Here is a 461,373-nt window from a genome sequence, read left to right as displayed (position 1 = left end):
CAGAGGCCTATAGTGCTTTTCTTTACGGGCGCTTGCGGAGGGATGTTAAGTCCTGGTCTCAAGAGGCGTGTTTGCTAGCAGCCAGTCAATTTTTCAGTTTGCCTGAGGCTAAGGGCGTGCAGGCCAAGATGAGTCGAAGTCGATATTGCTGGTCTTTGGCAAAGGCGGTCTATGGTGCCCACCCTTCGATGGCTATGCCCATATTTTCATCCTCAGATGAACCCAAAGCGATATCCAGTTGGTTGCGCTTTGAATATCAGCAGGGGAAGCGGGCATCGGTGGCGAAGCGATTGCGAGCAATTCTTGAAAATCCTCCCTGTGAGGAGAGCCTCTTGCTCGCCGAATCCTATGAGCGGCGCTGGTATGGTGCAAAGACGGCTAGCCCGCTGACCCGGTTACTTGACGCGTCCAAATCATCGATTCCTTTGGAAGACGCCTGGAAAGGGAGTGTAGAAGCCGGTGTTGTCGCCTGGTATCAGCAGCAGGGTGTAGATGCCTTTCATGCGGAAAACCAACTCTGGCGCTTCCTGTTTGCGACCTGCTTTTGGTATCCCATCTATCAACATTCAGACTTGGGGTTTGTCGGTGAATTTGATGTTCGGCCAGCGTTTCTTCGAGATAAAAAGCGGATACCGAGGCACAAAAGCGTGTTGCTTGCCGAGCTGGACAGATTTCAAAGTGCTGACGATATGTCTCGTCATATCACTGCCATTTGTGAGGAATTTTATGACTCGCCCAACGGCTTGTTTTTCTGGCATGACGATCTGATCGCCGTTTGCTTAAGGTTTGTCCAAACTTTGCCCTATAGCGCTTTAAGGGCGTGCCTCAAAATGATGGTTTTGCATTTCAATTCACTCTTGGATGGTTTTCCTGATTTGCTGGTTTTCGATCAGGGGGCTGTGCGATTTGAAGAAATTAAATCCCCCGGTGACCAACTGCGTCGCAATCAATTAGTAACCTTAAAATATTTGGATACTTGCGGTGTTCCTGTTGGAGTAAGGTCCACGCACTGGGCGATCAACCCCAACCAGGAGTACGTCGTTGTCGATTTTGAGACGACTGGTGGTCTGCATAATGGACATCATCGAATAACTGAGATTGGTATGGTGAGAGTACGTGGTGAGCAAGTCGTGGATACCTGGCAGACACTGGTTCACCCGCAGCGTCGAATTCCCCATTCGATAACTCAACTAACGGGGATCGATGACGCTATGGTGTCTACCGCACCGACTTTCGCAGAGATCTGCGATCAAATTTTGTCATTTCTGGAAGGGGCCATTTTTGTCGCTCATAACGTCAGTTTTGATTTTGGCTTTCTTAAAGCAGAGCTTCAACGTCTGGATATTACTCTGGCAATGCCAAAATTGTGTACGGTGCAATTAGCTCGTCGATATTTACCTGGCCATACGTCCTATGCCTTGGGAAATTTAACCAAGGATCTGGATATACCTCTCGATACCCACCATCGGGCGCTCGCGGATGCCCGAGCGACTGCCGAAATATTTTTAAAAATCCAAAAGATCCGAGCATTGGCGTTGGCATAAAAAACAACAATCGGTTTGTTGCTGGGGCGTCATTTGCCTCTGTCTTGGCCATTTTTTAATGTGTGTCCTATATTTTTTTTATCGGCAATAAAGAGAAAAGCCGTCAACAAGGCTAGATGGAGTGTGATCGAATCCGGCGGCCTGAGGATGTCAGAGTACTAATAGTGGTGGAATCAGCGGGTAACCGAGGTCGCACTTGAACAAATTTCGTTTTTTCTTGCTCTCATTGGCTGGTGGCGGGTTATCGGTTGTCGCGACCTTGGCATTCTGGCAGTTTAATGTCTCCGTATTGCTACCCGTTCTGAATGGTGTCGTGTTGACACTCATGGTTGTGTTTGTTGCTGCGATTATGCAATCGAACAGTGATCCTCAAGGGCAGGATCGTGAAGAGATTCCAGATCGACAGGCAGGGTTGGGGCGGCGTTTGGCCGGCTCTGTGGGACAAAATGCAGTATCTGCCGCTGAAGTTTCCTTCTCTACAGATCAGTTGCGTCAACGTTTGGAACGCAAGGCCATAACTATCGGTGAAATTGCCGATAATGCCATGGAAATAACCGCTAACGTTCAACAGGCGGCAAATGCCGCGGTCAATGCAGTGGCCACCGCAGAGAGTGCCCGTCAGATCAGTATGGATGGCCAGCGAATCCTGCAAGACGGCATTGCAGGTATGCGGCGCATCAACTCTCAAACGGAAGCCACATTGGAACAAATCGGAACTCTGGATACGAGAGTTCACAAGATTCAAGATGTCACCAGTGTTATTGAAGAAATTGCCAGTCAAACGAATTTGTTGGCTTTGAATGCGGCGATCGAAGCGGCGCGTGCCGGTGAACACGGTCGCGGTTTTGCTGTGGTCGCCGACGAAGTCCGACATTTGGCCGCGCGTACTGCCGATAGTACCGGTGAGGTGGCGAACATCGTCAACGAAATTCTCAGTGAAACCCAGGGGGTTGTCGGTCATATTCAGGCGTTATCTGCAGACGTAGAAAAAGGCACGCAGGATGTCGAGAACGTTGGCGCCCAGCTGGAAGGGATTGCCGGACAAACAGCAGATACAGAGAGTTGTATTTCTTCCATCGCGGATGGCATCGAGAACAGTCGGACACGTCTCGAAGCGATCGCCGATTCCATCGCGCAGGTGCGCGTCGATGCACGGGAAAATGAGAAAGAGGTCGAGCGGCTAAGCGCAGAAGCGGAGAAACTGATGGTCTTGGCGGAAGAGGCAAATGCAGTCTTGGCAGAGACTACAGCGGACAGTTATCACCAACCGTTCTTTCAAGTAGCTCAACGTACCCGCGACGATATCCAACAGGCATTCGAAGATGCAATTACGGGAGGCCGCATCTCCGCAAATGATTTGTTTGATGAAACCTATACGCCTATTGCCAATACCAATCCTGTCAAATACAACACACGTTTTGATGAATTCTGTGACCGTGTCCTGCCTGATATTCAGGAAAAAGCAGTCGCGGCTTTGCCTAAAATTGTTTTCGCAATCTCCTGTGATCGACGCGGTTATGTGCCGACCCATAACCGCAAATTTTGCCAACCGTTGACGGGTGATCCCAAGGTCGATTTGGTCAGTAATCGAACCAAACGCATTTTTGATGATCGTACGGGTGCCAGGTGTGGTTCTCATACGAATAACATGCTGTTGCAGACGTATAAGCGAGATACCGGAGAGATCATGCATGATTTGTCCGTTCCCATCTATGTACAGGGCAGGCACTGGGGTGGGCTCAGAGTCGGTTATCAACCTGAATAAGTGTTGCATTTGCCATCTTGCGACTCATCTGTTCGTTCAATAAATCGATCTTCTCACCCGTTCCTCTCTTAGTTTTTCATAGCAACCGCATTCTTCTATTCTCTGAATGTCGCCTTACTCTTCTTTATTGCCTGTGTGGAGGTTAGGGCAGGATTGTTGCTGGACAAAACTGTCTGCTCGAAACCTAACATAAAGTGTCGAAAAAGATCGAATTGACGCCATGTTGCCAGGCGGCATCTGACGCCTTGTTGATCTTACAATGTTTGATGTCACGTTTATTGTCATGAGTGGCAGGCGCTCAATTACGCGTTTTTCGGTTCAAATTATGACTCAATACTTAGATCCATATTGGAAGATTACCCGAGGAAACAGTCCAATCATCGCTACAGCGATTCACGAAGGCCACTTTATTCGGCCTCAATTACGGCCGTACCTCGCTGTCGACAATGAGGCCCAGCGCCGTGGCGAAGATCCTATGACCGGACTCTGGGCAGACGTTGCCGACAATAGCTTTGTAAACCATCGCTCTCGTTTTGAGGTGGATTTCGATCGCCCCCGTGGAGAGGTCTTTTGCGAAGAACTTCCGAACACTCAACGTGGCGCCGGACACATCTGGAGACAGTTTCCTCCTGCCGCTGGTACAGACCAATTGCTGACGCTTTATGATCATTTTTTCGCCTTGATGGCAGAATGGCTGGAGCGTCTGATTGCACAGCACGGTAATGTTTTGCTGTTGGATATTCACAGTTATAACCATCGGTTGGGGGCGTTTCGAGAGCCCGGAATACAACGCGATAATCCCGACATTGATGTGAATTCATCCAACATGGATCGGCGGAAATTCAGCAACGTGCTCGAGGTTTTGTTAGAGGCGCTTGCGTCGGGTGAAGACTCTCTGCCGGCTGGTGTGCAATCGCCAGCACTTTTCCCTGTGTACGATGTCAGGGAAAACGTGCGTGATGGAAGAGGCAGATGTTGGCCTGAATGGGTATTCGAACGCTACGGGGATCGGGTCTGTACGATCACCTTGAATTACAAAAAAAATTACATGGATGAGTGGACCGGATCCGTGGTTTTAGCGGAAGTGGATCGTCGGCGTCAGTATTTGAGCTATGGCTTGTTGCGGGCTCGCAGAGAACTCATGCAGTGTTGATAGAGCGTGGGTCTAACCGGACAAAAGTCTCTTGGCATTTGTCGTAGGGAAATTCCGTAACGCAAGGCACTGGGCTATTGCAAGATTTACAGTCTGCTGCGCGATGCTTTACAAAATTCGTGTCAGAGATTGGGAATTTGTGATGTCTTGGCGCTATTTTTTCTGATCAACATCCTCAAGTGGCGAAAAATTAAGCACATATGCTGAGATTCAGGAATGGCATGTACCTTGCTCAGTACAAATAGACGTCCTTCAATGAACGTCACGTTTACTGGATAACGTTGAGTCAAACAAAGCTCGGTTTTAGCTCGGAGTATCCGTGTGTGGGCGCAGCCAGTCGTTAGTGGTTTTTACCAGCGTTAATGGCAGGGAAAAAGATCGTTTACAATAGCAAGGTAGTTTCGATCTAAATGTGCGTAATTGAGGATACAGTCGGATGCTGAATAAGAGTTTGATCATTAGCAGTGTACTTGCGGTCATTTTTCTCGCAGGGTGTGATCGGATCAATCGTGCGAACCGAACCATGGATACCATGCTAGGCGGCGACTATGATGTTGTGATAACCGGTCATGATCACGTGTACAAAGTCATTAATGGCAAAGTGACGTCTTATCCAGACAAGGGATATTACGTTTTTTATCCAACCATTGATGGTAAGAAACGCATGGTTCAGGCACCCATTGCCTTAACGACAATTATCAAAACCGATTAAGTCGTTGCATTGCATACTGGGCGCGGTTTGTTCAAGAAAATAGTTTAGGATTTCAAGTAGGGGAGGTGACGAACGGTTAGCGCTGCATAGTGGAAGACAAGACGCTATGGCAGTTTATCAAGATTTGCAGACAATCAGGAGAAAGGGCACCGCATGATGAGGACAGGGGCCTAAAATAACATTCGTCCTTAAAGTTTGTCTCCGCGCGATAGCGGTAGAGAGCGAATTTTAAACGAAGGAAGCAAATCAAATGCATACACAAAAAATGGCTAGTAATCTCGTGAAATTAGGTTACCTCGACAAGTGTGAAATCGAGGAAACACGCAGTCACAATGGATACAAAGTGGTCACCCTTTGTGACACTGAGTCAGGGGAAGATCGTTACACCCTTACCACGAGGGATGAAAAAACACTCGTGCTGCCCGATAGAGAATCCGCGATGGATTTTGCTGTCGACCTGGGTTTCGAAAAAGGAAATATTACCGTCGTTAAGTAACGTGGTAAGCGTTCTTTAATTCTTTCATGCCCCAGGTCAATGCCAGTTCATGATCTGGGTGCCGTCGCCGGGAGCCTTCAATAGTAAAGCGTCTTCCGGCTTGACGCTCAATTCTGCCGTTCTTGCAGTTGATGTCGGCGAGCTTACTAAACACCTCACCGCGATGTGTTAATCGCGTTATACGCTAACGCTCGCTGTTGACTTGATATCGCGAGAGGCGATTGTTTTCGGCGAGAATCTTCGATCTCGTTTTCTGCTTAGAGCATGTTTACAGACAAAGGAGAACGTTGACGGATGTCTGAGGATAATGTCTTTTTAAAAGGTCACAACTGTTGGCGCGAATCTCTTGCTACTGCGGCTGCGCCGCTAATAGATTGCGGCAACTATTACCGAGCGCTCCATCAGGCAATTTGTTCCGCTCAGCATTCGATCTTCATCGTCGGCTGGGATATTGACAGTCGCATCGAATTATTGCGTGGGCAAGAGGCTGAAGCGTCGGCAGTGCCAACGCAAGCCTGTGAGTTACTTGCATGGAAAGCGCGACAAAACCCGTCGATTCAGATCTACCTGTTGCGCTGGGATTCTTCGTTGGCGTTTTTCAGTGACCGGGAGATGTGGGCCCAGGAAGTCTGGGATACCCGTACACCAGATAATGTACATGTTTGGTTAGACGATACGATACCCATGGGAGGCAGTCAGCATCAAAAGCTTGTTATCATTGACGATGTGATTGCGTTTAGCGGTGGAATGGACATATCCACCAATCGCTGGGATACCAGGGATCACCTGCCTGACGATGATCGTAGAATTGATCCCGATGGCTATTATCCGCCATTGCACGACGTACAGTTGCTGACTTGTGGACCGATCGTTGGTGAATTTGCCGAATTGGTTCGATGGCGGTGGAACCGGGTGGCCCCGGAACCGTGTATAGATGCTCCCAGCGATGTAAACCTACAAGTGTTTTCGCCAACGTCTTTACCTGAGGTGTGGCCAGAGGCATATCCGCCAACGCTTTTTGATATGCCGTGCGCGCTGGCGAGGACCATTCCCTTTATGGACGAAGTCGAGCCGGTGCAAGAAGTGCGTCGGATGTTGCTCGATCTCATCAACAGTGCAGAACGATTTCTCTATATTGAAAATCAATTTACAACGCGTCAGGAAATTGCTGAAGTCTTAAATCGTTGTCTTAAAGAGAAACCGGATTTACACCTACTCATCGTAAGCACCTATAGCCCCAAAAATACCTTTGAGTGTGAGGCCTTTTGGGCGAGCAGAATAGATTTTAAAAAAATCCTGGAGAGTGGCGTCGATCCTTCCCGGGTGCGACTGTGCTATTCATCAGTGCATCAAAAGGGTAAACAAATTGCCGACAAGAAAATTCACTCGAAAGTGATGATGGTTGATGATCGCTATCTGGTCATTGGGTCGTCAAATATCAGTAATCGCTCCATGACGCTCGATACAGAAGTCGATCTGGTGTTCCGTGGCGATACACCCTGTCAGCGAGAGCAGTTGCTTAAGGTTCGAGACGACTTACTTGCGGAGCATACGGGGCACTCCATGGCGGAAGTCCGTCAGTGCATCGATTCTCACTCTCCGTTGAATCAGTTGTTGTCAAATCAGCCGATAGATCGGTATCACTTGCGTGAAGTCGACGACAGCCAATTCACAGATCAGTCCTGGCAAAACGTTTTCCAAACCTTATCTGATCCGGAAGAACCATTGATTCCGCCGGTGTCGGGCCTCGGAGAGAAACCCATGCAATTCCGAAATCCCCGCAAGAAAACCCTGTTGATGGCGATTGGTGCAGCGGCATTTGTTGTATTGCTGGCAGTGGTATTTTTATTCGCCAGCCAAATGCCCTGGTTCACCACTGAGAATTTAAACGAGTTTCTCCATGCTAGTCGGGGAACACTGTGGGCTTTGCCAACGGTTTGTCTCGTCTATGTCGTGGGCGGGCTATTGTTCTTCCCTGTTACAGTATTGTCGTTAGCTGTGGCTGTCGTTTACGGGCCGGTCTTTGGGCCTCTCTATGGCATCTGCGGTGCTCTGCTCAGTTCAGCGTTGCTCTTCTTTATCGGCCATGGCTTGGGCAATGCGGGCATACGTCGGCTGCTGGGCGATAAGGTCAAGGCGGTCGATGAAAAAATTCGAGACAGCGGGGTGGTTGGTATCGCTGCAATCCGTTTGCTGCCGGTGGCGCCGTTTAGTCTTGTCAATTTGGTCGCCGGAATTTCATCAGTGACGCTGTTTCAGTTCCTGCTTGGCACCTTTTTAGGGATGTTCCCGCCCATGATTGCGAAAGGTTTAGTCGGCGATTCGTTGACGCAAATCTTTATGAATCCCTCTCCGCAATCAATCGCTTATCTTGCAATAGGGATTGGCTTGTGGATTGCCATGATCGTCGGATCTCAAAAATGTGTTCGCTTCTTCCAGCAGCACAAACAGAGACGTCAAGAAGGCTTAGCCTGAACTATAATGATAATAAAATTGTCCATCCCTTAGCGTGGTGAACGAAACGTTGAAATTAGTAACCTACAATATCCATAGTGGCGTAGGCACAGACGGTCAACAGGATTATCAGAGAATATCTCAGTTTTTGCAGGAGCAGGATGCTGACATAGTGTTGTTGCAGGAAATGGACACACGTCCAGAAGAGCGCACTGTGGATGGCGACATAGCGGCGATATGCGGCGATCACTTTACTTCCTTGGTACCGTCGCCGGCACTTAATGAATCCTCTGGCTGGTACGGTAATGCAGTGTTGTCTCGTTTTCCTGTTGAATCCAGTAAAACAATCGATGTCAGTCAGGAGGGGTATCAGCCCAGAAACATTCAAGAGGTTGTGCTGAAAACAGATTCAGGTCCGCTGAGGGTTGTGAATACCCACAAAGGGTTAAAGCGTCGTGAGAGACGACAGCAATTCGCAATGCTTTATGAGTATGTTCACGCCTTGGATGAAAATCCTCTGTTACCGCTCATTGTGGGAGGGGATTTCAACGAATGGCAGTTGTTTACGACGGCGTTTCAGCATATGGATGAAACGCTATCTGCCCATTCAACCTCGGCGACCTTTCCCTCACGCTGGCCGCTGTTTCGGCTCGATCGAATCTGGACTGGTCACGATGTCGATGTCAATAATATCCGCGTTTTGAAAAATGCCGACACCCGGTTACTGTCTGATCACCTTCCGATCTTACTAGACTTTCAGCTGCGCCGCGTCGCGTGATCTATCGACAGATCCCTCCTCCTGTGGCAACGTAGCTTCTCCCAAATAGAGGTTAACGATATGGACTCGACGCCGAGCTGGCATTATATGGTGTTGTCCGCCGGGCTGGTGGTTTTTCTGTTGGTGTTTATTCATTTGCTGGCACCGATTCTGTCTCCTTTTCTGATTGCCACAGGTCTGGCGTATTTTGGGGATCCTGCGGCCGATCGTTTTGAAAAACTCGGTTTAAGCAGGACGCTGTCGGTGGTCATCGTTTTCATTCTCCTGACGATTGCCGGCGCCATATTGATTCTGGTGACAGTTCCGTTACTTGGTCGGCAGCTGGATCTTCTTATGGGCAAGATTCCTCTGTGGTTAAATACTCTTCAGTCGACCGTACTTCCTTGGTTACAAGAAAAATTGGATCTGCCAAGTGACAGTCTGCCGGTGACGAATTTCGCATCGGTGTTAAAAGACAACTGGGTTGGTGCTGGTGAATTCCTAACAGCTCTTTGGGGAAGAATTGCGGGTTCCAGTCTGGCGCTCATCGGCTGGACAATGAATGTGTTTTTGATACCGGTAGTGACGTTTTATCTGCTGCGCGATTGGGATGTCATGGTTGCTAAAATCCGTCAGCTCTTGCCTGGACGCTGGGAAGGGAAGGTGGTGCAAATTGCCCGTGAATGCGATGAAATTCTCGGCGCTTTTGTGCGCGGACAATTGCTCGTTATGGTCGCGCTTGCCATTATTTACAGCTCTGGGCTCGCCTTGGTCGGGCTCGATTTGGCGCTGTTACTGGGTTCGCTGGCGGGGCTTGCCAGTGTTGTGCCTTATCTGGGGTCCATTGTCGGTATCGCCGCGGCAGGTATCGCTGCTTATTTCCAGTTTCAGGAACTTCTGCCATTGCTCATGGTGGGGATGGTTTTCGTCGTCGGACAGATTTTAGAGGGTACGGTTCTAACGCCGATGCTCGTCGGTGATCGAATCGGTTTGCATCCGGTTGCCGTTATTTTTGCCGTCTTGGCCGGGGGGCAGCTATTCGGCTTTACCGGTGTGCTTCTGGCACTGCCTTTTGCAGCCATGCTAATGGTTGCGGTCAGGCACCTTCACTCTCGCTATTTGCAGAGCCGTCTGTATCGTAGCGGGAGAGAGGCACCTACAACAGAAACTATCGATGGCGAATCACTTGATGAGAGTACTTAATGTTTCATCAGCCGATTCTGCACATAAACACTCAGTAAAGCCCAGCTGCCACCGAGCAGCCAGGCGGCTAACACATCACTGGGCCAATGGACTCCGAGGTAAACTCGGCTGATACCGACTGATACGACGATTGTGGCTGCACAGAAAAACACATACCCGCGTAAACGTCGGTTTGAAAGGCTATTGGCGATCAATCCGGCAATGGTAAGGTAAACGACGGCTGCTGCGGTGGTGTGTCCACTTGGAAAGCTCGGTGAGGTGACCTCCATAATGTGAGGGACCAGGTCCGGGCGAGGGCGGTCGATAAGATGTTTCAGACCATAATTCAGTGTCGCACCACAGGCAATTGCCATCAATAGAAAAAGTCCGCGGCGATGCTGTTCATTGAGAAAGAAATAAACACCCGCCAGTATGCTGAACAAGGTGCTTAGCATCGTACCACCGAGACCTGTTATATCTCTCATCGCTTCTTCAATTCCCAGTCCACCGATTGGGTCGGCGAGGTCTTGAGGATTTCTGAAGGATAAAAGCAGGGCCCTGTCAAAATCCCAAATGGCGTCATGACTAGCAATTTTCAACAGAGATAAAAAGGCAAGCGTCGCTGCTGTGATAAATGTCGCCAGCAGCCATGGCTGAACTCGCATGGCGTGACGAGGTAACGGTGAAGAGAATCGCATAGAGTTTTTTCTAACAGCGCCTGGATCTTGTTTAATGAAGGTGGGTTTTCGGTGTGTTTGGTGTGCTTGCAACGGTATCAGCCACATAGGCACCGCGTTGTCCAATATCTCTTGGAGGGCCGACTGTGCTGTCCCGCCGGGTTTGTAATTCAGTTGCTGCGTTAAATTCGGCGCCGAGTAAAATAATGAAAGCGGTGAGGTAAAGCCACATCAGTAGAATGACAACGCCGCCAAGAGACCCGTAGGTTTCGTTGTAACTTCCGTAGTTCGATACATAAAACGAAAATCCAGCAGAGGCGACAATCCAAATGGTTGTAGCGATCAGGGCCCCAGGCGTTGTCCAGCGCCACTTCGCCGCACGACGGTGAGGGCCGAACCGATAGATTGCCATCATGGCAAGGTTAAAGAAGACGGCCAATAGGGGCCAAGATGCACTGGTCAGTAGCCAGTCCAAGTATTTCGCGACACCCAGTAAGTTCAAGACGATGGGGAGGATGGCTATGACGGACAAAGCCACAAACACGAAGCCTATCGCTGCCGCCGTAAAAGCCATTCGCATCAACAGCTTCATAAAAAACGATCGCTCTTGCTCCTGCCGGTAGGTGATATTACAGGCCGTGATGATGGCATCTGCGCCGCGGCTGGAACTCCATATGGCCAGCAATGTACTCGAAATAGCACTGACACTCAGGGTCGTCTCGGACTTGGCGGCCAGTGTTGTGACCTGTTGCAGCAAGAGCGCATGGGTCTCTTGGGGCAAGAAATTGATCATTGACTGAACTTGGGCGCTGGCTTCTTCCACGGAGTTAAAGAGACCGTAACACGAAAGGAGAGCCGCAATCGCAGGAAAAATGGCCAGCAGAAAATAAAAGGCAACGCCAGCAGATATGAGGGACAGGTTATCTTTGTCGATTTGTACAAAAAGTCGGCGAACAATATCCCACCAGCCAATCAGCGGTATATCTGTCGGGGTGTTGGCCTCGCGGCCACGGTGCTGGCTGTAGAACACAGGATTCTCCTGAGAGGAAAGGTCATCGACATAGATCGCCACTCTAGATACGACATGCCAACACTCACAGTTTACTTGGGGTGAAGATAGGCGGAGGACAGGAACAGGCTCTAGGCTTTTAAAAGGTGCCCGTCAGAAAAAAGCTAAGACGATTGTTTGATTTACAAGAGTCGAATGCAATTTTGTAGATTTGCGTGTCGATCCCGAAATGATTGGGGGGACGGTGGCAGCAAAAATATATGTTGTTTTATACGTCAATGCCCGTCAATCTTTACGAAATTTAGCCCTGTATGCGCAAAATCGTCCTTTTGGCAAGAAAAGTGTGAAAAACGGTAATTTTTAACTTTTCCAATCCGGCCGATGGTATAGTCTTTGCCGCAGTCTCAATGATCTCAGTCAAAACATTCTCATCTGTCTGGTCAAGCAATCGCAGTTTCGAGGGTCGAGATCAACATGTTTTATTGTCAAATAGTGCTGCTACATCCTGTCGTTGTTTTTAATCCTCTGGGCGAAGAGGTTGTCCGTCCTATTGGATACGGCGATGGTATGTCGTGAGATTTTCCCGGGTTGCGCTACCCATTGATGATAAAACAGGGAATTGGGACTTTACCAAGGAGATGATTAATGAAACGAAATCTCTTACTACTAAGAGACTTCAGTCTGGGTTCTGTTGGAATCCTGATGGGATTGGGTGTATTTCTCTATTCAAGTGAGCAATCAGCGGAAGCGCCCACCGTCGTTCCGGTCGTTGACGGCACCACCATGTCAGCCACAGTACCGGTCACGCTGGATGTTAAGCCTGTGAGCATGCCGTTGCAGGGAGATTCTGAAGACTCTCTGCAAGAGCGTGAGCCGATCGGTCAAACCATCAGTATGTAATATCGAGTCAGTGACTTTACACTGACCAGCAGTCCAGTCATCGGCGATGAGCTTTCCGCTTTTTTCGGAAAGTTCTCGCCACCTTCCCCCATCTGTCTACTTTCTTTGCCAACTTAAATCGTAAAGGTTGTCGTGCTACCGGTAGCTTTTATCGTTTTTGAGTAATTCTGGCGCATGTTTCCTTTGTTTGGCTAAATTGCTCGGTTGGCCTGGATCGGCTGTGTCTATACTTTTTTAGAATAGAAAAATAGTAATGCTCTTAGCTGCAGGCGGCACAGGTATAAGGCAAAACGGGTTGAAATACTTTAAAGAAAGCATCAGTCGTCGTTTTGTTGGTGTCATGGTTGCCGTTAATGCCGCTGTCTTGGCGTGCGTGCTTCTGTTTTTCACGTTTAGCCAGCAAAGAACATTGCATTCCCACTTTGATGATCGAATAAACACACAGCTCACTGTGTTGAGCAGCACCTTGGCCCCATCGATATTTTTTCATGATAAACGTCAGGCGTTGGCTATCCTCGAAACTCTACAAACGGATAGGGCAGTGTTACGCGCTGATGTCTTTAACAGTGCCGGTGATTTGTTTGCGTCTTATGCCAGCACTCAAGCATCTTCCCGCGATTCGACGGATCTCGAAATAAATCGTCTATTGAGTTATGAAGGTGAAGCATTAGGGCGGATCGAAATACACGTCTCTCGTGGAGAGCTCAAACAATTGCTCAGTCGTATGGTGGGTTATTCTGTGCTCATCTACGTGTTCTCAGTAGGGATCTCCTTTGTCTTGATTCAATGGATGAACTCCATAATTTCTGCACCCTTTCGCGAGCTGTTGACCACGGTACGTGCCGTTGCGCACACCAAAGACTACAGTTTGAGGATTAATGTTGCCGGAAGGGATGAGCTATCACATCTCGGTAGTCAGTTTAATATTATGTTGAATCGAATTGAGGAGCGAGAAAAGGCGTTGGAGAAAAAGATCTCTCAGCGCACAGAAGAGCTGCAATCTCTCGCTGAACAATTTCGGCACCGGGCGCTGCATGATTCACTAACCGGATTGCGCAATCGCGCTTATCTGCTCGATTATTTCGACCATGCTGTCGCGCACGCCCAGCGGTATGATTTGAAATTCGCTTTGATACTTCTAGACCTGGATAATTTCAAGACGATTAACGATACCTTAGGGCATGATGCCGGTGATGAATTATTGCGGGTGGTCGCCAATCGTCTGGTGAATCATTTACGTCGGGAAGATACCGTCGTGCGCCTCGGTGGTGATGAGTTCGTTATACTTATTGAAAACGTCAAGCATCCTCATAACTTTTCCGCCGTCTCAGATTTGATCCTCAACACCATTAAACAAGAAGTTACCCTGGGTAAGCAGAAAGTAAAGGTGACCGCGAGTCTTGGAGCCAGTGTCTATCCGGATCATGGCACGGATTTAAATCTGCTTAAGCGCAACGCAGACATTGCCATGTATCAGTCTAAAGATCAGGGTAGAAATCAATTTCAGCTATTTGAAAGTTCAATGGAGGATCAGCCGGCATTTCGATTTTTGGTGCAAAGTGATCTTCCTGCGGCTCTTGAGAACCGAGAATTACAGCTGTATTTCCAACCCAAAGTGGATGGACGCAACGGTAAAATTATTGGATGTGAAGCACTTATTCGATGGAATCATCCCCGCCACGGTTTTTTGTCTCCCGATTCCTTTATCAGTATGGCTGAGCAAACCGGGTTTGTGCGTGACATTGATTACTATGTGATAAACGAGGCTTGCCGGCAATTGGCGGTTTGGAGAAACGCGGCCGACATTGAGGCCATACCGATTGCAGTAAATATTTCAGCCACTCAATTTGCAGACAATCAATTTACCCGAAAGTTGTCCAGCATTTTACAAAACACAGAAACTCCCCCTCATTTATTGCAATTGGAAATAACAGAAGCCTCTTTCATACATAAACCTCAGGATACGATTAACATTCTTAATCGAATAAGATCCCTAGGTATTAAACTGAGTCTGGATGATTTTGGCACGGGATATTCGAGTTTGAGTTATCTTCGCCAGTTACCATTAGACGAAGTTAAGCTAGATCGTTCCTTTATCACTGATCTCGTAGGAAATCGTCGCGATGCAGAGTTGATTCGAGGAATTGTGTCGCTAGTACAAAAGCTTGGCTTTTCAGTTATCGCAGAAGGTATTGAATCCGAACAGCAAATGGGGCAGCTTCTCGAGCTCGGGTGCTACATGATGCAGGGGTATTATTTTATGCCGCCAGTAACCGCCGCGGCTCTAGAAAGCTACATCACCGTCAATACTGAACAGAGAAAACAGCTTAAAGCCTCGGAAAGTAAGACCGGAATGGCAAGCTAGACAAGGGGCGCTTCATGAGACATATCCATCAGAGATCATACTTCGTTTTACCCTGTGGGATTGCTATCGTGAATTGGCGAATGCGTAATGCTCTAACTATGCTTATTCAAAGAATTTAGCTGTTTCTTGCCGCATTAATTACGAATCTGCGACGCTAATCTATGGACAGTGAAAAGCCCAAACTGCTTCTCGTTGATGACTCTGCACTGGATCTCCAGGTGTTGGTCGAAAATCTGCGCGATGACTTTACATTGATGATTGCCAAAAACGGTGCCAAAGCCATTGAGATCGCATCCGGGAACCATCCCCCCGAGGTTGTTTTACTCGATGTTAACATGCCGGATATGAGTGGCTACACGTGTTGTGAGCGTATTCGGGCCATGCCTCAATGTCAAAAAATAGAAATACTTTTTGTCAGTGCAAATCATACTCTGGAAGAAAAGCTAGCCGGCTATGAGAGCGGCGGTAGTGATTACATTACTAAGCCTATTCAACCAGAAGAAATTCGTAAAAAAGTGTCTCTTGCCGCACAGAGGTTTCGCGGCTTTCGGCATGTGGTCGAAGAAGCGCAGATGGCAAAGGTTGCAGTAAGTTCTGCTCATCGAGAATGGGAAGAACAGGCGATAGTTGTCGCATTTTTGCGAGACACATTGGCGACAGAAGACTGTTGTCTTTTGGCTGAAGAAGTTGTTCAGGCGGTTGGTGCTTTAGGCTTAAGTGTGAGCATTTTGCTCAATTATGGCAGTGAATCGGTTTGTCTTTCGACTTCCGGAGAAGTTCCTCCGTTGGAGAGAGAGTTATTGATTGCTCTACGCGGCGGAGAGCGATTAACGCAGAGCGGTTCACGCTTAATGATTCATTTGGAGCAGTTGTCTCTGTTGGTAAAAAACATGCCGATGGAGGCTTCTCCCGATGCTGCGCGATTACGAGACTGTGTCGAACTTATCGCCGAAGGTGCGGGGGTGAGAGTTGCTGCAATCGAGATGGTGAAGCACTCACAACGCATGTTTTCAAATTGCTGCAAAATGATGTCCAAACTGCGTCAACATCGGGAGGACGTTCGTAATAGTGGCTTGCAGGACTTGGAATCCTTGGTAGAGGAAATCAATCGTCAATCTACGGAAATGGGGTTGACTGAATCCCAAGAAAAGCAGCTGCACACTCTCTTACAGCAGTTTTCGGATCGAGGTGGCGAGTGGTTTTCCGATGATTCCGGCGTCGAGCAGGAGATGGAAAACCTGTTTCGCAAGTTGGCGGAAGGTCAACGAGTACCGCTCATTGCACCACATTAGTGGTTGGTCAATATGTCAGTAATAATCATTTTTGCGGTGTCTATCTCATAGTCACGCATTGCGGTTCCAAGCTGTGCAATGGGTTCTTGCAGATATTTTAAGGATGCTCCATCGAGTTTCGCGAAGAGGTGTTCTGCAGCAACGATATCCTGTTCCAGCAAATTGCCGATTTCCTTCAGCATGACGAGGACCTCTTCTTCGGCTACAGGCGCTTCGCCTGTAGCCACCTTTTGTCCTAGTGTATTGTCGATCGAAGAAGGGAGCTCTGGTATTTGTTCAATAAGTGTTTTCATATGATTGGCGAGTCGGCGTAAAAGTTCGTCGGGAATGATGTGCTCTCCCTGTTTTAGTCGATGCTCAATCGCTGCGGCGGCATCTGATAGGCTTTTCGCACCTAAATTGCTGGCGCTGCCTTTAATTTGGTGAACCAGTGCTTTTGCATTTTGATAATTTTCATCCTGTAAATGTTGGATGAGCAAGCATGGTGCTTTAGAAAATTCCTCTACGAATTTGGTCAGAAGTTTCAGTAAAAGCTCTTCACGACCACCCAGGCGCTCAATGGCGTCGACAATTTCAAAGTCCGTGTGATTCACTAGGTGTTGCAAATAGTGAAACAAAGGGGTGGTTCTTGGTGTATTGGATTGGTTGGTGTGCGCCGCCGTGACGACGTGGTCATTCCGAGCGTCAGTCGTGGCAGCGGTCTGAGGCTGTTTTTTGAGGTTGCGCGCGCGGGCCGTTATTTGCAGTCCGGCAATTTTAACACGCAGTGTTTCCGGGTCTAGAGGCTTGGTCAAATGCTCTTGCATGCCCGCTGCGAAGCTCTTGCGTCGATCTTCTGGTTGCGCGTGGGCTGTCATCGCAATAACGGGAACATCTGACATGTCGGAATGCATTTGGCGTATATGACGGGTTGCTTGCAAGCCATCCATGCCTGGCATCTGAACGTCCATTAAAACCAAGTCTGTAGAATGCACTTGAAGATAGGCGATGGCTTCTGGGCCGCTGTCGCAGGTGGTGACTTCGCAGCCCAAATCTCTCAGAAGTGTGGTTGCAACCTGTCGGTTAATGAGGTTGTCGTCGACGATCAGCACGTCGAGCCCGTGCAGTGCGGATTGGTCCAACGATTGTTGGGAGTCATCCCCATAACTGGAAGAAGATTCTGGGTCGAGTATCGCCTGGATGAGTTCACCGCCCCTCACTGGTTTCAGCAGTTGAATCTGGGCTTGATCAGGCAGGTCTCCCATGTCTTCAAAGTTGACCAACGAGATCACCTGAAGGTTTGGAAGTTGATCATTCAAGCAGAGCCAGCTCGTGCGTGCGGAGTAGGATATGTGTGACAAATCCAGCAGTAAAACGGAATGCAGCTGTTGCTTCAATTGTGTGCTGTCGATTTCTTTGGCTTCATTGGCAACGACCAGATTGCCAATATTCAACCGGCTCAGTAATTTTCGTATTTTGTCTCGGTAGTGAAAGCTTTTTGAAAGCAATATGACTTGAAAAGCCTGTAGCTGATCGCGACAGATCGATGCGAGGCTGGAGTAGTCGACCACGGGTAGGGTTAAGGTAAATGAAAAGCGAGAACCTTCGCCTGGGGTAGAGTCTAAGTCGATGGTCGCGCCGAGAGCATCAACAATGCGAGCGCAGATGGAGAGTCCGAGCCCGGTACCTCCGTAACATCGGGTCACGGAGGTGTCCGCCTGACTGAAGGCATTGAAAATGTTTTTCGCTTGTTCTGGCTCAATGCCTGCACCAGTATCACTTACGGCAACTTGAATACGGCCTTCGCCTAAATAATCTGCAGAGACAAGAATTCGGCCTCGCTCGGTAAATTTAATGGCATTGGAGATAAAATTACCGATAACCTGCTGAATTCTAAAGCCGTCCCCGCGAAAACCATTGGGCAGCATGGGATCAATTTCCGTTATCAGATCCAGGCCTTTTTGGCGAGCGCTGGCGGCAAAGTTATGGGCGACGACTTCGAGTGTATGGCGTAAGTCGAAGTCGATGGATTCCAGTTCAATACCGACCGATTCAATTTTGGAGAAGTCTAGAATATCGCTGATAACAGAAAGCAGGAGTTTTCCGGATTCAATGGCTGAGTTAATCAGTGCGGCACGCTGATCGTCATTTTTGCAGCGACGTAACGAGTACAGCATACCCATCACACCGTTAAGCGGTGTTCGTATCTCGTGACTCATGTTTGCCAAAAAGTCGCTTTTTGCGCGCGCACTGGCTAGGGCTTCATCTCTCGCCTGAGCGAGGTCGGCTGTTCGGTCGCTGACTTCTTGTTCGAGATTCTGGAAGAGTTCGGACAGCTGCTTGTTGATGTGATACAGCTCGTGGCTTTTACTTTCGAGCAATGATTCCGCCTGACTGCGGGCGTTGCGCTCGCGTTCATAGCGACGACGCCATTTATCTGCTTCTGTTGTGTCACTGGTCATGATTGGACTCAGCGGTGTTGGGCCAATTCAGTTGAAATACGGTGATTGGCCGACCTTCTGAGGTCTCTTGGTGACGCTTTATGGTTATCGCTTCTTTGAAAATAACACTGGTGGCGTCGATTAAACCATGAGCTACATCCTGGAGAGAGCGCTCTGAGTCATAGCGTAATACCAGGGTACTATCCGGTTTTTCCTCGTGGGTAAAGCGAGGGAGCTGTGCGTCAGGAAACAGTTTAAGGACCTCTTCGTGAATGTGCTGATCCACATTCATGATGAACTGGCGGTGAGTTTTTGCCTCGTGAAAGTAAGCGGGAAACTTGCGGGCGAAGGTATTTCCCAGGTAGCGCCCAAGTTCGTAGAGCAGTTGCTCAAGGGGAATCTCGGTTTTGCGATGTAATTCGCTTACCAAGTCAACCAGTTCTTGAAAATCGTAGGTGGCTACGGAGGTGTAGGCACCCTGAGAGGGGGGAGACACGGCCTCGATCAAATCATCAATCATGTCCAATCCCCAGCGGGATTCGACCATGTCCATAAATTCAGTAAATACCATGCCTTTCATGAGGAATCTGTCTCTCGCTTGTTAAAAGGAGACATCCGCACTACTATAGATGCCGTTGACAATTGACCGGTACTTCTTGGCCTTTGGTTGTTCTTTAAGGTACCTCTGATGGGGAGTCTGAGCGGCCACGTCGTAAACCATAGGCAACTCCCTGGCCGGTCTCTGCTTTGATTCGCCAAAGATTGGCCATCAATGAAAACGTTATATTCCGTTAGTTTAGCAGTGAAACGGGATCTCACTTGGATCATCCTCGTAAGATTTTCGAGGCGTCCTGGTGATGCCTTCTTCCTATTTGTAAATACAATTTACACGAGTGTTATGGCGCTTAGAGGTTTACAGCTTGCCCCCTTCTGTCTGACTGATCAGACATGGCGTCCTATTCTCTGTTTGCGTTTGAAATCTCGATTACTGGTGGCGCTATTGGCGCTGGTCTTGTGTTTCCCTGCATCGGTTTTCGCATCATTTGGCGGCTGCAGTGGGGCTATGACCGAGACGTCCCAAATCCTTGCGCATGAACATGGGATGTCTGATGTTAATGTGCAAGCTCACGTGTCCATGTCTATCGATGCTAGCCATCCAGATGTCAGTCATGTAACGGTAAGCCATGATCAATCGTTATTGAATGATGATCATAGCGATCATCATGATTGTTGTAACAGTGACGACCAGAGTGAACAGCACTGCAATATGTCGCAATGCTATGCCAAGTTGCCGGTCCTCGGGTCATATGTGGATCTCGCTGTTGGCGCAGCCTCTCACTTTGTTTTTGTTTCCGAGTCGGCAGCCTTGCCGATGACTCGCGTCTCCCCCCATTACCGACCTCCAATTCTCTAAGTCTCTTTTCTTTTCCGAGCAACTACGTCGTCTGCGAATTACATCGTCGTTATTTGAGGGCGTCTTAGCAGTATACCGTTAAGTGGATTTTCGACGGCGTGCTTTAAGACCTATCCCGACTTATGGCGAGTGATGCTCGTTGTTTCGACTTTTCCAAGAACTGATTCGTAGAGGAGAGGGCAATGTCCTTTCATCGAAATTTGCGGCACAGGATCGTCAAGAAGAGTTGGCTTCTTTTCGTTCTGCCCTGGATGGCATTTGCCGACGGCAATGAGCCACTGAAAATGACGCTAGAGCAAGCCATCATAGCCGCACAAACAAGCGACCCTTGGTTGCAAGGCAGCCGCTTGCAACAGCAATCCCTCGACGCGCAAAGTGTTGCTGCAGGACAAATTCCTGATCCTGTGGTTTCTTTAGATTTAGCCAATCTCCCTGTAGACACGGGTTCCCTTCACCAGGAAGCCATGACGCAGATGCGTGTGGGTATCGCGCAACGCCTTCCTCGTGGTGACAGTGCACATTTACAGTCACAGGTTTTTTCTCAAGAAGCGCGTGTGCAGCGTGCTATGTCCCGCGAGCGGCGGGTGAGCTTACGTCAGCAAATTTCTGTAACCTGGCTGGAGATGCTCAGGTTTCAGGAAACACTTGAGCTCATCGGGGATGATCGCCACCTGTTTGAAGAGTTGGTTGCACAGATTGGTGCCAGCTATCGGCTCGCTGCAGGTTCGACTCGGCAGCAGGATTTGATCCAGGCGGAACTGCAGCTTTCGCGATTGGATAATCGTATTCTTATGTTAAATCGACAGCGTGAGAATCAGTTTGCACGTCTGCAAACGTGGTTACCGGATCTCAATGCAGGCTTCTTAAATGATTCGTTAGCGGGCGCAATTCCCACGCCAACACCAGCAATACAGACGCTGCTTTCGGTAACGGCAGAGCAAAGATCATCGCTGTTACAACGTTATCTGTTGAAACATCCAACCATTGCCATTTGGGATGAACGAATTGCGATTGGTGATACCCAGGTTGCGTTATCAGAGCAGAATTATAAACCTCAGTGGACGCTTTCTGCGGGCTATGGTTACCGCGACGAAGACCCCCAAGGCGTCGATAGAGCGGATCTGTTTTCCGTTGGGGTGAGTTTTGACCTGCCTCTGTTCACTGGCAAACGTCAAGATCCATTGCGGCGGGCCTCACTTGCACAGCGGGAAAAGCTCTCTACTGACAGGGTGCTGGCATTGCGTGGAATGTACTCCCAAGTTGAGCAACAGCTCATTACATTGCAGGGGCTGGACAAGCAGTTGGCATTGTACAAACAGGAGCTGCTGTCCGGCGCTGAGCAGGATGCGGAAGCGAGTTTGATCGCTTATACCAATGATCGGGGTGATTTTACCGATTTGGTTTCTGCCAGAATTCGCGAACTGGATACCCGTATCGAGTGGGTGTCTCTTACGATTGATCGCGCACAGGCGATCACACAGCTCAACTACCTCTTGTACGGTTATGACCGCGCTGTATCTTCTCAGAGTGCTCAATCGGTAGATGACCCTCTCGCCTTGAAAGACCCTCAATCATTAACAACTTCAGTGTCATCGACTCGCTTACAGGAGCAGCCTTATGTTGACCAATAAAAGCACACTTGCAGCTGTTCTAGTAGGCGCTATTATCGGCAGCGCTGGTACCTGGGTCTTTCGGGGAGCGCTTCCGCATTCAGAGGAGTCAAAGGCTTCCGTCGAAAAACAACCGCTCTACTGGGTGGCGCCAATGGATCCGAACTATCGCCGTGATGAACCTGGAAAATCACCCATGGGTATGGATCTAGTGCCGGTTTATGAAGACGATGAAACCCAGGGTAATTCTTTCGGAAAAGGTGTGATTGACGTCGATCCTGCCGTTGCAAATTCACTCGGTGTACGAGTTGCCAAAGCAAGGTCACGCGTCCTTGATCCTAAGATAGCCGCCTTTGCATTATTAGAATATGACGAGGATCGTCTGGTTCACTTGCACCCCAGAGTTGCTGGCTGGATCGAAAAGCTCTACGTCAAGGCCAAAGGAGATCCCATTGAAAAGGGGCAACCCGTTTATACCTTGTATGCGCCGGAGTTGGTGAATGCCCAGGAAGAATTTCTGTTGGCCGTTTCCCGTCAGAATAACCATTTAATTGACGCCGCCAAAGGGCGCCTGAGAGCGCTGGAATTTTCTGAGGAGGCCATCAAAAACTTACAAGCATCCAAACAAATTCAACAGCAAGTGACCTATTTTGCTCCAGTCGATGGAGTGGTAACGCAATTGGATGTTCGCGAGGGTTTTTATGTACAACCGGCAACCACTTTGATGAGTCTTGGATCTCTTTCAACCATTTGGGCGGAAGCAGAATTGTTTGAACAACAGGCATCTCAGGTCGCGATTGGTCAGCCCGTAACGATGACCTTGGATTACTTTCCAGATAAACAATGGCTAGGTGAGGTCAACTATATTTATCCGTCGATTGATTCCGCATCACGCACCTTGCGAATCCGATTACGGTTTGAAAACGCCGATCAACAGTTGCGCCCTGGTATGTACGCACGAATCGCTATTGCATCGGAAAAGCAGGAGGCTGTCGTAACCGTTCCCGAATCTGCCGTCATTCGCACAGGTTCTCAGAATAGAGTGGTGCTGGCATTGGATAATCATCGATTTAAAAGTGTTGCAGTGTTAACTGGCAATGCCGATGACCAAGGTATTGCTATTACAAAAGGCCTTAAAGCAGGGGACAGCGTGGTTACCTCGGCTCAGTTTTTGATGGATTCGGAATCCAGTAAAACATCGGATTTTGAGCGCCTGGATGCGTCTACCCGTGAAGAGGCGATTCCGCACGACTCCATGGACCATGACTCTATGGATCATGATTCTATGGATCATGATTCTATGGATCATGATTCTATGGACCATGATTCTATGGACCACGACTCTATGGACCACGATTCTATGGACCACGATTCTATGGATTTTGATTGGTTAGATGACCTTAGAGAAGGAGAATGACGATGATCACTGCTGTCATTCAATGGTCTATCAAAAACCGTTTCTTGGTTCTTTTACTGACGTTAGCCGTGACTTCTGGTGGTATCTATTCGTTAAGTAAAACGCCTATAGATGCAATACCCGACCTGTCTGACGTTCAGGTCATCGTAAAAACCTCCTATCCTGGACAAGCGCCTCAAGTGGTCGAAGATCAGGTGACTTATCCTCTGACAACGGCGTTGCTGGCGGTTCCCGGTGCGGTAACCGTTCGCGGTTACTCGTTCTTCGGAGATTCCTATGTTTATGTCCTGTTCGATGACGACACGGATCTCTATTGGGCACGCAGCAGAGTACTGGAATATCTCAGTCAGGTAACACCCAATTTGCCGGAGACTGCAAAACCACAACTGGGGCCCGACGCCACAGGCGTTGGCTGGGTATACCTGTATGCGCTCGTGGATTCCACCGGTCAACATGATCTCTCCGAATTGCGAAGTTTGCAGGACTGGTTTTTAAAATTTGAGTTGCAAACGGTTGATGGTGTGTCCGAAGTTGCGACCGTCGGGGGTATGGTCAAACAATATCAGGTGGTTGTCGCGCCGGATCGCTTGCGCGCTTATGGGTTGACTATGCCTAAGATTGCCGCTGCCATTCGTTCCAGTAATCAAGAGGTCGGCGCGTCTGTTGTCGAAATGTCTGAAGCGGAATACATGATTCGGGCAAGTGGCTATCTGGATTCCCTTGAGGATATTCGAAACATTTCTCTCGGTGTTACCGAGAAAGGCACTCCGCTGCTTTTAGGTCAGATTGCAGATGTACGCGTCGGCCCTCAGATGCGACGAGGTGTGGCGGATTTGAACGGTGAGGGAGAAGCGGTTGGCGGCATCATCGTCATGCGTTACGGCGAAAATGCCAAGGCGACCATTGCTGGAGTGAAAGCGAAGCTGGCAGAACTCAAGTCGGGTCTGCCTGAAGGCGTTGAGATAGTGCCAGTGTACGACCGCTCAGGGCTTATTGACCGGGCGATTGATAACCTCTGGCATAAACTGCTCGAAGAGTTCGTCGTCGTCGCTTTAGTGTGCTTGGTCTTTTTGTTTCATTTACGTTCTTCTCTGGTCGCCATAATCACTCTGCCGGTCGCGATACTAGCCGCGTTTACGGTCATGCATATCCAGGGAATTAACGCCAACATCATGTCATTGGGCGGTATTGCCATTGCCATTGGAGCTATGGTTGACGGCGCCATTGTGATGGTGGAAAACCTGCACAAGCATATGGAGCGCACACCGTTAACCAAAGCGAATCGTTGGCAGCTTGTCGCCCAAGCGACCCGGGAAGTTGGACCAGCACTGTTTTTCAGTCTGTTAATCATCACGGTGAGTTTCGCGCCGGTATTTGCGTTGGAAAATCAGGAAGGGCGCATGTTTAGCCCTCTGGCCTTTACGAAAACCTATGCCATGGCGGCAGCGGCGATATTGTCGATTACCCTGGTGCCCGTATTAATGGGCTATGTGGTTCGAGGCAAGATTTTGCCCGAACACCGCAATCCTCTTAATCGCGCGTTAATTGCTCTCTATCGACCTGTTTTAGACTGTGTATTGCGGTTTCCCAAATTAACCCTCGTACTGGCGTTATTACTGCTTTCCACGATAATGTGGCCGTTGAGTCGAGTCGGGTCGGAATTTATGCCGCCTCTCGATGAGGGCGACCTGATGTATATGCCGACCACCTATCCGGGAATTTCAATTGGTGAAGCGCGGCAGGTACTTCAGGTGACCGATCGAATGATCGCTCAAATTCCTGAAGTGGACAGTGTGTTTGGCAAAGTGGGGCGAGCGGATACCGCAACGGACCCAGCCCCATTGACCATGATTGAAACATTCATACAGTTAAAGCCGCGCAGTGAATGGCGTGAGGGAATGACCACTGAAAAGCTCAAGCAGGAACTCAATCGGCGAGTACAGTTGCCAGGGTTGACCAATGCCTGGGTAATGCCCATAAAAACCCGTATCGACATGTTGGCGACGGGTATCAAAACGCCCGCCGGCATTAAAGTGGCCGGGCCAGATTTGGCGGCCATTCAAAACATCGGAAAACAACTGGAAGAGATACTGTCTGACCTACCCGGAACGGCCTCTGTTTATTCTGAGCGAGTTGTCGGGGGACGTTATCTGAACATTGATATTGATCGACAGAAAGCTGCCAGGTACGGACTCAGTATTCAGGATGTCCAGTCGCAACTGGCGCTTGCGGTCGGTGGCATGTCGGTGACGCAAACGGTTGAAGGGTTGGAACGTTATCCTGTTAATGTAAGGTTTCCTCAGGCCTTTCGGGATTCTCCGGAAGATCTACGGCAGCTCTTAATCATCAGTCCGACGGGGGCTCAATTGCCCCTGGGCGAAATTGCTAATATTCAAATCGCCGATGGACCTCCAGGGATTAAAAGTGAAAATGCTCGTCCCAACGGCTGGACCTTTATCGATATTGATGGGGTGGATATCGGGCACTATGTCGAACAGGCGAAAGCTAGGGTGGCAGAGTCAATCCAACTGCCTCCGGGTTACTCCTTAACCTGGGCTGGGCAGTATGAATATATGGAGCGAGCCCAGGAAACCTTGTCTCTGGTGGTGCCGATGACTCTGGCAATTATCGCTCTGTTGCTCTACCTCAATTTTCGGGGATTTACAGAAGTCGCCATATTGATGTTGACGCTTCCCTTTGCCTTACTCGGCAGCCTTTGGCTGCTGTATTGGCTCGACTTTAACTTTTCTGTTGCTGTTGGGGTTGGAATGATTGCTTTGGCTGGCGTGGCGGTTGAAATTGGCGTCATTATGCTGGTATATCTTGAGCATGCTTGGCGTGATCGCACAACCGGTGGGACTGAGTCTCAACAGGTCCAGCTGAAGGTATTGAAAACGGCGATCGCGGAGGGCGCCGGACTCAGGGTGCGACCGGTGATGATGACCGCCACGTCAATCATTTTGGGGTTGCTGCCTATTTTGTTTGGGGCGGGAACTGGATCCGAGATTATGCGTCGAATAGCTGCCCCGATGGTGGGGGGTATGATAACGGCCATGGTACTTTCGCTTTTGGTTCTGCCTGCCATTTTTTATCTTTGGCAAGCGTCAAGCATAAAAAAGGCGAGATTGGATGAGCGTTAGGCGCTGCTTGAAAAGTTTTGTCTGTTTTTAATCCCTTTTTTGGCATCTAGGGTATTCTTGACCGTTTTCTGATGGTTCTTTCCTGGGGTGTTCTGCAACCGGTCTAAAGGATGTGGGATACCACCTCCGGCAGGTACGTCTTTATCAGAGCTTTTTTGATCAAGCAGGGTTGATTAAAAAAGCTCTGCGTCCGTTTCTATGTTTGTTTAGGACTCTATGCCATGAGCGCTTGGTATCTTCTGTGTTTTCTTTCCGCGTTGGCGGTATTTATCGTTTTTGCCAATCAGTACATTCTTAAGCTGCAGCCAACGATTGCCATTACTACGGGTTCCGTTGTCATCTCATTGTTGTTGATGGCTCTGGTGCGCTGGGTGGATCACGGCATCGCCCGATCCGTAATGGAAACGGTATCCAGCTTGGATTTTAATCAGTTGTTGCTCAAGGGGATGTTAGGTTTTTTGCTGTTTGCTGGCGCGCTTGAGATCGATTTACACGCGATGCGAAAGCGGCGCTGGGAAATTACCATTCTGGTCCTGTTTTCAACCCTGGCGTCAACTGTAATGGTCGGCTATCTCGCTTACTGGGCGTTGCAGTTGGTTGGTTGGGGCATTCCACTGATTTACTGTCTGTTGTTTGGGGCGTTGATCAGCCCGACGGACCCCATCGCGGTATTGGCGATCATTAAGCAGATGAAAGCGCCAGAGGGCATTTCCATTAAAGTGGAAGGTGAGTCCCTATTCAACGATGGTGTTGGTCTGGTGGTATTTACCACCTTATTTTCTGTTGCATTTTTGGGAACAGAACCCAGTGTTGGCAGTGTTGCGGAATTGTTTTTCAAAGACGCGTTAGGCGGCGTTTTGTTTGGGTTTGTCCTGGCGTTGCTCAGCCATATACTTTTGATCAATACCCGAGACTCTAATATTCGTGTCCTTATCAGTATGTGTGTTCCTTCCGCCGGTTTTGCGTTGGCAAACGTATTGGAAATCTCCGGCGCCTTGGCGATGGTTGTGGCTGGCATCTTTATTGGCAATGTGACCCGTGCGCGATTAAAGGCGCGCGATCCCAATCACAGTAGCGCGAATGTGCAGCATTTTTGGCATGCAACCGACAGCATTCTCAATGCGTTGTTGTTTCTGTTGATTGGATTGCTGTTGGTGACGTTTCCCGTTTCTCTCGCGGAAATCGGCATCGCTTTCATCATGATTCCCTTGGTGTTGTTGTCTCGTTTTATCAGTGTGGGGATACCGTTTTTTCTGTTTCGTCGCTTTCGTCAGTACGATGCGCATTCGGTTGCAATTTTAACCTGGGGAGGGTTGCGAGGCGGTTTGGCCTTGGCGATGGCGGCATCTATTCCTGCCGGTTCGCTGAGCATTCATGGCGCCGATTTGCACAGCCTGATTTTGCTGATGACCTATGTGGTCGTGATCTTTTCTATCATCGTACAGGGGCAAACAATAGCACCGTTGATTCAGCGCAGTATCGCAGCGGGGGAGGCGGAAGTTAAAGCGGTGATTACCTGAGAAGTCTAAGATCTGTAGCCATAAAAAAACCAGCTCTAAGCTGGTTTTTTTATGGACGTTTTTTTCAGAGTGGGGTATCAGCTTCCCGGGCTGGGCTCTTCTCCCATCATGGCTTGCTGATAATTTTCCAATCCCACTTTCTGAATCAGGCCCAGTTGCTTTTCGAGCCACCAAGCGTGATCAACTTCGGTATCATCGAGTAATTCTTCGAGAATTTCTCGAGTTTGGTAATCCTTAACGGTTTCGCATACGGCAATGACATCTTTCAGTGCATTAGCAACGGCGTATTCCACTTGCAGATCGGCGTCCAACATATCGGGCACATCTTTCCCAATGCGGATAGCCTCACGCGTTACCATATCCGGTCTGCCTTCGAGGAACAGAATGCGAGCGATCAATTTTTTGGCATGATCTCGCTCGTCGTAAAATTCGTGATCGACACGCTCGTAAAGCTTCCACAGCCCCTGATCTGCGTACATTTCCGCATGGCAGAAATATTGATCCATGGCTAATAACTCGTAAGCCAAAAGCTTATTGAGTCCGTCAATGACTTGTGAATTGCCTTTCATAGATTAGTCCTCCGACATCATGGACTGTAGATAATTCTGAATACCCACTTTGTCGATCAGGCCGAACTGAGTTTCCAACCAATCGACATATTCTTCTTCGTATTCGAGAATGCTTTCAAGAATTTCTCGAGTCACGTAATCTTTCTTTTCTTCGCACAGGGCGATGGATTCGCGAAGCAGAGGCAAATACTCGGTTTCGTAGTCGAAATCGCATTTGAGCATTTCTTCCGCATGTTCACCAATGCGCAATTTCTCAAGGTGCTGCAGGTTAGGCAGGCCTTCCAGAAACAGGATTCGCTCGATTAAATCATCGGCCTGTTTCATATCCTTAATGGATTTTTTGTAGCATTTCTCGTTGAGTTCATCCAGGCCCCAGTTCTTGTACATGCGGGCATGGAGAAAGTATTGGTTTATGGAGGTGAGTTCGCTCGTCAACACTTTGTTGAGCTGAGCTAGGATTGCTGGATCGCCTTGCATGACTGATTCCTCTGCATTGTCGAAGATTGCAAGCAGTCTACGTCAAAAGTTGACGTCAGTCAAAAAAATCTAATAAAAACAATGGGTTACAAAACAATATTGTTTGTATTGCTGTTCGCATTTGTGGTTGGTTCGCATTTGGTAACCACTCTTTTTTGGCAGGTTGCTGTAGGCTTTACGCGGCCTGCAGGTAAATATCGTCTATTTTTCAATATCTTAACGGCATTCTACTGTCAAATATCGTACGCATGGTTTCTATTTGAATGACTTGTGGCGGGTATTGTGGCCGTGACATATCGTCAGTTTGTATCAAATTGTATCCGTTTGACGAGTCATGGTACGACCAATGGAAACCTTGGTTTCAGTTTTGGATCTTGTTTTACCAGTGATGATCGGGTTTTCTAGCCCGGTGCAAACATCTTTCAATGTGTGTGTTTACCTCATCGGTAATCACAGACTTGGCGAGGCCGGCATCCGTTAAGGTGGAGCCGGTTTTCACGGTTAGAATGAGAACAGTGAGCAAATAATAATGCAAAATCTTCAAGGGAAAACCGCGTTTATCACCGGTGGTGCCAGTGGCATTGGGTTGGGGATAGCGAAAGCCTTGCATGGGGCTGGTATGAATGTGGTGATTGCTGATATTCGCGATGATCATCTCGCGGCGGCAATTGATGAATTTGGCGGTGCGAATAATGTGCTGCCGTTAACGGTTGATATCACCGACAGGGATGATTACGCCCGCGCCGCTGACGCCGCAGAAGCACAGTTTGGTAAAATCCATCTGTTGTGCAACAACGCGGGCGTCGCTGTGGTTGGTCCCACAGAAATCGCAACCTACGCCGATTGGGACTGGGTGATGGGGGTGAATCTTGGCGGAACGATAAACGGTATCGTCACCATGCTGCCAAGGATGCTCGCCCATGGTGAGGGTGGACACATCGTCAATACCGCCTCCATGTCTGGGTTGGTTCCCCATGCTGGCGCAACAATATACGGTGTCAGCAAAGGCGCTTCAGTTCATATGATGGAGCTGATGAGGGGAGAGCTGGAACCGAAAGGTATTATCTGTTCAGCGTTTTGTCCCGGCGCCGTGCAATCCAACATTGCCGATGCTGCTAAAACCCGGCCCGCCGATTTGAACGACACAGGTTATGCGGATGCCGATAAGGGGCGACAGCAGGGTGGCAGTTTCTTCCATCTCTATCAAACCAAAGAGGAAGTGGGTGAGCGAGTACTGCAAGGTATCCTCAATGATGAACTCTATATCATGACCCATAGCGAGTTTCGTCAGGGCATTGAAGATCGCACTGAAGCTATGCGCGCAGCTGTGCCTAAACTGCCGGAAAATGAGGAGTATCGGAAGACATTTTCTGTGCTCTTCCACAATCCAATTCATCCCGCTGAAATCGAACGTCAGAGAAGGCTGAAATCTTCCTGATCGTGCTTCTGTTGAAGCACATTAAGTCATAGGACAATAAGTATGATTGAATTAAACGGTAGAACAGCCTTCGTTACCGGTGGCGCCAATGGTGTTGGGTTTGGGCTGGCGCGAGCACTTTTGCGAGAAGGGTGTAAGGTTGCTATTGCTGATATCCGGCAGGAATCGATCGACAAAACGATCGTTGAGTTGGATTCGCCGTCGGTTATGGGTGTGCAGTTGGATGTTTCCCGTCGGGATGACTTTGCCGTGGCCGCGGACAAGGTTGAAGAAACCTTGGGGCCTGTGTCGCTGTTATTCAACAATGCGGGGATCAATCTCTTTCAGACGATTGACGAGTCCAGTTATGACGACTGGGATTGGGTGATGGGGGTGAATCTGCATGGCCCAATAAACGGCATCCAGACGTTTGTGCCGAGGATGAAAGCTCGCGGAGAAGGGGGCTATATCGTCAATACCGGGTCAATGGCCAGCTGGTTGGCATCCGGTGCCCCGGGTATCTATAACACGACGAAGTTTGCGGTGCGTGGTCTGACGGAATCTTTGCGTTACAGTTTGGCGCCTCATGGAATTGGAGTGTCGATTCTCTGTCCAGGTTTGGTTAAAAGCTATATTTACGCCAGTGATGACATACGTCCGGAAACCTTAAAAGCGCAGGCAAAACCAGTCGACGTTGACAATGTTAAGCGCTTGTCAGAAGTGCACGAATTTGGCATGGAGCCAGATGTGATTGCTGAAAGAGTGCTAGAGGCCATGAGGGAGAATCGTATGGTGATCTTCTCCCACCCGGAATTTAAAGAAGAACTCTCTGCGCTGTTTGAAGAATATCTGGAGGATTTCCGGTCTTATCCAACTGATGCCGGGTTTGAGCAACGCATCGGCTTTGAAGAGTTTCGCCGTCAACGCTACGCCGAGGCACGGGAAGCCGCGCGCAAAGCGACGTAAAAAGGAGAGGCGGGTAAGAAAACGTTGATCGATTGTTGGTCGATTGGCGTAAAATAGGTCTGACACCGGATTCTGTTTTGCGCCACTGCGGTTTTGATGTTCTTCATGGCGGGTCGGGTGAAGGGTTATTTCCGACTTATTCCATCGTCATTCCGTGGTACCTCTCTTGGCTTCTCTGTTCTCATATTGTGTCCTGTTAATGGCACTGATCACCGCTTTCCTGGAAAGCGGTGCAATTTGGTTTTCGTGTCTTGGAGCAATTTTCTGTTTGTTGGCTGTCATTGCCGGATGGTCGCATACCCGATTGCCGGCCAAGCTCATTGCGACCGCGACCGTTATCGCCGGGTGCTTGGCGGTCACTCTCGATCCTGGATTACTGTTGCTAGCGACTGAGTCTGTGACGCGTCTGAGCGGTCTCATTCTGGCAGTCATGTTGCTGTCAAAAGTGCTGTCTCGGACACAAGCGTTGCGCAATCTGTCTGTAAGTCTCTTTAGTGGCAAATCGGTCTCCCGTTATCTTAGTCTGGTTTTTGGTACGGCTCTGGTTTCGGTGCCTCTTAATATTGGCTCCGTTGGCATACTGGGATCACTGGTCGCGGTTCAGAAGGAGCGGGAGGGAAGTTCTGCAGCGACACGGAATGCCGCTCGAGCGATATTGCGTGGCTTTGGTGCCGCACCCGCGGCTTCGCCTCTGTCGATCGGCGTTGTGGTAACACTGACGATGTTACCGGGCGTCAATAGCCTGCAGTTGTCGATGTTTTCTGTACCTTTCGTTGTGGTGATGTTGTGCTTGGGTTTGGCATGGCGTGAAAAAGAACCGCTAGATGGGAAGCCGCCGCCAAGTTTGGAGAGGCCCAGTTTACGTTCATGGATACTGTTTCCATTGATCATCATTGGTATCTGTCTCTGTGTTTTCTCGTTGACCCATCTAACAGACATCGCCTACGCCAATGCCGTCACTCTGGCTTGTGTGGGGGTTGTGATCCTGGCTCGACTGATCAATCTCCTGAAACGTCAGTTTCCTCCCGTGGCAAACTTTCATGGCAATAGTAATGAGCTCGCTATTGTTAGCGGTTCTGCGTTTGTGGGGGCGATCATCAGCGCTCTGGTTGCCGGACATGTCTTTGCCGCGGTTGAATTGCCAAGCTGGATCTGGCTACCGCTTTCAGCCCTGGTTCCTTGGTTGTTATTTTTCGGGGGGCTGGCGGCTGTTAATCCCATTGTGACAGGTACGCTGGCTGGTGGTATTTTGGGACCCCTCTGGCCTGAGGCTGCGCAGCTGGGATTAGCGATCGGTATGGTGACTGGTTGGGGGATCACCGCCTATGGAACACCGTATACCGCCAACGCCATCCTAATGGAAAAAGTCGCGGGTTATCCGGCTGGTGAAGCGTCTTTGCGCTGGAATCTTGGTTTGTCATTGACCTGTCTTACTTCGGCGTCGTTGCTAGCGGTCGTGTTGACCTGGGCGGGGCTTGCGTCTTAAAGATAGTCGACACTCTGGTAGTGTTGCGTCAAATGGTCGATAAATAGTCGCACTTTCGGCGAGAGATGGCGATTGCTCGGATAGATGGCCCAGACCGCGGTATCTCTTGGCTGCAGTTCGTCAAGGACCGTTAGGAGACGCCCATCCGTGATATCTGCGTGAACATAAAATTCAGGCAGTTGCACCAGCCCCAACCCCCGCTGAGCGGCAGCGAGCAGGGCGTGACCGTTGTTGCTCTGCCAGTTGCCGTCGACTCGTACATCGAGGTGGTGGCCGTTGGGTTCACGAAATCGCCAAGTCGATAGGGATCCCACCAGGCAGTTGTGATGGCGTAGTGAACGAATGTCCTCCGGGACCCCGTAGCGATCCAGATAGTGGCGGCTGGCGCAGACGAGCAAGCGCCGATTGGCAATTCGTCTGGCAATCAAGGATGAATCTTTTAGTACCCCTGCGCGTATCGCCAAGTCATAGCCTTCGGTAACCAGGTCGACCATGCGGTTACTAAAATCCAGCTCTATGTGTAAATCCGGATACTGCATCATAAAATTTGCGGCAACCGGTGCCACGTAACGTTCGCCGAATGCTCCGGCAACGGTCAGGCGAAGATTGCCTCTCGGCGTCTCCTGAGTGTCAATCAGCGACAGCTCAACTTCTTGCAGTTGGTTCACGATATCCGCGCAGCGTTCAAAATAGGCTCTGCCAGTCTCTGTGGGCGCCAATTTGCGCGTGGTTCTTTGCAGAAGTTGCACGCCGAGACGGTTTTCAAGCTGGCTGACTTGTCGGCTGACATAGGATTTGGAGACACCCAGTTGTGTGGCGGCGGTGGAAAAGCTGCCCATTTGAACAACGGTGACGAAAATCTCTGTGCTGTCCCAACGACTCATGCCAATAGTCCCTTAACAGTCATACCAATCTCTGATCTTTTTACATTATTGTTGCTCTGTAACAACAATGAGTTGATTGAAGAGTATATTATCATTCGGTAAGCAAGTATTTATAATTTTCTCACTGAGTGGCGTTAGGGGTGTTAGGCTTAATAAACCCGAAGTCCCACTACATAAGAACAGGAGAAATAACGGATGAAAACACGTGCTGCCGTGGCGTTTGAAGCGGGTAAACCTTTAGAAGTGATCGACGTCGATCTCGAAGGCCCCAAGGCTGGCGAAGTCCTTGTCGAAATCAAAGCAACCGGAGTATGCCACACCGATGCTTTCACCTTATCTGGTGATGATCCCGAAGGTGCTTTTCCCGCAATTTTCGGCCATGAAGGTGCCGGCGTTGTTGTTGAAGTCGGCGAGGGTGTGAAAAGTCTCAAGCCTGGCGACCATGTTATTCCTCTCTACACGGCAGAATGTCGCGAATGTGATTTCTGTCTAAATCCAAAAACCAACCTTTGCCAGGCCGTCAGAGCCACTCAAGGGCAGGGGTTAATGCCCGATGGCACCAGTCGGTTTTCCTACGAAGGCAAACCCATCTTGCACTATATGGGGTGCTCGACCTTTTCGAATTACACAGTTCTGCCGGAAATCTCACTGGCTAAAGTGCGTGAGGACGCGCCTTTCGACAAGATCTGTTACATCGGTTGCGGTGTAACAACCGGAATAGGTGCCGTCGCTTTTACGATGAAAGTAGAGCCTGGTTCGACCGTGGCTGTTTTTGGTCTCGGCGGCATCGGTCTGAACGTCATTCAGGGTGCCAAAATGGTGGGGGCAACCCGCATCATCGGTGTTGACCTGAACCCTGCAAAAGTTGAGTTGGCTAAAAAGTTCGGAATGACCGACTTCGTTAATCCAAAAGACGTGGATAACGTGGTCGACCATCTTATTCAGATGACTGGTGGCGGTGTCGACTACAGCTTCGAGTGTATCGGTAACGTCAATGTCATGCGCCAAGCGCTTGAATGCTGTCATAAAGGATGGGGGGAAAGTTGCATTATTGGTGTCGCGGGTGCCGGACAAGAGATCGCAACGAGACCTTTTCAGCTGGTGACTGGACGTTCTTGGCGTGGCTCGGCGTTTGGTGGTGCACGTGGCCGTACTGATGTGCCAAAGATCGTTGATTGGTATATGGAAGGGAAGATCAACATCGATGACCTTATTACGCATACGATGCCGTTAAACGACATCAACAAAGCGTTCGATTTGATGCATGCCGGTGAGAGCATTCGCTCGGTGGTACTCTACTGATGGCGGCCGAACAGATTGCCGCCAATACCTGCTTTGGCGGTCAGCAATTGCGCTTTAAGCATATGTCCACAGCGTTAGGCTGCGAGATGGTCTTTGCGATTTATCTCCCGCCCGAGGCGAGCCTGCCCGGGGCTAAAGTGCCCGTGCTTTACTGGTTGTCTGGTTTGACCTGCACAGACGAAAATTTTGTCACTAAGGCAGGGGCTCAGCAATTTGCTGCCATGTATGGTGTCGCCATCGTTGCGCCCGATACGAGTCCGCGTGGTGAAGGTGTGCCCGACGATCCCGATGGTGCCTACGATTTTGGTTTGGGCGCAGGGTTTTACGTCAATGCGACGCAAGATCCATGGTCAAAGCACTACCACATGTATGACTATGTCGTGAATGAACTGCCCGAAGTGATCAACGCGCAGTTTCCAGTCGATCCAGCACGCGCCAGCATTTTTGGCCATTCGATGGGCGGTCATGGTGCCTTGACCATTGCCCTTAAAAATCCAAAAAATTATCAGTCTGTGTCAGCTTTTGCGCCTATTGTGTCTCCCATCAATTGTCCCTGGGGGCAGAAAGCCTTGGGTAATTATCTTGGAGATGATGTGTCCAGCTGGAAAGCCTATGACACCTGTGAATTGGTGCGCAGCTCTACGGTCAGGTTGCCGGTGTTGGTTGATCAAGGAAGCGCAGATAATTTTTTGAAAGAGCAATTAAAAACCGGACTGTTGTTAGACGCCAGTATCGATGCGGAGTACCCCATGTCGATTCGTATGCAAGCGGGCTATGACCACAGTTATTATTTTATGGCGTCGTTTATGGAAGAGCACATTGCTTTTCACTCACGCTATTTGACGATTTGAGGAGCGGATCGGGCTGGCAATAGAGCTGGTTCCGATCCGTTTTTTTTTTCTTCCAATTGTCTGTACGAATTATTTAACGTCACGACCGGCCTCTAGCTGGGGTATCGGTACTCTACGTTGTTGCCGACCTTTCGCTGCATGGCGAATTAGGCGCCTGATTAACGTAACCATCTTAGCCGTTAGTCGCTAAGATGGTTGTTAACAGCTGCCAAGGTCTTTGTTTTGGCTCTAGTCGTGACTGCAAAAATTGGCTGTTTCCCTGTTGTATAACGTTAATAAGTAAGATAGAGGACTCAAAGCATGGCCAAATATACGGGTGGATGTTCCCACATTCATACTCAATCCGATAGCGATCCCATCGATAACCACACCTGTCACTGTTCTGTTTGCAAGCGTGTTACCGGTCAGCCATCAACCCACGTGGTATTTTTTAATTATTCTGACCTCGATGTCGACAATTTGGGCGCTCTCAATCGGCAGCCGTTCAACGATCAAAACCCCGATGGCCCTTTGGAACTTTGCACCTGTGCTGAGTGCGGTACGCCCATCATGTTGGACGATAAGCAGCACCGCATACGTGTCATCGTTCCCAACCTTATGGGACACGATACTGACAGCCTTCCGGCTACGTACCACGCGTTTTATGATGATTCGACGGGTGAAGCGAAACCCGCTGATGGTCGACCCGTGTACGAGGGGTTACGCCCAGAGTTTGTCTGGCCGCAACCCGCCTGACCGGAACTGCTAACCAATCGACAAAACGAAAAACTCGAATTGTCAATTTCTGTCAAAGCGACTCTAGCGAGTCGCTTTGACGTGGGGAACGAGAGCTGCTTCACGGAACCCCTTAGGCGATTTCATTACTTTGAACACTCACCATTTCGGTGCGGCACACAGTGCCGTGTAGGGGAGTGTAAGATTGTGATGAATCGCAGCGTTAGAAACTTTATCGTCAAAGATAACGACATTATTCGGCTGAGCCAGGCAAAAATGGATGCGTTTTATTTAAAGCGCAAAGAAGTTTTGCCTGAACACGCGGGCGAGGTGTTGAACATTGCCAGCGTTTTTGTTGAGCTGTATTACCGAAAACCTGTGCGCATTTTGCAGATTGATTGCATCCGGGCGAAGGTTGACGAAGTCGGCGCGCTGGATGCGAGTTATCAGCAGGAATTTCGAAAACGCATTGGATACGTCATGGACCCACCTCGCCAGAAAGTGGTCAATGGTGTTGTCGATGCGTCAAGTTTGTTTGATGCTCGTCGACTGGAGAGCAAATACCGCTGGCGCATGAGCGGCGAAATGTCCGTGCGAATTGCAGAAATACTGAATATCCAATAACCGGGTGGACTTTTGGCCGACAGTGACTGTCTAACCGGAGTAAATTTGTGTCAATAAGTCAGGCGTTTATGTCGACATCTGCGTATATATCCTGGCTTGTAGCACAGATTGGAAGTGGCACCGCTATCCTCCGAAGGGTGGAGTGCTTCTTACTTCCAATTCATCTATCATGGGTAGTGGTTAAAGCGAAACCTCGCTTTACGCCCTTGGTAAATGCCGTTAGGCTACAAATAACAACAGTACGATGAGGGTTTTAGTATGAAATGGTCCAAGCCAGCTTACACTGATTTGCGCATTGGTTTTGAAGTCACCATGTACTTCGCCAATCGTTAATCGATTGAAGATTTAGCAGATCGCCCCGCTCCGTCGGGGCGATTCTGTTTTAACCCACCTAAAATTCATCATAAAAAGAATGTTTATACAGGTCTTAGGCTCCGCAGCGGGGGGTGGCTTTCCCCAATGGAATTGTAACTGTTCAAATTGTCAGGGGTTTCGCAAGGGGACTCTCAACGCCCGTGCGCGAACCCAGTCATCCATTGCGCTGTCAGATGATGGCGAACACTGGATTCTATGTAATGCCTCCCCGGATATCCGGGCTCAATTAGCTGATTTTGCGCCCATGCAACCGGGAAGGGGCCTGCGCGATACGGGCATCGACGGTATTGTTTTACTCGACAGTCAGATCGACCATACGACGGGTCTGCTCAGCCTGCGGGAGGGCTATCCTATCCCTCTCTGGTGTACCGATATGGTCCATGAGGATTTGAGTACCGGTTTTCCTCTATTTAAGATGCTGACCCACTGGAACGGTGGACCTGAATGGCGCCAAATTATTCTTGGTGAGCCGTTTGTTATCGATGCCTGTCCAAATTTGAAGATCAGTCCATTCCCGCTTCTGAGCGCAGCGCCACCTTATTCCCCCCATCGGCATGATCCCCATCCGGGTGATAACCTCGGGCTGTTGGTGGAAGATCTTCGCAGCGGCAAAAAGCTGTTTTATGCACCTGGCCTGGGGCAGGCCAGTGAAGAGACCCTGGCAATTATGGCGGAAGCCGATTGCCTGCTGGTTGACGGAACCCTTTGGCATGACGATGAGATGGCTCGAGCGGGTGTCGGGACTCGAACTGGACGTGAAATGGGTCACTTGCATTTGAGTGGCAGCGGCGGCACGTTGGAGCTACTGGACACGCTCAAAGCCGAGCGTAAGGTCTTGATTCACATCAACAATACCAATCCCATTCTCGATGAAGATTCTGCTGAACACGCGGAAGTCTTAAGTCACGGCGTCGAAGTGGCGTACGATGGCATGAGTATCGAGCTTTAGGAGCAGATATGAGCAGTCAAAGCCCTCTGTCACGGGCAGAATTTGAAGAGGCGCTGCGAGCTAAGGGCGCCTTTTACCATATTCACCATCCATTTCATGTTGCCATGTACGAAGGCAAAGCCACCAAAGCCCAGATTCAGGGATGGGTGGCGAACCGCTTCTACTACCAGGTCAATATTCCGATGAAGGATGCGGCTATTATGGCCAATTGCCCGGATAGAGGCGTGCGGCGACTCTGGGTGCAACGAATTCTCGATCACGATGGTGCGCCCGGCGAAGAGGGGGGGATTGAAGCATGGTTGGCGTTGGGAAAAGCCGTTGGCTTGGACCCCGATCAGATTCGGTCTCAAGAGCTGGTATTGCCGGGGGTCCGCTTTGCGGTGGATGCCTACGTCAACTTTGCTCGTCGAGCCACCTGGAAGGAAGCGGCCAGCAGCTCATTGACAGAACTCTTCGCGCCGCAGATTCACCAGTCTCGGTTAGACAGTTGGCCCGCCCACTATCCCTGGATCGACGAGTCCGGCTACCATTATTTTCGCAGTCGCCTGAGTCAGGCCCGGCGAGATGTTGAGCACGGGCTTGAGATTACTCTGGATCACTATAAAACTCGCGAAGAGCAGGAGCGTATGCTTGAAATCCTGCAATTCAAACTCGATGTGCTTTGGACGATGCTCGATGCCATGTCCATGGCTTATGAGTTGGAGCGCCCGCCTTATCATACGGTGACGAGTGAGAGGGTGTGGCATAAGGGAATCCAGATATGACCTTTGATCGCAAACAAATTCCACGCTGGCGAGTAGGCTACCGCTTTCAGTTTGAACCCGCCCAAAATGGCCATGTTCTCTTGTACCCAGAGGGTATGATTAAATTAAACGATAGTGCGGCGGAAATCAGTAAACTCATCGACGGTCAGCGTTCGGTCGATGACATTATCCGTCTGCTGTCGGAGCAGTTTCCTGACGTACCCGATTTGGGAGACGATATCGACGGCTTTATGTTAGTGGCGGAAGAGCAACACTGGATAGAATTGCATGGCGGACAATCCGAATAATCAAGCGGAGTTGCCCTTGTGGTTGCTGGCAGAGTTGACCTATCGCTGCCCGCTACAGTGCCCTTATTGCTCTAACCCTCTGGAATTCGCAGGCTCTGGCAGCGAGTTATCGACCTCGGAATGGGTTGACGTTCTCACTCAAGGGCGAGCGATGGGCGCTGCTCAACTGGGTTTTTCCGGGGGCGAGCCGCTCACTCGGCCAGATTTGGCGGAATTGATCGCTGAGTCGCGTCGGCTGGGTTATTACACGAATTTGATTACGTCCGGGATTGGATTAACCGAAGCCAAAATTGCCAATTTCAAAACCGCTGGGCTGGATCATATACAAATCTCTTTTCAAGCCAGCGACAAAGAGGTGAACGACAGCATTGCCGGTTCCCGTAAAGCCTTCGCCAGTAAGCTGGCGATGGCGCAGGCGGTTAAAGCTCAGGGTTATCCGATGGTGCTTAATTTTGTCACTCATCGGCACAATATCGATCAGATTGATCGTATCATTGAGTTATGTATCGAACTCAACGCTGATTACGTCGAGCTGGCAACATGCCAGTTTTACGGCTGGGCGCATCTCAATCGAATTGGACTACTGCCAACGAAATCTCAATTGGATCGCGCTGAAGCTATCACCAATCAGTATCGCGAAAAACTAAAAGCGGAAGGCAACCCGTGTAAGCTGATTTTCGTGACTCCCGATTACTATGAGGAGCGCCCCAAAGCCTGTATGAATGGCTGGGGTAAAATGTTTCTCACCGTGACGCCGGATGGCACGGCGTTGCCTTGCCACAGTGCTCGTCAGTTGCCGGTAGACTTCCCCAACGTTCGCGATCACAGCCTGCATCATATTTGGTATGAATCTTTTGGATTTAATAAGTTTCGTGGTTATGACTGGATGCAGGAGCCCTGTCGTTCTTGCTCTGAGAAAACGGAAGACTTTGGCGGTTGCCGCTGTCAGGCCTATATGCTGACTGGAGATGCAACACAGGCGGACCCTGTGTGCGGTAAATCACCTCATCACGGTAAAATTCTGACGGCACGCCAAGAATCTGAAGTAGCCCAGGTGTCGATTCCTGAGTTGACCTACCGAAATTCGAAAAATTCTCAGCAATTTATTCCTGTCTTGGATATTGTCGATAACAAGTCAAGTTGACGCCAATTGCTAGGGCGTCATTTCTTTAAGCTGGTGCGCAGCAATCGCGGCTTGCCCCAAAGAAATGCCACCGTCGTTTAAGGGAAAATTTTCAGCAGTGAAGACTTGCAGCTTTCGCTTACGCAGCGTTATTTCAGTTTCTGATAACAATAATTGATTCTGAAAGACACCACCGCTCAAAACAATTGTCTCAATGCCTTGTTGTTTACTGAGACGTGTACACACCTGGTCAAGTACGGCAATCAGTGTCCGGTGAAAGCGCGCAGCCATAACTTCGATAGGACGCTTTTGAATCATATCCTGGAGTAAGCTTTGCCACATCAGTGGCCAGGTCACTTGATTTTCGGTCAAGGTAAATGGATAGGCTTGAATTGTTTCTGACCAGGCGTCACTGGCCAAAGCTTCCAACCGCATCGCAGCTTCGCCCTCATAGTGTATTTTATCCGTACAAATCCCCAGAAGCGCGGCAACGGCGTCGAACAATCTGCCCGCTGATGATGCAGATGGAGCGTTCATCCCACGAGACATCATGGTGTCCATAATGGACAAGTTTTGCCGATGGAGAAATTGAAAAAACGGGTGATTGCGTAGAGATGTCGTCCGTGTTTGCCAGTCTTTCAAGCGACGCAGGTGCGTATAGGTATTTCGCCAGGGTTGTCGCATCGCCATCGCACCACCAGGCATAGGCACGGCGTCAAAAGAAAAGAGTCTCTGACTAAGGCGGTAGTTGCATCGCAAAAATTCTCCGCCCCATATTTGTCCGTTGTCGCCATATCCCAAGCCGTCGAGCGCGACTCCCAACACGTCCCTAGTTGAATCTATGTTGTGTTCTACCATCGTCGCTGCAATGTGCGCGTGGTGATGCTGCACTTCTACAATGGGGACTTGTAGGCGTTGTGATAGCTCTCGTCCCCATTGGCTTGATGGATAATCCGAGTGACGATCGACGGCGATGGCGTCAGGTGAATAGTCGTAGAGATCCAAATACAAATCTACAGCGTGGCGGTAGGCTTTAAAGGCGGTTGCGCTCTCGAGATCACCGTTGTGTTGTGAAACGACAGCTTGCTGTTTATTTAGCAGGCAGAAAGTGTTTTTAAGCCCTGCGCCCATCGCCAAAACCCTTGGCGCGTTGCTGATCACTGAATTCGAAACATAGAGAGGTTGCGGAGCATAACCTCTAGCGCGCCTGAGCGTTTGTTGTCTGCCGTGAGTTGTTCGAACAACAGAGTCATCCAGCCGATTGATGATGGGGCGATCATGCAACATCAGCAGGTCGACAAGAGGGCCGAGTTGACGACGGGCTTCGTCATTGTCAATACATTGAGGTTCGCCGCTGATGTTGCCCGATGTCATGACCAACGGAAAATCCACGCAATCCAGAAGTAAGTGGTGGAGTGGGGTGTAGGGCAACATAAAGCCGAGATGCGACTGTCCCGGTGCCAGTTCTTCCGGCAGTGCCTCTCCGGCTTTTGGCAATAGGACCACCGGTGCGGCAGGACTCTCAAGCAGTATTTTATCTGCCTCGGTAACGTTTACGTAACGAGACACTTCTGAGATGGAAGATGCCATTAAGGCTAGAGGTTTCGCGTAGCGATGCTTGCGTCGCCTCAGTTCAGCAACGGCGTTGGCATCGGCGCCGTTGCACGCTAAGTGAAAGCCGCCAATACCTTTGATGGCCAGTATGCCGCCGTTTTTCAGTTGGTGTGCTGCAGTCAGAAAGGGGTTGTTCGCTGTCAATTTTTCAGAGAGACCATTCATATACTGTTCAAGCCACAGCGTTGGCCCACAGTCTGGGCAGGCAATAGGTTGCGCATGAAAGCGTCGATCAGCAGGATTTTTGTATTCTTCCTCGCAGGCATGACACAGGACAAAGTTCACCATACTGGTGTGAGCGCGGTCGTAGGGCACAGAGGTAATTATCGACAGCCGCGGTCCACAATGGGTGCAATTGGTAAAGGCATAATTATGGCGGCGCTCTTGTGTATCCCGTATTTCTCGCAGGCAGTCTGGGCAGGTCGCAGCGTCGGCAGCTACTCCAGTCTGAGTATTTCCGTCACGACTGAACTGGATATCAAAGGTGTTTGAGGAGGGTGAATCTGCAGCCGTTTCGACAATGATCTGTTCCAGTGTCGCAAGAGGAGGGCACTCTTGACGCACGCTGGTAAGAAAGCTTTGAAGTTGCTGTTCATCGTGTGTCCGTAGGACGATGCCCACACCCTGACCGTCATTGTATACTTCGCCAGTCAGCTGTTGTTTACGGGCGATTCGCCAAATGGTAGGACGCATTCCGACCCCCTGAACAACACCCGTGAGCCGAATCTTCCAGCACAGCATCAGTGCACCGTGCAAACCATGCAGGGGTCGAAGGAGCGAACAATATGCTGAATAGCAACAGGTTCTGTTTCCCCCTCTCGCTGAGGGGCGCCAATCAGGGCCTGTTCAAGTGCACCGCGTGTGCCGGTATGATCTCTCGGCGAAAAATTCCACGTCGTTGGAGCGACAATTTGATAGGTTTCCAGCTTGCCCTGACGAATTCGCAACCAGTGACCCAGGCTGCCTCGGGCAGCTTCGATCAAACCCGCACCTTCGGCGTCTTCAGGTACGGGGGCTTGATGACAGAATGCCTCCTTGGGTCGCAGTGCCTTGGCCCAGGTTTCCATGGCAGGTATCAGTCGGGCGGCCTCTAGGAGGCGGGCGATAATCCGTGTACGAACATTACCTCCTTCACGCAAAAGCAGATCGGTGATGAGCGGGTGACCATCGTTGGCTTGGCGCGCCAGAGCACCGACTTCGACAACTTGTCCATCCAGACGGGGAGCTTTACACCAGGTGTAGCCCTGGGGTTGATCCATGCTGGGGCGAGTTTCACCGAGGTAAGGGTGGGCAACCATGGATTTTGCTTCCATCCAGCTGTGGCTGATGTCTTCGGTAATCTTGCGCGGCTGTAGAGGTTTTTGTTTCCCTTGAAACCACACTCCGGAGGCGAACAGTGGTTTGTTGTCGATGGGATAGGCACCGAAACTCAGAAATCGGCCCGTCGCTTTGCCGAGCTGTGCCAGCTCTAAATCTTCCGCCAAGCGCAAAAAGTGTCGCAAGTCGCCATTTGATGAGGCTAACTGCCAGTGGTTTAAGGCCGCTGCAGAGTCGAGCTCGGCAAAGGATTCGAGGGAATCTCCATAGAGGGTATTTTCCAGAAAGCGCCGACAGCCATAGATCAAGGCCAGCAATCGCGTTCTTTCCTGAGACTCTACGGCGCGACTGCTCCCGCCGGGCTGCAGTGCGAGTGAATGAGGCCATTTACCGGCGAGAATGCCCATGATGTGAAGAAACTGGGCTCTCTGGGGAAGAAAGTCGCCGGCGGCGCTACCTTTATGCGCCTGAAATCGGGATTGAGTTGGTTGAAACCATGATTCCCTGCCATAGATCTCACGGGCGAAATCCGGCATAAAAAACAGATAGAAATGGGTCAGATGGTCGGTGATATTTTCATTGGCCAGGATGATGTTGGCAGCAAGCTGTCCATTTGTTGCAGGCGTCAAACCTTGAGCCTGGGCGATCGCAGTCGTCGCCGCAATTGATTGCGCCACCGAGCAGATACCGCAGATTCGCGGAACATACACCAAGGCATCGAGTGGATCTTTGCCTTCCAGCATCTGTTCAAATCCGCGAAACAGCGGTGAGGTTACCCAGGCATCCTGCACCTGTCCGTCGCTTAGTTCGACCTTGACCTCAAGATCTCCTTCGACCCGGTTAAAGGGGCCGATGATGCGCCGGCTCATTTGCGCGGCCCTTTTTTACCGGGAATGATTTTGATGTAGTCCTCAGTGGCGTTTTGGCGCAGCCGTTCTGGCGTAGCGGCTTTGGCCAACCCGGCCAAGGCAACGAACCAGGCCTTCGGCATATCGGTGGGCAAACCAACGGGGATACCGCCGATTTTCGGGGTTTTCTGAAAACTGTGTCCTGGCTCTTCAAACTCCGGCGCTGTGCAGTTGATGCATGCATAGCCTCCGCGCAAGCAGGAGCCGTCTCCGTTCCACAACCGAGTGTTGCAATCGCCTCTCGCCTGTGTCCCCAGGCAGCCCATATTTTCCATCATGCAGCCGAGATCTGATGGCCTTTCTGCGCTGGCTTTAAATTCGTAGAATTCGTTGCGAGGGCAGCCGTGATGTACCAAATGATCGGTATAACTGCGTGGGCGTTGCCATTCATCCCACGCCTCCGGTTGATCACCGTCCAAGCTGAGTTGGGCCAAGGTATCGGTGACCCAGCCGGGGTGCACGGGGCAGCCAGCAATGTTGACGACAGAACGGTCTGCGCCGCTGCGATACGATTCACCAAGAAGACCTCCTGGCGTTGTTCCGTCGTATTGTAAACCGCAGGCTTCTCCAGGGTTGCCACCGCCAGCGGTCATGCCGCCAAAGGCAGCGCAAGAGCCGACTGCAATAACGTGCTTGGCTTTGTCTGCCAGTGCTGCAATACGGTCTCTCATCGGGGTTCCATTCGGTAGCCGGTGAAACAAGCCCGTGCCATTCGGTCCCTGCATCACAGATCCTTCCAGGCAGAAAATATCCAGTGGGAGGTGCTCCGCAAGAACATCCTCTATCAGTTGCTCAAGTCCTCCTCCACTTTGCTCGCTGAGTGAGGGATGCCAGAGAAGATGAATACCCGCAGCATCCAAGGCAGTAAACAGGTCGGGATTTTCCGCCCCGAGTAACGACATGGAGCAGCCGCCACAACCACCGGATTGCAGCCAGAGAAGATTAAGTGGGCGCATGTGAGCCTGTCAGATTTTCTTTGGGAATTCGAAGCGTAAAAGTGGCGCCGCCCGCAGGGTTATTGGTTGCCTGCAGATCACCACCGAGCTCTTGTGCCTGACCGTAACTAATATACAAGCCCAACCCAGTGCCTTGACCCACCGGTTTGCTGGTAAAAAAAGGATCGAAGATATTGGCAAAATGCTCGGTTGGAATACCAGGTCCATTGTCGCTGATCTGCAAGGCGAGTTGATCCGCTTCGAGGACGCAGGACAGGGTTAGGCACGGAGAACTTGTGTGGGTCATGGCGTCGAAGGCATTTTGCAATAGATTGACCAGGATCTGCTGAATTTTGCCTTTGCTGGCGGTGACATCCAGTTCAGCGGGCAGTTGATCGTTCACGGTTGGTTTGGTCCGTGAGGCTCGGGCGACCCATTCAACGGTTTTACGTACCAAACCGGCGAGATCAAATAAGGCGGGCAGCTCTTTTTGGCCGCCGGAATAGCGTTTCAGATCTTGGACAATAACGCTAACCCGTTCGGCTCCCTCCAAGGTCCCTTCAACGAGCGGTTGCAGGTCCTGCATAATACGATGAATTTTCAGGTCGTCGAACAAGTCTTGCAAGGCTTCGGTGGAGGCTCCCTTTTGCACATCGCTCAGAAATAACGTGAGCTTTTGGCTGTAGCGCTGCAGGGCGAACATATTGCCGTACACAAAACTGATTGGGTTGTTGAGTTCGTGGGCGACGCCCGCGACAAGTCTGCCGAGTGACGCCATTTTTTCAGACTGCACCAGCTGCTGTTGCGTTCTCTGAAGCTCCTGGTGGGCAGTATTTAGCTCCTGATAGGCGCGCCGAAGCTCTCCGATGGGGCGGCCGATTAACACCAAGCCAACGCGGCGACCGTCTTGATCCAGGCGCTCGGAACAGCTCATAGCGAGCGCTATGGGGTGGTCGTTCACATCCTTAATCGTCACTTCGCAGTCGTTTACCTCAGATTGCAGGCTGTGTTGACGCAGGCGATCAAGAATGCCGGAATCATTGAAGATATGGCTTAGCGAATGGCCGATAAAATCGGCACTTGAGCGACCGCTAAGGGATTGTAGCGCACTGTTGATTTCCTGGATGCGCCCCTGACTGTCACTAACGATGAGCACATCTGTCATAGATGACAGGACGCTGTCGATAAACTGTTTGGCGGATTCCAGCGCAGCGTTTTTTTCTTCCAGCTGCAATTGGTGTCTTACCAGATCGGCGTAGACGGCATCCATTTTTTGGATGACTTCGATCCAGGCATCTTCAACTAATCCCGTGTCTGCACCCGCATCTGAAGGGGTTAACGATGGTGCTTCGACACCTGCTTGGTGAAGCAAGCCGGCAGCGAGCGTATCGTCTTCAGGAGAATCTGTCATGTCTACTGCTCGTTAGAGCGGCGCTCGGGCGGCGAGTTTACGCTCGGCATGGTTTCCAGTCCGTAACGCTCCAGCTTGCTGCGTAATCCCACTCGGGATAAGCCCAGTTCTTTCGCGGCACGGCTTTTGTTCCAGCGGTGACGGACCAACGTCTCGCGAAGAATTCGGCTCTCTAAAGCCTCGACGCGTTCTTTCAGGCTTCCCTGTAATCCGCTGAGGTGCTCGATGACTTTCGACTCACGCTGTGGTTGCCGATGTAGCAGGCGGGGATTCATAAGTTCTGGCGTTAGCCAGTCTTCATCGCACATGACCAGCATATGTCGAAGTTCATTTTGCAATTCGCGCACGTTGCCGGGCCAGGCGTATTGTTTGAGATAGGCAAGTGTCTCGGCGCGAAAACCTCTAACGTGTTTGCCGAGGCTGGACATCGCTGTCTGTAAAAGAGATTCCGCGAGCAGTGGAATGTCTTGGGGGCGCTGCCGTAAAGGAGGAATCGCAATGGTTACACCGGCCAAACGATAGTATAAATCTTCGCGGAAGCGACCAGCTCTTACTTCTGCTTCAAGATCTTTGTTGGTGGCGGCGACGACGCGAATGTCTACGTGACGGGTACGGCTACTGCCCAGTGGGCGAACTTCACCTTCCTGCAACACGCGCAGCAGTTTGACTTGAAAAGCGGGCGAAACTTCACCGATCTCATCGAGAAAGACAGTGCCACCGCTGGCGCGCTCAAAGAGTCCGATACGATCTTCGACGGCGCCGGTAAAGGCGCCGCGTTTATATCCAAAGAGCTCACTTTCCAATAATTCGTCCGGTAGAGCCGCGCAGTTTTCTACCACGAAGGGTTGATCCCAACGCAGGCTGTTGTAATGCAACGAGCGCGCAGCCAATTCTTTGCCAGTGCCAGATTCTCCTGTGATGAGAACAGACACATCGTAGGGGGCAACCCGACGCAATTTGTCGCACACGATGTTCATCGGGCTTTCCGGCGAGCGAATGATCCCGTCATCTTTGCGGAAATTATCGCGCAGTCGGCGACGTTTGCTGTCTACACGCTGGTTCAATTGATCCGGGACCATTTTCAGCTCGACAGACAAGGCCTCATTCTGCCGCTGTAATTGGTACAGTCTGGCGGCATTTTTAAGAATGAGCAGCAGGCTGTCGGGGTGCCAGGGTTTGGTGACGTATTGATAGATTCCGGCATCGTTGACGGCACTGATAATATCTTCCGATTCGGTATAGCCTGAGATGATCATGCGTACCACATCAGGCCAGCGATCGCGAACTCGTTTTAAAAAGTCAACGCCGCTGATTTCCGGCATGCGCTGGTCACAGAGGATAACCTGGACCCATTCTTCCTGAAGGATGGATTCTGCTGTGGCGACATCGACAGCCGTTTTTACGTCGAATTCATCCTCAAGTATCCGGCGCAAGGTTTCCAGACTGCGGATTTCGTCGTCGACGACCAAAATGGTCGGCAGGTCATTCATGTTGTTCGCCTTTTGTCCGCATCAGCAAATTCTCGGTAATTGTTCACCAGCCAGCCAGTCAATAATACGCGAGCCGCCAAAGTGGGTCTGCATTTCCACAAAATGATTGGGATCGTCAACTACCTCGCCAATGATGGCTGCGTCTTTACCAAGAGGGTGCTGTCGCATAACAGCAACCAGCTGCGGTGCCGCTGCCGCAGGGCAAATGCAGACCAATTTCCCCTCGTTGGCGACGTACAGCGGATCCAGGCCTAACAGTTCACAGGCAGAGGTAACGTCCTCCCTTACGGGAATATCGGCTTCCCGCAATCGCAGGCCCACTCTGGATTGGCGCGCCAGCTCGTTCAATGTGGTCGCCAATCCGCCTCGGGTTGGGTCGCGAAGGCAGCGTATGCTTGGATAGGTCGCGATCATTTGGGCAACCAGGTCGTGCAAGGCTGCGCTATCCGATTGGATCTCGGTGGCGAATTCCAAATTTTCGCGACTGGACATAATCGCGACCCCGTGGTCACCAAGGGTGCCGCTGAGTATAACAGCATCGCCGGGCTGCGCTTGATCACCCGATAGATGGATGCCTGCAGGTACATCGCCAATCCCAGTCGTGGTGATGTAGATCCCGTCGCCATGGCCTTTTTCCACGACTTTGGTATCGCCGGTAACGATGGCGACGCCGGCGTCAGCTGCGGCTTTGGCCATACTGGCGGCAATTTGATCCAGATCGATTAAGGGAAAGCCTTCTTCCAGGATAAATCCTGCGGCCAGGTAGCGGGGGCGAGCTCCCGACATAGCAATATCGTTGATTGTACCGTGTACCGCCAGAGAGCCAATGTCGCCACCGGGGAAAAATAGTGGACAAATAACATGGCCATCGGTACTGATCACCTGGCGCAGCGCCGTTGTTGGCAGCAACGCCTGATCGTTGTGTTGACGTAACAGTGGGTTGTCAAAATGATAGTGGAAGATGTCTTCAATAAGTTGTGCCATCGCGCGCCCGCCGCTGCCGTGGCTCATGGTAATCAGATCGGTGCTTTTAAAGCGAGCGCTCTTCTTCGGTGGTGTTGCAACGGTCATAGTTCGACGGCCTCAATGGTTGATGGTGACTGGCGCAGTCGTCCATAACTGTAATAGGCGGCGCAAGCACCCTCAGAAGATACCATGCAGGAACCCATGGGATTTTCCGGTGTACAGACATTTCCGAAGAGTTTGCAGTCGACCGGCTTTTTCTGGCCACGCAAAATGGCTGGACATTCGCAGCTTTTTATTTCCTTTGCCGGTGTTGTGGTCATGGCAAATTTTCGCTCGGCATCCCAGGCGGCAAATCTCTCTCGAATTTGGAGTGCACTATCGGCGACTTCCCCCAGTCCTCGCCACTCAAAGCTGGGTCTCGGTGCCATGGTTTCAGCGACCAGAGCCTGAGCTTTACGATTCCCGTCGCGATCAACCACCCGGATGTATTCATTTTCAACCTCCGCTCTGCCATCGTTAAGCTGGCGAATCAGCATGAGCGTGGACTGCATGATGTCCAGGGGTTCAAAACCGGCAATTACTAAAGGGCGTTGATAGGCTTCTGTGAAGTATTCGTAAGGGCGGCTGCCGATAATGGCGCTCACGTGGGAGGGGCCAAAAAAGCCGTCAATTGGCTGCGTTGTGAGTTTGTCATCAACATCAGCGTCGAGAATGGCTCGTAACGCTGCTGGTGTAAGCACATGATTGCAGTACACCGAAAAATTGTTGAGCTGCTCTTTTTCCGCCTGCAATAACGCTACCGCGGTTGGCGGCGTTGTGGTTTCAAATCCAATGGCAAAAAAGACCACTTCCCGTTCGGGATTTTCGCGCGCGATACGCAGGGCATCCTGATTGGAGTAGATCATCCTGACATCGACGCCGGATGCCTTTAATTTCAGCAGGCTGTTACGTTTGCTGGCGGGGACTCGCATGAGATCGGCGTAGGTACAGAGAATAACATCATGTTTATTATCCAATTCAATGGCGCTGTCGATGCGGGAAATCGGTAAGACACAAACCGGGCATCCGGGACCATGGACGAATTCGATGTTGGCGGGCACCAAATCCTGAATTCCATAGCGGAAAATGGCGTGGGTGTGGCCGCCGCAAAATTCCATAAGTCGATAGTGCCTTTGGGGAAGCGCTGCCTCAACGATGGCGTCCGCGAGGAATTTTGCCAGATCGCCATCTCGAAATTCACGCAGGTATTTCATAGCTGTTGCTCCAAAAAATGGCCTGCTTCGGCAAAAATCTGCAAGGTGCGTTCAGCTTCTTCCTGACTGATTTTGTTGAGGGCATAACCCACGTGGATAAGCACATAGTCATTGACGTGAACATCATCGAGTAGCGACAGGGATACATCCTTGGTGATGCCTCCTACTGCGACAGTCGCGGTGTCACCGTCGATGTGGGTGACGAGAGCTGGAATGGCTAAACACATGTAGAAACGCTTCCGCTGAGAAAATTGAATTACTGACCGATATCGTGAAGTTGCCGATTGATATCCAGCCAGCGATACCATTCGTCAAGTCCTTCGCCTGATGTCGCAGAAATGGGCAGAACTTTGATGCCTGGGTTCACTTTGCGTGCATTGGCGATACATTTTTCGACATCGAATTGCACATAGGGCAAAAGGTCAACCTTGTTCAATAATAAGAGTTTCGCGGCATGGAACATGTCGGGATATTTTAAGGGCTTGTCTTCGCCCTCGGTCACCGAAAGAATGGCAATTTTGCAGGCTTCTCCGAGATCAAAGGCGGCAGGGCAAACTAAATTGCCAACATTTTCAATGAACAGCACACTGTTTTCTGAAGGGGATAGTGTCGCGAGAGCATGTCCCACCATGTGAGCATCCAGGTGGCAACCTTTACCTGTGTTTATCTGAATTGCACGAGCACCAGTGGCTCGAATTCGATCGGCATCGTTGGCGGTTTGCTGATCGCCTTCAATGACGCTGAAGGTCAGCTTGCTGAATAGGTCATTGATGGTGCGGGTTAGTAGCGTCGTCTTGCCACTGCCGGGGCTTGACACCATGTTGAGTGCAAGGATGTTGCGCGCGATAAATTGCGCGCGATTTTCAGCCGCGTACCGATCATTTTTACCGAGAATATCTTGTTCTATTTGTACCATCCGCGATTGCGACAGACCGGGCGCATGCGCGCGTGCTGGCCCCTCACCATAGTGGATATGGTCGTGAGCGACAGGCGGGTGTCTATCTTCAGCATGGCCGTGGTGGTGGTGATGTTCGTGGCCATGGTCGTGGGGGTGATGGTGTGACTGTCCCTCGATCCGGGTTTCTCCTTCGCTACAACCGCATACCGTACACATTAGACTACCTCCAGTTCTTTAATTTTCATGTCACTGCCGCCGTTGATCTGTAATTGGTGACCTTCGCAGATAGGGCAGGGATCGTATTTTTGGTTAATTGTGACGGTTTCGCAGCAACCAAAACACCAGGCGGTGCCCGGACTGCGGATGATCTCCAGGCGCGCGCCATCCGCCAGCGTATTGCGGCTAACGACGTCGAAGCTGAACGTCAACGCATCGATTTCGACGCCGGCTAAGGTGCCGATTTCCAGCCATAACGTCTTCACGCGCTGGAAATGCTGCTGCTGAGCTTGCTCCTCCAAAACCTGAACGATACTTTCACAGAGTGACATTTCATGCATTCTGATTTAACTCCGTGAGGGTCAAGGTATGTCCCACGCAAGGATCTGCACCATAGATTAGCAGCTCGGCCTGTTGCCGGATTAGGCTCTCTGTGCCGGATAGGCAGGCGAGTCCGATGGCTAAATGGCCTTCAGGATGACAGTTCCACTCTGTTGGCGCCAGAATCCGATAGTGTTTAACTCGGGAATTCTCCAGTGTGATTTGATGGACCAATCGACCCCGTGCCGATTCGAGTTGGAGCAACGCACTTTGCTCGGCAAGGTATTGCGGGGCAATGTTCACGCACGGTTTGTCTGTTGCCAGGAATTGCAGCAACTGGGCCATTTCCGTCAGTTTTGACAATTCAACCGTCAGTAGCCCATCGCCATATAGCGCTCTCACTTCCTGCAACAGAGGGCTGTCGGTACGGCTGCTGGCGCCTGTCCAGCCGCATTGGTCGTGCCAGCGTGGGTAGCGTTGAAAACCGGGTTCCTGCAGAGATTGGCTGAGGTGATCTGGTTGCAGTGGTGGTAAATGGAATCTGGGTGAATCCCCGAGGGTTTGCCAGTGCTTGGCAATGATTGTTTTTAGTTGCGTCGCGGCGGGGCGATCGCAATGATGTAGCCATTGGATTAAATCCTCAAGGGTCTCTATGGATAACCAGTGCTTTACGGGGCATCCGAAGACTCTATCGCCAACCACCGCGGTAAGCGCCGTAATTTGTGATTCCCATATTCGCTTGGCAATGGGTTTGTTGCCACCTCCTAGGTGTAGGCAGTGGGTGCTGAGCAGTCGTTGCTGAATCGGAAGTAATACTTGCTGAATGGCTCTCGCCATTGAGGCATGCGGTGGCTCGTCAACCAATTGCGGCCATTTTAGCAGCAGTTTTAGGAGATGTTCGTTAAAGGTTTCCAGAGCAACGAGACGAGATCTCAACTGAGTGGCGAGCGGTTTGGGCTGCAAGCCAAGGGCTGACTCAAAGGTCGTGACAGCAGCAACACTTTGCGCCTTGCCACAAACACTGTAGAGCAACGGCAGTCGCGAGAGGACGTGGGTAGGCTCCATCCCGATAAACATGTGTGTCATTGCCAATGGGCGATGATTACTGATTGCCACGCGGTGAACCTTGGCCTCGTCGAGAAAAAGCGTAATGTTCAGCTGTCCATCGATGCTTGAATGTTGCATTACGCGGACTCTTGATTCCGGTGTTCTGCGACTGTGTCGTGGCGACGTCCGCGCAGCAGTGCTCGTCGGGATAGGGGGGCGGTTTTAACCTCTGCTGTCGTTACCTTGGCGTCGAGCACTGCTGGCTCGGCGGATTGATCTTCCTCGGCGTCCCAATACTGGTAATTGTTTAGTGTTTCCTGATTGTTGACGTCCATGAGTGCGGTCATCACGGCATTGGCTGTAGCCATCGCTGCGGCGTGATCTTCAAACTCTTGCACCGGCGAAAACAGGGAGCACATGCGATAGCGACCCACATCAGCTTCAAACCCAGTGATAAATTCGTAATCACCGGATGGAAAGTGTTCGTAGGTTTTCTGGCCGACCGCAGAGTCATCTGAATCTCTCTCTAAGGGCAATAGCATAAGATTGATAAACCAGGGGGTAACCAAAACGCCCAACAATTCGTCTTGCCATTCGGTGGTGTTGGACGCATCCACCTTGAGCCGAGGATTAAGAAAACCCAACCCCTGCATACGTTCATCGTTTATGCGTTGAAACGTTGCTACCAATAGGTCGAATCGATTGGTGGTCATGGTTCGTCGCCGATTACCAGGAAGTCGTTGCGATTGCCATCACATTGAGGACAGCTCCAGTGATCCGGTAGGGCAGAGAAAGGCGTTCCGGGGGGGATTTGCCAATAGTCATCACCGTCAGCCGGGTCGTAGATGTACCAGCAGATCTTGCACTCCAGGCGCGAACTGTCCTCGATCTTACTGTTGTCACCGCCATAGGAGCCGCTGAAAAACTGATCGCTTCTCATCGGTAGATCTCCAGAATTTCAGTGAGTCGCTCGGCGGAGTCAGTCAAGTCTTCCGGAGCCGCGCAGGCAACACTGGGAATCGCGGTGATCTCCAGTGAATTGAGAATGTTTTTATCCTGAGAATTAAAATATTGAACCCACCAAACATGGCGAACGTTCGTGCTGCTGATACGGCAGTTGCCATAACCCCGAGACAATATGGTCACCGGCCCAGCACCCAATTGGCCATCCAGGAACATCAAGTCCTGCTCTGTTTGGGGTAACAGGGTCAAGTTGATGACATGGGTGGTCGACAGAGGACCAAAACGCTCACATTGTTCGTTGATTTCGGCAAACAGTGCCGGTGCATTGATGACGCCTTGAGGGCGGGCTTCCGGGAGCTCCAACCGGGGATGAGCATCGGCAAACGCTAAGGTTTCGATAACGGATGGAATCGCACCCACATCGATACAATCGGCAATCAGCTGATCGTTTTGGTCGCGGGTTTGAACTCTCCAGACACCGGCCAATACCGATTCCTGAATGCGGATACTGCGATCGCGCAGGGTGATGAGGGCACTGACTTCGCCTTCTCCCAACACCTGATCGATCAGTTCCTGATTTTCAGAGTCCAATTGGCCGACTGGAAGCGAGCGCTGCTGTCGATCATCATCGAGGGTGTGCAGCATCTGATTGAGAGCATCCAGAGTGGCGAGTGCCTCTGTGAGATCAACGACATCTTCCGGTTCTGGCAATACGGGTGGGAGATAAGTCTCCATCCCCGATGGCAGTTGTAATATATCGAGTTCAGCGCCATCACTTTCGGCTGGCTGGCTGCCAGGCCCAACAATAATCGGTCCGCTCATGGGGGGTGTTTCCTTATGTTATTGGTTTACTTGCACCACAGAGATGGGCGGCGGTGTGGGATCACGCTGCAGCATCTGTTCGATCTGCTGCAGATAATCTTCCCAGTTTTGTATATGGGTAATCACGCCGAGATATCGACCACGTTTCAGGAAGACCAGCGCAGGCCACGCAGTAAAGGCATAGTGGCGCTGCAGCTGTGGCTCTGAGTCCAGGGCGACGATGGCGCCTTCCAGGCGATTGGCAAAGGCTTTTAAGATTTCAGGCAGGACCATAGCCACGTCGTCACTTTCCGGGTGTCGTTTTGGATCTCCAGGGAAAAACAACACGAGATGCTCTTTGGTCTGAATATAGTTATCGTGAGTGACTGCGGTTACGACAGGTAACTGATGAATCTCTATCAGGCGATTAATTTGCGGAGAAGACACGATTATTCCTTTATTGGTTGATCGTTTGGTGTCTGTTGTAAAAAATCAGGCAATGACGGTTCGCGCTGATCGAGGTCGGCAAATAGGCTGTCGAGTGTTGATTGCTCAAGGACGTCTGACGACATCACCAGCGATAAAGCTTGCAGTGCATCCAAGCTGCGGCGAGCAGAAGCTTCATCGAGTACTTCTCGGGCGCTGCCCAAAAAAGTCATCAGCCAGGTGCCGGGTGGCTGATCGCCGGTCAGCAGGGTGTCGATATGGCGCTGCTCACCCGCAATATCACAGAGTGCGTAGCCAGGGTGGCATTCAACAACTCGCGCGGGAATTCCGAGGCACATTACCGCTCACCATCACGATAGGTATTGAGGTGTTGATCCAGGGAGACAGACAAGCCGTCGACGGGGTGAGCACGATTGCCGACCTCAACACCCGGCGAAAGGAGGACGCGCTCATCACCGGCGCGGCAGGCTTGCTGCTCTGTTGGTCGGTCTGCTTCATAGCGGTCAATGTCGGCAATGCTGCCCGCGCCAAGTTCGGCTGCCAGCGGCTTTTGCCGGCGCAACGCTTCTATGCCAAATTGCGCGAGAAACTCGAGGGCGACTTCAATTGCGGGTTCGATCTGAGCTTTGACAGCTGGCTGTAGGCTGCCACCATAGTCTTCCAGTACGAGGGGTTGTACCCCAATCAATAGAATCTCGCTGGGATAGTCTCCCAGCATTTCCGCCATCGCCAGCACTTCCTGAAAACCGGTTTGATGCAGACTGATTTTTTTACAGCCAAGGAACTTGGGAACCTCATCACCGTGTACGACTTTTAAGCTCCCCCCTGGCAGTCCGTAATCGATGGCATCGAATACGACGAGAACATCAGTTTCCCGAATGTCTTGCACTAGATAGATTCCCTGAGTGCCTCCGTCAAGAAGTCGGACGTGTTCTGGGAAAATGTAGTGGCGTTTCAGGAATTCGATGGTTCTTACTCCGAAGCCTTCGTCAGCCCAGAGCAGATTGCCGATTCCCAGTAGGAGAATACGTGGTAGGCGATTTTTATCCCCATTTGGCGGGTAGAGTTGGGTCTTGGTCAGGCTGGTCATGGCGTCGTTGTTGTTTTTGTGGGTCTTTTCCGCTGAATAGCAACGCCTGTGCCAGCCGTGATGCCGAACTAACTGATTGATACCTATGCAATTTTATTGATGAGGAGTGATAACCTAGTTTTCATATGGAAATAAACTATCCATTATTTGGGTTGATTGGAAGGAAAGTGTCCGATTAGGTGTGGCGTGCCTTAACCCCCTAGCTGGCGTTTTCCTGCGGCATCTCGCGTCTGTTTTGGCGTTGGAAATTATCGCGTCAGTTGATGTATGAGGGATTGATGCTCAGGAAATTCGGCGATGAGTTCCTCCCTATTAGCTAACGCCATATCCCGATAGTCAAAACCGGGGCTGACCACTTCTGTAATCAAGCCAAAGCCGCGGCTGTCTGGTTTTTCGAGTCTTGACGCTTTCCAGGCTCCACCTGGGACAAACAGAGTCGGGGTTTCGCCATTGCGGATATCCCGCCCGAGTGTCACGGTTTCCAAATGGTTTTGGTGATTTAGCAGGTAGTAGGTGATCGGGTCTCCATCGACAAAGACATGCATGATGTCTGAGCGATTGCGATGAAAATGCCCAATCGGGGAGTTGGCATCAAGAAGGTAATAGATGGATGTCAGCGCAAAGCGCGGTCCTTGGTCGGTTTCAATTAATGGGCGATGGTCGGTCTGCAGGATGCGTCGAAAATAGCCGCCTTCCACGTGAGCTTCAAGTGACAGCATGCTGATCCAATCTTGAGCGGTAGCGATGGCATCGGCGGGTTGGCTGGAAAACGTCATAGTCGGAGGCAGCAGGTCGAGTTTTCTCCATGCTATGTCGACGGCTTATGTGAGGCAAGGGCAATGAGAAAACAAAAAAAGCCCCGTCAGACGAGTCCAGCGTCTGACGGGGCAGGTGCATAAGCTGTGGTAAGCCGACTAGTCCTTATCGTCGCGGAACATGCGCCAGCCACTGACCATGGTGCTGATCAAACTCTGCCGGGACATGATGTCTTCGCGTACGGCTGCGTAGACGTGGAGCATCACAAAAATAACGATCACCCACAGTCCCCAGTGGTGCCACATGCGCACATCCTGGCTTTGACCAACCAGCGGGATCAGCCAGCCGAATAAGGTGTCAGCCCAGCTGTCGATACCGAGCTGTTCTGAGTAAAGAGCAAAGCCGGTAAAGATCATGACGATCCCACCCACGGTCATGATGATAATCATGAAAATATGAGCGAGTGGATTATGGCCTACGTATTTTTTCGGTTCTTTTTCAAGGAAGGTATACCAGCGAATTTCAAAGCCAACTTCCTTCCAAAATTCTTTTTGAAAAAGCGGTAGGTGAAACAATTGCCGTGCGTATTGATTGCCGACAAAGGCCCAGTAGATGCGACCGATAAACGCCAGGGTGAAAACCCAGGCAGCGGCAAAATGTACGAAACGAATATAGCCCATCAGGAAGTGATCGCTGGCCTCACCAGGTAGGGTTGGTAATGGATTCGCAATTAAATATCCCGTGATGGCGAGCAGGGTAATGCACAAAGCATTGACCCAGTGCCAGAGGCGAACCGGAGCTTCGTAGACATAAACCGATGTTTGTTGAACTGGTTGTTCCATCGTGAAAACCTCGCTCTTGGCATCAGCGTTTGACGTTGACCTTGCGAATGACTTTCCGCCCCAGGCGTACAATAGCGCGTCTTTGCACGAATGCGGTGGCGGCGAGTGCCAGCGTCGCCACCGCAATGAGGTGGTCAGGTTGAGTCACGACGTGCAGGAATCCGGCACTTAACGTTTGGTGGTGTTCGCCCTGATGAGCAAATGCATGTGGCGCCGTTGCCAAGGTAGTCAGGGTCGCCGCTATTGCTGTGTAAAATCGGTATGCAGTTTTCATGGTTGGGTCTCTTATTAGGTGTTAGCGCACAGTTACCTTGGCGAGCTCTTCTCCGTCCTCACTCATCACATGGGTAGAGCAGGCGAGACAGGGATCAAAGCTGTGTAACGTGCGTAGGATTTCTACAGGTTCTTCTTTGCGTTCGACTTTGGTGTTCATCAGCGAGGCTTCGAAGGCACCGATATTTCCCTCGTTATCCCTTGGCGAACCGTTCCAGGTGGTTGGAACCACACACTGGTAATTTTCGATCTTGGTCTCTTTGATACGAATCCAGTGACCTAGAGCACCACGAGGTGCTTCAGCGAACCCAACACCCTTGGCTTCTTTTGGCCATGTGGAAGGATCCCAATTGGAAACGTTGGCGGTGCTTGAATCACCTGCCTTGATGTTGGCCAGCAATTTATCCATAAAGTAGCGCATCTGATCGGCAGCCCATTCCGACTCCAATGCTCGGGCGGCGGTGCGGCCAAGGGTGGAAAAGAGGGCATCCATCGGAACGTCGAGCGTTTTTAATAGAAAATCCACCTGCTCCTTAATCGCCTCGTGGCCGGAAGCATAGCCCACCACGTAGCGGGCTAAGGGGCCAACCTCCATTGGATGGCCTTTCCAGCGCGGCGCTTTGATCCAAGAGTACTTGGCATTTTCGTCGAGCTGTAGGATGTTTGTCCGAGTGCCTTTGGCGTTGGGACCGAGCTCGTATTTGGCTTCTGTTACGCCATCCCAGGGGTGCAGGCCAATGGATTCGTCGTCGTAGGCATACCAGGAGTGGGGAACAAATTCCTGAATTTCATTCGGATCGCGCAGGTCGACAGGATGCACTTCATTGAGGTTGCCATTGATGATGGCGCCGTGAGGCATCATCAAATTTCCGGCGGAGTAGTCGTTGGCGCGATCGGGGATGTCACCATAGGCTAGAACGTTTAAGCCCGAAATGCCGCCGCCGTATAGCCAGTCTTTATAGAACCCACCTATTGCAATGATATCGGGGACATACACGTTTTTAACAAAGGCGATGGTCTGATCGATAATGTAAGAGATCTGATTTAACGTCACCATATTCAGAGGTGCGCCAGAACTGCCGGTTTGATCCATGTTGATCGCGCAGGGCACGCCGCCGACCATCCAGTTGGGGTGAGGGTCTTTACCGCCAAAAATGGTACGTACTTTCATTATCTCTTTCTGGAAATCCAGCGCTTCGAGATAATGGGTCACCGCCATTAAATCCGCCTCCGGTGGCAGCTTGTAGGCGGGATTGGTCCAGTAGCCATTTTTGAACGGACCCAGTTGTCCGCTTTCAACAAACTTTTTCAGGCGATTTTGGATGTCGCGAAAATAGCCCGGCGATGACATCGGGTGGTTTGGGGAGGTTGCCTGTTGCAGAGCTGACGTGGCTTTCGGATCGGCCTTCAGCGCGTTGACGGGATTCACCCAATCCAGCGCGTGAAGGTGGTAAAAGTGCACCAGGTGATCGTGAACCTGTAGGGCCAACTGCATAATGTTGCGGATGGAGTTTGCGTTTTCCGGAATCTCAATCTTGAGTGCGTCTTCCACCGCACGCACCGATGTCATGGCGTGGGTGCCGGTACAGACGCCACAAATTCGTTGGACAAACGCCCAGGCGTCACGGGGGTCTCGGCCTTTTAAGATGACTTCCAGGCCGCGCCACATGGTTCCCGTCGACACGGCGTTACGAATGATATTGTTGTCGTCTATATTGACCTCGCAACGCATGTGCCCTTCGATGCGAGTTACTGGATCAACGACAACACGCTGCCCTGAGTCGTCGAGTTTGAAGCCGTTTGGCGTTTCAATAATAGCCATTATTCGTCACCTCGTTTTTTCTGGGCGCTTTTCAGTGCGCTGACGGCAGCGTGGGCGGCGATGGCCGTACCCACCACGCCGGCAGCGGCAATTCCAACCTTGTCGGCGTTGGCTTCAATGCCGAATTGATGGGTGTCGGTTGTGTGTTGGTAGAATGAGCCTTTGTCCCAAAATCCATCTTCAGAGCAGCCAATACAGCCGTGTCCCGCTTGAATGGGAAAAGACAGACCTCCGTTCCAGCGGATGGTTGAGCAGGCGTTGTAGGTTGTCGGCCCTTTACAGCCCATCTTGTAAAGGCAATATCCTTTGCGAGCGGCTTCGTCGTCCCAGGATTCAACAAACTGCCCCGCATCAAAATGAGGTCGTCTATAACACTTATCGTGAATGCGCTGGCTGTAGAACATCTTCGGACGACCTTGACGGTCGAGCTCTGGAAAGCGTTCGAAAGTCAGAATATAGGTGATGACTGCGGTCATCACTTCGGCGATGGGAGGGCAACCGGGTACTTTGATGATGGGTTTTTGCGCGAGGCCTGGCACTTTATGAATGGGCGTCGCCTGGGTTGGATTCGGTCGCGCTGCCTGCACGCAGCCCCAAGAGGCACAAGAGCCCCAGGAGATAATTGCTTTGCAGTGTTCGGCGGCGTGTTTCAGTTGCTCGGTGAAGGGCTTGCCGCCGATGATGCAAAACATCCCGTCTTCATTGAGGGGCGGGTTGCCTTCTACAGCAAGAATATAGTTGCCGTCGTATTTTTCGATGGTTTCATCAATGATGGCTTCTGCTTGGTGACCCGCAGCGGCCATCAAAGTATCGTCGTAATCCAGGGAAATCATCGACAGGATGACATCTTTTGCCAACGGATGCGCTGAGCGGATGAAAGACTCTGAGCAGCAGGTACATTCCAGACCATGCAGCCAGAGCACTGGAATTCTTGGTTTGGTTTCCATGGCTTGGGCAATTTGCGGTACGAATGCCGGTCCAAGTCCCAATGCCGAAGCGGTTAAACTGCAATACTTAAGGAAACTGCGGCGGGTAATACCCTGACGCCGCATTACGTCGTAGAAGGTCTCAATCATTGGCTGGCTCCCCAGAACAGAGTGTGCACGGCTCTGCATTACTGCTTTTATTGGTGTCGTTGGAGGCTTTTTAGCAGGCTTTATGCCAATAAAAAAATGTCGTTAAATCAGTGGGATAGAGATGGTTGATGCTTTTCGCGCCGCATCCGGCTGGATACTTGTCAACAGAAGTGGAATATAGGTTTCCAGTTGTCTGGTGGCAAAGTAGTGCAAGGCCGCGGCAATCCCATTTTCAGAATGTTATTATTGCTAGGTGTTGTTACCGGTTATCTCTTCTAAAGACAGGGCTCTATCGTTACTGTCTCTTCTCTGTTTCTGGTTGACCATTCCCGTTCATCTGAAAGCCCTTCGTAAACCCCGCGGATCGGCGGCGGCGTCATACGAGTTTTCAACGTTTAGTGATAGTTATGCGACTTTCTGTAGCCCTGGTAGCCGACCTGTTGTTGGTGACGGTTTCTCTGTTGGCGGCGGCAGGCTGGGTGTTTTCCCGCGAGGCAATCGCCGGCCTGGCGCCAATGCAATATCTGGCTCTTAGGTTTCTGGCAACATCGATTATTGTTGCCGGTGTTGCGCCCACCAAAGTGCGTCAACTGGATCGAGGACAATGGATTAGGGCGCTACTCACGGGCGGGATTCTCGGTGCGCAAACGCTGGTATGGGTTGTCGGCTTGTCGCTGTCCGAAAATATGGGGTTGGGTTCTTTTATCATGAGCTTGGGTTTTCTGCTGGTGCCGGTGGTTGGTTGGCTTTTTTTCCGGCAGACAACCGCATTGATTACCTGGCTCGCGCTGGGTGTCGCGACCCTGGGTTTGGCGTTGCTGCTGATTGCCAATAACATGGAACTGCATCTGGCTGATGCTTTCTTCCTTGGCTCTGCGTTGATTTATGCCTTCTATTTTAACGTCAATGGCCGTTTTGCCAGGCGTATTCCTGCGATTCCCTTGACGGCAGTGCAGATGCTCGCAGCGGGCTGTGTCACTCTCATCGCAAGTTTGTTGCTGGAGCCATTTTCGTTTGAGGGGTTTCCGCAGGTGTGGGGGTGGTTTATTGCTGCCGTGTTATTAGCCACAGCGCTCCGTTTTTTCCTGTTGGTGAAAGCCCAGTCGAGCGCACCCGAGGCACACGCGGCCGTCATCATGACTTTGGAGCCCATGTGGGTCGTACTCTTCGGTCTTATTCTCTACGGGGAATCCATGACTGGTCTGCAGTGGTTGGGTTGCGGATGCATCTTTCTCAGCTTGTTCATGGGCGCTCTGGCGGGAGTCTGGCGGCGTCGTAAAATCAAATACGCTCAAGCCTAATTAAGCGGTCGTGGCGTGTCATTGGTCCTGGCTGTCCGTCATAGGGTATTATGGCGGATTGCATTTGTGATCGCTTTCGCAGCGACCCACTTTTGTATGAGTTAATCTGCCGGGCAGGGAATGGATCAATGGGCAAAAGTAAAACACTTACCCCAATGATCCTCCCGGTATCCTCTAATTGACATAAGGACGTGAATGATGACGCATCCAACGCCCGAAACGTCGCACCAACCAGCGGCGGCGCTTCCAAAAACACTCAGCTTTCAATTCAATGGAAATGGGCTGGAATATTTTAAGATCTGGATTGTTAATATCCTGCTGACGATTGTGACGCTGGGTATTTATTCCGCGTGGGCGAAGGTTAGAAATCGCCGCTATTTTTATTCGAACACGACCTTAGATGGGGATTCTTTTGAATATCTCGCCCAACCCATGCAGTTGTTAATCGGTCGCCTTATTTCGATGGCTGCGTTTATTGCTTATGTCTTCATCAGTCAGTTTTACCCGTTGGCGGGACTGGCTATGATGCTTGCGTTTCTGATTGTGTTGCCGTGGATTCTCGTACGTGGAGCCACCTTTAATGCTCGTATGAGTGCATGGCGAAATGTGCGTTTCAATTTTCATGGTCGCATTGGTCAGGCTGCAATCGCTTTCATTGGCTGGCCATTGTTGGGCGCTATTTCCCTCGGTCTGTTGATGCCCATTGCTCTCTATAAACAACAGAAGTTTATGATTGAAGGGCACAGCTACGGTGGCGAACGCTTTAAATTTTCTGCGACGTCGACGGATTACTACCGCATTTTTCTCGTGTCTATTGGCATTATGATTGTAGGTATCGTGCTGACTACCATTGTGGGATTAGTGCTTGGTGGAGCTTCTTTGATCGTCGCTATTCCGACTTACTTGCTGGTTATTACCTATGTCATGTACGCTCGGGCCAGCGTCATCTACAGCAGCACATCTTTGATGAACAGTCATTTCCGTTCCTCCATGTCGTTTGGTGGATATGCGTCTGTGTTTGTTACTAACTCCCTGTTGATCGGTTTGACCGCTGGTATCTTCTATCCTTGGGCTAAAATCCGTTCAGCTCGCTATCTGTCAGAGAATGTGAATGTGGAATCTTCTGATGATTTGAACGCGTTTGCTGAAGAAGTTATCAAATCTACCAGTGGCTTGGGTGAAGAAGCCGCGGATATCTTTGATGTCGATCTCGCTATCGGTTAATCCACAGTCAGGCATTGCGGGAGACTTTTTTGCCCCTGGCAGTTCCCGCAAAACCGCCTGCCGTTTTCACGTCAACCCCTCCGGTTATCTGATTTGTCAGAGCCTGGATGGCGAGATGTTAAAACGCGATGCGTTTGCAATGGTTGACGTAGGTTCCCGTCTCGGAAATACACCGCGTTATCTGAAGTTTTCCGATGGCAGTAAACTGGAAAGTCGTGACAATGATGCCATCGACGAGTTGCAGTCTCACTGGTCCGAAATTACCGGTAAAAAATCTGGCAATTGGATTCACCGCTTAGAAAGTCGTTGGCGTTGGATCGTCGTGAGTGTGGTTTGCGTTGCCGTAATTGTCTTCGGTACCTTTCGCTACGGTGTCCCCGCAGTTGCCAATACGGTCGCTGCGATGGTGCCGCAGCGTTTGGCTGAAACCGCGGGTGACCAAACTCTGGCATTTCTCGACCGAGCCTATCTTGCAGAGAGCCGATTATCTGCCGATGAACAAAAAGCGGTTCTGTCTGAGTTAAAACCGTTGCTGGATGAATTCCCAGACAGCCATTCTGAAATTCTCTTCCGCGACGGTGGTGATATCGGTGCAAACGCACTGGCTTTGCCAAATGGGCAGATTATTTTAACCGACCAACTGGTCTCGCTTGCACAAACGCCGGATGAGCTCCTGGCGGTTGTTGCCCACGAAATCGGACATGTACACCATCGACATGGCATTGAAATGGCCGTGCAAGGTTCTTTGTTGACTATTGTTATGGTAAGCGTGTTAGGCGATCCGTCGGCATTCTCAGAAGCATTACTATCGCTCCCGTTAGTATTAACCCAGAGCTCTTATTCCAGGGACTTGGAGCGTGAAGCCGATCAATTTGCGCTGAAAGCATTGGGGCAATTGCATATTTCTCCAGAGGCTTTCGCCAATATCCTGCTAAAGCTGCAGGGATCTCACGACGGAGTAGCCGAAGATTCAGGCTCCACACTGCAAGATTATTTTTCTTCGCATCCAGCGACGACAGAGAGAATCGAGACGATAACATCCCAAGATTAACTTTTCTTTAAGTTAATCTTGGGGCTAATCTATCAGAGGACTACACGCTGTAAATGACGAGTTTAATAGGCTCGCTCTGTGATCTGTAGGAATAGAAGTTCTCCTACGGCAAACGCATACAGAGTTAAAATTTTGGTCCAAGTAACGAGGCTAAGGAGAAGCTTACTCCGCGACTGACCAAAGTATTGACGGCGACCTTTTTAACTTCTTGGAAAATTTGACTTTGCAGGGCAGGGGGAATGGACACTCTTGGCCTAGTTGGCGCAGGCCGCTCTATTGGTTTTTCAAAGCCAGATTCTTGAAGTATTACTTTAATCAAGTCAGCGGCTTGAGAGTCGGTGTCGTAGTTGATCGTTGCGCTGCTGGCTTTTTTATTGAGTCTCACGGATGTCACGCCATCTATCGTTCTTAAGCGCCGTAGTATTTGATGACTGGCGTTGGCGCTCGGGCGAAAGTAGCGGGAACGTATTCTCAGGCGGCCAGGGATATGATGCAAAATTTCTGACATAAAATTTGCCTCGTTTTTGTCAGACAGTAGCGAGAGTAAGGTAAAACGGCTTGTTTAACGTAGACGTTTTAGATTGTTGAAACGCGTTGACAGATCTTATTAAGAATTAATACTATCTGCAATAGTAACTTGTGTACAGAGTGGTTCACCAAGGATGATTGTCAGTACTGTTGCAGGGCGTATTCGTGTGCGTAATGCCTTGTTAAAATCTTCGCGCCTTTCTAAAGAGGCAAGTGCCAAAATAAAGCTTCTCGATGGTGTCACTGACGTGCGGGCAAATAGTGCGGCAGGATCTATTGTTGTTAATTTCGATGCCAGTTCTGTCGACGTTATCAGTCTGGAAGATCAGATAGAAGAAATTTGCTTGCCGAGTGCCAAGCCGAGAAACAAAAAAGCACTCAGTCGAAGTAAGCGCCTCAATCAAGCAACCAAAATCGGAATGATGTCGACTTTGGCTGCATCATTGGGTTATGCCGCTGCGGGGAAGAAAAAGCCCCATATCAGATATGGCGTTGCTTTTGTCGGCTTTGCTGGCCTGCACATGTGGAAGTATTCTGACCGCTTAGTTAAAGGCTAAGCCCCACCTCCAAACTGCAAGACAGGGCTTTTTGATCGAGCCTTGTCAGGCTTCCAAGTTCTCTGTAGTGACCTTTTTCTTGGCGCTTGTTTTTCTGCGGGCAGTGGTTTTTTTCTTGGCAGGGCGTTTCGCTTTTGGGGTGACATCTTTCGCATCAGCCCCTTTGGTTCGCATCACATTCTCTAAGATCCTACCTTTAAGTGTCGTTACGCCGGTTGCCATGGTATTTGTGACCCTGCTGGCACTAACCTGGATCTTGTCAGACGCGCTATTGGTGGCCTGACTAATGTTGGAGCGAATTTTTTCATCGCTATACAGGCGGCTAGCAATACCGCCAATTACAGCGCCAGCAACAAAGGGAATCAGTGGAAACGGCATGGTGTTCTCCTTCCGTTAGGCCTGTGAGTGACTGTTGTGAGACAGTCCGTTAAGTGCTTTAAGCAGTAAACCAATTGTGGTGCCATTGTGCAAAATTGCGGTGCTGACTGGCGATAGCCAGCCGAGGGCTGCTCCAAGCATAATGCCGGTGTTGATACCGATAGCGGCATTGTAATTTGCTTTCACCAACTTCATTGTTTGTTGTGAGATCTCGACAGCAATGGCTAAAAGCGCCAGTTGATCTTCTAAAAGCACAACATCAGCGGTGGCGCGAGCTAACTCTGCACCGTGGGACATGGCGATACCAATATCGGCAGCAGAGAGTGCCGGTCCATCATTAATACCATCACCGATGAAAGCAACGCGGCGTCCTTCGGCTCGCAATTGCGCAATCACACTTGCTTTATCCGTTGGCACTTGTTCTGCAAAAACTTCATCAATACCCAATTCATTTGCCAGCGCTTGGGCGCGAACAAGAGTATCACCCGTGAGCATAACCAAATGTTCGATACCAAGATTTCTCAATTGGTTTAGCACCTGTGCGGCATCAGACCTCAGGGTGTCGCGCAGGGCAATGAGCCCAATGGCCTCGTGCCGAGTACCCACATACAAAATTGTTTTGCCAGCAGTCGCTAGCGTTTCAATTTCTTGTTCAAAGGGGGTGAAATCAACATGCTCGTGTTCTTCGAGATAGTGACGACTGCCAATAAGAAGTTCACTGTCGTTAATGGGGCAGCTCATACCGTGTGCAACCAGGTATTCCACTTCTCCATGGGCGATATGGTTGAGTTTTTCTTCTTTGGCCCGGCGCACAATGGCTTCGGCAATGGGGTGTGATGCATGCTCTTCAATGGATGCTGTGACAGCCAGCAGGCGCTCTGGCGACCAGCGCTCGGTATCCAGAACGATGACATCGGTAACCTGAAGAATACTTTCGGTGAGGGTCCCAGTTTTATCGAAAACGACAGTGTCAACGGCGGCCAGCTCTTCTATGGCGCTGCTACCTTTTAGAAGAACATCTTCTGTTGCTGCGGCGTACATGCCGGATTTAAACGCCAGTGGAGTCCCCAGTTTCAGGGCACAACTGTAATCGACTAAAAATACCGATTCTAGCCGGCGCTCTTCGCCAGTCAGTAAGTACACCAAACCACCGGTCCCCAGTGTCAGATAAACTCTGCGGTCGGCAAGCTTTTCAGCCAAGCGTTGATTGTCCGATGTTTTTTCCAGGGATTCGTCGATAAATTGGGCGATACGGGCGGTGGTCGTTTCCTGTCCGACATGGCGGGCTTCGATGCGCAATCTGCCATCTTCCACCAAGCTGCCAGCCACCACGCGATCCATGACTTCCTTGCGTACAGGTACAGACTCTCCGGTGACGGCGGCTTGATTGACCAGAGCAGCGCCGTCCAGAATCAAGCCATCAACTGGTATTTTTTCACCGACGCCGACAACGACTTTCTCACCCGTTTGCAATTCTGCATCCGAGATTTGGATTAGCGTACCGTCACGCTCCACCCAAGCGAGAATCGGCTCTGGTTGCAGTAACTTGCGTAACATATGATCCGATTGTCGTTCTGTTTTTTTCTCCAGATAGTTTCCCAGTTCCATCAAGAACTCTGTGGTGTTGGACGCTAGATATTCACCTTTGCTGGCCGACAGGCCGATCGCAATGGCGTCTAACACTTCAACCTTAATCCCACGAGTTAACAGGGTGTCGATCCCGGTAATCAGAATATTGCTAATGTTGATCAGGGTCAGCACAGCTTTCCAGGGCGTGGGTATAAACGGCAGTGTGGCGACCATTAAACCACTGCTGATCAGCCGAGATCTTTCCGCGGGAACTTCCGGGGCTGCTTGGCCATTGGGAATGCTGGTTCGCCGAAGTTCCCTCAAGCGATTGACGATGATTTCCTGTGTCGCGGAGTTGCCGTCGTAGTGAAAAATGATGGAGCGAGCATGACGATTGATTCTGACTTGTTCAACGCCCCGGGTGGCTTCCAACCAAGTTTGTAACCAGGAGAAGTCAATGAGCGGGTCCACAATCCAAGGGACGCGAAACCGCGCCCGACCTGGTATGACGTGTACCAATTGTAATTCTTCAATAGCGGTCGTTTCCGCCAATGGGGCGGACAAGCTTGTCATCGTTGGTTCTCTTCGGTTAGAGAAATTTCCACTAACACGGGTCTCAGTCGTTGGTCGCGTGTTCCGCGTGAATCTCTGCCTCGGCGTCGCGAAAACGTTCTTTCATTTCTTCAATTCCCCCTTGGACTAGCGACCAGGCCTTTACCGCCCCTTTGATGGTGCTTTGTTGGACAGCTTCATTGGAGAGTAAATAGAGCGCCGCTCCGCCAATCAGCGCACCTTTAACAAAGCTGGGATTGGTGAGCATGCCAGTGGCCGCATTTATCGGTGTTGCCGGCAGAGCAGAAGCGGCAGGAACAACCGGTGGAGTGGTCGGCTGTAGATACCAAGTTGGCGCAGGCGTTGACGGCACGTAGGGATAATTGGGGGCGGCATAAGCACCGGCTGGAAGAAATTGCGGTGGATAAAAATAGTATTGACTCATGGCCGGTAAACCTATTGCTGGTGTTTTTTAGGTTGAGTAAGCAGGTACATCATGGCGGTCCCGGTGGCTAGGGCTGCTAGAGACGATGTCGCGCTGTTGTCTTTAAAAATCCGGCTGACCGCCGTCGCTGCAGCTGTCGCTAACCCGGTGGTCACTGCTCCTTTGGCGGTGGCTTTGGCGGCGTCTTGCCAGCTGACCTGCTGGTTCTGATAGCGGTGCAGGGCTTCAGCACCAACACCGGCAGCACCGATGATTGCGCCTGTCTTGGCGGCGTTGATCAATAGTTGAGCCTGTTGCCATGCTTGTACTTGCGCGAGATCTGCGGCATTTGCCGGGTAGCTCGGGACGGGATAGTGGGTGGTGTAAGCGGGATGGCTCATGAAGATTCTCCGTTACTCATCGGTGGCTTGGGGCTGTTGTTCGGCATTGTCAGAGGCGTCTTCGCTAGTGGGTTGCATTCCGGCAAATGCAGCTTTCAGCGTTTCCGTGGCTTTTCCGGCACCCTCCAGCAGACTGCTGCGCAATTCTTCATTGGTCATTAGCGCTACCACGGCCGCTCCCACCAAGGCACCTTTCCAAAAATCTCCATCGTCCCAATTGAGAAACTCTTTCAGAGCGCCCAGGCCATTTTTTTCGGCGATTTCATTAAGCGTTTCGGCAAACTGTGGGGGTAGGTTGCTGGTGGCAGTGCCTGGGGTAGGTGCTGGGCCGGGAGGAAAGGGTGTCGGTTGACCTGCCATTCCAGGCGGCATTGTGCTGTTGTAGCCGCATTGTGGAGGGTTCCACGGAGGAGGCCATGATCCTGACTGCGGTGGTGGATAGCCGTAGCCAGGTTGAGTGTAACCATTGGGATTGGGCATATACGGGTAAGGAGGAAAGGGAGCATAGCCTGGTGGTGGTGCCATGCCAGGGGCGCCGTTATTCCCAACGGAGCTAGCGGGCATATAGGGCGGGATGGTGTAGTCGGGGTTTGACATAAATACTATCTCCTGCTGAGCATAAAAGCCGTCAAATCGGAGTTATCCGGTTGTTGCTTCATCTCGTTATCAAATCGGTTACGTTCAATTTCGATCTCTTACGAGGTACGCGCCGCAAAACAACTCTGGCCATTCAAGACACTGCAGTACTACAGAAGTTCTCGTTAATAATAATCTGCTTTATTGTCTGTAATAAAATTGACTTCTATCAACCTCCTGTTTCTTTAGCTGTCAAATTTCTTTGCAAACATGGTCAGGCGTTCTGTCTTTGGAGGGCGAATCGGCAATGTAGTCCGGGCAGGTAAGTCGTCACTACTTTTCGTGTTTTGTCGCTGTTGCTGAAAAAGCCATTTAGTCGGCTTGTCTCTGCCATTGGCTATTTTATCCAGAAGCAAAGTTGACAACAGTCAATACAGTTTTCCAAGCATTCAACGCGTGTTGGAAGTTTCCTTTAAGTTTGATCGTTATGGCGAACAAACTTAAATACTATCTGCAAAATTTGGGTAAAATTATCACGAAGTGATAATTGTTATCAATAAAGTTTTTGGGTGGTCTTGTCAGAAGACACGACTATCAATTCTCAATCAATAATTTGGTTAGCCTTTAGAATTTCAGGTGGCGTCTAAAACATTTTGCGAGCGAAAGTAAAAAGACGAATTGGGGGGAGGTAGATGGGCCAAGGCCTAGTCTGCTGAGTACCGAGAATTTCGAGAGATTATATTGGGGTTCAAAATCCATCCATACCTGGAGATGAATTAAAAGTTGAGACGGAATCACTTTCATATTCGCCTCATAGCTAAATTTACAAGGTAGTGGAGAAATATCATGACGTGGACGGTGAAAGAAAACAGGATTGCGGATCTTAGTACTTAGGGATCCGTGCTACGATATTTGTGGCGTTCCTGATGCGTGGTAAAAATCCGATCAAATCTATAGAGGTTGATACACGACCACTGGTGGCCATGAAGCCCGTCCGCCCCAAAGACAACTAGGTAGTCAATTCGGAATGTGCGTCCTTAACTGTCCGCAAATGTGAACTGTGAATGTGGAATCCTCTGATGATTTGAACGCATTTGCTGAAGAAGTTATCAAATCTACCAGTAGCTTGGGTGGAGAAGCTACGGATATCGTTGATGTGGATTTCGCCATCGGTTAATCCGCAGTAGGCATTGTTTGAGCTCCTGGCAGCTCCCGCAAAACCGCCTGCCGTTTTCACGTTATTCCCTCCGGGTATCTGATTTGTCAGAGTCTGGATGGTGAGATGTTAAAGCGCGATGCATTTGCAATGGTTGACGTAGGTTCCCGCCTCGGAAATACGCCGGATGAACTCCTGGCGGTTGTTGCCCACGAAATCGAGCATATCCACCATCGACAGGGTATTGAGGTGGCGGTGTAAGGCTCTTTGTTGACCGTCATCATCGTCAGTATTTTGGGGGATCCTTCAGGGTTTTCTGGCATGTTACTGACATTGCCTATCGTACTGAGGCAAAGTTCTTACTCTCGAGATTTAGAGCGGGAGGCTGACGACTTATCCTTGAACTCGTTTAACCAGTTGGAAATATCGCCGGATGCCTTTGCGTCCATTCTGTCAAGATTGCAGCAATCTCATGGTGGTGATGAACAAAAGGACTCCAGTGAGCTGATGGATTATTTCTCTTCCCATCCGGCGACTAAAGAGTGGCTTGAGCGAATTCTTAGTGAACAATGATCCAGGCCAATCCGTCCGAAGTAAGGGGATCTTTTTCTTATACGCATTATTTCGCTCTTATCTATGTGATGAAAATATTCATCATTGATTCGTAAATGAATCGATTTGAGCGCGTATGGCTTGTTGTTTTAATTTAATTCATTGATATAGCAGTAAAAATTAATTTTGTGCCCTTGGCGTGTACATTGCTTCGACTGAATATAATTTTTCTAATGAGTCAATCAGCGTGCTATGCAAGTTTCACAGTTTAAGTCAGCTCATAAGTTGATTACCGGCAACGGTGCTTCTCAAAAACTCGGTCAGGAAATGCACCGGCTCAATGTCAGTAAACCCTTCATTGTTTCCGATCAGGGCGTCGTCCAGTCGGGCACTTTAGAGCAAATCACTCAGCAATTTCACGATAGTGTGTACTTTGTATACGGTGACGTTCCGCCAGAGCCTGAAATTCCGTCGATCGCTCGCTGTTTGCAAGAATTTTCCCTTGGTGAGTTCGATTCTGTGGTGGCTGTCGGTGGAGGAAGTGCCATGGATTCAGCAAAGGCTTTAGCGGCAGCCATAGCACATGGCGGTGATATCACAGAGCTTTTCGGCGAAGATCTTGTGAAAAGCCGGACTTTGCCGTTACTGGTACTTCCGACGACTGCGGGAACCGGTTCTGAAGTTACTAATATCGCGATATTATCCGATCCCGAAGCCCAGGTGAAAAAGGGTATCGTCAGCGACTGCTTATTACCCGATGTTGCTATTGTCTCTCCGGAGATGACCGCTAGCTGTCCAAAGTCAGTGACCGCAGCCAGTGGTATCGATGCCTTTGTCCATGCATTGGAAGCTTATATTTCAGTCAATGCTAGTGTAATGACGGATACCTTGGCGTTAAAAGCGATGAGCTTGATTTTTCGTGCGCTACCTAGAGCCTATGCTAGAGGATCTGATATGGCTGCGCGGGAAGATATGGCCGCTGGCAGTTTGATGGCGGGGTTGGCGTTTGGTAACGCAGGTGTTGGTGCCGTGCATGCATTGGCCTATCCGCTGGGCGGTCGCTTCCATCTTTCTCATGGTATGAGCAATGCCGTCATGCTGCCCCACGTGATGCGTTGGAACGTAATTGCTTGTTATGAAAGATTCGACGATGTCGCCAGGGCAATGGGGATTCCAACGCGGGGGCTAAGTCGCTCGTCCATTGCTGATAAGGTTATTGATGCCATTGACGATTTGTGTCGCCAAGTGGAGATTCCCTCACAACTAAGATCATTTTCTATCCCAAAAGAGGACTTACCTGTTATGGCAGAGGAAGCCAGTAAAATATCTCGGCTATTGCGCAACAACCCTCGAACATTGAGTGAAAAAGATATCGAAAAGATATATCAAGCTGCTTTTTAGAGGTTTCGCTGCCCGTTAGACCTCACAAAAATAATAGAGAGTTGTTGTATGAGTCGTCATTCCCCCACAGAAGGCCTGGAAGCGCCTTATTTAGGCTTGGGACCATTTAAGCTGCGTCTGCCCTTTGTTCACTATCGGCTGGAAATTCCAGATTATCTGCAAGGGTTGCTGATGTGCGCGGTCGACCTGTCGGCGATACCGTTGATGACTGAGTTACTCGGTATGCCGTTTGAAGCGGCGCTCGCCATCGTCATACTTAACGGTATTCTTTATTTGCTGCATCATTTATTGGGGGATCCCGTGATTCCCGGTTGGATTACCCCGGCGATACCTTTGTTAATCGCCTATGTGGAAGGTTTTGCACCGGGTACGGATCGTGTGCATGCGCTGATTGCCTTTCAGTTTATGCTAGGTGCGCTGGTCGTTTTACTGGGGGTGACTGGTCTCGCATCGCGGGTTGTACATATTATTCCGCAGGCAATTAAATCTGGAATTATTATTGGTGCAGGCTTGGCTGCCGTTGCGGTGGTTTTTAAAGAAGGCGGCCGCTTTGATACTTATCCAATTACGATCAGTATTGCGGTCGGCGTAGCGTTCTATCTTATTTTCTCAAGACACTTCGCCCAGATTCGTGTGCGAGGTCCCATCTGGGCGACCGTTGCCAAACTCGGAATATTTCCGATTATCGCGCTGGCCGTGGTTGTTGCACCCTTGGTCAATGAAACCTCCTGGCCTGTTATCGAGTGGGGCATTACCAAACCGGATTTTGTACTCATGTGGAATGAGTACACCGTGTTTGGCGTTGGGCTGCCGCCGCTCTCAATGTTCTTTACAGCGTTACCCACGGTGCTTGCTGCCTACATTGTTGTATTTGGCGATGTGCTGCAATCGCGCGCTATCCTCGCTGAAGCCGACGAAGTACGTAGAGATGAAAAGATCGATTACGATCCTAATCGTGCCCACATGCTTTTCGGTGGACGTAATGTGTTGATGAGTATTGCGGGCCCGGATGTGGCCATGTGTGGTCCCCTTTGGGCAGCAATGCAAGTGGTTATCGTTGAGCGTTACAAGCATGGGCGCCAAGCGATGAAGAGTATCTTTGGCGGCTCTGGATCTTTTCGGTGGGGCACGAATACTGGATTACTGTTGTTGCCAATTGTCAGCTTGGTGCAGCCTATTCTGGGGGTAGCTCTAGCGCTGACGCTATTGATCCAAGGTTTTGTCAGTGTGCGCATTGGTGTGATGGAGGCTCGTAGCCAGCGTGATTTGGGCATCGCCGGTATTATCGCTGCTATTCTCACTGTAAAAGGCGCTGCCTGGGCTTTTAGTATTGGCATTGTGCTCACGTTGCTGATTTATGGATCTAATTTTTTCAGGGGTGAAGTCGATAAAACGTTTGTTAAAGATCAAAAGCTCAATGACGACAAATCGACAACAAAACAATGAATAAAATTGATTTGGATAGATTGCAGCCGGTATTGGACGCATTGCAGGATGGTGTCTTCATTACCAGCGGCGAAGGGGTTATTCGGACCGTCAACCAAGCCTACGAACGTATGACTGGTCTACAGCGACATCGTATTGTCGGACGGCCAGTAGGAGATCTCGTGCGGGACGGTTATATCTCTAAATCAGTTAGCTTGGAGGTAATCAGAGATCGGCAACCGGCAACGTTGGTGCAGACCCTCATGGGGGATCGACAGATTCTAGTGAGTGGCAATCCCATGTATGACAGCGAGGGTAGAATAACCCACGTCGTTACGAATGTTCGTGATGTTACGGAGCTGTTGCAAGCAAAACACGCGGAGCAGCAGTTAGAGCAAATATTAAGTCGTGTAGAGCAGGCTGGGGCGGGGGAAGATTCAACGCTCGTGCCCGACGGATTATTAGTCGGTTGTCAAACCAAAGCATGTTATTCACTGGCCAAGAAAACTGCCGCGACATCCGTGAAAATTCTAATTCACGGTGAAACCGGTACCGGAAAATCACAATTGGCCAAGTACATTCATCTGCAGAGTGAACGCGCCACCAATCCCTTTGTTGCACTTAATTGTGCGGCAATGCCCGAGGGGTTGATAGAAGCAGAATTGTTCGGATATGAAGCAGGAGCTTTCACCGGTGCATCCAGTAAAGGCAAACCGGGATTATTGGAAGTGGCTAATGGAGGTAGTTTATTTCTTGATGAGATTGGTGACTTGCCATTGGCGCTGCAGGCAAAGCTCTTAAAGGTTATCGAAGATAATAAGTATTTTCCCGTCGGTGGAACGCGTGCTAAGACAACCAACGTGCGCTTGATAACTGCTACGCACCACGATCTCGCAGAGGCGATTGAAGAAGGCCGCTTTCGAGAGGACCTCTATTTTCGCATCAATGTATTGCCGATAACGCTGCCTGCGCTCAGACATCGGCAGGACGAAATCTTACCGTTGTTTCACCATTATCTGCGTCATTTTTCTGAAGCCTACCAACAACCTAAAACAATTACCGATGAAGTGGCTGAGTTACTCCTACAGCATTCATGGCCGGGAAATATCCGTGAACTGATCAATCTTACAGAGCGTTTGGTGGTTACAACGGACCACGAGAACATTGACCTGGTCGACTTGCCTCCAGAGCTTGGCTTTCCCGATGTAACCCGGCTAGAAAATACTGGGGCGAGTTTAAAAGACCAGGTTACCGCGCTTGAAAAGCGTTTGATTGAGGCTGCATTACGTCAATACGGCTCTACGCGAGCTGCTGCGGCTGCCTTAGGAATCAATCAGTCCACTCTGGTAAAAAAAAGAAAATCCTTCAAAGATCGCTATAGATATTGAATTCTTAAAAGTAAAAAAAGTAACAAGAGGAAGTAGTATGGAAAACCACACCTTCGCCCCCGTATGTTTGAAGAGTAGCCTGCTTTCGCTGTGTTTATCCGCGATGCTAGCGGCGGTACCAGTTGCTGCTGCGACGACGCCTATTGAGGTGATGCAAGAAGATAAGCCGAAGAACTGGGGCAAATGGGGCGATGACGACGAAATAGGTGCTCTCAACTATTTGGATAAAGAACAATTAATGCGCGGTCTGGCTGCAGTACAACAGGGTGAAAAATTCATGTTGCAGTTGCCTATGATTCATGGTGTTGGACCTGTGTTTCCCGGACGTGTTCCGGTCATGCATTTTATGTCTCAGGACGAAGGGCTTTACTCTGCGAAAAAATCCGATCCATTGCCGGGTGGGATGAAATATTCTGATGATGCTGTTTTTCTTTATCTGCAGGGAACAACCCACGTAGATGCCTTAGGTCACGCTTGGTATGGACAGCAAGTCTATAACGGTAAATCGTCTGATACTTCTGTTCACGGTCACAGTTTTGTCAGCATTGCTAAATTGGGGGAAGAAGGCATTGTTGGACGAGGAATCCTCTTGGACATTGGACGTTTAAAGGGTGATGCCAATCATCGTCTAGCTCCAAATGAATGTGTCACGTTAGATGATCTCAAGGCGGCTCAGAAGGCCCAAAAAGTAGAGGTGGAGAAGCGAGACATTTTGGTGTTACGAACCGGCTCTATGGGGAGATTTTATGACGAGAAAGATGCTGAAAATTGGTCGGCATCCACTGAGCCGGGACTCTGCTATTCTGACGCTCTGATCCAATGGATTGCTGATATGGAGATTCCAGTTATCGCGGCTGACAACCTCGCCGTAGAAAAATCCTTCCAGGACTTGGATGGGCAGGACTATGTAATCCCGCTTCATGGTGCGTTAATTCGTGATCTAGGGGTTGTGTTGACGGAGCTCTATTGGTTGGATGATCTGGCGGAGGCAAGTGCCGAGGATGGTCAGTATACTTTCTTTTTCTCTGCGACCCCTCTCAAGATGGAAGGCGGGACTGGTTCTCCTGTGAATCCATTGGTGATTCGTTAAAGATAGGGTGATTGCTGCATCTGGCCCGTGTAAAGAGTCTCAAGTTGGCTATTGATGGAGTGCTGCCCCTGGCAATAGGTTACTCGGCCTTAAATTCAGTTTGGAAAACGAGAGGCAATTGCCGTACAAGGCGACAATTTGCGGACGCTGGTGAAGCGCATTGATGATCGTCAGAAGCCGTACTGGAGGTAAAATCCTGACCGGTCTACTCCAGCTTATTAACGGGGCAAAGACCTGAGGCGGATTTCTTAGAACCAATTAGATGATCCAGAAAGCACTAAGTCTATGATGTCCGCTGCCGGTCCTCCACACAGTGGTCTGTTCATCAATCTCGCTTGAATTATGAATCACTGGCGCGTCTTAACTTTCATAAAATGTGCTGGAATCAGTGACAGCAGCAATAAACTTCCAATCACCAGATACACCGGAGCACCTCCGTGGTGGTTTTCCGTATCTAGAGTCTGTTTCGATGTGACAACTTCCGTTTCAATTCCATGGCCTTCATCGCCGTCAATGCTGATTCGGTAACGCTGGTCGGCCAGAGCAGGAAGGCGAAAATGTCCTTTGCTGTCGGTCTGCAGTGCCAGGGTAGAGCTTGCAGGATCTGTCAGAGGCTCAACTTGCACATAGTCTCCAGCGGCGCTGCTGTCATCGGTATAACGAAGCTGTCCCTCAATGATCCAACCTTCAGGTGTTAATACCGCGTTGGTTTGCAAGTCGATACCGTGAGCCAAGGTCTCCGTGCAGGCAAGAGCAAGTAGTAACGTGACAACCGTAAGCGTTGGTCGTGATGGCGTCGGCAAAATCATTTCGCATCAAAGCCCAGCAGGTATTCATAGCTGAGTTCGGTATAGTCGGTTTTGTCTACAGCAAATCGTTTGCCCGCCCAAAGATGATTAAAGCCTGGCTGCGGCATAAAACTGGCAATTCCAGAGCTGTCGGTTTCTCCTGCGTCACCGGCTTCACCGTGACCGAGTTTAACATTCGCCAGGGGTTCTCCATTTAACAGGACTTTCACTTTCATTGGTACTCCTGCCTGGGGCTGCTGATCAGAAAGCGGGATTACCTCGAAAACCTGGCCCAGGCTGCGGGTCACTGTTGGAGCCCAATGCACAATGGTTTTATGGTACTTGATGGCGTTTGTCGCTTCCCTCGCGCCTTTGACTTGGCTCATAGGAAGGTTGATAGAACGGCCCATAGGATCTTTGCTCCAGATGCCGTTGTCATAGTGGATCGCGACCAAAGATGTCGACGGCGCTAGCTGGAAAACAAGGTTATTGAGTTCGCCATGGCGGGCGCGCTCTTTCTCAAGGTCAATTTTTACACCTTGATCATTGTAGGCGTCTAGTGAACGAATCTGTTTCTCCGAATAAACCTCTAACTCACCTCCGTGTCCACCGAATTGCAGTTCATAACGGTATTCATCGCCATCCAGGGGTTCCAGCCAAATGGTGTGTGCACTTGTGGTCAGGGGGATCAGGAAGCTGCTGATGGCCGTAATTGCCGAAAGCACTACCGTTTTGCGGATATTTCTAGACATGTTGGGTTTTCCGTTAAAGCGAAAGTTGAATGCCGAGTTTTAACTGGCGCGGTGCGCCGGTGCTAAATAAGTTCTCACCGCCAAACATAAACCGGCTAGGTGCGTACTCTTCATCGGTAAGATTGCCGAGCTGGGCATATAGGGAAACCTGAGGCGTCATTTGCCAGTCAATAGCGATGTCCATCAAATCATAGCTGTCAGCGTAGGCACTGTTATCGGCATTGAGTGCGTAGCCACCTACGGATCGCCAACTGAGACTCACTGTCCAATCGGAGACAGGAAGCCATTCTGCGGAGAGTGTCGCGGAGTAATCAGAGACTCCGCCCACTTCTTTGCCGATCAAAGCTGGGTCGGAATTTTTAACCACTTCAGAATCGTTGAGTCCATAGACAGCGCTGAGGGACAGACTTGAAATGGGTGTCCAGGAGAGTGTGGTTTCCATACCGGTTCTTTCGGTTTCGCCGTAATTCTCGTAAATGCCGGTATCGACTGTTCTGACTTCACCGTCAGAATCCACTTGAAAAACTGCGACATCGAACAGCAGGCTGGCATTTGGTGCCCAGCTAAAGCCTAATTCATATTGTTGAAACGTGACCGGATCCAGGTTGCTGGCGTCCGGTTGATATTTGATCCAACCCGACGGCAGGGCAAAGCCTTCTGAAAAGCTCGCTCTGGCGGTAAACGCGTCTGTCCACTGAGATCTTACACCCAACTTGGGGCTGACGTTATCGAGGTTGTTCAGTTCGCTGCAAGGCGTAGTGCCGGTTTCTGTTCCAAGTGGAACGCATTCACCATCGAAGCGGTCGTAGCGCAAACCGAGTGACGGCTGGAAGAGCGGATGCCCATCGATTTTAACTTCCGCAAAGGCGGAGGTGCTGTCTAAATCAGAGCGGCGATTATTAACGGCAGGGCTAATTCTCTGGCGATTGTCTAGGCCATCGTAGTAGAGGTAGTCGGTGGATTCGTTATAGGTTTCCAAACCGGCTACCCAGGTAAATTGCTCCTCGCCAACAGTCTGCTGTCCATTGAGGCTTACGCCGAAACCGGTAACCTCCCGGTCGTAACTTTCTTCTCTTTGACGCCATACGCCATCACCGACTGGACGACTGAACCAGCGGGTAAAATCCTGTTCTGTGCCATAGGCAAAAGCCAGTAGTTGCAAGTCCGATGACAGTTGATGACTCACATCGACACGCATTGTGGAAAAGGTTTTTTCGGCGCCATCATTCTGGACATTGGCGTTGATCCCGTAGGCATCTCGCTGATAATCGGTTTCGGTAAGATACGACGCGCTGTCACTGTCGGCATCGTGCCAGCGTCCTGCCAACGCAATCTGAGTCTTGTCTGTAAGTTCGATTGCGTAGCGGCCGGCCAGGGTATTGCGATAGCCATCGGATTGCGGTCGAAAGCCGTCAGTCTGGTGGTGTTGGACAGCCAGATTCAGTTGCTGGCTATCGGTCAATTGCACACCGTAGACTCCCTGAGCATCCAGCAAACCGTCTGATCCGCCACTGATATCCAGCTCTGTATAATCGCCACTCTTGCGCGTATCAAACTTGATGAGGCCGCCGCGATTATAATTGCCGTATAGGGTGGAAACTGGGCCTTTAAAAACCGTCATTGTGTTGATTTCCAAGGGTACGATGACATTCATGTCGACGTAGCCGTCGGCGTGAGACATAGCTTCATTCAGCGGAATGCCGTCGATAACAACCCCGAGATCGCCGCCGTGACCACCGTCGCCAAAGCCGCGAATGGTGAAACTGTTTGCGACACCACCAAGACCGTAATCTCGGACGCTCATGCCGGGAACTTGTGCGAAGATTTGTTCTGGCTTTGAAATTTTCTGATCTCGCAATTTGCTGGTATCGAAGCGGCTGGAAGAGTAGGCGCTGTCGGTCTGATTCATGATCTGCCCCTTAACCAGAACTTCCTCAATCGCAGAGTTGGTGTTTGTGCTGGAGCGAGTCATTTCCTGTGCAAAAGCTTCGGACGCTAGAGTGAGGAGTATCGCGGCGGCGGTGGGGTATGTGGGGTTCATGTGACGTCCTTTAAAGAAATCCTAGTGCTTGTGCAGCACACCATCGCCGTGACTATGCCAGCCACTACTCTCTGTTGATGGTGCAGAGGACGAAGGCGTGTGGCCATGTTCGGCCAGCATCTGTTGATGGGTAAGACCGTGTAGCTGAAATAACATCAGTACAAAACCTGTGATAACCAGCAGACTGTTAATCGTGCGACTGAGCGGTTGCCAGATATAGGTTTTCCTCCAGGCGCGAATGACGAATATCATCACCAATAGTGCAGCAACCTGTCCCAGCTCGACGCCGAGATTAAAGCAGAGAATTTTGGCGAACAGTCCTGGGTCATCTGCCGCGATCAAACCCTGGAAGCGTGCGGCAAGTCCGAGGCCGTGAATCAAGCCGAAGATAAAAACCATGGTGATCAGGCTCGGCGTTTGAAATCCCAGTAGTTTGTTAAATCCATTGAGGTTCTCGAAGCCCTTATACATCACCGTAACCGCAATAATGGCATCGATAAGATAAGGGGAGACGGTTATCTGAATCTCGCTCAGCACACTACCCAGGAGTATGATGGTGTGTCCCAGAGTAAACGCAGTGATGAATTTTAGAATGTCGGTCAGCCGATTCAGAAAGAAGACGACGCCCAGTAAAAACAACAAATGGTCATAGCCCGTCAGCATATGTTCAGCGCCGACCCAGGTGAAATCCAGCCAATTCCCGTTGGCGAGTTTGTCTCTCGCTATTTGGTTAACATCGTGAGCGAAAGCTGGCGTTGCCATAATGGAAAGCGCCCCAAAGCTCACAATCCTGGTTAAAGAAGCCGCGGGTTTACAACAGGTCATATTCGGTACATCGTAGAGCATCGAAAACACTGATTCTTACACGACTTTTTAATACCGATAATGGATCGGTGTTCGCTGTTGTCGTGTTATTGTGATCGGAGCAAAGGAAGTCCAGATCTTTTGACGATTTTAAAAGGAGGGGCTGCGGAAATAAAAAAGGTATTCTGGACTAAAAGGTATAACCTACACGCACACCTTACTGGTGAGGTTGACCCATTTGTCCCCATTCATAGTTGGAGTCGGGCACCATTTTTATAGGTCGGATCTTGCGTCGTTATGGCAATAGCTCCGGCGAGAGAGTTGCGACCAAAGCTGGTCGATTGGGGGCCGCGGAAGATCTCTACTTGAGCGACATCCCACATTTGCTGTGGACCTTCTGCTTTCACCCAGCCGGACAGCGCCACACCATCCACATAGACGCTGGCAAGTACGCTGCGCAAGGTGCCAATTTCACCACTGTCGATGCCGCGGATACGAAAACTGCGTCCCGATCCGGCAACGCCGACGGTTTGATTGAGGGTGTCGCTTAAGTCTACCAGGCCTCGTTGTTCGATGGATGCAGCAGTGAAGACGGCGACACTGTCTTCAGTGTCCTGAAGTCGGTTTTCAATTTTTTGGCCACGCACGATAACTTTTTCCAGTGCTTCCCGGTAGGATGAATCTGACCAGCTGGAATTCATGAAGAGCAGGGGCAGGGCTGGCGCAAGAACAGAAATGGCAAGGCGTGGCATCGACTCTTACATTCATTAATTTTAATGAAAACCATTTGCATGTAGGGTACAATCTTTTGATCGACTTTCACAAGACATTCTGTTGGCAACTCGCATCATCGAAGGCTATTGATTTAAACGCAGCGCGGCAAAGTCGCTTGAGTCGCTGGCTTAGGCGAATCATGGCTGGCCGTTAAAGGGAATACCATGACGACATCGCAGGTAAAAGCTGCCCGCACATCAGAGGCATCATCGACAACGAAAGGTGCAGTGATCGCGCGTTGGATTATCGCTGGCCCTTTGGCGCTACTGACGTCCGTGTTGGTGATGGCTGGCATGTCAGTATGGTTTCCGGAAGGAAGATCCGGTATTGACCACGTTGCGTTTCCATTAATTTTGTTTCCCGGCATCTGGGCATTGCTGTTTTTCTATGGTTTGCTGGAGGCTAAGCTTTGGCGGGCGGGGATGATTATGCTGATTGTTGGGGCGGCCAATGGCGTGCCAGTCGTCAATGCCGTGTTGGCGATGCAGGGCGCATAAACGTGCAATATCTTCTTATCTTAGGTGCATCCTCACGTTTCAGGGAGGCAAAATGATCAAGCTATCGCAAGACAGAACCCGGCGTTTGGTTGCCATACACGGCTGGTCGGCTGTGGTCTTCGGGCTGTTTTTATACGTTGTTATTCTAACCGGTGCCGTTGCGGTTCTTGCGCACGAAATTGGCGCTTGGTCTGTCGGTGGCGCGAAAGTGGCCGAACCTATGGCAAGCCCGCTCGATGTCGCACTGCGGAAACACGTCCTTGGTGTGCCTGAGGAGCAGAGAGAAGACGTCAGTATTTTTGAAAATGCTGCAGGTAACATCCTGGCGTTTTTTCATACCCATCAAAAGAATCCTGAAAGTGGAAAAGTAGAAGACTACGGTAGCCTGCTGGTCATAGACCCCCGCAACGGCGATCTGGTGGCTTCTCATGAAGGTTACGCGGCAGATGTCTTTCCGGCGGATTCAACCAGGGCTCTGGATCATTTCATTGTTGACTTGCACGTTAGTTTACATGCGCCAGATCCTTGGGGATTGTATGCGACGGGTATCCTAGGTTTGGTTATGCTGGTGGCGGCAGTTTCCGGCCTTTTGATTCACCGGCATTTGATTAAAGATGCATTTGTAGCGCCGAGGCCTAATGGCGCACTTTTAGAAAAGAAAGATAAGCATGTATTGGCCGGTACTTGGGGATTGGTCTTCGGATTTGTTTTGGCGTTTACAGGCTCTTTCTTTAGTTTTGCGGGTGCACTGGGTCTACCTCTTGTCGCTGTTACGGCATTTAATGGCGACCAAGTGGCGATGATTGAGACCTTGGTTGGGCATCCAGACGCGGACAATCCAACGCCAACTTCACTGGGTAATTTGGATGCTATGCGTGCACGTTCAGTCCAGGAAGCCGGTAATATTCCTACCTTTATCTCGGTAACCCACTGGGGGCGAGGCGATGCCCAGGTTCAAATTTTTCACCCTCCTGTTTCCGGCCATTTAAACGGCAACACACATGTATTTCATGGTGCATCTGGGGAATACATTGGCACAAAGCCAAGTTTGGGAACGGTACCGTCTGCCGGATCAGCGGCGTTTGATCTTATGGGGCCGCTACATTTCGGAAATTTCGCAGGACTTATATCAAAGTTTGTATGGGTTAGCTTGGGGTTGGCCATGTGCTACCTGACCATTTCCGGAATGCAGCTATGGTTGGAGCGAAGAAAAGAAAATCCCGCCTGGCAACGATTGGCGCGCATTGTTGATATCGTTGGCTATGGAACGCCAATTGGACTGGTCGGTGCGGCTTATGGTTTTTTCTTAAGTTATGATCGTACAGATCCCAATGGGTGGACAGCTTCCGGCTTCATTGTGTTTTCCATATTGAGTATTGTGCTGGGTCTGTTACTAAAAGAACAAACTCTAAAACGTGCGCTTACTGGGATATTAGGAGCCTTAACCTTATTTCTACCTGTAATCCGGATTGTTATGGGTGGGCCACTTTGGCATGACGCATTGCAGATTAACAGCATTGTGGTAGGGATGGATCTCCTAATGTTTATTACGGGTGGGTACTATTGTTTCGTCGCCCTGGGTTCCGAATGGATAGCCAAAATTCCAGGTTTTCGAGCTATCACATTCATCAAAAAAGAGCGTGCGCCAACATGATGGGAGCTGTCTATTTACTTGCAGCTTGCGTATGCAGCGGCAGTGGCTTTGCATGGATGGCTTCGGTTAATGCGAAAAGACGACGAGCGTTTCGTCTAGCACCTAAGCCTCCCGCTTCGAGTCTGGCGAAAGTGCTCATGGCGGTCTTCGTCATTCTGCCGGGGGTTTTATTGCTTGTTATTGACGATATCTCTGGCTTTGTTATCTGGTTTAGTCTGTTGTCGTTACTGGGCTGGTTTGTCGCATTACGTAAGCCGGTTGTCAAAGGCGACAACCAACCCAGGCTTAATTAACGCTTGTCGAGCAAAAATCCCAATCAGCCAGTTAGAGCGGTTTTTATTTCAGCTACCGTAAGCTCACGAATTCGTCAGTTTGTGATGCTCATTGAAATTCCCTCCCGTGTTGGCATAAAACAGTTTGTTTCGAGAGTACCAGGCGATTGCGAAGGCGATGATTGCCAAGAGGATTAATCCGCTCAGCATGCCGTGGTACCCATAAGAGTCCAGTAAGATACCGGAGAGTATGAGCACAAGGGTCCGCGCTGTGACAAATAGGCTGGATTGAATGCCGTAATCTAGGGCTCTGCGGTTGTGGCGTGCGTGGTTCATCATTAATCCAAACAACAGTCCCGCTGATGCGCCCATTGCAATCGCAATTAGCATGGCTGCGGTGATCAACACTGGATTTCCAAGCTCGTACATGACACTCAGTAGTAAGAAGGTTATGGCAAGCAGGTTACCCAAAGCGAAACTGCAGAGCGCCTGAGCGCTACCCAATTTTCGGATGATGGTATCCGCTAAGGCTCCGGCCAGCGCGGCAACCAACCCGCCCATAACGCCGATCGTCCAGGCGATTTGTGATGCTTGCAGTCCTTGGTCGAGTAGCAGGGGTTTTAGATAAACCCAGGCGGCACCGATGGCGGGAAAATAAACGATTAATAGCAGGCCCCAGTACCGATATTCTGCGGTGCGAAAGTAATCGATCCAGTCTCGAAATCCCACGCTGGAAGCGGTTGTAGGCTGTCTGCTGACAGCCAGCGGACTGCTTGCGCCCATGTCTGGGTCTGAAGGCTTTCGCATGCCTGGCAATAGCAAAAGACTGAGCAGTAGCGCGATGGCCAAACCGATAAAAGGGGCAGACCATCCAAAATGTGCGTTCAGAACCAGCATTAGTCCACCGCCGACGATCGCGGCCAGTGATGTCGCCATGGAACGAATCACTCCGGCTCGAATACGTTCGGAAGGCGGCAGTATTTGAATCGCCAACGCATTCAAGGGCACATCCGCCCAAGTACCCAGCAGGCTTGCCAACATCGCCAGAATAAACAATCTCGAAAAACTTGATGATTCTAGATCGTTGACACTCAGCAGACTCAACACCAACGCGAAACCACTCACGAGAACAATCATCCAGTGTCGATAGCTGGCGTTCTTTTCGCGCCCCAAATGCCATCGATCGACGGGTGTTGCCAGGATAAATTTAAGCATGGCAGGTAGGCCAGCTAACTGTAGCAGGCCAATCTCGGTGCCCGACCACTGGTGTTGTCTTAGAATTAACGGTAGCCCTACGAAGAGATAGATTACTGGCGCTGTGATGATCAGATTGAGCCAGCCAATCAACAATTGTTGGGGCCACCAACTGTGTGATTTCATGGGTGCTGCCCCCAGTGTAACCATACCGGAGCCATGGGGAAGTCCACCCGTCCCAGTGCACGTTGGTCAGTAAACCCCGCCTTGGTTAGCATGCGCGGAATGTCGCCTGAATGTGCGAGAAAACCGCCACGAAGACGAATAGCGCTGTAATAGGGCAGCACCCACGCTGCGATTTCAGCATCGTCTGGGCATTCCGCATGTGCCAAAAGTAGAGCGCCTCCGGGGTTTAAAGCCTCGAACAGACGCTCCAGTAATGTCTGAGGTTGCTGGATAAAGTGCAGGACCGAAGAGCACCAAATAAAATCGTAACCGGCACCGAATGCCTCCCTATTCAAATCACAGCCCAGGCTTGATAACCGTGTGGACAACTCGGCGACTTCGATGTTTTCAGCTGCTACTGCGGCCGTTTCCTTTTGGTCACAGATGACACCTGTCCATCTTGGCAGCTGACGGGCTATGGCGATGCCTACATGGCCGGGGCCGCCACCGAGATCTAAAAAATGACCTCGTTCTGACAAAGCTGGCAGGCGTTTAAACATTTCGAGAACAGCGGGCACAGTGATTGCCCGCTGTTCCTGGCTAATTTGCTCGCGAGCAGCCTGGGCCCAGCTTCCCTGTGTGGCATTGGTTGAAGGCGCACTAAAGCCAGATTTAAGATAATCCGGCCAATGATCCGCAAAGCTTGCCAGCACACGCTGCCGATAGCGCCACGCCATAGAGCAATCTGCCGTTGTAAGGTCGGTAAACAAGGTTAATGCGTTGGGAGATGTTCGATAACTTGCGACGCCAGCAGATTCCTCGAGGGATTCGCGAACCAGCAATCCCATACTCCAGAGAAGTTCCAGCCAGACGTCTGTAGCCAGCGGATGAAGTTGCAATCGTGCTGCAATTTGCTCAGCAGATGATGACTCCTGCTGTAACAGTGAAAAAAGCCCGTTTTCTAATGCCTGTAGTAGCGCTTGAGTTTGCACGGGTGCTGCTGCAAGGTCCCAAAATACTTGTAATGCATGGGGCGTTTTAAAATTCATCGTCATTCCTCAAAAGTGCCAGTCGACGCGTACGCCGAGTTCTCGCGGTGGGCTGTAAACCGTTACATACCCATTCTGATAGCCCACAGCATCGTAGGTTGTGTCGGCAAGGTTGCTGCCGTAAACAGACAAATCCCAAGTATTGTTGCGCCAACCCACGTTGAGATTTAATAAGGTGTAGCCATCGCGCTGATACTGATTGGCGGCGTCCAGGTATACGTTGCTGGTACCCACCAGATTGGCTTGAGCGTACCAGCGATTGCTGGATTCATAGCGCAAACCAAGATGCCCGGTTACTTCTGGGGAAAATGGGTTAGAGTTGCCGTAGTAATCACTACTTCCATCGATAAGCTGATCGAAGGTGGTACGATTTAGAGCAATGCCTGCCTGTAGTCGCCAGTTGGAATGCAAGAGAAAATCGATGTCCATCTCAATGCCTTTAGATGTTGCTGTTGCTGCGCTCGTAATATACATAACCCCTGGACTCGGCATTTGCATCACCTGCATATCGTCTATATCCATCCAGTAGGCTGCCAATGAGTAGCGCACACGATGATTGAAAAACATGCCCTTTGCGCCGGTTTCAAAAGACCAGTTTGTTTCTGGATCATATCCAGCGAAATTGCTCGATGCGGACAAGACATTGAAACCTCCTGTGCGAATGCCGCGACTGATGCTGGCATAGACCTGATGGTCCGGCATCAATTGATATTGCAGAGCAACTTTTGGCGATACATGAGTCCAGTCTTGTGATTGAGCAGAGGTGACCTCGGGTTTGATATCCACGCTGTTGTTTTCGATACGGGCCCCGAGCGACAGCGTCCAGTCGGTTGTTAGTGGTAAGCGCCAGTGAGTGAATAACGCCAGTGTTTGGCTCTCTTGGTTGACGCGGTTATCCTCCATCGTAAGCAGGCTTTTGCTGATGTTATGGAGATCATTGTCGCTGGCATCGCCGTAGAGTCCGATTTGCCACTCGGCTTCTTTCCATTCGCCAGCAAATCGAATTTCCTGGGAAATCGTGCGCAGTCTATGATCACGCGCAATCCAAAGGCTGTCGAAGGAGGTAAAGTCTGTATCCTGTTGAATCTCGTCTTTGACGTCACTTAGGGCGGTCACTGACTTCAGGCGAATTCCTGAAGTCAGTGTGTGAGAGACATTGAGAGATAGAGACTGGCCCTCCGACCGATTCCAGCTTTCTGTTCCAGACGCAACCTGCGCTCGTGGTGCACTGGGAGATCCCCAAAGAGTGGCGCCGTCGTCGTAATCTTGTTGTTGATAGCGCAGTACGATGTCAGTCGCAGTACCCGGCGTCCAGCGCAGACCCGCTTTCCAATAGTTTGATTCTCGATCGTCCTCTGTGTTTCCCGTCGTCGTGTTATCGATAAAGCCGTCCTGTTTTCTCCAGGATCCCGCGACACTTGCGTAAAGCTTATCGTCAACAAGCGGTTGGCTGTGCGTAAAACTCAAACTGCGTTTGTTGCGGTTCCCGGCTTGTGCTGAAAAGAGTGAGCGCCTGCTGTTGTCCATCGGCAACGTGTGAATGGCAATCACACCGGCTTCCGCATTGCGGCCATAGAGAGTGGACTGTGGCCCTCGCAACACCTCAATCCGATCGATATCCAACAGAGCATCTTCAAAACCCTGTGCGGTCAACGTGGGTACGCCATCCACCTGCAGCAACGTGGACGTGGAGAAGGTATTAAAATTCGCAGTAAGTCCACGCATGACCGGAGAATTAAGTCCCGCTTGCCCAAAGGGTTGAAAGGACAGTCCTGGTATGCGGGCTTCCAGTTTGGCTACACCGGTGATTCCCTCGTGTTCGAGTTCCTCGCCCTGTAACACGACCACGCTAACGGGTACGGACTGCAGTGTTTGCTCAGTCTTTTCAGCCGTAACGGTTACCTGTGGTAATTCCTGTCGTGACTGAGCGTTTTTTTGAATGACGGCCGCGGCAGATGCCAGTGACGATGTCGTGATGGCGGGTAATAGCAATAGCGTTACTCGTCTGAATAGCACAAAACGATGCTTCATAAAGGGTCCTGAGACAGCAAACAATTTAAGGCGTCGGAGGCGATCACTATACCGATCAATCGATAATCGTTATCATTTGATGTTTAGGCGTTCCGGATTAATGCTTATTCATTTCGGAGTGTTGCCATAAAACGTATGCTGGCGAGGTATGTCATATGAAACACCTGCTTACGGACGCGGACAGCTCTCCGCCGCAAACGCTGGGATCTGGACCCTGGCGCCGCTCACAGCTGGTGCCGGATATCGGATCGTGTTTTACCGATTTTCTACACATTGATACTGGGTTGACTCTCGTCTACACCGACTATTGTCCCAATATTGATTTGCAACATCGCAGTGTCCAGGAGCGTGATCATCGGGTGTTAACCTTGTCGGTCGGGCTTGAAGGCTGCTCAAATACGCTTGGCGTGGATCGCCAGCAGTTTAATTTCTGTTCCGGTTTTGCCACGGTGACAAGCTTTGCCAGTGTCTGTGGCGAAAGGCACTTTACCGGCGGAGAGACGACTCGACAGTTGCGTTTGATCGTCGACGAAGCACTCGTTTACAAGTATCAATTGGACCCGCTGCTGGCCAACACGACCAACGATAAATCGGCTCGACACATCTTTTACGGTAGGTATAACCCAGCCATTCAGCGCCTAGCCAATAACTTAGTGCGACTCCATGATCGGGCAGGGGGCATTCTTGAAGCCCAGGTGGCGGCGTTAAGTTTGTTGATGGAGCAGGTAAGGCCTCTGCTACCAAACGCCAAGTCCGGTAGGGTATTGATGTCTACAGATCAGGACAAGTGTTTGCAAGCAAGAACGATTCTGCTTGAAAACTACGATCAACCTCTAACCGTTGGTTATTTGTGTGCGGCGGTAGGTACCAACGAGTTTACATTGAAAGAGGGCTTTCGCCGTTATTTCGGCACCAGCCCACATCGCTTGCTGACAGAAATTCGTATGCAGAAAGCCTGGCAACTTCTCGAAGAAGGGCAGCAGGCTTCCTGCGTCGGTTACCGAGTTGGCTATCAGCATCCATCAAGCTTTAGTTCGGCTTTTCGCAAGTACTATGGTCAAACGCCTATGTCAGTTACAAAAACAGGCCGTGAATAGTGCGGCTTCTTTTTTGTGAATTTACATTTCAAAATTGATTTAAAACTCCATGGTATAACTCAGATGAAGAGTTCTTTTCATGCCTAAACTACGATAAAGATAGCTGTCGCCGGTGACATCGTTATTGGCTGAGCCTATATCCGTTGCATATTTGACGTCTGCGATATTTTCCAGTCGTAAGACGATTTTGTGATTTTCACCGCTTCCCAGAAAATAATATCCCGCTAGGTCAGCGACGACATAGCTGTCTCTGGTTTCACGGTCATTAATTTCGCCGACGTAGGTTGCGCTGAAGTTGATACCCCAGGGAAGAGCTGAATCCCTATAATCTGTGAAAAACTTCGCTTCGTGTTCAGGGATGTCGTTAATTTGATCACCGCTACCATTGAAGCGCGCACGAGTGTAGGTATAGCTGAGGCTATTGGTCAGGAAATCGTTCAGTTGCCAGTTCGTCTGTAACTCAACTCCTTTGATATTGACTTCATCTTCGCTGTTTTCAAAAGTCTCGCCAGTGACACCATTGATAATAATTGGGACGTATGAACTGATGTAGTTGGTAACGTCTCGCTTGAATCCAGTTAATTCAAATTGAAATCTATCAAAATTGGCGCCGACGGAAAGATTCAAATTTTTACTTTCTTCGGCTTCTAGTTCGGAGTTGCCTATGGTAAATCCATCGCTATCCGGGGTGCCGTCATTATTAAGGTCATCATATTCAATTAAAAACAATGCCTCCGCATCTGGTAGTCGAAATGAAGTCCCAACATTTCCCTGTACATACCAAACATTGCTGAGCGTATGCTTGCCAGTCAGATTCCAGACTGTTGAGTTTTTACTGTCGGAAGGGCGGTTGTTACGAACACCCAGAGCAAACAAGGAGTGAGTAAAGAGTTGGTCGCTCGTGCGAATTTGACCAAATACTGCATTGACCGTTTCCTCTTGATCGGCAATGCGCCATACGTCGTCTTCTGCGGAATAGTTCTGTTGATCAAATCCAAGCACATACTCAAACAGCTCACCGTGGCGAAATTCTGCCATGGCGTTGAAGCCGTAGTCCTCATAGCCCCAGTAGGTGTTGTCATTGATGGTAGTGATGCCACCAGTTAGCGCGCCGTTGTCGTCAAGCTCGTTGTACAAACGCGTGTAGTCGGTGTCCCAGGTGTGGCGGTAGCCTTTCACGTAGAGCTGAATTTGTTCAGTCAATTCCGTATCCAGCTTGATCGTGGCTATGGTCTCCTCGCGGGCATTTTTGGTTTTATGATTAAGGTTCGGGCGAGCATAATCCAGGTCTGCATCGGTGTGTTGGTATTGGGCGGATAGTCTTGTGCTATCAGAAATGTTCCAACTGTACTTTATTCCTGCGGTGCGTACATCGTAGCCACGATCTCTATCGGTCGCGCTCGGCTGAAAAGCGCCTTTATCGAAAGGTGTATATCCATCGGCATCGTCTTTTGAGCCAAAAATAACAAATTGATGGTCTCCCTTAGCACCGCTAGCGTAGGCATTCAGATTGTAGCCATCATTACTGTTTACCCCTGCTCCTATAGCGCCTGTGGTTTCATTGGTGAAGTTTTTTGTGACAATATTGACCACACCGCTGACCGATTGGGTACCGTAGAATATACCTTGACCACCTTTGAGAACTTCCACACGCTCAACCATGTGTGCGGGAATCGTGTCCAGAGGGCTGGTACCATTATAAAGTCGGTTGGTTATGCGCACGCCATCGACCAACCAGAGGATATCCTGGCTTCTGGCCCCTTGCAGGGATGCGGAAAAGTAATCAAAGGGCCCATTCTTAGGGGAAATATGCAGACCCGGAACCATTGTCTTTAGAGCATCAGTCACATCGACAAAATTGCGCTCGAGCATGACTTCGTCAGAAATCACGGTTACCTGATTGCCGTATTCTTGTAGAGTTAGAGGAGTTGACTCCTCCAGATATTGTCCCGTAACGATAAGCTCTTCCAAAGTCTCCGAGTCTTGGGCATATACCCAGGAGGTCAAGAAAGCAAGGGGAATATAGGGTAAAATACGCATAGTGACACACTCCTGTCGAATATCTTAAAAGGGCGTGTCTTCGAAAAATGGGTGCAGCAAAGCGCGACGCGTAGACATGTTAACCGAGTAGTCAAGCGTCTTCGTCGAGTCGTGCTGGCGTCCTGAATCGCGAAGACGAGAGCCATGTACACTGGCAGGTCTTCGGACTCTGGGGCATTGTAAACACAGTTACTGGCCTTAACCAACAGCTTCCCGCTTGCTATAGCAGTGCCTTGCCTTTCGGCGTGTTGGTTTTGTTCCCCATTACCGCTGCGCGTCAGTCCCGGATTTTCACCGGATTCCCTTTTCAGGCAGTCGTAGGTAAAAAACATGCGACTGCACCACCAGCAATGGCAAGGTTAGCCATCCGGCCATGGCTTGTCCAGAGTCGATAGCGACCACAGCATCATGGTGGTAGTTTAATAGACTGAGTAGCTGTTGTTACTGGTAGCTGTAACTCACCGTCAGTTTGCCTGCAAACGGTGCTCCGGCATAGTTGCCTCGGGCAATGTTGCCGTAGGATAGCGCATCCAGATAGCGTTCGTCGGTCAAGTTCGTGAGGTTTAATTGTGCTCGCCAAGGGCCTGCTCCATAGCCGACGGCAGCATTGAGAATTGTGTGTGTATCTATCTCATAACCTGCAGTCTCGCGCTTGCCGACATGTTCATAGCCAATACTGGCATCCCAATCGTCGGTGATTTGATAGGTTATAAATGCTGAGGATGTCATTTCCGCCGCATTGGGCAGCGGGGCGCCGTATTCGTCTTCGGTATCCATATAGGCTACGCTGAAAATCAGGCTCATTTGATCGGTAATCTGACCAGAGAGGTCTGCTTCCACACCCTTTGAGTTTTGCTTTCCTGCATTTATGGACGCCAATGGGAAATTGGGATCGGTAATTGCGACGTTGGTCTTATCGATATCAAAGTAAGCGGCGGTGTAAGTCAGGCTCTCATCTAACAATTTGCCTTTGATACCGACTTCATAACCTTCTCCGGTTTCGGGTTCGAGTAGGTTGCCGGTAGCATCATAGGCGGACTGTGGAATAAACGATTCGGAGTAGCTGGCATAGATTTGCAATGAAGGGTTAATCGTGTAACGAACTCCTCCCTGATAGACTGTGGAATAGTATGCGCTCTCAGTCATATCGTTGTCATCATAGCGAATACCGAAGCTAAACAGTAGGCTGTCGGTTAAATCTATGTTGTCCTGAAAGAATATCCCGATTCGCTCACCGACCGTTTCCCAGCCAGGAAAGGCTGGAATATCCTCCCTTGCTGGTGGATTGACGGAATAATCAGGATCTAGCCAATTCAAATAATTGTCTTGAGCTCCGCTGGGGTCATATAGGGTTCCACCTTGTTGATCGGTGTCTCGCCAGTCGATCCCAAAAGTAAAACGGTTGCGGATATTGGCAACGGACACATCACCAAATAAGTTGAATTGTAGAGCAGTTTCGTCGGTGGATTGGCTTTGAACGGCTGGCGCTCGGCGCAGAAGCTGCGTGGTTTCATCAAAGGATACTGGTAACCAGAGTTCACTGTATTCGTACTCGGTTTCAAACTGTCTAGCACGCAATTCAACGGTAAAATCTGAGTTGATAGCATGCTGAAGGTCCAATCCAGACATATAAAAATGTCGTTCGATTCGATCTCCGGGATCGCTGGTGACTTGTTCGTCAGGCGCTGAAGTAAGGCTGCCATTTGAGGAGATTATGGTACCGAAGTCTGCTTGAGCATCATCATTGACATATTCGCCGATGTAGGTGAGTACCGTATCTTCAGTGATTTGCCAGCGTATGGAAGGAGCAAAAGACCACTTTTCATTACTGTCGTCGAAATCGCGCCAGCCGTCGTCTTCTTCATAAAGACCCACCAAGCGTACGGCGACATTGTCATAGGCTCGGTTGATATCAAATCTCGGGCTGAAAGACGGGTTACTGCCCAGTTCCATCCCCAGGACTGTTGAATCTTCTTGTTGGGGGCGCTTGGTGACCAAGTTAATGATGCCCCCTGGATTGGCTTCTCCATAAATAATAGAGTCAGGACCTTTCAAGGCTTCTACACGTTCGAAATTCCAGACCTCTGATTCTGGCGCGCCAAACATCTCAATACGGAAACCATCCCGCAAAATCGGCGTGGTATCAAACCCTCGCATGGCGAAGGAGGTTTCACGTCCGTCACCGGAGCCGGAATAGACGACACCAGAACTCAGGGGAAGTAGATCATCAAGTCCCTTTGGGTTTATTCGGTCGATGAGATCAGCTCTAAAGATCTGAATTGACCTTGCTTGCTCATCGGCACTTAGCGCATTTCTGCCAACCGAGGACAGTCCTGAATCTTGCGTACCATGAACGATAACTTCCTCCAGTTTTTCGTTGACTTGCGCAAGTCCAATACAGGGCGTTGTTGCCATACCAGCGAGTGCTGCTATGGCGGTGTAGGGTGTTGAAAGTCGTTGTTTCATTCTTAATCCGTCTTTAGAGTTGTTATGTAAATCTCAAAAATACTATTTATCGTCACCCAGGTTTTTATTCCACTAACGCTTTTGGGTGAGCAACAAAAGGAAAAAGACATACGTAATCAAAAAGCCGATAAACAAATAGGGATAAACGGGTGATAGCTCATACAGCAAACTGCCAATTAACGGTCCGGAGATGACTCCGAGTCCCTGCATGGCACTGATGGTGCCCGCGGCGACGCCTTGCTCATGAGATTCGACAGAATTTGCCGCCCACGCAGACACTGATGGGTATACCCAACCCATACCTGCGGCAGCGACGCCATAGCTCATCCAGATTCCTAGCCGCGATTCCACAAAGGCTGCCGCTGTAAAGCCGAGTGCGGCAATAATGGCTCCGATCTTGATTACGAAAACGGGTGATGCTTGAATTTTGGTTAATAGGCCTTGGGATAGAACGAGAGCAATACCCACGACCGCCAATGCGATGCCTGAGGTCTGGGCGGCGAGGGCGGGTTCAAGACCCAGTTTATCAAGAGCAAAAAAACCGACCGTAATTTGGGCAACCGCAACACTCAATGCCGAGATAAACGCCACCAGATTAGGTTGTCGGAGTCTGACATCATGCACATGCACAACGGGCTTTTTTCCCGGCGTTAATTCTGGGCTGGGTGGTAAACCAAAATGAATGACGACAAGTGCAATGACCGGTAAGACAGCAATGAGGTATAGCGGCGCCACTAAGCTGTAGGTTGATAACACGCCGGCGAGCCCTGGTCCAAACACCATACCCGCACCTCCGGCTGCGCCAAGTGCTGCCATAAACGCTCCCCTGCGGTCGGGCTCGACATTGTCAGCAATATAGGCTGCTGAGGCCGGGGGGATGGCGGCGTAAAAAAGTCCCATCAATCCCCTCCCTAAAAATAAGCCGAGAAACGCCAGCCACAATAGCACGTTGTGCTTCAGTGCGTAGTCTATAAACAGGCACAGTAGAAAATAGCTGATGGAAAACCCGACAAGTCCCATCATCATTACAGGGCGCCGGCCTCGGCGATCGCTCATCTGTCCCCACCAACGCGCAAATGCAATCCAAGCGATTCCGCCTCCAGTGACAGCTAAGCCGACCTGCCACGCCATCAGATTGAGGCTGCGAGCAATCGGACCAATGAGTGCGACAAAGGCCATCATGGCCATGGTGCAGGCAAAGGTTTGGAACAAAAGAGGGAATACGGTAAAGCGTTCACTGCCGGCATTGGCAACGGCTTCTGTCTGATCCATGTTTGCGCTACATCCTTTTTGAATGGTGGCTGTCTGTCTGCGGTACTGACGACTATCGACTGAAATAAATGAACACACGGTGTGGTAAATCGTCTGCAGCGCGAAAACTGCATCGAGTCTACTTGGATGAACTTACGGCGTGTTTTTTACACCGTGCTCCCACAGCAATGTACTCATAGAAAGAGGAACTTGAACAAACAGAAAGTTCTTGCAAAACCTTTGTTTTTGGCATCGTTCGGGATAAAAGAGTCGGTTGTGTCTCTGTCTATTGTTTGACGGTACTGATTGGCACCGAGACTGACAGTTTGCGTTCAATACACTGAATCTGTCGTTCTTTCTCTTCTTCATGGTCAACTGAAAATTGTGACCAGTGTTGACGTATTAACGCTTCCCAGGAGGAAGAGATTTCATAAAAAGAGCGGTTTGCCGCGACGCGCAATGATTCCGAGGATGGTGAAAAATCCAGAATGTCGGTAATAAAATCGATGGCGCAGGCGTATTGGTGAAAAGCTTTTTCATAGTCGCCGAGAGCCGTGTAGGTGTCTGCCAGGTGATGGTAGCTCTCGCCTACTAGGGGAAAGGCCCGTTCAAGATCAGCGTCCACCGACATCTCCTTGAAGGCATCGTGTGCGAGGGTCAGCGCCTGTCGATGATATTCAATGGATTGGAAGAAAAGTCCGCCCTGAGATTTCCTGACGGCTTCATCTGTATGTTGGTGCCACTGCTCACAGATGGGCAACTCTTTCATGGTATCCCCGTTGTGTTGGCCAAGGTAAGGGTTGTCGATGGGGTCTAGTGTCTCACCTGTAAAACCGCTTGTAAATAGTAATGGTTCTCATTTATAGTTCTGCGACAGTGCTGGTGACAGCGTTTTAAACGAATGCTGTCGCCTCATGAAAGCGGCGGCTTTGTAAGCCAGAAAACAAAGCGTTTGTGGAGTTTTTATGAGCGGCTTAGATTCTGCGAAAGATGTTGATGATGGCGTAGACCCTGATGCAACACTGTGGCATTGGCATCAAACCATGCAGTTGGCGAGGTCCCAGGTTAGAAAACGACGATTTTTATTTGCTGCCTGTGACTATAGAGTCGCCTTAAGGTTGTCGGATGCATTGCTGGGTAAGCCACAGCAACCCCCAGTGGTGGCATCGAATTTTATTTTGACCTGTGTTGAATTTGCGTTTTGTCTAAATCGCTGCCAAGACGACACACTCTGGTTGGAGCCCTATGCTCACCGGCGTCTTGAAGAAAGTGCGCCGCGTTCCTTAACCCACCCAAAAGTTCGGGCACTGTTAGAGGCGTTAACGCGTTTAGTAAAAGCACCGGACGTGGCGCCGCTTAGATAGATTCTTTCAGCGGATTCGTGTCAACGACATTTGCTGGATGTGCCTTTGAGTTTCGGCGGATTTGGGACGGCGAATGACCAAATTGGCGTTTGAAGAGGTAAGCAAAGTGACTTTGATTCGCATAGCCTATCTGATGCGAAATATCGGCTATGGATGCTTCACTGGTTTCAAGAATCTCTTTGGCTTTGTCCAGGCGCGCTTGCTGTAAATAGTGATACACCGGTAGGCCAAATGTCTGTTTAAATCCGCTTTTCAATTTCTTTTCACTCAAGCCGACACGCTTGGATAATTCGCAAACCGTCCAAGGATGTGCCATATCCGCAAGCAGTAACTGTTGCGCATTGTTCAACAGGCGCCTCTGTTTGGCGTCGGGTAAATTCAGCTCAAGATGTTGCACTCGTTCAAGCTGGTTAAATACCGTAGTGAGAATTTCAAGTACTCTGCTTTCAATGACGAGATCATTGGGCTGGTTGGAATGAACTTGCTCTACAAGGCAATTAGCAGCCGTCAGTAATGGTTGGGTGGCACTCTGAAAACCAATCCACGTCTCATGGGAAGAACTCAAATGCCAGGGGTGGTGTTTGGTTAATGTTGTAAATTGGGGCGCTCCGCTGAGTCGATTGAACAGCTTGAAACTCAATCGGATATCAATGCCTTTTAAGTGGGTATTCGCGGGCAAATGCATGGTTTCATGCATGGCCTCATACATCACACAAACGTAGGTGGTGGATGCCCAATAGGCAATGTTGGCCTTACTGATATCTTTGTTGTGAATCATTGCCAACCCGCCACCGTTAATCATGATGTTGATCGACACACAAGGATCGGTCCCGGCTTTGATTTCCTGGGGTTGTTTGGTCGTGATGTCATAGACCGATAGATCAAACCCCTCACGGAGGTGTAAGCGGCTCACCTGCCCGCTGTAAGTGTCGGAAGGTTGCAGATAGTGGTTAATGTTCATGCCGACGGCATCGGGGAGGGGGGCTAGCCCGTTCTGGGCGATATTGCGATCTTTGATCATGATACCTCTCGATCTGCATCATTAGTCGATAATAAGAATTATTACAAATTGGCCCGGATCCCGTCCATATTGAACCGGAATGCGGTGGTCGATAACAGCAAGAACGTTCACCCTGACGGCCTTGCAGTTGTTGAAGGGTAGAGACACGATGTTTCCTGTTATTCGTGCCCAGGCGCCGACCTTTGTGCTCTGTGTGGGGCTTGGCGTGGGGTTTACTTCTGGGGTCAGCGCTCAGCCTCAGTTTGAGGAGGTTATAGTCGTTGGGCCAAAGCGCGCGGTGTCCAGCTTTGACTATGACGGGTTAATTGGCGTCATAAACAGCGAGACCTTGGCTCAACAGCAGGTCGAGTCCATTGACGACCTGGGGCGCAGTGTTTCTGGATTGGTATTTCGGTCAAGGGGTAACCGAGCGTACGACAATATCACTTTGCGTGGGCAATCTTCGGTCGATTTCTACGAACCCAAGGTACAGGTTTATATCGATGGCTTTGTTCAGGATCAGGCGACCTTTGGCAATTTGTTGCCAGACCATATTGATCAGGTTGAAGTTCTCTACGGTCCTCAGGGAAGTCTCTATGGACGCGGCATTATCGGAGGGGTTATCGATGTTGTAACCTTGTCGCCAGCGGCCTCTCCGGGCGTGCAGGTGGCGACCGGTCAGAGCAATGTGTTGGAAGAATATAAAATATCCCTCAGCAGTGCTGATATTCAGGGTTGGTCGGCGGATATTGGCGGGGTCTGGCGAGATAAAGAAGGTGAGTATAAAGCGTCCACCAACGGAGGTGAACTTGGCGATCGTACGGATAAAAATTACCGTGCGCGTCTACACTATGATTCCGTCGATTCCCCATGGACGCTGAACCTCCAAGTGGCGGGGAGCCATGTTGATTCAAGCGAAGAACAGTATGTTCTTCAACAGCAATTGGATGAGCGCGTCGCCTTCCCGGTTCAAAACGACTACCAACTGTCGTCTGACTTTTACAGTCTTCGCGTTGACTATGACCTTGAGGCATGGACGTTATCATCGCTGACCTCCTATCAGGATCGTGAGCTTGACCGAGTGGTTTTTGGTGCCGCCAGCCCCGAAGATCAGGCAACCTGGACGCAGGAACTGCGGCTGTCGTCGCCTGCTGATGACGATTCGTCGCTGCATTACACGGCCGGCATCTATTACGAAAATATCGACTTTAGCTATCTGCGCCCAGACTATGCTATGGCGTCCTATCAGGATATCGAGTCCATAGCATTGTTTGGGGAAGTATCCTGGCAGATGAGCCAGGCGCTTACGGCTACCTTGGGTTTGCGTGTTGAAGAGAGAGATGTCGAGGCAACAGGAACCTACGGAAGTCTCACGCTTTCAGGTGAAGATGACTTTGCGGCCACCTCACCCAAGCTGGCGCTGGGTTACCAGCTTTCTGAAACTACCCGCTTTTATGGCGTCTATAGCACCGGCTATAAGGCCGGGGGATTTACCCGTTTGGCGACACCGTGGATTGCTAGTTTCAGCTATGAACCGGAAGAGGTCGACAATTTTGAGGTCGGCATCAAGCAAGGCTTTATGCAAGGTCGTGGCCAGTGGTCCTTAGCCGCCTACTGGATGCGCAATCATGATTTCCAGCTTTATGTTGGCGAGTCGCCCAATCAATATTTACAAAATGTGGGTGACGCAGAATCCAAAGGCATCGATATCAATCTGAATTGGTCCATTGATGACTCTTGGACTCTGGCGTTGGGATACGCGTGGAATGATGCTGAGTTTACGGAATACGACAACCCGCTAACGCCCGGTGTAGATTTGAGTGGCAACACGCTGCCATATGCCCCAGAGCATTCGGCAAATGCATCTATTAGCTACCGTCTACCTCTGCCGGACAACTGGGGCAGTATTACCGCTGGGCTACAGGCAAATTACACGGGTGATATCTACTTTGATGAGAGCAACAGTTTTGGTGAAGACGCGCTAACGCTTTACAACATGACCGTGGATTGGCAGATGGCTGAACATTACGGCGTTCAAGTCTATGGTACCAATCTTAGCGACGAGGATTATATTGTGTATGGATTTGAGTACACCGGGGTCGGGTCGTTATACCAATTAGGTCAGGGTCGGGAAGTCGGTATTCGGCTTAGTGCGGAGTTCTGATTCATGTCTACGCAAGCTCTGCGTCGCTGGTTGGCGATTCACTCTTGGTCGAGTCTGATCTCAACACTGATTTTACTCGTGTTGTTTCTCAGTGGTTTGCCATTAATATTTAAAAGCGAATTAGAGAATTGGTTGGGGTACGGACAGGGTGGTACGGAAATAGAAACCAACGCTGACAAGGAGTCAACAGTCGTTAGCCTCGAAACATTGAAGCACGCGGCGGGCGCGGCCTATCCAGATAAATCTGTACACTATTACGTTTGGGAAGACGACCTCCCCAATCGTGTCATTCTTAATCTGGGAGATTCTCCGACGTCCCATTTCAGTGACAATTTTAATATTGTCCTTGATGAAAATACTGGCGACTTGGCACAAACAACACCTTCGCCACTGGAATTTTTCGTGAATTTGCATGCAACCTTAACCTTAGGCCCTTTAGGCTATACCTTATTGGGTGTGTTTGCCTTGTTGCTTCTGATTGCCTTGATCAGTGGCGTGTATGTCTATGCACCACACATGCGACGTCGCGATTTCGGTGATGTTCGTAAAACGTCGTCGCGTGCCCGTTGGCTGGATCTTCACAATCTGTTGGGCATGGTAACTTTGGGGTGGGTGCTGGTGGTGGGTGGCACAGGCATGATTAATAGTTGGGGAGAATATGTCTTGATGGCTTGGCGCTCAGGCCAGATAGCGACCACCATCGCTGACTATCATGGACAGACACCACCGGCACCGGCGGAGCAAGTGTCTCTGGATCGTGTATGGCAGGCGGCGCAAACGTCGGTAACGGATAAGCAGCGCTACTACATTGCCGCGCCAGGCTCTTTTATGTCGACACCCTACCATTTCACCGTGTTCTTTAAAGGAAACACACCTCGTACACAATTTCTGTTACAGCCTGTGCTGGTAGATGCCCGCACTGGCGGCGTCACTGCAGCGCCGTTACCACCGCTCTACATTCGTGCGCTCTTTTTGTGTCAGCCGTTACATTTTGGCAATTACGGCGGGTTACCGTTAAAAATACTCTGGGCTGTTTTTGATGTATTGACGATTTTTGTATTGGTAAGCGGTATTTACTTGTGGATTGTTCGCCGGCGCATGGCGACGTCAAAGCTAAGAGGTTTGAAAGATGCCCCCGCGTTATAGCAAAAAAAGTGTCTATTGGATGCCATTCATATTGTGTCTGTTGTCGATAGCAGGGCTGATTTCAGCACTATTGGGCAATGGTATCTGGGATTTAGTATCCTGGACCCTGCTAACACTCGTCGTATTCTCTGGCATCTATTTTCCATTTACAAAATCGCTAGCGCATCGCTAGAACTTGGCGTCTACAGTTGTGATTTAAGAGATTTGTGATGACACAAAGAGCCGAAAGAATGAGCGAAAAAATTTCTCCAGATCTACAAGGCATACCGGAAACCATGCTGTGGACATTGCATAATCGTGCCAGTAGTGTTTTGAGTGGTCATTCCTTGCTGCAAGATGATGATGCCGTACGAATTTATCAATCCATTGATTACGACTATGAGCAAACCTTTGGTAAAGCCGATGGTTCTCATGCGCTTCGTTCCAAGCTGTTTGATAACGCGCTGAAGCCTTGGCTGGAGCAGCATCCTAAGGGTCAGGTGGTAGAGCTCGCTTGTGGGCTTGAAACCCAGTTTCAGCGTTGTGATAACGGACAGGTAAACTGGTTGTGCGTCGATGTTCCTGAGGCGATCGCCATTCGTCAGCGTTTCCTGCCAGAGACCGAGCGTTGTCGCCACTTTGCCTGCAACGTCCTGGATACGCGCTGGCTGCAGGAGGTTGCCACAGATAAAAATATCTTTATTTCGGCTCAGGGTTTGTTGATGTATTTTGAAGCGCAGCAGGTGCAAGCGCTCTTGTCTGAGATGGATCAGAGGCTTAGAAATACGACCTTTATGTTTGACGTAATTCCTCCTATGTTTTCAAAAAAAACGATGCAGGGCTATTGGAAAACGCCGCACTATAAGGCGCCCCCCATGCCGTGGGGCATTGCTTGCACAGATATTTTGCCAAGGTTACAAGACTGGATGCCCAGTGCTCGCAGGATTGAACGGGTGCCCTATGGAATTACTCGAAACGGACTTGCTTTGGTCATCGGCGTTTTATCACGAATACCCGGCTTGCGTAATTTTCTGCCTTACATTGTCAAGGTCACCTTAGACTGAGTTAACAGGAATGGCGAAGCTGCCATTCCTGCGACGCGCTGAGTATTTTAAGCTCAGCTTGGTGCTCAGTATTTCACACTACAGCCATAAGGTGATGTCTGCTTTGTCGTGACATTCTTACCCGCATCCATTTCTGCAACTGCAACCCTTACATAATTATTCGCGCCTTCCAGGCTGGAGGGCCGCGCGGATGGCTGATCGTCAATGGCGCCCATGTACATGAGTTCGCCAGTCTCATTAATGATGTACATATGAGGGGTGGTTTTGGCGCCGTAAAGGCGACCTACATCACCGGCGGGATCGAGCAGTACTGCGGAAGGATGGGCATCCCTTTCCGCCGTTAGTTGATTGGCTTTGCCGCCGTCAACGTGGCCTTGGGAGCCCGGCTTCGAAGAAATAATCGACAGCCAAACGACGCCCTCGTCGGTCATGTCTTTTTGCAGTGCCTGCATATTGCCAGAATTATAATGTTTTTGAACATAGGGGCAGCCATCGTTGGTCCATTCCAAAATGACGGTTTTCCCCTGGTATTGACTTAGCGAGTGCGCCTCGCCATTGCTGTCCGGTAGGGAGAAATCCGGTGCCGGAGCACCGACCTCTACGGCGGCCAGTGCCGTTATCGAGAAACTTGCGGACAGCAGTAGGGCAGAGAGAGTGGTACGCCAGTGTCGGTTAAGAGTTTTCGTGGTTTCTATTTCATCAGTGCGGTTGGTAACTGATGCTGCTTTGGATGTGCGCATAAGTTTCTCCTGTGGGTGCGAGCGAGGCGGATGAGTCGGGTAGTGTCTGTAAACGTTCGATCATAAAGTTTTCAGTTAACAGCTGAGGTAAAATTTCCGGCTCCTGAGCGCCAGGTGAGTACCATAAATAGAGGGGAACACCGCTACGTCCAAAGCCGGCGATAATCTTGGCTATGTCGCTGTCTCTGCGAGTCCAATCGGCTTTAAGCAGGGTGATGTTCTTTTGGCGATAAAGATCTTCCACAGTATCTGTACTGAGGGCGACCAGTTCGTTGGCTTTACATGTGATGCACCAGTCTGCGGTGAAATTTACCAGTACGGCACCGGTTGCACGTGCGTTGTTCAGAGCTTCTGGTGTAAAGGTGTGCCATTGGTTTTGATTCGAAGACGTTGTTAACGTGGTCTGATCTTGGGCTGTAGATGGTTTGGGAATCCAGATGATGGCAAGTGCCAGGGGTAGGATGCCGATCGTCATCGCAGCGATTCGCCAGCCGCGCTGAGTGTTTTTATGGCTCCAGAGTAGCCATGCGATCGCCAGGGCACTGCCGGTGGTTAATAGAACAGCATTGGCGCCAATCTGTTGGGCGAGAACCCATGTCAGCCAAATCGCGGTGGCGTACATCGGAAAAGCGAGAACTTCTCGCAATTTTTGCATCCAGACTCCGGGCTTAGGGAGGTAATTAAGCCATAGCGGAAATAGGCACAGAAGGAAAAACGGCAGTGCCATGCCGATCCCTAACAAAACAAAGACAGACAGAGCGATGGGTGTGGGTTGTATCAGCGCGTAACCTAAAGCAATACCCATAAACGGTGCGCTGCAGGGGCTGGCTGCGACAGCGGCTAGAAGACCGGTAAAAAAAGAACCTTTAGCGCCGCCGTGTTCGGTGAGTTGACTGCCAACGCCCATCCAGCGGCTACCGATTTCGATAGCGCCGGAAAAACTTAATCCGATGACAAAAAATAAGAGTGCAAGCACAAGTATCAGGGCGGAGTTTTGCAGGTGGAAGCCCCATCCTGTGGCAATGCCGGCGCTTTTTAACGCAATCAGAATGACGCCTAAGAGAGCAATGCCGAGGACGACACCTCCGCTGTAGAGCAGTCCATGACGGATTGCTGTGGCTCTAAGCGAGGTTGTGTGCTGTCGGCCCAGTGTCGCCAAAGATAACACTTTGATAGAGAGCACCGGAAAGACGCAAGGCATCAGATTTAGAATCGCGCCACCGGCCAGCGCCATAATAGCGACGACCCAGAACGGCATGGCAGGTATGTGTTGTGGAGCTGTCGACGTTTGTGGGGCCAAATTCGATGGTGCCGTGGCGTTAGCTTCTGCAGCAATGTGAAAACTCGATGTCAGGATATTGCCGCCAGGAAGTTTTTCCTTCAGGACAATTAAGCCTGGAATTTTCGCCGTGTTGTCGAGTGCTGCCAGTCCAAAACTGGCAGGTATTGTTACCGTCAACTGTTCTCCCTCATAGGAGAATGCCTGTGTTGCGGCGTTAACGATCAGGTCTTTGTGTTCGGGAAAAAACGTCGCCTGCACCAGATTGCCCTGGGCAGGGAGCTCTAAAGAGAGCGTCAAGGTATCACTCGAGTGCTGAAAGGTTGCCGCCCAAGGGTAAGTTTTGGGTAGCTGCATCTCGGCCTGGTGAAGTCTGTCATACCAGTCACTGGGAGATGATGTGTTGGCTGTGTTGAGCGATAACGAAAAATCGCCGTCTTCAGGAATACATTCTTCTTCGCAGACCAGCCAGTAGGCTGACAGGTTTAAGTCAATCTTCGTGCCGACCTCTAGCGTGGGTGGTGCTCGAATCTGGGCCAGTAAGAAGACTTCATCGCTATAGCCAAAGTTGACCAGAGGTCCAACGGGAATGCGTTCGGGGGGTGGCCAGTGAATGTCGCTAACCTGCCAGCCTTCTGGCAGGTCCCAGGATAATTCGGTGGGTTCACCCGAGTCACCGGGGTTTTTCCAATAGGTGTGCCAGTGGGGGCGAATTTCCTGCCGCAAGGCAACCCAAAAGGTTTCTCCAGGCGATATGGTGTGATATTCACTGACGAGGGTGGCGCGAAGGTTATCTGTCTGTACAGGACGGCTGGCTCCGCCGGAAGACTCCGTCTGATTGCCTGCTGTCGGCAATCCGTTTGGCTCGGCGAATGTTGTACTGGCCAAAAATATCAGCAGTGTTAGCAGCATGCCGCGATGAGCGATACGTCGAGAATTCATGGTGAGTCGGTCCACTCAATGAATTGTTTCAATGGCTTTAGCTGATCGTTCGACCGGTGGACAAACCTCGCACCCGGTTTTTCATGCAATCTGCAAAAGCTATCGTCGTCTTTTCGTATGAATTCATGATGAACACCGTGTATTCCCTTGCATTGAGATTGCTCACGGTTTCTTTTCGACACGGCAACCCATAGTCGCACGATGTCGGCGGCTCGCTAAAGATCAATATCGAAAAATGCCACTGACTGTCACGTGATTTTGTTATAAGAGCGATGTACTGGAAACAGAGCGGTTAGAAGAAACGTTAGTATTTTTGTTTCTCTCGAATGGATACGCTGTCGTTGTTTTTATTGCGACGTGTAAGACGTGAATTTTAACCACTCTGATGTCAGAGAGGTGAATCCTTGATGCGAGAGGATTGGTTTGACGTCGGACGACGACGCCCGAATAAAAGGCGTCGTCGTGGGCAAATAGATTAGTTGCCGGCTTTGAGTTGTTCCCAGTACTTGCTGTAGATCTGCAGCATGTCATCGCCAACGTCTTCCTGGAACTCCGAAAAGGTCAGGTCTTTTGCGTTAGGGTAGGAGGTACGATCGTTAGCGATATCCGCATCAAGCTGTTCGCGAGCAACTTTATTGGGTGTTGCATAGCCGATCTCCGTGCTGATCAACGCGGAGATTTCCGGGCGCATCACAAAACTCATAAACTGATAAGCCGCGTCGACATTCTTGGCGTTTTTGGGAATGACAAAGCTATCCAGCCAGACAATGACGCCTTCCTTGGGATAGACGTAATTGAGCGCCGGCATCTCTTCGCGCCCCATAACCGCTTCGCCATTCCAAATCATGCCAACACTGGTTTCACCTTCCAGGTAAGGCATTCTGGGCGCGTCAGAGTTAAAGGTCCTGACCGATGGCATCAGCTCTTTGAGTTTGTTATAGGCGGCTTCGATTTCTGCGGGGTCGGTGCTGTTGCCCGAAAAGCCCAGCACTCGTAAGCCGACGTGAAAGACCTCTCGCATATCATTGGTCAGCATGACTTTACCTTTAAACTCTGGCTTCCAGAGATCTGCCCAGGCTGTGACTTCACCTTCAGAAATGGTGTCTGCGTTGTAGGCGAGTCCGGTTGTGCCCCAAAGATACGGGACAGAATAGGCGTTGTCGGGATCGAAAGGACGATTAATCAGCTCGGGATCCATATTATCGAACCCTTCGAGCTTGGTCTGGTCGATGGCGGCGAGTAGCCCTTCGTTGCGCATTTTATTTACGTAATAGGTCGATGGTACCGCCAGATCATACTGGCTGCTGTCATCCAGGAGCTTGAGGCGGGCGTACATGGCTTCGTTGCTGTCGTAGGTGGTGTAATTGACACGAATGCCCGTTTCTTCCTGAAACTGATCAAGCACTTCCTGAGGCATATACTCGGACCAGTTGTATAGATTTAAGACCTGGGTTTCGTTGCTGCCGCAGCCGGATAAAACGGCGGTTAAGAGTAGTGCGCCAAGTGTCTTGAAGCGAAGGGTCATAGGTGTTTCCTTGTGAGAAGCCATTGTGAAAGCAGTAACATAATCAGAGATGCCATAAGCAAGAGTGTCCCCAGGGCATTGACCTCGGGCTTTAAGCCTATGCGAACCATCGAATAGATACGTAGAGGAAGAATTTCGTAGCCGGGGCCACTGACGAAGGTGCTTACGACCACATCGTCCAGAGACAGAGTAAACCCAAGCAGCCAACCGGCAAGCACCGCAGGCATAATGGCGGGAATCAACACGGTGCGTGTCATGGTGAAATCACTGGCGCCGAGATCGCGCGCCGCCTCAGGCAATCGCTCATCAAAGCCACTCAGTCTTGCCATAACGGTGATCACGACAAATGGGAGGCAGAAGGTTACGTGGGCGAGCAGCAAGGAGACAAAACCCAACTGCAGGCCAATCAATAAAAACAGAGCCAACAGCGAGATAGCCAGAACGATATCCGGCGACATCATGACGACAAACAACATGCCGTTTAAAACCTTCTTGCCGCGAAAGCGATACCGATGCAGCGCCAGGGCAGTCAGGGTGCCGATGAGCGTCGACAAGGTTGCGGCCGCCAGTGCCAGCCCCAGAGAATTCCACAGAGCCGTCATCATGGCACGATTCGAAAAAAGCTGTTCGTACCAATGCAGGCTGAGACCTCCCCAGTTGTAGCCCGTTCTGGATTCATTAAACGAAAAGATCACCAGGACCAGGATAGGGATGTACAGCAGGACATAGATCAGGCCTAGGTAAAGGCGGGGAAGCCAGCGCATTACGTCGATTCCTTATGCGTAAACAAGAATATTAGCGCGGCTTATGGTCAAGATCTTACGTTGACTCGATGACGTAGTGCGGCCAGCAGGGACGCGAGCCCATTGGTTGAGGTAGGTCACCGTAAGCTGACGTAAAGTAGGCTGATCGTTGGTCATCGGCGTAGGACTCGGGCCGGTGGCTGATTTGGCGTAATCGCTTATTTTTCCAGAAAACCGGCCCGGTGTCAGCCTCCAGGTCCAAGTCGTTTGATCAGTTCAGATCACACCGATAGATGGCTGTGCCGTAATCGTCGTAAAAGGCAGCACGGAAATGCGTCGCGGTGACTTCTAACATTGCAAAGCCGAGGGTTGAAAAGGCGTCACAGGTTTCAGGCAGCGCGCCTGTTTGGCGTTGTTCCGCACCGGCCCCGCAGACGATGTGATGCACGGCCTGACGACGGAGGTGCTGAAGATCGTGCTCGTGTCCACAGAGGTAGAGGTCTACACTATATTCCGCGAGCAGTGGGCCGATGGCTGAATCCAAATCCGGTTCACTGCCGTGAAAAGGGCTGCCGGAAATGACGGGATGATGGCCAACGACGACTTTCCAGCGGGCTTGAGAGTTGCGCAGCTTCTCCTGTAACCAGCATTGCTGACGGTTCGCATCTTCAAAGTCCAGGGTTGGAATAGGCTCAATAATCGAGTGATAGTAATCTCGAATAAAGGGGGTGGTATCGATAAAAAAGAACTCGATGCTTACGCCCTCGACGATCTCGTGTTCGACTGAATACCAGGTGGCTGGCATGTTCCAACGCTTATTGATGCGGGAAAATTGCAGAAGCGCATCGATGGAACCGTGGTGGTCGTGATTGCCTGCAACCGCATACCAGGGTATTTGCAACGCTTTATCTGAGTAGACGTTTTCAAAGCTGTCTTGCAGGTGCGGATCATCAAGGCCGGTGAGCCCATCATCGTAAAAGTTGTCGCCGGTGCTAACAACGAAACGCGGTGCTTGTTGGTGTGCAACACGTGCCATGGCATTGGCCACACGTTGTTGCTCCCAGGCGCCGCCGCGACCCCAATCTCCGATGGCGAAAAATTTCAACATAACAACTGCAATGTGCCTCAACCACGCGATTTTAGGGATACGCTTACTGGAAGGTATCGTCTTTCCGTACACTCTTGGATCAATTGTGGACCCAAAGGTTCGACATCAGTCTATCCATTGGCTGTGACACAGGTATGTCCGACAAGTCGCCGATGACGTGTATTCGACGCTACCGAGTTTCCTGTTCCCCGGTGAAACGGCGGCTGAGCGCGTAACTGGCGATCAATACCGCCATAGCCAAGGTTAACAGTACACTGGCGGCTGCACCAAAGGGCCAATTGCGCGCATCCAGAAATTGATTCTTGATGATATTGCCGATCAGTAACTGTCGAGAGCCGCCCAATACATCGGCGACAAAGAACAGGCACATTGCCGGCAGCAGCACTAAAAGCACGCCAGCCAGAATGCCCGGCAGTGTGAGCGGCAATATGACTCGCCGGAAGGTGGCAATAGGGCCAGCCCCGAGATCGCGGGATACCAGCAGCAAGTCCTCCCTCAGATCTTCAAAGACTGCGTAGAGGGGCATAATCATGAAGGGCAGAAGCAAATAGACGAGGCCAACCATGACGGCACCCTCGGTATACAGCATCGAAAGAGGTTCATCGATGAGCCCCAGGGATTGCAGCAGGCCGTTGATCAAGCCATTGGTCGCGAGTAGCAACTTGAGTGCGTACGTGCGCACGAGGGAGTTGGTCCAAAAGGGAATGATCAACAAAAACACCAGTGCCGGTTGCCAGCGTTTATCGACGCGCGACAAGGCCCAGGCAAAGGGATAGCCAATCAACAGACACCAGAAGGTCACTTGTACCGCAACGCTTAGGGATCCGACAAAAACATCGAAGTATAAAGGGTTGAGAATATCCAGATAGTTGCTCAGTGTCAGCGGCAGGGCGATAAACTGGCTGTTGTCTCTGGTCAGCAGGCTGGCGGCAATGACTAAGAGATTTGGCACCAACACCAGAAGCGTTAACCAGCCCCAAATTAACATCAGTACGGCGTTTCGAAAGCGTCCGCGCCCGGCTAAAACCCCGTTAGACATGCACTGAGTCTTCCCTGTCATTGACGGCTTCTGGCAGCAGCCATTCCCAGCCGGCTACCCAGCTTACTTTGACGGGCTCACCCAGCCGATAGTCGAAGCTGGGGTCTTCTTCATCAAAAAACTCGCTGGCTAGAATTTGCTGGCCGGTGGCCAGTCGTATGACGGAATCCAGTGTGCTGCCTTTATAGTTGCGCTCGATGATTTCACCCGGCAGGCCGATGTCGGCAGTTGGTTCGTGGAGCCGGATATCTTCCGGGCGCAACAGCACATTGACACGTTGACCAGGTTTAACGGCAAAGGTTGGCGGCTTAAGGCGTCGTTCCACGCCGAGCACATCAATGGCGATGACTTCTGGGTCGACACGTTGTATGTCTCCGGGCAGTAAGTTGGTTTCGCCGATAAATTGTGCGGTAAAAAGATTTGCGGGGCGCTCGTAAATTTCCCGCGGTGTTCCCAACTGTTGGACCTGACCCTCTTTGAGCACGACAATTCGATCAGACATCGAAAGCGCTTCTTCCTGATCGTGGGTTACAAACACAAAGGTAATGCCCAACTCCCGTTGCAGACGCTTGAGTTCAATCTGCATACTGCGCCGCAATTTGTAATCCAGCGCTGACAAAGGTTCATCCAACAGCAGCAATCGCGGCCTTTTGACGACCGCTCGAGCAATGGCGACCCGCTGTTGTTGTCCGCCTGAGAGCTGTGAAGGTTTGCGTTTGGCAAATCCTGACAGTTGTACTTGTTCCAGGGCCTCATTCACGCGGGTTTGAATCTCATCCCGCGGGCATTTTTCCATTTTTAAGCCGTAGGCGACATTGTCAAATACGCTCATATGAGGGAAAAGTGCGTATTGCTGGAAAACCGTATTCAGGGGGCGCCGCTCGGGTGGCAGGGTGGAAATGTCCTCTCCTGCGAGGGTTACGGAACCGGTATCCGGTAATTCAAAGCCACCCAACAGGCGTAAAAGTGTTGTTTTGCCGCATCCTGACGGGCCCAGTAGGGTCAAGAACTCGCCGTCGTTGATATCCAGATCCAGTGCTTTGAGGATTTGTTTACCAGCATAGCTTTTTGACAGTTGGCGAAGGGAAAGAAGCGGAGGGGGCATCGGTATTTGCTCACAGGCCTTAAAACGTCCGGCTATTTTTCCAGAAATGCCAAATGCTGTCAGCAGCTGTGCGTTCAGAGGCGATTGTCAGTGAAAGAGCTCATAGACTGCCGCCGCCAACCCCGACCATTCTCGATAACAGGGTTTGAAACTCAGCTTCACTGATATCCATATGCTCTATAACGCGACCGTACAGCATAATGGTGGGTACGTTACGACCGCCCATCTCCTTTTGTGCTTCATGTAAGCAGTAGAGGATGGTGCGTTCGGCTTTCGTCAAGCCATCCCGAACTTCGGGAATGTCGTCCCAGGTGTCGTCACTCATCGAGAAATCCTCTTTTCACTGTCCATCATTATAAGCGTTCATCTGTCCAGGTCTTGTTGGCATCCTATGGCTTTGGAATTTCTCCAATCTGCACGTTTCGAATAATCGTCGAGCAGGCAAGGTAGATCAAGAATGAGAGCCGGCTCACAGTATTGCACTTGACTCCAGTAAAAGCGGCTGTGACGCCATTCTCGCCTGTCCCAGAGAGCTATAGTGAAACCTGAAGTTACCAGGGAGATGTACATGGGTATCGTTCACGTTTCAAAACACGGATTCAAGCAGGCCGAGGCCGCTAAAATTCTCACCCGCTGTTTTAATGGCTATGTGAGATTGGGGATCTTTCCCGAGCAAGCTTTAAATCTAGCCGATACGCTGGTAGCCCGCGCTGTCGAACACAGCACCTTGGGTGTCGCGGCAGAGCACCAGCGACGCCTGCATCGACTGACACTCGCCGCGCTCGGACTCATTGAGGGGCTCAAGCAGCGCCATGAGAATGGCGATCAGTGGCGCCTTTTTATGGTCTGTCTCGCCCATCTTCTCAGAGACTTTAGCCGTTACGGTCAATGTTACCGTTTAAGTCAGTGGGACAAGCAGATACTGCGCAGCGCTGTTGCGTTTCTGGGGCCTGAGATTCAGTCTGTTATGACAGAATTTGAACAGCAGGCGAAAGCTCGGTTGAGTGTGAGGGGCTGCCCGGCGTCGTGAAGATGGTTGTGGTTTTTCATCTTGCGATGGGGGAATTGTGGGATTGCTTAAGAGCGCCAGACGGGTGCTAAAAAAGGGCGAGGCGACGCTGGTGTTGCAGGCGGCGATTATGCCGTACGACCGACAGGGGATGTTGGGAGAGGATTCAGAGCTGTTTGCCGCAGGCTTGGTGGAGTCGGTCTGGCAATCGCGCCCGGAGGTTTTTGATGGGCTCAACGGTGGACGCCCACACAAAATACTGGTGGCGATTGCCGCGTTGGCTAGAGGTCTGGACTATTGCGATCCACACAGTGTTCAACGCAATGCGGTTTTATTATCTCTCGGTCATCTTATTAATCATGTCAACACCGCCGGTATCGATCGCCCCTTAAATAGGGTCGACCGTCAATTACTGGCGGAGTCGATAGAGCGGTTTTTGCACTCAGCGGATGGGCTTGGTGATTTGGGGGACGGCATCATCGACACGCTTTCTTAAGGCTGGCGACGACAGAGGCGCTCTTAGCTGGCGTCACAAACCACAGCTGTAGCGAAAACTGTTGTCGAGTTCGAGCGGCAAAAACAAGGTACTGAATTGCATGTCGTTGGCTTCGGCACAGATGGCATCGCGAGCAGTTGCCGAGTTCACAACACTGCTCTCGTATTCCGCGTTAAACACGGGCTTACCCGCTGTGATAAAGGGTTCAAGCAACCCACACTCATCGTATTCAAAGCATTGCTCGTTCACCGCAAAATCAAAATATTCGACCAAATCCTCAATTTGATCGAGATCATTTTTGAGCGCTACGGCGAGATCCCGCTCGTGGGCCGCGTTAGCGAGAAATCGATTGTAAGCCAGTTGTTCTTCTGCCGTGAGTTCAAAACCCGTGTCGTTGGTGTAACCGTCGACATTATCCGGTTCAACACCATCGCACCCTTTGCTTACGGCAAGATCCAGCCGTGCTTCCATTATGTCCTGAACATTGTCGGTGCGGACATCCAGCCAGCGTTCATCTTCCCAACCATCCAGAGTATTCCCGAGTTCCGTTGCAGCAAAATCGGCACTGTCATCTCGCCAGTCTTCAAAAGAGCCTGCCGAAAAGTAGCAGATGACCTTGCGGCCATCGGCTTGCAGTGTCTGAATATCCGAAACTGAGGTATCGAAGAGGTCAATGTCGTAAATTTCTACGTCGTAACGGGTATCGAGCGTGTCACTCAGCTGCCACTGCCAGCTGGCCATAACGGCGGGTTTATACCAATTACCCTCAGTAATCGGCGCCGGTGTCTGTGTTCCCGTCACTCGGGTTGATGTGGTCGCCGTCTCTTCTGCGCTGCCGCTTCCTCCGCCGCCACAAGCCTGTAGGCCGATCAGAACAAGTGCACTCAAAACCGCCTTCTGTACCATAACTTCTCTCGATGAATTCTGTCTTCGGTGTGTCATTCGCAAGTATAGATGGGGTTTTCCTGTAGTGTGTCACGCCAGTCCTCGGCGGTGTCGTGTCTCTTAATCGCTTGTAATTGCATCAGCAGCCCCTCTGTGACGTCTGACTTTCGCGCCATTAGGGTTTTCCCGCTACACTGGCCGCGATACGTTGAGGGAGAGGTGATTTTTGCCGGTTGTCATTTATACACTCTGGCCGTTATTTGCACTGATTGTGGCGGGTTACAGTCTGCGACGGTTTCAATTCCCCAATGAAGCCTTCTGGCCGGGGGCTGAGCGATTAAACTATTTCTGCCTGTTTCCCGCGTTGCTGTTTTACAACCTCAGTAAGGCTCCATTGGACTCCCCAGAGCTGATATCGTTGGGCGGTGCCGCACTGGTTGGACTTCTGCTGGCGACCTGCCTGCTCATACTCTGGCGGCGTGTCGCAGGTTGGCGTGCCGAGCGCTTCGGTGTTTTTGTGCAGGGTGGGCTCAGGTTTAATACCTATCTGGGGCTGGCTATCGTCGGGGCGCTTTTTCAAGCGGATGGGTTGGCGCAAGCGGCCATCATGCTGGCGCTGATGGTGCCGGTCGTCAATGTGATTTCTGTCTGGGCCCTCACCGCGCAGCAAGGTATGCGAGTTGGTGCCTTGTTGTCACCGATTGCCCGCAACCCGCTGATTCTGGCTTGTGTCGCGGGTGCTGTGGTTAATTATCTTGGCATACCTATTGGTGGTGGCTTTGAACTGCTGCTCGGACACTTGTCTTCTACCAGTTTGCCTCTGGGGTTACTGTGTGTGGGAGCTGCGTTACAACCGCAAGCGCTCGTTGGCGAAGCGCGGGCTCTGATTCTCAATTGTGGCTTTCGATTGCTGATGATGCCAATGCTGGGCTGGCTGGTCGCGACTCTGTTTGGCCTGCCGCCTCAGGAAAGCCTTATTGTCGTTTTGTTTTTTGCGTTGCCTACAGCGCCGACTGCCTATGTATTAACTCGGCAGTTGCAGGGAGACAGCCATCTTATGGCTGCAATCATTACCTTGCAGACGCTGTTTGCGGGTGTGTCTTTGGTGGTCATACTGAGCTTGTTTGCCAATACCTTTTGACTCTTGAACAACGCGGCATTTGCATCCTTTAACCGCTACCATTAGATTTGCGGCGTTCTTAAATGTTCAGTGAGAAAACTATGTCAACCCAATGCCCCTGCGGAAAAAACGATCGTTTCGAATCCTGTTGTGGCCGCTTTCTTAGCGGTGACGCGGTGGCCAAGACTCCCGAACAATTGATGCGGTCCCGTTATACCGCCTATGCGCTGGGCGGCTACGGCGAGTATTTATTAAAGACTTGGTTCCCTGCGACAGCGCGGGATCTTAACGCGATTGATTTATCCCAACGCAGTGTTGACTATTGCCGGTTAGAGGTTCTTAAAAAATCTCAGCAGGGCGATCAGGGTACCGTTGAATTCAAAGCCTGGTATCGCTCCGAAGAGGGGAGTGAACTACAGTCGCTACACGAGGTGTCTGAATTCACCCGTGTTGCGGGCCGCTGGTTTTACGTGGGGGGTATCGTTCACGAACGCTAGTGGGTCGACTTTTTTATTCGGATTTGCATAGCCAGGATTATGGCGGCAATAGACAGCAAGCTGGTAAATAGAGTCAATTGTGTCCAGCCGCCATTTTCCCAGAACCAACCACTTGCCGAACCAATAATGCTGGAGCCAACATAATACGCCAGCAAATACAGTGATGTGGCGTGGCCTTTGTTTTGGCTCGCAGCACTGCCGACGCTGGCACTCGCGACGGAGTGGGTGATAAAAAAGCCCGTTGTTAGCAGAGCAATACCAATAACAATTACCATCAGATTGTCGACAACAGTAATCGCCGTTCCAATGAACAGCAGCGCGAGGCCCGCAAGTAAAAGAGGGCGTTTACCGTAGCGATCCGCCAGTGTGCCCGCGATTGATGAAGAGACAATTCCGAAGCCATAGGCCAGAAAAATCAGACTGGTGACGGTTTGGCTGAGGGAATAGGGTGCGCCGGTCAGACGAAACGTTGAAAAGTTGAACACACTGACGAAAGCACCGGTCAATAAAAATGCCAAGCCGTAGAGTTTGAGCAGCGTTGGATTGCGCAGGTGCTCAGCCCAGCTCTGCAGGTGGTAGCGAAAGTTAAAGCCAGTCTGGCGCACAAAGTTGCGTGACGGCGGAAGAAGCCGAATAAAACCGATCGCGGCGAAGAGGCAAAGCACGCCGAGGATTCCCATGGCGTGACGCCAGGAGGTGAACTCGGTCAGTATCCCCATGCCCACCCGTCCCATCATTCCACCAAAGGCGGTACCCGCGACATAGAGCCCCATGGCTTCACCCAGGTGTGCGGGCTCAATTTCTTCGGCGAGCCAGGCCATGGCAACCGCCGGAACGCCGCCGATAACAATGCCTTCCAGCGCTCTCGCAATCAATAAGCCGTGCCAGCTTGGGGTGAGAGAGACGGCAATATTGAGGATCGCCGCGAGTGCCAGAGATACAAACATCAAGCCACGGCGTCCCAGGGTTTGAGAAAACGCGCCTGCCAGAACGATTGCAAAGGCCAAAAAGCCGGTGGTCAGCGACAGGGCCAGGGAACTTTCCGTTGCAGAAACCTGAAAGGTGCTCGACAGTTGCGGCAACAGCGGCTGAATGCAGTAGATCAGTGAAAAATTAGCAAAACCCAGTAAGAATAGTGCCAGACGGGCTTTGATATAGTCCGTAGTGCCTTTGCAGACATAGTTGCTGTTCACCGGCTCAATTGGGTTGGTTGGCAGGCTGGTCACGGAGGAAGAGGTCATAATCGGATACTCGCTAAATCTGCCTGCAGTCTAGCGCGACCTTTCCTATAGGTCTAATATATGAAATCAGCTAAAGTTATATTTATTAAGTATGCCTATAGAGTTTAGACACATACGCTATTTTCTTGCGGTAGCGGAAGAACAAAATTTTACGCGGGCTGCGGCGCGATTGGGGATTGCACAGCCTCCGTTGAGTCAGCAAATCAAAGACCTTGAAAAGCAGGTTGGTGTTTCGTTGTTTCATCGGCAGCCCCAAGGCGCGGTTTTGTCGGAAGCCGGTCAAGCATTCCACGAACGTGTCAGGCATCTGTCTTCGCAACTCGAAGGGGCAGTTGGTGAGGCCCGGCGTGTGGGCGCGGGTGAATTGGGTACTTTGACGCTCGGTGTGACCGGTACCGTTGTTTTTCACCCTCTGATTCTCGCCGCTTTACAGTTGTATCGCCAACAGTATCAACAGATCGAACTGCAACTGCTTGAGGGCAACTCGACCGTGCTGCAAGAGGCGCTCTACGGCGGGCGCATCGAAGTGGCTCTGCTGCGATCAACCGACAATCTGCGTGAGGAGTTTGCTGTCGAACCACTGCTGCGCGAGTCTATGCTGGTCGCGCTGCCTGGGCATCACCGCCTGGCGACTCGCCGTGGACGGGTACAGGCGCTGGAGTTAAAGGATGACGGGTTCATCGTTTCCACCGTGACGGCAGCAGACAGTATTCAGCAGAGCATAGAGCGTTATTGTCAGGCGGCGGGGTTTTCCCCGCAAGTCGTGCAGAGAGCACCACAGGTAGCATCGATATTATCGCTGGTTGCTGCTGGACTGGGTGTCACCATGCTGCCGGAATCCGCCAGACAGCTGGCGGTCAAAGGTGTTGTCTTCCGTACATTGCAAAAACCGGAACCGACGGTTGATCTGGCATTGGCTCGGCGACGGGATTTGTCTCCGGCTGCACGTAACTTTATTCAGATATTACGAGCTGAAGCGTCGCTGCCACCCCTTGAGTTTTCCCCGTGAGCGAGCGCCAGTGTTTTTTGGCGCTCCTGATCGGTGTTACGACGAAGTGGTTGCAGTCAGCTCGGCCGCGAGTGATTTCGCGCTGCCGAAATCCCGTTTGCCGGTACCCAACTTGGGAATCTCTTCAACCTGTAAAACCTCTGCTGGAATCGTCAACGGACTGTGTCCCGCTGCGAGCAGTTGTTGTTTCAGTTCTTCCAGGGTTACCTCCGCGGTGGTGAGCAAAATCACCCGCTCGCCTTTTTTCGCATCGGGCAGGGCGACCGCAAGAAATTCTTTGTCGGAGTCTGGAAACAGTTTTTCAATTTGACTTTCCACGGCGCCAAGACTGACCATCTCGCCACCGAGTTTCGCAAAGCGAGAGTAGCGGTCGACAATTGTCAGGAAGCCATCTTCGTCCAAATGCCCTTTGTCGCCGGTGATGTACCAGCGTAAGCCATCGATGTCACGAATGACCGAGGCGGTTTTTTCCGGTGCCTGCAGATAGCCTTTCATAACCTGGCTGCCGCCAATCAGAATCATGCCATCTTCGCCGGTAGGCAGTTCGCTAAGTGTTTCCGGATCGCACACTTTAAAGCTGGTGCCGGGCAAGGGCATGCCGACCGTACCGGGTTTGCCGCCCAATTGGACTTTCCAGTAATCCGTATCCAGTTGATCCGGAAGATTGACACTGGCCACGGGGCTGGTCTCTGTAGCGCCATAGCCTTCGAGAATGTGCTTGCTGAACTTCAAGGTGAACGCCTGACGCACGCTCGGGTTGAGTTTCTCTGCGCCAGCAACGACAGCACGCAGGCTTTCGAGCATTAAGGGTACCACTTTGCGGTTTTTGACATAGAGATTGAGGAAGGTTGAGGTGCCGCACAGAATGGTGACCCGATGACGAGCAATGGCTTTCCCAATGTTCAGCGAGTCCGTCGGATCGGCGTGGCATACCATAGGAATGCCCTGAACCAACGGCAGTAATACGGTAATGGTAAGGCCAAACGCATGAAACAAAGGCAGGCACGCCATAATGACATCTTGCTGCTCAACGTTTAGCACATCACTGGTCTGCTTGATGTTGGCCAGCAGATTGCGGTGAGTCAACATCACACCTTTGGGCGCACCCTCACTGCCACTGGAAAAGAGAATATAAGCCGGGTTATCCGCATCCTGACGTTCACAAACCACCGCCTGTAAAAGACGGCAAGGTAAGAGCAATGCTGCCAGCCACCAACCAAGAATCGATGCTTTCGAGGTCTCTTTGTGCAAGTCTTCCATCCGGACAACTTTGAGTTCGGTAAACAGCGGTGCAACAGCAAAGCCTTTGTTTTCCAGTTTATCCACAAACTTGCGCGATGAGATGACGGTTTTAATGTTTGCCTGTTGCAGCGCGGCCCGCAGCGCTTCCGGACTGGCGGTGTAGTTCAGATTTACCAGCGTTTTACCTAACAGCAAGGCTGCCATATTGGCGATCACACCGGGCAGCGATGTTGGCAGTAATAATGCGACGTTCTTTTCATCGCGGCAGGTTGGACGCAAGCGGCGCGCGAACGCTATCGTGACCGCAAGCAGCATTCTTGCTGACATGTTGCCGGTCATCGTATCAGATATGGCCCGTCGACCACCTTGGCGCTTGCAGGTTTTTAACCAGTGCTGAGCGATCGTCGGTAAATTGGTCACGTAGAGTTCCCAGGAGCGAATCGATAGCTCGAAAACACGGCGCTTGACCGAATCGGCACTGCTGGTGCGCGGCAAGCTCTCACCAAAGGCGACAATCAGGTCTCGATAGCGGCCGCTGCGACTCTCCCGGCGTAATTGTTCTGACGATCGTGAGAAGCGACTGCCCCACAAACCCCGCAGGTAAAAAGGAACGATAACGACATCGTCGTTGCATTCTTCACAGGCCCGCTGGAAACCCTGTTTGAAACTGCCAAGATGCCCGGTGCGAGAAATGGCGCCCTCGGGAAATAAACAGACGACCTCGCCGCCGTTCAGTTTTTCGGCAATAAGTGACAGTGACTTGCGACTGCTGATGCCCGGCTCGATAGGAATGGTGCCAAACAGATCGAAAAACCACTTCAAATACCATTTCTGATAGATCGATCGAATCATAACGAAGCGTACCGGCCGCGGTGACGCTATCTGCACAATCGCCCAGTCAATCCAGCTGATATGGTTACCCAGCAACAAGACGCCACCGCGCGAGGGCAAGTTGTTCAGCCCCTGAATCTGCACCCGATAACGCTGTCGCATGGCAATTTCAAACAGCAGTCGCAGCAGACTCTGGGGCAATTGATAGACCGTATAGACAACACCGATAACCGCAACCAGCGCAATAAGGTTGAGCAGCGAACCGCTGCTGAGTTGTGCCAACGCAAAGACGGCGGTAAGTACCAGAAACAACAACATGGAAATGTTTTGGAACAGGTTGTTACCGGCGAGAATTCGTCCTAATTCTTCGTTGCGGGCGTGGAATTGAATTAACGCATTCAATGGAACAATAAATAGACCACCCATGGTGCCGATGAAAAAGAACGCCAACGCCTGCGTCTGAGTGGTGGTCAGTGTGGTCAGGAGAGACAGTCCCAGAGCGACGCCGAGTGCGCCCACGGGAATGAGCCCGGTTTCAATATGGCCGCGAGACCAGCGTGCTGCCAGCCAGGATCCTGTCGCGATACCGAGACCACTGGCAGCAAGAATGCCCTGAATGACAATGGTGTTATCAATGGCCAGGGTTTCTTTGGCGAACGCCGGAAACGCCGCCAGCATCACTTGTCCTACTGACCAGAAAATAGCCAGACCAACCACGGACAAGCGAATTACTCGGTTGCTGAGCAGCGGTTTGACGGTGCTCAGTGCCGTGGCCGTACTGAAACAGGCGGCGAGAGAGAAGGGAGTGTCGTGAGAGAGGCTGTCGCGCTCCGGCAGCCGACTGCTGAGCAGAGCCTGGATCAGGCTGACGGCGACCAGCAACCAGCCAATGGGTGCAATGGTTGTTAGGACTTCTTCGGGCGATTCAGACGGCAAGTACCAGCTTTCAAAAGCAATTGAAAAAGCAAAGGTACCGAGCAAAATGGAAATAATCGTCACTGTCTGTACCAGACCATTGCCTTCTGCAAGGTGGTCTTTACCAAACAGTAGCTTGATATAACCGTATTTGGCGGGTGAATAAACAGCGGACTGAATGGCCAGCAAAAGCGTCATAGCAAAAGCTGGCCAGAACAATCCAAGATAGTAGCAGGCGGTAATTGCCAGGGTAAGACCGACCCCCAGCCAGGAGGTAATCTGCATTACCTTGTGTTTGTGAAAACGATCTGACGTGTAACCAGCAAAACTGAACAGAAGGATAAACGGCAAAAGGATCAGTGCGTTGACAATCGCGGTCAGTACCACTTGAGTTTGGCCATCAAACACCTTGAAGATGGTGTTTTGTATGGTGATTTTATGGCCGAGATCAACGAATGCGTTGAGAAAAATAACCAGTAGGTAGGCGAGGGCTCCAGGAACCTTCAGCAGTGACTTCATTGAATATCCTTTTGTTTACAGCGTCTGCTCAACGTAAAGAGGTTGTCGTCCCGGGGAAATGCATCAAGCCCTTTCAGTGTAGACGAGCGGGGCGGCAGTATGTTCAGCAATGGCGGGTTCTTCGCCGCAGCATGCATCAGGCCAGTTCCGGTAAGACAAGCAGCTGCATATCGGTATCTTCGTACAAATCGGCAAGATGATAGTTGTTCAATACGGCGTAAAAAGCGTCTTGCGCCTCGCTCAAAACACTTTTCATGCGGCATTTGCGCGCCAACAAACAGGGCTGCAAGTAACAATCAACCAAAGGCTGCCGGTTTTCAGTAATCGCGACCAATTCACCAAGGTTGATGGTCTCTGGTGTCTTGGCGAGTTCAAATCCACCTTTTTTGCCACGATAGGTCTTGATTACCTGTAACTTGCCCAGTAAATGAACCACTTTTCGCAGGTGTTCGGCAGAGATTGCATAGCGATCTGCAACCTCATTGATGGTAATGCGGCGCTCTGGATTGCTTGCCAACAGCAGCAGCAGTCGCAAGCTGTAATCGGTTTGCAGGCTAAGTTGCATGGTCGTGTTCCAAAAGTGTCAATCTGTTTGACCCAGGGGGTTATAAAATGTATTTTTAATACATTATTAAATGAGTCATGCCTATAGTTTAAAGGAGTTGTCCCTATGAGTCTTTATGATGATCTTGGAGGGCGCGCCGCCCTGGAACCTGTGGTCAAAGCCTTCTATGAAAAAGTGTTGGCGGATAATCGCGTCAATGGGTATTTTGATCAGACTGACATGGACGCGCAAATTCGTAAGCAAGCGAATTTTCTGGCGTTTGCCTTCGGTGGACCCAGCAAATACACCGGCAAAAACATGCGCGATGGCCACGCGCATTTGGTTGCCAGGGGACTCAATGACAGCCATGTCGATGCTATCGTCGAATTGCTGGGCGAAACCTTGATCGAGTTCAATGTTCCCCAAGAAAAAATTGCGGAAGTCGCGGCTGTTGCGAACAGTGTACGCGATGATGTGTTAAATCGTTAACCAAGTGATGCGTCGCCTTTAAGGGCCTGCGCGATGGTCTCCGTGTGCGGTTTTGTGCCATCAGCATATCTGTGTTGATGGCACGCTTTCGTCGTCATTTGTCGGTATTTGTCGGGTTTTATGTGGTTCCATAATTGGAACGTCGGCTTTCATTTTGTCATCTATCGACTCAAAATTGTCTTCCCTATACTCCCCTCTACCAGTTACCTCCGCGTGTCTGTGACAGCCTGTCGGGACGTAATTGATTCACACGTACAGGTCCACAGCGGCCTCCCGGGTAGCAAGTGACCCGCTCATAGAAAATTGGTTAATAAATAAAATAAAAACCAGAGGAAACTAACGGATGAAGAGTAGTCTTTTTCAAAAACCGCTAACCGCGGCTATTGCACTGGCAACCGTCTCAGCTTCAGGTCTTTCCACTCACGTTAATGCGCAATCTGACTCACTGGGAACCATAGAGGAGGTGGTTGTTACTGCGCAGTTCAGGGAGCAAAGCTTGCAGGATACGCCTCTGGCAATTACGGCAATGAGCGCAGATATGATGGAAGCGCGCAATCAGGTCAGTATTGAGGATGTCGCAGCGCAGGCACCCAATGTCAGTTTAAAAACCATGGGTGGCGCCTTTGGCCCCTCCATTGGCTCTTACATCCGCGGCGTTGGCCAATACGATTTTAACCCCGCCTATGAGCCGGGCGTCGGTATGTATGTCGACGACGTTTATTATCCCACGTTGACCGGTGCAAATTTTGATCTCTTGGATTTAGAGCGGGTAGAAATTCTGCGTGGACCACAAGGCACGTTAACCGGACGCAACTCCATTGGTGGTGCCATCAAGTTGGTGACTCGCAAACCTACCGGAGAAGAAACCGGTTTCGTTGAAGCCACTTACGGCAGCCGCAATCGTATGGATATACGCGCCGGAGCCGATTTTCAAATCGCGGAAAATTTGTTTGGCCGCGTTTCTGGTGTCAGCAAAACCCAGGATGGTTTTGTTAAACGGAAAGATTATGGCTGTGTGAATCCAGACAATGACGAGGGAATACTCGCGCGGCGTGGTGGTTCTGGTTGTACCATTGATAAAATGGGCGAAGAGGGATATTCCGGAGCTCGTGCCGCTTTACGCTGGGCGCCCAGTGATCAATTGGATGTGACTCTGGCGGCAGATTTTACGCAAATCGATCGCAGTAACACCGCAGATGTATTGACTCGTTCTGATCTTACCGAAGATTACATTTGTGGTGATCGCTGTAACTACGTCGATTACCAGACCTATGCCGACGGCGATAATCCCGCCAACCTCACTGCGACCAATACGGAATTTGAAGGCAAAGGCGTCTCTTTAAATGTCGACTGGGGACTGTCTGAGAATCTGCAACTCGTGTCGATCAGCGCCTATCGAACCTACAACACTCAGTGGGGCACAGATGACGATTTCACGCCCGATCCCTCTGTGTCTGCCATTGGCTACAACGACATGGACCATGAGTTCTACAGTCAGGAGTTCCGCCTAAACGGCAGCGTCACCGAAAATATGGATTTCACCGTTGGCGCCTATTATTCCGAACAGGAAACCGTTTACTACACGGTTCAGGATATTCGTTATATTTCTCCCGGTTCAGCCTTGGCGTTTGTTGGGGATGATCCTGTCGATGCCGATACCCAAGCGGTTTTCGGTACTCTGATTTATAACGTTTCAGACGAATTTACCGTAACCGCTGGTCTACGCTACACCGAAGAAAGCAAAGACTATCAGTTTGTTCGCAAGAATATGGATGGCACGCCATCGACATCTCTCGGAGCGCTCGATGGTTTGGTTGCCTCTTACGACGGAGATCAGACCGACTATCGACTGGCACTGGATTACCAGATCAGCGACAGCATCATGGTTTATGGATCAGTATCGACTGGATTTAAAGGAGGCGGTGTATCGGCGCGGCCCTTTACGGCTGAACAGGCGTTGAACGGAGCATTTGAGCCGGAGACGATTACGGCCTACGAGCTGGGCTTTAAAACCAGCCCCTTCGCGAACAGCACATTGAATATCTCTCTGTTCCAAAATGAGTACGAGGATATTCAGCTGCCGCTTGCCGATTGTTCCGACTTTGGCGGTGGGCCCTGTGGTGTGCGTCAAAACGGTGGGGATGGCACCTTTACGGGTGTAGAGGCAGAGTTTAGCGTCGTCTATGGTCAGCTCACCCTGGACGCATCGGCCAGTTATATCGACAGTGAATGGGACAGAGTGGATCCGGTTGTTGGGACGAACGTTAACCTCAACGATCCTGTGGCGTTTATGACGCCAGAAGAGAAGTACAGCATTGGCGGCCAATATGAATTTTTGCTCGGTGATTCCGGCTCTCTCTATACGCGTGTCGATGTGAATTATCAGGGCGAAATTTTTGTCGGTGGCCGCTCTCTGTTTGGCGAAGCGCAATACTATGACGCAGAAACCGTGGTTAACGCGCGTATCGCCTGGCGCAATGCGGATGAAAATTTGGACATCGCCTTTGGCGTCACCAATCTCACCGACGAAGACATCTATATGACCCAGTTTAACTCGGTCTATTCGTTCACCGGTACCGCGTACGACACCCTGGGTGATCCTCGTGAGTGGTCGCTGTCCGTTAAACGCAAATTCTAAATTCCAGTTTCAGACGGTCCTTTGGTTGGGGTTAATGATGTCATTAACCCCCTTTTTCGTTTGAGGTTGATCCAAAAGTTGTCGGGATTTCCACAATAATTTAGGAGGTGTTATGTCTGAGCAAGCCATCAGTGAACTGACGGATATCGTTGCCGCGCTACAAGAGCAGATAGAGCGCTTGCAAGGTCGATTGCAAATACAGGAAGACGAGCAAGCCGTGCGTAAATTGCATCACCTGTATGGGTATCTGATTGATAAATGTCTGTACCGAGAAGTGGTTGATTTGTTTACGGAAGATTGCGAGGTGCGCTTTATCGGCGGCATTTACCGTGGCCATGCCGGTGCCCGCCGCCTTTACATTGAATCATTTCAGAAACGTTTTACCTATGGAAATAACGGGCCGGTCGATGGGTTCTTACTGGACCATCCAATGAGCCAGGATATCGTAACCGTTGATGCGGATGGAATAACAGCCTACGGCCGTTTTCGATGCAATATGATGGCTGGCACCCACAAAGATTATGGTGAGCCGCGGCAGTGGTGGGAGGGTGCTTTGTATGAAAATACCTATCGAAAAGTGGGCGGCGTCTGGCGCATTCACATTCTGAACTATGTGCCACAGTGGCATGCAGATTTTGAAACCGGTTGGGCTCATACCCGCCACAACTATGTGCCGTTTATGTCGTCGGTACGCAGTGAAGAAAATCCCCTGGGACCCGATGAGCTCTACGACGACCGTTGCCTCTGGCCAACCCATCGGTTAGTCCCGTTCCATATGACGCATCCCGTTACAGGAGAGCCGATTCGGGCAGAACGTCTCAGCCGTGATCGTGACACCGACACCTATTAAAAGTGGTTTACCAGGCGCTTTGCGGGCCACTATGACATTGAATGCTTGCTGTTCCAGCGGTGGAACACCTGCTTCCGGCCAGGTCTCTGTGAGTCGCATTTGGGCTTGGGTATACTCGATTGCAACGGTGCTCGAACGGTTTTAACCCGCGATCGATCAGCGGCACATCATTAAATAATAATAAGGTCTTACTATGGATAGAGTCACACTTTACCACTGGGAACCCAACGCAAATTCCGGCAAGCCTATGTTAACTCTGGCGGAAAAAGGCGTTGATTATGAGAGTGGTTATCTGGATCTCCTCAATTTTGACCAACACAAGCCGGAATACCTGGCCATTAATCCCAACGGCACCATTCCCGCGATGGTCCATGGCAAGCGTGTGCTGACAGAATCCACGGCCATTATGGAATACGTGGATGAGGCGTTTGAGGGGCCGGCACTCATGCCCTCGGATCCGCGGGACAAATGGCGAATTCGCTGGTGGATGAAGTTTATGGACCAATGGTTTGGTCCCTCCGTGAGTATGATTGGTTGGAGTGTCTTTGTTGGGCCTTCCGTTCGCGATCGCGATCCGGACGAATTGGCTGCAGCCATTGAACGCATTCCAATGCCAGAGCGCCGGGTTTCCTGGCGTAAAGCGATCTACGGTTTGTTCAGTGAAGAGGAACTGATGGCCTCTCGAGAGCGCGTCGCGGTCGGCATCACCCTATTGGAAAATGCATTGAAAGAGCGTGAATGGCTCGCCTCGGATATGTATTCTCTGGCGGACATCAACGGATTCAATTTAGGCGTCGCACTGCCATTGTCCCAACCGGCGCTCTGCAACGACGATAAAACCCCGCACATAATGGAATGGCTACGCAAAATCTACGAACGTCAGGCGACTCGGGCCACCTGGGCCAAAGGTCGCACACCGCTTTCAAAGCGCGCTGAATTTCTCGATCGCAATCACGTGCAAGGAGCAACCGCATGAGCATGACTTTATTTCATGGCGAGCCCATCGGTCCCTCGTTGACGGTATTGGCCGCGATGCACGAAAAGTACTTGTCTTGTGACACCCGGTTGATTGATTTATCGATTGGCGGCCGCTACAGCATCCCCTGTGAGATGACGCCTCAGTTGCAAATGAGTGTCGAAGGGGAGGGGCCGGTGCTTGTGGTCGATGGCGAGCCTCTGGTCGATTCTGTCTTCATCGGATGCTTTTTGGATGAAGTGGGGCAAGGCGAGTCCTTGCAGGGCAATTCGGCTTATGAGCGCTGGGAAATTATGGCGTGGTGTCGCTATGTGATTGAACGTGTGGCGCCGGCTGCTGCATTACTGGGCACGGTAACCTTCAGTGGTGAGAGGATTCGAAATCTGTCTGATGCTGACTTTGCGGATTTACTCAATCGCATTGACTGTCAGGATTTAAAAGAGCGCTGGCAGGCTCTGCGGGATGATGCCACAGACCTGGAGTCGCTAGCGATTTGCAAAGGTAAAATTGAACAGTTGATTGAACGACTTGAAGGCCAGCTTAATGGTAAGACGTGGTTGTTTGACCAATTTAGCTTGGCAGATTTAGAAACCTACAGCTGGCTGTCGGGTATGCAGTCTATTATGCCAGATGCCTTCACGGATGCCACTCATACTCAGGCTTGGCTCGAGCGTATGCGCACCCGTCCAAGTGTTGCGGCAGCTATGACGGCGGGCTCGGATGCTGGTGGCAGTGGCGGATGGGCTCCTGGACCGGAGATCAACCGCTGGGGGTAGGCCGGTGAGATCCATAGATTATTTCGACCGAGGTCACGATCTTGATCCGTCGCGTATTTGCGTCATAGAAGGTAATAAACGCTATACCTTTGCCAGCGTGAAGGCACAAACGGAACAGTTGGCTTCGGCGCTCTATGCTCAAGGATTTGCAAAACAGGACGCTGTCGCGATCTATTCGCCGAACAGCGCCGAATCCCTGATCACTTTGTTGTCGATTTGGCGAGCAGAAGGACGTTGGATTCCCCTGCACATCACTAGTCCTGCCGCGGCCAGCAGCGATTATCTGCAGCTCGTCGGTTGTCAGTGGCTCTTTTACGATTCCAGTCTCGCCGCTGACGTTGACGTGTTTCAGCAACGGATGGGGGATTCGTTGCGCTGCATTTGTTTGGATAAGCGTGGCGAAGGGCATCCGTCCCTGCACGAATTTATGGCTGCCAACGGCGTCCCTGTGAGTGATCACGATGGCGATCCGTTTGGCAATCTATCCGATATTGTCGGTGTGTTTCCAACCGGGGGCACCACAGGACCTATGCGCGGTGTGGATGTTTCCAACCTCACTTGGGGCACCATGATCGAAACCGCAGCGGTCAAGTTGACCGGTCGCACGGTAAATCCAGTGAATCTGATCGTGGCGCCCATCTCTCATGCGGCCGGGCCGTTCAGTTTGGCGACGCTGTCGTTTGGCGCAACCCAGGTCCTGTTACCGCGGTTCGAAGGCGCCGCCATTCTCGATGCTATAGCTCAGCATCGTGTTACCCATATGCATTTGTCCCCGTCTTTACTCTGTGAATTATTGGATGAACCTCGTATTCGCAGTGCCAATCTTCGGTCATTAAAGCTCTTGTTTTTAGTCGGCTCAACGATTTCTGCCACGCGATTGCGGCAGGCAATTTCGGTGTTTGGTCCCTGTGTATGTCAGAGCTATGGTCAAGTTGAGTGCCCCATGTTTATCAGCTGGTTATCACCAGAGGTGGCCGCCGCTGCCGCTTGGGGAGATCAACAACAGCGCTTGTCCAGCTGCGGCCGTGGCACAGAATCGGTTCGTGTTGAAATCATGGACGAACAGGGGCGTTTACTGGCAAACGGCGAGCGAGGTGAGATCGTCGTGCGTGGCACTTTGGTTTCGAAGGGTTATCACAAAGATGCTGCAGGAACCGAAGAGATTCGTCGCTTTGGTTGGCACCACACAGGTGATATCGGCTATCGCGACAACGACGGTTATCTCTACATCGTTGATCGACAGAAAGACATGATCACCACCGCTGGCTACAACGTGTTTTCCTCCGAAGTCGAAGCGATCATTGTTGAATTGCCGGACGTTGTCGACTGCTTGGTGATAGGTATTCCCGACCCTGAGTCCGGTGTCTCTGTGCATGCGGTCGTGGTCGGTCAGGGGCTTACGGAGCAGCAGGTAATCGACTGGACGCAGAAAAAACTGGGCAGTCGCAAAGCGCCGCGCTCAGTAACTTTTGTGGATTCCCTGCCGCTGACGTCGGCAGGCAAGCCCGACAAAAAACGGCTGCGAGCCAGTTACTGGGACGCGTCAACAGGAGGTGGCATCCGTCTGAATTAGGTTCACTGAGTGGCCATGTGTTGTAAAAAAATAACGTGGGTGATGCATAAACCCGGAGATAATAACGATGTTTAAAAAAGCAGTTCTCTTCACTGTTCTGGTAAGTCTTGGTGCCTGTTCGCAAAAGGATGCCAATGAATCTGAATCGACCGCTGCCGCGTTACCGGCAGTCGCTGAAAAGTCCCTCGAAAAGGTGTCTGGAGTCGCGCAGTCTGACCTCGACAATGCGTCTGCCAACACGTCGGAATGGCTCACCTACAACCGCACTTATGATGCGCAAAGATTCAGTCCGGAAAATATCATCAATACCTCGAATGTTGATCAGATGGGACTGACCTGGTTCGCCGATTTGGATACCCGCCGGGGCCAGGAAGCGACGCCTCTCGTAATCGACGGCAAGCTGTACGTCACAACCGCCTGGTCCAAAGTGAAAGCTTACAATGCCAAAACGGGGGAGCCCCTTTGGGATTATGATCCGGAAGTCCCCGGGCATTCCGCCGTGTACGGTTGTTGTGATGTCGTGAATCGCGGACTGGCTGCCGCTGGTGACAAACTGTTCCTTGGTACCTTTGATGGTCGGTTAATTGCCCTCGATAAAGACAGTGGCAAGGTTATCTGGACCAAAAATACCGTGGATAACGCCTGGCCTTACACCATTACTGGCGCGCCACTGGTGGTTAAAGGCAAGGTGATTATCGGTAACGGAGGCGCTGAAATGGGCGTTCGAGGCTACATCTCTGCCTACGACACAGAGACGGGCGAGCAACTCTGGCGCTTTTATACGGTTCCGGATAACCCCGCCAACGGTCCTCAGCCCGATTATCTGGAATCGGCATTGTCCACCTGGAATGGTGAGTGGTGGAAACTTGGAGGGGGGGGCACCGTTTGGGATGCCATGGCCTACGATCCACAGCTCGATATGTTGTACATCGGCGTCGGCAATGGTTCGCCGTGGAATCAGTCCTACCGCTCTCCGGGTGGTGGCGACAATCTTTATTTGTCGTCCATCGTCGCGATTCGACCGGATACTGGCGAATACGTCTGGCATTACCAGACCACTCCCGGGGAAACCTGGGATTTTACCGCCACGCAACACATCATGCTGGCGGATCTGACCATCGACGGCAAAGAGCGCAAGGTGCTGATGCAGGCACCTAAAAATGGCTTTTTCTACGTGATTGACCGGGAGACAGGTGAGTTTATCTCGGCAAACAATTTTGTGCCCGTCACCTGGGCTGAAGGGATTGACCCTGATTCCGGACGGCCAATTGAAACCATGGACGCACGCTATGATAAAACTGGCAAGCCATCGGTGGTGATGCCCGGCGCAACAGGTGCGCACAGCTGGCATTCCATGGCCTATGACCCAGACCAAAATTTGGTGTTTATTCCGGCCAACATCGTTGCTTTTCCCTATTTCCCTGATATGGCGTGGAAGTCGGCAAAGCTCGGTTTTAACGTTGGTCTTGATATGGGCGCTGCAGCAATTCCAGCGGATCTATCTGTGCGGGATGAGTTGCGAGACGCCACCGCCGGTGCCTTGATTGCATGGGATCCTGTTGCTCAGAAGGAGCGTTGGCGCATTGACTTCCCCGGTCCATTTAACGGGGGAATTCTGGCAACGGCGGGAGATCTTATCTTCCAGGGTAACGCCAGTGGCGAGTTTGCATCCTATTCCATTAAGGATGGCAGCAAGCTGTGGTCGTATCCGGCACAAACCGGCATCGTGGCCGCGCCTATGACGTACACCATCGACGGTGAACAGTATGTTGCCATTCTGGCGGGGTGGGGCGGTGTTTGGACGCTGGCGACAGGCGCCTTGGCCGATGTTTCAGGCCCGGTTCGCAACATCTCCCGACTGTTGGTTTTCAAACTGAATGGTGACCAGCAGTTGCCGCCGGAACCTGCTCTGCATCAATTGCTGCTCGACCCGCCACCGACCACTGCCAGTGCTGACACGGTTGACCACGGAAAAGGCCTTTTTGCCCGCTATTGCTCGGTCTGCCATGGCGACGCCGCCATTGGCGGAGCCATTACACCGGACTTACGCCGCTCCGGCTTGCTGTTCACAGAGGATGGCTGGAACGCTGTTGTGCACGATGGCCTGCTCGAAGAGCGAGGTATGGTCGCCTGGAAAGACGTGCTCTCCACTCAGCAAATCCAAGACATTCGACAGTACGTGATCAAACGGGCCAACGAAGACAAGGTCCTGGAAGAAGAGAGCGCTGTGGCTGCGTCAGCCCCGAATTCGCAATCCCAATAGAACGCCCATAAGCGCCAATAACCATGGCCGATGAGCACATTTGAACATAATAAGGAAGCACGTTGATGACCTTGAAATATTATCATGCGGAACCCGCCGCCAATTCTCTGAAGTCCATGATTCCCTTGAAGGAAAAGCAATTGCCTTTCGAGAGTGTGTATGTCGATCTGCACAAATTTGAACAACATCAGCCCTGGTTTACGGCGATTAATCCCGAGGGGCAGGTCCCTGTACTGGATCACAACGGTGTGATCATTACGCACACCACGGTCATCAATGAATATCTGGAAGACGTTTTTCCTGAAATTCCATTGCGGCCACTAGACCCCGCGGGGCGAGCCCGCATGCGCTACTGGAATAAATTTGTGGATGAGCATGTTATGAATCACGTCTCTATGCACGGCTGGCACCGAATGGTGGGTGTGATTGCAAGAGGCATTGATAGCGGTGAATTTGAGGAGTTGATGGCACGTATTCCGCTGCCGGACCAGCGCGAAAAGTGGCGGACTGCGCGATCCGGTTTTAGTGAAGAGCAGTTAGCGTATGCCACCAGCAAAATTGAGATCGCCATCGCTAAAGTCGAAGAGCAGTTGGGAAAAACCCAGTGGCTGGCAGGTAATGACTACACCTTGGCGGATATCAATTTTTTCTGCCATTGCGGTATGATGGTTGATCGGATGTTCCCGGAAATGCAGATTCCAGAAGTGGCACCTAGGCTGGTCGAATGGCGTGAGCGTATGCTGGCGCGGGACGGCGTAAAAGGCGCCATGGCGATGCCAGACCATACCAACCCAGCGCTGCGGACGTTTACTGGGGAGGCGCGGTAACCCGGTCGTTTGTCGAATCGTGACGGTCTGGTACTGAGAGCGGTCACGATTCAGAACATGCAATAGACAGTATTTTCCTCCATTGTGGATTCTACTAACGGATTCATCCCGATCAACCCTCGATTGACTAAGCCGTTGATGACATTTCTTGGGTGCTAATGGCGCGATCAGCTACAATCGGCAAACGATGTGGTGGGTCGTTTACTGGCATTTACTGAGAGCGTTTCTATCGCGTCTACCTACTCGTATCCTTTCTTATTGCTTGCAGGAGTAGGCGTTTGCTTGAAGTAAAAACCCTAGGGCTTTTTTTGCTCACCGCCATGGCGGAAATTCTCGGCTGTTATTTGCCGTATCTTTGGCTGCGCGAGAATAAATCGATTTGGCTGTTAATTCCTGCTGCCTTGAATCTGACTCTCTTTGCGTGGTTATTAACCTTGCATCCCACCGCTACAGGTCGCGTTTATGCCGCTTATGGTGGTGTGTATATATTTGTAGCCATAATATGGTTGTGGTGTGTCGATGGTGTCCGCCCCACAATATGGGACGTGACAGGCTCGACAGTTGCCTTGCTGGGTATGGCGATTATCATGTTTGCGCCTCGAGTACCCTAATTGTTTTTACGATTCGACAGCCTGCCTTTAAGTTCGCGTCTACGCTGTTCTTTCGCACAGAATCAGTCTGCAATTTATGGAAAGGGCGGCTGGTTTTATCCTCAATATTTCGTCAAAAAATGAAAGTTCAATTCCATAAAAGGGCGAACCCGAGTGAAATTCAAAAACCCTAGACCATAGTCTAACTCTGCTTTTTGGTTCTAAAAAGATTATAAATATCAAATAGATACGGCGATTTTTCTAAAAAATAATCCCGTTGATTTCCGGAATTCTCGAATCTTCCGATAAACCAGTTGACCGCTTTCCAGTTACCGCGATAAATTTCGCCGCGACGGAAGATTCTTTGAAATCTTTTTGCCCTTCGGGCGACATAAACATAATCCAACGAATTCGTTGAGCCGATTTTGTCGAATCGGTTCTCGATGCATCCTAGTGATCAAGGTGTTGAGATGTTAATACCGTGATGGATCACTAACAGCTTGCCTTTCTAAATCAGAAGCGCATTTTCTCTTTTATAAAATACCTAAAAACGTGGAGATATAATGACAAGTGGTACTACGTTTGGTGTTACGCCGGAAGCAGCGACACAGCCTGACAATAGCAAGTTCGTCGAGAGCGATTACGCCAGTCATCATCGGCCCAGTTCAGACTTTAACAGTCGCGATGAGTATTTGGAGTATGAATTGCAAATCATGTCGCCAAAGCGCTGGCGTCCTAACTTGCCTTTCCGAGATTATCGCTTTGAGTGGGAAGATACGATTCCCGCCATGGCGGGAACCATCGGCAAGGTGGTTATGGTGGGCGCCATTGCGGCAACTTTTGCTGCGCCGCTCGGATTGGGCGACGCCTTCGTTCTAGAGAATGTTCGCTACGAACTGATCATCGTCTCTATTTTTATTGTTTTATTTTCAGGGTTTTTATTGCCGACGGCCAACTTGGCGGGTACCCATGGTCCGTTGATCCCGTTGATTCCCATGGTTGTAGCTGCCGGTGGGCACCCCATGGCGTTTGGCCTATTGATTGGTATTTTCGGCCTTTTGCTGGCGATCAGTAAGGGTGGCAGTTTGCTGGCGAATTTGACGAGTAAAGGGGTTTGCGGTGGGTTGCTGCTCTATCTAGGATTTGTTGGTACGGCGGCACAGGTGAAAAAACTCTTTGCCTGGGCAGAAACCATAAACATGGCATATATCGCATTTGTGTTAATTCTGTCCACGATATTGCTGTACGCGCTCTTAGAGCATTGGAAAAAGCGTTGGTTAGCCGTTCCCTTAAGTTGTTTGATGTGTGGTACAATCGCGTTTGCCTTGGGAGCGCCATTCCATTTTGAAACAGCACCTGGTTTACCCAACATGAATCCAATGTACTGGTGGGGAGAAAATTCCGGCTGGATGCTCGGGTTGCCGACGCTGGAGAGCTTTATTGTTGTCTTGCCTTTCGCTGTATTGGCGGTGGCGATGTGGTCGCCGGATTTTCTGGGGCATCAGGTTTTCCAGAAAATCAGTTACCCGGAACGGACCGAAAAAGTGCACATGAACATCGATGACACAATGGTCAGCGCGTCTTTGCGGCAAACTGTGGGTTCCGTTATGGGGGGCGCTAACTTTACCTCGTCCTGGGGGACCTACATTGTGCCTGCGGCAATTGCCAAGCGTCCGATTCCGGCAGGTGCGCTACTGACAGCACTGTTTTGTATTATCGCGGGCGTATGGGGCTACCCAATGGATCTGGCGATTTGGGAACCGGTCCTCTGTGTTGCTTTGGTTGTGGGGGTGTTCATTCCATTGCTAGAAGCGGGCATGGAAATGACTCGTGAGGGTAAAACCACTCAGTCTGCGGCCATCGTGGTGTTTGCCTCCTCATTGGTAAACCCGGCTTTTGGTTGGTCATTGACGATGCTGCTGGATAATTTGGGGCTGATTGGCTGTAAAGAGCGCAGCTCAGGATTGACCGCCATGAGTCGGTGGATTGTCCCCGGAATAATGTTTTTGGTGTTGACCAGTGTGATGGCGTTGGTTGGTTTATTACCCGGTATTCCGGCGATTCTTACACAATTCAGATAATGATTTGAGCGTGTTTTACACGCTCAAATATAAGTCTTATAGTATGGGCCAAGTGGATTCGGCCCATATCTTCAAAGATTCTGCTTTAACGTTATAGCTTTAACGTTATATTGGTCATAGAGATTTATTTCCATTGGGAAGGCGAATTAATTCATAGCATGGCAAGGACTTGCCGATGAATTTTCCAAGAATATTGTTGATCGCACTTGTAGTAGTCGCTCTGAATGCTGAGCAAATTAAAGCAGGTCGTCCTGATCCTATTCTCCAAGAGCAATGGTACTTACTCACCGCTCAAACGACGCCCGATAGCGAGCTATCGAGTAACGATTCTGATGGATCACTAGACCTTTATTACGATCCAAATCAGGAAAATATAGCTCATCCAGGCGAACAATCAGACGAGTCCCAAGAGAAAAGCCTTACAAGGCTTCCTCTAGACTATTTGCTGGATTTAATGGCTCACGGGCTTTCTAGCTTGTTACCTTACGAAAGCAAACCCGGTTATTACTTCGACAAGGTGCTCGTAGAGGAAAATACTCTGGTATACGAAATTTCTCTGTTGAACTTTGAAAGATCGAATTTCGATAAAGCAGTGTTCTTAAGAGAAAATCAATCCGAGCTGACAGGCCATGTCTGTGAAACTGAGTTGACGAGGTTGATCTTGCAAAAAGGAGGGGTAGTGTCAGCCAGATACTTTGACACCGATGGTAATTCCTTGAGGGATTTGACTATCCAAATATCTGAGTGTTCTTAAGGTAAGCGTGGTAATAGCACTTTAAACGATCGCGGAATGCAAAGCGCAAAGGATTGTGGTGCATATGATGATTTCGGGAGAAGCGTAGCGCCTCTCCCGCAACTGTAAGATCAGTAGCGATCCAAACAGTTCAAATCTGCAAAGGCCTGCTCCAGGCGAACGGACATACTTTCTTCCATCTTACGCAGCCAGACACGAGGGTCGTAGAACTTCTTGTTAGGCGCATCTTCGCCGTCTGGGTTGCCAATTTGGGATTGCAGATAGCCTTCCTTCGCAATGTAGTATTGGCGAATACCGTCCCACGCAGCCCACTGAGTATCAGTGTCGATGTTCATTTTGATCACACCGTAGCTGATGGCTTCCGAGATTTCGTCCGCCGAAGATCCAGAACCACCGTGGAAAACGAAGTTCAGCGCGTTGTTGCCTAAACCAAATTTCTCGGAACAGTAGGTTTGAGAGTTTTCGAGGATTTTTGGTGTCAGTTTGACATTGCCGGGTTTGTAGACGCCGTGAACGTTACCGAAGGCGGCAGCGATGGTGAAATTAGGACTGATCTTGATCAGTTGCTCGTAGGCATAAGCAACGTCTTCTGGCTGGGTGTAGAGCATGGAGTTATCCATGTCGGTGTTATCGACGCCGTCTTCTTCACCGCCGGTACAGCCCAGTTCGATTTCCAGCGTCATGCCCATCTTGCTCATGCGCTCGAGGTACTTTGAGCATATCTCAATGTTCTCTTCCAGGCTTTCTTCGCTGAGGTCGATCATGTGAGATGAGTAGAGGGGAGAGCCGGTCTTTTCGAAGTGTTCTTCGCCAGCGTCTAGCAGTCCGTCGATCCATGGCAACAGCTTTTTCGCCGCATGGTCGGTGTGAAGAATAACTGGCACGCCGTAGGCCTCTGCCACCGCATGAACGTGCAAGGCGCCAGCGATACCACCGAGAACGGCATTGCCCTGGCCTTCAAGTTTCAGCCCTTTACCGGCAACGAATGCCGCGCCGCCGTTAGAGAACTGAATGATAATGGGAGATTTAACCCGCGCTGCAGTTTCCAGTGCAGCATTGACAGAGTCAGAGCCCACACAGTTGACGGCGGGCAGGGCGTAGTTGCCGGCTTTGGCGGCTTCGAAGATCTTTTGTAGATCGTCTCCTGTGGCCACGCCGGGCTTAATGAGGGATGATAATTTTTCAGACATAGAAATCTCCTTGTTGGCTAATAACTTACGGAGCACTCACCCATATAGATTGGGGGGGAGAGGGCAAGAAAAAGGGGGCATATGAATCATCATCTAAGGGTTAACGGAAATTTCCGTTGATCGTAACGCATCGTCCTTTGCGAAACAGGGCTGCTTTCGGCAGCCAGGCTACCGCCAAGTGAATTTCATTGCTTGTTAAGCATAAAAACATATGAAAATCAAAAGGATAGCTTTTGGTCAGGTTCTTTTACAAGTGCCAATGGTATATGCAAAGCAGATGATACCGCAATGTCTCTCATTTGCTCATCCAGCAAGGATTCTCAAACGGTCTGAATAGCGCCCAGAACCTCGGATCTGATTCTAAGGTATTAGTTGAGAACAGTCGCCGAAACAGGCGTTCAGCCTACGCATTGGCTAAGGGTACTAGGACCGCGAAAATTCGCATCAGTTGCCTTTACGCTAGGGACTGCTGAGTTTTCCGCGATCACGCCTCGATGAAATGTCGAAAAAGCTGCCTTACCTGTCGTGTAAATCCTGACAATGCGCCGTCTGGCGAAATCTGGCAGGCATCAGGAGGGTGAATATTACCATTTGACGCCTAATCCCGAATCGCCATATAGCCTCATTTTGGCCATGGGGGTATAGTGAATTGGCCTAGTACGTTCTGGCAGCGAATCCTCTTTCGAGAGGCCTTTGATCAGCTTGCTGTCGTTATCTGGGTAATAATGTCGAGTTGACGCTCAATGAAGTTTTGATGGGTCGCTACTAAGCAGCGGTGTTCAAAATGGTAATAGGGTGAATGCCATGGATGGGTCTGAAACAACTCAAAACAGACGTTCAACGGATACCAAACCTAAATATTTTCGATCTTCTTTATTTATCTTAGGTTTGTCGTTAATTCTCTTTATCTTCTTTTATTACGAACATCGCCAGAAAAACCAAGCGGCAGTTAATCACAACTATTTTCGCATTATTTCTGAAGTTGCTCAGGAACTCAATAACAATTACGAGCAATTGTATAAGTTGCTTAACAACGGCGCGACGACTGGAAAAATTCAGCAGTTTTTTCCGAGTTTTCAAGATGAAATATCGTCGTGTAAAAGTCAGATTAGCAATGAAAAAAGTGTTGGCTCTGAAGGAAGTGCTGGCACTAAAAAACCGAAATACACCGAAAAGAAGACGGAGGATTCGAGCGACCTAAAGAACAGTCTGCCTTCCGAGAAAGATATTAAATTAGATGTTAAGGCGAGCGGAGGAAAATTATATATTGAGGTTATTCATACAAATCTAACTGGATGTTATTCGCTTGTAGAGCGAGATCTTTTACCTGCCCCAAGCGAAGGAATCAGTCATTATTTGGTTGTAAATGATCAAAATGAAGCATTAGTAAGCAGTAGCACCAACAGGGTTCTTTCGATTCAGAATTTGGAAGAAATCAGTCGAAACGTATCAACGTCTATGAATCGTGATTGGCTTAAGTTGGCAAATAGACAAAACAAACTAAATGACGATGAAATCGGTTCAAAATTGCCTGGGTACAGCTATGCGATAGATATTGATCTAAATCCTGGCGATTATCGACTGTTTCTCTACCCATTTAAATTCGATACGCCATTTTATCAGTCGATAGTGACCTCTGGTTCTGAGAATACCTCCTCAGAAAGCGACAACGATGGGCCTAATAACGGCACTTCATTGTTGGCACATATTCAATCTAACCAAACCCTACATATTGTCGCTATTCTACCAACCAAGTACCTAGAATCTATACAAGGCGAGCGTCGTAAGATAGCTTTTGTCTCTATTGTTGTCGTATTTTTTGCATTCATATGGGCAATGGTTAAGCTATACATGTCATCAAATTTGACGCCGGTTAGTACAGTCTTCTACAAATTTACCATGGCCAGCGGTTACGCATTATTTGCCATGATATTGGCCTTGTTGCTAGCAGGTTATGAAACCTTTCTAGAAAAGTCTGAAAAAGATGCCAGAGCTTATTCAATTGCTAGAAAGGCGACGATAAATATGGGGAATGAAATTGGCAATATTATTCAGCAGATTGTTCCTCATCATAACTACTTTTCCTGCATTGCTAATTCAAAAAACGAAAAGAAAGGTGCGCTAATTGATTGTCTTGAAAATGAAAAATTGCAGGCTAAATTTTCTGATGATACGAAGCCGGTTGGGTTTACAAACAGCTGCTATGGCTATGGTGATTTGAACAGTTTAGAAAAAACCTATCATCAAGACTCAGAAAATTATTGTGCCGACGATATTTTAGAAAAAGTGAGTGAGCCTAATAAAAACTATTTTGTAGATTTATTTGGCCCTGGTGTTAATTTTATAAAAAAAGTTAATAATCCAGAAAAGGGTAAAAAAGAAAATGGAGGCAATGAGTTAGAGCCGATACAACAATACTTCGATGTTAGTGAATCAAGCGCCTATTCTCAAAACCGAATCCTTTCGGTTGTATTATTAAATGAAGATGGGAAGACAGTCTATCCAGCAATTCGATATATAGAGAAAAACAGTTTTCCTAGAGAACGAGATCTATCTACAAGAGATTATTTTCAACGGGCAACGCTCGATGACCTTTGGGATATTGAAGTAAAAAATATTTCTGGAGATGATCAAAAAGCAGGTAGTGATTTATTAGAAAAGGTACCATTTTTTATACAACGATTACGTAATAAATCCGATGGCACCTTGGGTTCAACCCTGTCACAGCCTCTAGGAGCGATGTATAGATCTGAGGATGATCGCTCGAATCAGGAAAACTTAGTTAAAAATTATGTGGTTGCCGCAGATATATCGATTCCAAGTTTAAGTCAAATAGAAAACTATAACCGCGAGAGCTTACAGGATTTCCAGTTTATGGTCGTTCATCGCGATAGCGGTGATGTGCTTTTTCACTGGGACAGTAAAAGAGTTTTGATTGAAAACCTTTTTGAATCTGGTAGCGGGACCAGTGCTTTGCATCACCGGATACGCGCCGGTTTCGATAGTGCTCGGGATTCATCGATACCGAAAATCTGTGCTGACAACAATGATCGAGATAGAGCAGAGTGTAGGCCTTCAAGTATTTCAATGGTTGAAGGCTATTATCATGGCTATGCCGGCTGGTTTTTAGTGCAATCGACACCTATTGATGAATGGGTTGTCGTTGTTTTTCATCCGCGCGAGAGTATGGAAAATTATTTTGCGAATTTATTTTTATACAATTTCTTATGTTTGTTAATACCCCTATTTTCTATTTACACAGTGTTAACATTGATTCGCTGGCAGTGGGGGACGGGGCGAATTAAAGAGTATTTAAATATACCAAAAACGATTAATCGTCGGCGTATTATTCTATTTTCATCGGTTTGGTTAGCCGCATTAATTACAGGCTATTGGGTTGGTTTTTCCATTGATATGCATTTGATGCCGAGCGGCTCAGCGTTTCAATCCTGGCGATTGGCGTTACCACTAAGTTGTATGCTTATGGTGCTTTTATGGGGGGGAGCTGAATACTGGCGCGCCTATTACAGATCGACTCAATATCGACGGGGCAGTCCATTTGTTGTTGCGAATAAAGGATTAGATATTCTTATTATTTGTTTTGTGGTTTTGGGCTCAATACTAAGTTTTTATATGCTTAAGACAGGAGAAACATCTTCTTCCGCCCTTCGATGGTATTACGGTAAAATATCTACAGCGTGGGAAAATCAACAAAAAGAGCAGTTCCGCGCCGATGCTACTGCGAGATTTACCAACTCGATTACAATTAAAAACCAAGATCCATTTAGACTACTAGGAATCGACTCATCAAATAGTGGAAACGAGAACGGTGAGGCATCTAAGAAGTCGAGTGATGGTCTGGATACGGTCATGCCATCGGATGTTGGGTCTTTTAGCTCACTTACGCGTTCTGCCAGTTTTCCGGATTGGTTCGTTCGTTACATGGTTAATAAAACGCAATTTCCTTTAGAAACGCGAGGCGTTGAGCCTCGCGATATACATGTTGGCTATCTCATTTCGTTGCTGGTGATTCTAGGCTTACTATTTTCGTTTTGGATATTCTTTGTTCGCAGAATATTATTTTCTCGGATTTACGGTACAGAAGACTTCCTTAGGCATCTGGAAAACCTATACGATCAGTCCGTCCAAAGTAGTTATTCCAATCAAGCCCACTCGGTAGAAAGACCCAAACTGGTCATAGAAACGGGTGAGGAGCCTGCGCCGGCCCCATATTTGGATTGGTTGGTGGATCATCATAGATCAAATCCCAACGCCCATTCAGAATTCGGATGGCTACTCAGTCGCTCCTCCCTGTTACAGCAGCTTGTGGATGATGAAAATGAGAGTCTACTGCCAATTTTACGATTAAATATTGAATCGGACCCTGAGCTAGGGGCCCACTATGTTTATTTATCGGACTTCGATGCCGCGTTAGTTCAGCCGGAGAGTCGAAAGTTACTGCTCAAGTTTTTGGTAGAGTTAAAGTCTCTCATTCTTGAGGGGCAGCGACGAAACGGCGATCAAGACGAGGGACAATTGGATGGGCAATTGTTGAAAGTTACTATTTATGCCAGCATGAAGAGCCTGCAATCTTTGACGATCATCGATACTCTTGGGCAAGATAAATCCAGTGTTGCATATCAGCTTAACGCCGTTGAGCAGTTTTCCTGGGCGAAATGCCTGATGGATTTTACGATCAACTTACCCATGAATCTCATCAGAGATCTCAATCCGGGCTTCTTAGCGCGAGAAGTAAAAGCCATGCCTGCGATCGAAGCCGCCTTCATCGGCGATATGTCGGATTCCTCGAACTATGACAATCGCCGTTGGCTGGATCTGGATGATACAACCAAGGTGACCGGTGAATGGCAATCTATTCGGTTTATTCTGCACAAAGTGGAATCCTTGTATCGTTATCTTTGGTGTACCTTATCGCCTTCGGAAAAATTGGTCCTTTACCATCTCTCAAAGTTTCGCCGCGTCAATCCACTCAATCATCAAGTGCTCGAAAAGCTAGCGCTGGCGGGGTTGATTAAAGTGAAGCGAGGCCGCATTCGTATTGTTAATCAAAGCTTTTGTACGTTTGTTCAAAGTGCCGAGTCTGGCAGTACCTTGCGCAGCCTGTTAAAAGAGGGCAGTCAGGGGAATTGGCAAGATTATCGTTTACCGATCACTCTGGTATTGCTGCTTGTTCTAGCAGCATTGGCTTTGTTTTCGGGGGACTCTCTCTATGTCATCATAGCAACTGTGTTGGGCTTTTTAGGAAGTTTGACGGCAGTGATGACGAGCGTTCACTCATTACGAGATATTTTCGAACGCTAGAGTCAAACCAAATGGACTAAAGCTGTAAAGGAATCGCTTTTAGTCGCTAAGCTAACATGCATTGATCAGCGCAGAGAACTGCTTAAGGTCAATATTGCCACCACTGATCACGACTCCGATTCGCTGGCCTTTCAATGCGTCTTTCATTTTTATTGCAGCAGCAAGGCCAAGGCAGCCGGTAGGTTCTACCATGAGTTTCATTCTTGACGCCATAAATGCCATGGCGGAAACCAACTCAGCGTCGGTCGCCGTCACAATGTCTGTAACATTGCTTTGAATAATCGGAAAGGTAAGCTTGCCAAGGTGTTGCGTTTGGGCGCCATCGGCGATGGTTTTCGGTGTGTCGATGTGAACAATCTGGCCCTGTTGCAAGGACTGCTGGCCGTCGTTTCCGACTTCCGGTTCTACGCCATATATTCTGCAGTCTGGTGCTAGGGTTTTGGCAGACAGTGAGCTGCCGGACAGCAAACCACCGCCGCCAAGGGGGACAAATAAGGTGTCCAAGGGACCAATTTCCTCGATCAGCTCTTTAACGGCTGTTCCCTGGCCGGCAAGAATATCTTCGTGATCAAACGGCGAGATTAGCGTCAGGGCCTCTGTTTCGGCGAGTTTCCGCCCAATGGCTTCGCGATCTTCCTCATAGCGATTGTAGGTCACTACCTTTGCGCCGTAGCCTCGAGTGGCGCTGAGTTTGATTGCAGGCGCATCCTCAGGCATCACGATCGTAGCAGGGATACCGAGAGTGCGTGATGCGAGAGCCATCGCCTGGGCATGGTTACCCGATGAGAAGGCCACCACGCCGGCGCCTCGCTGTTCAGAGGTCAGTTTTGACAGGGCATTAAACGCGCCTCGAAATTTGAACGAGCCTGTGCGCTGGAGATTTTCACATTTTAGAAAGACGTCCGCTCCTAAGTTGTCGTTTAGAGTCCGGGACGACATGACGGGTGTTTTGTGGGCATGATCTTTTAACCGAGCTGCTGCGGCGCAGACATCGTCAAACGTGGGTAACATCATTGTCGATTCCTGTGGTCTTTCAATAGAGAATCCGGTCTCAAACTTTTGGGGAATGTTTATGTGATCTTCTCTTAAGGATACGTTCGTGTGTAATACTGGTTGCAAATTAATGAGTAGGAAATAGGAGCTATCTAGATAATCGCCCCCTAAATTGGCGGATCTGATTTTATCCAGTTTTGTGACTATTCGCTCAGGTTGGGTTTTACCTCCTTAATTAGCTACTTTTCGCAAACGCTAATTTTGCGCCAAAACCAATAAAGACAACACCCGTTACAGCGTTGAGCCAGATTTTAAATCTAGGGTGGTTGGTGGCTCGCTTTACTCTCGTTAATGTAAAAATCATGGTCGAAAACCATAAAACATTGACCAATGAATGGGCCGTAACAAGGGCGTATGCACTGAGAGCATTGCCGTCGACTGGAATAAACTGCGGGAAAGCTGCAAGATAAAATACGGAGACTTTAGGGTTTAAGATGTTTGTTAAAAAGCCTTCGTAAAATGCACCTTTTAAAGATATTGGCGTTTGTAGCTTTTCAATAGTTTCGCTATTTGTCGTCGAACCTTGGTGTAGAGCATTTCTAAGTGCTTTGAGGCCCAACCAAATTAAATACGCAGCTCCCAAGAGTTTGAACACGAAAAAGGCATTGGCGGATTGCACCAAAAGAATGGAGATGCCAAAAATCGACAATGTGCCATGGATATAAAAAGCAGCGACAAAGCCAGCTACATTCGCCAAGCCGGCCCTGTGTCCTGACAAAGGTACCGTTTTTGCGATAAGGAAGCCATTTGGGCCCGGTGAAATAACCAATAGCGTGGCCACTGCAATAAAGCTCAGAATATTGTTTGCATCCATTTCTATTCTCCATAAGTTGAGTTATTGATTAAGGTAACTCTTATCTGCTTTGCCCTTATTTGTTTATCAATGTCTTATTCGTCACTTTCTTAACAAAAGCGATTATGGGGCTTGGAAAAGTCTCAAAAAAAAGAAACTTTGCCAAGTCTCATGCGTATTTCTTTGCACCGGCAACGCACACCATAGCGACAAGCGTTGTTGCGATCATCATCACACTTACGCTTTCTTTCAGTATTAGCGCGGCGAGCGCCAGCGCCATTAGCGGCTGCAGCAATTGCAATTGGCCCACCGCTGCAATGCCACCCAAAGCAAGCCCCCGATACCAAAAGATAAAGCCAAGTAACATACTGAATAAGGAAACGTAGGCGAGTCCCTGCCACGCCGACGTATTGATGTATTGAAAACTGGTGGGCATGGTCAATATCGCAAGAGGTAGCATAAACGGCAAAGACAACACCAACAGCCAGCTGATGACTTGCCAGCCGCCCAGCCGACGGGAAAGGCGAGCGCCCTCCGCGTACCCTAAACCACAGACGGCAACCGCCGCCAGCATCAATACGGCCCCAATCATTGACATATCCTTGCTGCCCACGGCGGCATAACCGGCAACACATACGGCGCCCAAGCCGGAATACATCCAGAAGGGCAGGCGAGGGCGCTCTCCACCACGCAATACCGCGAAGATCGCTGTGCACATTGGAAGCAGCCCTAAAAACACTATGGATTGGGCAGAGGTAATGTGTTGCAGGGCGAGGGCGGTGAGAAGTGGAAACCCGACCACGCATCCAAGGGCGCCGAGCATCAGCGATGGTAATTCTCTGATTTGGGGGCGTGGTTGCTTCAACAACATAAGCAGTGCCATGCCGATCAATGCTGCCAACGTGGCTCGTGCGCAGGTCAAAAAGGTGGGACTGAAGTCGGCGACGGCAACGCGAGTCGCCGGTAGAGAGCCGGCAAACATGGCAACGCCGATAAAACCGTTAAACCAGGCATTCGAGAATAGAGTCATGGAGGTCTCCCAAACAGTAGGGCGCTATTTGATCATTGCTGCCCAGCCTGTCGCCAGATACACTTCAGTACAATTAGAAAGAACTGTACTGTTATAAAACCCCATACAATTTGGTGACAGGAATGACCACTCAAGGCACCCGCATCGGCGCGGTTATGGCAGACGTGCAAGCGAAAATTGCTGCGCGAATATACCCTCCCGGATCGCGGCTGCCCTCGCTGCGGGCCCAGGCCAGCGCCATGAAGGTTTCCATCTCAACGGTGGTTGAAGCCTATGAGCGCTTGGCGGCTGAGAAAGTTATCGCCTCCCATCCTGGGTCTGGTTTTTTTGTGATTGGTCCCGCTGCACCGCTGACCTTGAATCAGATTGGACCAATCGTTGATCGGGAAATCGATCCCTTGTGGATTTCTCGTCAGGCGTTAGAAGCAGACAATCGCATTCTAAAGCCGGGATGTGGTTGGTTGCCCCCGGACTGGCTGTTTCACGACGGATTGCGACGGGCATTACGCTCCCTGGCGCGAGCCAGTGATGAAGACTTGAGCGAATATGCCACGCCCTTAGGGTTGCCTGCTCTGCGCCAGTTTTTGGCACGACGTTTGGCCAACGCCGGTATTGATGTCGCACCGGAAGGGATTATGCTGACTGAATCCGGCACCCAGGCGATTGATTTAATCTGCCGATTTTTTCTGGAGCCGGGCGACACTGTACTGGTGGATGACCCATGTTACTTTAATTTTCAGGCGCTATTAAAAGCCCATCGCGTAACCGTTATTGGCGTCCCATTTACGCCCCAAGGTCCGGATGTTGATGCCTTCGCCGATGCACTGCAGCATCATAGCCCGCGGTTGTATGTCACCAACTCGGGCATCCACAATCCAACGGGAGCAACTCTGTCGCCAGTAACGGCTCACCGACTGCTTAAGGTGATAGACGCAACTGACTTAGTAGTTGTTGAAGACGACATATTCGCTGATCTGGAAATCTCACCTGCTCATCGGTTGGCGACCTTTGATGGGCTAAACAAAGTGATACAAATTGGCAGCTTTTCCAAAACCATCTCCGGAGCTCTAAGGTGTGGCTATATTGCCGCTCGTGGTGATTGGATTGAAAGCCTTGTAGATTTGAAAATTGCCACAACCTTTGGCGGTGGCCGCATGGCGGCAGATCTGGTGCTTAAAGCGTTGACGGACAGCGGCTATCGCAAGCACATGGATAGTATTCGGCAGCGTCTTGCCGAAGCAAGACTTGCCACGCTTGACCAGCTGGCCCGGTTGAATATCCAGCCATGGCTGATTCCTCAAGCTGGCATGTTCTTGTGGTGCGAGTTGCCTGAAGGGTTCAGCGCGACAGAAATTGCCCGACGCTGCCTGAAAGAGGGTGTGGTATTGGCGCCTGGTAACGCCTTTAGTCAGACCTTAACCGCAGATCGCTTCCTAAGGTTTAATGTGGCCCAATGTCAAAATAAACGTGTCTATAAGGTGCTGGAAGAGGCGATGAAAGGCTAAGATTGTTGAGTTGTTTTAGACGGTGGCGAGGTTGCTATTACCGATGTCTACGGAATGCTTCGCGCTGTTGAGTTTCTAGGATCGCCCGGTTACTTAAAAATGATAGGCGTTGGGGTAAGGGGTCCGTCAAGGCAATCTTTGCGGGATCCTTGCGCTAGATGGCGCAGCAATCCACCCCTGTCTGGTCGTCTCCAAGTAAAGTAGATATAGTCGCTGACGTAATGAATGGTTTTAAAGACGGATAACACTCATTAAAAGAAACTAAGGAATTGCCTTGATTTTCTCAGGCATTATTTCAGGGAGATTTACAGAATGCAGATATCTCGAGTGACGTCCTGCGTCCTTATCGGACTATTATTCAGTATGTTTACCGCATTAAATGTTAATGCCCAAGCCGGTACGGAACCTCTGGGTGGACAACCTCCGAAGGGCAGTACTGCGTCGGTTACGGATTTCGAATACCAAGTAAAATATCAGCGTGCTTTTGAAGCGGTGCTTTGGGGAATGCCCGCCGTTGCAATCTATCGGTTTCGAGCGGCAGCCATGGAAGATTTGGGGATGAATGACAATGACATCATCACTTATTCCCAAACAGCCGGACCTAATCTCGAGGCGATAACCGCCAACAGTAGCACCCCTTATATTGCAGCCTATACGGATTTGCAGAAGGGGCCTGCGGTGTTAGAAGTACCCGAGGCTGGGCCAGATGGTAGCTTGTACGGACAGGTTGTCGATGCTTGGCAATTTACCATTGCCGACGTGGGGCCTACCGGGCTGGACAAGGGCAAAGCCAGCAAATACCTGTTTACGCCACCGGGTTATACGGGGCAAATTCCGGCGGGTTATATCCACGTGCCTTCTCCCAATTATCGTATTGCTCTGGCGTTTCGATCGATAATCGCACCGGGAAAAACACAACAGGACGCGTTTCACTATGCGCAAAAATTGCGGATGTATTATTTGGCTGAAGCCGATAATCCGCCGCAGCAACGTTTTATTGATCCCTCTCAGGATCGCTATGCGACATTGCCGTTTTTCGACGAGCGGCATTTTGACGATATTTATAACATTGTCCGTGTTGAGCCCGTGCGCGCTATCGATAAGCACATGATGGGATTGTTGGCGTCCCTGGGTATCGAGAAGGGCAAACCCTTTACGCCGGATAAAACGACGACTAAGGCCATGCGTCAGGCAGCGATTGATGCTTGGCAGTATTTGCAGAATGGTTTTGATAAACTGCCGGATACTAAGCGTTTCTGGCCCGATAGGCAGTATTATCCGTTGATGCTCGCGGATGATAATCGAACCTTTACCTATGAATACGATGACAAAATCGACATCGACTTGCGCGCCCTGCAGTATCTTTGGTGTACCTATGTACCAAAGGTGTTGTCCGATAATCCGGCGACACAGTACGCGATGGCGATGGGTGATTCATCCGGTCAACCGCTTAAGCCTGGCAGCATGTATAAAGTTAACGTTCCTGCGGAGATGCCTGTAAAACAGTTTTGGGCATTGACAGTCTACGATCGCGCGACCTTCGGTTTTATTTACACAGATCTCAATCGCACAACGCTCTCCAGCTACGATCTTGACACCCTCAAAAAGAATGATGATGGATCGGTTACTCTCTATGTTGGACCAAAAGCGCCGCAAGGCTACGAATCAAACTGGATTCCGACTGCTGGCAAACATCCCTTACCTGCATTTCGGTTTTACGGTCCCACCGATGCGCTCAATAACAGAACCTTTAAAATGCCGGATTTTGAAAAGGTAAATGAATAATCAAAATCACGTAAGCCCTACTTGGCGCAGAGCTTTCAAAGGAGAGGCGTGAATAAACGGCGCAAGTCGACGAGCTATCGACTTGCGCATTTTTTAGCCTCGGGATTTTAACCAATGTTAAATCGGGGGTACTCTGCTCTCTACAACAAGTTTTACGTCAATGTTATTGCGAGTGGCGTTGGAGTAGGGGCAGACCTGGTGTGCTTGCTCGACCAAATCTTGCGCTTGATCTTTGTCGATGCCGGGCAGAGTGATAGTCAATTCGACTTCTAAGGCGAAACCGGTTGGAATCGGCCCGATACCGACTTGTGCGGTGATGCTCGCAGTCTCAGGCAGTTTGATTTTCTGTTTGAGGGCCACGTGTTTTAACGCGCCTAAAAAACAGGCAGAGTAGCCGGCGGCAAACAGCTGTTCAGGATTGGTTCCAGAACCTCCCGCGCCACCCAGCGCTGTCGGTGTCGAAAGTTGTACAGAGAGCGCCTTGTCACTGGATTCCGAGTGTCCTTCACGTCCTCCTGTGGAGGTGGCTTGGGCGGTGTATAAGATTTTTTCAGGTTTCATCGTTGTGTCCTCGTAGACATGTGGGGTCATGGGTTGTGTTGATGGGAGCCATTATGGTGGACTTAAGGAAACGAATTGATACAATTCGTCTGTTTAACATTGCAGATCGTATTTTATGGTGGATCGACTCGCTTCCTTGTTCGAGCACTTTTCCCTTAAGGCTCAGAGCTTTCAGTCAGGCAATGTCTGTGGTCGCAATGATGTGGAAATTCCGGAATCCTTCGGTCAGCTCCATTTAGTACGCGCGGGGCAGCTGGAGGTGTGGCACGGAAAAAACAGAGCGTACACCATAGATCAGCCTAGCCTTTTGTTTTATCCGAGGCCTCTGCATCGCCATTTCATAACAGATTCACAATCTGGCGCCGATTTGTTATGTGCCCACGTGGATTTTGAGGGGCGGCAGGCCAATCCGATTGCAAATGCTCTCCCCGATAGCCTCTGTTTGCCAATTAAGTCTCTGCCTCATTGCGAACCGGTTTTGGCGCTTTTATTTGCCGAAGCTGACGCCAGGTATTGCGGGCGTCAGGTCATACTCGATCGACTGTTCGAGGTTTTGTTGGTTCAGCTGTTGAGAGAGCTGATGGAGAATGGGACAACACAGGTGGGGATGTTGTCCGGACTTGCTGACCCAAAATTGCGACGCGCCATTGTTGCGATTCATGAAAAGCCACAACAGGATTGGACGGTGGAAAGCTTGGCGGCAGAAGCGGGCATGTCACGCAGCGTCTTTTCAACGCTCTTTCGAGAAGCTGTGGGTGAGACACCCGTGAAATATCTGCAAAGATGGCGCATCGGCCTTGTGCAAAAGTGGTTGAAGAACGGACAACCACTCAAGTTGATAGCAGAAGAGGCTGGCTATCAGAGTGAGTCCGCATTATCCCGCGCCTTCAAAGCCCAATGTGGGCTCTCGCCAAGAGAATGGTTGGCGGCAATCAAGTAATCCTTTTGCAGTGCCTTTTTATAAACTCTGTAGATTGGCCTTTAGAGATCTCTTCATCTCTCCAGCATTCATCAGACATTTCTTAAATAGAGATCGCGTTTTAGAGGTTAAAAGATGTTCGGTAGGTTAAAGGCGGCGCCGATTTCGGTCCGATGTACAGTCGCTTTTGTGTTGGCGTACGCGATATCAAATCCAATATTTAATGGATGGCAGCTCTATCAAGCGTATCGAATTCAGGTTGAAGGGCTCAGCTATTTTTGGAACTTTTATGGCGGTCTTTTGCATTTTATTGTATGGGCATTTCTTATTGATCGATTTCTAAGAAAACGTTGGTGGAGCCGTTTAGCAATGTTGGTGTTTGGAGTCGTTGTAATGGGATACTGCATTTTTCAATTTCTCCAAATGTTCCAACATGTGGGGCAAATCGATTACCTAATGAGAAACGTGATTCATATCTTCGTTATGTATCTGTCGCTTTGTGCCGGACTAATTGCGCTGGTTATGCCGAGTACCGGTCAATGGATTAATACGAAAGACGATGTCATTGAAAAAGAAACGACACTATGAAAATTATTAAAGGCAAAGAATTTGTTGCAGACCGTGCTTGGGGTGCCTTAGATATCGCCAATATGGGCGGCATTACAACCCGCTTACATTGGACTGATCAGCCCTATAAATGGCACATCAACGATGGGGAAGAAGTTTTCGTGGTTCTGGATGGCATGGTAGAAATGCACTACAGGGAAAATGGCGAAGAAAAAACAGCGTTGTTATCTGTCGGCGATATTTTCTACGCGAGCGTCGGGACGGAACATGTAGCGCATCCCCAAGGCGAGGCAAGAATTCTTGTGGTTGAGTCGGAAGGCAGCTTATAACGGTATTTGTACGACCCTAACCCCAGGTTTTCACTCGTAAATCTCAACTGACTGATTTGTCCGTCTTACTAATCACGAAGCCAACGAACGATCGCGGGAGCACTCCCGGGCGTTTCTCGTTCGATGTAAACGCCTTCGTTCTGACGTTTAGTAAAAAGGACTTAGTAGTATGTGTTTTAAACCTTCTCAACTCGCCCTAGCACTCTCTGCCGCCATCAGTAGCCACTGTGTTTTAGCCGCTTCCTCCCTGGATATGGTAGTCGTGATGGATGAATCATCCTCCATGTCGGGCGAGCACAATGCCTTTATCGGCACCTATGTAAGCAATCTGGATAACATGTTGAATGACCAGAATATTACGTTGAATCAGTACGGTCTCGTAGGTTATGGCAGTAGTGCGTCTTATACGTCTGCCAGCCAGGCTAATTCGGAAGAGGGGTATGCAACCTATCGAAATTTCTACCTGAATACTTCTGCCGGAGCGGTGTGGGGAACTGCCGATGAGTTCAATTCAGTAACGCCAGAATTGACCACAACAGGATCTACCGAAGATGGTTATCGCGGTATCGACTATGCCTTAGAGAATTATAATTTTCGATCAACCGCCGGGTCTTCCATTATGTTGATTACCGATGAAGATAGAGACAGCGACACCGTCAATCTTGGTGCATCGGAATTTGCAGCAGGATTGACCGATTATGATTATGCAACAATTCAAGCTGAGCTAAGCCAAAACAATACGGTCCTCCATGTAGTTGTTTCTCAGAACTTTACTGATAAAAATGGCAATGCCGCCATTGCCATTACCGGTAGCGATCCAGATACCGGCTACGCCTATGTGCAGGATGCCAACGGCGCAATTGTTAAAGTTCAGGGGTATGTGCGCGGCTATGGTTCCGGAAGTACCGATGCAGACTACACAGAGATGGCTCTGGCTAGCGGCGGTATTGTGATGGATATCGATGGCTTGCGATCTGTCTATACCGACCTGACGGCCTTGAGCGCTCTCAGCTCTGAATTGGCGGCCCTGGTTGCCGATATTTCTGCCAGTCAGTCGACGGTGATTGGGGTGAATTGCGATGCTGCCTCTGGTGGCGTTTTACAAATTTGTTCCGCGCTACAGGCGTCCTCGAATGCCCAGCTCAAAAGTCTGGTGAATGATCTGACTGAGGTTGAAGACTACAGCAAATTCTCACAGTATCAGGTTGGCCAGGTATTGCGAACAGCGGTGAGTAATCGCCTGGATATGCATTCTCAAATCAGTCATCGACTGGAAGCGACTCGAACAGCAGGCTATGCGTTTAACGATGTTGCGGGTGGGGTTTCACTGAATGATGAGATGCAATTGGTTTCCACCGGTAATCAAGATTGGACTTGGCAAGGTGGCCAAGCGGAGCCCTCTGCCGCCACAGGTTTTTACATCCATGGCACCGTTGCCCAGGGAGAGTTTGACGATAGTTTACACATCGCCGGTTATGAATATGATGGCTACAACTTAATGCTAGGTTATGACACTTCGGTAGGCAACCGACTGCAGCTCGGCCTAGCGGGCAGTTATGCCTATACCGAAGCGGATTTCAATGAAGATGGTGGTGATACAGAGTCTACCGCTTACGGAATAACCGCGTATGGCTCTTTACGGCTATTGGAGGGTGTATTTTTAGAAGCCATCGCCGGTATCGATCAGTTCGATGCCGATCTCAATCGAAATAGCGGTTTTGGCAATAACCGTGGATCCAGCTCAGGTGGGTCGTTGGGTGTTTCCTCGGGTCTTGTATGGAATCTGCTGCAGACCAAAAGACTGCGCTTAAGTGCGTTCGGATATGGTCACTACATAAACGCAGAGATAGATGGCTTTGAAGAGCAGGGTGATGTGACCGCAGTAGCCGTGGACGATGCAGAAATGGATACCGTGTTGAGTGATATCGGCATGAGTGGCGCTTTGCAGTTGACCCCAGCACTGACGACTGAGGTCCGCGTCGGTTGGCAACACAACTACAGCGATGAAGATTCCGTGAGTGTCGCTTTCGTAGATTCGCCGAATACCCCATGGGACCAAACGCTAACGTCGATGAGTACGGATAGCATAAAAGCCAGCGTTGGCGTACGTCATGCCCTGGGGCGCATGGGTTCCGCCTCTGTCTGGCTAACGTCACTGACCGGTGATGACGCACAGGAATATGGCGTGCAGTTTCGGGCAAACTATCGCTTTTAAATTTATGGTTTTGGTGCCCCACATCAGTGGGGCATTGTGCGGTATCTCTCTATTAGAAAACGGTCACGTTAGCTGAAGTCGGTTGCGCATACCGATAGGGCGCGCTATCGTCGATCCTTCTTTTGTCACTGCTTCGACCGGTGTACACCCCTGTATGTGCAGAGACTGGCAGTTTTACGTGTATTAAATGGAATTTATCGTCACGATAAAAGATTAGGTTAAACGCGGAGGTTTACCATGTCAGACATCCCCAAAAACCGGATATGCTTGTGGTACAACGGCGATGCGGAAGATGCCGCACGTTTCTATGCTGAAACCTTTCCTGATTCAACGATTGATGCCATCTGTTGTGCGCCAGCTGACTTTCCTTCCGGAAAACAGGGAGATGTATTAACGGTGGAATTTACTGTGATGGGCGTTCCTTGTCTCGGTCTAAACGGTGGTGAAGCCTTTAAGCAGACGGAAGCCTTCTCTTTTCAAATTGCCACACAAGATCAGGCTGAAACGGACCGTTATTGGAGCGCGATTGTCGAAAACGGCGGCGCCGAAAGCGCCTGTGGTTGGTGTAAAGACAAGTGGGGTGTTTCTTGGCAAATTACACCGATCGCCCTATCCAAGGCAATTGCCAATGAGGATCCTCTGGTGGCCAAGCGCGCATTTGAGGCCATGATGGAAATGACCAAGATTGATGTGGAGAAAATTGAAGCCGCGATACGAGGGTGATTACCCTCGAAACCGCTTAATCTAATTGTACCCAGCAAGTTGGGTGGTCACTTCCGCTGACAAACTTCAGTAAAGGAAGTGACCACTATATCCTTCGTTTAGTTTAAGACGTTTAGGTCATATATAAAAACGGCACCTGCCCAGGGGACGACTTCCGAGTTGTTATTAAAATAGTCGTAGCGAGGTGCTCCTACAATGACATTACCGTAGAAATCGAAAGCGAGAGAAGAAGAGGACTGAACGCCTCTCACATTGACACTCCCCCCGATGCCACCGTATCCCGTATCATAGGATCCATCGATCAACGCCAGGTTAGCAGTGTGTTGCCATTGATTGTTTTCATCCAATTTGTACACATAGATCACACCATCGTCGGCGCCAGAGCCCGGTGAGCCGATCACAAGCGTGTCATAGTTCATTGCGATCGTTTCACCAAAACGTCGATTTTCTTCCAGGTCTGGCGGTGTTAACACCTGGTGTTCGATCCACTCTCCGGTGTTCTTTCTGCGATAAATGTGCACCTTGCCAACTTGTGCAAGGCCTTCTACGTCGGTTGTAGGAGCGCTAACAGCAGCGAAACCACCACCGAGTGCAGCCGTGGCGCCATAGCTATCGGCAGGGGTATGGTCTTGAGGTTCAATAAGCTGTGTTTTAACCCATTGGCCGTCATTATCTTTTTTGAAAAAGTAGGTTCCGCCGACCCCGTAACGAGTGCCGGGTTCGCGTTCTTCGCCAACTCCTCGTGCTGTAACTATCGCGAAGGGATTTAAGATATCAACTGACCAGCCAAAAAGGTTTTCGGTATAACCTTCATCACCTTGATTAATGCGATTGGTTAGGTTCCAGGTATCGCCGGTTTTATCGTAAAAGTAGACCGATCCGGAATGCCAATATCCCAAAGAGTTGCCAGTTGGTGCTGAGACAATCACGCTGTCACCGGAAATGCCAACAGAACCTCCGAATTGAGAATCTGGCCCCCAATCTCTTACGGAGTCCAAGGTTAAAACTGGTGACCAGTTGCCACCGTCTTCTCGATAGTAGAGATTGGCTTCACCGAGGTTGCTATACGCTTCTGGAGTTCCTGCAATGGTGTAACGCCCTGCCATGGCAATATTTCTGACTGGGCGTTCGCTTAGCCTATCATCCTCTGAAATTTCCGACTTCTTAACCCAGTATCCATCTCTACCGATAACGAAATAATCAATGGGGCCACCATAGGCTCCGTCGGCAATGACCATTCTGTTACGATAAACATCAACCGCGGTGCCGTAGTTTCCGTATTCTTCGGGCGCATCGCTGACAATTTTTTGGTAGGGATAGATCGTGAGTGGCCCGTCTCCCCACGCTGGAGAGTTGTTGTCTTGTGGCTCTCGTACCAAAGCTACTCCAGTTTCCATCCAACTAGCATTTTGTAGGTTATAGATGTCTCTTGAAAAACTGGCGCTACCATCATAGTGTCTGCCCAGCATTGTGTAGTCATCTTCTATTTCTGCAATTCTAATTAGTCCGTCTTCATCCTCATCGCTACCAAACCTAGCGGTGGAATATATCTGATAATTGTTTGGGTCCATATCCAATTCTATGTCGTCTTCATTCGTAACTTCACCAGTTGCACCGAAGATCTCAATAAATATTCTGGAATATGTATTTTCTTCATCGTCGTAAGGAATTGCTACTTGGTTTCTGTAGTCTTCGGCATTTATGAAGAGATTGTTAGGGACGAAAGCGTTAAACAAATCAGCCATTTCAGAATTTGATGCTAACCGCCAACCGGGATATCTCTCTAAAGCTTGATTGACCGAGATTTGAGTCGTCTCCGTCCAGCGCAACCATTCGAGTCCACCACCGGTAATAATATTGGTGTCGGGGTTTAAGGTGTAACCATTGTACGTTTGTGCCGTGACCGAGGCGGATACGGCAAGTATCGCAGTGGCGAGGAGTGTTTTCGTTGGGTGAATCATCGTCTGTCTCTCTTACAATAATAACGTGCTAAGTGAATCAAAAAGTTGTCAATAAACAGGGATATTCGTTCTAGTTCGGTATTCGCTCTTTGCTGAATACCGTTGAGAAAACGAAATTCAAGAACGAGAAAATGCGTGATAATCGATTATGGAATCTGCGAAAGACCGTAAAGAAAAATTGGTTTGGGATACGGCTTGCTTGTGGTAACGGTATGTCTTGCGATGAGGAAACATGTTAGAAGATGCTAATGTCAAGCTTTTCATAAAATCCTTGTAAAACACTCCGTGTCTTCCATACGATTTAAACAATCAAACCTGTAGAAGGCCATCCGAAATTTCTGGGTCTTTGGTCGTTAATTTCTGAGAAACATTTCAAGCTGCTTGATAATAGAGCAGTTTCAAAAGCTCTACCACCTCAGTATTTTGTGAAATAATTACATTTTTGGATGTGGCCTTTTTCTGTAAAGGCGCTTCTAAAAAAATAAATTCACAGTTGCCCTTAAAATACGGTAATGGCAAGAAGCCGTTATTGATTGAACGACCTTTTGATGGCTGATTCCCCTTGGAAAAATAAACACTATTTTACCTTCTTAGTATCAACGCGTCTTAGATTTCAAATCAATCTAGCAGTCGATAGATTGATGTCTGTAGCTCTGTGAAAAGCTTTGTTTTCTTTGGATAAATCAATCAGTGTGCAAAATTTAGGCAATTCTATATGAGGCAGATTTATCTTCGATGGTTGATCGTGATCTTGTGCCAGTGGGGCTGCGGTGGTTGGGTTGCTGCCGATACTCGGCCAGTACAGGAATTCTCGATCGCCAGAGTAGACGGCTCGCCCGTTCGCTATTACCTCCTCACACACTCTGAAAGCTCGACAGCAGATACTTTGCTTTTAATCTTGCAAGGCTCGGACTGCAACAGCATTACCCACGCGGGCGACTTAGTTGATAAATTGAGGCAGGTATCCCCTGCAGCAGACGTACTGCTGGTGGAAAAATATGGGATTGATAAACAGCTGCCCTACAGCAGAGACCCCGAGCGCTCAGATTGCCCGGAAGAATATTTGACCCACGATAATCCCCATCAGCGTGTCGAAGATATTCGCCGCGTGGTTGAGACAGTTAAAAAAGGAGAACGGTTACTCGCGGTTTATTATCCTGGGGGGAAGTGAAGGGGCCACGATCGCCTATATGGCCACGATGCAAATCCCTGATGTCGCTGCCACCATCGCACTGAACGGCGGTGGTCGCTGGTTTAAAGACGATGTTCTGCATGGGATTGCCAGTGAGCTGCCCAGCCCGCAGGCAGTAGAGGAGGCCACGCAAGGTTTTTCCGCCTTCGCTCAGCAGGTGAAGACAAAACCACCCTTTAAGACATCGGTTTGCGGCCATGGCTATTCCTGGTGGTATCAGATGCTGACGCTCGATCAATATGAGGTGTTATCGTCTGTAAACACGCCTGTGTTTATCGCTCAGGGGGAGCAGGACACCAATGTCTCACCCGCTAAGGCGACTCAGCTGGTGGAAGCTCTGCACTCTGCTGGTCGGTCAAACATTGAATATCAGCTTTACCCTGGTCTTGACCACGGCGTTAAAGATGCGCAAGGTAATGACCAATTTGATCTGGTTGTCAGCGATATCTGCCAGTGGCTTAATGAAACCTTATAAGCTGGCTTGAGTTCATCGACGACGCCACTGACAGTTTTCTTTTGGAGAAGCAGTAAAGGAGTACTCCATGGATCTATGGAATTTACCCAACGAATTTAACTTTGAAGGTCGTCCGGTTAAATACGGAATAGTAGGCGGGGGCGAGCCACTCATTCTGGTGCATGGAACACCCTGGTCGTCTTTCAATTTACGGCATCTTATCAATGGATTGTCGAAGCACTTTCGGGTTCATTATTTTGATCTACTCGGGTATGGGCAATCGGATAAAAGCGCCGCCGATGTTTCCTTGGGGATTCAAAATCGAGTACTGGATGCCCTAATAACCCATTGGAAATTGGACACACCCTACATTGTCGGCCACGATTTTGGCGGCACGACGGTTTTGCGAAGTCATCTGCTAGATAAACGTGCGCACAAAAAAATTGTTGTGATTGATCCCGTGGCCTTATCGCCCTGGGGGTCACCTTTCTTTAAACATATCGAAGAGCACGAAAAAGCTTTTGCTGGAGTGCCAGATTATATTCATCGCGCCATTGTAGAGGCCTACATCAAAACCGCAGCGCATCAACCTTTATCCCAAGAAACCATTGAAGGAATTCTGGCGCCTTGGATGGGCGAGGTAGGCAGACATGCTTTTTATCGGCAAATTGCCCAAGCTGATGTAGCCTTTACAGACGCATTCCAAGATAAGTTTTCTGAATTTGGCGCGCCAGCCCTAATTTTATGGGGTGAGGAAGACCAATGGATCCCCTGTAACAAAGCCTATGAACTTCATCAGAAAATACCGAATTCACGCTTGGTAACCGTACCCAATGCCGGGCATTTGGTGATTGAAGAAGAGCCGGAGTTTCTCGTGGCGGAAATTCTGACCTTTTTTACGACGGACTAAGACGATTACCGGTCGATGACCGCTAATCGTCCCTTTTTTACGGATTGCGTTGGCTTAAATAACTGTCATGTGAATGCAGGTTCCGCATTGTTTTGGTCAGGGTGATTTGCTAGATCTGGCGAACTCGTCGAGTCACATGGCACCCTTAGCGTGACGGTATATCGCTGCGAAGAATCATCGAAAATGAGCGAGGACCATGGAAATCGTTCAAACGGACTTTGACTCCCAGAATGCGAAGGCCCTATCAGCCTTGTTGCGGACACAATGGGCTGATTTCATCGATTTTGATCGCGGATTTAGACATCGACATGTTCCCTGGCCTCTGGTTGCTTTGGATAATGGCGAAGTGATCGGCGGCGTTGCCTTTTCACTCTACAGTGATCCCAGGGGCTCAAATAAAGTAGTGTGGCTAAACGCCTTGTTTGTGGTTCCGGTTTGTCGTGGAAAGGGCGTCGGTTCCAGTCTTATCGTTGCGGCGGCCGATATCTCTCCCATCTTATACGCGCTGACGGAGGTTCCAGAACTCTACATTGCCTCAGGATGGAAGGCGATTGATGTAACAAATGACGGTACTATCGTGTCTAGTCTGTAGGATATATGACCGTTCCCGAGGGATGACGTATGGATAATTGTTTTAACGGCTCTTGCCTGTGCGGCGGGGTAACGTTTTCAGTCAGTGGTTTTCGCGAGCAGGTGGCCAACTGCCATTGCACTATGTGCCGCAAGTTTCATGGTGCGGCTTTTGGTACGCTGGTCGAGGTCACCGATTTAACCTGGCTCGCCGGTGAGGATCTGCTCAAAGAATACACTGCCCATAACGGCAGCATACGCACCTTTTGTTCTCAGTGCGGCTCCAGTCTTGGCTTTCGAGCAAAAGGTACTCCACCCGAGCACATCGAACTGGCCATTGCCACCTTTGATGAGGACATTCCCGTAGAGGTGGATGCGCACATATTCACCCGCTACAAAGCCAATTGGTGTGAGCTTAGCCCAGGAGTGCCCGCTTTTCAGGAAGGCCGATTGTCAAAATAACCCTGTTTTACGGTAACCAAGATAAAAAATATCAAGATCTGGTTGATATATGTTCAATGTGATCAGTGTGCCGGCACAGGGTTAATCTTTCCTTAACAGATGACCCTTAAACTGGAATCGGGTAAGTTAGACCTAATCGGTTCGTTACCTGTGAATTGCGCCCCGCATTTCTCCTTCGATGTAGACACACTGGAAAATCCCATTTATGAACGTTTTGCCTAGAAACAGCAGGATTCTGTTGATTTGTTCGTTGCTTGTTGGTTTAACTGCTTGCTCTAAACCCCCTTCAGAAGCGGAAGTGCCTGCCGAGGTGGTGAAAAAGCCCGCCGCAAAAAACGTGATCTTATTTATTGGCGATGGCATGGGCGTATCCACCGTGACCGCCATGCGCATTTATGCTGGCCAAAAAGCGGGCGCCACCGGTGAAGAGAATGTTTTGCCGTTCGAAACCTTTGATCACGTTGCCCTGGTTAAAACCTATAACACCAACCAGCAAGTGCCAGATTCCGCCGGCACCGCATCGGCCATGAACACTGGGGCAAAAACCCGTGCTGGAATGATCGGTGTCGCCCCGAGCTCACACCGTCAAAGTTGTGAAGAATCGCTTAATGCAACATTGCCCACACTGGCAGAAAAAGTTCAGGAGCAGGGCAAAGCCATTGGTATTGTATCGACCGCACGGCTTACGCACGCCACGCCTGCAGCCGTTTATGCCCATAGCCCTGAGCGGGATTGGGAAAGCGATGCCGAACTGACCGAAGAAGCCAAAGAACACGGTTGTTTAGATATTGCCCAGCAACTGGTGAACTTCCCGTTTACCGTTGCCTTAGGGGGCGGTGCGAAAATGTTTACCACTGAAGACCAGGGCGGTGAACGCCAAGATGGCCAGGACCTGGCAGCCTCCTGGCAGAAATCCGGCGGCGGTTCTTACGTCACCACCTTGGAAGAGCTGGAAAAAGCGAAAACCAGCAAACCGGTGTTGGGGCTGTTTTCGTCGAGTCATATGACCTATGAGATCGACCGCGCCCGAGATACCACTGAACCAACCCTGACGGACATGACTGAGCAGGCCATCAATCGCTTGAAAACAAATTCTTCCGGTTACTTTTTAATGGTTGAGGCCGGGCGTATCGATCATGCTCACCATGAAGGCCGTGCCGGTTACGCCATGGAAGAGGGCTACGCCTTTTCTAAAGCCATTCAGAAAGCCATGGATATGGTCGACCCAGAAGAAACCCTGATTCTCGTCACCGCAGACCACAGCCATGTCTTTACCCTGGCCGGCTACCCCACCCGTGGTAACCCCATATTGGGTATCGTCAAAGGCAATGACGATTCCGGCGAGCCTTCTGGCAAACCTATGCTCGCCACCGACGGCCAACCCTACACCACCCTTGGCTATATCAATGGCCCTGGCGCCGTGGAAGGCAAACGGCCTCGCCCGCAAGAAGGCCCAAGAGCTACTCAACAGGCGTTGGTGCCGACCGGGTACAGCTTTGATGGTACCCATAACCTTTCTGAAACCCATGGCGGCGAAGATGTCGCGCTTTACGGCCAAGGCCCTGGGGCTGAAAACGTGAAAGGCGTAATGGAACAGAACAAACTCTACAACGTCATGGCTGACGCCTTCGGCCTATAAACCACTCCTTACATGGCGAGACAGAAACCCCCAGGCCCAAATAATAACAGCACCCTGGCCAAAGGGTTTAAGTCTCGCCTGCCGACCAAAACCTGTGCCGCCTGTGGTAAACCCTTTAGTTGGCGCAATAACTGGGATGACGTGCGCTATTGTTCTGAGCGCTGTCGGAGAAGTGGCAACTCAAATTAAAAAGTTGTTAAGCTCTTTTTCGTTCTTTACAAAAAGCGCAGATCGTTTATAAGCGACTGGTATCTTTTTTTTCAGAAGTTTCCTACGCCCTCATAATTGCCGTTGTTTAGTGCTTTTTAGGATGTGGGACGACCATTTCTTGGTCGTCTTTCCATTAATTTGTAAAGTCTTACTAAAGACAAGATGAGTGTTTTGACATGATTATACAAAATGGTGAATGCTGCTGTTTTTGGTGACAATAAAGAGTAGCCTATTTACTAAAACTTTCAAAATGTTAGAGTTTAATGTCTGTTTTCAAGATATTGACGTCAATTTTTATAGTTGAGAAGTAAATTGGAATTACTGAACATAATCGGCCTAATTTTAGCCAGTATTGTCAATGTATTAGCAATTATTGGTTTTTTCGTTCGTACAAGAGAAGATCTACAATCATTGTTTTCGTTGTCACCGCTTACCATTCAAAAAATCAAAATTCTTCCGGAAGAATTTTATGCCTACATCTTCGTTTCCGTAACGTGGGGCCTTGTTGTAATGGTGATCGACTGGGTAGTCCAACCCTATGGTCCGACCTACAATGACTCTGAAATGAAACAGCTCGTTGGCTTTATGTTGATACCTTCTGTCGGTTTTGCATTTGTATATGCAATTCGTTTTTTCCGTAGAACTACTAAGCTTGTGAAGTAAATATTTTCGAAATATTGATTAAGTTATATTTTGGCTTGCGGAGAGAAAATGGAAATCCTCCCTTTGTATATAATTGCTTTTTTCTGGGGGTTAACAGCTCATAGGTTAAAATGGATATAGTTTTAAGGCTCGTTCAAGAGAGCGAGAAGCCCGTATTGGTTTCTTTGTTCAATTTTTATATGTATGAATTTTCAGACATTACGAAAAGCAAACTTCAAGATGATGGAAGTTACATTAAAAATTGTAATCTAATCGATAAATACTGGAGAGAAGTGAATCACTATCCTTATTTTATAACGGCTGGAGGTGAAATCGCTGGTTTTGTATTGATCCGAAATTATCCTTCGGAAGAATGTGTGTTTGACATTGAACAGTTCTTTGTTCTTAAGAGATTTCACCGTGAAGGAATTGGAAGCAAAGCCTTCAGAAAATCACTTGAATGCTATCCAGGCAATTGGATAGTACGGGTAATGAAGGAAAATGAAAGAGGTTTGCTGTTTTGGAAAAGTGTTATAGGTAAAATAACGAGTGGGTCTTATAGGCACGAGTTTGAAATTGATGAAGGTGTTGAGATGCATTTTTTTAGATTTAGTGTCGAAGGTTAACAAGAATCGCCAATAAGTATCCTATGGGTGTTAGGAGGGTGTTTAAAGCTCTGTGCCAGCCAGTAACATCATTGGCTGATGTAGTTCTCCAACTGTACCGGGAAGTTGATCGTGAGCTGCTACAGCGTCAGCTTCCAATTCTGATCTGAATCGAATACATTCATCGCTTATTGACTTTGAGTAGTCCGGCGTAGGGTAGCTTCAGTATTCTATTTTTATCGACGTAGCTGCTCTTGGATTCGTGGGCTTAGTCATATGTTATTTTTTTTGGTCTCGTCACAAAGAAATGACACAAAATTCTGAACACTACCGATTTTAGCGCGCAACTGCACCTTCAGGGCTTTGTGGCGGCACCCAAACAACGCAACCGTTGCGAAGACAATCAGGCCATCAAAGACGGAAAGGTCCCCTAGCGCTTCAACGACGACGCCAACCAGGCGCGATAGAACGATGTTGATGCCCGCTGGGCCAAGAAGAATAAAGAGGTCCATTACGGCTATAAAAATCACCTTGATATCGACAATGCCTGAAAACTGATTCGGGACTACGACGTCACACTAGCGAGTGTACACGACAGTCAAGTGTTTATAGATCTGCTGACAGAAAACAGCTCAACGAGTGTCTGGGAGGACAGTGCTTACTTCAGTGGCGAGAGGGAAGGGCAGTTATCGAAGTTGGGTTACACCAGTCAAGTCCACAAGAAAAGCGTACGCATTAAACCATTCACTGATAAGCAGCAATAGATTAACACGAGGAAATCTCGGACCCGAGCGCGTGTTGAATATGTGTTTAAAGCTATCGAGAATGAACAGGGCAGACTGATCCTTCGCAGCATTGGCTTGGTCCGTGCAGCGACGAAAACCGAATATGCGACAAATAGATGGCAACAAACTGTAGAACATTTGAACAATCGAATGGAAAAATTAAGAGCCAATTAAAGTGTTAAATGGCCTCATCTAATTTGCCTTTATAGAGGTCCTCCACTTTAGAAATTTGCCGTTATAACAAAACTAAATGTGCGACCCATACGAGTTTCGAACAAGGTGTCTTCGCGAACGCTATCGATGTACAGCGTGTTGCGTTCATCGGTAAGATTTTGTGCTTCCAACATCAACTTTACATTCTCGGTCAAATTATAAGCGGCAGAGGCATCCACAAAAAACGTTGATTTGCTACCCAATACGTCGCTGTCGTTACCTCCGGATGGAATTGCACGCAAATAGCCTGAACGATAGCTACCCGTGGTACGGAAGCTGAATAACTGGTTTTCGTAGTAGATGGTTCCACTTGCAGTATCTTTCGACAAGCCAACCAGGTCATTGGTGGTGGTTAACGTGGGTACGCCGTTAGCACTTTGCAAAACATAGTCGATGTCTGAAGTTACGTAGGTGTAGTTAGCCAGTATGCCAAAATCCTGCCAGAAAGAAGGCAGGAATGTGAATGGTAGTTGTAAATTCAATTCATAGCCTGTCAGTGGTCCGCCAGGTGTATTGGTGGAACGGGTAGCGGTAAATAAATCGCTCGGTGTTGCAGAGCTCCCTTCTAACAAGGTGTCTGGTAATCCCAACGTAGAGTAGGGTACCAGGCTCGAAATAGATTGAATGTAGGTGTCAATATCTTTTTTGAAATAGGCAACTGATGCCAATGCGCCTTCGTCAAAGTACCACTCTAATCCAGCGTCATAAGATTTCGCGCGAATTGGCTCTAAATAGGGGTTACCTACGGAAGCTACACGAGTGGTGGGGTTCATCGATCCACTTGGGATAAGTGTGCCCAATTCGGGACGGGACATCACCTCAGCAAACGCAAAGCGGGCGAGCAAGTCGGGTCGAATTTCAACCACAATATTTGCTGACGGAAGAAGGTCGTCGTATTTTCGTTCTACGACAACTGGATTCGCCACAGTTGGATACTGAGACCCGGCTGGAGCAGCAGTAGGAACGAAACCTAAACTACGTTGATCGGTTTCAATGTAACGAACACCAATATCACCCCGTACTGGGAAGGGGAGTTCTGAATAGTCAAATTCCACCATCAAATAAGCGCTTTGAACAGTCTCTTTAACTTCAGGTGATTGTGCTCCACACTCAGCGCCGCACCACTCAAAATCATTAAAGCCCACCGCTTCTTTCCATCTATCGTGGTCAACCCCCAGGAAGTCGCCCATGGTATTGGAGCCTAGTTCGTCATTTACACCATTTACAATACGAGAGAAGTCAGAGACGCTAATTCCATCAGGTAGATTCTGTGTAGCGGTGTAGTCGGGAGAAACAATTAATGAATCAACTTGGTAATCGCTAACTCGGTGTTGTACGCCAAATTTTAACGTGTATTCGTCGTTGATTTGCCAGCCGAAATTTGCTTCGGCGGTTGTATTTACAGTCGTGCGGGTCATATTTGCGGTATTCCAATTACCAAGTACGGTTCCATCTTCTTGACGAGCAGCGTAATTAAAATTACTGGGGTCAGTAAGGTCAATACCATAGCTCATAGTCGGTATGCTATCGCCATTGCGGAAATCGATTACAAAGTTATCGGTATCGATCGCATCAACATTTACGGTCAAGCGCTCGTGTTGACGATATTCGGACTTTGAGCGTCCAATCAACATGTTCATCTCAAAATCATCGGTGAAATAATGTGTGAAATTCAAATTGTATTGCAAAAATGTTGTGGTGAAATGGTCTTTCAAGCTTTCCGCGCGCAAATCAACACCGTCAAATACACCGTAAGCCAGGGAGCCATTTTCATCAATTTCCAGATCTCTTACTGACACCATAGGCTGGCCGTTATCATTGGCGTTACGCGCAAATGAAAGAGCATCAATATAGTTGTCGAGACGAATTACGTCATATTGTGAGTAAAGGGTATCTAACGAAATATTAGTGTCTTCGCTTGGCTCCCATTCAAAAGTCAAGGTGCCGCCAGTACGTTTAGCATCTTGTTCGGAATTGAGATAGCGAGGAATACGTGGCATGAAGACACCACCACCAAATTCACCGGAGATACCGGTAGTGTTTGCCATTAGTTCGTATGCTTCAATACTACCCGTGCGTGGATTGCCCGTGCTGCAATTGGCCGCATCTGCACCTTTATCTGGGTTGTTTTCTGGAGCTTGAGTGCCGGAATAGCCAGCAGGTGAGCAAAATCCGCCATTTACATATCCCGGCAGAATATTTACAGCGGAATAGCCCACTTCACGAATATTACGATCAGAGTAAGAACCGGATGCCAGGACGCCAAATGTTCCGTCAGCGAATTTTTTAGAGATTAGGCCAGAAAAACGAGGGTCAGTTGACTCACTGATTTCGTTATACACACCGCGCATAGTACCAGTCATTGTGAAGTCGTCTTGATACGATAGAGGTTTCGGTGCGCGCAGATCTACCGTTGCACCCAATGAACCTTCTTCAACATCAGCGCTTGGCGTTTTACGTACCGTTAATTCAGAAAAGATTTCTGAAGGAAATACGTTAAAGTCAAAACTACGACCGCCATTACCTGCCCCATAAATGTCTGATGAACCTGTTTGTGAGGTGCCCTCCATACCATTGATGCGTACGCGAGTGAACGAGGCGCCTAAACCGCGTACTGAAATATTCTTACCCTCTCCACCGTCGCCGCGCGACAAGGCAACGCCGGGGATACGTTGCATGGATTCAGCTAAGTTAGAATCTGGAAATTTACCAATATCCTCTGAAACGATACTGTCTACAGCTGCTGCGCTCTCACGTTTTTGATTTAAGGCTTTATTAAGGGATCCTCGAAAACCGGTAACGGTGATCTCTTCGATTTCTTCCTTGGGGGAGGTTTGTGCGTTAGTGGTAGCGGCAAGGGTCAAGGCGATGATGGTGGCGGCAAATGGCTTTGCTTGAAAACTGGTGTGTTTCATTTACTTCTCCATTTTTTAGAATTAGCGTTTGAAGATGTAGGGCGCAAGCATGGCTTTCGATGTTAAAAAAGCTAACATAAATGTTTTATAACAACAATCAATAGCAATCATTTAAAATACTTAATGGACATTATGGTTCAAATGTTACTTTTTTTGTGATGGAAAATGAGTTTTTAAGTATCAGTTTCCGTCAGGGCGCTGCGTTGAAATAAGTGGGCTCGGTATCAAACTGAAGTTTTCTGGCGGGTCTGGATGAGCAGGATTAAACGGGGGAAGCTGCGTAATTTGAGCCGCCAGCGGAAGTGAAGATTGGCGAATGGATTCCATTACACAGCGCGCAAACTCATAGGCGCCATAGTTATTATGATGGGTGGCGTCTTTACCGTTATCGTTAAAAGCGAGCGGCGCTTTGCTAGGGCCTAATGCTTCGTAAAATTTTACGCTCATCGCGTCTAAGTCGATCAACGTGACATTATTTTCTGCGGCAACGTCACGTACTGCTTGTGGGTATAAGCCATGACTGTTTACGATTTTTCCAGTTTCATTAAAGGTTCTGCGCTGCATAGACGTGATGAGTACTGGGGTCGCACCGCGCAAGAGCGCTTCGCCAATGAATGTGCGCAAGTAATCTTTATAGGTGGTTGTCGCTTCAACGTAAGTTTGCGGCCATTGTATTTTTTGATCATTGTGACCAAATTGAATAAATAAGTAGTCACCTGCTTTCATGCGCTGTAACACTTTGGCCAGCCGTCCCGCCATGATAAAAGATTTCATGGTTTCGCCAGATTCGGCGTGGTTTGCAATGGCTACGTCGCCCTTGTAAAAATCGCTGCTAAAGAAGTAGGGTAGCATTTGCCCCCAACTTGCGGCCGGTTCACCGGCCTGATCGGTTACGGTCGAATCGCCAATTAAATAGATGGTGGGGACATCTGCACGTTGCAGCTTTACTGACCGTACCTGCGGCGCATCGCCATTAAATTCCAGTGTGAGCTTATTGTCCCAGTGCAAGCGATGCTGTTCTTTTTCTTTCAGTTTTACTTGATCAAATCCAGGTACGTTCAACTCTGGGGGCGTCAATTTGTTGTTGCGCACATTCACAATAAAACTGCGCTTCACAATTTCGCCGGCTTTTGTTGATACGTTTTTTACATAAAGGCGGCGGGTCTCAGCGCGCAGGGTATTCGAGGAGGCAAGTGAACGATGGCCTAGCTCTACTGTCACTCGATAATTTCCTTCTGGAACATGGGCAGAAAAAAAGAAGGGTTTGCTCTGGGAATTTATTTGTGTCTGCAAATCAAAGCCATAGCCAAGGCTGTCGGTATATGTTTTATTGTCTGCAACAGAATGTTCATTGATATGATTCGATGTCTTGTCAAAAAGGAACACTTGCGGTTCGTTAAAGTCCAGTCTAACGGTTGGGGATAAGTTCAAAGAATTATATGTATTTTTAGGGTTGCTGGCGTTAAATCCCCAAATGGTCATGGCTGAAAGTAGGGCAGTGATTAAAGACGGGAAAGAGAGTTTGGTGTTCACGTCTGACAAGTCCCTTTTGTTATTTTTAAGCTGGATAATAGCCAATAATTCGTAATGGTCGATGTTTATGAGTCATATACAATCATAGCGTGGCGTAGCTTTTGGTATTTGTGATTGAATTTCGCTTGGTATTTCTAAAAAGAGATCGATTTCTGTTTAGCTCGAACCTAAATCGCTAACTTAAAACCAAAAATATCAACGTAGAATAAGAGCAACAACAATGGATACAGCTTGCCGTGAGGCCATTAATTTAATGGCATCCGTCGCCAGCTTGAGTGTGGAGGCAACCTATTTTCACGCTAAGGTGGTCTCTGCCAGTGGTGCAAGGGCAGGCTCAACATCCGTTTTGGTTATATTGATGAAAATGGTGGTGTATCGCTCAGCCAATAAGATTGAGGCGTAAAACCGAATTCTAAATACTATTTTTTATTATTCATAAAATGGCTCGACCATCGTAATTTTTCCGTTAAGAAATACATCCGCGACGACTCTCAATGGGGATACATCAACATCAGATATTCCAAGGCCAATAAGATGCGCAAAATGGCGATAGAGCGAGGGATATTCACCGATATTCTCGTCAGTATCGGGATCTTGTCTTTGCCCCGATATGGATAGATTTTCACCACCATGGGATAGCAGTAGATTGTCTTCGCTGGTGGTTACTTGGATGTCCCATGTTTGGGGTCCCTCTTGCCGGAAGTCCAAATCGAGCTTAACTGGGTTGTCGTTTACATCCAAAAAATGGACCTTGGCTGCAATCGGAGCAAAGCAATTTTCCGGAACAAAAAGCTCCGCGGTTTTTACGTAGAAAGGGTTAGGCAAAATCCAGGTTGCAATAGAAAGCGCATTTATACCGGGATCAAAGACGCCGAACCCTCCGGGCTGCCAAATCCATTTTTGACCGGGATGCCAAATTCTCACATCTTCACGCCATGTTATTTTGACCGATTCTATCGTTTTTTTCGTCAGCCAAGACTTGGCATTGTTTACTCCCGCGGCATACCGAGAGTGCCAACTCGCTAACAAACTAACACCGTTTGCTGATGCGTGATCCTTTAATATTTCAACCTCGCTAAGCGTTGTTGCTGGCGGCTTTTCCATAAAAACATGAAGGCCTTGAGCGATGGCTAAATGCGCAAATTTGCGACGAGCCTGTGGTGGCATACACAAGGCAACGGCGTCTACCTCAATTTTGCTATTAAAGAGTTCTTCCATGCTGTGAAAATGTGGAATATCAGCTAACGTCGTGTTTCCCCGGCTTACCGTTGCGGCAAGCTCAAAACTTGGAGAAGCCGCAATAGCCGGTATATGTTGATCTTTTGCGATTTTTCCCAAGCCAACAATTGCCATTCTTATGGTTTTTGACACGGCTATTTTTTCTCTGCTTTCTTTGATGCTGCAAACGCATCGAGAATCATCTTGGCATCGGATGCGATGTCTTGTAGTTTTTTTCCTGGTTTATAGAGGCTTGATCCGATACCAAACCCATTGGCACCGGCTTGTAACCACTCGCCCATATTTTCATTCGAAATACCACCAACGGCGAAGACAGGTACAGAATGTGGCAATACTGCTCGATGTGCCTTTAACATTACTGGTGAGATGCCGTCTGCCGGAAACAGTTTCAGGCCATGCACTCCGGCGTCTAAGGCGGCAAAGGCCTCTGACATTGTGTAATATCCGGGAAGGGATACGAGGCCATGTTTAACTGTGGCATTGATCACGTTCAGGTTGCAGTTTGGCGATACGATAATCCTTCCACCTGAACTCGCAACAGATTCAACGTCTTTTTCAGATAATACCGTTCCTGCACCGACTAACGTCTGGTCACCAAAGGTACTGGATAATAGCGAGATACTCTCATAGGCAGACGGCGAATTTAGCGGTACTTCTATGATCGTAAATCCGGCCGCAACGAGTACTTCGCCCACTGGCAAAATTTCAGTTGGGGTAATGCCTCTGAGTATCGCCACGAGTGGACAAGTACTTATGGCGTTTGAATATTGTTGAACGGGATCAGTCATTGTGTGTGTTCCCAGATAGATTTAGCTCCAGCGATGAAAGCCTGCTGACCATCGATGGTTTTTACGGTACCTCCGAGGAATGAAATTGCGGCTTCATATAAGCCGCTCAAACCACCTGAGCCAATCAGGTAGATCGTTTTAGCGAGTGCTGATTTTGCTGATACGATATCGCTACCAATGAGCAGTCCACTGGCGTAGGCTGCGGCATCTTTCGCGGCCAGTCCCTGCAGTAACACGGAGGCGCGAATTTCGAAAAGTGCTGCGCCTAGGCATGGTCCACTGAACCCCTTGAGAACGCCAGACTGGAACGCATCGCTATTGGAGATTGGTCCCTCCAGCATGCCGGAAAGTATTCCGTTATTCCGAAGCAGGGCAAATAGCTCCCCGGTCATCACGGTGGTAAAGTCCGTGATAAATCCATCTGTCGTTGAGATCCATTTATTGTGTGTTCCGGGCTGACAAAAAACGGCGGAACTGGGTGCAAGCTGCGTATGAATCGCTCCGAGTATCTGTACTTCTTCACCACGCATCACATCAAAACGAGCGTTCGCTGCCAGCGATACGCCTGGCACTATGGCGATCTGCTCACCGTGCGGTCTCGATAAATTCGATACCAGGTTCTCTATGTTCGCTGGACAGCTTACGTAGGGCGCCTCGATCCAACCCCGGGTAGACCCAGCCATGCCGGCAATAATGACCTGTTCTGTGTCCCATCGACGCTGCCAAGATTCAACATCCGTAGCGTATTCGTCTTGTTTCATCGATAAAACGCCGCGATTATCCTCAATAATGTCGAGAACGATCCCGTCTTGCTGAACGAGATACACTCGGCGGTTAGTCGTTCCCCAGTCTACGGCGATAAATGTTTGCATGGCGGCGGCAGGAAAATTTAAGTGGTTATAATATGTCAGACATTATATAAGGCCGATAAGAGAGTCAAGTGTCTGCGATATATTGGTCGATGAAATCCAATGGCGCCCATGCTGGTTATTTTTTCTTTCCGAAATACCTATCAAGGCGTACTAATATATAAGCTGATCAATGCGATTCATGTTGCTATAGACTGAGCGTCTTGGTGATCCGTCTACTTAATTGCTCTGCGGATAGCGCTTTCCTCTTGATATTGATTCTACAACATGTCACTCTCATAAAAATAATATGTCAGACAAAATAATGGCCAAATATGAGGTGTTGAATTGACGGAGATCGAGGTTGCCACTGGCATTGGCTCTGCTGACAAGTTTGCCTCTTCAGTAGACCCCAATAATGAAAATGAACCTGCAGTGATTTGGCATGGCCAAGCGATACTTGGAGAAGGGCCTGTTTGGGATCCCCGAGACCAGCACCTTTGGTTCGTTGATATTAAGAAATCCCGTGTGTACACGTTGGATCCGATTTCAGGTCAATCACAGTATTGGGTTGCCCCCGCTCAAATTGGCTGGGTGTTGCCTGCGGCGCGCGGTGGATTTTTAGCGGGCGTTCAAGGTGGCTTGTATCACTTCCAGCCTGAACTTGATCAATTCACCCTTATTACGCCCGTAGAGGCTGCGCTTCCGAAGAATCGCTTGAACGATGCCACCATCTCGCCGGATGGAAGGGTATGGTTTGGGACCATGGACGACGCCTGCAAGGTAAATTCGGGGAGTGTGTATTTATGGCATGAGAGACGGTTGCTCAGGACAGCCATTCCCAAAGTAGCTGTTACCAATGGCCCTGGTATCTCACCTGATGGCAAGACGCTCTATCACGTGGACTCGAAAGAAGGGATCGTTATGGCCATTCAGATCGGCGCAAGCGGACTGACGTACACCTCTTGCAAAGAATTCATTCGCTTAGATCCAGAAGAGGGGAGTCCCGATGGTGTCATCGTAGACTCCTTAGGCAACCTTTGGTTGGGCGTGTGGGGCGGTTTCTGTGCGCGCCAATACGACCCCACTGGGAAGCTGCTCAGACAAGTGGACTTGCCCGTGGCAAATGTGACGAAAGTGGCATTAGGCGGTCCGGAACTGCGAACAGCATTTGTAACAACGGCGCGCACCGATCTCAGCCCGCATCAACTTGACGCACAACCTCTTGCTGGTGACATATTTTCATTTGAAGTCGACGTCCCTGGGCAGTCACTTCCTTTAGTTGCTTTTTAACAATAACAATATTGTTGGACTATGTATTTTCAATCACTCGACTATGCCGTTGTGGCTATTTATGCCTTTGTCCTTTTAGGTCTGGCGCTTTGGGTTTCCCGAGAAGATGAGGGGCAGGAAAAAGATACCAGCGATTATTTTTTGGCTGGCCGCGCTTTGCCTTGGTGGGCAATTGGGGCTTCGCTCATTGCGGCCAACATTTCAGCAGAGCAAATTATCGGTATGTCTGGATCTGCCTATGTTCTCGGCATTGCCATAGGTGCGTATGAGTGGATGGCAGCACTGATATTAATTTTGGTTGGCAAATTTGTTTTGCCGGTCTTTCTTAAGCACAAAATTTACACGATGCCTCAATTTCTGGAGGAACGCTACGATCATCGCGTGCGTATGGTCATGGCGAGTTTCTGGCTCGCCGTATACGTCTTCGTTAATTTGACATCCATACTCTGGCTGGGTGCATTGGCCGTCAACACCGTCACGGGGGTTGATTTGGTTTGGGGCATGCTAGGGTTAGGCGCGTTTGCCGCAGCCTATTCACTTTACGGTGGCTTAAAAGCGGTGGCGTTGACAGATATCATTCAAGTTGTGCTCCTCGTACTCGGTGGCGTTTTAATTGCTTATATTAGTTTAAATGACGTATCCGATGGGCAAGGTGTCATTGCAGGTTTTCGTTTGTTGCTGGAAAAGGCGCCAGAAAAATTCGATTTGATTTTTACGAAGGACAGTCCGCACTACGCATTGCTTCCCGGAGTTTCTGTTCTTTTTGGGGGCATGTGGATAATGAATCTGTCCTACTGGGGTTTTAACCAATACATCATCCAAAGAGCATTGGCGGCAAAAAGTGCACGCGAAGCCCAAAAAGGGATAGTGTTTGCAGCCTTTCTCAAGATGCTTATGCCATTGATCATCGTACTTCCTGGTGTCGCAGCGGTGGTGCTCGCGCCAAATTTAGAAACACCAGATAAGGTGTATCCCACTATTATGCGTTTACTGCCCTCGGGAATCATGGGCCTCGTATTCGCAGCTCTGATCGCGGCCGTCGTGTCATCTCTCGCATCAATGATGAACTCAATTTCTACGATTTTCACAATAGACTTGTATCGGCAGTGGGGCGATAAGGAAAAGTCTCAAACGCATTTAGTTCGCGTCGGACGTTTTACCAGTTTCTTTTCCTTACTCATTGCGCTTATCGTGGCGAAGCCTCTTCTTGGTCAATTTGATCAAGCATTTCAATATATTCAAGAATTTACCGGCTTATTTACACCGGGTGTCGTTGCATTGTTTTTGATGGGAATTTTCTGGAAGCGAACCACCGCTAACGCGGGGCTCGCAGCTGCGATTGGCTCTGCGGTGTTATCGATTGGCTTTAAAGTATTTTGGCCTGAGCTTCCATTCCTTGACAGGGTAGGGCTTGTGTTTCTGGCGTGTATCGCTGTTGGTATCCTCGTTTCTTATATGCAAAAGATTGAATCCCACCCTAATGCGATTTCCTACGCTGATGTCGATATATCAACCAGTTCGAGCTTCAATCTCGCCGCGGTCGTCATTGTCATTATTTTGGCCGCGCTTTATATAACCTGGTGGTGAGAAAATTCGTGGAATTAACTGAAGTATTTATCGAGATCAACGGGATTAGGGGTTAACTCTTATGGAAAAAACCAATGAGTTCCACCTTCGCAGCCAAGCGTGGTTCGATAATCCAGAAAATGCCGACATGACGGCGCTTTATATTGAGCGTTATATGAACTTTGGCTTATCGCTTGAGGAACTCCAGAATGGTAAGCCCATTATCGGCATTGCGCAAACCGGTAGCGACCTCAGCCCGTGCAATCGACACCATATTGTTTTGGCTGAACGTGTTCGAGAGGGTATTCGCGAGGCCGGGGGGATTGCGATTGAATTTCCGGTGCATCCGATTCAAGAAACGGGAAAAAGACCTACAGCAGGCTTAGATCGAAACCTCGCTTATTTAGGCCTTGTTGAAGCGCTTTACGGTTACCCGCTTGATGCCGTGGTGCTGACGATCGGTTGTGATAAAACAACGCCGGCCGCGCTCATGGCAGCAGCAACCGTGAATATTCCGGCCATCGCGCTGTCGGTTGGACCTATGCTAAACGGCTATTATCAGGGGGAACCTACAGGCTCCGGCACGATCATTTGGAAGGCGCGCGAGATGCTTGCCGCGGGCGAAATCGACTACAAGGGATTCATCAAGTTAGTGGCTTCTTCAGCGCCATCCACGGGCTACTGCAATACGATGGGGACAGCGACCACGATGAATTCGTTAGCCGAAGCTCTGGGTATGTCGTTGCCCGGATCCGCCGCGATACCGGCTCCCTATCGCGACAGGCAGGAGGTGGCGTATTTAACGGGCAAGCGCGTTGTTGAAATGGTTTTTGAAGACCTAAAGCCGTCTGATATTTTAACCAGGCAGGCTTTCATCAATGCAATCAGAGTAAACTCCGCAATTGGCGGCTCAACAAACGCCCCCATTCACCTTGCCGCAATCGCCCGTCATATTGGTGTCGATCTGCCAATAACCGATTGGGAAACCTATGGGCACAGCGTTCCTTTATTGGTTAATTTACAGCCTGCTGGTGAGTATTTGGGCGAAGACTACTACCGCGCCGGTGGCGTGCCTGCGGTCATTAACGAATTAATGAAGCACCAGCTCATTGAGGTTGACGCTGTTACTGCGAATGGCAGGACCATCGGAGAGAATTGTGGCGCCACGGAAATTGAAGATCCCAACGTTATTCGCCCATTCAATCAACCGCTTAAACAGGATGCAGGTTTTATAGTTCTGTCTGGAAATCTCTTCGATGCAGCGATTATGAAAACAAGTGTCATTTCCGAAGAGTTCCGTACACGGTATTTAAGTAATCCATCTGACCCAGACGCCTTTGAAGGCGTCGCCCTAGTGTTTGATGGCCCAGAAGATTACCATCATCGCATCGATGATCCGGCGTTAGGAATCACAGCCAATACGTTGCTATTTATTCGAGGGGCAGGGCCGATTGGATATCCGGGAGCCGCAGAAGTGGTCAATATGAGGCCACCGGTATACCTACTGGCTGACGGCGTGCGTTCATTGCCGTGTATTGGCGATGGCCGCCAATCCGGTACCAGTGGTAGCCCTTCGATTCTAAATGCGTCTCCGGAAGCGGCTGCTTTGGGCGGACTGGCGGTGTTGCAGTCGGGCGATAAGGTACGGATCGATCTTAGAAAGCGTACCGCCAATATGCTTGTCGCAGAAAATGAGCTCGCACAACGCTTACAAAATCTCACGTCTTCGGGAGGTTATCTTTATCCTCCCAGTCAGACGCCTTGGCAAGAGATACAACGCTCGCTCGTGGGTCAGTTGGATCGGGGTGCCATTTTGGAAGGTTCGGAGAAATTTCAACGCATTGCTCAATCAAAAGGACTTCCCCGGGACAGTCACTAGGCGTCGTTCGTCATTGAATCGTGGGGCGCCAGATGTTCAATTGGGCGACGCATTCAAAACGGTTTGGGTATCTTTTTCGGCAAGCTGTATCAATGCAATCGCCGCCTCGCGCGCGCCATGGGCGTTACCGTCGGCGATCGCTCGGTACAGATCGCGATGCTCTTGAATTGGATCCCGCATTTTATTAGGGCTGCGGGCTTTAAAAAAGGTCGTCCATCGAACAGCGGCTCCAATTGTCGCTGACAAGTTGATCAGCAGTAGGTTGTCGCTAGCGTCCAAAATCGTCGCATGAAATTGTTGATCAGCCTCTTGTCCGGCGGTCGTGTTTAACGTTTTATCGGCCATAACTTCGATGGCATGTCCCATGGTGGACAATTGCTGAGCTGTACGTTTTCGAGCAGCGATTTCCGCCGCAGCGGGTTCTATGATCATTCTAAGCTCGAATAGGTTTTGTACGAATTCTGGACTTGGAACACTATCAAACATCCAGCCGAGCAATTCCGGGTCTAAGATGCTCCAAAAGTCTCGCTTTTGAACTCGTGTACCGGCTTTACGCTTGCTTTCGATCAGTCCCTTGGCGGACAGCTTTCGCAACGCTTCTCGAATGACGCTGCGCGATACTCCCCATTCTTCAGAGAGCTCAATTTCTCCTGGCAGAAGAGTCCCTGGTGCTCTTTTTCCGGTCACAATGTCCGTGCCTAATTTTTTAGCCACTTTTAAGTGAGAATGCTCAACCTTTTTAGGCGCTGCTTTTGTCTGGGGCACCGAAACCTCGTGTAAACCTAATGAAATATGGAAGGGCACGCGTATCAACTGGAAAATTCTACATACTTCCTTGATTTAGCCGCAACTTAGACTTACCAATTATCGCACAATAGTGTCTGTTTCTCATTGAATTAGTGGCGAAAATACGTCAGAAAAGACACTGAAGAAGTGCGATAACAAAGGGTATTTATAGCATTCTCCTCTGCGATAGGGAATTCTTAAGAAACTGCGAAATTCATTATCTTCACAGCCGCTTTCTAAAGGATTTTTGCTCATTCAATAGGTTGCGGAATAAACGACCACTCTCCATCAATATCTCCGTTATAGAGGGCGCCACTATACCTCATAATAAACTATTCACTTTGCCTACCAGGTGGGCACTAGTGTCATTGTGCTATGATCGCCAGCTCTGGCAGTGTGGTGCAAAAGATGTAAACATCGGAAAGTTAACCGTTTGAAATTTCAGTAAGAAGGGAAGCGACTATGTTTGAACACGTTGGAGATCGAAAAAATCGAGGGTGTTCAAAACTCTGTGTCAGCCACTAGCATCACAAGCTGATGTATTTCTCCAGTCGATCCGGGAAGTGGATTGTAAGCTGCGACAGCGTCAGGTTCCAATTCTGAATCGGATGTGTCCATCGCTCAGTGACTTTGAGTATACCGGCGTATAGCAGCTTCAGTAAGCTGTTTTCATTGGGGAAGCCGCCCTTGGTTTTCGTGAGCTTGCGAAACTGGCGGTGAACCGCTTCAACCGCATTGGTGGTGTAGATCGCTTTCTGCACGTAGTCCGGATACTTAAAGTAAGCCGAGAGTGTCGGCCACTTACTGCGCCAGGATTGAATCACCATCGGATATTTGTCGCCCCACTTGGCTTCCAGATCATCAAGAGCGATTTCTGCCGCATTGAGCGTTGCCGCCTTGTAAACGCATTTTAAATCACTCATAAACGCTTTCTGATTTTTCGAGGCGACATACTTCATGGAGTTGCGTATCTGGTGAATGATACAGTGCTGAATCTCGGTATTCGGATAGATACTTTCGATGGCTTCCGGAAACCCCTTCAAACCATCGACACAGGCGATCAGGATGTCTTTTACGCCCCGATTATTCAGATCGGTCAAGACAGCCAGCCAATGGTGAGCGCCTTCCTGATCCGATAAATACAGGCCCAAAAGCTCTTTCTTACCGTCGATGTTGAGACCGAGAAGGGTGTAAATGGCCTTGCTCACATAGCGGCCGTTCTCTTTGATTTTATAATGGATGGCGTCCAACCAGACGATCGGATAAATCGGCTCAAGATCCCGTTCTCGCCACGCCTGTAATTCTGGAACCAGCTTGTCGGTAACGGCGTTGATGGTACCATTAGAAAGCTCAATACCGTAGAGATCAGCGATGTGGCCACGGATGTCCTGATAGCTGTTGCCCAAGGCGAATAACGCCAGAATTTTACGTTCCAGTTCATCCGTCAGGTGTGTCTGGTGCTTTTGACCAGCTGGGGCTCAAAGGTCCCAGAGCGATCTCTTGGTGTGTCCAGTTCAAAGCTGCCCGTAGGGCTTTTCATGGTCTTGGAAGAAGTACCATTTTTGCGATTGGGTAGTTCTTCGTTGGACAAGTGGTCATTCAGCTCAGCCTTCATCGCGGCTTCCGTGAGCTGTTTGATCAGGGGCGTAAGGATGCCGTCTTTGCCGGTGAGGTCTTTGCCTTCACGCAGGGCATTTAAGGCAGCTTCCATATCGAAAGTAGGTTTGGTCATAAGTCATCTCTTTTGGTCTCATTATAAAGAAATGACACAGAATTCTGAACACTACCAAAAAATCTATTGTCCGTGTTGTGGATATTCTTAACAGTGAACTATATCTATTGCGACGTCTTCTCGTTGCACCTTGCAGATACACTGAATCAACTTATTACTGGTGATGCGGGTGGATTTCAAATCACCGAAGAATTCCTTCTCTACTTTTCATTCGTCATGGAAATTCCAATGGCCATGATTGTGCTGTCTAGGATATTGGTCTTTCGCGTGAACAAGTATGCTAATGTCCTAGCAGCGTTCATTTCAGGCTCGATCCAAGCTTGGACCGTCTCAATGGGTGGCACGCTACACTATATGTTTTTCAGTGTAATCGAAATCAGCACAGCAATAGCTATTATATATTTGGCCATAACCTGGAAAGACGAAAAGCTCTTATAGGTGCGAATTTGCGTCATAGGCGCTGAATACGCTTATGGCCTTATTCGCTGTGGTACAACGTTGGATTATTGAAGATCTAAGATGAAAAATAAAATCGCGATAGTAACCGGTGGTTCTCGAGGAATTGGAGCGGAAACCTGCAAGCTGCTTGCAGAGAATGGCTATTCAATCTGTATCAACTATTTAAACGACGATTCTTCAGCCCACAAAATTCGAGATGAGGTTCGTTCTCTTGGAGCAATGTGCATACTGGTAAAGGCAGATGTATCCGACGCGAGTGAGGTTTTACGATTATTTGAAACCGTTGACCGGGAATTAGGTAGTGTGTCGCTCTTAGTCAATAACGCAGGGATACTGATGCAACAATGTCGTCTCGATGAGATATCTGTAGAGCGATTTTCGAAGGTGATTCAAGTCAACCTTATGAGTTGTTTCTATTGCAGTAAGGAAGCGGTCAAGCGAATGTCGACTCGCTACGGTGGCCCGGGCGGTGTTATCGTAAATGTCTCGTCGGGCGCATCGAAGAGTGGATCCCCAAACGAGTATGTGGATTATGCTGCGTCGAAGGGTGCAATCGATACTCTAACGCGAGGGCTCGCTTTGGAAGTCGCAACGGAGGGCATTCGAGTTAATTGCGTTCGACCTGGTTTGATCTACACAGAGATGCATGCCTCAGGTGGTGAACCAGAACGAGTGGATCGCCTAAAAAATAAGATCCCTTTGCAGCGCGGTGGCAGGCCTGTCGAGGTGGCGGAAGCGATCATTTGGCTAGCGTCTGACAAATCGTCTTTTGTAACGGGTAGTTTTATTGATCCGGCAGGTGGGCTGTAGTAATTAATAAAACTGTCCATTTCACATTGGGTTCAATGCTTGATTCTGCACTAAAGGGTTTAAGGTTAAAGGATTTGAGTTTTAGCTTTGCCGAATTTACCCCGGATCATACATAAAACGGAGTGATATAGCAGGTGACAAGAAAAGGACGTCTTCTTAAATACGCCATCATACTCACAGCACTGTTGCTGTTTGCCGTTGCGCTTTCTCTCTGGCTTCCTTTAAATACTGCACCATTGGTCGGTGTTAAACACGATTTTGCCATCACCCATGTCAATATCCTAAACACCATTGACGGTTCTGTGAAGGAGGACATGACCGTTTTGGTGAAGGATGGGCGTATCACGTCAATTGCGTCCAGCAGCCAGCTTAGTATTCCGCCCGGTTTCCATGTGATCGCTGGGAAGGGTAAGTACCTTCTTCCTGGTCTCTGGGATATGCATACCCACAGTCTAAAAATCTCGCCGCAATTGCATCATCCGCTGTTTATCCGCTACGGCGTAACGTCGATTCGGGATATGTCTGGCTGTTTGGATCAAGACGACAGCTACTGGGCGTGTCCTGTAGACAGAGAGCAGTGGAATACCCAGTCCATTGCAGGGGAGCTCGTATCACCACGCTACTCATTACAAAGCAGTTATCAAACCAATGGTGGTGGAGAGGTTCCCGATAGCTTTCCTGAGTTTTTCCGTGTGCAATCCTATGAAGACGCAAAGCGGCTCGCTGAATTCTATGCCGCTCAGGGCGTTGACTTTATTAAGGCTTACACAGAGCTCACGTCGGAACAATTCCGTTATTTATCGGAAGCTGCAGCGCAGCACCAGCTTGATATCGCCGGTCATAAGCCGTTGACGGTGTCGTTAGAACAGGCGCTTGCAGCGGGGATGTCCAGTATCGAGCACGGCCGGCTGTTTATGTTCGAATGTTACAAAGGTATGGAAGAATTTAGAGCATTAGAAGATCCCATCTCTCACTATAATGCTCAGTTTATTCGAGAGCTGTTGGCAGACCAAGATGAGGATGCTTGCCGCGAGAAAATGGCGGACATGGCGGCATCAGACACCCATTGGGTTCCTACATTAACTACCTTGCAGATGAGTGCGAAAGCAATCGATAAGTCGTTTCGGTAAGATACGCGCTTGCGGTACATTCCCAATATCGTTAGAACATTGTTGTGGGAGCAGGACATCGAGCGAGCTGCGACAAAAGGTTATGATCAACACGGCAACTTCGTCCATGCGGATTTCTTTACGGCAGCATCCGAACACGTGAAACTGTCGGCTTCTTCTGGTGTAACAGTGTTGGCAGGAACGGATAACATTGATACCTATGTATTTACCGGTTCGAGCCTGCACGATGAGTTGGCGATGCTGGTCGATGCGGGATTAACACCACTGGCCGCCATTCAATCGGCGACCATCAATGCCGCCAAATTTGCCAAGATGGAAGATGATTTCGGAAGTGTCGAATTCAACAAGCAGGCAGATCTGCTCTTACTCAATAGCAACCCGTTTCTGAATATCGCTTATACCACCAACATCTTCGGAGTCATGGTTGCCGGGCATTATTTTGACCAAGACGCGTTGGAGGCGTTAGATCGCTTCGCAATTGATTCTGCGAAAAGTATACGAGTCAATATGCGCTATCTCTACAATCTTTTGGCGAGTCCTTTGATGCGTGTTCAATTGGTTGATTGACAAACGTTAAAATACTGCTGCCTATTCTTTGAGGGCGATCTATGGTTCAGATATCAACTTTTTTGTTGATCGTTTAAATGATCTCAATGGATGTCGCGTTATTCTTGATAGCATGATTACTCCTTAAAAGAGTGTGGCTAATAATGGATAATGATCAAATGTTGTTGTATCGACTATCAAGAAGACGGTTACTACAGGCGGCTGCCGCGACCATTGTTCCTACCGGCTGTACAGAGATTGATCATTCTCAGCAAGCTGTCGGTACGTTGCAGACCGAATCCCTTTCGGTAGAGGCGCCGTTTGACATGCCGGTTATTCGTATTCCGGATTTTTCCAAGGTTAGAGTCTTCGATATTCGGGACTATGGCGCCCAACCTCATGATCTGTCAGCTAATTCGGCAGCAATCGAGCAAGCCATCGGATTGGCGAGCCAAGCGGGAGGCGGGCGCGTTTTAATTCCTTCAGGTGAATGGTCCTGTGGGAAAATACATTTAAAAAGCAATGTCAATTTACACTTAGACGATGATGCAACCTTGCTGTTTTCCGAAAATCCGAATGATTATTTGCCCGCCGTCATGACGACCTGGGAAGGGTTGGAATGTTACAACTACTCACCATTAATTTACGCCTTTGAATGTAAGAACATTGCGATAACAGGCAAGGGTAAGTTACAGGCAAAGCTGGATGTTTGGCGGATTTGGTATGAGCGTACTCAAGAGCATTTAGACGCGATCGCAGCTTTGTATCATATGGCATCGAAAGATGTAGCCGTAGTAGAGCGGGTAATGACCTATGAAGGCGCAAATTTACGCCCGCATTTTGTACAATTTAATCGATGCCGCCATGTACTGATCGAAGACGTTAGCATCGAAAATAGCCCGTTTTGGGTTCTACACCCTTATCTAACGGAAGAGGTCGTCATTCGTCGCGTGAATGTGAAAGCCCATGGACATAACAATGATGGTGTCGATCCGGAAATGACACAATCCATGTTGGTTGAGAACTGCGTTTTCGACCAAGGCGATGATGCCATTGCTGTAAAATCAGGTCGCAATCAGGACGCGTGGCGGCTCAATACACCCTGTAAAAATATCGTCGTTCGCAATTGTCGTATCAAGCAAGCCCATCAATTGCTGGCCATTGGTAGCGAGCTTTCGGGCGGTATTGAAAATGTGTTTGTACATAATTGCCAATTTGACGATGGCACGGCTTATGAGGGCACCGGAAATCTTGTTTTTATAAAAACCAACGAGCGCAGAGGGGGCTTCGTTCGGAATATTTGGGTGAAAGATATTACGGCGAAAACCATCGGTGGTGGCGCGCTGGACATTGCGACGGATGTTCTCTACCAATGGCGAGATTTGGTGCCAACCTACGAGCGTCGGCTTACAGAGATCGAACATGTTTATCTCAGTAATTTCCTCATTGATCAGGCAAACTATCTCTGCAAGATTTCGGGCGACGCTGAACTGCCTGTTAAATCCGTGGCTCTTTCAAATATTAAGGTCAAGATTACCGTTGAAAACCCGGTCCAAAACAGCAACGTTGTTGATTTCACGATGGCGTAAGGGCATTCTGGGCGCGGTCATTCACTCGCCCTCGTCATTTCTTCTTCCGCGATGCCTTTAATCAACGACTATGAAAATCAGTGCTTGAGGTACATTCAAGCTGAAATGCAGCAAGATATCGCTCATGATATCAATCATGTCTTGCGAGTCGTGAAGACCGCAAAGGCCCTAAGTATAGCAGAAGCTGCACAGCTTGAGGTTGTGTTGCCTGCGGCTTACTTACACGACTGTTTTTCGCTGCCTAAAAATCATCCCGAAAGAAAGATCAGCTCTCAATTGGCAGCAGAGAAGGCGACGTCATTCTTGGCGTCTATCAAATATCCAGAGGAGTTCCTACCCGCGATTCATCATGCGATCCATGCCCACAGTTTCAGTGCCAAGGTAAATGCAGAGACGCTGGAGGCAAAAATTGTACAGGACGCAGACCGGCTCGATGCTTTAGGTGCAATCGGTATCGCACGTTGCATTCAGGTGAGCGCTCAACTGGGCATGGATTTTTACCAATGGGAGGATCCGTTTTGTACTACTCGTGCACCTAACGATCAGCGCTATGCCATTGACCACTTTTATGCCAAGTTACTGAAGTTATCAGAAACCATGAATACAGCACCTGCGAAAGCGGAAGCAGAGAGAAGAACAAGGTTTATGAGGTTATATTTGGAGCAGCTAGGTACAGAAACCTAATATTTGATCTGCGAAAAATGCTTCCGCTTTCGACGTTCTAGCGTTAAACATAATGTAAATAACTGATTTTAAAAGCCACTCATTCATAACGGCCACTCAGTTTTAATCTGTCGTAATTTCTTAACAAAAACAGTGTATTGTCAATCTGGGGCATAACAACAGTTCGCTTTCGATGTCACAGATATTTTCTAGTCACGAAAACTCTCTTTCCATCACTCGAAACATATTGGCAGTTAATGAATCTATAACTGTGAATAGTTGGTAGTTAAGGTTCTATTGTCTTGCTAGCGTATAACGCTAGAAGATCAGCTCGATAGACTTTTTCCTAACTCAGACGTTTCTTAGCCTTTATGAGGTGTCGAACATGCGTATCGCGGCTTTCAACGTAGAAAATCTGTTTGACCGTATTAAAGCTTTTAATGATGAGGGCTCTGACGCTTATAAAGAGGTGTTGGATGCTCATGCAGCGTTAAATACACTGTTTGAAAAAGAAACCTACAGCGACTCCGATAAAGCGAGAATGCTCGCGCTTATGGACGATCTCGGGATTTTGAATCGGGACGAGGGAGCCAATGTTTGGTTGCGAAAAATTCGCGGAAAAATCGTTGTTCGTCCAAGAAGCGGCCCCGTGCGAATAGAGGCCAATGGCCGTGCTGATTGGGTCGGTTGGTTAGAATTAAAGACTGAGCCGGTCGATGAAATGGCCATTACCATGACAGCTCGTGTCATTAAGGATATGAATGCAGATATCCTGGCATTGGTTGAGATTGAAAGTCGGCCAGTTCTTACGGAGTTTCACGACTTCATCTATGCCAGACTCTCGGATGAACGTTACAAACAAATGATGGTGATCGACGGGAATGATCGGCGTGGCATTGATGTGGGGATTATGGCTAAAGAAGGCTTTTCTATTCCGTCAATGCGCAGTCACGTCGATGAAGTTCTAGACGATGGTAAGTCGGTATTTTCACGGGATTGTCCGGAGTACATACTCCAAACACCTGGTGGTGAGACGATTGCCGTGTTGCCAAATCATTTCAAATCGAAATATGGCGGCAATGACCAGTCCTCAAAGGACAAACGAGCTGCTCAGGCCCGCTTCACGGCCCAGTACTATGAGCGTTTGCTGTCAGAAGGCATAGACAACATCATTGTACTCGGCGATTTAAACGACACGCCAGACAGTGAGGAGTTGCAGCCTCTCCTGAATACTTCCCTAGAGGAGGTGACCAAGCATCCAGCATTTACTGAATTCGAATTTAACGCATCAACGGATGATCGCGGGATAGGTACCTTTGGCACCGGTGCGGATAGTAAGAAAATTGACTACATCCTGCTGTCACCCGCCTTGTGGGACAAGGTACAAAAGGGCGGCATCTTCCGTAAGGGCGTCTATACAGCGTCGAATCGCTGGGAAATGTACGACGACCTCACAGAGCCCCATTTCGCTGCTTCTGATCATCACGGGATATGGGTTGATCTCGATCTAACCTAACTCAAACGTTCGAAAATCTACAAAAGCCAGAGTCGGCTGAATTCCTCAGCCACTTCTACAGGGAGAAATAGAAATGCCTATTAATCCATACGGTGTTTGGTGTGCAACGGCAGCTCGTGTGACTGCGGAAACCGCGCAAGATGATCCGGATTCTCCACACATCCACTTGTTTTATGAAGACGGGAGCGGCGCGGAATTTCGTGCATCCATCAATGTGAAGTCAAAGAGCGCCATATCTGAGCTTGCGTTTTATCGCTTTGACAACTTCCAGCACCCTATTTTGACAGAGCTGGAAGCGCTTGAAATGGGATGGCATGTGCTTGACAAGCAGCCGGGCGGCGCGGCGCTGGATTATATCCGGGGGAACTTGTTGAACTTTGAAGACGGCATCCTGCTGCCTCATGACATCCCAGGTGCAGAGAATGACCTTCTGGACGTCATGATGCCGCTGTTAACAACCGCCTCAGAGAAGAAATCTAAGATCTATCTGTTTGGCGAACCCTATAGCAATATGAAAGGCATTCACGACGTGCATATGAACCAGGGCAGTGCGGGCAGTTTTGCTCGCTACAACGGGATTTGGCAGGATGGTGGCTTGATCATCCAAGACCCGGATACCAAGCGCTACATGGCGTTATTCTTAGCCTTTGGTTCTCAAGCTATTCATACGGACGAAACGACCGGTAATGCGCTCGAAAATTCTCAACTGGTTGGCGAGCTGCTCGGTCATACGCGACCCGAGCCAGACGACGGCAGCCCGGTTATACCAAGGCCCGACGACGATGATATTATCAAAGACGATCGCCGTGTCGCCATTGTCGGCGCACTCATAAACCCAGAGGGCCCAGAGGGTGAGCCAGACCATACCGGCAGGCCGGAGCTGGTATATTTAATGAACCGCAGTAAGTCCGGAATGTCTCTCAGTGGTTGGAAGTTGTTGAATCGTAACGACGACGCCCACAGTTTGTCGCAAGATATCTGGCTGGAGCCAGGGGAGGTTCGTGCGGTCACCATGGGCAGTGTGCCACTGTCTAACAGCGGCGGGTTAATCACGTTACTCGATCAAAACGATTTGAAAGTGGATGGCGTAAACTACACGGCAGAAGAGGCCAGTAAATCAGGCGAAATCACATTGTTCCGTCGTTAACCCCTGTGTTACGAGAGGTTTTTTTTTCAAATTATTTTTGCCAAATCGGGATGTCTGGCCAGAGTGATGATCACCTGCGTGCTGTCCTATAAGGTGGATATCACCCACGGCCAGAGCTGCCATATTTTAAGTATGATACGAGAATTGATGCCTATTCGTCTTTTTGGCAATCGTCTCGTGACAGCTGATTTTGGTTGATTGAGATCTTATCCATCGGTTGACCGTGTCAGTGCCTCCCATGTCTGAATCTCTTCAGAGAAGGATTGCAGATGTTCTCTCACGAGTGTTAGCGCATCACTGCCTAACAACAAATGCCGCGGAGGCTTTTCAATGTCCAGCAAGGACAGAATTGCTGAAGCGGCTTTTTGAGGATCCCCCAGTTGGTGGCCGTGCTTGGCTTCTCTGGCTTGCCGAATGGGATTAAAGAGTCTGTCGTAGTCTTGGATGCTACGAGGTGTTCTTACCATAGAACGTCCTGCCCAATCGGTACGGAAAGAGCCAGGAGCAATTGACGTTACAGAGATATTAAAAGGTGCCAGTTCTTTGGCGAGTGCATCCGAGATTCCTACCAAGGCAAATTTGCTACCGCAATAGTCGGTAATGCCCGGCATGGTGATGTATCCACCCATGGACGTTATATTAAAAATATTACCCTTGCGGCGCTTTCGCATAAAGGGTAATACGGCTTTTATCATCGATATAGCGCCAAACACATTCACATCGAATTGGTGGCGAATGTCGTCTAAGCTGGATTCTTCTAATATGCCTTCGTGGCCATAGCCGGCATTGTTTATTAACACATCGATGGGGCCAAGTTTGTTGACCATAGATGTGACAACCTCCAATACTCTATTGGTGTCGGTAATATCGAGCAGCTGACCATGGGCTCGATTAGGATCCAAAGACTCAAATACTTCAATATCGTCCGGCTTGCGGACGGTACCGATGACTGTGTGGCCCATTGTCAAAGCTTTTTCCGCGATAGCTTGTCCAAAGCCACTGCTGACACCTGTTATCAAAAGGGTTTTGTTTGGCTGCGTCATATGGGTCTCCAATCTTTTGTTGTGTGCATACTAATGGGTTGTACCCTGGGTTTTCGCGTCATATAGTCTGAAAACATTGCACAAAACTCTGAATGTCTAATGGTGCGCTCGCAAAAGCCAATAATGACAATGAATACATGTGGTGAAAAAACAATATCAAGTCTACTGCTGGATCTGGCGCCTGAAGAGGGATACAACCTCACGTCGCTTCCCAGTGTAAGAGTGCTCCGGTCAAACAGGCCTTTGTCCCGTACACCGGTTCTGTATGACCCTGGAATTGTCATTGTTGGGCAGGGGTGCAAACGGGGATACTTCGGTGATCAGGTTTACCAGTATGATGCCCAGCAGTACCTTGCTGTATCGGCTCCCGTACCATTTACCATGGAGACCGACGCCTCTTTAGACAAGCCATTGTTAGCCATGTATTGTCATTTAGACTTTGCTCTGGCATCTGAGCTGATGTTTCAGATTGATCAACACGGTGGGCCGCCCGATTCGATTTTGCCCAGAAGTATGATGTCCAGCCCAATGAACAAAACGTTAAGCGAATGTGTGCTCCGATTTTTAGGCGTGTTAAGTCAACCGCTTGAGGCGGCTGTGTTGGGGCCGATACTTTTGAAAGAGCTTTATTTTCATTTTTTGACGGGGCAACAAGGTGGGGTTCTGCGTTCAGCGCTTTCCATGCAGGGACATTTTGGTAAGATCAATCAGGTCTTACGATTGATTCACGCTCGATACAATGAGGCGCTTTCCATTGCTGAACTTGCAGAGGCGGTCGCCATGAGCAAGCCAAGCTTTCATCAGCATTTTAAAAGCGTCACAGATCATTCGCCCATTCAGTACATTAAATCTGTTCGACTGCACCAGGCGAGATTGCTGATGGCTCGGCAGAAACTCTCTGCGCTGTCCGCCAGTCAAGCCGTGGGTTACGAAAGCCCTTCTCAGTTTAATCGGGAATTTAAGCGTCTCTTCGGTTTACCCCCGAAAGAAGAGGTTGCGCGCATGCAGATGTATTTTTCGATACCGCCCGGTCATAAAAATGCAGACTTTATATCGTCGCATTGATAGCCCGCTAGACCTTAATCCGCTGAATGGAGTGCATACGAGATACTTATGAAAAACGAAGTCAAAGTTGGCGTTGGTGTATTGATCGTCAGGGACGAATGTGTCTTGCTAGGGGAGCGCATTGGTTCTCATGGCGCCAATACTTGGTCGTTACCTGGAGGTCATTTAGAGTTTGGCGAAACGCTTTTTGATTGCGCCCAGCGGGAAACCCTTGAAGAAACCGGATTAACGATTGAGTCGGTCATAGAAATGGGATTTACCAATGATTTCTTTAAAAGAGAAGACAAGCATTACATAACGCTTTTTGTGAAGGCAGAAGGCATTGCGGGTCAGCCCCAAGTCCTGGAGCCTGAAAAGTGTCTGCATTGGAAGTGGTTTTCTTTTAATGAACTTCCCTCATCGTTATTTCTTCCGCTGGAGAACTTCTTAGAGAAGTATCAGTTTGAGTAAAACTGCAGCAAATACAAGGGAGTCCTTTTACATACAGGTCGTTGATTTTCGTTTTTGCCTTGCTGGGCCTACCTCGAAAACGAAACTCAATCGACTGCTAAATACACTGCTGTAAATATTCTATAAATGCCGTGGTTTTGGCTGGAATAAAACGTCTGGAAGGATAAACCAGCCAAATAGATGATTCGAAATCTGTGCCGGAGATATGAATATTTGGAAATAGATTGACTAGCTGCTCCGATTCCAGCTCTTCTTTAATGCTCCAGTCGGGCAGCAACCCCAACCCCATTTCATTGCAAACACATGCTTTGATTGCAGCGGCGGTCGTTGTGGTCACTATAGGTTTTATAGCAATACTGTCCGTGTGCTTTCCGTTGCGGAATGTCCAAACATGATTAAATTTTCTGTAGCCGAAACTGATCAACGCATGGTTGTTGATGTCATTGGGGTGTTTAATAGGATTGGATTTGGCCAGATAATGTTTATGGGCAACGAGTAAATAGCGAACGTCCAACAGTTTTTTAGCGATTAAGTTGCTGTCCCTTAGGCCACCGTGGCGAATCGCGAGATCAAATTGTTCTTCAATGATGTTTGACTGAGTATCGGCAAGAACAAAATCAATATTAACCCTAGGGTAGAGATTGCAAAACCCTTTTAAGAGCGGCGCCAAAAGCATCTGACCAAAAGATGTTGAGGCGGTTACCTTTAAAGTTCCAAACGGGTCTGCACTTTGGGAGAAAACTTCCTGGCGGGCGAGCTCAAGCTCTTCAATGAGCGCTTCGATTCTATGGAAATAGTGTTCCCCTAGTTGGGTGGGCGCAAGGCTGCGGGTTGTTCGTTGAAAGAGTCGAGCGTTCAGCTGTTCTTCTAAGGTGGCTACCGCGCGAGATACCGATGACGGTGCAATATTGTGCTCTTTGGCGACGGCGGCAAAGCTTCCAGCTTTGTAAACGTCCATAAATAACTTGATCTGATCAAGATTCATTCGTGCGAAATCTGCATTAATCAATTGCGTCGAGTGTAGTTTATTTCGTTCTCTGTTGTAAATAAGGTGTGCTGACTCTATTACAGCTCTTCAGGAGAACACATTATGTCGTCTATTTTACGTTTAGATTCCAGTTCGCGAGGATCAGATTCCCATTCCAAATCTATTGCTGATCTCATTGAGGAGACGCTCTTGTCTCAGCAGGCTGGGAGCCTTGTGCAGCGGCGGGATTTATCCAGAATGGAGATTCCGTTTATTTCAGAAGAGACAATAAGCGGTTTTTATTCATCGAAAGAAAATCTCACGCCTGAGCTTCGCAAAGCGACCGAATTATCCGACCAGCTTATCGCCGAATTGCAGTCGGCTGAGATACTGATTATCAGTGCCCCTATGTATAACTTTTCCATTCCCTCGTGCTTGAAAGCGTGGATTGATCAGATTGTGCGAATCAATGAAACCTTCGGCTTTGATGGCGAACGTTTTCATGGCCTCGTCGGTGTGAAGAGGGCGGTATTGGCGCTTTCCTATGGGGCGACCGGATATACAGAAAGCGGCGGTTTGACTGCTATGAACTTTTTCGAGCCCTATTTACTATCATTGATGTCGTTTCTTGGGATTGAAGAAACACAGGTTTTTCGAATAGAAGGAACCTCCATACTTGAGGCCAGTGAACTGGCGTCGATCAAAAGCGCTCTTCATGATGAGATTATTGCGTCTTTGGGGAGTAAGTAAGGTGTCGCACTCTCTTAATTTCTCTGGAAAAACAGCCCTCGTTATGGGGGCGAGTAAGGGTATCGGTTTTGCTGCTGCTGAATTGCTGTCGTCGCTTGGCGCCACGGTCATTTTAACCGCGCGCACGGAAAGTGAATTATCCCGAGCAAACATGAGTATTGCCGATAAAGGCGGCCATTCATTGTCTTTTGTTTGCGATGTTAGCGACTATTTATCGGTACAATCTGTTGTTGATCAGTCTCTTCTAGAGGTCTCCCGTATAGATTTTCTAATCAATAACGCCGGTGTTATCGATCCACTAGCGTTTTTGATTGACAGTGATCCGGTTGAATGGTCGCTTGCGGCGGACGTCAATTTTAAAGGTGTGTATCATTGTATGCGCGCTGTCGTTCCGCACATGGTCAAAGCCGGTGGCGGCGTGGTCGTCAATCTCAGTTCGGGCGCCGCAAACAGCGCATTGCCTGGATGGAGCCATTACTGCTCGACCAAAGCAGCGGCAAAGAAGTTGACGGAAGTTGCTCACAATGAGCTTCGAGACAAAAATATTCGGGTTATAGGTCTATCACCGGGAACCGTTGCGACAGATATGATGGCAAAGATACGAGACGCCAAAATAAATGCCGTGAGTGATCTCGACTGGTCGAGCCATATTCCGGCGTCTTGGGTTGCCGAAGCGATAGCGTTTTTATGTGGACCAGAAGGCGGCGAATTTGCTGGAACCGACTTTTCACTTAAAACCGAGGAGGGGAGGCGTCGAGTGGGGATTCCGGTGTCGACGTCGCCGTAATCGTTTTTGTATGCCGGAAATAGGTTAATTCCCAGTAACCTGTCGACTAGGGTAGCCGAAATAAGGGGTTTTTATGGTGATACTCAGAAGAATGCGAGAAGACGAATTTCCGGCATACAGCGAATACTTTATTGATGACTATGGTCAGGATATTGCGGAAAACTACGGCCAGCCCATTGAGGTAGCTTTGGCGTTGGCGAAAAAGGATTTGGACTCTTTTTTCCCCAAGGGGCCAGACAGCAGCGAGCACTCGTTACTTTGTATCGATACCCTTCTAGAGAATCAACAAACTCTGATTGGCTACTTATGGCATTGCATCAGTGCCACCGAAGCATCAACGTTTATTTATGACTTCACTGTTTTTCCAGAGTACAGAAATTCTGGGTTTGGGCGACAAGCGATGTCAGAATTGGAAAAGCAGCTTTTCGCTGAGGGAATTAATCAAATCAAGCTCAGAGTTGCCTACCACAATGAGCGGGCGCTAAAGCTGTATAAAGAAATTGGTTTTTCTATCACGGGGTTTAATATGTCAAAATCGATATCAGCCCAATCATTGTAAACCCCTGACGCTCGTCCATGGGCTCAGGTCTGCTATTAGATCATTATGTGGAAAAAACCTAGTATTTTAGCTGTAGCATTTATCTGCTCTCCCGCGTTTTTGGGGGTGATGTTTCTAACATCTCCTGCGTTGGCGGAGAACTCAGATGATCTTATTAAGGCGGTAAAAAATGCGGCGTTTAGTATTGATGCGCGCGTGGGTTTCGCTGCCTACGATACTTCGACAGGTCGGCGCTGGGAATATCATGCGGATCAACGGTTTCCCATGACCAGCACGTTTAAAACACTTGCCTGTGCGGCTTTGCTTCACCGGGTCGACGAAGGGAAGGAGAATCTGGAGCGAACCTTGACGTTTTCCAAGTCTGACCTTGTGACCTATTCACCCGTTACGGAAACCTATGCTGGTATTCGATCGATGTCACTGGCGGAGCTCTGTCAGGCTGCGTTAACGATGAGCGACAATACGGCTGCGAACATTATTTTAAAGGCAATGGGTGGCCCAGTCGCTGTTACATCCTTTACCAGGCTTCTGGGGGATGATGTAACGCGTCTTGATCGCTGGGAGACAGCGCTCAACGAGGCGATTCCTGGCGATAAACGGGACACGACCACACCCAATGCCATGGTTCAAAATCTCAATGCCTTGCTTTTTGGTAATTTGCTGTCTGAGGGCTCGAAACATCAGCTCAAGGCTTGGCTCGAGGGTAATCAAGTGGCGGGAGCGCTTTTCCGATCAGTAATGCCCGAGGGGTGGGTTATCGCTGATAGAACCGGGGCGGGTGGCTTTGGCGCCCGCTCGATCACGGCAATCATATGGCCTCCGGAGCAAGAACCAATGCTTGTTGCCTTGTATTTTGCGGATACCGAAGCGACGCTCGATGATCGAAATCACGCGATTGCTATGATTGGAAAGGCTGTCGTACTCGCACTTAAACCCGCTCTTTAATGTTAAATCTTCGGATAACTGAGAGAGGCTCTAAAGAGGTTGACGATGCAGTAGCCACAAGTTAAATATGTTATAGGTGAAACTCAAAATCTCCTCGTGATTTCGAGTTGGTTGATAACGATACAATGATTTAACTATGAGCAGTATAAAGAACCCTCAGGAAAAGAAACGTTTAAATTACGATAAAGATCGACGTAACTGCTATGGCGAAAATGATAAAGGGAGCCGAAAAAGTATTCGTCGTAACAAGAAAATTAATTCCCGATCGTTTCGGACTCCTTCCCATCAACTTTCGCGTCTCGCGAACCAATCATTTGTAGAAGATTTCTCTCTGGAAGTAGAGGCTGACGTAGTCTCCAGTGAGAAGCTTATCCGTCGTAAAGGTTTCAAAAAAGTTCCCGATTGCTCCCTTCGTAGTCATGTTGGTAATAAACAGGAGTTGCGCAAAAAAAGAAGTGGCAGAAGAGCGGCGAATAAAGGTAACTCACCAAAATAATGCATAAGACGGTTGATAATCCTGCAGGTCTATAAAGTCCGAACTACACTATGTAGCTCACACCCTAGCGAATCTTGTCTATTCTCTTTATTAAGTGCGCGCTTATTTCGTCATCTGTTTTCAATACCTATAGAAAATTGAGCCCTGATCAAACGATTGAAATTGTATTGAGGTTACATAGGCCTTATTTGGGTTAACCGTTTTTATGCTCAGTGGTTTCCGTTTAAGTAGACATACGGAAGTACTGTGGGCTGTTATCCATACCAGTCTGAGGTTGAGTTTTCATTTCACTTTGAGAGACAATGCTGTTTTCTCGCGTGAATAAAGGATTAGGTGTGAAACGGAAACCGATTCATTGGCCAAGTATTTTTTTATATTGCATTGGCGCTTTCTCCTTGGTCACAGGCTTTTTAGTTCGTGAGCTTCCTACGATTTTGATCGGTATCGCGATGGTCTGTCTTGCGGAAGTGTCGAAAGAAACTGTGTCGGCGGAGTATCCATTACGGTTGTTTTCCGGGGCAGAGCCGGAAAACAAGCTGAGTCAAAAAGGCAAGGTGTGCGGTTATGCGTTTATCGTCTTTCTGCTCCTCAGTTTTTTGCTGCCGATTCTATGATCGGCAGATGTGATGATCGGCGCAAGTCTAGAATCTCGAGCAACCTGTGCTCGAGATCAGCGTCAAAGCGCGCATAAGAAACGTTTATTTTGACGCGTTACGGCGCAGGTGTGCCCAGAGTACATCAATAAACGATGCGCCCAAGCGTTTCGATCGCTCCGGTGACCAGCCCTGTAACGTGTCTGGGGTATCGGCCGTATCCTTAAACGGCATTTCAAGGGTCATCGCCAAGCAGCCAAAGGTGTGGCCAATGTAGTTAGAACACATGGAGAGGTTGGCGGTGCCGGGAGCATTGGCCGGATAGCCGTGTGTGGTCTGAAAATCTGGGTTAATCGCCTGATAATCTTCGCGGAAGGCATTCAACTCGGCATCGCGCTCCGGCGTCCAATCGGGAATGCCATGGGTGCCCGCGATAAAGTTATAGGGCAGCGCTTCGTCACCGTGGACATCCAGGCTGAAGGCAACGCCGGTCTTGTGCATACGCTCGCGCACCATAAACACTTCTGGACTGGTTTCCATGGTCGTGTTTTGCCATTCGCGATTCAAGTTGGCGCCTACCGCGTTGGTCCGTAGGTGCCCGCGACGACTGCCATCGGGATTCATATTCGGTACGACATAAAACCGCGCTTGCTTGAGAAGGGCCTTGCAAACGGCGTCATCTTCGTCGAGCAACCGGTCGAGAAAGCCCTCCATCCACCATTCGGCCATGGATTCACCAGGATGCTGACGCGCGATTACCCAGACGGGTAGTCTTTCCGAGTCGGTATCGCCGATGGTCAATAAATCCAAGTCCTGCCCGTCGAGGGTTTCGCCCAGTACCTCGAGGCTAGCCAATGGAGAGGATTGAGCTGACGCGACAAGGTCTGCGTGCCGCTCCATCGGATAGGGGGCAAAATAGGCGTAGTACACGCTATTGTGTAAGGGCTTGTGTTCTATGCTGAGCGCGCCGTTAGTGTAGTTGGTGGCGACACGAAACCAGAACTCTCGATCATAGGAGGCGACCGCTTGATAGCCTTCCCAGCCGCCCGGGTAGGCGGAATCCGCAGCATTTTCTATTACAAAACGGCAGTCGATATCGCGCACGCCACTGGCGCGAAAATGGAACCACTGATAGAAGTCAGAATTATGGTCTTTGCGAATCGACAAGCGCACATTCGATGGCTCTGTACAGTCATGGCATTCGATATTACCGCTGTCAAAACCCGTGGAGATTTTCATGGTGGCGTCCTAAGCAGAAAAGTGCCTGACGATACAAGCCTTACGAACGGCTGACAAGGCTCAACGACAGTCCACGCTCACGCCCGGCTAATGACCACCGCCGCATTGACTCCACCGAACCCCAAACCATTGCAAAGCGCGTGTTGTACCGGCGCTGAGCGTGACTGTTTTGGCACCAAGTCGAGGTCGTTGATGCTTTCATCGGGGGCTTGCAGGTTGAGGGTGGGGGGCAGGCAACCTTCGCGCACCGCCATCGCTGAGAATATGCTCTCGACCCCACCCGCAGCACCGAGCAGATGTCCGGTTGCGGACTTGGTTGATGAGATCGGAATACTTGCAAGTGCGTCACCAAAGACCTTTCTTAAAGAGGTGATTTCGGCTTTGTCGCCTACCGGTGTCGATGTCGCATGGGCGTTAATGTAGTTGACATCGCTCGCTGAAAGTCCCGCCATTGCCAGCGCACTGCTCATGGCCGCAGCGCCCCCTGAGCCGTCTTCCGCGCCAGAGGTAATATGAAACGCATCTGCACTGGTGCCATAGCCGCTGAGCACGGCCAGCGGTGTCGCACCTCGTTCTGTCGCGTGATCGAGGGTTTCAATAACCAGTAAGCCGGCGCCTTCGCCCATAACGAAACCATCGCGAGATTGATCAAACGGTCGTGAGGCCTCTGTCGGTGCATCATTGCGGGTTGATAGGGCTTTCATGGCATTAAAACTGGCCAGGGCAAGTGGATCGACACACGCCTCTGTGCCGCCAACCAAGGCGACCTTTGCCTCACCGCTGCGGATTATCCGCATGCCGTCGCCGATCGCTTGAATGCCCGCCGCACAGGCCGTGACGGGGCAGCCTAGGGGGCCTTTAAAGCCATATCGAATAGAGAGCTGGCCAGCCGCCATATTGGCGAGAAACGCCGGTGCCGTGAACGGCGAAATGCGTTTGTGACCGCGCTGAAGCAAGGTGCTGTGCGACTGTGTGATCGTCGGGAAACCACCGATACCGGTGGCGATGATGGTGGCCGTGGCGCGTTGTGCGGCTTCTTCGTCAGGCTTCCAGTTGGCTTGCGTAAGGGCTTCTTCGGCGGCTGCCATGGCATAGAGCGTAAACAGGTCCAGCTTGCGCCGCTCTTTGCGATCGACGATGTTATCTGGATCGAAACCCGCGTCTGCATCCGTATCGATTGATGGCACCAGGCCCGCGATCTGTATCGGAAAGCTGCTGTCGTCGAAGCGGTCTTGCGTGCGGATCCCACTTTGACTCTCAATCAAGCGCCGCCAAACGGCATTGACACCGCACCCAAGTGGGCTGATCAGTCCCATTCCTGTAATAACGATAGGCGATTGCATAGTGAGTTGCTCCGGGCTATTTCAGCGTGCATCCTAGCGCTCGGCATAATATGATCAAGATAGTATTTTCCGGCTCTATTTCGACAATCGCTATGCCGTACTCCAAAGACCGTAAAGCTCAGTCACAGCAGAAAATTATCGACTCCGCACGGGATCTTTTCCTCCGCAAGGGCTTCGACAAGGTGTCGATCAGCCAGATCATGAAGCTGGCGCGGATGACACATGGCGCGTTCTACGCCCATTTCGAATCGAAGGAAGCGCTGTTCAGTGCCTCCTTTCTTGATACGCTCCAAGATGTGCGCCGACCGCGCCTTGCCAAAGCGCCGTTTACGGTGAAGCATTTGATGTCCTTGATTACCGATTATCTCAATTTGCGCGAGTTGAGCGGCCAGCCGAAACCCGGGCCGGAGACGGTGCTGATTAATGAAATCGGCAGCAGTAATCTACAGATTCGTGAGCTGTATGAGACGTCCTATTTCTCCATGAAAAAGATGATTGAAAAACGCATCACGGCGTTGAGTCGACTCAAAAAATTGGCGATAGACGCCAAGGATAAACAGACGATTGCCGACAAGGCCCGCGTTATCGTGACGACCTTGGTCGGCGCAGTAGCGATTGCCAAAAGCCTTCATCATGAAGACGAGCAGCGCGAAATTCTGGCCAGTGCTCAACGCCAGATTTTAGCAACGCTCGGCGCCAATGAAGGGGAGTTTGAGAAGGCTGTTTTCGTTAGATAATTGCCTCTGTCGGGTTCGATCAGCTTGGCGCGATCCAGTCCAGAGAAGGATCTCCAAATAACCTCTTTAATGTTTTCTGTTATGCGGGATTTCCGTTCACGTTATGCACATAGTGTTTGAACAGTTGATAAAACCTTTCTACGTAGGCGGGTTTATTGCTTTGGTAGCGGTGAAGAAAATAAAATTTCCAGGGGCGGCCGGAGTAAGTTGGCAGGATGTGAACGAGACGTCCATCTTCAATCCTAGGTCGAGAGATAAACTCAGGTAGCAGCGCGATGCCCATATCGGCGAGCGTCATCTCCACCAACGTCGGGAGATTATTTGTTGATAATGTGTTCTCAACCGATACGGTTTCTTTTGAACGGTTTTCTCTGTCTACGAGAAGAAGTTTATCCTTATGCCAACTGCTTGATATGTATCGATGACGGCTTAAATCAGTCGGTGAGCTTGGTGTCCCGTGGCGCTGAAGGTAATTGGCGGTCGCACAAAAGAGATCTCTGACTTCGCCAATCAATTGTGCTTTATAGTTGCTGTCTTTGAGGTTGCCGCCAAAAATAGCAGCATCCAATTGATGCTGAATCAGATCTTTCCATCGCCCGGTGACCATCAATTCGGGCTCAATGAATGGATATTCTAAGCAGAACTGACGGAGTGTGGGTACGATAACATTGCGTTCAAAAAAGGGTGGGACCGATATTCTAAATTTGCCGCTGGGTTGCTCTTTCACTGCTTTAATGTCGTTTATCGCATAAGCCAATTGTTCGCTTAACAGTTCACTTCTTGCGAGCAATGCTTCCCCTATTTGTGTGAGCACCACTCCCCGAGTATTACGTGCCAGCAGTTGCATGCCTAACTCGCTTTCCAGTCGTTTAATTTGTTGGCTAATTGCCGATTTACTTAAAGACAGCTTTTTTGCTGCAGCTGTAAAGGAGCGCAGTTTTGCGACCTCAGCAAAGATCAGCAGTAGGGGAGCCAGTTTTACGGTGTTCATAAATATAAACAGTTAGTTAAAATAAGTAGTATTGTTTAATAATGTGGTGGTGCCTATGCTTTGTCAACGTTATTAATCGGATACCCGATGAGGAGGGCTCATGACATGCTATGTGGTCGTTGAAACCAATGTGATTGACGCGGAAAAACTATCTCAATACAGCAAACTGGCGGCACCGACAGTAGAGCAATACGGAGGTAAATTCATAGCAAAGGGAAAGGTCGAAGTGTTGCATGGCAACAAGCCGTATGCTGCCAAAGCGGTTATTGAATTTGCCTCTGAACAGCAGGCCAAAGATTGGTACTACAGTGACGCATACCAGGCGTTGGGTGAGCTTAGAGATCAAGCAATCGAGAGTCAGTTTCAATTGGTTGCCGGAATATAGAGGCGGGATACCCAGTAGGGAACAAATATCTGTAACGGATCATTTCAGGCTTCAGGGTGAGTCTGAAATGATTTCTTGTGGATGTTCATCCCAGCATTCGTTAGGGCTACATACCCAAGAGATGTGAATCTATAGCGGTCTTTTCAGAACTTTTTTCAGACTCCGTGAGTAAAAGTGAATAGAATTCTGTTCTTGGCGCCTATGTCAAAATATGTGTGCTCTTAGAACACAAGATATATGACATTAGATAACACTGTGGAGTCTGCGGTATGTGGTCGGCGTTGCTCGATAAATCCATTGTCTTTAATTTTGACAGTACGGGGTTCGCTCGCCATCAGAAATCCTATTTTGAAGATGACATTGAGTTCTCCGCAGAACAGCGGTTTTTGATCACCGGTGGTACGTCCGGTTTGGGCAAGACGCTTTGTGAGCTGCTCGATGAAGCGCAGGCCCATACGGTGATTACAGGGAGGCATAAAGAAAAAGCTGAGCCGATCTTGGCGGCGTGTTCTCGCGCAAAGTTTATCGAATTTGATCTCGCTGACTGGTCGGCGATCGATAATGCTCTTGATGCGATCAACGAAGCTTCTCAGTCTTTGCCAGTCTTCGATGGGGTCGTTTTAAATGCGGGTGGCATGCCTGAAAAATTCTCTGCAAACTCCCAAGGCATCGAGTTGCAAGCGGCCTCACAATTGTTTGGCCACTATTATCTCTTAAAGCGATTACAAAAACGTAACCAACTTAAGGTTGGTGCGAGGATCGTATGGATGACTTCCGGCGGTATGTATCTTAAGTCGTTTGATGCCAAGACGTTTTTTGAGGGGTATGATTACAATAAGGTCAGTGCGTATGCGAATACCAAGCGAGCGCAGGTTGAAGTACTGCCATTGATTGCCGAAGAATTTTCTCAACAAATTGTTGCGGCGACTCATCCAGGCTGGGTGGACACTCCGGGATTGAGGGAATCCTTACCCGGCTTTACCCAACGATTTGCCAATCGTTTGAGGACTGCCAAAGAGGGCGTCGATACGGCCTATTGGTTGTTGGGTTCGAAGAAGGAGCCCGAGAGCGGCAAGCTGTATTTTGATCGCAAACCTGTGTCAAAGAACCTTCAGTTTCTAAAGAAAAGCAACGCGGGGGATGGTCCTAAGGTTTTTGATCTGCTGCAGAAGTACTTGCCCGAGTAGTGATTTCGCCATCTACACGTGGCCCTTGCGAGGTGTAAACTAAGCTCAATTCGGTTATTCACCAGGGAACCTCTGAGTCGTTGCCCGAGAAACCGAAAACCAAAGGCCTGTTTGGTTACTTTCCCTCTTGCATTCACGCCTCGCTACCACAATCGTCTCAAAAGTCTCCAAATGTGACCTGGGTTATACGACGCCTGGCAATCTGTGAAGTGCGTCAAAGTGCCTCTGAGCCAGGTTTCCTATGCTTCTCTCAAAACGGGGTACAAGGCGCTGGCAACCACCAACGCTTCCTCCCTCCGGCCTGAAGCGACCTAACCCGGCTAATCCTGCCTGCTAGGTCAGAAGTACACCTATCTGTCTTGAGAGGACAAGGTATGTCCGCACATCGCGCGCTGATTGTTGATGATTCCCGTACAGCTCAACTTCGTTTGAGCAAAATGCTCGAACAATATGACCTGTCCGTAGATACCACGTTATCTGCAGAAGAGGCGTTGAGCTACCTCAGCGCCTATCGTCCTACGGTGGTCTTTATGGACCATCATATGGAAGGCATGAATGGCCTCGAAGCTCTTAGAATCATCAAGTCCAACCCGGATACCGCGTTGATTCCTGTCATTATGTATACGTCTGAAAGTGGCGATTTATATGTGGGGCAGGCTCGGGCTTTGGGGGCGTTGGATATTCTCGGTAAAGAGGCGATGAAGCAGTCCAGTCTTGAAAAGGTGTTGGAGAGACTGGGTGTTCCTGCGTTGGCGGCGGCAAACGAGCCTGTAGCGCAACCGAAGAAGAAATCCGGTTCCTTCACTCCGAGGTCTAATAAGCGCGGTCGCCGCTATACAGATGCCGCAAAGGTTCTGCCAAATACCGGGCAGCGTCCCGTTATGGGCGCCACCGAAATGCTGGAAAACGTGCGGCACCATGTCAGTAATCTCTTTGAAATGCACATTACGAGGGTGCGTCAGGAAATTGAAGACAGCAGTCAGCTTGTCTTACGGCAAGTGACCAAAGAACTGGATAAACACAGATCCACATCGCAAGACGTGAACACTGATGCGGTCCCAACACCGGAGCCTGTCGTAGAGCTGGAGCGGGAAGACTCTTTCAACCACCAAGCTTTACCCTATCTGTTGGGTGCTGTCGCGCTCGCTGTGTCTTTTGCCGGATATCAAATGTATTCAAGCAATCAACTGCAAACCTCAACAAAAGCTCAACTCAGCACTCTAACCGATCACATTCTCGATCAAGAAATTGCTCGCTCTAGTATATCTGAAGTAGGGCAGTTACAAGCCCCGGCAATAGCTTCAGTGTCCGCGAATGGTGACCGGCCGGCAGTTTTTGACTCGCTATCTCTTGCCGTCAATTTAAACCAGCAGGTGGGTTATGGCGAAACGCCATTCGATAGTGAGCGCATTCCCTTGGTTCAGGATTTACTGACGTTACTCTCGTCGAATCAGTTTGCGGGCACGGTATCGTTAGAAACCCATTTGGGTGATTACTGTGTTGTGCAAGGTTCTGGCGGCGAGTGGGTGTTGCCGCAAGGTGATACGAATTTAAGCGATTGTACCTTTATTTCCACAATGGTTTCAGATGTCTCTGTGGCGGATCAGACATCGATATCTTTTATGAATTTCTTAAATACCACACCGGTTTTGAAGGATGGACAGATTCTGATGGATTTGAGTACTCAAAACTATTCATTTCCTTCTTATAGCTATCCCGAGAATGATTACGCGACGACAGCCGGCGAATGGAACCGGATTGCCCAAAAGAATAACAGGCTTGAGATTACTTTCTAACACTCAATATTGTTTATCTTTGACGGTCTAAGAAAACGACGAGAAAGCAAGGGAATGCCCGTCGCTTAAAAATTCAATCCATCACAATATGCGCTGTAAGGTTCTGTTTTTTTTTGAGAGCGTTTAAAAGACGGTTAGCTCGGCGGTAGGTGCACGGTAAAGATGATGAAAGGCAGTGCGACCAACCCTCAGGGTTGATCGCGGTGGGTGAGTATTATGAAATCTTTTTTAAGTTGTGCTTCCCGCATTAGCCATAACGCCGCACGCTCTTGAGTGTCCTCGTCAAGAAATATCTGTCGTTAACCATACTCTCCTTAGTGTTATTATTTAGACGGTACCCTGAGGTTTGACAGAAAGAGGGAGGTCTTCAGATTCATACATTAGCTGGAGAATCTCCGCTAACTTATTCAGTACGTGATCTTGCCGTTGTTGCTGATCGTCGTCCATTGGTACGCTTAGCATGCCTCGCATCAGAAACTGCGTGAGATCCAGTCCAAGTTGGTAGCCGTGTCGTGCTCGCCATTTGGGAAACCACTCGCCAATCAGTTGGTCAAATTTTACCGAATGTTCTTTCTCCAGCGGTGCCATGATTGCCCACAAATCCTTGTCAGTTCGAGCGGCTGATAGAAGCTCTTGATAGGCGATGTACCATTCGTGGTTAAAATGCGTCCAAGCCGCCTGGATACTTCGACGGTGTTGTTCAAAGGCTTCTTCTTTGTTGTGGGGTTGCCTTTGATCTTGAAAAAGCCGAATAAAATTTTCCATACGAGTTTGGTGGAGATCAGTAATCAAAGCTTCGATGAGACTGTCCCGTGTGGGGAAGTGATGCAAAATAGCACCCCTCGACATACAGGCGACTTCTGCAATAAACGGGACCGAGGATTTAATGTAACCGACATCGATCAAACAGCGCTTGGCGGCATCCAAAATGGTTTTTCGGGTATCGGCGCTTCTTTTCTCTTGCCAGAGACGTAAGGGTGTTGATTGTTCGTCCAAGAACCATTTCTCCTATCGATATTATTTGAGCTATCTGAGCGGATCAACGCGTAACGGCAAACAGCAAGATTGAGCTGTTGTTATTGTTTTGTCTATCTCTATTCAGTAGAGTTTCCGCCCGGTGGGATTTTAACAGGGTTCTGTCCTTTTTTTGCAAGTAATGGATTTTTAAGGCTGTTCCTAGCGCAACATCGGTAGAGTCCGCGGGACATTTATATGCCATTGGCGATAGATGTTCAATCGCTCTTGGGTCGATGTAGGCTGTGCTCTATATTGGCAAGAATCACAAAGCAGTGTACGAATAAAACCAGGTACTGGGGAGTTGGCATGTCGGACTACACGATAACAACCTTTGATTGGGTGCCCGAGTTCGCTCGTGGAAATGTGCGCGACCTGCGAGTTCGCTGGGCCCTGGAAGAGGCAGGTTTTGATTACGGTATTCAGACGGTCCCCTCCCGTGCAAAATCGAGTGATCACAAAGATTCTCAGCCGTTTGGGCAAGTGCCCTGGTTGACCTATGGCGAGATCAAGATATTCGAAAGTGGCGCCATTCTCCTTTTTATTGGGGAGCGTTGTGAATCACTACTTCCCACGGAACCCAAGACAAGAGCCGCTGTGCAGCAGTGGTTGTTGGCCGCGCTAAATTCGGTCGAAATGGCGAGCTGGCCTTGGTTGATGCAAAAACTGTTTAATAAGAGCGAATCCGGCGAGCAACAACTCATGGAAAAGCTTCTGTATGCCCGAATAAAAGGGATGGAAGTAGTCTTATCTGAGAGGCAGTGGTTGACGGACAGCTTCTCCATTGCCGATATTGCCATGGGCGATGTTTTACGATTGATCGATAACCATGACGTTCTTACCGATTATCCCGCTTGCCGAGCCTATGTGGCACGCGCTACGTCACGGCCCGCGTTTATCAAGTCCCAAGACGATCAATTGGCACACTTTGCGACCGCAGATTAGCTGCTGCGGCTGCTTTAGCACGCCATTGCAATTGGGAGTGACTATAGGCAAACTTTATTATTGATTAATGTTTGACTGTGCAAATATTAGAGCATATAGTTGCACGCTCAAGCATTAGTCAAAGGGGTTGTCCGTGACAGATAGTACGCCTGATCAATTGGTGATCGATCTTATGAACTTGCAAGCAAAAATCCAAAAGCGGGTAGGGCTTTCTCTGTCTGTTCATGGTTTAGGCTTGTCAGATTACTTTGTTTTAAACCAGCTGCACTTAGCGCCGTCGCAAAAGATGCGTCGCAATGAACTAGCTGAACGGGTAGGTTTAAGTCCTTCCGGCATTACCCGCTTGCTCAATCCTCTTGAGAAAATCGGTCTTGTAAAAAAAGAGTCGAACCCCCGCGATGCGAGAGTGAGTCTGGTGCGCTTAACGGAATCAGGAAAACACATTTTTGAAGATGCAAAAGTGTCATTTTCGAATGCGTCGAGTTTGGTGTTTGAACCGTTAACGGGTAAACAGAAGGCAGAGTTTTCGGCGTTGTTAAAGCCTATTCTGTAGTCATGCTTAACCTTGCTTTTATTATAGAGAGACTTTGATTTTTGAAGAAATTAGTTAGATTTGGTGTAGTATTTTTAGAGTCGTATGAACGCCTATTCAAGCCGAAGAAAGTACGGAGATTTCTTTCAAAAGAGTCTCTGATGTTTAAAGATTAATGCTAGCTCTTAACCGTTCGATCGATTAGAGGCTGTAGGAGCCAATAATCTTGCCTCGACTTCTAGCAGGGTGGATCTGGCTGCAATAATGGAGTCGATCCGTAATACCTGTTGCAACCTCACCCTACAAATTCTTTGATAAGATTAATCACACGTCCGGGCTGTCATCTTCGTGAGAACAACGTATGCTACGCCATGTTTTGATTGCGGTTGCGTTTAAAAAATAACCAACTGCTATATCTGCTGTAGGCTGATATCGATATATCCGAGTCGCTTGTCGCTTTTTCGTCATAAGGCCGGCAGCTGTCCCTTACCGTATGTTTTGTGCTTTGTTCGGGTCTACACTGTACCCCGTTAACGGTCCGCAACGCGTCTATTGCAATCTGTCGTCGACGTCACATTAAGCGAGATTATTTTGTTTGCTCCTGGTTTGTTCGCCCATTTGTTCAAAATGACCTATCCGATGGTGGTGGGTGTGCTGTCGTTAATGAGCTTTCAGCTCGTCGATAGTGCGTTTATTGGTCAATTAGGGGTGACACCGCTGGCGGTACAGGGCTTCACCTTGCCAATGCAGATGGTCATCATCGGTTTACAGGTGGGGTTTGGTGTTTCGGCCACGGTATTGATCGGTAGAGCATTGGGGCAGGAGCGTTGCGAAGAAGCTCGCCAGTTGGGCGGTTTGGTCACGTCCATCGGCTGTGCTGCGGTCTTTGTTGCATGTTTGTTGATCTATCTGTTTCGTCATCCAATTTTAACGGCGTTAGGAGCCTCGTCGGATATTCTCCCCCTCGCTGACGACTATTGGGTTTGGTGGCTGTGCAGTGCCTGTGTTGGCGCATTGCTGTATTTTCTTTATAGCTTATGCCGGGCACATGGCAATACCGTGCTGCCTGGCACCATGATGGTGGTGACCAGTCTGCTGAATCTGGTGTTAGATCCTTTGTTTATCTTCGTTTTGGATATGGGACTCAATGGCGCCGCTATTGCGACCTGCATCGCTTTTGGTATTGGGGTGCTGTTTGTGTATTTCCGGGTACAAAAAGAGCAGTGGCTGGCGTTTCACTACCATTCACTCAATCTGAAAAACACCATTCCGGAGATGTTTCATTTGCAAGCACCGGCCATGTTAAGCCAACTCATGCCGCCGGTTTCGGCGCTGTTGGCGACCAAGTTGTTGGCTGGGTTTGGTTCGACTGCAGTAGCGGCCTGGGCATTGGGCGCACGCTTTGAGATGTTTGCGATTGTGGTGGTGTTGGCCTTGACCATGTCACTGCCGCCGATGATCAGTCGCGCGTGGGGCGCCGGGCAGTTAGATCACGTTAAAGCATTGGTGCGCATCGCACTGATCTTTGTGCTCTTCTGGCAGTTGTTCATCGCGGCGATTGCCTGGCTGAGTGCTACGCCACTGGCAGGATTGATGAGTACTGATGCTGAGGTGAGTCGGCTGCTGAGCGACTATCTAACTGTGGTACCCATCAGTTTGGGCGCGCTCGGGTGTTGTATGCTGCTGGTGTCGGTATCCAATGCGCTGGGGAAATCTTATATGGCGTTAACCATCTCTATCGTGCGGTTATTTGTTTGTTATTTGCCCTGTATTTGGCTGGGAGCGCATTACGCTGAGATCCCAGGCATTTTTTGGGGAGCCTTGGTTGGCAATCTACTGGCGGGTGGGTTTGCCTATGCCGGTTATCGAACCACGTTAAAACGCGTTGAAGCTGAAATTTCCTCGTCTTAGGAGGTGGTCATTTGATTTCCCGACTACCGAAATGGATTGAAGTTGGCGCGTTGTTGTTAGCATTGATTGCGGGCTTTGTGAATGCGATCGGTCTTTTGAGCTTTGAACACCAGGCGGTTTCTCATCTGTCTGGCACGGCAACCTTGTTGGGGGCCAGTTTTTTAAATGATACGCTGCCTCAAAGTGTTCATTTGCTGGGTGTTCTTCTGTCGTTTTTAGCCGGTGCAGCGATTGCGGGTTATCTCGTGCATGGGGCGACTTTAAAACTTGGGCGACACTACGATACAGCGCTGTTATTGGAAGCGTTTTTATTGGTGGGTTCTTTTTTGCTGCTCAATAATAATCTGTCCGGAGGGCACTTTTTTGCCTCTGCCGCCTGTGGTTTGCAGAACGCTTTGGCGACGACATACAGTGGTGCCATCGTTCGTACGACACACGTTACAGGACTGTTTACCGATTTAGGCCTTATGTTGGGTGGATTGTTAAAGGGCGATTCATTGGATAAGCGCAAGGCCAGGCTGTTTGTGTTGATTATTCTTGGGTTTATTTTGGGCGGAACCCTAGGCGCAGGCTTGTTTTCCTTTTATCAGTTTTATGCGCTGCTTTTTCCTGCTGGGTTGTGTGTCGTGCTCGCTTGGAGTTACCGACTGTATTCAAGGTGCCAAGGTCAGTAAGTTTGCGCTTAAACCTGACAGTCTCGTGAAAATCAATAAATAAACTGTGTCTTTATATCAGATTATTCGATAGTAAAGCCTTGCAATAAAAAAAAGCGCGGCCACAAAGTAACCTATGACCACGCTCGCAACTTTTAAATATTGTTTTTACTGAACGTTAATTGAGATGGCTTCCATACGCTTGTATTCGCCAACTGTGCCGGTCAGTTCGCCATCGTAAACCACGGGTTGCCAGCCATCATTTTGTACGTGGGATGAATAGGACAGCGTCGCTGTTGCGGCATCCCTGCGGACTTGATTCAGAATTTCACGAAAATTTGGCTTTGCGATACCCATTCCAGAGGAATAGTCAAAGAGTTTTGAATATTTTGGTGTGAGATAAATACGCAGACCTTCAAGTCGCTTTCCTTGACCGATGGTGCCTGCGGTATTCCCGTCACATACTTTGGATTGCCAGCCGTCACTTTGAACATGGGCTTCGTAGCAGATCTCGTATTTGTCGCTGAACACTTGAATCGCTTCGATGGCTCTGGATTCTCCTGTGCTTCCTGAAATATTGCCATTGCATGAGACGGGCTGCCAGCCTTTGCTGGCGAGATGAGTTCGATAGCAAACCCCGTTTGCGGGAAATGCGCTCACGTAAGATTTAATATGATCACGGTAGAGAACAGCATCGGCACTTATGTCGTATTCTTGCGTTGCTCCGGATCTAATTGCAGAAATGACCCGAATGATATCGCCATTACTAAAAAAATCGTCCAGAAAAACGGGGCCGCCGGAATCGCCCGGGCACCCATAGTTGGTTTTTCCAGAATGAACATACTCAAGATACCGTTTGACGAGCGGCTGTGATGGGTTTTTTCGATCGTTACAGCCATAGCCCACCGCCGTTAACGTCTCTCCAACAATGGGTTGACGATCGGAAATTCTAGCCGGTGCCACGGTTGTTATCGGTCTATCCAAAATACCAACTGCCCAGTCATGGGTGCCCAGTTTTATGCCTTGTCCGAACCACCGAATCACTCTGCGCTCTATGGTTTCAAACGGTTTCCTAATGGTGAAGTCCCCGGTATTAAAATGGTAGGGTAGATAACTCCTACAGTGTGCTGCCGTCAGTATGTGAAATTTTCCGATCAGAGTCGCGGTGCAGTTTCCGATTGGTGAGGAAAATACGCCGACTTCTGGTCGCGCAGTGGTTTGAAATCCCCCGATGAGCGGGTTGGTGGTTGAACCGATATCGTCGCTCCAAGCTATGCTTGATACAGCAAAGAGCAGTGATGCAAAGAGTACTTTCATGTTGCTATCCCTAGCGAGTTAGTCCCTGAATGTTGTCATGTGCCCGTGGCAGATCTATATCAACACATTTTAGGCGACGGACCTTAGGAAGTATTCACATTGGATGTGTGAACTTTTAACAACAAGCAGCTCGTTCTTTATATGTTTTTGTCTTGTCGTTAGGAGCCGGAAAATGTCTATTCTTCGTTTAAACGTCTACCCACCTTTTGATGCATAAAGGCAATAACCAGCAGACATAGACCCAATCCCAAGAAAGACGTTACTCGTAACAAACCGGTTAGACCCGACATATCCACCAAGAAAATTTTTGCTACAACACCCATTAGCAAGATCATTCCTGCTCGATAGATCGATTGCCGGTTAAGCTTAATGGCGCTAACGAGAGTGGCGATCGCAAGACAAAGCCAAACCATCGAGTAGGTGTAAAGCTCGCCTTGAACGGCGCCCTTGTACAGTCGCATATCTGAGCCTTGCCAGAGGTGGCGAATCTCCAAGTTGATCCAAATAAAGCCCGCGGCGGCACTTGCCAACCGTAGAACAGGTCGCCAACGTGTTGGGCTGAGTAAGCTAACCAAAAGAAAAAAGACTGCGGGTACTGCGTAGATGAGCAGCAAGGGATTAAATACTGGCGTGGTGGAGAGCCAGCTGCCCAAATAAGCGAGTGGATTAAACATCACCAGGGCGCCCGCCAGATAATTGAGTAAAGCGCCGGTGAGCAGTAGGCTGGCAGCCAGTTGATAGAGCCAGCGAATCTGAATAGAGACCCGCCCTCGGTAAAGGTATACCAAACCCAGAGCGCCCCAGGTTAAGGTGTTGACGGCCGCTTCTTTTTGGGTAAATTCGTGAGCGAACACCACACCGTTATAGAGGAGATAGCGTGTTTCGCCGATGACGGTTAATGCCAGCAAGTGCAAGCAGGCGCCTTGTAACCAAGCGCTAAGCGGGCTTTCCTGCTGCCGCATCAGCCGCCAGGCAATGGCACAGCACAGCAAGGGGCCGCCGAATACCCAGAGTGGCCAGTGGGGTGTCAGATCATAGTCGGGCAAATAGGGATTGAGGGTTAAGCGGGCAATAACGATGACCACCAGGGCTTTAACGCAAGGTGCGAGCAACGGTAGAGTAAATTGTCGACTGAGATACGCGAGGCTGATGGTTTGTAATGCCAACGCCAGGGTTAGTCGGGCTTCATCCAACACAATAACCACCGCCAGTGAATACGCGAAATGTGCGCTAATCAACAACGCGGCAATGGTGTTGTCGTTGAGACGCAGGTCACGAAGACGCTTGGCAAAGGCACTGTAGCTGAGTGCCAGAATCAGTGCGGCCAGTGCCCATTGTTTGTCGGAGGCAATACCCGCTAGGGTCAAATAAGCCAGAGCTAAACTGACGACCGGTGCGAGTGCGGTAAACAATCCCCAAAAGCCTTGGTATTGAGTGTGGCGAAGGTTCCAATAGCCCCCGAAAGTGAAGATAAATCCGAGCCCCATCAACAGGTCACTGAGTGTGGGTTGGGTTAACAGGGGCAGCTGCGCGAAGTGGGCAAAGGCCACCTGACCAATATATCCAATCGCTGCGAGCATCACCGCTAGGGTTAACACCGGACGATGCAGGCACAGCCATAGCAACAGCGCTGGATACGCCAGCATGCCAACTTTTCCAGAAAAGGGTAAATCGGTGAGGGTAAAGCCCATCAACCAGGCCAGTGTTGTTAATCCCACCACCAGGGCGCGATAGCGTTCGTCAGGGGTTAAATCCTTTATGCGTTGCTTAAGCGCTGCGACAATATGGTCGGCGCTGGGTAGCGGGAAATCCTGTTTAAGCCCCCAATCGCTTTGCTGAATGGCAAGAACGGCGTAGAGCATTACGATCAGATAACCGCTTAATAGGCTCCAGCTGACATCGTTAAGAAGCGCGATAGACCACCAGGCTGTCGATGCAACAATCACCCCGAGCCACAACCAGCGCCGAAAGATCCATCGGAACATAATAAGCGCAGAGAGCGTAATGATCGCGGAGTAGATGAGGGCACCTGCGACATTATTACTGCCGGTATCCACCAATATTGGCACGATGTAGGCCCCGAGAATGCCGATGGCGGCCAGCAACGGGCCGTATTGAAAGGCCGTCAACATGGTCAGGAAGGACAACACCGCCAACAGCATAAATACCCAGCTGGCGGGCAGTAACTGATAGAGATGCAGTGCCGCCAACAGTGCCGCGTAGAGGATGATGCTCGCGCCACCGGCCAGGGCAGCGATGGCTTCTGATTGAATCTTAAATTTGGTTCGCAGATAGGCCGCAACCAGATGCAACACCAATCCCAAGGCAATTGCTATGGCGATTCGAGCGGTTGGGCCTAACAACCCTTGATCAATGGAGTATTTAACCAAAAATATGCCCGATAAGCCCACACAGGTGCCGCCAAGCCAGGCCATCCAATTGTCTTTGATATTGGCGGTTAACTGATCTGACCAGCTTGGAACTTTGGGCTCCATCGAACCGGTGGCACTTATTGATAGGCGAACAGCAGGGGCGTCTATCCATGCATCAAGTTCATTGGCCGGTTCATCGGCGTTACGATTAGGTGCGTATTGAAAGGTACTACTGACGTTCGTTTTATCTTGTTGTACCGGTTCCAGTTCCGTCGCAGAAGGCGATTTGGGATCCGCAGCACCGGTGGCCGTGAATTCCTGGTTAGCTTGTTGCCGTGTGTAAAGCAGATTGTCTTCTAAATGCAGGGTCAGCTGTGTGACTTGCTGAGTGAGGTGATTAACGCGCTTTTCCAGCGTGCGGGATCGAAAGAAACCGACCCATGCGAAAATTACCGTCGTAATCAATAAACTCAAGAGTATGAGAGAAAATAAGACCCACACTTCCATGTAACGCCTCTAGAGCTGGCAGAAGAGTCTTTATTGTAGATGAATCCCGTCCCATCGTCTCGATGGCATGTCGCCAGAGACGCTGCGGTTTTTACGAGAGGCTATTCGCAACTAACGCTGCATTTCAGCCTGCCGCATCGGCATGGTGTCGATGAGCGCGAACAATGTATTTAAGTCGAGAATATCCGCGGTTGCTTTGACTTCGCCATCTTTACCGATCAAGAGAACGTTTGCGTCCTGATAATCTTCAAATCCTTCGTCCAAAAGCGTCGTGGCATCAGTCGGGGACAAGCTGGCGCCGAGATTGGATGTTGGTGTGTCCGTTCCTGCAATCCAGACGATATGGCGGCTTGAAATGTCTTCGCGCCAACGTTTGAGAGCGCTTAATGCTTCGTCATCCGCGGCTTTCTGTTGGATTAAAATGACTCGCTTTTCCCAGAGATAATCGTCCAGTTCTGCAGCCTGGGCACAGGGTGCCAAGGCCAACAGAACTATTGCACTCATACCAAAGAGTTGTCGCATAATGGCAATGGTAGCTCGCATGGCTTTCAGGTCTGCCTGCCCGATAACGTTTAAAGTTGTCTGTTGTGTACGGGATTTCAGGAGTGATAGCCCACTCTGTCGTCGATTGGTTCGTTATTGCAATTTTGCCAATTGTCTCGCGATCGTCTTCATATGGTCGTGGATAAAGAAATGGCCGCCCGAGTATTCGTTCACCATCGTTGTCGTGTCGAACGCTTCTTGCCAGGCCAGAACTTCTTCTTTATGGACCACGGCATCTTCGCTGCCAAACATCAAAGTAAGATCCGTCGGCAAGGGCGTCTGGGTGGGCGCTCGGTAGGTTTCCGTCAAACTGAAATCAGCCCTGAGTACGGGCAGCAAATGCTGCATCAGCTCTTCGTTGCTGAGGATACCCGGTGGGGTGCCGTTCATTCTTTCGATTCGGGCGAGAAATTCGTCGTCAGGTAATTGGTGGATGGGGTCAGCAGAGCGCTCCAGAAAGGGGGCGCCACTTCCCGAAACGACAAAATGTAGGGGGAGCGGGTGGTGGTTTGCATGCAGTTTGCACGCTAATTCATACGCCACCTTAGCCCCCATACTGTGACCAAAAAAGATGTAGGGGAGATCGATCACATCGGCGATGTGTTCATAAAGTTCATCGGTTAAGGCATCCATACAGGTGTGAGAGGTTTCCTGTATTCGATGTCCACGCCCGGGCAGTTGCACAATGACCAGTTCGACGTTACGTCCCAGAAACTTTGCCCAGGGGATGTACGTGGAGTTATCGCCACCTGCAAACGGAAAGCAAAACAGACGCATGGGCGCCGCGGGATTCGGAGACGGAAAATAAAAACAGTTGTTGGTTGTCATGGCGTTTGTCATTACATCTAACGCGCGGATCAGGCATTACCTGATCCGCGACGAGTGGAAGGAAAGGCACTAACAAGTTGCTGATTTTCAATCTACGTGGCCTCTGCCTCGAAAATGAAAATCAACGATTTTGCTAGGGCGTTAGGGTGGCAGTTGCAACTAAAGGTTTCTCCGATTTCTTTCCAAACAGCAACAGGACTGTTGGAATAAACAAAAGATCGAAGACCAGCGCGACAACAATGGTTAGCGATGCCATCATGCCCATCCAGGCGTTGATCTGGAATCCGGAAAAGGCCAGGCACGCAAACCCGGTTGCCAGCGACAGTGTCATGGCGATCATGCCGGGGCCAACGCCTCGGAAGGCGCCGAGTATCGCGTCTTCTACAGAGAAAGCCTGCGTACGCCGCAATCTGGCGTAGGTTGTCAGCATGTGAATGGTATCGTCGACAACAACACCAAAGGTAATGGACGCGACTGTCGCCACAGCCATACCCACTTCGCCATTAATCAATGCCCACAAGCCCAGAGTAACCAGAGCAGGTGTCAGGTTTGCCAATGTGCCCACCACGCTTAGCGAGAAGGAGCGGAAAGCCAGCAGCAGAATTCCCCAGACGACAAACACGCCGACGGCCATTCCTTTCAACATTTCTTGAATGTTGAGAATCCCGATATGGGCAAACAACAGAGACGTGCCCGTTGCCTTGGCTGAGTCGGCGAGAAGTGGTGTATTTGCCTGGGCCCAGCGTTCTGCGTTAGCTTGCAAGTCCGCCATGGCTTGTGTCGAGACGTCACTGAGATTGACCGATAGCCGTACGAAACGCTTATCCGATGTGATCTGGTTTTTTAGATCGACACCAAATGGCAGCGACATTTCATACAGGGCGAGGTATTGCGCTGCCACGTCACGATCGGTTGGCAGCCGGTATTCCTCTGTGCGACCGCCGTGCATGGCCTGGTTGATGGTTTTTAGAATGTCGGGCAGGCCGTGAACGTGGGTAACGCCAGGTTGCTGTCTTAACCAGTTCGCCAGGGTGTTGACCTCTTGCAGATAGTCCGGATTGGAGATCCCATCGGCTTCACCAGAATCCAGCGAAAACTCCATGATGTAAAATCCACCCAGCTCTTCGTTGAGGCGATCGGTCGCCTGGCGAAAGTCGTAGCTGTGATCAAAATAGCGCACGTAGCGATCGTCCAGGGTATTGGTGAACGCGAGAACACTCAGTCCAGCGGCGACGACCAGTACCGATGCCAGAATCATCTTGGGTGCTTTGACGACCAGGTTTGCTGCGGCGAGGCTCAAGCGTTCGGCAGGCAGCGCCGTGGCGACGGACTTCCATGGCAGTAGACACAGCAACGCCGGGAAAAATGTGATGGAAAACAGCCACGCCATCACGGAACCAATCGCGACAATTGCTCCTAAATGGGCAAATGGCGGCACAGGACTGAAGGTCAGAGACAAAAAACCTACTGCGGTCGTGATCGTGGTGAGAGTGACGGGCCACCAGCATTCGTATAATGCCCCGCGTACGGCTTCGCGACGGGAATGTCCCTCGCGTCGCAAGCGCATCATACCTGAACACATGTGGATACAGTCGCAGGTGGCCAAAGTCAGAATAATATTGGGCGCGATCACGCTTGGTGACGACAGCGGAATGCCAAACAACGCCGAAAGCCCCAGCGCACTGAGCGTGCTCATCACAATCACCAGGAAGGTTGCCAGTGCCCCCGCGGCGGAACGCAACACCAATACAATCACCAGTAAGAGCACAATGACCATGATGGGCAAAAGAACCGAGCTATCAAAGGTGCTGGCTTCCACAAAGGCGTGATCCAAGGCTACGGAGCCTGAGAGACCAATCTCCAACTGGGGATAACGTTCTGTGAACTGATCTAAGGTCTCTTTTGCCGCTGCCATAGCGGTTTCAGAATCCGCTGAGGCGTTGTCTCGATTGAACGCAAAATTGGCGACCACTAATCCCAACTTACCATCGGCAGACAGCATGCGTCCGGTGAGTAGGGGTTCGTTGGCGGCATCCGCCTTGAGTTGGCGAGCCTCCTCGACACTGATCTCGTCCCCGGATCGCGCCAGATGATCGATTTCAATGTCATCCCCGATGGCGCGCACACGCTGGAAGTTGGTGACGGAATCCACCCGTTTTACCAAGGGCAGGCCCCAGGCGGTATCGGTAATATCATTGATCGCGTCGAGGTTTTCCGGGGTGAAGAGATCTCCGTCCCGTGCGCCTATGACGTAGATCACGGTATCGTCGCGGCCATAAACCTGTTCGAATTTATCGAGCTGAATCAGGTCTGGATTTTCATCGGCGAAAAACACCCGATTATCGCTGCGAAAACTGAGTTGGGATAATCCCGCACTCAGACAGGCGGCGATAAGTATGGAGGCGATTAACGCCAACCAGGGATTTGCAGTAACCCAGGATGCGTATCCGTGCAAGCCTCGGTTGAGTGACTCTTTAAAGCCTGTTGAGGGGGTGCCTTGACACCGTTTATTTCGACTCATTGTGGTCGTCCATAGTAAGAGTGTGAGATATCTAGCAGGTTGTTGATTTCCTATCTGCGTGGCCTCTGTTGTGTAAAAAACAGACTCAATTCAGTCGTTTATCAAATATAAATTCCCTTACTTCGTCTGTTTTTTCTTTGCAGAGCCTGCCTCGACTTGAAATTCAACAGCCTGCTAGAAGTACCAGTCCCAGGTAAACATGACGTATTTATCGCCGTCCAATCCGTTCAGCGCGATATCCTCTTGCGTGTTTTGCGGGAGCAGCAGTTGCGCAGACAGCACGCTGTTGGATGTCAGGCGGCGGGTGGCTCGCAGGTCAATCAAATCCGATTCCCACTCAAGATCGTGTGTGTAACGCACCTCAAACAGTGTGTCACTGGGATCATTGAGGTTGTAGCGGGCACCAAGATAGAGATCTCTCTGGAATGGCGTTACCGCAGATTCGTCAGTACGATTGTCGTAGTAATACTCTGCATAGAGGGTTAACGAGGGGAATTCTCCGCCCACGCGGTAGTAGGTGGTTTCCGCCCCAATGCCACCGCCGAGTGAATCCCCTTGCTGAGTATCGCGATAATCGAATTCGCCTTTGAGCACACTGTCGCCGACAACGTATTGGAGTTCGAGAGAGGTTTGGCCGATTTTCTCGTAATTCGCATCAAATCCGACGAGTCGGTTTTCATCGATGACTGGGGTGAAAATCGGCTCTCTGTCATGGCCAAAAAATTGTGAAAACGACAGATCAAACTTGTCGAAAAAAAACTGTGCTCGAAAGGCACCACTGGGGGATGACTGCCCGTTTTCGAAGTGACTGTCTAGCACCGGCGCACTTAGGGTGCGCAGCCGGTCATCGTCTTCCGCGAAACGTCTCTCCCTGCCATAGGGCATCAGATAAAACGTAAAGACATTGCCAGACAGATGCAGGGTGATGGCTCCACCGGGTTGTCCCAGTTTCGCCTCGCCTTGAAAATCTTCCTGCATGTCTTTCTGATTGATGATATCGACAGGATTCCATGCTTCCAGCAGACCCCAGGTTTCATACAGATTGCCTAACCGGAAATCGGCTTGTCGGGTTTGTATGGAAAACTCAGCCTGACGAATGTCGCCGCGAAAGGTATCGTCGCTTTCCGGTGAATAACGGGCAAACAGATCAACATCAAACAGCAGACTGTCCCCGATATCGTAGGCGCCTTCGATGTTGGTATAGCCACTGAGCACCAGATTGCGGTCATCCTGATCGGTAAACGTAGGCTCGTCGGTGAAGTAGTAAGTATCCAGGCCGATATCGCCCCGGATACTTGCAGCCTCAGCACCAAGGCAGAGGCTCAGACATCCACCCAACGTGAGTAGAGTGACATTTTTCATAGCGGTTTATCGCGACCAGCGATCCATGCGTGTGGAGGTCATGGATGCTTCGCGCAACCCTGTTTTAAACTCATAGTCGCTCCAGACAATTTCTGAAACCGAATTGTCCCGCAGATTGGTCATTACGATGCGGCCTGGGCGCCAGTATTTATCCTGATATTGCTCGTAGTCGTAGAACTCGAGTTTCTTGAGTTCTCGGCCCTCGCGATCGTAGTAAACGATTTGACGTGGTTGCCAGATACGTGGATCAATAGTTTCCACCAGCTTGGAGTAACCGGAATATTCGTATTTGGGTAGGTTGGCAATGGTGTGGCAGGTAGTAGCTGGTTCGCCGCACTCTTCGTCTTTAATAAACTCGTAGTCGTAGTTGCTGAGTTCCCAGGTGGCGATGTCCTCGTACGCAAACTCTGAACCCGCGAACGAGCCGGTTTTATCTCTTGATGCCAGACGTTTGGCGCGCTTGGCGGCGGGCAGATAGATCCATTGATCATCGGCGGCGCCAGGGTGCGTGTGGGTAAGAGAGACAAACCCCGCCAGATCCCGCGGCTGTGAAAAGACCACCAGACGCTTGTCGCCATCCTCGCGAACTTCCAGGGTGTTCATTTCAAATTCTCGTACAGCCGGTGAAGTGCCGGGGCGATTGATGGTCATGGTGCCCTTGACAACATAGTCGGCAAAACCTGCATCGTTAGAGTCAACAGTTCCGGCAATTTTGCGGCCTTTTGCTTGTTTCTCCGGCGTCGAGTCGGGACTGGTCGCTTGAATGTTCACGCTGGCAATGGCGAGTAGCAGTGAACTGACCAACGTGGTTTTAAGTCGTTTAGTGTTCATGAATAACCTTCCTTTGGAGTCGTCGATTTCAATGTAAAAACGTTAATGATTGCTGTCAGTGCGGCTTGGGATGACTTTCACTGATGATGTTCAACATTTGAGTCATTTGCTCTTCGGTGTGATCTGCACTGATAAAACATCTGAGTCTGGCGGCCTCTCGCGGTACAACCGGGTGCATGACGGCGTGGGCGATAAACCCGTGCTTGAGCAGTTGTGACATCAGCGACAATGCCTGTTCATCTTCGATCATCAACGGCACGATGGGCACACCATCGATCGCTGTGCGGCAATCCAAACCGCGTTCTTCCGCAATGGCTTTAAAGCGACGCGCGTTGTTTTGTAGGCGTGTCACACGTTCTGGTTCGTCGCTGGTCAGGCGCACTGCGGCTAACGCAGCTGCGGTGTTGGCGGGACTGATACCTGTGCTGTACAAGAGCAATCCGGGACAGAAGTGGTGCAGCAGCTCAATGAGTTCTTTTGAACCGGCGAGAAACCCACCACAGCTGGCAAAACTTTTAGACAGGGTCCCCATCATTAAATCGACTTCGCTGGTGGGGATGTCAAAGTGTTCGCAGACGCCTCTGCCGGTTGCACCAACGGTCCCGCAGGAGTGGGCTTCATCAATCATCAGCCAGGCATCGAACTCTTTTTTGAGAACAATCACTTCGGGCAAATCCACCAGATCGCCATCCATGCTGTAGGCGCCTTCGACCAGAATGAGCGCTTTTCGGTAGTGATCGCGGTGCTCGTTGAGGAGGCGACGCAATTCCGCCATGTCGTTGTGTTTGAATGCGATGCGCCGAGCGCCGGACATGATGGCGCCCATGAGTCCGCTGTTATGCATGTATTCATCGTGAAAGATGATGTCACGTTGATCCATCAGATAGCCGATGGCTGCAACATTGGTGCTGTAACCACCAACGCCGACGGTCACGGCATCAAAGCCGGTAAAATCTGCCAGTGCTTTTTCGAGCTGCCCATGCAGGTCAATTTCTCCACCGACCATACGTGCCGCGCCCGCGTGAGTACCGTATTGATTCAGAGCGGCGGCGGCTGAACTGATGACTCGGGAGTCGTGGGATAAACCCAGGTAGTTGTAATTCGAGAAAGTGACGAAGTCGTCTCCGTTAATGGTCATCTGGCTATTGACCGTACCGCTACGTTGCAAAAAGTAGGGGTTCTGCAGGTCCGATTCCTCGTTGTATAAAGAACGCAGCTGATCCAACAGTGCGCTTTCGGCATAGTCACGCGGATTCAGTTTCGCCGTTTCCTTTGGCGGAATGGAGATGTTTGCTGTCGTCGCTTTGTCTCGGGCTTGATTGAGCAATTCTTGAAAAGACAGTTTTTTGGTAGTCATGGTTAGAAATCCTTTTTTAACGGGTGGTGGCAGATTGAGACAGACAAGGCGCTTACGCCTTGTCTGACCGGAGTGTTGTAAAGGCTTTATCGACCAGTTGACCGATGCTGGCATGCCCCAGTAATTCAACGACGGAGTAGGTAATGCCAATCATGCGTTCCAGCTGAATCTTGATTTCAGTGGACATCAAAGAATCGATACCAAAGGAATCGAACGTGGATTCCGGTTTCAGTCGTTCGGCTTTGGTTTTCAGCGCGGCCGCAACAATGTCGGTGACTATGCCCGTCAACAACTGTCGCGCTTCTGACTCATCCAGCATGTTCAGTTCGGATTGCAGTTGTTGGGCGAGAGACGCTTCACCTGCGGACGCTTCGGTACTGGCTGAGACCAAGGCTTTAAAAACAGACGACTTGCCGCCAACCACTTCATAGGCGGCCCATTTGTCCCAGGCAACGGTTTCGGATACGGCGATCTGAATTTGTTGCTGAGACATCGCCCGGCCGACACCGCGCAGGGCAATATCAATATCCAACGGCGTCAGACCAATTTGCGTGAGGTGCTGGCCGACGCGAACGTCGTCTTCAAGCATCCCGACACCTGCAATAGCGCCAAAATTAATGCTCATGGCAGGCAGCTGGCAGGCTCGGCGATAGTGCGCCAGTCCGTCGAGGTAGCCGTTGGCAAAACAGTAGTTCGCTTGACGGCTGTTGCCGACGAGATTGGCAATCGAAGAGAAAAGAACGAAGTGTTCCAGCTCGACGTTTTGCGCAATCGTCGCGTTGTGCAGGGAATAGGCGCCGGTCGCTTTCGCTTGTACCACCTTGCGAAAATCGTCTGCGGACAGGTCGAGAATCAGGTTGTCGGCCAGAACGCCGGCTGCGTGGAAGATACCGCGCAAGGGTTGCCCGTCATGCTGCGCAAGTTCGCCAATCAAATCTGCGACGGCTGACTCATCAGATAGGTCAATGGCGTAGCCGTTAACTCTTGCTCCGGCGGCGTTGAGCTGTTCGACCAGTGTCTGGGCTCCAGGAGAATCCATTCCACGGCGACCCACCAGTGCCAGGTGACGAACGCCATTTCGCGCGAGCCACAGCGCAAGTGATTGACCCAGCCCTCCGAAGCCGCCGGTAATCAGATAGGTGCCCTGGGGATCGAAGGTTGGAATATCCGTCGCATACGCATCGAACGGTGTTTCGAATTCGCCAATCTTGAGGTCGATGGTGTCGCCATAGGAGGCGAGGGTTTTTTGAATTTCCGGATTCACCAGATCCGCAACCGTTAAGTTGGCCGCGTCATAATGTTCGGCGGTATTCGTGTCTATCAGGGCGTTTGTCAATGCGCTCTGGTAACGCTGACGTTGTCCGTCCTGCAATGGATTTATGTCAGACTTCGTGTAGCGACTGCAGTTTGTTGGTATGGCAAACGGAGCGCTGCTCTGGCCCAGCTCAATTAGGTGGCCATTCTCTTTCAGGCGATGAAAGCCGATGGTTTTTCCGTAAGTCGAGAGTGGTGCAGCAATCAACTGGAATGCAACGTGGTTGACGCTCGTAGCTGACAGTGAACTGTCGCGGCTTTCCATGCTAAGAGACTCGTTGAGTCTCACAATCTGCATACCCTCAGCCGCAAGCCTGCGGGCGAGCGCGTCGCCAAGCAGTCCGTCACTGATAAGAGCGAACTCACCGGCTTGAGGCTCGCAGTTGTTGAACAGCATTTCTGCAAAGGCTTCGGTCGTCGCCATTAGCGCTGAGGTTTCACCCCGGTTATCGGGAATTGCCACCAAGGCACATTGGGCTTCGTCGACCAGGCATTCGGATGCATAGGTTTTTGGTATGACGCCGCAGATTTTCTCGCCGGGTAGAAACGCTCGGGTTTGATCTCCGCAGGCGATAACGGTGCCGGTAATGCCGGTCAACGGGCTTTGGTCGTTGAACACAAAACCAACACGATCGACTTTGATACAATACTCGGTTGCGCTAGGCGTCAAAGGATTGATGACAGAAGCCTGATAGATGCCCGCATCATTGCGTTGTAGCTGGATACTTGCCGATGTCTCACCAGAGATTTGTACAACACGAGCGGCTTGTAAATCACCACTTTGTTGCAATTCCATGGTGTAGCGTCGTCCACCTCGCAGGGCGATTTCGTCAGGAGTAGCTTGGTGGCAGACCTCTTGAAAAATACTCTCCGCCTGTTTAAACAGGTCGTCAATTGAGGTGGGGTGGATATCAATGGTTTGTGGCTTTAAGTCGGGCAGTTCGTTGCGAATATTTCGGGCGAGACCAGCGATTGCCGTTTGGCCTGGATCGACGGCTGTTTCTGCCTCGTCGGTGATGGCGTAAGCATTGCGTGTCACAAGATACAGCTGGGGTTGCGCAGCACTTTTGGAAAGTTGTTGCACCAGGTCAAGTAACTGCAATCCTTCATCGAGATCAATGGCGGAAAGACCTTGTTTGTTACCGCTGTTACTGACGAAGATCAGCGTCGACAGTGTCAGCAGGTCGTTCAAGCCGTCGGGGTTGCCTAATAACTGGATAAATTCTGATGCTTCATAGCGCTGGCTGGGTATTTCAACACTGTTGCTGAATTCCATCAGAGCGTCCGCCAAAGCATCATGGGAGTTGCCAATGATGGCCACCGCTTGCGGCAGCGTAATGTCGGTCGTTGGTGCTGGAACAGGTATCCAGGCCTGCTTGTAATCACCTTGGGGATACGCATGGGCGTTTTGCTTGCCGCCCATAGCGACACAGGTCAGGCGATGAATTTGCGCAAGTAGAGCGCCGTCCATATCCATCATCTGAAAATCACAAACGATATGGCTCTGATGGTGTTCAACCAGGGTCACCCGGCAGTACATCTGCTTGGTTAAACTGTGAAACACTTCCAAGCTGTCGATAGAAACCGGTAGATAGGCACCTTCCTGCATATTGATCAGACTGAGCGCGGTTTGGAAACACCCGTCGAGCAGGGAGGGATGCATCACATAGCCACTGCAATCTGCGCCGGCTTCTTCAGGTAATTCGAGTTGCGAAATTGCGACACCATCCGCCATGTTGCGAGTCAGAGTGACGATCGGCTGGAAGGCGGGTCCATATTGCAGACTGATTTCCTGCAGTAAATCGTAGAGTTCATCACTTTCTATGCTGTCGTTTTCAGCCAGGGTGTGGCTAATCTCTGCTGCGAGGGAGCCAGATGCGGTTGTTGGATTGGTGTTGATCAGTGGATGCATAATGGCATTGACGTGAGTCACCGGAGCATCAACACTGAGGTCGTCGTAGGCCAGCAGGCTGGCAGCATTCGAACGCTCGTCAAAGGACACTTGCATTTTTTGCGCGTGATCCTGCTTGAGAAGCATCGCTTCGTGAATGTTCACTTGATCTAAACGGCAGCCGCAGGTCGGCCAAAGACGCTTGGCCTCTTCGCACAACACTTCCAGGAAGCCAGCAGCAGGCATAATCGACGCGCCATCGACAACGTGATCTAACAGGTAGTTAAGGTGGCCAAGGTTGAGGTCAATGGCATTGGCTCCGCCGTTGAGAGGAGCGGGGGATTCCACCAGACGATCATTTTCCTGCTGATGGGATTCACGCCACAGTTGGTCGCGCTGCCAGGGATAGGAAGGCAGTGTGATTTGTTGGCCAGTGACCCCCCGTTCAGACCAGTTGATGGTGCCGCCATTGACAAAAAGTTCAGCCACACAGCGGCGCAGATTGTGGGTTTCGGGTTGGTTCATCCACAGACTTGAGATCATTTTTGCCTCGGTCTTGCGGGCAGTGACGACTTCTCCAATGGAGCGGCGCAAAACCGGGTGAGGGCCAATTTCTACGAAGATCGAGTAGCCGTCTTCCAGCATTGTGTCGATGGCATCGGCAAAGCGCACGGCTTCGCGGACGTTATCGCACCAGTATTCGGCATCGAAGAATCGACTGTCGACGGTATCACCCGTGAGCTTGCCGGTGACTGTCGAGTAGAGGGGGAGTTGAGTGGTTGCCGGTTGCAGATTCGCGAGACACTCGCGGATCTCGTCTTTCAGCGGCTCCATCAATGGGCTGTGGTAGGGAACGCTGACTTCCAGCATGCGAGCAAAGACATCCTTTTGGGTGGCCTGCTCGAGAATCTCAGTCAATAAATCCACATCGCCAGCCAGGGTAACGCTGCCGGGTGAGTTGATGGCTGCGATGGAAACCCGATCAGCGTTGTCGCCGATATAGTCAAGGGCTTGTTCTGCCGTTGCACCCAATGCCAGCATGCCGCCTTGTCCGGATGTTTTGCTTTGAATGCGGCTGCGTTCGCGGCTGACCATAAGCGCGTCTTCCAAGGACAACATCCCCGATGCCCAGCCGGAGGCGACTTCGCCCACGGAGTGGCCGACTACGGCAGAGGCTTTGATACCCTCTGCCCGCAGCGCCTCTGTCAATCCGATCTGAATCAATAGGTTTGCCGGTTGCGCATATTCTGTCTCTTTAATTTGCGAGACATCCTCGTCGAGAAACATCTGTTCAAGAATTGAGAAGCCGGCCTGCTGCGTAAAAATGGCGTCGGCTTTTTGCAGGGTTTCACGGAATATGGGATTTTCTGCGAACAGCTCCTTGCCCATGGCGTACCACTGTGGGCCCATACCGGTATACACAAACGCCACCTTGCTGTTGTTGTTTGCCGGCGTTTGGCCTTCTGCGCTTTTGCTGGATTCCTTCTCGTCGATGTAGTTCGACAGTTGTGCCAGTAAATCCTGTGGGGAATCAGCCCAAATTGCGGCTCTTTGCTGTAGGTGTGTACGCCGTTCGCACGCGGTAAAAATAACATTTTGCGCTTCTTGTTCATCCGCACGTAACAAGACATCCCGCAATTGTTTGGCGCGCTCTTTTAGTGCTTGAGTATCTCGTGCTGAGATCGGTAGGAGAGGGTAGTGAGATTGCTGTGGCGCTTTGTCAGTGGCTTTAGCGCTTTGTTGATCGATACCATGGGTGCTGAGAATCACATGGGCATTGGTGCCCCCATATCCGAAAGAGTTTATGGCGATACGCGCGCTGCTTTCGTCCTCAACCAGTTTTACCGGATCGTGGGGTAGCCTAACTCCTTGAGGTATGGCTGAGTTACGGCGTTTTAGCCCTGCAATGGGCGGAACCATGTTCTCCTGCAACATCATGACCGATTTAATCACGCTGGCGATGCCGGCTGCCGCTTCCAGGTGGCCGATACTGGCTTTGACGGATCCAACCAGGCAACCTTCGTCGCTGCCGTAGACATCAGCGATGGCTCGTGTTTCCAGTGGATCACCGACGGCGGTGCCGGTGCCGTGGGCTTCGATATAATCAATGGAATCCGGCGAGCAGCCGCTCTGTTCCAGGACTTGCTCCATCAGTTTCTTTTGGGCATCTGGGTTGGGAACTGTAATACCGCTGGTTCTGCCATCTTGATTGATGCCCGCGCCGTCAACAATTGCCAGTATCCTGTCACCGTCACGCTGCGCGGCAGCGAGATCTTTCAGTACGACAATGCCGCCACCTTCACCGCGTCCATAGCCATCGGCGCGGGAGTCAAAACTTTTTGAACGGCCGTCGCGGGCTAAAAAGCGGCCTTTGGACATGGCAATGGCGTATTCAGGCCGTAGGATAAAATTCACTCCGCCCGCGAGCGCCACTTCACAATGCCCGGTTTCAATGGCGTTAACAGCCTGTACAAAGGCGACCAGTGATGAAGAGCAGGCCGTGTCCATGGAAATGCTGGGGCCGTTAAAATTAAAAGCGTAGGATATCCGGTTAGACAGCATGGTCAGAGTGGCGCCGGCAGCACTGTGGGTGCCGATCAGATCTCTGGCGCCGACACCAAACTGGTTGAGAAGATGATCCACGGTAAAGCCACCGACAAAAACGCCGGTGTTCGAACCACTCATTTTTTCGACATCAAAACCCGATGCTTCCAAAGCTTCCCAGGTCAACTCCAAAAGCAAGCGTTGCTGAGGATCAAGAAACTCAACTTCTCTCGGTGATAAATTAAAGAATTCTGCATCAAAGGCTTTGAAATCATAGTCTTTTAAGAAGTGCCCCCGGTTGACATAGGTTTTACCTGCGGCATCAAGCGCGTTGTAAAACTTGCTGGAAGACCAGCGATCTCCGGGTACGTCGCTGACGTAGGTTTTGCCCGACAATAGATTGTCGAAGAAGGTTTCTGGTGTGTCAGATCCCCCCGGAAATCGGCAAGCCGAGCCGACGATAGCGACTTTATTTTTAATTCCGTGACTGTGTTGACGAGTTTTGCTGTCCATCTTCCCTGTTCCTTTGTGTTTAGCGAAAATGTGTTGAGTGGATTAAAACTTTTGTAGCAGCAGGCCGATGATCGGCCCCAGCCATTGGCTATACATAAAAGCGGCAGATTTGAAGACGGATCTGTCGGCTGATAAATGCAGTAAAAAGAGTTGAGTGGCGTTGCAATAGCGCCCGCTGCTAATCGCCGTTCGCACGGTATGCAGCGTTCTTGAAAGCGATGAAGTTGATGAGGTTAAGCGTTGCATGGTCGCATCCCTGTGAATTGTTAAAGTCCCTGTTGTTTTCTCTACAACAGCTTCTTGATAACAGAGTAGTAGAGCTGCGTTGTTCCTAACGTTGTATTTTCCGTTGTATTTTTAGCCAGTTTCGATGTTGGGCGTGTTTTGTGGCGCGCGATTGTCGTCTTCTTGATTGAGGTTGGCATCGTTGATCACTTTTCCGTTTGTTGGAGATAAGATCGTTGAAAAATACAGGCGTAGAGCGACCGCCTTATACGGTGTGATGAGTTATAAAATGGCTGACAATGATCGCTTGTTGGGTGTTTTTTGCTCGCTCGGAGCCGGCAGCTAGTTACGTGATGGGGTCACATCCTGTAACGAAGTATGAGGACCCATTGGAGCGATAGACGATTCTCTTGAAGGCAAGCTGTGAGTAATTGGCAAGTACTTTCCTAGACATAACTGCTTGGATACATCCCTAATATGCGGTCGACATGTGCGTCGAGGTTAAGAAAGTTGGAGGTTCTCGAATTCAGATTTCATTCCATGAAGAAATCGAATGGCGCGTACGTTAAGCGTGAAAATCTTTGCAAATAAATATTTCACTTATGTGGATGGTGCGTGAAATTCTAACGACAAAATGCCTCGTAAATAGTAAATATTTCACAAAATGTTGGTGCAAGATAAAAATTTGGCGCGAAAAAAATCAGTCATGTCCAATGATATAAATTCTGACATTATTGTTTTTTTTATAGGAACTAATTGTTCGTTCAGTGAAACAAGACCATAGGATGAACCGGTTCCATTGAGAAGACTCTTGTCTTCGAGTTGGTAACTATAGTAGGCGAGATTTATTTTTGATTGACAGAATGCTGTCAATTTGACGTTTTTCCAGTGAGCTGTTAGGCAGAGTCGTTTTTTGAAAAAATACCCCTAAAAATAGTGGTGATATTTTTTGGTCATTGCTTCTTCGCAATCTCTTATTGGCGATAGCGGTGTCGTTTCTTCATATGGCCGAAATTATAGATGTACTTTTTGTAGGGCCATTTTGTCTTGCATATAATTGCCCTATGATTCTGTTTCTGACCCTACGGGCGTCTTAAAATGACGTGATCAGTGTTAGGATGCGAGCCACCTTCTACAGTAACAACAGTGCATGGATGCCTTATGTTGATGAAAGCAGCGCTACTTATCTTTGGGTGTTTGAGTGTGTTCGTTACGGGCTGCTCTTCGGTGGATGTGCCTTTGATGCCAACACCGGTGTTGTATCAAGTGCAAGATAAAAGTCCGCTGGAAGAGATTCCAGAGTCCCAACGCTGGAGGATGCGCCAGGTGTATTACGCCACCACGCGAGCGCGTGAAGATTCCAGCCAGCGCGTTAATTACAATAATGAGATATCGTCCTATGTAAATGTCGGGATGACGGCTGTAGGGTTCGGGTCTTCGAATTTGTCCTGGGCAGATTTGAGTCAAGCGTCAAAACAATATCCTCGAAATGCAAGCATTCCCTTGTCCCTGGCAGGCATCTTCGAGGTGGGGCGATATGGGATCGACGATGATGGCAATGTGACAGAAACATCGTCCAGCAGTCGATGGTTGGCGACACAGATTGATCGAGACTTGGTCGATTCAAGGTCTGGAGAAATATTGATTTATGTTCACGGAGCCTCGGTCAATTTCTACAACGCCAATGTGTTCGCAGCACAGCTGGATCATTTTATGGGCAGAGATCTGGTGTCTGTCGCGTTTTCCTGGCCCACTCATCAGAACATTCTTTCCTATGGTCTGGGCGAGGACAGGCGACGCTCCTATGAGTCAGCACCGGCTTTGGTATCGGTGATCAAGCAGCTGGCGGGGAAAACATCGGCAAAGCGTATTCACATTATTACGTGGAGTGCGGGTGGCCGATTGGTTTCAACAGCACTGTCACAGTTGAGAGAGCAAACACCAGAGCTGTCAGCGGAAGAGTTGCGCGAACGCTATCGTCTTGGCACAGTTTACTTTGCCGCCTCTGATGTTCCTGCCGATGAATTTGTCGCGCGTTTGCCCGCCATTAATGACGTGGCGGAAAGAATCGTTGTGACCGCCTCTTCCAATGACGATGCCCTGAAGAAATCTCAGCTGTTCATTCGTGGCAGTCATCGTATTGGGCTTTTAAACCCTGGCCTGACACAGGCGCAAAAGGTGCAAGTGGAACGCGCCGATCGGCTCGAATATGTCGATGTCTCGGAAGGGAGTGATACCCGAGGATTTGATATTACCGGTCACCGATATTGGTTCGATCACCCCTGGTCCAGTACAGATTTAATTCTATCCATCAGAGGCAATTTACCCGCATCCGAACGAGGGTTGGAATCTTCCGGTGAGGCCGTTGTGTGGTGGATGCCAGAAGATTACCCAGATCGCGTAAAAGTCATCGAGTTTTAGTGCGTATTAAACTACGTCCGGTTAACCCTAAAGCTCACCGATATTCAGCAAGATTCGGCTGTTTATCGCTTTTAAGCTCTGACATCCTTACCTGTAGCTAAGAAACGCCCATAGATTTCCTGCTCTCGGTGATGGATATGATGCAGTTGAAGAATAAGGTCGCTATTGTAACTGGCGCCAGCTCTGGCATAGGTTACGCGGCCGCAAAGTGCTTTGCGGCTGCAGGTGCTCTGCTGGTTGTTGGCGCTCGCAGAGAGGCACTGCTTGATCAACTGGTCGCTGATATTGTTGAGGCTGGGGGGACGGCAGTTCCTCTGGTTGGGAACGTCAAAGAAGAAACTTACGCTGAACAGCTGGTAAATGTGGCGATCGACCGGTTTGGACGCCTGGATGTCGCGTTCAACAACGCTGGAACGAACGATGCCTTTGGCATTGATTCCTGTGATCTTTCCCATGCCGAATGGCAGCATTCCATAGACACCAATCTGACGAGCGCTTTTTTTGCCGCTAAATATCAAGTGCCTTGCATGCGTAAACAAGGCCATGGTTCTATCATTTTTACCAGTTCCTTTGTTGGAAATACCACGGGGTTTCCAAAAAATTCTGCTTATGCAGCAGGCAAGGCGGGAGTGGTTGGGTTAACCAAAGCGTTAGCTGCCGAGTATGGAGAAGAGGGCGTTCGCGTCAATGCCTTGTTGCCTGGAGGGACGGATACGCCGATGGGGCGGGCCTTTGCGACGACACCGGAAATGCTTGAATTTGTGCAACAGTCACATGCCCTCAAGCGACTGGCGACGCCGGGCGAGATTGCCCGTGCGGCGCTGTTTCTCGCATCCGAAGATTCAAGCTTCGTTACCGGAAGTGCGATGTTTGTGGATGGCGGCATATCTATAACGAAAGTTTAACTGGTAGATATTAATCTCTGGATAAAGCACTACATGGAAAAAAACTATGCTCGTATGTCTGCGGCCATCGATTTTATTCGAGCCAACGTTGATCGGCAGCCCGGGTTGGCAGAGATCGCTGCACACGTACATTTGAGTGAATACCATTTTCAGCGTTTGTTCAGTCGCTGGGCCGGGGTAACACCGAAGCGCTATTTACAGCTGCTAACGCTGGAGCGAGCCAAAGACATCATAAAAAACCGGTCTCTCTCTACGCTCGACGCCAGCTTCCACGTTGGCTTAAGCAGCAGCTCCCGGCTGTATGACCACTTTGTGAATATCGAAGCGGTAACACCCCAGGAGTTTAAGCGGCAGGGCGAAGGCCTCACGATTCATTACGGGTATCACGCTACGGCGTACGGCTGGATGTTTATTGGGGTGACTCCGCGGGGAATCTGTCAGTTGGCGTTTGTTGAAGACAAAGGCGAGGCGGGGTCGTTGAGTGCCTTACAGCAACAGTGGTCCAAAGCGACGTTGGTAGAAGATGAATCCCTGACACAACGGCAGATCGACGCCATTTTTTCGAATTGCTCCTCCCAAGGAAAAGTCGCACCGCTATCTCTGTGGGTGCGGGGAACAAACTTTCAATTGAGCGTTTGGCGAGCGCTCCTTATGCTGGGCACGGACCAGCTAACCACTTATGGAGAACTCGCAGCGGCGATTGGCAAGCCGAAAGCGTCACGGGCCGTGGGGAGTGCTGTTGGCGCCAATCCGATTGCGCTGGTGATACCCTGTCACCGGGTACTGCGCCAGAATGGTGAGTTGGGTGGCTATCGCTGGGGAGAATCCAGAAAGCAGTTGATTCTCGCCAGGGAGCTGGCGCAACAGGAGGGAGAGCCTCAGCTAATTGATGGAGAGCCTCAGCCAATTAATGGGGAGCCTCAGCCAATTAATGGGGAGCCTCAGCCATTCGAAGGAAAGGTTCAAAGATATTCTGAATAGCGCTATCAGACTTGAAATCAGTAACGCTCTTGGATATTCCAAGAGCGTTACTCGATGTTTAAAACGATCGGGATATTAAAAACGACAGGACGCTAAAAGCGATAGGTGGCTCTCATAAACAGGCGACGCCCGTCCTCAACGCTGCCCTTGCTGTCGTAGTCTGACCAGTCACGGTTGGTCAGATTCAGAACGCCGACGTTAAAATGCAGGGCGGCCCCGTAGTAGATGGTGGCGCCGATATCCAATAGCCCCAAAGCAGGACAGCTGTCATCGTCAAAGCAGCCAGGTGCGGGTCGATTACTGGCGCGCAGTTTTGAGCGGTAGCTGTAGCTTGCCCAGGTGTTGAGTTGACTGGAGACCGCCCACTCCAGTGTGGTGACCAAATTGTTTTGTGGGGCGCCGCTCAAGGGTTGTCCTGCGTCTTCCCCGGTTTCTTCCTCAGAGTCCAGCCAAGTGTAAGATGCGTTCAATGACAAGGCTTCGGAAAGGGGCATGTCCAGAGTGACTTCTACCCCGTGAGACCAGGCGGAATCGACATTGGTGCGGTAGGACCAGCTGCAGGCATAGTCCATACGTGCGAGGGCGTCAGAGCAGTATCCCTGAGGGTCGACTCTATCCCCAACCAAAAAGTTGCCGTCCTCGTCGGCGTAAACCGTTGAGTAATTCAGGCTGTCCAACTTGTCTTTGTATTCTGTTCTAAACAGAGTGACGGCCAGATTGGTTTGATTGAGTCCCTCCCAGATGGCGGCAATTTCATAGTTGATGCTCGTTTCGGGCTTCATCTCGGAATTTGCGTAGGTGTAGGAGAGAGCGCCTGTGCTGGTACTTTCGCTTTCGGTCACCAGGCCCGGCGCCACATAGTCCGCTCTGGGTGCCTTGAAGCCGGTGGCAACACCGCCTTTCAAGGTGAGATGGTCGGTTGGGCTATAGACCAGATAAGCGCGAGGGCTGACGTGGCTGTCGAAGTCGTCCGGGTGGTCATAACGCAGCCCAAGCGTCAGGCTCCAGTCGTCGGTCAAATTCCAGGTATCTTCTGCGAAGATGGCTTGGTTTTCCTGGGTGATCACATCGATGACATCACCTTCGACACTTTCAATATTCCAGCTGTTCACTTCGTTGCTGGTCATTTGAATGCCAAAGCTGGTGGTGTGGTCGCCGTGGAATTCCCAGGGCGATACGATTTTGGCATCCAGCGTCCAATTGTCGGCTTCGACATCACCTTTTTCGGCGTCTTCCTTTTGAAACGCTATGAGAGTATCGCCGAATGCGAAGTTGCCCTGGTGGGAAATGGACCAGGTTTCCCGGCGGGTTGTTTGATCCCACAGGCTGCCGACACTGCGCCCGGCAACCCAGGCGTGCATATTAAAATATTCATGACTGGTTTCGAGCATCAACTCTTGATTGTCTGTCGGTTTATACCAGAGCTTGCCGGTGAGATTGCGGTTCGTGCGTTCAGGTTCACCACGGGGTACATTGTCTTCTTCTCGGTATTGTTCGCGACCGCTGATTTGCAGTCCTAGGGTGTCTTTGTATATGGGGCCTCCGAGAAAGAAGCTGGCGCCGCGGCCGTCGCCAAAATCAGATTCTTCCTGCAGGGTTGAGTCGACACTGACTTCTCCGTTCCAGGCGTTGGAACTTTTTTTCGTGATGACATTGATGACGCCACCCATGGCATCGGCGCCGTAGAGTGTGGACATCGGGCCTCGAATGATTTCGATGCGCTCAATAGCCGACGGTGGCGGCATAAAACTCTGTTTGACGTTGTTGTTCCCGTTGCGGGCGATTCCGTTTAGGTTTTGGCGTTTGCCATCGATCAGGATCAATGTGTAGCCGGCGGGCATGCCCCGCAAGCTGATATCAACATTGCGGCCTTCGCCGTTGGTGAGGGCAGCTCCAGGTACGGTTCGTATCACATCCATAAAGTCGGTGATAGGGCGGGTTTCCAGATCTTCTGGTGTCACCACGCTGACGCTGGCGGGGGCTTCTGAAATCAACTGCTCAAAGCCGCTGGCGCTGACGACGGTTGTATCCAGCGTCTCCAGCTCACGGCTTAATTCATCGGCGGCGGTTCCGTTGTAGCAGCTCAGAGATGCGCCGCAGGCGACGAGCCAGATTGCGTAGTGGAGATGGCGGTGTTGTTGTAGCCCTCTTACGGAGAAGCGTGAATTCCTAGTCATTGTTTTCCCATTTAAATCAATAAGTCGGTTTTAGGCCACCCTACGCGCTTGTGGTGGGCGTTTTGGGGCCGGAGTCTTGTGCTGTAGGCATCATCAATGTGATGAAAAGCCATCGCGTTCCTCTTCGATAATGATTATCATTTGAGAGATAGGCTAATGGCCTTAACTGACAGAAACCTGACGAGACCGTATTTGCGGCGGGAAGCCCATGAAGTTGCTGATCGTGGAAGATCATGAATCCCTGAAAACCTTATTGAGTTCGAAACTTGCTGACAGCGGGTATTCTGTTGATGTGGCGGCGTCTGCGCGGGAGACGCTGTCGCTTTTGCAGTGGGTTAGGTACGACCTGTTGATTTTGGACTTGGGGCTGCCAGACGGTGACGGCATTGAATTGCTGAAACAGCTGCGCTTGCAGGTGGGGTATCAGAACCCGTGTTTGATCCTGACGGCCAGAGATTCGCTGCAGAGCAAAATCGACGGATTGGACGCCGGCGCCGATGACTATCTGATTAAGCCCTTTGAATTTGACGAGCTCAACGCGCGAATTCGAGCGCTGTTGAGGCGCCCCAAAGAACTGGAAGACGAGGTCCTACAGCTTGAAAACCTAAGGCTCTGTAAATCGAAAAGTCAGGTGTTTGTTGACCAGAAACCCTTACAGCTGGCCAAGCGGGAATATCTGTTGTTGTGCGAACTGGTCAGCCACGTCGGCTGGGTGGTGATTAAGAATCAACTGGAGGATCGTGTTTACGGATTTAACGAACCCTCATCACCGAATGCGGTTGAAGCCCTGGTTTCGAGAGTGCGCCGTAAACTGGCAGAAGAGGGGGCGAGATGTAAAATCGAAACCATTCGCGGGCTTGGGTACAAGCTGTGTGCCTGCGTCGCGGATCCAGGTTGATGAAGTTTGCACGGCGGGTTACCGCCAGTCTTTCCGGTCGCATGATTCTGGCGTTGTCCTGCATGTTGATGGCAGGGTTGGTGATGTCGGCCATGTACCTCAATCAAACCATTGGTGAACTGCGGCGAGCGCTTGTCTATGTTGAAGCTCATCGTCTGGTGGAAGGGGTAACCTATGCCGAGGGCCTGTCTGACTTACCGCTGACACAAAGTCATGGCGACGTGCAATACACTCTGTATAGCGCCGATGGTGAACTGTTATGGTTCTCCAGTAACCTGTCCCACCCACGACGCTTTAAACCCAGTGTACTGTCGACCACGTGGTACGGGATGCTCTTCAATAACATCGGCCAGGTGTTGAACGTTCCCGTGACGCTGGCGGACGGGAACGTGATGATGGTATCGCTCAACGACGCCCATTTTCGAACGTTGCTGGAACCATTGATTCAGCAAAAAATCTCTCGCTCGATCTGGTTGATGGTATGCCTCGGTGTGTTGTTAAGTGTGGTTGTCATTCCGGCGTTTGTTCGGTGGACGCTGCGTTCCGTCAATCACGCGTCACAAATTGCCAAGCACATTCATCCCCATGGTGCGATTAAACGCATTCCTTCAGAGGACTTGCCGACGGAAATTCAACCCTTGGCGATCGCCGCCAATGCAGCGCTGGAAACCTTGGACTGCGCCTATCAGGCAGAGCGTCGGTTTGTTGCCGACGCGGCCCACAGTTTGCGTACACCGTTGACGGTTATCGCGTTGCAATTTGATAACCTTAAAAAGGGAAAATCGGACGATACATCGTTGATTCAACGAGAGTTGGCACGACTGCAGCAGCTGGTTTCGCAGCTGCTGCAACTGGCTAGATTGGAACACGATGGCGAGCAGGTTTGTCGCACACAGAAAACGCAATTGTCCCGCTGTTTGCGTCAGGTGGTGACAACCATGCTGCCCAGGTTCGACAGCGAAGGCAGAGTCTTGCGATTGAATATCGAACCGCAGGTTGAAAGTCAGTTTTGTGTCGGCTCGACGCATTTTTTCCACGAGATTTTCCTGGTGCTTATCGAGAACAGCCTGGTACACGGCGAGGGTGATGTCTGTATTCATTTGCACAGCGCTGGCGATCGGTTAACGGTGGCGGTGACCGACCAAGGGAAGCGGTTGGTGGGACTGTCTCTGGCAACCCTGTGTACGCGGTTTTATAAACAGCGGTTAGACAGTAGCGGCAGCGGTCTGGGTTTGGCCATCGTCGATACCATGCTCCCTTATGTTAATGGCTCACTGGCTTTTCAGAGTGAGCCGACGACAGCATTTACGCTGTCGTTTCCTGTTCAATCGAGCGCTGCCCCTGGTGTTCGACTGTCCCTATCGACGAGTTGATCTTTACACGTTTGCGCTCGAATTCTGAGAATCAATACTATTGACCTCCGCGCGGGGAAGGTGCAGACTCTGCTCTATTGTTATCAATCGTTACTGTTTTCTTTAAGTAAGGTTGTCCTTATGTGGCATGCCTTACTCGGTTGAAAGGCGATCCGTCAAACGAGCGGCGTTTTTTTCAACACAATGACTATTTTCGGCATAGGTCAGCCAGCGTCTAACTTGTTGATATGTGTCGGGATATCATCGGCTGATACAATCATCGACAATAGGTATAAGAAAAAAGATGACACTTACTCGACGGGTAGATCCCAATTCTCTGATGTTGTTTTATGAAGTCGTCAGTGCGGGCAGTCTTGCACGCGCCAGCGATTCTATCGGTATTCCTAAATCCACACTCAGTCGCAAATTGCGCGCCTTGGAGAATCAGCTTCAGGTCGTGTTGATTAAACGCGGTGCACAAGGCATTAAACTGACCGAAGCCGGTGAGGCCATTATGTGTCATTGCCAGCGCATTCGCTGCGAGGTTGATCAGACCGAAGAAGTCGCCAACGAGCTGGTGTCTGAGCCTGCCGGAACGCTGCGAATCAGTGTGCCGCCTGCGTTTGGCTGCCGGGTGGTTTCCAAGGTTATGGCGCGGGTATCCAATCGTTTTGATCGGCTACGGCAGGAGATTGTCGTTACCAGCAATCCCGTTAATATTGGAGACGAACCTTTTGACATCGTGATTCAGGTCGGTGAGGTAGGTAACGATAATGTGCCGTCACGTTTACTGACAATTATCGATCGGGGATTTTTCGCGAGTCCCAATCTGTTCAAAAATCGAAAGCGTCCCGAAACCGAACACGATTTGGTTAATTTCCCAAGGGTTATGATTCCATCCCATATTGGTCAGACGGATATATGGCCGTGTGGACTTCATGAAACCGACGATGCCAATCTGCGTGCAGTGGTTACCGATGTTTCTATGGCTCGGCAACTCGTAGTGGAAGGTATGGGGGTGGGCATACTGCCTGTGCATCTGTGCCAGGAAGATGTTGAAGCAGGGCGTCTGGAGAGGATCTTACCGGACTTTCGCTTACCGTCAGCGAATGCTTATGCCTCCTATCTTGAACATCGTCATCAACCCGCTCGGCTGAGGGCATTTATGGATGCGCTGATCGAGGAGTTCGAGAATGTGGCGCCACCGCGACGTCACTAGTTCGCGGTGGCTGGCGGAGCAATGTCGGTGACGGCACTATTCTGCTCTTACTTTACCCTGGCGGGCAACGTCAGCCCATTCGCGGCAAATGCCTGCAGCCCGGTCGACTTTTATCATCGGGCATCGGCTTGTGCAGAAGCGGGCTTTACCGGAATCGGCTTGGGGGTGGATGACCTGTCTCATCTGTTTGCCACCCTGGGAGCCGATTCCGTGGCCAATGCGCTGCGTGAATTGCGATTGACCTGTGAGCTGGAAGTCCTGCCTGACTGGTTCGTCGATGGGGCGAGGCGCAAAGCGTCGGATCAGAAACGCCATCAGTTATTACTGGCGGCAGAACGTCTGTCGGCAAGGCACATTAAAGTGGTTGGCGATGTCACTGGTAAGGTTTGGCCGCTCGAGCCGATGGTCAGGGAGTTCCAGCGTCTTTGCGCCCAAGCTGCCGAAGTTGGAACGGCCATTACCCTCGAACTCTTTCCCACCTCCAATCTTGCCGATTTGCAAACCGGTGCCTGGTTGGTGCAGATGGCCAACTGTGACAACGGTGGTTTGTTGCTGGATAGCTGGCATCTTGTGCGCGGCAATATTTCTTTAGCGGCGGTCGCTCAGTTGCCCGCTGGTTTGGTGAATCACGTCGAATTGAATGATGGCAGCTTGCTGCCAGTTTCAGATTATGTGACGGATACCATCAATCATCGTTTTTCGCCCGGGGCGGGAGAATTTCCTTTACAGCAATTATTGAGTGCACTCAGAGACATTGATTATCGAGGCAGCTATGGCGTAGAAATTCTATCTGAGCGTTTCCGCCATTTAGCGACGCGCCAAGCTGCACAGGAGGCCTACGCAGGGCTCCGCGAACTTTTGGGCAGCGTCGCCAATGAACCTGGCTAAACAGGTCGATTAAGAAACGTTTTTTGACGGAATAATTGTCTCTGTTTCGTATCAATAGGGACAGGGTGATGCCTTTTTTCTGGAGTGATTTGCTCTCAGACAAACACAATTAAGCGTTTTTCTGCGGCGTAGATTGCTGAAATATCCACCGCAAATACAAGGTGAGACAATGATAATGACGGACTTTAAATTATTAATTAATGGCGAGCTGGTCGACGGTGCCAGCCAGATGGATGTCATCAATCCAGCCAAAGGGGAAGCGTTTCAAGTCTGCCCAAGAGCGGACGAGGCTCAGCTGAACCAAGCCGTCGCTGCTGCTAAAGCGGCGTTTCCAGCCTGGTCAGCGAGAGTCTTAGAGGAGCGCAGCGGTTTATTGGTCAAACTGGCTGAAGCGATAGAAAATGACGCCGAAGAATTCGCGAAGTTGTTGACGGCGGAGCAGGGCAAGCCCTTGGCTCAAGCCCAATTTGAGGTTATGGGCACGGCTGGAACACTGCGCGTTTTTGCGGCCATGACGCTTGAACCGAAAGTGTTGATGGAAACCGAGGAAACCCGCATTGTCGAACATCGTGCACCCCTTGGTGTGGTGGCGGCGATTACGCCGTGGAATTTCCCGATGATTCTGCTGGCCAATAAGATGGGGCCTGCTTTGCTTGCGGGCAACACCATGATTTTAAAACCGGCGCCGACCACACCTTTGACAACCTTAAAAATGGGAGCGTTGTGTGCCGACATTTTCCCTGCGGGAGTGGTTAACACTCTGGCAGATCAAAACGACTTGGGTGCGAGTCTGACCACGCATCCTGATATCGCTAAAATCGCGTTTACCGGTTCGACCGCGACAGGTAAAAAAGTCCTCTCAAGTACTGCTGAAACGCTCAAACGCGTCACGCTGGAATTGGGCGGCAATGATGCGGCTTTGGTGTTGGACGATGTGGATGTCGCAGAAACGGCTGAAAAGATCTTTATGGGGGCGACCTATAATGCCGGCCAGATTTGTGTGGCAATCAAGCGCGTATATGTGCCAGATGCACTCTACGATGATTTCTGCAATGCGCTGGCCGATCTCGCACAGAAGGCGGTGGTCGGTGATGGTATGGATCCCGCAACCCAAATCGGACCGATTCAAAACCGCATGCAATTTGAAAAGGTAAAAGAATTTCTTGCCGACGCTGGTGCCAATGGCAAAATTCTGGCCGGTGGGGAAGCTCTGAGTGGCGCTGGGTATTTTATTCCGCCAACCATTGTGCGCGATGTGGATGACTCGTCCCGTATTGTCGCAGAAGAGCAGTTTGCGCCGGTGCTTCCGGTTTTGCGTTACACCGATGTTGAGGATGCGATTGCTCGTATCAACGATTCCGTCTATGGCCTGGCCGGTACGGTCTGGGGGAGCGATAAAGCGAACGCTGAGGCGATTGCTCTGCGAATCAATTCTGGTACCGTCTGGGTGAACAAGCATCTGGACATTAACCCCGCGATTCCATTCCGTGGTGCGAAGCAGTCTGGCATTGGCGTTGAGCAGGGTGAAGAAGGCTTGCACGAATACACCCAGGCCAGAGTGGTCAACAGCCTGCGTTGATCGTTGTTCGACCCGTCTGTCTTGCGGTCGGGTCGATGTTACGCTTTTGCTGGCGCCTGTGGTGAGATTGCCCCAGCGCTCTGCAAGTGGGCGTTTTTCATACGTTTGGAATCGATTGGGTTAACTCTCTTATCAGGAAAAAGTCTTTTGCCCTGATTCCGACACCTTTCCTCATCTGTATCCTTTATTCTCTCTTACCCCGCGTCGTTTATGGCCTCTCAGTCGATGTCATTGGTGTAATGATATGACCCTAATCCCATAGGCTTCTGGGTTTTGAGGCGGCGTGACGGTTTATTTTCTATCTGATAATTATTATCATTTGGCAAACTCATCGTTCATCATGGATGTCATTATGATCTTTACTGCTCGAAAAACCGCAAAAAAGGCTTGTTCTTTAGCGCTCTTCTCACTAGTGTCCTGCGCTCAGGTCTATGCCAACGGTCCAATCGGCGAGCACGTCAATCATTTGCAGGATCACCTGGAAGCCTATACCGAGGAAGTGGATTGGTTAATCGGCAAAATTGACGGCATTGTCACCACTTATGAAGCAAAAGGCGCGAAAGCGGCAGAAGCCGATAAAGTGGTCGATTATTGGGAGGAAGTGGATTTCCACTCTGCCATTGAAACCAACTATGTGCCGCTCTATGCCTCTATTTGGCAGGGCTTATACGGTGTGAAAGAGAGCATCGATAATGAGCAGTCTATTGAGGATGTGCGTAAACAGCAGGAAATGTTTGAACAGTCGCTGTGGCAGTCCCTGGGCGCGGTAAAGTTGGCAGCCCAGTTCCAGGACCGTGGCTTGTTGGAGAAAATTCAGGCGACTGAGACCGCGCCAACGACCATGGCCGAAACCATGGCCGATATCAATACCCGGCTGGACCGCGTGGTTGCCAAATATGCCGAACAGCTGCCGAAAGAGGCGACGGCAATTGTGCACGATACCTACCTCAATCGATTTGAAGGGGTCGAGGGGACACTGATCGAGCAAAAAGCCAGTTTGGTCGAAGACTTGGAAAAAGACTTTAACGTCACTCTACCGAAGGCATTGGCAGATGGTGCTAGCGTAGATGAGGTTAAAAACATTATCGGCGCGATGAAAGTAAAACTGGGCGAAGCTCGTGAATTGCTGGTCGCCGCTGAGGAAAATCGAAAGGAAGTGTTTTAAGTGCATCGCAGACAGTTTGTACAGTGCCTGTCGGCCCTGGGTGTCATGGGCAGTTTTCCTGCCCTGGCACAATCCGGCGCCGCTACTGGCGCCGAATCCGTAGAAGATCTGCCAACCTTGAAAGGGGATCTTACTCTGTATTTGGGGCGGGGTGAGGGTGGCCTTTACGAGAACATCATCGAAGCGATTCGCAAGCGTAACCCCGAGCTTAACCTGTCTATTCGGCAGGGCACTACCGCCGCGCTGGCCAATATGATCGTCGCCGAGGCCAAAGCGGGCGTTCGCCGTGCAGACCTGTTTTGGGCGGTGGATTCTGGTTCCGTCGCAATGGTTTCCGATGCCGGTCTTGCCAAGCCGCTGCCAGAATCCATTCAGAGCCGTATCAAAGAAGGCTTTCGCTATCCAAATTGGGCACCGGTGTCCGGCCGTATCAGAACCCTGCCGTACAGCACAGAGCGCATGCAGCCGGATGCCATTCCCGATTCCATCATGGCGATTGCCGACAGTGACCTGACCCTGGGTTGGGCACCGGCCTATGTTGCGTTTCAGTCTTTCGTCACCGGTATGCGCATTCTCCAGGGCGACGATGAAACCCGCCGCTGGCTTAAAGCCGTCAGCAAGCGGGCCAAGAGTTACCCCGGTGAGCTGGGCGTGGTGATGGCGGCAGAGCGGGGCGAAATCGACTTGGGGTTCGCCAATCACTACTACACACTGAGGTTAAAAGCTGGCAAGCCGGACGCGAAGGTGGACATCGCATTCACTAAAGATGACGCGGGCTGTCTGCTCAATGCCTCCGGCATTATCGCGTTACGTGATGACGACCTAACCACTAATTTTGTGCGCTATCTGCTCACTCGAGAAGCCCAGGGATATCTCGCCACAGAAGGGTATGAGATTCCCATGGTCAGCGGTGTTCCTCCCATTACTGGCCTGCCACCATTGGCGACTATCTCGCCGCCAAAAGTGGATTTGGCGCAGCTGGCCGATTTGCGGCCCACACTGGATTTGATGCGTGATGCCGGCGTGTTATGACACGCTGGTCCCCGTCTTACCCCATTGCATTTATCATTGCGCTGCTGGCCCTGGTGCCAGTCGGTGTGCTGATTGAGCTTGGATTCAGTGATGCGGAGTTCTTTAATCCGCGTAATCTCGACATTCTCGTCAACAGTCTGCTGTTGGTGGCCCTCACCGCGTTGGGTGCCATCCTGGTTGGTGTACCGCTTGCCTGCCTAACGGCTTATGTGCGCCTACCCTGGCCCAGGGTGTGGCTGATTTTGCTGGCGGCACCCCTGGCACTGCCGAGTTATCTTGGTGCTTTCACGATTTACGCGGCCTTTGGTCCCGGTGGCGAGGTTGAGGAGCTACTTGGCATTAAGACACCGTCGGTCTATGGCCTTTGGGGTACGGTTTTGGTCATGGTGCTGTACACCTATCCCTTCGTAATGCTGACAACGCGTGCGGCTTTGATGGGGCTGGATGCCAATCAGGTGCACGCGGCGCGATTATTGGGATTGTCTCTGCCGCAAAGTCTGCTAAAAATCGTTCTGCCGCGTGTTGTTAATGCTATGGCGGCCGGCAGTTTGCTGGCGGGACTCTACGCGCTCTCGGACTTTGCGACGCCGGCAATGATGCGATTCGATACCTTTACCCGGGCAATCTTTATCGAATACAACGCCTTTGGATTGAGTCAGGCGGCAATGTTGTCACTGCAGTTGATACTGGTGGTGGCGCTGGTTTTGTTTTTGGAGTCCCGGGTTAAAAAAACGTCGGAAAAGCCCGGTCAGAGTCTGGTTATTCAGCCCCGTCGTCGCCTGCTGATGTTGGCGTTTTTGGGGGCTGCCCCAGTTGTGTTTTTCGCCTTGGCGCTGCCGCTGATTGTCTTCGGCATCTGGCTGGCACGAGAAGGGCTGGGGGGCTTCGACCCAATCTATGCCTGGAATTCCGTAAAAGCGTCGCTGTTAGCGGCGGTTTGTGCGGTTGCTCTGGCCATCCCGGTTACTCATGCGGCACTCAGTGGGCGAGCCGGTCGTTTGATGGAGCGAATCACTTATCTGGGGTTTGGTGTTCCCGGTATTGTTATGGGGACGGCGCTGGTGTTTATCGGCCTGCGCCTGCCGTTTCTCTATCAGACCCTGGCGCTGTTGGTGATTGCCTATGTGTTGCGTTTTTTGCCGCTGGCCGTCAGTTCGGTGAGAACCACCACCGAAGGTCTCGACAGCAGTCTGGTGAGCGCTGCACGCGTGCTTGGTGCAACTCCCAGGGAAGCATTTTGGCGTGTGACTCTGCCGCTGACGATGCGTGGCATGGTCGCCGGGGCAGCACTGGTGTTTTTAGAAGCCATGCGAGAGCTACCTGCCACCTTGATGTTGGGGCCAAACGAGTTTGAAACTCTGGCGACCTATTTGTGGCGTGTATACGAAGCGGGCTACTTTGGCCGTGCGGCAATTCCCGGTTTAATTCTGATTGTAATGTCTGGGCTGGGCCTGGCCTTGATGTTAAGTACTGAGCGTATGGCTGGCGTACGAATAGCGAAGGATTCACAGAAATAATGTTGTCCGTTTCTCAACTTTCCGTCACTTACGGAGATAAACCGGTTCTCAAATCGGTTGATTTCCGTCTTCAAAACGATGAAATACTGATGTTGGTCGGGCCGACCGGATGCGGTAAAACCACAATCCTCAAAGCCTTGGCCGGGCTCATCTCAATGGCCGCTGGAAGCATTCAGTTGGGTGATTTGAACATTACCGCCAGCGACTATGTGCCGCCGGAAAAACGCCGTATTGGAATGGTGTTTCAGGACTTTGCGCTGTTTCCTCACCTGAGCGTGATCGAGAACGTGGCGTTCCGGGTTCAAGATCCTGAACTTGCTCATCACTGGTTGAACGTTTTGGGGCTTGCCGACTTTAAAGAGCGCAAACCGGATCAGCTCTCCGGTGGACAGAAGCAGCGGGTCGCCTTGGCTCGTACCCTCGCTCACCAACCACAGTTGATTCTGTTGGATGAGCCTCTGTCCAGTCTCGATGCGGCGCTAAAGGACAGTGTGCGCTGGGAAATACGCAATGCCTTGAAAGCGGCAGCAATTCCCGCAATCTGGGTAACCCACGATCAGGATGAGGCGCTTTCCGTAGGGGATCGAATTGGTATTCTCAATGGCGGTCAGCTCGAGCAGCTGGCCGAACCGGAAATCTGCTTCTGCGAGCCTGCAAGCCGGTTTGTTGCCAAGTTTCTTGGTGAGACCAGCTTTCTGTCGGGACAACTGCAGGTTGCTGTCGACGGTTCTGCTACTGATTGGCTGGCGATGACGTCCCTCGGAGAAGTTCCTGTACGCTTGCCCGCAGGTGCAGTTGTAGAGCCACAAGCCGCCATTGATATCGTGTTGCGACCCGACGACCTAGTATTGGACGGCGGTGTTCAGGGGAATGCCGTGATCAGCTGGTGTCGCTATGAAGGCGGTTCGCGATTGTACGGGTTGAATCTAAGCGATGGTACTGAGCTGAAAAGCCGCACCGGCCATGGTGTGCATCTGGAGCAGGGGCGCCGTTTACAATCTCGGATCGTCACCGATCATCCATTGGCGGGGTTTGTGAAGACTTGACGAAGAAGGGTATCAGAGGCGTCTCAGGCGACACCTCTGATCGAGTCTGACCGTGCTAACGCAACAATCAGTCGTTGAAAACGAGCGTTGCGTAGACAGGGACCGCAGTCGCAATGGCATTGAGCTGGGCGATGGCTTGAAGTTCTGCAATGCCCGTATCCAGTCCAAAGTCAGCGGCGTTGATCAGCAGCGGACTTTCAGTGGTTGCAACGAGCGTATCATCCAGTTTGGATACCCGCAGGGTGGCGTCATACGTGGCTGTTTTGCCGTGGAGAGAGATGCTTAGCGGCAGTGTTATGCTCGCCTGTTCTCCGTCTTTTAAACCTTTCACGGTATCTGCCGGAACATCAGCGGAAATTTCTGCCGTTGGCATTTTCGCTACATTGAACAAAATATCACGCATGCGCTCGTTGCGAATGGGAATCGCCGTTTCTACCGTGGCGAGATCAATGCTAACGCTTGCCACGCCGGCATCGCTGTAACTGCCGCTCAGCCCGGTAAAGTGATGGTTCTCGGCAATGGCGTTATTCTTCACAGAGGTAAAGTAAACGCTGGATTCTTCGGCGTTTAAAGTCATATCCGCCATGGCGCTGCTGGCCAGCAGAGTAATCGCGGCTGCGCAAATGCCCTGTTTCAGCATGTCCTGCTCCTTTTTGTGGGTCTTGTCATTGGTCTTGTAAAGCAGCGGCCTGGCAAAGCTTGAACCGCTGGCTACTAGGACTACGCTAACGGATATTAATTTCTCTGTTAAGTGAACTTTACGCCGGTCTTGAGGTATTTTTGCCTTGCCGCTGCTCCGCCATTTATACGTCAACGGGTAGCTGCTGGCCTGGGGATGCTAGGGCGAAGTAAAGAAATCTGTTCTTGGTGTGCCGGTTTCGTCATAAACCGGCTCATAGCGGTCGGTGGCGTATTTCAGAACATCGACGTCGAGCAATTCATAGTTGTGCAGTTTGGCCGCCATGTCTTTGTACCAATGACAGTCAAAGTGCGCTTGCAGTGCGGCTTCATCCGTCCAGCGTTCGAAGACTCGAATTTGTCCTGGTACCAGTGGGTTGGGGCACCAGTCGTAATCCAGACAGCCATCTTCGGCTTCCAACGCGCCTTGGATTAACGGTGCGCAGTCGGCCAAGAGCGCGTCAATGATGTCTGGGGAATACTGCAGAGTGCCGGCGATAATAATCATAGAAACCTCGTTGTTGGTCACTGAAACATAGAGGGTTATAACAAAGGGACATGGCGGCTTCAGCCTGTCGAAAACAGTGGGTTATAGACAGGTTCGTTCTGAGGCCGCGAGGCCGGTATGGCGCCGAGATGTAGGTATTTGAGTATTGGTGTGTTTACTGTAAGTCTCTTTGCTGACTCCATCTTTTGTTTTATTTGCCCTCCATCGCCGGGCGGGCGAGTTCCTTTTCTTGACGCAAAGAAAAGGAACCAAAAGATGCGCCCCCAAGGCGTTCCGCCTTGAAGGGGAGGTTTGTTCTGGGGCTGCGAGGCCGGTATGGCGCCGAGATGTAGGTATTTGAGTATTGGTGTGTTTACTGTAAGTCTCTTTGCTGACTCGATCTTTTGTTTTATTTGCCCTCTATAGCCGGGTGGGCGAGTACCTTTTCTTGACGCAAAGAAAAGGCACCAAAAGATGCGCCCCCAAGGCGTTCCGCCTTGAAGGGGAGGTTTGTTCTGGGGCTGCGAGGCCGGTATGGCGTCGAGATGTAGGCATTTGAGTATTGGTGTGTTTACTGTAAGTCACTTTGCTGACCCGATCTTTTGTTTTATTTGCCCTCTATCGCCGGGTGGGCGAGTTCCTTTTCTTGGCGCAAAGAAAAGGAACCAAAAGATGCGCCCCTAAGGCGTTCCACCTTGAAGGGGAGGTTTGTTCTGAAGTCAGTGGTTGGATAGGGTGGTGCGTTTCAGTTTTACGTACTTAACTCACTTCTGGGGATCATTCAGGTAGAATACGCTCCCGCCGTCGTTTTCCACTGATTCTTTTTTATGCAGCTATCCCGTGAACAGCAAGATATCGTCCACCATTCCAGCGGCCATGCGTTGGTCGTTGCGGCGCCGGGTAGCGGTAAGACCACAACATTAGCTCATCGAATTGTTCATTTGTTGAGCAATGGGGCTGCGCCGGATTCGATTACGGTGTTGATGTTTGGGCGGGATGCGCGCCAGGAGTTTCAGGCAAAGCTGGCTGCGATTGCGCCTCAGGGGCAACGGTTGCCTGACATTCGCACGCTGCATTCGGTGGCCTATGCCACGGTGAATCTGCTGACAAACCGGGGAATGCTGCCCAATTACCGGTTGGAGACGAGTGATAAGGCGTTAGAGTTGCTGGCTATGGCGGCGCTTAAACAGACGCTGGGGCAGGAGAAATACAAGGGCTATCAGGATCGTGATACCAAAATTGTCGAGACGTTGATGGGGTTTATTGGGCTCTGTAAGGCCTGCCTTGACGATCCCGCCGTTGTTTTCGATCGCTACGCGTTTCCCGATAAGTTGAAGTTTCTAGTTCGTGCTTACGAGACGTTTGAATCTCTGCGCCATCAACGCCAGATTCGCAGTTACGATGATTTGCTGTTGGATCTGGTGAAACTGATTCAGGAAAATAACAAGGTCGCTGCCTGGATTGGGAATAACAAAGATCACGTGATCATTGATGAGTTTCAGGATATTTCACCGGTGCAATTTGCGTTGTTGCAGGCAATTGCCGGAGATCGCGCGCAGGTGATGGCAGTCGGGGATGAGGATCAGAGTATTTATGAATTTCGAGGCGCGACCCCCGATATCATGAATCAGCAGTTCGAAACGGAGTTTTCTGGAACTCAGGTCTACGCGCTGTCGGCAACTTTTCGCTATGGTCATGAGTTGTCGCTGATGGCGAATCATCTGATTCACAACAATAAAACCCGTAAAGACATGCTGGTGACTTCAGCCCAGGGTACACCCGCAACACGGGTGCAAGTGGATATGCTGCACAGTGAGGCCCGCTGGATCTTGTCGGTTATTCGCCGTTATCTGGACGAGGGGAGGACGGTGGATGAAATAGCGATTCTGGCGCGAACCTATTCGGCAACGGTGGCGGTTGAGCTGGAGTTGCTAAGAAATAATCTTCCCTATCGAATGATGGGCAGTGGTGGGGCGCTCGCCACTCGTGAGATTAAAACGTTAATCCTTATCCTGCGTTTGGCCGACGGCAGTTTGTTTGATTTTCCCCAATCTGCATTGCAGGAAGCCTGTCGGGATATTTTACGTTTTCCATTATTGGCTCTCAAAGGCCCGATGATCGATAAGGTTTGTCAGTTGGCTGCCAAACCCGGTGGGGACCGATCGCTAAATCGAGCATTGCGAGCACCTCGCTATCAGGAATTATCAAAGTTTCAGCTGAAGAAGGTGCTGGAACGCTGCGAACTTCTCGATTATGTCGAGTCACGTCCTGCGCACAAAACCGGTGCCTATGAGTTGCTGAGTTTTTATGTCAAAGACAGTGAGTTGAGAGACAGCATTCGGCGCACGGCATTGACCTCCCAGGAATCCAGCGAGTCGATTGCACGTATTGATGCGTTTCTGTCTTATATCAAAGAGAACAATGGCAGTGTGACGGAAACCCTCGAACAATTGGACCAGTTAATGACCAGCAAGCGTGAGAGCAATGAAAGCTCTGGCATTACGCTGTGCAGTATTCACAAAGCGAAGGGGCTTGAATGGCCGATTGTGTTTATTCCTGCTCTGGAAGAAAAGAAATTTCCGTTTGAACCCGATGCCGAACATTTTATTGATCACGGTGAGGAAGCTGAACGCCGCTTGCTGTATGTTGGTATGACCCGAGCCAAAGAACGTTTGCACTTGTGTGCACCGGAAGATCCCGGCCTCAAACGTTATCTTGAGGAGGGGGTACGATCGGCCGACGATAAAACCACCCGCGCCAGTCGCTTTCTGTTCGAATCGGGTCAATTGTTCAGTCGTGAATTGGCCCAGTCCTTGTACTCGAAAAACGCTAAGCCACCTCAAAAACAGTCAGCGATTAGTCTTCGTTATCTAAAACTGGCGCGATGAGGGCAAGGTGTTAGCTGAAAAAATGCGGTGTTACTAGAAGGGCTAGTTTGGACAACGGTGGTAAAAACTCTAGCCAAACTCGACGATCTACTTTTATTTGCAGACACGAAAACTTGTGCTGGCAGATTTCAATCGTAAAAACAACGTACCTGAATTGAGATCAAGCCGAGTAAGTTGGGCTTTGACATTCCAATCGTATTGCCAAGGATTCATTGTTAACTATTGGTTGAGAATGACATCTAGGTGATCAATGATCCTCAGAGATCACCTAGATGGTTTAACGAGATATGACTATTGAGTCATCGAATAAACGCTTAGTTGGCGTAGGTTTCAAACTCCGCAACAGCTGGCGTACCGCTTGAGCTGGTTATTACAAAATTCAGCTTTCTGATCGAGACTGAGTCAAAGTTAATGGTGCCAGCACCACTTCCTGTGGCTAAAACAGTTCCAGAGTCATTGTCGACCAATTCCCAGGAACCAATATTGCCGGTGTAGCCACTGGGTTCGGTTATGACTGCAGAACTCACGGTAGTGTCGGAAGACCATTTGATGGAGATGCGTCCTGTGCTGCCATTCGGGGACCAGTAGCTGGATGTATCGCCATCGCGCACGTTGCCGTAGTTGGTGCCGCTGGCTTTACTGGATCCGTCTGAGCCAGCACCAATCGACAGGTTGGTGCCGCTGTTGCCGCCGCCAGAATTGCCACCATCGTCATCATCGTCGTCGTCACCGGGATCTGGATCAGTGCCTCCGCCGGTACCGCCGCCACAGGAACCGTCGGAAACCAGCAGGCCTTTATTGGCACCCGCATAATCGCTCACGATGGACGGTACACAATCGGCGTCATCAAGGCTGTAGGTGTATGGGATATTTACGGTCGTTGTGGAATAGACATCCGGCCCTGCAGGGTGGGTATCATCGCCATCGTCACTCCATGACACACTGCTGGCGAAGTAGTTTCCACTGACGTCCCAATAACCCATATCATTGGTGTAAAACGTCCCGAGTGGGTTCTGAGCGTTTTCGAAATAATTATTCTCAGCCTTGATCTGGCCGCCGATTCGGGGGTTCATTCCCGATTTATTGATGCCATCGAAATGGTTGTTGTACGAGTGTGCCGTAGCATGACGTAGCAGTGGCGTTCGTGAATCAATGTTTTCATAAAGGTTGTGGTGATAGGTAACCGGGCCATTGTCATCGTCACTATCGCTGGAACCGACTAAGCCTCCACGGCCGGAGTTACGCAAAATACTGTAGGACAATGTAATGTACTTGGTCGTTGCTTTTAAATCGAACAGCGCATCATAACCATCACTTTCCCCTCCAGATGCCTCGAGCGTGCAATGGTCAACCCAAACGTTGTAGACGTCGGATTCCATGCCGATAGCATCACCACCATTAGATGTGGGTGAGCCAGATTTTTTGACGTTCCTGACGTGCAGGTTCTGCAAAATAATATTGGATGAATCGCGAACGTGAATGCCAAGTTCGTCGAACAGGGCACCGTTGCCGTATCCAATAATCGACACGTTACTGACTTCTTTAATTTCGATTTTATCCTCGGCAGTATTACAGCTGTCACCCGATACCTTACTGGTATTGCCGTGGTTGATAGTGCCTTCTACATAAATAATGATGGGCGTATCGCTTGAAGCCCTACTACATAATGCCTGGTGAATTTCTGTGCCGGTACTTGCGTACACGACACTGCCACCTGCACCGCCCGTTGTTCCGCCATTTTGAGTTGCGTAACCCGTAGCTCCAATTGCTGGAAGTGCCAACGCAGACAGACTGGAAACCAGCACGCTTCCCAAATAAGGTTTGATGCCTTTTTTGGTGGGAGCTCTGAGTTGAACTAGACCTTTGCTATCCATAGTTAACCATCCTATTCGTGAATTAAAAAAATATTTTTTATGGAAAAAAATAAAGCGTGCAAACATGACGGGGTGCCAACTGATAAGGCAAAACAAAAAATCAATGTTCGCAAGTGTATTGCCGAAAGTTGGTGCGAGGATTCTATGGGTTATTGAATCATTGTTCAATGCAAAAAATTACAAAAATTAATTGAAACTTTATTGAAAAAAAGTGTTCGTTAGCTTTGTTGGTTTGTATTTAAACCTTTAATGCCACTGTAGCTCGTTTAAATTTAGCTGGACGGCTTAAAACACTATGAAATAAGGTGATTTTTAAGCGTTCTACGTTTTATAGGAGGAAGGATTGTGGCGAAAATGAAAAATATTTTGACGAAAACGCCTTGGATAACTGCTTGGAATTTCTTTTCGGTAAGAGATAGTTTTTAATTCAGTTGTAGAATATTGAGAAAACGTCACTCGTTTTTTAGTCGATAAATTCTTGCTGTTCAGAATTTATTGAATGCTATTTTGCGAGTCGGATTCAGGTAGAGCTTTCCAAAAAAAATATTAATCCAGGAAGCGAGATGTTCATTCCTTGAGTTTTATTCGTTAAAAAATGCTGTATACGTCGGTAGATTTTCATGGTTTGACTTAACTAATTTGGTCTACACGTCAAGCAGCTTCATGATCTAAAAGATCTCCATCTAGGTTTTTCGCTCTAAGTCGCCGTGGCATCTTGCCGTGGTTTTAAGAGGGTTGGATAAATTGACGGTAAGGCAATCAGTTTACGAGCGCTTGACGAATTTTCTTGTGACTTTATATACGTCAAAGCAAAACCTCGTCATTGGATGTTCGCCTAGAAATACTAATGAGACGGGGATTTTCACGCCACCCTAACGTCTTGTGTGCCAATCTTAAACCTCTTGTGACCGTGGTGTTTCTTGAGTGTTGTATCGCCACAATTCACAGGATGTTTTGGGCGCCTATTGCCAGTTGGTAAGGGGATAAAACCCATTATTCGTTGGTCAAAAGACAAGTCTTTTATCAGAAGCAGATTTTGACGAATTAATATCAGATAAATGAACCGACGATTGACGGAGTCGCTATGAATCATGGATCACATTCTCTTCACCACTGTTCCATCCACTGCATCATGCCGCCATACATGCTTGAGTCTATTCGCTTACGCGGTTCGACAGCACAGCGGCAGATGGCGATAAAAATGGAGCAGGAATGCGCGTCCTTTCGACTTCAGCGTCAATTGGCGACACCTTTCGGTGGCTATCAGATTGCGTCCGCCGTTGCTGCCGATGAGGAGGTAAGTCCCGATCGAGAAGTCTATGACGGGCAGTCTGGGAATGAACTACCCGGCGTTTTGGTGCGGTCAGAGGGCAGTGATGCCAGCGGAGATCAAGAGGTCGACGAAGCCTATGAGGGTGCCGGTGATACGTTTGCCCTTTATGCCAATGTCTATGGGCGAAATTCGCTTGACGGAAATGGTATGAAGCTGATTTCGACCGTCCATCATCAGCAGGATTACGATAACGCTTTTTGGAATGGCGAGCAGATAGCTTACGGCGACGGCAATCTGTTTGAACCTTTGACGCGTTCGCTCGCCGTTATCGGACATGAGCTAAGTCATGGGGTGATTCAATTTTCGGGTGGTTTGGTGTATCAGGATCAGTCTGGCGCATTAAACGAGCACATTGCCGATGTGTTTGGCTGTTTGACGTCGCAATATAAATTGCAGCAAGCTGCCAGCGATGCAGATTGGTTGGTTGGAGCGGAGATATTTGGGGCGGAATTAACGGGTGATGCACTGAGATCAATGAAAACGCCTGGTGAAGCTTATAACGATGATTTACTCGGCAAAGATCCTCAGCCTTATCACATGAACAGTTATGTGAATACAGCCTCTGATAACGGCGGTGTACACATCAATTCAGGGATTCCCAATCACGCCTTTTATTTGTTAGCTGTGATGTTGGGGGGGAATGCCTGGGAGACCGCCGGACACATTTGGTATGATGCATTGCAAGCGATTAACAACCCCCACGCACAATTTACAAGTTGGGCGGAGCAAACAGTAATTCAAGCCAGGGAACGCTTTGGTAGCGGCAGTCGCGAAGCTCTGTTAACGGAGCGGGCATGGGTTTTGGTCGGAGTATTTTGATCCATCGAAGAACGTTTATAATTTGGGGTATCGGTACCGCAGCGATAATGGCTGCGGGCTGTGATGTATTGCCTTCGTCAAATGAGAGTGAAGATGACACTGTTAAGCCTGAGCAAGTTGATTCTATCGATGAGGCGAACTCTGTGACGCTTCCTGAAGGCGTAGCAGCAATTTTAGTTGTTCAAGGTGGGCTCTTACCGGTTACTCGGAAATGGGTATTCTATCGAGATGGACGCATTCAATTGCCAAATGAGCGCATCGTTCAGGTTGATGAGATCCAGGTTGCCGATACTCTAAAATCATCCCATGTCAAATTTATGGAAAGCGGAGAAGCGTCCTATCCCGCTTCACCGGGTAGTGCAGATTTTCAGTCCACAGAGTTGATCTGCGGTACGCCTAATGGCCCTCGCCGAATGGTTGCGACCGATGCCAGCCAGCAGGTGCCCACGGATTTTTGGCAACTCGTCAATGAGTTGCAGGCATTAAGTCGTTCAGCGACAGATTCTCAACAATAATCCGATTGACTCACGTGGCAACCGAAGTCATGGCAAGCTCAGTAAGTTGTATCGAGTTTTCCCGGACTTCATGTTGAGGTCATCAATCGTCTGATTGTTTTTCCTCTTGTCTTTAGTCGGCACATCTCGTGTCGCGATTTCGTGCGTCTCCTTCTTGGGCGCTTGTAGATTTTTGTGTCAATTCTGCTGGCAAAATTTGGTAGAACGTCTCAGCTACTCCTACACTCCATAAAACAGGCGAGTTTGACGCTTTTTTTGCCTTTCAAAATTCGGGCTGGGTGTTTGCTGCCTTAAATTTGCAGATGTCGCTTAAATGGGAAGTGTCCATGAAAAGGTCTATTGCTCCTTTTGCTGTCTTGGTATCCAGTTGCGTTGTGCTCACAGAAACTGTGCAGGCCGGACATTATGTGCCCGGCGTTGAAGGAATTAACGCGCCTGTCGTTCCCCCGCCTGGCGTCTACTATCGAGGTTACGCGGTTAATTATCGTGCCGACTCAGGATCCGGCATTCCCGGTGACAGCGAGGTAGAGGTCAACGCGCTGGCCAATCGCTTTGTCTGGGTCACAGAACATCAGGTGTTAGGTGCAGATATCGCGTTTGAGACGGTCATTCCGGTAATCAGCACCGATCTCAATATAGCCAATGGCATCGTCAACAGTGATGAAACAGGTATTGGCGATATTATGGCGGGAGGGGTATTGGCATGGCATGGCGACCGCTACGACGTCGCGGCGGCGTTGAGTTATTGGTTTGAAGTCGGTGATGACGACTTACCTGCAGATCCAGGCTTAGGGTATGAAGAGGTCATGGTCACTCTGGGGGGCAGCTACAAACTGACCGAGGATAAACGAACCCAAATCAGCCTCTTAGCCCGCTACGAGATCCCGCAAGATAACGATTTTAATCAGGAGATGGTACTCGAGTGGAGTTTGCATTATCTCTTGAATAATGGAATCACGGTTGGAGTGTCCGGTTACGATCAATGGGATCTTGAATCCGGTTCAAATGGCATCACAAAGCACGCGATAGGACTCGAAGGTGGGTATTTCTGGCCGTCTGTGATGTTTGGCTTAAACGTCGCTTACTACCAGGAATATGATACTGAAAACACCTTCGAGGGGGATGTTTTACGTGCAACTTTCACCAAGCGCTTTTAGATTTCCCGCAACGTGCAGGCTCTGCCGTGGAGTTGATTCTGGTCTGGGCACTTATCGTAAAAATTTTAATCGGCGGGCACTGATCGCCGACGGTCTTTAGAGGTTTGGTTAGAGCGTATGTTTTTATCGTCGTTAAGCGTAAAACAAAAATTGATGGTGCCAGTCTACCTACTAATCATTCTTTTGGTTGTTGTTGGGTACTTCTTTTTAAAAAATAAATCTGTCGTCGAAAGCGCTCATGTGAATCTGGGCCACATAAAATCCTTATCCAATGACATTGTTTCCTATTCCAATAAAGTCGAAGCCTTTATTTATGAAAAACAGGGGTTCTCTGAAATAAGATCTGATTATGAAACTATTGATCAGTCCCTTAAAGATAAGTCCATTGAAGGTGCTCAACCGATTTCTTCATTGATGCAGAACATTCAGCAAAACGCGTCACGCATTAATGATCTCTTTTCGGAGAACCGAAATTTCACCACAGAATTGGAAAATACTCTGGCATTGTCAATCAAACAGTCGAACGACTATTTGACTCAGATGATTACAAGGCTTGCCGATCCGGAAGCGCGGGTTGATGTTTCGACGTTCGAACGGCAAATTATGCACCCGGCGCTGTCCAATACCGATAAAAATTATCAGGTGAAATTTCTTTTTGAACAGCTAAAAGCTGATCTATCCAATGAACAAAAATTGTTTGATTACTTAAACGTAATGGAAGCCGAAAATGCGGAGGCAATAAAATTATTGCAGGGAACACCCGCACTTGCACTTGCTGAAACCGCTGGTCGCGCCAACGGGAAAGTAAAAGATTTAGCGGATCGCTATGTCAATAACGTAAAAGAAAGCGTTCAAATTCGAGCGGACATCGATGAAACGGTTGTCAAAATGCTAGAGATGCTGGAGGAGCTGAATGACAGCAGTCTTGAATCAGCATTTGATCGGCTCTCAGACAGTTTCGTCAATATTATCGTGATCATGTCCTTTGTCGTCGCCGCAACGATTATGTGCGCTATGGTGTTTGCGACGTCCATTGTTAAGCCGTTAAATTCCCTAGAGCGTTATGTGGATGAGCTGGCTAGCAAAGGTGGCGATCTGACTTTCCGTGTTAATGTTGAGGGCAAAGACGAAATTGGCCGATTGGCCGGGCGAATCAATGCTTTTCTGGAATCTTTACAGACAGTTTTCCGCGATGTTAAGCGTAGTGGTGAACAGATTTCGAACAGTGCTAAAGACTCTGCCGGTCAGAGTAATCAAACGATGGGCGTGATGGAGCGGCAGCGCAAAGAAACGTCGATTGTAGCCAATTCTTTTCAGGAAATGGAAAGCGCGATTTTAGAAATTTCCCGCAACGCTACCCAGGCGGCTGATATTGTTAATCAGACGGCGGAAAGATCTAAAGACGTTGAGGCGACACTGAACATTACTTTGACGAACATTGGTGGTGTGAATTCCAACCTCAGTCAAGCGGCGGAGGTGATTAATACGCTCAATCAGGACAGCCAGAACGTCGGTAAGATTCTGGACGTGATTCGCAGTATCGCCGAGCAAACCAACCTGCTAGCGCTAAACGCGGCCATTGAAGCCGCGCGTGCTGGCGAGCAGGGTAGAGGTTTCGCGGTGGTTGCCGACGAAGTAAGGTCCCTGGCGCAACGTACTCAGTCGTCTATCGAAGAGATCAGCTCAATGATCAGTACGCTTCAAGCCGCGGCAACTCAAGCCAACAGTGTTATCGAAAAAGGCAACGAAATGATCGCGTCAACCACCGAGCAGAGTCAGCAGGCTGGCAGTGGCGTTCAGGATATATCCGGTTTGATTTCTGAAATGTTGGGAATGAATCTGCAAATTGCCAGCGCCGTAGAAGAACAGAGTGCGGTTGCGCAGCAAATTAACAACTCCTTACGAGCCATCAGCGATCTGGCCGGGCAAAGCAGTGAGGCGGCAGTCGGTTCCAACCGTGCTGCCAGTGAGCAGGCCGATCATGCAGATCAACTGCGGCAGGTTATTTCTCGTTTTAAGGTCTGACCGACCTGTCGTGCTGGTACGCTCTGCCGCTTGCCACGATTAAAACCTTAAGGTTGCTCCGACGGAAACGTTGTTAACCTGATTTTCTTCGAGCTCTAATCCCTTGTATTCCAGGGTGATCCCGAGCTCGGGCGTTAGGTTGAGCAACAGTCCGCCGCCGTAGATGAGATCCAGCCCGTCATCGTCGTAAAATTCGCCATAACCTTCTTCCCTTAGGGTTGCCTGCCAGGCAAAGCCTCCGACTTTTGCAAATATTTCCGCAGCTTCCCCCAAGGGTACTGAAAGGCGTGCGCCCAGGTTAAGTCCCTGGGTCTCAAACTGCCAGATTGGGTAAATGTCGTCTTCAGACTCACCCAAATTTAGGTAGGAGGCTTCCAGCGCAATAAACGGGGAAAACTGATACCCAGCGGTAAATTCAAACGAGGTGGCGTTATCGTAAGTGTCAACACCAATATCTGTTTGGCCAATGGTCGCGCCCACGTAACCATTCGCCAGGGTGGTCGTTGAAAGGCCTAGCAGCGCAAGGCCAAAAAATGGCTTTATTAGTGTCTTCATCGTACTTCCTCGTATCACGGATAATGCCGCCCTCCGAGCAAGCTCGGTAGAGACGTTCACAGTCAATGTGCCGTCAGAGTAAGTTTTTTCTTATGAACGCTTTCTGAACGTACGCTGAGAGAGTTCTACGATGCTGTCGTTGGGCGAATAACAATAGAGAGGAGGGATGTTCGATTGGGGAAGGGGGCGTGGATACCCGCTGGCAAGCACTCAAACTCTGCCAACGGATCCGTCCAAAGACAGTGATTAATCGGCTGCCGTTTGGTCATAAAAAGACTCAATGCGCTGGGCAATGTTCTCTCGAATATCTTCGTAGAAAAGACCGAACTCGTGGTAATGCATGCTGCCACCCGGCAGGCTTTCCAGCTCAAGGGAAGGATCCACATCCACACGAAGATAGCCATCGCTACAGCTGGCTTGCACAGCGCCCGAAACAAGCGCTCGTGGATCATCTTCACCTGGCATACCCGGTACAGAGCCTTTGCTGGCAGAGGCTTCGGCCACTGGCGTCTGGGCGGAAAAGGTTACCGGATTGATACATACTGCTTGGCGTCCTTCCTCAGTGCCGTAGGTTGCGACATAGCGAGAGCCAGCATATTTTTTTTGCATACTGATGTCGGCTTCTTTTAATACGGCGTTCCAGGCGAGCACACAACCCGTTTCAGAAGGTGTACCACAGAGTTCAAGGCTCTGGTAGGTTCTGCCAAAGTCTCCGGCCATAACATCAATACCGATCACATAGGCGGCAACCAAGTTGTTTTGCAGAGGTTTATTGTCAATGCGATCGCGCAATAACCAATACACCATCAGAGCGCCCTGACTGTGTCCTGCAACAATAAAGGGACGTTTGTTATCTCGGCGTCGTTGGAAGTCGTCGAAGGCACGGAGGATATCGCTGTACGCAAGTTCATAGGCTTTTCGCCCATCCCCCTTAAGTGATGGGTCGTAGCCTGCCAGGAAGCTGGCTTGGCGGTATCTCGGTGCGTAGATGTTACAACAGTCGTTAAACACCGATGCCTGTCTGGCGATAACACTGACATCGGTCCAATGATTGACGTCTGAGTCTTGTAGGTTCTGGTTCCACTGGGTTTTACTGCGCAGTGTTGTGGGGTGAACGTAAAACACATCCACGTCTTTGGTTTTGGCCTCAGCGAGTGCGCCAGCTGGTGTTTTTGCGCTGTAACCCGGTGTTTGCGGTAGGGCAGCCCATGCAGCAGTGTTTTGATAGTCTGGCGTCGGTGGGGGCGTTTGGCTGGCGAAGGGTGGATTTTCTGCTGCCAGGGTTGTGCTTGGAATGATCAGTGTCGCGAGTAGAAGGCAGCGTTTAAATGACAGCATGGTTGTTACATCTCTTGGGAACAATCGAGGGCGGTTAGAGGGTAGTGTGTGTTAGCGGAATGTGACTGTGGCCGCTCATCAGGCCGTTTATTGTTGCACGTCCTAACGATGTGAGAAACCGGTTTACGCGGTAAGTCTTGCATAACCGGACTCGACGACGAAACTCGGCTGTCTGCTATATTTTCGGGATTTTTCGTCGAGACTGTGCGTCGAAATGGAAGTCCGGTTGCTGTAAAGCAACCGGACGGAATAAAAAGACGGCAACGCCTCCCTGCGTCGCCCAAGCGTCGCGATATAATATCGCTGAATCGGTAATGACTAAAAGTCGTAGCTAAAACTCAGTCCATAGGTGCGTGGGGTTGGCAAGCCCGCGACGGGCAGTCTCGAATAGTCACCTAATAACAGTGTGCTGGAGGCGATAACCGGTGTGTCGTCGTCAAGCAGGTTGTTCGACCAAAGAGAGACATCCCAGTTGTCACCGGTTACGCCAATACGAGCATTGGCGATAAAGCGACTGCCGATGGAAGACATTGCATCGTGGGTATCCCCTTTTTGTTCGGATTCATAGCGGCCGTCGATGCGGAAGTAACCTTCCAGACCTTCCATAACGTATTGGGTGTATTGCAGTGATCCGTTAACCGTGTGTTTGGACGTCCGCGGCAGCTGCTGACCCGAAACATCGGTAGAGTCAAGCAGCACACCAACAAGCGTTCTCAAGCTCTCGTCATCAGCGTCGACAAATGAGGAGTCCGCCAGAGCATAGCCAAAGTTAATATCCAGGTTTTCCGTTGGTGCCGCTGAAACTTCGAGTTCAAACCCTTTGGATTCCGCAGTGCCCGCATTGAGAACGGCAAACGCTGTGGTATTGGGAACCTGATTGGTTATCTGAACATCTTCCATGTCGATATAAAAAACGGCGACGTTGACTCTTAGGCTCTGGTCCAACCAGTCCGTTTTTGCACCCACTTCGTATGTCCAGTTGGACTCTTCATCGTAGGTTTCATACTCTACTGGAAGGTCGTCATTAGGTGTGTTGAAGCCGCCTGCTTTGGTGCCCTGAGCGACAGAGCTGTAGAGCAGTGCGTTGTCAGTCATCTGGTAATCCATGGTGAAGCGGGGGGTTACCGTAGTCCAGGTGTCTGACTGATCTCGGCCGGCGATATCATCTTTCAATGTTTTTTCTTCTTTCGAATACCGCGCCTCGCCTCGAATGGTGAGCTTGTCGGTCACGTCAAATGAGAGGGATCCGTAGACGGCGAAGGTATCGGTAGTCTGCTTGGTATCGTTGAGGGGATCCAGCATGCTGTAGAGGTTGTCATCGAAGCCGTCAGACAGATCGATGGTAGGGATGTAGGCGATCACGTCGCTCACCTCTACGCCTTCTGGTAAGGGGGATGTGTCAACGCCGTACCAACCCCGTGTTTGGCTGTCCATGGCGTAGTAGCTGGTTCCCACCAACCACTGTAGACGATTCTCCCCGGTCGATTGAAAGCGGAATTCCTGACTCCATTCAGAGCGCCGTGAGTTGCCGAAGGATACCCAGGTCGGCAGAGTAACGTAACTGGGATCCGCCAATGTGGTATAGAAATTCGAACCGGAAAGTTGGCGATCCTGATCGGTAGCACCATCCGTCTTTAAGGTGTTGTAGCCTGAAATCGATGTTAGAGCGGTATTTTCAAAATCGATGGTTGCGGTCAAGCTGGTGCGTGCAATATAGCGACGTGTCCCGGGGGAGTTTTCGTCGTAGGTGAAATATTCTTCGTCGTCTGGGTCAATCGATGGAATTTCTCCGCAGTAGTACTGGTACTGGGAAAATTCGTACGGGAATATCGGACTTGTTGCGGCAACACAGTTACCGGCAATGACACTTTGGGCTGGGGTATCTATATCATCTTTGGAGATATACGTATTTAAATCGACAGAGACATTGTCAGTTGGTGTAAAACTCAAGGCACCATTAATAAAGTTTGAGTTGTAACCACCCAGGGATTCGTTATTCAGAGGATTCTCGTAGCCACCCGAAAATTCATCGTGAGAAACGGCAATTCGACCGGCCAGTACCTCGGGAATCAATGGACCACTGACGGTAGCTCCCGCGCGTTGTTTTTCAAAATTACCCGCTGTGCCGGATACGCGCATTTGAAATTCATCGCTGGGCTTTTTAGTGATGAAGTTGATCGCGCCTGCGTAGCTGTTGCGGCCATAGAGTGCACCCTGCGGGCCCTTGACCACTTCAACCCGTTCCAGATCGAGCATACTGAAATCCAGGCCGTCGCGACCAGAAACATAGACCCCATCGATAAATATGGAGGTGTTGTTTTCGTCGTCACTACGAGACACCTGGGAAACGCCACGAATGGTTGGGGTTACGTAGGATTTACCCGGCAGGCCGTCGAACTGCAGTCCGGCAACCATGTTAGTGATATCGCGGAAATCCTGTACGCCTGCTCGCTCCAGGTTGGCGCCACTAAGGGCGGTAATTGCCAGAGGAACTTCCTGAATATTCTCTTCCATTTTCCGGGCCGTAACCACGATCTCCTCGATCGACTCTGAGAGAGCGTTTCCAGAATATGGCACGGCAACAGCAGCCGACAGCGCAATCGGCAAATATTTTTTAATCATTTCGGTGTCCTATTATCTCAAAACCAATGGGTTGCTCGGTTCTCTCTCTGAGCTATAGGCGCTGGCAAGCTTCTGTTGGCGCGGTTCAAGCCGCTTTTTTTGTACAGATTGCTGTTTCGCAATTCTCTAGTACAGAATGTCTGCCACCGGTTTGTAATTGTGTATTCCTCAAAAATGAAATGCGTGATCCAGTTGTGTTAAAAAATCCTGGGCGTCGGTCAGATCGATTCCCAAAACCCAGCAGGGGAGTGTTCCTAAAACGCGTGAGCGGTGGCCTTGGCCGATATTGTCCAGTCCGAGAAAAACATCGCCCTCTTGCAGTTGTCGTTTTTCACCGGAAGTGACTTCCACCTCCCAGGTGCCTTGTAATACCACCGATAGCAGTGGCGCTGGTGAGCGGTGCCAGTCGCTGACGTTTGCGGTCGTACCACCGATTAACGACCAGCCGTTACCCGTGTGCATTGTTGACGTGATCAGCGGCTTATCAAAGACAGGCTCTAGATCTTTAAAATAAGAGTTTCCATCAGCCGTCGAGCACACGCACACGAGGTTCATGATTGATTCAATCCTTTAGGCGACGTCAGTGACGGTTTCTGGCGTCTGCCAGATAATGGGAAAATAATCACCGCTCGGCTTTTCACCTTCTGGCAGGGTACTGACTTCCGGAATGGGTGCTTTAAAAGGGGTGTTGCGCCACTGGATGTCATGGCCAAAAACTCTGACAGCCAAACCACTTCTCGACATGGTTTCGGATAAGTTTCCTTTGGAAAAGTGGGGTGTCATCGGGTGAAAAATAACGGCGTCACCTGGCTCCATATCGAAAGCAACGAAACCAAAGGGAAAGTCAGGGTTGTTACGCTCTTCTTCAAAGTTAGGGCAGAGACCATTTTCCTGTTCGTTATTAAAGCCATGGCGAATGTTATTTTCGACGCAGTAACGATGATAACCGGTAAGAAATTCAACGCGGCCATTTTCACTGTTGACGGGCTCCAGAGCGACCCAGATATTGGGGGCCATCTCGCCGCGGACCGGCCATGCGGATTCGTCGCAGTGCCAGGGCATAATTGCCGGTGAGCCGGGGGGTTTTACGAACAGGTGATCGTGGTACATGCGGATATAGTCAGAGCCAATGGTTTTTCCGACGATTTCCCCGACGGGCGATTGAAAAATAAAATCACGGATCAGCCCGGGTTTGCGCCACATGTAGCATACAGATAACATTTTTTCGCTGTTGGATGGACCCGTAACACCATATTGCTCTGGCGCTTTTGCCACTTTTTCTGCATGTGCTTTTAAGGCATTGATCCAATCAGCATCGAACATTTGACGCAGGCAGACAACGCCATCACGCTGGTAGGTGTCCTTGTGGTCCTGAGTGATTGGATGTAGGGGGGATTGGTTCATAGGTTCTCCACTGGTCGGTCAGTTGGCCCGACGGTTACTCTCTCGCAATGCAATCAACATGGATTCGGTTAATCGATATCGTGAAATGGCGAAAATACTGATGAGTTGCAAAATCGCTGGCAAAATAGCAATGCACAGATAAAGCGCGAACTGTGCGCTTTCGGGCTGAGTGACTTCACGCCCATCCGTCGATTGTTGGTAATGAAAGAGGCTCAGAATCAGTCCTACGAAGGCAACGCCAAGAGCACCAGCGACCTTCTCGATAAGAACATAGAATCCTGTAAATGAACCTTCGCGTTTGATACCACTGTTCAGGCGATCGTATTCCAGCGCGTCGGGCAGCATGGCCTGGCTCAGCAGAAAGGTGCCACCGCCAGCAATGCCCATGATGATGGCTCGTGCAATGATGAGGCTGTTGGGTTCTCCCGCTTCGGCAAACCACCAGGACAAATGGACCAAACCATAAAGCGCCGCTGCGATCATGTAGCCTTCGCGTTTACCCAGATGGCGAGCAATCTTTAGCCAAATGGGTTGTGAGAAAATTAATGCGACGCTTTGTACGCCCATCAAGAGCCCCATAATTGCATCGGAAACCTGCAATACATGTCGGGTGAAAAAGGCCAGTGTCGAAATTGAAAGTGTCAGGACAAAAAAGTAAATCAGTTTTGAGCACATTAACCACAGGAAGGGGCGATTTTCCAAAGCGGTTTTAAATTGTTCGGCCACAGACGGAAAGCTCTGGCGGCCGTTAAATTCGGGTGAGGGGACTCGGCGCAGCAAAAGGACACAGCCGATGACTGCAGTCATCGCAATAACGCTGACCAGTAACGCTACCGCCATGTGGCCCTGGCGGTCTGCGCCCCAATATGCAAGCAGGGCTGGCGCAAGACTCAAACCGACCATGGTGCCAATCGATGAGAAGATCACCCGGAATGACATCAGTTGCGTGCGTTCATGATAGTCCGAGGTCATCTCTGTCGGCATGGTCATGTAGGGAACCATGTACATGGTATAAGCCGTGGCATAAACCAATTTTCCAACGATCAGGTAGATCAGCATGGCTGTTGGGGACAGCGTTGGTGCGCAGAAGAGGGCAATCACTGCGAGCCCACTGAGCAAGCCACCCAGTAATAACCACGGCAAGCGGCGCCCCCACGGGGTGCTGATGCGATCGGAAATCATCCCCATAAGCGGATCACTGATGGCATCCCAGATTTTTGCCGTCGCGAAGATTAACGACGCTACGCCCGCTGCGATACCGAGTGAATCGGTCATAAACCTCAACAAGAGGACATTGACCATCATGTTGAGGATGGTTAATGGCATAGAGCCCAGTCCCCAGCAGATGCGCAACATCAGGGGCAGTTGCCCTGACTTAGTTTCGTCGAGAGGCTCTGTAGAGGGGGCGTTCACGGCGCTGGCGTCCGACATTTAGGCTTTCCCTAGCAGGGTATCGATATAGGAATCTCCGGCCGCAGGACAATAGCTTTTGTCGATCTGCACGGATATTCCAAATTGACCGTCCGGGCCTGCGCCAGATTTGTGTCCGCTGCCTTCACAGTCTTCTGCGAACAACATGTCGCCGTAGCGCAGTTCAAAGCGTTCGCCATCGCGGAGGATCACGACCAGTGTGCCAAACAGAGGAATAATGATGTTGGGCTGGTTGGCGACATGCCAATCCATCATCAAATTAGGCTCCATGCTGCCAATGGTCACACGGGCGGCAGGGTGACGGATCAGATAATTGGTTTTCTCCAACTGCTGTCGGTCAAAGTCGACTTGCCGCATGGCGGGTAAGCCCTGTTTATCTGTGTAGAGATTGAACATGCGCAGTTTGCTGAAGTCTGCCAGTGCGGTGTTCACGGCGTCGGCTTGAGCGCTTCCCATGAGCGATAATCCCAAAGCCCCAGTTCCGCTGGCTTGGAGAAGTTGTCGGCGAGTCGATGTCGTGTTTGGCATAAGATCATTCATTTCCTTGTTGTTGGCTGATTGTTTCTTCAGAATAGGTATTTGTCTAACTCATTGTTACCATACATGATATGAATAAAATTAATTACAACCGGGTCGATTTGAATCTGCTCTTGATTTTTGACGCTCTGTATCGCCATCGCAGTGTTACCCTGGCCGGACAGGAATTACATATGAGCCAGTCTGCCGTCAGCCATGCGCTGAACCGGTTGCGCGCGTTGATGAACGATCCACTGTTTGTCAGGGTCCCCAAGGGAATGCAGCCAACGGCATTGGCCGAGCGTATCGCGCCCAATTTGCATGAGGCTTTGGAGAAATTTCAGAGCACTTTCACGCAAAATTGGACCTTTGACCCGGCAACCGCATCGGGCACGATTAACGTGGGTGTTTTGCAGGTCGATCCCATGGTGTTTTTACCCTATCTCTATGAACGTCTCTGTCTCGCTGCGCCCCATATGGACCTTCGGGTCAGGCCGGTCAATTTCGAAAACTACGTGGAATATCTCGATTATCAGGTGGTCGACATGTTGATGCTCACCGGCGTTGATAAGTCGCGTGTGCCCTCGAGAATTCGCTGCAAAGACCTGTTTGAAGACGAGCTGGTGTGTATGGTCAGCTCGCAAAACACCGACTTGGGTAAACGCCTGGATCTGCAGACTTATGCCAGGTTGCCGCATCTCGTATTGGCCATTGGCGCCATTACCACAACCTGGATTGACGACCACCTTGCCGCTAAAGGCCTGAAGCGCAGGCTGGCGGTCGCCGCACCTCATCCCCAGGCGATCGCACAACTGATCCCCGGGTCTGACTTGATCTGTACGGTGGCTCGAAGTCTCGCCTCCCCCTATCTTGAAGACAGTCGCTTTCGGGTCTTGCCGGCTCCGTTCAAATGGAATGAGCCTCACGGTTTGTCTCAGTTGTGGCATTCGCGCAAAGAAGCCGATCCAGCGCAACGCTGGTTTCGTGATCTAGTGCAAGATGTGTGGTGTGAAATTCGTGCCAACGTCTCAGCCGCCGGCAAGGAGTAACAGGCGGCGCTCCTCTGATCGAACTCATCTGCTGTCGTGGCGTCTGTGGATATTTTTGATAATTGTCATGGTTCACAGGCAGGCAATCGTTTTTTATATGTCCCACGGCGGAGGGCTTCTGTAGGCCTCTGACCAAGTTTTTCGCTGTGAAAAACCGTGAAAACGCCCGAACGTAGACTTTATCAATAGGCGGGTTGACGACGATTTTCCGGCTTGGGTGTTCTTACTCAAGTGACGTCGACAGAGCGGTTTAACGCGTTGGTTTAACGCGACGATGTTCTTATTTCCAAGTCCACTACACGGACTGAGCCCTTCAGAATTGAAGGCTTTAATTCTTCTATTCATACACCTTATGCATGAAATGCATTGGCGCTAAAGCGAATGCACTATTATTCGCCTGCATTTTAACTATGAATATATTTCATTTACATTCATGCAAAACCACCATTGGACTCCTCAAGTCACATTTTTTTTAATGGCAAAATCGTGACGTCGCGAACCTTCTTGGTGTTGGCGTCTTAAGTCATCCACTGTGGGTGAAAATGGAATGGCAGCAAGTTGAGGTTATTGGTGAGGTCTGACAAGGCGACCGATGCGGTTCGAAGACTGGCGATTTTGCTGTTGCTCATCTCGGGTATGGCGTTTGGTGATGCAGAGACACAATGGCCAAGCTCAGAGCAGATTCAGCGAGTAGAAGCCCTCAGGGCGTCATTTCCCGTGTCGAGCTATGTGTACGATGTTGATTGGTTTTCGCCTTTGGAAGTGGTGGCGGGCGCGACTAGTCCGCAACGTTTAGCGGTTGCTGACACCTCGCCAGCATGGGCGGACGCGGCGATAGAACTCGCTCGCCAACATAACAGTTATGCACTGTTGGTTTGGCAGCATGGCCAACTGATGGTGGAAAACTACTGGCACGGCTTTACGGCAGACACATTGTTTGAAACTGCGTCCATGCACAAATCTCTGGTGCCATTGGTTTTGGGTTTGGCCGTAGAGCGTGGCTTGGTAGGAAACGTGGAGGATACGCTCAGTACTTATTTGCCGGAGCTTGCTGGCAGTGGCAGGGGGCAGATCTCGCTGCGGCAGCTGTTGGACATGAGTAGCGGCATAAAAACGCCCCCGTTAAGCGATGATTCCGCCAATCCTTATTGGCAAAATTATTTTGGTAATGATTTACACCAAGCGGTCGACCATTGGCCATTTTTCAAAAAGGAGATGGACCATTTTCACTACGCCAATGCCAACACTCAGTATTTGGGGTGGGTGATTGAAAACGCCAGCGGACAGCGCTACGCGGATTTCTTATCGAAAGCCCTATGGCAGCCGATTGGCGCTGACGCCGCGCGGCTCTGGTTGGATCATCCTGGGGGAAGTGCACGCTTGGCGTGTTGCCTTCAGGCGACGGCGAGAGATTGGCTTCGGGTGGGAATTCTTTTAGCGACCGGAGGCAAAACGTCTTCTGGCAAACGATTGATTGCCGAAGACTGGATAACACAAATGCTGGCACCCTCGGCGGCAAACCCAAATTACGGTTGGCAGATTTGGCGGGGTAGTCCTCACAACCCGAAGCGCATGTACGACAAAGACATTCCCGCGGTAATGCCAGCGAAGGCGCCGTTTGCAGCGGATGATGTGTTTTTTATGGATGGAAGTGGAGGGCAGCGTGTGTACGCCATCCCTTCCGCTCAAACCGTGATCGTGCGCATCGGTGCGCCGAGCTACACCTGGGACGATTCGGCGCTGCCGAATATTGTTCTGCAAGCCCACTTGTGGGAAAGCGATTTAGATAAAGGAAAAAAAGGAAGGTAAGCGTTTATGGCACTGAAAAGACGACAGGTATTGAAGGGCGCTGCGTCCTTATCCGCGTTGAGTTTATTAAAACCACTGGGCGCTCGCGCCGCGGAGAAAAAAACGGCCATTGTAGTTGGTGGGGGACTGTCTGGCTTATACAGCGCGATGCTGTTGAAAGATGCCGGTATGGATGTCGTCGTATTGGAAGGGGCCAACCGCATAGGCGGTCGAGTTTACACCGCCGATGGCGTAGAGACGCGGCCGGAATTCGGCGCCAGCCAAGTGGGTCGCTCCTATGCCCGTTTAATCAATCTGTGCGCCCGTTTCAATTTAAATTTGGTGAAAGAGCATCGTGATTTGATGCCAATGTCGAACTATATCGATCAGACCTGGGTGAGCTCCAAACAGTGGTCAGATTCTCCGTTGAACAAAATGAAGGGCGATGAGCGTGAAATTCCGGCAGCATTGGTGGGTACCAAATTGCTGACGAATTTAAACCCTCTGAAAGATCTAGACGATTGGTTGGATCCCAAGTTTTTCGATTATGACGTCTCCGTTCTCGAGTTGTTTAAGCGCCATGGTGTTTCGGATGCGGCGATTAAACTCGCCAGTGTAACCACCGATATCCATAAGGCCTCAGCATTGGCGTTGCTGCAGGAAAAAACTCGCACGCAATTCGATGCGACTTTTGGCGGCACCACTGTTGATGAGTCCATGGATCGTCCCTATGGTTTTGCCAACGAAAAACTGGAAGGCCAGAAGCTGGCCCGTGTCAATAATATTGAAGGTGGTGCATCGCGTTTGCCGGAAGCGATGGCCGACTACTTGGGCGATAGCGTTCACATGAACAAAGTTGTTCGTGAAATTGACATGGGCGGAAGCAATGTTGAAGTCAGTTGTATGGATGGTAGCCGCTACAAAGGTGACTTTGTGGTGTCGTCTTTGCCATTCTCAACATTGAAATACGTCAACATTTATCCTCAGGTCCAGGGGCCCCAGGCCGACGCGATTTTCCAATTGGATTATGCGGATACCACTCGGGCTTTCGGTATGATTGAAGAGCCTTTCTGGGACGATGGTTTTGAGCCTTCATTCTTCACTGATGAAACCATTCAAATGTTTTGGGCGTTAGAGCAGCGTCCGGATGAAGACAAGTATCGTTTTATGGTGGTCTTTACGGAGCCATCCGCAGCGCGCATTGATCAGCTGTCGACCAAAGATGCCCTGACCTTGATCGAAAGCGAAATTAACCGCATTCGCCCATCGACGAAAGGCAAGCTCACTTTTTACGATATGTACGGTTGGAAGAATAACGATCTTGTTCAAGGTTGCCGGCACATGTTTTCACCAGGGCAGGTATCGGCCTTTGCCCGTGAAATGATCGAGCCACATCATCGTTTGCATTTTGCGGGTGAGCATACGCGCCGTAATGATTTTGGAATGGAGTCTGCACTTGAAAGTGGTGAACGTGTTGCGTTTGAAATTTTAACGCGTGCGTGATGTAAACCTCGTTGAGCGAGATGAATACACGATATGGCGAACCGTAGGCATCATCTATTCATCGCTACGAACTCGATTATATTGATGTGGATACACCTTCTTTGGGACCGGATATAAAAACGCTTCGGCCCCAAAGCAAGGCTACAAAGAAAAAGGTTTTTAACTGTGAAAATCGTGAAGTACCTGCTGGCGGTAAGTCTGTTGATGGTTAATATCACCGCTTTGCCCGCGTTCGCCGAATCCGATTCGGCTCAGGTCGCAAAAGGAAAGCAACTGTTTATGCTCTGTCAAAGTTGTCACAACTTAGAGGCGGGCGGCAGCTATCGTATTGGGCCACATCTGCAGGGGATTTTTGATCGCCCAGTAGCGGCGGTTGAATCCTTCAGTTACTCTGAACCCTTGAAAAAAACTGACTTCCGTTGGGATGAAGATCACCTGAACGAGTGGTTGGAGAATCCTGCCGTTATGGTGCCCGGAACCTTTATGTCTTTTATGGGCATTAAAAATGAGGAGCAGAGAGCCGCCATCATAGCGTATTTAAAGACGCTTTGATGAGGAGGTATCCCGACGCCATTCCATTAAGGTAAATGCAATACCTTTGAAGGTTTGCCGCGGTGCTACGGCGGTGAATCCCTGCCTACGATAAAAAGGCACCGCCAGAGTTGACGCTCTGAGCCAAAAGCTGGGCTGCTCAGGTCGGTGTTCCAGTACGGACTTCCAGAGGCGAGTCGCCAGTCCATGACGGCGATATTCTGCCGCGATAAAGAGTTGATCGATCTTGTCGTCTCCGGTAACAGCGATGACGCCAACCAGGTCTTCCGCAGCTTTCGCGCAGAGTGTCAGGCACTTGCCTTCTTCAATTCGTCGTTGAATAAGCTCGGCGCGATTACCTTCAGTAAATCTCTCCCAGCCATCATCGGTGAAATCTTGATGGCGGCAATCTTTAGCGGCCTCGATGATCAATTGAGTAATGTCGTTAGCATCGCTGACGATAGCCGGCGCGATAACAATGGCGTGTTCGGTGTTTTGATCTGTCATCAGCTAAGCCAGTTAAACGATTTTTCCAGAAATTCAGCGGCATGGTCAGTAACAATATTTCCGTGTGACATTATAATCGTTTGGGGGTGCCATGCGCGTATTTTAGCCAAATGCGCTTTAGCCGTCTTTTTGCCAAACATAAAACTAAGGCGCCAATCGATGGGCGTCTTTCCATTTGGCGCCAGAATGCCCGACAGTCGAGCAATCGTCCTTTTCATGCATGAAAACCGATGGGCTGGGAAGTTTTCGATTAAGTCGGTTACCAGCAATGTTTTGGTTGCCTTGTGAAAAAAGACCGCTTCAACCATCACAGGGGATCCAGTAAACAGCACATACTCAATTTCCGGCGTCCATGGCCAGAGTCGTGAATGGTCCAGGGCATGGGCAAAATCAATGTCTTTGCGTTTCGCGATCACCTCATAAGTCCCAAATGCTCTGGCCTTGGGAAATTGAGTCAGCCAATCCTGCAAATAAAGATGGTGAAGTTTATTGGGGGCCATTAAATAGGTCACCTCGCCAAGATTCTCTATTTGCTGCTGGAGCGTATCTGTCAATTCGATAGGGCTGTGAATCCAGAGTTGATCGTTTTTTAAACGAATGACCGTCATTCGAGTGGAATACGGTAGGGTGTAAAAGGGAACTGAGGCTCCGTCAAACACCCATAAATTGGTTCCCATTGGCAACATCATCCTACTCCTGCTGGGTATCTACAATGCGACATCAACCAGTCCATAAAAGCATGAGGGGCTTTTACAGAATTTACAATATCCTGCAGCATTTACCGTTTGGCAGCACACTTCTATCGACGCATTTTACCGCCAACATTTCGAAGGCCCCCGGCATTACTGCTCTGGAAGCCTGTTGGCATTTTTAGGCACGGTGATTGCTCTATTCCTAGCAGAGAGAAAAGCTACTTCACATTTGTTCAACAAGTAGCCAAATTAAAACGACTAGGAGGAAGTATGAGCAGCAAAAGTGTCGCCGAATTTACCGCCCCAGGTATGAAGAATGAAACGGCTCAATCAACCATCTCCATTCTTGAGAATCGTCTGGTCGCATTGATTGACCTACAGCTGACGCTAAAACACATTCACTGGAACGTGGTTGGACCTAATTTTATCGGTGTCCACGAAATGCTGGATCCACAAGTGGATGCGGTACGTGAAATGACCGATACCATTGCAGAGCGCATCGCCACTTTGGGTGGTGTACCTGTTGGCACGCCGAAAGCGGTAACAGAAAAGCGTTCGTGGGAAGACTACAGCTTGGGTAAAGCGTTAGTTATGGATCACTTGGCAGCGCTCGACAACGTTTACAACGGTGTGAACGCTGATCATCGCGAGGCCATCGCCAACTTGGGTGACATTGACCCTGTGTCTGAGGACATGATTATCGGACAATTGGCGCAGCTGGAACAATTCCAGTGGTTTGTACGCGCGCACCTTGAGTCAGCTACGGGCGAGCTAAAGCACTAAGCGCCTGACGTACCTGGTCCCGCCTTTACTGCGGGACCTGTTTGTATATCCCTACAGTTCCACAACTGGCAGGCCCCTAGATAGCCGTAATTCATCATTTCTTTGATAAAGCTTTTGGAATTGATATAGGCCGCCCCGGCGGGTAAATCTCTTGTCATCGGCATTTTCTTTATCGTAATTTCGCGATACTTCTCACCGTCAAGCTGGCCTTCCCGCAGCCACTGATTGACCCGTTCAATGACGTAGATCTCGTGTTCAACCAGTGAATTTTGCCAGAGTTCATCCTTGCGATCCGCTCTTTCTGCCGGCGTCATAGGAACCGTTGCTCGGCATTTCGGAAAGACTTCCACCAACCACAATTCATCGATACCCAAGTCAACCATATGTTTGATCGGTGGATTGGTTCCCCAGGCGCCATCGCAATAGGTGCCAGCATGCTCTCCTTCTAAAATTTCAGTGATACCGTTGATTTCATCGAGAGAACCTGAAGCCAGTAGGGCATCGAGGGATAAGTCCTTTTCGGTAAAAACTTTTATCGCACCGCGTAAAATATCGGCGGCGCCCAATGCCAAGCCAGGTACGGCATCGGAGGAATTCCTCTTGGAGATCCATTCTTCAATCGGTATGTAGGCTTTGACCCATTCTTTAAACAAACGCCTGATGATAGGAATGCCGATTTTATCGGTCGTATAGGTATAAAGCGGATTATAGTGGGCCAGTGTGCTGGTGATTTTTGCCGCTTGAGCAACCATTGCATTGGGTATGGTGCCATAGGCGTTGTGCAACCATTGCTTTTCGAGGACGTCGGGGGCTTGGTCGATGGTCCCCGACAGCATATGACCCCAACATACCGTGGCGACAAGGGCTCCGGCAGAGGTTCCTGAAAATGCGACGACGTCGTTGTGCTCAAACGCCTTGTTTTCCACTAGATAACGAACGACACCAGCTCCTATGGCGCCCGCAGGGAAACCGCCTCCCTGGAAAGCCAAACCTATCCTTTTTTTGGGGGTGGCCATAATTCAATGTCCTTTGCTATGTCATTTTATTGTTGTCATAGAGATGTGATTGGATCTGTAGGAAAAGAAATCCAGTCATCCTGCATTCATCGTTGTCGGGAAGTATAAGGAGGTTTGTTAGCAATAACTTCCCCCAAATGGGGGGCCTGACTTATGTGGGTGAGCGATACTGTTTATTTTTTTACCGGCGGTAGCGCCATTTGGGTGGCGTTTCGGCGTTTAAATTGTGGGGCGGTAAAATAGCAGAATTGTCAGAAGGATATTTGTGCCAAATTGCCATTATATAATTCTGCAAATCCACCATATCCTTAGCTTGGATGAGGCAGAGCGTGGCTCTGTCTAATTGGCCTAGTCCTCGAAATTGTTTGGCCATGCGAAACCACAGGTTTATCTGCAGGGTCGTTTTGTAGAGCTGCTCTTCAATGTTCTTGTAGGGAGTGGCCAGCATTCCTTCGAGACCTCTGAACATGTTGCACAAAATTACTCCTAATGTTCGTTGGTTGCTATAGATTTGTTGTCTTTCACGCCAAAAAAAATGGTGCCTGTAACGAAGGTTCAATTTTCTATTTGCACTCTTAAATGCCCTGGTTTTAATAAAAAAATAGATACGCTACGCGTGACATTTCTTTCATCAAAGAATCGCGCAAGAATTTATTAATGAATTTTAATGTTCGTGATTTTTAAAAAACCCTTTTTTTGTAGTGTTTGCGACAAATATAAATAAAAAAAATTAAAATAAAAAAACTGCTTCAAATATGTTTTTTATCGCCGTAGACTCAACTTGTGGTCAATCACCTGTCAGTTAAAACGAGGTATTAAAGATGCAAACGACTTTGTCGGAAACACTACAAGATATTCGAGTAAGGCTGGATGAAGCAATGGCGTCAACGAAATATCCTGAGATTGATGCCACCTTAAAAGGAATGGCTCAACAGGCTTCGATGGGTTCTATTGATAGCGAATTGATCGCTCAATTAGAACATCACTTGGAGAGCCTGGATGAAACGATTCATCCTAGAGCTGTTGGGGTCATTAGAAGTGCGTTGGAACTGGTTGCGGAGTCTGAAGCGGCCTGATCTAGTTTGTGCGGCGGGAGGATAAAATTCTCCCGTTACATATTTTTTCGTTATTTGGTCAGCAATGTACCTGACCTTATTACGCTGGCTATCCATGATATCTGCAATGGACTACTGTTTTCCTCCTTCGCCTGTACGAGTTAGATTTGACCTAAGTCAAAATGAAGGACTCAGAAAATATAAAGAGATACCGTGTCTTTTTAATGGCGCTCCTTCCTCGATTCTTCTCTTTTATTTTGAAGAGCATTTTCTTGCCTTTCATAATCTCTGCGTACACATGCCTTTTACGTTGAATTGCGAGTCTTCCTGTGTTTCCAGTGATAATGGCCTGAGGATTCGCTGCTCTATGCATCATATTGAGTTCGAGCCGGATACTGGTTTATCAAAAAGCTCGACGATGTGTATTGGTGATCGGCTCACAAAATTTCTAGCCTTCGAAAGAAACTCAGAAATCTGGATCCTCGATCCACGATTGTCCCCGTTACCCGTTTCAGCGACAGATTGAATTTTTCATAGCCGCGCCCTTGACTATTCCTTTCTTTACTTTGTGCTAGTGTTGAGATCATCCCTGCTGACTCTTTTTTCACAGTGCCGCTCGTCACATATCAAATGCATCATTCATCGAAACTCAAATATCCTCTGCGGCCAGATAACGGAGTCGAAGTGACAAAATGATCTGAGCGTAATATCGCTTTTAAACGTAAAATAGCTGGAGTTTCTACTAAGGTTTATGGGGCGTTATCGCACAGAGAGCCATGTCTATTTGTCGATAAATCCGTGTATTTTAAGTCTGTCCGTCTAACGAATGCGGAGCCATCTCAATATTTATTCTGTTGAGTTTATGGGTGGAATAACGGACGGGGATACGTAAAGGTATACAACAGGAAATTGAGTGATGGCATCATCGGCATATTTTTTTGTCTCAGGAGAGGAAGAGGCCCTGCGCTATGCTGGACTCTATGAAGCGCCCGATGAGTATAATCGAATCGATGTTCAGCTTGAGGTGTATGAGGTTATCTATCTATCAAACTGGGAACTCGAAATTTTATGGGCAATTTTTGAAGGCAAGAAAAAACGATTTGACAGATACCAGCTTGAGCTCATGCTTATGCAAGATGGCGGCATGGCCTATTTGTTTCGATTGCCCAACGAATTGACCAGGCATTTGGCGCAACCAAACCAACAACGACTCGATGAGGTTGGTTTGGCTTGGTCGAAAAATAATGAAATGCATTGGGGCTTAGATGCGATAGAGGCTTTTCTGAAAAAGATGCATTCAATGGCTGAAGAGGCGATTGAAAATGAAAAGTCCATATATTTGTGGGGGTGCATTTAGGGTACTTTTTGACATTAACTGCGTTGGCCGCTTCGTCGACATTAATCAGAGGTTTTTGTGTTTGACTCCCGGAAATTCCGGGAGTCCTCAGCCCGCAAAGTGCACGGGTAGAATTAGCGCCGAATAAAAAGCCTTTCTCTAGGTATCTGTCGTATTTTCTAGAATTCGTACGTAAGATCCACCCCATAAACAGCACCGATAGAATCGTGGACAAAAGAGCCACCGAATTCCGGAGCAGGAATCACTTCTTCCCGATAGTCCTCATCGAGAATATTCTGACCCCACGCTGTGGCAGACCATTGCTGACCTTCTAACGTTAATCGCAAATTGACGGTATCGTAAGGATCCCGCTTGGCTTTGCTGTAGTTTGCGGTCCCGAAGCCAAAACCTTCAACACCATAGGTGGCGGAGAGGTCGGTAAACGAATTCACGATGCCGTCATTGTCTTGCACGGTGTGAAACCAGGTCTCTCCTGTCCAGGACCAATCCAAACGGCCAATAAACATCAGGCTATCATTAACTGGCCATTCAAGTTGGGCGCCAAGGTTGGCTGTGGATGCTGGCGCATAGGGAAGCTCGTTACCTTCGGTGTAGGGGCGGTTGGTGTTTTTCTTGATTTCACCATCAGACAATCCATAGCCACCGTAAACGGTCAGGTAGTCCGTTGGCAGCCATTTCATATCCAACTCGAAACCTTTAACGACGACCTCATCGATATTGCTGACGACGCGCAGCAAGCCGAAACTTCCCGCGAAAAAGCTGAAGAATTGATTGTCTTCTACTTCGTTATAGAAAACGGCTGCATTGATTTGGAGTGACCGGTCGAACCACTCGGACTTGGCGCCAATTTCGAACGTCTTAGAAACCTCTTTGTCATATTCGTCGCGAATGTTCTGTGGGGCGGTGCTAAAGGTGCCGTATTCACTTTCTACTAACGCAGCACTACCGAGACTGTTAAAACCGCCACTGCGAAAGCCCACACCCCAGGAGGCGTAAGTCGACAGGGTATCGGTCGCGCTCCAGCGCCAGGTAATTTTGGGCTGAATTTCGGAATAGGTGTTGCTGCGATCCGGAATCGTATCTGTCCCGGAGCCATCGTACGCTGGATTGATGGGGCGAGTGCCCAAAAGGCCAAACAGTTGTGCTGCATTGACGTTGGGCACATTGTTGGAGACGTCGCGTTCTTCTTCGTCGTAGCGTAATGCCAGTGAAATTTCCTGGCTATCCGTTAGATCGTAAGCAATCTGTCCATAAACAGAATATACGGAGGTATCGTAGGTATCATCGAACAACAGATCTGTCGGGTTGGGCCCGTCCGGTCCAACGTAGGCTTGGGTCAGATAATCGGTGCCGAGGTCGGCGCCATAGGCAACCACCACTTCGCGCTCAACATCCAGTAGATATACGCCGGCCATCCAACGTAGGGCCTGGTCACCGGGAGAGGTGATACGGAGGTCTGCGGAAATCGAGGTCTGGTTACGCTCCTGATACTGATAGCCGTCACAGGTGGTTGAAGAGTAGGGCGGGAGCAGCGCGTTGAGCGAACCAATATCGGCCAGGTAGGTACCGGGGGCGTTGCCGTCTTGTATCGCATAAAAAGGGCTTTCTAATAAAGAGGTATCAAAGCTGTTATATGAGTCGACACACGCAGTTTGTGATTCGCTATTGCCATAAGAGTAGCCGCCAAAGGAGGCGCTGGTGCCGTCTGAGAGCAGATATTCTTCAAGATCGTCATATGCCAATACCGCTGTAAGGCTCATGCCAGAGTCGAATTCGTAATCGGTTTTTACGGATAGAAATTGGCTTTCTTGTTCATTTTCTGGGGGAACGTTGAAGGCGTAGACAAAATTTGCATCGTTGACATCTTTGTAGAGGTCGGCATTGTTGGTCAATCCTGCCGCGACATCCAAACCGAAGATGGCATTGTAGTTAACGGCGCCACCACTGGCTTCAGACCAGGCAATTTGGGTATCGACAGTAAGCTTATCCGTCGCATTCCAGTACACCCGGCCGCGCACCGAGCTATCTTCAAAGTTGTTTACGACGTCGTCCTCACCGGTGAGTGAATTTTTTTCGGAGCCATCGGTTTTCCGTTGACTAAACGCCAGACGACCGGTCAGGTTTTCGCCGGCGATAGGTCCAGAGATGACACCCTTGTATTTTTGTAGGGCGTTATTGCCAACGCCTGCGCTGATTTTTCCTTCCAGTTCGCTCGACGGTGGATTGGTATTCACGATGATCGCGCCAGCAACGGCATTGCGTCCATAAAGTGCGCCTTGGGGGCCTTTCAAAACTTCAATTTGTTGAACATCGAAAAGTTCTTCGTTAAACCCATTAGGATTGGTGATCAGAACGCCGTCTACGACATAGGCGAAGGTGGATTCCGCATCGCGGGTAGACACGATGCCCCGCATAGTAACCTGAGTATCGCCAGCATTGACTGTGTTCAGCATGCTGACGTTTGATGTCAGACCGATAAAATCTTCTGGACGTTCGATACCGGCATCGGCAATGGCTTTTTCAGTAAAGGCGGTGACGGCAACAGGGACATCTTGCAGGGATTCTTCGCGTTGGCGAGCAACGACAACAACTTCTTCCAAAGAAGTTTGGGGTTGGGCGAGAGAGATTTGGGGGGCAGAGAGTGGAACTGTGGCAAAGCCAAGACTGTAACCGATACTTCGGCTCAGGGTCGACAAACGTTGCTTCATGGAACTCCTCCTTAGTGTGACATTCAGCAATAATTTCCGACTGAATTTTCTGTCACACACGTGACCCCGGTGACAGATGAGTTGTCACAAGAATCAGGAGAGTGTCGGGGGGGAGATCAGAAAATCCAGAAGGCGTTTCTCAATCTGCCCGACAGGAGGATGTCCGTTGTTGATTCAAAAGAGGGCAATTTAGGTGACGTTGCCCCCTTTTGTGCAGTTAGAAGTGATTATTGCTGGGCGATATCATCAATGGTTTGATGAAACGCGTCGCGAGTCGCTCCCGCTGCGGCATCTTGTGTTTCTTTGCGTGATACGTAAAAAAGTCGATCGAGAAAATTCTGTCTCTCGCTTTCACGTTCCTGCAAAGCGGCTTCATCCAGTGTCAGGCTATTGATCTCTTCAGCAAAATTAATTCCATGTTTTACAGCAACGCGTTCATGGGCATCAATTCTATCTCGGAGCACGGACAGCTCACTGGCGAGCACCATAACCATAGAGACCAGTTGATCGGTGCCTTCGGTTTCGTAAAAGCTGGGACGCTTGCCTTTTGCATCACGTGGCAGGTAGGGGGTTTTCGTATCCATGGTGATTTCCTTTTAAGCGACCTTTTCTTCGGATTCCGGTTTGCGAGCGATAAACACTTCCCAGCCGCCGCCGGGTGCAAACTCGCCAGCGGTGAAATCGCGGTCGGCAACTGCGCCGGTGGATTCCTCGTTATAACCAGACGCTTGTGCGTTAAATTCCATAACCGCCATAGGTGCGGTATCGAATTTCACCTGATCCTTTGGAAAGCCAGCGTTTTCGGCCAATTTAAATTGGTCCATATCGCGCATGGCACCCCAGAAAGGCTCGTTGTTGTACCAGGTTTCGTTGTCGAGAATAAACTGGGTAAAGGGATCCATCAGGTCAAACGGTGGCAGGTCAGCATGAATCATCAAGCCGCCGGGTGCCAGTAGACGGCCACCTTCTTTGAAAATATTCGGCATGGCCTTGCCGCTGGTCTCATGAAGTAGGATGTGGCTGACCACTAAGTCGAAATAACCATCTTCAAAATCGGTTTCTTCAGCGTTCATTTGCGCAAAGTTGACATCAAGCCCCATGGCGTTGGCTCGTGCATGGGCATAGCGAACCACGGGTGCACCGACGTCAATGCCCCAGATTTCTGCGTCCGGAAAATATTCTTTATAAGGCAGGGTAGAGTGACCAACCGTGCAGCCCATATCGAGGATACGACGCGGTTTAAAGTCTGGCATGTTGCGCTTGAGGTAGTTACAGACGGAACGGCCCATATCATCGTTGTTGGGGCCCGTGTAACCCATGGAATATAGGTAGACACCTCGGTCGTAGAGTACGCCGACACCGACATCATCCGGTGTTGTCTGGGTGCAATAGCCACCGGGCATGCAGTGAATATCGATCGCGCTGACGTAACGCGGTGGGACAAAACCTTCAGGGATACGCAACTCGGCGCTGGAGGCTTCAGAATAGGTCTTCGCTTTCTCAATCAATTCGGGCAGTTGTCGGGCGATGCTGACGGCACAGGATTCCCACAGCAGTTCCTGAGCAATACGATTGATCGAGGCATAGAGCTTAAAGTAGCCGTTTTTTACCATGCCCTTACGAATGTCGTGACGGCTCTCTGGTTTGCGGCCCGTCTCTTTCTCGAATGCCGGTGCGACTTCCGATTCGTAGACTGGCTGGAGCCCGGGAAGGAGCTTCTGTTGAATAAACCCTTTCAGGCTTTTCGCAAACTCTTGACGGGAAGCTTCATCGTGGCTGATGTCCGGCAGCATGCCGTGCATATCCTGTTGGAAGCAGTTAAGCATAAATCACCTCTCTGGTGTTACGTCGCGCTTTTTGATGGTCTGTTACGGCGTTCGGTAGGGAATGGGGCGCTCCCTAAAGGATTGTTTCTGTCGACATAATCCCGCCTGTCGACGGAGATATCCATAGTCCGACTCCGGTTATTTGAAGCTACCCGCGAGCCATCCGTATCGCATTGACAATTGTCATAACCGCAGCCCCGCAGTTTTGATAAGTCATTGGCGTGTATGTCGTTTTTCCGGAGCCTGTTGACAATTGTCATGGCGCGGCCGCGGAATCACTTTAGTCTTTCCACCATGAATATTACGACCAGATTGCCAGGAGCAAGGGGATTCTAACTATGAGTTATCGTCTGGGTGTTGACGTTGGCGGTACATTTACCGACCTGTTGCTGATCAACGAACAAAGCGGGCAGACCTATACTGCCAAAGTCCCTTCGACACCGCACGATTCATCGGTGGGCGTGTTGAACGGAATCGCACGTATCTGCGATGAATCCGGCGTTGAGCCAACCGAAATCAAGCGTGTCATGCACGGCACTACCGTTGCCACCAATGCAGTTCTGACTGGCAAGGGTGCCAAAGTTGGCTTGGTGACCACCAAAGGCTATGAGCAAACTTTACAGGTTGCTCGCTCATTTTGCCCTGGTGGCCTGGGTGGCTGGGTAGGCTATGTGAAAAACCCGCTGTTGGCGCCTCTGGAATTGACCATTGGTGCGAACGAACGCATCGATGCTAAAGGCAAGGTGGTCAAAGGTCTGGATGAGGACGCTCTGTCAGAAGATCTGAAAGCACTGGCGGCAAAGGGTGAAGTTGAAGCGCTGACAATCTGTCTGATCAACGCTTACCTCAATGGCGAACACGAAGTCCGCGCCCGTGAGATTGCCCGTGAACATTTTGGCGATGTGCCCATTTCGATCTCCAGCGAAGTCGTTCCTGAGATGCAGGAATATGAGCGTACCGAAACCACCGTTGTGAACTCTTACGTCCGTCCGGAGGTTGCCAAGTACGTCAACAACCTGCAGAACGCGTTAATCGAGCGTATGGGTGACGATGTACAGCTGTCGATTCTGCGCTCCGACGGCGGTCTGGCCTCTGGCCGCGCATCGGCGGAATCTCCGGTAAACCTGCTGATGTCCGGCCCTGCGGGCGGTGTTGCTGGGGCGATCTATTTCTGTAGCCGCGCCGGTTTCGATGACATTATGACTTTCGATATGGGCGGTACATCCACTGACGTAGCGCTGATTCAGAATTCCAAAGCCAAAGTGCGTCGCGAGACCTTCGTTGGCGATGTCCGTGTCCGTGCACCGTCAGTCGACGTGCGCACCGTGGGCGCCGGCGGTGGCTCCATTGCGTTTGTTCCTGAATTGACCAAAGCCTTGCGCGTTGGCCCTGAGTCTGCGGGTGCTGTTCCAGGACCGGCTGCTTATATGAAAGGCGGTGAAGAGCCAACCGTGTGTGATGCCAACGTTGTACTGGGATATTTGCCCTCAGATGTACAGCTTGGTGGCGCGATGGCGATCAACCGTGATGCCGCGGTCGCCGCAGTGCAAAAAGTGGCTGACGGCATGGGCATCGACTTGATGGAAGCCGCCGAGGGGATTATCAAAATTGCCAACGAGGCGATGTTCGGCGCGTTGCGTCTGGTATCGGTCGAGCAGGGGTATGACCCGCGTGATTTTGCCCTGGTTGGCTTTGGTGGTGCAGGTCCGCTGCACGCCAATGCGCTGGGTATTCTGACCGAAGCCTGGCCAGTCATTGTACCACCGGGACCGGGTGTACTCTGTGCTTATGGCGATGCCACAACCCAGGTTCAGGATGAAGCGGCGCGTACCTATTTGACGCTTGCTCAAGATACCTCCAAAGAGCAGCTAATTGCCGACCTGAAAGAACTGCGTGCAAAAGCCTCTGAGTCGCTGATCGCTGACGGCATTTCTGAAGACGCATTGGAAGTCGAATATCAAGCAGACTTGCGTTATGCGGGGCAGGCGTTTGAGATCAGTGTTGAATTTAACGATGCTCAGCTGGGAGAAAAGGGCCTCGCGGTTCTGACCGACCCCTTTGATGAAGAGCACGAAAAACTCTTTACCTTTAAGCTGGGTGATGGCCACGAAATTCTGATGATTCGCGCCGTCGTTAAAGCAAAATCCGGCAACATTGCGGAGCGCGCCCAAGGTGCGGATACCTACTCTCTTGAAGATTGCAAAATTCAGGAAACCAAATTTTTCTACGACGGCAGCTGGCATGAAGGTGCCATCTTCGATCGCAGTAAACTGCACAAAAACCTGGTGGTTGCAGGTCCCGCCATTGTCAACGAGATGGACTCAACCACGGTGATTTTGCCCGGGTATGAAGCCAGCGTCGATGCTGTCGGCAACCTGTTGATCAATCCGGTTAAATAAGTGGGGCTTAAACAATGACTACTAGAATTATCGAAACCAATCCTACCCCGCTGCAACGGGTAGACGTCGACGGTGTGACCGTTGATATCATCGAAAACGCACTGCGTAATGCCCGTGAAGAAATGGACGCAGTACTCTTTCGTACCGCTATGTCTCCCGGTATTCGTGAACAGGGCGACTGCTTTCCGCTCATTGCCAACCGCAACGGTAAAATGGTTGTGGGCCAAATGGGCTCGTTCATCTCCGGTGTGACCAACTCTTATGATGCGGAATTGGAAGAAGGTGACATTCTGCTGCTGAATGACCCTTATATGTGTAAGGGCGCAGTGTCTCACCTGAACGACTGGCTGGTACTGGTACCGGTCTTTAAAGATGGCCGTCATATTGCCTGGTCTGCCATGTTTGGCCATATGTCCGATAACGGCGGTATGGTTCCGGGTTCCATGCCGATTGAAGCGACCACCATTTTCCAGGAAGGTGTTCGAATTCCGCCTGTTAAGCTGTACAAAAAAGGCGTATTGCAGGAAGACATTCTGGAACTGATTCTGCACAACGTGCGTACGCCTCAGTGGAACCGGTTTGACTTGAATGCGTTGGTCGCAGCCTGTAAGACCGCTGCCAAGCGTTGTATCGAACTGGCGGAACGTTTCGGTGATGACGTATTTGATTCCACCATGGAAATCATGTTGGAACGCAACAAAATGGCCATGGGTCAAATCATTAAAATGTTCATTCCGGAAGAGCCGCGCGAATTTGCAGATTACCTCTGTGACGATGGTATGGGCATGGGTCCTTACAAGATCAACTGCAAAATGTGGCGTGAAGGCGAAAAGGTCATTTTCGACTTTGACGGCACCGACCCCCAAGCTCAGAGCTCAGTGAATTTCTTCCTGAACGAAGAAATGTTCAAAATGTTCTTTGGATCATTCACTATCAACGTGGTCGATCCTCAAATTATCTTTAACGATGGCTTCTATGATCTGGTCGACGTGCGCATTCCGGAAGGGACGCTGCTGAAGCCTAAGTATCCTGCGGCTTTGTCCGGTCGTACTCATGCACTGGGACGCATCTTTGATATTCTCGGCGCACTGCTGGGTATGGGCGCACCGAAAGAGTTGCTCAATGCGGCGGGATTCTCTGATTCGCCACACCTGTTTTATTCCGGTTACGACGACAAGGGCGAGTGGTTCCAGTTGTTCCAGATCGGCTTTGGTGGGATTCCCGGACGTCCTGTCGGTGACGGACCAGATGGTCACTCCCTGTGGCCGGGCTTCACCAATGTGCCCAATGAATTCATCGAGTCTTACTTCCCGATGCGCATTGAAACCTACGAGACCATTCCCGATTCCGGTGGCGCCGGTCTGCACCGCGGTGGTAATGGTCTGACAGTGGCCTACCGTTTCCTGTGTGATGGTCAGATTGCGATTCACGATGATCGCTGGTTGGTGCCACCCTGGGGCGTGAACGGTGGTGAACCCGGTATGCGGTCTACCAAGCGTATTGTTCGTGTCGATGGCACGGAAGAGTGGCTAGGCGCCAAGTGCGAAGATATTAAAGTTTCTGCTGGCGATCTGTTGCACTTTAATACCTGGGGCGGCGGTGGTTGGGGTGATCCTTATGCCCGCGATCCGCAATTGGTCTTGGCTGACATTAACCGTGGTCTGGTCACCGTTGAAGGTGCCAAGCGTTACGGTGTGGTGGTTGTGGACGGTGCTGTTGATACCGAGGCGACTGAACAACTGCGCGGTCAGCTAGTCGATAAGCGTGGCGAAATTCCATTGTTTGATCGCGGTCCTGACATCGAAGTCTTGCGCGCAAACTGTCTGGAGGAAACGCACATCGAAGCGCCGATTGCGCCAACGTTCAGAACAACAGAAGCCTGATTCTGTCTTGCTGAGATGAATGCCTGATTTTTCTTCAGGCAACATCTTCTTTTTTTGTCGGCCGCCCAGGCAACGCCTGCGGCGGCCGCTTTTTTATCGCTGTACGATTACTGGCCACGGAACTGATTATGACTGCCGATCGGGTGCCTCAAACCCTCTATGACAAATTATGGGCAAGGCGCTGCCTGTTCACGGACGACAATGGGATGTCGTTGCTCTATATAGATCGACACATTCTCCACGAAGTGTCGTCTCCGCAAGCCTTCTCTGGTTTGAGAGAACAGCATCGCCAACCGTGGCGTGCAGCAGCGGCGGTAGCCGTGCCCGACCACAATGTACCGACAACCGCGCGGGAGTCGGGCATTGCCGGTATCGCTGACAACACCGCTCGCCTGCAGGTTGCGACGCTGGATGATAACTGCGAATCCTTCGGTCTGCGTCAATTTGGGCTTAACGACGATCGCCAGGGTATTGTTCATGTGATCGCGCCTGAGCAAGGGCTGACGCTACCGGGTATGACCGTGGTTTGCGGCGATTCTCACACAGCGACCCACGGTGCACTGGCGGCTTTGGGGGTGGGTATTGGTACTTCTGAGGTCGAGCATGTCCTGGCAACTCAATGTCTGTGGCAGCGTAAAGCAAAAAATCTGCTGATTGAAATAAATGGTGAGCTGGCTCGAGGTGTCACGGCTAAAGATATTGCACTGTATGTGATCGGGCAAATTGGTGCGGGTGCCGGTGCGGGTTGCTCTATCGAGTTTGCCGGTTCTGCGGTGCGCAGTCTCAGCATGGAAGGGCGTATGACCCTGTGCAATATGGCTATCGAAGCGGGTGCTAGGGCAGGGCTTGTTGCCTTCGACCAAATCACCGCTGACTATGTGAGGGGGCGTCCTTTTGCGCCCCAAGAAGATCAATGGCAGCAAGCTGTTGAGGTGTGGCAGGACTTGCACTCTGATGCTGATGCTCACTTCGACCTTCGCTTTGAATTTGCTGCAAGTGATATTGCGCCGCAAGTCACCTGGGGAACCTCCCCGGATATGGTCACCGGCATTGATGGCAAAGTACCTGACCCTGCAGCGCCTGAATTTCAAGAGAAGGCGACGGATTATCGCAATGCACTAACGTATATGGGGTTGGAGCCAGGACAAGACATTCAGGCTGTGGCCCTGGATCGAGTCTTTATTGGATCCTGTACCAATTCCCGTATTGAAGATATTCGAGCGGTTGCTCAAATTGTTGAAGGGCGACAGGTTGCCGACAATATCCAACAGGCGCTGGTGGTGCCAGGGTCTGGTTTGGTGAAGCGTCAGGCCGAAGCTGAAGGTTTGGATAAAATCATTGTTGCTGCCGGTTTTGAATGGCGGCAACCGGGTTGCTCCATGTGTGTCGCCATGAATGCGGATCGACTTCAGCCTGGTGAGCGTTGTGCATCGACGTCCAATCGCAATTTTGAAGGCCGACAAGGTATTGGTGGACGTACGCACTTAGTCAGTCCGGCCATGGCGGCTGCCGCTGCAATAGCTGGCTATTTTGTTGATATTCGTCAGTGGGGAGAATCTTGATGGAAGCTTTTACAGAACACACGGGATTGGTCCTGCCGCTGGATCGTGCCAACGTGGACACAGATTTCATTCTTCCCAAACAGTACCTGAAGTATATTTATCGTACTGGGTTTAGCGATTGGCTGTTCGATGACGTCCGTTACCTGGATCCCGGCGACGTGGATACACCGACAGAGACTCGCCGCCCAAATCCTGATTTTATCCTCAATGACGCACGTTACCAGGACGCTTCCATTCTGCTAGCCCGGGAAAATTTTGGTTGCGGTTCGAGCCGGGAAAGCGCCGTTTGGGCCTTAAAAGATTACGGTTTTAAAGTGGTTATTGCACCGTCCTTTGCCGATATTTTTTACAATAATTGCAGTAAAAATGGTGTACTGGCAGTGATTCTAGCGGCCGGAGTTATTGATCGATTATTCGATAAAGTGGCGAGTCAACCTCAGTCAATCAAGGTGAATTTAGAATATTGTGTGGTGAATTGTGGTGGGGAAGCGTGGCAATTTACCATTGATGCTGCGCGGCGAGAAAACTTGCTACTAGGGCGTGATGACATAACCCGCACCCTGGAATTTTCAAGCCGTATTGAAGGCTTTGAGAAACAGCTGAGAGATCGTGAACCCTGGTTGTTTAACAATCCGTCGGATCATAGTTGAAACCGTTAGTGATGGGGCAGGAACGAAACCACATTGTTGGTTTCCTTTTTTTCTCCAAGCTAACAAATGTTATTCGAGTGCCGCGATATCGTTAAGTCCGTCAAGATCTAAAATTTTGATCGCGTTTGGAGCAGGGGTTGTGATGAGCCCCTGTCGTTTAAGGCGACTGATGGCCCGGCTAACTGTCTCAACAGAAGTACCTAAGAAATCCGCCATATCCTGACGCGTCATCGGTAGTGCCAGATGTTCTGGATCAGCTTTGGGCAGTCGATCTAATACATCCAAAATAAAAAATGCGACCCGCTCACGGGCCTTTTTTCTCCCCAGTAGGATGATGTGCTGAAACGTCATTTGCAGGGCTGTTGATCGAATGGATTTTAGATTTGTTTTTAGTGTAGGCACTGTGGTTTCTGACAACTGTCTTAGTGTTTTGCGTTGAAATTCATAAGCCGTCATATCCGTCAGGCTTTTTACCGCATAGTCGTAGTGTTCGCAGTGGGATAACCCGACGAAGTCTCCTGGGTAGGCGAAGGCGAGTATCTGTCGATAGCCATTATTTGAGATTTTTTCTATGGTCGCGCAACCCGAAGCAATAAAAAAAACTCGCCTTGATGGGGAGTTTTGCTGACAAATCAATTGTTGGCGGGGAAAGACTCTAAAGCGTGCATGGCTTTCCAAGCGTTGCAATTCATCAATCGAAAGATTTTGTAGCAACGGGGCATTGAGAAGCTCTTGGCCAAGTATCGCCAGTTGTTGTCGCGGCTCTTCGAACTGTTGGAAAATGATATCGTCAATCAACGGCTGGGTACTGCGCGGGATGGGTTGCATAAAATCCTTTCCCGTGTTGGTATCGGTTTGCTGTTGTATTTAGCGGCCCTCCATGAATCCATCTCAGGAATCATGGAGGGCTGATTGCTTCATTGGTTTTAGGAAGACTTGGACAGCCCTTCCACTTCCTGCAGAACAATTTGCATCACGCTCTCCAGCATTTTTTGGCGTTGCTGTTCGCGATACTGCTGTTCGTCGGCAGAGGGGTAATAAGCATCGACCTCGTTAATATCGGTTAACCCTTTGGCTGCCAAGATTCGCAGTAGTGAATCGAAGCGATCATTCTGTAATGACAACTCGCCAGCTAGGGCCAAAACTATTGAGGTCAATCGATCAACCGCAGGTTCGTCGAAAAAATAGGGCCGCTCGCCTTTGGCTTTGAGCGGCAGTTCCACTGTATTGTTTTGTAGATTCATGCGACTGCCTCCTTGGCACTGGGTTTGCGCATTCCGTATAAATACCAGACTCCAGCGCCACCGAAGTCACCGCACTGGAGAACTTCGGTACGATTTTTACCTTGTTCAAAAGCACTGGGCGCCATGGCTTCTAACACCGATTCTGTTTCGAAACCAAAGCGCTGGGCAACCTCTGATGCTTCGATTTCGTGGGAGCCACCCCAGAAAGGTTCGTTGTTGTAATAGGTATCCCAATCCATCATAAACTCATCAAATAGATCCATATCTTTGTAGGGTGGTGTCTCGCTATGAATAACCCAGCCGCCTGGTGACAGCAGCCGTTCGCATTCAGCCATAATATTGTTAAAGCCTTTGGTCGACGTTTCGTGAACCATAATATGGCTGACGATGAGATCAAAATGTCCATCAGGGAAGTTGGTGTGTTCCGCATTCTGCTGACTGAATTGAATGGTTTTATCCAGGGAATTAGCTCTAGCTTGAGCGTAACGTAAGCAGGGAGCTGCCACATCGATACCGTAAACTTCGGCTTCCGGATAGGCATCGCAGTAGGGAATGGTACTGTGTCCGACGGTACAGCCCATATCTAGAATTCGCTTGGGTTTGAAGTCCGGCTTCGACCCTTTGAGCCAGTTAACCGTGGATGCCCCCATGTCATCGTTAAACGGACCCATACGCCCCATGGCATAGAGGTAGACGGCACGGTCGTAAAGGGCGCCATTGGCGACATCATCAGTAACCCATTCACCGTGATAGCCACCGGGCATGCAGTGAATATCGACAGCGGTATGGTAGCCAGGTATTTTTAGGTCGGGATCGAGAGTTAACGTCGAGCTACCTTGGGAATACTGCTGACCAGCTGCGACCAAGTCCGGCCATTGACGCTCGACAGGCTGCTGACAGGCTCGCCACATCATTTCTTGACTGCTGCGCTGACAGCTACTCCAAAAGCGATAAAAGCTGGCTTTTTCCATAACTTTGCGAATTTCCTGTCGGGATTCAGGCTCGCGCTGCTGATCCCGACGAAATTTTGGTAAGACATCGGTTTCGTAGGTCAGTCGATTTCCGGGTGCTACCCGTGTCGCCAGAAATATTTTTAACGATTTTACATATTCCTGCCGCGAGAGCTCTTCCGGCGTACACTGGGGAAGAAGAGCATGGGGAAATTGTTCTTGTGGTTGGGTTTCAGTATCTGTCATCGGTAAAACCTCTGTGATTGTTTTCAAAAAACTGTGGAAAATTAAAAGTCGTAGCCAACTTCAATACCGAGTAAACGGCCTTGCCCAGGGGCTACAAAAGAACCACCAAATTCTGCGGTGGGGATAACCTCAGCGACATACTCTTTGTCGAAAATGTTGGTACCGAAAGCCGCTAAGTGCCAGCCTTGTACACTGGAAAGTTCCATGCGTAGATCGACGGTAGCGTAGGCATTGCGCTGGGTTTTGGAGTAGTCAGCGGTGCCCATGCCAGGGTAATAAAGATCAAAAATGGTTCTGACTTCTTCGTCCTGGACGGTATGAAACCAGGTTGGGCCGGTGAGTCGCCAATCGAGACGGGTTGTCAGGGAGAGTGTGTCGGTAACTTCGCCGCTCCATAGAGCGCCCAAATTAACTGTATATTGGGCCGTGTAGGGGGATTTATTGCCTTCGGTGCCCTGACGGGAACTGTTTTCAATAATCTCACTGTGATTCATACTGAAGCTGCCAAACACGTCAAAACCCATCGGCAGTCTGCTGTAAAGAGAGCCTTCCAGGCCGTAAATTTCTACCTTATCAATGTTAGAAACCACTCTAAGCAAGCCGAAGGGGCCAGTGAAGAATTCAAAAAATTGCATGTCGGTTATCTCTGTGTAGTAACCCACAAGCTCCAGCGTTGTACCGCCTTCAAGGATTGTTCCTTTGGTACCCAGCTCGGCCGAGCGGGAAACCTCCTTGTTGTAGGTATCTTCAATATTCAAACCGGCATCCAGGGGGATATTGAGGTTTTGTTCGATAGTGGCTTCACTGCCCTGACTGTTAAATCCGCCTGCCTTAAAGCCGATGCCCCAGTTGGTAAACACCGACCAGTCAGGGCTGACAGCCCAGGCAAGACTGACTTTGGGTTGCCATTGATCGTAATTCTCTTCCGCATCGGGAATACTTCCCGTCTCTGGCAGCCCCGGATTGATCGGTTCACCGGTGGCTGGATCGGTGACGTTGGGTACATTACTAGAGACTTCCCGCTCTTCCACGTCGTAGCGCAGAGCAAGTGAGAGTTCGAGGTTATCAGTCAAGGCATAATCCAGGGAACCAAACGCGGCATAGACTTGGGTATCGAAGGTATCCGAGAACATCAATGACGTTGGGTTAGTCGAGCTTGGAGGATTATAAGCGGACATAATGGGCGTACTACCCGTGTCTTCAGCGATGGAAACCGAGGTATCCCGATCCATTTGCATGTAGTAGGCGCCCAGTGACCAGCCCAAGGGGCCGTCCCCTAGGGAGGCGAGCCGAACTTCCGCGGAAACATCGGTTTGCGAGCGGGCCTGATATTGGGTTCCATCACAGGTCGTGGGGCCAAAGGGGCCGTAGACTGAAGCGTATGGGGTTGCAGAGAGAACCTGTGGCTCCGGTAATTGATAGCCGGCATCGGCGAGAGCTGTCGCTGAAGCCCGACAGGCATCTGTCATTTCAAAACGATAAAAAGTCGCCGCGGTGCTGTCGGCGATCCACTCCTGATCAATGTCAGAATACAGTGTCCAAGCTGTCAGTTGTACACTGTCGAAGTCCCAGCTACCTTTGATGGAAAACTCATTGGTCTCTTGATTGCTTTTTGGAGTGACGTTGCCGACGAACTCGTAATTATGATCATTCACATCTTCGTAGTAGAGATCATTGCCCAATACGGAAGCAAAAGTGGGTAGGTGAAAAGCGGGGTTAAAGCCCAATGCTGCACCGCTGTAGTCCGCGTACCGGGCTTTGATATCAATTTCGCTGGTTTCGGTGGGGTAGATTACATAGCGTGCACCCAAGGTAAGGTTTTCACTGGGATCTACTGTCGCGCCACGGGAACTTTCCGTCGGGCCCGTGTTGCGATAGAAACCGTCAGATTCCCGATATTCAGCAAAAAGATTCATACCGCTGTTGGCGGTTAGTGGGCCATCCAATTGCAAGGTCGCGCCATGGGTATTGTTTTCTCCAGTCATAACTTTGATGTCACCGGAATAACTATCGCCAGGTTTTGCGGTGGTCAGGACGATGGCTCCTGCTGCGGCGTTACGGCCATAATAGGCGCCTTGCGGTCCCTTCAAGAGTTCCGTCTGTATTAATTTTCCCTGGGTTTGGGCGACCTGGGCAGTGTTCGTTTTTAAAATACCATCCACCACCAGTGCAACATTATTTTCGGCGTCCCGAGCGCCATTGATGCCGCGAATATTGATTTGGGTATCGCCGACCTCGGTGGTATTGGTCACGATGGAAACGCCAGGCGTTAACCCGATAATTCTCTCCACAGAATTTACCCCTGCTGCGTCCAGAGAATCTTCGGTCAATACGGATACACTGGCTGGAACATCCTGCAGACTTTCACTGGTGCGCCGAGCGGTAACTACAATTTCCTCTAAAGAATCCACATTAGGCCGGGGTGCAGCTACTACCTCTGCTGTCGACAACAGGCCGCAAGCGAAGCTGATCTGGGTGAAGAGAAGGTTTCTCCTGCGAAGACTAGGGGGGGTATATACTGCCATGTGCGAGCTCCGTTCATTACTTCAGTGCTGTTAATTTAACTTGCGGTCTTCGTCTATAGGGCTTGACTCAAGACTCAAAGAATCGGTTTGAAAATTCATTTTGCGTAATCGTCTCCAGAGGGTCGTCGTGCTAATACCGAGATCTTGTGCGACGGCGATACGATCACCACGGTGGCGTACCATCGCTTCTCGAATCGACTGTTCTTCTTGCTCTCTTAAGCGACTGGGAGCTCTTTTGGTATTGCCAGTCAGTTCCGGTAGTACTTGTTGCAAGCGATCTTTGTCTAAGTTGGCGCCAGTCATGGCATTCACTACCAGGCGCTCCATAAAATTCTGCAATTCACGAACGTTGCCGGGCCAGAGATAGGCAGTCAGAGAAGCGCTCAAGGTTCTAAGTAACTGGCGGGCATTTACTTTGACGTTGTATTGACTGGCGTAGTGGTTGATATAGTAAGCGGCGATGACATCGATATCTTCGATGCGCTCACGTAACGGAGGTAGCCGTAGGTTGAACACATTGAGTCGATAGTAGAGATCTTCCCGAAATTCTCCCCGATCTACAGCTTCATTCAAATGAACATTGGTAGCCGCAATAATCTTGAAATCGATAGGGACTTCCCGGTTGCTCCCGATAGGACGCAGGCGCCGCTCCTGGATAACCCGCAAGAGTTTCGCTTGTTGCAAAAGTGGCATTTCACCAATTTCATCGAGAAAAAGGACACCGCCGTCGGCTTGCTCCAATAGACCCACGCGTCCCCCTCGGCGAGCACTGGTGAAAGCGCCGGTGACATAACCAAACAACTCGCTCTCAAACAGTTCATTGGGAATACTGGCGCAGTTGACGGCCACCAGTTCGCCACTGGCATAGTCAGATAGGCGGTGTATTTCTCGGGCGATATGTTCTTTGCCAGTGCCACTTTCTCCCTGTAACAACACAGCAGCACTACCGCGAGCGTAGGTTCTAGCGAGAGTAATAACCCGCTCCATCTGTGGCGAGCGAATCACAAAGGGGGTCGACTGGTCTCGCTGCTGGCCCGTTTCCTGACGCTCGTTACCAATCCTTAGGGCTTCATCCAGCATAGTGCACGCAGATTCTTTGCTATAAATCAGCACACTGGGAATGCCTAATTTCTCGGCGACATCACAGACGTAGCTTGGACCGGTAATTACATCAAAATCTTTTCCTGGGGAAACCGAGAGTAACTGTTCTTTGATTTCATCGGTGGTGGAGTAGGTTTTGTGGGTCAGTTTGTTTTCTGTCAGTGGCGGTAGTGCTTCAAACAGGCGGGGAGATAAGGAGTTTTGTTCGCTAAAGGTAAATAGCAGTATCCGAGGACCAATACGTCTGGCTCTGGCAACAGCATCTAAAATGTCGATTTCTGTTACTGGTTGGGCAACTACGGGAATCGCTAAGGTTGCTTGTAAATAGGAGGCGGTCGCTCCGGCAGAAACGATAACATCCGCTTGATGTTGCGAGGCCAACGCCTGAAAATCTACAGCGGTAGACAGTAGTTGTTCGACTAACGTGAGATGGGCTTCTTCAACATATTCATAGAGTACCGAATTGACCAATTCACTGAATTTTCGGTAGCCAACGACAAGAATACGTACCCGAGCCATCCTAGTTTTTCTCGTATTCGATCGTAGCAATAGTTGCTAATTCGAAACTCTGTAGACTCCTAGATTTGTTGCGAATAGATAAGATATCTACTAAAGCTAAATTCGCTTTAAGAAAGTTTTTCAGAAGAGATATTTTTACTAATTGAAATTTCATTTTTCCATTTCCGTAGTCAGCCCAGTTGTCTAGCGGATTAAAAGCTAAGTCCTCAAGAAAAATTTCTAAAAAATATTTTTCAATTGGTGTGTAGTATTCATTGCAGATACTAGGCCAATCTATTGTAATGCGAATTGAAATAAAAAAAATATATAAAAAACAATTAGATATGGTATTTCATTGGTGCGCGATTGGAGTGTGCAGCGATTAGATGTTTGCTTCGATATTTCACATTGAATTTCAATATTCATTGTGAAATAAATGTAAACGTTTTTATTTTTGATCACTAATCATGTCCGTAAATAGCTTAATGCTTAACAACTGATTAAAGTTCTCCAAGGCGAAGAATAAAAAAATGCTGGATTTTTTGTAGATATAATGATTCGGATAAACAATTGGAAAAACATTAGTTCAGTGAGTTAACTGATAGTGGCTGAAAACGAAGGGTTTAATAATCATAGATCAGAGGGATGAGGGATAACGGAACCCTAAGGGTATTCGAACAAGTTGTTGACTGAAGTCTCAGTATATTGGCTTGCACCAGGCGTACAAAAATTGACTGCGGTGGATTGCTTGAGAGTGAGTAATGAAGGGTAGTGAAGTATGTCTATGGGCATACTTCATTTAAGATCAATGTACTTCTAAACCCGGGGTTATAGTCGTCATAATATTTGACGTAAATTAATCAATCGCTGCGAGGGATTTAACCCCTTCGAGATCCGTAATGGTAATGGCATTGGGCGATGGGGTTGTGATGTAACCCTCGCGCTTGAGCTTACTCATCGAGCGACTAATCGTCTCTACGGTTGTTCCGAGGAAATCTGCGATGTCCAGGCGAGTCATGGGCAGCTCCATAAACTCAGGTGTGGCACCCGGCATACGCTGGAGTAAATGCATCAGGAAAAAGCAAACGCGTTCGTGGGCCTTCTTTTGTCCTAACAGGTAAATCTGGTCAAAGGTCATCTGCAGCACCAGGGCCCGAATGCTCTTCAGGTTGGCTTTCAGTGTCGGCATTTGCTCTTCGGAGAGAGAGAACATTTTCTGCCGCTGAAATTCATACGCCGTCATATCTGTCAGGCTTTTGATGCCGTATTCAAAACGGTCAGAATTTGAAAGGCCGACGAAATCACCGGGAAAGACGAAAGCGAGTATTTGACGGCGGCCGTCGTTGGATATTTTTTCAACCGTTGCACAGCCAGAGGCAATGTTGAAGACGCGGTCAGAAGGGGAGTTCTGGAGGCATAAATACTGCTGCCGGGTAATGATCTTCAGTCTCGCGTAGCGTTCGAGCTCCTGAAGTTCGCGTTCACACATTCCCTTAAACAGGGGGCAGTCATTTTCAATACTCATGGCTGCGCAGGAATCGCTCATTTGCATCATAGGTTTCCATCACCCATTGTAAGTTATCAGTATCAACACTTAGTGGTTGTGGCTGTTTTGGAACTCTCCTGTGTTCCTTTCGCCGATCCTTGTTCTCATAAGGCAGGATATATGCCATAATGATATAATCAAAATACATATAAAAAGCTTAAACAATCAGGAATACAGGTTTTATTTTTAACGCAGTTTGTCCGTCAAGGGAAGTATTGATTTCACACCTCTGTGAAGACTCGATTGATTCGATGCATAGTCTTTATTAGTAGCCGTCTTGGCATTATTGTCGATGGCGGCAGAGTAGTTTCTGCCTCTGCCGTGTATCTAACTAACTGAAAATATTATCGTTTATAACGTTCGCTTATGACATACCTAAGTCCTGAATCACACCATTGCGCAGACGGTTTTCCAATCTAAATAGTTGTCCAGGGCCAGTTGTCCACTGTCTCGACCATATCCAGATTCTTTTAAACCACCAATGGGCAGCGAAGGATCGAACATGGAATGGGTATTAATCCAAACGGTACCGGATTCAATTTGCCGAGACAGGCGTTGTGCCGACGAAAAATCCTGAGACCAAATGCTCGCTGCTAGACCAAAATGACTTCCGTTGCACCATGATAGAGCTTCCTCCAGGTCATCATAGGGCTCTGCCACTAATACTGGACCGAAGACCTCTTCACAGTGAATCGGCATAGACGGGTTGGTGCCGGTAATAACGGTCGGTGTAATGTAAGTGCCGTGGCTACCCACACGTTCGCCACCGCAAAGAAATTCAGCGCCTGCTACTTTCGCACTGTTGAAGTAGGATTCAATCTTTTCCGCCTGCCCGCTGGAAACTACTGGACCCATGCCTGTTGCTTGATCCAAACCGTGTCCTAATTGCAGGGAGTTGCCGTAGGCGGCGATGCCTTCGACAACTTTGTCGAAGATGGAGCGGTGGATATAGGTCCGGGAACTGGCGATACACACCTGGCCAGCATTGAAGAAAATTCCGTTCGCGATACCGGGAATGGTGAGCTCCAAGTCGGCGTCGCCCAGTACCAGCGCGGGCGATTTGCCGCCGAGCTCGAGGGTAACGCGTTTCAGATTGCTCTTTGATGCATCGACAATCGCGCGGCCGGTGGCGGTTGAGCCGGTGAAAGCGACTTTGTTAACGCCCTTATGACTGGCGAGTACGGCGCCTGCCTGGCCACCGGCACCTGTGACAACGTTCATAACACCTGCGGGCACACCCGCTTCGTGCATCAGTTCCGCGAGGCGCAGTGCCGATAGGGAGGTCAGCTCCGCCGGTTTGTGGACAATGGTGCATCCCGCCGCCAGCGCTGGGGCCAGCTTCATTGCTGTCAGAATCAGTGGCGAATTCCAGGGGGTAATTGCCGCAACTACGCCGACGGGTTCACGCAGTGTCCAGGCGTGAATGTCGCGACCGGGCGGTTGATAGTTGATGGAAGGGGTAATGGTGCGGCCTTCCAGCGCCATCGCCTGACCGGCAAAGAAGCGGAATTGGTTGGCTGCTGATGGCACTTCTGCCCAGCGTGCCACATTCCAGGGCTTGCCTTGATCGAGCACTTCCAGTTCGCAGAGCTCGTCCATGTTGGCGTCGATCAGATCGGCAATCTTTAACAAGATGCCACTGCGCTCCAGCGGTGTCATTTTGCTCCAGGGACCGATGAACGCCTCCCGCGCTGCGGCGACGGCTGCGTCGATATCCGCGCTGCTGGCATTGCCGATATAGGCAATGACTTTGCCGGTTGCCGGATCAAGAGACGGCAGGGGATCGCCGCCCGTGGCCTCGCGAAATTCGCCGTTGATAAACAAGCCTTTGACGGGGGTATCCTGAAGCATTTGCCGCACGCTGGCCGTTTGTGGCTCTGGCGTGATCACGTCATTGGGAAGACGATTGCTCATACAGCACTCCTGTTGCGTTTACCCGATGCTGCCCGGTTGCAGGACGTCGGATGAAATAATGTTGGGCTTGACTGGCAAGCCCGCTGATTCGACGGTAAATGCCGCCGGTGTTACACCTGGCCGGCAAAATGAGAGGCGTGATTTTCACGATACCAACGCGCCAGCTCTTCCCGGGTTGGCCACCAGACATCCGGCAGTGACTTGGCGTGCTCGATAAATTCGCGCAGTGCGCGAATGCGGTAAGCGCGGCCACTGACGTGTGGGTGCAGACCCACGTTCATAATGCGCGCCTGGGTTTCGCCTTCTTTGTAGAGCACATCGAGCTCTTCTTTCAGAATGTCCCGATACTCATCGGTGGTGTGACCGCGGCGTGTGATGATGGTGAAATCGTTGATCTCGTTGGAGTAGGGTATGGACACGATGGGGCCGTTCTCTGTGCGGATCATAAACGGTTGATCGTCGTTCATGATGTCGCAGTAGAAAATAAATCCTTCTTTGGCCAGGATCGCAGGTGTATTTAACGTGCCGCGCAGTGAAGAGGACAGCCAGCCCAGAGGGCGCTTGCCGGTATGCTTTTGATACATATCGATGGTGCGGCCAATGATTTCCTGCTCCTGATCCTTGTCTTTCGCGTAATTGGTGAGAAGCTCGCCCTGCTCATAATTGTGAGCCAGCAGTTCCCAACCGCGATCGAGGCAGGCTTGAACCATCGGATTGCGACGCTCAAAAGTGACCGCATTGGTGGTACAACTGGCCGCTACGCCCATTTCGTCAAATAGATCGTAAAGGCGCCAGATACCTACGCGCTGGCCGTATTCCCGCCAGGTGTAGTTGGGGTAGTCGGGAATGTTGCCGGGCAGAGTGTCTGGCAATACGGCGGGGCCGCCAGCGTAGTAGGGTTTTTCGGTATCTTTAATGAGATCCCAGGTTTCCAGATTAAAGGTCAGAATCAACGCAACTTTTTTCCCGTCGGGAAATTTTAGCGGCTGGCGTTGGGAAATGGGCACATAGTCATACTGCATTGGTTAGAGCTCCTCCAGCAAGCGACCGAAGCCGCGAACTTTGTCGTTGATGTTGTTGGCGCGCAGAGCGTGCCAGTAGGTTGCCGTATTAATGGCAACAACGGGTTTGCCCAGTTCGAGTTCCAACTGCCCAGCTAAACGCGCCATCGACAAATTGGTTCCCACTTGCAATATCGCGTCGACGCTGTCGTCGTTCATCTTCTTGACGACATCACGAACCTGTCGGTTCGTAATTTCCGCAATGGCGGTCCAGCTCGGCGCACGAAAAGGATGGTCGGCGACGGTTTCAAAACCATAGTCGCTTAAAAAGTTGCGCACTTCGTCGTTGGCAACCGGATAGTAAGGGGAGAGAAACGCAACGCGCTTAATGCCGCCAATGGCTTTAAACGCTTCTACAACAGAAACGGAGCCGATCGAAGACTTTACTCCGGCCACTTCTTCAATGTTGTTCTGCCAAGTCTCTGCGCCTTTAGCGCCGCCGTAAAAGGTGATCGCGGACATACCCATAACCAGATACTGAGGCTCGCAGGTCATCACACCTCTGACGGCGTCGACAGTACCCTGGTCAATGAGTTGAGTACCGGCCAGAAACGTATCGTTGGAAATGGCTTGCGCATTATCGACAATAATGCGGCTGTAATGGTTGGTAACGCCGGCGGGACGCATGTCGTCCATTTCGGGTTGCACGGTGGTGTTTGTGGAAGGGCCAAGAACACCGAATTTTGCACGATAGCCAAGAATATCTGTCATCTTCTTCTCTCCTGATTACTGGATGGAACGTTCCTGTTCTAAACTGGTAAACATGGCCTGACGGCGCAGGAAGGCTTTGCGTTGTACCGGATCGTTTTTGATCGTACGCATTTCTTCCAGACGCATGGTGTGGTTTTCTTCCGGACTGTGTTCCAGCAGTTTTTTGTTTTGAATGGTCTGTGCCTGAATAAAACTGTGGGTGACGGGGCGACGCTGGCGATCGTAGAGTGCAAAGCGCTCGTCTTTGTGGCCTTCGGTAATGTTTTTGGCAATTTTGTCGCACAGGTTCCAAGCGTCGTGAATACCGCTGTTCATGCCGAAGCCACCGAGAGGGTTGTTCATGTGGCAGGCGTCGCCAACCAAGCACACGCGGCCGTGGTTAAATTGCTTGGCAACACGCTGGTGTACTCGGTAAATGGTTCTGTGTTCCGTTTTGATGTCGCTGGTGCCGATCAGATCCTGGAATACCTGGTTCTTTTTCTCTTCGGAAACCAAAAACGAATCCGGCTGATCTTCGCGTGCAGGCACCATAATTCGCCAGACGCTGGGCACACGCAACAGAACCATCCACTCTTTGGGATCGGAGACATAATTCACATAGCAGAGGTTGTCGATGTAGTCTTTCAGTTCAGTTTTGGTCGACAAAGTGAGGAATTTTTCAGGATAGGTGAAGCCTTCAAATTCAACGCCCAACCACTTGCGGATAATGGAATTTCCACCGTCGGCGGCAATTAAATACTGAGCTTTTACCTTTTCGATCGCGAAGGGGCCTTCCAGCGCAACTTCGACGCCGTCGTCAGTCTGTTCGAAATGCACAACGCGGTGGCTGAAACGAACCTCGGCTTTGGGATGGGCTTCGAGTCGCTCGGCGATCAAGCTTGCGAGAACATGCTGTTCACACTGTAAGCGAAAAGGAAAACGTTCTTCGCCTTCGAGTTCCGACAGATCGAATTCGATAACTTCACCGCTGCTGCGCTCGCGAAAGTGGTATTCCGGCGCTTTTAGCCCGCGTTCGATCAGGGTGTCGGCCATGTCCAGTTCATCCAGCATTTCCAGTGTCGGGGGATGAAAGGTCGACGCGCGCAAATCGATGGCGCAGTTTGGACCCGCCTCGCACAACATGACATCGAAACCCAGGCTGGCCAGGCGATAGGCTGCTACTGTTCCTACCGGTCCTGCACCGGCGACGATCACTTGTACTGAATTCATGTGTTCCTCTCTCTAACGTTCTTCTCTGAATCAGGAACGCGGGGTTCCTCGGTTTCCATCACAGCTGTGCTGTAACGGCCTTGGTTTCCAGGTAGGCGTCCAGTCCTTCCTGGCCAAACTCTCGTCCCCAACCCGATTGGCCATAGCCACCGAAGGGGATGTTGGTGCCGACAGCACCGTGACAATTAATCGACACATGCCCGGCGCGAATGCGACTGGCGAGCCTATGTGCGGAAGATAGATTTTGCGTCCAGACGCTGCCGGAGAGACCGTATGGCGTGTCGTTGGCGAGTCTGGCGATCTGAGTCAGGTCAGTGGTGGCGAAGCGTTGAATCGTCATCACTGGCCCGAAGATTTCTTCACGCACGATGGCCATGTTGGGCTGGCAGTTGGTGAAGATGGTCGGCTCGACGAAGTTGCCTGGGCCGTCGAGCGCTTTCCCGCCGCAGGCCAGAGTGGCACCGGCGTCAATACCTGCACGAATATAGCCGAGCACCTTGTCTTTCTGTTGTGAAGAAATCAAAGGGCCCAGTTGCGTCATGGGATCAATGCCGTGACCCAGTCGCATGGTTTGGGTAAAGGCGACGAGTTTTTCAACTAACTCATCGTGGATGTCGTCGTGAATAAAAATGCGCGTACCCGCCATGCAGTTCTGGCCCTGCAGGAAGAATGTCGCCAGAGCGACACCGGGCACGGCTTTTTCGAGATCCGCATCGGGGAGCACAACGACAGGAGACTTGCCTCCCAGCTCTAATGAGACTTTTTTCAAATTGCCACAGGCCGCTTGAATGACCTTTTTACCGGTCGCCGTGGATCCCGTGAAGGATACCTTGTCGACATCCGGGTGAGCCGCCAATCGTGCTCCAGCCTGAGCGCCATAGCCGTTGACGATATTAATAACCCCGGCGGGAAAGCCCGCATCCAACGCCAGTTGACCGAGGACGAAAGCGGATAGAGGCGTAAGTTCCGACGGTTTAACAACGATGGTACAACCGGCGGCCAATGCGGGAGCCATTTTCAATACGGCGGTAGAGGCGGGCACATTCCAGGGGACAATTAAGCCTGCAACACCGACGGCTTCTTTAACCGTGTAGGTCAATGCTTCGGTGAAGTCGGTGATGTGACGTGGGGGGCTGGTGGTGGTGCCTTCGATACGCTGAGCGGCGCCAGCGTAATAGTCGAACATTTCTGCGACATTTTGAATCGTTAAACGGGCAATGGCTGTTGGCATGCCGTTGTCGACCACTTCCAATTCTGTCAGCAGATCCGTGTTGTCTTCAATCAATCGTGCCAGTCGTGACAGCAGACGTGCACGTTCAAAATGGGTAAGGCCTGACCAAGGGCCTTCAAAGGCAGCTCGCGCAGCGGCGACAGCGAGGTCGATATCATCGGCGTCACCGATCGCGACCTGAGTGAGTTCACAGCCTGTGGCAGGATCACTGGTCGACAGTGTTTCTCCGGCGAGACCATTGACCCAAGAGCCGTTGATCAACAGTTTGTGTTGACTGTCGAGAAACTTGCGTGTCACGGGGGACAGTTTCAATTCAGCGGTCGTGGTTACAGTGGCGTTTGCGCCCTTGTCCATGGCAGGCTCCGGTCAGGGTGTGGGCGGCATTGCCGCACCACAGTTTCAGTTAAGGTAAATGTCCGCTTATCAAAATTCGTAAGCGGCGCTGAGACGCCAGGTCAACGGATCTGACATAAAGCGTGGCTGTACCACACTGAAGCCAAAGCCGGTGAACCAGTACTTCTCATCGGTCAGGTTCTTACCTGACAGGGTTACTTTCCAGCGGTCAACACTATAAGAGAGGTAGGCATCGACCAGTGAGATGGGTTTGACGTGTCCGATCTCGGCATTATCCGCCGTTGAGAAAAAGTCTGCACGGTGGTTCATATTGGCGCCGAAGCCAAGGGTGCCTGGACCAATTTCACGGGTATAATCAAAACCGACAGCAACCTGGTTTTCAAATACGTTGGTCATGGAGTTGCCAACCAGTGACGTTGCGCTGTTAGCAGTGCTGGTCCCTGTGTATTCGCTGTCCTGAACCACGCCGTTTGCCCAGACAAAAAGGTCGTCGGTCAGCATCATCGACAGTTCCGCTTCCAGACCTTTATGTTCGGCATCGTAGTTAACCGTTATGAAGGTTCCGGTATCCGTAACGGACTGTTGTTGCAGGTTGGTGTAGTCATTGAAGAACGCCGCCAGGTTCAAACGCAGGCGTTGATCCCACCAGTCGGATTTCATACCGATCTCATAGGCGCTGACTTCCTGCATATCGAAAGGTGTCGACAGGGCTTCAACGGTTTCTGCCAGGCCATTGTAACCGCCGGCTTTAAAGCCTTCGGTATAGCTGGCGTAGAGAAACATGTTGTCGGTGGCTTGATATTCAACGCCAATTTTCGGTGTAAATTTACTAAAGGTATCGGATTCATCGACGGCACCACCGGCGATTTCAGCATCGAGACTTTTCTTGTCCTCGGTATAGCGGGCGCCAAGAATTACGCTGATATCGTCGGTAACACTCAGGTTCGCCTGACCAAAAGCCGCGTAGCTGTCGGTAGTAATGCTAAACTCGGCGTAGGCGGGCGCGAGGAAAACCTCGGTATCAATTTTCTGGGTACCTGTTTCGCGGAAGTAGTAAACACCACCAACGTAACTTAGGAATCCTCCGAATGCATCTCCGGAAAGTTGAAATTCCTGAGAGAAGTTCTCCTGATCACTGACGGATTCGCGACCATAGAGTTCGATATAACCGTCACTGGGTAGGCCGAAATCAGCGTTGGCGACACCACCAGAAAAGCCGACAGCCCAATCGTTTTTCAATTTGTTGTAGGCCGTAATTGACTTAAAGGTAACGGCGTCATTCAGATCCGTGCTTAAGTGCAAGCTGGTGCCGTATTGCTTATCAGAAGTGTAGGATTGATAAGGCGACAGCACTTTGTCGATAGAGCCTGAGTAGAATGGGTAGTCCTTGTAGCTGCCGGTCATTTGATTTGGATCCAGTGATGAGGTGTACAAACCATCACTGTCGTAATCGGTGTAGTAGGTTTTCCAACGAGCTTCTATGGTATCGCCTTCATAGTACAGGTCTGTTTGAGCACCCTTGTACGTTTCTGCACCAACATCCTGGCCCGTCGTCAGGTTTTCCTGACGACCTCCGTCACGATCACGATACATGCCGGTTAAACCGCCGCGCAGCTTACCATCGTCGCTTAAAGCGCCGCTGACATTTATCTTGTCGTAGACTTCGTTCCAGCGACCAACACCCACTTCATTTTTCAGAGAGAATTCTTCACTGGGTAGGCGGCTGACAAATTTGAGTGCCCCGGCGGAGCTGTTACGGCCGTAGAGCGTACCCTGGGGGCCGCGCAACACTTCGATACGCTCGATATCCATCGACTCGATAAAGGATGATGCAGAACGCGGTTGATACACATCATCAATGTAGATACCGACTTCTGCTTCAGAGGTGATGTTTGCGCCATCGGTGACGCCGCCGCCGCGAATAAACGGTGTGATGCCTGCGCTACCGCCGGTTACACCTTTAATGTTGACGTTAGGGGTGACCTGACCGATATCTTTGGCGTTGTCGATTTGAAACCGTTCTACATCGGCGCTGCTCAGTGCCGACATGGTAATGGGGGTGTTCTGGATATTTTCTTCAGTGCGCTGTGCAGTAACGACGATATTTTCCAATACTGGGGTATTGGAACTTTCCTGCGCCTGAACTGCAGCGGCGAGTGGTAGCAGGGTGAACACCGAGCAATTTACCAAGCGCTTAAAGCCGGGGTTTGTCATAGTGGGTACTCCAAAATTTGGCAATTAGCCTTTCCTCAACACAGTTTTTCTCTCTGAGGTCGCTCCTTCGGTCTTTACGCCTCCCTGGTTTCTTGGCACGCAGCCTACGCTGCATTCCATAAAACATTAGGTGTAGAAGCTCCTTCCCGAACAAAACACCGACCGCGCGGGGGGGCACATTGGCATAATTTGCTCGGATTCCGGCAGTCTTTGAACCTTTTTTATCCTGCCTTGTGATGGGGCGCAGGATGAGGCTTCTTGCTGTGGAATGGCTAGCAGACTAGCCCCTCGCCAAAAGCCACACTATGACAAATGTCAATGGGGAATTGGTGGAGTTCGTCGGACAATAGCGCTCTAAGCGAGCTTGTCGGCAACCGCCATTCGCGATGAGATACATCGAAAATAGGGTTAATAATCCCGGAGGAAACCGCTATGGCTCTAACCGATCAAACCGTCCTTGTTACAGGTGCAGCAGGAGGCTTGGGGACTGCAATTTGCCAGGCGTTTATCGAGCAGGGCGCGCAGCTTGTGGTGACCGACTATGACATCGCCGCTGCTGAGCAGCTGTGTAAATCCCTGGGAGATCGTGCGCTTGCGGCAAGGTTGGATGTCAGTCGGGAAGACGAATGGCAAGCCGTAATGGATTTGGCCAAGGCTCATTTTGGGGGCGTCCAGGTCGTGGTAAACAACGCCGGGTTTTATCGGCCAAACGTCAACTTTGAAGATATGTCGTTGGATCTGTGGCGTCGGCATTTTCAGATCAATGCGGATGGCGTGTTTCTAGGCAGTCGGTTTGGTATCGCGGCGATGAAGGAGACAGGTGGGGCGATTGTAAATATCGGCTCTGGCATGTCCATTACCGCGAATCCCATGGGGAGTGCCTACTGCGCATCCAAGGCGGCCGTCTTGATGACGACCCGGACGGCTGCGGCCAGTGCCGGCAAGTACAACATTCGCGTGAACGCGGTGCTGCCTGGCGCTGTCCCAACGGACATGTTGCGGGGAAACCTGGTCGAAGGCCAGTCGGAAGAAGACATGTTATCGGGACTATCCGCCTATAGTCCGTTGGGTCGCTTAGCCATGCCAGAGGACATTGCGCGGGGTGTCGTATTTTTGGCGGATCCAGCGAATTCTGCGATTGCCGGTGTCTATCTGCCCATTGATGGTGGCAATATGCCAGGGGCTTAATCCGATACTGCTCAGGACAGAACCCCCACTGGAACCTGTGGACAGTGGGGGCTGGTCACGATTAACGTCTGCGAACTTTAAATTGCTGTAGCAGACGGGTTTGTTGATCCGCTTGCTCAGTGAGATCTTTCGCGGCAAAGGTCGATTGTTCAGAATGCGCGTTATTGCTCTGAATGACTTCATCAATCTGACCGATGGCGTCACTGACTTGTTCAACCGCAGAGGCTTGTTCGTTTGACGCGGATGCGATATCGCTCACCAATCTCGAGACTTCGGTTGTGCCTTTGACAATCGTCTCCAGCGCTTTCGCTGTTTCATCCGTGAGATCCATTCCTTTCTCTGTGCGTCTGCCGGATTGTTCAATCAGTCGAGCGGTGCGTTGCGCGGCTTCACCGCTGCGGGCAGCGAGCTGCCGAACTTCATCAGCGACGACCGCGAATCCTCGGCCTTGTTCGCCGGCACGGGCGGCTTCGATGGCAGCGTTTAGCGCCAGCAGGTTCGTTTGTTCTGCAATCTCTTCGATGGTTTTGATGATCGCAGTAATGTCTTCACCTGATTTCGCAATGTCTTGCATGGCTTCTTTCAAGTCCAGCATCAGGCTGTTGCCGTTTGCCGCAGAATTTTCAGAATCGTGGGAGAGGCCATTGGCGCGTTTGGCGTTGTCGGATGTTTGCCGTATTTGAGCAACCATCTCTGAAATGGTTGCACTTATTTCCGTGACAGCCGATGCTGAATTGGTTGCGCCGTGGGCCAATTCACCACTGATGTTACTGACATGACTTGCTTTGCCGGTAATCTCAAGTGCACTCGCCTGAACCTGCGAAACCAGATTGTTGAGGTTATCGACCATCCGCTTCAAGGCGAGGCCCAATTGGTCATCATTGGAGGCCAGCGTGACATCCAGGTCCAGATCGCCCTGGGAAATACGTTCGGCAATCCTAGCTTGCTCTTGAAGACTCTCTGCCATGCTGTCTAAGCTCGTCGAAAGGGTGCCTACCTCGTCATCAGATCGATGATTTAGACGCTGAGAGAAATCGCCACGCTGTATGGTCGAGGCGAGACTTGCGGCGTTCCGAATAGGCAGAGCAATCGAACGCGCAGAGAACCACATGAACATAACGGCAAGCAGGGACACTATGCCACCAATGACGGCTTGCATAACGGTACTTGAATCGCTTTGTTCCACCATGGTTTCGCGCAGCTCTTTGGCACCCGCTAACACCAAGTTTTCATCCACGCGCAGAATGACCGACCAAGGCTTGCCGGTTCGACCCAATTTAATTGGTGCTAGAACTTCAAACATCCCTCGATCATTGACGCGCGCCATCGGCTCGCCTTTTTGTACAACGGATAACGCCGCTTCCCAATCTTCCTTCAGAACTTTCTTGAAGTGCTCTCCGATCAGCTCTGGATCGCTACTGTTGGCTGCAATAAGGCCTTGGTCACTGATGATGGTGACCTCACTCTGGCCATCGTACAGTTGGTTAGAGACCTGCTCGGCGACTTTCTGAACAAAGTCCAAATCATAGTCAGCGCCGGCGACACCGAGAAATTGTCCATCGACAATAATGGGTACAGACATGGTTGCGAGCCAGACATTTTTACCTTGAACGATATAGGGGAGGGGGCCTAAAACACTCTCTTTACGGGTTTCTCTCGGACCAATATACCAACCACCTTTTAAAACCCCGTTGGGGTGCTTGTCCATGGTGTCGTACTCAACCAAAGGTTGAACATCAATACGTCCATCCTGGCTGCGTGTCCAATAGGGGGTGAAGCGGCCTGTAACCGGGTTGTTACCGTTTTTGTCGATACGAAAGGACAGGTCGTTGTCGTCGATTGCGTCTGGCTCCCAGCAGGAATAGGTGCCATTAAAATCGGGATTGTTCTTTAATACATTCAGCAGCACAGCATTGACTTGGGAGCGTCCCATGTCCAGCCCGCCACTGTCGGCGTAATCCATTTTGGAAACTGCGAAGGTATGTGCCATGGTGCGTGCGGCATCCAGTGCGACATCGAAATCGGCACGAATTTCGCCAGCGTAGTTGCCGCCTAGATTCTGCAATCTTTGCAGCGCATCTTGTCGCGCGGCATCACTGACTTTCTCAGAAACAAGTCCCTGGGTCGTCGCGTTTGAATAGATACCCGAGCCAATTAAAATGACTGACGTAGTGATTAAGCAAATTGCGCCACTAAGCGCAATTTTTTGCTGAACGGACTTGAGTCGCACCGGTCCTCCTATTTGCTCACATAAAGGCCAAAAATCAATGAACAGGCCAGCACGAATGGCGACCTTGAATCCCTTTAACGGGGACGCTGGCGCTGGCTTATGTGTTTAACTATAGTCCCGAAAGAGGAGGAGAGACTGGAACTTTAGTAGGGTTTTCGCCATCAACTAGATCCGAATAATAACCGCCGTACAGGGACCTGGAAGGAATATAAAAACCGCTACCGGTGGCAGCTGTTTCAACAGCTGCTGCTAAGAAATTGGAATGGCAGGAGGGAGACACTTATCGTTCTTTAACCTTGCTCCTTGGGCTACTCCGAAGAATCGAGAGGGCGTTAGTAAGGGTCAAATTAACCATTTTCCAGCCGTATATCCGCCGTCAACCGGTACGACGGCACCCGTCATATAAGAGGCGAGATCGGAAGCGAGAAAAGCAATGACTCTAGCGACTTCGATTGGCTGGCCGGCGCGTTTCATCGCGTGCGCAGCGAGATTTTGTTGACGTAGTTCTGAGAGTTCTTCATTAAACAATGGGCTGGTGAGTGGTGTTTCAATCAGGCCGGGGCATACGCAATTCACGCGGACACCAGAGTCACTGAGGTCTATAGCCAAGCAACGAGTCAGCTGGATTACGCCCGCTTTACTGACGCCATAGGCAACCGCAGCATCCCGTCCCATAAGACCGAAGGTTGATCCCACATTCACGATCGAGCCTTGACCACGTTCGCGCATTTTCGGCACTAGCCGCCGACAGAGATGTGTCGTCGCACGTAAGTTCAATGACAGAGTGCTGTCGAAATCCGCCATGGTGATGTCATCGAGACCTCCAGGAATACCTCCGCCAGCACAGTTTATTAGAATATCAAAGTGACTTTTCTGGCTGAGTAGCTCATCGATGGTGCTATCGAGGGTGTCTGCATGCAGTAAATCACAGCCGAGAATAGACTCTTCTGGCCGTGCTTCTTGATCGAGTCCAATGACCTCCGCACCCAGGTCTCGGAAAAGGTCTGCTGTCGCCTTGCCGATACCGCTGGCCGCGCCGGTGATGAGAGCGGTTTTATGAGTCAATGTAGACATAGAAGCCTCCGGCATATCAAAATCGATTAAAAATCACACTTATATGATTTGGAGCACAGATAGGTGATGTTTGTCCCATGCTAGCGCGGTTTGATCCGGATCAGGCTGACAAATGTCATGGCCTGTGCAGGCTTAAGTCATTAGCGTGGGTTGATTATCCTGGGATAGCAGCGAAAGCGTTATGGAAAATGATCATCAGAGTCTATCAGCCCTGGTGCGTGCGACCGTCTTCGTGCGCGATTTAGATAGGGCCGAACACTTTTATCGCGAGCTGGGCTTGTCAGACAGCTACTACGAAGGTGTTCTTGAACACGAATCGGCCAGTCAGGTTCTGGGCTTCGATCAACATCAGCCCTATGACATCAAAATTCTGAAAATTCCAGGGCCGAATTTTGGCATGTTGGGGCTGTTTCAGTTGGGTGACGAATCCCCCGCTGAGGCTATGCCTCCGGCGACGGGCGCCGCTCGTATAGGCGAAGTGGCTTTGGTCTTTTACGTCAATCAATTGGATGACGTCCTGCCAAAGCTTAAAGAGGCGGGCGCTCTTTGGTTGCCAGACCCCGTTAATTTCGAAATGGGCCCTTTCAGGCAGCGTGAAATTTGCCTGCGCGACTGTGACGGAACCCTGATCAACCTGGTCGAGCGGCATCCATCTACTCAGTGGTTGAAAGGCCCGGAGATGACGTTCTAAGTGCCCCGATGATTGTGGTTGAGACGAAAGATATGAAGAAAGCAGCACTAAATTCGCTGATTCGAGGGCGAATTGTCTACCGAGACGCAAACGGGCAAGAAAACGGCCGTGAATCGTTTGAAATCGCTAAACACTGCGGCGGCGCAACACTGCGTGCACTTTGCGAAATGGATGACATCCAGCTGCTACGAGACGTTAGTATGGCCCTGGATCTGCAATGGCAGCCCTTGGATGGTTTCTACCGAATTACCAAAAACGGCACAGTGCTGGCATCCAGTTGGTTTAATTTTGATTTTAATTCTGTCGAAGTGGAAGGGCAGGCTGAGACCGCAGGCCGTTTTTCCCAGAAATTCGCCTCCGCCGTTGACTATCTTGGGCTGCATCCCTTGCAAGGTGATGCGCTTATCACCACCCAGGCCGACATGACAAAAGTCGGTGAGTTTAAACCGGTAAAAGGCATCACCAATTCTGTTTCTGAAAACGGCGACCAAGGGCTTATCGCCACACCCGTAATGATTGATGTCGCCTGGTTGGGGAATGAAACCTTGTCCGTCGCTGCGGGTGAGTTCAAAGCGCGAAAGTTTGCACTGCGCTGGCATCCGGATTGGGCGCCTGCACACGTCTGGGTTCGGGACGAAGACTGCGTCTTTCTGAAAATGGTTTGGGATGAAGTGCCGAATTGGTATGAGTTGAGTGAATTGACGGAAAGTGTCTTCTAGCTATTGCCTTAGAAGCGATAAGGTAAAAATAAAAACAGTAAATATTTTTTATCAAAATTTATAAACGTAAAGATATAAGTTAATTGCTAGACTTTTGAATGTAAGATTCAAAAATCATTTTGCTGTCATTTTTTCTAGAGAAGCATCGTTGAAGTGATCAATCCAATCAATTACCTGATTTGCAGGCATTGGTCTAGCGATTGAAAAGCCTTGGCCATACTTGCAACCTAAGTTACGTAGCATTTCCTGATGTTCAAATGATTCAACTCCTTCAGCTATTAGATGGTATCCAAAATTTGTGCTCAAGCCTATTATGGACTCCACAATCGCTCGGTCGTCTTTATCTGAAAGCATATTTTGAATGAATTCTTTATCAATCTTGAGGGTATCCAGAGGCAATTTTTTTAGATAACTCAGAGAAGAAAATCCTGTACCAAAGTCATCAAGTGCGACTGAAACACCAAGATCTCGGCATCGACTCAATACATTCGCTGCAGCGTCAATGTCGTTTATTGCTACTGATTCTACAACTTCAAGTTCAATGGCCTCACTTATCAATTGTGTGCTTGATAACAGGTTTTCTAGATTTTCCAAAAAATTATTAGATTGCAAGTGTGGTGCAGAAATATTTACGCTTGTCTTAATATCCTTTCCCAATTGTGACCAGGCTTGCACCTGTTTTACGGCTTCATTCAATACCCATTCACCGATTGTAATGCTAAGTACTCTATGAGTTAGTGCTTCAATAAAGTAATCAGGCGTTAAAAGTCCGTGGATAGGATTTTGCCACCGTAGTAAAGCTTCAACGCCGAGAAAGCAGCTTGTAGAGAGATTTATTTTCGGTTGATAGTATAGGTGAAACTGATTATGTTTTATTCCATAGCTTACTGACTCCAAAAGTGCACGGCGAGTGTTCAGTCTTAACTCCTCTTTGTGGTCGAAGAACATTATATTGTTTCTGCCACTTTGTTTAACTTTATACATGGTTTGGTCTGCACGCCTAAGTAAAGAATCAGCATCACTCGCGTTTTTATCAACAATCGTTACTCCTATTGAAGCTGATACGGATACTTCTTTCTCTTCTGATACTATAATGGGTTCTTCTATTGCTTTTAGAACGCGTTGTAAAAGTTCCTGGCACTCATAGGTCGTTCGTAATTCAGTTAGCAAAAGAACAAATTCGTCACCACCAATTCGACAAATTGTATCGGAAGCTCGTAACGTACTCTCTAAACGCTTTGCTATTGAAATTAAAACGTTATCACCAGCAGAGTGTCCATACCGATCGTTCACAGGTTTGAAATTATCTAAATCAATAAAAGCTAAGGCTGCGAGTTTTTTACTTCTCTCCGTGTTGTATATGGTTTGCTGCAATCGATCTAGGAGTAGGTGGCGATTAGCGAGTCCTGTTAGCTCGTCGAAATGAGCCATATCGTGAAGTTTTTTTTCTAGCCGTGATCTTTCAACAACATGTGAAAGGGAACGAATTAAGTAATTGTGGTCTAGCTGACTTTTTCGGATGTAGTCTCCTGCGCCCAAACGGATAGCATTCGCGGCGATCTCTTCGTCTCCAACACCAGTTATAATAATTACTGGTGTACGTATGTTTAGAGAATCTCGGATGAATTTTAGAAAATCCAAGCCTGTGGTTGCACCTAGCCGATAGTCACTAAGTATACAGTCATATTCGTTTTTCTTGATGAGTGTGATTGAATCATTAACGGCCTCTGCTTCATCCAGAGTAATATAAGTAGAGAGATTCTTAAAAATTCTTCTAACGCGCTCTCTATCAACATCGTCGTCGTCGATAAGTAGTATTTTCATCCGTCCGAGATTATCTAAATCAGCAACCATCACATAAATTCCTTACAACTATTTCGGAAGCTGTACGGCTGTTTTGTACGCGTCTAGTAGTGAAGAAAGTTTGGCAAATTGTGGTCCAACCGACGACTTTACCATGAAGCCTGCAACGTTAGAGTGATACGCTCGTGAACGGTCAGAGTCTTCGTTAGATGTTGTCAATATAAAGATGACAGAATTTGATAGGTTTTCGTCTTTACGTATATGCTCTAGAAACTCAAATCCATTCATAATAGGCATGTTTAAATCCAAAAGGATTACATAAGGGGAGTTTATGTTTTTCGTTATGTGCTCTCCATGCAAAATCTTCAACCCTTCTTTGCCATTTTCTGCTACGGTTACCGTGCAGTTCAAGCCATATTTTTTTAGGCCTCTTTGAACTGCTTCAATAGCAACATCGTCGTCTTCAATCAGCAAAATATTCAACATCGGATTCATACCGTTAAGTTGTCCTTTCGTGGAAATCTGGGCCACAATATATCGAAGGTCACTCCACGAGATCCATCATTACTTTTTACGGATATTCTCCCCCCATGTGTTTCTGCTAGCCGCCGACACACTGATAGCCCGATTCCAGTTCCTTTACGTTCAGATGACGTCAAGGTTTGAAATAACTTAAAAATTCGGCTTTGCGCTGATTCAGGAATCCCTGGCCCATCATCGCTGATACTTATTTTGAACATATTGCTTTCATATTTACACGTTACTGATATCTCTCCTGTGTCTCGGTCATGATGTTTTATTGCATTTGAAATAATGTTGCGCAGTACGGTTTCTAGAGGAGTTTTTGCAGCCAAAAGCTCAGAGGCTTTGAGGTTGGTGTTTATTTTAAAGCCATTTGGTATTTGCAGTAAGGCACAAATTTCTTTTAGTAGCGTCCCAATATTAACCGGTTCTAAATCTACTTCTCTCGAACCTGATCGCGCATAGGTCAATAGATTGTCAATCAGGCTTTCCATACGATTTACTCGAATTGATATGCGATTCAAATTATGCAGAACCGCCTCTCTATTATCGTCATTGAGATCGTCGTTTATCCATTCCAGTAAATCTGATATTCCCCGCAATGGCGATTTTAGGTCGTGAGACGCAACATAAGTGAATTCTTCCAGGTTGGTGTTTGTTTCTTTAAGTGCATTTTCAAGGCATTTTCGTTCTGTGATGTCGGTTAAAGAGACAATCACCATTTTGGAGCCTTCAGAGGTAATAAACGGGCTTAAGCCTATTTCTACGGGAAATTCTCTGCCATCTTTATGGAGCGCTGTGAGATCTCTTCCAACTCCCATTGATCGAATATCTGGCTTTGTTAAATAGTCACCACGAAGTTTTTCGTGATGTTCTCGGTAGCGCTCGGGTAATAAACTTTCCAGTGGTTGATTTATTAGTTCTTTCTCTTTGTAGCCAAAGCTTTCAACGATATATTTGTTTACAACCTGAATTTTACCGTCTTTGTTTACGACTAAAATTCCGTTTGGCGCCGCTGCTATAGACTGTCTAAACAAACGATCTGCTTCTAGTGATGGAGTCATGTCCATCAACGTTACCAATACCAGCACGCCACCTTCAGTTGTCAGGGGGTTTAGGCCGACACGGATTGGCATTTTGTTACCGTCTTTTTTTATAGCATAGAGTTCTTTTCCTTTGCCCATCTGGCGCTTTTTAGGTGCGCGGAAAAATGCTTCGACTAAGCCCCCATGCTTATGTCGGTACTCTAAAGGAATAAGAATTTCTACACTGGTATTACGTAGTTCTGAGTGATGGTAACCAAGGCCGTCATTTAATAAATCGTTTGTATGAATGATAAAGCCGGAGGTATCTACCAATAGCGCAGGTAGAGGCGTACTTTCCACCATGAATTTCAATTGGGATATGTCGGTGATGGCTATGTAACCATTCTGCTCATCATTTTCTTGGACAGAACGATGCATGGTAAACGCGTCCTTTTTTTGTCTAGTCTAAATAAATAGTCTATAAACGGGATATTGCCCAGCCTAATTAGTAATGGTATTGTTATAGAAAATAGCTAAAAGCGCCTGTTCTTATATAAGACAATTAAGGCATAGATGTTTTTTGGCGCGTTTTATATCATCATAGTGACGTCCGCAAAATAAAAATATTGCCCTATGGGTTTTTATAAGTGACGACCTATTCGACGTTGAGAATTGATATAGTTAATAACACTATATTTGGTAAAAATGTTATTAATTGGGCCTGGACGCTTTTCAGATATCTATTATTGATAAATATGTAATTGTCGTTAATGCATCATAATAATTCATATGAATGACATCATGGGACAGCCGTTGCTATTTAAGGGAAAAGGAATCTTGACTGACGAACTTTGGTCGCTAAAGATTAGCGAAACAAGGTCCATCCGAGAATACAGCCAGTTAGTTAGAAATCTTATCAAATTAGATGCAGAGCTTGCGAAGGGTTCGTATTTAAGTCCCATTGATATGAGACAAAGCAAAAGAAGATCATTGAAAGCAAAGATGGCGGTTGTAAACGCGCGCATTATTTTAACAAGACAGAAAATCTTAAGGGCTGAGGTTATTTGTGAGCTAAGAAGAGCGAGATTATTTTAAAACGTGTGTTTCGTACCATTCTTTAGAATTCACTATTTCTTTTTTTTGGTGGATTTTTCTTAAATTGTTACATCGGCCCGATCGCCATAAACCCTTCGATATCTGAAGCCCTGTCACCACTGAACCGGTAAACATGTAAGCCTCGTTTGAGTTTTTCCAGCATGAGCTGAGCGCGAGCCGCGGTGGATTTGCCTTTGCCGCTCAGGTATAGATCATTAGCGCTTAGCGTATCTTCGTCGGTTTTTCCGTGCATCAATAGTCCAGCAAGCCCAATGACATCTTTAATGGCGGCTTCTGAGGCGGGTAGAATCGAGCGATTGGTCAATTGTTCCTCGAGTTCTCTGGCAGAGATTCGCTTCATCTGTTGGGCAATGCTCAGTGCGGCTCGGTGGGTAAAACCTAGGTGGGCACGAAGGTGGTGCTGAGTATCAGAGTAGGTACAGAATAGAAACGGCACTTGGTTTTCAGAAAAGGCACACGGCGTTGTCTCCTCAAGCTGTATACGGGTGCCAAGTAAAAAAGTAAAAAAATTTTCCAGGATCAATCGGTTGGGGATTCGTACCCCTGATGGTAAAGAACGCCTTTCTATGAGCAGCGGATTGATTCCTGTATGGCGGGCTATGGTATCCGTCAGCTGCTTATAGGTGTAGGGTTTTTCCAGGTAGAAGCTGGCACCAGCAGCTAAAGCCTCGTCAATTATCGATTGATTGCGGTCAATGGAAACGATACCGGTCTTCGTTGGCAGGTTGGATTTCGAGATTTCTCTGATGAGGTTTATTCCATCCATTTCTGGCATGTGTAAGTCGCAAAGTGCCAGTTCTGGTTTTACTTGTTTGGCAAGCTGCAGAGCCTTATTGCCGTCATCCGCATAGAAAAAATTGGCTTTATCGAAACCGATCGCCCGCAGGGCCCGGGTCATGATTTTTTGCATGGCGGGACTGTCATCGACAATTAAGATTTTGAACGCCATTTGGACATAAGTTCCGCTGGGGACATGGATGTAGTTTCACGCGATTGGTTTCTGAATATGGCTATCTATTCTGTGCACGGACAACCTCTTAGCGAAAAAGACACTATATTCATCAATATAGTGCGCCGAGTAGCAATGGTCTAGCCGTGATTGTCACCGGTAACGCGTTCAAAAATAACGAAATGAAGATGCTTTGTGTGCCGTTTTCTTTTTTAGGAGCCGCTCCGGATGATACAACTCAGCGCGACGCAATTACTCATTATTGAAGAGATCGTCATTGTTGTTCTGGGTGTCGCGGGACTCATATTTTTTCGGTTAAGAAAGCGTTATAAGCGCCAGATAGCGTCCAAAGAGGAGGATGTTCTGGCATTGGAAGAAGAACTGCAGCGGATTCAGGCCAAGTATTCAGAGCTCAATGCAAATAATGAACGTGACGCCAATCTCGAAGAAAAGCTCCGCCTGAGTGAGGCTCAAGTCAGTAATTTGCAGCGGTTTAAAAAGCTCTATTTTGAGTTGGAAGAAAAGTTGGCCCTCGTTGATACGTCATTGCACGAAAGAAAAATCAAGAAGCTGATGAAGGAGGTTGTTCAGCAGCGCGACATGATTAAAAGGCTGCAGTCCCAAATGGCTGTTGAAAAAGAGGGTGGTGATATTCGATTGGATGCCGCCAGAGAGATTGATGGAACCTTGGCGGAATTGCATGCCAGTAACATGACTCTCGGAAAATGCTCAAATGACTTGTTCGCGCAACATAAGACTTCTGTCGATGACCAGCGTAGTACGCTGACGCATCTTAAGGAGCGTGTTGCGGTGTTGGAGCAGCGGGAAAGAGAGCTCAAATCGGCGTTGCAAAAGAGCGAACAGCAGCGACAGTCAGGAGGCGTTCGTGCAGAGGCGCCTGTTGGCGTTGTAAAGATTCGGGAAATTGAACACCTCTCCCACCAATTGCAGGCAAAAGAGAACGAATTACGCCGCTTGCGGCAGGAGTGTCAGACGATTGGTCGCCAGTATGAAGATTTGGCGGCCAAGACACTGCGAGCATCCTCTCCGGGAAGCGATGCAGAGCAGCAACAACGGTTGCAGGAGCTGCAGACGTTGTTGACAAACAATACTGAATTGTTAGCACGCAAACAGGCGGAATGCGAGATGTTGGAGAACAGCTTTCTAGCATTATCCGATGACTTGGAGGAGGGCGAGTCCAAGCGACATTATAAAGCGGCGCTCGCCGAAGAGTCTGAACTTGCGATAGCTCGGTCGGAGGTCTGCAAGGATATCGAAGCGATGAGCAGCGATGACTCAGCTGAGGCCATCGCGAGCTTACGGGAGCAGTTGGAAGCCAAAGAACGCGAATTGCAGCAAGCTCGCACCGATTATCAGGAGTTAAAAGCTCAGTTTCTGGAGGTGGCGGAAGAGGAATTTGCGCTCAAGAGAGACGTTCAGAGAATGCGTAGAGAGCACCAGGAAACCGAGATGGAATTAAGTGACCTAAAGCGTACGCGCGATACTACCCGTGCGGAATATGACGAGCTGCGGAAAGAGTATGATCGCCTAGAAAATCGTTTTTTGAAAATGATGGAAAAATATAGCTCGACCCATGAGCATGGCGGGGGGATATAATAATGTAGCAACGGCAGGATATGGTAGTGGCCCGATGTTTGCCGAATGATGAGTTGACACCCACGTCTCGTTAAAAGCGTACAGCGCGAAAAGCGAGTTGGATCACATTCCACTCATGAATTTCTCTCATTAATGCAATGATACTAATGTATCTTGTGCTAGCGTCCATTCCGTAGCATCTTAGTAGCACTCTCCGATAGAGCTTTTCTGGCTTTCTCACCAAAAACACTCGTGCATTTGCTATCCCAAGTGAAAACTCCGTTTTCAGGCGAGCGCGACAAAGAACAAAATCATCAGGTAATGACAATGATTGAACTAACCGTGAACGGCAAGGTGGAAACCTTTGACGGCGACACTGAAATGCCGCTGTTGTGGTATTTGAGGGATGAGATTGGCTTGACCGGCACCAAGTTTGGATGCGGCATGGCGCTCTGTGGCGCTTGTACGGTCCATATTGATGGCGAGCCGGCGCGCTCCTGCATGATGCCCATGAGCGCACTCAATGGGAAAGCCATCTCCACCATTGAGGCTGCGGAAACCCAGTCCATCGGTCAGGCGGTACAAGCGGCCTGGATTGAGCATCAGGTTCCTCAGTGTGGCTATTGTCAGTCTGGGCAGATTATGTCCGCCACCGCACTGTTAAAAGAAAATCCCGCCCCAAGCGATGACGATATTGATTCCGCCATGAGTGGCAACATCTGTCGTTGCGCCGCGTATCCGAGAATCCGTCAGGCAATTCATGCTGCGGCGAAGGAGCTCAAAGTATGAGATTACGTAAGCCGAACGGATCATCGATTCCAGGGCTCAATCGTCGTCAGTTACTCTCTGGCCTGGGCACATTGACCGTGGCCGTCAGTTTTAAAGGACAGCTGGCTCTGGCAGAAGAGGTGCAGTCTGAAGCGACGGAATTTGTGCCGAATGCGTTTCTTCGCATCGACAAACAAGGCTTTGTTACGGTCGTTTCCAGCTACATTGAGATGGGCCAGGGCACTTTTACCGGCCTTGCGACCCTGGCGGCAGAGGAGTTGGACATTACCCCTGAGCAATTGCAGGTGGTGGGGGCGCCAGCGGATGTCGAAAACTATGGCAATCCGGTTTTGGCGGAACTGGGCTTGGCGGTGCAGGGCACCGGCGGCAGTACGGCAATGGCCGGTGCCTGGAAGGTGATGCGCCAGGCAGCGGCCACGACGCGGGTGATGTTGGTGCAGGCGGCGGCGCAAACCTGGGGTGTGGACATCGCTGAGTTGTCCACCGCCGATGGGGCGGTTCTTCATGAGGCTTCTGGTCAGCGTGCTGGTTACGGTGAATTGGTTGAGGTGGCCTCGACACTACCGCTGCCTGCGGCAGAATCCATTACCCTGAAAGACGCTGCCAGCTTTAAACGCATCGGCAAAGCCAACGGTATGTTGCGGGTAGATCTGCCGGAAAAAGTGAACGGCAAAGCGATTTTTACCCTGGACATCAAAGTACCGGATATGCTGGTGGCGGTGATCGCGCATCCTCCTCGTAAATTCGCAAAACCGCTCAAGATTGAGTCGTCGGCAGCAGAGGCGGTGAAGGGGGTCGTCGCGGTACTGGAAATTCCTAATGACACCATTATTCAAGGCGGAGTTGCCGTACTCGCCATAAACACCTGGATCGCGAAAAAAGGCCGCGACGCGCTCAAGATTCAGTGGGACGATAACACCGGCAGCCATGAAGATTCTGAAGCGTTGTTCCAGCATTACCGCGAGGTATCGGCGACAGAGGGCTTAGAAGTTCTGGCGAAGGGCGAGCAATCCTGGGATGTGCCCGAAGAGGGCCATGAAATTAATGCCGTCTTTGAGTTGCCTTATCTGGCACATGCACCGATGGAGCCAATGAATGCGCTGATTCATCTGCAGGACGACCACTGTCAAATGTGGAATGGCGAGCAGTGGCACACCGCCGATCAGGCTGCGATTGCAAAAGAAGTTGGGCTGCCCGTCGAAAACGTGGAGATCACTCAGCTGTATGCCGGTGGCAGCTTTGGGCGGCGAGCCTGTCCGGCGTCAGATTACGTTGTCGAAGCTGCGCGTGTGGCGAAAGTTGCAAAAGCAAAAGGCATTACATCGCCCATCAAGTTGGTGTGGATGCGTGAGGAAGATACTCAGGCGATGTATTACCGGCCCATGACGGTTCACAACAATCGTCTGGTCATCGATGCCGATGGCAATATCTCTGGCTGGCAATGGCGTGTCGTTGGACAGACCTTTTTTGGTACGCCGCCAGAAAAGGTGGATCCTACTCTGGTGGAAGGTTCCCACGATATGCCTTATGCCATCGACAACCTTCGCGTTGAACAGCATATTTTGCCGGGTGATGTGCCGGTTTCCTGGCTGCGGTCCGTAGGCCACACCCATACGGCGATTGTGGGGGAAACCCTCATCGATGAAGCGGCTCATCTGACCGGTAAGGACCCGTACGAATTCCGACGTAAAATGCTCACCGGCAATACACGTTTTCTTACTGTATTGGATTTGGTGGCGGAAAAGTCGGGTTGGAAAACGCCACTGTCTCAGGGCGCAAACGGTGACAAGCGTGCCCGTGGTATCGCGATTCGGGAATCCTTTGGCACCGTTGTCGCACAGGTCGCCGAGGTGACTCTGCGCAAGGATGGCACCTACAAAGTCGACAAGGTTTATTGTGCGGTCGACTGTGGGCAGGTGATCAATCCAATCAACATCGCCACTCAGGTCGAAGGTGGTATCGGTTTCGCGATGTCGTTTTTGCGTCAAGAGATCACCTTGAAAGACGGGCAAGTCATGCAAGGTAATTTCAACACCTATCCGGTGTTGCGCATCAATGATGCGCCCGAGGTTGAGGTGTTTACCGTCGCTTCCGAGAACCCGCCATCAGGGATTGGTGAGCCGGGTGTGCCTCCAGCCGTGCCTGCCATTATGAACGCTCTGAGCGCCTTGACCGGCAACTATCCAAGACGCCTGCCGATCGGCATGCAACTGAACGTATAATCTTATGAAACTTGTAAAACGATTGGGGGCGGCCGCGGGAGCGGTCGTCGTTGTCCTCGGTGCATTGGTGTTATGGACCAAAGTTGCGCCACAGGGGGAAGAGCCGCAAGCGCCTATTGCCGGTGAGCCTGCGCACTTACAGGATGCTGTCAGTCGCGGTGAATATCTGACGCGTGCGGCCGATTGCATTGCCTGCCACACCAAAGAAGGCGGGGAGTACCTGGCGGGTGGACGTCCATTTCGCTTGCCTTTCGGCACGCTCTACGCGACCAACCTAACGCCGGATCCGGAAACCGGTATTGGCGCCATGTCTGATGAGGCATTTGTCGCGGCCGTTCGCGATGGTATAGGCTCTGAAGGCCATGAATATCCGGCCATGCCTTACACTTCGTACACCGCGATGAGTCGGCAGGATGTCTTAGACATTAAAGCGTATCTGATGACGTTGGCGCCGGTCAGCAATCCCAAACCCGAAAACGATCTGGCGTTCCCGTTTAACCAACGCTGGGGCATGGCATTTTGGAACGCCGTATTCTTCAAAAACCAGCGATACGAAGCCGTCGCAGACGAGTCAGAAGCCTGGAATCGCGGTAACTATCTGGCGAACGCACTGGGACATTGCGGCGATTGTCACACGCCCAGAAATATCGGTTTTGCCACCAAGTCTCATGAATACCTCGCAGGGACTGTGGTCGAGGGCTGGAAAGCCTTCAATACCACGTCGGATGGCACCTACGGTATCGGTGATTGGAGTGACGAGCAATTGACCAGCTACCTGTCGACGGGGCATGCACCAGGCCGCAGTTCCGCCTCTGGCCCTATGGCAGAAGTGGTGGAATACAGTCTGCAGTACCTGACCGACAGTGACCTGCAAGCGCTCGTGACCTACTTGCGATCCGTGGAACCGGAGCAGGGCGAGGCCGTCTCTAGTGTCGATGTTGATCCGGCCACTTTGCAGAAGGCATCGGCGGTGTTACCGGGCAATGATCTGGCAGAACACGCCCGGGGTAAAACCCTGTTTGAAGGCGAATGCGCGGGTTGCCATCAGTGGAACGGACAGGGGCGTCAAACCCCTTATGCTTCTCTTAAAGGCAGCAGTTCAGTCAATGATGTGCAGGGCTTGGCGGTTACCCAGGTGATATTGCACGGCACTGAAATCACCATCGATGGCTCTCATCATTATATGCCCGGTTTTGCCGACATCTATTCCGACAGTGATGTTGCCGCTCTGGCAAATTACGTGCTCGCCCATTTTGGCGATAAGTCTGGCGAAGTGACTCCTGAGGATGTGGGATCGGCGAGAGCGATGTAATCAATGGGTATTGATTAAGGTTAACTTTTTGTCTCCCCCCTGTTGGGGGGGAGTATGCCTGGGAAATGCTCAGTTATTTCTTGCGAATCTCCTGTAATGCTTCATTCATCTTGAACAAGACAATCATCAGTTCACACCAAATTCTGGTTCCGATTGCGCCAACAAAAATAATAAATAGGCCTTTAAAGAAGCTACCGAAGGTAAATCCTCCGTAGCCTCCAAAGATGGTTCCAATGCCCCCGATCACCACCGATATCAGCAAAAGCCAATAAACGAAAGTAATGATTTTCGGGGTTAGCATAGAATCAAAAAATAAAATATTTCTCACAGACGCTTCCTTTCTTTGAATGAAAATTAAACACACGTGCGCTTTTTGTCTATTGTGATGGTTATTTGAGCGCTCGATATTCCTTGGACGGACACCGACTAGGTAATCACAGTATGAATACAGATCGAAGTGACTAGAGAATAGCTCGACGAGAATCTAATGGTGTAATCTTATTTCTTTCGGAGCTTGTTTAAGGCTATAAACAGTTCATGGAATTATTGAACTGAGGATGTATCGGCGAGAAAACAATGATTAAGTTGATTGGAAATATATTGTGGTTTGTTTTGGGTGGCTTTTTTATGGGATTGGCCTGGTGGCTTGTCGGCCTTGTGGCTTTTATTAGTATCATCGGCATTCCTTGGGGACGGGCTTGTTTTAACATTGGTTTGTTTTCGTTTTTTCCTTTTGGCAAAGAAGCGGTATCGAGAGATCTCATCAGTGGTGAGAAAGACATTGGTACCGGTAGCTTGGGATTGATCGGCAACGTAATCTGGCTATTGCTTGCCGGTATCTGGTTAGCGATAGGTCATATTATTTCAGCGCTAGCCTGTTTTATTACCATCATTGGCATTCCCTTTGGCATACAACATTTGAAGTTGGTAAACATCGCCTTGATGCCCATTGGCAAATCCATCGTTGATATTCGCTAGGGAGTATTTAAAACCTTGGTGAGGTTCGATGAACTTATTGGCGAGCCAGAAGAAGTGTGGTCAGCTGATTCGCCATATTCAAAGGATCTTCATCGAGTAGCGCAATGTCTGCAATTAAACGTCGGCAGGGCGCTTTCTGACGTGCGGCGAGAGTAAGGCTCGGCTGTTGGTAGTCTTGTAGCGGATACGCAGAAAACGACACTAACCTGTCAGCAAGTGCGTCGTCAGCCTCAAGCAGGGCAATCAACTGTTGTTGCAGTTCTTGTGCGCTGGGCGCATGGGCCGAGAGTCTCTGGGTGCCGGTACGTTCGAACCAGGGGAAAAACAGGTGTTTATCCCTCAGAAAATGCCAGGCTCGCAGTAGATGAGCCCCGGCGAATTCGGGCGTTAAGTCCGGTAGCCATCGATCCTTCGAAACGCCTTTAGTGAGTTCTTCAAAAATTGGATCACAAACGACCATCTGTTGTACGTCAACAAGATTGGTTGGTGCTTTTAACAATTCCAACCCAACCGCTGCGGTCGCGCCAAAGCACACGACGTTAATGGGCGCGGTCAGCATTGCCCCTATAAATTCTTGCAGGAGGCGGGCGGTTTCTGTCGGGCTTACTGCACCGCGAATCTCTGTTTGTCCATGCCCAGGAAGATCCGGAGCGACAATTCGCCATTGATTGCTCAAGGCGGTAATCAGTGGGCGTAGGCATTGGGCGGAGCTACCCGGCTCGTGTAAGACCAGCAAACTGGGCTGATCTGATCGACCTGCGGTGACATAGTGCCATTGACCTTGCTTCAGCTGACAAAAACCTCGGCTGCTGCCGTAGTTGGATTTTTCAGCAGATGGCCGCGGAGGCGATGATGGTTCCGTTAGATGGCTCTTTAGGTAGCCCACAACGGAGTCTGGAATATCGGCAAAGTCATCGACGACGCAGACGTCAACATTGTCGGGTAACGGCGGGTAGTCTTCGGCATAGCGATAGAGCGCGTCAGGTCGTGCCACCAGGAGTTGTGTCTGAACCGTCAAAGCCTCCAGATCCGGGCGAATATCATAGTCGAGAACAGCCCGGTAGGCGGCTCGGTAGTCGTCGCCGGCGTTAAGAAACTCGCGGGTACTGGCGGCAAGATCGGCGTCGGTTGCCGGCCAGTCGATGGCATTGTCTCTGTAGCGTTGATACCAAGGATAAAAATTATGCTGATCTTTCAAGCGCGACCATAGCCAACTCAAGTGGCTGCCATCCCAACTGGGCAAAAACTTAGGAAAGTAATGCGCGTTGTATTCCTGGCGTTCACGGGTATCGCTGATCAAAATACCATTGGCAATCAATACCGATACTTTATGTGGGTGTCGCCGTGCGAGACGCACAGCGGCGATGGCGCCGGAATGGGTACCGAAGATCGCTGGCCGCTTCAGTGATAAGCCATCGATAAGCGCCGCCAGGGCGTCGGCGAAGTCGTCAATTGACGGTAACAGGTCGGCACTGCGTAACGGGTCTGAAAAACCAAATCCTGGCGTGTCAGGCGCGAAGACCGTGTAGTTTGCTGCCAGTAGTTCCATAAGTGGCAGCAGTTCGGCGGAATCTTTTGGGGATTGGTGCAGCAACACCACTGGGGCTCCGGTACCGGCGCGTCGATAGTGAACTTGTCGTTCGCCTATGCGGATGTAATGACGAGTTACGTCGACACCGGAGGTGCCATTTTCAGGTGTTGCTGCGAGCATTAGTTTCCTTGTCCTGTGGTGAACCCCAGCTGACCGGGAGCAATGACCTGCTGAGGGTCCAGCTGATGTTTAATGGCGGTGACCAAGTCACGGGCCGTGGGTTGCAATCTTTCAAGGTAAGGATAGCTTTTGCCCAATTGAAAGTTAACTGCGCCAAAGTCGATAAAGAGCGCAATCAGATCCTTTTTCAGTTGTTCAACATAGGCGCGCGCCTCTGGGTTGGCGGGATACTTTGGCAACCCATCAAGGTAGTCTGCTGGCACCTGCTCGCGGTGATAGGCGGTGATTTCGTCCGGCCAGTAGAGAGCGATTTCATAGAGGAAACCACTGGAGCCAACGGCGCCAAACATGCCGCCTGTCCAGACGCCAAGGCGTTTCATATCGGTTTCCCGCTGTTGGTAAAACGCCTCGAGTGCCTGATGAAATTCCGCCGCTTTGGTGTGGGGTAAAATGCCGTGCAAGGGTACCCAGCGTTCTCCGCTAGGTCCCAGGGTGTTGTAAAAGGGGGCGAAGGGCATGCCGCGGACAACAGCGGGAACGGTGGCAGGAATTTCCCGTCCGAGTCCCGTGGTCAATTCGCGAATGCGGTGCAAGCGCGCTTTGGTTTCGGCGTCGTTTACGCCTTCAACGATGTAATGCGTCATATACGATGAGTCATTGATGACCTTGCGAGCTTTTACTGCGGCGTTAAACAGCTGCTTAAACCCTGACAGCAGTGAGGGGGAGCTGTTAAGGATCGACATGGCGATCTTAAAGGTTTCACCGGCTTTGTCCTGGCGGGCAATTTGACCCTGTGAGAGCGCACCGTCGAGGGCAAAATGGGTATCTTCGAGTTTTTCCATGGCGATGCGTCGCATGGATTCATGCATAGAGGCAAAGTCGGGAAAGGCAAAGGAAATGGTGCGGTGTGCCGCGCGCGGCTTTAGCAGCGGGAGGGTTAATCTGGCTTTAATGCCAAGGCTGCCGCAGTCGCCGGTAAACAAGCCGGTAAGATCTGGTCCAAAAAAGCGTGCGAACGGGCCAGCGTTAGCCGCAGCGGAACCGGTTTGCAGCAGACTGCCATCGGCCAGAACCACATCCATGGACAGAATGGATTGCGCTGAAATTCCGTAAGCGCCAGAGCCATGACTGATGGTGTTTTGTGAGACGGAGCCTCCGACGGTCGCCTTCAAGCCCGAAAAAGGCCCCCAGAATGGCGTGCGCAGTTCGCGTTTATCCAGAGCGTCTTTCAGTTCAGCCCAGGTAACACCGGCTTCGACGGTGACATAGCCGCCGGTTTCATTAATGTCGATAATGCGATTCAGTGCGCTCATATCGATCAACACCTGACCGGCATCTTTCGCCAAATAGCCGTCGGTATAAGATGCGCCGCCACCGCGGATGGAAAACGCGATTCCTTCGCTGTGGACCAGTTTGATGATGTCCTGAAGTTGTTCAACTGAATCAGGTCTGACCGACGCTAAGGGTAGAGCACCCTGGCGGTAAACGTCGGTGTACAGTGCTTCACCGTCCGCTCCAGCAAAACAACGGTCCGCCCCAACGAGGTCTTGCAAGCGGGCCAGTGTCGCTGCGTGGGCAGAATTTTCGGTGGTGTGCGGTGTGTTCTGGGCATCATTGTGCGGAACACTTTGCTGTTCGTTCATCATTGACTAAACCTGCGAATTGAAGCGACGGTGTTCACACAACATGCAGCGGAAAACAGGCTGCAAACACGTTGGAGACAACCGTGGGCGATCTCTGTATTGGCCGCAAGTGTCTCTTTTCAAAGGGTTAGCGTCCTTGACAATTGTCATGGAGCCATTTCCAGGTTCCGGCAAACTAGAATCCAGGATTGCTCGATGGGTCGGATGAAAACTATGCAAGATATCGATATTGCCGTTGTTGGTGCCGGAATTGCCGGGTTAACTGCCTCTTTGGCGTTGGCCAAACAGGGGAACCGTGTGCACTTGTACGAGGCTGCTCCTGCTTGGGGGGATGTGGGTGCGGGTATTACATTGGCGCCCAACGCCATGCGGGGGATGGACTATGTCGGTGTCGGCAAGGCCATCGAAGAGACTGGCATCGAACCTACCACGCAGCTAATTTCACATTGGCAGGACGATCAAACCCTGCTGACAGTCGATCGCCGAGGCACTAAAGAGAAGTATGGTGCCGCCTATGTGTATATTCACCGCGCCGATTTACACAACATTCTCGTTGACGCCGCGACGAATGCTGGCGTTCAGATCTCTCTTAACAAGCGCGCAGATGCGGTTGAGACCAGCGCAGAGGGCGCTAGCATTCGTTTTGCCGATGGTACCGTTGCCAACGCCGATTTGGTCGTCGCTGCCGATGGCCTCAAATCCCAGATTCGAACTCAGTTTGATACCAAACCGCCGCACTTTACCGGCCATATTGCGTTTCGTGCATTGGCTCCGGTGACGCCCGCGATTCAACATCTGGTCGACCAACCCGGTATGCATATTGGCCCCGGGAAGATGGTGGTTCGCTATCCGCTGCGTAAGGGCAACATTCTCAATTTGGTGTTTTTTGCTCGTCAGGATGGCTGGACCGAAGACGGCTGGTCGATTCCTGCCGCCAAATCTGAATTGAATGCTCTGTACGGCGATTGGTGTCCCAATATTCAAACGCTGCTCGAGTCTGTGGCCGAGGGCTCGGTATTTAAGTGGGCGATCAATGCTCATCAGCCCATCGAAAATTGGATTATGGATAACCGGGTGACATTACTGGGTGATGCCGCTCATGCGATGACGCCCTTTATGGGGCAGGGCGCAGCGACAGGTATCGAGGATGCCGTAGTGCTCGCCAGAATCCTTGAGGATTCCGCGACGCTTGCAGAGGCGCTACCGCGTTACCAAGCGGCACGTCTTGAGCGCACCAGCTTTATTCAACAAGAATCGAATGCCAACGCAGATCGCTTGCAGGGAGATCAAGCGGAACTCTATGGATTGGGAAATCTTCGAAATGAAGAAACACTGGGTTTGTTCGCCTACGACTGTGTGAGTGAGCCTGTTTAAGCTGAGCGATTTCTGATCTTTATGCTCTTGCATCAGCGTTGATCAGAATGACCTCGGTTCGTCAGTACGACAGTTTGCTTTCTTTTTTGTCATCCGCGCCTGTTTCCGGCGTGTTTATTAAATAGGTTGTTATATGGATACAGTGCTGGAAAGCGAAAAAATACCGACGACTGCCGAGCCTGAAAAGCGTGTCGCCACCAAGACCATGGTCCTTTACGGCTTTGGTCAGACGGGCGCTCAGTTGTTTCGTGATTCTCCGGCGGCATTACTGCCGCTGTTTATGACCACCATGCTGGGCGTGGCCCCATGGCTCGCAGGGCTGGTGGTATTAATTCCCAAGCTCTGGGTCATCGTTTGTGACCCCATCATGGGTATGATGTCGGATCGACATAAGCCCAAACACGGCCGCCGCCCGTTCTTGGTTTGCGGCGCTTTGTTAACCAGCATTACGTTTATCCTGCTGTTTTCTTTCTCCGGCTTTCCCGCCCCGTGGATGGCTGCACTGACGGTTGGTGTTCTGTTTTTTGTCGCATCGACCGCATTCAGCGCCTTTTCTGTACCCTATTTGGCGGTCGCTTCAGAACTGTCGGATGATCCACACGAACGCACCAAGATACTGTCGTTTCGTATGATTTTCGCCGTGGTCGGCGTTGTGATGGGGGTGGGGCTGGCTCAGCCGTTGGTCTTTATGTTGGGGGGGGACGCCGCTGCGTGGCGCTCCATGGCCTTGATATTCGGCGGCCTTTGTATGCTGGCGATGTTGGCTACTGCGTTTGGCGTGCCTCGTGATTTTGGTAAAGCCAGAGCATCGGTTGCCGGGAATATGCTAAAGCAGCTGGCCGTGGTCCGGCAGAACAAGCCCTTTATGATTCTGACCCTGGCGTTTTTGATTCAATCCATTGCACAGGCCAGTGGTTATGCCGTTGTTGGATTTATATTCATCTATGCGGTCGGCGATATTAATTTGCTGCTGCCTTTTGTTTTGGTTATGGCGTGTGGATCTCTGCTAAGCCAGCCAATGTGGGTTTCTTTTTCTCGCCGCGTCGGTAAAGAAAAAGCCTTCTGGGTCGCCTGTTCTGGGTGGCTGCTGGTCACCTTGACCTGGTTAACGCTGAAGCCCGGCGATGATGTTTTGATTTGGGGCCTTTCCACCGAGCAGTTTCTCGTTATGGTAAGAGCGGCCATTATCGGTGTCACCAATTCGGGGTTTTCTGTTCTGACCTTTTCTCTGCTGACCGACACCATTGAACGGCAACGACAGCGTGATGGCAGTGTTGATGAGGGAATGTTTTCAGGTATTTTTTCCGCAACAGAAAAGCTGGCTTTTGCACTGGGGCCATTGCTGGCGGGCTTGGTTCTGAGCATGACGGGCTTTGAATCGTCGACAACGGGAGCTATCGAACAGGGCGAATCGGCCATTCGCGGCATGATCTGGCTTTACTCGACCATTCCAGCGGCTGTTATGGCGTTGAGCCTGCTGGTGTTCACTCGTTACCATCGCGCGATTCGGGAGGCTTGAACCGTCCGTTTAAGGTCGATGCCAGAACAATCGAACCGGCACTAAGATGCCGGTTTCGACAGTTTTTCGCTCTCTATCTTCAACGCACAAGTGTGAAGATGAGAGCACGCTTAGAGTGAATGAGTCGGAGACAATAAAAAATGAGGCAAGTTGATTTTGCAACAGCTGGGCGCTTTATCTGGCGTGCTGGAGCGGTGGATGAAATTGCAGCAAACTGCCAGCGATTGGCGATCACTAAGCCGTTGTTAGTGACCGATGCCGGATTGGTAAAAGCGGGTATCGTCGATCGAGTCGTGGATCCCTTGCGCAAAGCGGGGATGGATCCGATGGTGTTTAGTGATATTCAGGCGGATCCCCCTCAACACATCGTCGAAAACGCGGTTGCCCAAGCTCTGTCTGCCGATATTGATGGCGTTATCGGAGTGGGCGGTGGTAGCAGCCTGGATGTGGCCAAACTCATTGCGGTTTTAAGCGACAACAGCGAGCAGGCGATTACGGATATTTATGGTATAGATCAGATTCGTGGTGGCCGCCTTCCGTTGATTTTGATCCCAACCACTGCAGGTACGGGTTCGGAAGTGACGCCAATTTCCATCATCACGACCGGTGAGACCACAAAATCCGGTGTCGTATCGCCGCAGTTACTTCCCGATTTGGCAATTCTTGACGCTGAACTTACACTGGGTTTGCCGCCAAGTATTACTGCGGCGACAGGCATTGATGCCATGGTACATGCCATCGAAGCCTTTACCAGTCGCCACAAAAAAAACCTTTACTCAGATATGCTGGCGAAAGAGGCCTTGCGTCTGCTATCCCATTATTTGCCACTGGCGGTAGCGGATGGCCGTGATGTTAAAGCCAGATCCAATATGCTGCTCGGTGCAATGATGGCGGGGCAGGCGTTTGCCAATGCACCTGTTGCTGCCGTTCATGCGCTGGCCTATCCATTGGGTGGGAATTATCACATTCCCCACGGTTTGAGTAACTCTCTGGTATTGCCCCATGTCCTTAAATTCAACGCGCCAGATGCCGCCGCGCTCTACGCGGAATTACTGCCGTGCATTACCACAGAAAGTGTACACAGTGAGTTGACTCATAACTCCGACGACGTGCTGTGCGATTTGTTTATCGAACAAATAATCGCGTTGATCGATCGCGTAGCCTTGCCTGTACGGCTTCGTGATCTCGATGTGCCCAAAGCGGATTTGCCCAGATTGGCGGCAGAGGCGATGGAGCAGCAGCGGTTATTGGTTAATAACCCCAGAGCGGTTTCTCAAGAGGACGCGCTGGCCATTTATCAGGCGGCGTTTTAAAGGAAAACAAGATGGCGAACCCCATAGTTAAAAGCAAACTCGATGCTGGTGAATTTATTTTGGCGCCGGGCATTCAGGATATGATTACCGCGGTCATTGCCAACAAGGTTGGCTGTGACATTGTTTACGCTTCCGGATACTGGCTAACGGCGTCTGCACTGGGTTTACCCGATGCAGGTATTGCCAGTTACACAGAGATGCTGGATCGCGTGGCCACCTTGGTGAAAACCAGCGATGGCGCAGTTATAGCCGACGCCGATACCGGCTTTGGCGGTCTGTTGAATGTCCATCATACGGTGCGTGGTTATGAAGAGGCCGGTGTGACGGCGATTCAGATCGAAGACCAGGAATTTCCGAAAAAATGTGGTCACACGCCGTTTAAGCGCGTGGTTAAAACGGAAGACATGGTCGACAAAATTCGCGTCGCAGTTGATGCCCGTACCGATGAAAATCTGTTGATTATTGCGCGGACAGATGCATTGCAATCGGAAGGTATCAACGCCGCTATTGATCGTGCCAATGCGTATCGTGAGGCGGGTGCAGATATCCTCTTTGTCGAGGCACTGCACAGCGAAGAGGAAATGCGTACCGCGTGCCAGCAGGTTCCAGCCCCCATGTTGGCGAACATGTCGAATGGTGGTCTCACACCCATGTTTACCGCGGACCAACTTGAAAATTTTGGCTTTGCCATGGCCATAGCGCCGGCATTAACCAGTCTGGCGGCAGCGAGAGCCGTTGAAACGGCGCTGCGGGAAATGCTGAATCAAAACAGTCCCGAACCTGACGGCGTACCCATTTTTAATTTCAAAGAATTTTGTTCGCTGATCGGTTTTGAAGATGTCTGGGCGTTCGAAAAACGTTGGGCGAAAGACTAATCCGTTTGTGCGGAGCCATAGAAAAAGGTGTTTGAACAGTTATGAGTGACAATCTGTCGGCAAATTATGCCAATGTTTACGGTAACAAAATTGGCTATGGCAAGCGCCCGGCGCTGGTTCTGATCGATTTTGTTGAAGCGTATTTTGATCCGTCCTGTGATCTTTACGCCGATGTTGATGATACGCTGGCCTCTGCCATTCGTGTGCTCGATGTCGCCAGAGAAGCGGGCATTCCGGTGGTTTATACCAATGTGGTTTATCACGCGTCTGGAATCAACGGAGGGCGTTTTTATCAGAAAGCACTTCCCTTGAAAAATTTTGTAGAAGGCTCTCCTATGGGTGCATGGCCAAAAGGTCTGCAGCCGCGTGCTGAAGAACTTGTGGTTTCCAAACAGTATCCCAGTGCCTTTTTCGGAACGTCTCTCGCGACCACCTTGACGGCAGCGGGTATCGATTCGGTGATTCTTACCGGTCTGACCACCAGCGGATGTGTTCGCGCGAGCTGTGTCGATGCCTGTTCTCACGGATTCATTCCCATTGTGGTTGCCGAGGCCTGCGGTGATCGACACGATGCGCCCCATCAAGCCAATTTGTTTGATATGAATGCAAAGTACGCCGATGTTGTCACTGAAGCTGACGTGATCGATTATTTAAACACTTTGAAGTAGAGCTTCCTAAACCAACGAGAGCCCGGAGTTGCAGAATTGACCAGCACGATTGTTATTACACTGATCGTATATAAAATTCTGTTGATCGGTATCGGGTTCTGGGCGCAGCGACGCACACGCGATGCCGGGGATTATTTTCTCGGCGGACGCGAACTCGGGCCGGTCGTCGCCTCCATCAGTTATGGGGCCAGTTCCGCGTCGGCCTGGACGCTGTTGGGCATGAGTGGCCTCGCGTATACCATAGGCCTACCCGCAGTCTGGTTGGCTGCCGGTGCGGTTGTCGGTGTCATTGTCGCCTGGGGCTGGTTGGCGCCGCGACTTATGTCGCACAGTCGTGCTCACAATCAACTGACACTGACAGAATTTTTTATTGAAGACGCCGCTCCCGCAGAGCGCCGTAAAATATCCTTGCTGGCATCCGGCATCATTCTCTTCTGTTTTATCTTCTACATCGCCGCGCAATTTCAAGGCGCGGGTAATACCTTTGCCACACTGTTTGCCATAGACGCGCGTGAGAGCATATTACTCGGCGGCACCATTATACTTCTCTACACCTTACTTGGCGGTTTTTGGGCCGTAAGTGTCACCGATACCCTGCAAGGTTTGTTAATGCTATTGGCGGCGCTGTTGCTGCCAATCGCCGCTTGGCAGTCCGCTGGTGGTTGGGCGTCTATCGGGCCCTCCCTGGCGATTGACTCAGGCAGTCACTGGTTGGCGTTGAGTGGTGGCCACATAGGGCTTGCCGCGCTCGGCTTTGTCGTGGGTGGGTTGGGGGTAGGCATGGGGACTTACGGCCAGCCTCATTTGGTCAGTCGTTTTATGGCGTTAAAAGATCTACGTGCCCTGCGTATTGGTCGCTGGATTGCTATTGGCTGGTTTGTGGTCGTGTTCTTCGGTATGTGTTTCTTGGGCTGGGCGGCGAGAGTTTTACTTCCATCAGTGGATAATGCCGAGGGGCTGATATTCTCGATAACGGATCAGCTGTTTCCTTCACTGGTGAGCGGCATTTTAATGGCGGCAGTTCTCTCTGCGATTATGTCGACAGCAGACAGTATGCTGCTGTCAGGTGCGGCTACCGTAACCCATGATCTAAACATTGGAGCCCGCAGTGGCAAGAGTGAACTTTGGCGTTCGCGCCTGGCGATGGCGGTGCTGTCGGCTTTGGCGATCTTGCTCGCGGTCGTTTTGCCATCAAGCATTTTTGATCGCGTACTCTTTGCCTGGATCGCCATCGGTTCGGCGTTTGGACCGGCGTTGTTCATCAAGCTCGGTGGCGTCTCGGTTTCTCCGACGGGGATTTATCGTTCGATCTTTATGGGTTTTGTGCTCGCGGTAACCTTGTATCTGTTGCCAAATACCATTGGTGATATCGCAGAGCGATATGTGCCGTTTATCGCTGGCGTCATCGTGTTGCTGCTACACCGTCGCCCAGCTGGACACTAACAAGCAGGGCGTCTGCAGGAGTCATTTATGGGAAGTACACCGGATTTATTACCCGCCGGTACTGTTGGGCCGGTTGTAAACGGCACTTTGGTTGCGAAAAATATCGCTGAAGTCAAAGGCCTGTATTGCCAGCATTTACAGCTGGAAACGCTGGAAGAGGGTGAGTTGACGCCTGAGCTTGCAGAAGGTTGGGGAATGCCGAGTCTGGCGGGCAGCCGCTATTGCATTTTGAGCAGTAAGACGGATGCGCCTTGGTTGAGATTGATCGAACAGTCTGATGCCGCTGTACCCAAGCCGTTGTCAGCTCTGGGCTGGATGTCTCTGGAAGTTCTGGTCAGCGATGTGCAGCAGGTTGCCGACCGTTTGGTCGACAGCCCATTTACGATGTTAGGGGAACCCAAGGCACTAGATGTTAACGACGCTATTGAAGCTTGCCAGTTTGCTGGCCCCTTGGGCGAAGTGTATTACCTGACGTCCGTTTCCGGACCGGTTCCTCCTTTCGATATGCCTATGCCTGCTGCACTCTATGATCGTTTATTTATTCCGGTATTGGCTGTGCCAGATCGGGCACAGGCTCTCGACGTTTATGGCGCTGTTTGCGGCGCTGAGCCGCTGGCATTTGACACCCGCGCAACCGTGTTGAACAAAGCGTTGGGGCGGCCAATGGAGCAGCGATATCCCATTGCGTCTATTCAGCTGCAGGGACAGTCTTTTATCGAAATCGATGAAGTTGATGCGTTTGGTGCGCCAGAACGCTGCGCCTCGGGTTTGGCCAATGGTATTGGTTGCATGACGTTCGAGGTAGATTCTCTGGCAGCAATCACTGCGGAACCTTTGGGTCCTATCTACCGCCTGCCTGGTTCTTTTTATCAGAATCGTCCCACCCAAGCCTTCCAAGGACCTGCAGGCGAGCTCGTTGAATTGATTGAACGCTAATGGATATGGTGATTCAGGTCACCGCTGCTCTTTAACAGCACGAAAAAAAAGGGGAGCTAACGCTCCCCAGAGTACCTAAACGTGTTTTGGCGGTCTGTTAAAAGCTGACTTCGAGATCGACCCCCCAAGTCAGTGGATCGCCGGGATAAACAGAGAGGTTGCCGCTGGTTGCTGCGCCAGCGTACTCTTCGTCTAGCAGGTTCTTACCCCAGAGTGCGACGCTGTATTCGGTATCGCCACCCCAGGTATATCCGATACGGGCGTTGACGATTTCAGTATCATCACGCATCACCAGTTTGGTGTTGGCAATATCATTGTATTGCTCGTCGGTGAAGGCGTAGTTTAGGCTGCTGGTAAGTTCGCCACTCGCTATTGGTTGGGTGTGGGTCAGGCTGAAACCGTAGGTCATTTCTGGTGCCTGTTTTAATTCACGATCCTCGTCAATCAAGTAGGCAGCGGCTGGCAGTACTTTTGAATATTCGCCCTCAAGAGTTCCGGCATAGGCATCCAAGAATAGGCTATCGGTAATCTGCCAGTTGAGACTTGCTTCAAGACCGTAGGTTTTAACATCGCCTGCATTAAAGCGCGAAAAGCCGCCGATTACTGGGTCTGTACCGTTCAGCTGCAGATCGGTGTAGTCGTTATAAAACGCATTAAGGTTGACACGAACACTGTCTGTGGGAGAGGTCTTAATACCCAGCTCATAGGTGGTCACTTTCTCTTCATCAACCGAAACAAAGGTATCGGGTGACCAACCGCCTGACTTAAAGCCCGTTGCGATTGACGCATAGGCCATGGTGACATCGTTAAGGTCATAGGCGACGATACCTTTCCAGGAAAATTGGCCCCAGGTTTCGTCATCAGAACCTTGATTCTCTATACCTGCAGCTACCCAGTAATCATCAGATACAGCAGATTCAAAGTCTTTTTTCTCGAAGGTGTAACGAGCACCACCGGTTAAATGCAGCTTTTCAGTGAGGTCGTAGGTGTACTGGCCAAACAGAGCGACAGAATCGGTCGTTTGTTGCAGGTCTGCCGTACCGTAGATGTATTCGACGTACTGATCGGAATCTTCATGGAAGAAGTAGAGCCCGGTTACCCATTCAGAATTGTCGCCTTCGCCTTGCAAACGGAATTCCTGACTGGCCTGCCAGTGTTCCAAATCATGGTAATAAGGCAGACTGATGATGGTATAGAGTTCGTTTTGCATCTCACGATAGGCCGTGATGGATGTAAACTCCATATCCCCAATCATGCGGGATGCTTTTAGAGAATAGCCGGATTGATAAACGGTGTTGAAATAGTCGCCCAGCTCAGTACCACTACCGATATAGGCTGTGTCCATGAAGTTGTACTGTGAATTGTCTGTGGTGAAGAAATCACCATCATTGTCTTCAACGCGAGAGGGATAACCTGGCTCTGAACGGTCGCGGGTAAAGTCGGCCGAGAAGAGTGTTTCCCAGGTTTCGCCGAAATATTTGATCGCAAGGCGTGCACCTGACTTGTCGACATCACCCAGATAGTCGCCGTTGTCGGTATTTTTCATGTAGCCGCGACGACTGTGGTTCATCAGAGTGACCGACGCTGCCAGGTTATCCGACAGTGCATGGTTTACCATAATGGAACCATTGGCCAGTCGATCCGAACCAAAGCTGCCTTTGAGTTCCACTTCGTCTTCCAGGGTTGGTTGACGGCTGGTGATACGGACAGCGCCACCGTTGGAGTTTCGGCCATAGAGAGTCCCTTGTGGACCGCGCAGAACTTCAATTTGATCGATACCAGCCAGATCAAACAGGGCGGCACTTTGGCGACCTACATAGACATCATCGATATAGATACCTACAGCAGTGTCGATGGTGACACGGGCATCATCTTCCCCGATACCGCGCAAGAAGATCTTCATGGCGCTCCCAGAGCCGGTATTTCTAGCCATGTTGATGTTCGGGACGGACTCGTTGATATCGAGCGCGTTGGTCATGTTGCGAGCCTCTAGCGCCTTAGCGTCGATAACACTGATGGCCAGAGGAACACTCTGCAAGTCCTGCTCTTTGAACTGAGCCGTGACCACGACCTCCTCAAGCTGAGCGAGTGCGGGTGTTGCAACGGACGATATCGCTGCTGCCAAAATGACCCGCTTTTTGGCAACGCGTGGTTTTTTGTATACATACGGCTTCATAGTGTGCCCCCCCGGGCGGTAACAGAAAAAATCAAGGTTGTACGTATCTCTCTGAAGCACTTTTTTGTTTTATCGTCTGAAAGATATATCTATATAACAAATAAAAGTGTGCTGCAACTTATTCCGTCATTTTCTGCATAAAAAGCGCGACGATAAAAATGACCTATCTTTTGAATTTCCCCTCTAATGCCTTGTTTTATCTACTGTTGAAAGGGATCGGCAAATAATCTCTTTATAAAGACTTAAAAATATAACAATATTGTTAAATGGTGTCGCGGTAAGAGTCGGCTGCCTGTAACTCTCTGGCGAAACGAGGACGGCCATGTCGACCCAATGTGAAGTGCACGAAGCAGAGCCCGCGACGCGACTGCTAAAGCCCATGTTTTCCATCGCGCTGTCTGCGGGTGGTGTTCAGGCCATGACAGCCATTGTGGGGATAGTGACGATTAAAGTCGTGGCGCCTCTCGGGGAATCGACCCTGTCAGCTGCGACGTCCGGGCAGCGTCTTTATTTTATCGTACAGGCGCTTTTACTCGGTTTGAATATTGGCACCATGGCGCTGGTGTCTCGAGCTTGGGGCGCAAAGGATCCTGAAGCCGCCCAGGGGTGGTTGCGAATATCACTCCTGTCTGTACTCATCGTTTCACTCTTGATGTCTGTGATTTTTTGGTTCGGTGCACCCTGGATGTTTATTGCACTGGGTCTGGATGCGGCGTCTAGTACTGAAGGTGTGCAGTATATTCGCGCATTGGTGCCTTACATTGCGTCGATTGGAATTTATCTGATTTTGGCCGGCGGACTGCGGGCGTGCGATGAAGCCTGGATACCACTGGCGTGTGGCGTCGTATTAAATGTGTTGACCATCTGGTTGACCTGGGAGTTGGTTCCTGGCGATGGTTGGTTGCCTGTCTCTGGTGCTGCAGCAGTTGCTACGGCAGCCGGGTTGGGGAATTTGTTGGGGTTGTGCGTCATGTTGGTGGTCATGCACCGACAGTTGGCGGCGCTGTGGCGCGGCCCTTGGACGTTATCTGGGGCAGGTAAGCTGTGGCAATTAAGCTATCCTGCCGCGGCTGAGCAGATGCTGCGACAGTTTGCTGTTCTGGCGTTTTTATGGGTGGTGGCTCGTTACGGTACGGCGCCTTTTGCCGCCTACGGTGCTGGCATTATGTTGTTAGCTCTCTCTGTGGTTATTGGCTATGGCTTTTCGGTTACCACTGCGGTTCTGGTCGGGCAATCGCTCGGAGACAGTAATCCTGAACGGGCAAAGCAGGCGCTACGCGCTGGGTTAATTGCCGCATTAGGGAGTATGACCCTGCTGGGATTATTTATGGGAGTGTATGCGCAATCCCTTGCACTCTGGTTGGTGGGGCCTGGTGATGTTGCGCATTACACCAAGCTCTTTATTCAGTTTTTCGCGCTAGTGCAACCCTTGTTGGCTGCAGACTTTGTCTTAGTGGGCGCGCTGCAGGGTGCTGGCGATACCCGCTGGCCTTTGTACAGCGTCATTCTTGGGCCTTTGGTGGTTCGATTCGGCTGTGCGCTGGTGTTGCTCGCGTTGGATGCGCCAGTAAGCTGGATCTACGCGACGATGGTCGTGGACTATATTGCCAAAGCCGGGTTGTTGGCCTGGCGAGTCAAGCAAAGTCGCTGGCCGGAATTCAAAGGGCCGATGTAACACAGTTTATGGGCGAGAATATGATGGATTTTTCGGTATCTTCCTTGATTCGCAGCGCTTTGACGGTAGCGGATTTGGAGCGTTCAACCCGATTTTACCGGGCATTAGGGTTTGATTCGGTGTATTTTGAAGGCCCCTTGGATGCAGCGTCGGCGCGATCGGTTATGGGATTAGCCGCTGATGCGACAGTGCAGTGTCGAATCCTGCGGCCCGAGGGTAGACCTAACTGCGGTATGATCGGGTTGTTTGCCATTTCCCCTGTGCCTGCAACGGCGTTGCCGGCTTATGCGGGGCCGATACGAGTGGGTGAGGCGTGTTTGGTCTTGTATGTCGACAATGTTCCTTTAGCACTTGCTGCGGCACGGGATCACGGTGCCATCTGGGCTCCGAATCCAACGCTCTTTAAAATGCCTCACACCCAGCAATGGGAAGTCTGTCTGCGTGATCCAGATGGGTTTATGGTGAATTTGGTGGAGCGAGATCCCGCGCTGCAGGATGCGACCTTTTCTGTGGCGAATGCCTTGTCGTGACGTCAGGGCTTTTTAAAGCCCCTGAAATGAACAGGAGGGGAGGCTTCCCCTCCTTGGACGGATTATCCTTCGATGGTCAATTCCGTTAATTCGTAGCGAGTCTTCATATAGCCGCCAGCTTCTGCAGCAACGGCGAAGAAATCATTTGCCTCACACCAAACGTCGTAGACAGGATGCTCTTCAGGCATTTCACCGGCGGTATCGCCAAAGCGGAAGCGATGACACTCGAATTCTCCGGCGGGCACGGTGATGGTTTCTTTGCCAATGTACTCCAGCGAATAGCCGAGCAAAAACAACATAGGACCTGTCGCGCCGCGATGGTCAGGGCTGGTTAGTGCCATATTTTTAAAGTGTTGTTTGCCTGGTCCCTGTGACAGATCAAAACTCTTACAGGTTAATCCATCGGCGACAATTGGGTGAGTTCCCAACCAGCGAATCGGGGCTTCCAGATCAATTTTCTGACTGATGCGGCCGTCGCGCCAATTGTAGGTTTCGCACTCAGCCAGGTTCTTGGTAAAACGAAACCAGCCGCTACCTTCAAAACGATTGTCGACTGAAAGGCGTGTGTGGCAGTCCAGCGGATAGTAGTCTTTATCAACACTCAATACGACGTCGCGGGCAACCATAGGGGCGTCGTCAATTTCACAGTGGGCATGCATGACACGAACACCGTCGGCTTGTTCCGTGATGCTGAAAAATTCGCGGCCACGCTCTTGGCCCATGCGCTCTTCTTTAAGGCTGGTGTATAAAATCTTTCCGCGGATGGTGCGATAGCTCATAGTCTTCTCCAAAGCGAGTCGGTACGGTGTAACATTAGGGAATAAGGTGAACGCCGATGGCGGCGAGAATAAACAGTAAGACCCAGATGGTCATCACATAGGGGACGGTGCCTTGTATGCAGCCGCGGATGATGCGATTGGTGTCGGCGTCATCATTGCCCTGAGCCAGCTGTGCGAAGGCGCCAAAAAAGGGCTTCAGCTTCACGCGCACCAGCAATCCCATTAGGACGGTCAAGCTGAAAAGTAATAGCTTCAGCCCTGCCCAATCAACCAATAAAGGCTTCTGAGTGATCAGTGTGCTGATGCCGCAGGTGAATGCGGTCAGGCATACGGCGATGCGTAATGTCCAGTCGCTGTAGGTAATCCAGGCAGGCGTTTTGCCGTGAATAAAATGCAGTGCAATGACCAGTGCTAGCCAAAAACCGCAAATAAGCCAGGATCCAACAATCATAAGGCCGGGGCCAGGCAACAAGTGCAGCAGCCAAGCCATGTGAATGCCAGTTGCCAGAATAAGTGGCATCGCAAAGCGGGGGCCCTGGTCACAGGCAATCAATATTTTAGCGGCAACGACACGCGCACTGCTGCTGTAGCTTTCGTTAATCAACGAGCGACTGGCGATAAAAGTGCCAAGGTCTCCGCCAAGCCAATAGACAAAACAGAGTATGTGTAGGTATTTAATGAGTAAAAAATCCACGGCCAAGCCCCACGGTCATTCTATTAACAGCGACTCTCGGTCGCTTTTTTGCTTATAAGTATTAAAGGCATAACAATATATTAAATGATATCAATAGCAAAGTGACTTTGGCGCCTTTTTACTTGTATTTGGCGGCTTTTTTTGACGACTTGGTCAGGTGTTTATAAAAGTTCAACAAATAGTTGAATGTTATATCAATAATACTATAAGGTGGTTTTCCATGAGCGCCACCAGTCATGGCTGGGATCAAATCAGTAACGCAATCGCTTAATCGCAATCCTGGCCAGTGATGGGTATGAGTGACATGGAATCCTTCTCGAATTTTCCTTACGTGAGCGAAGTCATCGTTGCCACGGGTCAGTTTGAAGCCTCTGTTGATTTTTGGCACGAGTCCCTCGGTTTACAGTTATTGGATTGGCACGAAGGGCCTGAAGGCGGTCTTCCCGGATTCTGGGCAGAAGATGATCGTCGTGTGGGCCGACGTGTGCGCTTGGGGGCGCCGCGCGGTTTAACCAGTGTTCACCTCGTTGAAGTTCTCGAGCCGGGTGGCAACTATCGGGAGCGCGCTTGGGCGCTCGATGCCTTACCCAAAACCCTCAATTTCCTTGTCCGTGATCTGCCCCGGGTATGGGACGAGTTGACCCGTGCTGGCGTTGTTTTTCGGGGGCCCTGGGTCGAATACGAAAAAAGTGGGGTTCGCTATCGCGATGCTCATATTATCGGGCCAGATCATACCGGAATCGGCCTGCTCGAAATTGTCGACGCGTCTTATCTGGTGAATCATCGGAGTATCGGCGAGCCAGCTTCGTTTACCTTCACGATTGAAAATATGGATGCGGAGTGCGAATTTTATCGATCCCTGGGTGGTCAGCTGCAATTGGATGAATATTTTTCCGGCCCAGCCATCGAGGCCTTGGTGGGGTTGCCCGAGGGAGGGCAATTACACATGTGTCTGTTCGGTCCCGAGGCGTCAGTTGCCCGCATTGAATTGGTGAGCTACGAGACGTCCATGTATAGCCATTACGAGCATATCCAACTGCCGGTAAGAGGCGTTCTCGGCATTGTGGTTGGCGGTGTTGTCTTGCCAGCAGGCAGCGGGCGAGATACCGTCTGTTGGGGGCAGCGTAAACTGGCTTGGCATCAGCGGTCGCCCGCCGGTGCCAGAGTTACTTGTGTTCAGTAATTGGTTTTTAATCATTATTTGTTGGGTTAAGAGGTAAGCACTATGAGTCATCCTGCCGCATCAGAGAACGAGTTTCGACTCGGCTGGCCTGTCGTGTTGGCCGCGGCATTGGGTATCGGATTGGGGTTATCGCCTGTACCTTTTTATACCATCGGCATGTTCGCCCCGGAGCTGGCGAAAGAATTTGGCTGGGGATTTGGTGAGATGATGTTCGGCATCACGGTGCAAACCTTAGTGGTGCTGGTATTGAGTCCTGTTGTGGGCCATTTAGCAGACCGATTTGGGGTGCGCAAAGTCGCCTTGCTGTCTGTTGTCGGCTTTTCTTTAGGCTTTGGCTTGTTTGCCTTTGGCAACGGTTCTATTTACCTGTTCTATGCGACCTGGGGCATTATGGCCGCCGCCGGCGCGGGTACGCTGCCCATCACCTGGACGCGAGCTGTCAACGTATGGTTTGAACGCAAGAAGGGATTAGCACTTGGTATTTCTTTAATTGGCACCGGTGTATTCGGTGCACTGATCAAGCCTCTGACGGCGTTTTTAATTGAGTCGATTGGCTGGCGCGGTGCTTACGTGGTTGTTGCGGCATTGCCCTTGGCGATTGCTTTTCCTGTGGCTTGGTTTTGCTTCCGGGAATCTCCAGAAGCTGCGGGCATTGAACGCGCACCGAATCCCGAGCGAGATCGTCTGGCGACGACCGGCATGTCGTTGGCAGAAGCGATTCGCGATCGGCGTTTTTGGATCATAATGCTGGCCATGGTGCCCATCGCGTTTGCCATTGGTGGCCCCATACCAAATATAGAAAACATTCTATCCACCAATGGCTTTGATGTTCACGCCATTGCGTCACTGGTGCCGTTAATTGGTATTTCTGTGCTGTGTGGTCGTATGCTCGGTGGTTGGCTTATTGATCACTTCTGGGCACCGGGGGTTGCGTTCTGTCTGCTGTCGTTGCCAGTGTTTTCCTGCTGGTTCCTGGCGTCTGGCGATCTCACTCACACCACGGCGGCATTTGCCATCATTATGATTGGCTTTGCCGCCGGCGTGGAGTATGACTTGCTCGCCTTTTTGGTGGCTCGCTATTTTGGAATGGCTTCGTATTCGACAATTTACGGCTGTGTCTACAGCGCCTTTGGCGTTGGTGCAGGGTTTGCTCCAACCATTTTTGGAATGGTGTTTGATCGCACTGGCAGCTATTCCTCGATTTTATATGTCACCATGTTTGTTCTATTTTTGGGGGCATTACTGCTGTTGGGATTGGGACGCTATCGCTATTCGATGGCTGAGCCCGAGCACGAAAAGGTCGAAGAGGCTCTTGCTGATTCTGCTTGAGTTAGTCAAAAACAAAAAACCGGAGTGCCTTGGCCTCCGGTTTTTTTGTCTTACGCTTTGTGCTAAAGCAACCTACTGCGTTAAGCGGTCAGTCCTCGTTAAAAACCGTTATCCAACTGTAGGGATCGGAAGACAGATATTTCACCTGCAAACTCTGGCACTGTTGCTCTGTTGAGCGTGGGTCGCTCTCAAGGGCATAAAACTGAAAACGGTCGCCCAAAGATATGCTTGTCTCAACGGCGTATGTTGTTTCTGCGTTTACGGCCGCTTGCCAGGTTTTCCCCGCCCGCAAAAGGTCGACAGCACGCTGGTGCGTGAGTTCAGGGTCCATCAGTCCAATGGGTTTGCGAGCGTGGTTTCGTTCGCGCTTGTACCAGGGATAAAATACTTGCTCCCAGCGAGCGATACGAAACGCTCTGACTAAATGAGCACCATCCCACTCTGGTGCTAGCTCTGGCGCATAATGCTCTGCCCAATCATCGGCGAGTTGGGCATCGATTCGATTTATGCCAATGCTGCCACCGCGGGTCGCGTAGCCTTCATTAACCAGCCAGGCGGCGATTTGCCCGCCCAAGTGTTTGCCGATGACTCGGTAGCGCTTTATTCCTAACGCGTCACACGCCTCGGCGATTTCTTTTCCTATCGCCGGAACGGTTGCCGGTGCCTCGGCATCGGTGCGCCGATCACTGTTGCCGTGGCCAGGCAGTTCTATCGCAATGGCAGACTGGGTGTGAGAGGCAGCGAACAGGCAGTGTCGAAACGGGCGAGTAGAGCCGCCGGCTTCAGGGATCAGTACCAGAGTCTCTTCGTCATCGCTGGTGGGTAATTTACCTTCCCAAGCTAGTGCCTTCCCTGCCGGGCCTACCCATCCGCTGCATATTCCTGCGTCGTCAGGGAAGAGGGGGAGGGTTGCTGGTGCGGTATCGCCAGGATGCTGACGAAAGTGATTGGCAAAGCCTTCATACATCTCTGCCATGGTGGCGAAGGTTTGCGTGTTGCAGGTTTTCCAGGCAGGCCGGTTATAGTGTTCCGCCAGTGGATCGAAGTCCATAGCGGCGGCCAGACAGGGCACCTTTAATTGGGGAATCCAGGTATTGGCATCAAAGATAAAGGATGCTCGATAGCCATGACGGTAGGGGTCGCCAGATTCCAGAAAATCCATAACATTGCCGTGCAGGTGCTCGGTGGTGCTCATGTCATAGTCCATGCGGGTAGCATCTTCGGCGATATTCCACGGGAAAAAGACCACCTGTTCTTCGATGCGCGACCACAGCCAGGTCATATGAGAACCGCTCCAGTCGGGCGTGAAGGGCGGTAGGTAGCCTTGCAATATCGTGTTGCGTTCGGCGTCTGTCCAGGCGGGATTGCCGTCGAAGGCTAGTGCTGTGACCTGTTCTGGATAGAGTACTGCATAGGTTGCGGCAAAGGATGCGCCCGTATGAAAGCCATAGAGACCAAATGCCGTTAACTCCAGCGCGTCGGTGAATTTCTTCAGTGCGCGGGCGAAATCCTGGACCTCGGCACCGATGGCGTTGGCGAGAGGTGTCGACAAGCCATAGCCGGGTGAATCCGGTGCGATGGTGCAAAACCCTTTGTCGGCGAGGAACACACTCAGCTTTTCGACGGCGCGGGATGACTGGGGTGAACCGTGCAGCATCAAAATAACCGGGCCTTCGCCCCAGCGACGGTAGTGCACACGGCGGCCATCGATACGTACAAAGCCGCGATGGCAGGAATAATTTGAATTCGGCATGGTGTTTCCTTGCGGAGAGAGACGTTCGCCAGTTAACACTGGCGTAGGTGATGATGAGGCTGGTGCGCCGGAACAGTTGAGTTTTTAGATGTCATTTTATACAGCGCTGACATCGTAGGTACTGATATTGAGCCCGTCTAGCGAGAATAAAGCCAGGGGCGTCGGCTTTGATCGCTGTGTTCAAAGGCGCTGATGGCTGGTTCGGATTGCAGCGTCAGTCCGATGCTGTCGAGACCTTTGAGCAGCATGGTGCGGTGTTCGGCGGCAATGCTGAAATGAAAGGTATCGCCTTGAGGCGCAATCACCTGTTGGTTTTCCAGGTCGACCGTAATTTTCTGGTGCTGTGGATCGCTTTCAATTTGGTCTGCCAGTACATCAATCTCGGACTCTGGCAGTTCCACCGGAAGAATGCCATTGCGTATACAGTTTTGATAGAAAATTGAGCCAAAACCGACAGCAATAATGCTGCGAATTCCATATTCATCCAGCGCCCATACAGCGTGTTCGCGCGACGATCCGCAGCCAAAATTGGTTCCGCTTAACAGTATGCTGGTATTTTTATGGGCATCTTGGTTGAGAATAAAGTCCGGGTTTTGCGTGCGGGTGGCGGGATCGCTGTAACGCCACACCGCAAATAAACCGGTGCCAAGTCCTTTTTTGGAAACCCGTTTCATTTCCCGACTGGGTATGATGGCATCGGTATCGATATTGTTTTGCCTCAGCGGCGCTGCAATTCCCTGGTGTCGCGTAAATGCTTGCATGAAATCCTCTTTAATTCAGGCTGCGGGGGTCGGTGATACAGCCCTGGATAGCGCTGGCGGCGACAGTTGCGGGACTCGCCAGATGAGTTCGTGTTCCCGGCCCCTGTCGGGATTCAAAATTTCGATTGCTGGTCGACAGCACACGTTCACCGGCGCCGAAGTGCTCGCCTCCGGCGAAGAAACACATGGAGCAGCCACTCTCGCGCCATTCAAAACCGGCGTCTTTAAAGACCTTATCCAATCCCTCCGCTTCTGCAGACGCTTTTACCCGCTGTGAACCGGGAACGCATATCGCTTTGAGGTTGGGAGCCACATGGCGGTCCCGCAAAATGGCTGCGGCTGCGCGCAGATCTTCGATGCGGGCGTTGGTGCAGGAGCCAATAAATGCGTTGTCGATTTTGAGCCCGGCCAATGCGGTACCAGATTCCAATCCCTGATAGGTCAGCGCCCGTTCCGCCAATTGGCGTGCGGCGGTATCACTGAAGCTGCTGAGAAAGGGTACCGAACTGCTGATGGGCAGGGCGTGTTGTGGACTGGTGCCCCAGGTAATGGTCGGTTCAATCAGGCTGGCATCAAGGGTGATTTCCTGGTCGAAGACCGCGTCGTCATCACTGTACAAGGTCTGCCAGTAGGCCATGGCCGTATCCCATGCTGATCCCGCTGGCGCGTGTGGCCGACCTTGGAGGTAGGCATAGGTTTTTTCATCGGGGGCGACAAATCCAGTAAAGGCTGCGAACTCAACCGCCATATTGCAGAGAGTGAGACGGCCTTCAATACTGAGTTCACGCACGGCGGATCCAGCAAATTCAATGGCGTATCCGCTGCCACCCTGGGCGCCATAGGCGCCAATCAGGTGCAAGATCATATCTTTGGCCGTGACGCCCGGGCCGAGCTGACCTTCAAAGTTTACCCGCATGTTTTTCGGGCGATTGATCCTCAGCGTCTGGGTCGCCATGGCGTGCTCCGCTTCCGAAGAGCCGATTCCCCATGCGGCCGCACCGAGCGCCCCCTGGGAGCAGGTGTGGCTATCTGGGCAAACCAGAGTCAGCCCCGGTTGCACGATGCCTTGCTCGGGACTGATCACGTGGACAATGCCCTGGCGCTCGTCATCGAGATCAAACAACGTAATGCCAGCGCGTTTTGCCGCTGTGCGGGTCGCTTGAATAAATTCGGTACCGGAGGGCATCAAGGTAATGTCGCTGCGGCCGGGGAAGGTGTCTACGATATGGTCCATGGTGCAGAAAACCGTATCGGGATGGCGGATTTCCCGCTGTGCTTCTTCGAGACTTTGCAGCGCAATGGAGCCTGTGCGCTCATGCAGAAAAATCCGATCTATATAGATGAGGGCAGTATTGCCCCCCAGATCTTCGACCAGGTGCGCGTTCCATATTTTGTCAAACAGGGTGGAGGTCATTGTTGTACAGGCGTCCCGGCTAAGAAATAACGGTATAACTATATGTCAAATCTTCGCAGTATTTCAAATGATATATTGACATAACATTGCTGCAGTCAATAGACTGGCTGAAATCACTTGTCAAACGCCTTCTCTTGCTGCCTGCGCAGCGGATCCCGACACACCTATTCGGAGCATAAAATGAGCAAAATCGTCGTATTGTTTAATCTCCACGCAGACGCGGATGTTGCCGCCTATGAAGCCTGGGCCCGCGAGACCGATATCCCAACCGCCAGTGCGCTCGAATCTGTAAACAGTTTTGAGGTATTAAAGTGTGGTGAATTGCTCGGTGGTGGTGAGTCGCCCTACCAATATATGGAAATTCTGGACATCACCAGTTTGGAAGCGTTGGGCGCCGATGCGGCGTCTGAGACCATGCAAAGAGTTGCCGCAGAATTTCGCTCCTTCGCCGACAACCCTCTCTTTGTCACCACAACGGCGCTGTAAGGGGACCGACGATGGGAGTTTATAGCGAGCTGCAAGGTAAGGTTGCCGTTATCACCGGTGCCGGTCGCCGCCAGGGGTTGGGTGAAGCGATTGCAAAACGTCTGGTCGACGAAGGTTGCAAGGTGATGCTGGCTGACATAGGACACGCCTCTGGCGATTTGTTGCCAGCGTCAGCCGTTGGTACGACGGCTGAGATGGAGGCTATCGCAGAGGAATTGCGGGCAGCAGGGGGCGAAGTTGCAACAGCCATATGTGACGTCTTGCAGGAGCATCATGTTGAAGCCCTGGCTGCGAGAACCGTCGAGGAGTTTGGGGCCATTGATATCTGGGTGAACAACGCTGGTGTTGGTTATCTTATGACGCCCTTGGTCGATACCGATGTCGAAGCTTGGGATACTGTCTTGGGTGTTAACCTGCGCGGTGTGTTCCTTGGTATTAAACACGCTGCCCGTCAGATGGTGAAGCAGGGCAGTGGCCGTATTATCAATATTGGATCTCAGGCATCCAAATCAGCCTTTGCTGAAGCCGGTGCTTATACGGCATCCAAACATGGTGTTGTAGGATTGACTCGTGTTGCTGCCAAAGAGCTGGGTGCGCAGGGCATCAATGTGAACGCCATCTGCCCCAACCATGTGACCACAGGGCTGGGCGCATGGCAGAACCAGCATTTCTCCAAGGGCGACATGGATACCTACATGTCAGAAATGAAAGCGCGGATTCCGCTTGGGCGTCCTGGTTTGCAGGAAGATACTGCCAAAGCCTGCGCGTTTTTATGCTCTGATCAATCTGCTTATATCACCGGAGAGTCTATGAATGTCTCCGGTGGTGAGGAATACCACTGATCAAATCTCCTCACCTCTAACCTTCTCACGACCTCAGTTCTTCAGCTGGGGTCGTGGTGATTCTGAATTTTTCTTAAATCTTTAGGCCTGATTCACGGGCGAATCTGTAGAGACTATTCGTGTTGCGGTGTACCTGCTGAACCGCTATGGTTTTTATCCAAATATTCTGTGCGCCAAGGCCCTTGAGCGACGCCATAAATGATGGTGTCCTCATCGGAACCGTCAAAATGTATCGCTCCCGCAGGTACAATGACCAGCGATCCTGCGGGATAGTGGGTTAACCGAGACTCGTCGATGGTTTCACCATAGCCAATCGACAGCGTGCCCGTAACAACCAAGACCCTTGCCGTTTGGCTGTGCCAATGGGGTTTGTCCCACAATCCTGCGGGAATTCGAAAGGCATAACTGAAGGGCGAGGCCGTTTCGCGATCACCTTCTAAAAGTGCATATTGGGTGCCGTCTTTTGCAGCGGGCTCCCAAGGAATCGACGCCAGTTTAAATCCATCGTGTTGTGTTTCTATGTCACTGATGGACTCTCCATAAGTCACGAACGATAATCCAGAAAACGCAAGACCCACGAGCGTTTGCGTTATGTTCATACCCGTTACTCCTTTAATCATCTGTCGAAATCAATGAACAGGCTCAGCCTACTCAAGAAAAATGCGGAATCGAGTCCGCTTGAATTTACTAGCGTGTGCTTGTCGCACCGTGTATTCACCGCACGTTATCCAGTGGCCCTGTCACAGGCGCTCGTGCCGAGGCCTAGGGTAGGTTGGGTGTGTGCTGACTTTAGGGTGCGGCGTATAGGGGCGCAATCCGAATCTTGCTGAAATATTTGGCTTGACGACCGTGTTGTTTGGCGCTTGTTGTTTCTTTTTCTGCAGCCTGCTGTTGAAATTTGTTAAGAGCTATTAAACCACTGGTACTCTTGTGCTAACGTCCCGGTCAATGTCATGGGTTGATAGGGATGTTAATCATGCGCAATATTAGAATTTCCCAGTGCCTGCTCATCTTTTTCTTCTGTTGTCCCTTTCTGGCACGCGCTGCTGTGAGTGAATGGGTACCATTTACTTGGGATGACGGTCACATAACCATCTCAGGTCAGGTTGCTGGCGTAGATGCCATGGTTGTTCTGGATTCCGGCGCCTGGACTCATGGAATCAGCCAGTCTTTTCGCGAGGTCAACAAGCTCGATTTCGACCACTCTGGCGTTGTAGAGGTTTACGGGGCGCTGGGCAAAGAGTCGCGCAAACAATTTGTGGATGTTCCTGTAACGCTTTTTGGGGTCAGCAGTCGCCTCGACAATGTTTTGGATCTGCCCATGCCGGGTGATTCTGCGATGCTCATTGGTGCGCCATTATTCCAGGCGTTTATCTTTCAAATCGATTATCCCAATCTGCGTATGCGGATTATGTCGCGAGATTCCTTAAAAATGCGTGAGCTCAAAAATATACCCGCGCGCTTACAGCAAGGATTGGATCGACCCATTGTAAAAGTATCGATTAATCAGCGTCCCGTCTGGTTGCTGGTGGATACCGGTTTTACCGGGGCTATTATGTTGGATCGAAAGGCTGCATCCCAGTTGGATTTACTCGATAGCGCGACTCTGCAGACCCAAGTCAGCGGCGTTCATAAAACCGTCGATTCGGAAATCGCGATCATTGATGACGTCAGCTTGGGTCCTTTTGAGATGGAAAGTGTGCCAGTGGTATTTACGGAAGAGGGCGAACAGTCTTATCTCGAGAGCCGTTACGAAAAAACAGGAACCCGCATCAAAGGGAAGAAGGTGGTCGGTGTCCTGGGTGCGGATATGTTGAAGCACTTTGTTGTCACTATGGATTATAAGTCTGCAGCGATTCATCTCGGTGTGCCAGATGAGGTTGCGGAAGGCGCTGCCAAATAACGCAGCGCGCAATCCCGCTATTCCGTTGCTAACGTTTGTGTTTCTTGCGTTGGCGACTCTTGTTATCTTAAAAGACTTGGTTTATTCAGGCACTCTCCCTGAAAAAGCAGTCTCTGCTTTTGCATCTTCAATGATGTCTATGCCTCAATCTTTCACGTAACGATTACCCGCCGGCGAAACATCACACCCTACCGTGTGTCTGCTGAATGTATGGCTGCATGGATAGCTGCCTATTAAGCGCGACAGCAGGGCGTTTAAAAAACGGTTTTTAATTATCATATAATATGATATAAATTTATCCGTACACTGGGCCTGTTCGGATTCGTCGTACTCTGTTGCAAGGCCGCAACCTATACAGAGCAGAGATAAAAAAAATAATGCAAACATCCAGACTCACGACGTTTGAAAAGGTCGGGTATGGTGCTGGCGATATGGCGGTCAATGTCGTCATATCTTCCATGTTCCTCATCGTCTCTTTTTTTTACACTGATATCTTTGGTCTTAAGCCTTCCCATATGGGGATTTTGTTTTTGACGACCAGATTGATCGATGGGATCACCGACCCGTTAATGGGCGTGCTGACCGATCGATACAAATCCTCGCGTTGGGGACGTTTTCGTCCGTATTTTCTGTACCTGTCTGTTCCCTTCGGGCTGTCTGTCTTTTTGATGTTCACCACACCCAACTGGGACTATAACGCCAAACTGGTCTGGGCCTATGCCACTTATATTTTGGTAACCCTGATGTTTACGGCGGTGACCATTCCCTATATTTCCCTCATTGGCGTATTAACCGACAATCCCAAAGAGAGGTTATCCGCTAACGGTTATCGTTTGTTCTTCGCGAAAATTGCCGCTTTTTGTGTGACCATTATCGTTCCATTAATGGCCAGCCAGTGGGGTGGCGGGGATTTGGCGAAGGGCTACCAGGCAGCCATGGGCGTTATGGCAGCTCTTGGAACTCTGCTGCTACTGTTCTGTTTTGCGACAACCACGGAGCGGGTTGATCATCTGGTCGATCATAGACCCCTGCGGGAGCAATTTGCCAATCTGCTGCAAAACGATCAATGGCTAATTCTGTGTGCCGTTTGTTTTACCGGTACGCTCGGTTATGTCATTCGCAATTCGGTCGCTGCCTATTATGCAAAATATTATCTTGGCGCCGATGCGGAAATGTTGTCGGCGTTTTTGACCACAGGGGTTGTCGCTGCTGTGCTTGCGATGGTTGCCTCTACCTGGATTACCAAACGCTATTGCAAGATACAGTTATTCCGCTGGAGTCAGCTGCTGGTCGCGATAATCAGTGTGCTGATGTTTTTTCTAGTGGGTACCGGCGACATCCTGCTGGCATTTATCTTCTATTTTGTCCTGTCTTTTGTCGTTGACTTACATGCCCCCGTGTTCTGGTCTGCGATTGCGGAAGCCGTAGATTACGGGCAGGCAAAAACTGGGCAGAGAGTCTCCGGACTCGCATTCGGCGGGATTTCTTTCTGTCAGAAAGCCGGGATGGGGCTCGCCGGTTTTGTGGTTGGTCTATTGCTGACGATGTTTGATTATCAGCCGGGTGTAACACAGTCTGCCTTTACTCTGACGGGTATTGCTCTGATGCTAACAGTCATCTCCGGGGTGTTTCATTTGTGCATGGGTTTGCTGATGTTCCGCTTCAAAATAACCGATCACTTTTACAATGACTTTCAAACTAACGGGCTGCCGGTAGCACCGCAAGAAGCCGGCTATACCAGTAAGGCAACCCCTCTAGCAAGGCAACTTACGGAGTAAACCATGACGCTGTTGACGCCGCTCATTGAGCAACGAGCGGATCCTTTTATACATAATCATTCTGATGGGTTTTATTATTTTACTGCGTCAGTGCCTGCCTACGACGGCATCGAGTTGCGTCGTGCAACCACTTTGTCAGATCTGTCGAACGCCGAGCCTGTTATGGTTTGGAAAAAGCCTGATTCCGGTCCTTACAGCGAATTAATCTGGGCGCCGGAAATTCATTTCATTGATGGTGCTTGGTACATCTATTTTGCGGCAGCGCCGTCCAGAGAGATTAAAGACGATCTCTTTCAGCACCGAATGTATGCGCTGTCTTGCCGGTCGGCTAACCCACTGGCAGGGGACTGGGTGTTTGAAGGGCAGATCGATTCCGGTATCGATGCGTTTTGTCTGGATGCGACGACCTTTGTACACAACAACACTCGTTATTATTTGTGGGCGCAAAAAGAGCCGGGCATTACGGGCAATTCAAACTTGTTGATCGCCCCCATGCGAGATCCCGTCACCATTGAGGGGCCGCCAATGCGATTGAGTGTTCCTGAATTTGATTGGGAAATCCAAGGATTCTGGGTTAACGAAGGACCGGCGGTGGTCAAGCATGGCAATCGCATTTTTATTACCTATTCTGCCAGTGCCACCGACGAGCGTTATGCGATGGGGTTGTTATGGGCCAGTTGCGACGCGGACCTAATGGATTCGGCCAGTTGGTCGAAATCAGCTGCACCGGTACTCACCAGCAGCCCAGAGCATCACATTTTTGGGCCAGGCCACAACAGTTTCACCAAGGCTGAAGACGGTGAGACAGATCTTTTGGTCTATCACGCCCGAACCTACACAGAAATCGAGGGAGATCCTTTGTGGAATCCCGACCGGCACACCTTTGTGAAACGCTTAAATTGGAATGCTGAGGGTATGCCGGTATTTGGCAGCGCGGCATTTTCTGATTGATATGACCGTATTCTACTGCCCCCTGTGCTTGGTCTACAGGTGCCTCATGTTGTTGAGGTGCATCCGTCGATGTTGCCTGGGATTGATGCTCTTTGTGATCTCAGTTGCTCCCGCGCGAGCACTTGACTATTTTCCGTTGGAGCAGGTCAGATTGCTGGATGGCCCGTTTAAACTCGCCCAGGATCGCAACATCGACTATGTGCTGGCGTTGGATGCTGATCGTCTACTGGCTCCGTTTCTTGTGGAAGCCGGGCTTGAGTCTGACGCCAAACCCTATGGCAACTGGGAAAGTAGTGGTCTCAATGGCCATATGGGTGGACATTATCTGAGTGCTTTGAGTCTCGCTTGGGCCGCTACCGGACGGCAGGATGTTGGTGAGCGATTGGACTATATGCTCAAGCAGATGCGTCGCGCCCAGTTGGCTCAGCGCACTGGTTATTTGGGGGGGATTCCGGGAGGAAAAACACTCTGGGCGGAGATCGGTTCTGGAAATATTAAGGCGGATCTGTTCAGCCTCAATGATGCCTGGGTGCCCTGGTATAACCTTCACAAAACGTTCGCCGGGTTGCGTGATGCCTGGTTGCTTGCCGAACGACAGGAAGCCCGGCAAATGTTGGTCGATCTTTCGGATTGGACGCTGACACTGTTAGGTGACCTAACCGATGAGCAATTACAAACGATGCTCATCACCGAACCTGGCGGAATGAACGAAGTGCTTGCCCAGGTTGCTGACATCACCGGTGACACACGTTATTTGGATCTGGCGCGGCGCCTATCCCATCACGCGCTTCTGGATCCTTTACTAAAAGGGCAGGATCGGCTCAACGGTCTGCATGCAAACACACAGATTCCAAAAGTGATTGGCTTTGAAGAAGTCGCACGGTTAACCGATAACGCGGCTTGGCATCAAGCTGCCGATTTCTTCTGGCAGACAGTGGTAAACGAGCGCAGTGTGGCTATTGGTGGTAACAGTGTCAGAGAGCATTTCCACGATAAGCTCGATTTTAGCAGCATGGTTGACGATGTGGAGGGGCCGGAAACCTGCAACACCTACAATATGTTGAAGCTTACTCGCCAATTATATAGGCGCGAGCAAAATGTCGATTACGTCGCTTATTACGAACGGGCGCTCTACAATCACATTCTCTCTTCTCAGGATCCGCAGAGCGGCGGTCTTGTGTATTTCTCGCCGATGCGACCGCAACATTACCGAGTCTACTCCCGTACTGACGATGCGATGTGGTGTTGCGTCGGTTCCGGCATTGAAAATCATATGAAGTACGGCGAGTTTATCTATGCCAAACAGGATGACACCCTGTGGGTTAATCTGTTTATTGCCTCAGAGTTAACGTGGCCGGAGAAAAAACTCAGCCTCCGGCAGGAAACCTCTTTTCCCGATCAATCAAGCACCCGCCTGGTATTTCAAAGCGATGCGAACCTTACCCTTAAACTACGTTTTCCCGCTTGGGCAGCGAACAAGACCGCAAGGGTTAAAATCAATGGCGTTGCTCAACCGGTGACAGTAACCCCTGGCCAATATGTAACACTCAAAGGCGAATGGAAGGCCGGTGACGAGGTGACTCTGGCGTTACCTATGCAACTGCACTTGGAGCCTTTGCCAGACAAATCCGATTACTTCGCCATTTTATTTGGTCCCATTGTCTTGGCCGCAAAAACAGATCCTTTTCCTGGAGAAACACTCTCGTTTTTTGGGGATGACAGTCGTATGGGGCACATCGCCAGTGGTGACGTTTGTCCAACCGACAGGATACCGGTGTTTGTAACGGAGAAAGCCGATATTACACCGTATATCGCCAGGCATCGCAGCCGTGAACTCGAGTTTGACATTCTCCCTGGTGCGGGTCTGACGTCCGTCGAGGAATACCGCTTGATCCCCTTTTTCCGGGTGCATCGATCCCGTTACATGGTCTACTGGCCTCATTCGACACCGCAGAAATTACAGCAGCGTCAAGCCCGGGCAGCTGTCGAGGATCGGCGTTTGCAACGTTTAACTGAGCTCACGCTGGACAAGATTGCGCCGGGCGAACAGCAGCCGGAAGTTGAACATAATTTTTCCGGCGAAAAAACGATTGCGGGTGTTAACTTTGGTCGCCATTGGCGGCATGCCGAAGATTGGTTTGGCTATACGCTCTCTGACCCTGAAGGCGAGGGCAACTTTCTTCGAATTGATTATTGGGGGGCAGACTCAGGTCGGCGATTTCGAATCGAATTCAATGGCATTGTTATCGCCCGTGTAACATCAACGGGAGAGCGGGGTGCCGACTTTTACTCCATGGATTATCCGTTACCGGAAGAGGCTCTAAGGGCGGCGAACGAGGGTACGCATCGTCTCCGGTTTGTTGCCGATGAAGGTTCCGTGGCGGGTGGTATTTACGGCGTTCGGTTGTTAAAAGATCTGCCTTAGGAGGGGAGCGCAAACGAATAGCCGAATTATCGAAACGGTTTTACTGGAATGGAACGCCTGGCCTAAAGCGCCGATCAATGGAAGTGATATGGTTAGATTAACAGCCTTTTTTGTAATTATTTTTCTCAACAGCTTGGTGCCCGGTGTCGTCGCACAGCAGGTCGAAGTCCACGATCCTGTCATGGCTCAGGAGGGTGGTTATTACTATGTTTTTAGTACCGGGCCTGGTATCACGATTTACCAATCTGAGGATATGACAAGTTGGCGCTGGGTTGGGCGAGTCTTCGACAAAGAGCCGGAGTGGGCCAGAGCGACGGTTCCTGGATTTGAGGGGCATCTTTGGGCTCCCGATATTCTGCATCACAAGGGACGTTTCTATCTTTACTACTCTGTCTCCGCGTTTGGAAAAAACACCTCGGCGATTGGTGTCGCCACGAACAAAACACTGAATCCGAATGCGGAGGATTACGAGTGGGTCGACAAGGGGATTGTTCTGCAATCGGTGCCAGAGCGAGATCACTGGAACGCGATTGATGCGGCCGTTATCGAAGATCCGCAGGGGAATGTCTGGATGAGCTTTGGTTCTTTCTGGGAGGGAATCAAACTGGTTAAGCTCGATGCCTCACTGGAAAAACCAGCAGAACCCCAGCAGTGGTTTAGTCTGGCTCGTCGCCCGGCGAGCGCGTTGACCTCTGCCAATGATCCCGGAGCCGGTGCGGTTGAAGCGCCTTTCCTATTCCGCTCAAACGGTTGGTACTATCTGTTTGTCTCTTTTGATAAGTGTTGTCGCGGATTGGACAGCGACTACAAAATCATGGTGGGGCGGTCCCGTAACATCGGCGGACCCTATCTCGATAAAGAAGGGGTGCCAATGCTGGAGGGGGGCGGCAGTCTGCTGTTGGAGGGCAATTCAGAGTGGGTCGCACTGGGCCACAATGGTGTTTATCGCATCGATGATCAAGATTGGCTGGTCTTTCATGCCTACGAAACCGCAGATAACGGCAAACAAAAACTCAAAATTCTTCCCCTTAGCTGGAAAGATGGATGGCCGACAATCGCGCGTGGCGCCTTAGCCGGCTATAGCAGCGCTTTGATTGGGGCGGCACCACCAGAAAACCGTTAACGATAAGAGATGACCACTATGTTGCTTAGGAAATGCCTTCCCATGAGCGTGATCGCCATTGCGCTGTCGGTTCAGGCGGATAACCCGCTCTTTGAACATGTGTTTACCGCCGATCCCGCTGCACTCGTTGATGGCGATACGGTGTGGCTTTATACCGGGCACGATGAGGCGAAAAACAATGATGTGTTTTTCGAAATGCACGACTGGCTCGCGTTTTCCTCTACGGATATGGTGACCTGGAAAGAGCATCCCCCCATTATGAAGGCAACGGATTTCAGCTGGGCCAAAGGCTCCGCCTGGGCATCGCACATGGTGAAAAAGGACGGAAAATACTGGTTCTATACGACCGTTCGCCATGATGACAGCAAGCCAGGATTTGCCGTTGGTGTCGCCGTGGCAGACAATCCCGCCGGTCCATTTAGAGACGCCAGAGGCTCAGCGCTTATCACCAACAACATGACCTCTCAAACGGAAAATGACTGGGATGATATTGATCCCGCCGTCTTTATTGAAGACAACGGCGACGCCTATCTCTTTTTTGGAAATCTTGTCCCAAAATTTGTCAAATTGAGTGACTCCATGGTCGATCTGGATGGGCCCATTCGCGTCATTGATGTTCCACACTTTACAGAGGCGTCTTGGGTTCACAAGAAAAACGACACTTACTATCTTTCTTACGCGTGCTTTTTCCCGGAAAAAATTTGCTATGCAACCAGCGATTCCATTGAAGGCCCCTGGAAATATCAAGGCGTATTGAACGAAATTGCCGGTAACTCAGAAACCAATCATCAGTCGATCATCGAGTTTAACGATAAATCGTATTTTATCTATCACACAGGTGCCGTGCCGCCACGAAATGGCGAGGCCAGTGGCGGGCGTTTTAGGCGCTCTGTGGCGATTGATAAGCTCAGTTACAACAAGGATGGGACATTACAACGAGTCATAATGACATCCGAAGGAATTCAATAACATAATCACAGGGAAGGCGTATGAAATCACTTACATTCGCGGCTTTTATTGTTGCGATCAATTTACCGGTAATGGTCGTTAAGGCAGAAACGCATCAGATATCAATACATATTGATGACGACCAACCTGGCGCGGTGATCAACAAAGATATCTATGGTCAATTCGCTGAACACTTAGGTCGAGGTATTTACGAGGGAATCTGGGTTGGAAAAAATTCAGACATTCCCAATACCCGAGGATTTCGTAACGATGTCATCGACGCATTGCGAGAGATTAAGGTGCCACTAATACGGTGGCCCGGAGGATGCTTCGCCGATGAATATCACTGGCGCGATGGTGTTGGGCCGTTAAAGTCACGTCCGGTGAAAGTGAATACGCATTGGGGTGGGGTAGAAGAAACCAATGAATTTGGCACCCATGAATTTTTTGAGTTGGCTGAGCTGTTGGACGCAGATGCTTACGTCAACGGCAATCTCGGCAGCGGCAGTGTGCAAGAGATGGCCGAATGGCTCGAGTATATGACGTCCGATACCACCTCATCGCTGGCAAATTTACGTCGTCAGCATGGTAGAGAAGAGCCTTGGGAAATTGCCTATTTTGGCATTGGCAACGAAACCTGGGGGTGCGGTGGGCAGATGCGCGTTGAATACTACGCCGATCTTTACACACACTATGCCACGTTTATGAAAGCACCCAAAGGTAAGCGGCCGAAAATGGTTGCCAGTGGGTACCACGGTGATCATACGGAGTGGACTGATCATCTCAGTCAGGTTGTTCCCAAGAAGCAGTTGGATGGGATTTCTCATCACTATTACACCATGCCAACGGGGGAGTGGGAGGTCAAAGGGAGTGCGACCGAGTTTGACGAGCGGGATTGGTTTGCCACACTCCAGCAAACGTTGCGAATCGATGGCATTATTGCGGCCAACGTTGATGTTCTGAATAAGAATGATCCCGAAGGTCGGTATGGGTTTTTTATTGATGAGTGGGGTACCTGGTACGATCCAGAGCCGGGACGGGAGCCGGGTTTTCTCTATCAGCAAAACACCTTGCGGGATGCTCTGGTGGCCGCCGTTAACTTCAATATTTTTCACGCCTATGCAGACCGGGTGCGGATGACAAATATCGCGCAGATGGTCAATGTTCTACAGGCAATGATTCTCACCGATCAAAAGGCAATGGTGTTGACGCCGACCTACCATGTGTTTGGTATGTACCAGGTTTTTCAGAACGCCACCTCACTGCCAATGACCGTCAGTGCCAATCAGTACCAAATGGATGAGCAATCGATTCCCGCGGTGACGGCCAGTGCTGCTCTTGGCGAAGATGGTGAGATCTACCTCGCTTTAGCTAATCTCGACCCCAATAATTCTGCCAGCATTGATGTTGATCTGCAGGAATATCAAGCAAGCAAAGCCACGGGTTCCCTGTTAACCGCGAGTGAAATCACCGATAAGAATACCTTTGATGCACCGCACCAGATCGAGCCTATATCGTTTTCATCACCGCTCAGCGATCTTACTCTGCCGCCAAAATCTGTGACAGTGTTACGCCTGCATAACTGATGTCGATCCACCCTCAGCGGGATGTCTCGCCTGAGGGGGGGTGCAAGGACTCATCGGATGCGACAGGGACACCGAATTCAGGTTCCCCGTCCGCCTTCCAGGATAATTTTTGAATGCGAGTACTGCGCCCCATATCACACACATCCGTTGCGGCATCGTTCGCGTGATAAGCCATCCAATCTTCAGTGTTATCCGGAGACGTAAAAAACATATTGTGCCCGGGGCCAAACACACCCTTAACATCATCGCGCTGAAAGACCGGGGACGGACTTTTCTGCCAAGCGTCTTCACTCAGCGGGTCTCCCCCGGTATAGGTTAGCTTGCCCAGTTTGTAATCCGGTCCCCAGCAAGCGCTAGCGCTGTAGATTATCCAGGTTTTGCCATCGCGTTGCAGTGCAACCGGCCCCTCGTTAACCGTGCCACTTTGAATTTCCCAGTCAAGCTGCGGGCGGGTGATGATGGTTTCTGCGCCAACGGTCTGCCAGGGAGAGATCATTTTTTTTATCGCAATATCCTGAGTATCGTTCCACTCGCTGTAGACTGCGTACAGAGTGTCGTTGAGTTGTAATACCGTCGCGTCAAGGGAGTTGCGTTCCACCAATTTGCCTTTGTAGGTATACGGACCCATGGGATCGTTGCCGACGCTTTCTATCACCAATGAAAACTGTGTGTTGACATAATCTTCGCCTGCGGCGCCTCCCGTAAAATAACCGTACCAGCGCGGTCCGTTGGGGCCGTCCAACAGAAAAAACTCGGGCGCCCAAAAATTGCAGCAGCGATCGGGTGTATCATCCTGCCAAATTTGTACCGGCTCAGCGGACTTCAATGCCTCAATGGTTTTTGCTTTGCGCATGGTAAGCCCAACGTTGGCGTCGCCCCAAGTGGTTGTCGCCAGATACCAGTAGCCGTCGTACCACTGCAACCAGGGATCCGGGCCGCTGTCGATAAGTGGGTTGGTAAAGGTGGACGGCGAATCTGCGCTATTAACTACGCTTTCAGTCTGTTGAGCCGGGTTGCTGTCGCACCCCGTTATCGCAATAAGCGATGATATCAGCAGCGCAGACGGTATTTTCGAGTCAATCATGAGTTGTCCTGTTCAACGAGCAATGACGAGTGCGGCGTTGCTGGCGCAGACCCAGCAGCCGATGTGTCTTATTGGGTAAGAAACCGGTACTTGATCTGCGTTCGATAGGTTTGACCCGGTTCTAATAAGGTCGACGGAAAGTTGGCATGATTGGGGCTGTCAGGAAAATGTTGTGGCTCAAGGCAGAACGCGCCTCGGTAAATGTGCGTAACCTCAGCGCCACTCAGTGTGCCATCCAAGAAATTGCCCGAGTAAAATTGCACTCCCGGCTCAGGGGACCATACCTCGAGAACACGACCGCTTTCAGGATCACTGGCACGGGCGGAGAGAGACATTTTGCCATCGGCTTTTTGCTTTAGAACCCAGTTATGATCATAACCTGGGCCATATTTAATTTGCTCGTCGTTTGCATCGATAAAGTCGCCAATCGCGTGCGCGTCGGTAAAATCAAAGGGTGTTCCTTCGACTGGCAACAGCTCCCCAGTGGGAATCAGCCCGCTGTCGATGGGCGTAATGTGGTCGGCTGGAATCATCAATTGATGATTCAAAATTGTGCCGCGGCCGGCGAGATTAAAGTAACTGTGGTGGGTGAGGTTAACAACCGTCGTTTGGTCCGTCGTTGCTTGAAACTGCAGGTTCAACTCATTGTTATCATTGAGTTCGTAAACCACTTCTGTGGTGAGATTGCCAGGATAGCCCTGATCTCCATCTGGACTCACCAGGAATAATTTAACGCCGGAACTGTGTTCGGTGACGAAGGTTTCCATGTCCCATACTTGCTTGTCGAATCCCTTGCTGCCACCGTGAAGATGGTTGTCGCCATCGTTGATGGTGAGTTGGATGTCTTTACCCGCCAATGAAAATCGGCCTTTTGCAATACGATTGCCGTAACGTCCGATGATCGCCCCGTAGTAGGGGCTGTTGGTCTCATAGTCTTCTAGGGAATCCAAACCCAATACAATCGTATCTCTGTCACCCTCGCGATCCGGCGTAACAAGCCGTGTAATAATCCCGCCATAATTGATCACATCCACCTCGACGCCCTGACCGTTGGATAGCGTCGCCAGTGTGATGTCTGATCCGTCGGAAAGGGTTCCGTAGTGTCTCTGGGTGACATAGGGTTCATTGTTTGTGGAAGTCATTGCCATACCGGTTTCCCAAGGAGCGAGAAAGATACAAATAAAGGAGAGCGTTCGTGCAGATGTCAGTCTGGCATGGGGCCGCATTGGTTGGGGATGATTAACATGACGTAGCTTGGCTATTTTCTTCATTTTTTCGTTCTTATTGGTCGTTATGATTGTCGTGCATTCAAAGATGACAGCTGACGTGCCGGCATTGATCTTTTGAATGCTGTGAAGATTCTCAACACCATTAGGTCTTGCTTAATAAATACTATAATAATTTATTTTAAAATCGAAGCTTTTTAGAGCTTTCGATATTTTGGCATTTTAATCGCTTCTTTGTGGGTGTGGTAACGAGTGTAAGCCTTTAATAATCCGTAAAATAAATTTTATCTTAAATTATGTGTTGAAATAAGTAATATAAATAAATAGAATTTTTGAAGCTCGGAGTAGGGCCCGAGACATAATAAGTTGATTAAATGATTTAAAAGGACTTGAGATCGATCGTATCCCTCGGCAGGCAGCGCGTGTCACCGAAAGAGAGCGACGAATGTCATCGATTTAGAAAAATAACAGGTAATTGCCGATGAAACCCAGGACCCTGATGCAGCCTTCCTGCATTGCTCTTTCATTATGTTCTTTCGCTAATCTTGCTATTGCCCAGGCTGGACCCGAAAATTCGGGCGGTCAAATATTAGAAGAAGTGGTCGTGAGTGGTGTGCGTTACAGTCTGTCAGAAGCTGTTGGTGCCAAGCGCGAAACCATGGAAATTGTCGATGCGATCATCGCCGAAGATCTGGGTAAATTCCCGGACAACAATGTCGTGGAGTCGATGCAGCGCGTTCCTGGTGTGCAGGTGACGGATCGTGGTGCCGGAGAGGCAAGTGGTGTCTCTATTCGCGGGCTGACTGATGTCACCACGACCATTAACGGTCGCAATCTGTTTACTGATTCTGGTCGCTCGGTGGCCTTGCAAGACATTCCGTCCACGCTTATCAATCGAGTGGATGTCTACAAAACGCGCTCGCCAGAAAATATTGCGCGCGGTATTGCCGGGCAGATTGATGTGCAGACAAACCGTCCGTTTGATTTTGATGGTTTTAAAGCGGCCGGGGTCATGCGTGGTATCTATCAGGAAGAGTCCGAAGAAACGGATCCCCAGGCCAGTTTTATGGTCAGCAATCGCTGGAGTCTCGAGTCTGTCGGGGAGGTGGGTGCCTTGGTGAATGTCGCATACACCAAGACGAACTATCGAGACATGGGGGTTCATGGCGGAGCGTCTTTCCCTTTTGAGCCGCTTACTGGGTCGACGCCATTGCGTCAGATTGATACTGCTGAAGGGTGGACACCGGGTTTGGATCAGGGGTTGCCAACCGCGCCCGGATCTACCTTAGATCTCAATCCGAATCAGGAATTTCTGCACTGGCGTGACGCGCTGTTTAATGTTGACACGCGAGGCGAGCGAGAGCGCCCCGCGGGTAATTTGGCATTCCAGTGGGCGCCCAATGATTCGTCAGAATACACCTTTGAAACTTTCTACACAGGCTATCGGGTAGAATCTTATAACAGTCTTCATTTTCAGTTCTTAAATTCTGGCAACTACGACCCCAATGACCCGATTGAAGTTTTTCCCGGCACCAACGTCATTAAATCTCGTACGATGGGTGACGGGTTCAGTTTTACCAGTGGTGATGTCGCAAAAGACAAAACCGACAGCTTCCTGTATGCCTTGAGAGGCGATTGGCAGTTGTCTGACAGTTTGTCGCTGGTATCGGAAGTGGTGTATCAAAACAGTGAGTTTGAAACGAATTTCTGGGGGCAGCGATTTGCGCGGACGGCCCCTGAGTTTTTTGTGGATATTAACGGCAATGATGGTGTGCCTTACCTGGATTATGATCCATCCGGCAGCGGCGATCCAGCCACAAATCCGGCGTTGGCCAGTAATTATGGGTTGGATTGGGGGTATGATTCTGGGGAAAAACGGCGCGGCGATGCCAAAACCTGGACCATGGATGGAGACTATGAGTTAGAGTTGGGCTGGGTTAACAAAATCAGCTTTGGTGTGCGGTGGGATCAACGTACTGCGGATATCAAATCCAACGTGCTTGAATCCGGTGGGCCACAAATTAATCCAGCCACCGGTGAAGTCTTTACGATCGATGATCTGGAAGGGATTGCAACGGCGAGTACCGACGAGTTTTTCAATGGTGAGGGTGGCGTTGTGCAAAGTTGGGCCGTAGCAGATGAAGATTATGTGCGCTCAAACGTCGACTATTTGCGTTCCACTGTCTACGGTTTTAATGACCCTGTTTATGATTTGGTGTTTGATGTCGAAGAGACTCAAGCGGCACTTTATCTGCAGGCAGATTTTGAAAAAGAATTGCCCAACGGCAGTATCATCGATGGTCGTTTTGGCTTTCGCTATCTCGACGTAGAAACAGACATTCGTGCACCGGGAGAAGGTGGGGAGTTGGTCAACGCGACTAACACCAATGACGCGATTTTACCCAGTGTTATGGTGCGTTGGGGAATCACCGATGATCTTATGGCTCGGGTCAGCTATACCGAGACGTTCAATCTGCCGACCTTTGCGGAGCTCAATCCTTATATTCAGTACTTTCCCGATACGACGGATATTGGCTATGGTACGGCAACCGGCGGCAATGCTGATTTGGAGCCGGTAGAATCCGAGAACATCGATATCTCTCTGGAATGGTATTTTGCTGAAGGCAGTGTGCTGTACGCCACCTGGTTTAATCGGGATATCACCAATTCGATCGTTCCCTTTCGCAACGCGGTCACAGTGGATGTTCCCAACGATGTGCCGGATCTGGGCGCCTATACTTATATACTCAGTCAGCCTGATAACGCAGGCAAAAGCCAGCTAAATGGCTGGGAGTTTGGTCTTACCTGGTTCCCTGAACTGGCGGGTATTCTAAATGGGTTCGGTATACAGGGTAGCTATACGCTTCTCGATTCAGAGCAGGAGTTGCCTGTCATTAATGCGGTGGGTGACATTATTGATACGGAAAAAGTCGCCATGGGTGGCGTCTCCGACAGCTCCTACAGCGTTATACTCGCCTATGATAGAGGGCCGTTTAGTGGTCGCCTGTCTTATTTCTGGCGAGAGGACTTCTACAACAACAATGAGGCTGCGTTGTTTGCCAATCCGTTGCAGGTATGGCGGGGCGAGGAGGAGAGTTTGGATATGCAACTCTCGTGGGAAGTCAGCGATCAGTGGACGATTACTTTTGACGCCACCAATTTGACAGAGCCTACTTACCACTGGAATTACGGCGACAGTCCGGATCTGTTTAACTTTCACAATTATATCTACAGTCGAACGTATGCGCTTGGTGTCCGGTTTAATCTGTAGTTGTGTTTGTGGTCAGGTTTTATTCACAGCAGGCCCGACGCTTTGTATGGCGTCGGGCTTAACGAGCATCTGTACAGCAGTCTCTGTCTCGTAATGTGTAAGCGGGCTGTCAGGGATTTTCCGCATCTAAGAGCAACAGCGCATCTTCTATAAGTACGCGCATGTTCAGCCGGGACAGCTCAACATTGCCGGACAAAATCGCGCGTACCACTTTTTCATGGGATATCAACACTTCCTGATAGGACCAGTTCGCGGGCGTGGTGTGTTGTACCGTGATGTTGAGTGCGGCGCGAATAAAATCCTTGAGGCGAATAAAAAATCGATTGTTGGTTGCGAACAGCACCGCCGTATGGAAATCAAGATCTGAGATGACGGCATCGTCAGCAAAGGTGCTCGATAACTGCATACGCTCAAATGCAGAGAGAATCGCTGCTTTTTGCTCGTCGGTGCCGTAGCGGGCCGCGAGTACGGCCGCCTCGGGTTCAATAGCGACGCGAAGCTGAAAGAACTCTTTTACGATAGCGAGAGAGGGGGCACCTTGCAGTGCCCAGGCGAGAACGTCGGAGTCAAAATAATTCCAGGCTTGCGGTGGTTCAACACGAATGCCGCGACGTGGCTTGCTGGAAACCAGTCCCTTTGCTGTCAATATTTTCACCGCTTCTCTGACGGCTGTGCGGCTGGCGCCCATTTGGTCACACAGGTCGGCCTCGGTAGGAAGTGGGTCTTCTGGCAGATAACTGCCGTTGACGATCTCTCTGCCGATCTGCTCAGAAAGCTGATACGAGAGGTTCGCTTTGTTGGTGATGTTTAATGGCATCCGTAATGTTTCTCCGCTAGGTGTTGTCGTCTCAACAGGCCTTTGTTTGCCGATGCTATACCCATCGTCATTTTCAGCATTGAGTGCTATCCAGGATTCCGATAGACTCGACATTTATAATAAGTAGTATAATATGATTTACTCGTTCAGTGAGTGCCACGGCTTTCGCACTCACGGATAATACAAGATTGAGCGTTCCGGTTAGGACTGTTTCTGTCTATTTATAGTATTTTTTTACAGGCAGAGACGAAAACGGTCGTGTGCTCCCGAGTAAGGTTATGGGGGACACAATGACTCAAACAATAATAAAGGCCTGCGGTAACAACGCCCTGGCCCGTGAGTCGGAATCACGAAATGCGCATGAAGACCAAGATAAAAGCTCTAGGTGTTGTCGTTTTTTCCCTATGCCTGCTGTTTGTCGATGGCAGTCTTGCCGAAGAATCTGGATATGTTGGTATCTCTATGCCAACGAAATCTTCTTCTCGTTGGATTACCGACGGCCAGTCGATGGTGAATCAGTTTGAACAGGCCGGCTACAAAACCGACCTTCAATATGCCGAAGACGATATTCCTAACCAATTGGCACAAATTGAAAACATGATCGTGAAAGGCGTTGACGTTATGGTCATTGCTTCAATCGACGGTACGACCTTGTACAGCGCGCTGGAAAATGCGCACGCCTCCGGTGTAAAAGTTGTCGCGTATGATCGCCTGATTCGAGAGAGCGCCTATGTGGATTACTATGCGACGTTTGATAATTTTAAAGTCGGCGTTCTGCAGGGCGAGTCACTGGTCAGTGGGCTTCGGCAGCGCTTTCAACCACCTTTTAATATAGAGATCTTCGGAGGCTCTCCCGGCGACAGCAATGCGTACTTTTTTTACGAAGGCGCTATGTCTGTTATCCAACCGTTGGTGGATACGGGAGACATTCGTATCGTTTCGCAGCAGCAGGGGATGGAGCGAGTGGGTACCTTGCGTTGGGACGGGGCGCTGGCCCAGGCGCGTATGGACAATTTGCTGTCGGCGTTTTATACCGAGAAAAACATACACGGCGTACTGTCGCCTTACGATGGCCTTTCCATTGGTATTCTCTCTTCACTAAAAGGTGTTGGCTACGGATCTAAAGGCATGCCAATGCCTGTTATCACCGGACAAGATGCCGAACTGTCCTCCATAAAATCCATTATCGCAGGTGAACAATACTCGACGATATTCAAAGATACCCGTGAACTCGCTCGAGTGACTGTCGGCATGGTTGAAGCCTTGTTAAAAGGCACTGCACCTGAAATAAACGATCGCGAGACCTATCAAAATGGCGTAAAGGTGGTTCCCGCCTACCTGTTGGATCCGTTTACGGTTGACCGAGAGAACTGGCAGCGGTTGCTTGTAGACAGCGGCTACTATCAGCCGCGCCAATTAGGTCTTAAGGAGCGCCACTAATATGTCGAGTGCGTTGCTTGAAATGCGGGGCATCACCAAAGAATTTCCCGGCGTTAAAGCGCTGAACAACGTCAATATCAGCGTTGGCCACGGTGAAGTTCATGCCCTCTGCGGGGAAAATGGTGCGGGTAAATCCACTCTGATGAAAGTGCTGAGTGGCGTCTATCCTTACGGTCAATTTAGCGGCGACATTCTGTTTGAAAACCGGCCAATGGCGTTTTCCGGAATTGGTGACAGTGAATCTGAAGGTATCGTCATCATCCACCAGGAATTGGCCTTGGTGCCCGAGCTATCCATTGCGGAGAATCTATTTCTCGGTAATGAAGTCGCGAGGGGAGGAATGATCGATTGGCCGGAAACCTACCGTCGAGCCATGGCGTTACTGGATAAAGTCGGTCTAAAAGAAAGCATTCACGAACCGGTTGGGAAAATCGGTGTGGGCAAACAGCAGTTGGTGGAAATTGCCAGGGCACTGTCGAAAAAAGTCCGGCTGCTTATATTGGATGAACCCACGGCATCACTGCAGGAGGACGACAGCGAAAGGCTGCTCAATCTGATTCTTGAACTGAAATCCCAGGACGTCTCATCCATTCTTATCTCCCATAAATTAAACGAAGTTAAGCGGGTTGCTGATCACATTACAGTTTTGCGTGATGGCGCCAGTATTCAAACCAGAGACTGTCGGGCACAAGGAGTGAGTGAAGATACTATTATCGCAGATATGGTCGGCAGAGAGATGACTCAACGATATCCCTTACGCAGGGCCAGCGTCGGTAAAGACGTACTGCTTGAGGTTTGTGATTGGCAAGTCGGTCATCCGGAAAATCCAGCTAGGGAGGTCATTCGAGGCGTTTCCCTAAGCCTCAGAAAAGGCGAAATTCTGGGTATTGCTGGTTTGATGGGGGCGGGACGAACAGAGCTGGCGTTGAGTCTGTTTGGCAGAAGTTACGGACGTTGGATCTCCGGTGATATTCGACTGCACGGGCAGGTCGTCGATATGTCGACCGTTTCAAAAGCGATCGCCAACGGGGTCGCTTATGTTACCGAAGATCGTAAAGAGCTTGGTTTAATTCTGGATGAGTCCATTCTCAATAACACCACACTGTCGAATTTGTCGGCGGTCGCTCAGCGGGGAATGATTTCTGCAGGGCGAGAGTATGAGATTACCGAACATTATCGAAAAACCTTGCGCATCCGTTCGTCGAGCGTTTTTCAAAAAGCGCTCAATCTGTCCGGTGGAAATCAGCAGAAGGTGGTGCTCAGTAAATGGCTGCATACCGAACCGGAGGTTTTGATATTAGACGAGCCTACACGGGGCATAGACGTCGGTGCGAAATACGAAATCTACAGCCTTATCAATGAACTTGCTGACCAGGGAAGGGGGATTATTGTGATCTCGTCGGAGATGCCGGAACTTCTGGGCATGTGCGATCGCATTTTGGTGATGAACGAGGGGCGATTTGTCGGCGAACTTGAACGGGGTTCTGCAACTCAAGAGGCCATTATGTCGATGATCATCAACGATGGTAAGAAGAGGGCACACTGAATGCAAAATACCAACGCTTACCTGACGGGCAAGCCCGACAATAATGACGCGACGGTGAGACGCTATTTTTCTACGCACGCCCGCGAATACGGCATGCTTGGCGCGCTGGTCGTTATCATCATCTTGTTCCAAATTCTCACGGATGGGATTCTCCTCAAGCCCGCAAATCTCACCAATATTTTTCTGCAGAACAGCTACATCATTATTATGGCCATCGGCATGTTGCTGGTTATTGTTGCGGGACACATCGATCTTTCGGTCGGGTCTGTGGTGGGTTTTATTGGCGCTCTGGCTGCGGTAATGACCGTCTATTGGGGGTTGCCTACGTGGGCGGTTGTGCCCGCGTGTCTTTTCGCCGGTTTGCTAATCGGTGCGGCCCAAGGCTATTGGATTGCCTACTGGCGCATCCCGTCCTTTATCGTCACTTTGGCTGGAATGCTCGTTTTACGGGGGTTGACGTTGGTCATTCTGGAGGGGCAGTCTGTGGGTCCCTTCCCACGTGACTTCCAACTTCTGAGCACCGGTTTTTTGCCGGGATTGTTCGGGGTTGATTCTCCCAATTTAACCGCGCTTCTTTTGGGATTGCTTACGGCGCTTGCGGTGGTTTGGCTGGCGTTGCGGCAGCGTCGTCAAGGTGGTCGCTACGGTGTTACAGAAGAGCCGCTGTCTTTCTTTACCGGACGAGTGGCGATTACCGCGCTGGCATTTCTCGCTGTTGCGGTATTACTCGCGACCTACAGGGGACTGCCAAATGTCCTAATTGTGCTGGCGTTGATGATCTCAATCTATAGCTTTCTTACCAATCACAGCACTTTGGGGCGACGCATCTATGCATTGGGTGGCAATGAGAAGGCGGCCAGGTTGTCGGGAGTCAATACGCAACGTCTAACCTTTTTCACTTTTGCCAATATGGGCATGTTGGCCGCACTCGCGGGAATTATTTTTGCGGCGCGATTAAATACCGCAACCCCCAAGGCGGGTCTTTCATTTGAGCTGGATGTTATCGCTGCGGTTTTTATCGGTGGTGCATCCATGTCTGGCGGTGTCGGCAAAGTCACCGGTGCTGTCATCGGTGCATTGATCATGGGCGTGATGAATAACGGCATGTCCATTCTTGGCGTTGGTATTGATTGGCAGCAGGTTATCAAAGGTTTGGTGTTGCTCGCCGCGGTTATTTTTGATGTGTACAACAAAGGTAAGCACCGATGATCCGAAAGATTGCGCTGGCAGGCATTGGTGCCATTGCTCGTACACAACATATCCCTGCACTGAACGACAACCCCGATTGGATGTTGGCTGCGACCGTTTCCCAATCCGGTGGCATTGACGGCGTCGAGAATTTTACATCGATACATTCGCTGCTTGACGCGCGTCCGGACATTTCCGTGGTTTCGCTTTGCGTGCCTCCCTCTGTCCGATTTGATATGGCGGTCGCCGTCCTAGAATCCAGTCGCCATCTGATGCTCGAAAAACCCCCCGGAGCAACGGTGCGTGAGTGTCAGGTTTTGGCAACTTTGGCAGCCAAAGCCGGTGTCACTCTGTTTGCCACTTGGCATTCACGAGAGGCGGAAACCGTGGATTTTTGTCGCGCCTGGCTTGCGGATAAAACCGTTGAAGGATTCACAATTCATTGGCAAGAGGATGTCAGACGTTGGCATCCCGGACAGGAATGGATCTGGCAACCCGGAGGTCTCGGCGTGTTTGATCCAGGCATCAATGCCTTATCTATTTTGACAAAAATTCTTCCCGATTCGGTTCTTGTCACGGCTGCGACGCTGGAAACACCGCGCAATCGGCAGACACCCATTGCCGCTCACCTGCAGTTGAAAACGTCGAGTGGCGCCAGTGGCACGGCAACCTTTGATTGGCGCCAGGCGGGGGATCAAGTGTGGGAAATTCTGATTGATACGACAGTCGGGCGACTGCACCTGACAGACGGAGGCGCTGGTCTCGCAATTGATGGTGTTGTCCAGTCGAATGCCGAAAGCGGTGTCACCCTGGTGGATGAATATCCCCGTTTATACCGACGGCTGACTGACTTGATTGAGCAGCGGCAATCCGACTGTGATGTTACGCCGCTGCAGCTTGTTGCCGATGCTTTTATGGTTGCTTCCCATAACACCACCGATCCCTTCGAATTTTAACTCAGCGAAACACCCAGGACAGCGTCATGTTGAATGAGAGCCAAAAGAGATTAACAGGAATATTCCCCGTGGCGCCAACGCCATTTCACGCCGATGGACGTGTCGACAGTGAGGGCATGTGTCGGGTGTTAGATTGCATGATCGATCAAGGCGTCGATGCGATCTGTATTCTGGCCAATTATTCTGAACAGTTTGTGTTATCGGATGACGAGCGATCACAGTTAACCCGAATTTCACTGGAACATGTCGCCGGCCGCAAGCCGGTGATCGTTACCATCAGTCATTTCAGTACCGACGTTGTGATTGAGCGGGCACGATATGCCCAGGCGATGGGCGCCTCGTTACTCATGATGATGCCTCCCTACCATGGCACTTTGCTCAAAGCGAATGATGAGGGAATTTTTGAACATTTTGACCGGGTAAGTCAGGCCATCGATATCCCGATTATGGTTCAAGATGCGCCGTTGAGTGGCGTCAATCTCTCCGTGCCGCTACTCGCGAGAATGGCCGCGGAAATCGAACAGGTGAGTTACTTTAAGCTGGAATGCCCTTTTGCCGCGGATAAATTAGCGGCGTTAATTGAACTGGGCGGTCGGGACATCATCGGTCCTTATGATGGGGAGGAGGCGGTCACGCTTTTAGCCGACCTCGACGCGGGCGCCATCGGCACGATGACCTCCGGTACGTTTCCTGAGTTGATACGCCCGATCGTTACCCACTATCTCGCTGGGGACAAAGCGCAGGCGTTGGCACAGTGGCAGAGGTGCTTGCCTTTGATCAATCACGAAAATCGCCAGTGCGGTCTACGCGCCTGTAAGACCGTATTTATGGAAGGTGGGGTGATTGGCAGTGATTTCGTGCGCCATCCTCAACAACCGATGACAGCACGTACTCGAGAGAGACTTTTGCAATTGGCCAGAGATCTTGATGTTCTGGCATTGCGTTGGGGTAAGTAGGTTTAATTGTGGAGAAGGACTCAGCCAATGAGCAGTTTTAAACCGAAGGAATGGCCGCGCAAACTGCGTTCTACGGAATGGTTCGGCGGTACCAGTCGAGATCATATCTATCACCGCAGCTGGATGAAAAATCAAGGATTGCCAAGCGACTTGTTTGATGGTCGTCCGGTCATCGGCATTTGTAACACCTGGTCGCAATTAACGCCGTGTAACGCCCATCTGCGCGATCTTGCTGAGCGTGTTAAGCACGGAATTTACGAAGCGGGCGGATTACCTCTGGAATTTCCGGTTTTTTCCGTTGGTGAGAGTTCTCTGCGGCCCACGGCAATGATGTACCGAAATCTGGCGGCGATGGATGTTGAAGAAGCTCTGCGCGGAAATCCACTGGATGGAGTTGTGCTGTTGGCAGGTTGTGATAAAACCACTCCCGCCTTATTAATGGGGGCTGCCAGTACCGATCTACCGGCGATTGTCGTTTCCGGTGGACCCATGTTGAACGGTTGGTTTCGGGGGGAGCGCGTCGGTTCGGGTACCGCTCTCTGGCAAATGTCTGAAGACATAAAAGCCGGAAAAATGAGTCAGGATGATTTTCTCGAAGCCGAGCAAGCCATGTCCCGCTCACCGGGTTCCTGTAACACCATGGGTACTGCCAGTACCATGGCCAGTATGGCGGAAGCGCTGGGTATGGCGCTATCCGGTAATGCTGCGATTCCGGCAGTGGACAGTCGGCGTCGCGTGATGGCGCATTTAACTGGACGCCGCATCGTGCAAATGGTGAAAGATGATCTTAAACCCTCCGATGTGTTGACCAAACAGGCGTTTGAAAATGCCATTCGGGTTAATGGTGCCATCGGAGGATCGACCAATGCGGTTGTGCACTTGCTGGCAATTGCCGGTCGTGTTGGGATCGACCTGACGCTGGATGACTGGGATCGGTTGGGACGGGAAATGCCGACGATCGTTAATCTTATGCCCTCCGGTAAATACCTCATGGAAGAGTTCTTTTATGCGGGCGGCCTACCCGTGGTCATAAAAAATCTGGCGGAGAGCGGCAGGTTGCACAATGAGGCGATAACTGTATCGGGAAACACGCTGTGGGAGGACGTTCGCGATGTCAAAAACTGGAACGATGACGTGATTCTGCCGTTCGACAGGGCGCTGACGCAAAGCGGCGGCATTGTGGTAGTAAAGGGAAATCTCGCACCCCGCGGTGCGGTTCTGAAACCGTCGGCGGCGACACCGGAACTGATGCAACACCGAGGACGGGCCGTCGTCTTTGAAGACATCGACGATTACAAAGCCAAGATTAATGATGAAGAGTTGGACGTGGATGAGACCTGCGTGTTGGTGCTGAAAAACTGCGGACCACGGGGTTATCCCGGTATGGCGGAAGTGGGCAATATGGGATTGCCGCCCAAGGTTCTGCGGCGCGGTATTACCGATATGGTCAGGATATCTGACGCCCGTATGTCCGGGACAGCATATGGCACCGTGTTATTGCACACAACTCCTGAAGCGGCTGCCGGGGGGCCTCTGGCTGTGGTTCGAAATGGCGATATGATCGAGCTGGATGTCGCCAATCGCCGCCTGCACCTGGATATCTCTGACGACGAACTCCAGGATCGTTTGTCGTCATGGCAGTGTCCTGTCGAAGTGCCTGCTGGAGGCTACGCGAAACTCTACCACGATCACGTGCAGGGGGCAGATACCGGTGCCGATTTTGATTTTCTAAAAGGGTGTCGTGGCGCCAAGGTGCCTAAAGACAGTCACTAACGTTCAGTCACAGGAATAAATAAGGGACATTGCTATGTTTACAGGTAAGCATCTTATTGGCGGCGAGTGGGTCGCCGGTTCGGCAACCATGGTTTCATCCACCACCGATGGTGAAGGGCATGTCTTTGCGGTCGCCAGTGCCGATGATGCGGCAGCGGCAGCCGTCAGTGCCGAAGCCGCGTTTGCCAGCTACAGCCAGACGACCCGCCAGCAACGGACAGAATTTTTAACCACTATTGCCGAAGAAATTGACGCTCGTGGGGAAGCCATAACCACGACCGGATGTCTGGAAACAGCCCTGCCGGAGATGCGACTCAACGGTGAACGCGGACGGACCACGGGCCAGCTTAGGCTGTTTGCCGATCACATTCTTGCCGGTGACTATCTGGATCGACGGCATGATCCTGCGCTGCCGGATCGGCAGCCCTTACCGCGCCCTGATCTGCGTTTGATGCAACGCCCCTTGGGGCCGGTAGCTGTATTCGGCGCGTCCAATTTTCCGCTGGCATTTTCTGTCGCCGGAGGCGATACCGCATCGGCATTGGCTGCCGGCTGTCCGGTGGTGGTTAAAGGTCACCCGGCCCACCCGGGTACGGGTGAATTGGTGGCAGATGCGGTGAATACCGCGCGCGAAAAATGCGGTCTGCACCCCGGTGTCTTCTCGTTTATTCAGGCGGGTGGTAACGCAGCCGGCGCTGCGTTGGTCACTCATCCACGAATAAAAGCGGTGGGGTTCACCGGCAGTCTTGCCGGTGGGCGGGCACTGTTTGATCTCTGCGCTCAACGATCCGAACCCATTCCATTTTTCGGTGAATTGGGTTCCGTTAACCCGATGTTTTTGTTGCCTAATGCCATGGCAGAGCGAGCCGCGGAGTTAGGCACCGGTTGGGCGGCATCCTTAACCATGGGGGTCGGTCAATTCTGCACGAATCCGGGGGTCGCGGTCGTTCTCGATGGTGCAGACGCTGATACTTACATCGATGCTGCGGTGCGTGCTCTGGCTGAACAGGGCGAACAAACCCTGTTAACGGAGTCCATCGCTCAGGCCTATTGCGCGGGTAACGAGCAGTTCGTCAGTTATAGCGGTGTTGAACAGCGGGTGGTTGCCAGCTGCAGTGAACGCCGTGTTTCTCCGGCACTGTTTGAAACGACTTTTGATACCTGGGTGAATAATCCGGCGATTGCCGAGGAGGTTTTTGGTCCCCTCGGAGTTGTTGTTCGGGTGTCTTCCATCGAGCAAATGCTCAGTCTCGCTTCCGAGCTCGCCGGTCAATTAACCTGTACCTTGCACCTGAACGACGAGGATGGGGAGATCGCTGGAGAGTTGCTGCCGGTGCTTGAGCGCAAGGCGGGCAGAATACTGGCGAACGCCTTTCCCACCGGTGTGGAGGTTTGTGATGCTATGGTCCACGGCGGGCCTTATCCAGCATCGACAAACTTCGGGGCAACGTCTGTCGGCACGATGGCCATTCGTCGGTTTTTGCGGCCCGTGTGTTATCAGGGGATTCCGGAACAGCTTCTACCGTTGGATCTGCAAAGCTGATGGCGAATGTTCGCGTCGCAGATGCCCGAGTTTGTACGCTTGGCGAAGGGCCTTTGTGGCATCCGCTGCGGGAGCAGCTGTTCTGGTTTGATATCGTCGGTAAAAAACTGCTGACCCGTGTTGATGCTTCGCCTGAGTACTGGTCGTTTGAGGAGCCGTTTTCCGCCGCAGGATGGATTGATCGCGACACTCTTCTAATGGCCGGAGAATCCGGTTTGTACCGATTCAACCTCAACACGGCGGAACAGACTCTGGTGTGCTCCGTCGAGGCAGACAATCCGCGTACCCGTTCAAACGATGGACGCGCTGATCCCTATGGCGGGTTTTGGTTTGGCACCATGCATAAAGACCCGAGCGCCGGTCCGGGCGCGATCTATCGATATTTCGACGGCGAGTTGCGGGTGGTTGTGCCAAGGATCACGGTTCCCAATGCCATCTGTTTTTCTCGCGATGGCCGTTACGTGTATTACGGCGACACGGCGGGCTTTGCGATTTATCGGATGGCTTTAGATACCAAAGAGGGCTGGCCGTGCGAAGCGGCGGAGCCGTTTATCGATACCTCCCGCTGTGGATTGCATCCTGACGGAGCGGTCATCGATGGGGCGGGGCAGTTGTGGAATGCCCATTGGGGCGGGGCGGCCGTATCCTGCTACTCACCCGAGGGTGTTTTGCAGCACAGAATCCACTTTCCCACGTCTCAGACCACCTGTCCTGCGTTTGGTGGCGCGGGGCTAACAACCCTTTTTGTCACAACGGCGACGGAATCTTTGTCCCAGGCAGAGCGGGTTCGGCAGACAGACGCCGGCGCATTATGGTGTCTCGATGTGGAATCTCCTGGGGTGGCCGAACCCGCCGTAAAGGTGTAAGAATCTGTGTTTTTATTTCCTTATCGGTTGAATCTTTGACAATAGCCTTCGGGTATCACACACAGGTCATAAAGAGTTGATCGTTACTTCCCAAGCTGTTTTACGCTGACAGGCGACGACTTTTCTCAGTATTCATCTCGCCCACATCTGTTTTCGCGGATTTACCTATCTTTTAGGATTAGATTGGTTTCGAAAAGGGTGTCCACTAAAAATTTTGTTTCTAGAATAGCTCCTCAGGCGAATCGCACATTAGACAGTCTGTTGAGATCCCTGCACGATTCGACTCAAGTAACCATCGCCTGACTGTGAATCTGCATGCCGTCTGCTCACAGTCGAACGCCATCACTATGGCGAATCACTAAAAAGATAACAATAACCGAGGGCAAAGTGCTATGAAGCAAGGCACACTCTATCCGTCTTTTCTATGCGTAGCGATATCAACGGCCGTGGCCATGCCGGTGGCTGCTATGGAGCTAGAAGAGGTAACCGTTACCGCACGAAAAAAAGAGGAAAGCATTCAGGATATTCCTGTTGCTGTTACGGCGATTGCCGGGTCTGATATCGAACAGGCATTTACCCTGGATACGACGGGACTGCAGGCGTTCGCGCCCAACGTCGTGTTCGATACGGTGGAAATGGGGACACCCGGCGGCGGTGGTTTTTCTATCCGAGGTATCAGCTACCAGGATGTAGATAAAGGGTTCGATCCGACGGTATTGGTCGCCGTTGACGATGTCCCTTTGGCGACGGGCACCGGCCAGGTGTTCGATATGATTGATATTGAACGCATTGAAGTTCTGCGCGGCCCCCAGGGAACCTTGTTCGGCAAAAACGTGGTGGGCGGGTTGATCAATATTCATCGGGTTAAACCGGTACTTGATGAAGTCAATGCCAAGGTCCGGGCGCGCTATGGCGAGTACGATAAGTCTCAGGGGGACTTCCTGTTTAACTATGGTGAGGAAGGCTGGGCGTTAAAAGTCACCGGGGGCATCTCGCGACAGGGTGAAGGTTATCTGGATAATATCGCCGGTGGTGATCTCTGGTATCGCGACACCGATCGATTTGGTACCCATTTGCTGTGGGCGCTCAGCGATACCTTTACGGCAGAATTTATTTACGATTACAGCAATCAGGAGGGAGACCCCGGAACGGTATTTAACACATCGGCCGGTGTGTCCGATAACGTGTTCGGCGGTGATACTTTCTGTGTGCTTTTGGGCTTGACCTGCAGTCCCGATGCCGGGGTGCCTTCCACCAACAGTCGCGACAAGGGCGCCATTAATGCGCCGCAATGGAATGAGCTGGAGAAGCATCAACTGACCGTTCGAATGACCGCCGATATCAGTGATGACCACACACTGACCTACGTGGGCAGTTTAATGAAGTCTGATGATGATCAAGCCATCGACGGCGATGGTCATACCGATACGGTTTATCACATTCATCGCTGGGGGGATTACGAGCAATTTACCCACGAATTGCGTTTAAGCCGAGATACCGGCTCAAACTTTACCTGGCAGATGGGCATGTTTAACTCCTTTGCCGAAGGAACAACCAATCAGATGACACTCGTGTCGGTGCCGCCCTTGTCCCGGGAATTTGGCCGCACAACGTCCGATTCCTACTCGTTTTTCGGCGAGGGCGATTTGGCATTGCTGGACGACAAGCTCGTTCTCACCGCGGGTGCCCGCTACATCAATGAGACCAAAAAGCTGGCGCGGGAAGTCTGGAGTGATGCCGATGATCCGGATTCTATTAATTTAGGACCGAATGCCGGAGGCAGTGTTCAGAACTCTAAAACCATCTACCGACTGGGTGCGCGCTATCATTTCACAGACAATGTGATGGCGTACATTACCCGCTCGACGGGGTTTCGCAGCGGCGGTCTGTCTCCCAGAGCCATTGATCCCTATTATCTGGAGCAGGGCTATGATCCAGAAGAGCTGACTAACACCGAGGTGGGTATTCGTACCACATTGTTTGACGACCGGCTCAACTTCAACGTCACCGCGTTCACCATGGATTACGATGACATGCAGATCGAATTGGCGATCGCGGCGGAGCGGCCACCTGGCACTCAGAATTTTGTGGTCAACGCTGGTAAAGCCACCATTCAGGGGGTGGAAGTCGATTTTAATGTGCTGATTACCGACTGGTGGCGACTCTCGGGTAACGTGGGGTTGCTGGACAGTGAGTACGATGAGCTGTTTGTGAACCTCTATGGATTCAGTCCGCTGGGCGTCGAATATGACGCCAGGGACGAGTCGAATCTGGATTTGCGTCGGTCACCGGAAATGAGCTGGGGCTTGACCTCAACCATGAACTGGCAGACCAGTGTTGGGGATCTCAGCTGGCGGATGTCTTACAGTTGGACCGATGAATACGAGGCGACCACCACCAATTATCCCGAGTCCGGCGTCGAAGAGACGGGACTGCTGGATTCATCGATCTCACTGGACATGGAAGACTGGATGTTCTCGTTGTACGGTCGTAATCTCACCGATGAGGACAGCTGGACCCACAATTATGTGGTGAACGCCTTTCGGGAAGATATCGATGGTAACGGCGCGACCTGGCGCTTCGCCCAGCGGCGTCCGCCGAGAGAAGTCGGTATGGAGGTGGTTTACAAATTCTGATGCCGGTTTCCTCTGGCGATTGACGGCCATGGACGGGGGAGCGGATCTCTGTTTGTGATCCGCCGTCCCTCGTCTTTTTGATCAACCTAGGCCTTCCCCTGAGTCTTGATGTGGCGGTAAAGGATCCAATACCGTCTCGACTATCGAAGTTCGCCGGTGCAATGCGCTACAATGGATGTCATTGTAAGCCTGCCTGCGTATCTGATGTCCTCTGAATTACCTTCCGCGCCAAGTAATTTGCGCTTTTTTTTCCATTATCTGTCCCGCCACAAGTGGTCCTATATCGGTGGCATTTTGGTACTCCTGCTCACCAACTGGTTTGCGGTGACCATCCCCGAGCATATTGGCATTGCCATCGATTTGTTGAAGGATTCTGTCAGGGAGCACCACGCACAGTTTATTGACAATATTCTGCTCATCAGTGGATTGGCGTTGGCGATGATGGTGTCCAGGACCTTATCACGCATGTTGTTTTTTAATCCCGGGCGGGCCATTGAACGGGATTTGAAGGACGATGCTTTTTCACGCCTTACTCTGTTGCAACGGGATTTTCACGAGCAGCATCCCACCGGCACCTTAATTTCCATTGTCAACAACGACATCAGCGGCATTCGCGCGTTGGCCGGTGTGGTGATGTTGCAGTTGTTTAATATTTTGTTCGCTCTGTCACTAACACCTTACAAAATGTGGCAGCTTTCTCCTCAGCTGACACTGTTCTGTATGATTCCTGTGGTGGCGACCTTTCTCATTACGACGCGGGCCATAGGTCGCATGCGTAAAATGACCAAGCAGCGTATGGAAGACCTGCAGGAGCTGTCGACCCATTCGGTGGAATTGCTTTCCGGTATCGAAGTGATCAAATCCAACCAGATACATCCGTGGGCTCAGCGCGAATTTTCCAAAGATAATGATGTGCTGTTGCAGCGCTCTCTGTTGCTCGCAAAAATTCGAACCCTCATTTTGCCACTGTTGGGTTACACCGATCGGTTAATGAAAGTTCTTATTCTCGCTGTTGGCGGTGCACTGGTGATTCAATCCGGTTTTTCTCTCGGAGACCTGGTGGCGTTCTTATCCTATGCCACTTTGCTGGCAATGCCGTTTTTCTCCATGGCGATGATTTTCTCATCCTTGCAAAATGGCATCGTCTCTATCGAGAGTTTGCGCAGGATTCTGGATCGCCCTACGCAGACCCAAGATGCCCAACATCTGCCGGATCCGCAACGAGACCAGCTTTTTAGCGCGGGTGTGCACGTCAAAAACCTAACCTATACCTATCCGGGACAAGATCAGCCGGCGCTCAAAAATATTGATTTCGACATTCGTCCCGGTCAAACCATTGGGGTGTTAGGGCAGGTCGGGGCGGGTAAATCCACACTGGTGAACTGCCTTAACCGCCATCTGGATATCGAGCCTGGCAGAATTTTTATCGATGACCACGACATTACCCAGCTGTCCCGGAAAGATCTGCGCAGTGTGGTGCGCACCATCTCACAGGATCCCTTTCTGTTTTCCGATTCCGTCGCCAACAACATTCGCTTCAGTGCGGAGGACGAGAAGCTCGACAGTCTCGAAGATGTGCTCTACCAAAGCGACTTACAGGATGACGTGGCTCAATTTCCCGAGGGCGATCAGACCCTGGTTGGCGAAAAAGGTATCTTGCTCTCTGGAGGCCAAAAGCAGCGCTTGAGTCTCGCCAGGGCCCTTTACTCACCGTCGAAGTTGATGATTCTGGATAATATTCTATCGGCGGTAGATAACGAGACCGAGCGCTTTCTGCTGGGGCAGATCTTTGAACACCTGCAAGGGCGCAGCATTCTCATCGTGTCGCACCGCGCGACCGTCCTGGAGCGCGTCGACACCATGCTGGTGCTGGACAAGGGTGAAATCGTCGCCCGCGGCACTCATGAAGAGCTGTTGCGCGCGTCGCCGCTCTATCGAAAAACCTGGTCTTTACAACAGCAGGAGGGTGGCTTGGCCACCTCTGAAGCGTCACGAGAGGAGATGACGTCATGAGTTCTGATCGCGCTCGCGTTAATCCCTCTACGTCAGAATGCTCCCGTAAGGCTGTAGAAAAAGGCGGATTTGACTGGAATCTCATCAGTCGTTTTCTGGTGTATCTGCGTCCCTATCGCAAGCAGGTGATCATCGGCACCCTGGCGGTGCCAATATCGATCGCCGCCAGTGTGCTGTTTCCCTGGTTGATCATGCACATCATCGATACCCAGGTGGTGACGGGAGAGTTCAATCATCTTTACTGGTGGAGTGGATTATTGCTGCTGGTTCTGGTGGGCAATTATATTGGCGATGCTTTATTCAGCTTTTGTTTGCAGACAGCCGCCATTCGAGCCATACGGGACATGCGTGGCGACATGTTTGCCCGGGTATTGGCGTTTCCCCGGAGTTATTTCGATAAGACGCCCATCGGCGTGACTTTGACACGGCTGACCAGTGATCTGGAAGCCGTGAATGACTCCTTTGCCCAGGGCTTACTGGGGATGGTGCGGGACGTGTTAACGACGTTGGCGCTGCTGATTTTCCTGTTTTCCATCAATTGGAAACTGGCCCTGATGTTGGTGTTGCTGGGGCCGCCGACCTATTTGGTTACCGAGGCGCTACGCCGTCGCCTGCGGGATTCTTACGCAACCGGCCGCGTGGTTTTGTCACGGGGTACGGGGTATTTGCAGGAGTGCCTCAACGGCATTAAGACTGTCCAACTCTATTCAGCCGAAGAGCGCGTGCAAAAGAAATACGGCGAGTACACGCAAGGGTTTTATGACGCCCAGTCTCGCTCAAATTTTTACGATTCGGCGCTCTTTGCCATAATTGAAGGGATTACCACCATCGCCATGGCGCTGATTATCTGGTTTGGCGCCAAGGAAATTCTGGCAGCGACCATCAGTTACGGGGTGCTGATCGGTTTTACTCAGACCTTGGATCGCATCTTTGTGCCGATCCGCGATTTTACCTCGCAAATTGCGTCCATTCAGCGGGCGTTGGCGGCGTTTGAACACATTGAGGAAATCTTCGAACAGCCTCTGCAAGAGAGCGCTAAGGTCACACCACCTACAACTTCTGCGGTGGGTAGACGTGCCATGAATGTTCGGGAAGAGGCGTTTGAATCACTCGTTTTTGACCGGGTGTCTTTCCGCTATACACCGACTGGACCCAAAGTCCTTTCTGAGGTTTCGTTTGAGCTCTATCGCGGACAAAAGATTGCGTTGGTCGGCACTACGGGCTCGGGCAAATCGACCATTCTGCGCCTGTTGACCAAAACTTATGAGAGCTACGAGGGTTCGATTCGATTAAATGGCCGTGAGTTGCGGGAACTGCCGCTCGCGGAAATCAGCCGCTTGTGTTCGTTGATGCAGCAGGATGTCTTTCTGTTCAATGAGACCGTCGAATTCAATATCAGCCTTGGCCGTGAGGGAATTGATCGGGAGGATGTGATGGCCGCGGCTCGCTATGTCTACGCCGATCACTTTATCGAGCAGTTGCCCGAGGGCTATCAATTTTATCTGCAGGGTAATGGCAGCAACCTGTCGGCGGGGCAAACACAGCTCATTGCGTTCGCCCGGGCGATTGCCGGGGGCAGCGAAATTGTCTTGCTGGACGAAGCCACCAGCTCCGTCGATTCCGTCACTGAAGAATGGATACAAAAAGCCATTGACCATGTGTTTGAAGACAAAACGGTGATCGCCATCGCTCATCGATTGAGTACCATTCAGCACTCGGATGTCATTTTGGTTCTGGATCGAGGACAGATCATCGAACGAGGCACCCATCAGGAATTGATGGCCATGAAAGGCTTTTACAGTAACCTGGTGCAGGAACTGCCTGAGAGGGGATGACCACACCCCATGCGCTTAACAGCGAAGGGTGTGACCATCTTCTCGCAGGCGTGTACAACAGCGCTGATACTCTCAGCTACACTGATTGAGATACGGAAATTTTCGCCTCAATAGGCGGTTGATGGAGAAAAGCACTATGGCTGCAATGCTGATCAGTAATATCGAGACCGTGCCCGGCAAGCAGGTGACCCGTCATTTGGGCCTGGTGCAGGGCAGTACTGTACGCGCCAAACACGCTGGAAAGGACTTTCTGGCAGGGTTAAAAAATTTGGTCGGGGGTGAACTTAAGGGATATACGGAGTTGCTGTCAGAAGCCCGTGACGAGGCTCTTCAGCGCATGATTTCCCAAGCGGAAGCCATTGGTGCCAATGCGGTGATCAATGTGAGATTCTCCACGTCTTCCATCGCTGCAGGTGCCTCCGAGATCATGGTCTATGGCACGGCCGTCTGTATTGAGGATGTGTGAGTGGAAGCCTTCTTTCAGCTTGGCGTATTTCTGATTCTTTTGACCATCGGCTATGTCTTCGGCCGCCGGGCAGAAAAAAAGCATTACCAAAGCATCTTTGCCAGAGAAGACGAAATGCGCTCACTGGTTGTCACCAGCGACCGTTTTCCTCCCCAGGAATTTCTCCAGCATGGATCCGGTCTGGTACAGGGCAATGTGGTGGTATCCATCGATTATTTTAAGCTGATCGCCGCCGGATTGCGCTCTCTGGTTGGCGGGCGTCTGAGCGCCTATGAGTCGCTGCTTGACCGCGCTCGTCGGGAAGCCTTGTTGCGAATGCAGGAGCAGGCAAAGTCGGTCGGCGCAGAGGTTATCATCAATACCAAGTTTGAAACCTGCCGGGTTTCTGGCGAAGCGGGTCGGGGTCTGGGATCGATCGAGGTTTTGGCGTACGGTACCGCTTTGATCCCTGTTGCCGGTCGCAACCTGGCTGGCTAAACCTTATTCTGAGTCGCGTGTTGCAACGATAAGGCGATCATCAACATGCCCTTTGCCAAACAAAACCCCAAGCTACCTGAGGGTATAAACAGCTCCGAAGCAAACCCATTAGTCGAGTTTTTGTGGTTGCTTGCGGCGATTGTGGTGATTCTGGTTGTCGTGATCTCTCTTGCGGTCTTCAGCGCCCGTGCACTGTCGCCTTATATCCCCTTTCACTATGAAGAAAAACTGGTTGATCGCTTGGGTGGGAATGCGTTTATCGGTCAGCGGGAACAGCAGTTATCAGCGGCTGCTCAGGCGGCGACTCGGTCGTTGCAGACCTTGGGCGGTGCACTGGCGCAGCGCGCTGATCTGCCGGACGGCATGACCCTCAAGTTTCACTTTTTGGTGTCAGAAGATCAGCCGAATGCCTTTGCAACCATCGGCGGGCATATCTTCGTAACGGCGGGACTGGTCAAGTCGGTGTCGTCGGAAAATGCGCTGGCAATGGTGTTAGCGCATGAAATCGCCCACGTAAAAAGGCGCCATCCAGCCCAGGCGCTCAGCAGTGGTTTGGTGGTGCAGCTCTTTCTGGGCGCGTTTTTAGGTGGGGATCAGGGCGCGCTATTGCGGGGCTTGTTGGGACAAACCGGACATATGACGCTGTTGAGTTTCAGTCGCTCGATGGAAGCCGAGGCTGACACAGAGGCTTTGGCAACCCTGCAGAGCTACTATGGCCACCCCGGCGGTGCGGATGAATTCTTCGGCAAGATGCTCGAGGCGGGGCATCAATCCGGTTGGCGCGAAATGTTCGACACTCACCCGGATGTTGCCAAGCGTTACGAGAAGATGGAAAAGGCGATTACTGCGGCCTGTGCGCAAGCTTGTCCGTTGCAACCTCTGGATGTGCGTCTGCAAGGGAAATTTTAAGGGGCCTTTGCGCTTAATGCTGACTCTATACGGATCTCAAAAAGGTATTTACCCCGTTGAAATCCGCTTGTTTGGTTCACCGTCGCCTTATTCTTTCAGTCTCACCGACATGATTCAATTCCTGCCGAGTAGACGTTAAACGCCCGCGACTGATAGCGATCATAAAACGATTCAAGTGCTTGGCATTTTTACGTTTTAGGCGCAAAAGGGAGAGTGATTTTGTGCCTCTTTTAGCCAGAATTCTGCGTCGTCACCCGCGGCGGTATAGAAGGGTGCATTTTCATCGTTCGCTGTTGCAAAAATGGCATGTGCGACATCTCCAGCATGAGTCACCAACGAGTCGGTGTCGCTGACCATTTGAATAAATTCGTGCATCATTTTTCCGTAGGCGGGATCGTCCATTCCTCCAAATAGAGCTCGTGCGTTCTCTCCGAATTTTGTCTCCGGTGAACGTCCAGGCAATACGATATGGACGCGTATACCAAAGGGCTTAACTTCTAATGCTAATGATTCGCTCCAGGAATTGAGCGCCGCTTTACTTGCACGATAGAGTCCAATGATTGGCAGCGCCTTGGTCGTTACTGAGGATGAAACATTGATGATGATCCCTGAACCTTGCTGCCTCATCAAAGGTAGGAATCCTTGGGTCAATGACAAGGTGCCTAAGACGTTAGTGTTCATTAGATGCTGAGCTGTTTCGGCCGACGTAAGTTCAACGGGTATGGGGGCTCCAATGCCCGCGTTGTTTACCAATACATCGATTGTGCCAACCTCTTTTACCAGCTTATCAATGCTGCTTTTAGAGGCGATATCCAGAGGCAAAATCGTCAAAAAATCACTTTTAGGGAAAAGCGCTGGAGCAGGTGTTCTCATCGTCGCGATGACTTTCCATCCCTTTTCTAAAAAGAGGTTTGCGGTGGCAAGGCCAAAACCAGACGAGCATCCGGTGATTAATACTGTAGGCATAATGAGTTTCTCCGTAGACTGGAGTTGAGATCATAGGCAACCGATTGTGGATTTTATATAATTTATCGTCCTGGTTAATTTAGAGGTAGTCCAATGCCTGATCCCTTGACCGATATTGTGGCGTTACTCAATCCGAAACCTTCTCATGCAAAACATGTTGAAGGTGCTGGAGCTTGGCGCATTGTTCGTGAGGGTGGGGGTGAGGCGTTTTTCTGCGCTGTATTGGAAGGTAAATGCCTGATCAATATCAACCAGGAGGGTCCCCAGTTATTGGTTGCCGGGGATTTTATGTTGATTCCCGTCGTGCATTCACTTGAAAACACCAACACTGGCACAGTCGGTACAGCGGAAGTTTCGTCGCCAATCATGATCGAAGCTGGCCATGTGAGAATCGGTTCCTCGACAGGAAAGCCTGACCTTTTGATGTATCTGGGACATTGCGATTTCGATACTCAAGACAAACAACTCATTCTTTCTCTGCTTCCGAAAGAGGTTCATATCAAAGAGCAAGCGCGCTTTTTAAAGATGTTTGAATTGCTTTTAGATGAAAGTAAGGCAGCACGGCCGGGCCGTGAGGTTGTATTAGTTCAGCTTTTAAAATTATTACTGATTGAGTCTTTACGCGGGCATGAAGACTTATATAAATCCAAGGGGATCCTGGCGGGTCTACAACACAAAAAGATTTCTTTGGTGCTGAATAAGATCCATGAAGATCCCAGCTTCAATTGGCAGACAAGGTCACTTGCCGATCTGGCATCCATGTCTAGATCATCGTTTTTTGCAACTTTTAGCAAAGTCGTCGGTATGCCTCCCATGCAATACTTGCTCTTCTGGAGGATGTCTCTAGCGAAAAAGGCGTTGTTATTTACCAACGCTAAAATTGAACAGATTGCATTTCAAACAGGATATCAATCTGCGAGTGCTTTTATTGTCGCTTTTAATAAATATGTTGGAATGCCGCCCGGAGTATTTAGAACCCGGAGTGTTTAGGAATTGCGCTATCTGAGTTAGGAAAGCGTGCTATTCCGTTCTTCAATGAAAGTCTGCTTTATCGGTGACTTTATTTTCGATGTCGAAGCGCATCAACCAAGGCAATAAAGGCGGGTGATGATTGGCGCCGGTTGGGATAGTAGAGATAGTAACCTTCCCAGTAAGGGCTCCAGGGCTGCAAGCAGCGCACCAAGCGACCGGTTTCCAGATAGGGCAGAGCCATGTGTTCGGGCACGTACGCCAGTCCATAACCGTCGACCGCAGCATCCAACACATGAAAGATATGATTGAACGTTAATTGACCTTCAACACGGATTTTAAATTCCCGACCATCTTCTTCAAATTCCCAGGCATAGAGTCCGCCAGAGGTTGGCAACCGCATATTGATGCACTGGTGGTTGTGGAGTTCCTGCGGCGTTTTCGGCGCTGGCCGCTTTTTAAAATAATCCGGGGTACCAACGACACAAAATCGAAAGTCGGGGCTGATGCGAGCGGCAATCATATCTTTGGCCAGCTGTTCACCCATGCGCACACCCGCATCGAAACGCTCGCTGACGATGTCGCTTAATCCATTGTCCATGCTGATTTCGATATTAATGTCCGGATAGTCCAGCAGAAACGGTTTGAGTTTCGGCCAGAGGGCATAACTGATGGCGAAATCCGATGCGTTGATTCGAATGGTTCCGGCAGGTTTTTCCCGAAAATCGCTGAGGGCCTCCAGCTCAATTTCAATCTGATCAAAATGAGGGCCAATACCCTGCATCAACCGCTCGCCAGCTTCCGTAGGTGATACTGCCCGCGTTGTGCGAGTCAGTAGACGGATGCCCAGGCGGGCTTCCAGTTGACGAATGGTATGACTGAGGGCGGATTGCGAAACACCGAGTTTGGCGCCGGCCTTCGTAAAACTGCCTTCTCTGGCGACGGCGAGAAAGGCAATCAGATCGTTGACGTTTTCCCGAGGCAATGGTGAATTCCTTCAATGAATAGGGGGGCTATTCATTAAAATAGCTTATCTATATCGCGCGGCTCAATAGATGCTGGTGCTGACGGAGGCTGTCAAGAGGAGGAATGATTGGGGATTTTGACGGTGAGACATCGGCGTCCTTGCCGAAGACTACGGTATTTTTCGAAAGAACAAAGCGGTGTTGGGGGTGGAGTTATGATTTATGAGAAATCCTCACTAACCCAAACACATTTTCTCAATAAAGACAGATCGCGGTCGTTTATTCAGCGCTCATCGCTTGATTTAGGTTGCTGCCCGGATTTAAGCGGTGAGGGGTTCTGGCACTGAATTGACTCAAGGTGTCGGCATAGTCTGCCAGTTGCTGATCTGTTAAACCGGCATTTTGGCTGATTCTGAGGTGCGAGCTGAGTTGTGATTCTACGCCATCCATCGCGGAAAGCATCGCCACTGTCGCCAGTTCTCGATCCTGCCAGCTGAGGTTGTTGCGAGTGAAAATGTCGCCAAACAAATGGGTTTTCAGGTATTCGTCAATGGCTGGAGCAAATTCAAACAGCGGCCCGGAGATGGTTCTTCCCGTCAGCTCAGTTTGGTTTTTCGTTCCCGCATTCAACAGAGCCTCGCCGGTGGGAATCGATGCAGAATTGTCCTTACCGGGGTTGTCTTCAATACCCTGGGATTTCCGCTCTTCGAGAACGGCCATAAATTCCTTGAGGGCATTCAGACTGCGGGGAAAGCCTGCGTAGGCATAGAGCTGGGTGAGAATTTCTTTGATATCGCTGACACTGAGTCCAGCGTCCAGCCCCATATTCAGGGCATGATTTAAGGATGTCATATCGCCCATCGCGGAAGACGCAGCGATGGGGCCGATGGCAAGTTGCCGTTCGGTAAGTTCCAAGCTGCTTTCGCTTTTTGAGGGCGACGTTTTTTGTTTATCTTCTGCCGTGATTTCAGCACTGAAGAGAAAGCTGAGGGCGCTAAAGGCCATGACAGCGATTGATCGCCACACAGGGGTGAACGGTGACTTACTTGTTAGGTTGATACTCTGCATCGGTGACTTTCTCCATCCATTCGACGTTACTGCCATTCACCTGCGCCGTCACTGCCAAATGTGTCATTGCAGTTTCCGGTGTTGCGCCATGCCAGTGTTTTACGCCCGGAGGACAGATAACCACATCACCCGGACGAATAGTTTGTACGGGTTTGCCCCATTCTTGGGTTAACCCAACACCGGAAATAACCACAAGTCTCTGGCCGGCAGGGTGGGTATGCCAGGCTGAACGAGCGCCCGGCTCGAAGGTGACGTAGGCGCCAGAGGTATTTAGGGATGCATCCGCTTGCCATACTCGGTCAATCCTCGCCTTACCGGTGAAGAAGGTGTCCGGCCCGGAGATAGAGGCTGACGATCCCGGCGGAATAATACGTTGTGTCGGTTTTTCACTGGATTGGCCTGCTGTTGCAAAGGTGGCGCTACAAAAAACAGCACTCGCTGTCAGGAGATTGGCAAGCGTCTTGGCTGTCGGTGCAAAGGTCATGGTGATAAACGTTCCTCAGGCTTCTAAAATGCTTACGGTTTTCTACACTAGCATTAATGATTTTCGGACTTCATCAATTTGCGGCGCATAGGGCTATGAGAGAAACTCATTAAAGCCGCCTATTGAATGTTCTGGACGGGGATGGCACTCTCGAAATCAATTGTTGAATGTTATTCATTAACATATCCGTTTTAGGCAGGCTAGTTCATAAATTGTTTACGCCGTATATTATTAGCCTTCGATTCACCGTGTTTGAAGTCCGCTTCGCCTTGAACCTCAGTGGTTGGGTTTCTTCGTTTTTGGAATATCCTGTTCGTGTCAATCCCCTTTAAAACCTCTAAAACTGCGAACGCCCCTGCCTGGGGGGCTGTGTTTGCGATGTCTCTCTGTGTGTTTGTGTTAATCGCATCGGAATTTATGCCGGTCAGTCTGCTCACGCCCATTGCTTCAGAATTGGTGATGACCGAAGGTCAGGCCGGGCAGGCAATTGCCATATCCGGAATCTTTGCCGTGCTCGCCAGTCTTTGTATTGCGCGTTTGGCAAGAGCTTGGGATCGCAAACATATTTTACTGTTTCTGACGCTCTGTATGGGTATGTCGGGAGTGCTAGTATCCGCGGCGCCCAATGCCGTCGTGTTTATGTTGGGGCGGGCGCTACTTGGTATTGTTATCGGCGGTTTTTGGGGGCTCTCGACGGCGGTGGTCATGCAGTTGGTGCCTCCCGCGTCGGTATCCCGTGCATTGGCGATGCTCAATGGTGGCAATGCTTTGGCAGTTGTCATCGCTGCTCCGGTAGGCAGTTACCTGGGAGATTTTATTGGCTGGCGCGGTGTCTTTTTTACGGTGGTGCCATTAGCACTGTTGGCTCTCTGTTGGCTGTGGTCCAGTCTGCCGAACTTGCCCGCGAAGCGAGATGCTCGCGGAGGCAATGTATTTCGGTTACTGAAAAATCCGACGGTTGCTTTTGGGATGGCGGCAATCCTGTTTTTGTTTATGGGACAGTTTTCTCTCTACACCTATTTGCGACCCTTTCTAGAGCAGGTGACTGGTGTCAGCATCGGACGTCTGTCGACCGTATTGTTTGTCATTGGTGTTGCCGGAATCCTGGGAACGATGCTCATCGGTCGATTTCTCGATAAGTCCGTCATCATTGTCAATTGCATCATCCCGTTGCTGTTAGGCGTAGTAACCCTGGGATTGATCGCCTATGGGCAGAATCTGTTTGCGACTGTTTTCTTACTGGCGCTATGGGGTTTGATCACCACACCTGCGCCTGTCGGTTGGGGCACCTGGTTGTCTCAGACATTGCCGGAGGATGCGGATACCGGTGGTGGCTTAATGGTGGCGACCATTCAATTTGCCATTACTCTAGGGGCAGGTTTGGGCGGCATGTTGGTCGATCGTTTTGGCTATGCTGCAACGTTTAGTTGCAGTGTGCTGTTCTTTTATTTGTCATCCATTTGCGTTTTTCTGTCTTTCCGTGCTCGTATCGTTCAATTAATCAAACCTACGGAATAATTAACCCTGTCTAAACACGGTTGGAAAACACGGTTGGAAAACACGGTTGGAAAACACGGTTGGAAAACACGGTTGGAAAACACGGTTGGAAAACACGGTAAATAAATCCTATTCGGTCGGATCGCCGCATCGAGCTTAAATGGGTGTCTTTACGGCGTGCTTTTTAGGTCGCGCCTTTATTTCAAATTGCTCGGTAGTCAACGCTGTTCGGTTGTCGTTTTTCTATCGCTTGCACATTTGTCTCTGCTCGCAGCCGTATTCATTAGCTGTCTTCATTATCGTTAATACACGCTTCTTCGATGGCAAGGAAACGATCATGCTTAGCTTCGATGATTCAAAAACGATTATGAGGGTGTATGAAAAACGTTAGTTTTCATTTTGACGGCCAGGTTGCCCTGGTCACCGGAGCCGCATCAGGTATGGGCTATGCGACAGCCAAGGCGTTTGCCGACGCAGGCGCTTCTGTCATGCTCGCGGATGTTCATGCCGATAGCCTGGATGCTGCTGTCGCGACCATTCGTTCTGAAGGAGGAGCTGCCGAAGGTGTCGTCTGTGATGTCACTGACGAAGATCAGGTAAAGGCCATGATCGAGGCAACGGTGGATACGTTTGGCGGGTTGGATATGGCATTTAACAATGCCGGAATCCAGGTGCCAGCGGTCGACGCTGCCGATGAACCTGCAGACAGTTTTGATAAAGTTAATGCGATCAATCTACGGGGAATCTGGGCTTGTATGAAGCACGAGCTGCAAATAATGCGAGAAAAAGGGAATGGTTCGATCGTTAATTGTTCTTCTGTCGGAGGCTTGGTCGGTCTGGAAAAGCTGGCGTCTTATCATGCGTCCAAACACGGCGTTATCGGTTTAACCAAAAGCGCCGCACTGGATTACGCCAATCGCGGCGTTCGGATTAATGCTGTCTGTCCGGGCACGATTGATACACCGATGGTGGCAGATATGCTTGCCAAAGGCGTTCTCTCCGATGAATTTCTGGCGATCAAACAGCCGATAGGTCGTTTGGGCCAGCCAGAAGAAATTGCAGAAGCGGTTTTGTGGTTAAGCAGTTCCGGCGCGTCATTTGTTTTGGGCCAAGCGCTGGCTGTCGATGGTGGTTTCACTACACAGTAGAGTAGTGAGCGTGATCATAGCAGCCAGTCAGCCTAATGCAGAGATTAGGTGACTGCCGGTTCCACCATTCTGTTTTTCTTCGGCCTAAGTTGCGTCAAGCATACCGGTGCGATCAGAATCAGGCCGAAGAAAATCGCAAAAGAGAGTTGATAGTTTCCTGTCCAATCGTAAAACACACCGCTGAGCCAAATGCCTAATCCGCCTCCCAGGGCATCCATCACAGTAATCGTGCCGAGTATTTTCCCCGCGGCTTTTAGTCCAAAACTGTTGACGACAGATAGCTGCACCATGGAATAAACGCCACCCCAGCCCAGCCCGAAAATCAAAATTGCGAGGGTTATGACCGACGCCTGCATGCTGGCAAGGCACGCGGAGCCGATGGCCATGGTGAGAAGGTTGAGAAAAAACAGTCGTAATGGATTGAGGTAGTCTGCGGCATAGCCAATTAAAAACTTGCCAATTAGAGCGCAGAAAAACAAAAGGCTGATGGCATTGGTTGCCTCCTGGCTCGCAAAGCCAAGGTCGCGCATATAGAGAAAGATATGCGCCTGTGCGCCAAGCACCGAATAAAACGTACACATGGCGATGGTGGCCAGTGCCCAAAAACGAACGGTTTTTAAGGCGTCTCGATACTCCATTCCCTCACTCAGAGGATCGTTTGCTGTCGCATCGTCGTCTGTGGGGGATTCGGCTTGATCCTGATCACTGGATTTATCCGGCTGGTTGCGAACCCAAAGCGCGGTGATCACCGCCATCGTCAATGGAAACAGAGCGGCGACTTTGAACGAGAATTGCCAGTTAAACTGCTCGGTCATGTAGGTGCCATATTGTGGCAACAGAATGCCGCCGAGGCTGGTGCCGACCAGCACCAGTCCTATCGCCGTTCCCCGGCGCCGGTGAAACCAGCGCGACACCAGGATCAACGCAGGGTTGAGGCCACACAGCGTCAACACCAAGCCGAATAAGGCGTGTATCAGGTAGACCTGCATCAAACTGTCAACCGTGCCGTACAGCCAATAGCCAACGGCCAGCAGTAACCAGCCGCAGAACATACAGATGCGTACGCCGATACGGTCGATCAGGCTGCCGACAAAGGGGGCCAGTAGGGCGGATACGCCAAAGGTAATCAAGTCGCGGAATTTTATCGCGCCGCGCTCCCAGCCAAACTGTTGCTGTAATGACTCATCGTAAACGGAGAGACCGCTGATGGTCATCCCGTTGGAAATCGTCAGGGTGAGGCAGGCAACGCCGGCCATTATCCAGGCGTAGGTGGAGAGTTTCGAACTGGCCATCGAGATGATTCCGCGTAGCTTAAAAGGAGGGGCTGAGTGTCTGTCTTGTTAAGCGACAGAGGCATCCATCAGTTGTCGAACATCGGCGAGGTCCTGTATCGCGCTGGTAATGGCCACCAAATGTTCGATCTGGGCTTCCTGCATGGGGGTCAATCCATCGCGGCAGCACTGGCGCATTTTCTGCAAATGCTGCTCGCCAGTCAGTGGCCGTTGGGGACTTCCCAATGTGGCTGGAACATGATGTTCAAAGGTGCGGCCGTCGGATAATGTCAGCGTCAGTGTTTGTGGGCTCATGGCGTTGGGGTCTTCACTGCCATCTTCAACAACACGCAATCTGGCTGCCAGCGCCAGGCGCTCTGGATTGTAGAGCTTGTCGGAATCGTAGCAATCAACCGCGACGCGCCCATCCATTAATAAGCTGGCGCCGGTGTACTGGAAGCACAGGCGAGCATAGCTGACCGGCATGTCATCGTGGCTGGTGCGCCCGATCAATCGCTTGATCAGTGGCGGGGCGGTCAGTGTTACCCCGTCGATCTCTGCCGCAGTAAAGCCATGGGTTTGCTGAAGAATCTGCAGTGCTTCCAGGCCACCGTGGCAGGCGCGTCCTGTAGGAAAGGGCTTGTGGGAGACGTGGGTGATCTGACCCGTCGAACCCAATTGATCGAGGGTTTCGCTGAGTTGGTCGGTTTTTTCGAAGAGCGAGAAGAATCCGAAAGGACCTTCAATCACATCTTGGGGGGCTTCTAAACCCGCTGCCGCCATATCCACCGACTGTACCGCGTTGCGTGCGTTGGTCGCTACTTGCATGGCGAGCATGGGTTTACCTTCCACATGGGCCTGCATGGTGCCGCCCAATTGACTGTAGGCAATGCCCAAGGCGTTGCGGGCCTGTTCCCGTGTGAGATTGCCGAGTCGTGCCATTGCCAGGGTCGCGCCCAGGGCACCGCAGATACCGGGTCGAAAAAAGGTGAGGGCAGAGGTTGCCGCGCTGCCGAGTAACGTCGCAATATCGACCGCTGTACTGATGGCGACCAGAAACTCGCGACCATCAACGCCGCCTCGACGCTCGCAATAGGCGAGAACGGCGGCCAAAATAACCGCCATGGGGTGCACCACCGCGGCCTCGTGAACGCAGTCGTATTCTTGATTGTGAATCTGCCAGGCATTGACCATGGCGGCGGCGGGCGCACTCAGGGCGTCACCGGAACAGAGTATTCGTGCTTCCGGTAAACTGCCCCAGCTTTGATTGAGCTCGATGAGACGCTGGCTAAAAGGAACTCGTGAACCGCAGATGCCGACACCCAGTGAGTCCTGGATAAAAATGTGCAGGCTTCGCACGGTCGCAGGAACGAGCTGCTCATAGTGGGTTTCGAAGGTGTGATCGAGCAGCCGCTCGACGGCATTGGCGGACATAGAATTGACTCCAAAGACTCAGTTGAGGAGGTTGTGCAGAGAGCAAGCTGTCCGCATAACGGGTGCGAAACGAACTGTGTCGTTAAGCATAATGAAATAACAATAATTCATATGTGCTTAGGCAGGCAAGGGCTCGTAGGCTACTGCTGATAAGTTCTTCAGCCCAAGCCAATGGCGGGCAAAGAACTGTGAAGATGTCTTCACTGGGAATCGCGAATTGACATTTATTAAAGCCGAGCGTTGGGCGTATGACGTAGAGTGGAGCAGCTTGCCAAAGTTGAAGTAAATATCATAAAGATATATCATTAAATTTATCTGCAGGTGCAGACATTTTTCAGAGGACATACACAATGACCACCAAGCGGAATCTGCCACCGGTCTGGAACAAGGTCGGCAAGCACGCGGTGTTTCCAGAAGCCCGCCACGACGAAATCGCCCGATACAATTTTCTGGCTAATATGAACGGACATCTGTCGTCGGCGATTTTGCCAGGCGTCCGTGAAGCCTACGAGACTCGTGCTCTGCCGGCTTTTGAGAAAAGCAAAGGACGCGCGCCTGAGAGTCGTCACGAAGTCCGTGAGATGATGAGTAAAGACCCTTACTACCAACTGTGGAGCGCATTGCGCCGCAGCACCATGGAAATGCGGCAACAAGCCGGTCGTTCACTGGTTCTGCGCCAGATCGACGAGATCAACGCTAAAGTCTCGGAATTTAACGATGGTGCCGATACTTTGGAGCTGGACCCGAGTGTCTGTGTGCCTCGTTATGTGAGTGCGGTGGATACCCACTGTATGCCGGGCAGCTATCACACGGCTCTGTTCGATGGTGACGTGAGCGCCGGTGCCAACTATGACAGTGGTTTGTTTGTCACTACCGCAGGCATGTTAGGTACCTGGACGGACGGCGGTGGTAAAGCGATTGCTGAGTGGTTGCAAAAAGAGTATCCAGAATTTAAGCCGAAACGCGTGCTGGATATCGGCTGTACTATCGGTCACAACATTGTGCCGATCGCTCAGGCATTCCCCGATGCAGAAGTGATTGCAGTCGATGTCTCTGAACCCGTACTGCGCTATGGGCACGCCAGAGCGAAAGCGCTCGGTGTTGAAAATATACGCTTTGTGCAAGCCAACGGTGAAGATTTGTCCCGCTACGAAGACGACAGTTTTGACCTGATCACCACCAGTATGTTTCTGCACGAAACCTCATCCCGCGCCATGCCGAAAATCTTTAATGAGATCAGTCGTCTGCTGGCACCCGGTGGCGTCGCTCTGCACCTTGAGCAACCTCAATACGAAGGTCGTCCGGTGTATGAGCAGTTTATTCGCGATTGGGACAGTTATTACAACAACGAGCCCTTCTGGGGCACCATGCATGAATTCGATATCGATCAGCTGATTGAAGACAGCGGGTTAGGGCGTGAAAATGCGTTCACCATCGCGATCTCTGCAAAAGCGGATTCCGCGATCTTCCCGAAAGCGGAGCATGGTTCAGCGACCGAAGATTATGGCCGGGCAGCAGCCTGGAATGTGTTCGGTGTGTGGAATAACGCGACCAACAGCAATAAAGATGATCAGGAGGCTGTCGCATGAGTGTCGATTACATTGCCGATGCCGGACGCAAAGCGAAAGGTAAGCGCCCATACTTTCTGGAAGCCAAGCAAACCGAACAACTGTTAAACATCACCATGTCACTGGCCGGTGAAGTTGCGGTAATGCGAGAGCGTATGGATACCATGGAGCGCCTGTTGGAAGCATCCGGTGCCCTGTCACGTGAGCAGATAGAAAGCTTTGTACCCGATCAGGAAGCTGCCGATCAGCGTCAGTTGTGGCACCAGGAATTTATCGCCCGCATTTTGCGTATTGTCCAGCAGGACCGTGAAGCCATTACAGAGGGCAAAGCAGGGCCTGAAGCGGTCGAAGATGTTGTTGATGAGTTAGCGAAAGGCTAATGATTTCCTCCTCCCTGGGTGAGTAACCTCATTCGGGGAGGGGCAGTCCCTAAAACGCGTTGCGAACGGGACAAATAACGTAGAAAGCGGGAAATAAAACTGGGTTTAAACAAGCATGCTGCCAAAGCAGCACAGCATGCCTATTACAACCTACTGTACGGAGAGAATTCTACCGACGCTGTATCCAAACTCCTCGAAACTCAAACGAATGGCATCTAAATCAACCTGCCCTTCGGGAGTTCTGAACTTCTCAATGCGCTTAATGCAAAGGCAACCATCTAGTTCTATTTGAACAAAATCCATACATCGTCCTCCGGTTGGGAGATCCTAACCTATCGGTTTTTTGACGGACTGACAAGTCGCTCTTTTGGATATTCTCCAAACGACGGATATTGTGGGGCTGTTCGCTATGCGCACAACTCATTTCCCGACAGAATGACGCATAAATCATTTTATGTGCGACATCGAAGGTGTTGAAATCCTCTATATGCAACCATATGGTTGCGCTAAGCTGTAGGCTGTGGCTTACTGAAAGCGCAATCCAATGGCAAACAGCACACGTCCAATTATCATCCTTCAAGGAGCATGTCATGCAAGACAGGATATGTCGTGAAATTGTGATTAACGCATCACCGGCAGCGGTTTATGAGGCGATTGCGAACCCTGAACGAGTCGTCGAATGGTTTCCTTCCAGTGTGGAGGGCGACTACCGTGTCGGCCAGCAACCGGTGTTAGGGTTTGGCGACCATGGCAAGAACCAGATTTATATTGTCGATGCCAAACCTCACCATTATTTTGCGTATCGCTGGGTGCCAGGGGCCAATCCGCACTTGGGCGATGTGCTGTCGGTTCCGAATACGCTGGTTGAATTTCACATCGAGCCCGTGGGCGACGATGGGACGCGATTAACGCTGGCAGAGAGTGGGTTTTCCAGTTTACCGGATGATTGGGCCGCGGAAGCCTTGGAACAGAACACCGGAGGGTGGAATTTCATGATAAATCGTTTGGAAACCTGTTTTAGTCCATGAACGAAATTGCGATTTATCGTGCGCTCGGCGACCCGGTCCGATGGGAGATTGTTCGCCGTTTGGTCGCCGGATCAAGCATCTCGTTGGGGGCGCTTTCTGTCGACCTGGGGATTTCCCGACAGGGCGCTCGCAAACAGGTGCAGGTCCTTGTGGATGCGCAGGTCGTGGCTCTATTGCCACAGGGGCGCCAAACTCACGTCACCTTGAATGTCAGCGCACTTGTGGTCGCGCAACAACAATTGCGTAACCTGGAATCTCAGTGGGACCAGCGCCTGTTAGCGCTCAAGCAGACTCTGGAAAGGAACGGCGATACCTAACAATCCGCCATTTTCCAAACGGTGTCATACCGGGTTTTTGCCAAGTGCTTGAACGAAGGCGTCTTTGTCTTTCGGTGAAACCAATAGGGATTTGCCTCCGGAGTGGCGTATTTGTAACCGATCCAAAGAGAGTGCCGGACTCGACAAAGGGTTTTTCGTGGCTGCGATTGAGGTGATGTTCTGCAGAGGGATCGTCCAGAAGAAGGGACCGGATGCAACTTTCAACGCCTGTTCTGTAATCCGATAACGTGTTCCGAGAAGCATCCAGATTGGCAATACCGTCCCTGCCAGAAAAATGATCATCGCAGAAAACCATTGGCCACTGGTGTTCTCCAATAAGAGCTTAACGACAAACACGACGCTTAGGATTGGTGTGCCAACAAGCACCACCGCGAGCCAAGCGTCAATTTTTGATTTAAACGTTTGCATCCCTGTCTCCCATCTTGGTTAGGGCTAGCCCATAGAGTTACGGAACTGCACGGTTTTATGGTAATGAGCTTGACCGGACTATGGCAAGGCAGTCGGCAGGGGTCAGTGTTCTTTTATCCGGTATTCTTGTTCCTGGTGCAGGTGCTCGCCAATCAGTCTCAACCATTCTGCCAGGGGCAGTGTCACCATTTCCGGTTGCTTGCCGCCGTCGTCGTAGAGACGCAGGCGAATCACGTCGTCCAAATGGGGGGTGGCTCGATAGTCTTTCACCTGCTGTTGCGACATTGGCCCGCTCTGTTGCGACAAGGTAACTCGGCTGGCGTTGGACAATTTTTTTAAATACTGGGGGTCGACGGCTGCCAAGTAGCGCTTTGCTTGCACATGCTCCCTGACCAAGTGCACGATTCTGGTTGAAAACCCCGCAGTGTATAGGTAGTCAGCACCAAGGTCAGCATGATTGGCGAAACCATAGGCATCCATCCCGTTGAGCTGCTTGTCCGCAGCAATAAAGTGACCAATATCGTGCAGAAAGGCCGCGATCGCCAGTTCAGTATCCTGGGTATCCTGCAGTGCGAGGCTGCCACACTGTTGGGCGTGTTGCAGTTGTGTGCAATCTTCTTCGTAAGTCTGTTGGCCGTAGGTTGTGAAGAGTTGATTGATGTAGTCGATCGTCATGGCGTGTGGCATGTCTATATTGGTATATACCAGAGTGGGAGGGCAGGATAGCGGATTTCCTGAGTCATACAAACCTCTTTCTATCGATATCGGCGGTATTTTATTCAAATCTGGTCTATGCCAAAAAGATGTCACATTTCATCGTTATTCTAAACGTTGACGATGTTCGTGATGATGATACCGATGGCTTCTCTGTCCAAAAAACTCAGCCAGTGCAATGTGTTCTGGTTTTCTCTGTACGCGACTTGCGCAGCATTTTGTACCTATTTTTCAATGTATGCCTTTCGCAAACCCTTTACGGTGGCGAGTTACGAGTCGGTTGATGGTTGGAGCTTCCTGCTCGATTTTAAAACAGCCATCGTGCTGTCGCAGGTGATTGGGTACGCTCTGTCAAAGTTTATTGGAATAAAAGTCGTATCTGAGCTTTCTGGTAATCGTCGTGCGTACGGCATTCTCGCCTTGGTCATGATGGCTGAATTGGCATTAATACTCTTTGCGTTGGTGCCGCTCCAGTACAAGTTGCTGATGCTTTTTCTAAACGGGCTCCCGCTGGGCATGATCTGGGGGTTGGTGTTTAGCTTTCTTGAAGGAAGACGAGTATCAGAGGTTCTTGGCGCCGGGTTGAGCATCAGTTTTATCGTTTCTTCGGGGGTGGTAAAAAGCGTTGGCAAATGGTTGATGTTGGATATGGGCATCAGTGAATTCTGGATGCCTGCTGTGACGGGCTTGCTATTTACACCCATGTTATTTGTGTCTGTGTATTTTCTTTCCTGTATTCCACGTCCGACGCCGGAAGATGTTGCAGAGCGTCATGCGCGCTTGCCAATGACGGCTGAAGATCGCTGGCATTTGTTAAAAAAGTACTTTCCCGGGTTGTTGGCTCTGGTGGTGGTCTATGTCATGTTGACCGCACTGAGGGACTACAGCGACAACTTTGCCAATGAAATATGGACACTACTCGGCTATGGTGATCAGCCGGGTATATTTTCAACGGCGGCTTTGATCACATCGCTGGTAATTTTAGCGCTGTTAAGTCTGGTGATGCTGGTAAAAAATAATCTCAATGCGTTGATGGTCAACCACGGCTTTATTCTTGTTGGCATTGCGGTTATTGGTGTTTCGACGTTTTATTTTAATTCTGGGGCTCTTTCCGGCGATGCTTGGATGATTTTGCATTCAACGGGTATTTATCTCGCCTATATTCCCTTTAATTGCCTGCTCTTCGATCGTTTTCTGTCCGTGGTCGATGACAAAGCGAACGCCGGGTTTTTGATCTACATTGCTGATGCGATGGGGTATGCCGGTAGTGTTGGAATTCTCGTTTACAAGAGTTTATTTGATGTACAACTGAGTTGGATTGATTTTCTGGTGAACTGTTCTTATCTCATCAGCCTCGTCGGGTCGATTCTGATTGTTGGCGCTATGCTGTATTTTTATCGAACCTTGTCTCGCAAGCGTGCGCCACTGGCACACGCAGGGTCTCTGACGGTTGAATAAGACATATTGAGTACACGCGCTGTTAATGCATTCGTGTAGTCCAATGCGGCATCCCTGTTTTCATCACCGTTTAATTCATCACCTCTTATTCACCAACCCTTAATCAGTAACCAGGCTGTCGTTATCGTAGTGGGTTGGTGTGGCAATATGAAAGCGGGGATGGCCGAAATTGGCGCGCTTGGATTCATAGTATGTTTCATAGTGATCACCGTCGCTGGCTAAATTAAACGTTAAAAAAAATGCTCGTCTCGACGACAGAGAATGGTTGATCGCCGATTGATGGGGGATATAAGAATCAAAGAAAATAATATCTCCCGGCTTCGCACATACAGGCGTCCAGAGCATTAAGTCCTCTAATTCCTGCCGTATTCTTCCGTGATTTTCTCCACCTTTGTCGGTGGGGAAACAGGGGTAATTTCCAAGTGGCGTGCTGATCTCTTCGATCAGCGGATGTTTTAGGTGTCGGTACTCCTGGCACATTTTCAAGGCTCCGTTTTCTTCCGTTGCCGCATCTAAAAAAATGGCAGCGGTAAAATACAGGCTGGGACCAAAGTCGGTGTACGCGGGCGCGTCTTGATGTGGGGTAAAAGCGCCGCCGCCAGGGCTTTTGATGTTGATCTTGTCTTTAAACAACGTGATTGGCTTTTTTATATAAGCGTTGATGGCCTGGGAGCAAGGTGTCACCAAAACATTTTTCAAGAAGGGTGAGCTGCCAGCAATGTACTCAAAGCGGCACAGAGTTTCTGGCTGCTTGTTTTCCGGAACCGCGATGAGTGCCTCGCCCGAGTGACGGTAATAGTCACTGTAGGATCCATTGTAATTAGCGATGGCTTGCAAAATGTTTTTGGCTTTGGTTTCAAGCCGCCGGTATTCTTCTTCGATTGCGACCAATAAGGTTGCATCTATCGCATTGGGTAATATTGCGAAACCCCGTTCGAGTAGTTCACTCATGAATTGTTAGGCTCATTTGTCGCTGTTAAAAAGTGTTGGCCCCTGGGTAGGGAGAGGCACAGAAAGATAGGTATTAAATTCCGCCACAAAATCACAGGCAACACAGGCGTGAACCCGGCCTTGTTTCCCCTTGAACCTTGCTGTCTTTGTGAGAGGAAAGACCGGTTGATGCCAAATATTGGGATAAATCTGAATACCAAAACTACCGTCGCAATAAAAGGCGACGAAATCATCGGGCCGGATATCATCACCCGGTAGCGCCAGTAAAGCGATAAAGGGTGTCGCATCTTCGGGGAAAAACACCTGACCACCGTCGCCATGATAGTTGGCTTCTCTGACCAGTACTCGTGAGACATCGACATTGGTGTCGTCGGCCTGGGCAAAGGCCGGGTCGTTAAACCAGCCGGTGATGTAATTGCCATCGACCGCGTGATTACGGCCCAACATCAGTCCGCCACAACGCTCAAAGTTGAATTGTCCTTCAGCAATGCCGCCTTCATTACCTGTTCCGTCCTCGAGTTCCCGCCATCCCGAGGTTGGCCAGGGAACTATGATCACATCCTCTTGCTCGTAGTCTGTAACCAGGCGCCCGTAGGGCGAAAACGTCTCAGAGTTGGCCACGACCAGAGGAACACGATGGGTTAGAATTCCGGGATCTTGTAAGGACGGCATAGAGTCGACGGCGATGCACAGATCCGGTGATGATGAATCTTTTTTCATAGATTTTTTGCCAAAGGTTTATCCGACTCTGGTTTTATAAAGAGATGTTCCGGCATGATCAGTCGTTTAAATCCGTTGGGCGGCTTGACCATAACGTCTAACCAATGACCGCCGTCTTCATTGAAATAATCGACGCGAATCTTATGGTAGCCCGGCGTTAAATCGACGGTGCCAGAACGTTCAATCACGCCATGGGCGCCGTCGTTATTGACGATTTCTTCTCCGTCGATGTACAACTTAGAGCCGTCGTCGGACGCCAGGTAAAAGGTATAGTCGCCTCCTTCGCTGATCTGCAGGTTACTGTCAAAACGAAGGGCGAATTGGGACGGGCGATTGGGGATGTCATCGAGCCTAAAGTGGTAGCTCGTACCGGTTTTAATTGGCGCCAGGGTATCGAGCACCGGCAGATAGTGCCAATTCTCACCTTCGTAATAGGAGAAACGAATACCGGCGGTGCTGGTGGTGTTTACCCCGTAAAAATACCCTCGTATCAAGTCACTCTGGGTATCGTCTGACCCAAACTGTCTGGCGGTCACAACCGCGGATTCATCCAGACGGAACGGCGCTTCATAGCGAGGGGATAGACGGGTAGGTGGGCTGCCGTCCAGGGTGTAATGTATCTCAGTATTGTTCTGGGTTGCCTCCATAGTCACGGTGATGGGGGTATCCAAAAATAGTTTTCCCGGCGGTTGATAAAGTTCGGCATCCGGGAGCAGTTTGGGCTTGGGCAGTGTGTTGGTAACTGTCGGTGCCGTCTGATTTTTTTCGGGGGCTGCAAACCCTTTGAACGCCGAGGTTATGGGTTGGCCGATCCAACTGGTGTTCGGCGTGATTTGCAGCGCCCAGGCGGCAGTTGCACCTATGTCGTAGGTGTAGACGAATTCTTCAATGGTATAGTGCTGCTTGACCATCGGCCCGGACAAAATGAGTGGGATTTGAATCTCATCCAGTGTTTCGCCCCCGTGACCATAGCCAATGCCACCGTGATCCGATGCGAGAATCACCAATGTTGATTCCTGCAAACCTGCTGTTTCGATACTTTCCAGAAGTGTTTTTACGTGGGAATCCGCATTGGCAACGGCCTGATAGTAGCCAGGTGTTTTATGGCCTTCGTGGTGTCCCGCATGGTCGACATCGTCCAGATGTACGAACAGGAGTTCCGGCGATTCTTTAACAAAAAAGTCGGCGGCGAGCTGCGTCGTTTCTTGATCATCCTTTCCATGCTGATCGTAGGTCAGCGCCGATCTTTCAATCAGTCGCGCGAAATCCTGCCAGGTGTATACTGCGGCGATATTGGCCTGTGGTTGTTGTGCGCGATACTCGCCAAAAAGTGTCGGGAAGATGGGCTCCAAGCCTGTCGTGATCGGAGGTAGTACAAAGTCATCTGCGGCCCAGCCGTTGGACGTCACCCCATGTTGTTCCGGGCCTGCGGCCGACAACATGGATTTCCAGTTACTACTGCTGGAGGTGGGTAAAACCGCTCGGGCTTGAAAGGTGTGGGCGCCATTAGATAGCAGGCGATCAATGGTTGGTGTTTCTGCATTGAGTATTCCATCCGGACTTAGGCCATCGATCCCAATAATCACCAGATGCTGAACGGCGGGCTGTAACTGTGTTTGTCTATCGTGGGTTAATGTTGCTGCGCACCCGCTCAATGCGCTTATAAATGCGGCGGTGGTCAACGCCTGAAAAATCTTTGCAGGTGTTTTAAGGTCGAATAGGTGTTTTACCAAAATGCTTGCTCCCAGCGAATATTTAGAGCCTGCTAACCTACCGGACGCCCAAGAACGTCCGGCGTATACAGCGATGTTTAGAATTCGTAGCGCAGTCCCAAACTGATTCTGCGCCCAGAAACCTGATACATGCTGGGGTAGTCTGGGTCGACTTGATACTCGGCAATGTCTTCGTCGGTCAGATTTATGACCTGAGCGAAGAGTTTAAACTGGTCGGTAAACTGATAGCCGGCAGACAGATCGTATTGGCCGTAACCTTCACGGTAAATGGGGTAGAGATTATCCTCTAGGCGGTCAACGTATTCGTCCACATAGTTGTAAGAAATCCGCGCGTCAAACCCATAGTTTTCGTAATAGAGTGTCAGGTTGTAGGTGTTTTCTGCGAGGCCGAACATGGGGATCTCAAGACCAATATCAGAAATATGGCCGTCGGTACTTTCAACGTAGGTGTAATTGGAATTAATGCCGAAGCCCGTTAGGTGAGAGTTGATTAAGGCGAATGGAAATTGCAGGATCATTTCCAGGCCTTTAATGGTTGAACCTTCACCATTGATGTAGGAATACACCTCAAATTCTTCACCCTGGTAATCTGCCGTTCCGGTTTTTGCTTCGGTGATAAAAGATTTTAGATCCTTATAAAATCCGGTGACTGAAAAGAGTGATTCATCGGCGAAATACCACTCGTAACCCAGGTCAAACTGCGTGGCTCTGAGCGGATCCAAATCCGGGTTACCCATATTAATGGTCTTGTCGTTGGTACTGATTTCCCGTCGACCGGACAGTTGACTGAGCGACGCTCGTGACATGACTTTGCCGGCAGAAAAGCGGACTAACATGTCGTCATTCAAGCTGAGGTTCATGTTCAGGCTTGGCAAAAAGTCGCTGTAGCTGGCATCGAAACTGACTGCGCTTTCACTCCATGCGCCATCGACATTTTGATAGCCATAGGATGTTTGGTCGGTATGGACATAGCGACCACCGATGTTGATGTCGAGGGGGAGTGCACCGATATTCAGGCTGAAATCTGCCATGACGTAGATACCCAAAACGTCTTCATCCACCTGGTAGTGGTCGTTATAGAAATAGTTGGGTTCAAGTCCGTCAATGTAGTAGTTGGCGCGGGCCCAATCGTTTGGAATCACCATCCAGCTGTTAAATTTGCCGTCAACATCTTCCATATAATCTGCTCCGGGAATCACATCCGTGACGGGAACCGCTTGATCAACCGGCAGTGGGGAGTCTATCCATTCTTCGGAGGTATACTGAGTGCCGCCTTCCCCCTGATAAATCGTCTCACCAGTGACCTCCGTCCAGCCATGATCGTATTCCATGGATTTTTCAGAGTAGCGAACGCCAAATTGAATGGACTCGGCCTGGGGTAAAAATTCGAGATCCAGGTCGCGGCGTGCATCGGCCTCATAAACCCATTTTTCGTCATCCACCTTGGTGTTGTCGAAATCCCAGAAGACAAAGCTGTAGTCAGAAACATCGGTGGCGAGATCGAAATTGTCAGACGTTCTTATCAAACCGTAACCGTTGTAGGTTTGTATCATGGTATCAAAGTGAGTCCACTTGGCCTGGGTACGTTGGTAAGTGCGCTCAGCACCGCTAAAGCCGATCAAACCGTCGATATCCCAGTCACCCAGTTGCCAATCTAGGGTGAGTCCGGTTTGCAGATAGTCCTCGTCGCGAAAGCGTTCGTAAGATTTAAATTCGTGCTGGACATTATCGAAGCTGCCGGAAGTCACGACATTGCGGCTGTCGATGGTTAAATCGTAAGCCCGGGTTGCATCTCCAGACCAGGAGCCAAATAAGTAGTCGTCTTCTTCGCCTTTAAAACTGCCGCTCATGACGTCAAGCCCCAACTCCAAGTTGTCCGTTGGGCGAATTTGAAAGGCGAAGGTCGCGCCCCATTTTTCCTGTTCATTCAAGATAATGTCATCGCGAACGTTTTCCGCATAGACGGCGTCTTCCGATACCCCTTCTGGCAGGGCAGCGTCTCTGGCGGCTTCTGCCGCTGCGGTCGCGGCAGTATCGTCAAAGCCTGCGGCAATGGCGTCGTCGTAGGTGATGTTGTAAGCGTCTTCGCGAATTGTGCCCAAGGTTTTAAATTCTGCCGTGTCGGCCTGGTCAGTTCTGACCGTGCGGTCTTCTTGAGAATAGGAGACCAGAACGCCCCATTTATCCTCGTGATTTTTACTGGCGAGGAAAGAGGCGCCGGTATCGGTTTCTTCCGACAGATCGTTGTAAAAGCCTTCACCTGTGGCAATGAATTTTGTTCCTTCGTAGTCAAACGGACGCGCTGTACGGATCGCGACCACACCCGCAACGCCGCCTTCTTCATCGGAGGCAACCGGCGATTTCTTTACGGTAACTGATTGAATAAGCTCGGAGGCAAACACATCAAAATTGACATCGCGACCGCCGCTGCCGGAGGCGGTCGACAGCTCATTAATGGTGGTGTGAGTGTATTCAACCCCTAGGCTGCGGACGTTAACCTTGGTGCCCAAGCCTTTATCCCGCTCGATAGCGACACCGGGAATGCGCTGAAGTGCTTCGGCGAGGTTTTGATCAGGGAAGTCAGCGATGTCTGTGGCGACGATGGAGTCAGTAAACGCCATGTTTTCGCGCTTAATATTGATGGCTTGTTTCAAACTCTGGCGATAGCTGCCGCCTTCAACGATCACTTCTTCAATGATTTCATCGGGCTGTTGAGCGGAGAGAGTATTGGAAAAGCTAATGGCAACAATGGCAGCCGCCAGCGGCGCCAATGGGAATTGGGGTCGTAATGTGACGTCGCGATGACGCATGGCCTAATCCTCAGGTATCTATTGTTGGTGAATCTCCTGCGGGTTATTTAACGCCTTGTATATGACATAATTATTTATCTGGACTATACCAGATAATAAAAGTCAGTATTGGTATAGTTTTTTTGATTTGATGGTTCACGTGCCAATTTCGGAGGGCCATTAAATTGAGTGGCCTGCGGTTTCTGGATAGACTGGCCGGCCAGATAGGCTGTTTCTCCGGTAAACCTGCAATGAAAGCGTCAAAAAGCCCCAAAACCTATTTATATCTTCGTGATGTGATCGCAGATCGAATCGCCAAAGGGGTTTACCAGCTCAACGACAAGCTACCGTCTGAACGGGAAATGGCTGAGGATTTACAGACGACACGCATCACCCTACGCGATGCGCTCAGTCAGCTGGAGATCGAAGGTAAGGTCTACCGGATGGATCGGAGGGGATGGTTTGTTGCGAGCGAGCGGCTGACCTTTAACCCCGTCGAAGATTTGGGGTTTATGACCAATGTGCGCAAGCAGGGGCTGGAACCGTCCACCGAGCTCCTCAGCTGTCAGGAAGTATTGGCCAGTCCGACTTTGGCGTCAGCGCTTAAGATCGAGGAAGGGGCGGCGATCTACCATCTTCAGCGGCGCCGTTCCATCAACCAGCGACCTGTGCTGATTGAAGATATCTATCTGGACGTGACTCGCTATCCGGGTTTGCCGCACACTCGGCTGGATAATTCTTTGAGTGTCGTGTTAGACGAAGTCTATGGTATCAAGATTCACTATTCAGAAATCCAGATCACACCCGTCGCTTTTAATGTGCCTCACGCTAAGAATCTGTTGGTGTCTCCGGGTACGCCGGCGATGCTCATTACCCGTACCGGGTATGATGCGGAGGGAGGGGTGGTTGAGTTTGATCGAGAATACTGGGTATCTGATGTCTTAAGAATTGAATTGCAAACCCAGGTGAAGGTTTAGCGTCCGGGCGGACGGTTGGTTAGGTGATGGAGGATCGTACTTTTCGTTGTGCTTAATTCGGCTCAACTTATTTGCGCGGGTTTAGATTTCAGTGACGCTCATTGAGTGCCAGTCTCGATACTCAATCGGTATTAAGACTGGCAGCCTCCTGTCTTAGAAGTTTAATTCCTTCTCGACATCTTGTAGCTTGCGACGACCCAAGGCCAGGTTCGCTTTGTTTTTATCCAGCACGTAGTAGATAAACACACCTTCTTTGATGATCATTGGGCGAATCAAGTGATATTGCTTACCCAGAGTGATCAAAATATCTTCGATGGTCTCGGTCATTTTTAAGCTTTTCATGGTTTTAAGCTTAGACCTCACTACCTCGGTATTTCCCGCTGCAGCAATTTCAAGGTCAACACCGGAACCGGCGGAACCCAGCATCATGCCGCTAGAAGAGTCTACAACAGCGCAGCACAGTGCTCCGTCTAACTCTAACAATTCTTCAAGACTTTCTTTAATTGAGGCCATTTTACATCCTTACTGTTTGACAATTTCCACCGAGAAATACATCGTTTGGGAGGGGTTCACGGTTTTGTGTGGAGGGGTCATTCGAATCCCGGCCGAAGACAGAGCTTGCGGCTAAGTCTGAAATTCTTCTGCAAGTGAACTTAGACCGCTGTCAGGCTCTCTTGGTTCCCTTCCGTTCTTCTGATATCCATAATGACGTAACCATATGCATGCTGACAGTGATGGATTTCACTCTTTGACGTCACTTTTTCAGCATGCCATTGCAAAGCTCATACTTAGGTACTACCAGCCGCGCTGAGCAAACACACTTTGATGAATTTGTTCTTCGAGAGCTGCTTTCATCTGATTGCACTGGTAAACCACTTGCGCGAGGATTGCCGACTCGCTGGCTACCACATTCAAAATGTACTCAATACCGTCAATGTTGATGGTCGTAATCACGACAAAACCTTTGGCGGTTTTAACCGTGATGCTTTCGCTGATACCTATGCTGGCCTCCTGAGAGACGACCGATCCAATTGCCGAGATAGAACTCGACATGGCGGCGATTCGAGCTGGATCCAGCTCTTTGGTTACGGTACTGGCGACGTCGAAGCCGTCCACACTGGCCACTACGACGGCGAGTACTCCGGTCAATTCATTGGTCAGGCGCAGACATTCCTGATTGGCGAGTTGCTGTTTGTGATCTGAAAGTTTCATGGTCTATTAGCTGAGTCTCTTAAAGTTCGGTTTCTGCTTGGGCCATTACCACATCAATAAGCATGGCAACTTGCTCAGCTTGTCTTACATCAACCTTTAAGACAGGAAGTGCCAGGTCGTATGTAGCGAGGCAATCAGAGAAGGCGTCAAGATCTGGCATGGGATGGGATTCTGTACGGCCAACGCCAATCACGCAGGGTGTGTTTTGAAGCTCTTCGATAAACCCATCCAGGTAGACGCGTAAATCGGCCAGTGGGTCAGGGCGGGAATTATCAATCAGAATAATCAGTCCGAATGCCTCACGAACGAGGATTTTCCACATAAAATCGAAGCGGGTTTGTCCTGGTGTTCCGAAAAGTCGAACCCGGTCGCCGTTGGCGAGAGAAAGTTGCCCGAAGTCAAGACCCACGGTCGTGGTTTCTTTGTCGAACACTGTGTCGTTATTTGCTACGTCGGTTTGTACCGTACTGGTGTCGCTGATGGCACTGATGGCCGTTGATTTTCCTGCGCCGGTTGTTCCTGAGAACACCAGCTTGAACTCTTTCATTAAATAAAAATTCCTATCTAGGTAAACCCAAAAAGGTTCCCTAAGCGCTAATGCCTAACTTCTCGCGCAACAGCTTTACTAAAAAGTTGTTTTGACTTTCCTCTTGAGGCTTCTCTGCTTTGATTTCAGGTTCTTCTTCTACAGAAACTGTTTCGACCCGCTGAGTTTCTATAAGCAGCAAATCGTTTTCCTTGAGTAGTGCAAGAAATGAATCGCACAGAGCATCGTCGTAGGTGGAGAGTCTGACGAGGTTTTGCTGAGTTATCGATGAGCGGACCAGGTAGGACGCTAATCGGGTAAATTTTAAGTCGTTCTGTAAAATGGCAACCGGCGGCCAGCGTTTGAGTCGGTAGCTTTCTACCTCTTCTTCAGAAACAACAACGTTCGCGTTGGGCGAAAGGTGTGGAATCTCAACCGGTAGTTTAAACGGCTTGCTCACCTGCGGGTTAGGTTCTTCAACAGAAGGTACTGCTGCCTTGTCACCACTTTCAGTGCGGACAGGTGTGACGTCCTCGTCTGGCGAAGAGGCTGCCGACTTTACTGCGTTATCGTCATGAGATGGCAGTTCGCCACTATCATTCTCGGCAACGGTGTCTTTTTTAATGGCCGCCATGGTCGATAAGTCTTTTGTTGCACCAGTCTCTGCTGCCTTTTTAGACGCCGCTACCGTGTTAAAGGGTAGAGCGGCTTCTCTAAGTAATTTTGGATCTGGGGTGCTAGAGCGACTTGCCGCTTCTGACGCGCGATGAATAAGCTTCAGTTTTTCTTCCGCAGCAATGATTCTCAATTTGGTGAGTGCGTCTGCAGTGGTCAGCGGTGCAGAAGTTTCTTCGGTGGCTATTACTTCCGGTTCGACGGGCTGCTCGGCCGCCGTTTGGGATTCGGGTTTTTCGGTTGCGGTTTCTACCACTGGTTCGGGATGGGCGGGCTCGACAGGCGCTGGCTCCAGATTGTTCAGAAGATCGATCAACTCTTCAGCGCGAAACGGTTTTAAAAAAGCACTCTCACCGTGATGGTCGCTGCGCTGCATGACTGGAATGACATGGGTCCGTTGGCCAGTTTGCAGGGGCGTGGGATCTGCGCCGCGCTCCACAGTGATCAAAGCATCACAATAGCCTTCGGTCACCAGCAACCAGGATGGGCTTAAAAAACTGCTTGTGCGGAGAATTGTGTTGATCAGCGTCGTTTCCGGCTGGGTGAGGCCAATACACCCCAATTTTAGAGCATCTGTCATGGTTTACGTTTAAACCTCGTCAATCCCTGATAGCTTTTTACATCACAGAGTAGAAATTCTGATTCCCATCCTTGTGCCAGAAAGCGAACAATTTAAAAAATTGTTTAGGCTTGGGAACTTTTCGGAAATTTGATGCTACAACTCTTACAAGCGTGTTGTGCGACGGGCCGCAGGTGAGCGAAAAAAGACATCTTTGCCATAATATCGACAGATTTCGGAGGTGTCTATTGAGACGCCGAAAATATCGGCAAAAATACGAACAAATATTCTTATATATAGAAAACTTGATGTTAGTCTCGGTAACAGTTGTTCTTTTCGTGTTCTATGTCAGCGTTATGTTTATGCATTTTATGAACAGAACTTCGCCGTCGATTCATCGGACCTTTGCTGCATTGAAATTTTCGATGTCTAACCCGCACTGGTGAAAACAACGCGGGGTGATTGCGCAAAAAACTGTAAAAGGTTTCGTCGTTTTATTTACTGTGTCGCATTTCAGGCAAAACAATCGAGAGAATGTACTCGACACTCAATGGTGTTTAAATGTCGGCACATTTTGCTTAACGGTTCGCGAGGCGTTGACATAGAACCGCGTAACCGTATCGTTAAATTATGCCCCCTCAAATGACTTCAGGAGAGGCGAGTTGCTCGAAGGTTTTGGCAACCAGGTTGGGGTGGGTCATCATGCCGCAGCGGGGAATGTCCAGCTTCAAAAAATTCCAGCCTGGTTCACGGGCAGGCGCCACCATGCGCTCGCTGCTTTTTTGAAATTCCTGCCCTATGCAATGAATATAGCTACGCGGGATGCCTTTCCAGCCACCGTTTTCCAGTACCAGTTCATCGGTCCATTGACGGGCAGGGTGGGTGGTCATGAGTTTTTTCAAGCGTTCGATGATGACCGTTTCTGATTCAGGCACCAACATTTTAGGTGGGTAGCTTTCCCAAAAATTCATGAGATAGCCGTCTTTAAATTTCTTCGAGTACTCCAGCCATTCTGGGGGCAGTTCCCCAGTGACAGGATCTCTTCGCACCCCGGACATAACGCCGGGACGTGGCACCAGTGCATCAAAGAAAACCATGTGGCGGACCTGGTCCCGGCGTCGGTCGGCAACGCCGGTAATGGTCAAGCCGGAGTAGGAGTGGCCCACTAACACCACATCGGTTAACTCCTCGAAATCTATGACGTTGGTAATATCCTGAATGTGCGTGTCCAAGCCAACGTCTGGGGTACTGAGATGAACACGCTCGCCACAACCGGTACAGGTGGGTGTGTAAACCCGATGGCCATTGGCTTCGAGCAGCGCTTTAACGTCTTTCCATATCCAGCCACCCTGCCAAGAGCCATGCACTAACACGAAGGTATAGCGGCGCGGTGGGGATTCTCGGCGATTGGGGCCTCTGGCGGAGCTGGTTAGGGGTAGGGCGGTGGCAAGGGTTGAGCCAAGAAATGTTCTTCTATCCATGTCTAGCGATCCTTGGATTGTCACGGGCTTCCCATTCATTGGCCGTTCGTCACCAATAGGAAGACAAAAGCCAATTGAGCAAGCCAAGTGGGCATGAAAGATATTTGCGGGGATAGAAAAATGCTGCCACCGTATGACGGCCGTTGAAATGACATTTCTCAATGGTTGTTACAAATAACCGGATGCTGTCGTTTTGGTGTAAGTTTTATGACTCAATTAGCGGCTGTTATGACGGATTGCGCGCCACGGGTGTCTTTAGCGTCTTTGATTCAGTGAGAATTCACCGGCGCGTGGCATCTTATATTTTTTTGCATAGTAAAAGTAGAAAGAGGATCGACAATGATCAGTCGTAGAGGTTTTGTGGGGGCAAGTACCGTTGCGGTTGCGGGGGGGAGTCTGGTTGGTGGCCAAGCGATTGCGGGGGCAAGTCGGACGCCGGGTGCGCCTTACTTGCACAATGTGTATTTCTGGTTGGTTCCGGATCTGTCAGATGCGGATCGCACCTTGTTTGAGAGTGGTTTGAGAACGTTGGTGAGTGATATCGCTGAAGTTAAACAGTATGAGATTGGCATTCCCGCTGCAACGCCGGTGAGAGATGTGGTTGATCATTCCTACGATTATTCGTTGTTTGCCTGGTTTAATTCTCTTAAAGACCACGATGTCTATCAGGCACATCCTGTGCATTTGAATTTTATCGACACTTGCTCGACTTTTTGGACGCGCGTGGATGTACGCGACTCGCAATTAATTACCGCCTAATTGGTGTTCTTTTGGCAAACGACAGGGCTGTTGTTTGAGACGTCTCCGCTTTAAAATCGTCGCTGGAAGATTTCTCATAAAAATAGGGACATATCATTGTTTAAAAAGACGCTGTTCAACATATCGATGCTGGGTTCTGTCGTTGTTATCGTTGGCGTTGGCTGCACGGCGACTCAGGCGCCAACACCATCTGGCGAAATGGCGACACTGAGGTTACTGGCTTCGGCCAACCAGCGCCACGAGAGCAATCAATATCAACGGGTACTGGACGAGACTTGCGCAACGGATGATCAAGAGCAGGTGGTGGTCAAATTCTCACCGATATCAAAAGTGACCGAAGATATTCAAATACCGGCGGGTGAGGCGGTTTACCTGCTGGCTCGCCACGACAGTCGATCTCAGGGAAGAAAAGAGCACGGCTCGTTAAGTATCAAGACCTTGAGTTGCCGCAATTTAGTTCGATTCACCCCGCAAGCTGGCGGGTTATATGAAATGCAGCAAGTAAAAACCAGTCCGGATACCTGCGAAGCTAAAGTCGTAGATATGGGGACGGGGCAGCGCCCGTCTGACTATGCGTTTTTCCCCATTCCCGATACATGCCCGTAATGAGCCAGGCGAGACAAGAGCCCGTTATTGGATGGTCCAACCACCGTCCAAATTAATGGTGTGGCCGGTCATATTGCGTGCGCCGGCACTGCTCAGAAAGCGAACGGTAGCCGCCAGTTCATCCATTTCAATGAAGGCTTTCTTAGGCATGGGTGCCAGCATGATGTTATTGATGACATCGTCTTCCGAGATCCCATGTTCTTCCGCTTGAGCGGCGATTTGTTTTTCCACCAACGGGGTTTTTACGTAGGAGGGGCAAATGGTGTTGATGGTGATGTCCTGCTCTGCGGTTTCCAGTGCAACAACTTTAGAAAAACCCAGGAGTCCGTGTTTGGCGGCGACGTAGGCGCTTTTATAGGCAGACGCAACCAGCGCGTGAATGGATCCGATGTTGATTATCCTGCCAAAATTGTTGGCTTTCATACCGGGTAGTACCGCTCGCGTGAGCATAGCCGGGCCGACCAGCAGAATATCGTTGATCAACCGCCACTTTTCCGGGGGAAAGGCTTCCAGTCGCGCCACATGTTGTATGCCTGCGTTATTAATCAGAACGTCGATGTTCGGATAGTGCTCAGCGACCTTGTCAATAGCGGTCTGTTGGCTGACGTCTAATGCAAACGCCTCACAGGAGGCGCCGTTATCACGAAGTTCCTGACAGACGTTACTGGCGGCCTCCAGATTGAGATCGCTAACGACAACATGATGCCCATCGGTTGCGAGTGCTTCTGCGAGCGCTCGACCAATACCGCTGGCCGCTCCGGTAATGAAAACTGTTTTCATGGTGCCTCCCAGGCATAAATTGACAAAGTCTTTGGTGGTGTACGCAAGGGGATTCGCTTTGCTGTGTTGAAAGATGCAAAGAACATTTAATGTTGTGCAGCATAGCGAGCGGGGCGTAAAAAGGTCGAGCTTTTTTCCGCCCCGCTTGCATCAGCTGGCCACTATTTTGAGGTTTCCCGGTCGAACCATTGAATGGTGTCTTTCAGGGAGGCGGAAAACAGCGGGCCATGGGTCAGCGGGTATCCCTGATACCGAGCGTCTAGGGTGTCCGGACTGTCCAGATTTTCTACCAGAGTTTGATAGTCTTTGGTGGTATCCCTTGGCGCGCCGGTTGGATTGCGGTTGGCGTCCTGTTCGCGAGCCGGTTTCTTTTTCTCGCCGTGCATCAGTAGAACTTGGGTCTGTTTTGCCGGTGCATGTGAGCTGTCGTACTGACGCAAGGTCTCCATAAGTTCGCCATCCATCCACCAAAGCGCCGGATCCGCGCTCGCAAAATAGTGAAATACGTCTTCATGCTGCTGCAGTGCATAAAGCACAAACAGACCACCGAATGAATGCCCCCATATACCGGTCTGGTTGTCATCAAAGGAAAGTTTGCTGGCAAGGTCGGTCTTTACTGAAGAGGTAAGAAAATCCAAAAATTCTGCTGCGCCGCCGCCTTGCCAGCGACCGTATTGGGTGTTTCCATCACGATCGGCCGGGGTATAGTCCTGCGCTCGTGCTTTTACATCAAATCGCAGGTCGGTTTGATAACCTAAAAATACTAAGGCGGGTGGGTTCTCATCCAGAGATTGCAAAAAGGTGTCGTCGAGGTCTGCCAGGGCGGCGTTGCCGTCCAGCAGAAACAACAGCGGATAGCCTTTTGCGGGTGCAGGACTGTTGGGGGTTGCCAGAGTTATTCGATAATGGCGTTGGCCATCGGCAGAGTCTGTCGTTAGCGTTTCGAAGTGGTAGACCGCAGAGCCTGTATCCGCAATGGTCGGGCCAACTGGTTTGCTGAGATCTGGAGCCGCCCTCGCAGACAAGGCAAAGATAAAGAATGTGATCGAAAGGGTGACGTTCAGGAAGTGTGTTCTGGTCATGATAGTTGTACAACCGATACAGATTTTTGTTGAGAAATAGGACGTTAGGTGTCTCCAAAATAGGCGATTGGGTTAAGGTAGAACGCTTTTTTATAGCCCTGGGTCGAGGCGTCTATCGCCCAGGGTCTCGGTAATAAACTCACGATAGAATAATGCAGATGCGGTGGCTTACCTTGGGCGTTGCCCGTGTCTCCTACCGATCCTAAGCGTGTGTTTGCCGTAACAAAACGGCCGCTGCGACGATCGATGTCTTCGAGGTGGGCAAAGTAATGAATTCGCCATTTCGATCCGATCGCCACCACAATCTTACCGCCTTTGGGGATCTCGCCCCGATACAATATCAGTAGTGGGGTAGGGGCGATAATCGCGGTGCCTTTGTCGGCAAAGATGTCGATGCCTTTGTGCACCCCTGAACTCCCCCAGGGTTCATACCAAAAGGTATCTTTATTCCAGTTGGCAGAGGTAGCGCCTATTACGGGAATCTGTGCCGGATCAGGTATAAGGAAGGGTAAGCCTAAGACAACCGCAAAAGCCAGAATGCAGATATTTCGTTTTTTCATCGGTGCTAAATACAAAACGCTTGTGTGCAGATGACAAGCTTACCGACTTGGATATCATCGGCAATGACGGTTAATCTGCCTGTGCAGCGTTGGGTTTATCCTTCTTGGTAATTTGAAACTTCGATCAGATTACCGTCGGGATCTCGGAAATAGATCGAAAGAATACTTCCGGTCGCACCGGTACGTTGGACAGGCCCCTCTAAAACACTAACCCCTTGAGCGGTCAAAGAGGATACGAGATCCTCCACGGCGTCTTCTATGACGAAACACAAATCGGCACTTCCTGGTTGTACATGCTTAGCCTTGGGCTCAAATTCTTGATGGTGTTGGTGGAGATTGATCTTTTGATGGCCAAATGTGAGTGCGACACGACCTTCACCAAAGGTAATTTTGTCCATCCCCATAACGGTCGTATAAAAAGCGATCGTTGCGTCTATGTTTTTAACCGTGAGGACGAAATGATCTAATCGCAATACGTGCATTGGCGTTCCTTTAAATAGAGATACAACGGCAGGCCGCAGGATACGCCAACGAGTAGAGTGCCTGCAATCGCGTAGTGGCTGTGCTTAATACTGTGCTTGCGGGCATCGGTAAGAATAAACGCGATCAGTGCGATCGCAGCAATAATCACATCCAGCCAGGCAAAAAGGCTGATGGCGTTGGCATTAGCCGCGTGGAATAGCGCAGTGACATCCAGCCCGTTGTTGACGATCCAGAACAAAAACGCAGAGTAGGGGAGGATCGTTCCCACGATTGCCAAGAAACAATAAACGGTTTTCATAGGCGTCATCCTGACGTTTACTCCCGGCTTTTATGGGCAAGAGTGTGCGCGTGATCTTCCCAGTGCTGACCATCAAATTCGACGACTGTCAGTGTTTTGGGGGCGGTATCAAGGCAGTGCGCATTAACGTCGATGCCCTCGGGATTTGAGCGAGGTGTATAAAAGGGTTTAATACCACAGATTTTACAGAAGGTGTGTTTCGCAACGCCGCTATTAAAGGTGTAAGTCAACAGCGAGTCCTCTCCCGACAATAACGTGAACTTGGACCGTGGGAGAATTAGGTGGAGATAGCCGGACGAAGGTAACCTCCGATTAATGTTGGCGAGGCGGCCTGCGCAAGGCAAAAATGACCGAAAAAGCACAGTTTACGTGTAGTAAATGAGCATTTTGAGATCATTTTTAACGCAGCGATGGCAACGCAGGTAATTAATCAGAGGTTCCTTAGTACATATGGAACAGCTACAGTGTATTGCTTGAAGATCTTCCGGTGCTTCGATTTCAAACGTTACGGCCTGGCAGTGGCAGGTTCCCTGGTAGCGCATGGGGATTCCTTGTGGCTAAAACATCAGAGGCGTGATGCGCGTGTAACTTCCGTTGCCGGTATCGGCAATGCGACCAGCGCTAGGGGGACTTCTGATTAACGCAGCGCTGGCAACGCAGGTTATTAATCAGAGGTTCCCAGGAAATTGCACGTGCTAATCGTAGAGCTTACTCAAATTCTCCGTCAATCTGAAGAAGGTTGATGGCGCTGATGTTGTAGTCAATGCCGCGCAGGCGGATAATGTCTCGATCACTGCCCTTGAGGCGTAAAACAAGCGTGCCGTTATTGATGCGCGACGAGGCGATCTGCGCGCCATTTTCCAAAACAACCGTGTCGTCAATGACATCAAAGTCGACAATGATGTCTTTATCTTTCAACCCGTTACCGGCTTCTGCTCCAAAAACAAAGGTGTCTTGCCCTCCACCGCCAGCGAGTACATCTCTTTCACCGCCCAGACCTCGTATAATCTCGTCGCCATTACCGCCCCGGAGATCGTCCCTGCCATCGGTTCCGATAATTAGATTGGAGTCGTTGGGAGGTGGGGGTTGAGTGCCGGAATCGTCAGAATTACCGTCGCTAGGAGGCGAGCTGGTAAAGCCAAAATCTGAATAATTTAGGTCGTGGTCCACCCGTTCATTGAAGGCGATATCGACAATATCAGAGAGGCGCTTGCCAGCGGCTTGTAGTGCGTTTTGATCGAGCAAATAGCGAGCCGTTGTTACACCGTAACTGATAAATTGATCGAAAATGGCGTTGACATCATAGAGTGTGGTGCCGTCGTTGAAGAAGACGGTAGCTGACGCTTCGCCATCTACACGCGATACCCGAAAGTTGACCGTGTCATACACCAGATAGCCGTCAAACAGCTGCAATGGATCAGAGGTATCGTTGCTGACTTCACTGAAAATCGCCTCATCTTCGTTGTTGCCTCGTATTAAATCGATATCCCTAAGAACGGCATTGTTTACGCCAGAGCCTCTGATTTCACCGGCATAAACGGTTTGTGAATAATATTGTCCATAGAATTCCCGCTGTTGGGACCAGCTCTGGTTTGACAGGCTCATCCCGAAGGAGATTAAAACAGGGTAAAGCATAAGTCCTTGTTTAAAACGCTGCATGTGTACTCCGCATGTGAAAAAGGGGCGAAGGTTGTCTGAAAGACAACCAGATTAACGAAAGTCGATGGCTGGCGTTGCCGTTGTTTTCCTTAGCGACATCGCTCGTCTCTTTCGTCGCAACCAATTACGCGGCACCGCACAAAAAGTTACATGCTACGAATAGCCGCATTATTGTCCGTCTAATTGATGGGCGCTTTATGGATTTCTATGAGCGTTCGAAGCGGGAGCAGGGGCATCAGCCCCGGTCTATGGTTGAAACTGTCTTGACAGTTCTTAAACCTGTCAGGATAATTTTCTTCAATCATCCACCTCGTCTATAGAGATTGGCGCCTAAGCGGGTCATTCATCGGGGGAGCGGCAACAGCAGTGCACCATAAGAAAAACGTGCTGCCGCATCGCAATTTCGCATGTCACCATGGAATGGGTTTTTCGACCATCAATGAAGATACTATGAAACATCGACTTCTTTTAGCCATTGCCTGCCTGTGTGTATTTTTGTTCGTTGGCTGTGGCTCCGAGCCTTCCTCCAATGGGCAAACCGCCTTAAGCGACGATTACAATCTGCGTCGTGCGTTTTTGTCCCAAGGGGCGCTTTACGTCAATGAAGCTGAAGCGTTCAAGCAGGATTCCTCTCCGGTTATTGTGGACTTAGGGGAGAGTCGGCTACATCAAAGCTATATTGATGATCTGTATCGTGTAACCAATTTTATTGCCCGTGATCAACTTAGTGATACTGACAAAGAGACCATTGGCAAATGGCTGGCTAAAGATTATGAGCTTGCGCCAGACCTCTGGGTTAAGAGTCGGATTTTTTTCGCAAAAATCGCAGATAGAATTGACGACGGCTTGTCGGACGCGCAAGCAGAATCCTTCCGGATTGCTCTATACAATGTGTTTGACTTCTACCTAAAAGAAAATAAAAGTCTAAATCCACTGACGTCGTTTAAAGACCTGTATCAAGCAAAAGACCCTGTATTTTACGCCGATAAAACGTCAAGGATTGCGATTCCAGAGTCGGCTAAAGTGGACTTTGTGCTCGATGATCACGGCGATAATCTGTTGTTACGACAGGACGAGAACATGTGGTTGGATCTGGCCGCACTACTGGCGGTCGAGCCTCTGTCTGACGATGATCGACAGGATATACGCGAGTGGTTACTCGACGCTTTTAACGAATCGCCTGAGGCACTTCTGGCCTATCGAGAGGCTTTGTCTCTGGCGCTGGGACAATCTTATTCACTTCATGGTGACTTGTTCGGAATGGTTCAGTGGCGCGAGAGAACCTACGGTGTGTTTTACAATCAGTTAAGCCGTGCTGATCTGAAGGGTAAAGCCTTATTTTTAGAGGTCGTGGCTCGACATAATCCTGTCTTCGCTCATCGTACAGATGAGCCGGTGATTGCAACACAGAGTTTCGTCAACTTTCAATTGGTGATGTACGAGATTGTTGCCAGCATGGTTGGTGAGACACCTAAGGTGAACAATACGGTGAAAAAACAAGCGAAAGAATTCGTGATCGAATTTGTGGAAGAGGGAACGCATCCGGTTCCTGCTTTTGTTGACCTGAGAAAAAATACGCTGAATCTCTGGTTCAATATGTATGGTGATGACGATCGCGCAACCCAAGCTAAAAAAATGGCAGAGATATTTGATGAAACTGACGGCGATATCGACAAGACCCTAGCGCCGGTGTCTGCAGACTATGTGGCCTATCATCGCATACAGGCCAATCAACAGGTGATGAAAGCCTTTCAAAGCGCGATGAATTCGTCGTTGAATACCATGCAACAATCCTGGTCGTTCACAAATCGCTTGGTGGAAGAAAGTCAGTTTCTACAGTTGGAAACCGGTAAGTGCGTCTTGGATGACAACTGTCTGGGGGTCAGTGTTTACAGCAATGGCGATTATCTTGGTGGTGTTGGGGTAGAGCCTTAACGGTGCTGTTAGTTCAGTAGCTGAATTAGATATAGATTTTCGTTTCCGGTGCAGAAACAACCTAGACAGAAAATCAACAGATTGTTTCTTCAAATCACGGCGATCAAGCCCGTCTCATGTAATTCTGTGATGATCTTTTCGAGACTTGTTCCATCGGGGATCTCGCCCAGCACGATATAACCTCCTTTGGGGTGCAGACTGAGAGGTTGCGTCCAGTAAATGGGGACAACGGCTTCGACCTGTTGCTTCACCTCAGCAAGCGCCTGATCATTTTGCTGAGGGCGTTCTTCGCGATCCATCAGCCTTAGATAAATTGGTTTCATTGCGTCGTCTTGTTCGTGGGTTGGTCCTTCGGGGATTTTATCACGCTAGTAAACGGGTAGAGGGTCTGGCCAACAACGCTTCGCGGCAGAGGGACGGTTGTCCCATAATGTGCCGGCCAATGGTCTCCCGGCATATGATAGGTGTTGAAAAGTCGGTCAAACAGGACGGTATGGGCCGAGTAATTGGTGTCAATCGCTGGCGCCTCTGAACTGTGGTGCCAATGATGAAATTGCGGTGTGACAAACACATACTTGAGCGGCCCAAACGGAAGCGACACATTACAGTGGATCAAAATCGCCTGCAGAGCTGCAAAGGTGACGTAGATGTTTAACGCCAGGGTGTCAGCACCGAGTAAATATAACGGGATCATCACCATCGCCCGCTCGGAGAACACCTGAATAAAGTGTCCCCGTGAACCGGCCAGCCAATCGAGGTTTTCAACAGAATGGTGAACCGCGTGGATGGGCCAAAGCGGTTTGCATTCGTGGTAGAGCCGGTGTTCCCAGTAGAGTACAAAATCCGCACAGAGAATCATCAATACCACTTGCAAAGTTGTTGGTAAGGACTGAATAAACGCCTGTACCGAAGGGCTTACTGCCCAGCTAAAATGGCTGCTGTGGTAGTTGGCGAAAATGAGGATGGCGGATATGGCTAGATGGTTAAAACAGAAATAATAGAGATCGACGCTCCATTCAGGGCGCATGATGAGTTGATCACGATACTTCGGAAACATTTTTTCAAGCACCATGAAAACGCCGGTCGACAGCAAGAACGCTAGAATCAACCAGTCCACTCCGAGGGAGAGTTCACGCGGCTCCACGTTGCCAATGGGGATCGAATAGCCGCCTAAGGCAAATCCCAAGAGTGTGAAGCCTGAGCCAACTAAACCCAATAACTTGTATTTCGCCTTATTTAAAACCAACGTCAAAACACCAAACATCAGCGAAAAGTACATCGCGTACTTCAAGACCAGCTGTAGTTGCTTGGCATCGTACGCTGCTCGCAGGTCTGCGGTAGTCAGATAGGAAGGATAGAGGTAGGCAAACACCGCCAGCAAACTCAGCACCCCGAGCGTGACCGATAAAAACCCACTGATGCGGCCTTCACCCAGTCGAAACTCCTGGCTTTCATCTTTATCAACGCGGCGAGGCTGGTAGTCGTATGGGTCGTTATCTGGAGCTTTGTTCACGGTGTTTAACCTGCAAAAATCTGACTCATGCCTTCTCGTAGGCTTTCCCGTTAACTATAGCGTTAAGGCAGCAGGACGGGCTAGAAATGACTGCTGTGTGCGGGGTGTCACACTTTAAATTTTGCGGCCACGGAGTATTATTCGATAATCAATTCGTACTCTATATCCTGGACCATATCTCGGAAAGGTCCGCGTTCGCTATCGTAGGCTGCTCTGAACTTTAAGGTATGTGTTCCCTTCGCGAGCGGCTTTAACATTACCCAATAGCCGTCGGAGGCTGCTGGAAAGACTTTTGGCGGTTGCGCTTCACGGGGAATAAGGCCGAGAAGGTCAAAACAGTCTTCAGAGGATATTCGTGTATTCGCCGGGTTCCAGGCGATGATGTCATCAAGCTGAACCTCGATCGACAATAGCTTATCGTTATTGAGTGTCGCGAGTTTTTTGGCTCTTTCACAGGTCAGAGAGCCAGGGAATCTGGGCCAGTACGCCATGTTAATAATCGGGAAGAACACATGCTTGCCTGCCGGTAGGGTACAGGAACGTTTTATGGTTGAGCTGCCATAACCTCCTGCCAGATACCAAACTTCACCCTCCTGATTAACGTTGCAATGCTCTCCCGTCAAATCTCTAACGGGGCTGATTTCGTCTGGCATGGTCACTGTCCATTGCCACCAGCGGTTTGCGTGGTTTATCACTGGCTGGCTGCCAACATACTCGCTCGGGTAAACCATAAGTTCTTCTAGTGAAGAGGCGTGGACGCTCATCGGTGCTATCAAAAGTAAAAGCGGTAGCAGATGTTTCTTCATAAAAGGTTCGTCTCTGGTTGACCACTGCGACCGATCAGAATGCGATAAATCGGTAAGCTGTTGTGATGGCAGTTGGGGCGTTGCAAGGTTTTACATTCAACTCGACGTCATCTTCTGCAATTGCATTCTTTTGCAATGAGCTTAAGTTCGTCGATATAGGCCTGAGTTGTCTCTTGTAGAATCGGCTCCCCAAGCTTTTGAAAATGGATCGTGAATTTTTGTAATGCATCACCGTTAGCCCGAACCTCTTTCTGGCCAAGCTCTGAGGTATAAAAGGTTAATAGGGATTTCAGCTCTTCATCCGTAAAATGCTCGCCGTAGTATTGGCTCCAAACCTTAACGATTTCATCAGCTCCCCACGGGGCGGAGACGTCATTTAAAAAGTTTGTAAATGCATCCGTGAATTTCTTCTGATATTCGGGGCTGGGCTTTAGCTGCCCCATAAGCTGCTGTAGCATTTGCTGGCCAATTTTTTCACCGTGTACTTTGTTCATTTCGAGTTGATTCTCAAACATCGAAAGCAAGCCTTGTGCTTCCATCAACTGTTCGATGGTATCCTCTCGAGCATCGGCTGAAACAGTGATAGGGGAGAGCGCTAACAGGGTTGTAATTAGGAATTTCTTCATTGACGTGTCCTTGTCCAGCATGGAGAACCATAGGAATCGTGGTAAAAGAATGACGCGGCTTTCATGCAGCGTCATTTGAACAGGTGATAATTCCCGAACTTTAACGGCTCTCGGAATCTATGAGGACGTGGATTTACGGGATATTTGAAACGCATCACAGTTTGTCAAAATGGCATTGAATATTTGCCAATTCGAGCAGACTTCTGCGTGGCTACCTCTGATTAACGCCGCGATGGCAACGTAGGTAATTAATGAGAGGTACGCTAGCCGCTCTAGGCGTGAATCCTGGGGTGATCTAGCGACTAGAGACGGCGCACTGTGTGCCTGGTATTGGATAGTCAGCCATAGAAGGGGGAGGGGCAGCTTTTGCTGACTCCGATCTGCTTTAGATCGTGATACTCATGTATTGCACATCAAAGGGCAGGTGGGGGAAGGTCTTTATCTCTCCTTCTGAAAAACCGAGATTCAGATACCAGTTCTTTAGCGTCTGATGTTTAGCGATAATGCCAATGCTGATGGTGTGGATGCTCTGCGTTTTTGCGTAGTCGAAAAAATATCGGACAAGACTTTCACCAATGCCATTGTGACGATAGTTCGGAAGCACAGACAGGCGGTTTAAGTAGGCGACGCCGGGTCTGGGGCTCTCGAAGGCGACGCAACCAACGGCGGCTCCTTGGTCTTGATATAAAAAATAGATCTCCCCACGCTCAAAATCCGCGTTAACCCAAGATGTTTGGCAAAAAGACGGATGCTTCGGGCAATTGTCAATAGTGATATTAAATTGTTCAGCAACATCTCGATTGGATTGGCTAATAATGGTTGCGATGGTCTCCGCATCCTTGGGCGTTGAATTTTTGATGTCCATGGGTAGTTCTTAATATTCCATTCAGAAGGGTGGCTCAATCTTTGGTTTTCTGGTGCTGTAATTGACTCTTGGTTTCTAAGAAACTGGGCGCCGTATAATCCCAGAATTCAACATCCTTTGCCAATATTGCACTGCGGTCAATCGATAGAATCTTGTAGTATTCTTCGTAGATACTTGGGTGTGGTTTTCGTGATCAGAGTTGTGTCGCAGCCTTGAAACCGTGCGAAATGTCTTAACGCCTCCGCAAGGCATTTTAATAATGCCTGCTCATCAAACGAATGTGGATCAATATGCAGATGTTTGATTTCGAGCTGGGTGGCTTTTCGATGCGCTTTGCAATCCATACGTCCAATGAACGTATCTCGGTAGAGTAGTGGCAGGGAAAAATAGCCGTACTGGCGTTTGGCTTCGGGAAGATAACATTCGAGGTTGTAGGAAAACTCAAATAATGCCTGTAAACGTTCGCGCTGAATAACACTGTTGTCAAATGGGGATAGAATCTTAACCCGGTCTTTCATTTTTGGAACCGGGTTTTCCAGAGTGCCCGCCCTGCAAAGAAACTCAGCGCCGTTTTCCAGGAGGATTTGTTCAAGTTTGCCCGAATCTAATTGGTCTGCGACCAAGGCTTTCATGGCATCTCGCAATCCAGGAACCCGGCGGAGATAGGTAAGTCCTTTTAACGTCACAAAGGCAGCGCTGCGCAATTGCTGATTCAGTAAATAGTCCGCTTGCTCTTCGGAGCTTGGTGTACTGGTATCGATCGTGGAGGGGATAACCCGTTCGGTAAGATCATAAGCCTTTTGAAAGCCGTCGCGATCGCAGATCATAAGATCGCCCTGCATATACAGCTGTTCGATTGCCTTCTTCGCGGGTTTCCAGTCCCACCAACCTGAATTTTTTGTTCTGCGGTCTTCGAAGTCCCGCGATCGCAACGGTCCCTCAGACTTAATGCGCGCTAGAATCTCGTTCATTAGCGTGTGATCGGGATTCCGATACCAGTGTGTCTGACCCGATTTGAGTGCCTGTTTATAGGGCAGCGAATACCGAAAATCTTCCATAGGTAGGAATGCGGCAGCATGGGCCCAGTATTCAAAAATGTGTCCGGCGCACAGCATCTCGTTGATCATGGCTGGCGAGAAGCGAGGTACCCTGGAGTAAAGGACATGATGATGCGCGCGTTCTACAACCGAAATAGAATCGATTTGCACATAACCCAAATGTTGAATCGCCTTCTGTGCACCGGCGATTCCGCGACCGAACGGTTGATCCTGCAGTAGGCCTTGTGCCGCCAGGGCAATACGTCGAATGCGCGTGTGCGCTCTTTTGCCGTTGATTACAATCATAAATTAGAATTGACTTGATGAACGCTAAACCTTAATGCGTGAGTTTCAGCGTGTCGATGGTCAATGTCTACCCAATTTACGATCCGCAACCCGCTCCAGTCTTGAGGTGGTTGCCTCTGCTTCGCGCTTAATCAATCGATCGGCATCGACGGATTCCAGCGGCTGAACGCCTTCGCGCTGTAAATCCCCATCGGCGACCATGGACAGATAACGTGCGCAGCAGACGCGCAGAAACGAGGTGAAATTACCGATGTCGTGGTCGGCATCCAGAGATTCCAGATACAGTTTGGTAATCAACTGGTTGAGGGTTAGGGCATCGCGAAAGGCGATCTCCTGTAGGATATTCCAGAAGAAGGTTTCCATGCGGATCGAGGTGACAACGCCGTCGATCCGAAGGGAGCGGGTGTTGCTCGTCCAGAGTGTTGGATCAGCGTTGATAAAAAGGCCGCACATTATAAAACCTCCTTCTGGGGTGCCATTAAAGCAAAGCCATAAATTGGCTCATCAGCGCTGGGTGCGCAGGCCACGCCGGGCCCGTCACCAGCTTGCCATCGGTGATGGCCTCATCCATAGCGACGGTTTGATAATCGCCTCCAGCCAGTTTGATTTCCGGTTCGCAGGCGGGATAGGCCGATACTTTTTTACCTTCCAAGGCGCCTGCGGCCGCTAAAAGCTGTGGGCCGTGGCAGACAGAACAGATGGGTTTATCGGCAGCGACGAATTCCTGAACAATAGCGATAACGCGCTTGTCGAGGCGTAGATACTCGGGCGCACGACCGCCAGGAATGTAGAGCGCATCATAATCAGCGGCATTGATGCTGTCGAAGGTCGCGTTGAGGGTAAAATTGTGGCCCGGCTTTTCGGTATAAGTCTGGTCGCCTTCAAAATCGTGAATCGCGGTTTTTACGGTATCGCCCGCTTTTTTGTCTGGGCATACGGCATCGACGGAATGGCCACAGGCCAGCAACGTCTGGAATGGCACCATATTTTCGTAGTCTTCGACGAAGTCACCGGTAATCATCAAAACCTTGCTCATAGGTATCCCTCGGTTGGTCGGTTATTCGATATGTGCTCGATAACCTATAGAACCACAGTCGCAGCTTGATTGGGTAATAGTATGCTACTACATCGCTGCTGGATGAGAGGAGGCCAGCTTGCTGGCTGGCCGAGGCAAGGAAAGTGTGAGTGGCGATTACTCGAGGCCGTAGTCTCTTTCTACCTTGCAAATGCGTGTTTTGAAGGCTGAATACCATCTCTCATGACCCAGTCGCTGGGCTTCCAGATGTTCCGAATTAGCCTTCCACTGCTTGATCGAATCTAGATCTGCCCAGTAAGACACAGTGATGCCCACGTCCTCCCGTGCAGATTCAACCCCCAGAAATCCTGGTTGTTTTGATGCTAATTCAACCATTTTGTCTGCCATTTGACCGTATCCGTTGTCGCCGTCTGTACGGTGAGAGGTAAATACAACGGCGTAATAGGGTGGTTTTGGCGTTTTAGCGATCAACGACATGGTCATTCCTTTTTGGCATGGTACGGTTTTGGGCAGCTGTCTCAGTTTTTGGTTGGCGTGCTGTTCGACAGCTAATTTCGGGAAGGCCTTTCCAATGCGCGGCATTGTAGTTTGAAACTGGATTGGCACAATGCACTTTTTTGTGACGATTTGTCCGCCAAGGCGCCAGTAGGGATACTTACAACTTTAGCTTAGCGAACAAGCAGTAATCGTATAGCAAAAATGGCTTATGGCTCTGGATTATGGCAGACCATTTCTATGTTATGTTCGTCCGGCCCAATGACAAAAGCGGCATAATAGCGTTCGTTATATTCAGGGCGTAAGCCCGGAGCACCATTGTCTCTGCCGCCAGCCGCTAAGGCGAATCTATAGAAATCATCAACTTGCTGTCGGTTTTCTGCTGTGAACGCTATATGCAGATGAGTTGCTATTGTTCCGTCCCGGCGAATACATAGAGAGGTGTTATTGTCTGGTCGGCAAAGCTCAACACCTAATGGCCCCTCTGAAATGACTTCAACACCGATCGGTTGTAGAACCTTGAGAAAGAATGCTTTGCTGATTTCGTAGTTAGTTGCTCCAAACACGATGTGATCGAGCATACGCTCTCCGCTTCATTGATGATCAATTATGAACCCCTTGTACCTCTCAAACGCGATTTTCTAATCGGTTCTTAGAAAATTTTTAATGAGATTTATCGGGCTTTGAGGCGACATTAGGCTGTTGTCAGGCGAATAGCAAGTTTGGAGTATCGCATATATGAAACTGACTTTACGGCGTTGATTTTGACGCCAGTGATCCTGCGGCTACAAGGTACATACTGCCAACGATTTTATTGCCCCATGAATTGCGAATGACTCTACGTTTAATAGCGGCGGCAGAAAAAGCATAGGCGCCGTAAATGGAAAATGAAATCACCATCGCGCAAATGGCAATACTGAGCACTTGTGGTGTGTAGGGTAATGCAGGATTGATAAATAGTGGGTAGGTTAAGGTGCTCGCTAGGAGTGCCTTAGGATATTGGTTAACGAAAACAACATCGCTGTTACAAACATTTTTGCCTTAGAAAGTTGTATTCCATCGTGTTCAACAGCCTGTTGTCTTTTGAAAAACGCTTTGTAAGCCAAGTAGATTAAATAGCCAACGCCTAACCATTTTAGAAATAACAGAGCAGAGGCATATTGTCTAAGCAGTAACCCTAGTCCAGAAAAGATCAAGGTTGCCTGAATGCCTGTCGATGCCATAAATCCAAAAGGAACATATATTGATTGCCAAAAGCCGTATTTTACCGATTGCCCAATTGCAAACATAACGTTGGGGCCAGGTAGGATAAGTAATGACGTAAAGGTGGCTGAAAAGAGAAGCAACAATTCAATATCCATGGTGAATATCCGTATTCTTTGAGGTGCGTTAATGCGGAGACTTCGGCTTTTCTGATGACAACGCCTGATTTCTTTTTGAACAAAATAACCTAGATCTAACCATTTGGCAGCCTTTTTACATAAGAGCCGCCGCGCAGAGTCCCAGAAGACCAATATTGGATGCCAAGCCGATCAGGAAGAAATAGGATCTTGGGCTGGGATTGGCTTCGGTCGCAATGGCGTAATACAGCGCCATATGTATGATGCGGGATATCGCAAACACCCAGATCAGTAATCCAGTCCAAAAAACACTAGCTCCCGAAAATATCGCCAAAAAAGAGGTTCCTAACATCGCAGGAACGTTTTCAATGGAATTCATAAAGGTGCGATGAGCTCGAAATACAAACGAAGAATGACTGAGATTCTCGTCAATTTTGCCGGGTATCGCACCTGTTTGCGATCCCTTTGATCCGCTGGCGACGAACCACTGAATCAACCAGGTCAGAATCACAAGAAACAAGCCCCATAAGGCTACGGAGTATTCGTCTGAAAAATTCAAAATATGTCCTCATGGTTGTTCCAAATTTGGGGAGCCAAACCAGCTAAAATCGTAAAAATATTATGGTAAAAAGGCAGGGAGGCTCATTCTAGGGATAGTAGACGACAAGTCTTGGTCCATGACAAGAGCGAATCTATGATCCCGAAAAAATAGGTTTGCCAGTGCATAATATGGATTGTTTATGCGATGCGCCCATCGCAACGACAGGAGCTGGATGGCTGCTAGCTATGGTGACTCTATAGATTTCAGGGTGGTTACGATCTCTTCGGTGAGTCGATCGAAAGCCGTGTAAATCGAATCAAACAGCTTCTGTGGGGCATCAAAGTCTGGCTCTGAAAGCAAAACGATTTCTGCAATTGAATATTCTGGCATCGACTTACTGTCGACCCATTCAACATCCTTTAGCGCCTCCCAATAATGGATCTGAATGTCCTTTGTTTGCCCAAGTAGCCATAACTCAAACCGAGCAAGTGGGTGATTGAAGACAATGGCCAATTTGAGTTTGTTCTCTTTCAGATAGTTGTCTTGCAGATAGAAGTAAGTGACGTCCAGATACCCATGAAGAATATTCGCGACAGAATACTGCCCCTTATACCGTTTGAGACAGTCGCTTCTTAGGCTTTGAACAATGCCTACGAGGCGCTGGTAGGTTTGTTGGAGTTGACCGTCGGCAAGTGCTTTCTTGTACGTGGGTATTCGTGTATTTAAACTGCGGTCTGGCATATTTTTTTCCTTAAAGCCTTGGGATGACTCTATGTACCGTTTCTGTGGTTTAGGCACTGTGGCAAGCAGTTCCAGTAAGGTCATAGCCAATAGGTACGATTCTTCAGTTTAATTGCGATTCTTGTTGTCAGCGGATGTGGTCGCTTAAGTTTTGTGATGTTTAGTTCCCAAAGATACTGTTGCTTTACCAGATGAGAATCAACAGTAAATACGGCTTATGTTAATTAGTGGAGCATTGTTTCAGGTGGCAACGTCACATGGCTATTTGTGTTAGATTAGGCGGTTTGACGTATCGAGTGGAGTGAGCAATGGATTTGGATCAGGCAGTGCGGAATCGAATTCCAAGCATTTGGATCAATCCGGACGTCTGCACGGAGAACTCTCTTTCTGAGCATGGCAGAGAACCGATAACTGAGCGGGATTTCAAGAAAGCTTGTCGGTGCTGGGCTGAGATGCAGCCCTTATTTTGCGATGTCTTTCCTGCATTGGGTACCGGCACTCGAATAGATTCACTGTTGAAGCCCATTGGTTATTCCATTGCCGAGTGCGATGTTTATCACGCTCTTCTAAAACACGATCATCGGCTTCCGATTGCTGGATCCATTAAGGCGAGAGGTGGCTTTTTCGAAGTCGTTTCGCACGCCATAGATCTAGCCAAAGCTAGTGGCGCGATGATGGAAAAGGATCCAATCACAAGCCTCACGAAACCCGATATCAAGCATTTATTGGGTAGTCACACAATACGTGTCGCCAGTACCGGCAACCTCGGTGTAAGTGTCGCACTTATAAGCCGCGCGCTAGGGTTTCAGGTTGACGTATTTGTCTCGCGGGAGGCGAAAGCTTGGAAAGTGGCGTATTTGAAAGGCCTTGGCGTTAACGTTCATCAGGTTGCCGGCGACTACACGAGTGGTTTAGTGGCCGCACAAGAAGCACATGATAGTAATCCCGTATCTTATTTTGTCGATGATGAGCGCTCCACCCGGTTATTTTTAGGTTACAGTGCGGCGGGTCCTGAATTAGCCATCCAGCTCAAGGCGCTGGGATATGACATTGGTGCGACTCAGCCTCTATTTGTGTATATCCCCTGTGGTATTGGTGGCGCTCCAGCGGGAATAGCCTATGGATTAAAGCAGATCTTCGGGGACTCGGTACATTGTTTTTTCGTGGAGCCCGTGGCTTATCCGTGCATGATGATTGAAATGTCCACACCGCGGGATGTTCATCCGGACATTAGCGATTATGGAATCAATGATAGGTCTGAAGCCGATGGCCTAGCGGTTGGCAGGGCGTCTCGACTTGCGTCCACCATGATGCGCCATAGATTATCGGGTATCTTTACCTTAGATGATCAAGAAATGCTCACAGATCTTTATCGCATGGCCAAATTGGGTAAGCAGCAGTTGGAACCTTCGGCAGCGGCAGGGCTATCGGGCCCGAGACGATTGCTGGAGTCGCCACAAGGAAAGGCTTATCTTGCTGAGCATGGGCTAGCTGATCATCTAGAAAATGCGGTCCATGTGGTGTGGGCAACGGGAGGCTCTTTGGTGCCTGCTGCAGATCATAATAAGTGGTTTAGTGCCGGACAGCAGTACGAAGAAGGTGTCGTAGAGTGACCAGCTTCCGTCGCCTTCCTTGCTCGCTCACTACGAGCGAACATATGGAAAGGCTACGTAATAAATCCAGTTGGTGCAATTGTCGAGATCGTCGCTGGTGAATCTGCAACAATTCGTGAGTGCGCTGCTCCCAATCGATAGACGCCTTATGATTATTACCTTGAGCTAAAGCAAATAGGCTAACGAAAGATAACTGCGGTATAACTAAGGCCATGCGGATTCCACGCATACTGAGTACCTCCTAGATTACTTTTCAAAACCGCTTAAGGCAGTGAAAGCGGAGTGCATCTAGGGTTGGGACTGGGACATTAATGTGAAGTTCGCCTCAATGAGAAGTGAAGACCGGAGCAATACGTCCGGTCTTTATTTAAAACGGTTTATTTTTGCCAAGGAGTGACTTGGTAAATCAGCAGCTCAGCCTGATTATCACGCTCAGTCATAAAATAGACTTGCATGCCGGTTTCGGTAGGTTCTGCCCAGAAGGCATTATTCGAAACGATCAACTCAGGATCAAGGCCATCACCCTCATCGATATAATCAGTGACCGGTACTTGATGCTCAGGTCGATTGGTTGTCAAGTCGACTAACTCTAATCCGCCAAAAGCCACTTTACCCAGCGGTGTATCGTATTTATTCAAACCGCCGCAAAGCATGTAAGACACACCGGCGTAATGGCAATCCTGATAATCGATAGAGTGCTGAGTATTGGCTTCCCATTCACTTTTAAGATGGTTGCCACGGATTTTCCAGGTGTATAAACGGCGTGATCCCCAGCTAACACCGTGAACCGTCTTTTTGGCCTGGTTATAAACCACACCACCAATGTGATCGTTTTCAGAAAACACCAATTCAGCTTGAAGTGTCTCTGGATCTAAACGAAATACGTTACTGGCACTATTGGGACGATACTCAGCCACTGGTACCCAGATACTTTCTCCATCAAAGTCCATTCCGCCTGGGTGAAAAACATCACCGTCGGACAATTCAACCTGACCGAGTATGTTGCCGTTGATATCAAACTTGAAAACCCATGCACGACCCTGCCCAGTGGTACGATCTAGAGAAAAGTCGTACAACGCATCGGTCGATCCAAATTTTTCGGTACCCTCAAGAATTTCTACTGCAGAAACATAAAAGGCGTCACCAATCTTCAAAAGCCCCTGAGTATGAAAAGTTTGCCAGCCGTTCATTTCAATTTTGTCGAGCAGTTCCCAGCTAGCACTTTTAGTTAATTCACGAAAAGCCAGGGTAGTCTCATCATCACGACTTTTAGCCTGTTTACATTTGTCGTTATTATTGTGTTCAAAAGCCATTGATGCTGCCGAGAAAGCTAAGGCGGCCAGCGCTAAGCCCATTTTTTTGTAACGCATTTTGTAACTCCAATTTCTTTAAAAATATAAAGTTAAAGAAGCTAGTTTTCCTTGTTATTACAAAATCATTTCAATTAAATGTTTTTCATGCCTATATAGGTAACTCAGCTTAATGGGTAGAATATCCAGTTCCACAAGCGGATAACAGGATAGTGTCATGCAGCGAGAAGAAATCAGTTTTTTCGAGTGGTAAGAGCGTTTTCATTCTGAAGTAGCCTGTCGATCGTTTCTTGCTCGTTACTTACCATGGCGTTTCCAAAAAAATATCTGCAGGAATACATCAATGAATTTTGTTATCGCTTCAATCGGAGACACTGGGAAGCACTGATTCCTAACCGAATTCTGAACTTGTGAGTGACGCATCTGCCGGTGCGATCATGCTGATTCTCCTTTAAAGGCATGAAATTGAATATGTATCCGAGTAAAACTATTGACACGTCATCAACAGTGTTAATTATCTGTGTGAAGTAAAGAGGGCAGCGACCGGAAGCATTTTTTTAATTCTTTCTGCTACCTTTGCTGCTCTCCTCAATGATGAGTTGCGGATATTCAATAGCCTTTTTTATCGAGTGGCAATCGTTTTGCTACTTTGGGATCTAGCGCTCCCATGAAGGCTTCTACGTCCCGTGTGTAGGAGTTCTCTAGTCCCAGCAGGATATTCAGCGCTGCATGGCCAGCATTACAAGGCAGTAGAACAATTTCACGGTCTTGTTGGGCGCCTTCTTCGACATATTCCTGTGCTTGAATACATGGCTGATCTTCCCGTACAGTAGAACAGATCGCTAGAATAGGAGGGCCGTAGGGGGCAAGTTGATGAAAGGGCGACGCTCTCCTCTGATAGGTAGCAAATCTGGTAAAAGCATCCAAATAGGCCTCATAAATTGCGCTGCCGTCGACGAGTTGGTTCATGCGGTCGGGAACGTGGTAGGCGGCGGTATCGATTGAAATGGTGCCGAGCCAGGGCTCAATGGCTCGAAAACCTGTACTGGTCCAGTAGGCATTTTGTGTCGCCGACGCCAATAGGGCTAAATGACCTCCCGCCGAGTGACCCATCAGTATCAGGGCATCCGGGTCGCCTTGATACAAATCGGCGTGGGCGCGGATATCTTCTATAGCATCTAGCACATCTTCTGCTTGCTCGACGGCTCTTACCTCTGGGGTCAGGCGGTAGTTGATTGACACAAAAACGAAACCTCTTGGCACCCAGCGGGCAACTTTGTTCGCGACTACATTTTCTGCGCTCTTGTCGCCGTACCCCCATAGGCCACCGTGAACCATAACAATGATGGGACGAGTGTTGGCTTTCGTTGCCGGTAGTAGTGGCCTGTAGACATCGTAACTTTGATAAGGGGAGTCCCCATAGGCGACATCTTTCGTAACGACGACTCCTCTTGGTAATGGGGATATAGTGGATGTCAGCTCGGAGATATCTTCACAGTTGGTGTATTCGACTGACCAGCACCGAGTTGCCAATATCAGTAATACAAGGGGCAGTACAGTATGGATAGGGTAATGAAATATCCGTTTCATGGGCTCTCCTAATGAATTTAGTGACACGAACGGTTGTGCCAAAGTCAGGTGGCGATTCGTGAAAGGCAGAGAGTATCCGAACGGGGTTTTAGCGGCGTTGTATTTTTACCAGAAATTATGAGACTTAATGAAGTGTAGAGTTGTTTCGGGCTAGGTCGATTTAGGTTTTTCTAAGAAAGCGTCTATCCAACATTTTCTGTAGAAATGGATGACAGGTGAATGTCACACTCATTTTTGACAACAGATGGATTGGTCAAATTAGCGAAACCGTTATTTCGTCAGTGCCAAATAAGTATTTACATTTCATCTCGCCAAGATCCACCATTTACTCGGATGAGATTACTTTTTGTCGTGCCGTGTCGAAGTGTAAAGAGATTTTTAACAGCACTATCCTCAAGAAAATTGTCCAGGTTTTTGGCAGAATTAAATTCCAGTACAACGATTTTATTGGGCTTCCAATCGCCCTCTAAAACTGTTGGAGTTACCCCTTCAACCAAATATTTTCCGTCATGTTTATATAGGTGTTCGGGTATTTTATTAACATATTCCATAAATTCAGAAATATTTAGTATCGTAAAATCTAAAATTAAATAGTCTTTCATCAATCTATCCTTAAGAGCGCTGTCTATGATAGCCGAGGGGCGCTCGGAGCATTCAGATGTTTAATGTCCTAATTTTCGAGCCCCATGGCTATAGAATAATTATCGAAACCGATTGAGTGCCAGAATTCCAAACCTCGTACATTATTGACCAATATATCCAAACAAAGTTTTACCGTAGGCTAATAAAGCTTCTTTGCGAGCAGGAAAGCTCTTTTACAATTTTCTGTACCTAGATAGGGTTCAAAGATTAAAAATAATCGCGTACTCCGGCGCGAGTGTGAGTATTCGTTTGAAAAAAGACAGATACGCTTGATGTAAAAGAGTGTTTAAAAACGAACGCTCCATCAGTGCTTTGCAAGTTAGCAAAAGACGTGAATGGTGTCGCAATGGTTGATGAACCATTGATTCGTATAGAGCTCGACACCAATGAACTCACCACATTACTGGAGAAAAGGTATCGAATGGCTCGATCTCGAACTTAATTTTCCAAGAAACCGTTCTATGCTGCCTGTATTGCGGATTGTAATAGATGAGTTAAGGTGATAGTAAAATCGATCACTCGCAAATAACCATTAAAAGATATTGCCAATCATTGCTCTCAGAGTGCTATTGGCATTAAAAAACCTGACGTCTAAGTATGTTGGTTTAGATGCAAGTCCTTTTAACGATAATTCTCCTTATTTTTAAACGCTATCCCATGAGGCATCTGGCCAGCTTGCTTTCCAAAATGCTCTCCGTATGACGTGCAAATCATTCAAATGCCAACCTTAAAAAGGTATGAAGAGTCAATCGATAAAAGATATCATAAAATAAAAGATCAAGTATCCTATCTTTAGATGGCCATTGATTGATGGCCGGAGTTTGTCGATATACACGCTACTCACATCTTCTCTTTATTCTGCTCTAGAGCTTCTTACGATCAAACAGGTCATTGCAATTTTAAGATAGGCCTAACCTAGTTTTCATCGAATCAAGGTTTTTCGAATCAAGGTTTTTCAAGTTAAGCGTCTCTTGGTGGGCATTCTAAACCAAGATATCCACTTTTGACTTTTCCTTTATGCGGGAACTCCTTCGGTCTACTGTCTATTTTATCGGCACTAAATTTCTATTTCGCGAGAAAGGTCGGCCTTTATGCCATTATTTTTTTTTAATTTTAATTCATCTGTTTGGGGGAGATATGGAATTAAAGTTTCGACTAAATTGTACCGAAAATATTTTCGGGTAGTGAAATTTTTTAGAAGTTGTCTCTCTCGTGGAATATTAAGCAAATAAGTCAATAACAAGCATAGAAGCTGGTAAAGCAGTCAATGATTAAAAACAACTATTGGTCATCCGTCTCAAAGCTGCATTAAAAATCTAATCTAGATATATTCAGTGCATGTTTTTTATGAAATATTATTTTGAAATTTAAAGTAAGCTTTGCTGTGTTTAAATTGCGGTTAGCTGTCGCTGGCGTAGATATAAATCTTTGAAAAATACAGAATTAAAAAGACGACGGAACGATCATTTAGTTAAATTTTATAATTTTTAAATGTGCATATTTAACATTAATTGCTTTTTCAGATTCTTAATATAATTTGCGAGTTGAATGCTATTTATAAATTCCAATATTGAATTTTGAGTGAACCTATACAGATTGGTCGATTACTTCGGTCATGTGGTATCTAAATCATCTAGAAAAAAATTGTCGTCAATTGAATGGAGTCATTATGAACGAACCTATTGCTATTACCGGCTTCGGTATGCGTTTCCCCGGAGGTATCTTCGACGAGCAGTCTTTCTGGGATTTTATCAATACCGGAAAAATATCCGTATCGGAAATACCAAATGATCGGTGGGATGTGAATAGGTTCTATGATCCCAATCCCGACTTGCCAGGAAAGATGTACGTTAAACATGGCAATTTTCTTCAGCAGGGCGTTGGCGAATTCGATGCGTTGCATTTTGGTGTGACGCCACGCGAAGCCGATTGTATGGATCCCCAACAACGATTGTTGCTGACGGTGGTGTGGGAAGCTCTACATCATGCCGGAATCATTCCTGAGTCGCTGGTTGGGTCCCGCACGGGCGTATATATAGGCGCATTTACTCTCGACAATTTGATACATCAAATGGGTCCACAAGCTCGTGATCTCATTAATGCACATACCGCCGTTGGATCGACGATGACGATTCTGTCCAATCGCATTTCGTATCTTTTAGATTTGCGAGGTCCAAGCCTGTCTATCGATACCGCGTGTAGTTCATCCCTGGTTGCTCTGCACCATGCTTGTGAAGCAATCTGGTCTGGGCAATGCGAACTGGCATTAGTGGGCGGGGTTAACGTAATGTTTCGACCCGAATATTTTATTGCTATGTGTAAGGGTAAGTTTTTAGCGAAGGATGGCCGCTGTAAAACGTTTGATGCTCGAGCCGATGGTTATGGTCGGGCGGAGGGCGGCGGTGCACTGGTTTTAAAACCTCTAGAGAAAGCCCGTGCTGATGGCGATGTAATACATGGCGTTATTTCTGCAACTGGTATAAACCAAGACGGTCGTTCTAATGGAATAACCAGCCCTAATCGCGATTCGCAAATTGATCTCATACGTAGCGTTCACAGCAATGCTGAAATTTCTCCCGATGAAATTGGTTTTATAGAAGCGCACGGCACGGGTACCCAAGCTGGAGATACTGCTGAGAGTTTTGCTCTTGGAGAAGCATTGGGGAAAGTGAGAAAGTCACCTTTGCCCGTTGGTTCCGTCAAGGCAAATCTCGGGCATCTAGAGGCGGCGTCCGGTATCGCCGGCGTACTAAAAGCGATGTTATGCCTTAAGAATCGTCAGGTAACACCTATTGCAGGACTTGAAACTGTGAATGCAGATATTCCTTTTGACGAGCTTGGCTTGCATTTGCCCAGGGAGTCTGAGGACTTGACCTGTGCCACAGATAAACCTTACGCGGCGATAAATTCCTTTGGTTATGGTGGCACTAACGCTCATGTTGTTTTGCAGCGGCCATCCGAGGATGAGGCACTCACAGAGTCTGTGAATGAAGATTCTGGGTCCATGGGTTACCTCCTACCTCTATCTTGCAAAGATAAAACGGCGTTGTCGCAATCTAGCAAGCTTATCCTCGATTTCATTGCAAAAACGGACGAAATAGCCTTGCGAGATATTGAGTACTCGGCTGCCTGTCATCGTAGTCACATGAGCCATCGAGCGGTTTTCTTTGGAAAAAATCGAAATGAATTACTGCAGCAATTGGATGCGTTTAGCCAAGGAGAGGTGGGTGCTTTAACCCGTTATTGCGAATGTGATGGTGAAGACAGTGGAGTCGTTTTCGTCTTTACAGGCATGGGCCCACAATGGTGGGCGATGGCACGTGAGCTATATTTCTCTGAGCCCGTATTTCAACATGAAGTGAATCGGTGCGCACAAGCGTTCGAGACGGTCAGTGGTTGGTCCATATTGGATGAATTACTTGCACCAGAACAAGATTCAAAAATGTCACAAACGGTTATCGCGCAGCCAACCAATTTTATCGTGCAAGCTGGACTCACTGCATTGTGGCGCGCGCGAGGAATAACGCCTTCTGCGATTGTTGGGCACAGCGTTGGAGAAGTCACCGCAGCCTTCGTCTCTGGTGTTCTTACGTTGGAAGAGGCGGTGACAGTGAGTTATTTCCGCAGCCAGGTTCAATCTCGTGCAGCAGGGCAGGGCGGTATGCTTGCCATTGGGTTGACTGAGTCAGCAACACAAAACTTACTGCAGCAGTACCTTGGTGCAAAAGTAGACATTGCAGCGATTAATGGGCCGGCGTCAGTCACTCTTGCAGGTGATAGCGATGTCCTGTCTGAAATAGCGAGTGCTTTGGAGGAGGCGGGGGAGTTTAATCGTAAGCTTGAAGTAGAGGTTCCCTATCATAGCCCCTACATGGATCCGCTTATGCCGGCGTTGAAGGACGCGTTGGCAGGATTAAAGCCTCGCGAACCTCAGCTTCCACTTTATTCGACGGTTTACGGAGAGCTCGTTGATGGTGTCAGTTTTGATGCTGATTATTGGGTTCAAAACTGCCGTCAAGCCGTGCGGTTTGCACCCGCGTTTATGAAGCTGTTGTCTGCAGGGCATCATGTGTTTCTTGAGCTCGGTCCACATCCCGTACTGTCGACCTCAATGCAGCAGTGTGCCGCAGAAGCGAAGACGAAAATTCACTGTATTACTTCTCTACACCGTAAACAGTCTGATATCTATAGCATCGCAATGGCAACTGCCGAGTTACATAACCTAGGATGTCATCTTGATTGGCAGAAAGTGTGTTCTCCACAGTCTCGTTATCTGCCCTTACCTGCCTATCCTTGGCAAGCAAATCATCATTGGTTAGAGAATCGCGCATCGACAGTAGACCGCCTTTCTGGTGTTGAGCACCCATTACTGGGTACGGCGCTAGAGTCGCCGTTATCCGAGTGGCAAGTATCGCTCGGAACATCTATTCAGCCTTGGTTACCTGAGCATCAGGTAGAAGATCTAACGGTGTTGCCAGGAGCTGCTTATGTCGAAATGGGCTTGGCTGCTCACCGTACTCGGTATGGTGGCTCAACGTCATCATTACAGAATTTGCGCTTTTCGAATGCTCTCATCGTCGGTGCAACGGAAGTGCCCCATGTGCAAACTCGCCTCGACAAGGACGGAATTAATTTTTCGGTGTTTAGCCGCAGGGATGGCGATAGTGATTGGGCGTTACATGCTGAGGGTCGTTTATCGAGTTTGATCCCGACAACGGTTGCCCCGCTGGATCTCGAGTTACTACGAACAAACATGACGGTTAAGCAAAACCGGCAACAGCACTACGATAATATGAATGCCCGAAAATTGAACTACGGAAGGTCCTTTCAAGGCGTGACGCAACTGTGGCGGAACAGTGAGTCTGTGATTGCAGATATTGATGCGCCTGTGACAGTGAAAGACGAACTCACAAGCTATCATTTGCATCCGGCATTATTAGATGCCTGTTTTCAAAGTCTGCTGAGTATTCTGGGTGAGGATGATGACCGCGCGTTTGTGCCCACACAGATTGATACGCTTTATTTATACCAAGCATTACCCGAGTCCTTCTGTTGCTATGGTGTAGTAGATACATTATCGAACGAGCAGCTGGTAGGCAATTTAACCCTGTGCACTAAGCAGGGTGATGTCATCGCAGAGCTCCGAGGTATTCAAGCCAAGGCGTTAAGCCATTCTGCGGAGCTTAGTGCGCAGGAGTTGGATAAATGGCTGTATCAGTACGAATGGCTGGATATTGACCTTCCAGCAACGGAATGTATCCCCCATTCAGATCCGGTTGTGTTGATTGGTAATATTAAAAGAGAAAAATCTCTAGCAAATAGCCTATACACGGAGTTGTCGAAAATAGGCCAACCACTTGTCACCATCAATTATGGCGAATCTTTAATCACCAGCCCGCTTCAGGGATATCAGATCCGTTTAGGTAACAGCGATGATATGCGCTGGGTGTGTGGTGTTATCGCAGAACAACCTGTGGCAGACGTGATTGTGGTGCCACCAGATCAAACTGGCAATCTCGTGAGCGTAGACAGTACCTCAGCGGTTCTTGCTATCGTGCAGGGTATCGCTCGTGCGGAGACTGCGAACATTAAAAGAATGAGTTGCATCACTCATTGTGCGCAACCTATTCAGCGTCAGGCTATAAAGCTAGAGCAAAGTGGCTGTGTAGGTTTGTTCAGGGTTGCGGCAAATGAATATCCGAGGATTCAATTTCGCATAATCGATGTGGATGACGCGTCTCTCAGAGATGGCCCTCAACAACACGTAATACCGGAATTGCTGAATAACAACTCAGAGAATGAAGTGGCTTGGGTCAACCATGCTCGAAAATGTTTTCGCTTACAACGAACTACGGCTGATGCATTAGAAGCGACGGCCGACGCTCGAGCCGGTAGCCGTAAGCGATTCAGTATCGATATCGGGGAGCGAATCGAGCTTCGTGAACTGGATACAAGCGCACTGGAAAAATCGGAAGTCGCTCTGAGTTTAACGGCCAGTACACTGCTATCCAATAAAATTCACCAAAAAACCACCGGGTTACCTGGTCAATTTAACTATGGTGCGAATTTGAGTCTGCACCTTGGTTACGCAGAGCTGCCGTCTGAAGAATCGTCTGAGCTAGGTCGACAAATGATTGTCGTAGACTTTGAACGAGGAAAGTTAGCGAGTCATATTGGTGCTTGTTTGGAGCATAGCTGGAAAATTCCTGATGCACTAACTGTTGCACCCGAACGACTTGCTGATGTACTCCTTTTTACCTGTGCTGAAGTGATACTTAAAGCAAGCAATCTCGTTGCTGAAGAAACGGTTCTGGTGCACGCCATAGATAGCGGTATGGGGGCTGCATTAGCCATGCTCGCAACTCAGCGTGGCGCAAGAGTATATGCTACTGCTGAGGATCCAGAACGAATAATACCCGCATTAAAGGCGCAGTCCATTGAACTGTACGACGCTCATTCTGATGAGTTCGTGTACCGCTTAAATAAGTCTTTGGAAGGCGGTGTAGATCTTGCGCTAAACCCATACAGCGGAGAAGTGGCTTCTAGAACGGTAGCTAGTGTTCGTAGTTCCGGCAGAATGCTGGATTTCTCGTCAGATACCTTGATGTGTAAGCCCGGTATCCTTCTACAGTCGTTGGATATCAATACCCTTGTGAAGCGAGACGTTGGAGAGTTCTTTCACATCATGTTGACTGTGGTAGAGCGATTGAATCGCGATCAGCTACCGGTTTTAAACGACAAGTTGGTGAAGCTTTCAGATGCGCAAGAGATGCTTAGCGCCGAAAAGCAACTGGCCATGCCCGCGGTATTACTGCCAGAGCCAATTTCTGATCAACACTGGTTTTACGCGAGCCCGGTAAGTATTGATGCAGAAGCAACTTACCTAATTACGGGTGGATTTGGTGGCTTTGGTCAAGGCGTTATTGAGGATCTTGTGAATAGAGGTGCGCAACACCTTGTGATCGTCAGTCGCAGTGGTCCAAAAACGTCTGAAGATCATAATTTCCTTGCGGAATTAAAGCGACGGGGCGTTAACGTCATTTGCGCTAAATGCGATATTTCAGACCTGGTGCAGGTCGAAGCGCTCTTTGCTGATGTCATCGCGAAGCTTCCTCCTCTAAAGGGCATCGCGCATACCGCTGGCATTCTTGATGACAGCCCTATTAATTTCGTCACTGCCGAACAACTAGATCGGGTCATGCGACCCAAAGTGTGTGGCGCATGGAACCTACACGAATATTCCAGAGCTGCATCGCTGGATTTCTTTCTATTGTTTTCGTCGATTTCCTCAATGATCGGTGCCGCTGGCCAAGCAACCTATGTGATTGCCAATACCTGGCTTGATACCTTCGCCAGTTATCGACGTCAGCTGGGGCTCCCGGCAACTGCTGTGTGTTGGGGGGCGCTTGACGAGGTAGGTATGGCGGCTATTGATCCAGAAGTCGTCGCGTATTTCTCGAGAGTAGGACTGAAGCCGATGCCTCCACGTAAAGTGTTTGCCTGTTTCGAGTCAATATACAACTGGAGGACTGACAATATTGGTCTTGTTGATATGGACTGGGGAGCCTGGGCCAGCTACTACCCAAGTTGGGGAAAATCACCACGTTACGCGCATTTGGTACCAGCAAAAGATTCAGCCGAATTAAGCAGTGGAGATTGGCTAAAGCACTGGGCAAGCCTCAGTAGCGATGAACAGATAGTAGAGATTCAGCAAAAGCTGATTTCCTTGGTCGCTAAATCGATGAAATTACCTGCTGACAAAATCAGCAGTAGTGACAACCTTCCCAGTCTCGGCATCGATTCGTTAATCGCCATGGAGCTTCAATTGACGATTCAGGAAACATTACAAGTTCGGGTATCCACGCTTGAATTAATGAAAGGCAGTTCGCTACAACAATTGTCAGAACAGATAGGCAAGTTATGTCACGAAACATTGTCTTGCGATACTCCCAGTGTGAAATCGGAAACCGATATCGAGTTACTGGATGACGCTGAACTGGATGATCTCCTCGCAACATTGACGGATTAACACATGGCTCAGAATAACAGGGAAGTTGGAATGATGTCAGTCGAGGAAAAACGTGCTCTGCTGAAAAAAATACGGTGTCAGACAGACGGTGATTGGCCGCTGTCCCTAGGTCAGCGTGCCTTATGGTTATTGCAAAAACAATGTCCTGATATGAGCGCGTACAACGTCGCAAGCTGCTTGGAAATTCAAGGAAAAATTGATTCTGATAAGTTTCGCGCCGCACTGGCATTCGTACAAGCTCGGCACCCAACGCTTCGCAGCCGCATGACTCCCGGTGATGTCATACCTCGTCAGCGCTTCACTAAAGATGCAGATATGGGATGGTATGAAGCTGAACTGGCTGGCTCGGAAGAGCAGATTAAAGCCGAGGTTTATAGGGCTTACCGGCAACCGTTTGATTTAGAAAAGGGGCCTCTGACGCGCGCTCATTTGTTTCGCTTAGAAAAAGAGCGATGGATATTCTTGCTGAGCATCCATCATATCGCGGTAGACGGTATGTCATTGTGGAAGCTGCTCGATGAGATTTCACAGGTGTATACCGCGATGTCTTCTGGCCTTCATCCGACATTGCCGGAAATAGCGTCCAGCTATCTCGATTACATAGTCGACCAGCGGCGCTTTCTTGCCAGTGAGGGCGGACAACAACAGCTCTCCTGGTGGCGTGAAAAGCTGAGTGGTGAGCTTCCGATATTACAGCTGTTGCCAGATGAGCTGAGACCACCGATATACTCATTTAATGGCGCTGAATATAAACTTCAATTTACTGCGGCTTTCAATCATAAATATATCGATTACTGTCGCGAGCGGGGAGTGACGCCGTTTGTACTTGGCCTGGCGCTCTATGCAGTATTGTTGCACCGGTACACTCGTCAGAACGATATTTTAATCGCGACACCGAGTGCCGGCGAAAGCCAATTAAAGTACCCTGATGCCGTCGGATATTTTGTTAATCCGTTGCCAATTCGAGTAAGAATTGATGAGTCAATGAGTTTTGACGAATGTTTGAGCAATATTCAAGATACCATTCAAGGTGCTCTTGAAAACCAAGATATACCCTTTCCCGTCCTGGTGGAAAAACTATCAGTACCGCGAGATCCTAGCCATCCGATACTGTGTCAATCAATGTTTGTTTACCAAAAACAACCTCAAGTTCTCAATCGAGTTGGGTTTGCAGATCGTTTTTATTCCTGGCGTAGCCTGCAAGCGAAACAATTTCCACTACCACAGCAGACGGGCCAATTTGATATTACCTTAGAAATTCTGGAGGATGCCGGAGAGATTTCGTCCCATTGGAAATACAACAGTGATATTTTCTATGAATCTAAAATTCGCGGTATCGCGGATGCATTTGTTCATTTGGCCGAAGGGGTTTTTGAAGACTCAAGGAAAATGATAGGGCGTTACCTGCTCCTAGCTCCCCAGAAAGTTAACGCTTTAATGCCGCCGCCAGAGCAGACAATAGAGCCAAAAGAAACGATTATCTCCACATTTACACGTGTTGCTAAGCGCTTTCCTGATTCGATTGCCATCAGTGATGATCAGGGGACGATGAGCTACAGCCAATTAGAAGCGCGTAGTAACCTGGTTGCACATCAGCTTCTAGCCTGTGGCATCGATAGAGAATGTCCTGTTGGTCTTGCGTTACCGCGTTCTCGAGATCTAATCGTAGCCATTCTTGCTACGCTAAAGACGGGTTGCTATTACCTTCCGTTAGATCCGAACTATCCAACGGAGCGACTGCAACACATGATAGAGGACTCTGGGTGTCAGCTAGTAGTTACCCATAGCGAATGTCATGAGTCGGTTAAGATGCTCGGAACATCTAGTGAAATACAGCCCAAGCTATTAATCATAGATAGCTTGGTGACTGACGCACAAACACAGGTATCAGGAAGACCACCCGAAGTCGAACCGTCGTCACTTGCCTACATTCTTTATACCTCTGGTTCAACAGGAAAACCGAAAGGCGTCAGGGTAACCCATCACAATGTGATGCGACTGTTTACGGCTTGTGATCAGGTGTACGACTTTGATGAAAACGACACCTGGACGATGTTCCACTCCTATGCGTTTGATTTTACCGTATGGGAAATCTGGGGAGCCTTGCTCTATGGGGGAAAGCTCGTGATGGTTCCCTATTCGATTTCACGCTCACCGGAAGAATTTTATACGTTGTTGCAAGCAGAGCGTGTGACCGTACTCAGCCAGACTCCGTCTGCATTTCAACAGTTAATAAAAGTCGACACGGCCAGAGCTGAGGAAGACAGATTAGATCACGTTCGCTGGGTCGTCTTTGGTGGGGAAGCGTTAAATCTTACCAGCCTCAGACCTTGGTTTAATAAATATGGTGATGACTCACCAAAACTGGTCAATATGTACGGCATTACTGAAACGACGGTACACGTTACCCAGCGTCGACTCACACAGGCCGATATGCTTTCGCCCCATAGTCTCATCGGCAAACCCTTAGCTGATCTACATGTCATGATACTGGATGCCGAACAACAGCCCGTGCCCATCGGTGTGCCTGGAGAAATATTCGTTGGCGGTGGCGGCGTCAGTCAAGGCTATCATCGGCGGGAGGAATTATCCGCATTACGATTTTTGGATGATCCGTTGTTACCTGGTCAGAAAATGTATCGTACGGGGGATTTGGGCGTCTGGTGTGAAGAGGGCTCTATCGCCTATCTGGGCAGAATTGATCACCAAGTTCAATTACGAGGTTTTCGTATCGAGCTGGGTGAGATAGAAGCAAAAATCTGCGCCTATCCTTCCATTGATAACTGTATTGTTCTGCTGCGGGAAGATAACAAAGATGACCAGCGCTTAGTTGCTTATGTGACCTTAGAAAATCCGCTTGATGTCCGCGAATTTTCTTGGCTTCACTTAAAGGAGTTTCTTAGCGAAACGCTGCCCGCGTATATGTTGCCGTCTACCGCCGTATTATTGGAATCGATTCCACTTACCGTTAATGGGAAAGTCGATCGCGCTGCGCTACCAAAGCCAGACTATCTTCAACAAATGTCGTTTGTGAATGCGAGAGATTCACTAGAGCAGCAGGTAGCTTGTCTGTGGGCAGAAGTACTCGATATTTTTGAGGTTGGCATCCACGATAATTTTTTTGATATAGGGGGGCATTCTCTGTTGGCGGCATCCCTGGTTAACAAAATGAGTATGCTGACAGAGCCTTTTGGACTCTCGCAGCCGCCAAGTCTGACGATGCTTATGCAATACCCAACTGTGGCGTCTTTGTGTCATGCCCTGCGACGTCAAACAGAAGTTGCTCCTTGGAGCCCCCTGGTTACGCTCTACAGTCGCGGCGACAATACGCCGCTTTTTGTGATTCCGGGAGGCACAGGTAATGCCCTCTATTACCAGCCGTTAGTTAAAGCCTTGGCACAGATTGAGCAGAATCAACGCCCTGTGTATGGACTCCAGGCCTGGGGATTAGACGGCATACAGCCGTTGCCGGAAACCGTTGAGGACATAGCGCGGAAAAATATTGACGTATTACGCAGCATACAGCCCGAAGGGCCTTATCTTATCGCTGGACATTGCTTTGGTGGATTGGTCGCCTATGAAATGGCGCTGCAACTTACTCGGGCAGGGCATTTAGTTCAGCGGTTAGTCCTATTTGATGTTCCAGCACCGCTTCCCAATCACAAGCCTCCCGCGATCCACTGGCAAGATTGTGAATGGTTGCGGTATTTCATCCAGATTATGGTTGAGAGCACCAAGGTTCAGTCTTCGTTTTCTTCATCTGATTTGTTGTCTTTGTCTTCGGAGAATCAAGTAAGAGCTTGCCAACAATATTTGGAGCAAGCAGGTGTTATCCCAGAAACGGATGACGTCACAGCCGCCACCGGCATGTTTAACGTCTTCAAACACTACAGCCAGCTCACTTACCAGCCGAATAGATCGCACCGATTACCTATCAGCTTGTTTCGCGCTCGCGAGGCTCATGCCCAATTTGACTATGGTGCAGCTGAAGACGCGACAAGCATTGAGGCGTCGTCGCTCGGGTGGCGTCAGGCGGGTGAGGATAGCCTGAATATTATTCTTGCAGAGGGCAACCATATCACTATGTTGCAACATCCGCAGGTTGAGACTTTAGCAAGACTTCTGGCAAAGGAATTACAACCCGTTCGTCCTGGCGCTTTTACGTCCCTAGACGAAAACACTCTAACGTCCTATCCATCGGTTTCGGTAGACGCTACCTCTTCTAAATTGCCATCCCCATTAAATTAAGGAGAATGATATGAAATGGTTTTTCAATGTTGTCACACTGACATTAACGCTTATTTGTACTAACGCATTTGCGGGTAATTATCCGCACACATCTGTCAAGGACGATCCGGGGTTTAGTGATCTGATCATTTTTAGTGGTTCTTTGTCAGACACAGGTAATATCGCAACGCTCGTTGGTGATGCGCCGGCACCGTATTGGAACAATCGATCCACCAATGGCCCCTCTGCCGCAGATATTATGGCGCAGAGACTAGGATTCGATGCGGAACCTTCATTGCATTTGATCGGACAAGTGGGTGGTAACAACTTTGCCGTCAAAGCCTCAACGACACGCGGCACCGAGTATACCGATTTGCCCGCTCAGTTAGATGCCCATTTTCAAAGGACAGGGGGGCTTGCGCTTCCAGATGCATTGTATTTCGTCTTTATCGGCGGGCACGACGTCATTGAAGCAGTGCTAGAGCCCGATTTAACGACATCGCATCAGATCATACGAGATGCCGTCACAGGTTTAAGAGGACAATTAGAGCGGTTAATCGATGCCGGTGCGCATCACCTCTATGTGCCTGGGTTTATCGACATCAGTTATTCCCCTGCATTTCAAGACCCATCCATTAATGAGAAAGCACACGATATCTCAGAGATGTTTGAGACGTTATTCCTGAAAATGCTACGCCAAGTAGAAGCAGAAAATAAGATTCGAATTTACAAGTTCAGTTTTTGGGACTTCGTTAAAGACAATATTGAAAGTGGGGAATATTTAGGGTTTACCAACAAAGTTGATTCCTGTGTCGATTCTCCGGATTGTGACTTCGAAAAATATATCTATATGGATTCCGTTGTGCCCACAGCTAGGGTGCATGACCTCTTAGGTAATGCTCTGGCGCTCGATCTGTTCCACCAACTGAAAGAATGTCGCCGTGGCAATTGGCACGATCAGTCGTGTCGCCGCCATAAACATTAATAAGAGATGTCGGAGAGTCTCAAAGACTCTCTCGACAAAGGTCACTTACCAGAACTGTGGCAGACTTTATGAAATCACTCGATCTAATAATAGAACGTTGGGGGCAGCGGTTAGGTGAATCCATCGCGGCTAATCGATGGCTCTACGTAATCCTACCGGTGATTCTGTGTCTTGGGATCACCTTCGGATTACCGGGCATTAGTATTTCTAACGATTATCAAAATTTCTTTTCGGAAGAAAACTCGGATTTATCGGCTTTCAAAGAGTTTCAGTCAGACTACACCAACAACGATAACATTCTGTTCGTTGTGATTCCTAACAGTGGCGATGTTTTTCAGCCTCAAGAACTCGCTGCTGTTGAAGCATTAACCGAGCTTTCCTGGACCATTCCGTATACCACTCGCGTCGACTCCATGACGAACTTCCAGCATTCTGCTGCAGCGGGGGATGACATTGTTGTGGATCGTTTGGTTCGCAATGCGGAGACGCTGACGGACGATGAAATTCTTGCGATCAAAGATGTTGCCCTCAATGAGCCTCTTCTTCGGAACAATCTTGTCGCAGACGATGGGCGAGCCGCGGGGGTCAATATTAACCTTCAGTATCCTAATGAAAGCATACAGGAGGTGCCCGATACGGTAACGGCGGCGAGAAATATACGTGACAGAATCGAAGCACAATATCCTGGCGTAAGTATTGCGATCTCGGGTATTGCCATGTTGAACAACGCGTTTGCAGAAGCCTCGCAGAATGACATGGCCGTTCTTGTCCCTCTGATGTATGTGTTAATTGTCGCGGTGATCATATTGGTGTTGCGGTCCTGGACTGCAGGGATAACAACCCTGTTGCTCGTTACTCTCGCGACTCTGTCCGCAATGGGCTATGCCGGTTACGCTGGCATCGCGATGACACCAATATCTTTTATTGCACCCACCGTCATTTTAACCTTAGCAATCGCAGATTCGGTACACCTTTTGTTAACGGCCGTTGCTGCCATGCGAGAGGGTAAATCGCAGAGAGACAGCTTTATTTACAGTTTACGTATCAATATTTTACCCATCTCACTGACCAGTCTTACCACGATCATAGGCTTCTTGAGTCTAAACCTGTCTGATTCGCCGCCGTTTTGGCATCTCGGCAACATCACAGCGGTTGGTATCGCGACTGCATGGCTATTGTCGATCACGTTTCTTCCCGCGCTCATGTTGCTTTTACCGTTGAAGATAAAATCGGTAGAGGCGGATCGGTTTAGCCGATGGATGGACACGTTAGCAGGCTGGGTTATTCGGCGCCATATTCCGATTTTAGTTGTTTTTCTCATAACAACAACGGGATTGGCGTTGCAGCTGACCAAGCTGGAATTAAACGATGATTTTGTCCGCTACTTCGATAAGGATATCGAATTTCGCACAGATTCCGAGACGGCAATTCAGTATTTAAACGGCATTTACTTGGTGGAGTATTCGGTTGGAGCCGGTGAGGTTGACGGCATTAATCGTCCAGAATATCTCCGTCACCTTGAAGCTTACACGCATTGGTTACGTCAACAGCCAGAGGTTAGGCATGTCTTTTCCTACAGTGACATTATCAAGCGCCTAAACCGCAATATGTACGGCGACGATCCCGCCTATTACAAAATACCGGACAGCAAACTCGCCGCCGCCCAATTATTATTTTTGTATGAAACTTCTCTGCCATCGGGTACGAATCTCAGTGATCGCGTTACTACGGACAAATCTGCGACTCGGATTACCATCTCTATCGATGACATGACCGCAAAGGAGGGCATCGCTTTCTTTAAACGCTCAGAGCAATGGTTGCGGGATAATACCCCAAGCTATATGTGGGCAACGCCGACGAGCGTGAGTGTCATGTTTTCCTATATTTCTCAGCGAAATATAGAAAATATGATTTCGGGTAATTTTTTAGCGCTGATTCTGATTTCGTTACTTCTTATCGCCGGTCTACGCCACATTGGATACGGTGTCCTGAGTGTGCTGCCCAACACATTGCCGATCATCGCCACTTATGGGGTTTGGACGTTGTTGGTGGGGCAGGTGGGTATGGCTGCCGCCGCGGTTTCCGCGACGTCTTTAGGCATTATCGTCGATGATACCGTTCATTTTATGACCAAGTACTTACGGGCAATTCGAGTTGAAGGAATGAGCCGGCCGGATGCCGTGCGCTACGCTTTCAGCACCGTTGGTAAGGCGATTTGCTTAACCACTGTTGTGCTTGGTATAGGGTTTTCAACGTTGGTGTTTTCTGATTTTCTCATTAATTCCCAACTTGGACTGCTCACTCTCCTGTCGATTTTACTGGCAATGGTATTTGACTTGCTATTGTTGCCCGCCATTTTATTAATTGGCTATAAACCTGCTGAGGAAGAAAATTATGAATCTGCTTACTCGTCCTAATTTAATGGCCATGACCTTGTTATTCAGTTTGGTCAGTAGCTCGGATCTATTGGCGATAACGCCGGAAGAAAAAGGCTACGACGTAGCCGCTCAATCCGATCGCACCGATCGTGGTTTTGGCGATAGTGTGGTTGACATTACCATGGTATTGAGAAGTGAGCAGGGCGAAGAAACCCGGCGCTCGATGTTACAACGCACTCAAGAAGTGCCCTCTGAGGATACTGGTGATCGAACACTTATCTTATTTTCTAAACCTGAGGACATTGCTGGCACGGCGTTACTGTCGCATACTAAAATTTTAAAAGCCGATGATCAATGGTTGTATCTTCCCGCATTTAAGCGCGTTAAACGTGTCGCCTCGGTAAATAAAGACGGTGCCTTTGTTGGTAGTGAGTTTGCTTTTGAGGACTTCACCGCACTGGAGCTAAACAAATATGACTACCGCTATATCGACAGTGAAGCGTGCGAAGAAAGAACATGCGATGTCATTGAGCGAATTCCGCGTTATGAATATTCTGGTTACTCTCGCCAAGTCGCTTGGATCGATCAGGACATCTATCAAGTGCACAAGGTTGAATTTTTTGACCGAGCGGGGGAGCGTATAAAAACGCTAAAAATGTCGGATTACAAGCAGTATGAAAACAGTGTTTGGCGCCCCCATAAAATGGAAATGGTAAATCATAAAACCGGTAAGTCTACCGATCTTTTGTTTTCTTCCTATCAGTTTGATAATGGATTTTCGCGCCGTGATTTCGATAAGAGTATTCTGGATCGCCTTAATTAGTTCCACGCTGTCGTCGGTTTCAATGGTGAGTATGGCATTAGGGAATGATATTAATGCCGATCTCACACTTGGCATTCGCGGCCGCGGCTACACCGAGCCAGGGTTGTATTCCAAACAGGACAAACGTTACGAAATTGCCGGTGAAGCAGAGCTGGATCTTAGTTGGCAACCTAGCAATGATCATTACTTTAAGATGCTGGCATTTGGTCGTTTGGATGAAGCCAGTGACGAATTGACTCACGCGGATTGGCGCGAACTCTACTGGCGGGGTAGCTATCGTGATTACAGTCTATTGATTGGCTACCAACAGGTTTTTTGGGGCGTATCCGAAAGCAGACATCTGGTGGATACCATTAATCAGATTGACTTTCTTCAAAACATCGATGGTGAAGACAAGTTAGGGCAACCGATGGTATCAGCCAGTGCGCGGACTGATCTTGGTGAGTTCGAAGTGTATTGGCTGCCGGTATTCGTTGAGCGCGCCTTTCCCGCCGTTGAAGACAGATTCAGCTTACCTCTGGCTGTAGAAAACACATCAGAGTTTCCTGATATCTCTCCACACAGTGATAAGCAGTATGCGCTGCGTTATAGCCACTATTGGGAAGCCTGGGATTACGGAATCCATTATTTTTACGGGTTATCGAGAGAGCCGGTCTTGGTTTCAAACGGTGATGGGCTCACGCCATACTATTATGAGATGCAGCAGTTTGGTGTCGATCTGCAGTACACTGAGGGGGCATGGCTGCTTAAAGGGGAAGCGATATATCGAAAAACCCAGGATGATCCCTTCCTGGCTATGGTCGGTGGGTTTGAATACACACTGTTTGGCGTACGTGAGGGTAACACGGACTTAGGCTTATTGGCCGAGTATCTCTACGATGATCGCAATGAAGATCAGCCGGCAACTTTTCTCGATAATGACCTGTTTATTGCGACGCGCTGGGCGTTAAATGACGTTAAGGACACAACCTTACTGGTGGGGCTCTATCAAGACATAGAATCTTCGGAAAGGCTGCTGAGTCTTGAAGCAAGTACACGGATTACAAACCACTTTAGAGTGGATCTTGAAGCTCGCTGGTTCGAGAGTGATGGAGACACACCGATAAGAAGCTTCGAGCAGGACGATTACATCGAGATAAATATCAGTTATTACCTTTGACAAACCCGTTAAATTTCTGTGAGTGGATTTCTTAAAGAGAGCGAATACGAACGGATCTTTCGTATTCATAAAGCAGCAGTATGTGCTTACCATTATGATCTTTCAAAGTATTCCGACAGTTTATTTGAGACGTATGCGACACCATTTCCAAAACGTTTAAATAACGCCGTGAATAAGAGAAAAGCAGAATATCTTGTTGGTCGATATTCTGCTGTTGAAGCTTTACAAAGGGTGGGTATCAGAATCGACCGCCTTGTTAAGGGAGATGATGGATCACCGCAGTGGCCAGACGGCATTGTGGGTTCGATATCGCACACAAAAGATACTGCAATTTGTGTTGTTTCACAGAATATTTGCTACGAGTTCATTGGCGTTGATCTGGAAAATATAATGACATATGACACGGCTATCAAGCTTAAACATTTGATTCTTGATCAATACGAAGAAAACATGATCCAAGCATTACCGGCTAGTTTTGCTGCGTTAGTCACGTTGATTTTTTCAGCAAAAGAAAGTATCTACAAAGCGCTTTATCCTACAGTAAAACGGTATTTCGATTTTCATTCGGTAAAGTTGGCTAACATTTCTATGGAATCGCGCTGTTTTGAGTTCATTCTAGCTAACGATTTGTGCAGAAAATATACACGGGGCGTTGTCGTTAAAGGGCGATTTTATATTAATTGCCATAGTGTTTTGACACTGGTATTAAAAGAAGCCATGACTCTTGAAGGCTCGTCAAAGGTTCATCGATTATAAAGATTCGCCGCAACTAGGGTAGTTTTATTTTTTAGCGTACAGTTAAAAACGGCGAGCATCCAGAACTGAACACCGCCACTAGATCGTGTATTTATAAATTTCAGCGCCAGTGGCCGCGTAGAGCGAGGCTGGTTATTCGTGAGGTGTCTGCTTTTCTTGGAGAGCTTGGGCGTTTAACGCCGACACAAAATTTGTGTCGGTTAAACACACGTGTTAATCATTTGCTTGCGTCGGTGGAAGCGGCTGCTTCTCAACACGCTCAAGTTCCGGATCAAGACACGCCCATGCTGGTGCGCTTTTCGCCCATATATTTACGCTTGGCTTTATGGATGAAGGTTCATCTAACGTCCCGGCTCGAACAACTGTAAACTGGGGTCTCGCTGATGAATTAGCAAATAATTGACTCCCGCACTTAGGGCAAAAGCGACGCGTCAGTTGATTACCGCTGTCAGCAACACTGGTGTATGAGATGGGTTCACCTTGAATCTCAAGAGATTCAGTCGGCACCAAAAGATTCACGGTGCCGTTTGAAGAAATTTTCTGACAATCTTCGCACCAACCTATTCTTGTGGTAATAGGATCCGAAGATACAACGTAGCTAACTGAACGACATAAACACCGTCCTGTTCTTTTGTTCATTTATTTCTCCTTAATTTGTATTTGGCGAAAGCAACAGTACGGGTGGTACAAGGCTGCTGATTAAATAAATACCTTTTCTCGCCCAGCGTGGGCATAAATAAATGAGCGGGTAACAGCCCAGTTTCGAACAAGTCCAACCTGAACAGAAATAATAAATCTAATCGATAAGACCATCTATTTTTTAAAACTCTTACAGAGTAAAAAGGCTTATAATACTCAATCCCTGGACTTATTGGTTAAGAGCTATGAGTATCCGCAAGCCCAAAATGATTCTGATCGACGTGGACGGCACTTTGGTAGATAGCGTCCCCGATCTGGCTTACTGCGTCGATGAATTAATGAAGGCCCTTGGGCGGGAACCCCATGGCGAGGCTAAGGTGCGTGATTGGGTTGGCAACGGTGTTGAACGTTTGTGCCGTCGTGCGCTGGTGGGCCAGTTGGACGGCGAGCCATCCGACGAAGAGTTTGAAAATGCCTACCCGATTTTTCTCGATCTCTATGCTGAGAACACGTCCAAACGTTCCTGTCTGTATCGGGGCGTGCGCGAGGGGTTGGAATACCTCAAATCGAAAGATTATAAGATCGGATGTGTAACCAACAAGGCTTCGCAGTTCACCTTGCCACTGCTTAAGGACCTAGGCCTGTTTGAAGACTTCGAGATCATCGTTTGTGGCGATACCCTTGAGGAGAAGAAGCCGCACCCATTGCCGTTGCTGTACGCCGCTAAACAGTTGGGTGCGAGCGCGGAGGAATCGTTAATGCTGGGTGATTCGATGAGTGATGTGAAAGCCGCACGAGCAGCCGGCTTCCAGATTATCTGCATGAGTTACGGCTACAACCATGGTGAAGACATCCGAGACTACAGCCCGGATGCCGTGATCGATTCGATGGCGGAGTTAAGCGGGCTGCTGTGAGCCTTAGGCGGCAGTGGCCTGTCGCACATATCCTGCGGCGATTGCTTCCAGCGAAACAGGTTTGATCTTCGAGCCTTGCCCGGCGCAGCCGAACGCTTCGAAACGTGCCTTGCAGATACCGGCTGCGGCGTTTTTGGCCGCCGCCAGGGCTTTGCGTGGATCAAAGTCCGACTTTTTCTCGTGTAGGTATTTGCGCATAGCGCCGCTCATCGCCAGTCGGATGTCGGTGTCGATGTTGACCTTGCGCACGCCGTACTTGATGCCACGGCAGATTTCTTCAACCGGTACACCGTAGGTCTCTTCGATCTCACCACCAAATTCGCGGATCACCGCCAGCCATTCCTGGGGTACGCTCGATGAGCCGTGCATGACCAGATGGGTATCCGGGATGCGCTCGTGGATCGCGCGAATGCGATCGATGGCGAGAATGTCGCCGGTAGGCTCGCGGGTAAATTTATACGCGCCGTGGCTGGTGCCGATGGCGATGGCCAATGCGTCTACGCCGGTTGCTTTGACAAAGGCTTCGGCCTCATCCGGATCCGTCAGCAGCATATTGTGGCTCAATTTACCCGCCGCGCCGACGCCGTCTTCTTCACCAGCTTCACCGGTTTCCAAGGAACCGAGGCAGCCGAGTTCGCCTTCCACGGAAACACCAACGGCGTGAGCGAAGTCGCAGACTTGGCAAGTGACGCAGACGTTGTAGTCGTAGTCAGCCGGGGTTTTTGCGTCTTCGCGCAGTGATCCATCCATCATGACGCTGGTAAAACCGGAGCGGATCGACTGCTGACAGACCGCCGGGCTGGCGCCGTGATCCTGGTGCAGCACAATGGGGATGTCCGGGTGTGATTCAACCGCAGCCAACACCATGTGGCGCAGGTAGGCTTCGCCAGCATACTTACGAGCGCCAGCCGAGGCTTGCAAGATGACCGGTGCATCACAGGTCACGGCTGCCTCCATAATCGCGTGGATTTGCTCAAGGTTGTTTACGTTAAACGCCGGCACGCCGTAACCGTGTTCAGCAGCATGATCAAGCATTTGGCGAAGAGATATCAGTGCCATAGGTAGTCCTCCGATTGTATGTTAATTGACAGCTCAGGTGTTGGCTTCGATCATCTCGCGAACTTGCGCACTGACGTTATCGACGGCGAAGCCGAATAGTTTGAAGAGTTCACCGGCAGGCGCAGACTCGCCGAAGCGGTCCAGTCCGATGACGCGACCACGATCTCCCGCATAGCGCCACCAGCCTGCTGTCGCACCGGCTTCCACCACCAGTGTCGGTGCTGCCCGGTTGAGCACGCTGTCGCGATAACTGGCATCCTGACGTTCGAACACGTCGGCACAGGGCATGGAGATTACTCGTACGTTGATGCCGTCGGCTGCGAGCGCATCCGCCGTCTGCATGGCCAGCTGTACCTCTGAGCCAGTGGCGATGATGTTGGCGCGAGCGTTATCCGCATCGCGCAGCACATAGGCACCCCGTTCGATATCGGCGAGGGTGGCAGATGAATGGGGGAAGGCCGGCAGACCCTGACGACTCAAAATCAAGGCGCCGGGGCCGTCTGTTCGCTTGATGCAGGATTGCCACGCGACGGTGGTTTCGACCTGATCACAGGGGCGCCAGACATCTACACCGGGGATCAATCGCAGACTGGCGGTATGCTCTACGGGCTGATGGGTGGGGCCATCCTCCCCAAGGCCAATGGAGTCGTGGGTCAGCACATGGACTACTCGGCATTGCATGAGCGCGGCCATTCGAATCGCGTTGCGTGAATAATCGGAGAAGGTCAGGAAGGTGCCGCCAAAGGGCAGGTAGCCGCCGTGCAGGGCCATGCCGTTCATGATCGCCGCCATGCCGAATTCCCGTACACCATAGTTGATGTGTCGGCCACCCGGTTTACCTTTGCGCACCGCACCGCAATCCGGCCAGTTGGTCAGATTCGAGCCGGTCAGGTCGGCTGAGCCCCCGAGCATCTCCGGTAGTTGCGGCGCCAACGCACTCAAAGCAATTTGCGACGCTTTGCGCGTGGCGACAGTGTCAGGCTTATCACTCATTTCAGCCAGCACTTGCTCGAACAGCTCGCTGGCGTTTACTGGCAGTTCGTTATGCAGGCGGCGACGCAGTTCATCCGCTTCGGCAGGAAAGGCTGTTTTATAAGCGTCAAAACGCTCCTGCCATTGGCTCTGGCGCAAGGCGCCGCGCTCACGGGCATTCCATAGGATGGATGCTTCTGAGGGCACCTCGAAGGGTTGAGCGGTCCAATCGAGAGCCGCACGAGTGGCTGTGAGCTCTTCGTCGCCCAGTGGTTCGCCATGGGCGCGGGCCGTGCCGGCGCGATTGGGAGAGCCCTGGCCAATATCCGTGCGGCACATGATCAGAGTAGGTTTATCAGCTTTTTTAGCGCTACAGATCGCTTGATCCAGCGCGCTGATGTCATGGCCATCGACGGCATCAATGACATTCCAACCATAAGCTCGAAAACGCTCGGCAGTGTTGTCGTTGAACCAGGGCGAGACTTCACCGTCGATGGAGATGCCGTTGTCATCGTAAAGCGCCACCAGCTTATTGAGACCAAGAGCACCGGCAAGACTACAGACTTCGTGACTGATCCCTTCCATCAGACAGCCATCGCCGAGGAAAACCCAAGTGCGGTGGTCGATCACCTCATGACCGGGACGATTGAATTCATCGGCCAGCAACTTTTCGGCGAGCGCCATGCCGACCGCGTTAGCCAACCCCTGGCCCAACGGACCGGTGGTGGTCTCAACGCCGGGTGTGACACCGACTTCGGGATGCCCTGGTGTCTTGCTGTGCAACTGACGGAAGTTTTTCAATTCTTCCATCGGAAGATCGTAGCCGGTCAGGTGCAACAGCGAATAAATCAGCATAGACGCGTGACCGTTGGATAGGACAAAGCGATCCCGGTCAGCCCATTGCGGATCGTTAGGGTTGTGTTTGAGGTGACGCTGCCACAGGGTGACTGCCATCTCGGCCATGCCCATGGGCGCGCCCGGATGTCCGGATTTTGCTTTTTGTACCGCATCGGCCGCCAACATGCGCAAGGTGTTGGCGCTGATTGCCGACGGTTCGAAATCGTCAGGGGTATTGATCTCGTTACTCATGAAATTCTCCGGGGATTCAGCGTATGTTATTAGAGGCGACCCAGCGCACGCTTGCGCTTTTCCATCATGCGCCAGATAAACGGCGTGAAGATGAGCTGCATCGCGAGTTCCATTTTGCCGCCCGGGGCGACAATCGTATTCGGGCGTGACATAAAGGAACCGTGCAGCATGTTCAGCAAATAGGGGAAGTCGATGCCCTTGGGATTGGCAAAGCGAATCACCAGAAAGCTCTCGTCTGCGGTGGGGATATGTCTTGCAATAAAGGGGTTTGAAGTGTCGACCGTTGGCACACGCTGGAAGTTAACGTGGGTGCGCTGGAACTGCGGACAAATGTAATGCACATAGTCGTGCATGCGCCGCAGGATGACGTCGGTGACCGCTTCAGTAGAATAACCGCGGGTGCTTTGGTCGCGATGGATTTTCTGAATCCATTCCAAGTTGATGACCGGAACTACGCCGACTAAAAGATCTGGGTAGCGGGAGACATCGACCGTGTCGGTTTTTAACGCCCCATGCAGACCTTCGTAAAACAGCAGATCGGTGTTTTCGGGGAAGGGTTCCCACGCGGTAAAGGTGCCCGGTTCCTGATCATAGGGCGCGGCCTCTTGGTCGTTGTGCAAATATTTACGAGACTGTGCCTGGCCCGTTTCCGCATAGCTGCGGAATGTCTGCTCCAGTTCTTCAAACAGATTCGACTCATCGCCAAAGTGGCTGAAATTGCTGTTACCGGCGGCGGTCTGTTGCACCATCTGATCGCGCATTTCCATGCGGTTGTACTTGTGAAAACTGTCGCCTTCGATAATGGCGGCTGCCACACTCTCGCGGCGGAAGATTTTTTCAAAAGTGCGTGTGACGGAGGAGGTACCAGCGCCTGAAGAGCCGGTGATGGCGATAATCGGATGTTTCTCTGACATGGCGTATTTCCTCAGGCCAGTTCGCGGAACAGACCGCGAACGTTAAACAAAGGTGTGTCGTGGTCATCGGGGCCGGATTCGCTGTGGTAACGCTCAATGCGCTCGACTTCATCACGGGAGCCGAACACAAAGCCGATGCGCTGGTGCAGTTTCTTGGCGGTTTGTTGAAGAATGGGCTCCGCGCCTGTGCTGGCGCGGCCACCGGCTTGTTCGATGATGAAACCAATTGGATTGCACTCGTAAAGCAGGCGCAAGCGACCGGCCTTGCTCGGGTCTTTGGTATCCCGCGGGTACATAAATACGCCGCCGCGATTGAGAATACGGTGGGCCTCGGCCACCAGAGAGGCGACCCAACGCATATTGAAGTCACGCTCACGCGGGCCATTGCGACCGGCCAAACATTCCTCGACGTAGCGTTTAACGGGAGGTTCCCAGAAGCGACTGTTAGACGCGTTGATAGCAAATTCGGAGGTTTGCTCCGGCACGGTCATGTCCGGATGACTGAGCAGGAACTCACCCATCTCGGGATTTAAGGTAAATCCTTGTACCCCACAACCCACGCTTAACACCAGCATGGTGGTGGGACCGTAGATGGCATAGCCGGCAGCAACCTGTTCATAGCCTTTCTGGAAAAATGCGTCGTCGGTGATCGCTTCGGTGTCAGGGGGCGCACGCAATACCGAGAAAATACTGCCCACCGAGACGTTTACATCGATGTTCGAGGAGCCATCGAGGGGATCAAGTGCCAATAAGTAGTTAGAATCCTGCGTGTCAAAGCAGATCAGTTCCTCGTTTTCTTCCGAGACGATGGCTCTAAGATTGGCTTGCCATTGCAGGCAGTGCAGAAAGGTTTCGTTGGCGAGCACGTCGAGCTGTTGCTGGGTTTCGCCATGGGTATTGGTGGTGCCAGCCGAACCTTGTTCACCGTACAGATTGCCGTAAGCGATCTTGCGCGATAACACCTTGCACGCCAGGCCCACTGCCAGGATCAAGCTGTTGAAGGAACCTGTTGCCGAGGGGTGTCGCCGGCGTTCCTCAATAAGGAACTGGGTCAGGGTTAAATGACTTCGGATCATGTTGTTTTCCTTCTCTTATCATTATTTTTAAAGGTTTGCCTATTCAGACGTGTCAGGCAGCAGCGGCGATCGGGTTCCTCAATGCGCTGATGGCCTCGCGGTAGCTGGTACCACCGAAGACGGCGCTGCCGGCGACCAGCGTGTCTGCACCGGCGTCGATTATGGACGCGGCATTGCCGGGTTTGACACCGCCATCGACCTCAAGCCGAATAGCCAGTCCGCTGGCGACGATACGCTCGCGAATCCTACGCAACTTGGGCAGGGCGGTTTCAATAAAAGACTGTCCCCCATAACCCGGGTTAACCGACATCACCAGAATCATATCAAGCCGTGGCAGTATATGGTCCAGCCAGTCGATCGGCGTGGCTGGATTTAACGCGATACCGGCTTTGCAACCCAGGTCGCGAATCAGTGCCAGGCTGCGGTCGACGTGCTGGGACCCCTCAGGATGAAAACTGATCACGTCGGCGCCGGCCCTGGCGAAGCCTTCGATCAATGCATCGACCGGCTGTACCATCAGATGCACATCGATCGGTGCGACAGTGTGCGGTCGAATGGCCTGGCACACCATAGGGCCGAACGTCAGGTTGGGTACATAGTGATTGTCCATGACATCAAAGTGAATCCAGTCTGCACCGGCGTCGACCACGCTGCGCACTTCTTCACCGAGACGAGAGAAATCCGCTGACAGTAGGCTGGGGGCGATGATGATGTCGTTTTTCATAGTGCCGTTCCTGTGGCTTGTGTTGTTGGGCGGCGCTGGTGCCAAGCCTGTAAACCCTTTAGATCAAGGTGGCGCCGATCAAATTCCCGGTGGGCATGGCGCCAGGGGGCGTCGGGCTCACCAAGGTCTTCCAAAAGGGCGTCGGCAGTACTGAAGTCGTCGTCGTTCCAGAAATGACTGGGGGTGGCTACCACTGCAATGCCGGCGGAATTGGCTGAGGCCACGCCGATGCGTGAATCCTCAAAGGCAACCGCCTCGACGCTATCAATATTGAGCTCGTCTAGGACCGCCAGGTAGACGTCGGCGGCGGGTTTTTTATTGGGCACGCTGTTGCCGGCCTTGATGCTGTGAAAGAGTCTCCTCCAGTCGTCGCCAAAGTGTGGGGCGAGTAGGGCGTCGATATTGGCCGGCGTGGTGGTGGTCGCAATGGCCAGCAGAAGATTGGCTTCCCGCGCCTCATTAATCATCCGCTTAATGCCCCGTCGCAATGGCAGACCACTGTCGAGCAGGTCGGCATATACACGGGTTTTCACCCGGTGCAGCTCGGCAATATCCTGCTGGCTGATGCTGACGTTTTGCGTATTGCACCAGTGTGCAAGGCGCTCTTTACCACCGCCAACCCGCAGTAGGTCGCGATAGATCCGTGGGGTCCAGCGCCAGTTTTTTCCAGCGTATGAAAACGCAGTATTGAAGGCCTGACGATGGGCTTCCTCGGTTTCTGCCAGGGTACCGTCGACATCAAAGATCAGGGCTTGCAGGGTTGGATTCATCCGTTTTGATTCCCTGTTGTCGGCGGTCCGTCCGGTGCATCAAACACCCGGCTGGCGAGAATGTCTTCCGCGGCTATGGCCTGCAGTGTTGCTTTATCGGCATCGGCGATATGACCAAACAGGCGGCTGGCATGACGCAGGCGCGCGCGGTCGATGGCGTTACGAATGCTGCGGGCATTGGCGAACCAGGGCTGGTCTGCGCGTTTTTCGATATAGCGTTGAAAGGCATCCCGGGCCGAGGCATCCATGGTGTAGCCAAGCTCATCGAGCATCAGATCGCCAATCTGTAGCAACTCGGCAATGGAGTAATCGGGAAAGTCTATGTGGTGGGCGATGCGCGACGAAAAGCCGGGGTTGCACTCATAAAACGTCGCCATGCGGTCTTTGTAGCCGGCAAGGATTACCACCAGGTCATCACGCTGGTTTTCCATCACCTGCAACAAAATTTCGATGGCTTCCTGACCATAGTCCCGCTCATTTTCCGGTCGATATAGATAGTAGGCTTCGTCAATAAAAAGCACTCCGCCCATGGCTTTTTTCAGGACTTCTTTGGTCTTGGGTGCGGTATGGCCAATGTACTGTCCAACCAGATCGTCACGGGTAACAGCGACCAGGTGGCCTTTGCGGACATAACCCAGGCGATGAAGAATCGATGCCATACGCATGGCCACCGTGGTTTTGCCGGTGCCGGGGTTGCCGGTAAATGACATATGCAGACCCGGAATGCGCCCGTCGAGGCCATGCTTGCGACGCGCGGCGTCCACCAGCAGCAGCGCCGCCACATCGCGGATGCGCTGCTTGACCGGTGCCAGGCCGATCAGCTCCCGGTCCAGTTCGGCCAGCAGCGAAAGCACATCCTGCTCACCGAGCCCTGCATCGATTGACACAGGTTTGCTTGTGTCGTTGCCGTCCGATGCGGGCGTGGGCGGCGTGTAACCCATGTTCCGGTATGCAGGATTGCTCATCTCAAAACCTCGCAGTGGTTAGCGAAAGGTGTCACGCGTAACGATTGTTTTCCGAGGCAACCGTAGCGTAGGGCTCGACACTGTAACGCTGGGTACGGCCCGGACCGTCGACTCGCTTGAGGCGGAAACCGGGTTCGTTCTTGGGACGATTGACCAAAAAACTCAGGCGGATACATTCCCAACCGATGCTCGAATCAAACGCATTGATGCGGATGTAATGGTTGGGAAAGGTGCCTCTGCATTCGGCCAACTCGCCCATAGCACCGGCAGGATCCTGTAGATCGAACATCGGGTGTCCGAACATTTCCCAGTAGGTGTTGCGTGGGTGGATGTCGTCGGTATATTCAAACGCGACTGCCCAGCCTTGATCCAGACAGTACTGAATCTGTTTGCTGATCTGCGCGTCGGTCAGGTCGGGCAGGAAAGAGAAGGTGCCTTGGGTAACTCTCATCGTTTTATCCTCGTGCTGTTGCCGGTTCAGGCCAAATTGGGGGTGACGGCGAAGTCAGACGTATCGGTGCTGGCGTAGTTGAAAGAGACGTCCTTCCAGGTGTCGAGTGCGGCGGCGAGGGGAGAGCAGTGGCGTGCAGCGGCTTGTAATATGTCCGGGCCTTCCTCGCGAATGTTGCGGCCTTCGTTGCGCGCCAGCACCATGGCTTCCAGTGCGACACGGTTGGCAGTCGCACCGGCCTGAATACCCATCGGGTGACCGATGGTGCCGCCGCCAAACTGCAGCACCACGTCGTCACCGAACAGATCCAACAGCTGATGCATCTGACCGGCGTGGATACCACCGGAAGCCACCGGCAATACCTTGTTCATACCGCCCCAATCCTGATCAAAGAAAATACCGCGGGGCAGATCGACTTTGTTATAGGTTTCCCGGCAGACGTTGTAATAACCCTGCACGGTCATGGGATCGCCCTCGAGTTTGCCCACCGCCGTACCACAGTGCAGGTGATCAACACCGGCCATACGCAGCCATTTGGCGATCACCCGGAAGGAGATGCCGTGGTTCTTCTGCCGAGTGTAAGTGCCGTGTCCAGCGCGGTGCATATGCAGGATCATGTCGTTCTCACGACACCAATTAGAGAGCGACTGAATGCCGGTCCAGCCGACGATCAGATCGACCATGATGATGCACGAGCCCAGTTCTTTGGCAAATTCGGCACGCTTATACATTTCTTCCATGGTGCCGGCGGTCACGTTCAGATAGTGACCTTTGACTTCACCGGTCGCAGCAGTTGCGCGCGCTACCGCTTCGGTGCAGTAGAGGAAGCGATCACGCCAGTGCATAAACGCCTGGGAATTGATGTTCTCGTCATCTTTCACAAAATCTAGACCGCCTTTCAGCCCTTCATAAACCACTCGGCCGTAGTTCTTACCCGACAAACCTAATTTGGGTTTTGTGGTCGCACCCAACAGCGGACGACCAAACTTATCCAGGCGCTCACGCTCAACCACGATACCGGTGGCCGGGCCGCGGAAGGTTTTGATGAAGGAGATGGGGAAACGCATGTCTTCCAAGCGGGCGGCTTTCAACGGCTTAAAGCTGAACACGTTACCAATGATGGAGGCGGTGACGTTGGCGATGGAACCCTCCTCAAAAAGGTCCAGCTCGTAGGCCACATACGCGAAATACTGCTCGGGATTGCCGGGCACCGGGTCGACCTTATAGGCTTTGGCGCGGTACTGTTCGCAGGCGGTGAGACGGTCGGTCCAAACCACCGTCCAAGTCGCGGTAGAAGATTCCCCGGCAACGGCGGCGGCGGCCTCTTGCGGGTCAACGCCTGGTTGCGGGGTAATGCGGAACAAAGCGAGGACATCTGTCGCTTTCGGTTCATAGTCCGGCTGCCAGTAGCCCATCTGCGCGTACTTGAGTACGCCGGCGGAATAGCGCTTTTTAGCGTCTGTTATTTGCGTGTTATGTTCGCCCATCTGCGTCTGCCTCTTGGTCCGATGACTGTCGATGGGCATACTGTCTCAGGGCGGATACTTCAGGTCTATTCAGAATAAATAGATTGATACATAATAAATTCTTATGAATATAAAAAAACGACTAACAATCAGACAGTTAGAAGTGCTGACCAGCGTTGCACACGAGGGTGGCATCACGCCAGCGGCCCTAAAACTGCACTTGACGCAACCTGCGGTATCCATGCAACTGCGCCAATTGGAAGAATTATTGGGCTTCCCCTTGTTCGAGCATGTCGGCCGACAGCTGCAGATTACTGAGGCTGGCGAGCGCATGTGTCGTATGGCCGATGAGATCCTCTCGCGGCTGGAGGATTTTGAACAGAACGCGCTGGCGATAGGGGGAGCACGTAAAGGTAAGGTGCGTATCGGGGTGGTCAGTACCTGTAAGTATTTCGTGCCGTCACTGCTGGCGATGTTCCTTAAAGTACATCCCGGTATCGACATCAAGCTGACGGTGCACAACCGCGCCGAAATTATCGAACAGTTACGCAGCTACCGGATTGATCTTGGCGTGATGGGGCGTCCGCCCAAAGACGAGAGTTTTAACGGGCAGGTATTTGCGCCTAACCCCCTGGCGATGCTGGCGCCAGTCAACCACCCACTGGCATTACGCAACCAAATCTCACCGGATGAACTCACCGGTGAACCCTTGCTGACACGGGAGCAGGGCTCAGGCACTAAGGTCTCGATGGAACGTTTTTTTGAGGAGAACGGCGTGCATATGAACACGGTGTTGGAGGCCGATTCTAACGAGACCATCAAACAGTCGATTATGGCGGGTATGGGAATAGGGATGTTGTCAATGCACACTGTGAGGGCAGAGTTGGCAGCAGCGCGCATGGCATTGCTCAAAGTGCAGGGCTTGCCCTTGCGCAGGGAATGGTATGTGGTAACGATGGCAGACCGGCTTTTGTCGCCGGCTGCGCGTAAGTTCCGTACTTACCTTTTGGAAGAGGCTGAGGGGCTAATTCGGTCTATGGTGTGATTTTTTAATTAGATTAAGCTGAACGGTTTTGACTTTAAATTCGTTCGAATTCTGTCAGGTTGTTTTCGGTTTTATATTTTGGTATAGGACACCTCGTCAGTTTGGCTTTGGTGTTCGTTAAAGCAGGAGAAGATCACTATCCTGCAATATGCGCTTGTTAGGAATTTTCTACCCCAATACTTTGAAGTAGCGCCGAATACTGGTCTGGATCTTTTTCTTTAATTTTCCGCAATATAAAACTTGCCGTTGTCTTCATCTCAGGCACATCAATAGGCAAAACACTTCTCTCAAATATACCCTCTAAATGGGAAAACTCATTGTTTATGCGATCCGTTAGTGACGATGCCAATGCATCATCTCCGAAAAAACGCTCCAACCTATCATCTTTTTCTACGGCATTGGGGTATTTGTAGTACAAGAATGCTTCAAGAAATTTGCGGGCATTGTTTCCAAAGTTGTAGTAGCAATCATGATTTTCATCACACTCGATTTGGGCATGAGCGCATTTATAAATTTGATGAAATAGAAAGTTGAATTCTGTGACGTAGTCTTTCAGGTAGCGAGGCATCAATGTAATATTACTGACTTGATCCGTTCGGGTAATGATAAAGTATTGAGATTTATTTTTATTCAAAGCGCCGGGTAGCCGCTTCAGATACTTCAAAAAATCCAAATTGTGAGTCGAAATAAATAGCTGCTTAAAATGATCACGTTCCTTTATCTCCCCGCCATCTTCATATTTCTCTGGCGTTACAATCTCTGCCTTAATAAGGCTGTAGACAAAAAAGATATGGTTTGCATCCAAGCTAGAAATAGGATCATCGATCCAAATGATTGGCTGGTTACCTTTAGTCTCTATGTCTTCAAGCTTGGCCATGAAGTAACAGAAAGCTATCAGGCTACATTCGCCTTCACTGAGATGGAATGCTTTTTTGTCATTTCGAGTCACCTCAAATCGGTATCCAGATGACACGTCCCCTAGGTTTTCTTCGATGGCTTTGAGTGAGAGAGACTGGTGGCCGAAAAAGTTGTTCAGATAATCGTTTACCCTATCAGCTCCCTTACTTTCATCTTTTAACTGAGCCTTCAGTTCAGCGATCTCTCTTCGCTTTACATCAACCTTTTCTTTTGCGGTGTTTTTAGCTTCCTTCGCTTCGCACATAGCCACGTTCAATGCCTCAATGGCCGTACACTCGTCTCCATACTTAATGTCGTTTATGAATGTATAAACCTCATGGAGGCGAAGAGCCGCACGAGCTTCAGATTGGCCGTCGCTCAGTGAGGCTGTAAGCTGGTTAGATTCGTTTCTGAGCTCCTCGTACGAATCTCTGACCGCATTCAAAGCATCTTCAATAGACGCAGATGTTTTAAACTCAAGTGGCGTAAAAATGTCATCTCTTCGCTTTTCGATCTGTTCTTTTATCGAGTCCAGACTCTGACTGTAAGACTCTGATAAGGTCGACAACTGTTCTGCCAATGAATCTAAGTCGGCTGTAAAGTTAGAGTAGAAATCCGAGTTTTTGATTTTCAGTAGATTAGGAGCTCGGGATCGTTCACGTTCAATAGATCCTACCAGGGCTTCCAATGCTTGACGAAGCTCTTCAGACTCCTGATTAAAATGCTTGTCCAGTTTTTCCCACAAATCTTCAGGAAGGTCACTGCCACAAAATGCGCATTTATCTCTTTTCTCTTGATGGTGGCTCCGACCAGCCCTCACCCAAGAGGCCAAAGTCGCATCGTTTAGCAATTCCTGAATTGGATTAGATGCTTGAATTTTTTTTTCAATGAGTTCATTAGCCTTTGAAGCGATAGCAGAATATTGAAGATTGAAAGTTGATGATTCAGGGATTTCCGGTTTGGGTTCTTCTCTAAGGAGGTCGTTAAACTTGCCCACCTGCTCATCAGTAAGCGGAGAATAAGTGTCTTTTGTAACAGTCGATATGTCTATCTTTATTTTAGGTACATTGTAGTTGGCATCACCAAACGTTTTATTGTGCTTGATTCCAGTGTCTGCCTTATTGGCTTTATCACGTAACTTCCCCTCCAATTCTGACGACTTGTTGTCATGGTCTTTTTGGGCTACATTGAATTTTTCTTCAGTCCCGAGGTGCTCTCCCAGTAGTCCAGACTTCTCCTCTTCGCTCCCAAGTTCGGCTTCGTGCTTCTCGATTTCTTCCTCAAGCTTTGTATTGTCTTCCCCCAAGATGGCGAATGAATTGATCGTCTGCTCGTCATCAACAATGAACCGAAGATTATCCCGGACAAAGTCCTCATTGAAAACCCGAACGATTTGACCATGATTACTTAATGACCTTTGCGTGGTAGTTCTGCCGCCATCGAAAGACAATTGAAATTCAGGTGAACTATATTTGTCTGATATCGTGCCGGTTTCGAGAGCTCTGAAGATCCGCGAGAGTGTTGTTTTGCCTGAGTAGTTGCGGCCATATAGGATGTTAAGGTTTTTAAATTCTGCGATGTTGTTACCTGTATCTCGCATAGATGATGACCACTGAAAATCATCATAGACCGCCATCCCTTTAATTGAGTCTATTTTTTTGATGTGTCCGCTCATGTATGTCCTTTTTAACGTCTGTGCAATAGGCTCGAGCTTACGAAAATGCTAACTAACGCGCTTGTATGGTTCATCTGAATGTTCTGACCAAGTGTGCCTTACTGGCCGCTATACGTGCTTCAGCGTAGAACGCTCCACCAAGTGCAATGAGTGCTGCGATAGGAAAAGACCAAAAACCTAGTCCCCACATCATAGGAATGTTAAAGCCAAACCATGACTCAGAATACGAAGGAATGTGGAGCATCGTGACCAGCAATAGAAGCCCAATAGCTGCTACTGATGTTTGCCTGATGTGAAGCCTTTCCTGAGCGGTAAGACCATACTTAATTGTTCCCTGGCAACCAAGGCATACATGCACACCATTCTGAAATGGTGTCGCGCAATGCCCACAGGCATGCATTTCTACTTTCGGATCTAGCGACACCCCTTGAGATTTTAAAACTGTAGTTTGTATAGCGTTGGCGACGCGATTCGCATCTCCATTCCACAACAGAAATAACTTGTCATTTAGAAGCGGAAATTCATCGACTATTCCATCAACTTCTGACTGTGTTCCTACCAAAATAGGAATAATGATTACTTTTCCGGATTTGGATTCTAAATTAAGTACCGCCCATAATTCTCTTTTTGGCCAATGCTTAGCCATAAAAGAACGACTTAAAATAACTACGACAAATTCTGAAACTTTAAGGCCGTCATTGACTCTTTCAGTAATACTTTCTCCAGGAGATATTTCTGCTTCATCAATCCAATAAGTAAGGCCCCTCTGAGCTAAACAACTAGATAGCGGTCTAGCAACAGCAACTTTATCTTCACTTGCGTGACATATAAAAATGTCTTTTTTCATATGTAGTGATATCCCTTTTGAACTTAATAGTTGTATAAGAGGCATACATGTTTTCGATGAAACGAGTAATTTCTATGCTCTAATGCTCTGCGAACTATGGTAAATTATTCGAAATAATTTCTCATTGCAACGTAAAGCGAGCGCGCCTTTTATATGTTATGGAAATGCCTATTAATTAGTATT

At 50.0% G+C, this 461,373-nt stretch carries 393 protein-coding genes, 2 pseudogenes and 1 riboswitch (1 of these 396 only partly in view); of the genes and pseudogenes, 204 read left to right on the top strand and 191 right to left on the bottom strand.

Annotated features, from left to right (window positions below; all coding sequences use genetic code 11):
• The 8 genes from ACXAFR_RS01975 to ACXAFR_RS01940 form a co-directional block, all read left to right on the top strand.
• Positions 1–1,544: the 3' portion of an exonuclease domain-containing protein gene (locus tag ACXAFR_RS01975; protein ID WP_475171411.1), read on the top strand. Its footprint begins 613 nt before the window's first position; only the last 1,544 of its 2,157 coding nucleotides appear in the window; its start codon lies beyond the left edge, outside the window; its stop codon occupies positions 1,542–1,544.
• A gap of 196 nt (positions 1,545–1,740) precedes the next feature.
• Positions 1,741–3,309 carry a methyl-accepting chemotaxis protein gene (locus tag ACXAFR_RS01970; protein ID WP_475171408.1) on the top strand — a complete coding sequence of 523 codons (1,569 nt, stop codon included), beginning with the start codon at positions 1,741–1,743 and terminating at the stop codon, positions 3,307–3,309.
• Positions 3,310–3,634: 325 nt separating this feature from the next.
• A complete protein-coding gene (locus ACXAFR_RS01965) occupies positions 3,635–4,462 on the top strand; it encodes an N-formylglutamate amidohydrolase (RefSeq protein ID WP_475171405.1) in 828 nt (275 codons plus the stop codon).
• A gap of 436 nt (positions 4,463–4,898) precedes the next feature.
• Entirely contained in the window at positions 4,899–5,174 is a 276-nt protein-coding gene (locus ACXAFR_RS01960; protein ID WP_475171402.1) for a hypothetical protein, read from the top strand.
• 250 nt (positions 5,175–5,424) lie between these two features.
• Positions 5,425–5,670: a hypothetical protein gene (locus tag ACXAFR_RS01955; protein WP_475171401.1), complete on the top strand. Its 246-nt coding sequence runs from the start codon at positions 5,425–5,427 to the stop codon at positions 5,668–5,670.
• 294 nt (positions 5,671–5,964) lie between these two features.
• Positions 5,965–8,145, top strand: a complete 2,181-nt coding sequence (locus ACXAFR_RS01950; RefSeq protein ID WP_475171400.1) for a VTT domain-containing protein — start codon at positions 5,965–5,967, stop codon at positions 8,143–8,145.
• 49 nt (positions 8,146–8,194) lie between these two features.
• A complete protein-coding gene (locus ACXAFR_RS01945) occupies positions 8,195–8,902 on the top strand; it encodes an endonuclease/exonuclease/phosphatase family protein (RefSeq protein WP_475171399.1) in 708 nt (235 codons plus the stop codon).
• Between the two features lie 60 nt (positions 8,903–8,962).
• On the top strand, positions 8,963–10,084 hold the full coding sequence (locus ACXAFR_RS01940; protein ID WP_475171398.1) for an AI-2E family transporter: 1,122 nt from the start codon (positions 8,963–8,965) through the stop codon (positions 10,082–10,084).
• Here ACXAFR_RS01940 and ACXAFR_RS01935 read toward each other — a convergent pair.
• Positions 10,081–10,761, bottom strand: a complete 681-nt coding sequence (locus ACXAFR_RS01935; protein WP_475171397.1) for a phosphatase PAP2 family protein — start codon at positions 10,759–10,761, stop codon at positions 10,081–10,083. The genes ACXAFR_RS01940 and ACXAFR_RS01935 overlap by 4 nt on opposite strands.
• 31 nt (positions 10,762–10,792) lie before the next feature.
• Positions 10,793–11,770: a YihY/virulence factor BrkB family protein gene (locus tag ACXAFR_RS01930; protein WP_475171396.1), complete on the bottom strand. Its 978-nt coding sequence runs from the start codon at positions 11,768–11,770 to the stop codon at positions 10,793–10,795.
• Positions 11,771–12,394: 624 nt separating this feature from the next.
• Here ACXAFR_RS01930 and ACXAFR_RS01925 point away from each other — a divergent pair.
• From ACXAFR_RS01925 to ACXAFR_RS01915, 3 genes are all read left to right on the top strand, one after another.
• The gene (locus ACXAFR_RS01925; protein ID WP_475171393.1) at positions 12,395–12,649 is read left to right on the top strand and encodes a hypothetical protein; all 255 of its coding nucleotides are present in this window, start codon (positions 12,395–12,397) and stop codon (positions 12,647–12,649) included.
• Positions 12,650–12,944: 295 nt separating this feature from the next.
• The gene (locus tag ACXAFR_RS01920; RefSeq protein WP_475171389.1) at positions 12,945–15,014 is read left to right on the top strand and encodes a putative bifunctional diguanylate cyclase/phosphodiesterase; all 2,070 of its coding nucleotides are present in this window, start codon (positions 12,945–12,947) and stop codon (positions 15,012–15,014) included.
• A 161-nt stretch (positions 15,015–15,175) separates the two neighbouring features.
• Entirely contained in the window at positions 15,176–16,306 is a 1,131-nt protein-coding gene (locus ACXAFR_RS01915; protein ID WP_475171388.1) for a response regulator, read from the top strand.
• Here the strand turns inward: ACXAFR_RS01915 and ACXAFR_RS01910 are convergent.
• Both ACXAFR_RS01910 and ACXAFR_RS01905 read right to left on the bottom strand, forming a co-directional pair.
• Positions 16,303–18,747, bottom strand: coding sequence for a hybrid sensor histidine kinase/response regulator (locus tag ACXAFR_RS01910; protein ID WP_475171386.1), 2,445 nt, complete (start codon positions 18,745–18,747; stop codon positions 16,303–16,305). The genes ACXAFR_RS01915 and ACXAFR_RS01910 overlap by 4 nt on opposite strands.
• Complete coding sequence (locus ACXAFR_RS01905; protein ID WP_475171384.1) at positions 18,737–19,306, bottom strand: heme NO-binding domain-containing protein; 570 nt, start codon at positions 19,304–19,306, stop codon at positions 18,737–18,739. Before ACXAFR_RS01905 ends, ACXAFR_RS01910 begins: the two co-directional genes overlap by 11 nt.
• 522 nt (positions 19,307–19,828) lie before the next feature.
• On the opposite strand from ACXAFR_RS01905, the gene ACXAFR_RS01900 reads away from it, so the two are divergent.
• From ACXAFR_RS01900 to ACXAFR_RS01880, 5 genes are all read left to right on the top strand, one after another.
• Positions 19,829–20,140, top strand: a complete 312-nt coding sequence (locus ACXAFR_RS01900) for a hypothetical protein (protein ID WP_475171382.1) — start codon at positions 19,829–19,831, stop codon at positions 20,138–20,140.
• 182 nt (positions 20,141–20,322) lie between these two features.
• Positions 20,323–21,771 (top strand): TolC family protein, encoded by a 1,449-nt coding sequence (locus ACXAFR_RS01895; protein WP_475171380.1) that lies wholly within the window; start codon positions 20,323–20,325, stop codon positions 21,769–21,771.
• Positions 21,758–23,167, top strand: coding sequence for an efflux RND transporter periplasmic adaptor subunit (locus tag ACXAFR_RS01890; protein ID WP_475171378.1), 1,410 nt, complete (start codon positions 21,758–21,760; stop codon positions 23,165–23,167). Before ACXAFR_RS01895 ends, ACXAFR_RS01890 begins: the two co-directional genes overlap by 14 nt.
• Positions 23,168–23,169: 2 nt before the next feature.
• Complete coding sequence (locus tag ACXAFR_RS01885) at positions 23,170–26,307, top strand: efflux RND transporter permease subunit (RefSeq protein ID WP_475171374.1); 3,138 nt, start codon at positions 23,170–23,172, stop codon at positions 26,305–26,307.
• A gap of 221 nt (positions 26,308–26,528) precedes the next feature.
• Positions 26,529–27,827: a cation:proton antiporter gene (locus tag ACXAFR_RS01880; protein ID WP_475171370.1), complete on the top strand. Its 1,299-nt coding sequence runs from the start codon at positions 26,529–26,531 to the stop codon at positions 27,825–27,827.
• Between the two features lie 77 nt (positions 27,828–27,904).
• Here ACXAFR_RS01880 and bfr (ACXAFR_RS01875) read toward each other — a convergent pair whose 3' ends face one another.
• Together bfr (ACXAFR_RS01875) and bfr (ACXAFR_RS01870) are read right to left on the bottom strand one after the other, a co-directional pair.
• Positions 27,905–28,396 (bottom strand): bacterioferritin, encoded by a 492-nt coding sequence (bfr, locus tag ACXAFR_RS01875; RefSeq protein ID WP_475171367.1) that lies wholly within the window; start codon positions 28,394–28,396, stop codon positions 27,905–27,907.
• Between the two features lie 3 nt (positions 28,397–28,399).
• Positions 28,400–28,873 carry a bacterioferritin gene (gene bfr, locus ACXAFR_RS01870; protein WP_475171364.1) on the bottom strand — a complete coding sequence of 158 codons (474 nt, stop codon included), beginning with the start codon at positions 28,871–28,873 and terminating at the stop codon, positions 28,400–28,402.
• Between the two features lie 529 nt (positions 28,874–29,402).
• Between bfr (ACXAFR_RS01870) and ACXAFR_RS01865 the strand changes: the two genes are divergently transcribed.
• The 3 genes from ACXAFR_RS01865 (at position 29,403) to ACXAFR_RS01855 (ending at position 32,742) form a co-directional block, all read left to right on the top strand.
• Complete coding sequence (locus tag ACXAFR_RS01865; protein WP_475171359.1) at positions 29,403–30,311, top strand: SDR family NAD(P)-dependent oxidoreductase; 909 nt, start codon at positions 29,403–29,405, stop codon at positions 30,309–30,311.
• Positions 30,312–30,353: 42 nt separating this feature from the next.
• Positions 30,354–31,256, top strand: a complete 903-nt coding sequence (locus ACXAFR_RS01860) for an SDR family oxidoreductase (RefSeq protein ID WP_475171353.1) — start codon at positions 30,354–30,356, stop codon at positions 31,254–31,256.
• Positions 31,257–31,455: 199 nt separating this feature from the next.
• Complete coding sequence (locus ACXAFR_RS01855) at positions 31,456–32,742, top strand: hypothetical protein (RefSeq protein ID WP_475171349.1); 1,287 nt, start codon at positions 31,456–31,458, stop codon at positions 32,740–32,742.
• Here ACXAFR_RS01855 and ACXAFR_RS01850 read toward each other — a convergent pair.
• Positions 32,739–33,626 carry a LysR family transcriptional regulator gene (locus tag ACXAFR_RS01850; protein WP_475171346.1) on the bottom strand — a complete coding sequence of 296 codons (888 nt, stop codon included), beginning with the start codon at positions 33,624–33,626 and terminating at the stop codon, positions 32,739–32,741. The genes ACXAFR_RS01855 and ACXAFR_RS01850 overlap by 4 nt on opposite strands.
• A 195-nt stretch (positions 33,627–33,821) precedes the next feature.
• On the opposite strand from ACXAFR_RS01850, the gene ACXAFR_RS01845 reads away from it, so the two are divergent.
• From ACXAFR_RS01845 to pqqE, 9 genes are all read left to right on the top strand, one after another.
• Positions 33,822–34,928: an S-(hydroxymethyl)glutathione dehydrogenase/class III alcohol dehydrogenase gene (locus ACXAFR_RS01845; RefSeq protein WP_475171342.1), complete on the top strand. Its 1,107-nt coding sequence runs from the start codon at positions 33,822–33,824 to the stop codon at positions 34,926–34,928.
• Complete coding sequence (gene fghA, locus ACXAFR_RS01840) at positions 34,928–35,779, top strand: S-formylglutathione hydrolase (RefSeq protein ID WP_475171339.1); 852 nt, start codon at positions 34,928–34,930, stop codon at positions 35,777–35,779. The genes ACXAFR_RS01845 and fghA overlap by 1 nt, the downstream gene beginning before the upstream one ends.
• A gap of 300 nt (positions 35,780–36,079) precedes the next feature.
• Positions 36,080–36,514 (top strand): GFA family protein, encoded by a 435-nt coding sequence (locus ACXAFR_RS01835; RefSeq protein ID WP_475171336.1) that lies wholly within the window; start codon positions 36,080–36,082, stop codon positions 36,512–36,514.
• A gap of 186 nt (positions 36,515–36,700) precedes the next feature.
• A complete protein-coding gene (locus tag ACXAFR_RS01830; RefSeq protein ID WP_475171330.1) occupies positions 36,701–37,117 on the top strand; it encodes a hypothetical protein in 417 nt (138 codons plus the stop codon).
• Between the two features lie 258 nt (positions 37,118–37,375).
• Positions 37,376–37,450: a pyrroloquinoline quinone precursor peptide PqqA gene (pqqA, locus tag ACXAFR_RS01825; RefSeq protein WP_299200213.1), complete on the top strand. Its 75-nt coding sequence runs from the start codon at positions 37,376–37,378 to the stop codon at positions 37,448–37,450.
• A gap of 79 nt (positions 37,451–37,529) precedes the next feature.
• A complete protein-coding gene (gene pqqB / locus ACXAFR_RS01820; RefSeq protein WP_475171324.1) occupies positions 37,530–38,441 on the top strand; it encodes a pyrroloquinoline quinone biosynthesis protein PqqB in 912 nt (303 codons plus the stop codon).
• 8 nt (positions 38,442–38,449) lie between these two features.
• Positions 38,450–39,205 (top strand): pyrroloquinoline-quinone synthase PqqC, encoded by a 756-nt coding sequence (gene pqqC / locus ACXAFR_RS01815; protein ID WP_475171319.1) that lies wholly within the window; start codon positions 38,450–38,452, stop codon positions 39,203–39,205.
• Positions 39,202–39,492, top strand: a complete 291-nt coding sequence (pqqD, locus tag ACXAFR_RS01810; protein ID WP_475171314.1) for a pyrroloquinoline quinone biosynthesis peptide chaperone PqqD — start codon at positions 39,202–39,204, stop codon at positions 39,490–39,492. The genes pqqC and pqqD overlap by 4 nt, the downstream gene beginning before the upstream one ends.
• The gene (gene pqqE / locus ACXAFR_RS01805; protein WP_475171310.1) at positions 39,473–40,636 is read left to right on the top strand and encodes a pyrroloquinoline quinone biosynthesis protein PqqE; all 1,164 of its coding nucleotides are present in this window, start codon (positions 39,473–39,475) and stop codon (positions 40,634–40,636) included. The genes pqqD and pqqE overlap by 20 nt, the downstream gene beginning before the upstream one ends.
• Positions 40,637–40,645: 9 nt before the next feature.
• On the opposite strand, the gene hypF is transcribed toward pqqE, so the two are convergent.
• From hypF to ACXAFR_RS01695, 22 genes are all read right to left on the bottom strand, one after another.
• On the bottom strand, positions 40,646–42,970 hold the full coding sequence (hypF, locus tag ACXAFR_RS01800; RefSeq protein WP_475171306.1) for a carbamoyltransferase HypF: 2,325 nt from the start codon (positions 42,968–42,970) through the stop codon (positions 40,646–40,648).
• Positions 42,970–44,415 carry a nickel-dependent hydrogenase large subunit gene (locus ACXAFR_RS01795; RefSeq protein WP_475171302.1) on the bottom strand — a complete coding sequence of 482 codons (1,446 nt, stop codon included), beginning with the start codon at positions 44,413–44,415 and terminating at the stop codon, positions 42,970–42,972. The genes hypF and ACXAFR_RS01795 overlap by 1 nt, the downstream gene beginning before the upstream one ends.
• Positions 44,412–45,410 (bottom strand): NADH-quinone oxidoreductase subunit B family protein, encoded by a 999-nt coding sequence (locus ACXAFR_RS01790; protein ID WP_475171298.1) that lies wholly within the window; start codon positions 45,408–45,410, stop codon positions 44,412–44,414. Before ACXAFR_RS01790 ends, ACXAFR_RS01795 begins: the two co-directional genes overlap by 4 nt.
• On the bottom strand, positions 45,397–46,800 hold the full coding sequence (locus ACXAFR_RS01785) for a PAS domain-containing sensor histidine kinase (protein ID WP_475171296.1): 1,404 nt from the start codon (positions 46,798–46,800) through the stop codon (positions 45,397–45,399). The genes ACXAFR_RS01790 and ACXAFR_RS01785 overlap by 14 nt, the downstream gene beginning before the upstream one ends.
• A 2-nt stretch (positions 46,801–46,802) precedes the next feature.
• Positions 46,803–48,290: a sigma-54-dependent transcriptional regulator gene (locus ACXAFR_RS01780; RefSeq protein ID WP_475171294.1), complete on the bottom strand. Its 1,488-nt coding sequence runs from the start codon at positions 48,288–48,290 to the stop codon at positions 46,803–46,805.
• A 21-nt stretch (positions 48,291–48,311) separates the two neighbouring features.
• The gene (gene hypE, locus ACXAFR_RS01775; protein WP_475171291.1) at positions 48,312–49,361 is read right to left on the bottom strand and encodes a hydrogenase expression/formation protein HypE; all 1,050 of its coding nucleotides are present in this window, start codon (positions 49,359–49,361) and stop codon (positions 48,312–48,314) included.
• Positions 49,358–50,509, bottom strand: a complete 1,152-nt coding sequence (gene hypD, locus ACXAFR_RS01770; RefSeq protein ID WP_475171286.1) for a hydrogenase formation protein HypD — start codon at positions 50,507–50,509, stop codon at positions 49,358–49,360. The genes hypE and hypD overlap by 4 nt, the downstream gene beginning before the upstream one ends.
• Complete coding sequence (locus ACXAFR_RS01765; protein WP_475171284.1) at positions 50,506–50,736, bottom strand: HypC/HybG/HupF family hydrogenase formation chaperone; 231 nt, start codon at positions 50,734–50,736, stop codon at positions 50,506–50,508. Before ACXAFR_RS01765 ends, hypD begins: the two co-directional genes overlap by 4 nt.
• Positions 50,737–50,765: 29 nt before the next feature.
• Entirely contained in the window at positions 50,766–51,623 is an 858-nt protein-coding gene (gene hypB / locus ACXAFR_RS01760) for a hydrogenase nickel incorporation protein HypB (protein WP_475171282.1), read from the bottom strand.
• Complete coding sequence (gene hypA / locus ACXAFR_RS01755; protein ID WP_475171277.1) at positions 51,623–51,964, bottom strand: hydrogenase maturation nickel metallochaperone HypA; 342 nt, start codon at positions 51,962–51,964, stop codon at positions 51,623–51,625. The genes hypB and hypA overlap by 1 nt, the downstream gene beginning before the upstream one ends.
• On the bottom strand, positions 51,957–53,129 hold the full coding sequence (locus ACXAFR_RS01750) for a hypothetical protein (RefSeq protein WP_475171273.1): 1,173 nt from the start codon (positions 53,127–53,129) through the stop codon (positions 51,957–51,959). The genes hypA and ACXAFR_RS01750 overlap by 8 nt, the downstream gene beginning before the upstream one ends.
• Positions 53,129–53,704: a [NiFe]-hydrogenase assembly chaperone HybE gene (gene hybE / locus ACXAFR_RS01745; protein WP_475171270.1), complete on the bottom strand. Its 576-nt coding sequence runs from the start codon at positions 53,702–53,704 to the stop codon at positions 53,129–53,131. The genes ACXAFR_RS01750 and hybE overlap by 1 nt, the downstream gene beginning before the upstream one ends.
• The gene (locus tag ACXAFR_RS01740; protein WP_475171263.1) at positions 53,701–53,931 is read right to left on the bottom strand and encodes a rubredoxin; all 231 of its coding nucleotides are present in this window, start codon (positions 53,929–53,931) and stop codon (positions 53,701–53,703) included. Before ACXAFR_RS01740 ends, hybE begins: the two co-directional genes overlap by 4 nt.
• Positions 53,928–54,776 (bottom strand): hydrogenase expression/formation protein, encoded by an 849-nt coding sequence (locus tag ACXAFR_RS01735; protein WP_475171261.1) that lies wholly within the window; start codon positions 54,774–54,776, stop codon positions 53,928–53,930. The genes ACXAFR_RS01740 and ACXAFR_RS01735 overlap by 4 nt, the downstream gene beginning before the upstream one ends.
• Before the next feature lie 18 nt (positions 54,777–54,794).
• Positions 54,795–55,202: a hypothetical protein gene (locus ACXAFR_RS01730; protein WP_475171260.1), complete on the bottom strand. Its 408-nt coding sequence runs from the start codon at positions 55,200–55,202 to the stop codon at positions 54,795–54,797.
• A 2-nt stretch (positions 55,203–55,204) separates the two neighbouring features.
• Positions 55,205–55,540 (bottom strand): HypC/HybG/HupF family hydrogenase formation chaperone, encoded by a 336-nt coding sequence (locus tag ACXAFR_RS01725; RefSeq protein WP_475171257.1) that lies wholly within the window; start codon positions 55,538–55,540, stop codon positions 55,205–55,207.
• Positions 55,540–56,292: a HyaD/HybD family hydrogenase maturation endopeptidase gene (locus ACXAFR_RS01720; RefSeq protein WP_475171256.1), complete on the bottom strand. Its 753-nt coding sequence runs from the start codon at positions 56,290–56,292 to the stop codon at positions 55,540–55,542. The genes ACXAFR_RS01725 and ACXAFR_RS01720 overlap by 1 nt, the downstream gene beginning before the upstream one ends.
• Before the next feature lie 248 nt (positions 56,293–56,540).
• Entirely contained in the window at positions 56,541–57,068 is a 528-nt protein-coding gene (locus ACXAFR_RS01715) for a cupin domain-containing protein (protein ID WP_475171253.1), read from the bottom strand.
• A 138-nt stretch (positions 57,069–57,206) separates the two neighbouring features.
• A complete protein-coding gene (gene cybH, locus ACXAFR_RS01710; protein WP_475171250.1) occupies positions 57,207–57,890 on the bottom strand; it encodes a Ni/Fe-hydrogenase, b-type cytochrome subunit in 684 nt (227 codons plus the stop codon).
• A gap of 22 nt (positions 57,891–57,912) precedes the next feature.
• Positions 57,913–58,164, bottom strand: coding sequence for a HupE/UreJ family protein (locus ACXAFR_RS01705; protein ID WP_475171247.1), 252 nt, complete (start codon positions 58,162–58,164; stop codon positions 57,913–57,915).
• A 21-nt stretch (positions 58,165–58,185) separates the two neighbouring features.
• The gene (locus ACXAFR_RS01700) at positions 58,186–59,985 is read right to left on the bottom strand and encodes a nickel-dependent hydrogenase large subunit (RefSeq protein ID WP_475171244.1); all 1,800 of its coding nucleotides are present in this window, start codon (positions 59,983–59,985) and stop codon (positions 58,186–58,188) included.
• Positions 59,985–61,061 (bottom strand): hydrogenase small subunit, encoded by a 1,077-nt coding sequence (locus ACXAFR_RS01695; RefSeq protein WP_475171243.1) that lies wholly within the window; start codon positions 61,059–61,061, stop codon positions 59,985–59,987. Before ACXAFR_RS01695 ends, ACXAFR_RS01700 begins: the two co-directional genes overlap by 1 nt.
• 407 nt (positions 61,062–61,468) lie before the next feature.
• Here ACXAFR_RS01695 and ACXAFR_RS01690 point away from each other — a divergent pair, with 407 nt between their 5' ends.
• The 3 genes from ACXAFR_RS01690 to ACXAFR_RS01680 all read left to right on the top strand — a co-directional run bounded on the left by ACXAFR_RS01690 (position 61,469) and on the right by ACXAFR_RS01680 (position 64,637).
• Positions 61,469–62,362, top strand: coding sequence for a DMT family transporter (locus tag ACXAFR_RS01690; protein ID WP_475171240.1), 894 nt, complete (start codon positions 61,469–61,471; stop codon positions 62,360–62,362).
• Between the two features lie 195 nt (positions 62,363–62,557).
• Positions 62,558–63,586: a YjgN family protein gene (locus ACXAFR_RS01685; protein ID WP_475171238.1), complete on the top strand. Its 1,029-nt coding sequence runs from the start codon at positions 62,558–62,560 to the stop codon at positions 63,584–63,586.
• The gene (locus tag ACXAFR_RS01680) at positions 63,564–64,637 is read left to right on the top strand and encodes a M48 family metallopeptidase (protein ID WP_475171236.1); all 1,074 of its coding nucleotides are present in this window, start codon (positions 63,564–63,566) and stop codon (positions 64,635–64,637) included. The genes ACXAFR_RS01685 and ACXAFR_RS01680 overlap by 23 nt, the downstream gene beginning before the upstream one ends.
• Before the next feature lie 124 nt (positions 64,638–64,761).
• Here the strand turns inward: ACXAFR_RS01680 and ACXAFR_RS01675 are convergent, their stop codons facing one another.
• Positions 64,762–65,145, bottom strand: a complete 384-nt coding sequence (locus tag ACXAFR_RS01675) for an HMA2 domain-containing protein (protein ID WP_475171233.1) — start codon at positions 65,143–65,145, stop codon at positions 64,762–64,764.
• 154 nt (positions 65,146–65,299) lie between these two features.
• Between ACXAFR_RS01675 and ACXAFR_RS01670 the strand changes: the two genes are divergently transcribed.
• Positions 65,300–65,722 carry an HMA2 domain-containing protein gene (locus tag ACXAFR_RS01670; RefSeq protein WP_475171230.1) on the top strand — a complete coding sequence of 141 codons (423 nt, stop codon included), beginning with the start codon at positions 65,300–65,302 and terminating at the stop codon, positions 65,720–65,722.
• 45 nt (positions 65,723–65,767) lie between these two features.
• Here the strand turns inward: ACXAFR_RS01670 and ACXAFR_RS01665 are convergent, their stop codons facing one another.
• The 5 genes from ACXAFR_RS01665 to ACXAFR_RS01645 are packed head-to-tail and all read right to left on the bottom strand — an operon-like array spanning position 65,768 to position 69,643.
• Positions 65,768–66,100: a hypothetical protein gene (locus ACXAFR_RS01665; RefSeq protein ID WP_475171229.1), complete on the bottom strand. Its 333-nt coding sequence runs from the start codon at positions 66,098–66,100 to the stop codon at positions 65,768–65,770.
• Between the two features lie 15 nt (positions 66,101–66,115).
• On the bottom strand, positions 66,116–68,242 hold the full coding sequence (locus tag ACXAFR_RS01660) for a heavy metal translocating P-type ATPase (RefSeq protein ID WP_475171226.1): 2,127 nt from the start codon (positions 68,240–68,242) through the stop codon (positions 66,116–66,118).
• Positions 68,243–68,285: 43 nt separating this feature from the next.
• On the bottom strand, positions 68,286–68,666 hold the full coding sequence (locus ACXAFR_RS01655; RefSeq protein WP_475171224.1) for a hypothetical protein: 381 nt from the start codon (positions 68,664–68,666) through the stop codon (positions 68,286–68,288).
• 11 nt (positions 68,667–68,677) lie between these two features.
• Complete coding sequence (locus tag ACXAFR_RS01650; RefSeq protein WP_475171221.1) at positions 68,678–69,046, bottom strand: magnetosome protein MamC family protein; 369 nt, start codon at positions 69,044–69,046, stop codon at positions 68,678–68,680.
• 12 nt (positions 69,047–69,058) lie between these two features.
• The gene (locus ACXAFR_RS01645) at positions 69,059–69,643 is read right to left on the bottom strand and encodes a hypothetical protein (RefSeq protein WP_475171218.1); all 585 of its coding nucleotides are present in this window, start codon (positions 69,641–69,643) and stop codon (positions 69,059–69,061) included.
• Positions 69,644–70,904: 1,261 nt separating this feature from the next.
• On the opposite strand from ACXAFR_RS01645, the gene ACXAFR_RS01640 reads away from it, so the two are divergent.
• From ACXAFR_RS01640 to ACXAFR_RS01615, 6 genes are all read left to right on the top strand, one after another.
• Positions 70,905–71,039, top strand: coding sequence for a hypothetical protein (locus tag ACXAFR_RS01640; protein WP_475171216.1), 135 nt, complete (start codon positions 70,905–70,907; stop codon positions 71,037–71,039).
• Positions 71,040–71,045: 6 nt separating this feature from the next.
• Positions 71,046–71,351, top strand: coding sequence for a M48 family metalloprotease (locus tag ACXAFR_RS01635; protein WP_475171214.1), 306 nt, complete (start codon positions 71,046–71,048; stop codon positions 71,349–71,351).
• Positions 71,352–71,582: 231 nt separating this feature from the next.
• On the top strand, positions 71,583–72,731 hold the full coding sequence (locus ACXAFR_RS01630) for an iron-containing alcohol dehydrogenase (protein WP_475171211.1): 1,149 nt from the start codon (positions 71,583–71,585) through the stop codon (positions 72,729–72,731).
• Between the two features lie 48 nt (positions 72,732–72,779).
• Positions 72,780–74,177, top strand: coding sequence for a hypothetical protein (locus tag ACXAFR_RS01625; protein WP_475171209.1), 1,398 nt, complete (start codon positions 72,780–72,782; stop codon positions 74,175–74,177).
• Positions 74,174–75,544 (top strand): sigma-54 interaction domain-containing protein, encoded by a 1,371-nt coding sequence (locus tag ACXAFR_RS01620; RefSeq protein WP_475171206.1) that lies wholly within the window; start codon positions 74,174–74,176, stop codon positions 75,542–75,544. Before ACXAFR_RS01625 ends, ACXAFR_RS01620 begins: the two co-directional genes overlap by 4 nt.
• A 37-nt stretch (positions 75,545–75,581) precedes the next feature.
• On the top strand, positions 75,582–76,634 hold the full coding sequence (locus tag ACXAFR_RS01615) for a cyclase family protein (protein WP_475171203.1): 1,053 nt from the start codon (positions 75,582–75,584) through the stop codon (positions 76,632–76,634).
• A 347-nt stretch (positions 76,635–76,981) separates the two neighbouring features.
• Here the strand turns inward: ACXAFR_RS01615 and ACXAFR_RS01610 are convergent, their stop codons facing one another.
• The 5 genes from ACXAFR_RS01610 to ACXAFR_RS01590 all read right to left on the bottom strand — a co-directional run bounded on the left by ACXAFR_RS01610 (position 76,982) and on the right by ACXAFR_RS01590 (position 81,771).
• On the bottom strand, positions 76,982–77,443 hold the full coding sequence (locus ACXAFR_RS01610) for a hypothetical protein (protein WP_475171201.1): 462 nt from the start codon (positions 77,441–77,443) through the stop codon (positions 76,982–76,984).
• On the bottom strand, positions 77,440–78,174 hold the full coding sequence (locus tag ACXAFR_RS01605; RefSeq protein WP_475171196.1) for a DUF4198 domain-containing protein: 735 nt from the start codon (positions 78,172–78,174) through the stop codon (positions 77,440–77,442). Before ACXAFR_RS01605 ends, ACXAFR_RS01610 begins: the two co-directional genes overlap by 4 nt.
• Before the next feature lie 13 nt (positions 78,175–78,187).
• Positions 78,188–80,215, bottom strand: a complete 2,028-nt coding sequence (locus ACXAFR_RS01600) for a TonB-dependent receptor (RefSeq protein WP_475171192.1) — start codon at positions 80,213–80,215, stop codon at positions 78,188–78,190.
• 21 nt (positions 80,216–80,236) lie between these two features.
• Positions 80,237–80,977 (bottom strand): HupE/UreJ family protein, encoded by a 741-nt coding sequence (locus tag ACXAFR_RS01595; protein ID WP_475171190.1) that lies wholly within the window; start codon positions 80,975–80,977, stop codon positions 80,237–80,239.
• Between the two features lie 290 nt (positions 80,978–81,267).
• The gene (locus tag ACXAFR_RS01590; RefSeq protein ID WP_475171185.1) at positions 81,268–81,771 is read right to left on the bottom strand and encodes a TonB-dependent receptor plug domain-containing protein; all 504 of its coding nucleotides are present in this window, start codon (positions 81,769–81,771) and stop codon (positions 81,268–81,270) included.
• A 186-nt stretch (positions 81,772–81,957) separates the two neighbouring features.
• Between ACXAFR_RS01590 and ACXAFR_RS01585 the strand changes: the two genes are divergently transcribed.
• From ACXAFR_RS01585 to ACXAFR_RS01575, 3 genes are read left to right on the top strand one after another with little or no spacing between them, the layout of a single operon-like run.
• The gene (locus ACXAFR_RS01585) at positions 81,958–82,290 is read left to right on the top strand and encodes a hypothetical protein (protein ID WP_475171181.1); all 333 of its coding nucleotides are present in this window, start codon (positions 81,958–81,960) and stop codon (positions 82,288–82,290) included.
• A 52-nt stretch (positions 82,291–82,342) separates the two neighbouring features.
• Positions 82,343–83,944, top strand: coding sequence for a PepSY-associated TM helix domain-containing protein (locus ACXAFR_RS01580; protein ID WP_475171179.1), 1,602 nt, complete (start codon positions 82,343–82,345; stop codon positions 83,942–83,944).
• Positions 83,941–84,237, top strand: a complete 297-nt coding sequence (locus ACXAFR_RS01575; protein ID WP_475171173.1) for a hypothetical protein — start codon at positions 83,941–83,943, stop codon at positions 84,235–84,237. The genes ACXAFR_RS01580 and ACXAFR_RS01575 overlap by 4 nt, the downstream gene beginning before the upstream one ends.
• Before the next feature lie 63 nt (positions 84,238–84,300).
• On the opposite strand, the gene ACXAFR_RS01570 is transcribed toward ACXAFR_RS01575, so the two are convergent.
• From ACXAFR_RS01570 to ACXAFR_RS01560, 3 genes are read right to left on the bottom strand one after another with little or no spacing between them, the layout of a single operon-like run.
• Positions 84,301–85,596: an MFS transporter gene (locus ACXAFR_RS01570; RefSeq protein ID WP_475171169.1), complete on the bottom strand. Its 1,296-nt coding sequence runs from the start codon at positions 85,594–85,596 to the stop codon at positions 84,301–84,303.
• Positions 85,593–86,624, bottom strand: coding sequence for a methyltransferase (locus ACXAFR_RS01565; RefSeq protein WP_475171167.1), 1,032 nt, complete (start codon positions 86,622–86,624; stop codon positions 85,593–85,595). Before ACXAFR_RS01565 ends, ACXAFR_RS01570 begins: the two co-directional genes overlap by 4 nt.
• Positions 86,625–86,633: 9 nt before the next feature.
• A complete protein-coding gene (locus ACXAFR_RS01560) occupies positions 86,634–88,655 on the bottom strand; it encodes a TonB-dependent receptor (protein ID WP_475171164.1) in 2,022 nt (673 codons plus the stop codon).
• A gap of 155 nt (positions 88,656–88,810) precedes the next feature.
• On the opposite strand from ACXAFR_RS01560, the gene ACXAFR_RS01555 reads away from it, so the two are divergent.
• Positions 88,811–89,752: a helix-turn-helix domain-containing protein gene (locus ACXAFR_RS01555; protein ID WP_475171162.1), complete on the top strand. Its 942-nt coding sequence runs from the start codon at positions 88,811–88,813 to the stop codon at positions 89,750–89,752.
• Positions 89,753–89,791: 39 nt separating this feature from the next.
• Here the strand turns inward: ACXAFR_RS01555 and ACXAFR_RS01550 are convergent, their stop codons facing one another.
• The 4 genes from ACXAFR_RS01550 to ACXAFR_RS01535 form a co-directional block, all read right to left on the bottom strand.
• On the bottom strand, positions 89,792–91,792 hold the full coding sequence (locus ACXAFR_RS01550) for a TonB-dependent receptor plug domain-containing protein (protein ID WP_475171159.1): 2,001 nt from the start codon (positions 91,790–91,792) through the stop codon (positions 89,792–89,794).
• A 136-nt stretch (positions 91,793–91,928) separates the two neighbouring features.
• A riboswitch (cobalamin riboswitch) is annotated at positions 91,929–92,156 on the bottom strand.
• Positions 92,157–92,233: 77 nt separating this feature from the next.
• On the bottom strand, positions 92,234–94,258 hold the full coding sequence (locus tag ACXAFR_RS01545; RefSeq protein ID WP_475171156.1) for a TonB-dependent siderophore receptor: 2,025 nt from the start codon (positions 94,256–94,258) through the stop codon (positions 92,234–92,236).
• 72 nt (positions 94,259–94,330) lie between these two features.
• A complete protein-coding gene (locus ACXAFR_RS01540; RefSeq protein WP_475171153.1) occupies positions 94,331–95,530 on the bottom strand; it encodes an MFS transporter in 1,200 nt (399 codons plus the stop codon).
• Between the two features lie 265 nt (positions 95,531–95,795).
• The gene (locus ACXAFR_RS01535) at positions 95,796–96,278 is read right to left on the bottom strand and encodes a tetratricopeptide repeat protein (RefSeq protein ID WP_475171149.1); all 483 of its coding nucleotides are present in this window, start codon (positions 96,276–96,278) and stop codon (positions 95,796–95,798) included.
• 196 nt (positions 96,279–96,474) lie between these two features.
• Here ACXAFR_RS01535 and ACXAFR_RS01530 point away from each other — a divergent pair, with 196 nt between their 5' ends.
• Positions 96,475–96,873, top strand: coding sequence for a hypothetical protein (locus tag ACXAFR_RS01530; RefSeq protein ID WP_475171146.1), 399 nt, complete (start codon positions 96,475–96,477; stop codon positions 96,871–96,873).
• On the opposite strand, the gene ACXAFR_RS01525 is transcribed toward ACXAFR_RS01530, so the two are convergent.
• A complete protein-coding gene (locus ACXAFR_RS01525; RefSeq protein WP_475171144.1) occupies positions 96,866–97,894 on the bottom strand; it encodes a helix-turn-helix transcriptional regulator in 1,029 nt (342 codons plus the stop codon). The two genes, ACXAFR_RS01530 and ACXAFR_RS01525, sit on opposite strands and share 8 nt — an antisense overlap.
• 148 nt (positions 97,895–98,042) lie before the next feature.
• Here ACXAFR_RS01525 and ACXAFR_RS01520 point away from each other — a divergent pair, with 148 nt between their 5' ends.
• The 3 genes from ACXAFR_RS01520 to ACXAFR_RS01510 all read left to right on the top strand — a co-directional run bounded on the left by ACXAFR_RS01520 (position 98,043) and on the right by ACXAFR_RS01510 (position 102,226).
• Entirely contained in the window at positions 98,043–100,037 is a 1,995-nt protein-coding gene (locus ACXAFR_RS01520) for a TonB-dependent receptor (protein WP_475171141.1), read from the top strand.
• Positions 100,038–100,040: 3 nt separating this feature from the next.
• The gene (locus tag ACXAFR_RS01515) at positions 100,041–101,183 is read left to right on the top strand and encodes a PepSY-associated TM helix domain-containing protein (protein WP_475171140.1); all 1,143 of its coding nucleotides are present in this window, start codon (positions 100,041–100,043) and stop codon (positions 101,181–101,183) included.
• Positions 101,184–101,413: 230 nt separating this feature from the next.
• Positions 101,414–102,226: a class I SAM-dependent methyltransferase gene (locus ACXAFR_RS01510; protein ID WP_475171138.1), complete on the top strand. Its 813-nt coding sequence runs from the start codon at positions 101,414–101,416 to the stop codon at positions 102,224–102,226.
• Between the two features lie 65 nt (positions 102,227–102,291).
• Here ACXAFR_RS01510 and ACXAFR_RS01505 read toward each other — a convergent pair whose 3' ends face one another.
• The 8 genes from ACXAFR_RS01505 to ACXAFR_RS01470 all read right to left on the bottom strand — a co-directional run bounded on the left by ACXAFR_RS01505 (position 102,292) and on the right by ACXAFR_RS01470 (position 111,032).
• Positions 102,292–102,966 carry a thioredoxin family protein gene (locus ACXAFR_RS01505; protein WP_475171134.1) on the bottom strand — a complete coding sequence of 225 codons (675 nt, stop codon included), beginning with the start codon at positions 102,964–102,966 and terminating at the stop codon, positions 102,292–102,294.
• Complete coding sequence (locus ACXAFR_RS01500; protein ID WP_475171132.1) at positions 102,926–105,187, bottom strand: protein-disulfide reductase DsbD family protein; 2,262 nt, start codon at positions 105,185–105,187, stop codon at positions 102,926–102,928. Before ACXAFR_RS01500 ends, ACXAFR_RS01505 begins: the two co-directional genes overlap by 41 nt.
• A gap of 475 nt (positions 105,188–105,662) precedes the next feature.
• Complete coding sequence (locus tag ACXAFR_RS01495) at positions 105,663–106,712, bottom strand: extracellular solute-binding protein (protein WP_475171130.1); 1,050 nt, start codon at positions 106,710–106,712, stop codon at positions 105,663–105,665.
• Entirely contained in the window at positions 106,709–107,476 is a 768-nt protein-coding gene (gene potC, locus ACXAFR_RS01490; RefSeq protein ID WP_475171127.1) for a spermidine/putrescine ABC transporter permease PotC, read from the bottom strand. Before potC ends, ACXAFR_RS01495 begins: the two co-directional genes overlap by 4 nt.
• Positions 107,477–107,726: 250 nt before the next feature.
• Entirely contained in the window at positions 107,727–108,563 is an 837-nt protein-coding gene (locus ACXAFR_RS01485; protein WP_475171125.1) for a purple acid phosphatase family protein, read from the bottom strand.
• A 169-nt stretch (positions 108,564–108,732) separates the two neighbouring features.
• Entirely contained in the window at positions 108,733–109,602 is an 870-nt protein-coding gene (gene potB / locus ACXAFR_RS01480) for a spermidine/putrescine ABC transporter permease PotB (protein WP_475171122.1), read from the bottom strand.
• On the bottom strand, positions 109,595–110,707 hold the full coding sequence (gene potA / locus ACXAFR_RS01475; RefSeq protein ID WP_475171120.1) for a spermidine/putrescine ABC transporter ATP-binding protein PotA: 1,113 nt from the start codon (positions 110,705–110,707) through the stop codon (positions 109,595–109,597). The genes potB and potA overlap by 8 nt, the downstream gene beginning before the upstream one ends.
• 100 nt (positions 110,708–110,807) lie before the next feature.
• On the bottom strand, positions 110,808–111,032 hold the full coding sequence (locus tag ACXAFR_RS01470; protein ID WP_475171116.1) for a hypothetical protein: 225 nt from the start codon (positions 111,030–111,032) through the stop codon (positions 110,808–110,810).
• Between the two features lie 243 nt (positions 111,033–111,275).
• Between ACXAFR_RS01470 and ACXAFR_RS01465 the strand changes: the two genes are divergently transcribed.
• Together ACXAFR_RS01465 and ACXAFR_RS01460 are read left to right on the top strand one after the other, a co-directional pair.
• A complete protein-coding gene (locus tag ACXAFR_RS01465) occupies positions 111,276–111,737 on the top strand; it encodes a hypothetical protein (protein ID WP_475171112.1) in 462 nt (153 codons plus the stop codon).
• Between the two features lie 37 nt (positions 111,738–111,774).
• On the top strand, positions 111,775–112,212 hold the full coding sequence (locus tag ACXAFR_RS01460) for a hypothetical protein (protein ID WP_475171110.1): 438 nt from the start codon (positions 111,775–111,777) through the stop codon (positions 112,210–112,212).
• Positions 112,213–112,245: 33 nt separating this feature from the next.
• On the opposite strand, the gene ACXAFR_RS01455 is transcribed toward ACXAFR_RS01460, so the two are convergent.
• Complete coding sequence (locus tag ACXAFR_RS01455; protein ID WP_475171105.1) at positions 112,246–113,100, bottom strand: endo alpha-1,4 polygalactosaminidase; 855 nt, start codon at positions 113,098–113,100, stop codon at positions 112,246–112,248.
• A 50-nt stretch (positions 113,101–113,150) separates the two neighbouring features.
• Positions 113,151–113,273, bottom strand: coding sequence for a hypothetical protein (locus tag ACXAFR_RS01450; protein ID WP_475171102.1), 123 nt, complete (start codon positions 113,271–113,273; stop codon positions 113,151–113,153).
• A 50-nt stretch (positions 113,274–113,323) separates the two neighbouring features.
• Here ACXAFR_RS01450 and ACXAFR_RS01445 point away from each other — a divergent pair, with 50 nt between their 5' ends.
• Positions 113,324–114,238, top strand: a complete 915-nt coding sequence (locus ACXAFR_RS01445) for an AEC family transporter (protein WP_475171100.1) — start codon at positions 113,324–113,326, stop codon at positions 114,236–114,238.
• An 80-nt stretch (positions 114,239–114,318) separates the two neighbouring features.
• Entirely contained in the window at positions 114,319–114,714 is a 396-nt protein-coding gene (locus tag ACXAFR_RS01440; protein ID WP_475171095.1) for a YchJ family protein, read from the top strand.
• Here the strand turns inward: ACXAFR_RS01440 and ACXAFR_RS01435 are convergent.
• The gene (locus ACXAFR_RS01435; RefSeq protein ID WP_475171091.1) at positions 114,711–115,955 is read right to left on the bottom strand and encodes an MFS transporter; all 1,245 of its coding nucleotides are present in this window, start codon (positions 115,953–115,955) and stop codon (positions 114,711–114,713) included. The genes ACXAFR_RS01440 and ACXAFR_RS01435 overlap by 4 nt on opposite strands.
• Positions 115,956–116,046: 91 nt before the next feature.
• Here ACXAFR_RS01435 and ACXAFR_RS01430 point away from each other — a divergent pair, with 91 nt between their 5' ends.
• A complete protein-coding gene (locus ACXAFR_RS01430; RefSeq protein ID WP_475171089.1) occupies positions 116,047–116,964 on the top strand; it encodes a LysR family transcriptional regulator in 918 nt (305 codons plus the stop codon).
• A gap of 36 nt (positions 116,965–117,000) precedes the next feature.
• On the opposite strand, the gene ACXAFR_RS01425 is transcribed toward ACXAFR_RS01430, so the two are convergent.
• Positions 117,001–120,471: an acyl-[ACP]--phospholipid O-acyltransferase gene (locus ACXAFR_RS01425; protein ID WP_475171085.1), complete on the bottom strand. Its 3,471-nt coding sequence runs from the start codon at positions 120,469–120,471 to the stop codon at positions 117,001–117,003.
• Between the two features lie 136 nt (positions 120,472–120,607).
• Entirely contained in the window at positions 120,608–121,036 is a 429-nt protein-coding gene (locus ACXAFR_RS01420; RefSeq protein ID WP_475171083.1) for an RrF2 family transcriptional regulator, read from the bottom strand.
• A gap of 105 nt (positions 121,037–121,141) precedes the next feature.
• On the opposite strand from ACXAFR_RS01420, the gene ACXAFR_RS01415 reads away from it, so the two are divergent.
• The 11 genes from ACXAFR_RS01415 (at position 121,142) to ACXAFR_RS01365 (ending at position 134,832) form a co-directional block, all read left to right on the top strand.
• Positions 121,142–121,504, top strand: a complete 363-nt coding sequence (locus ACXAFR_RS01415; protein WP_475171080.1) for a group I truncated hemoglobin — start codon at positions 121,142–121,144, stop codon at positions 121,502–121,504.
• Between the two features lie 343 nt (positions 121,505–121,847).
• Positions 121,848–124,142, top strand: a complete 2,295-nt coding sequence (locus tag ACXAFR_RS01410) for a TonB-dependent receptor (protein ID WP_475171077.1) — start codon at positions 121,848–121,850, stop codon at positions 124,140–124,142.
• A 112-nt stretch (positions 124,143–124,254) separates the two neighbouring features.
• A complete protein-coding gene (locus tag ACXAFR_RS01405; protein ID WP_475171075.1) occupies positions 124,255–124,992 on the top strand; it encodes a nuclear transport factor 2 family protein in 738 nt (245 codons plus the stop codon).
• Between the two features lie 193 nt (positions 124,993–125,185).
• Positions 125,186–125,968 (top strand): glutathione S-transferase family protein, encoded by a 783-nt coding sequence (locus tag ACXAFR_RS01400; RefSeq protein WP_475171073.1) that lies wholly within the window; start codon positions 125,186–125,188, stop codon positions 125,966–125,968.
• The gene (locus ACXAFR_RS01395) at positions 125,965–126,744 is read left to right on the top strand and encodes a glutathione S-transferase family protein (protein WP_475171070.1); all 780 of its coding nucleotides are present in this window, start codon (positions 125,965–125,967) and stop codon (positions 126,742–126,744) included. Before ACXAFR_RS01400 ends, ACXAFR_RS01395 begins: the two co-directional genes overlap by 4 nt.
• Positions 126,745–126,748: 4 nt before the next feature.
• Positions 126,749–128,317, top strand: coding sequence for a class I adenylate-forming enzyme family protein (locus ACXAFR_RS01390; RefSeq protein ID WP_475171067.1), 1,569 nt, complete (start codon positions 126,749–126,751; stop codon positions 128,315–128,317).
• A 67-nt stretch (positions 128,318–128,384) separates the two neighbouring features.
• Positions 128,385–130,580 (top strand): PQQ-dependent dehydrogenase, methanol/ethanol family, encoded by a 2,196-nt coding sequence (locus ACXAFR_RS01385; protein ID WP_475171065.1) that lies wholly within the window; start codon positions 128,385–128,387, stop codon positions 130,578–130,580.
• Between the two features lie 65 nt (positions 130,581–130,645).
• A complete protein-coding gene (locus ACXAFR_RS01380; RefSeq protein WP_475171062.1) occupies positions 130,646–131,407 on the top strand; it encodes a glutathione S-transferase family protein in 762 nt (253 codons plus the stop codon).
• Positions 131,408–131,685: 278 nt separating this feature from the next.
• Positions 131,686–132,018 (top strand): YnfA family protein, encoded by a 333-nt coding sequence (locus ACXAFR_RS01375; protein WP_475171058.1) that lies wholly within the window; start codon positions 131,686–131,688, stop codon positions 132,016–132,018.
• Between the two features lie 542 nt (positions 132,019–132,560).
• Entirely contained in the window at positions 132,561–134,078 is a 1,518-nt protein-coding gene (locus tag ACXAFR_RS01370; RefSeq protein WP_475171055.1) for a DUF3360 family protein, read from the top strand.
• A 175-nt stretch (positions 134,079–134,253) separates the two neighbouring features.
• Entirely contained in the window at positions 134,254–134,832 is a 579-nt protein-coding gene (locus ACXAFR_RS01365; RefSeq protein WP_475171052.1) for a hypothetical protein, read from the top strand.
• A gap of 110 nt (positions 134,833–134,942) precedes the next feature.
• On the opposite strand, the gene fbaA is transcribed toward ACXAFR_RS01365, so the two are convergent.
• Positions 134,943–136,022, bottom strand: coding sequence for a class II fructose-bisphosphate aldolase (gene fbaA, locus ACXAFR_RS01360; RefSeq protein WP_475171050.1), 1,080 nt, complete (start codon positions 136,020–136,022; stop codon positions 134,943–134,945).
• Positions 136,023–136,826: 804 nt separating this feature from the next.
• On the opposite strand from fbaA, the gene ACXAFR_RS01355 reads away from it, so the two are divergent.
• The gene (locus ACXAFR_RS01355; protein WP_475171049.1) at positions 136,827–141,344 is read left to right on the top strand and encodes a hypothetical protein; all 4,518 of its coding nucleotides are present in this window, start codon (positions 136,827–136,829) and stop codon (positions 141,342–141,344) included.
• Positions 141,345–141,395: 51 nt separating this feature from the next.
• Here the strand turns inward: ACXAFR_RS01355 and ACXAFR_RS01350 are convergent, their stop codons facing one another.
• The 3 genes from ACXAFR_RS01350 to ACXAFR_RS01340 all read right to left on the bottom strand — a co-directional run bounded on the left by ACXAFR_RS01350 (position 141,396) and on the right by ACXAFR_RS01340 (position 144,220).
• Positions 141,396–142,358 carry a threo-3-hydroxy-L-aspartate ammonia-lyase gene (locus tag ACXAFR_RS01350; RefSeq protein ID WP_475171047.1) on the bottom strand — a complete coding sequence of 321 codons (963 nt, stop codon included), beginning with the start codon at positions 142,356–142,358 and terminating at the stop codon, positions 141,396–141,398.
• A 214-nt stretch (positions 142,359–142,572) separates the two neighbouring features.
• On the bottom strand, positions 142,573–143,211 hold the full coding sequence (locus ACXAFR_RS01345; protein ID WP_475171045.1) for a LysE family translocator: 639 nt from the start codon (positions 143,209–143,211) through the stop codon (positions 142,573–142,575).
• A 148-nt stretch (positions 143,212–143,359) separates the two neighbouring features.
• The gene (locus tag ACXAFR_RS01340; protein ID WP_475171043.1) at positions 143,360–144,220 is read right to left on the bottom strand and encodes a DMT family transporter; all 861 of its coding nucleotides are present in this window, start codon (positions 144,218–144,220) and stop codon (positions 143,360–143,362) included.
• A gap of 122 nt (positions 144,221–144,342) precedes the next feature.
• Here ACXAFR_RS01340 and ACXAFR_RS01335 point away from each other — a divergent pair, with 122 nt between their 5' ends.
• Entirely contained in the window at positions 144,343–145,725 is a 1,383-nt protein-coding gene (locus ACXAFR_RS01335; RefSeq protein ID WP_475171041.1) for an aminotransferase-like domain-containing protein, read from the top strand.
• Positions 145,726–146,037: 312 nt separating this feature from the next.
• Positions 146,038–147,510, top strand: a complete 1,473-nt coding sequence (locus tag ACXAFR_RS01330; RefSeq protein ID WP_475171038.1) for a DUF1254 domain-containing protein — start codon at positions 146,038–146,040, stop codon at positions 147,508–147,510.
• Positions 147,511–147,627: 117 nt separating this feature from the next.
• Here the strand turns inward: ACXAFR_RS01330 and ACXAFR_RS01325 are convergent, their stop codons facing one another.
• Positions 147,628–148,071 carry an organic hydroperoxide resistance protein gene (locus tag ACXAFR_RS01325; protein WP_475171036.1) on the bottom strand — a complete coding sequence of 148 codons (444 nt, stop codon included), beginning with the start codon at positions 148,069–148,071 and terminating at the stop codon, positions 147,628–147,630.
• A gap of 115 nt (positions 148,072–148,186) precedes the next feature.
• Between ACXAFR_RS01325 and ACXAFR_RS01320 the strand changes: the two genes are divergently transcribed.
• From ACXAFR_RS01320 to ACXAFR_RS01300, 5 genes are all read left to right on the top strand, one after another.
• On the top strand, positions 148,187–149,011 hold the full coding sequence (locus tag ACXAFR_RS01320; RefSeq protein WP_475171034.1) for an AraC family transcriptional regulator: 825 nt from the start codon (positions 148,187–148,189) through the stop codon (positions 149,009–149,011).
• Positions 149,012–149,125: 114 nt separating this feature from the next.
• On the top strand, positions 149,126–149,578 hold the full coding sequence (locus ACXAFR_RS01315; RefSeq protein WP_475171032.1) for a hypothetical protein: 453 nt from the start codon (positions 149,126–149,128) through the stop codon (positions 149,576–149,578).
• The gene (locus tag ACXAFR_RS01310) at positions 149,575–149,886 is read left to right on the top strand and encodes a cupin domain-containing protein (protein WP_475171028.1); all 312 of its coding nucleotides are present in this window, start codon (positions 149,575–149,577) and stop codon (positions 149,884–149,886) included. Before ACXAFR_RS01315 ends, ACXAFR_RS01310 begins: the two co-directional genes overlap by 4 nt.
• 169 nt (positions 149,887–150,055) lie before the next feature.
• The gene (locus tag ACXAFR_RS01305; protein ID WP_475171025.1) at positions 150,056–152,101 is read left to right on the top strand and encodes an autotransporter family protein; all 2,046 of its coding nucleotides are present in this window, start codon (positions 150,056–150,058) and stop codon (positions 152,099–152,101) included.
• A 237-nt stretch (positions 152,102–152,338) separates the two neighbouring features.
• Positions 152,339–152,824, top strand: coding sequence for a VOC family protein (locus ACXAFR_RS01300; RefSeq protein WP_475171023.1), 486 nt, complete (start codon positions 152,339–152,341; stop codon positions 152,822–152,824).
• A gap of 98 nt (positions 152,825–152,922) precedes the next feature.
• Here the strand turns inward: ACXAFR_RS01300 and ACXAFR_RS01295 are convergent, their stop codons facing one another.
• Positions 152,923–154,785 (bottom strand): hypothetical protein, encoded by a 1,863-nt coding sequence (locus ACXAFR_RS01295; RefSeq protein ID WP_475171022.1) that lies wholly within the window; start codon positions 154,783–154,785, stop codon positions 152,923–152,925.
• Positions 154,786–155,500: 715 nt separating this feature from the next.
• Here ACXAFR_RS01295 and ACXAFR_RS01290 point away from each other — a divergent pair.
• From ACXAFR_RS01290 to ACXAFR_RS01245, 10 genes are all read left to right on the top strand, one after another.
• Positions 155,501–155,956: a hypothetical protein gene (locus tag ACXAFR_RS01290; protein ID WP_475171019.1), complete on the top strand. Its 456-nt coding sequence runs from the start codon at positions 155,501–155,503 to the stop codon at positions 155,954–155,956.
• Positions 155,957–155,975: 19 nt separating this feature from the next.
• A complete protein-coding gene (locus tag ACXAFR_RS01285) occupies positions 155,976–156,452 on the top strand; it encodes an alpha/beta hydrolase family protein (protein ID WP_475171017.1) in 477 nt (158 codons plus the stop codon).
• A 67-nt stretch (positions 156,453–156,519) separates the two neighbouring features.
• Positions 156,520–157,341, top strand: a complete 822-nt coding sequence (locus tag ACXAFR_RS01280; RefSeq protein ID WP_475171016.1) for an alpha/beta fold hydrolase — start codon at positions 156,520–156,522, stop codon at positions 157,339–157,341.
• A 196-nt stretch (positions 157,342–157,537) separates the two neighbouring features.
• Positions 157,538–157,933 (top strand): GNAT family N-acetyltransferase, encoded by a 396-nt coding sequence (locus ACXAFR_RS01275; RefSeq protein ID WP_475171015.1) that lies wholly within the window; start codon positions 157,538–157,540, stop codon positions 157,931–157,933.
• Positions 157,934–157,962: 29 nt separating this feature from the next.
• Positions 157,963–158,373, top strand: coding sequence for a GFA family protein (locus tag ACXAFR_RS01270; protein WP_475171013.1), 411 nt, complete (start codon positions 157,963–157,965; stop codon positions 158,371–158,373).
• 205 nt (positions 158,374–158,578) lie between these two features.
• Entirely contained in the window at positions 158,579–160,012 is a 1,434-nt protein-coding gene (locus ACXAFR_RS01265; protein WP_475171010.1) for an alkaline phosphatase, read from the top strand.
• A gap of 12 nt (positions 160,013–160,024) precedes the next feature.
• Positions 160,025–160,201, top strand: a complete 177-nt coding sequence (locus ACXAFR_RS01260) for a DUF2256 domain-containing protein (protein WP_475171008.1) — start codon at positions 160,025–160,027, stop codon at positions 160,199–160,201.
• Positions 160,202–160,534: 333 nt separating this feature from the next.
• Entirely contained in the window at positions 160,535–160,885 is a 351-nt protein-coding gene (locus tag ACXAFR_RS01255; protein WP_475171003.1) for a hypothetical protein, read from the top strand.
• A gap of 110 nt (positions 160,886–160,995) precedes the next feature.
• Positions 160,996–161,490, top strand: a complete 495-nt coding sequence (locus tag ACXAFR_RS01250; RefSeq protein WP_475171002.1) for a GNAT family N-acetyltransferase — start codon at positions 160,996–160,998, stop codon at positions 161,488–161,490.
• A 533-nt stretch (positions 161,491–162,023) separates the two neighbouring features.
• Complete coding sequence (locus ACXAFR_RS01245) at positions 162,024–162,233, top strand: transposase (protein WP_475171873.1); 210 nt, start codon at positions 162,024–162,026, stop codon at positions 162,231–162,233.
• Between the two features lie 242 nt (positions 162,234–162,475).
• On the opposite strand, the gene ACXAFR_RS01240 is transcribed toward ACXAFR_RS01245, so the two are convergent.
• Together ACXAFR_RS01240 and ACXAFR_RS01235 are read right to left on the bottom strand one after the other, a co-directional pair.
• On the bottom strand, positions 162,476–165,382 hold the full coding sequence (locus tag ACXAFR_RS01240; protein WP_475171000.1) for a TonB-dependent receptor: 2,907 nt from the start codon (positions 165,380–165,382) through the stop codon (positions 162,476–162,478).
• 180 nt (positions 165,383–165,562) lie between these two features.
• Positions 165,563–166,915: a rhamnogalacturonan acetylesterase gene (locus tag ACXAFR_RS01235; RefSeq protein ID WP_475170996.1), complete on the bottom strand. Its 1,353-nt coding sequence runs from the start codon at positions 166,913–166,915 to the stop codon at positions 165,563–165,565.
• 220 nt (positions 166,916–167,135) lie between these two features.
• Here ACXAFR_RS01235 and ACXAFR_RS01230 point away from each other — a divergent pair, with 220 nt between their 5' ends.
• Positions 167,136–167,318 carry a hypothetical protein gene (locus ACXAFR_RS01230; protein WP_475170992.1) on the top strand — a complete coding sequence of 61 codons (183 nt, stop codon included), beginning with the start codon at positions 167,136–167,138 and terminating at the stop codon, positions 167,316–167,318.
• Between the two features lie 26 nt (positions 167,319–167,344).
• Here ACXAFR_RS01230 and ACXAFR_RS01225 read toward each other — a convergent pair whose 3' ends face one another.
• Genes ACXAFR_RS01225 through ACXAFR_RS01215 form a run of 3 tightly spaced genes read right to left on the bottom strand, consistent with a single transcriptional unit; the run spans position 167,345 to position 169,814 of the window.
• The gene (locus ACXAFR_RS01225) at positions 167,345–168,286 is read right to left on the bottom strand and encodes a Gfo/Idh/MocA family protein (protein ID WP_475170990.1); all 942 of its coding nucleotides are present in this window, start codon (positions 168,284–168,286) and stop codon (positions 167,345–167,347) included.
• 2 nt (positions 168,287–168,288) lie between these two features.
• A complete protein-coding gene (locus tag ACXAFR_RS01220; RefSeq protein WP_475170987.1) occupies positions 168,289–168,942 on the bottom strand; it encodes a 2-dehydro-3-deoxy-6-phosphogalactonate aldolase in 654 nt (217 codons plus the stop codon).
• Positions 168,939–169,814 carry a 2-dehydro-3-deoxygalactonokinase gene (locus ACXAFR_RS01215; RefSeq protein ID WP_475170985.1) on the bottom strand — a complete coding sequence of 292 codons (876 nt, stop codon included), beginning with the start codon at positions 169,812–169,814 and terminating at the stop codon, positions 168,939–168,941. Before ACXAFR_RS01215 ends, ACXAFR_RS01220 begins: the two co-directional genes overlap by 4 nt.
• Positions 169,815–170,138: 324 nt before the next feature.
• Between ACXAFR_RS01215 and ACXAFR_RS01210 the strand changes: the two genes are divergently transcribed.
• The 3 genes from ACXAFR_RS01210 (at position 170,139) to ACXAFR_RS01200 (ending at position 174,528) form a co-directional block, all read left to right on the top strand.
• Positions 170,139–171,083, top strand: a complete 945-nt coding sequence (locus ACXAFR_RS01210; protein ID WP_475170982.1) for an SMP-30/gluconolactonase/LRE family protein — start codon at positions 170,139–170,141, stop codon at positions 171,081–171,083.
• A gap of 21 nt (positions 171,084–171,104) precedes the next feature.
• On the top strand, positions 171,105–172,670 hold the full coding sequence (locus ACXAFR_RS01205) for a sodium/sugar symporter (protein ID WP_475170980.1): 1,566 nt from the start codon (positions 171,105–171,107) through the stop codon (positions 172,668–172,670).
• 61 nt (positions 172,671–172,731) lie between these two features.
• Positions 172,732–174,528: an IlvD/Edd family dehydratase gene (locus ACXAFR_RS01200; protein WP_475170978.1), complete on the top strand. Its 1,797-nt coding sequence runs from the start codon at positions 172,732–172,734 to the stop codon at positions 174,526–174,528.
• A gap of 36 nt (positions 174,529–174,564) precedes the next feature.
• Here ACXAFR_RS01200 and ACXAFR_RS01195 read toward each other — a convergent pair whose 3' ends face one another.
• A complete protein-coding gene (locus ACXAFR_RS01195) occupies positions 174,565–175,293 on the bottom strand; it encodes a FadR/GntR family transcriptional regulator (protein WP_475170976.1) in 729 nt (242 codons plus the stop codon).
• Positions 175,294–175,841: 548 nt separating this feature from the next.
• Positions 175,842–177,046: pseudogene (locus tag ACXAFR_RS01190) on the bottom strand (IS256 family transposase).
• Between the two features lie 66 nt (positions 177,047–177,112).
• On the opposite strand from ACXAFR_RS01190, the gene ACXAFR_RS01185 reads away from it, so the two are divergent.
• From ACXAFR_RS01185 to ACXAFR_RS01150, 8 genes are all read left to right on the top strand, one after another.
• Positions 177,113–177,484 carry a DUF6326 family protein gene (locus ACXAFR_RS01185; RefSeq protein ID WP_475170974.1) on the top strand — a complete coding sequence of 124 codons (372 nt, stop codon included), beginning with the start codon at positions 177,113–177,115 and terminating at the stop codon, positions 177,482–177,484.
• Between the two features lie 81 nt (positions 177,485–177,565).
• Complete coding sequence (locus tag ACXAFR_RS01180) at positions 177,566–178,315, top strand: SDR family oxidoreductase (protein ID WP_475170972.1); 750 nt, start codon at positions 177,566–177,568, stop codon at positions 178,313–178,315.
• 134 nt (positions 178,316–178,449) lie between these two features.
• Positions 178,450–179,445: an amidohydrolase family protein gene (locus ACXAFR_RS01175; RefSeq protein WP_475170969.1), complete on the top strand. Its 996-nt coding sequence runs from the start codon at positions 178,450–178,452 to the stop codon at positions 179,443–179,445.
• A gap of 9 nt (positions 179,446–179,454) precedes the next feature.
• The gene (locus ACXAFR_RS01170; RefSeq protein WP_475170968.1) at positions 179,455–180,012 is read left to right on the top strand and encodes an amidohydrolase family protein; all 558 of its coding nucleotides are present in this window, start codon (positions 179,455–179,457) and stop codon (positions 180,010–180,012) included.
• A gap of 143 nt (positions 180,013–180,155) precedes the next feature.
• Entirely contained in the window at positions 180,156–181,580 is a 1,425-nt protein-coding gene (locus ACXAFR_RS01165) for a glycoside hydrolase family 28 protein (protein WP_475170967.1), read from the top strand.
• 105 nt (positions 181,581–181,685) lie between these two features.
• Entirely contained in the window at positions 181,686–182,264 is a 579-nt protein-coding gene (locus ACXAFR_RS01160) for an HD domain-containing protein (RefSeq protein ID WP_475170965.1), read from the top strand.
• A gap of 364 nt (positions 182,265–182,628) precedes the next feature.
• Complete coding sequence (locus ACXAFR_RS01155) at positions 182,629–183,759, top strand: endonuclease/exonuclease/phosphatase family protein (protein ID WP_475170964.1); 1,131 nt, start codon at positions 182,629–182,631, stop codon at positions 183,757–183,759.
• A 73-nt stretch (positions 183,760–183,832) separates the two neighbouring features.
• The gene (locus ACXAFR_RS01150; protein ID WP_475170962.1) at positions 183,833–184,906 is read left to right on the top strand and encodes a DUF2278 family protein; all 1,074 of its coding nucleotides are present in this window, start codon (positions 183,833–183,835) and stop codon (positions 184,904–184,906) included.
• A gap of 206 nt (positions 184,907–185,112) precedes the next feature.
• Here ACXAFR_RS01150 and ACXAFR_RS01145 read toward each other — a convergent pair whose 3' ends face one another.
• Entirely contained in the window at positions 185,113–185,949 is an 837-nt protein-coding gene (locus ACXAFR_RS01145; protein ID WP_475170960.1) for an oxidoreductase, read from the bottom strand.
• A gap of 123 nt (positions 185,950–186,072) precedes the next feature.
• Here ACXAFR_RS01145 and ACXAFR_RS01140 point away from each other — a divergent pair, with 123 nt between their 5' ends.
• Positions 186,073–187,014 carry an AraC family transcriptional regulator gene (locus ACXAFR_RS01140; protein ID WP_475170958.1) on the top strand — a complete coding sequence of 314 codons (942 nt, stop codon included), beginning with the start codon at positions 186,073–186,075 and terminating at the stop codon, positions 187,012–187,014.
• A 48-nt stretch (positions 187,015–187,062) separates the two neighbouring features.
• Complete coding sequence (locus ACXAFR_RS01135; RefSeq protein WP_475170955.1) at positions 187,063–187,464, top strand: nucleotide triphosphate diphosphatase NUDT15; 402 nt, start codon at positions 187,063–187,065, stop codon at positions 187,462–187,464.
• Positions 187,465–187,561: 97 nt separating this feature from the next.
• On the opposite strand, the gene ACXAFR_RS01130 is transcribed toward ACXAFR_RS01135, so the two are convergent.
• A complete protein-coding gene (locus tag ACXAFR_RS01130) occupies positions 187,562–188,449 on the bottom strand; it encodes a LysR family transcriptional regulator (protein WP_475170953.1) in 888 nt (295 codons plus the stop codon).
• A gap of 105 nt (positions 188,450–188,554) precedes the next feature.
• Between ACXAFR_RS01130 and ACXAFR_RS01125 the strand changes: the two genes are divergently transcribed.
• From ACXAFR_RS01125 to ACXAFR_RS01100, 6 genes are all read left to right on the top strand, one after another.
• Complete coding sequence (locus tag ACXAFR_RS01125; RefSeq protein ID WP_475170951.1) at positions 188,555–189,181, top strand: FMN-dependent NADH-azoreductase; 627 nt, start codon at positions 188,555–188,557, stop codon at positions 189,179–189,181.
• Position 189,182: 1 nt separating this feature from the next.
• Entirely contained in the window at positions 189,183–189,968 is a 786-nt protein-coding gene (locus tag ACXAFR_RS01120; protein ID WP_475170944.1) for an SDR family oxidoreductase, read from the top strand.
• Positions 189,969–190,041: 73 nt separating this feature from the next.
• Complete coding sequence (locus ACXAFR_RS01115) at positions 190,042–190,527, top strand: GNAT family N-acetyltransferase (protein WP_475170938.1); 486 nt, start codon at positions 190,042–190,044, stop codon at positions 190,525–190,527.
• A gap of 45 nt (positions 190,528–190,572) precedes the next feature.
• Positions 190,573–191,472: a class A beta-lactamase gene (gene bla, locus ACXAFR_RS01110; protein WP_475170932.1), complete on the top strand. Its 900-nt coding sequence runs from the start codon at positions 190,573–190,575 to the stop codon at positions 191,470–191,472.
• A 136-nt stretch (positions 191,473–191,608) separates the two neighbouring features.
• Positions 191,609–191,968 (top strand): hypothetical protein, encoded by a 360-nt coding sequence (locus ACXAFR_RS01105; RefSeq protein WP_475170927.1) that lies wholly within the window; start codon positions 191,609–191,611, stop codon positions 191,966–191,968.
• Between the two features lie 335 nt (positions 191,969–192,303).
• Entirely contained in the window at positions 192,304–192,582 is a 279-nt protein-coding gene (locus tag ACXAFR_RS01100; RefSeq protein WP_475170922.1) for a hypothetical protein, read from the top strand.
• Between the two features lie 84 nt (positions 192,583–192,666).
• On the opposite strand, the gene ACXAFR_RS01095 is transcribed toward ACXAFR_RS01100, so the two are convergent.
• Together ACXAFR_RS01095 and fabF are read right to left on the bottom strand one after the other, a co-directional pair.
• Positions 192,667–193,800 carry a M14 family metallopeptidase gene (locus ACXAFR_RS01095; RefSeq protein ID WP_475170916.1) on the bottom strand — a complete coding sequence of 378 codons (1,134 nt, stop codon included), beginning with the start codon at positions 193,798–193,800 and terminating at the stop codon, positions 192,667–192,669.
• A 77-nt stretch (positions 193,801–193,877) separates the two neighbouring features.
• A complete protein-coding gene (gene fabF / locus ACXAFR_RS01090; protein ID WP_475170912.1) occupies positions 193,878–195,143 on the bottom strand; it encodes a beta-ketoacyl-ACP synthase II in 1,266 nt (421 codons plus the stop codon).
• 50 nt (positions 195,144–195,193) lie between these two features.
• Between fabF and ACXAFR_RS01085 the strand changes: the two genes are divergently transcribed.
• Entirely contained in the window at positions 195,194–195,880 is a 687-nt protein-coding gene (locus ACXAFR_RS01085) for a TetR/AcrR family transcriptional regulator (RefSeq protein ID WP_475170909.1), read from the top strand.
• A 79-nt stretch (positions 195,881–195,959) separates the two neighbouring features.
• Here the strand turns inward: ACXAFR_RS01085 and ACXAFR_RS01080 are convergent, their stop codons facing one another.
• On the bottom strand, positions 195,960–196,871 hold the full coding sequence (locus ACXAFR_RS01080) for a LysR family transcriptional regulator (protein ID WP_475170906.1): 912 nt from the start codon (positions 196,869–196,871) through the stop codon (positions 195,960–195,962).
• 100 nt (positions 196,872–196,971) lie between these two features.
• Between ACXAFR_RS01080 and ACXAFR_RS01075 the strand changes: the two genes are divergently transcribed.
• From ACXAFR_RS01075 to ACXAFR_RS01065, 3 genes are all read left to right on the top strand, one after another.
• Entirely contained in the window at positions 196,972–197,256 is a 285-nt protein-coding gene (locus tag ACXAFR_RS01075; RefSeq protein WP_475170905.1) for a DUF1330 domain-containing protein, read from the top strand.
• A gap of 269 nt (positions 197,257–197,525) precedes the next feature.
• Entirely contained in the window at positions 197,526–198,443 is a 918-nt protein-coding gene (locus ACXAFR_RS01070) for an SDR family NAD(P)-dependent oxidoreductase (RefSeq protein ID WP_475170902.1), read from the top strand.
• Between the two features lie 374 nt (positions 198,444–198,817).
• On the top strand, positions 198,818–200,239 hold the full coding sequence (locus ACXAFR_RS01065; protein WP_475170898.1) for a response regulator: 1,422 nt from the start codon (positions 198,818–198,820) through the stop codon (positions 200,237–200,239).
• A 327-nt stretch (positions 200,240–200,566) separates the two neighbouring features.
• Here ACXAFR_RS01065 and ACXAFR_RS01060 read toward each other — a convergent pair whose 3' ends face one another.
• A complete protein-coding gene (locus ACXAFR_RS01060) occupies positions 200,567–201,235 on the bottom strand; it encodes a TetR/AcrR family transcriptional regulator (RefSeq protein ID WP_475170896.1) in 669 nt (222 codons plus the stop codon).
• Positions 201,236–201,562: 327 nt separating this feature from the next.
• Between ACXAFR_RS01060 and ACXAFR_RS01055 the strand changes: the two genes are divergently transcribed.
• The 4 genes from ACXAFR_RS01055 (at position 201,563) to ACXAFR_RS01040 (ending at position 205,315) form a co-directional block, all read left to right on the top strand.
• Complete coding sequence (locus ACXAFR_RS01055; protein WP_475170895.1) at positions 201,563–202,198, top strand: glutathione S-transferase family protein; 636 nt, start codon at positions 201,563–201,565, stop codon at positions 202,196–202,198.
• Between the two features lie 172 nt (positions 202,199–202,370).
• The gene (locus ACXAFR_RS01050) at positions 202,371–202,751 is read left to right on the top strand and encodes a MarR family winged helix-turn-helix transcriptional regulator (protein ID WP_475170894.1); all 381 of its coding nucleotides are present in this window, start codon (positions 202,371–202,373) and stop codon (positions 202,749–202,751) included.
• Positions 202,752–203,321: 570 nt separating this feature from the next.
• Positions 203,322–204,641, top strand: a complete 1,320-nt coding sequence (locus ACXAFR_RS01045) for an MATE family efflux transporter (RefSeq protein WP_475170892.1) — start codon at positions 203,322–203,324, stop codon at positions 204,639–204,641.
• An 11-nt stretch (positions 204,642–204,652) separates the two neighbouring features.
• Positions 204,653–205,315 (top strand): YoaK family protein, encoded by a 663-nt coding sequence (locus ACXAFR_RS01040; protein WP_475170890.1) that lies wholly within the window; start codon positions 204,653–204,655, stop codon positions 205,313–205,315.
• Between the two features lie 147 nt (positions 205,316–205,462).
• On the opposite strand, the gene ACXAFR_RS01035 is transcribed toward ACXAFR_RS01040, so the two are convergent.
• From ACXAFR_RS01035 to ACXAFR_RS00990, 10 genes are all read right to left on the bottom strand, one after another.
• Positions 205,463–206,611: a trypsin-like serine protease gene (locus tag ACXAFR_RS01035; protein ID WP_475170884.1), complete on the bottom strand. Its 1,149-nt coding sequence runs from the start codon at positions 206,609–206,611 to the stop codon at positions 205,463–205,465.
• A 176-nt stretch (positions 206,612–206,787) separates the two neighbouring features.
• Complete coding sequence (locus ACXAFR_RS01030; RefSeq protein ID WP_475170881.1) at positions 206,788–209,490, bottom strand: DUF2339 domain-containing protein; 2,703 nt, start codon at positions 209,488–209,490, stop codon at positions 206,788–206,790.
• 111 nt (positions 209,491–209,601) lie between these two features.
• Positions 209,602–210,033, bottom strand: a complete 432-nt coding sequence (locus ACXAFR_RS01025) for a DUF4174 domain-containing protein (protein ID WP_475170879.1) — start codon at positions 210,031–210,033, stop codon at positions 209,602–209,604.
• A 93-nt stretch (positions 210,034–210,126) separates the two neighbouring features.
• Positions 210,127–210,861: a thioesterase II family protein gene (locus ACXAFR_RS01020; protein WP_475170877.1), complete on the bottom strand. Its 735-nt coding sequence runs from the start codon at positions 210,859–210,861 to the stop codon at positions 210,127–210,129.
• Between the two features lie 133 nt (positions 210,862–210,994).
• Complete coding sequence (locus ACXAFR_RS01015; protein ID WP_475170874.1) at positions 210,995–213,382, bottom strand: efflux RND transporter permease subunit; 2,388 nt, start codon at positions 213,380–213,382, stop codon at positions 210,995–210,997.
• Between the two features lie 174 nt (positions 213,383–213,556).
• A complete protein-coding gene (locus ACXAFR_RS01010; protein ID WP_475170872.1) occupies positions 213,557–214,744 on the bottom strand; it encodes a hypothetical protein in 1,188 nt (395 codons plus the stop codon).
• Between the two features lie 6 nt (positions 214,745–214,750).
• Entirely contained in the window at positions 214,751–215,575 is an 825-nt protein-coding gene (locus ACXAFR_RS01005; RefSeq protein ID WP_475170869.1) for an outer membrane lipoprotein-sorting protein, read from the bottom strand.
• Positions 215,576–215,630: 55 nt separating this feature from the next.
• Positions 215,631–216,932 (bottom strand): aminotransferase class I/II-fold pyridoxal phosphate-dependent enzyme, encoded by a 1,302-nt coding sequence (locus ACXAFR_RS01000; RefSeq protein WP_475170866.1) that lies wholly within the window; start codon positions 216,930–216,932, stop codon positions 215,631–215,633.
• Between the two features lie 52 nt (positions 216,933–216,984).
• The gene (locus ACXAFR_RS00995; protein ID WP_475170863.1) at positions 216,985–223,194 is read right to left on the bottom strand and encodes a type I polyketide synthase; all 6,210 of its coding nucleotides are present in this window, start codon (positions 223,192–223,194) and stop codon (positions 216,985–216,987) included.
• Positions 223,195–223,236: 42 nt separating this feature from the next.
• Positions 223,237–223,440: a hypothetical protein gene (locus tag ACXAFR_RS00990; protein WP_475170861.1), complete on the bottom strand. Its 204-nt coding sequence runs from the start codon at positions 223,438–223,440 to the stop codon at positions 223,237–223,239.
• A 1,140-nt stretch (positions 223,441–224,580) separates the two neighbouring features.
• On the opposite strand from ACXAFR_RS00990, the gene ACXAFR_RS00985 reads away from it, so the two are divergent.
• The 3 genes from ACXAFR_RS00985 (at position 224,581) to ACXAFR_RS00975 (ending at position 227,726) form a co-directional block, all read left to right on the top strand.
• Entirely contained in the window at positions 224,581–225,840 is a 1,260-nt protein-coding gene (locus ACXAFR_RS00985) for an alpha/beta hydrolase (RefSeq protein WP_475170859.1), read from the top strand.
• A 137-nt stretch (positions 225,841–225,977) separates the two neighbouring features.
• Positions 225,978–226,745 carry an SDR family oxidoreductase gene (locus ACXAFR_RS00980; RefSeq protein ID WP_475170857.1) on the top strand — a complete coding sequence of 256 codons (768 nt, stop codon included), beginning with the start codon at positions 225,978–225,980 and terminating at the stop codon, positions 226,743–226,745.
• Positions 226,746–226,778: 33 nt separating this feature from the next.
• Entirely contained in the window at positions 226,779–227,726 is a 948-nt protein-coding gene (locus tag ACXAFR_RS00975) for a bifunctional transcriptional activator/DNA repair enzyme AdaA (protein WP_475170854.1), read from the top strand.
• A gap of 92 nt (positions 227,727–227,818) precedes the next feature.
• On the opposite strand, the gene ACXAFR_RS00970 is transcribed toward ACXAFR_RS00975, so the two are convergent.
• Positions 227,819–229,903, bottom strand: coding sequence for a TonB-dependent receptor domain-containing protein (locus ACXAFR_RS00970; protein WP_475170852.1), 2,085 nt, complete (start codon positions 229,901–229,903; stop codon positions 227,819–227,821).
• Between the two features lie 208 nt (positions 229,904–230,111).
• Here ACXAFR_RS00970 and ACXAFR_RS00965 point away from each other — a divergent pair, with 208 nt between their 5' ends.
• From ACXAFR_RS00965 to ACXAFR_RS00925, 9 genes are all read left to right on the top strand, one after another.
• Positions 230,112–230,801, top strand: a complete 690-nt coding sequence (locus ACXAFR_RS00965) for a response regulator (RefSeq protein WP_475170849.1) — start codon at positions 230,112–230,114, stop codon at positions 230,799–230,801.
• A complete protein-coding gene (locus tag ACXAFR_RS00960; protein ID WP_475170844.1) occupies positions 230,801–232,174 on the top strand; it encodes a sensor histidine kinase in 1,374 nt (457 codons plus the stop codon). The genes ACXAFR_RS00965 and ACXAFR_RS00960 overlap by 1 nt, the downstream gene beginning before the upstream one ends.
• 283 nt (positions 232,175–232,457) lie before the next feature.
• Entirely contained in the window at positions 232,458–233,372 is a 915-nt protein-coding gene (locus ACXAFR_RS00955) for a LysR family transcriptional regulator (RefSeq protein WP_475170842.1), read from the top strand.
• 27 nt (positions 233,373–233,399) lie between these two features.
• Positions 233,400–234,260: a sugar phosphate isomerase/epimerase family protein gene (locus ACXAFR_RS00950; RefSeq protein WP_475170839.1), complete on the top strand. Its 861-nt coding sequence runs from the start codon at positions 233,400–233,402 to the stop codon at positions 234,258–234,260.
• A 175-nt stretch (positions 234,261–234,435) separates the two neighbouring features.
• Positions 234,436–235,839 (top strand): aldehyde dehydrogenase family protein, encoded by a 1,404-nt coding sequence (locus tag ACXAFR_RS00945; protein WP_475170837.1) that lies wholly within the window; start codon positions 234,436–234,438, stop codon positions 235,837–235,839.
• A gap of 352 nt (positions 235,840–236,191) precedes the next feature.
• The gene (locus tag ACXAFR_RS00940; protein ID WP_475170835.1) at positions 236,192–237,004 is read left to right on the top strand and encodes a hypothetical protein; all 813 of its coding nucleotides are present in this window, start codon (positions 236,192–236,194) and stop codon (positions 237,002–237,004) included.
• Positions 237,005–238,036, top strand: a complete 1,032-nt coding sequence (locus ACXAFR_RS00935; protein ID WP_475170833.1) for a substrate-binding domain-containing protein — start codon at positions 237,005–237,007, stop codon at positions 238,034–238,036.
• Positions 238,033–239,553, top strand: a complete 1,521-nt coding sequence (locus ACXAFR_RS00930) for an ABC transporter permease (protein ID WP_475170830.1) — start codon at positions 238,033–238,035, stop codon at positions 239,551–239,553. The genes ACXAFR_RS00935 and ACXAFR_RS00930 overlap by 4 nt, the downstream gene beginning before the upstream one ends.
• Positions 239,553–240,599 (top strand): ABC transporter ATP-binding protein, encoded by a 1,047-nt coding sequence (locus ACXAFR_RS00925; RefSeq protein ID WP_475170827.1) that lies wholly within the window; start codon positions 239,553–239,555, stop codon positions 240,597–240,599. Before ACXAFR_RS00930 ends, ACXAFR_RS00925 begins: the two co-directional genes overlap by 1 nt.
• A 67-nt stretch (positions 240,600–240,666) precedes the next feature.
• Here ACXAFR_RS00925 and ACXAFR_RS00920 read toward each other — a convergent pair whose 3' ends face one another.
• Both ACXAFR_RS00920 and ACXAFR_RS00915 read right to left on the bottom strand, forming a co-directional pair.
• Positions 240,667–241,239: a YceI family protein gene (locus ACXAFR_RS00920; protein WP_475170825.1), complete on the bottom strand. Its 573-nt coding sequence runs from the start codon at positions 241,237–241,239 to the stop codon at positions 240,667–240,669.
• 198 nt (positions 241,240–241,437) lie between these two features.
• Positions 241,438–241,785, bottom strand: a complete 348-nt coding sequence (locus tag ACXAFR_RS00915) for a putative quinol monooxygenase (protein ID WP_475170822.1) — start codon at positions 241,783–241,785, stop codon at positions 241,438–241,440.
• A gap of 806 nt (positions 241,786–242,591) precedes the next feature.
• Here ACXAFR_RS00915 and ACXAFR_RS00910 point away from each other — a divergent pair.
• Complete coding sequence (locus ACXAFR_RS00910; RefSeq protein WP_475170820.1) at positions 242,592–244,652, top strand: ATP-dependent helicase; 2,061 nt, start codon at positions 242,592–242,594, stop codon at positions 244,650–244,652.
• A 314-nt stretch (positions 244,653–244,966) separates the two neighbouring features.
• Here ACXAFR_RS00910 and ACXAFR_RS00905 read toward each other — a convergent pair whose 3' ends face one another.
• Entirely contained in the window at positions 244,967–246,526 is a 1,560-nt protein-coding gene (locus ACXAFR_RS00905) for a pectate lyase family protein (protein WP_475170817.1), read from the bottom strand.
• Between the two features lie 1,084 nt (positions 246,527–247,610).
• Here ACXAFR_RS00905 and ACXAFR_RS00900 point away from each other — a divergent pair.
• The 4 genes from ACXAFR_RS00900 (at position 247,611) to ACXAFR_RS00885 (ending at position 252,375) form a co-directional block, all read left to right on the top strand.
• Entirely contained in the window at positions 247,611–248,678 is a 1,068-nt protein-coding gene (locus ACXAFR_RS00900) for a M4 family metallopeptidase (protein ID WP_475170813.1), read from the top strand.
• Entirely contained in the window at positions 248,675–249,193 is a 519-nt protein-coding gene (locus ACXAFR_RS00895) for a hypothetical protein (RefSeq protein WP_475170810.1), read from the top strand. The genes ACXAFR_RS00900 and ACXAFR_RS00895 overlap by 4 nt, the downstream gene beginning before the upstream one ends.
• 326 nt (positions 249,194–249,519) lie before the next feature.
• Positions 249,520–250,350 (top strand): SphA family protein, encoded by an 831-nt coding sequence (locus tag ACXAFR_RS00890; RefSeq protein WP_475170805.1) that lies wholly within the window; start codon positions 249,520–249,522, stop codon positions 250,348–250,350.
• A gap of 117 nt (positions 250,351–250,467) precedes the next feature.
• Positions 250,468–252,375 carry a methyl-accepting chemotaxis protein gene (locus ACXAFR_RS00885; RefSeq protein ID WP_475170801.1) on the top strand — a complete coding sequence of 636 codons (1,908 nt, stop codon included), beginning with the start codon at positions 250,468–250,470 and terminating at the stop codon, positions 252,373–252,375.
• 39 nt (positions 252,376–252,414) lie between these two features.
• On the opposite strand, the gene ACXAFR_RS00880 is transcribed toward ACXAFR_RS00885, so the two are convergent.
• From ACXAFR_RS00880 to ACXAFR_RS00850, 7 genes are all read right to left on the bottom strand, one after another.
• Positions 252,415–252,930 (bottom strand): outer membrane beta-barrel protein, encoded by a 516-nt coding sequence (locus tag ACXAFR_RS00880; RefSeq protein ID WP_475170796.1) that lies wholly within the window; start codon positions 252,928–252,930, stop codon positions 252,415–252,417.
• A gap of 246 nt (positions 252,931–253,176) precedes the next feature.
• Complete coding sequence (locus tag ACXAFR_RS00875; protein ID WP_475170790.1) at positions 253,177–254,268, bottom strand: DUF3089 domain-containing protein; 1,092 nt, start codon at positions 254,266–254,268, stop codon at positions 253,177–253,179.
• 318 nt (positions 254,269–254,586) lie between these two features.
• Positions 254,587–256,890 (bottom strand): TonB-dependent receptor, encoded by a 2,304-nt coding sequence (locus tag ACXAFR_RS00870; RefSeq protein WP_475170784.1) that lies wholly within the window; start codon positions 256,888–256,890, stop codon positions 254,587–254,589.
• Positions 256,891–257,058: 168 nt separating this feature from the next.
• Positions 257,059–257,445: a cupin domain-containing protein gene (locus ACXAFR_RS00865; protein ID WP_475170779.1), complete on the bottom strand. Its 387-nt coding sequence runs from the start codon at positions 257,443–257,445 to the stop codon at positions 257,059–257,061.
• 15 nt (positions 257,446–257,460) lie between these two features.
• Positions 257,461–258,294 (bottom strand): phytanoyl-CoA dioxygenase family protein, encoded by an 834-nt coding sequence (locus tag ACXAFR_RS00860; protein ID WP_475170775.1) that lies wholly within the window; start codon positions 258,292–258,294, stop codon positions 257,461–257,463.
• 18 nt (positions 258,295–258,312) lie between these two features.
• On the bottom strand, positions 258,313–259,725 hold the full coding sequence (locus ACXAFR_RS00855; RefSeq protein WP_475170773.1) for an MFS transporter: 1,413 nt from the start codon (positions 259,723–259,725) through the stop codon (positions 258,313–258,315).
• Positions 259,726–260,253, bottom strand: coding sequence for a cupin domain-containing protein (locus tag ACXAFR_RS00850; protein WP_475170769.1), 528 nt, complete (start codon positions 260,251–260,253; stop codon positions 259,726–259,728).
• A gap of 80 nt (positions 260,254–260,333) precedes the next feature.
• Between ACXAFR_RS00850 and ACXAFR_RS00845 the strand changes: the two genes are divergently transcribed.
• From ACXAFR_RS00845 to ACXAFR_RS00830, 4 genes are all read left to right on the top strand, one after another.
• Positions 260,334–261,290, top strand: coding sequence for a LysR family transcriptional regulator (locus ACXAFR_RS00845; protein ID WP_475170766.1), 957 nt, complete (start codon positions 260,334–260,336; stop codon positions 261,288–261,290).
• A gap of 570 nt (positions 261,291–261,860) precedes the next feature.
• A complete protein-coding gene (locus ACXAFR_RS00840; RefSeq protein ID WP_475170764.1) occupies positions 261,861–263,099 on the top strand; it encodes a serine hydrolase domain-containing protein in 1,239 nt (412 codons plus the stop codon).
• 6 nt (positions 263,100–263,105) lie between these two features.
• On the top strand, positions 263,106–264,581 hold the full coding sequence (locus tag ACXAFR_RS00835) for a flavin monoamine oxidase family protein (protein WP_475170761.1): 1,476 nt from the start codon (positions 263,106–263,108) through the stop codon (positions 264,579–264,581).
• Between the two features lie 165 nt (positions 264,582–264,746).
• Positions 264,747–265,133: a c-type cytochrome gene (locus tag ACXAFR_RS00830; RefSeq protein ID WP_475170756.1), complete on the top strand. Its 387-nt coding sequence runs from the start codon at positions 264,747–264,749 to the stop codon at positions 265,131–265,133.
• On the opposite strand, the gene ACXAFR_RS00825 is transcribed toward ACXAFR_RS00830, so the two are convergent.
• Positions 265,119–265,619, bottom strand: coding sequence for a GNAT family N-acetyltransferase (locus tag ACXAFR_RS00825; RefSeq protein ID WP_475170751.1), 501 nt, complete (start codon positions 265,617–265,619; stop codon positions 265,119–265,121). The genes ACXAFR_RS00830 and ACXAFR_RS00825 overlap by 15 nt on opposite strands.
• The gene (locus tag ACXAFR_RS00820; RefSeq protein ID WP_475170749.1) at positions 265,619–266,296 is read right to left on the bottom strand and encodes a DUF4336 domain-containing protein; all 678 of its coding nucleotides are present in this window, start codon (positions 266,294–266,296) and stop codon (positions 265,619–265,621) included. Before ACXAFR_RS00820 ends, ACXAFR_RS00825 begins: the two co-directional genes overlap by 1 nt.
• A gap of 285 nt (positions 266,297–266,581) precedes the next feature.
• Here ACXAFR_RS00820 and dps point away from each other — a divergent pair, with 285 nt between their 5' ends.
• Positions 266,582–267,094: a DNA starvation/stationary phase protection protein Dps gene (gene dps, locus ACXAFR_RS00815; RefSeq protein ID WP_475170745.1), complete on the top strand. Its 513-nt coding sequence runs from the start codon at positions 266,582–266,584 to the stop codon at positions 267,092–267,094.
• Here the strand turns inward: dps and ACXAFR_RS00810 are convergent.
• The gene (locus ACXAFR_RS00810) at positions 267,091–268,110 is read right to left on the bottom strand and encodes a patatin-like phospholipase family protein (RefSeq protein ID WP_475170739.1); all 1,020 of its coding nucleotides are present in this window, start codon (positions 268,108–268,110) and stop codon (positions 267,091–267,093) included. The two genes, dps and ACXAFR_RS00810, sit on opposite strands and share 4 nt — an antisense overlap.
• 181 nt (positions 268,111–268,291) lie before the next feature.
• Positions 268,292–268,558, bottom strand: a complete 267-nt coding sequence (locus ACXAFR_RS00805; protein WP_475170736.1) for a hypothetical protein — start codon at positions 268,556–268,558, stop codon at positions 268,292–268,294.
• Positions 268,559–268,931: 373 nt separating this feature from the next.
• On the opposite strand from ACXAFR_RS00805, the gene ACXAFR_RS00800 reads away from it, so the two are divergent.
• The 3 genes from ACXAFR_RS00800 (at position 268,932) to ACXAFR_RS00790 (ending at position 270,522) form a co-directional block, all read left to right on the top strand.
• Positions 268,932–269,186, top strand: a complete 255-nt coding sequence (locus tag ACXAFR_RS00800; RefSeq protein ID WP_475170734.1) for a hypothetical protein — start codon at positions 268,932–268,934, stop codon at positions 269,184–269,186.
• Between the two features lie 64 nt (positions 269,187–269,250).
• Entirely contained in the window at positions 269,251–269,691 is a 441-nt protein-coding gene (locus tag ACXAFR_RS00795; RefSeq protein ID WP_475170731.1) for a Rieske (2Fe-2S) protein, read from the top strand.
• A 387-nt stretch (positions 269,692–270,078) separates the two neighbouring features.
• Complete coding sequence (locus ACXAFR_RS00790) at positions 270,079–270,522, top strand: hypothetical protein (protein WP_475170729.1); 444 nt, start codon at positions 270,079–270,081, stop codon at positions 270,520–270,522.
• 158 nt (positions 270,523–270,680) lie between these two features.
• Here the strand turns inward: ACXAFR_RS00790 and ACXAFR_RS00785 are convergent, their stop codons facing one another.
• The 3 genes from ACXAFR_RS00785 to ACXAFR_RS00775 form a co-directional block, all read right to left on the bottom strand.
• Positions 270,681–273,230 carry a TonB-dependent receptor gene (locus ACXAFR_RS00785; RefSeq protein WP_475170727.1) on the bottom strand — a complete coding sequence of 850 codons (2,550 nt, stop codon included), beginning with the start codon at positions 273,228–273,230 and terminating at the stop codon, positions 270,681–270,683.
• A 227-nt stretch (positions 273,231–273,457) separates the two neighbouring features.
• Positions 273,458–273,814 carry a hypothetical protein gene (locus ACXAFR_RS00780; protein WP_475170724.1) on the bottom strand — a complete coding sequence of 119 codons (357 nt, stop codon included), beginning with the start codon at positions 273,812–273,814 and terminating at the stop codon, positions 273,458–273,460.
• Positions 273,815–273,826: 12 nt separating this feature from the next.
• Complete coding sequence (locus ACXAFR_RS00775) at positions 273,827–275,056, bottom strand: class I SAM-dependent methyltransferase (RefSeq protein ID WP_475170722.1); 1,230 nt, start codon at positions 275,054–275,056, stop codon at positions 273,827–273,829.
• A gap of 338 nt (positions 275,057–275,394) precedes the next feature.
• On the opposite strand from ACXAFR_RS00775, the gene ACXAFR_RS00770 reads away from it, so the two are divergent.
• The 4 genes from ACXAFR_RS00770 to leuD (ACXAFR_RS00755) all read left to right on the top strand — a co-directional run bounded on the left by ACXAFR_RS00770 (position 275,395) and on the right by leuD (ACXAFR_RS00755) (position 281,550).
• On the top strand, positions 275,395–277,455 hold the full coding sequence (locus ACXAFR_RS00770; protein WP_475170720.1) for a hydantoinase/oxoprolinase family protein: 2,061 nt from the start codon (positions 275,395–275,397) through the stop codon (positions 277,453–277,455).
• A 14-nt stretch (positions 277,456–277,469) separates the two neighbouring features.
• Positions 277,470–279,338: a hydantoinase B/oxoprolinase family protein gene (locus ACXAFR_RS00765; protein WP_475170717.1), complete on the top strand. Its 1,869-nt coding sequence runs from the start codon at positions 277,470–277,472 to the stop codon at positions 279,336–279,338.
• 128 nt (positions 279,339–279,466) lie between these two features.
• Positions 279,467–280,900, top strand: coding sequence for a 3-isopropylmalate dehydratase large subunit (leuC, locus tag ACXAFR_RS00760; RefSeq protein WP_475170715.1), 1,434 nt, complete (start codon positions 279,467–279,469; stop codon positions 280,898–280,900).
• Complete coding sequence (leuD, locus tag ACXAFR_RS00755) at positions 280,900–281,550, top strand: 3-isopropylmalate dehydratase small subunit (RefSeq protein ID WP_475170712.1); 651 nt, start codon at positions 280,900–280,902, stop codon at positions 281,548–281,550. Before leuC (ACXAFR_RS00760) ends, leuD (ACXAFR_RS00755) begins: the two co-directional genes overlap by 1 nt.
• A gap of 69 nt (positions 281,551–281,619) precedes the next feature.
• On the opposite strand, the gene ACXAFR_RS00750 is transcribed toward leuD (ACXAFR_RS00755), so the two are convergent.
• The 12 genes from ACXAFR_RS00750 to ACXAFR_RS00695 all read right to left on the bottom strand — a co-directional run bounded on the left by ACXAFR_RS00750 (position 281,620) and on the right by ACXAFR_RS00695 (position 298,354).
• A complete protein-coding gene (locus ACXAFR_RS00750; protein WP_475170708.1) occupies positions 281,620–282,378 on the bottom strand; it encodes a Crp/Fnr family transcriptional regulator in 759 nt (252 codons plus the stop codon).
• Between the two features lie 98 nt (positions 282,379–282,476).
• Positions 282,477–282,794: a hypothetical protein gene (locus ACXAFR_RS00745; protein WP_475170705.1), complete on the bottom strand. Its 318-nt coding sequence runs from the start codon at positions 282,792–282,794 to the stop codon at positions 282,477–282,479.
• Positions 282,791–283,990, bottom strand: a complete 1,200-nt coding sequence (locus ACXAFR_RS00740; RefSeq protein ID WP_475170703.1) for a class I SAM-dependent methyltransferase — start codon at positions 283,988–283,990, stop codon at positions 282,791–282,793. The genes ACXAFR_RS00745 and ACXAFR_RS00740 overlap by 4 nt, the downstream gene beginning before the upstream one ends.
• Before the next feature lie 41 nt (positions 283,991–284,031).
• Entirely contained in the window at positions 284,032–286,515 is a 2,484-nt protein-coding gene (locus ACXAFR_RS00735) for a TonB-dependent receptor (protein ID WP_475170701.1), read from the bottom strand.
• Positions 286,516–286,545: 30 nt separating this feature from the next.
• The gene (locus ACXAFR_RS00730; RefSeq protein ID WP_475170697.1) at positions 286,546–288,135 is read right to left on the bottom strand and encodes a sigma 54-interacting transcriptional regulator; all 1,590 of its coding nucleotides are present in this window, start codon (positions 288,133–288,135) and stop codon (positions 286,546–286,548) included.
• Between the two features lie 835 nt (positions 288,136–288,970).
• Positions 288,971–289,660: a Crp/Fnr family transcriptional regulator gene (locus ACXAFR_RS00725; RefSeq protein ID WP_475170695.1), complete on the bottom strand. Its 690-nt coding sequence runs from the start codon at positions 289,658–289,660 to the stop codon at positions 288,971–288,973.
• 387 nt (positions 289,661–290,047) lie between these two features.
• On the bottom strand, positions 290,048–291,574 hold the full coding sequence (locus tag ACXAFR_RS00720) for an aldehyde dehydrogenase family protein (protein ID WP_475170691.1): 1,527 nt from the start codon (positions 291,572–291,574) through the stop codon (positions 290,048–290,050).
• A gap of 110 nt (positions 291,575–291,684) precedes the next feature.
• Entirely contained in the window at positions 291,685–292,596 is a 912-nt protein-coding gene (locus ACXAFR_RS00715; RefSeq protein WP_475170688.1) for a polysaccharide deacetylase family protein, read from the bottom strand.
• 3 nt (positions 292,597–292,599) lie between these two features.
• Complete coding sequence (locus ACXAFR_RS00710) at positions 292,600–293,346, bottom strand: maleate cis-trans isomerase family protein (protein WP_475170684.1); 747 nt, start codon at positions 293,344–293,346, stop codon at positions 292,600–292,602.
• A gap of 15 nt (positions 293,347–293,361) precedes the next feature.
• The gene (locus ACXAFR_RS00705; RefSeq protein WP_475170680.1) at positions 293,362–294,555 is read right to left on the bottom strand and encodes an FAD-dependent oxidoreductase; all 1,194 of its coding nucleotides are present in this window, start codon (positions 294,553–294,555) and stop codon (positions 293,362–293,364) included.
• 58 nt (positions 294,556–294,613) lie between these two features.
• On the bottom strand, positions 294,614–296,140 hold the full coding sequence (locus ACXAFR_RS00700) for an aldehyde dehydrogenase family protein (protein WP_475170677.1): 1,527 nt from the start codon (positions 296,138–296,140) through the stop codon (positions 294,614–294,616).
• 69 nt (positions 296,141–296,209) lie between these two features.
• Positions 296,210–298,354, bottom strand: coding sequence for a TonB-dependent receptor (locus ACXAFR_RS00695; RefSeq protein WP_475170675.1), 2,145 nt, complete (start codon positions 298,352–298,354; stop codon positions 296,210–296,212).
• Between the two features lie 432 nt (positions 298,355–298,786).
• Here ACXAFR_RS00695 and ACXAFR_RS00690 point away from each other — a divergent pair, with 432 nt between their 5' ends.
• On the top strand, positions 298,787–299,542 hold the full coding sequence (locus ACXAFR_RS00690) for an SDR family NAD(P)-dependent oxidoreductase (protein ID WP_475170672.1): 756 nt from the start codon (positions 298,787–298,789) through the stop codon (positions 299,540–299,542).
• Between the two features lie 61 nt (positions 299,543–299,603).
• Here ACXAFR_RS00690 and ACXAFR_RS00685 read toward each other — a convergent pair whose 3' ends face one another.
• Entirely contained in the window at positions 299,604–301,772 is a 2,169-nt protein-coding gene (locus ACXAFR_RS00685) for a methyl-accepting chemotaxis protein (protein ID WP_475170670.1), read from the bottom strand.
• Between the two features lie 342 nt (positions 301,773–302,114).
• On the bottom strand, positions 302,115–302,846 hold the full coding sequence (locus tag ACXAFR_RS00680; protein ID WP_475170668.1) for an SDR family NAD(P)-dependent oxidoreductase: 732 nt from the start codon (positions 302,844–302,846) through the stop codon (positions 302,115–302,117).
• A 181-nt stretch (positions 302,847–303,027) separates the two neighbouring features.
• Between ACXAFR_RS00680 and ACXAFR_RS00675 the strand changes: the two genes are divergently transcribed.
• Both ACXAFR_RS00675 and ACXAFR_RS00670 read left to right on the top strand, forming a co-directional pair.
• A complete protein-coding gene (locus ACXAFR_RS00675) occupies positions 303,028–303,537 on the top strand; it encodes a VOC family protein (RefSeq protein WP_475170666.1) in 510 nt (169 codons plus the stop codon).
• Positions 303,538–303,569: 32 nt separating this feature from the next.
• Entirely contained in the window at positions 303,570–304,256 is a 687-nt protein-coding gene (locus ACXAFR_RS00670; RefSeq protein ID WP_475170664.1) for a hypothetical protein, read from the top strand.
• Positions 304,257–304,370: 114 nt separating this feature from the next.
• Here ACXAFR_RS00670 and ACXAFR_RS00665 read toward each other — a convergent pair whose 3' ends face one another.
• Genes ACXAFR_RS00665 through ACXAFR_RS00655 form a run of 3 tightly spaced genes read right to left on the bottom strand, consistent with a single transcriptional unit; the run spans position 304,371 to position 308,044 of the window.
• Complete coding sequence (locus tag ACXAFR_RS00665; RefSeq protein WP_475171871.1) at positions 304,371–306,110, bottom strand: putative bifunctional diguanylate cyclase/phosphodiesterase; 1,740 nt, start codon at positions 306,108–306,110, stop codon at positions 304,371–304,373.
• A gap of 18 nt (positions 306,111–306,128) precedes the next feature.
• A complete protein-coding gene (locus ACXAFR_RS00660; RefSeq protein ID WP_475170659.1) occupies positions 306,129–306,554 on the bottom strand; it encodes a response regulator in 426 nt (141 codons plus the stop codon).
• Complete coding sequence (locus tag ACXAFR_RS00655) at positions 306,551–308,044, bottom strand: sensor histidine kinase (protein ID WP_475170656.1); 1,494 nt, start codon at positions 308,042–308,044, stop codon at positions 306,551–306,553. The genes ACXAFR_RS00660 and ACXAFR_RS00655 overlap by 4 nt, the downstream gene beginning before the upstream one ends.
• Positions 308,045–308,443: 399 nt before the next feature.
• Here ACXAFR_RS00655 and ACXAFR_RS00650 point away from each other — a divergent pair, with 399 nt between their 5' ends.
• A complete protein-coding gene (locus tag ACXAFR_RS00650) occupies positions 308,444–308,701 on the top strand; it encodes a hypothetical protein (protein WP_475170653.1) in 258 nt (85 codons plus the stop codon).
• A 67-nt stretch (positions 308,702–308,768) separates the two neighbouring features.
• Here the strand turns inward: ACXAFR_RS00650 and ACXAFR_RS00645 are convergent, their stop codons facing one another.
• The gene (locus ACXAFR_RS00645) at positions 308,769–309,671 is read right to left on the bottom strand and encodes a response regulator (protein WP_475170648.1); all 903 of its coding nucleotides are present in this window, start codon (positions 309,669–309,671) and stop codon (positions 308,769–308,771) included.
• Positions 309,672–309,899: 228 nt separating this feature from the next.
• On the opposite strand from ACXAFR_RS00645, the gene ACXAFR_RS00640 reads away from it, so the two are divergent.
• From ACXAFR_RS00640 to ACXAFR_RS00625, 4 genes are all read left to right on the top strand, one after another.
• Positions 309,900–311,288, top strand: coding sequence for a coiled-coil domain-containing protein (locus ACXAFR_RS00640; RefSeq protein WP_475170647.1), 1,389 nt, complete (start codon positions 309,900–309,902; stop codon positions 311,286–311,288).
• Between the two features lie 306 nt (positions 311,289–311,594).
• On the top strand, positions 311,595–312,056 hold the full coding sequence (locus tag ACXAFR_RS00635; RefSeq protein WP_475170644.1) for a (2Fe-2S)-binding protein: 462 nt from the start codon (positions 311,595–311,597) through the stop codon (positions 312,054–312,056).
• The gene (locus ACXAFR_RS00630) at positions 312,053–314,278 is read left to right on the top strand and encodes a xanthine dehydrogenase family protein molybdopterin-binding subunit (protein WP_475170642.1); all 2,226 of its coding nucleotides are present in this window, start codon (positions 312,053–312,055) and stop codon (positions 314,276–314,278) included. The genes ACXAFR_RS00635 and ACXAFR_RS00630 overlap by 4 nt, the downstream gene beginning before the upstream one ends.
• 4 nt (positions 314,279–314,282) lie before the next feature.
• Positions 314,283–315,590 carry a c-type cytochrome gene (locus ACXAFR_RS00625; protein ID WP_475170638.1) on the top strand — a complete coding sequence of 436 codons (1,308 nt, stop codon included), beginning with the start codon at positions 314,283–314,285 and terminating at the stop codon, positions 315,588–315,590.
• 73 nt (positions 315,591–315,663) lie between these two features.
• Here ACXAFR_RS00625 and ACXAFR_RS00620 read toward each other — a convergent pair whose 3' ends face one another.
• Entirely contained in the window at positions 315,664–315,918 is a 255-nt protein-coding gene (locus ACXAFR_RS00620) for a DUF4282 domain-containing protein (protein WP_475170635.1), read from the bottom strand.
• A 248-nt stretch (positions 315,919–316,166) separates the two neighbouring features.
• Between ACXAFR_RS00620 and ACXAFR_RS00615 the strand changes: the two genes are divergently transcribed.
• Positions 316,167–316,568 carry a YccF domain-containing protein gene (locus ACXAFR_RS00615; protein ID WP_475170634.1) on the top strand — a complete coding sequence of 134 codons (402 nt, stop codon included), beginning with the start codon at positions 316,167–316,169 and terminating at the stop codon, positions 316,566–316,568.
• A gap of 34 nt (positions 316,569–316,602) precedes the next feature.
• Here the strand turns inward: ACXAFR_RS00615 and ACXAFR_RS00610 are convergent, their stop codons facing one another.
• Together ACXAFR_RS00610 and ACXAFR_RS00605 are read right to left on the bottom strand one after the other, a co-directional pair.
• Positions 316,603–318,279: an alpha/beta hydrolase gene (locus ACXAFR_RS00610; protein ID WP_475170631.1), complete on the bottom strand. Its 1,677-nt coding sequence runs from the start codon at positions 318,277–318,279 to the stop codon at positions 316,603–316,605.
• Positions 318,279–319,925, bottom strand: a complete 1,647-nt coding sequence (locus ACXAFR_RS00605) for an FAD-binding oxidoreductase (RefSeq protein WP_475170626.1) — start codon at positions 319,923–319,925, stop codon at positions 318,279–318,281. The genes ACXAFR_RS00610 and ACXAFR_RS00605 overlap by 1 nt, the downstream gene beginning before the upstream one ends.
• Before the next feature lie 192 nt (positions 319,926–320,117).
• Here ACXAFR_RS00605 and ACXAFR_RS00600 point away from each other — a divergent pair, with 192 nt between their 5' ends.
• From ACXAFR_RS00600 to ACXAFR_RS00570, 7 genes are all read left to right on the top strand, one after another.
• On the top strand, positions 320,118–321,296 hold the full coding sequence (locus ACXAFR_RS00600) for an FAD-dependent oxidoreductase (protein ID WP_475170624.1): 1,179 nt from the start codon (positions 320,118–320,120) through the stop codon (positions 321,294–321,296).
• 133 nt (positions 321,297–321,429) lie between these two features.
• The gene (locus ACXAFR_RS00595) at positions 321,430–322,815 is read left to right on the top strand and encodes an MFS transporter (protein ID WP_475170618.1); all 1,386 of its coding nucleotides are present in this window, start codon (positions 321,430–321,432) and stop codon (positions 322,813–322,815) included.
• A gap of 140 nt (positions 322,816–322,955) precedes the next feature.
• Positions 322,956–324,128 carry an iron-containing alcohol dehydrogenase gene (locus tag ACXAFR_RS00590; protein ID WP_475170615.1) on the top strand — a complete coding sequence of 391 codons (1,173 nt, stop codon included), beginning with the start codon at positions 322,956–322,958 and terminating at the stop codon, positions 324,126–324,128.
• Positions 324,129–324,139: 11 nt separating this feature from the next.
• Positions 324,140–325,003, top strand: coding sequence for an isocitrate lyase/PEP mutase family protein (locus ACXAFR_RS00585; protein ID WP_475170611.1), 864 nt, complete (start codon positions 324,140–324,142; stop codon positions 325,001–325,003).
• 41 nt (positions 325,004–325,044) lie between these two features.
• Positions 325,045–325,671 carry an isochorismatase family protein gene (locus tag ACXAFR_RS00580; protein WP_475170609.1) on the top strand — a complete coding sequence of 209 codons (627 nt, stop codon included), beginning with the start codon at positions 325,045–325,047 and terminating at the stop codon, positions 325,669–325,671.
• A 36-nt stretch (positions 325,672–325,707) separates the two neighbouring features.
• Entirely contained in the window at positions 325,708–327,114 is a 1,407-nt protein-coding gene (locus ACXAFR_RS00575; RefSeq protein WP_475170608.1) for a sodium/proline symporter, read from the top strand.
• Positions 327,115–327,141: 27 nt separating this feature from the next.
• Positions 327,142–328,050 carry a hypothetical protein gene (locus ACXAFR_RS00570; protein ID WP_475170606.1) on the top strand — a complete coding sequence of 303 codons (909 nt, stop codon included), beginning with the start codon at positions 327,142–327,144 and terminating at the stop codon, positions 328,048–328,050.
• A 97-nt stretch (positions 328,051–328,147) separates the two neighbouring features.
• On the opposite strand, the gene ACXAFR_RS00565 is transcribed toward ACXAFR_RS00570, so the two are convergent.
• Positions 328,148–330,226 (bottom strand): TonB-dependent receptor, encoded by a 2,079-nt coding sequence (locus tag ACXAFR_RS00565; RefSeq protein WP_475170603.1) that lies wholly within the window; start codon positions 330,224–330,226, stop codon positions 328,148–328,150.
• 322 nt (positions 330,227–330,548) lie between these two features.
• Here ACXAFR_RS00565 and ACXAFR_RS00560 point away from each other — a divergent pair, with 322 nt between their 5' ends.
• Together ACXAFR_RS00560 and ACXAFR_RS00555 are read left to right on the top strand one after the other, a co-directional pair.
• Positions 330,549–331,901: an MATE family efflux transporter gene (locus tag ACXAFR_RS00560; RefSeq protein WP_475170601.1), complete on the top strand. Its 1,353-nt coding sequence runs from the start codon at positions 330,549–330,551 to the stop codon at positions 331,899–331,901.
• Between the two features lie 20 nt (positions 331,902–331,921).
• Positions 331,922–332,431: a VOC family protein gene (locus ACXAFR_RS00555; RefSeq protein ID WP_475170596.1), complete on the top strand. Its 510-nt coding sequence runs from the start codon at positions 331,922–331,924 to the stop codon at positions 332,429–332,431.
• Positions 332,432–332,493: 62 nt separating this feature from the next.
• Here ACXAFR_RS00555 and ACXAFR_RS00550 read toward each other — a convergent pair whose 3' ends face one another.
• Positions 332,494–333,210, bottom strand: a complete 717-nt coding sequence (locus ACXAFR_RS00550; RefSeq protein ID WP_475170592.1) for a hypothetical protein — start codon at positions 333,208–333,210, stop codon at positions 332,494–332,496.
• Between the two features lie 34 nt (positions 333,211–333,244).
• A complete protein-coding gene (locus tag ACXAFR_RS00545) occupies positions 333,245–333,904 on the bottom strand; it encodes a hypothetical protein (protein WP_475170587.1) in 660 nt (219 codons plus the stop codon).
• A 295-nt stretch (positions 333,905–334,199) separates the two neighbouring features.
• On the opposite strand from ACXAFR_RS00545, the gene ACXAFR_RS00540 reads away from it, so the two are divergent.
• Positions 334,200–335,087: a VOC family protein gene (locus ACXAFR_RS00540; protein ID WP_475170582.1), complete on the top strand. Its 888-nt coding sequence runs from the start codon at positions 334,200–334,202 to the stop codon at positions 335,085–335,087.
• A 42-nt stretch (positions 335,088–335,129) separates the two neighbouring features.
• Positions 335,130–336,416 (top strand): MFS transporter, encoded by a 1,287-nt coding sequence (locus ACXAFR_RS00535; protein WP_475170580.1) that lies wholly within the window; start codon positions 335,130–335,132, stop codon positions 336,414–336,416.
• Between the two features lie 88 nt (positions 336,417–336,504).
• Here the strand turns inward: ACXAFR_RS00535 and ACXAFR_RS00530 are convergent, their stop codons facing one another.
• The 3 genes from ACXAFR_RS00530 to leuC (ACXAFR_RS00520) all read right to left on the bottom strand — a co-directional run bounded on the left by ACXAFR_RS00530 (position 336,505) and on the right by leuC (ACXAFR_RS00520) (position 340,344).
• Positions 336,505–338,169, bottom strand: coding sequence for an alpha/beta fold hydrolase (locus tag ACXAFR_RS00530; protein WP_475170578.1), 1,665 nt, complete (start codon positions 338,167–338,169; stop codon positions 336,505–336,507).
• A 137-nt stretch (positions 338,170–338,306) separates the two neighbouring features.
• A complete protein-coding gene (gene leuD, locus ACXAFR_RS00525; RefSeq protein ID WP_475170576.1) occupies positions 338,307–338,930 on the bottom strand; it encodes a 3-isopropylmalate dehydratase small subunit in 624 nt (207 codons plus the stop codon).
• Positions 338,931–338,940: 10 nt separating this feature from the next.
• On the bottom strand, positions 338,941–340,344 hold the full coding sequence (gene leuC / locus ACXAFR_RS00520) for a 3-isopropylmalate dehydratase large subunit (RefSeq protein ID WP_475170574.1): 1,404 nt from the start codon (positions 340,342–340,344) through the stop codon (positions 338,941–338,943).
• A gap of 180 nt (positions 340,345–340,524) precedes the next feature.
• Here leuC (ACXAFR_RS00520) and ACXAFR_RS00515 point away from each other — a divergent pair, with 180 nt between their 5' ends.
• Both ACXAFR_RS00515 and ACXAFR_RS00510 read left to right on the top strand, forming a co-directional pair.
• Positions 340,525–340,830 carry an REDY-like protein HapK gene (locus ACXAFR_RS00515; RefSeq protein ID WP_475170571.1) on the top strand — a complete coding sequence of 102 codons (306 nt, stop codon included), beginning with the start codon at positions 340,525–340,527 and terminating at the stop codon, positions 340,828–340,830.
• Positions 340,831–340,841: 11 nt separating this feature from the next.
• Positions 340,842–341,672 (top strand): SDR family NAD(P)-dependent oxidoreductase, encoded by an 831-nt coding sequence (locus ACXAFR_RS00510; RefSeq protein WP_475170568.1) that lies wholly within the window; start codon positions 340,842–340,844, stop codon positions 341,670–341,672.
• Positions 341,673–341,785: 113 nt separating this feature from the next.
• On the opposite strand, the gene ACXAFR_RS00505 is transcribed toward ACXAFR_RS00510, so the two are convergent.
• Positions 341,786–342,271 carry a cupin domain-containing protein gene (locus tag ACXAFR_RS00505; RefSeq protein WP_475170565.1) on the bottom strand — a complete coding sequence of 162 codons (486 nt, stop codon included), beginning with the start codon at positions 342,269–342,271 and terminating at the stop codon, positions 341,786–341,788.
• Positions 342,272–342,648: 377 nt separating this feature from the next.
• Here ACXAFR_RS00505 and ACXAFR_RS00500 point away from each other — a divergent pair, with 377 nt between their 5' ends.
• From ACXAFR_RS00500 to ACXAFR_RS00470, 7 genes are all read left to right on the top strand, one after another.
• The gene (locus ACXAFR_RS00500) at positions 342,649–343,575 is read left to right on the top strand and encodes a retropepsin-like aspartic protease (RefSeq protein ID WP_475170558.1); all 927 of its coding nucleotides are present in this window, start codon (positions 342,649–342,651) and stop codon (positions 343,573–343,575) included.
• A gap of 377 nt (positions 343,576–343,952) precedes the next feature.
• Positions 343,953–345,353, top strand: a complete 1,401-nt coding sequence (locus ACXAFR_RS00495; RefSeq protein WP_475170551.1) for an MFS transporter — start codon at positions 343,953–343,955, stop codon at positions 345,351–345,353.
• 3 nt (positions 345,354–345,356) lie between these two features.
• A complete protein-coding gene (locus ACXAFR_RS00490) occupies positions 345,357–346,304 on the top strand; it encodes a glycoside hydrolase family 43 protein (RefSeq protein ID WP_475170545.1) in 948 nt (315 codons plus the stop codon).
• Between the two features lie 85 nt (positions 346,305–346,389).
• A complete protein-coding gene (locus tag ACXAFR_RS00485; protein ID WP_475171868.1) occupies positions 346,390–348,729 on the top strand; it encodes a beta-L-arabinofuranosidase domain-containing protein in 2,340 nt (779 codons plus the stop codon).
• Between the two features lie 88 nt (positions 348,730–348,817).
• Positions 348,818–349,852, top strand: a complete 1,035-nt coding sequence (locus ACXAFR_RS00480; RefSeq protein ID WP_475170539.1) for a family 43 glycosylhydrolase — start codon at positions 348,818–348,820, stop codon at positions 349,850–349,852.
• A 42-nt stretch (positions 349,853–349,894) separates the two neighbouring features.
• On the top strand, positions 349,895–350,821 hold the full coding sequence (locus tag ACXAFR_RS00475) for a glycoside hydrolase family 43 protein (RefSeq protein WP_475170533.1): 927 nt from the start codon (positions 349,895–349,897) through the stop codon (positions 350,819–350,821).
• 20 nt (positions 350,822–350,841) lie between these two features.
• Positions 350,842–352,386, top strand: coding sequence for an alpha-N-arabinofuranosidase (locus tag ACXAFR_RS00470; RefSeq protein ID WP_475170527.1), 1,545 nt, complete (start codon positions 350,842–350,844; stop codon positions 352,384–352,386).
• A 13-nt stretch (positions 352,387–352,399) separates the two neighbouring features.
• On the opposite strand, the gene ACXAFR_RS00465 is transcribed toward ACXAFR_RS00470, so the two are convergent.
• Together ACXAFR_RS00465 and ACXAFR_RS00460 are read right to left on the bottom strand one after the other, a co-directional pair.
• A complete protein-coding gene (locus tag ACXAFR_RS00465; protein ID WP_475170521.1) occupies positions 352,400–353,470 on the bottom strand; it encodes a glycoside hydrolase family 43 protein in 1,071 nt (356 codons plus the stop codon).
• Between the two features lie 68 nt (positions 353,471–353,538).
• The gene (locus tag ACXAFR_RS00460) at positions 353,539–354,618 is read right to left on the bottom strand and encodes an aldose epimerase family protein (RefSeq protein WP_475170517.1); all 1,080 of its coding nucleotides are present in this window, start codon (positions 354,616–354,618) and stop codon (positions 353,539–353,541) included.
• 559 nt (positions 354,619–355,177) lie between these two features.
• Here ACXAFR_RS00460 and ACXAFR_RS00455 point away from each other — a divergent pair.
• Positions 355,178–357,967 (top strand): TonB-dependent receptor, encoded by a 2,790-nt coding sequence (locus ACXAFR_RS00455; RefSeq protein ID WP_475170513.1) that lies wholly within the window; start codon positions 355,178–355,180, stop codon positions 357,965–357,967.
• A gap of 109 nt (positions 357,968–358,076) precedes the next feature.
• Here ACXAFR_RS00455 and ACXAFR_RS00450 read toward each other — a convergent pair whose 3' ends face one another.
• Positions 358,077–358,784 (bottom strand): FadR/GntR family transcriptional regulator, encoded by a 708-nt coding sequence (locus ACXAFR_RS00450; protein WP_475170510.1) that lies wholly within the window; start codon positions 358,782–358,784, stop codon positions 358,077–358,079.
• 360 nt (positions 358,785–359,144) lie between these two features.
• Here ACXAFR_RS00450 and chvE point away from each other — a divergent pair, with 360 nt between their 5' ends.
• From chvE to ACXAFR_RS00380, 14 genes are all read left to right on the top strand, one after another.
• On the top strand, positions 359,145–360,224 hold the full coding sequence (gene chvE / locus ACXAFR_RS00445) for a multiple monosaccharide ABC transporter substrate-binding protein (protein WP_475170508.1): 1,080 nt from the start codon (positions 359,145–359,147) through the stop codon (positions 360,222–360,224).
• A 1-nt stretch (position 360,225) separates the two neighbouring features.
• Positions 360,226–361,770, top strand: coding sequence for a multiple monosaccharide ABC transporter ATP-binding protein (mmsA, locus tag ACXAFR_RS00440; RefSeq protein ID WP_475170504.1), 1,545 nt, complete (start codon positions 360,226–360,228; stop codon positions 361,768–361,770).
• Positions 361,771–362,979, top strand: a complete 1,209-nt coding sequence (mmsB, locus tag ACXAFR_RS00435; RefSeq protein WP_475170497.1) for a multiple monosaccharide ABC transporter permease — start codon at positions 361,771–361,773, stop codon at positions 362,977–362,979.
• Positions 362,976–363,914, top strand: a complete 939-nt coding sequence (locus ACXAFR_RS00430; RefSeq protein ID WP_475170492.1) for a Gfo/Idh/MocA family protein — start codon at positions 362,976–362,978, stop codon at positions 363,912–363,914. Before mmsB ends, ACXAFR_RS00430 begins: the two co-directional genes overlap by 4 nt.
• 26 nt (positions 363,915–363,940) lie before the next feature.
• A complete protein-coding gene (locus ACXAFR_RS00425; RefSeq protein WP_475170490.1) occupies positions 363,941–364,870 on the top strand; it encodes a dihydrodipicolinate synthase family protein in 930 nt (309 codons plus the stop codon).
• Between the two features lie 27 nt (positions 364,871–364,897).
• Positions 364,898–366,643, top strand: a complete 1,746-nt coding sequence (gene araD, locus ACXAFR_RS00420; RefSeq protein WP_475170487.1) for an L-arabinonate dehydratase — start codon at positions 364,898–364,900, stop codon at positions 366,641–366,643.
• A 34-nt stretch (positions 366,644–366,677) separates the two neighbouring features.
• Positions 366,678–368,186, top strand: coding sequence for an aldehyde dehydrogenase (NADP(+)) (locus ACXAFR_RS00415; protein WP_475170485.1), 1,509 nt, complete (start codon positions 366,678–366,680; stop codon positions 368,184–368,186).
• The gene (locus ACXAFR_RS00410; protein ID WP_475170482.1) at positions 368,186–369,052 is read left to right on the top strand and encodes an SMP-30/gluconolactonase/LRE family protein; all 867 of its coding nucleotides are present in this window, start codon (positions 368,186–368,188) and stop codon (positions 369,050–369,052) included. The genes ACXAFR_RS00415 and ACXAFR_RS00410 overlap by 1 nt, the downstream gene beginning before the upstream one ends.
• Positions 369,053–369,444: 392 nt before the next feature.
• Entirely contained in the window at positions 369,445–371,688 is a 2,244-nt protein-coding gene (locus ACXAFR_RS00405; RefSeq protein ID WP_475170476.1) for a TonB-dependent receptor, read from the top strand.
• Between the two features lie 171 nt (positions 371,689–371,859).
• Complete coding sequence (locus ACXAFR_RS00400; protein WP_475170470.1) at positions 371,860–373,701, top strand: ABC transporter ATP-binding protein; 1,842 nt, start codon at positions 371,860–371,862, stop codon at positions 373,699–373,701.
• Complete coding sequence (locus ACXAFR_RS00395) at positions 373,698–375,536, top strand: ABC transporter ATP-binding protein (RefSeq protein ID WP_475170465.1); 1,839 nt, start codon at positions 373,698–373,700, stop codon at positions 375,534–375,536. The genes ACXAFR_RS00400 and ACXAFR_RS00395 overlap by 4 nt, the downstream gene beginning before the upstream one ends.
• A 136-nt stretch (positions 375,537–375,672) precedes the next feature.
• The gene (locus ACXAFR_RS00390) at positions 375,673–376,002 is read left to right on the top strand and encodes a YbjQ family protein (protein ID WP_475170459.1); all 330 of its coding nucleotides are present in this window, start codon (positions 375,673–375,675) and stop codon (positions 376,000–376,002) included.
• Positions 376,003–376,479, top strand: a complete 477-nt coding sequence (locus ACXAFR_RS00385; protein WP_475170454.1) for a YbjQ family protein — start codon at positions 376,003–376,005, stop codon at positions 376,477–376,479.
• A gap of 45 nt (positions 376,480–376,524) precedes the next feature.
• Complete coding sequence (locus ACXAFR_RS00380) at positions 376,525–377,388, top strand: M48 family metallopeptidase (protein WP_475170450.1); 864 nt, start codon at positions 376,525–376,527, stop codon at positions 377,386–377,388.
• A gap of 195 nt (positions 377,389–377,583) precedes the next feature.
• Here ACXAFR_RS00380 and ACXAFR_RS00375 read toward each other — a convergent pair whose 3' ends face one another.
• Entirely contained in the window at positions 377,584–378,354 is a 771-nt protein-coding gene (locus ACXAFR_RS00375; RefSeq protein WP_475170448.1) for an SDR family oxidoreductase, read from the bottom strand.
• 93 nt (positions 378,355–378,447) lie between these two features.
• Here ACXAFR_RS00375 and ACXAFR_RS00370 point away from each other — a divergent pair, with 93 nt between their 5' ends.
• Positions 378,448–379,344: an AraC family transcriptional regulator gene (locus ACXAFR_RS00370; RefSeq protein WP_475170445.1), complete on the top strand. Its 897-nt coding sequence runs from the start codon at positions 378,448–378,450 to the stop codon at positions 379,342–379,344.
• 70 nt (positions 379,345–379,414) lie between these two features.
• On the opposite strand, the gene ACXAFR_RS00365 is transcribed toward ACXAFR_RS00370, so the two are convergent.
• The 3 genes from ACXAFR_RS00365 to ACXAFR_RS00355 all read right to left on the bottom strand — a co-directional run bounded on the left by ACXAFR_RS00365 (position 379,415) and on the right by ACXAFR_RS00355 (position 381,840).
• Positions 379,415–380,308 carry a LysR family transcriptional regulator gene (locus ACXAFR_RS00365; RefSeq protein ID WP_475170442.1) on the bottom strand — a complete coding sequence of 298 codons (894 nt, stop codon included), beginning with the start codon at positions 380,306–380,308 and terminating at the stop codon, positions 379,415–379,417.
• A 259-nt stretch (positions 380,309–380,567) separates the two neighbouring features.
• Positions 380,568–381,356: a carboxymuconolactone decarboxylase family protein gene (locus tag ACXAFR_RS00360; RefSeq protein WP_475170440.1), complete on the bottom strand. Its 789-nt coding sequence runs from the start codon at positions 381,354–381,356 to the stop codon at positions 380,568–380,570.
• A complete protein-coding gene (locus tag ACXAFR_RS00355; RefSeq protein ID WP_475170434.1) occupies positions 381,331–381,840 on the bottom strand; it encodes a (R)-mandelonitrile lyase in 510 nt (169 codons plus the stop codon). The genes ACXAFR_RS00360 and ACXAFR_RS00355 overlap by 26 nt, the downstream gene beginning before the upstream one ends.
• A 315-nt stretch (positions 381,841–382,155) precedes the next feature.
• Here ACXAFR_RS00355 and ACXAFR_RS00350 point away from each other — a divergent pair, with 315 nt between their 5' ends.
• Both ACXAFR_RS00350 and ACXAFR_RS00345 read left to right on the top strand, forming a co-directional pair.
• Entirely contained in the window at positions 382,156–383,358 is a 1,203-nt protein-coding gene (locus ACXAFR_RS00350) for an MFS transporter (protein WP_475170429.1), read from the top strand.
• A 356-nt stretch (positions 383,359–383,714) separates the two neighbouring features.
• Entirely contained in the window at positions 383,715–384,485 is a 771-nt protein-coding gene (locus ACXAFR_RS00345; RefSeq protein ID WP_475170423.1) for a glucose 1-dehydrogenase, read from the top strand.
• A gap of 44 nt (positions 384,486–384,529) precedes the next feature.
• On the opposite strand, the gene ACXAFR_RS00340 is transcribed toward ACXAFR_RS00345, so the two are convergent.
• Positions 384,530–385,777 (bottom strand): MFS transporter, encoded by a 1,248-nt coding sequence (locus ACXAFR_RS00340; protein WP_475170421.1) that lies wholly within the window; start codon positions 385,775–385,777, stop codon positions 384,530–384,532.
• Positions 385,778–385,825: 48 nt separating this feature from the next.
• Positions 385,826–387,190 carry an MmgE/PrpD family protein gene (locus ACXAFR_RS00335; RefSeq protein ID WP_475170417.1) on the bottom strand — a complete coding sequence of 455 codons (1,365 nt, stop codon included), beginning with the start codon at positions 387,188–387,190 and terminating at the stop codon, positions 385,826–385,828.
• Between the two features lie 350 nt (positions 387,191–387,540).
• Here ACXAFR_RS00335 and ACXAFR_RS00330 point away from each other — a divergent pair, with 350 nt between their 5' ends.
• The 4 genes from ACXAFR_RS00330 to ACXAFR_RS00315 all read left to right on the top strand — a co-directional run bounded on the left by ACXAFR_RS00330 (position 387,541) and on the right by ACXAFR_RS00315 (position 390,483).
• Positions 387,541–388,779, top strand: coding sequence for a class I SAM-dependent methyltransferase (locus ACXAFR_RS00330; RefSeq protein ID WP_475170414.1), 1,239 nt, complete (start codon positions 387,541–387,543; stop codon positions 388,777–388,779).
• On the top strand, positions 388,776–389,138 hold the full coding sequence (locus ACXAFR_RS00325; RefSeq protein WP_475170410.1) for a hypothetical protein: 363 nt from the start codon (positions 388,776–388,778) through the stop codon (positions 389,136–389,138). The genes ACXAFR_RS00330 and ACXAFR_RS00325 overlap by 4 nt, the downstream gene beginning before the upstream one ends.
• Before the next feature lie 590 nt (positions 389,139–389,728).
• On the top strand, positions 389,729–390,166 hold the full coding sequence (locus ACXAFR_RS00320; RefSeq protein ID WP_475170407.1) for an SRPBCC family protein: 438 nt from the start codon (positions 389,729–389,731) through the stop codon (positions 390,164–390,166).
• Complete coding sequence (locus ACXAFR_RS00315; RefSeq protein WP_475170402.1) at positions 390,163–390,483, top strand: ArsR/SmtB family transcription factor; 321 nt, start codon at positions 390,163–390,165, stop codon at positions 390,481–390,483. Before ACXAFR_RS00320 ends, ACXAFR_RS00315 begins: the two co-directional genes overlap by 4 nt.
• Positions 390,484–390,507: 24 nt before the next feature.
• Here ACXAFR_RS00315 and ACXAFR_RS00310 read toward each other — a convergent pair whose 3' ends face one another.
• Positions 390,508–390,912 carry a PH domain-containing protein gene (locus tag ACXAFR_RS00310; RefSeq protein WP_475170399.1) on the bottom strand — a complete coding sequence of 135 codons (405 nt, stop codon included), beginning with the start codon at positions 390,910–390,912 and terminating at the stop codon, positions 390,508–390,510.
• 102 nt (positions 390,913–391,014) lie between these two features.
• On the bottom strand, positions 391,015–391,659 hold the full coding sequence (locus tag ACXAFR_RS00305; protein WP_475170395.1) for an HD domain-containing protein: 645 nt from the start codon (positions 391,657–391,659) through the stop codon (positions 391,015–391,017).
• A 111-nt stretch (positions 391,660–391,770) separates the two neighbouring features.
• Here ACXAFR_RS00305 and ACXAFR_RS00300 point away from each other — a divergent pair, with 111 nt between their 5' ends.
• Positions 391,771–393,084 carry a DUF5690 family protein gene (locus ACXAFR_RS00300; protein WP_475170392.1) on the top strand — a complete coding sequence of 438 codons (1,314 nt, stop codon included), beginning with the start codon at positions 391,771–391,773 and terminating at the stop codon, positions 393,082–393,084.
• 99 nt (positions 393,085–393,183) lie between these two features.
• Here ACXAFR_RS00300 and ACXAFR_RS00295 read toward each other — a convergent pair whose 3' ends face one another.
• The 4 genes from ACXAFR_RS00295 to ACXAFR_RS00280 all read right to left on the bottom strand — a co-directional run bounded on the left by ACXAFR_RS00295 (position 393,184) and on the right by ACXAFR_RS00280 (position 399,298).
• Positions 393,184–394,035 (bottom strand): phytanoyl-CoA dioxygenase family protein, encoded by an 852-nt coding sequence (locus ACXAFR_RS00295; protein WP_475170387.1) that lies wholly within the window; start codon positions 394,033–394,035, stop codon positions 393,184–393,186.
• A gap of 12 nt (positions 394,036–394,047) precedes the next feature.
• A complete protein-coding gene (locus ACXAFR_RS00290) occupies positions 394,048–394,755 on the bottom strand; it encodes an ureidoglycolate lyase (protein WP_475170382.1) in 708 nt (235 codons plus the stop codon).
• Positions 394,752–396,488, bottom strand: a complete 1,737-nt coding sequence (locus ACXAFR_RS00285; protein ID WP_475170379.1) for an alkaline phosphatase family protein — start codon at positions 396,486–396,488, stop codon at positions 394,752–394,754. Before ACXAFR_RS00285 ends, ACXAFR_RS00290 begins: the two co-directional genes overlap by 4 nt.
• Positions 396,489–396,565: 77 nt before the next feature.
• The gene (locus tag ACXAFR_RS00280) at positions 396,566–399,298 is read right to left on the bottom strand and encodes a TonB-dependent receptor (RefSeq protein WP_475170373.1); all 2,733 of its coding nucleotides are present in this window, start codon (positions 399,296–399,298) and stop codon (positions 396,566–396,568) included.
• A 230-nt stretch (positions 399,299–399,528) separates the two neighbouring features.
• Here ACXAFR_RS00280 and ACXAFR_RS00275 point away from each other — a divergent pair, with 230 nt between their 5' ends.
• Complete coding sequence (locus tag ACXAFR_RS00275; protein ID WP_475170370.1) at positions 399,529–400,254, top strand: UTRA domain-containing protein; 726 nt, start codon at positions 399,529–399,531, stop codon at positions 400,252–400,254.
• 153 nt (positions 400,255–400,407) lie between these two features.
• Here ACXAFR_RS00275 and ACXAFR_RS00270 read toward each other — a convergent pair whose 3' ends face one another.
• From ACXAFR_RS00270 to ACXAFR_RS00250, 5 genes are all read right to left on the bottom strand, one after another.
• A complete protein-coding gene (locus tag ACXAFR_RS00270; protein ID WP_475170366.1) occupies positions 400,408–400,767 on the bottom strand; it encodes a hypothetical protein in 360 nt (119 codons plus the stop codon).
• A 282-nt stretch (positions 400,768–401,049) separates the two neighbouring features.
• Complete coding sequence (locus ACXAFR_RS00265; protein ID WP_475170364.1) at positions 401,050–401,466, bottom strand: roadblock/LC7 domain-containing protein; 417 nt, start codon at positions 401,464–401,466, stop codon at positions 401,050–401,052.
• Positions 401,467–401,485: 19 nt separating this feature from the next.
• Complete coding sequence (locus ACXAFR_RS00260; protein WP_475170362.1) at positions 401,486–402,013, bottom strand: GTP-binding protein; 528 nt, start codon at positions 402,011–402,013, stop codon at positions 401,486–401,488.
• Positions 402,014–402,053: 40 nt separating this feature from the next.
• Positions 402,054–403,247: a hypothetical protein gene (locus ACXAFR_RS00255; RefSeq protein ID WP_475170359.1), complete on the bottom strand. Its 1,194-nt coding sequence runs from the start codon at positions 403,245–403,247 to the stop codon at positions 402,054–402,056.
• Between the two features lie 617 nt (positions 403,248–403,864).
• Complete coding sequence (locus ACXAFR_RS00250) at positions 403,865–404,707, bottom strand: alpha/beta fold hydrolase (protein WP_475170356.1); 843 nt, start codon at positions 404,705–404,707, stop codon at positions 403,865–403,867.
• Positions 404,708–405,046: 339 nt separating this feature from the next.
• Here ACXAFR_RS00250 and ACXAFR_RS00245 point away from each other — a divergent pair, with 339 nt between their 5' ends.
• Together ACXAFR_RS00245 and ACXAFR_RS00240 are read left to right on the top strand one after the other, a co-directional pair.
• Positions 405,047–405,466, top strand: a complete 420-nt coding sequence (locus ACXAFR_RS00245; protein WP_475170354.1) for a Dabb family protein — start codon at positions 405,047–405,049, stop codon at positions 405,464–405,466.
• A 96-nt stretch (positions 405,467–405,562) separates the two neighbouring features.
• Positions 405,563–406,072, top strand: coding sequence for a hypothetical protein (locus ACXAFR_RS00240; RefSeq protein ID WP_475170348.1), 510 nt, complete (start codon positions 405,563–405,565; stop codon positions 406,070–406,072).
• Between the two features lie 24 nt (positions 406,073–406,096).
• Here the strand turns inward: ACXAFR_RS00240 and ACXAFR_RS00235 are convergent, their stop codons facing one another.
• From ACXAFR_RS00235 to ACXAFR_RS00205, 7 genes are all read right to left on the bottom strand, one after another.
• A complete protein-coding gene (locus tag ACXAFR_RS00235; RefSeq protein WP_475170344.1) occupies positions 406,097–406,852 on the bottom strand; it encodes a 3-hydroxybutyrate dehydrogenase in 756 nt (251 codons plus the stop codon).
• Between the two features lie 161 nt (positions 406,853–407,013).
• Complete coding sequence (locus tag ACXAFR_RS00230) at positions 407,014–407,934, bottom strand: alpha/beta hydrolase (RefSeq protein ID WP_475170339.1); 921 nt, start codon at positions 407,932–407,934, stop codon at positions 407,014–407,016.
• Between the two features lie 44 nt (positions 407,935–407,978).
• A complete protein-coding gene (locus ACXAFR_RS00225) occupies positions 407,979–408,494 on the bottom strand; it encodes a M23 family metallopeptidase (RefSeq protein ID WP_475170334.1) in 516 nt (171 codons plus the stop codon).
• A 95-nt stretch (positions 408,495–408,589) separates the two neighbouring features.
• Complete coding sequence (locus ACXAFR_RS00220) at positions 408,590–408,976, bottom strand: VOC family protein (protein ID WP_475170331.1); 387 nt, start codon at positions 408,974–408,976, stop codon at positions 408,590–408,592.
• Positions 408,958–409,275: a DUF2834 domain-containing protein gene (locus ACXAFR_RS00215; protein WP_475170328.1), complete on the bottom strand. Its 318-nt coding sequence runs from the start codon at positions 409,273–409,275 to the stop codon at positions 408,958–408,960. The genes ACXAFR_RS00220 and ACXAFR_RS00215 overlap by 19 nt, the downstream gene beginning before the upstream one ends.
• 17 nt (positions 409,276–409,292) lie before the next feature.
• A complete protein-coding gene (locus ACXAFR_RS00210; RefSeq protein ID WP_475170326.1) occupies positions 409,293–409,637 on the bottom strand; it encodes a GFA family protein in 345 nt (114 codons plus the stop codon).
• A 346-nt stretch (positions 409,638–409,983) separates the two neighbouring features.
• Positions 409,984–410,934 (bottom strand): hypothetical protein, encoded by a 951-nt coding sequence (locus ACXAFR_RS00205; protein ID WP_475170323.1) that lies wholly within the window; start codon positions 410,932–410,934, stop codon positions 409,984–409,986.
• 450 nt (positions 410,935–411,384) lie between these two features.
• On the opposite strand from ACXAFR_RS00205, the gene ACXAFR_RS00200 reads away from it, so the two are divergent.
• Positions 411,385–412,869, top strand: a complete 1,485-nt coding sequence (locus tag ACXAFR_RS00200) for a hypothetical protein (RefSeq protein ID WP_475170317.1) — start codon at positions 411,385–411,387, stop codon at positions 412,867–412,869.
• A gap of 89 nt (positions 412,870–412,958) precedes the next feature.
• Here ACXAFR_RS00200 and ACXAFR_RS00195 read toward each other — a convergent pair whose 3' ends face one another.
• The 13 genes from ACXAFR_RS00195 to ACXAFR_RS00135 form a co-directional block, all read right to left on the bottom strand.
• Positions 412,959–413,192, bottom strand: a complete 234-nt coding sequence (locus ACXAFR_RS00195; RefSeq protein ID WP_475170315.1) for a hypothetical protein — start codon at positions 413,190–413,192, stop codon at positions 412,959–412,961.
• Positions 413,189–414,382 (bottom strand): sterol desaturase family protein, encoded by a 1,194-nt coding sequence (locus ACXAFR_RS00190; protein WP_475170311.1) that lies wholly within the window; start codon positions 414,380–414,382, stop codon positions 413,189–413,191. Before ACXAFR_RS00190 ends, ACXAFR_RS00195 begins: the two co-directional genes overlap by 4 nt.
• 137 nt (positions 414,383–414,519) lie before the next feature.
• The gene (locus ACXAFR_RS00185; protein ID WP_475170305.1) at positions 414,520–415,188 is read right to left on the bottom strand and encodes a hypothetical protein; all 669 of its coding nucleotides are present in this window, start codon (positions 415,186–415,188) and stop codon (positions 414,520–414,522) included.
• Positions 415,189–415,295: 107 nt separating this feature from the next.
• Complete coding sequence (locus tag ACXAFR_RS00180) at positions 415,296–415,814, bottom strand: DUF2059 domain-containing protein (RefSeq protein WP_475170300.1); 519 nt, start codon at positions 415,812–415,814, stop codon at positions 415,296–415,298.
• A gap of 385 nt (positions 415,815–416,199) precedes the next feature.
• Positions 416,200–416,679 (bottom strand): GNAT family N-acetyltransferase, encoded by a 480-nt coding sequence (locus tag ACXAFR_RS00175; protein WP_475170299.1) that lies wholly within the window; start codon positions 416,677–416,679, stop codon positions 416,200–416,202.
• A gap of 137 nt (positions 416,680–416,816) precedes the next feature.
• Positions 416,817–418,022, bottom strand: coding sequence for a winged helix-turn-helix domain-containing protein (locus ACXAFR_RS00170; protein WP_475170297.1), 1,206 nt, complete (start codon positions 418,020–418,022; stop codon positions 416,817–416,819).
• A gap of 60 nt (positions 418,023–418,082) precedes the next feature.
• Positions 418,083–418,475 (bottom strand): ribbon-helix-helix domain-containing protein, encoded by a 393-nt coding sequence (locus ACXAFR_RS00165; RefSeq protein WP_475170290.1) that lies wholly within the window; start codon positions 418,473–418,475, stop codon positions 418,083–418,085.
• A 25-nt stretch (positions 418,476–418,500) separates the two neighbouring features.
• On the bottom strand, positions 418,501–419,058 hold the full coding sequence (locus tag ACXAFR_RS00160) for a DJ-1/PfpI family protein (protein ID WP_475170287.1): 558 nt from the start codon (positions 419,056–419,058) through the stop codon (positions 418,501–418,503).
• A 156-nt stretch (positions 419,059–419,214) separates the two neighbouring features.
• Positions 419,215–419,535: an antibiotic biosynthesis monooxygenase family protein gene (locus ACXAFR_RS00155; protein WP_475170286.1), complete on the bottom strand. Its 321-nt coding sequence runs from the start codon at positions 419,533–419,535 to the stop codon at positions 419,215–419,217.
• Positions 419,536–419,762: 227 nt separating this feature from the next.
• Complete coding sequence (locus tag ACXAFR_RS00150; RefSeq protein ID WP_475170284.1) at positions 419,763–420,134, bottom strand: VOC family protein; 372 nt, start codon at positions 420,132–420,134, stop codon at positions 419,763–419,765.
• Positions 420,135–420,533: 399 nt separating this feature from the next.
• Positions 420,534–420,914: a LysE family translocator gene (locus ACXAFR_RS00145; RefSeq protein ID WP_475170281.1), complete on the bottom strand. Its 381-nt coding sequence runs from the start codon at positions 420,912–420,914 to the stop codon at positions 420,534–420,536.
• Between the two features lie 115 nt (positions 420,915–421,029).
• Entirely contained in the window at positions 421,030–421,452 is a 423-nt protein-coding gene (locus ACXAFR_RS00140; protein WP_475170279.1) for an MAPEG family protein, read from the bottom strand.
• A gap of 225 nt (positions 421,453–421,677) precedes the next feature.
• Positions 421,678–422,175, bottom strand: a complete 498-nt coding sequence (locus ACXAFR_RS00135; RefSeq protein ID WP_475170277.1) for a DUF7000 family protein — start codon at positions 422,173–422,175, stop codon at positions 421,678–421,680.
• Positions 422,176–422,483: 308 nt separating this feature from the next.
• On the opposite strand from ACXAFR_RS00135, the gene ACXAFR_RS00130 reads away from it, so the two are divergent.
• The gene (locus ACXAFR_RS00130; protein ID WP_475170275.1) at positions 422,484–423,788 is read left to right on the top strand and encodes a D-serine ammonia-lyase; all 1,305 of its coding nucleotides are present in this window, start codon (positions 422,484–422,486) and stop codon (positions 423,786–423,788) included.
• Positions 423,789–424,165: 377 nt separating this feature from the next.
• On the opposite strand, the gene ACXAFR_RS00125 is transcribed toward ACXAFR_RS00130, so the two are convergent.
• Complete coding sequence (locus ACXAFR_RS00125; protein WP_475170273.1) at positions 424,166–425,158, bottom strand: DUF6454 family protein; 993 nt, start codon at positions 425,156–425,158, stop codon at positions 424,166–424,168.
• A 227-nt stretch (positions 425,159–425,385) separates the two neighbouring features.
• Between ACXAFR_RS00125 and ACXAFR_RS00120 the strand changes: the two are divergent.
• A pseudogene (locus ACXAFR_RS00120) lies at positions 425,386–425,512 on the top strand (transposase); the annotation flags it as partial.
• A 195-nt stretch (positions 425,513–425,707) separates the two neighbouring features.
• Here the strand turns inward: ACXAFR_RS00120 and ACXAFR_RS00115 are convergent.
• Positions 425,708–426,688, bottom strand: coding sequence for an alpha/beta fold hydrolase (locus tag ACXAFR_RS00115; protein ID WP_475170271.1), 981 nt, complete (start codon positions 426,686–426,688; stop codon positions 425,708–425,710).
• A 296-nt stretch (positions 426,689–426,984) separates the two neighbouring features.
• On the bottom strand, positions 426,985–427,290 hold the full coding sequence (locus tag ACXAFR_RS00110) for a DUF1330 domain-containing protein (protein ID WP_475170268.1): 306 nt from the start codon (positions 427,288–427,290) through the stop codon (positions 426,985–426,987).
• Positions 427,291–428,999: 1,709 nt separating this feature from the next.
• On the opposite strand from ACXAFR_RS00110, the gene ACXAFR_RS00105 reads away from it, so the two are divergent.
• The 7 genes from ACXAFR_RS00105 (at position 429,000) to ACXAFR_RS00075 (ending at position 445,687) form a co-directional block, all read left to right on the top strand.
• Positions 429,000–435,359: an SDR family NAD(P)-dependent oxidoreductase gene (locus tag ACXAFR_RS00105; protein WP_475170266.1), complete on the top strand. Its 6,360-nt coding sequence runs from the start codon at positions 429,000–429,002 to the stop codon at positions 435,357–435,359.
• 3 nt (positions 435,360–435,362) lie between these two features.
• Entirely contained in the window at positions 435,363–439,607 is a 4,245-nt protein-coding gene (locus tag ACXAFR_RS00100) for a non-ribosomal peptide synthetase (RefSeq protein ID WP_475170263.1), read from the top strand.
• Positions 439,608–439,617: 10 nt separating this feature from the next.
• Positions 439,618–440,571 carry an SGNH/GDSL hydrolase family protein gene (locus ACXAFR_RS00095; RefSeq protein WP_475170260.1) on the top strand — a complete coding sequence of 318 codons (954 nt, stop codon included), beginning with the start codon at positions 439,618–439,620 and terminating at the stop codon, positions 440,569–440,571.
• 68 nt (positions 440,572–440,639) lie between these two features.
• A complete protein-coding gene (locus ACXAFR_RS00090) occupies positions 440,640–442,988 on the top strand; it encodes an efflux RND transporter permease subunit (protein ID WP_475170254.1) in 2,349 nt (782 codons plus the stop codon).
• Positions 442,966–443,772 (top strand): outer membrane lipoprotein-sorting protein, encoded by an 807-nt coding sequence (locus ACXAFR_RS00085; protein ID WP_475170251.1) that lies wholly within the window; start codon positions 442,966–442,968, stop codon positions 443,770–443,772. Before ACXAFR_RS00090 ends, ACXAFR_RS00085 begins: the two co-directional genes overlap by 23 nt.
• Positions 443,735–444,931, top strand: coding sequence for a hypothetical protein (locus ACXAFR_RS00080; RefSeq protein WP_475170249.1), 1,197 nt, complete (start codon positions 443,735–443,737; stop codon positions 444,929–444,931). Before ACXAFR_RS00085 ends, ACXAFR_RS00080 begins: the two co-directional genes overlap by 38 nt.
• An 18-nt stretch (positions 444,932–444,949) precedes the next feature.
• Positions 444,950–445,687 (top strand): 4'-phosphopantetheinyl transferase family protein, encoded by a 738-nt coding sequence (locus tag ACXAFR_RS00075; protein ID WP_475170243.1) that lies wholly within the window; start codon positions 444,950–444,952, stop codon positions 445,685–445,687.
• A gap of 213 nt (positions 445,688–445,900) precedes the next feature.
• On the opposite strand, the gene ACXAFR_RS00070 is transcribed toward ACXAFR_RS00075, so the two are convergent.
• Positions 445,901–446,326 (bottom strand): GFA family protein, encoded by a 426-nt coding sequence (locus ACXAFR_RS00070; protein ID WP_475170241.1) that lies wholly within the window; start codon positions 446,324–446,326, stop codon positions 445,901–445,903.
• Between the two features lie 245 nt (positions 446,327–446,571).
• Between ACXAFR_RS00070 and ACXAFR_RS00065 the strand changes: the two genes are divergently transcribed.
• Positions 446,572–447,240, top strand: coding sequence for a phosphoglycolate phosphatase (locus tag ACXAFR_RS00065; protein WP_475170237.1), 669 nt, complete (start codon positions 446,572–446,574; stop codon positions 447,238–447,240).
• 3 nt (positions 447,241–447,243) lie between these two features.
• Here ACXAFR_RS00065 and fba read toward each other — a convergent pair whose 3' ends face one another.
• Genes fba through ACXAFR_RS00020 form a run of 9 tightly spaced genes read right to left on the bottom strand, consistent with a single transcriptional unit; the run spans position 447,244 to position 456,786 of the window.
• Positions 447,244–448,299 (bottom strand): class II fructose-bisphosphate aldolase, encoded by a 1,056-nt coding sequence (gene fba, locus ACXAFR_RS00060; protein WP_475170232.1) that lies wholly within the window; start codon positions 448,297–448,299, stop codon positions 447,244–447,246.
• 33 nt (positions 448,300–448,332) lie between these two features.
• The gene (tkt, locus tag ACXAFR_RS00055; protein ID WP_475170229.1) at positions 448,333–450,360 is read right to left on the bottom strand and encodes a transketolase; all 2,028 of its coding nucleotides are present in this window, start codon (positions 450,358–450,360) and stop codon (positions 448,333–448,335) included.
• A 29-nt stretch (positions 450,361–450,389) separates the two neighbouring features.
• Positions 450,390–451,274, bottom strand: a complete 885-nt coding sequence (locus tag ACXAFR_RS00050) for a phosphoribulokinase (RefSeq protein WP_475170227.1) — start codon at positions 451,272–451,274, stop codon at positions 450,390–450,392.
• Positions 451,275–451,285: 11 nt separating this feature from the next.
• Entirely contained in the window at positions 451,286–452,350 is a 1,065-nt protein-coding gene (locus ACXAFR_RS00045; protein WP_475170225.1) for a class 1 fructose-bisphosphatase, read from the bottom strand.
• A 52-nt stretch (positions 452,351–452,402) separates the two neighbouring features.
• Entirely contained in the window at positions 452,403–453,074 is a 672-nt protein-coding gene (rpe, locus tag ACXAFR_RS00040) for a ribulose-phosphate 3-epimerase (protein WP_475170222.1), read from the bottom strand.
• Complete coding sequence (locus tag ACXAFR_RS00035) at positions 453,071–453,844, bottom strand: HAD-IA family hydrolase (protein WP_475170219.1); 774 nt, start codon at positions 453,842–453,844, stop codon at positions 453,071–453,073. The genes rpe and ACXAFR_RS00035 overlap by 4 nt, the downstream gene beginning before the upstream one ends.
• The gene (gene cbbX / locus ACXAFR_RS00030) at positions 453,841–454,809 is read right to left on the bottom strand and encodes a CbbX protein (RefSeq protein ID WP_475170215.1); all 969 of its coding nucleotides are present in this window, start codon (positions 454,807–454,809) and stop codon (positions 453,841–453,843) included. Before cbbX ends, ACXAFR_RS00035 begins: the two co-directional genes overlap by 4 nt.
• 31 nt (positions 454,810–454,840) lie before the next feature.
• On the bottom strand, positions 454,841–455,260 hold the full coding sequence (locus ACXAFR_RS00025; RefSeq protein ID WP_475170212.1) for a ribulose bisphosphate carboxylase small subunit: 420 nt from the start codon (positions 455,258–455,260) through the stop codon (positions 454,841–454,843).
• 26 nt (positions 455,261–455,286) lie between these two features.
• Complete coding sequence (locus ACXAFR_RS00020) at positions 455,287–456,786, bottom strand: form I ribulose bisphosphate carboxylase large subunit (RefSeq protein WP_475170208.1); 1,500 nt, start codon at positions 456,784–456,786, stop codon at positions 455,287–455,289.
• Positions 456,787–456,850: 64 nt separating this feature from the next.
• On the opposite strand from ACXAFR_RS00020, the gene ACXAFR_RS00015 reads away from it, so the two are divergent.
• On the top strand, positions 456,851–457,771 hold the full coding sequence (locus ACXAFR_RS00015) for a LysR family transcriptional regulator (RefSeq protein WP_475170205.1): 921 nt from the start codon (positions 456,851–456,853) through the stop codon (positions 457,769–457,771).
• Between the two features lie 157 nt (positions 457,772–457,928).
• Here ACXAFR_RS00015 and ACXAFR_RS00010 read toward each other — a convergent pair whose 3' ends face one another.
• Both ACXAFR_RS00010 and ACXAFR_RS00005 read right to left on the bottom strand, forming a co-directional pair.
• Complete coding sequence (locus ACXAFR_RS00010) at positions 457,929–460,343, bottom strand: AAA family ATPase (protein ID WP_475170203.1); 2,415 nt, start codon at positions 460,341–460,343, stop codon at positions 457,929–457,931.
• A 70-nt stretch (positions 460,344–460,413) separates the two neighbouring features.
• On the bottom strand, positions 460,414–461,190 hold the full coding sequence (locus tag ACXAFR_RS00005; protein WP_475170201.1) for a toll/interleukin-1 receptor domain-containing protein: 777 nt from the start codon (positions 461,188–461,190) through the stop codon (positions 460,414–460,416).
• Positions 461,191–461,373 lie beyond the last annotated feature (183 nt).

This window comes from Pseudomaricurvus sp. ABR4_320, assembly GCF_056159445.1.
This window is presented reverse-complemented; position numbering and strand designations above follow the sequence as displayed.

Excerpts from the sequence above, each read along its gene's own strand:
- mmsB (WP_475170497.1), top strand. The coding sequence starts at position 361,771 with ATGCAAAATACCAACGCTTACCTGACGGGCAAGCCCGACAATAATGAC.
- ACXAFR_RS01200 (WP_475170978.1), top strand. The coding sequence starts at position 172,732 with ATGGAAAAAACCAATGAGTTCCACCTTCGCAGCCAAGCGTGGTTCGAT.
- ACXAFR_RS01345 (WP_475171045.1), bottom strand. The coding sequence starts at position 143,211 with ATGGATGCAAACAATATTCTGAGCTTTATTGCAGTGGCCACGCTATTG.
- ACXAFR_RS01660 (WP_475171226.1), bottom strand. The coding sequence starts at position 68,242 with ATGACAAGCTTGTCCGCCCCATTGGCGGAAACGACCGCTATTGAAGAA.
- ACXAFR_RS00160 (WP_475170287.1), bottom strand. The coding sequence starts at position 419,058 with ATGAGCAAGGTTTTGATGATTACCGGTGACTTCGTCGAAGACTACGAA.
- bfr (WP_475171364.1), bottom strand. The coding sequence starts at position 28,873 with ATGCAAGGCGATCCAGCAATCCTAGCTCAGCTCAACAAAGTGTTGACG.
- ACXAFR_RS01510 (WP_475171138.1), top strand. The coding sequence starts at position 101,414 with ATGAGCGAAAAAATTTCTCCAGATCTACAAGGCATACCGGAAACCATG.
- ACXAFR_RS00745 (WP_475170705.1), bottom strand. The coding sequence starts at position 282,794 with ATGAATCTACAAAACAATACAGTGGAACTGCCGCTCAAAGCCAAAGGC.
- ACXAFR_RS00090 (WP_475170254.1), top strand. The coding sequence starts at position 440,640 with ATGAAATCACTCGATCTAATAATAGAACGTTGGGGGCAGCGGTTAGGT.
- ACXAFR_RS01425 (WP_475171085.1), bottom strand. The coding sequence starts at position 120,471 with ATGAAGTCACTGCTGAAGGTTCCTGGAGCCCTCGCCTACCTACTGGTT.
- ACXAFR_RS01135 (WP_475170955.1), top strand. The coding sequence starts at position 187,063 with ATGAAAAACGAAGTCAAAGTTGGCGTTGGTGTATTGATCGTCAGGGAC.
- ACXAFR_RS00705 (WP_475170680.1), bottom strand. The coding sequence starts at position 294,555 with ATGAATTCAGTACAAGTGATCGTCGCCGGTGCAGGACCGGTAGGAACA.
- ACXAFR_RS00170 (WP_475170297.1), bottom strand. The coding sequence starts at position 418,022 with ATGATTGTAATCAACGGCAAAAGAGCGCACACGCGCATTCGACGTATT.
- ACXAFR_RS00910 (WP_475170820.1), top strand. The coding sequence starts at position 242,592 with ATGCAGCTATCCCGTGAACAGCAAGATATCGTCCACCATTCCAGCGGC.
- ACXAFR_RS00370 (WP_475170445.1), top strand. The coding sequence starts at position 378,448 with ATGCCTGATCCCTTGACCGATATTGTGGCGTTACTCAATCCGAAACCT.
- ACXAFR_RS00360 (WP_475170440.1), bottom strand. The coding sequence starts at position 381,356 with ATGCAGAGTATCAACCTAACAAGTAAGTCACCGTTCACCCCTGTGTGG.
- ACXAFR_RS01160 (WP_475170965.1), top strand. The coding sequence starts at position 181,686 with ATGCAGCAAGATATCGCTCATGATATCAATCATGTCTTGCGAGTCGTG.
- ACXAFR_RS00355 (WP_475170434.1), bottom strand. The coding sequence starts at position 381,840 with ATGACCTTTGCACCGACAGCCAAGACGCTTGCCAATCTCCTGACAGCG.
- hypA (WP_475171277.1), bottom strand. The coding sequence starts at position 51,964 with ATGCATGAAATGTCACTCTGTGAAAGTATCGTTCAGGTTTTGGAGGAG.
- ACXAFR_RS01780 (WP_475171294.1), bottom strand. The coding sequence starts at position 48,290 with ATGAATGACCTGCCGACCATTTTGGTCGTCGACGACGAAATCCGCAGT.
- ACXAFR_RS01540 (WP_475171153.1), bottom strand. The coding sequence starts at position 95,530 with ATGGATCAGACAGAAGCCGTTGCCAATGCCGGCAGTGAACGCTTTACC.
- ACXAFR_RS01520 (WP_475171141.1), top strand. The coding sequence starts at position 98,043 with ATGTTTCCTGTTATTCGTGCCCAGGCGCCGACCTTTGTGCTCTGTGTG.
- ACXAFR_RS01385 (WP_475171065.1), top strand. The coding sequence starts at position 128,385 with ATGTTTAAAAAAGCAGTTCTCTTCACTGTTCTGGTAAGTCTTGGTGCC.
- ACXAFR_RS01640 (WP_475171216.1), top strand. The coding sequence starts at position 70,905 with ATGTTAAAGCGCGATGCATTTGCAATGGTTGACGTAGGTTCCCGCCTC.
- fghA (WP_475171339.1), top strand. The coding sequence starts at position 34,928 with ATGGCGGCCGAACAGATTGCCGCCAATACCTGCTTTGGCGGTCAGCAA.
- ACXAFR_RS00565 (WP_475170603.1), bottom strand. The coding sequence starts at position 330,226 with ATGAAGCCGTATGTATACAAAAAACCACGCGTTGCCAAAAAGCGGGTC.
- ACXAFR_RS01695 (WP_475171243.1), bottom strand. The coding sequence starts at position 61,061 with ATGATTGAGACCTTCTACGACGTAATGCGGCGTCAGGGTATTACCCGC.
- ACXAFR_RS00155 (WP_475170286.1), bottom strand. The coding sequence starts at position 419,535 with ATGTCGTTGATCGCTAAAACGCCAAAACCACCCTATTACGCCGTTGTA.
- ACXAFR_RS01790 (WP_475171298.1), bottom strand. The coding sequence starts at position 45,410 with ATGCGCCCACTTAATCTTCTCTGGCTGCAATCCGGTGGTTGTGGCGGC.
- bfr (WP_475171367.1), bottom strand. The coding sequence starts at position 28,396 with ATGAAAGGCAATTCACAAGTCATTGACGGACTCAATAAGCTTTTGGCT.
- ACXAFR_RS01020 (WP_475170877.1), bottom strand. The coding sequence starts at position 210,861 with ATGACAACCAACAACTGTTTTTATTTTCCGTCTCCGAATCCCGCGGCG.
- ACXAFR_RS01795 (WP_475171302.1), bottom strand. The coding sequence starts at position 44,415 with ATGAGCCGGCGCATCATCGGCCCCTTTAACCGGGTCGAAGGAGATCTT.
- ACXAFR_RS00920 (WP_475170825.1), bottom strand. The coding sequence starts at position 241,239 with ATGCTGAAACAGGGCATTTGCGCAGCCGCGATTACTCTGCTGGCCAGC.
- ACXAFR_RS01905 (WP_475171384.1), bottom strand. The coding sequence starts at position 19,306 with ATGAAAGGCATGGTATTTACTGAATTTATGGACATGGTCGAATCCCGC.
- pqqB (WP_475171324.1), top strand. The coding sequence starts at position 37,530 with ATGTTTATACAGGTCTTAGGCTCCGCAGCGGGGGGTGGCTTTCCCCAA.
- ACXAFR_RS00220 (WP_475170331.1), bottom strand. The coding sequence starts at position 408,976 with ATGCACGTATTGCGATTAGATCATTTCGTCCTCACGGTTAAAAACATA.
- ACXAFR_RS00310 (WP_475170399.1), bottom strand. The coding sequence starts at position 390,912 with ATGCAAACGTTTAAATCAAAAATTGACGCTTGGCTCGCGGTGGTGCTT.
- ACXAFR_RS01535 (WP_475171149.1), bottom strand. The coding sequence starts at position 96,278 with ATGAAAGAGTTGCCCATCTGTGAGCAGTGGCACCAACATACAGATGAA.
- ACXAFR_RS01305 (WP_475171025.1), top strand. The coding sequence starts at position 150,056 with ATGTGTTTTAAACCTTCTCAACTCGCCCTAGCACTCTCTGCCGCCATC.
- potC (WP_475171127.1), bottom strand. The coding sequence starts at position 107,476 with ATGCGCTGGCTTCCCCGCCTTTACCTAGGCCTGATCTATGTCCTGCTG.
- ACXAFR_RS01095 (WP_475170916.1), bottom strand. The coding sequence starts at position 193,800 with ATGAAAATCTCCACGGGTTTTGACAGCGGTAATATCGAATGCCATGAC.
- ACXAFR_RS00635 (WP_475170644.1), top strand. The coding sequence starts at position 311,595 with ATGATTGAACTAACCGTGAACGGCAAGGTGGAAACCTTTGACGGCGAC.
- ACXAFR_RS00280 (WP_475170373.1), bottom strand. The coding sequence starts at position 399,298 with ATGCGTCATCGCGACGTCACATTACGACCCCAATTCCCATTGGCGCCG.
- ACXAFR_RS01440 (WP_475171095.1), top strand. The coding sequence starts at position 114,319 with ATGTCAACCCAATGCCCCTGCGGAAAAAACGATCGTTTCGAATCCTGT.
- ACXAFR_RS01735 (WP_475171261.1), bottom strand. The coding sequence starts at position 54,776 with ATGAGCGGACCGATTATTGTTGGGCCTGGCAGCCAGCCAGCCGAAAGT.
- ACXAFR_RS01940 (WP_475171398.1), top strand. The coding sequence starts at position 8,963 with ATGGACTCGACGCCGAGCTGGCATTATATGGTGTTGTCCGCCGGGCTG.
- hypD (WP_475171286.1), bottom strand. The coding sequence starts at position 50,509 with ATGAAATACCTGCGTGAATTTCGAGATGGCGATCTGGCAAAATTCCTC.
- ACXAFR_RS00250 (WP_475170356.1), bottom strand. The coding sequence starts at position 404,707 with ATGGATAGAAGAACATTTCTTGGCTCAACCCTTGCCACCGCCCTACCC.
- ACXAFR_RS00500 (WP_475170558.1), top strand. The coding sequence starts at position 342,649 with ATGCGCAATATTAGAATTTCCCAGTGCCTGCTCATCTTTTTCTTCTGT.
- ACXAFR_RS01765 (WP_475171284.1), bottom strand. The coding sequence starts at position 50,736 with ATGTGTTTAGCCATTCCAGCTCTCGTCACCCACATCGACGGTGACACC.
- ACXAFR_RS01290 (WP_475171019.1), top strand. The coding sequence starts at position 155,501 with ATGAGGCAGATTTATCTTCGATGGTTGATCGTGATCTTGTGCCAGTGG.
- ACXAFR_RS00530 (WP_475170578.1), bottom strand. The coding sequence starts at position 338,169 with ATGCCGAATTCAAATTATTCCTGCCATCGCGGCTTTGTACGTATCGAT.
- ACXAFR_RS01500 (WP_475171132.1), bottom strand. The coding sequence starts at position 105,187 with ATGAATTCTCGACGTATCGCTCATCGCGGCATGCTGCTAACACTGCTG.
- ACXAFR_RS00510 (WP_475170568.1), top strand. The coding sequence starts at position 340,842 with ATGGGAGTTTATAGCGAGCTGCAAGGTAAGGTTGCCGTTATCACCGGT.
- ACXAFR_RS01505 (WP_475171134.1), bottom strand. The coding sequence starts at position 102,966 with ATGCGCACATCCAAAGCAGCATCAGTTACCAACCGCACTGATGAAATA.
- ACXAFR_RS00535 (WP_475170580.1), top strand. The coding sequence starts at position 335,130 with ATGAGTCATCCTGCCGCATCAGAGAACGAGTTTCGACTCGGCTGGCCT.
- ACXAFR_RS01895 (WP_475171380.1), top strand. The coding sequence starts at position 20,323 with ATGTCCTTTCATCGAAATTTGCGGCACAGGATCGTCAAGAAGAGTTGG.
- ACXAFR_RS00290 (WP_475170382.1), bottom strand. The coding sequence starts at position 394,755 with ATGAAAAAAGATTCATCATCACCGGATCTGTGCATCGCCGTCGACTCT.
- ACXAFR_RS00275 (WP_475170370.1), top strand. The coding sequence starts at position 399,529 with ATGAAAGCGTCAAAAAGCCCCAAAACCTATTTATATCTTCGTGATGTG.
- ACXAFR_RS01355 (WP_475171049.1), top strand. The coding sequence starts at position 136,827 with ATGGATGGGTCTGAAACAACTCAAAACAGACGTTCAACGGATACCAAA.
- ACXAFR_RS01515 (WP_475171140.1), top strand. The coding sequence starts at position 100,041 with ATGTCTACGCAAGCTCTGCGTCGCTGGTTGGCGATTCACTCTTGGTCG.
- ACXAFR_RS01105 (WP_475170927.1), top strand. The coding sequence starts at position 191,609 with ATGAGCAGTATAAAGAACCCTCAGGAAAAGAAACGTTTAAATTACGAT.
- ACXAFR_RS01230 (WP_475170992.1), top strand. The coding sequence starts at position 167,136 with ATGGATACAGCTTGCCGTGAGGCCATTAATTTAATGGCATCCGTCGCC.
- ACXAFR_RS01610 (WP_475171201.1), bottom strand. The coding sequence starts at position 77,443 with ATGATTTTGCCGACGCCATCACGACCAACGCTTACGGTTGTCACGTTA.
- ACXAFR_RS00395 (WP_475170465.1), top strand. The coding sequence starts at position 373,698 with ATGAGTTCTGATCGCGCTCGCGTTAATCCCTCTACGTCAGAATGCTCC.
- ACXAFR_RS00115 (WP_475170271.1), bottom strand. The coding sequence starts at position 426,688 with ATGAAACGGATATTTCATTACCCTATCCATACTGTACTGCCCCTTGTA.
- ACXAFR_RS01680 (WP_475171236.1), top strand. The coding sequence starts at position 63,564 with ATGTCGATCTCGCTATCGGTTAATCCACAGTCAGGCATTGCGGGAGAC.
- ACXAFR_RS01410 (WP_475171077.1), top strand. The coding sequence starts at position 121,848 with ATGAAGAGTAGTCTTTTTCAAAAACCGCTAACCGCGGCTATTGCACTG.
- ACXAFR_RS01380 (WP_475171062.1), top strand. The coding sequence starts at position 130,646 with ATGACCTTGAAATATTATCATGCGGAACCCGCCGCCAATTCTCTGAAG.
- ACXAFR_RS00390 (WP_475170459.1), top strand. The coding sequence starts at position 375,673 with ATGGCTGCAATGCTGATCAGTAATATCGAGACCGTGCCCGGCAAGCAG.
- ACXAFR_RS00880 (WP_475170796.1), bottom strand. The coding sequence starts at position 252,930 with ATGAAGACACTAATAAAGCCATTTTTTGGCCTTGCGCTGCTAGGCCTT.
- ACXAFR_RS00470 (WP_475170527.1), top strand. The coding sequence starts at position 350,842 with ATGAAATCACTTACATTCGCGGCTTTTATTGTTGCGATCAATTTACCG.
- ACXAFR_RS00175 (WP_475170299.1), bottom strand. The coding sequence starts at position 416,679 with ATGGACATCAAAAATTCAACGCCCAAGGATGCGGAGACCATCGCAACC.
- ACXAFR_RS01925 (WP_475171393.1), top strand. The coding sequence starts at position 12,395 with ATGAAACGAAATCTCTTACTACTAAGAGACTTCAGTCTGGGTTCTGTT.
- ACXAFR_RS01630 (WP_475171211.1), top strand. The coding sequence starts at position 71,583 with ATGCAAGTTTCACAGTTTAAGTCAGCTCATAAGTTGATTACCGGCAAC.
- ACXAFR_RS00665 (WP_475171871.1), bottom strand. The coding sequence starts at position 306,110 with ATGGTTGCTGATTTAGATAATCTCGGACGGATGAAAATACTACTTATC.
- ACXAFR_RS01145 (WP_475170960.1), bottom strand. The coding sequence starts at position 185,949 with ATGACGCAGCCAAACAAAACCCTTTTGATAACAGGTGTCAGCAGTGGC.
- ACXAFR_RS01580 (WP_475171179.1), top strand. The coding sequence starts at position 82,343 with ATGATCAAGCTATCGCAAGACAGAACCCGGCGTTTGGTTGCCATACAC.
- ACXAFR_RS01865 (WP_475171359.1), top strand. The coding sequence starts at position 29,403 with ATGCAAAATCTTCAAGGGAAAACCGCGTTTATCACCGGTGGTGCCAGT.
- ACXAFR_RS01220 (WP_475170987.1), bottom strand. The coding sequence starts at position 168,942 with ATGACTGATCCCGTTCAACAATATTCAAACGCCATAAGTACTTGTCCA.
- ACXAFR_RS00945 (WP_475170837.1), top strand. The coding sequence starts at position 234,436 with ATGACGGACTTTAAATTATTAATTAATGGCGAGCTGGTCGACGGTGCC.
- ACXAFR_RS00260 (WP_475170362.1), bottom strand. The coding sequence starts at position 402,013 with ATGAAAGAGTTCAAGCTGGTGTTCTCAGGAACAACCGGCGCAGGAAAA.
- ACXAFR_RS00010 (WP_475170203.1), bottom strand. The coding sequence starts at position 460,343 with ATGAGCGGACACATCAAAAAAATAGACTCAATTAAAGGGATGGCGGTC.
- ACXAFR_RS01495 (WP_475171130.1), bottom strand. The coding sequence starts at position 106,712 with ATGACCCTTCGCTTCAAGACACTTGGCGCACTACTCTTAACCGCCGTT.
- ACXAFR_RS00105 (WP_475170266.1), top strand. The coding sequence starts at position 429,000 with ATGAACGAACCTATTGCTATTACCGGCTTCGGTATGCGTTTCCCCGGA.
- ACXAFR_RS01740 (WP_475171263.1), bottom strand. The coding sequence starts at position 53,931 with ATGAGAAGCGATCAGTTTTTCAGCGGCTCCTATGGCGGTGACAACAGT.
- ACXAFR_RS00570 (WP_475170606.1), top strand. The coding sequence starts at position 327,142 with ATGGGAAGTACACCGGATTTATTACCCGCCGGTACTGTTGGGCCGGTT.
- ACXAFR_RS00490 (WP_475170545.1), top strand. The coding sequence starts at position 345,357 with ATGACGCTGTTGACGCCGCTCATTGAGCAACGAGCGGATCCTTTTATA.
- ACXAFR_RS01085 (WP_475170909.1), top strand. The coding sequence starts at position 195,194 with ATGATCAAGATAGTATTTTCCGGCTCTATTTCGACAATCGCTATGCCG.
- ACXAFR_RS01405 (WP_475171075.1), top strand. The coding sequence starts at position 124,255 with ATGTCTGAGCAAGCCATCAGTGAACTGACGGATATCGTTGCCGCGCTA.
- ACXAFR_RS00045 (WP_475170225.1), bottom strand. The coding sequence starts at position 452,350 with ATGATCCGAAGTCATTTAACCCTGACCCAGTTCCTTATTGAGGAACGC.
- potA (WP_475171120.1), bottom strand. The coding sequence starts at position 110,707 with ATGCCCCCTCCGCTTCTTTCCCTTCGCCAACTGTCAAAAAGCTATGCT.
- ACXAFR_RS00610 (WP_475170631.1), bottom strand. The coding sequence starts at position 318,279 with ATGCTCGCAGCAACACCTGAAAATGGCACCTCCGGTGTCGACGTAACT.
- ACXAFR_RS01025 (WP_475170879.1), bottom strand. The coding sequence starts at position 210,033 with ATGCGAGCTACCATTGCCATTATGCGACAACTCTTTGGTATGAGTGCA.
- ACXAFR_RS00065 (WP_475170237.1), top strand. The coding sequence starts at position 446,572 with ATGAGTATCCGCAAGCCCAAAATGATTCTGATCGACGTGGACGGCACT.
- fba (WP_475170232.1), bottom strand. The coding sequence starts at position 448,299 with ATGGCACTGATATCTCTTCGCCAAATGCTTGATCATGCTGCTGAACAC.
- ACXAFR_RS00740 (WP_475170703.1), bottom strand. The coding sequence starts at position 283,990 with ATGACAGATACTGAAACCCAACCACAAGAACAATTTCCCCATGCTCTT.
- ACXAFR_RS01960 (WP_475171402.1), top strand. The coding sequence starts at position 4,899 with ATGCTGAATAAGAGTTTGATCATTAGCAGTGTACTTGCGGTCATTTTT.
- ACXAFR_RS01595 (WP_475171190.1), bottom strand. The coding sequence starts at position 80,977 with ATGGCAACGCCAGCTTTCGCTCACGATGTTAACCAAATAGCGAGAGAC.
- ACXAFR_RS00230 (WP_475170339.1), bottom strand. The coding sequence starts at position 407,934 with ATGACCAGAACACACTTCCTGAACGTCACCCTTTCGATCACATTCTTT.
- ACXAFR_RS01080 (WP_475170906.1), bottom strand. The coding sequence starts at position 196,871 with ATGAACACCGTAAAACTGGCTCCCCTACTGCTGATCTTTGCTGAGGTC.
- ACXAFR_RS01335 (WP_475171041.1), top strand. The coding sequence starts at position 144,343 with ATGACCACTCAAGGCACCCGCATCGGCGCGGTTATGGCAGACGTGCAA.
- ACXAFR_RS00330 (WP_475170414.1), top strand. The coding sequence starts at position 387,541 with ATGACCACCAAGCGGAATCTGCCACCGGTCTGGAACAAGGTCGGCAAG.
- ACXAFR_RS00430 (WP_475170492.1), top strand. The coding sequence starts at position 362,976 with ATGATCCGAAAGATTGCGCTGGCAGGCATTGGTGCCATTGCTCGTACA.
- ACXAFR_RS00020 (WP_475170208.1), bottom strand. The coding sequence starts at position 456,786 with ATGCCCATCGACAGTCATCGGACCAAGAGGCAGACGCAGATGGGCGAA.
- fbaA (WP_475171050.1), bottom strand. The coding sequence starts at position 136,022 with ATGTCTGAAAAATTATCATCCCTCATTAAGCCCGGCGTGGCCACAGGA.
- ACXAFR_RS01260 (WP_475171008.1), top strand. The coding sequence starts at position 160,025 with ATGGCGAGACAGAAACCCCCAGGCCCAAATAATAACAGCACCCTGGCC.
- ACXAFR_RS01720 (WP_475171256.1), bottom strand. The coding sequence starts at position 56,292 with ATGACCAGCCTGACCAAGACCCAACTCTACCCGCCAAATGGGGATAAA.
- ACXAFR_RS01750 (WP_475171273.1), bottom strand. The coding sequence starts at position 53,129 with ATGCAACATTCAAGCATCGATGGACAGCTGAACATTACGCTTTTTCTC.
- ACXAFR_RS01685 (WP_475171238.1), top strand. The coding sequence starts at position 62,558 with ATGATGACGCATCCAACGCCCGAAACGTCGCACCAACCAGCGGCGGCG.
- ACXAFR_RS01715 (WP_475171253.1), bottom strand. The coding sequence starts at position 57,068 with ATGACGTTTTCCAGCCAACCCGCCGATGCCATCGCTACCGCTCAAGAT.
- ACXAFR_RS01150 (WP_475170962.1), top strand. The coding sequence starts at position 183,833 with ATGCCTATTAATCCATACGGTGTTTGGTGTGCAACGGCAGCTCGTGTG.
- ACXAFR_RS00550 (WP_475170592.1), bottom strand. The coding sequence starts at position 333,210 with ATGAGCTATCGCACCATCCGCGGAAAGATTTTATACACCAGCCTTAAA.
- pqqC (WP_475171319.1), top strand. The coding sequence starts at position 38,450 with ATGAGCAGTCAAAGCCCTCTGTCACGGGCAGAATTTGAAGAGGCGCTG.
- ACXAFR_RS00410 (WP_475170482.1), top strand. The coding sequence starts at position 368,186 with ATGGCGAATGTTCGCGTCGCAGATGCCCGAGTTTGTACGCTTGGCGAA.
- ACXAFR_RS00085 (WP_475170251.1), top strand. The coding sequence starts at position 442,966 with ATGAATCTGCTTACTCGTCCTAATTTAATGGCCATGACCTTGTTATTC.
- cybH (WP_475171250.1), bottom strand. The coding sequence starts at position 57,890 with ATGGAACAACCAGTTCAACAAACATCGGTTTATGTCTACGAAGCTCCG.
- ACXAFR_RS00165 (WP_475170290.1), bottom strand. The coding sequence starts at position 418,475 with ATGTGCGGCCTTTTTATCAACGCTGATCCAACACTCTGGACGAGCAAC.
- ACXAFR_RS00655 (WP_475170656.1), bottom strand. The coding sequence starts at position 308,044 with ATGCATCGTTCTGTCCAAGAAAATGATGAGCAGAATGGTTACATAGCC.
- ACXAFR_RS00915 (WP_475170822.1), bottom strand. The coding sequence starts at position 241,785 with ATGATTATTATCGCCGGCACTCTGCAGTATTCCCCAGACATCATTGAC.
- ACXAFR_RS01675 (WP_475171233.1), bottom strand. The coding sequence starts at position 65,145 with ATGTCAGAAATTTTGCATCATATCCCTGGCCGCCTGAGAATACGTTCC.
- ACXAFR_RS00645 (WP_475170648.1), bottom strand. The coding sequence starts at position 309,671 with ATGGCGTTCAAAATCTTAATTGTCGATGACAGTCCCGCCATGCAAAAA.
- ACXAFR_RS00855 (WP_475170773.1), bottom strand. The coding sequence starts at position 259,725 with ATGTCGGACGCCAGCGCCGTGAACGCCCCCTCTACAGAGCCTCTCGAC.
- ACXAFR_RS00940 (WP_475170835.1), top strand. The coding sequence starts at position 236,192 with ATGATCTTTACTGCTCGAAAAACCGCAAAAAAGGCTTGTTCTTTAGCG.
- ACXAFR_RS01270 (WP_475171013.1), top strand. The coding sequence starts at position 157,963 with ATGGATAATTGTTTTAACGGCTCTTGCCTGTGCGGCGGGGTAACGTTT.
- ACXAFR_RS00640 (WP_475170647.1), top strand. The coding sequence starts at position 309,900 with ATGATACAACTCAGCGCGACGCAATTACTCATTATTGAAGAGATCGTC.
- ACXAFR_RS00680 (WP_475170668.1), bottom strand. The coding sequence starts at position 302,846 with ATGTCTACATTGACTCATAAAACCGCTCTCATCACCGGCGCGGCCAGC.
- ACXAFR_RS00580 (WP_475170609.1), top strand. The coding sequence starts at position 325,045 with ATGAGTGACAATCTGTCGGCAAATTATGCCAATGTTTACGGTAACAAA.
- pqqD (WP_475171314.1), top strand. The coding sequence starts at position 39,202 with ATGACCTTTGATCGCAAACAAATTCCACGCTGGCGAGTAGGCTACCGC.
- ACXAFR_RS00095 (WP_475170260.1), top strand. The coding sequence starts at position 439,618 with ATGAAATGGTTTTTCAATGTTGTCACACTGACATTAACGCTTATTTGT.
- ACXAFR_RS00985 (WP_475170859.1), top strand. The coding sequence starts at position 224,581 with ATGTTGATGAAAGCAGCGCTACTTATCTTTGGGTGTTTGAGTGTGTTC.
- ACXAFR_RS00415 (WP_475170485.1), top strand. The coding sequence starts at position 366,678 with ATGTTTACAGGTAAGCATCTTATTGGCGGCGAGTGGGTCGCCGGTTCG.
- ACXAFR_RS00150 (WP_475170284.1), bottom strand. The coding sequence starts at position 420,134 with ATGCTCGATCACATCGTGTTTGGAGCAACTAACTACGAAATCAGCAAA.
- ACXAFR_RS00215 (WP_475170328.1), bottom strand. The coding sequence starts at position 409,275 with ATGAAAACCGTTTATTGTTTCTTGGCAATCGTGGGAACGATCCTCCCC.
- tkt (WP_475170229.1), bottom strand. The coding sequence starts at position 450,360 with ATGAGTAACGAGATCAATACCCCTGACGATTTCGAACCGTCGGCAATC.
- ACXAFR_RS01140 (WP_475170958.1), top strand. The coding sequence starts at position 186,073 with ATGACAATGAATACATGTGGTGAAAAAACAATATCAAGTCTACTGCTG.
- ACXAFR_RS01835 (WP_475171336.1), top strand. The coding sequence starts at position 36,080 with ATGGCCAAATATACGGGTGGATGTTCCCACATTCATACTCAATCCGAT.
- ACXAFR_RS00320 (WP_475170407.1), top strand. The coding sequence starts at position 389,729 with ATGCAAGACAGGATATGTCGTGAAATTGTGATTAACGCATCACCGGCA.
- ACXAFR_RS00025 (WP_475170212.1), bottom strand. The coding sequence starts at position 455,260 with ATGAGAGTTACCCAAGGCACCTTCTCTTTCCTGCCCGACCTGACCGAC.
- pqqE (WP_475171310.1), top strand. The coding sequence starts at position 39,473 with ATGGCGGACAATCCGAATAATCAAGCGGAGTTGCCCTTGTGGTTGCTG.
- ACXAFR_RS00595 (WP_475170618.1), top strand. The coding sequence starts at position 321,430 with ATGGATACAGTGCTGGAAAGCGAAAAAATACCGACGACTGCCGAGCCT.
- ACXAFR_RS01880 (WP_475171370.1), top strand. The coding sequence starts at position 26,529 with ATGAGCGCTTGGTATCTTCTGTGTTTTCTTTCCGCGTTGGCGGTATTT.
- ACXAFR_RS01665 (WP_475171229.1), bottom strand. The coding sequence starts at position 66,100 with ATGCCGTTTCCACTGATTCCCTTTGTTGCTGGCGCTGTAATTGGCGGT.
- ACXAFR_RS00970 (WP_475170852.1), bottom strand. The coding sequence starts at position 229,903 with ATGACTAGGAATTCACGCTTCTCCGTAAGAGGGCTACAACAACACCGC.
- ACXAFR_RS01240 (WP_475171000.1), bottom strand. The coding sequence starts at position 165,382 with ATGAAACACACCAGTTTTCAAGCAAAGCCATTTGCCGCCACCATCATC.
- ACXAFR_RS00505 (WP_475170565.1), bottom strand. The coding sequence starts at position 342,271 with ATGAACATAACGCAAACGCTCGTGGGTCTTGCGTTTTCTGGATTATCG.
- ACXAFR_RS01115 (WP_475170938.1), top strand. The coding sequence starts at position 190,042 with ATGGTGATACTCAGAAGAATGCGAGAAGACGAATTTCCGGCATACAGC.
- ACXAFR_RS00990 (WP_475170861.1), bottom strand. The coding sequence starts at position 223,440 with ATGCAACGCTTAACCTCATCAACTTCATCGCTTTCAAGAACGCTGCAT.
- ACXAFR_RS00930 (WP_475170830.1), top strand. The coding sequence starts at position 238,033 with ATGACACGCTGGTCCCCGTCTTACCCCATTGCATTTATCATTGCGCTG.
- ACXAFR_RS01545 (WP_475171156.1), bottom strand. The coding sequence starts at position 94,258 with ATGAAACAACGACTTTCAACACCCTACACCGCCATAGCAGCACTCGCT.
- ACXAFR_RS01035 (WP_475170884.1), bottom strand. The coding sequence starts at position 206,611 with ATGAAAGTACTCTTTGCATCACTGCTCTTTGCTGTATCAAGCATAGCT.
- ACXAFR_RS01065 (WP_475170898.1), top strand. The coding sequence starts at position 198,818 with ATGTCCGCACATCGCGCGCTGATTGTTGATGATTCCCGTACAGCTCAA.
- ACXAFR_RS00700 (WP_475170677.1), bottom strand. The coding sequence starts at position 296,140 with ATGGACAAGGGCGCAAACGCCACTGTAACCACGACCGCTGAATTGAAA.
- ACXAFR_RS01950 (WP_475171400.1), top strand. The coding sequence starts at position 5,965 with ATGTCTGAGGATAATGTCTTTTTAAAAGGTCACAACTGTTGGCGCGAA.
- ACXAFR_RS01935 (WP_475171397.1), bottom strand. The coding sequence starts at position 10,761 with ATGCGATTCTCTTCACCGTTACCTCGTCACGCCATGCGAGTTCAGCCA.
- ACXAFR_RS01370 (WP_475171055.1), top strand. The coding sequence starts at position 132,561 with ATGACAAGTGGTACTACGTTTGGTGTTACGCCGGAAGCAGCGACACAG.
- ACXAFR_RS00340 (WP_475170421.1), bottom strand. The coding sequence starts at position 385,777 with ATGGCCAGTTCGAAACTCTCCACCTACGCCTGGATAATGGCCGGCGTT.
- ACXAFR_RS01725 (WP_475171257.1), bottom strand. The coding sequence starts at position 55,540 with ATGTGCCTCGGAATTCCCGCGCGAGTTGTTGAATGCCACCCTGGCTAC.
- ACXAFR_RS00515 (WP_475170571.1), top strand. The coding sequence starts at position 340,525 with ATGAGCAAAATCGTCGTATTGTTTAATCTCCACGCAGACGCGGATGTT.
- ACXAFR_RS01180 (WP_475170972.1), top strand. The coding sequence starts at position 177,566 with ATGAAAAATAAAATCGCGATAGTAACCGGTGGTTCTCGAGGAATTGGA.
- ACXAFR_RS01315 (WP_475171032.1), top strand. The coding sequence starts at position 149,126 with ATGTTCGGTAGGTTAAAGGCGGCGCCGATTTCGGTCCGATGTACAGTC.
- ACXAFR_RS00965 (WP_475170849.1), top strand. The coding sequence starts at position 230,112 with ATGAAGTTGCTGATCGTGGAAGATCATGAATCCCTGAAAACCTTATTG.
- ACXAFR_RS00615 (WP_475170634.1), top strand. The coding sequence starts at position 316,167 with ATGATTAAGTTGATTGGAAATATATTGTGGTTTGTTTTGGGTGGCTTT.
- ACXAFR_RS00870 (WP_475170784.1), bottom strand. The coding sequence starts at position 256,890 with ATGATTAAAAAATATTTGCCGATTGCGCTGTCGGCTGCTGTTGCCGTG.
- mmsA (WP_475170504.1), top strand. The coding sequence starts at position 360,226 with ATGTCGAGTGCGTTGCTTGAAATGCGGGGCATCACCAAAGAATTTCCC.
- ACXAFR_RS01430 (WP_475171089.1), top strand. The coding sequence starts at position 116,047 with ATGCCTATAGAGTTTAGACACATACGCTATTTTCTTGCGGTAGCGGAA.
- ACXAFR_RS00720 (WP_475170691.1), bottom strand. The coding sequence starts at position 291,574 with ATGAGCAATCGTCTTCCCAATGACGTGATCACGCCAGAGCCACAAACG.
- ACXAFR_RS00960 (WP_475170844.1), top strand. The coding sequence starts at position 230,801 with ATGAAGTTTGCACGGCGGGTTACCGCCAGTCTTTCCGGTCGCATGATT.
- ACXAFR_RS00335 (WP_475170417.1), bottom strand. The coding sequence starts at position 387,190 with ATGTCCGCCAATGCCGTCGAGCGGCTGCTCGATCACACCTTCGAAACC.
- hypE (WP_475171291.1), bottom strand. The coding sequence starts at position 49,361 with ATGACCGTTGCAACACCACCGAAGAAGAGCGCTCGCTTTAAAAGCACC.
- ACXAFR_RS01010 (WP_475170872.1), bottom strand. The coding sequence starts at position 214,744 with ATGAAAAATGTCACTCTACTCACGTTGGGTGGATGTCTGAGCCTCTGC.
- ACXAFR_RS00005 (WP_475170201.1), bottom strand. The coding sequence starts at position 461,190 with ATGAAAAAAGACATTTTTATATGTCACGCAAGTGAAGATAAAGTTGCT.
- ACXAFR_RS01915 (WP_475171388.1), top strand. The coding sequence starts at position 15,176 with ATGGACAGTGAAAAGCCCAAACTGCTTCTCGTTGATGACTCTGCACTG.
- ACXAFR_RS00035 (WP_475170219.1), bottom strand. The coding sequence starts at position 453,844 with ATGAATCCAACCCTGCAAGCCCTGATCTTTGATGTCGACGGTACCCTG.
- ACXAFR_RS01400 (WP_475171073.1), top strand. The coding sequence starts at position 125,186 with ATGGATAGAGTCACACTTTACCACTGGGAACCCAACGCAAATTCCGGC.
- araD (WP_475170487.1), top strand. The coding sequence starts at position 364,898 with ATGAGCAGTTTTAAACCGAAGGAATGGCCGCGCAAACTGCGTTCTACG.
- ACXAFR_RS01845 (WP_475171342.1), top strand. The coding sequence starts at position 33,822 with ATGAAAACACGTGCTGCCGTGGCGTTTGAAGCGGGTAAACCTTTAGAA.
- ACXAFR_RS01570 (WP_475171169.1), bottom strand. The coding sequence starts at position 85,596 with ATGAAATCACACAGTTGGTGGCCCCAACAATTGTTGATTGGCTGGCTC.
- ACXAFR_RS00735 (WP_475170701.1), bottom strand. The coding sequence starts at position 286,515 with ATGGCAGTATATACCCCCCCTAGTCTTCGCAGGAGAAACCTTCTCTTC.
- ACXAFR_RS01350 (WP_475171047.1), bottom strand. The coding sequence starts at position 142,358 with ATGATGTTACCCACGTTTGACGATGTCTGCGCCGCAGCAGCTCGGTTA.
- ACXAFR_RS00780 (WP_475170724.1), bottom strand. The coding sequence starts at position 273,814 with ATGGATACGAAAACCCCCTACCTGCCACGTGATGCAAAAGGCAAGCGT.
- fabF (WP_475170912.1), bottom strand. The coding sequence starts at position 195,143 with ATGCAATCGCCTATCGTTATTACAGGAATGGGACTGATCAGCCCACTT.
- ACXAFR_RS00630 (WP_475170642.1), top strand. The coding sequence starts at position 312,053 with ATGAGATTACGTAAGCCGAACGGATCATCGATTCCAGGGCTCAATCGT.
- ACXAFR_RS01855 (WP_475171349.1), top strand. The coding sequence starts at position 31,456 with ATGGCACTGATCACCGCTTTCCTGGAAAGCGGTGCAATTTGGTTTTCG.
- ACXAFR_RS00205 (WP_475170323.1), bottom strand. The coding sequence starts at position 410,934 with ATGCAGCGTTTTAAACAAGGACTTATGCTTTACCCTGTTTTAATCTCC.
- ACXAFR_RS00980 (WP_475170857.1), top strand. The coding sequence starts at position 225,978 with ATGATGCAGTTGAAGAATAAGGTCGCTATTGTAACTGGCGCCAGCTCT.
- ACXAFR_RS01420 (WP_475171083.1), bottom strand. The coding sequence starts at position 121,036 with ATGCAACTTAGCCTGCAAACCGATTACAGCTTGCGACTGCTGCTGCTG.
- ACXAFR_RS00675 (WP_475170666.1), top strand. The coding sequence starts at position 303,028 with ATGGAAAATGATCATCAGAGTCTATCAGCCCTGGTGCGTGCGACCGTC.
- ACXAFR_RS00450 (WP_475170510.1), bottom strand. The coding sequence starts at position 358,784 with ATGCCATTAAACATCACCAACAAAGCGAACCTCTCGTATCAGCTTTCT.
- ACXAFR_RS00200 (WP_475170317.1), top strand. The coding sequence starts at position 411,385 with ATGAAACATCGACTTCTTTTAGCCATTGCCTGCCTGTGTGTATTTTTG.
- ACXAFR_RS01365 (WP_475171052.1), top strand. The coding sequence starts at position 134,254 with ATGAATTTTCCAAGAATATTGTTGATCGCACTTGTAGTAGTCGCTCTG.
- ACXAFR_RS00765 (WP_475170717.1), top strand. The coding sequence starts at position 277,470 with ATGACTACTAGAATTATCGAAACCAATCCTACCCCGCTGCAACGGGTA.
- ACXAFR_RS01340 (WP_475171043.1), bottom strand. The coding sequence starts at position 144,220 with ATGACTCTATTCTCGAATGCCTGGTTTAACGGTTTTATCGGCGTTGCC.
- hybE (WP_475171270.1), bottom strand. The coding sequence starts at position 53,704 with ATGACCACCAATCGATTCGACCTATTGGTAGCAACGTTTCAACGCATA.
- ACXAFR_RS01050 (WP_475170894.1), top strand. The coding sequence starts at position 202,371 with ATGAACTTGCAAGCAAAAATCCAAAAGCGGGTAGGGCTTTCTCTGTCT.
- ACXAFR_RS01555 (WP_475171162.1), top strand. The coding sequence starts at position 88,811 with ATGAAACACCTGCTTACGGACGCGGACAGCTCTCCGCCGCAAACGCTG.
- ACXAFR_RS01550 (WP_475171159.1), bottom strand. The coding sequence starts at position 91,792 with ATGCGTATTTTACCCTATATTCCCCTTGCTTTCTTGACCTCCTGGGTA.
- ACXAFR_RS01155 (WP_475170964.1), top strand. The coding sequence starts at position 182,629 with ATGCGTATCGCGGCTTTCAACGTAGAAAATCTGTTTGACCGTATTAAA.
- ACXAFR_RS01415 (WP_475171080.1), top strand. The coding sequence starts at position 121,142 with ATGAGTCTTTATGATGATCTTGGAGGGCGCGCCGCCCTGGAACCTGTG.
- ACXAFR_RS01300 (WP_475171023.1), top strand. The coding sequence starts at position 152,339 with ATGTCAGACATCCCCAAAAACCGGATATGCTTGTGGTACAACGGCGAT.
- leuD (WP_475170576.1), bottom strand. The coding sequence starts at position 338,930 with ATGCAAGCATTTACGCGACACCAGGGAATTGCAGCGCCGCTGAGGCAA.
- ACXAFR_RS01450 (WP_475171102.1), bottom strand. The coding sequence starts at position 113,273 with ATGGCGCGAAAGTCAGACGTCACAGAGGGGCTGCTGATGCAATTACAA.
- ACXAFR_RS01860 (WP_475171353.1), top strand. The coding sequence starts at position 30,354 with ATGATTGAATTAAACGGTAGAACAGCCTTCGTTACCGGTGGCGCCAAT.
- ACXAFR_RS00325 (WP_475170410.1), top strand. The coding sequence starts at position 388,776 with ATGAGTGTCGATTACATTGCCGATGCCGGACGCAAAGCGAAAGGTAAG.
- ACXAFR_RS00865 (WP_475170779.1), bottom strand. The coding sequence starts at position 257,445 with ATGAACCTCGTGTGCGTGTGCTCGACGGCTGATGGAAACTCTTATTTT.
- ACXAFR_RS00590 (WP_475170615.1), top strand. The coding sequence starts at position 322,956 with ATGAGGCAAGTTGATTTTGCAACAGCTGGGCGCTTTATCTGGCGTGCT.
- ACXAFR_RS01625 (WP_475171209.1), top strand. The coding sequence starts at position 72,780 with ATGAGTCGTCATTCCCCCACAGAAGGCCTGGAAGCGCCTTATTTAGGC.
- ACXAFR_RS00890 (WP_475170805.1), top strand. The coding sequence starts at position 249,520 with ATGAAAAGGTCTATTGCTCCTTTTGCTGTCTTGGTATCCAGTTGCGTT.
- ACXAFR_RS00245 (WP_475170354.1), top strand. The coding sequence starts at position 405,047 with ATGATCAGTCGTAGAGGTTTTGTGGGGGCAAGTACCGTTGCGGTTGCG.
- ACXAFR_RS00195 (WP_475170315.1), bottom strand. The coding sequence starts at position 413,192 with ATGAAACCAATTTATCTAAGGCTGATGGATCGCGAAGAACGCCCTCAG.
- ACXAFR_RS01165 (WP_475170967.1), top strand. The coding sequence starts at position 180,156 with ATGGATAATGATCAAATGTTGTTGTATCGACTATCAAGAAGACGGTTA.
- ACXAFR_RS00825 (WP_475170751.1), bottom strand. The coding sequence starts at position 265,619 with ATGACAGATCAAAACACCGAACACGCCATTGTTATCGCGCCGGCTATC.
- ACXAFR_RS01030 (WP_475170881.1), bottom strand. The coding sequence starts at position 209,490 with ATGGAAGTGTGGGTCTTATTTTCTCTCATACTCTTGAGTTTATTGATT.
- dps (WP_475170745.1), top strand. The coding sequence starts at position 266,582 with ATGAGCAGCAAAAGTGTCGCCGAATTTACCGCCCCAGGTATGAAGAAT.
- ACXAFR_RS01295 (WP_475171022.1), bottom strand. The coding sequence starts at position 154,785 with ATGATTCACCCAACGAAAACACTCCTCGCCACTGCGATACTTGCCGTA.
- ACXAFR_RS01130 (WP_475170953.1), bottom strand. The coding sequence starts at position 188,449 with ATGAATCTTGATCAGATCAAGTTATTTATGGACGTTTACAAAGCTGGA.
- ACXAFR_RS00905 (WP_475170817.1), bottom strand. The coding sequence starts at position 246,526 with ATGGATAGCAAAGGTCTAGTTCAACTCAGAGCTCCCACCAAAAAAGGC.
- ACXAFR_RS01575 (WP_475171173.1), top strand. The coding sequence starts at position 83,941 with ATGATGGGAGCTGTCTATTTACTTGCAGCTTGCGTATGCAGCGGCAGT.
- ACXAFR_RS00600 (WP_475170624.1), top strand. The coding sequence starts at position 320,118 with ATGGGTCGGATGAAAACTATGCAAGATATCGATATTGCCGTTGTTGGT.
- ACXAFR_RS00015 (WP_475170205.1), top strand. The coding sequence starts at position 456,851 with ATGAATATAAAAAAACGACTAACAATCAGACAGTTAGAAGTGCTGACC.
- ACXAFR_RS01650 (WP_475171221.1), bottom strand. The coding sequence starts at position 69,046 with ATGAGCCATCCCGCTTACACCACCCACTATCCCGTCCCGAGCTACCCG.
- ACXAFR_RS01485 (WP_475171125.1), bottom strand. The coding sequence starts at position 108,563 with ATGTTGAAATTTTTCGCCATCGGAGATTGGGGTCGCGGCGGCGCCTGG.
- ACXAFR_RS00125 (WP_475170273.1), bottom strand. The coding sequence starts at position 425,158 with ATGCGTTACAAAAAAATGGGCTTAGCGCTGGCCGCCTTAGCTTTCTCG.
- ACXAFR_RS00820 (WP_475170749.1), bottom strand. The coding sequence starts at position 266,296 with ATGGGAACCAATTTATGGGTGTTTGACGGAGCCTCAGTTCCCTTTTAC.
- ACXAFR_RS00540 (WP_475170582.1), top strand. The coding sequence starts at position 334,200 with ATGAGTGACATGGAATCCTTCTCGAATTTTCCTTACGTGAGCGAAGTC.
- ACXAFR_RS00730 (WP_475170697.1), bottom strand. The coding sequence starts at position 288,135 with ATGGCTCGGGTACGTATTCTTGTCGTTGGCTACCGAAAATTCAGTGAA.
- ACXAFR_RS01565 (WP_475171167.1), bottom strand. The coding sequence starts at position 86,624 with ATGAATTTTAAAACGCCCCATGCATTACAAGTATTTTGGGACCTTGCA.
- ACXAFR_RS00130 (WP_475170275.1), top strand. The coding sequence starts at position 422,484 with ATGGATTTGGATCAGGCAGTGCGGAATCGAATTCCAAGCATTTGGATC.
- ACXAFR_RS01890 (WP_475171378.1), top strand. The coding sequence starts at position 21,758 with ATGTTGACCAATAAAAGCACACTTGCAGCTGTTCTAGTAGGCGCTATT.
- ACXAFR_RS00605 (WP_475170626.1), bottom strand. The coding sequence starts at position 319,925 with ATGATGAACGAACAGCAAAGTGTTCCGCACAATGATGCCCAGAACACA.
- ACXAFR_RS01955 (WP_475171401.1), top strand. The coding sequence starts at position 5,425 with ATGCATACACAAAAAATGGCTAGTAATCTCGTGAAATTAGGTTACCTC.
- ACXAFR_RS00785 (WP_475170727.1), bottom strand. The coding sequence starts at position 273,230 with ATGAAGCAACGTTTGTCGACCCTGAGCCGAAGTATCGGTTACAGTCTT.
- ACXAFR_RS00885 (WP_475170801.1), top strand. The coding sequence starts at position 250,468 with ATGTTTTTATCGTCGTTAAGCGTAAAACAAAAATTGATGGTGCCAGTC.
- ACXAFR_RS00375 (WP_475170448.1), bottom strand. The coding sequence starts at position 378,354 with ATGCCTACAGTATTAATCACCGGATGCTCGTCTGGTTTTGGCCTTGCC.
- ACXAFR_RS00925 (WP_475170827.1), top strand. The coding sequence starts at position 239,553 with ATGTTGTCCGTTTCTCAACTTTCCGTCACTTACGGAGATAAACCGGTT.
- ACXAFR_RS01885 (WP_475171374.1), top strand. The coding sequence starts at position 23,170 with ATGATCACTGCTGTCATTCAATGGTCTATCAAAAACCGTTTCTTGGTT.
- ACXAFR_RS01250 (WP_475171002.1), top strand. The coding sequence starts at position 160,996 with ATGGATATAGTTTTAAGGCTCGTTCAAGAGAGCGAGAAGCCCGTATTG.
- ACXAFR_RS01205 (WP_475170980.1), top strand. The coding sequence starts at position 171,105 with ATGTATTTTCAATCACTCGACTATGCCGTTGTGGCTATTTATGCCTTT.
- ACXAFR_RS01330 (WP_475171038.1), top strand. The coding sequence starts at position 146,038 with ATGCAGATATCTCGAGTGACGTCCTGCGTCCTTATCGGACTATTATTC.
- ACXAFR_RS01005 (WP_475170869.1), bottom strand. The coding sequence starts at position 215,575 with ATGAACACTAAACGACTTAAAACCACGTTGGTCAGTTCACTGCTACTC.
- ACXAFR_RS01690 (WP_475171240.1), top strand. The coding sequence starts at position 61,469 with ATGCGACTTTCTGTAGCCCTGGTAGCCGACCTGTTGTTGGTGACGGTT.
- ACXAFR_RS01395 (WP_475171070.1), top strand. The coding sequence starts at position 125,965 with ATGAGCATGACTTTATTTCATGGCGAGCCCATCGGTCCCTCGTTGACG.
- ACXAFR_RS01600 (WP_475171192.1), bottom strand. The coding sequence starts at position 80,215 with ATGAACCCCACATACCCCACCGCCGCCGCGATACTCCTCACTCTAGCG.
- ACXAFR_RS01055 (WP_475170895.1), top strand. The coding sequence starts at position 201,563 with ATGTCGGACTACACGATAACAACCTTTGATTGGGTGCCCGAGTTCGCT.
- ACXAFR_RS01585 (WP_475171181.1), top strand. The coding sequence starts at position 81,958 with ATGACGACATCGCAGGTAAAAGCTGCCCGCACATCAGAGGCATCATCG.
- chvE (WP_475170508.1), top strand. The coding sequence starts at position 359,145 with ATGAAGACCAAGATAAAAGCTCTAGGTGTTGTCGTTTTTTCCCTATGC.
- leuC (WP_475170574.1), bottom strand. The coding sequence starts at position 340,344 with ATGACCTCCACCCTGTTTGACAAAATATGGAACGCGCACCTGGTCGAA.
- ACXAFR_RS01310 (WP_475171028.1), top strand. The coding sequence starts at position 149,575 with ATGAAAATTATTAAAGGCAAAGAATTTGTTGCAGACCGTGCTTGGGGT.
- ACXAFR_RS00860 (WP_475170775.1), bottom strand. The coding sequence starts at position 258,294 with ATGAACCAATCCCCCCTACATCCAATCACTCAGGACCACAAGGACACC.
- cbbX (WP_475170215.1), bottom strand. The coding sequence starts at position 454,809 with ATGAGCAATCCTGCATACCGGAACATGGGTTACACGCCGCCCACGCCC.
- bla (WP_475170932.1), top strand. The coding sequence starts at position 190,573 with ATGTGGAAAAAACCTAGTATTTTAGCTGTAGCATTTATCTGCTCTCCC.
- ACXAFR_RS00795 (WP_475170731.1), top strand. The coding sequence starts at position 269,251 with ATGTACCTGACCTTATTACGCTGGCTATCCATGATATCTGCAATGGAC.
- ACXAFR_RS01070 (WP_475170902.1), top strand. The coding sequence starts at position 197,526 with ATGTGGTCGGCGTTGCTCGATAAATCCATTGTCTTTAATTTTGACAGT.
- ACXAFR_RS01265 (WP_475171010.1), top strand. The coding sequence starts at position 158,579 with ATGAACGTTTTGCCTAGAAACAGCAGGATTCTGTTGATTTGTTCGTTG.
- ACXAFR_RS01325 (WP_475171036.1), bottom strand. The coding sequence starts at position 148,071 with ATGAAACCTGAAAAAATCTTATACACCGCCCAAGCCACCTCCACAGGA.
- ACXAFR_RS00475 (WP_475170533.1), top strand. The coding sequence starts at position 349,895 with ATGAGCGTGATCGCCATTGCGCTGTCGGTTCAGGCGGATAACCCGCTC.
- hypF (WP_475171306.1), bottom strand. The coding sequence starts at position 42,970 with ATGCTGTGCTGGAAGATTCGGCTCACGGGTGTTGTTCAGGGGGTCGGA.
- ACXAFR_RS00315 (WP_475170402.1), top strand. The coding sequence starts at position 390,163 with ATGAACGAAATTGCGATTTATCGTGCGCTCGGCGACCCGGTCCGATGG.
- ACXAFR_RS00690 (WP_475170672.1), top strand. The coding sequence starts at position 298,787 with ATGGCTCTAACCGATCAAACCGTCCTTGTTACAGGTGCAGCAGGAGGC.
- ACXAFR_RS00300 (WP_475170392.1), top strand. The coding sequence starts at position 391,771 with ATGGCTTCTCTGTCCAAAAAACTCAGCCAGTGCAATGTGTTCTGGTTT.
- ACXAFR_RS01560 (WP_475171164.1), bottom strand. The coding sequence starts at position 88,655 with ATGAAGCATCGTTTTGTGCTATTCAGACGAGTAACGCTATTGCTATTA.
- ACXAFR_RS00750 (WP_475170708.1), bottom strand. The coding sequence starts at position 282,378 with ATGCAACCCATCCCGCGCAGTACCCAGCCGTTGATTGACGATATCATT.
- ACXAFR_RS00400 (WP_475170470.1), top strand. The coding sequence starts at position 371,860 with ATGGATGTCATTGTAAGCCTGCCTGCGTATCTGATGTCCTCTGAATTA.
- ACXAFR_RS00710 (WP_475170684.1), bottom strand. The coding sequence starts at position 293,346 with ATGACAGATATTCTTGGCTATCGTGCAAAATTCGGTGTTCTTGGCCCT.
- ACXAFR_RS00255 (WP_475170359.1), bottom strand. The coding sequence starts at position 403,247 with ATGACAGATGCTCTAAAATTGGGGTGTATTGGCCTCACCCAGCCGGAA.
- ACXAFR_RS00695 (WP_475170675.1), bottom strand. The coding sequence starts at position 298,354 with ATGACAAACCCCGGCTTTAAGCGCTTGGTAAATTGCTCGGTGTTCACC.
- leuC (WP_475170715.1), top strand. The coding sequence starts at position 279,467 with ATGACTGCCGATCGGGTGCCTCAAACCCTCTATGACAAATTATGGGCA.
- ACXAFR_RS00850 (WP_475170769.1), bottom strand. The coding sequence starts at position 260,253 with ATGCCAAACACGACATCGACTCGCCGACAACTTCTCCAAGCCAGCGGA.
- ACXAFR_RS00775 (WP_475170722.1), bottom strand. The coding sequence starts at position 275,056 with ATGCTTAACTGCTTCCAACAGGATATGCACGGCATGCTGCCGGACATC.
- ACXAFR_RS01275 (WP_475171015.1), top strand. The coding sequence starts at position 157,538 with ATGGAAATCGTTCAAACGGACTTTGACTCCCAGAATGCGAAGGCCCTA.
- ACXAFR_RS00560 (WP_475170601.1), top strand. The coding sequence starts at position 330,549 with ATGTCGACCCAATGTGAAGTGCACGAAGCAGAGCCCGCGACGCGACTG.
- ACXAFR_RS00180 (WP_475170300.1), bottom strand. The coding sequence starts at position 415,814 with ATGAAGAAATTCCTAATTACAACCCTGTTAGCGCTCTCCCCTATCACT.
- ACXAFR_RS00135 (WP_475170277.1), bottom strand. The coding sequence starts at position 422,175 with ATGCCAGACCGCAGTTTAAATACACGAATACCCACGTACAAGAAAGCA.
- ACXAFR_RS00800 (WP_475170734.1), top strand. The coding sequence starts at position 268,932 with ATGCAAACGACTTTGTCGGAAACACTACAAGATATTCGAGTAAGGCTG.
- ACXAFR_RS00955 (WP_475170842.1), top strand. The coding sequence starts at position 232,458 with ATGACACTTACTCGACGGGTAGATCCCAATTCTCTGATGTTGTTTTAT.
- ACXAFR_RS00405 (WP_475170476.1), top strand. The coding sequence starts at position 369,445 with ATGAAGCAAGGCACACTCTATCCGTCTTTTCTATGCGTAGCGATATCA.
- ACXAFR_RS00670 (WP_475170664.1), top strand. The coding sequence starts at position 303,570 with ATGAAGAAAGCAGCACTAAATTCGCTGATTCGAGGGCGAATTGTCTAC.
- ACXAFR_RS01615 (WP_475171203.1), top strand. The coding sequence starts at position 75,582 with ATGGAAAACCACACCTTCGCCCCCGTATGTTTGAAGAGTAGCCTGCTT.
- ACXAFR_RS00875 (WP_475170790.1), bottom strand. The coding sequence starts at position 254,268 with ATGCTGTCATTTAAACGCTGCCTTCTACTCGCGACACTGATCATTCCA.
- ACXAFR_RS01075 (WP_475170905.1), top strand. The coding sequence starts at position 196,972 with ATGACATGCTATGTGGTCGTTGAAACCAATGTGATTGACGCGGAAAAA.
- ACXAFR_RS00585 (WP_475170611.1), top strand. The coding sequence starts at position 324,140 with ATGGCGAACCCCATAGTTAAAAGCAAACTCGATGCTGGTGAATTTATT.
- ACXAFR_RS01280 (WP_475171016.1), top strand. The coding sequence starts at position 156,520 with ATGGATCTATGGAATTTACCCAACGAATTTAACTTTGAAGGTCGTCCG.
- ACXAFR_RS00185 (WP_475170305.1), bottom strand. The coding sequence starts at position 415,188 with ATGAAGAAACATCTGCTACCGCTTTTACTTTTGATAGCACCGATGAGC.
- ACXAFR_RS01965 (WP_475171405.1), top strand. The coding sequence starts at position 3,635 with ATGACTCAATACTTAGATCCATATTGGAAGATTACCCGAGGAAACAGT.
- ACXAFR_RS00485 (WP_475171868.1), top strand. The coding sequence starts at position 346,390 with ATGCTCTTTGTGATCTCAGTTGCTCCCGCGCGAGCACTTGACTATTTT.
- ACXAFR_RS00265 (WP_475170364.1), bottom strand. The coding sequence starts at position 401,466 with ATGAAACTTTCAGATCACAAACAGCAACTCGCCAATCAGGAATGTCTG.
- ACXAFR_RS01705 (WP_475171247.1), bottom strand. The coding sequence starts at position 58,164 with ATGAAAACTGCATACCGATTTTACACAGCAATAGCGGCGACCCTGACT.
- ACXAFR_RS01000 (WP_475170866.1), bottom strand. The coding sequence starts at position 216,932 with ATGACTACCAAAAAACTGTCTTTTCAAGAATTGCTCAATCAAGCCCGA.
- ACXAFR_RS00225 (WP_475170334.1), bottom strand. The coding sequence starts at position 408,494 with ATGAAAAAACGAAATATCTGCATTCTGGCTTTTGCGGTTGTCTTAGGC.
- ACXAFR_RS00555 (WP_475170596.1), top strand. The coding sequence starts at position 331,922 with ATGATGGATTTTTCGGTATCTTCCTTGATTCGCAGCGCTTTGACGGTA.
- ACXAFR_RS01605 (WP_475171196.1), bottom strand. The coding sequence starts at position 78,174 with ATGTCTAGAAATATCCGCAAAACGGTAGTGCTTTCGGCAATTACGGCC.
- ACXAFR_RS01655 (WP_475171224.1), bottom strand. The coding sequence starts at position 68,666 with ATGAGTCAATACTATTTTTATCCACCGCAATTTCTTCCAGCCGGTGCT.
- ACXAFR_RS01700 (WP_475171244.1), bottom strand. The coding sequence starts at position 59,985 with ATGGCTATTATTGAAACGCCAAACGGCTTCAAACTCGACGACTCAGGG.
- ACXAFR_RS00270 (WP_475170366.1), bottom strand. The coding sequence starts at position 400,767 with ATGGCCTCAATTAAAGAAAGTCTTGAAGAATTGTTAGAGTTAGACGGA.
- ACXAFR_RS00235 (WP_475170344.1), bottom strand. The coding sequence starts at position 406,852 with ATGAAAACAGTTTTCATTACCGGAGCGGCCAGCGGTATTGGTCGAGCG.
- ACXAFR_RS00625 (WP_475170638.1), top strand. The coding sequence starts at position 314,283 with ATGAAACTTGTAAAACGATTGGGGGCGGCCGCGGGAGCGGTCGTCGTT.
- ACXAFR_RS00070 (WP_475170241.1), bottom strand. The coding sequence starts at position 446,326 with ATGAACAAAAGAACAGGACGGTGTTTATGTCGTTCAGTTAGCTACGTT.
- ACXAFR_RS01015 (WP_475170874.1), bottom strand. The coding sequence starts at position 213,382 with ATGAGTCGAAATAAACGGTGTCAAGGCACCCCCTCAACAGGCTTTAAA.
- ACXAFR_RS01645 (WP_475171218.1), bottom strand. The coding sequence starts at position 69,643 with ATGTCAAACCCCGACTACACCATCCCGCCCTATATGCCCGCTAGCTCC.
- ACXAFR_RS01670 (WP_475171230.1), top strand. The coding sequence starts at position 65,300 with ATGATTGTCAGTACTGTTGCAGGGCGTATTCGTGTGCGTAATGCCTTG.
- ACXAFR_RS01525 (WP_475171144.1), bottom strand. The coding sequence starts at position 97,894 with ATGATCAAAGATCGCAATATCGCCCAGAACGGGCTAGCCCCCCTCCCC.
- ACXAFR_RS00770 (WP_475170720.1), top strand. The coding sequence starts at position 275,395 with ATGAGTTATCGTCTGGGTGTTGACGTTGGCGGTACATTTACCGACCTG.
- ACXAFR_RS00455 (WP_475170513.1), top strand. The coding sequence starts at position 355,178 with ATGAAACCCAGGACCCTGATGCAGCCTTCCTGCATTGCTCTTTCATTA.
- ACXAFR_RS01465 (WP_475171112.1), top strand. The coding sequence starts at position 111,276 with ATGGGTATCGTTCACGTTTCAAAACACGGATTCAAGCAGGCCGAGGCC.
- ACXAFR_RS00145 (WP_475170281.1), bottom strand. The coding sequence starts at position 420,914 with ATGGATATTGAATTGTTGCTTCTCTTTTCAGCCACCTTTACGTCATTA.
- ACXAFR_RS01125 (WP_475170951.1), top strand. The coding sequence starts at position 188,555 with ATGTCGTCTATTTTACGTTTAGATTCCAGTTCGCGAGGATCAGATTCC.
- ACXAFR_RS00900 (WP_475170813.1), top strand. The coding sequence starts at position 247,611 with ATGAATCATGGATCACATTCTCTTCACCACTGTTCCATCCACTGCATC.
- ACXAFR_RS00810 (WP_475170739.1), bottom strand. The coding sequence starts at position 268,110 with ATGGCCACCCCCAAAAAAAGGATAGGTTTGGCTTTCCAGGGAGGCGGT.
- ACXAFR_RS00805 (WP_475170736.1), bottom strand. The coding sequence starts at position 268,558 with ATGCTGGCCACTCCCTACAAGAACATTGAAGAGCAGCTCTACAAAACG.
- ACXAFR_RS00295 (WP_475170387.1), bottom strand. The coding sequence starts at position 394,035 with ATGAGTGAACTACTCGAACGGGGTTTCGCAATATTACCCAATGCGATA.
- ACXAFR_RS00345 (WP_475170423.1), top strand. The coding sequence starts at position 383,715 with ATGAAAAACGTTAGTTTTCATTTTGACGGCCAGGTTGCCCTGGTCACC.
- ACXAFR_RS01215 (WP_475170985.1), bottom strand. The coding sequence starts at position 169,814 with ATGCAAACATTTATCGCCGTAGACTGGGGAACGACTAACCGCCGAGTG.
- ACXAFR_RS01530 (WP_475171146.1), top strand. The coding sequence starts at position 96,475 with ATGAGCGGCTTAGATTCTGCGAAAGATGTTGATGATGGCGTAGACCCT.
- ACXAFR_RS01850 (WP_475171346.1), bottom strand. The coding sequence starts at position 33,626 with ATGAGTCGTTGGGACAGCACAGAGATTTTCGTCACCGTTGTTCAAATG.
- ACXAFR_RS00975 (WP_475170854.1), top strand. The coding sequence starts at position 226,779 with ATGGAAAAAAACTATGCTCGTATGTCTGCGGCCATCGATTTTATTCGA.
- ACXAFR_RS00660 (WP_475170659.1), bottom strand. The coding sequence starts at position 306,554 with ATGAATCCGATGTTGAATATTTTGCTGATTGAAGACGACGATGTTGCT.
- ACXAFR_RS01285 (WP_475171017.1), top strand. The coding sequence starts at position 155,976 with ATGGCCACGATGCAAATCCCTGATGTCGCTGCCACCATCGCACTGAAC.
- ACXAFR_RS00050 (WP_475170227.1), bottom strand. The coding sequence starts at position 451,274 with ATGTCAGAGAAACATCCGATTATCGCCATCACCGGCTCTTCAGGCGCT.
- ACXAFR_RS01320 (WP_475171034.1), top strand. The coding sequence starts at position 148,187 with ATGGTGGATCGACTCGCTTCCTTGTTCGAGCACTTTTCCCTTAAGGCT.
- ACXAFR_RS00845 (WP_475170766.1), top strand. The coding sequence starts at position 260,334 with ATGAATAAAATTAATTACAACCGGGTCGATTTGAATCTGCTCTTGATT.
- leuD (WP_475170712.1), top strand. The coding sequence starts at position 280,900 with ATGGAAGCTTTTACAGAACACACGGGATTGGTCCTGCCGCTGGATCGT.
- ACXAFR_RS01910 (WP_475171386.1), bottom strand. The coding sequence starts at position 18,747 with ATGACCAGTGACACAACAGAAGCAGATAAATGGCGTCGTCGCTATGAA.
- ACXAFR_RS00110 (WP_475170268.1), bottom strand. The coding sequence starts at position 427,290 with ATGAAAGACTATTTAATTTTAGATTTTACGATACTAAATATTTCTGAA.
- ACXAFR_RS01900 (WP_475171382.1), top strand. The coding sequence starts at position 19,829 with ATGTCTGATGTTAATGTGCAAGCTCACGTGTCCATGTCTATCGATGCT.
- ACXAFR_RS00715 (WP_475170688.1), bottom strand. The coding sequence starts at position 292,596 with ATGCAGTATGACTATGTGCCCATTTCCCAACGCCAGCCGCTAAAATTT.
- hypB (WP_475171282.1), bottom strand. The coding sequence starts at position 51,623 with ATGTGTACGGTATGCGGTTGTAGCGAAGGAGAAACCCGGATCGAGGGA.
- ACXAFR_RS00480 (WP_475170539.1), top strand. The coding sequence starts at position 348,818 with ATGGTTAGATTAACAGCCTTTTTTGTAATTATTTTTCTCAACAGCTTG.
- ACXAFR_RS01785 (WP_475171296.1), bottom strand. The coding sequence starts at position 46,800 with ATGACAGATTCTCCTGAAGACGATACGCTCGCTGCCGGCTTGCTTCAC.
- ACXAFR_RS00835 (WP_475170761.1), top strand. The coding sequence starts at position 263,106 with ATGGCACTGAAAAGACGACAGGTATTGAAGGGCGCTGCGTCCTTATCC.
- potB (WP_475171122.1), bottom strand. The coding sequence starts at position 109,602 with ATGTCTAACGGGGTTTTAGCCGGGCGCGGACGCTTTCGAAACGCCGTA.
- ACXAFR_RS00380 (WP_475170450.1), top strand. The coding sequence starts at position 376,525 with ATGCCCTTTGCCAAACAAAACCCCAAGCTACCTGAGGGTATAAACAGC.
- ACXAFR_RS00495 (WP_475170551.1), top strand. The coding sequence starts at position 343,953 with ATGCAAACATCCAGACTCACGACGTTTGAAAAGGTCGGGTATGGTGCT.
- ACXAFR_RS01590 (WP_475171185.1), bottom strand. The coding sequence starts at position 81,771 with ATGCCACGCCTTGCCATTTCTGTTCTTGCGCCAGCCCTGCCCCTGCTC.
- rpe (WP_475170222.1), bottom strand. The coding sequence starts at position 453,074 with ATGAAAAACGACATCATCATCGCCCCCAGCCTACTGTCAGCGGATTTC.
- ACXAFR_RS00465 (WP_475170521.1), bottom strand. The coding sequence starts at position 353,470 with ATGATTGACTCGAAAATACCGTCTGCGCTGCTGATATCATCGCTTATT.
- ACXAFR_RS01470 (WP_475171116.1), bottom strand. The coding sequence starts at position 111,032 with ATGAGTGACGACACCTGGGACGACATTCCCGAAGTTCGGGATGGCTTG.
- ACXAFR_RS00995 (WP_475170863.1), bottom strand. The coding sequence starts at position 223,194 with ATGGACAGCAAAACTCGTCAACACAGTCACGGAATTAAAAATAAAGTC.
- ACXAFR_RS00425 (WP_475170490.1), top strand. The coding sequence starts at position 363,941 with ATGTTGAATGAGAGCCAAAAGAGATTAACAGGAATATTCCCCGTGGCG.
- ACXAFR_RS00725 (WP_475170695.1), bottom strand. The coding sequence starts at position 289,660 with ATGAGCGATTCCTGCGCAGCCATGAGTATTGAAAATGACTGCCCCCTG.
- ACXAFR_RS00460 (WP_475170517.1), bottom strand. The coding sequence starts at position 354,618 with ATGGCAATGACTTCCACAAACAATGAACCCTATGTCACCCAGAGACAC.
- ACXAFR_RS01620 (WP_475171206.1), top strand. The coding sequence starts at position 74,174 with ATGAATAAAATTGATTTGGATAGATTGCAGCCGGTATTGGACGCATTG.
- ACXAFR_RS01435 (WP_475171091.1), bottom strand. The coding sequence starts at position 115,955 with ATGACCTCTTCCTCCGTGACCAGCCTGCCAACCAACCCAATTGAGCCG.
- ACXAFR_RS00100 (WP_475170263.1), top strand. The coding sequence starts at position 435,363 with ATGGCTCAGAATAACAGGGAAGTTGGAATGATGTCAGTCGAGGAAAAA.